The 461,373-nt window shown below is 44.4% G+C and carries 336 protein-coding genes, 3 tRNA genes and 5 pseudogenes (2 of these 344 running past the window's edge); 122 read left to right on the top strand and 222 right to left on the bottom strand.

Features of this window, described 5'->3' with window-relative positions:
• The 3 genes from BDI_RS16890 to BDI_RS16880 form a co-directional block, all read right to left on the bottom strand.
• Nucleotides 1–295: the beginning of a glycosyl hydrolase 2 galactose-binding domain-containing protein gene (locus tag BDI_RS16890; protein ID WP_011967295.1), read on the bottom strand. It extends 2,339 nt beyond the left edge of the window; only the first 295 of its 2,634 coding nucleotides appear in the window; its start codon is at nt 293–295; the stop codon falls past the left edge of the window.
• A gap of 113 nt (nt 296–408) precedes the next feature.
• Complete coding sequence (locus BDI_RS16885; RefSeq protein ID WP_005859739.1) at nt 409–2,064, bottom strand: SusD/RagB family nutrient-binding outer membrane lipoprotein; 1,656 nt, start codon at nt 2,062–2,064, stop codon at nt 409–411.
• 16 nt (nt 2,065–2,080) lie between these two features.
• A complete protein-coding gene (locus BDI_RS16880; RefSeq protein ID WP_005859741.1) occupies nt 2,081–5,113 on the bottom strand; it encodes a SusC/RagA family TonB-linked outer membrane protein in 3,033 nt (1,010 codons plus the stop codon).
• A gap of 623 nt (nt 5,114–5,736) precedes the next feature.
• On the opposite strand from BDI_RS16880, the gene dgt reads away from it, so the two are divergent.
• Nucleotides 5,737–7,062: a dGTP triphosphohydrolase gene (gene dgt, locus BDI_RS16875; protein ID WP_041525613.1), complete on the top strand. Its 1,326-nt coding sequence runs from the start codon at nt 5,737–5,739 to the stop codon at nt 7,060–7,062.
• 15 nt (nt 7,063–7,077) lie between these two features.
• Here the strand turns inward: dgt and rsgA are convergent, their stop codons facing one another.
• From rsgA to folP, 11 genes are all read right to left on the bottom strand, one after another.
• The gene (gene rsgA / locus BDI_RS16870; protein ID WP_011967293.1) at nt 7,078–8,010 is read right to left on the bottom strand and encodes a ribosome small subunit-dependent GTPase A; all 933 of its coding nucleotides are present in this window, start codon (nt 8,008–8,010) and stop codon (nt 7,078–7,080) included.
• Between the two features lie 95 nt (nt 8,011–8,105).
• A complete protein-coding gene (gene frr / locus BDI_RS16865; RefSeq protein ID WP_005859749.1) occupies nt 8,106–8,669 on the bottom strand; it encodes a ribosome recycling factor in 564 nt (187 codons plus the stop codon).
• A 127-nt stretch (nt 8,670–8,796) separates the two neighbouring features.
• Nucleotides 8,797–9,963 carry an MFS transporter gene (locus tag BDI_RS16860; RefSeq protein ID WP_011967292.1) on the bottom strand — a complete coding sequence of 389 codons (1,167 nt, stop codon included), beginning with the start codon at nt 9,961–9,963 and terminating at the stop codon, nt 8,797–8,799.
• A 3-nt stretch (nt 9,964–9,966) separates the two neighbouring features.
• Entirely contained in the window at nt 9,967–10,839 is an 873-nt protein-coding gene (locus tag BDI_RS16855; protein ID WP_005859753.1) for a carbohydrate kinase family protein, read from the bottom strand.
• Between the two features lie 18 nt (nt 10,840–10,857).
• Nucleotides 10,858–12,666, bottom strand: a complete 1,809-nt coding sequence (locus BDI_RS16850; protein WP_005859755.1) for a DUF4980 domain-containing protein — start codon at nt 12,664–12,666, stop codon at nt 10,858–10,860.
• Nucleotides 12,667–12,794: 128 nt separating this feature from the next.
• Entirely contained in the window at nt 12,795–15,458 is a 2,664-nt protein-coding gene (locus BDI_RS16845) for a substrate-binding domain-containing protein (protein ID WP_011967291.1), read from the bottom strand.
• Nucleotides 15,459–15,568: 110 nt separating this feature from the next.
• Complete coding sequence (gene pyrH, locus BDI_RS16840) at nt 15,569–16,279, bottom strand: UMP kinase (protein ID WP_005859761.1); 711 nt, start codon at nt 16,277–16,279, stop codon at nt 15,569–15,571.
• Nucleotides 16,280–16,436: 157 nt separating this feature from the next.
• Nucleotides 16,437–17,639, bottom strand: a complete 1,203-nt coding sequence (locus BDI_RS16835) for an acetate/propionate family kinase (protein WP_005859763.1) — start codon at nt 17,637–17,639, stop codon at nt 16,437–16,439.
• A 26-nt stretch (nt 17,640–17,665) separates the two neighbouring features.
• Nucleotides 17,666–18,679, bottom strand: coding sequence for a phosphate acetyltransferase (gene pta / locus BDI_RS16830; RefSeq protein WP_009016811.1), 1,014 nt, complete (start codon nt 18,677–18,679; stop codon nt 17,666–17,668).
• 127 nt (nt 18,680–18,806) lie between these two features.
• Entirely contained in the window at nt 18,807–19,592 is a 786-nt protein-coding gene (cdaA, locus tag BDI_RS16825) for a diadenylate cyclase CdaA (protein WP_008772898.1), read from the bottom strand.
• 34 nt (nt 19,593–19,626) lie between these two features.
• Nucleotides 19,627–20,466 carry a dihydropteroate synthase gene (gene folP / locus BDI_RS16820; protein WP_009016810.1) on the bottom strand — a complete coding sequence of 280 codons (840 nt, stop codon included), beginning with the start codon at nt 20,464–20,466 and terminating at the stop codon, nt 19,627–19,629.
• 129 nt (nt 20,467–20,595) lie between these two features.
• Here folP and BDI_RS16815 point away from each other — a divergent pair, with 129 nt between their 5' ends.
• Nucleotides 20,596–21,879: a UDP-N-acetylmuramoyl-tripeptide--D-alanyl-D-alanine ligase gene (locus BDI_RS16815; protein ID WP_011967290.1), complete on the top strand. Its 1,284-nt coding sequence runs from the start codon at nt 20,596–20,598 to the stop codon at nt 21,877–21,879.
• Here the strand turns inward: BDI_RS16815 and BDI_RS16810 are convergent.
• Both BDI_RS16810 and BDI_RS16805 read right to left on the bottom strand, forming a co-directional pair.
• Entirely contained in the window at nt 21,874–24,060 is a 2,187-nt protein-coding gene (locus tag BDI_RS16810; RefSeq protein WP_011967289.1) for a DUF2339 domain-containing protein, read from the bottom strand. The genes BDI_RS16815 and BDI_RS16810 overlap by 6 nt on opposite strands.
• A 278-nt stretch (nt 24,061–24,338) precedes the next feature.
• The gene (locus BDI_RS16805) at nt 24,339–27,149 is read right to left on the bottom strand and encodes a DUF6383 domain-containing protein (RefSeq protein ID WP_011967288.1); all 2,811 of its coding nucleotides are present in this window, start codon (nt 27,147–27,149) and stop codon (nt 24,339–24,341) included.
• A gap of 631 nt (nt 27,150–27,780) precedes the next feature.
• Here BDI_RS16805 and BDI_RS16800 point away from each other — a divergent pair.
• Nucleotides 27,781–28,677, top strand: coding sequence for a PfkB family carbohydrate kinase (locus BDI_RS16800; protein WP_005859778.1), 897 nt, complete (start codon nt 27,781–27,783; stop codon nt 28,675–28,677).
• 63 nt (nt 28,678–28,740) lie between these two features.
• Here BDI_RS16800 and BDI_RS16795 read toward each other — a convergent pair whose 3' ends face one another.
• The 4 genes from BDI_RS16795 to BDI_RS16780 form a co-directional block, all read right to left on the bottom strand.
• Nucleotides 28,741–29,979, bottom strand: coding sequence for an MFS transporter (locus BDI_RS16795; RefSeq protein WP_005859780.1), 1,239 nt, complete (start codon nt 29,977–29,979; stop codon nt 28,741–28,743).
• 168 nt (nt 29,980–30,147) lie between these two features.
• On the bottom strand, nt 30,148–32,415 hold the full coding sequence (locus BDI_RS16790; protein WP_005859782.1) for a cation:proton antiporter: 2,268 nt from the start codon (nt 32,413–32,415) through the stop codon (nt 30,148–30,150).
• Nucleotides 32,416–32,644: 229 nt separating this feature from the next.
• Nucleotides 32,645–32,720 (bottom strand) — tRNA-Lys (locus BDI_RS16785).
• Between the two features lie 69 nt (nt 32,721–32,789).
• Nucleotides 32,790–33,947, bottom strand: coding sequence for an AI-2E family transporter (locus BDI_RS16780; RefSeq protein ID WP_009275298.1), 1,158 nt, complete (start codon nt 33,945–33,947; stop codon nt 32,790–32,792).
• A gap of 58 nt (nt 33,948–34,005) precedes the next feature.
• Between BDI_RS16780 and dacB the strand changes: the two genes are divergently transcribed.
• Entirely contained in the window at nt 34,006–35,463 is a 1,458-nt protein-coding gene (gene dacB / locus BDI_RS16775) for a D-alanyl-D-alanine carboxypeptidase/D-alanyl-D-alanine endopeptidase (protein WP_011967287.1), read from the top strand.
• Between the two features lie 7 nt (nt 35,464–35,470).
• Here the strand turns inward: dacB and BDI_RS16770 are convergent, their stop codons facing one another.
• The 12 genes from BDI_RS16770 to BDI_RS16715 form a co-directional block, all read right to left on the bottom strand.
• Nucleotides 35,471–36,226: a LytR/AlgR family response regulator transcription factor gene (locus BDI_RS16770; RefSeq protein WP_008772909.1), complete on the bottom strand. Its 756-nt coding sequence runs from the start codon at nt 36,224–36,226 to the stop codon at nt 35,471–35,473.
• Nucleotides 36,223–37,290 carry a sensor histidine kinase gene (locus BDI_RS16765; protein WP_011967286.1) on the bottom strand — a complete coding sequence of 356 codons (1,068 nt, stop codon included), beginning with the start codon at nt 37,288–37,290 and terminating at the stop codon, nt 36,223–36,225. Before BDI_RS16765 ends, BDI_RS16770 begins: the two co-directional genes overlap by 4 nt.
• Before the next feature lie 182 nt (nt 37,291–37,472).
• On the bottom strand, nt 37,473–38,693 hold the full coding sequence (locus tag BDI_RS16760) for an ABC transporter permease (protein WP_009275295.1): 1,221 nt from the start codon (nt 38,691–38,693) through the stop codon (nt 37,473–37,475).
• A gap of 19 nt (nt 38,694–38,712) precedes the next feature.
• A complete protein-coding gene (locus BDI_RS16755) occupies nt 38,713–39,453 on the bottom strand; it encodes an ABC transporter ATP-binding protein (RefSeq protein WP_011967285.1) in 741 nt (246 codons plus the stop codon).
• Between the two features lie 8 nt (nt 39,454–39,461).
• Nucleotides 39,462–40,688 (bottom strand): efflux RND transporter periplasmic adaptor subunit, encoded by a 1,227-nt coding sequence (locus BDI_RS16750; RefSeq protein ID WP_011967284.1) that lies wholly within the window; start codon nt 40,686–40,688, stop codon nt 39,462–39,464.
• Nucleotides 40,689–40,810: 122 nt separating this feature from the next.
• Nucleotides 40,811–42,127: a TolC family protein gene (locus BDI_RS16745; protein WP_011967283.1), complete on the bottom strand. Its 1,317-nt coding sequence runs from the start codon at nt 42,125–42,127 to the stop codon at nt 40,811–40,813.
• Nucleotides 42,128–42,249: 122 nt separating this feature from the next.
• Nucleotides 42,250–42,801 carry a chromate transporter gene (locus tag BDI_RS16740; RefSeq protein ID WP_005859799.1) on the bottom strand — a complete coding sequence of 184 codons (552 nt, stop codon included), beginning with the start codon at nt 42,799–42,801 and terminating at the stop codon, nt 42,250–42,252.
• Nucleotide 42,802: 1 nt separating this feature from the next.
• On the bottom strand, nt 42,803–43,330 hold the full coding sequence (locus BDI_RS16735; protein WP_005859800.1) for a chromate transporter: 528 nt from the start codon (nt 43,328–43,330) through the stop codon (nt 42,803–42,805).
• Nucleotides 43,331–43,351: 21 nt separating this feature from the next.
• On the bottom strand, nt 43,352–44,941 hold the full coding sequence (locus BDI_RS16730) for a S41 family peptidase (protein ID WP_041525612.1): 1,590 nt from the start codon (nt 44,939–44,941) through the stop codon (nt 43,352–43,354).
• 23 nt (nt 44,942–44,964) lie between these two features.
• On the bottom strand, nt 44,965–45,438 hold the full coding sequence (gene coaD, locus BDI_RS16725; RefSeq protein WP_005859804.1) for a pantetheine-phosphate adenylyltransferase: 474 nt from the start codon (nt 45,436–45,438) through the stop codon (nt 44,965–44,967).
• Nucleotides 45,425–47,290, bottom strand: coding sequence for a DNA topoisomerase IV subunit B (locus BDI_RS16720; protein WP_005859805.1), 1,866 nt, complete (start codon nt 47,288–47,290; stop codon nt 45,425–45,427). Before BDI_RS16720 ends, coaD begins: the two co-directional genes overlap by 14 nt.
• Nucleotides 47,291–47,295: 5 nt before the next feature.
• A complete protein-coding gene (locus tag BDI_RS16715; protein ID WP_005859806.1) occupies nt 47,296–48,423 on the bottom strand; it encodes a hypothetical protein in 1,128 nt (375 codons plus the stop codon).
• A gap of 138 nt (nt 48,424–48,561) precedes the next feature.
• Between BDI_RS16715 and BDI_RS16710 the strand changes: the two genes are divergently transcribed.
• Nucleotides 48,562–49,470: an SMP-30/gluconolactonase/LRE family protein gene (locus BDI_RS16710; protein ID WP_005859808.1), complete on the top strand. Its 909-nt coding sequence runs from the start codon at nt 48,562–48,564 to the stop codon at nt 49,468–49,470.
• Nucleotides 49,471–49,608: 138 nt separating this feature from the next.
• Nucleotides 49,609–51,795 (top strand): ribonuclease R, encoded by a 2,187-nt coding sequence (gene rnr / locus BDI_RS16705; RefSeq protein WP_011967281.1) that lies wholly within the window; start codon nt 49,609–49,611, stop codon nt 51,793–51,795.
• A 103-nt stretch (nt 51,796–51,898) separates the two neighbouring features.
• Here rnr and BDI_RS16700 read toward each other — a convergent pair whose 3' ends face one another.
• The 4 genes and pseudogenes from BDI_RS16700 to BDI_RS16680 form a co-directional block, all read right to left on the bottom strand.
• Entirely contained in the window at nt 51,899–52,111 is a 213-nt protein-coding gene (locus BDI_RS16700) for an immunity 17 family protein (RefSeq protein ID WP_005859813.1), read from the bottom strand.
• Between the two features lie 4 nt (nt 52,112–52,115).
• Nucleotides 52,116–52,535, bottom strand: coding sequence for a tRNA (adenosine(37)-N6)-threonylcarbamoyltransferase complex ATPase subunit type 1 TsaE (gene tsaE, locus BDI_RS16695; protein ID WP_005859815.1), 420 nt, complete (start codon nt 52,533–52,535; stop codon nt 52,116–52,118).
• Nucleotides 52,536–52,610: 75 nt separating this feature from the next.
• A complete protein-coding gene (locus BDI_RS16690; RefSeq protein ID WP_005867323.1) occupies nt 52,611–54,161 on the bottom strand; it encodes a PglZ domain-containing protein in 1,551 nt (516 codons plus the stop codon).
• A gap of 371 nt (nt 54,162–54,532) precedes the next feature.
• Nucleotides 54,533–54,925, bottom strand: a pseudogene (locus BDI_RS16680) (PD-(D/E)XK nuclease domain-containing protein); the annotation flags it as partial.
• Between the two features lie 207 nt (nt 54,926–55,132).
• Here BDI_RS16680 and BDI_RS16675 point away from each other — a divergent pair.
• From BDI_RS16675 to BDI_RS16645, 7 genes are all read left to right on the top strand, one after another.
• Nucleotides 55,133–55,678: an RNA polymerase sigma-70 factor gene (locus BDI_RS16675; RefSeq protein ID WP_011967280.1), complete on the top strand. Its 546-nt coding sequence runs from the start codon at nt 55,133–55,135 to the stop codon at nt 55,676–55,678.
• 75 nt (nt 55,679–55,753) lie between these two features.
• On the top strand, nt 55,754–56,683 hold the full coding sequence (locus tag BDI_RS16670) for a FecR domain-containing protein (protein WP_005859824.1): 930 nt from the start codon (nt 55,754–55,756) through the stop codon (nt 56,681–56,683).
• A gap of 161 nt (nt 56,684–56,844) precedes the next feature.
• Nucleotides 56,845–60,078, top strand: coding sequence for a TonB-dependent receptor (locus BDI_RS16665; RefSeq protein WP_011967279.1), 3,234 nt, complete (start codon nt 56,845–56,847; stop codon nt 60,076–60,078).
• Between the two features lie 13 nt (nt 60,079–60,091).
• On the top strand, nt 60,092–61,705 hold the full coding sequence (locus BDI_RS16660) for a RagB/SusD family nutrient uptake outer membrane protein (protein ID WP_011967278.1): 1,614 nt from the start codon (nt 60,092–60,094) through the stop codon (nt 61,703–61,705).
• Between the two features lie 63 nt (nt 61,706–61,768).
• A complete protein-coding gene (locus BDI_RS16655) occupies nt 61,769–63,316 on the top strand; it encodes an MGH1-like glycoside hydrolase domain-containing protein (protein WP_005859830.1) in 1,548 nt (515 codons plus the stop codon).
• A gap of 87 nt (nt 63,317–63,403) precedes the next feature.
• Nucleotides 63,404–65,257 (top strand): glycoside hydrolase family 127 protein, encoded by a 1,854-nt coding sequence (locus tag BDI_RS16650; RefSeq protein ID WP_005859832.1) that lies wholly within the window; start codon nt 63,404–63,406, stop codon nt 65,255–65,257.
• 24 nt (nt 65,258–65,281) lie between these two features.
• The gene (locus BDI_RS16645) at nt 65,282–67,333 is read left to right on the top strand and encodes a beta-L-arabinofuranosidase domain-containing protein (RefSeq protein ID WP_005859834.1); all 2,052 of its coding nucleotides are present in this window, start codon (nt 65,282–65,284) and stop codon (nt 67,331–67,333) included.
• A gap of 86 nt (nt 67,334–67,419) precedes the next feature.
• Here the strand turns inward: BDI_RS16645 and BDI_RS16640 are convergent, their stop codons facing one another.
• The gene (locus BDI_RS16640; RefSeq protein ID WP_009275279.1) at nt 67,420–68,919 is read right to left on the bottom strand and encodes a potassium/proton antiporter; all 1,500 of its coding nucleotides are present in this window, start codon (nt 68,917–68,919) and stop codon (nt 67,420–67,422) included.
• A 220-nt stretch (nt 68,920–69,139) separates the two neighbouring features.
• Here BDI_RS16640 and BDI_RS16635 point away from each other — a divergent pair, with 220 nt between their 5' ends.
• The 12 genes from BDI_RS16635 (at nt 69,140) to gldN (ending at nt 85,838) form a co-directional block, all read left to right on the top strand.
• Nucleotides 69,140–71,800 (top strand): transglutaminase domain-containing protein, encoded by a 2,661-nt coding sequence (locus tag BDI_RS16635; protein ID WP_226769863.1) that lies wholly within the window; start codon nt 69,140–69,142, stop codon nt 71,798–71,800.
• 322 nt (nt 71,801–72,122) lie between these two features.
• Complete coding sequence (locus tag BDI_RS16630) at nt 72,123–73,223, top strand: efflux RND transporter periplasmic adaptor subunit (RefSeq protein WP_034526630.1); 1,101 nt, start codon at nt 72,123–72,125, stop codon at nt 73,221–73,223.
• A gap of 11 nt (nt 73,224–73,234) precedes the next feature.
• A complete protein-coding gene (locus tag BDI_RS16625) occupies nt 73,235–76,270 on the top strand; it encodes an efflux RND transporter permease subunit (RefSeq protein WP_011967276.1) in 3,036 nt (1,011 codons plus the stop codon).
• Between the two features lie 11 nt (nt 76,271–76,281).
• Nucleotides 76,282–77,625 carry a TolC family protein gene (locus tag BDI_RS16620; protein ID WP_005859846.1) on the top strand — a complete coding sequence of 448 codons (1,344 nt, stop codon included), beginning with the start codon at nt 76,282–76,284 and terminating at the stop codon, nt 77,623–77,625.
• 199 nt (nt 77,626–77,824) lie between these two features.
• Entirely contained in the window at nt 77,825–78,616 is a 792-nt protein-coding gene (locus BDI_RS16615; protein WP_005863261.1) for an O-methyltransferase, read from the top strand.
• 19 nt (nt 78,617–78,635) lie between these two features.
• Nucleotides 78,636–79,199 (top strand): cob(I)yrinic acid a,c-diamide adenosyltransferase, encoded by a 564-nt coding sequence (locus BDI_RS16610; RefSeq protein ID WP_005859850.1) that lies wholly within the window; start codon nt 78,636–78,638, stop codon nt 79,197–79,199.
• Nucleotides 79,200–79,270: 71 nt separating this feature from the next.
• Nucleotides 79,271–79,492 (top strand): DUF2795 domain-containing protein, encoded by a 222-nt coding sequence (locus BDI_RS16605; RefSeq protein ID WP_005633363.1) that lies wholly within the window; start codon nt 79,271–79,273, stop codon nt 79,490–79,492.
• Between the two features lie 147 nt (nt 79,493–79,639).
• The gene (locus BDI_RS16600; RefSeq protein ID WP_008772936.1) at nt 79,640–80,587 is read left to right on the top strand and encodes a PorP/SprF family type IX secretion system membrane protein; all 948 of its coding nucleotides are present in this window, start codon (nt 79,640–79,642) and stop codon (nt 80,585–80,587) included.
• A 3-nt stretch (nt 80,588–80,590) separates the two neighbouring features.
• Nucleotides 80,591–82,018, top strand: coding sequence for an SUMF1/EgtB/PvdO family nonheme iron enzyme (locus BDI_RS16595; protein ID WP_005863265.1), 1,428 nt, complete (start codon nt 80,591–80,593; stop codon nt 82,016–82,018).
• A gap of 51 nt (nt 82,019–82,069) precedes the next feature.
• A complete protein-coding gene (gldL, locus tag BDI_RS16590; protein ID WP_011967275.1) occupies nt 82,070–83,161 on the top strand; it encodes a gliding motility protein GldL in 1,092 nt (363 codons plus the stop codon).
• A gap of 6 nt (nt 83,162–83,167) precedes the next feature.
• Nucleotides 83,168–84,736: a gliding motility protein GldM gene (gldM, locus tag BDI_RS16585; protein ID WP_005859860.1), complete on the top strand. Its 1,569-nt coding sequence runs from the start codon at nt 83,168–83,170 to the stop codon at nt 84,734–84,736.
• A 10-nt stretch (nt 84,737–84,746) separates the two neighbouring features.
• Nucleotides 84,747–85,838 carry a gliding motility protein GldN gene (gene gldN, locus BDI_RS16580; RefSeq protein WP_011967274.1) on the top strand — a complete coding sequence of 364 codons (1,092 nt, stop codon included), beginning with the start codon at nt 84,747–84,749 and terminating at the stop codon, nt 85,836–85,838.
• A 120-nt stretch (nt 85,839–85,958) separates the two neighbouring features.
• Here the strand turns inward: gldN and BDI_RS16575 are convergent, their stop codons facing one another.
• Together BDI_RS16575 and BDI_RS16570 are read right to left on the bottom strand one after the other, a co-directional pair.
• Nucleotides 85,959–87,146, bottom strand: coding sequence for a DUF418 domain-containing protein (locus BDI_RS16575; protein ID WP_011967273.1), 1,188 nt, complete (start codon nt 87,144–87,146; stop codon nt 85,959–85,961).
• 5 nt (nt 87,147–87,151) lie between these two features.
• Complete coding sequence (locus BDI_RS16570) at nt 87,152–88,111, bottom strand: nitrilase family protein (RefSeq protein WP_011967272.1); 960 nt, start codon at nt 88,109–88,111, stop codon at nt 87,152–87,154.
• Nucleotides 88,112–88,206: 95 nt separating this feature from the next.
• On the opposite strand from BDI_RS16570, the gene BDI_RS16565 reads away from it, so the two are divergent.
• Together BDI_RS16565 and BDI_RS16560 are read left to right on the top strand one after the other, a co-directional pair.
• Complete coding sequence (locus tag BDI_RS16565; RefSeq protein ID WP_005859865.1) at nt 88,207–88,716, top strand: GNAT family N-acetyltransferase; 510 nt, start codon at nt 88,207–88,209, stop codon at nt 88,714–88,716.
• On the top strand, nt 88,713–89,336 hold the full coding sequence (locus BDI_RS16560) for a chloramphenicol acetyltransferase (RefSeq protein ID WP_011967271.1): 624 nt from the start codon (nt 88,713–88,715) through the stop codon (nt 89,334–89,336). The genes BDI_RS16565 and BDI_RS16560 overlap by 4 nt, the downstream gene beginning before the upstream one ends.
• A gap of 4 nt (nt 89,337–89,340) precedes the next feature.
• Here the strand turns inward: BDI_RS16560 and BDI_RS16555 are convergent, their stop codons facing one another.
• Nucleotides 89,341–92,430 (bottom strand): ATP-binding protein, encoded by a 3,090-nt coding sequence (locus BDI_RS16555; RefSeq protein ID WP_227742513.1) that lies wholly within the window; start codon nt 92,428–92,430, stop codon nt 89,341–89,343.
• Between the two features lie 377 nt (nt 92,431–92,807).
• Between BDI_RS16555 and BDI_RS16550 the strand changes: the two genes are divergently transcribed.
• Nucleotides 92,808–93,068, top strand: coding sequence for a DUF6582 domain-containing protein (locus BDI_RS16550; RefSeq protein WP_011967269.1), 261 nt, complete (start codon nt 92,808–92,810; stop codon nt 93,066–93,068).
• Nucleotides 93,069–93,136: 68 nt separating this feature from the next.
• Here BDI_RS16550 and BDI_RS16545 read toward each other — a convergent pair whose 3' ends face one another.
• From BDI_RS16545 to BDI_RS21475, 3 genes are all read right to left on the bottom strand, one after another.
• Nucleotides 93,137–94,285, bottom strand: coding sequence for an acyltransferase family protein (locus BDI_RS16545; protein ID WP_011967268.1), 1,149 nt, complete (start codon nt 94,283–94,285; stop codon nt 93,137–93,139).
• Nucleotides 94,286–94,625: 340 nt separating this feature from the next.
• Complete coding sequence (locus BDI_RS21375) at nt 94,626–97,679, bottom strand: DUF6383 domain-containing protein (protein ID WP_011967267.1); 3,054 nt, start codon at nt 97,677–97,679, stop codon at nt 94,626–94,628.
• Nucleotides 97,680–98,968: 1,289 nt separating this feature from the next.
• Nucleotides 98,969–99,094, bottom strand: a complete 126-nt coding sequence (locus BDI_RS21475) for a LytTR family transcriptional regulator DNA-binding domain-containing protein (protein ID WP_121959920.1) — start codon at nt 99,092–99,094, stop codon at nt 98,969–98,971.
• A 379-nt stretch (nt 99,095–99,473) separates the two neighbouring features.
• On the opposite strand from BDI_RS21475, the pseudogene BDI_RS16535 reads away from it, so the two are divergent.
• Nucleotides 99,474–100,058 (top strand): annotated as a pseudogene (locus tag BDI_RS16535) (tyrosine-type recombinase/integrase); the annotation flags it as partial.
• A gap of 73 nt (nt 100,059–100,131) precedes the next feature.
• On the top strand, nt 100,132–101,109 hold the full coding sequence (locus BDI_RS16530) for a PDDEXK nuclease domain-containing protein (RefSeq protein ID WP_041525611.1): 978 nt from the start codon (nt 100,132–100,134) through the stop codon (nt 101,107–101,109).
• Between the two features lie 61 nt (nt 101,110–101,170).
• Here the strand turns inward: BDI_RS16530 and BDI_RS16525 are convergent, their stop codons facing one another.
• The 4 genes from BDI_RS16525 to BDI_RS16510 form a co-directional block, all read right to left on the bottom strand.
• A complete protein-coding gene (locus BDI_RS16525; protein WP_011967264.1) occupies nt 101,171–101,971 on the bottom strand; it encodes a GNAT family N-acetyltransferase in 801 nt (266 codons plus the stop codon).
• On the bottom strand, nt 101,968–102,765 hold the full coding sequence (locus BDI_RS16520) for a class I SAM-dependent methyltransferase (RefSeq protein WP_008772948.1): 798 nt from the start codon (nt 102,763–102,765) through the stop codon (nt 101,968–101,970). Before BDI_RS16520 ends, BDI_RS16525 begins: the two co-directional genes overlap by 4 nt.
• A gap of 30 nt (nt 102,766–102,795) precedes the next feature.
• Nucleotides 102,796–103,731 carry a GNAT family N-acetyltransferase gene (locus BDI_RS16515; RefSeq protein ID WP_011967263.1) on the bottom strand — a complete coding sequence of 312 codons (936 nt, stop codon included), beginning with the start codon at nt 103,729–103,731 and terminating at the stop codon, nt 102,796–102,798.
• Nucleotides 103,732–103,856: 125 nt separating this feature from the next.
• Nucleotides 103,857–103,940 (bottom strand) — tRNA-Leu (locus tag BDI_RS16510).
• Between the two features lie 196 nt (nt 103,941–104,136).
• Here BDI_RS16510 and BDI_RS16505 point away from each other — a divergent pair.
• Nucleotides 104,137–105,219 (top strand): mannose-1-phosphate guanylyltransferase, encoded by a 1,083-nt coding sequence (locus tag BDI_RS16505; RefSeq protein ID WP_009016577.1) that lies wholly within the window; start codon nt 104,137–104,139, stop codon nt 105,217–105,219.
• A gap of 44 nt (nt 105,220–105,263) precedes the next feature.
• On the opposite strand, the gene BDI_RS16500 is transcribed toward BDI_RS16505, so the two are convergent.
• From BDI_RS16500 to aroQ, 5 genes are read right to left on the bottom strand one after another with little or no spacing between them, the layout of a single operon-like run.
• On the bottom strand, nt 105,264–106,493 hold the full coding sequence (locus BDI_RS16500) for an FtsX-like permease family protein (protein WP_008778805.1): 1,230 nt from the start codon (nt 106,491–106,493) through the stop codon (nt 105,264–105,266).
• Nucleotides 106,494–106,504: 11 nt separating this feature from the next.
• Nucleotides 106,505–106,840 carry a 30S ribosome-binding factor RbfA gene (gene rbfA, locus BDI_RS16495; protein WP_005859883.1) on the bottom strand — a complete coding sequence of 112 codons (336 nt, stop codon included), beginning with the start codon at nt 106,838–106,840 and terminating at the stop codon, nt 106,505–106,507.
• A gap of 12 nt (nt 106,841–106,852) precedes the next feature.
• A complete protein-coding gene (locus BDI_RS16490; protein ID WP_005859885.1) occupies nt 106,853–107,488 on the bottom strand; it encodes an O-methyltransferase in 636 nt (211 codons plus the stop codon).
• Between the two features lie 5 nt (nt 107,489–107,493).
• Nucleotides 107,494–108,951, bottom strand: a complete 1,458-nt coding sequence (gene pyk / locus BDI_RS16485) for a pyruvate kinase (RefSeq protein ID WP_005859887.1) — start codon at nt 108,949–108,951, stop codon at nt 107,494–107,496.
• Between the two features lie 60 nt (nt 108,952–109,011).
• A complete protein-coding gene (gene aroQ / locus BDI_RS16480; protein ID WP_005859889.1) occupies nt 109,012–109,428 on the bottom strand; it encodes a type II 3-dehydroquinate dehydratase in 417 nt (138 codons plus the stop codon).
• Nucleotides 109,429–109,529: 101 nt separating this feature from the next.
• Here aroQ and xerD point away from each other — a divergent pair, with 101 nt between their 5' ends.
• Nucleotides 109,530–110,435 carry a site-specific tyrosine recombinase XerD gene (gene xerD, locus BDI_RS16475; RefSeq protein ID WP_005859891.1) on the top strand — a complete coding sequence of 302 codons (906 nt, stop codon included), beginning with the start codon at nt 109,530–109,532 and terminating at the stop codon, nt 110,433–110,435.
• Between the two features lie 39 nt (nt 110,436–110,474).
• Here xerD and BDI_RS16470 read toward each other — a convergent pair whose 3' ends face one another.
• The 12 genes from BDI_RS16470 to hflX all read right to left on the bottom strand — a co-directional run bounded on the left by BDI_RS16470 (nt 110,475) and on the right by hflX (nt 128,177).
• Nucleotides 110,475–111,371: an Rpn family recombination-promoting nuclease/putative transposase gene (locus BDI_RS16470; RefSeq protein WP_011967262.1), complete on the bottom strand. Its 897-nt coding sequence runs from the start codon at nt 111,369–111,371 to the stop codon at nt 110,475–110,477.
• A 332-nt stretch (nt 111,372–111,703) separates the two neighbouring features.
• A complete protein-coding gene (locus BDI_RS16465) occupies nt 111,704–113,209 on the bottom strand; it encodes a RagB/SusD family nutrient uptake outer membrane protein (protein ID WP_008779096.1) in 1,506 nt (501 codons plus the stop codon).
• Between the two features lie 17 nt (nt 113,210–113,226).
• The gene (locus BDI_RS16460) at nt 113,227–116,424 is read right to left on the bottom strand and encodes a SusC/RagA family TonB-linked outer membrane protein (RefSeq protein ID WP_008779095.1); all 3,198 of its coding nucleotides are present in this window, start codon (nt 116,422–116,424) and stop codon (nt 113,227–113,229) included.
• A gap of 152 nt (nt 116,425–116,576) precedes the next feature.
• Nucleotides 116,577–118,817: a glycoside hydrolase family 2 protein gene (locus BDI_RS16455; protein ID WP_008779094.1), complete on the bottom strand. Its 2,241-nt coding sequence runs from the start codon at nt 118,815–118,817 to the stop codon at nt 116,577–116,579.
• 134 nt (nt 118,818–118,951) lie between these two features.
• Nucleotides 118,952–120,211: a cellulase-like family protein gene (locus BDI_RS16450; protein WP_011967261.1), complete on the bottom strand. Its 1,260-nt coding sequence runs from the start codon at nt 120,209–120,211 to the stop codon at nt 118,952–118,954.
• Nucleotide 120,212: 1 nt separating this feature from the next.
• Nucleotides 120,213–121,649, bottom strand: a complete 1,437-nt coding sequence (locus BDI_RS16445) for a sugar porter family MFS transporter (RefSeq protein WP_011967260.1) — start codon at nt 121,647–121,649, stop codon at nt 120,213–120,215.
• Between the two features lie 32 nt (nt 121,650–121,681).
• On the bottom strand, nt 121,682–122,470 hold the full coding sequence (locus tag BDI_RS16440) for a glucose-6-phosphate isomerase family protein (protein WP_011967259.1): 789 nt from the start codon (nt 122,468–122,470) through the stop codon (nt 121,682–121,684).
• A complete protein-coding gene (locus BDI_RS16435) occupies nt 122,451–123,410 on the bottom strand; it encodes an ROK family protein (protein WP_008779090.1) in 960 nt (319 codons plus the stop codon). The genes BDI_RS16440 and BDI_RS16435 overlap by 20 nt, the downstream gene beginning before the upstream one ends.
• A gap of 3 nt (nt 123,411–123,413) precedes the next feature.
• Nucleotides 123,414–123,971 (bottom strand): glucose-6-phosphate isomerase, encoded by a 558-nt coding sequence (locus BDI_RS16430; RefSeq protein ID WP_011967258.1) that lies wholly within the window; start codon nt 123,969–123,971, stop codon nt 123,414–123,416.
• Nucleotides 123,972–124,068: 97 nt separating this feature from the next.
• The gene (locus BDI_RS16425) at nt 124,069–124,950 is read right to left on the bottom strand and encodes an AraC family transcriptional regulator (RefSeq protein ID WP_005863332.1); all 882 of its coding nucleotides are present in this window, start codon (nt 124,948–124,950) and stop codon (nt 124,069–124,071) included.
• A 5-nt stretch (nt 124,951–124,955) separates the two neighbouring features.
• Nucleotides 124,956–126,944 (bottom strand): DUF4954 family protein, encoded by a 1,989-nt coding sequence (locus BDI_RS16420; RefSeq protein ID WP_011967257.1) that lies wholly within the window; start codon nt 126,942–126,944, stop codon nt 124,956–124,958.
• Between the two features lie 21 nt (nt 126,945–126,965).
• Nucleotides 126,966–128,177, bottom strand: coding sequence for a GTPase HflX (gene hflX / locus BDI_RS16415; protein ID WP_005859898.1), 1,212 nt, complete (start codon nt 128,175–128,177; stop codon nt 126,966–126,968).
• Between the two features lie 73 nt (nt 128,178–128,250).
• On the opposite strand from hflX, the gene BDI_RS16410 reads away from it, so the two are divergent.
• The 4 genes from BDI_RS16410 to BDI_RS16395 all read left to right on the top strand — a co-directional run bounded on the left by BDI_RS16410 (nt 128,251) and on the right by BDI_RS16395 (nt 135,603).
• Nucleotides 128,251–130,053: a T9SS type A sorting domain-containing protein gene (locus BDI_RS16410; protein ID WP_005859900.1), complete on the top strand. Its 1,803-nt coding sequence runs from the start codon at nt 128,251–128,253 to the stop codon at nt 130,051–130,053.
• A 49-nt stretch (nt 130,054–130,102) separates the two neighbouring features.
• Nucleotides 130,103–130,321 (top strand): hypothetical protein, encoded by a 219-nt coding sequence (locus tag BDI_RS16405; protein ID WP_005859902.1) that lies wholly within the window; start codon nt 130,103–130,105, stop codon nt 130,319–130,321.
• Nucleotides 130,322–130,757: 436 nt separating this feature from the next.
• Entirely contained in the window at nt 130,758–133,946 is a 3,189-nt protein-coding gene (locus tag BDI_RS16400; RefSeq protein ID WP_005863341.1) for a SusC/RagA family TonB-linked outer membrane protein, read from the top strand.
• Between the two features lie 25 nt (nt 133,947–133,971).
• Nucleotides 133,972–135,603, top strand: a complete 1,632-nt coding sequence (locus BDI_RS16395; RefSeq protein ID WP_011967255.1) for a RagB/SusD family nutrient uptake outer membrane protein — start codon at nt 133,972–133,974, stop codon at nt 135,601–135,603.
• Between the two features lie 90 nt (nt 135,604–135,693).
• Here BDI_RS16395 and uvrA read toward each other — a convergent pair whose 3' ends face one another.
• Entirely contained in the window at nt 135,694–138,477 is a 2,784-nt protein-coding gene (gene uvrA / locus BDI_RS16390; RefSeq protein ID WP_011967254.1) for an excinuclease ABC subunit UvrA, read from the bottom strand.
• Between the two features lie 206 nt (nt 138,478–138,683).
• Between uvrA and BDI_RS16385 the strand changes: the two genes are divergently transcribed.
• The 6 genes from BDI_RS16385 to BDI_RS16360 all read left to right on the top strand — a co-directional run bounded on the left by BDI_RS16385 (nt 138,684) and on the right by BDI_RS16360 (nt 145,253).
• The gene (locus BDI_RS16385; protein ID WP_011967253.1) at nt 138,684–140,213 is read left to right on the top strand and encodes a glycoside hydrolase family 10 protein; all 1,530 of its coding nucleotides are present in this window, start codon (nt 138,684–138,686) and stop codon (nt 140,211–140,213) included.
• 12 nt (nt 140,214–140,225) lie between these two features.
• On the top strand, nt 140,226–141,080 hold the full coding sequence (locus tag BDI_RS16380; RefSeq protein ID WP_005859912.1) for a helix-turn-helix transcriptional regulator: 855 nt from the start codon (nt 140,226–140,228) through the stop codon (nt 141,078–141,080).
• 132 nt (nt 141,081–141,212) lie between these two features.
• Nucleotides 141,213–141,788 carry a DUF5119 domain-containing protein gene (locus BDI_RS16375; protein WP_011967252.1) on the top strand — a complete coding sequence of 192 codons (576 nt, stop codon included), beginning with the start codon at nt 141,213–141,215 and terminating at the stop codon, nt 141,786–141,788.
• Nucleotides 141,785–142,816 carry a DUF5119 domain-containing protein gene (locus BDI_RS16370; RefSeq protein ID WP_011967251.1) on the top strand — a complete coding sequence of 344 codons (1,032 nt, stop codon included), beginning with the start codon at nt 141,785–141,787 and terminating at the stop codon, nt 142,814–142,816. The genes BDI_RS16375 and BDI_RS16370 overlap by 4 nt, the downstream gene beginning before the upstream one ends.
• A gap of 53 nt (nt 142,817–142,869) precedes the next feature.
• Nucleotides 142,870–143,856 carry a fimbrillin family protein gene (locus tag BDI_RS16365; RefSeq protein ID WP_011967250.1) on the top strand — a complete coding sequence of 329 codons (987 nt, stop codon included), beginning with the start codon at nt 142,870–142,872 and terminating at the stop codon, nt 143,854–143,856.
• A gap of 986 nt (nt 143,857–144,842) precedes the next feature.
• On the top strand, nt 144,843–145,253 hold the full coding sequence (locus tag BDI_RS16360; RefSeq protein WP_005863355.1) for a hypothetical protein: 411 nt from the start codon (nt 144,843–144,845) through the stop codon (nt 145,251–145,253).
• A 94-nt stretch (nt 145,254–145,347) separates the two neighbouring features.
• Here the strand turns inward: BDI_RS16360 and BDI_RS16355 are convergent, their stop codons facing one another.
• Nucleotides 145,348–146,076, bottom strand: a complete 729-nt coding sequence (locus BDI_RS16355; protein WP_011967249.1) for a nitroreductase family protein — start codon at nt 146,074–146,076, stop codon at nt 145,348–145,350.
• 55 nt (nt 146,077–146,131) lie between these two features.
• The gene (locus BDI_RS16350) at nt 146,132–146,821 is read right to left on the bottom strand and encodes a type 1 glutamine amidotransferase domain-containing protein (protein WP_005859928.1); all 690 of its coding nucleotides are present in this window, start codon (nt 146,819–146,821) and stop codon (nt 146,132–146,134) included.
• Nucleotides 146,822–147,037: 216 nt separating this feature from the next.
• On the opposite strand from BDI_RS16350, the gene BDI_RS16345 reads away from it, so the two are divergent.
• Entirely contained in the window at nt 147,038–147,511 is a 474-nt protein-coding gene (locus BDI_RS16345; protein ID WP_226769947.1) for an AAA family ATPase, read from the top strand.
• A gap of 103 nt (nt 147,512–147,614) precedes the next feature.
• On the opposite strand, the gene BDI_RS16340 is transcribed toward BDI_RS16345, so the two are convergent.
• Together BDI_RS16340 and BDI_RS16335 are read right to left on the bottom strand one after the other, a co-directional pair.
• A complete protein-coding gene (locus BDI_RS16340) occupies nt 147,615–148,133 on the bottom strand; it encodes a DUF3868 domain-containing protein (protein ID WP_011967248.1) in 519 nt (172 codons plus the stop codon).
• A gap of 12 nt (nt 148,134–148,145) precedes the next feature.
• Nucleotides 148,146–148,706, bottom strand: a complete 561-nt coding sequence (locus BDI_RS16335; protein ID WP_011967247.1) for a DUF3575 domain-containing protein — start codon at nt 148,704–148,706, stop codon at nt 148,146–148,148.
• A gap of 152 nt (nt 148,707–148,858) precedes the next feature.
• Here BDI_RS16335 and BDI_RS16330 point away from each other — a divergent pair, with 152 nt between their 5' ends.
• Entirely contained in the window at nt 148,859–149,992 is a 1,134-nt protein-coding gene (locus tag BDI_RS16330; RefSeq protein ID WP_011967246.1) for a clostripain-related cysteine peptidase, read from the top strand.
• Between the two features lie 195 nt (nt 149,993–150,187).
• Here BDI_RS16330 and BDI_RS16325 read toward each other — a convergent pair whose 3' ends face one another.
• Both BDI_RS16325 and BDI_RS16320 read right to left on the bottom strand, forming a co-directional pair.
• Entirely contained in the window at nt 150,188–150,370 is a 183-nt protein-coding gene (locus BDI_RS16325) for a hypothetical protein (protein WP_041525610.1), read from the bottom strand.
• Nucleotides 150,371–150,403: 33 nt separating this feature from the next.
• A complete protein-coding gene (locus BDI_RS16320; protein WP_011967245.1) occupies nt 150,404–152,776 on the bottom strand; it encodes a lamin tail domain-containing protein in 2,373 nt (790 codons plus the stop codon).
• Between the two features lie 154 nt (nt 152,777–152,930).
• Here BDI_RS16320 and BDI_RS16315 point away from each other — a divergent pair, with 154 nt between their 5' ends.
• Nucleotides 152,931–153,941 carry an aspartate-semialdehyde dehydrogenase gene (locus BDI_RS16315; RefSeq protein ID WP_005859941.1) on the top strand — a complete coding sequence of 337 codons (1,011 nt, stop codon included), beginning with the start codon at nt 152,931–152,933 and terminating at the stop codon, nt 153,939–153,941.
• Between the two features lie 94 nt (nt 153,942–154,035).
• Here BDI_RS16315 and BDI_RS16310 read toward each other — a convergent pair whose 3' ends face one another.
• Nucleotides 154,036–155,256 (bottom strand): DcaP family trimeric outer membrane transporter, encoded by a 1,221-nt coding sequence (locus tag BDI_RS16310; RefSeq protein ID WP_034530824.1) that lies wholly within the window; start codon nt 155,254–155,256, stop codon nt 154,036–154,038.
• A 22-nt stretch (nt 155,257–155,278) separates the two neighbouring features.
• Complete coding sequence (locus BDI_RS16305; protein WP_005859945.1) at nt 155,279–156,508, bottom strand: DcaP family trimeric outer membrane transporter; 1,230 nt, start codon at nt 156,506–156,508, stop codon at nt 155,279–155,281.
• A 159-nt stretch (nt 156,509–156,667) separates the two neighbouring features.
• Between BDI_RS16305 and BDI_RS16300 the strand changes: the two genes are divergently transcribed.
• From BDI_RS16300 to BDI_RS16290, 4 genes are all read left to right on the top strand, one after another.
• A complete protein-coding gene (locus BDI_RS16300; protein ID WP_005859947.1) occupies nt 156,668–158,029 on the top strand; it encodes a TrpB-like pyridoxal phosphate-dependent enzyme in 1,362 nt (453 codons plus the stop codon).
• Nucleotides 158,030–158,359: 330 nt separating this feature from the next.
• Nucleotides 158,360–159,607: a site-specific integrase gene (locus BDI_RS16295; protein ID WP_011967244.1), complete on the top strand. Its 1,248-nt coding sequence runs from the start codon at nt 158,360–158,362 to the stop codon at nt 159,605–159,607.
• 199 nt (nt 159,608–159,806) lie between these two features.
• Nucleotides 159,807–160,007 (top strand): hypothetical protein, encoded by a 201-nt coding sequence (locus BDI_RS21470; protein ID WP_171030604.1) that lies wholly within the window; start codon nt 159,807–159,809, stop codon nt 160,005–160,007.
• 93 nt (nt 160,008–160,100) lie between these two features.
• Nucleotides 160,101–160,904: a KilA-N domain-containing protein gene (locus BDI_RS16290; RefSeq protein WP_011966787.1), complete on the top strand. Its 804-nt coding sequence runs from the start codon at nt 160,101–160,103 to the stop codon at nt 160,902–160,904.
• 185 nt (nt 160,905–161,089) lie between these two features.
• Here BDI_RS16290 and BDI_RS20945 read toward each other — a convergent pair whose 3' ends face one another.
• Nucleotides 161,090–161,290, bottom strand: coding sequence for a hypothetical protein (locus BDI_RS20945; RefSeq protein WP_227742512.1), 201 nt, complete (start codon nt 161,288–161,290; stop codon nt 161,090–161,092).
• Nucleotides 161,291–161,610: 320 nt separating this feature from the next.
• Between BDI_RS20945 and BDI_RS16280 the strand changes: the two genes are divergently transcribed.
• Genes BDI_RS16280 through BDI_RS20935 form a run of 3 tightly spaced genes read left to right on the top strand, consistent with a single transcriptional unit; the run spans nt 161,611 to nt 162,786 of the window.
• Nucleotides 161,611–162,171: a sigma-70 family RNA polymerase sigma factor gene (locus BDI_RS16280; protein WP_009275869.1), complete on the top strand. Its 561-nt coding sequence runs from the start codon at nt 161,611–161,613 to the stop codon at nt 162,169–162,171.
• Between the two features lie 38 nt (nt 162,172–162,209).
• Nucleotides 162,210–162,602: a hypothetical protein gene (locus BDI_RS20940; protein ID WP_004320820.1), complete on the top strand. Its 393-nt coding sequence runs from the start codon at nt 162,210–162,212 to the stop codon at nt 162,600–162,602.
• Nucleotides 162,603–162,606: 4 nt separating this feature from the next.
• A complete protein-coding gene (locus tag BDI_RS20935) occupies nt 162,607–162,786 on the top strand; it encodes a hypothetical protein (protein WP_005641974.1) in 180 nt (59 codons plus the stop codon).
• Nucleotides 162,787–163,124: 338 nt separating this feature from the next.
• On the opposite strand, the gene BDI_RS16265 is transcribed toward BDI_RS20935, so the two are convergent.
• Nucleotides 163,125–163,448, bottom strand: a complete 324-nt coding sequence (locus BDI_RS16265; RefSeq protein ID WP_007853013.1) for a helix-turn-helix domain-containing protein — start codon at nt 163,446–163,448, stop codon at nt 163,125–163,127.
• Nucleotides 163,449–163,526: 78 nt separating this feature from the next.
• Between BDI_RS16265 and BDI_RS21070 the strand changes: the two genes are divergently transcribed.
• Nucleotides 163,527–163,739 carry a hypothetical protein gene (locus BDI_RS21070; RefSeq protein WP_172580092.1) on the top strand — a complete coding sequence of 71 codons (213 nt, stop codon included), beginning with the start codon at nt 163,527–163,529 and terminating at the stop codon, nt 163,737–163,739.
• Here the strand turns inward: BDI_RS21070 and BDI_RS16255 are convergent.
• The 8 genes from BDI_RS16255 to BDI_RS16225 form a co-directional block, all read right to left on the bottom strand.
• Entirely contained in the window at nt 163,731–164,042 is a 312-nt protein-coding gene (locus BDI_RS16255; RefSeq protein ID WP_005641682.1) for a helix-turn-helix domain-containing protein, read from the bottom strand. The two genes, BDI_RS21070 and BDI_RS16255, sit on opposite strands and share 9 nt — an antisense overlap.
• Before the next feature lie 760 nt (nt 164,043–164,802).
• Nucleotides 164,803–165,708, bottom strand: a complete 906-nt coding sequence (locus BDI_RS16250; protein ID WP_011967240.1) for an IS982 family transposase — start codon at nt 165,706–165,708, stop codon at nt 164,803–164,805.
• 447 nt (nt 165,709–166,155) lie between these two features.
• A complete protein-coding gene (locus BDI_RS19940; RefSeq protein ID WP_011967239.1) occupies nt 166,156–167,169 on the bottom strand; it encodes an ATP-binding protein in 1,014 nt (337 codons plus the stop codon).
• 21 nt (nt 167,170–167,190) lie between these two features.
• Nucleotides 167,191–168,156 carry an adenine-specific methyltransferase EcoRI family protein gene (locus BDI_RS16240; RefSeq protein WP_011967238.1) on the bottom strand — a complete coding sequence of 322 codons (966 nt, stop codon included), beginning with the start codon at nt 168,154–168,156 and terminating at the stop codon, nt 167,191–167,193.
• Between the two features lie 20 nt (nt 168,157–168,176).
• The gene (locus BDI_RS16235; protein ID WP_011967237.1) at nt 168,177–169,010 is read right to left on the bottom strand and encodes an EcoRI family type II restriction endonuclease; all 834 of its coding nucleotides are present in this window, start codon (nt 169,008–169,010) and stop codon (nt 168,177–168,179) included.
• Between the two features lie 22 nt (nt 169,011–169,032).
• Nucleotides 169,033–169,980, bottom strand: coding sequence for a DNA-methyltransferase (locus tag BDI_RS16230; protein ID WP_011967236.1), 948 nt, complete (start codon nt 169,978–169,980; stop codon nt 169,033–169,035).
• Between the two features lie 11 nt (nt 169,981–169,991).
• Complete coding sequence (locus BDI_RS20470) at nt 169,992–170,204, bottom strand: helix-turn-helix domain-containing protein (RefSeq protein ID WP_080504982.1); 213 nt, start codon at nt 170,202–170,204, stop codon at nt 169,992–169,994.
• A 242-nt stretch (nt 170,205–170,446) separates the two neighbouring features.
• A complete protein-coding gene (locus BDI_RS16225; RefSeq protein ID WP_127908261.1) occupies nt 170,447–170,749 on the bottom strand; it encodes a hypothetical protein in 303 nt (100 codons plus the stop codon).
• Between the two features lie 603 nt (nt 170,750–171,352).
• On the opposite strand from BDI_RS16225, the gene BDI_RS16220 reads away from it, so the two are divergent.
• The 25 genes from BDI_RS16220 (at nt 171,353) to BDI_RS16100 (ending at nt 199,596) form a co-directional block, all read left to right on the top strand.
• The gene (locus BDI_RS16220) at nt 171,353–171,856 is read left to right on the top strand and encodes a DUF3408 domain-containing protein (RefSeq protein ID WP_011967233.1); all 504 of its coding nucleotides are present in this window, start codon (nt 171,353–171,355) and stop codon (nt 171,854–171,856) included.
• Nucleotides 171,857–172,085: 229 nt separating this feature from the next.
• Nucleotides 172,086–172,457: a plasmid mobilization protein gene (locus tag BDI_RS16215; RefSeq protein ID WP_148205009.1), complete on the top strand. Its 372-nt coding sequence runs from the start codon at nt 172,086–172,088 to the stop codon at nt 172,455–172,457.
• A 4-nt stretch (nt 172,458–172,461) separates the two neighbouring features.
• Nucleotides 172,462–173,382, top strand: a complete 921-nt coding sequence (locus tag BDI_RS16210; RefSeq protein ID WP_011967231.1) for a relaxase/mobilization nuclease domain-containing protein — start codon at nt 172,462–172,464, stop codon at nt 173,380–173,382.
• A gap of 30 nt (nt 173,383–173,412) precedes the next feature.
• A complete protein-coding gene (locus BDI_RS16205) occupies nt 173,413–174,174 on the top strand; it encodes a hypothetical protein (protein WP_011967230.1) in 762 nt (253 codons plus the stop codon).
• A 7-nt stretch (nt 174,175–174,181) separates the two neighbouring features.
• The gene (locus BDI_RS16200) at nt 174,182–175,396 is read left to right on the top strand and encodes a tyrosine-type recombinase/integrase (RefSeq protein ID WP_011967229.1); all 1,215 of its coding nucleotides are present in this window, start codon (nt 174,182–174,184) and stop codon (nt 175,394–175,396) included.
• A gap of 779 nt (nt 175,397–176,175) precedes the next feature.
• Entirely contained in the window at nt 176,176–176,736 is a 561-nt protein-coding gene (locus BDI_RS16195; RefSeq protein ID WP_011967227.1) for a UpxY family transcription antiterminator, read from the top strand.
• Nucleotides 176,737–176,798: 62 nt separating this feature from the next.
• A complete protein-coding gene (locus BDI_RS16190) occupies nt 176,799–177,920 on the top strand; it encodes an MraY family glycosyltransferase (RefSeq protein WP_011967226.1) in 1,122 nt (373 codons plus the stop codon).
• 13 nt (nt 177,921–177,933) lie between these two features.
• The gene (locus BDI_RS16185) at nt 177,934–178,725 is read left to right on the top strand and encodes a polysaccharide biosynthesis/export family protein (RefSeq protein WP_011967225.1); all 792 of its coding nucleotides are present in this window, start codon (nt 177,934–177,936) and stop codon (nt 178,723–178,725) included.
• 14 nt (nt 178,726–178,739) lie between these two features.
• Complete coding sequence (locus BDI_RS16180; protein WP_011967224.1) at nt 178,740–181,163, top strand: GumC family protein; 2,424 nt, start codon at nt 178,740–178,742, stop codon at nt 181,161–181,163.
• A gap of 61 nt (nt 181,164–181,224) precedes the next feature.
• Complete coding sequence (locus tag BDI_RS16175; RefSeq protein ID WP_011967223.1) at nt 181,225–181,956, top strand: tyrosine-protein phosphatase; 732 nt, start codon at nt 181,225–181,227, stop codon at nt 181,954–181,956.
• A 303-nt stretch (nt 181,957–182,259) separates the two neighbouring features.
• Nucleotides 182,260–183,510, top strand: a complete 1,251-nt coding sequence (locus BDI_RS16170; protein WP_011967222.1) for a nucleotide sugar dehydrogenase — start codon at nt 182,260–182,262, stop codon at nt 183,508–183,510.
• An 18-nt stretch (nt 183,511–183,528) separates the two neighbouring features.
• On the top strand, nt 183,529–184,656 hold the full coding sequence (locus BDI_RS16165; protein ID WP_011967221.1) for a glycosyltransferase: 1,128 nt from the start codon (nt 183,529–183,531) through the stop codon (nt 184,654–184,656).
• Between the two features lie 6 nt (nt 184,657–184,662).
• Entirely contained in the window at nt 184,663–186,189 is a 1,527-nt protein-coding gene (locus tag BDI_RS16160) for an oligosaccharide flippase family protein (RefSeq protein ID WP_041525608.1), read from the top strand.
• Between the two features lie 85 nt (nt 186,190–186,274).
• Nucleotides 186,275–187,273, top strand: a complete 999-nt coding sequence (locus BDI_RS16155) for an acyltransferase family protein (RefSeq protein WP_011967219.1) — start codon at nt 186,275–186,277, stop codon at nt 187,271–187,273.
• Nucleotides 187,242–188,219, top strand: a complete 978-nt coding sequence (locus tag BDI_RS16150; RefSeq protein WP_011967218.1) for a glycosyltransferase family 8 protein — start codon at nt 187,242–187,244, stop codon at nt 188,217–188,219. The genes BDI_RS16155 and BDI_RS16150 overlap by 32 nt, the downstream gene beginning before the upstream one ends.
• Before the next feature lie 30 nt (nt 188,220–188,249).
• Nucleotides 188,250–189,314, top strand: a complete 1,065-nt coding sequence (locus BDI_RS16145; protein WP_011967217.1) for a glycosyltransferase family 4 protein — start codon at nt 188,250–188,252, stop codon at nt 189,312–189,314.
• A 7-nt stretch (nt 189,315–189,321) separates the two neighbouring features.
• Nucleotides 189,322–190,227, top strand: a complete 906-nt coding sequence (locus tag BDI_RS16140) for a glycosyltransferase family 2 protein (RefSeq protein WP_011967216.1) — start codon at nt 189,322–189,324, stop codon at nt 190,225–190,227.
• Complete coding sequence (locus BDI_RS16135; protein ID WP_011967215.1) at nt 190,224–191,351, top strand: glycosyltransferase family 4 protein; 1,128 nt, start codon at nt 190,224–190,226, stop codon at nt 191,349–191,351. Before BDI_RS16140 ends, BDI_RS16135 begins: the two co-directional genes overlap by 4 nt.
• 19 nt (nt 191,352–191,370) lie before the next feature.
• Nucleotides 191,371–192,588, top strand: coding sequence for an O-antigen ligase family protein (locus BDI_RS16130; protein ID WP_011967214.1), 1,218 nt, complete (start codon nt 191,371–191,373; stop codon nt 192,586–192,588).
• Nucleotides 192,551–193,345: a glycosyltransferase family 2 protein gene (locus BDI_RS19935; RefSeq protein WP_011967213.1), complete on the top strand. Its 795-nt coding sequence runs from the start codon at nt 192,551–192,553 to the stop codon at nt 193,343–193,345. Before BDI_RS16130 ends, BDI_RS19935 begins: the two co-directional genes overlap by 38 nt.
• Nucleotides 193,346–193,382: 37 nt before the next feature.
• Nucleotides 193,383–194,333 (top strand): glycosyltransferase, encoded by a 951-nt coding sequence (locus BDI_RS16120; protein WP_011967212.1) that lies wholly within the window; start codon nt 193,383–193,385, stop codon nt 194,331–194,333.
• A gap of 11 nt (nt 194,334–194,344) precedes the next feature.
• Complete coding sequence (locus BDI_RS16115; protein ID WP_011967211.1) at nt 194,345–195,124, top strand: glycosyltransferase family 2 protein; 780 nt, start codon at nt 194,345–194,347, stop codon at nt 195,122–195,124.
• Nucleotides 195,125–195,279: 155 nt separating this feature from the next.
• Nucleotides 195,280–196,629, top strand: coding sequence for a sugar phosphate nucleotidyltransferase (locus tag BDI_RS16110; RefSeq protein WP_011967210.1), 1,350 nt, complete (start codon nt 195,280–195,282; stop codon nt 196,627–196,629).
• The gene (locus BDI_RS20455; RefSeq protein ID WP_011967209.1) at nt 196,614–197,585 is read left to right on the top strand and encodes an SIR2 family protein; all 972 of its coding nucleotides are present in this window, start codon (nt 196,614–196,616) and stop codon (nt 197,583–197,585) included. The genes BDI_RS16110 and BDI_RS20455 overlap by 16 nt, the downstream gene beginning before the upstream one ends.
• Before the next feature lie 46 nt (nt 197,586–197,631).
• Nucleotides 197,632–199,596, top strand: a complete 1,965-nt coding sequence (locus tag BDI_RS16100) for a hypothetical protein (RefSeq protein ID WP_174928625.1) — start codon at nt 197,632–197,634, stop codon at nt 199,594–199,596.
• Nucleotides 199,597–200,590: 994 nt separating this feature from the next.
• On the opposite strand, the gene BDI_RS16095 is transcribed toward BDI_RS16100, so the two are convergent.
• Nucleotides 200,591–201,001, bottom strand: coding sequence for a DUF3836 domain-containing protein (locus BDI_RS16095; RefSeq protein WP_005859949.1), 411 nt, complete (start codon nt 200,999–201,001; stop codon nt 200,591–200,593).
• A 344-nt stretch (nt 201,002–201,345) separates the two neighbouring features.
• Between BDI_RS16095 and BDI_RS16090 the strand changes: the two genes are divergently transcribed.
• Both BDI_RS16090 and BDI_RS16085 read left to right on the top strand, forming a co-directional pair.
• Entirely contained in the window at nt 201,346–202,533 is a 1,188-nt protein-coding gene (locus BDI_RS16090; protein WP_228002576.1) for an LruC domain-containing protein, read from the top strand.
• A 21-nt stretch (nt 202,534–202,554) separates the two neighbouring features.
• Nucleotides 202,555–203,703, top strand: coding sequence for a BPL-N domain-containing protein (locus BDI_RS16085; RefSeq protein WP_011967205.1), 1,149 nt, complete (start codon nt 202,555–202,557; stop codon nt 203,701–203,703).
• A gap of 11 nt (nt 203,704–203,714) precedes the next feature.
• On the opposite strand, the gene BDI_RS16080 is transcribed toward BDI_RS16085, so the two are convergent.
• The 9 genes from BDI_RS16080 to BDI_RS16035 all read right to left on the bottom strand — a co-directional run bounded on the left by BDI_RS16080 (nt 203,715) and on the right by BDI_RS16035 (nt 216,081).
• Entirely contained in the window at nt 203,715–204,386 is a 672-nt protein-coding gene (locus BDI_RS16080) for a DUF2461 domain-containing protein (protein ID WP_005859957.1), read from the bottom strand.
• 37 nt (nt 204,387–204,423) lie between these two features.
• On the bottom strand, nt 204,424–206,628 hold the full coding sequence (locus BDI_RS16075) for a patatin-like phospholipase family protein (RefSeq protein WP_011967204.1): 2,205 nt from the start codon (nt 206,626–206,628) through the stop codon (nt 204,424–204,426).
• A gap of 558 nt (nt 206,629–207,186) precedes the next feature.
• Entirely contained in the window at nt 207,187–208,344 is a 1,158-nt protein-coding gene (locus tag BDI_RS16065; RefSeq protein WP_008779065.1) for a 6-bladed beta-propeller, read from the bottom strand.
• A 31-nt stretch (nt 208,345–208,375) separates the two neighbouring features.
• Complete coding sequence (locus BDI_RS16060; protein ID WP_011967202.1) at nt 208,376–210,238, bottom strand: tetratricopeptide repeat protein; 1,863 nt, start codon at nt 210,236–210,238, stop codon at nt 208,376–208,378.
• Nucleotides 210,239–210,294: 56 nt separating this feature from the next.
• Nucleotides 210,295–212,118, bottom strand: coding sequence for a M56 family metallopeptidase (locus BDI_RS16055; RefSeq protein WP_011967201.1), 1,824 nt, complete (start codon nt 212,116–212,118; stop codon nt 210,295–210,297).
• Nucleotides 212,119–212,135: 17 nt separating this feature from the next.
• Nucleotides 212,136–212,498, bottom strand: a complete 363-nt coding sequence (locus tag BDI_RS16050; RefSeq protein ID WP_005859967.1) for a BlaI/MecI/CopY family transcriptional regulator — start codon at nt 212,496–212,498, stop codon at nt 212,136–212,138.
• A gap of 114 nt (nt 212,499–212,612) precedes the next feature.
• A complete protein-coding gene (locus BDI_RS16045; protein ID WP_005859969.1) occupies nt 212,613–213,104 on the bottom strand; it encodes an energy transducer TonB in 492 nt (163 codons plus the stop codon).
• 228 nt (nt 213,105–213,332) lie between these two features.
• The gene (locus BDI_RS16040; protein ID WP_005859971.1) at nt 213,333–214,556 is read right to left on the bottom strand and encodes a 6-bladed beta-propeller; all 1,224 of its coding nucleotides are present in this window, start codon (nt 214,554–214,556) and stop codon (nt 213,333–213,335) included.
• A 109-nt stretch (nt 214,557–214,665) separates the two neighbouring features.
• The gene (locus tag BDI_RS16035; RefSeq protein WP_008779061.1) at nt 214,666–216,081 is read right to left on the bottom strand and encodes a tetratricopeptide repeat protein; all 1,416 of its coding nucleotides are present in this window, start codon (nt 216,079–216,081) and stop codon (nt 214,666–214,668) included.
• A 185-nt stretch (nt 216,082–216,266) separates the two neighbouring features.
• Between BDI_RS16035 and BDI_RS16030 the strand changes: the two genes are divergently transcribed.
• The 5 genes from BDI_RS16030 to BDI_RS16010 all read left to right on the top strand — a co-directional run bounded on the left by BDI_RS16030 (nt 216,267) and on the right by BDI_RS16010 (nt 222,637).
• Entirely contained in the window at nt 216,267–216,959 is a 693-nt protein-coding gene (locus BDI_RS16030) for a succinate dehydrogenase cytochrome b subunit (protein WP_005859976.1), read from the top strand.
• 48 nt (nt 216,960–217,007) lie between these two features.
• On the top strand, nt 217,008–218,951 hold the full coding sequence (locus BDI_RS16025) for a fumarate reductase/succinate dehydrogenase flavoprotein subunit (RefSeq protein ID WP_005859978.1): 1,944 nt from the start codon (nt 217,008–217,010) through the stop codon (nt 218,949–218,951).
• A gap of 30 nt (nt 218,952–218,981) precedes the next feature.
• Entirely contained in the window at nt 218,982–219,737 is a 756-nt protein-coding gene (locus tag BDI_RS16020) for a succinate dehydrogenase/fumarate reductase iron-sulfur subunit (RefSeq protein WP_005859980.1), read from the top strand.
• Between the two features lie 422 nt (nt 219,738–220,159).
• Nucleotides 220,160–221,371 carry a radical SAM protein gene (locus BDI_RS16015; RefSeq protein WP_011967200.1) on the top strand — a complete coding sequence of 404 codons (1,212 nt, stop codon included), beginning with the start codon at nt 220,160–220,162 and terminating at the stop codon, nt 221,369–221,371.
• A gap of 33 nt (nt 221,372–221,404) precedes the next feature.
• The gene (locus BDI_RS16010) at nt 221,405–222,637 is read left to right on the top strand and encodes a glycosyltransferase (protein WP_009016612.1); all 1,233 of its coding nucleotides are present in this window, start codon (nt 221,405–221,407) and stop codon (nt 222,635–222,637) included.
• A 205-nt stretch (nt 222,638–222,842) separates the two neighbouring features.
• Here BDI_RS16010 and BDI_RS16005 read toward each other — a convergent pair whose 3' ends face one another.
• The gene (locus tag BDI_RS16005) at nt 222,843–225,980 is read right to left on the bottom strand and encodes an ATP-binding protein (RefSeq protein ID WP_011967199.1); all 3,138 of its coding nucleotides are present in this window, start codon (nt 225,978–225,980) and stop codon (nt 222,843–222,845) included.
• A 239-nt stretch (nt 225,981–226,219) separates the two neighbouring features.
• Between BDI_RS16005 and BDI_RS16000 the strand changes: the two genes are divergently transcribed.
• Nucleotides 226,220–226,987, top strand: a complete 768-nt coding sequence (locus tag BDI_RS16000) for a LiaF transmembrane domain-containing protein (RefSeq protein WP_011967198.1) — start codon at nt 226,220–226,222, stop codon at nt 226,985–226,987.
• A gap of 7 nt (nt 226,988–226,994) precedes the next feature.
• Nucleotides 226,995–227,789, top strand: coding sequence for a LytR/AlgR family response regulator transcription factor (locus BDI_RS15995; protein ID WP_009016614.1), 795 nt, complete (start codon nt 226,995–226,997; stop codon nt 227,787–227,789).
• 337 nt (nt 227,790–228,126) lie between these two features.
• Here the strand turns inward: BDI_RS15995 and BDI_RS15990 are convergent, their stop codons facing one another.
• Entirely contained in the window at nt 228,127–228,645 is a 519-nt protein-coding gene (locus tag BDI_RS15990) for an FKBP-type peptidyl-prolyl cis-trans isomerase (RefSeq protein WP_005859990.1), read from the bottom strand.
• A gap of 4 nt (nt 228,646–228,649) precedes the next feature.
• Complete coding sequence (locus BDI_RS15985) at nt 228,650–230,194, bottom strand: glycine--tRNA ligase (RefSeq protein WP_011967197.1); 1,545 nt, start codon at nt 230,192–230,194, stop codon at nt 228,650–228,652.
• A gap of 207 nt (nt 230,195–230,401) precedes the next feature.
• On the opposite strand from BDI_RS15985, the gene BDI_RS15980 reads away from it, so the two are divergent.
• Nucleotides 230,402–231,838, top strand: a complete 1,437-nt coding sequence (locus tag BDI_RS15980) for a Gfo/Idh/MocA family oxidoreductase (RefSeq protein ID WP_005863413.1) — start codon at nt 230,402–230,404, stop codon at nt 231,836–231,838.
• A gap of 696 nt (nt 231,839–232,534) precedes the next feature.
• Here BDI_RS15980 and BDI_RS15975 read toward each other — a convergent pair.
• A complete protein-coding gene (locus BDI_RS15975; protein ID WP_005859997.1) occupies nt 232,535–232,975 on the bottom strand; it encodes a hypothetical protein in 441 nt (146 codons plus the stop codon).
• Between the two features lie 98 nt (nt 232,976–233,073).
• Complete coding sequence (locus BDI_RS15970; RefSeq protein WP_005859999.1) at nt 233,074–233,841, bottom strand: porin family protein; 768 nt, start codon at nt 233,839–233,841, stop codon at nt 233,074–233,076.
• Nucleotides 233,842–234,059: 218 nt separating this feature from the next.
• On the opposite strand from BDI_RS15970, the gene BDI_RS15965 reads away from it, so the two are divergent.
• The 4 genes from BDI_RS15965 to BDI_RS15950 all read left to right on the top strand — a co-directional run bounded on the left by BDI_RS15965 (nt 234,060) and on the right by BDI_RS15950 (nt 238,850).
• Entirely contained in the window at nt 234,060–236,795 is a 2,736-nt protein-coding gene (locus BDI_RS15965) for a DNA gyrase/topoisomerase IV subunit A (RefSeq protein ID WP_011967196.1), read from the top strand.
• A 3-nt stretch (nt 236,796–236,798) separates the two neighbouring features.
• Complete coding sequence (locus BDI_RS15960; RefSeq protein ID WP_011967195.1) at nt 236,799–237,668, top strand: DUF3316 domain-containing protein; 870 nt, start codon at nt 236,799–236,801, stop codon at nt 237,666–237,668.
• 11 nt (nt 237,669–237,679) lie between these two features.
• The gene (locus BDI_RS15955; RefSeq protein WP_005860005.1) at nt 237,680–238,696 is read left to right on the top strand and encodes a S41 family peptidase; all 1,017 of its coding nucleotides are present in this window, start codon (nt 237,680–237,682) and stop codon (nt 238,694–238,696) included.
• A 72-nt stretch (nt 238,697–238,768) separates the two neighbouring features.
• A tRNA-Leu gene (locus BDI_RS15950) sits at nt 238,769–238,850 on the top strand.
• 328 nt (nt 238,851–239,178) lie between these two features.
• On the opposite strand, the gene dprA is transcribed toward BDI_RS15950, so the two are convergent.
• The 3 genes from dprA to BDI_RS15935 are packed head-to-tail and all read right to left on the bottom strand — an operon-like array spanning nt 239,179 to nt 241,970.
• Complete coding sequence (dprA, locus tag BDI_RS15945; RefSeq protein ID WP_011967194.1) at nt 239,179–240,297, bottom strand: DNA-processing protein DprA; 1,119 nt, start codon at nt 240,295–240,297, stop codon at nt 239,179–239,181.
• Complete coding sequence (locus BDI_RS15940; protein WP_005860009.1) at nt 240,298–240,711, bottom strand: acyl-CoA thioesterase; 414 nt, start codon at nt 240,709–240,711, stop codon at nt 240,298–240,300.
• The gene (locus BDI_RS15935; protein WP_011967193.1) at nt 240,711–241,970 is read right to left on the bottom strand and encodes a peptidase U32 family protein; all 1,260 of its coding nucleotides are present in this window, start codon (nt 241,968–241,970) and stop codon (nt 240,711–240,713) included. The genes BDI_RS15940 and BDI_RS15935 overlap by 1 nt, the downstream gene beginning before the upstream one ends.
• Before the next feature lie 881 nt (nt 241,971–242,851).
• Here BDI_RS15935 and BDI_RS15925 point away from each other — a divergent pair.
• The 12 genes and pseudogenes from BDI_RS15925 to BDI_RS15870 all read left to right on the top strand — a co-directional run bounded on the left by BDI_RS15925 (nt 242,852) and on the right by BDI_RS15870 (nt 261,007).
• Entirely contained in the window at nt 242,852–243,757 is a 906-nt protein-coding gene (locus BDI_RS15925) for a DNA-directed RNA polymerase subunit alpha C-terminal domain-containing protein (RefSeq protein ID WP_011967191.1), read from the top strand.
• Between the two features lie 99 nt (nt 243,758–243,856).
• Nucleotides 243,857–244,846 (top strand): tRNA dihydrouridine synthase DusB, encoded by a 990-nt coding sequence (dusB, locus tag BDI_RS15920; RefSeq protein ID WP_011967190.1) that lies wholly within the window; start codon nt 243,857–243,859, stop codon nt 244,844–244,846.
• A gap of 369 nt (nt 244,847–245,215) precedes the next feature.
• Nucleotides 245,216–245,686 (top strand): annotated as a pseudogene (locus BDI_RS15915) (AAA family ATPase); the annotation flags it as partial.
• Nucleotides 245,687–245,774: 88 nt separating this feature from the next.
• Complete coding sequence (locus tag BDI_RS15910; protein ID WP_011967188.1) at nt 245,775–246,818, top strand: sugar kinase; 1,044 nt, start codon at nt 245,775–245,777, stop codon at nt 246,816–246,818.
• Between the two features lie 36 nt (nt 246,819–246,854).
• Nucleotides 246,855–247,529, top strand: coding sequence for a bifunctional 4-hydroxy-2-oxoglutarate aldolase/2-dehydro-3-deoxy-phosphogluconate aldolase (locus tag BDI_RS15905; protein ID WP_009016689.1), 675 nt, complete (start codon nt 246,855–246,857; stop codon nt 247,527–247,529).
• Nucleotides 247,526–248,929, top strand: coding sequence for a glucuronate isomerase (uxaC, locus tag BDI_RS15900; RefSeq protein WP_041525607.1), 1,404 nt, complete (start codon nt 247,526–247,528; stop codon nt 248,927–248,929). Before BDI_RS15905 ends, uxaC begins: the two co-directional genes overlap by 4 nt.
• Nucleotides 248,930–249,114: 185 nt before the next feature.
• Entirely contained in the window at nt 249,115–252,363 is a 3,249-nt protein-coding gene (locus tag BDI_RS15895) for a SusC/RagA family TonB-linked outer membrane protein (RefSeq protein ID WP_009016691.1), read from the top strand.
• Nucleotides 252,364–252,404: 41 nt separating this feature from the next.
• Nucleotides 252,405–254,036: a RagB/SusD family nutrient uptake outer membrane protein gene (locus BDI_RS15890; RefSeq protein ID WP_011967186.1), complete on the top strand. Its 1,632-nt coding sequence runs from the start codon at nt 252,405–252,407 to the stop codon at nt 254,034–254,036.
• A gap of 159 nt (nt 254,037–254,195) precedes the next feature.
• The gene (locus tag BDI_RS15885) at nt 254,196–257,069 is read left to right on the top strand and encodes a GH92 family glycosyl hydrolase (RefSeq protein ID WP_011967185.1); all 2,874 of its coding nucleotides are present in this window, start codon (nt 254,196–254,198) and stop codon (nt 257,067–257,069) included.
• Between the two features lie 21 nt (nt 257,070–257,090).
• Nucleotides 257,091–258,239, top strand: a complete 1,149-nt coding sequence (locus BDI_RS15880; RefSeq protein WP_005860025.1) for an alkaline phosphatase — start codon at nt 257,091–257,093, stop codon at nt 258,237–258,239.
• 203 nt (nt 258,240–258,442) lie between these two features.
• Nucleotides 258,443–260,071 carry an MGH1-like glycoside hydrolase domain-containing protein gene (locus BDI_RS15875; protein ID WP_011967184.1) on the top strand — a complete coding sequence of 543 codons (1,629 nt, stop codon included), beginning with the start codon at nt 258,443–258,445 and terminating at the stop codon, nt 260,069–260,071.
• An 81-nt stretch (nt 260,072–260,152) separates the two neighbouring features.
• Nucleotides 260,153–261,007 carry a phosphatidylinositol-specific phospholipase C/glycerophosphodiester phosphodiesterase family protein gene (locus BDI_RS15870; protein WP_005860028.1) on the top strand — a complete coding sequence of 285 codons (855 nt, stop codon included), beginning with the start codon at nt 260,153–260,155 and terminating at the stop codon, nt 261,005–261,007.
• 118 nt (nt 261,008–261,125) lie between these two features.
• Here the strand turns inward: BDI_RS15870 and BDI_RS15865 are convergent, their stop codons facing one another.
• The 24 genes from BDI_RS15865 to BDI_RS15755 all read right to left on the bottom strand — a co-directional run bounded on the left by BDI_RS15865 (nt 261,126) and on the right by BDI_RS15755 (nt 289,479).
• Nucleotides 261,126–262,445, bottom strand: a complete 1,320-nt coding sequence (locus BDI_RS15865) for a murein hydrolase activator EnvC family protein (protein WP_011967183.1) — start codon at nt 262,443–262,445, stop codon at nt 261,126–261,128.
• Nucleotides 262,446–262,451: 6 nt separating this feature from the next.
• Complete coding sequence (locus tag BDI_RS15860) at nt 262,452–263,297, bottom strand: DUF4292 domain-containing protein (RefSeq protein ID WP_005860032.1); 846 nt, start codon at nt 263,295–263,297, stop codon at nt 262,452–262,454.
• Nucleotides 263,294–265,012, bottom strand: a complete 1,719-nt coding sequence (locus BDI_RS15855; protein ID WP_005860034.1) for a tetratricopeptide repeat protein — start codon at nt 265,010–265,012, stop codon at nt 263,294–263,296. The genes BDI_RS15860 and BDI_RS15855 overlap by 4 nt, the downstream gene beginning before the upstream one ends.
• 28 nt (nt 265,013–265,040) lie before the next feature.
• Nucleotides 265,041–265,475 (bottom strand): dUTP diphosphatase, encoded by a 435-nt coding sequence (gene dut / locus BDI_RS15850; protein WP_005860037.1) that lies wholly within the window; start codon nt 265,473–265,475, stop codon nt 265,041–265,043.
• Nucleotides 265,476–265,508: 33 nt separating this feature from the next.
• A complete protein-coding gene (locus BDI_RS15845) occupies nt 265,509–267,344 on the bottom strand; it encodes a 4-hydroxy-3-methylbut-2-en-1-yl diphosphate synthase (RefSeq protein WP_005860039.1) in 1,836 nt (611 codons plus the stop codon).
• Between the two features lie 106 nt (nt 267,345–267,450).
• A complete protein-coding gene (gene purE, locus BDI_RS15840) occupies nt 267,451–267,957 on the bottom strand; it encodes a 5-(carboxyamino)imidazole ribonucleotide mutase (RefSeq protein ID WP_005860041.1) in 507 nt (168 codons plus the stop codon).
• Between the two features lie 2 nt (nt 267,958–267,959).
• A complete protein-coding gene (gcvH, locus tag BDI_RS15835; protein ID WP_008773046.1) occupies nt 267,960–268,340 on the bottom strand; it encodes a glycine cleavage system protein GcvH in 381 nt (126 codons plus the stop codon).
• Nucleotides 268,341–268,356: 16 nt separating this feature from the next.
• Nucleotides 268,357–268,977, bottom strand: coding sequence for a hypothetical protein (locus tag BDI_RS15830; RefSeq protein WP_011967182.1), 621 nt, complete (start codon nt 268,975–268,977; stop codon nt 268,357–268,359).
• A 6-nt stretch (nt 268,978–268,983) separates the two neighbouring features.
• Nucleotides 268,984–270,441 (bottom strand): RNA polymerase factor sigma-54, encoded by a 1,458-nt coding sequence (rpoN, locus tag BDI_RS15825; RefSeq protein ID WP_005860047.1) that lies wholly within the window; start codon nt 270,439–270,441, stop codon nt 268,984–268,986.
• A gap of 142 nt (nt 270,442–270,583) precedes the next feature.
• Nucleotides 270,584–271,879, bottom strand: coding sequence for an HlyD family secretion protein (locus tag BDI_RS15820; protein ID WP_011967181.1), 1,296 nt, complete (start codon nt 271,877–271,879; stop codon nt 270,584–270,586).
• Between the two features lie 21 nt (nt 271,880–271,900).
• Nucleotides 271,901–274,030, bottom strand: coding sequence for a peptidase domain-containing ABC transporter (locus BDI_RS15815; protein WP_374212329.1), 2,130 nt, complete (start codon nt 274,028–274,030; stop codon nt 271,901–271,903).
• 62 nt (nt 274,031–274,092) lie between these two features.
• On the bottom strand, nt 274,093–275,346 hold the full coding sequence (locus BDI_RS15810) for a TIGR04157 family glycosyltransferase (RefSeq protein ID WP_009275220.1): 1,254 nt from the start codon (nt 275,344–275,346) through the stop codon (nt 274,093–274,095).
• Nucleotides 275,347–275,360: 14 nt separating this feature from the next.
• The gene (locus BDI_RS15805; RefSeq protein ID WP_009275219.1) at nt 275,361–276,575 is read right to left on the bottom strand and encodes a 6-bladed beta-propeller; all 1,215 of its coding nucleotides are present in this window, start codon (nt 276,573–276,575) and stop codon (nt 275,361–275,363) included.
• A gap of 4 nt (nt 276,576–276,579) precedes the next feature.
• Nucleotides 276,580–277,821, bottom strand: a complete 1,242-nt coding sequence (locus BDI_RS15800) for a TIGR04150 pseudo-rSAM protein (RefSeq protein ID WP_009275218.1) — start codon at nt 277,819–277,821, stop codon at nt 276,580–276,582.
• Between the two features lie 2 nt (nt 277,822–277,823).
• Nucleotides 277,824–279,260, bottom strand: coding sequence for a radical SAM peptide maturase (locus tag BDI_RS15795; protein WP_009016696.1), 1,437 nt, complete (start codon nt 279,258–279,260; stop codon nt 277,824–277,826).
• 207 nt (nt 279,261–279,467) lie between these two features.
• Nucleotides 279,468–279,653 (bottom strand): TIGR04149 family rSAM-modified RiPP, encoded by a 186-nt coding sequence (locus BDI_RS20450; RefSeq protein ID WP_005860066.1) that lies wholly within the window; start codon nt 279,651–279,653, stop codon nt 279,468–279,470.
• Nucleotides 279,654–279,686: 33 nt separating this feature from the next.
• Nucleotides 279,687–280,331, bottom strand: a complete 645-nt coding sequence (locus BDI_RS15790) for a lanthionine synthetase LanC family protein (RefSeq protein ID WP_009275217.1) — start codon at nt 280,329–280,331, stop codon at nt 279,687–279,689.
• Between the two features lies 1 nt (nt 280,332).
• Nucleotides 280,333–282,156, bottom strand: a complete 1,824-nt coding sequence (locus tag BDI_RS15785) for a hypothetical protein (protein ID WP_009275216.1) — start codon at nt 282,154–282,156, stop codon at nt 280,333–280,335.
• A gap of 10 nt (nt 282,157–282,166) precedes the next feature.
• Entirely contained in the window at nt 282,167–282,685 is a 519-nt protein-coding gene (locus BDI_RS15780; RefSeq protein ID WP_011967179.1) for a hypothetical protein, read from the bottom strand.
• A gap of 8 nt (nt 282,686–282,693) precedes the next feature.
• Nucleotides 282,694–283,401, bottom strand: a complete 708-nt coding sequence (locus BDI_RS15775; RefSeq protein ID WP_005860074.1) for a glycosyltransferase family 32 protein — start codon at nt 283,399–283,401, stop codon at nt 282,694–282,696.
• 5 nt (nt 283,402–283,406) lie between these two features.
• On the bottom strand, nt 283,407–283,769 hold the full coding sequence (locus BDI_RS15770) for a DUF3244 domain-containing protein (protein ID WP_011967178.1): 363 nt from the start codon (nt 283,767–283,769) through the stop codon (nt 283,407–283,409).
• Nucleotides 283,770–283,937: 168 nt separating this feature from the next.
• The gene (locus BDI_RS15765) at nt 283,938–285,749 is read right to left on the bottom strand and encodes a tetratricopeptide repeat protein (protein ID WP_022191858.1); all 1,812 of its coding nucleotides are present in this window, start codon (nt 285,747–285,749) and stop codon (nt 283,938–283,940) included.
• A gap of 360 nt (nt 285,750–286,109) precedes the next feature.
• Nucleotides 286,110–287,678 (bottom strand): ATP-binding protein, encoded by a 1,569-nt coding sequence (locus tag BDI_RS15760; RefSeq protein WP_009016698.1) that lies wholly within the window; start codon nt 287,676–287,678, stop codon nt 286,110–286,112.
• 133 nt (nt 287,679–287,811) lie between these two features.
• On the bottom strand, nt 287,812–289,479 hold the full coding sequence (locus BDI_RS15755; RefSeq protein WP_005860083.1) for a nucleoside kinase: 1,668 nt from the start codon (nt 289,477–289,479) through the stop codon (nt 287,812–287,814).
• An 83-nt stretch (nt 289,480–289,562) separates the two neighbouring features.
• On the opposite strand from BDI_RS15755, the gene BDI_RS15750 reads away from it, so the two are divergent.
• The 5 genes from BDI_RS15750 (at nt 289,563) to map (ending at nt 295,893) form a co-directional block, all read left to right on the top strand.
• Complete coding sequence (locus BDI_RS15750; protein ID WP_005860085.1) at nt 289,563–291,248, top strand: Na/Pi cotransporter family protein; 1,686 nt, start codon at nt 289,563–289,565, stop codon at nt 291,246–291,248.
• A 76-nt stretch (nt 291,249–291,324) separates the two neighbouring features.
• The gene (locus BDI_RS15745) at nt 291,325–292,707 is read left to right on the top strand and encodes a S41 family peptidase (RefSeq protein ID WP_005860087.1); all 1,383 of its coding nucleotides are present in this window, start codon (nt 291,325–291,327) and stop codon (nt 292,705–292,707) included.
• An 11-nt stretch (nt 292,708–292,718) separates the two neighbouring features.
• Complete coding sequence (gene nagA / locus BDI_RS15740; protein ID WP_005860089.1) at nt 292,719–293,894, top strand: N-acetylglucosamine-6-phosphate deacetylase; 1,176 nt, start codon at nt 292,719–292,721, stop codon at nt 293,892–293,894.
• Between the two features lie 56 nt (nt 293,895–293,950).
• Entirely contained in the window at nt 293,951–294,964 is a 1,014-nt protein-coding gene (locus tag BDI_RS15735; protein ID WP_005860091.1) for an AI-2E family transporter, read from the top strand.
• A gap of 71 nt (nt 294,965–295,035) precedes the next feature.
• Nucleotides 295,036–295,893, top strand: coding sequence for a type I methionyl aminopeptidase (map, locus tag BDI_RS15730; RefSeq protein WP_005860093.1), 858 nt, complete (start codon nt 295,036–295,038; stop codon nt 295,891–295,893).
• Nucleotides 295,894–295,905: 12 nt separating this feature from the next.
• On the opposite strand, the gene BDI_RS15725 is transcribed toward map, so the two are convergent.
• The 22 genes and pseudogenes from BDI_RS15725 to BDI_RS21280 all read right to left on the bottom strand — a co-directional run.
• Nucleotides 295,906–299,466: a tetratricopeptide repeat protein gene (locus tag BDI_RS15725; protein WP_009275211.1), complete on the bottom strand. Its 3,561-nt coding sequence runs from the start codon at nt 299,464–299,466 to the stop codon at nt 295,906–295,908.
• 7 nt (nt 299,467–299,473) lie between these two features.
• A complete protein-coding gene (locus tag BDI_RS15720) occupies nt 299,474–300,277 on the bottom strand; it encodes a metal ABC transporter permease (RefSeq protein ID WP_005863493.1) in 804 nt (267 codons plus the stop codon).
• 17 nt (nt 300,278–300,294) lie between these two features.
• Nucleotides 300,295–300,714, bottom strand: a complete 420-nt coding sequence (locus tag BDI_RS15715) for a hypothetical protein (RefSeq protein WP_005860099.1) — start codon at nt 300,712–300,714, stop codon at nt 300,295–300,297.
• Between the two features lie 35 nt (nt 300,715–300,749).
• On the bottom strand, nt 300,750–301,985 hold the full coding sequence (locus BDI_RS15710; RefSeq protein WP_009275210.1) for a 3-phosphoshikimate 1-carboxyvinyltransferase: 1,236 nt from the start codon (nt 301,983–301,985) through the stop codon (nt 300,750–300,752).
• 630 nt (nt 301,986–302,615) lie between these two features.
• Entirely contained in the window at nt 302,616–303,437 is an 822-nt protein-coding gene (locus BDI_RS15705; protein ID WP_009275209.1) for an alpha/beta hydrolase, read from the bottom strand.
• Between the two features lie 85 nt (nt 303,438–303,522).
• Nucleotides 303,523–305,796, bottom strand: a complete 2,274-nt coding sequence (locus BDI_RS15700) for a GH92 family glycosyl hydrolase (protein ID WP_008773066.1) — start codon at nt 305,794–305,796, stop codon at nt 303,523–303,525.
• Nucleotides 305,797–305,813: 17 nt separating this feature from the next.
• On the bottom strand, nt 305,814–308,153 hold the full coding sequence (locus BDI_RS15695; protein WP_011967176.1) for a GH92 family glycosyl hydrolase: 2,340 nt from the start codon (nt 308,151–308,153) through the stop codon (nt 305,814–305,816).
• Entirely contained in the window at nt 308,150–309,544 is a 1,395-nt protein-coding gene (locus tag BDI_RS15690) for an SGNH/GDSL hydrolase family protein (protein WP_011967175.1), read from the bottom strand. The genes BDI_RS15695 and BDI_RS15690 overlap by 4 nt, the downstream gene beginning before the upstream one ends.
• A 19-nt stretch (nt 309,545–309,563) precedes the next feature.
• Nucleotides 309,564–310,724 carry a glycoside hydrolase family 130 protein gene (locus tag BDI_RS15685; protein WP_011967174.1) on the bottom strand — a complete coding sequence of 387 codons (1,161 nt, stop codon included), beginning with the start codon at nt 310,722–310,724 and terminating at the stop codon, nt 309,564–309,566.
• Between the two features lie 24 nt (nt 310,725–310,748).
• Complete coding sequence (locus BDI_RS15680; RefSeq protein ID WP_011967173.1) at nt 310,749–312,914, bottom strand: GH92 family glycosyl hydrolase; 2,166 nt, start codon at nt 312,912–312,914, stop codon at nt 310,749–310,751.
• Nucleotides 312,915–313,041: 127 nt separating this feature from the next.
• On the bottom strand, nt 313,042–315,726 hold the full coding sequence (locus tag BDI_RS15675; protein ID WP_041525606.1) for an alpha-L-rhamnosidase: 2,685 nt from the start codon (nt 315,724–315,726) through the stop codon (nt 313,042–313,044).
• A gap of 117 nt (nt 315,727–315,843) precedes the next feature.
• A complete protein-coding gene (locus BDI_RS15670; RefSeq protein WP_011967171.1) occupies nt 315,844–319,344 on the bottom strand; it encodes a leucine-rich repeat protein in 3,501 nt (1,166 codons plus the stop codon).
• A 173-nt stretch (nt 319,345–319,517) separates the two neighbouring features.
• Nucleotides 319,518–320,282, bottom strand: a complete 765-nt coding sequence (locus tag BDI_RS15665; RefSeq protein WP_011967170.1) for a DNA-binding domain-containing protein — start codon at nt 320,280–320,282, stop codon at nt 319,518–319,520.
• Between the two features lie 359 nt (nt 320,283–320,641).
• Complete coding sequence (locus tag BDI_RS15660; RefSeq protein WP_005860121.1) at nt 320,642–321,589, bottom strand: tyrosine-type recombinase/integrase; 948 nt, start codon at nt 321,587–321,589, stop codon at nt 320,642–320,644.
• A 261-nt stretch (nt 321,590–321,850) separates the two neighbouring features.
• Nucleotides 321,851–322,618, bottom strand: a complete 768-nt coding sequence (locus BDI_RS15655) for a DUF3823 domain-containing protein (protein WP_011967169.1) — start codon at nt 322,616–322,618, stop codon at nt 321,851–321,853.
• Nucleotides 322,619–322,639: 21 nt separating this feature from the next.
• Entirely contained in the window at nt 322,640–324,457 is a 1,818-nt protein-coding gene (locus BDI_RS15650; protein ID WP_011967168.1) for a RagB/SusD family nutrient uptake outer membrane protein, read from the bottom strand.
• Nucleotides 324,458–324,480: 23 nt separating this feature from the next.
• Nucleotides 324,481–327,834 carry a TonB-dependent receptor gene (locus BDI_RS15645; RefSeq protein WP_011967167.1) on the bottom strand — a complete coding sequence of 1,118 codons (3,354 nt, stop codon included), beginning with the start codon at nt 327,832–327,834 and terminating at the stop codon, nt 324,481–324,483.
• Nucleotides 327,835–327,988: 154 nt separating this feature from the next.
• Nucleotides 327,989–328,990: a FecR family protein gene (locus BDI_RS15640; RefSeq protein WP_011967166.1), complete on the bottom strand. Its 1,002-nt coding sequence runs from the start codon at nt 328,988–328,990 to the stop codon at nt 327,989–327,991.
• Between the two features lie 68 nt (nt 328,991–329,058).
• On the bottom strand, nt 329,059–329,640 hold the full coding sequence (locus BDI_RS15635; protein WP_011967165.1) for an RNA polymerase sigma factor: 582 nt from the start codon (nt 329,638–329,640) through the stop codon (nt 329,059–329,061).
• Nucleotides 329,641–329,984: 344 nt separating this feature from the next.
• On the bottom strand, nt 329,985–330,758 hold the full coding sequence (locus BDI_RS15630) for an SGNH/GDSL hydrolase family protein (RefSeq protein WP_041525605.1): 774 nt from the start codon (nt 330,756–330,758) through the stop codon (nt 329,985–329,987).
• A 137-nt stretch (nt 330,759–330,895) separates the two neighbouring features.
• Entirely contained in the window at nt 330,896–332,887 is a 1,992-nt protein-coding gene (locus BDI_RS15625) for a glycoside hydrolase family 97 protein (protein ID WP_011967163.1), read from the bottom strand.
• A 15-nt stretch (nt 332,888–332,902) separates the two neighbouring features.
• Nucleotides 332,903–333,007, bottom strand: a pseudogene (locus BDI_RS21280) (RagB/SusD family nutrient uptake outer membrane protein); the annotation flags it as partial.
• 145 nt (nt 333,008–333,152) lie between these two features.
• Here BDI_RS21280 and BDI_RS21465 point away from each other — a divergent pair.
• Nucleotides 333,153–333,293: pseudogene (locus BDI_RS21465) on the top strand (IS982 family transposase); the annotation flags it as partial.
• A 305-nt stretch (nt 333,294–333,598) separates the two neighbouring features.
• Here BDI_RS21465 and BDI_RS15620 read toward each other — a convergent pair.
• The 7 genes from BDI_RS15620 to BDI_RS15590 all read right to left on the bottom strand — a co-directional run bounded on the left by BDI_RS15620 (nt 333,599) and on the right by BDI_RS15590 (nt 346,228).
• Nucleotides 333,599–336,304 carry a GH116 family glycosyl-hydrolase gene (locus BDI_RS15620; RefSeq protein ID WP_011967162.1) on the bottom strand — a complete coding sequence of 902 codons (2,706 nt, stop codon included), beginning with the start codon at nt 336,302–336,304 and terminating at the stop codon, nt 333,599–333,601.
• A gap of 64 nt (nt 336,305–336,368) precedes the next feature.
• A complete protein-coding gene (locus BDI_RS15615) occupies nt 336,369–338,195 on the bottom strand; it encodes a RagB/SusD family nutrient uptake outer membrane protein (RefSeq protein ID WP_011967161.1) in 1,827 nt (608 codons plus the stop codon).
• Nucleotides 338,196–338,208: 13 nt separating this feature from the next.
• Nucleotides 338,209–341,592: a TonB-dependent receptor gene (locus BDI_RS15610; protein WP_158303808.1), complete on the bottom strand. Its 3,384-nt coding sequence runs from the start codon at nt 341,590–341,592 to the stop codon at nt 338,209–338,211.
• Nucleotides 341,593–341,818: 226 nt separating this feature from the next.
• Entirely contained in the window at nt 341,819–342,742 is a 924-nt protein-coding gene (locus BDI_RS15605; protein ID WP_011967159.1) for a FecR family protein, read from the bottom strand.
• 80 nt (nt 342,743–342,822) lie between these two features.
• Nucleotides 342,823–343,413: an RNA polymerase sigma-70 factor gene (locus BDI_RS15600; protein WP_041525604.1), complete on the bottom strand. Its 591-nt coding sequence runs from the start codon at nt 343,411–343,413 to the stop codon at nt 342,823–342,825.
• A gap of 326 nt (nt 343,414–343,739) precedes the next feature.
• Nucleotides 343,740–344,951 (bottom strand): DUF418 domain-containing protein, encoded by a 1,212-nt coding sequence (locus BDI_RS15595; protein ID WP_011967157.1) that lies wholly within the window; start codon nt 344,949–344,951, stop codon nt 343,740–343,742.
• A 131-nt stretch (nt 344,952–345,082) separates the two neighbouring features.
• Nucleotides 345,083–346,228: a glycerate kinase gene (locus tag BDI_RS15590; protein ID WP_011967156.1), complete on the bottom strand. Its 1,146-nt coding sequence runs from the start codon at nt 346,226–346,228 to the stop codon at nt 345,083–345,085.
• A 277-nt stretch (nt 346,229–346,505) separates the two neighbouring features.
• Between BDI_RS15590 and BDI_RS15585 the strand changes: the two genes are divergently transcribed.
• Entirely contained in the window at nt 346,506–348,362 is a 1,857-nt protein-coding gene (locus BDI_RS15585; protein ID WP_009275192.1) for a glycoside hydrolase family 2 TIM barrel-domain containing protein, read from the top strand.
• A 414-nt stretch (nt 348,363–348,776) separates the two neighbouring features.
• On the opposite strand, the gene BDI_RS15580 is transcribed toward BDI_RS15585, so the two are convergent.
• The 19 genes from BDI_RS15580 to BDI_RS15485 all read right to left on the bottom strand — a co-directional run bounded on the left by BDI_RS15580 (nt 348,777) and on the right by BDI_RS15485 (nt 386,149).
• Complete coding sequence (locus BDI_RS15580) at nt 348,777–350,609, bottom strand: glycoside hydrolase family 2 protein (protein ID WP_011967155.1); 1,833 nt, start codon at nt 350,607–350,609, stop codon at nt 348,777–348,779.
• A gap of 7 nt (nt 350,610–350,616) precedes the next feature.
• Nucleotides 350,617–352,050 carry a DUF3863 domain-containing protein gene (locus tag BDI_RS15575; RefSeq protein ID WP_011967154.1) on the bottom strand — a complete coding sequence of 478 codons (1,434 nt, stop codon included), beginning with the start codon at nt 352,048–352,050 and terminating at the stop codon, nt 350,617–350,619.
• Nucleotides 352,040–353,740: a hypothetical protein gene (locus BDI_RS15570; protein ID WP_172580093.1), complete on the bottom strand. Its 1,701-nt coding sequence runs from the start codon at nt 353,738–353,740 to the stop codon at nt 352,040–352,042. Before BDI_RS15570 ends, BDI_RS15575 begins: the two co-directional genes overlap by 11 nt.
• A 263-nt stretch (nt 353,741–354,003) precedes the next feature.
• Entirely contained in the window at nt 354,004–355,668 is a 1,665-nt protein-coding gene (locus tag BDI_RS15565) for a RagB/SusD family nutrient uptake outer membrane protein (protein ID WP_008779011.1), read from the bottom strand.
• An 18-nt stretch (nt 355,669–355,686) separates the two neighbouring features.
• Nucleotides 355,687–359,127: a TonB-dependent receptor gene (locus BDI_RS15560; protein ID WP_008779010.1), complete on the bottom strand. Its 3,441-nt coding sequence runs from the start codon at nt 359,125–359,127 to the stop codon at nt 355,687–355,689.
• A 142-nt stretch (nt 359,128–359,269) separates the two neighbouring features.
• Nucleotides 359,270–360,253: a FecR family protein gene (locus tag BDI_RS15555; RefSeq protein ID WP_011967151.1), complete on the bottom strand. Its 984-nt coding sequence runs from the start codon at nt 360,251–360,253 to the stop codon at nt 359,270–359,272.
• 75 nt (nt 360,254–360,328) lie between these two features.
• A complete protein-coding gene (locus BDI_RS15550) occupies nt 360,329–360,871 on the bottom strand; it encodes an RNA polymerase sigma factor (RefSeq protein WP_009275414.1) in 543 nt (180 codons plus the stop codon).
• 449 nt (nt 360,872–361,320) lie between these two features.
• The gene (locus BDI_RS15545; protein ID WP_005860191.1) at nt 361,321–362,235 is read right to left on the bottom strand and encodes an endonuclease/exonuclease/phosphatase family protein; all 915 of its coding nucleotides are present in this window, start codon (nt 362,233–362,235) and stop codon (nt 361,321–361,323) included.
• Nucleotides 362,236–362,270: 35 nt separating this feature from the next.
• Nucleotides 362,271–363,113, bottom strand: coding sequence for an endonuclease/exonuclease/phosphatase family protein (locus tag BDI_RS15540; protein WP_005860194.1), 843 nt, complete (start codon nt 363,111–363,113; stop codon nt 362,271–362,273).
• Nucleotides 363,114–363,126: 13 nt separating this feature from the next.
• Nucleotides 363,127–364,956, bottom strand: a complete 1,830-nt coding sequence (locus tag BDI_RS15535) for a RagB/SusD family nutrient uptake outer membrane protein (RefSeq protein ID WP_005860196.1) — start codon at nt 364,954–364,956, stop codon at nt 363,127–363,129.
• 20 nt (nt 364,957–364,976) lie between these two features.
• A complete protein-coding gene (locus BDI_RS15530) occupies nt 364,977–368,540 on the bottom strand; it encodes a SusC/RagA family TonB-linked outer membrane protein (RefSeq protein ID WP_005860198.1) in 3,564 nt (1,187 codons plus the stop codon).
• A 224-nt stretch (nt 368,541–368,764) separates the two neighbouring features.
• Entirely contained in the window at nt 368,765–369,769 is a 1,005-nt protein-coding gene (locus BDI_RS15525; RefSeq protein ID WP_011967150.1) for a FecR family protein, read from the bottom strand.
• A 399-nt stretch (nt 369,770–370,168) separates the two neighbouring features.
• Nucleotides 370,169–370,735: an RNA polymerase sigma factor gene (locus tag BDI_RS15520; RefSeq protein WP_005860201.1), complete on the bottom strand. Its 567-nt coding sequence runs from the start codon at nt 370,733–370,735 to the stop codon at nt 370,169–370,171.
• Between the two features lie 387 nt (nt 370,736–371,122).
• A complete protein-coding gene (locus tag BDI_RS15515; RefSeq protein WP_011967149.1) occupies nt 371,123–372,028 on the bottom strand; it encodes a transcriptional regulator in 906 nt (301 codons plus the stop codon).
• Nucleotides 372,029–373,104: 1,076 nt separating this feature from the next.
• Entirely contained in the window at nt 373,105–374,055 is a 951-nt protein-coding gene (locus BDI_RS15505) for a Dyp-type peroxidase (protein WP_005860205.1), read from the bottom strand.
• Between the two features lie 148 nt (nt 374,056–374,203).
• Nucleotides 374,204–376,402 (bottom strand): glycoside hydrolase family 3 C-terminal domain-containing protein, encoded by a 2,199-nt coding sequence (locus BDI_RS15500; protein ID WP_011967147.1) that lies wholly within the window; start codon nt 376,400–376,402, stop codon nt 374,204–374,206.
• A 22-nt stretch (nt 376,403–376,424) separates the two neighbouring features.
• On the bottom strand, nt 376,425–378,953 hold the full coding sequence (locus BDI_RS15495) for a sugar-binding domain-containing protein (RefSeq protein WP_009275419.1): 2,529 nt from the start codon (nt 378,951–378,953) through the stop codon (nt 376,425–376,427).
• Between the two features lie 27 nt (nt 378,954–378,980).
• Entirely contained in the window at nt 378,981–381,839 is a 2,859-nt protein-coding gene (locus BDI_RS15490; RefSeq protein ID WP_011967146.1) for a TIM-barrel domain-containing protein, read from the bottom strand.
• A 230-nt stretch (nt 381,840–382,069) separates the two neighbouring features.
• Entirely contained in the window at nt 382,070–386,149 is a 4,080-nt protein-coding gene (locus BDI_RS15485; RefSeq protein ID WP_041525603.1) for a hybrid sensor histidine kinase/response regulator transcription factor, read from the bottom strand.
• A 203-nt stretch (nt 386,150–386,352) separates the two neighbouring features.
• Here BDI_RS15485 and ribF point away from each other — a divergent pair, with 203 nt between their 5' ends.
• From ribF to BDI_RS15470, 3 genes are read left to right on the top strand one after another with little or no spacing between them, the layout of a single operon-like run.
• On the top strand, nt 386,353–387,273 hold the full coding sequence (ribF, locus tag BDI_RS15480; RefSeq protein ID WP_005860214.1) for a riboflavin biosynthesis protein RibF: 921 nt from the start codon (nt 386,353–386,355) through the stop codon (nt 387,271–387,273).
• Nucleotide 387,274: 1 nt separating this feature from the next.
• Entirely contained in the window at nt 387,275–388,330 is a 1,056-nt protein-coding gene (locus BDI_RS15475; protein ID WP_011967144.1) for a M20 family metallo-hydrolase, read from the top strand.
• A gap of 3 nt (nt 388,331–388,333) precedes the next feature.
• On the top strand, nt 388,334–389,608 hold the full coding sequence (locus tag BDI_RS15470) for a lipopolysaccharide biosynthesis protein (RefSeq protein WP_005860218.1): 1,275 nt from the start codon (nt 388,334–388,336) through the stop codon (nt 389,606–389,608).
• Between the two features lie 96 nt (nt 389,609–389,704).
• On the opposite strand, the gene BDI_RS15465 is transcribed toward BDI_RS15470, so the two are convergent.
• The 10 genes from BDI_RS15465 to BDI_RS15420 form a co-directional block, all read right to left on the bottom strand.
• A complete protein-coding gene (locus BDI_RS15465) occupies nt 389,705–390,154 on the bottom strand; it encodes a YqaA family protein (RefSeq protein WP_011967143.1) in 450 nt (149 codons plus the stop codon).
• Nucleotides 390,139–391,155 (bottom strand): hypothetical protein, encoded by a 1,017-nt coding sequence (locus tag BDI_RS15460; protein ID WP_011967142.1) that lies wholly within the window; start codon nt 391,153–391,155, stop codon nt 390,139–390,141. The genes BDI_RS15465 and BDI_RS15460 overlap by 16 nt, the downstream gene beginning before the upstream one ends.
• A gap of 142 nt (nt 391,156–391,297) precedes the next feature.
• Complete coding sequence (purD, locus tag BDI_RS15455) at nt 391,298–392,569, bottom strand: phosphoribosylamine--glycine ligase (RefSeq protein WP_011967141.1); 1,272 nt, start codon at nt 392,567–392,569, stop codon at nt 391,298–391,300.
• Nucleotides 392,570–392,590: 21 nt separating this feature from the next.
• Complete coding sequence (locus BDI_RS15450; protein ID WP_011967140.1) at nt 392,591–394,792, bottom strand: S9 family peptidase; 2,202 nt, start codon at nt 394,790–394,792, stop codon at nt 392,591–392,593.
• Nucleotides 394,773–396,323: a THUMP domain-containing class I SAM-dependent RNA methyltransferase gene (locus tag BDI_RS15445; RefSeq protein ID WP_011967139.1), complete on the bottom strand. Its 1,551-nt coding sequence runs from the start codon at nt 396,321–396,323 to the stop codon at nt 394,773–394,775. Before BDI_RS15445 ends, BDI_RS15450 begins: the two co-directional genes overlap by 20 nt.
• A 130-nt stretch (nt 396,324–396,453) precedes the next feature.
• Nucleotides 396,454–397,353, bottom strand: coding sequence for a serine O-acetyltransferase (locus tag BDI_RS15440; protein ID WP_041525602.1), 900 nt, complete (start codon nt 397,351–397,353; stop codon nt 396,454–396,456).
• Nucleotides 397,354–397,529: 176 nt separating this feature from the next.
• Nucleotides 397,530–398,525: a hypothetical protein gene (locus BDI_RS15435; RefSeq protein WP_011967137.1), complete on the bottom strand. Its 996-nt coding sequence runs from the start codon at nt 398,523–398,525 to the stop codon at nt 397,530–397,532.
• Nucleotides 398,522–399,658 (bottom strand): 6-bladed beta-propeller, encoded by a 1,137-nt coding sequence (locus BDI_RS15430; RefSeq protein ID WP_005860235.1) that lies wholly within the window; start codon nt 399,656–399,658, stop codon nt 398,522–398,524. The genes BDI_RS15435 and BDI_RS15430 overlap by 4 nt, the downstream gene beginning before the upstream one ends.
• A 376-nt stretch (nt 399,659–400,034) precedes the next feature.
• Nucleotides 400,035–401,243 carry a hypothetical protein gene (locus BDI_RS15425; protein ID WP_011967136.1) on the bottom strand — a complete coding sequence of 403 codons (1,209 nt, stop codon included), beginning with the start codon at nt 401,241–401,243 and terminating at the stop codon, nt 400,035–400,037.
• Between the two features lie 13 nt (nt 401,244–401,256).
• Nucleotides 401,257–401,736, bottom strand: a complete 480-nt coding sequence (locus BDI_RS15420; RefSeq protein ID WP_005860241.1) for a pyridoxamine 5'-phosphate oxidase family protein — start codon at nt 401,734–401,736, stop codon at nt 401,257–401,259.
• Nucleotides 401,737–401,848: 112 nt separating this feature from the next.
• Here BDI_RS15420 and BDI_RS15415 point away from each other — a divergent pair, with 112 nt between their 5' ends.
• From BDI_RS15415 to BDI_RS15400, 4 genes are all read left to right on the top strand, one after another.
• Entirely contained in the window at nt 401,849–402,658 is an 810-nt protein-coding gene (locus BDI_RS15415) for a head GIN domain-containing protein (RefSeq protein WP_009016751.1), read from the top strand.
• A gap of 20 nt (nt 402,659–402,678) precedes the next feature.
• Nucleotides 402,679–403,503, top strand: coding sequence for a head GIN domain-containing protein (locus tag BDI_RS15410; RefSeq protein WP_005863610.1), 825 nt, complete (start codon nt 402,679–402,681; stop codon nt 403,501–403,503).
• Nucleotides 403,504–403,654: 151 nt separating this feature from the next.
• Entirely contained in the window at nt 403,655–404,443 is a 789-nt protein-coding gene (locus BDI_RS15405) for a head GIN domain-containing protein (protein WP_005860248.1), read from the top strand.
• Complete coding sequence (locus tag BDI_RS15400) at nt 404,440–405,240, top strand: head GIN domain-containing protein (RefSeq protein WP_011967135.1); 801 nt, start codon at nt 404,440–404,442, stop codon at nt 405,238–405,240. The genes BDI_RS15405 and BDI_RS15400 overlap by 4 nt, the downstream gene beginning before the upstream one ends.
• Before the next feature lie 3 nt (nt 405,241–405,243).
• Here the strand turns inward: BDI_RS15400 and BDI_RS15395 are convergent, their stop codons facing one another.
• From BDI_RS15395 to BDI_RS15360, 8 genes are all read right to left on the bottom strand, one after another.
• Entirely contained in the window at nt 405,244–406,251 is a 1,008-nt protein-coding gene (locus BDI_RS15395) for an NAD-dependent epimerase/dehydratase family protein (protein WP_005860252.1), read from the bottom strand.
• Between the two features lie 5 nt (nt 406,252–406,256).
• Nucleotides 406,257–406,463 carry a hypothetical protein gene (locus BDI_RS15390; protein WP_005860253.1) on the bottom strand — a complete coding sequence of 69 codons (207 nt, stop codon included), beginning with the start codon at nt 406,461–406,463 and terminating at the stop codon, nt 406,257–406,259.
• A gap of 27 nt (nt 406,464–406,490) precedes the next feature.
• Nucleotides 406,491–407,252, bottom strand: a complete 762-nt coding sequence (locus BDI_RS15385; protein ID WP_005860255.1) for a metal ABC transporter ATP-binding protein — start codon at nt 407,250–407,252, stop codon at nt 406,491–406,493.
• Nucleotides 407,236–408,120, bottom strand: a complete 885-nt coding sequence (locus BDI_RS15380; protein ID WP_005860257.1) for a metal ABC transporter solute-binding protein, Zn/Mn family — start codon at nt 408,118–408,120, stop codon at nt 407,236–407,238. The genes BDI_RS15385 and BDI_RS15380 overlap by 17 nt, the downstream gene beginning before the upstream one ends.
• 158 nt (nt 408,121–408,278) lie before the next feature.
• Nucleotides 408,279–409,568, bottom strand: coding sequence for a S28 family serine protease (locus BDI_RS15375; protein WP_011967134.1), 1,290 nt, complete (start codon nt 409,566–409,568; stop codon nt 408,279–408,281).
• A 6-nt stretch (nt 409,569–409,574) separates the two neighbouring features.
• Entirely contained in the window at nt 409,575–410,492 is a 918-nt protein-coding gene (gene queG, locus BDI_RS15370; protein ID WP_005860261.1) for a tRNA epoxyqueuosine(34) reductase QueG, read from the bottom strand.
• On the bottom strand, nt 410,492–411,103 hold the full coding sequence (locus BDI_RS15365; RefSeq protein WP_005860262.1) for a polysaccharide deacetylase family protein: 612 nt from the start codon (nt 411,101–411,103) through the stop codon (nt 410,492–410,494). Before BDI_RS15365 ends, queG begins: the two co-directional genes overlap by 1 nt.
• A gap of 6 nt (nt 411,104–411,109) precedes the next feature.
• The gene (locus tag BDI_RS15360; protein ID WP_008778978.1) at nt 411,110–414,367 is read right to left on the bottom strand and encodes a DUF2723 domain-containing protein; all 3,258 of its coding nucleotides are present in this window, start codon (nt 414,365–414,367) and stop codon (nt 411,110–411,112) included.
• Between the two features lie 195 nt (nt 414,368–414,562).
• Here BDI_RS15360 and BDI_RS15355 point away from each other — a divergent pair, with 195 nt between their 5' ends.
• The 3 genes from BDI_RS15355 to BDI_RS15345 all read left to right on the top strand — a co-directional run bounded on the left by BDI_RS15355 (nt 414,563) and on the right by BDI_RS15345 (nt 418,059).
• Nucleotides 414,563–414,862 carry a GNAT family N-acetyltransferase gene (locus BDI_RS15355; protein WP_005860267.1) on the top strand — a complete coding sequence of 100 codons (300 nt, stop codon included), beginning with the start codon at nt 414,563–414,565 and terminating at the stop codon, nt 414,860–414,862.
• 18 nt (nt 414,863–414,880) lie between these two features.
• Nucleotides 414,881–415,105 (top strand): (4Fe-4S)-binding protein, encoded by a 225-nt coding sequence (locus BDI_RS15350; RefSeq protein WP_005860269.1) that lies wholly within the window; start codon nt 414,881–414,883, stop codon nt 415,103–415,105.
• A gap of 131 nt (nt 415,106–415,236) precedes the next feature.
• The gene (locus BDI_RS15345; protein ID WP_008778977.1) at nt 415,237–418,059 is read left to right on the top strand and encodes a M16 family metallopeptidase; all 2,823 of its coding nucleotides are present in this window, start codon (nt 415,237–415,239) and stop codon (nt 418,057–418,059) included.
• Nucleotides 418,060–418,098: 39 nt separating this feature from the next.
• Here BDI_RS15345 and BDI_RS15340 read toward each other — a convergent pair whose 3' ends face one another.
• The 3 genes from BDI_RS15340 to BDI_RS15330 form a co-directional block, all read right to left on the bottom strand.
• On the bottom strand, nt 418,099–419,001 hold the full coding sequence (locus tag BDI_RS15340) for a YitT family protein (protein WP_005860273.1): 903 nt from the start codon (nt 418,999–419,001) through the stop codon (nt 418,099–418,101).
• Between the two features lie 697 nt (nt 419,002–419,698).
• Nucleotides 419,699–420,154, bottom strand: coding sequence for a hypothetical protein (locus tag BDI_RS15335; protein WP_011967132.1), 456 nt, complete (start codon nt 420,152–420,154; stop codon nt 419,699–419,701).
• A gap of 293 nt (nt 420,155–420,447) precedes the next feature.
• Nucleotides 420,448–421,245, bottom strand: coding sequence for a prolyl oligopeptidase family serine peptidase (locus BDI_RS15330; RefSeq protein WP_009016761.1), 798 nt, complete (start codon nt 421,243–421,245; stop codon nt 420,448–420,450).
• A 180-nt stretch (nt 421,246–421,425) separates the two neighbouring features.
• Between BDI_RS15330 and BDI_RS15325 the strand changes: the two genes are divergently transcribed.
• Nucleotides 421,426–421,701, top strand: coding sequence for a DUF2442 domain-containing protein (locus tag BDI_RS15325; protein WP_005860279.1), 276 nt, complete (start codon nt 421,426–421,428; stop codon nt 421,699–421,701).
• A 75-nt stretch (nt 421,702–421,776) separates the two neighbouring features.
• Here the strand turns inward: BDI_RS15325 and BDI_RS15320 are convergent, their stop codons facing one another.
• From BDI_RS15320 to BDI_RS15180, 28 genes are all read right to left on the bottom strand, one after another.
• Nucleotides 421,777–423,570 (bottom strand): family 43 glycosylhydrolase, encoded by a 1,794-nt coding sequence (locus BDI_RS15320; RefSeq protein WP_005860281.1) that lies wholly within the window; start codon nt 423,568–423,570, stop codon nt 421,777–421,779.
• 18 nt (nt 423,571–423,588) lie between these two features.
• Complete coding sequence (gene bglX, locus BDI_RS15315) at nt 423,589–425,865, bottom strand: beta-glucosidase BglX (protein ID WP_011967131.1); 2,277 nt, start codon at nt 425,863–425,865, stop codon at nt 423,589–423,591.
• Between the two features lie 14 nt (nt 425,866–425,879).
• The gene (gene bglX / locus BDI_RS15310) at nt 425,880–428,135 is read right to left on the bottom strand and encodes a beta-glucosidase BglX (RefSeq protein ID WP_005863643.1); all 2,256 of its coding nucleotides are present in this window, start codon (nt 428,133–428,135) and stop codon (nt 425,880–425,882) included.
• 12 nt (nt 428,136–428,147) lie between these two features.
• Entirely contained in the window at nt 428,148–429,542 is a 1,395-nt protein-coding gene (locus BDI_RS15305) for a glucoamylase family protein (protein ID WP_011967130.1), read from the bottom strand.
• Between the two features lie 9 nt (nt 429,543–429,551).
• The gene (locus tag BDI_RS15300; RefSeq protein ID WP_005860287.1) at nt 429,552–431,708 is read right to left on the bottom strand and encodes a family 43 glycosylhydrolase; all 2,157 of its coding nucleotides are present in this window, start codon (nt 431,706–431,708) and stop codon (nt 429,552–429,554) included.
• Between the two features lie 140 nt (nt 431,709–431,848).
• The gene (locus BDI_RS15295) at nt 431,849–434,014 is read right to left on the bottom strand and encodes a glucoamylase family protein (RefSeq protein WP_011967128.1); all 2,166 of its coding nucleotides are present in this window, start codon (nt 434,012–434,014) and stop codon (nt 431,849–431,851) included.
• Nucleotides 434,015–434,132: 118 nt separating this feature from the next.
• On the bottom strand, nt 434,133–435,632 hold the full coding sequence (locus BDI_RS15290; RefSeq protein WP_011967127.1) for a RagB/SusD family nutrient uptake outer membrane protein: 1,500 nt from the start codon (nt 435,630–435,632) through the stop codon (nt 434,133–434,135).
• Between the two features lie 21 nt (nt 435,633–435,653).
• Nucleotides 435,654–438,707, bottom strand: coding sequence for a SusC/RagA family TonB-linked outer membrane protein (locus BDI_RS15285; protein ID WP_011967126.1), 3,054 nt, complete (start codon nt 438,705–438,707; stop codon nt 435,654–435,656).
• Nucleotides 438,708–439,041: 334 nt separating this feature from the next.
• Nucleotides 439,042–441,900, bottom strand: coding sequence for a triple tyrosine motif-containing protein (locus BDI_RS15280; RefSeq protein WP_008773160.1), 2,859 nt, complete (start codon nt 441,898–441,900; stop codon nt 439,042–439,044).
• Between the two features lie 91 nt (nt 441,901–441,991).
• Nucleotides 441,992–442,822: a glycoside hydrolase family 16 protein gene (locus BDI_RS15275; RefSeq protein ID WP_011967124.1), complete on the bottom strand. Its 831-nt coding sequence runs from the start codon at nt 442,820–442,822 to the stop codon at nt 441,992–441,994.
• Between the two features lie 413 nt (nt 442,823–443,235).
• On the bottom strand, nt 443,236–444,528 hold the full coding sequence (gene tyrS / locus BDI_RS15260) for a tyrosine--tRNA ligase (RefSeq protein WP_008778966.1): 1,293 nt from the start codon (nt 444,526–444,528) through the stop codon (nt 443,236–443,238).
• A 103-nt stretch (nt 444,529–444,631) separates the two neighbouring features.
• Nucleotides 444,632–445,303 (bottom strand): TatD family hydrolase, encoded by a 672-nt coding sequence (locus BDI_RS15255; RefSeq protein ID WP_049762359.1) that lies wholly within the window; start codon nt 445,301–445,303, stop codon nt 444,632–444,634.
• On the bottom strand, nt 445,287–445,508 hold the full coding sequence (yidD, locus tag BDI_RS15250; RefSeq protein ID WP_011967122.1) for a membrane protein insertion efficiency factor YidD: 222 nt from the start codon (nt 445,506–445,508) through the stop codon (nt 445,287–445,289). Before yidD ends, BDI_RS15255 begins: the two co-directional genes overlap by 17 nt.
• Entirely contained in the window at nt 445,508–445,894 is a 387-nt protein-coding gene (gene rnpA, locus BDI_RS15245; RefSeq protein ID WP_005860298.1) for a ribonuclease P protein component, read from the bottom strand. Before rnpA ends, yidD begins: the two co-directional genes overlap by 1 nt.
• The gene (locus tag BDI_RS15240; protein ID WP_029257164.1) at nt 445,894–446,649 is read right to left on the bottom strand and encodes a uroporphyrinogen-III synthase; all 756 of its coding nucleotides are present in this window, start codon (nt 446,647–446,649) and stop codon (nt 445,894–445,896) included. Before BDI_RS15240 ends, rnpA begins: the two co-directional genes overlap by 1 nt.
• Nucleotides 446,646–447,371, bottom strand: a complete 726-nt coding sequence (locus BDI_RS15235) for a DUF4271 domain-containing protein (RefSeq protein WP_011967121.1) — start codon at nt 447,369–447,371, stop codon at nt 446,646–446,648. Before BDI_RS15235 ends, BDI_RS15240 begins: the two co-directional genes overlap by 4 nt.
• 36 nt (nt 447,372–447,407) lie before the next feature.
• Entirely contained in the window at nt 447,408–448,754 is a 1,347-nt protein-coding gene (lpdA, locus tag BDI_RS15230) for a dihydrolipoyl dehydrogenase (protein ID WP_005860301.1), read from the bottom strand.
• A gap of 10 nt (nt 448,755–448,764) precedes the next feature.
• Nucleotides 448,765–449,169 (bottom strand): PH domain-containing protein, encoded by a 405-nt coding sequence (locus tag BDI_RS15225; protein WP_009016772.1) that lies wholly within the window; start codon nt 449,167–449,169, stop codon nt 448,765–448,767.
• A gap of 151 nt (nt 449,170–449,320) precedes the next feature.
• Complete coding sequence (locus BDI_RS15220) at nt 449,321–450,025, bottom strand: TapB family protein (RefSeq protein WP_005860303.1); 705 nt, start codon at nt 450,023–450,025, stop codon at nt 449,321–449,323.
• Nucleotides 450,026–450,166: 141 nt separating this feature from the next.
• Complete coding sequence (locus tag BDI_RS15215) at nt 450,167–450,730, bottom strand: DUF5025 domain-containing protein (RefSeq protein ID WP_011967120.1); 564 nt, start codon at nt 450,728–450,730, stop codon at nt 450,167–450,169.
• A gap of 123 nt (nt 450,731–450,853) precedes the next feature.
• Nucleotides 450,854–451,807 carry an outer membrane beta-barrel protein gene (locus BDI_RS15210; protein WP_011967119.1) on the bottom strand — a complete coding sequence of 318 codons (954 nt, stop codon included), beginning with the start codon at nt 451,805–451,807 and terminating at the stop codon, nt 450,854–450,856.
• A 380-nt stretch (nt 451,808–452,187) separates the two neighbouring features.
• Entirely contained in the window at nt 452,188–452,733 is a 546-nt protein-coding gene (locus BDI_RS15205) for a hypothetical protein (RefSeq protein ID WP_005860310.1), read from the bottom strand.
• Between the two features lie 359 nt (nt 452,734–453,092).
• Complete coding sequence (locus tag BDI_RS20885) at nt 453,093–453,245, bottom strand: hypothetical protein (protein ID WP_154396539.1); 153 nt, start codon at nt 453,243–453,245, stop codon at nt 453,093–453,095.
• A gap of 9 nt (nt 453,246–453,254) precedes the next feature.
• Nucleotides 453,255–453,611, bottom strand: coding sequence for a hypothetical protein (locus BDI_RS15200; protein ID WP_005860312.1), 357 nt, complete (start codon nt 453,609–453,611; stop codon nt 453,255–453,257).
• A 68-nt stretch (nt 453,612–453,679) separates the two neighbouring features.
• Nucleotides 453,680–454,057, bottom strand: a complete 378-nt coding sequence (locus BDI_RS15195) for a barstar family protein (protein WP_005860314.1) — start codon at nt 454,055–454,057, stop codon at nt 453,680–453,682.
• A 69-nt stretch (nt 454,058–454,126) separates the two neighbouring features.
• Nucleotides 454,127–460,297 carry an RHS repeat-associated core domain-containing protein gene (locus BDI_RS15190; RefSeq protein ID WP_011967118.1) on the bottom strand — a complete coding sequence of 2,057 codons (6,171 nt, stop codon included), beginning with the start codon at nt 460,295–460,297 and terminating at the stop codon, nt 454,127–454,129.
• A 28-nt stretch (nt 460,298–460,325) separates the two neighbouring features.
• The gene (locus BDI_RS15185) at nt 460,326–460,712 is read right to left on the bottom strand and encodes a hypothetical protein (protein ID WP_008778959.1); all 387 of its coding nucleotides are present in this window, start codon (nt 460,710–460,712) and stop codon (nt 460,326–460,328) included.
• Between the two features lie 47 nt (nt 460,713–460,759).
• On the bottom strand, nt 460,760–461,373 hold the 3' portion of the coding sequence (locus BDI_RS15180; RefSeq protein ID WP_224201869.1) for a tail fiber domain-containing protein. It continues 424 nt past the right edge of the window; 614 of the gene's 1,038 nt are visible here — the last part of the coding sequence; its start codon lies beyond the right edge, outside the window — the gene reads right to left on this strand; its stop codon occupies nt 460,760–460,762.

Here is a 461,373-nt window from a genome sequence, read left to right as displayed (position 1 = left end):
AATTGTTATTCAACCCAAACTCAGGGGCCGGATACAAACCATTCTCCAAAAGCGTTGTCAACACCGTACCCGGTACACGAGCCGGTAACCATCCTGTTTTATCCAAAGGCACCGCGCTCAACCGGTTCCCATCCATTTTCACCTCATTCGCTTTCCGGGCATACCAATCTGAGTGAATCAAGGTTTTCTCTCCCGGTTCCGGGATCACCAACAAGGCTTGCCCCTCCGCGGATACGGGCTTTGACCAGCAAGCCAGGCAAAGCCAACAAAATAAATAAATACATCTGTTCATCATATAATCTTAGATTTATCCTTCTAAAGTAGTACAAAATTCAGAAGGGCCTCTTCGCAAACTCGAAGAAGCCCTTTCATTACATATTATTTAACAATAAGACCTATTAATGCCGATTAGAAATTACCTACACCAGCTTTGTCCCACCATACATGAGTACCACCTTTATCACCAGAGATCGAACCCGTATTCTCTTGATTCAGCAGCTCGATGCCTTTCTGTAATTCCGCATTATTGGTGTTAATTTCCGTATCTGAGTAGATCAAGCGACGAACTTGTTCGTTAGTATTGATATCACCGTTACTCAAGTTTACACGATTCGGGAATAATTTAGGATAGCCTGTACGACGGTATTCAGCCCAAGCCTCACAAGACAATGGGAAGTTAGCGATCCATTTCTGAGTAATGATACGTTGCAACTTCTCCTCCTTACTAGCACCTTCGTCCCATTTAACACCTAGTGTATTCATCGCCTTTATACTATTTTCCGCCTTAACCGGGTCAACAAAGTCAATCTGTCCACTGGTTCCATTGAGATAAGCGTCTATTTCCGCATCTGAGATAGAAGTTACACCTGCAATACTGCCCTTATAAGCCAATTCGTTCTTGATAGAAATACGAATGCCCTCCTCATATAGATCTTTAGCGCTACCTCCCATGCTCCAGCCACGTAAAGCACCTTCAGCACGTAAAAAATAACCCTCAGCAACTTTCATGACAGGGAAAGCGGTCGTATAAGTGCAAATCACTTTAGAGAAATTACCCCATTGATTTGGCTTAGAAGGTAAGTTACATCCGCCGCGAACACCAAGATACTTTGTCCCCTCCTCAATTGTCGAGCCATCTTCACAAGTAACAGCCGCTTGATTCTTGGTCACATACAAAGGTAAACGAGGATCTTTGAAACCTTCCAACATCGTGATTAAGCTAGCATTCATTCCACAATCACCCCACTCAAACATACGAGTCAACTCATTGCTCAAACCTTGGTTGATCAAGATATCACGATCAGCGGAAGTCAATACGCCTCCTTGAACGGCTTCCTCCGCTTTTTGCTTCGCCAATGTAGGGTTCACCTTTACGATACGCATAGCCAAACGTAGTTTCAATTGATTAGCGACCTTCTTCCACAAAGCGATATCACCATTACACCAATAGTCAAATGCTTGCATATCCGCAACAGATGCAGTTCCCTTAAATCCAGCGATCGCTTCATCCACCAAAGTAAACAAAGCATTGTAGACACTTTCCTGAGTATCATAAGAGAAAGAAGCTCCACCCGTAGGATCTTCGATAACAGAACTATAGGCCACTGGGCCATAGGCATCCGTCAACATCTGGATCGCATAAGCTTGTACGACACGCATCATCGCTCCATAATCACTTAAGCCTTGCTCATCACAAGAAGCAATCAGACGACGGGTATTGTTGAAAATATGAAGATATACATTCTCATACATACCACCACAGAAACCACGGTTCAACGCATAATCAACATTACCGGAACCATTAAAGTTATGTGGAGTCATGAAGTAGCCGCTAAACAAATCAATATTTAGGTTGAAGCAATATTGGAACAAGTTCTGCTGCGGAGCATAGACATAAGAGAATGGCTCCTTAAATTGGGCAGAGAACGGAAGTTCATCTGGATCAACCTCATAGGGATCAGTATTTAAATTTTCAAAATTATCTGTACAGCCCATGGTCATAACACCGGTAGATACTACCAAAGCCGATACAGCGGCATATTTTAAAATTCTATTTAGTTTCATAAGATATACTCAAGATTTAGAAATTAAGTTTTAAATTCAAACCAAAGCTACGAGATGTTGGCAACGCAAACATATCCACACCTTGCCAGCCATTGCCTGTACCAGCCGCTACATCCGGATCCATAGGAGCATCTTTATAGAAGAAGAACAAATTACGTCCAATGATAGAAGCCGTCAAATTCTTATTCGCTCCAAATAAGTTACGGAACGTATAACCAAATGACAACTCACGCAAACGAACATTAGTCGCATTGTAAACATACTGAGAAGTCAAGATATTAGAGTTATAACTTGTACCTCCAGTCGTCGTGTAATATGCTTTAGGATCAAATGAAACACCATCAATCACAACTTCACCTGCATCACGAGCGGCACCCGAACGCTCTGATACGCCCCAACCATCCAAGGTAGCTTCCGTCATTGACAAGACCTTACCACCGACCTTAGCATCAATCAAGAATGACAATGTAAAATCTTTGTAATGGAACGTGTTAGTCCAACCCATGTTTACTTTTGCGTTCATATCACCGACATATACCAAATCCTTATTATCCGTACCTCCCAACTCAGGAGCGCCAGATTCAGTTTTCACCGGCTTACCATTATCGTCTCTCTTGAAATCACGAACATATAAGTCACCAAAATGACCACCTTCAGTCAAAATCACTTTCGCACCTGTACAATAGCTAGCTAATGTCCAATCTTTCAACTCATTCGATAATTCAATGATTTTATTATTATTGTAAGAGAAATTGAAATTCGTACTCCAGCTGAAATTGTCCGTAAACTGATTATACCAACCTAAGCTAACCTCAAAACCTTGGTTTTCTACGTTACCGGCATTGATATAACGGTTCTTCAAACCAGTTTCCCAAGGAGCGGTAATATTAAAATATTGATTCTTCGTATTGGTCTTATAATACGTCAAGTTTACATTGAAACGATTCTGGAAGAAAGTTCCATCAAAACCAACCTCTAAAGAGTTCGTCTTCTCTGGCTTCAACGTTCTAAAAGCAGCTTCTTCTGGCGGGTCGATAGATCCTTGGTCACCAATCGTATAACGTTTATTGGAAGCATAGATAGGCACATCGTTACCCACGATAGAATAAGAAGCACGCAATTTAAATAGGTCTACATTCTTTCCAAAGTCCAAGAATTTATCCAATAGAGCACTTACACCAACAGACGGGTAGAAAAAGGATACACCATCCGTAAACGCCAATGAAGAAGACCAGTCGTTACGAGCGCTGACATCCAAGAACAAACCTTCCTTATATCCAAACTGAGCAGTAGCGAACACAGAGTTCAAGCGTTTTTCTTTCAGAGTCTCTGTGGTTTGCATCGTATAATAGTTCTTCGGGGAGAAGATGTTCGGATAATAAGCACCCGGGGTTATCACACCGTTATTTACTTTAAACTCCTTATCACCCCAACCGATCAATTCGATGCTAGATGCGCTTGTCTTCGTAAAGCTACCACCAGCAGTAACGGACAATGAATAAGTCTCATCCCAAGTTTTATTATAACTTGCTAACGCATCGGCATATGTTTGCTCACTGAAAGTCCGGGTATCTTTCATGGTACCCAATAAATTTCGTCCCGCGGTACTAGACGCATATTCGTTCAAGATCCATTTTTCATCACCACGTTCATAACGCAAACGCCCCGTAACAGAAAGACCTTCCATGATATCATATTTAACACTACCACCAAATTCATAACGGTTACGGTCCGTGATAGGAGTCTGACGATTCAACATCCAGTAAGGATTGGAGAATTGCTCTTGTTTCGTATTCGTCCAGTTATGAACATTCACGTTACGAACCCCGTCATATACTTCATAGTTACTCTTGTAGTAATCCCAATCCTCACCTCTCGGGAACAGGTAGGCACCTGTAATCGGGTTATTCAAATAACCGGCAGAAGGCTGATTCTCGATATGCTGCTTGTTGTAGCGGGCACTTACATCCACATGTACTTTCTTCCACAAGTTAAAGCCAACCTTAGCCATTAAATTATGACTTAAATAATCATTCTCCGGCATAATACCATTCGATGAGACATTCGCGTAAGAGAAATAAGAAGAAATATTCTCCGTTCCACCAGATAAAGAGATAGAGTTATTCGTTGTATAACCCGGTTGATAGAATTTACGTGCGTAATTCGGAGATGTAGCTCCTAATTTACTTCCCCAGCTAAATGTGCCCTCGTCACTCATACCATAATTATTTTGGAATTTCGGCAAAGACATGGCTGATTCGACCGTCGTATTACTAGATACATTAATAGCGACCTTACCGGCTTGTGCGGATTTTGTCGTAATCATGATAGCACCATTGGCCGCTACCGCACCATACAAAGCAGCGGCGGAAGCACCTTTCAACAATGTAATCTGCGCGATATCATCCGGATTGATAGTAGACATAGCGTCACCACCATCACGTTCGCCGCCATAGGCCATCTTCACCTGCGAATCAGATACGCTCATCATCATAGGGACACCATCCACAACAATCAACGGTTGGTTACTACCGCTAATAGACTTATTACCACGGAATAAGATCTTAGAAGAACCACCCGCACCCGTAGAGTTCGGGGTAATCTGCAAACCAGCGCTCTTTCCTTGTAAAGAGTTGATCATATTCACATTCTTAATCTCGTTCAAGTCCTTACCGCCTACCGTTTGTGCGGAATAAGTCAAAGTCTTTGATTCACGTTTGATACCCATCGCTGTTACGACAACCTCATCCAAAGCCTCTGCGTCTGAAACCATCGTAACATCGATTTTCGTACGGCCATTCACTGGCTCCTCAATCGTTTTCATACTCAAATAAGAGAATACCAAAATAGAGTTTGCGTCAGCCTCTAAGGTATATTTTCCATCAAAATCAGTAATGGTACCGGTTGTAGTACCTTTTACTAACACGTTCACTCCTGTTAGTGGTTCATTTAGATCCTTGTCAATGACGACACCACTAATCGTTAGTTTCTGTGCATATCCTGTAACACACAGAAAAAACGCCAATAATAAGATAAATGACTTTCTCATGAAAAATCGTTTTTGATTTAAGTGATTCTACATTTGTGCTTTTTTAATTTTCATACTCTTTTTAGAGAGATCGGGCTCTCTTTTCTTTCTTTTTTAGTGCATAGGCATTTACTCTTTTTTGTTTAAAGTTATTATTATATTCATACAAAAATCTCTTTCTATTTAAAATCAAACGGTTATATTTTAAATAATAATAACAACGTAGTATCATTAGAACTAAGTCGTTTTCATGTTTTGACAGACAAATATATATATAATAACTATACATACAAGTTAAAACGTAACAAAAATCAGTATGTTCCTCACTTTTTCAGGTGTTTGCGATAACACATAGTCAAATTTTCATCATGCCTCAATAAATTAAATATGTTAATTTGATTTAGTTCTAATGAAACTAACAACAAATTTCAATTAACATAATTTTCCTTCATTATCTTCTTCCTCCTATAACATCCAATCACTATCTGACTATCATCTTGGAATAAAATTACAGCTCTATTTACAAGCTTCGAAAACAACTCAATCAGGAAATTAACCATTAACTCTAATTTCTTCCACAAATATTCAATGATTTGCACAGATTATCTCTACATTTGCGATATATATATATTAATGTATTGACTATGAACTGGACCCAGCTATTATCCGGCAAGCGTTTTGGGATGGAAGAGTATCACGAGCGGAAACATGAGAGAACTGATTTCCAACGAGATTATGACCGTTTAATTTTCTCATCCCCTTTCCGAAGACTACAAAACAAGACACAGGTATTCCCCCTGCCGGGAAGTATCTTTGTGCATAACCGACTTACACATAGTCTGGAAGTATCCTGCGTAGGACGTTCATTGGGTAATAACGTAGCGAAAGGGCTTATCCAAAAATATCCGGACGGCAGTATCAACTTCCCAGAGATAGGTTCCATCGTATCAGCCGCTTGCCTTGCCCATGATATGGGAAACCCTCCATTCGGGCATTCCGGAGAGAGAGCGATCTCCGCTTACTTCTCCGAAGGGAATGGGCGAAAACTAGAAGAGAAAGTACGGAAGGAACGGGGACGCTGGGAAGACTTCGTCCATTTTGAAGGTAACGCAAACGCCATGCGGTTGTTGACCCATCAGTTCATTGGACGCAGAAAAGGGGGATTTGCCTTAACATATAGCACATTAGCCTCTATCATCAAATATCCTTACGCATCCATCTATTCAGGAAAGAAAGGGAAATTCGGCTTTTTCCAATCGGAGGAGGGAAGTTATCTGCAAATCGCCCAAGAGCTAGGGATCGGACATAGCCCGGAAGCCCCAGACAAATTTCTTCGTTACCCGTTAGTTTATTTAGTAGAGGCGGCAGACGATATCTGCTATCAAATAATGGATATAGAAGATGCTTGCAAACTGCATATCCTGACCACCGAAGAGGCCATACAGCTATTATTGGGATTTTTCGAAGGAGAGCGGTTGGAGCATATCCGCAAGGTCATGCATATGGTAGACGATACCAATGAGCAAATCGCCTATCTGCGTTCTTGTATTATCGGGCTATTAGTGGATGAATGTTCCCGTGTCTTTTTAGAGAACGAGGAAAGCATCCTCAATGGTACCTACAGCACTCCGTTAATCAGTAACATATGCGATCAAGCCAAACAGGCTTACGCTAATTGCTCGGCTACAGCATACAAGAAAATATATAAGGCAAAAGAAGTGCTCGACATTGAATTAGCCGGTTATCATATTTTCAGCCATCTGATCGACAGCTTGACCGAGGCCGTGATGAACCAAGAGCATGCTTACAGCAAACTGCTCTTACAACGGATACCGGAGCAATACGACACAAACGCTCCTACTACATATGGCAAGATACAATGCGTACTCGATTATATCTCCGGCATGACCGATGTATATGCGCTCGATCTATACCGTAAAATCACCGGTATGAGCCTGCCGGCCGTTTGATGTTATAATAATGTGTTAGAATTCTTCCCGGTACTTGCTTTCCATGCGATCATCCAAGATACTTAGATAGCTTTTATAGCGGGACTCGCTGATTAGCCCATCGTTAACGGCCTGAATGACGGCGCAGCCCGGTTCATGACGGTGCGTGCAGTTATTGAAACGGCATTCTTCCGAGTATTTAAACAACTCCCGGAAATAATGGGAGATCTCAGCGTCCGCCATCTCGATCGTTCCAAATCCTTTGATACCCGGAGTATCGATCAAATAGCCTCCCCCGGGAAGAGGAATCATCTCGGAAAAGGTGGTCGTATGCATACCTTTGTTATGATATTCGGAGATATCACCGGTACGGAGATTCACCCCCGGCACCAGTTTATTGATAATCGTGGATTTTCCGACACCCGAATGGCCGGACAAAAGCGTAATCTTATCTTTTAGATCCGCTTTCAAGGCATCCAAACCTTCCTCGGTCCGGGCACATAGCGTCGAACAGGGATAGCCAATCGAGGTATACAACTCGATTAAACACTCCAACGCCCTTTGATCCTCATTATTATAACGATCAATCTTATTGAAAACTAATTTAACGGGGACACGATAAGCCTCGGCTGTCGCCAAGAAGCGATCGATAAATATCGTTGTTGTTATAGGATAATTCACTGTAACGATCAGCATCGCCTGATCCAAATTCGCGGCGATAATATGCGATTGCTTCGATAAGTTAGAGGCACGACGGATGATATAATTCTTACGCTCCTCGATCTCTGTAATAAAAGCGGTTCCTTCTTTATTAATATCGATTACGACACGGTCTCCTACCGCGACCGGATTGGTACTCTTTATGTCTTTCAGACGAAAGTTACCCTTGATCTTACTCTCTATATCTCGCCCGTCTTCCGTACGGACCGTATACCAACTACCTGTGTTTTTTATTACCAGTCCCCTCATGAGAATTGAAAATTGAGAATTGAAAATTGAGAATTGGAATAAGGACTCAATGGGGTTCCTTAATTCTCAATTCTCAAGTTTCAACTTTCAATTATTTAAACGGTCATTACTTCTTTTTCTTTAGCGGCGTAAAGCTCATCGATCTTTTTGATAAACTTATCATGGATTTTCTGAACCTCTGCCTCGGCGTCTTTCTCTACGTCCTCGGGAACCCCATCAGACTTGATGCTTTTCTTCAAAGCCTCAATAGCGTCACGACGAGCGTTACGAACGCTGATCTTCGCATTCTCCGCCTCCTGCTTACATTGTTTCACCAATTGACGGCGACGCTCCTCAGTCAACGGAGGAATACCTAAGCGGATCACCTCACCGTTATTCTCCGGCGTGATACCTAACTCAGAATCCAGAATACCTTTCTCAATATCGCGGATGATCTTCTTCTCCCACGGAGTGATCATGATAGTCCGTGCGTCTGGAACCGTCACCGTAGCCACGTTAGTAAGAGGAACAGGCGCCCCATAATACATTACCTTCACACAATCGAGGATTTTCGGATTAGCCTTACCAGCCCGAATGTGAGACAATTGCTCGTCCAGATACTCAATGGCGAACGTCATCTTCTCTTCCCCTGCTTTGATCAATTGTTTCGTATCTATCATAAATATACGTTTTTTGTTTGCGAATCTTTTAATTAACAAAAGTAATAAAGATTTCCAACTTCGCAAACATATAATTAAAATACTCCCTAACAAAAGATTTATAGTACCGTATAAAAGCTTATCACCTTCACTGTTTACTTAACTTAGACGTAAAGAATAGTAAGTAGGCTACACCCACGCACAACACCAGCACCGCTCCTACTTGAGAAGCCAACATATCGGATGCCACGCCCATAAAGATCGGGAAGATCGTGCCGCCAAACAGTCCCATAATCATCAAACCGGACACCTCATTCTGCTTATTCGGCATAGAAAGCAGGGCTTGGGCAAAAATAATGGAGAAGACGTTCGAGTTTCCAAAGCCGATCAAGGCGATACAAGCATAGATGATCTCTTTCGAATGAAATAGCAGCAAACCGATCATCGCCAATAACATCAAGAAAACACTAAAGGCAAAGAATCCTTTCGGAGAGACTTTTCGCAAGATAAAAGCCCCGGAGAAGCATCCCGCCGTACGGAAGATGAAATACAGGCTCGTGGCGAAGCCTGCGTCGGCCAATGTCATGCCTAGACGTTCCATCAAGATCTTCGGGGCGGTCGTATTCGTCCCTACATCGATCCCCACATGGCACATGATACCGATAAAGCAAAGCAGGATAAAAGGCTTGCCCAGCAAAGCCAGACATTCGCCAAAGGTGGAGGGCCGCCCCTCCTCTTTGGTCTCATGGATAGTGGTAGCTCCCAATAGCAGGATAGCGATCACGGCGATCACCATATAGACCGGAAACAAGACACGCCAACCGAGTCCCATCGACGGTATCGCTTGGGTAGCTCCCCACATAGCGATATAAGGCGCCAAGAAGGAGGCGATCGCCTTCACGAACTGACCGAATGTCAAAGAACTAGCTAGTTTATCCCCGCTTACGATATTCGATAATAACGGGTTCAAGGAAGTCTGCATCAAAGCGTTGCCGATACCCAACAGGGAGAAGGATATCAACATGACCATATATGCGTCGTCGAAGATCGGGATCATTAGCGAAAGAAACGTTACGATCAAGCTCAATAACACGGTCTTCTTCCGCCCGATACGGTTCATCAACATCCCCGTCGGGACGGAGAAGATCAAGAACCAGAAGAACACGAGCGACGGGAAGATATTCGCCTCCGAATCACTCAAGCCTAAATCCGCTTTCAGGTAATTAGAGGCGATTCCCACTAAGTCCACGAATCCCATGGCGAAGAACGCCAACATCACGGGAATCAATTTCAAGGATGAAGTCTTCTCGCTCATGGCTTATAAATCTTTAGGGTAAGCAGGCCATGCGCCACTCTGCGTACAAACATAAGCGGCTACTTTTACCGCTTTCTCATGTGCCTCACGTAAAGGTTTTCCGGTTAAGATCGATGAAATAAACGCCCCGGAGAAAGAATCGCCGGCGCCTACCGTATCTACCACCTGTACCTTCGGGGTAGGAATCGTAGAGACCTCCTCCTCGGAAAAGATCGTACTATACTCCGCCCCGGCCGTAAGTACCAAATAGCGCAAACCATATTTCTTCATGAACCAGCGACACATATCCTCTATCGTGCCTTCCAGACCAAACATCGGGCGAAGCATTTCCAATTCCTCATCATTGATCTTGAATACGTTCGCCAATTCGAGCAACGATTCGATCAATTCCTTCGAGTAGAAATGCTGGCGGATATTGATATCGAAGAAGCGCAAGGCATGACTAGGCATATAAGAAAGTAAGGTACGAAGCGTCTCACGAGATTCCGCAGCACGTTGCGCCAATGTTCCGAAGCATACGGCGTCCGCACGTTTCATCAGGTCGATAGACGCTTGGGTAAGCGGGATATGATCCCATGCCACACCTTCGATGATCGTATAGGAAGGGATGCCGTTCTTTAGCTCTACCATCACGCTTCCGGTCGGATATTCCACCGTACTGATATAATTACTATCGATACCGTTCTTATCCAATTCCTGAATAATCTCGGTTCCGAACACGTCGTTGCCCACGGCACTGATCGCATAACCTTCCGCTCCTAATTGGGTAGCGTGATACACAAAATTGATCGGCGCTCCACCGGCTTTCTTCACGTCCGGGAAGACATCCCACAATAATTCACCAATGCCTACTACTACAGGTTTACTCTTTTCCATGATATATTTTGTTTTTAATTATTTGAAGGGATAAATGGTTAATGACGTAACCGTGAACGCTCCTCCCTTGGCATGAAAGCTAATGCGATTATACGGTTCTTCCGGGAAGACTAGGTTGGTCATGACAAACTCCCCATTCCCGTCGAAAGCCTCTATGCTGGATTTATCTACCAGCAAACGCAAGGTATATTCCTTAGCGGCGGAGATCGGGGCCGAGGTAGCCGTGGCGAATGTCTTGCTGAAATCCGTGATCCCGCTGTTACGGCGATCCATCGTGAACGTATTATCCAGAAGATTATAACGCATCTCCACCTCCTCGCCTTTCGAGTTAAACAGCTGGAAGCTCATGATATCGGCCCCGTTGTTCTTAAACTTGATCTCGATCTCATAGGTTCCCGTCGGATCGGGAAGTACCGGATTGACCTCATGGGAGCGGTCCACCTTGAAGGAACCTTTCTTCTGGGCTTTCCCTCTCAACTTCAACACCTCGGGAGACGGGGTGCTGCTCAAGTACGTCTGCCCGTTTTTCGTATAAAGAACCAAGTCGCGAGGAACCGAATTCGCACTCCGGTATTGCAAGGTCGGCACGTTATTCGCGTATTCCCAATTGCTCATCCAAGCCAAGGCGATCTTCCGGTCCTCCGGGGCGTTACTCCAAGTTACCGTAGCGTAATGATCCTTGCCGTAATCCATCCATTTGGTCAAGGCCGGGGATTCATTCACGAACTGTTTCCCATCGAACGCACCTACGAAATATTGGGTAGCGGAGCCGCCAAACGGACCACCGGGGTTGATATTACAGATCAAGACCCACTTCTTCAATTCCGTGCCCTTCACCGGAAGCTCGATCAAGTCCGGGCATTCCCAAACGCCCGCATGCGCTCCTTGTCCTTCCCCGAAACTGCTCTCATACGTCCAGTCCTTCAAATTGGGAGAAGAATAGAGTTGCATCTCCTGCCCTACGGCGAGTACCATGATCCATTTATTGGATTCCTTATGCCAGAAGACTTTCGGGTCACGGAAATCACGTTGCGTAGAAGTAAGGATCGGATTCCGGTCATATTTCTTGAACGTTCGGCCGTTGTCCAAGCTATAGGCCATACTCTGCACTTGCCGGTCGCTGGCCGAGGTATAGAAAGCCACGATAGCGCCAGCGCCAAACCCCGCGGTATTATCCTTATCCACCACACAGCTACCGCTGAAGATCGTACCCAAGGCATCCGGGGCGATCGCCACCGGTTGATGCTCCCAATGAATCAAGTCCTTGCTGATCGCATGCCCCCAGTGCATATTCCCCCACATCGAGCCATACGGATTGTATTGATAGAACAAATGATACTCACCATCCTTGTACACCATGCCGTTCGGATCATTCATCCATCCCCAAGCCGGCGAGAAATGATAGGCCGGACGGAATTTCTCCCGGTTAGACGAATCAAACTGATCGGATAGCTTCATCTCTTTCCAGCAAAGAGCCGATTCCGGGGCAAGCTGGAAGTTGAAGGAGATATGCTTATCCGCATACCCCGAGAGATCTACCGGAACGAAATAATCCACCTTATTCACCGCCAAACGAACATTGAAAGTCCGTACCACGTCATTATCGACAATCATATACAACTTGGATTCCGGCGAGGACTCCTCGACCGGAAGCAACAAATATTTGGCTCGCGCATCCACACGGACAATGCTTTGCCCTTCGCCCAGATGCTTTATATCTATAGTACGTTCTGCCGCATATCCGGCCAACGGATCGACCGCGCTCAATAAAATGATACCGACAGCCATACATAAACTCTTCAGAAGTCTCTTTGTTTGTTGTTTCATAAACGAACGGATTAAAGGATAATATTGTTTGATTCTCCGCCAAAATTAATAGGATTCTTCCGGATAGAAAAACACTTATCCCTTAAAGGTGAGGAGATATGACATTTGTGATAAAGATCGTACAAATGTTATTGATACTCGGTAGGCGTAACCCCGTAGACCGCCTTGAAGCATTTGGAGAAGTAAGCGGGTGAGGAGAAACCGGTTCGGTAAGCGACCTCGCTCACCGTGTACGCGTTCTGCCTCAACAACTGGGTCGCCTTATTCAAGCGATAGGTACGCAAGAACTCGACGGGTGCGGTTCCGGTAAGCTCCTTGATCTTCCGGTGAAGGTGCCCCCGGGATAATCCCAAGGTCTCGCTTAGTTTCTCCACATTATATTCGGGGTCCGCGTAAACGGCCTCGATCTGTTCCGCGAACTTACGCAGAAAGGCGTCATCGATGCTCTCCACCTTCTCCGGCTCGGACAGAAGGAGCTTATTATCCCGCAACTTCTCCAACAAACGTTCCCGTAACTTCTGGCGCTCTTGCAATAGGTGGATAATCTTGATCTTCACGTAATCCGTATGGAAAGGCTTCTGTATATAATCGTCCGCTCCGCCGGTAATCCCGAAAATCCGTTGGCGCTCATCGGTCAAGGCGGTCAATAAGATCACCGGGATATGGCTAAAGGGAAGTTGCGACTTGATCATCCGGCAAAGTTCGAAACCATTCATCTCCGGCATCATCACATCGCTTACTACCAATGATATCTCCTCCTCTTCCAATACCCGCAAGGCATCTTTCCCGTTCGCGGCCGTCCGGGTCTTGAAATGAGGGCTAAGCTCACGTTCCAAAAAGCAGCGAACCTCATCGTCATCCTCGGTGATAAGTATCGTATAAGGATAGGTTTTGGAAAGCATCTTATGGGTTTCCGAATCGTCCAACCGGGAGGCTTCGTAGGCTTGATGGGATACGGACGTTTCCATCAGGTCGCTATCCTCGAAATGCGCCTTTCCTTTCCGCAGACAAACCGTAAAGGTAGTCCTTTGTCCCGGCTCGCTCTCCACACGGATCTCCCCTCCGTGCATATGTATATATTCCTTTACCAAATGTAATCCGATCCCAGTTCCCATCGACCGATCCTCCGTATAGAAACGGTCAAACAAATGCGGAAGGTTACCGGGTTGGATACCACTTCCCGTATCGATAACCTGTATAAAAACCCGATCCTCCTCTTCTGTCAGCTCTATCCGCACGCTACCTCCCTCCGGCGTAAACTTAAAGGCGTTCGAGAGAAGATTGACAAATACCTTCTCCAACAGGTCCGGATCGATCCATAGCGTACATTGTTTTATCGAAGAAGTGAACGTATAGGCGATCGCACGTACCGAGGCCATACTGTCAAAATAAGATTTGATCTCGCCAACGAAAGGGACCAAATCGATTTCCCGTACCGCTAGTTTCTCTTGCTTGCCTTCCACCTTCCGGAAGTCCAAGATCTGATTGATCACACGCAACAAACGGTTGGCGTTCTTCTGGATCAACCCGAGATCCGAGGCGTAAGGAGATTCCCGCAAGGAGATTATCAGGCGATCCAAAGGAGCGAGAATCAAGGTCAAGGGCGTACGTACTTCGTGAGAGACATTCGTAAAGAATTGGAGTTTCTGCGCCGTCACCTCTTTCATCTCCGCGTTCAAGGAGATTAGCTTACGATTCGCCTGCCTCATCTTCCGGTTTATGTAAAAGGCGTAAATGGAAAGGGCGATAAAACCGATCATCAATAAGGAGATCACCCCTAAAGAGTTTCGCAGGAAATAAAACCGGTCGGACAAACCGTCGATGCGGGAACGCTGCGCCTCGATACGTTGCCTATATTTCTGGAGTTGGTCCGCTTGCAACAATAAGGTGCGGGCAGACTGATGATCTACCGGAGCCGTACGAAGAGGGATAAACTTATCCACCGGCTCCCCTTGAATGATACGCATAGCCGTGCGAATCACTTGCTCCCCTCCTGTCGGATAGAGGAAAGAGGCATTGATCCGTCCATCTTCCACGGCTTCCAGACCGGCACCCGCCACGGCATCAACGCCGATAATCCGCAACTCCCGTCCTCGGATGGAATCCCATGCCATAAAGTATTCCCGGGCGGCTATGGCCATCATGTCGTTATGGGCGTAAACGAAATCTATCTGCTCGGGATGCTCTAACTTCCGAAGCTCCATCCGGGCGGTATCGACCAGCCATTGTCCTTCTATCTTACGGAAAGAAAGATCCTCCCTTTCTCGCAAGGCATCGACAAAACCTTTATGTCGCTCTTGCGCCGGGGAGGTTTGCGTGAGTCCCCATATCTCTAAGATAATAGCGTTCGGGGGAAGATAATTGGCGGCGTAATTGCCTGCCGCTAGTCCGATCTCATAATTGTTCGCCCCGACAAAAGAGGTGTATTGATCGGTATTTACCTTGCGATCTGTAATGATCGTCGGGATTCCGGCACGGTACGCTTCCTCGGCAACTGCCGTGATCGGCTCGGATTGGTAAGGGGAGATGATCAAGACATCCACCTTTTGGCGGATCAAGTCTCGTATTTGTTGTATTTGTGTCTCGTTATTGTTTTGCGCGTCCTTTATAATAATTTCCACGTCATCATAGTTGGAGGCTTCGATACGCATATCGTTAATCATGGCTTGCCGCCAAGCATCGTCCAGCATACATTGGGAGAGGCCGATAACGTGCTTCTTCTGTTTCCCCGAGCTTGTGCAGCCACACAAGACGATCAAGGTTAACCATACTAGTAAAAAGGGATGCTTCATATACAAGAATAAAGGTCTAACGTATTTGCCACAGGGCTGGCACAACCTTGCCATGCCTGTGGCACGACAGTACCACCAGCATGGCACTGCCGTGTCATCGGTTAATGGCACTAATTATGCACCAGTGTCCCGATATTCTCTCCGCTCATCACTTTCTTCAAGTTGCCGTTGGTATCCATATCGAATACGATGATCGGGAGGTTGTTCTCTTTACACATCGTGGTAGCGGTCAAGTCCATTACCTTCAGGCCCCGGGTATAGATCTCATCATACGTAATATCGGAGAACTTGGTAGCCGTAGGATCTTTCTCCGGATCAGCGGTGTAAATACCGTCCACACGGGTACCTTTCAGCATGACATCCGCCTCGATCTCGATACCTCTCAAGGAAGATCCGGTATCCGTAGTAAAGAACGGATTACCCGTACCGCCGGACATGATGACCACGTTACCTTGTTCCAGCAACTCGATCGCACGCCATTTATTATAGAACTCGCCGATCGGTTCCATACGGATAGCGGTCAAAACCTTCGCATTCACGCCTTGAGCGACCAATGCGGAGCTAAGCGCCAAGCTATTGATTACCGTCGCCAGCATACCCATTTGGTCTCCTTTTACCCGATCGAAACCTTTGGAAGCGCCACTCAATCCACGGAAAATATTACCGCCACCAATCACGATACCGATCTGTACGCCCATCTCGGCGATCTCCTTGATCTGTGCCGCATATTCATTCAAGCGGACCTCATCGATCCCATATTGTTTACCACCCATCAGCGACTCCCCGCTTAATTTTAATAAGATACGTTTGTATTGAGCCATGTTTTGTATATATTTAATATGTAATTCCGCAAAAGTAACGAATAATCCGATATTCGCATAAAAAAGATCGCCCCAACCGGTGTCGGGGCGATCTAAACACTAACCCCGTGTTTTGTAAGCTGCGAGGATTAGCTAAAATTATATGAAACGTTACTGGTTATTTTTTATCTAAGATCTCCAAGGTATCGGCAGCGATCATGAATTCCTCATCCGTAGGAACGACGATGATAGTCACCTTACTGTCCGGAGTGCTGATTACCATCTCCTCGCCACGCATGCCCTCGTTCTTCTCTACATCGATCTTCATGCCCATGTATTCCATGTTCTCACAAACCGCACGACGGGTCGCCCATTGGTTCTCGCCGACACCACCGGTCCAAACCAAGATATCACAACCACCCATAGCGGCGGCATAAGCGCCTATATATTTCTTGATGCGGTAGTTATATACGTTCAAGGTCATGATCGCACGCGGATTTCCGGCAGCTACGGCAGCCTCGATCTCACGCATATCGGAAGAGATTCCGGAAAGACCGGCAACACCACTTCTCTTATTGATCAAGTCGGAAAGGCCGGCACCATCCATGCCTTCCTTATCCATGATGAAAGACAAAGCACCCGCATCCACGTCGCCGCAACGAGTACCCATCAACAGACCCTCAACCGGAGTCAAGCCCATGGAAGTATCCACGCTCTTACCATTCTTGATAGCGGTGATAGAACCACCGTTACCTACGTGAGCCGTGATAATCTTCTGATCCTCATAAGGAACACCTAAGATCTCGCAAGCACGACGGGATACATATCGATGACTGGTTCCGTGGAAGCCATAACGACGTACGCCATATTTCTTGTACATCTCGTAAGGCAAACCATACATATACGCATAATCCGGCATGGTCTGATGGAAAGCCGTATCAAACACCGCTACTTGAGGAATACCCGGGATCAAAGCCTCCATCGCCCGAACACCCTTCAAGTTAGCCGGGTTATGAAGCGGAGCCAAATCAGAGCACTCGATTACCTTATTGATTACATCCTGATTGATCAATACACTGGAAGCGAACTCCTCGCCACCATGTACCACGCGATGGCCCACGGCATCAATCTCCTTATAGTCCTTGATGCAGCCATAAGTAGCGTCGGTCAACACGCTCAGGATAAACTCGATGCCTTCTTGATGGCCGGGGATCTCTCTCTCGATAACCACCTTCTTGCCATCCTTGTCCGTCAATTTCAAGAACGCGCCCGGCAAACCGATTTTCTCGATACCGCCTTGAGCCATAACCTCACCGGAGGTCATATCGAATAACTTATATTTGATAGAACTACTACCGCAGTTCAATACTAGAATCTTCATATTATTAAGTCGTTAGGATTATTATATTATTTTGCGGATTTCAAACCGATGGATTGATTACAAGCGATCGCTACCATCTTATAAATATCGTCTACGGAGCAACCGCGAGACAAGTCGTTCACCGGAGCAGCCATACCTTGAAGGATCGGACCGACAGCCTCAGCGCCACCCAAACGTTGAACCAGCTTATAAGCGATATTACCCACCTCCAAAGTCGGGAATACCAAAACATTCGCTTTACCGGCGATCTCGCTACCCGGAGCTTTCTTGCTACCTACAGCCTCAACCAAAGCCGCATCGGCCTGCAACTCTCCGTCGATCTTCAAATCCGGAGCCATCTCCTTAGCCAAACGAGTAGCCTCCACTACCTTATCTACCATCTCGTGAGAAGCGCTACCCTTCGTAGAGAAGCTCAACATAGCCACACGAGGCTCAACGCCTACGATATTACGAGCCGTAGCGGCGGTAGCGACAGCGATGCTAGCCAACTCTTCCGCGTTCGGGTTTGGCATAACCGCACAATCGGCAAATACCAAAATACCATCATCCCCATATTGAGGAGTCTTCGTGAACATAAGGAACGCACCGGAAACACACTTCATGCCCGGAGCCGTCTTGATAATTTGCAAAGCAGGACGCAATACATTACCCGTCGTATTCTCAGCACCGGCGATCTCACCGTCAGCGTCACCCGCCTTGATCATCAAACAAGCCAAGAACAAAGGATCTTCAACTAGAACCGCAGCCTTCTCGGGAGTCATACCCTTCTTTTGGCGAAGTTGGAAAAGCAAGTCTGCATACGCGGCTTTCTTCTCGTGATTTTTCGGATCGACAAGAGTTGCCTCACCGATGTGGTTCAGTCCGAAACCAGCCGCCAACTCCTTGATCTCAGCGGGGTTTCCAATTAAGATAATGTCTGCTACACCGTCGGCCAGTAATTGGTCGGCAGCTTTAAGAGTTCTTTCCTCGGTACCTTCGGGAAGAACAATACGCTGCTTGTCAGCTTTAGCGCGCGCAATAATGTCTTGCATTAAATCCATAGCGGAAGATATTTTATATTATTTAATAATTGTACTCGTAATCCGGCTACAAAATTAGGCATAATGCAATATAGAGTTTACAAAATAGGCAAAAGAATTACAGGTAGAGATACCAGTTTCAGATCTTTTAACAGTAATTCGTCACTTCCCGCTCCCCGGAGAGTATTTGTTGCAGTTCTTCCGCTGTCACATTCACACTTAACTTACCTTTATGGGCCACGGAGATCTTTCCTCTCTCCTCCGAGACAATAATAACCAGCGCATCTGTCTCCAATGACATCCCCAACCCGGAACGATGGCGCAATCCCATATCCTTGGGAAGGGTAGCGTTCTGGGCGACCGGCAAGATACAACCGGCCGCCTTGATCCGGTTATCGGCTATGATCATGGCACCATCATGCAACGGGCTGTTCTTAAAGAATATATTCTCGATCAAGCGGGCATTTACATCGGCGTTGAACATCTCGCCCGTATGCTCATAGATAGTCAAGTCCATATCTTGCTGGATCACGATCAAGGCACCCGTCTTTTTCCGGGCCATATTCATACAGGCCAAGACAACAGGGGCGACAAACTTCCCTTCTTTCTCCGGATCGCCTCCTCGCTTGGAAAAAAGTTTCCCTAGGAATTTCCAGCCCCGGTGCGAACCTAACGCCAACAGGAAACGGCGGATCTCGTCTTGGAAGAGGATTACCAAAACCACGAAACCTACGCTAATAAACTTATCCAAGATGGCCCCCATCAACCGCATCTCCAATACCTGCGAGATCAAGATCCATACGACGATGAATGATACGACTCCACTGAATATAGCCAATGTGCCCGAGCTTTTCATCAACTTATAGGTCTGGTACAGGAAGAAAGCCACCAGCAATACGTCAATCAAGTCTTTTATACCGAAATGCATCCACATAGTTAATTGAGAATTGAAAGTTGAAAATTGAAAATTATTTGTTGGTCATTTGACCTATGACGCGAATGGCTTCCACTGCTTCCCGCACATCATGTACACGAAGGATATTAGCGCCGTTCAAGAGAGCGTACGTATTCAATACAGTCGTTCCGTTCAAGCTATCCGCAGGGGTTCCACCCAGTAATTTATAAATCATGCTTTTACGGGAGACTCCAACTAATAAAGGCAACTCAAAAATAGAGAACTCCTTTAAATGGCTCATCAATTGGTAATTCTGCTCCAACGTCTTACTAAAGCCAAAGCCGGGATCGAGGATGATATCATTCACCCCTAAAAGCCGAAGCTGGCGTACCTTCCGGGAAAAGTACAGCATGATCTCCTCCATCATATCCGGGTAATCAGTATGCCTCTGCATAGTTTGAGGGGTTCCACGCATATGCATCATGATATAAGGCACCTTCAAATCCGCTACCGTTTGGAACATATCCGCATCCAACTCACCGCCGGAGATATCGTTAATGACAGCCACTCCATATTCCTCTACGCAACGACGGGCAATCCCCGCACGAAACGTATCTACGGACACCGGGATATCCGGGTAATGCTTATTTAATATATGTAAGGCAAACTCCAAACGGCGCATCTCTTCCTCCGGGGTAACCTCAGCGGCATCCGGACGGGATGAATAACCACCGATATCGATCCAATCCCCTCCCTCCGATAAGATTTCCCGGATACGGTCCTCGATAGCGGTCTCGGTCTGTTTGCGGCTGCCCGCATAAAAAGAATCAGGGGTAATATTCAAGATTCCCATCACCAACGGTGTCGCTAAAGAAGTAAGTGTCCCTCTAATATTGAGCATTTTATCTAACATGATCTTTCCTTATTTCCAGCAAAGATACAGGTTTCTCTCTTAAAATCTCCTTCTAGATTCTTCATTCTTTATTTAATTGCTACATTTGCGCCGAATTAGACAGGAATAAATATTTAACGCGATACAGTCATGAGTATTATCGACCTCTATGATTTATTTATACATAACCCTCAAATAACGACAGATAGCCGGAACTGTCCGAAGGGTTCTATCTTCTTCGCCTTAAAAGGTGATAAATTCGACGGAAATCAATATGCCGGGAAAGCCTTGGCATCCGGCTGTGTCTATGCCGTCATAGACAATCCCGATTATTATATAGGCGAACGCACGATCCTTGTTGATAACGTGCTGAAGACCTTGCAACAATTAGCGCACCATCACCGCAAGGTACTGGGATTGCCGATCATCGGGATTACCGGAACAAATGGCAAGACCACGACCAAAGAGTTATTGGCCGCCGTGCTCTCAACGAAATTCAATTTACTATATACCGAAGGGAATTTCAATAACCATATTGGCGTTCCCTTGACCTTGCTCCGATTGACTCATGACCATGAGATGGCGGTTATCGAGATGGGCGCCAGCCATCCGGGAGACATCAAGGAATTAGTGGATATCGTCCATCCTAACTATGGCATCATCACGAACGTAGGCCGTGCCCATCTGGAAGGCTTCGGTTCTTTCGAGGGTGTGATCCGGACAAAAGGGGAGTTATATGATTATATCCGTCGCTCCAAAGGCAAGATATTTATCAAGAAAGAGAACGAGTACCTTCAGTCTATCGCCAAAGGCATCGAACAAATCACATATGGAAACGGGGATGATGCTTTCGCGTCCGGACAGGTAGTCAGTTGCGATCCTTTCTTAGTGTTCAATTGGAAGCAACAAGGAAAGTTGCATACCGTCGAAACACATATAATCGGTAGTTATAACCTAGATAATGTATTGGCCGCCGTCGCCGTAGGCCGCTTCTTCAAGATCCCGGCAGAGCGTATCAGCCGTGCTATCGCCGCTTACGAGCCTACCAATAACCGTTCTCAGTTCAAGAAAACCGATAATAACGAATTGATTATCGATGCTTACAACGCAAATCCGAGTAGCATGAAAGTAGCTCTGGACAATTTCATCACCATGCCCGTACAGCCTAAAGCTATCATCCTTGGAGATATGCGCGAGCTTGGACCAACTAGCGACGAATTACACGCGGAGGTTGTCGCACAGATCAAGAAAGGCCAGTTCGACAAGGTGTTCCTCTGCGGCGAGCATTTCTCCAAGGTAGGCAAAGAGTTCTCCCCCTTCGCTACCACGGAGGCAATGGTGGAAGAGCTTCGGAAACAGCCGTTAAAGGGCTATCATATCTTGATCAAAGGCTCTCATAGCATGGGGCTGGAGAAACTAGCGGATATCCTATAAGCTATCATCGAACAAGACGGTTTTCAACTTCTGGTACAAGAAGGAGAGAATCAATAAGATAACTCCCAAGATTATAAAGACGACCACCTTCCCGATCGTAGGCAAGAGCCACAGATCCACCATCACCAACTTTAGCAATACGATCGAGAAGGTGGCCAAACTAATCATCCGGACAACTTTCAGATGCAATCGCATTCCCACCGCCATTTGCATAAAACCGGCAAGACTCAACGAGATAGAGAAACCTGCGCTTAATTCATCCGGCAAGCCCAACTGATTCAACAAATTATTCGTTCCCACGGCCAGTAATATCGTAGACAGCAAACAAATATATAAGGTCATCCCATGCGTACGCTTTTCTCTTGCGTCGAATGCCTTATAATAGTACCGTCCCAAGACAAAAATATGCCCCCCGATTAAAAGCAAGGAAACCCATAGCAGGAACCGGGGAATAAAGAGATCATCATACCCGATCCACAAAGACATTCCTCCGAACAGGGATAAAGATAGCCCCAAGAGTAGTCCATATCCCCCCGCATTTCTTGACACAGGCAAATAGCTTTTCCCTAATAAAACATTCGCAGCAAATAAAACCGCCACCGTAAATGTCTCGATATAGCTAAAGGACACGATCGAAGGATCTACATATGAATAGAAATCGAAAACAAAGGCTATATATAATACGACACATCCCGTCAAGAGAGGCCCTTTCGTCGAGATCCTTGTCGGACGTACCAACCAAGCGTCTACCCAATACGATAACCCCGTAAAAATACCGGTAGCGAACAAGCCATTTATAAATAGGGAAGAATCTCCGTACCGAGCCTTCATACATCCGTGGAAGACATCCATTCCGTAAGAGCCCAGCGTCAAGACCGGAAGTACCCAAACGAATATCTCGTAAACCCGCAGACGGAAACGACTATAGAACCAGAGAATAATCATTACCTCTGAAGCCCAAAACAAGGTAATAAAGGTCCCTTCCAGTTGGATCGGGATCGTCACCGATACGAACGTAAGAGCGATACCCAATAACGTATGCATCAAGAAAGTGAAAGGTTCCCCTTTCCGTTTGATCCAAAAGAAAAGAGCGAAGTTAATAGCCGCAACAAAAAGGGTTACCAGACCTTTGTAATTCTGCTCAAGCTCCATATTCTGCAGGAGACAAAGGGCAAAGAACAGGAATACGAAATTGTTCAATCCGATCACTCCTAATAAATATTGATTGATCCCCCGGATATTGATTCGCACGATGGAAGCGACCGATAATAAGAAGATCAAATAGAAGGCGATAGAGAAAATAAGTAAATGCGTTAATTGGACACTTCCCATCAAATCCAGATCCGCAGCATACGTATAACCCGCAAAGACGATCCAAGTCAAGGCAAAACAAATTACAGGCAATTCCCCCCACTTCTTATAGATAGATAGCCCGAACATCCCTAGGTCCAAGATCATGACATAAGTAAACAGCACCCAATAACTTCCATCCCCGCTGCCCACTAAGAATGGAGCGATAAATCCACCCACCAAAGCGATAATCGCCAGTTCCCTACGATTATAGAGTATAGATAAAGACGACATAAACCCGGTAAACAATACAAGCAAGATAAAAGCGACCGTTTGGCTGAACAGCCCGTAATAATGATAGGCGATCGCCACCGTTACATAAAAGATCGCAAAAGCGCCTCCCGCCAGCAAAGAGCTAAAGGTACGATAGGAATCCTTCAAACGCCAAGCCACGAATAGAAGTAATCCGCCCATCCCAAAGCCAAGGATCGTACGCAAGGTCTCGTTTATCCATTCCTTATCTATCGCATACTTCACGAAAAGACCCATACCCAAGACGAGTATCAGGATACCGATTTTACCGAATAAATTCTCACCGATATATTTCTCATAATTGACAGGCTTCCGCACCTTCTGGGGTTGAAGATTTCTCGCAGGTTCGACAATCGCCTTTACAGGTTCAGGTTGTACGAAAACTTCCGGCTCTTTCAAGGTCTCAGGCTCCGGTTCCTTTATCTCGTCCGCAACTTCCGAACTATTCTCCAAACGTCTACGCAAGGCAGCGATCTCTTTCGATAATTCCTCCGTCTTCTCCTGTGATTTGGATATCTTATTACGCAAGTTTATCCAAATCATGATCAGTAATAGAAGTATCAGTAAGGTATATTCCATAAACTCTAAAATTATAAGCTTGCCGCAATATACGCATTTATTTATATAAAAGCTTTCCGAACCATAAAAAAGTCCCGACGATACGAATATCGCCGGGAGCAATTTTTTATCCGGTTTCCTTCCTCACGGAAATACTATCGGAAGAACTTTTTTACTTTAGTATTAACCACACGTTCCCCCATCACGGGATACTTTGCTGTGTGGAAATTATTTAATTAAATATATTTAGATAGAGACGGGACGTGCCCGCCTCTACTGTATCATTTCGAATAAAATAATTATTTAACAACCACCTTAACAGCAGCCTCACCCTCTACAGCTACAGCTACGATACCGGCAGGTACAGCGATTGTAGCGTTATCAGATGAAAGAACTGTCTCAGCAACCACCTTACCTAAGATGTTAGAGATAACAACAGACTTGCCAGCGGCACCTTGGATTGTTACAGTACCATCGTTAGCGATAACAGAGATAGCAGACTCAGCAGCGATCTTGTCATTAGATGTAGGAGTGCTAGTTGTCATTACCTTGAATACTTCTGCTTGCTCAGGATCAGTTGTCCAATAAACAACATTGTTCAAATGAGCCAAATAAGCATTACGAGGTAAATATTTCTCTACATCATACTCTTCACCTTGCTCTTCAGCTGCTTCCTCATCATAAGCCGGATTCAAATATTCTTGAACAGAAAGGATCTTGTAAGCCTCATCGCTATACTCAGCTGCGACCTCAAATGCGACAGCAGCCGGATTCAAGTTCATCGCATTGATTGTATCACCCTTGATTGCGATAGAATCTATACCGCATACAGAACCAGCGATAAATGCAGCACGAACAGCCTCAGCGCCAGCAGCCTCATAAGCATAACCCTTAACCTCTGCAGAATCCAATGTATTCATCAAATAGTTTCTAGTTTTCACACCTTCTTCCGCAAATGCATTAGTAGAAAGATAATACAAAGGCATAGTCTCTTCGAAAGTCAAGCAAGCAGTATCCAACCACAAAGTCAAAGAATCATGCGTATATACATCGCTCTTCAAGATAGACTGTCCTTCTGCCTTCAATACAGCGAAACCATCTTTCTGGCTAGCGATCATCTTGTTATCATCCTCTGTATAAGAAGTGATCTGTACGTGACCGATATTCAAAGTAGCATATGTAGGAGCATCCTTCTTTGCGAACTCGAATGTAGTATTCTCAGTGTTGCACCAGCTAGCTGTATATAGCATTCCAGATCCAGCTAAAGCAGAGATTGCAAAACCATAATAACCATATTCTTCAGTATATTCAGAATAAGAAACCAACTTATATTCATTCTCTACACCAGTAGATAAGAAAGATAATGTAACAGGATAAACACTATTCTCTACATCAGGCTCACCCATTAAATAATAATCAGTTCCATTTTCATTTTTAGAGCATAAAGTAGCCTTACCTAAACGATCTGTTACATTATACTTGTAAACTTTCACTCCATTTGACTCAGCTACAGTTGAATTTGCCTCATCTAATTCAACCTCTTCTACCTTAAATCTATAAGCAGAAGCCAACTCACCGGCAGCTACATACAATTTGCCATCTTTAACAGTTACATACAAGTTCTCCAATAAATCAGATTTCAAACGGAATGACAATGCACCATTAACCAAATCTTCTTTAGAAACTTTCTTATAAGCTAACTCTTGAGCATCCTCCACTTTCGGGCCTTTTACCAATTGAACTGTATCTGTTCCAAAAGAATAAATAGCCTTCGCATCATCTATTACGCGGATAATAGCACCACCTCTAGTACTATTAGTATTCCACATATTAGCCAAATTATTAGTCTCAGTCAAATACCATAAAGCAGTAGGAACTTCTGTTACAGCACCAGCATGAACTGTACCGTTCTCACAGAAAGAGAATACATAGTATTTTCCTTTGTTCTTATTTGCGGAATGATCCTCATCAGACTTCGCATTGTTCATATCCTTAACAAAGTAAGTATACTCTGGATCCAATGTAGTCGGAAGCTTAACCTCAGCGAAAGTACATTTAGCAGCATCCTTAGTCCAGATTGTCAATTTCTCTGTACCTGCGAAGTTACCAAAAGCGATCATCTCACCATTAGCGGCAACCTCCATGTCATAACACATTTTTGACTTCTTCTCCGTATCATTTGCGCCTTTATATACAGGAGTAGCATACGGATAAAGGATCATCTTGCTATTATCGGAAGGATCTAAAACTACCTTGAAAGCATACAACTCTTTCGCACGACCATTCTCTAGGATCGTACCATCTGTTACACCGGTAGCCTTATCAGCAGCAGCAGCCTCATCTTTAGGTTGTGCGTCTACAGTAAGTTTCCAGAATTTCTCAGAAGACAAATTAGAAGACCAAGAAGTAGAGTCCACAACTAAATACTTACCGGTAGTTCTATCCTGCAAAGTAACATAACCATCTAAACCGTCAATGTCTGTAGCGAACAACTCTTTGCCTGCCAAAGGATTTCCATCCAGATTTTTGTCGAAAGTCAAAGCGAAAGGAGAACCATACTTGTTATTTAACAAGTCAGCAGTCATGTTTATCTTTGCTGGAGCTGCTACTGTAAAGTTAATCGCAGATGCAGATACAGCCGTTCCCTTTTCCAAAGTAACAATATCTGTTCTTTCAGCTTCCACATCATCTTTAGCGATGATAGAAACAACTGTCTTATTATCCAACTGAGCAGATAAAGTAACGGCAGTCACATTCTCCGGAGCGATAAACGCACTCCCATTTTTGAAGTTCCACTCAGCTTGCTTATCCAATGTCAACACTCTACCTGTAGCGCTATTCGTCAATGTGTACGCCCAAGTATTCGCCAAAGAGACAAAACGATAAGTTACTTTCCATAAGGATTTTTGATAATCAGTGTTCTTGATATCCGCAGTAGGAGCATCAGCCAAGATCAAACTATCAGTCTTTGTATAAGACTCTGTGACAGACAAATATTTACCATCCTCATTGGTCAATTGGTAAACTTTGCCATTTTCAACCTTCGCATTAGCGGTAAAGGCAGTACATAAAGCCAAACCCGCTACAAGAGTAGAAAACTTTTTGTTCATAATTCTAAAATTAATATTAATACTAGTGTTAATTAAAAGCTCTTTATATATGCATCCCACCTAAATGGGTACAAAACGACTAGTCTAAACGATCGTCTAAATCTTGCGTTTTTCAAGGGATAAAGGAGAAGGTTTGTTTATGGAATCGGTTGTTTCGTGATGGATAGCCTATTTGATTGATAAGAAAGCGGATAAGGGGTGATTTTTTTAACCTTGAAGGGTTGCAAGTGTCGAAGAAACGCGTACCTTTGCAAATGACTAGAAAAATCGATCGTTTAAACTAGTCGTTTTATAAACCTATCTTCATACGATCAATAGCATATACTATATTTTCAATAGAATTTACCCTTTTATCATATATTATATATGTACGAGCGTACATATATAATATAATTATCAAGCAATCAACAAATATTCCTTATTCCTTCAAGTCTTATAATAATGAAACTTTTGTTCACCTATGAAGTAACTTTAGTTCCATAAGCTTAAAACTATAGCTTGATGCCGATGCAACTAAAGTCACAAGGGCAAAACGCCTCTTTCATGCTTTTATTGGTCAAAAAAGAGAGTAATCTATGTATTTGAAAGCTTTTTTCATAAATTTGTCGCTTTATAATAAACTGAGTAAAAAATGAATACACACGAACTTTGCTGCGTAGGACACATCACCTTGGATAAGGTAGTAACACCTAAGAACACCGTCCATATGCCGGGAGGAACCTCCTTTTATTTCTCGCATGCGATAAAACATTTCGATGATATCGACTATACTCTAGTGACAGCCTTGGCTGAATCTGAGATGAAAACGGTGGAGGAACTACGAGCTGAAGGTATCGACGTTGCCGTGATGCCAAGTAAGCACACCGTTTATTTCGAGAATATTTATGGAGAGAACCAAGATAACCGTACGCAACGTGTATTGGCGAAAGCAGATCCTTTCACCGTGGAATATCTGGAGAACATCAACTCTAAAATCTTCCACCTTGGTAGTTTGCTTGCCGATGATTTCTCTTTGGAAGTGGTAAAGTATTTAGCGGGGAAAGGCTTAGTATCGATTGACTCGCAAGGGTATCTACGGGAAGTAAGAGACAAGGATGTATTTGCCGTGGATTGGCCAGAGAAAAAAGAAGTACTTAAATACGTGCACTTCCTCAAGGCTAACGAACATGAGATGGAGGTGTTAACCGGATATACCGATGCCGTGAACGCAGGAAAAGTTATCTACGATTGGGGCGTGAAAGAGGTATTGCTGACTTTCGGAAGCATGGGATCTATCATTTACGACGGTTCCACTTTCCATAAAATCCCCGCTTACATACCGAAAGAAGTAGTAAACGCTACCGGAGCGGGTGATACTTATATGACAGGATATCTCTATAAACGTGCCAAAGGCGCAAGCATAGAAGAAGCCGGACGTTTCGCGGCAGCTATGACAACATTGAAAATCGAAGGAATAGGCCCATTCAACGGCACTAAGGAAGATGTGTTGCGATGCTTAGAGACAGCGGAACAACGAATGCCTGAGTAGTTGAAAATTGAGAATTGAAAATTATTCGCTCTCTCCTAATTTTCAATTCTCAATTCTCTATCTTTAATTATTCTTGAATGCTTTGCAGAATGTAGTCATTAGCAAGATACAAAGCCCTAACAAGCCGACCACGATATAAGCGTATTTCATATTGAAAGCCTGCGAGATCGCTCCGATCAACAAAGGTGCGATCAACGAGCCGATAAAGCTGATACTGGAAAGGATCGTCAAGGCAATTCCCACCGGAGTTCTCGATTTAGCGCCCACTAAGCTATAAATAGTAGGCACCATACACGAGATGCCCAAGCCTACCAACATAAAGCCTAAGGAATTCACGATCACCTTTACCGTCATCGATTCGAACATTCCACCCAACATGGCTGAGATAAAAAAACCTGCTAAAATAAAGAAACCCGCTAATTGCAACACCTTCTGCTTTCCTAAAACACTATAGGCGGAGTTCGTAAGAAAACGGCCTACCGTCATCATCACCATGAACACCAAGAAACCAATCTGTAAGGACTTAGGAACCTGCAATACCGATTCGAAGTAAAGTCCACTCCAATCAAACATCGCGCTTTCCACCACCAAGGCAAACAGCCCGACGATACCTAACTGGATCAACAGCATTTCCGGCTTACGGATAAAGCTCAACAATGCCGGAGCTTCTTTCTTCTCCGCTTCCTTCTCTTCCTCCGGTGACTCAACCGCCACGTCTTCCTGCAAATACTTCCGGCTTACCAAAACAGTCACTCCAATCAATAATGCAATCAACGTAAAATGCCAGAACGGAGTAACACCGGATACGATCATGATAAACCCGATCAAAGCCCCTAAACAAGCCGCCAGACTCCAACCTCCATGAAATGAGGCCATAATCGTACGCCCATAGAGTCGCTCGATACCAATTCCTTGCGTATTCAAGGATATATCGCAAAGATTCCAGAACACCCCAAAACAGAACAAATAAACACCCAGCAGATAAATATTATGTGCCGTACCTATCGCGAATAAGGCCAAGGCATACCCCAACACACTGACCTGCGCCATAATACGACTCCCCAACTTCGACACCAAATAACCCGCTAACGGTATCGCCACAAACTTACCTACCGGGATCAGGAACAAGACCAAGCCCCAATAGAAAGCGTAATTCACCTCAAAAATATCCTTCACGTCCGGAATACGGCTAGCCCAACTAGAGAAACAAAGACCTTGCGCTAAAAAGAAAGAAAGCATCGCATAACGAATCCGTTCCTTGGGAAAAGCGTTGCCCAATGTAGCATTCATTTTTTCATTCATTATCATTTACTTTTATTGTTATCATTTATTCGAGAAAGGGGCACGCCCCCCATTTCTTCGCAAAGCTATCAAATATATCCTAATATCCTAATCCCCTAAGTCTTAAATGTAGAATTTAAGAGATGGCTTCCCTAATGAAAAATATATTTTACACTTTGGCTGAAACACTTAATTATAACTTAAACCTTCGCTCAATTGAACAATTTGACGATATTCTCCAGCAACCCATACGTTGTCGTTTTCCTTGAATACGGTTTGGGATGGAGGATTCATCATTGACTTTCCGTCTCGTTCAATACCCAAGATCAGACAAGCGTTCTTATCCCGAATGTCAGACTGTTGAATAGATCGCCCGATCAACGGAGAGTCTGGTTCAATATTAAATTGCTCTATTTTGATATTATTATTAAAGCTTTGCGCCAACTGATCTCTATATTCTTTGTCCTGTTTTTGTATTATCTCCTGGAAAAGATCCAATTCCTCATCCGTACCAACAATTATAATCTTATCAAAAGGATAAAGGCGTTCCTCTCCTCTAGGTATATTGATTTGTCGTTCACCTCGAATGATGGAAACGATATTTATTCCATATTTTTGACGGAAGTTGATCTCTTTCAAACTCCGGCCGACAATGGAGGATTCTTGGCCAACAACGAAATCCATCAAGTGCAAATCATTGAAAGGCAAAGATTTCAAGATATTATCAGTCAAAGGACTTCCAATGTTTGAGTCCGTTGTTTTCCCGTTGAAGTTGTCAATAAATCTTTTCTCGATCGAGAGAGAACGCTTTTTCAGTTTTTTGGATAAAATAATCATTAGCAATATCAACAGGGTGATAATAAATCCAACACCAGATGCTACATTAAATATATGGACTATGACTGGCATTAGAATACTTGCGCAAAGGAGCAGCTTTATCGCTATCAAAGAAACCAATGGTCCCCGGTTGAATTTACTATCATTCCATAATTTCAGGAATTCAGGAGAATGATTCTTCTTCATAATGATAGCCCAAAGAAAAGGTAATATAATGGCCAAAATAATAGATAAGCTCAATAGAGCCCCTTTGAAGCCTAATATGTTCTCGCGAATAATTGGATTTACATAAGTGAAAAATATGATAATACTGAATATTGTCAATACTGTATATAGTATTACATCTAGTAACATAGATTTCAACAGCTTATTCCATGTACTTTTATGTTTGACCGTGTTGGATCCGGAAGAATAACGGTTCAACATTAGTTTTATAGATGAAGGCAAATAATTGTCAATCAATTGATAGACCGGGGTCGCCATGCGAATCATATAAGGAGTAAGAAATGTTGTAACGACTGATACAGCGACAATAACAGGATACAGATAATCGTCTGTTACCTTTAAGCTAACTCCCAATGAAGCGATAATAAACGCAAATTCACCTATTTGGGTCAGAGAGAATCCTGATTGTAGAGCTATCTTTAATGGCTGTCCGGACAAGAGGACACCAAGACTCCCAAAAAAGATTTGCCCAATGATAACCAATATGGTTAAGATGCAGATTGGGACAAGGTATTCAATCAATAAATCCGGTTGTATCATCATGCCTACAGAAACAAAAAATATGGCCGCAAACAGGTCTTTTACCGGTTTTACCAATTTTTCTATCTTCTCGGCCTCAATGGTTTCAGCCAATAACGATCCCATAACAAAAGCTCCTAACGCAGAGGAGAATCCCGCTTTAGCCGCAATCATAACCATACCTAAACAGAAGCCTAATGCTATGATTAATAAGGTTTCGTCGTTAAGAAATGGCTTAATCTTTTTAAGAAAACTTGGAATCAGATAGATTCCGAGTAATGACCAAAATATAAGAAACGCTCCTAACTTTAGAATACTTTCCAGCATTTCCATTCCTTCGACTTGCTTGCTGACTGCTAAGGTTGAAAGCAAGACCATCAAAACTACGGCCACTAAATCTTCGACCACCAAGACGCCTAATACTACTCCTGTAAATTTTTGCCCTCTGAGTCCCATGTCATCGAACGCCTTGAATACGATAGCGGTGGATGACATAGAAAGCATACCGCCTAAAAATATACTGCTTAGATGCGAGAAGCCAAGCGCGTTTCCTGCAGTATAGCCTAGAAACATCATTCCGGAGACTATGGTTATAGAGGCGATAACAGCTGTACCTCCTACGGTCATCAACTTCTTGAAAGAGAATTCTAATCCCATAGCAAACAAAAGAAAGATGACGCCTATATCTGCCCATATTTTTATATTGGTAGGATCGGATACCGTTGGTATATAAGGTACGGCGGGCCCGGCAAGAATGCCAGCGACAATATACCCCAAAACGACAGGTTGTTTCAAGCATTTAAAAATCAATGTAATTATTCCCGCCGCAATCAATATAACCGCCAAGTCGGAAATAAGAGGTGCAATTTCAGACATGTTATTCATTATTTTGTGCTCGCAAATTTACATATTAACTTAGAACCATGTTGGGATAAAACAAAAGTACTCTTGTCCTAAAAACATATATGGGAAATATTCCAGGACAACCGCAGCAAATTCCTCCTCCCCCCAAGAGCTTTATCTTAACAGCATGAATACACCAATATCTATAAGCGGCAGTTTACGAGATATAAAAAAAGGGTCTTCATTGCTGAATACCCTTTCTTGGTGATCCGCCTGGGGCTCGAACCCAGGACCCCAACATTAAAAGTGTTGTGCTCTACCAGCTGAGCTAGCGAATCATCCTATGCGTTACTTCTGTAATGCGGGTGCAAAGGTAGGGATATTTTTTTAATACGCAATAGATATGGCTATTTTTTTGCGATTAAATCTGAATTTATTTCCTCTTGTTTAGGTTGATGAGCAAGGCTTCTGGAATCTAACTCATTATATTCATGCAAGATAAATCGTTTATAATAAGATAAGCATAAGGTTGTTAATGGGAGGGCTATTATTAAGCCGATAAAGCCTAAGATCGTTCCCCAGATGGATAATGAGAGTAAAATGATGGCGGGATTCAATCCCATAGCCTTACCCATTATGCGGGGGGTAAGATATAAATCCTGTATACATTGTACGATACCCAAGACTAAAATAGCCAAACCAAAGATCAACCAGAAGTTCTCGCCTGTCTCGGCCGAACGCAATAAGCTCAATAGAATCATCGGGATGATACCGATCGCCTGCATATAGGGAATTAAGTTCAGCACGCCGATAAACAAGCCCAGCGTGACCGCCAACGGGAAATTAATGATCTTAAAACCGATCGCGAGGAGAATCCCGACGGAGAGAGCGATCAGCGATTGTCCTCGGAAATAACGGTTCATGCTGTATTCCACATCCTCAGCCAAACCTTGCAGGAACGGACGGTAACGCTCCGGTATCAAATCGATCCAACCATTCGCGATCTTCTCATAGTCCAAAAGGATGAAGATAAAATAAAGCAAGATCACGAACACGATCGTGATACTGAAAAGGATCGAGAAGGTGTTCGATAAGATAGACCATAACTGGGGTGCTATCTGCTTCACCGCTTTCAACAAATTCTCCTTACTCAATAACTCCATAATCTGAGCGAAGTTCACATTACTTTCCAGATATTCCATCCATGAATGCGGAATCAAAGGGACATGACCTTCACCGGGATCATGTGTGCGGATCAGTTCTAGCGTTTTATCCGCCTCAGCCGCGATGGAAGGAACGACCATGACTATCAGCAACGTTATCAACAGCCCTAAAGTCACCAATACCGCCATAATCGATAAGATACGGCTCTTAAAGCATAATTTATATTGGAAGAACTTTACGAACGGTTGCATCATGTAAGCCAGCAACCAAGCGATCAGGAAAGGTAACAATGCGTTCCGTAATAAGGCTATCAAATAGATAATCCCTGAGATGACCAGTATACCGAACACTATGCGTATTACACGGTCAAACGTAAAAGGCTTGTCAAACAGTGGATTCATATTATTTTCATATCTTTGCTTGCGACAAAGATAGAATAAAGTAGAATATATAAACATCATGATACGTAAAATATCCTTTTTCTTCCTCATTTCTTGCTTATACCTTTCAGTAGGGGCACAGGTTCCACAACCTATCAAGCAATTCCTGCGTAAGCCTTATATGGAAGGAGCCTCATTTTCCTTGATCGTGAAAGACGTTCACAATGGCGAGACGGTATTCGCTTACGATACCCTCCGGCAGCTGACCCCAGCCTCGGTCATGAAGACGGTTACGACCGCTACCGCCTTGGAGATACTGGGCGAGGATTATCGCTTTCCCACGACATTGGCATACGATGGCTCCATCGAGAAGGGCTTGCTAAAAGGGAATCTATACATCAAGGGAAGCGGAGATCCCAGCCTTGGCTCAGCGCATTTCGCCCCGTATCATAAGCGGTTCCTACAGGAATGGATCTCCGCCTTGAAAAAGGTGGGTATCCATAAAATACAAGGTGCCGTAATCGCTGATGAAAGTATATTCGACACGGAAGGCACTTCCTTTAAATGGGTTGGCGAAGATATGGGCAGCTATTATGGCGCCGGAAGCTATGGACTTTGCGTATTCGACAATCTCTATAAATTAGGACTGCAAACCGGGGCTCCCGGAAGCCGCCCGAAGTTGAAAGGAACCGAACCGGAATTATCCGGCATCCATTTCCATAATTACTTAACGGCTCAGCAAGTATCTTCGGATAGTTCTTTTATCGTAGGGGCGCCATTCGCCACGGACCGTTATTTATACGGAATTGTCCCCGCTAACCGGGAATGGTATCCGCTCAAAGGGGATATCCCGGACCCGGCTCTTTTCCTAGCGGATTATCTCACTAGGCAATTGGAACATGAAGGGATCACGGTCGGCGAATCACCGTCTTGTTTCCGTATCTTGCGGGAGGCCGGTAGGTGGCAACCCGGGAAACGGACCGAGATTGTTACCACTTACTCCCCTACGCTTCGGGAAATCGTGGAAGTGACCAACCATGTCAGCCATAATTTATTCGCCGATGCCTTGATCAAGACAATCGGCCTACGCTATACGCCCCGTAAGGGAGAGGTCATATCTTCTTTTAACCGGGGCATCCAGGTGCTTCGGGACTATTGGCAAGGGAAAGGACTCGACCTCTCGTGCGTCTGGATGTACGACGGTAGTGGCCTTGCGGTTACCAACAAGTTATCAACAGCTTTTGTGGCTGATTTATTGATTTATATGAGAACCCGTTCACAACAACACACAGCCTTCTACGAATCATTGCCCGTAGCGGGGGTAGAAGGCTCGGTGAGGAACTTCTTAAAAGGCTCATCCCTCCAAGGAAAAGCTCATCTTAAAAGCGGAAGCATGAGCCGGGTAAAAGGATATGCGGGATATATAAACAAAGGCGATAAGCAATACGCCATCGCCCTATTCGTAAACAACTATTCCTGCGACGGACGTCCTATGACCGTAGCGATAGAGAAATTATTGCTCCAGTTGTTCAACTAACCAGCGGTTATTTCGGCAGGATCGATCTACGCTCTATCATCTCTAGGAAATGCTGTTTATAATTGTCGGAGATCGGGATATACTCCTTTCCAAAGACAATCCGATTACGCTCGATCACCTTGATCTTCTCCGGCTGGACGATAAAAGAGCGATGAACACGCACAAAGCGATCCGAAGGTAACATATCCTCCAAACTCTTCATGCTCATCAACGAAAGGACCGGACGGGGCTCATCCTCCACGAATATCTTCACGTAATCCTTTAATCCTTCAATATATAATATCTTGCGCAGCTCTATTTGCAACAGCTTATACTCACTCTTGACGAAAATACTCTCCATCCCGCCCTTCTCCGCAATTGGCGCGGATCCTTCCTTCTCTTCCGAAGACACCGGCTTACGGAGCAGCTCATACCATCGCAACGCCTTATTCGCCGAGGCAAGGAAGTCCGGATAACTAATTGGCTTCAACAAATAATCCAGCGCGTTTACTCGGTAACTATCCACGGCATATTGATCGAAAGCCGTCGTAAAAATGACACGGGTATCGGCGTTCAAGATACGGGAGAACTCCAATCCGCTCAACTCCGGCATCTGGATATCCAGAAAAAGCAGATCCACCGGCCGATCCCGTAAGTCGGAAAGAGCGTCCAAGGCACTATTATAAGTCCCTTGTAAATCCAGAAACGGAGTTTTCAAGACGTAGCTTTCCAGCAAGCTAACCGCTAAAGGTTCATCGTCAATAATAGCGCAAGTCAATCTCATATCTCAGTCTCGTTTATAGTAATTGATAGATAAGAAGAATAGTTATCCCCCTCCCGACCGCATTGGAACGAGAAATGCCCCGGATAGAGCAGCCCCAAGCGTTTCTCCAGATTCACCAGCCCGATACCGGAACCACTTTTATCTTGATCCGGGCTTTTCGGGAAATAGCTATTCACGATAGTACAAACTACCTCCGCCCCCTCCTGATGGATATCCAAATGGATGAAAGACGGCTTATTATTGCTCACCCCATGCTTAAATGCGTTCTCAACCAAGGAGATAAACAACAGGGGGGCGATCAAGGTTCCCGGAGAGGAAGCGACGATATTCGTTTTCAGCTCCACATGTTTGGGCAGGCGTATACGCATCAACTCCACATAATTACGAAGGAAGTCGAAATCCTTCTCCAAAGGGACAAAAGGCTGGCTACTCTCATACAAGACATAGCGAAGCAAGCGGCTCAAATCGTGCACCGCCTCCTGCGCCTTCTCCGGGCTGAACGCTATCAAGCTATAGATATTATTCAACGTATTAAACAGGAAATGCGGGTTAAGCTGGCTTTTCAAGTTCTGCAATTCCGCCTCGGCACGCTCCTTCTCCAGTTCCCGCTGGATAGCCGCCACCCGGTACCATCCGTCCGTCATCTTGATCGCCACGCTAAGGCCGGCTACCAAGGAGTAGATAACGGCGTTGACGAGAAAGAACCCCACCGTCTCGTTCAACGGGCGGGGCGGACGAGCCGGATGATGCATCTCCGGAGGGTAGAAATAGCGCATGCAGAAATGCACGAACAGCATCGTACTCCCGATAAGCAATAGGTTGATCAGCAGGAAACGCCCTGTCCGGCGGTTGAACAAATACCGCCTCACCAGCCACCCGTAATTCAAGTAGAAGACGAGCATGAAGGAGAGCGGCACGATGATGCTCCGCAGATACCCCTCGAACGTGACTTGCGACTCCCTCCCCGTGAAGAAGAAGGGGGAACAGAATAGGATACCCCATCCCGCAATGTGTATCAACTTTCCCAAACCTTTGATAGGGGGGGATTGTGGTGTGTCATTCATCTTATTATCCTCTTTAGTGCTACGCAAATATAGTCATTCCTACCGTTATATGAGCCATGTAGCCTTATCTAGTGAGCCTTCGCCTCATAGCTATGAGGTGTCATACATCATAGGTTTAATGCATCGTTCCTCATACGTATGATGCATACCCTTTACAGGTAAGGAGACCATGCCTCATCCGTCTACTCATAGCGTATGGCCTCTATCGGGTCGAGCTGGGCCGCCTTCTTAGCGGGATACCATCCGAAGAACACCCCGGTGACGGTACATACCACGAAAGAGAGCAGTACGCTCCATGGCTGGATATAGATCGGGAAATGCGCCACGACATTCACGATCAAGGCGGCTCCCACGCCGAAAAGCACGCCGATCAATCCCCCGGTCACGCTGATAAGGATAGACTCGATCAAGAACTGAGCCAAGATATCCATGCCTTTCGCACCGATACTCATACGGAGGCCGATCTCCCGCGTACGCTCCGTCACGCTCACGTACATGATATTCATGATACCGATACCACCAACGAGAAGAGAGATACCAGCCACCGCGGCCAGCAACGTCGTCATTATATCCGTCGTACTTGTCAACATCGTACTCAACTCCTGCATACTCCGGATCGTGAAATCATCATCATCGGTTTCCCGCAGCCTATGGTTACGCCTCAGTATCTCCGATATCTCGTCTATGGCTTGATCGGTGTACTCCTCCTTGAGCGCCGAGCAGGTTATGCCTTGCAAATGGGTAATGGCCAAGATCTTCTTTTGAATAGTTGTGTATGGAGCTAAGATCAGGTCGTCTTGGTCCATTCCCATGCTGTTATATCCTTTGCTTTTCAGTACGCCCACGACCCGGAACGGTAGCTTCTGGAAACGGATCACCCGTCCGACGGGATTCTCTCCGCCGGGGAAAAGGTTATCCACCACCGTCTTCCCGATCACGCATACCTTGGCGGCGGTCTGTACGTCTTGATCGCTGAACATATCGCCATCCTCCACCTCGTATCGGCGTATCTCCATATAATCCGGGCTGATACCGTAGACGGTGGTCGGGGCATTGTTGGCGCCATAGATGGCCTGCCCGCTACTGTTCACGGAGGGAGAGGTGGCGGAGACGTAGCGAGTCTCGTTCACGATATCCTCGTAGTCCTGTAGCTTCAGCGTCTCCATGGCAGAGGCGTCTTGGCGGACACCACCACGCATGTCGGCTCCCGGCTGGATCATGATCATGTTCGAGCCCATCTCGCTGATCTGCGCCTGTATACTCCGCTTCGAACCTTGACCGATGGCCAGCATCGTGATCACGGAAGCCACGCCGATGATGATACCCAGCATCGTGAGGAATCCCCGCAGCTTGTTGTTGGCCAAGGCCCGGAGGGCTATCTTTAGTAAATTCGTCGTATTCATTGTTACTTCTGTTTATCGCTTAATCATCATTCTTGGGCAGGCGGGCCAAAGCCTCGGCGGCGCTCAAGATATTCGTATTCACCGTATCGGCGGTTACATGACCGTCGCGCAACGTGATATTCCGGCTGCTGTATTGGGCGATCTCCGGGTTGTGGGTGACAAAAATAATCGTACGTCCCTCGGCGTGCAGACGCTGGAAGAGCACCAAGATCTCAAAAGAGGTACGGGTATCCAAGTTGCCGGTAGCCTCGTCCGCCAGGATCACCGCCGGGTCGTTCACCAAGGCACGGGCGATCGCCACACGCTGCATCTGGCCACCGGACATCTGGTTGCTTTTATGCATCAGTCGGTCTCCCAAGCCCACGGCGATCAAGGCGTTGACCGCCTTTTCCCTACGCTGAGCCGCTTTATAGGCGGGGTTGTACATGAGAGGGAGCTCTACATTCTCTACCGCCGTTGTCTTCGCCAGCAGGTTATAGCTCTGGAAGACGAAGCCGATCTTACGATTCCGGAGAGTCGCCCGTTGCCGCTTGTTCATGGTGCGCACGGATACCCCGTCTAAGTAATACTCCCCGCTCGTAGGAGTATCAAGGCAACCCAGCGTGTTCAGCAACGTACTCTTTCCGGAGCCGGAGGTTCCCATGATCGTCACGAACTCCCCCTCGCGGATCGTGAACGACACGCCTCGCAGGGCATGGACGATCTCGTCGCCCACGTGGAAGTCTCGTTTTATATTGTCTAATCTGATAATTTCTTTCATGACGCAAACTATCTCTTATTTTTGTTGCTTCCCGGAGGGCCCGGCATGAAAGGGCTACGCTCCGCTCCTGCACCTACTTCCGGCATGTTAGCGGCGCTCGCTAAATCTACGGCTACCTCATCGCCCTCGCTCAAGCCCTCGGTTACTTCGGTCACGCTGTTGTTGCTGGTTCCGACCGTAATCTGCCTCGGGCTCAAGGTATTTCCTTGGCGGGACCAAACCAAGCGTTTTCCGGGTTGTACCTCCGCATTCGGATCTGTCACGGTCATACCCAACGATTCCATGATGGCGGGCTCGGGGATAAAACGAAGTGCCTTGTTCGGCAAGGTCAGGACATTCGCACGTTCCAACGTATAAATCGTGATATTCGCCGTCAAGCGAGGTTTCAGTTTCAAGTCCGGATTATCTGCCGTAATCACTACCTCGTAGGTAACGACCGTAGAAGAAGAAGTACTGGAAGAAGCGCTGGAGGTGCTTTCGCTATCCCCAAGGCGAATCTGGCGAACCACGCCCTCGAATTGATCGTTCGGGTAGGCATCCACCGTAAAGCTAACCCGTTGGCCTTCCTCCACGTTCCCTATATCCGCCTCATCCACGTCTGCTATCACCTGCATCTTCGTCAAGTCGGCGGCAATGGTAAACAGAGTCGGGGTCTCGAAGCCGGCGGCAACGGTCTGCCCTTCCTCAACGGCCCGGTTGATAACCACTCCGTCTATAGGGCTCGTGATCGTGGCATATTCCAGATTACGGTTTACTTTCACCATGGAGGCCTGACTCTGGTCGTAAGCGGCCTTCGCCTTCTCATAATTATAGGTAGCCGTCTCATAATCCGTATCGCTAATCAATTGTTTCTCGTGAAGCACCTTGCTACGTGCGTAGTTCTTCTGTTGATACTCGAACTCCGTCTTGCTGCTCGCCAATTGCGCCTCGGCGGAACGAAGTTCGGCTTGGAGGTTGATCTTATCCATCTCGGCGATCAGTTGGCCGGCCTTCACCACGTCGTTATAATCAGCGTACAACTTATCGATGATACCGGATACCTGCGTACCTACCTCAACCTCGGTAACGGGCTCTACCGTACCGGTGGCCGTAACCGTATTCGTGATCGTGCTGCGCCCTACCTTAGCGGTCTCCAGCTTGATCCCGCCTTTCGAGGATTTGCCCGTGAAAAGGAACACGCCCCCCGCGATGAGGATAACGGCAACACCGCCCATGATTAGTTTCTTCTTGTCCATATTCTGATTCGTTTTATTTCTGTTTTACGTTCTGTTCTTGTTCAAAAGGCCCCCGCGACTTCCGTCGCAGGGTAACCTTGAAAAAAGAGAGTGGAGTAAATATATATATATCCATTAGTGGGTTAATAATTCTCCGCAACCGGCTTCTTCTGATAAACATTCAGCAACTGGACGCTCATCAAGGCCATGTATTTCGCTTGTAGCTGCTCTTGCTGGGCGGTCAGATAATTGTTCTTCTCCGTCAATAGCTCAAGCGTATTTTTCATACCGAGGCTGAATTGCTCATCGATCAAGTTATAGCTTTCCTTCACGTAACTCAAGCGTTCGGTAGCCGAGGTATATTGGGTCTGCGACGAGGTAGCGTCCAGATAGATCCCCTCCACGGTTTGCAGCAATTGTTTTTGGGTATTCAGCAACTCCAACTGGCTGGTGGTAATCGCGTATTTCGCCTTGTTATAGGCCGTCTTATACTGACGGTTACTGAAGATAGGGATGCTGATCGTCAATCCGACACTCTCGTTGAAGCTATTCCAGATCTGGCTACCGAAAGCGTAATCCGTTCCGGAGAGATGGCCGGTACCCAGCCCGGCGTTCATGGAGAGCGAAGGGAGGAAAGCGCCTTTCGCCTTTTTCTTCTCCAGCTCAGCGATGTCCACGGCCAGCTCACTGCTCTTTATTTGCGGCATCACGGCCAGAGAGGTATTGTAAATCGTTTGCTTGCTCGGAAGCGGGGTTAAGATATCTTTCTCCGTAAGCTCCGGCATCACCAATTCGATCTCTTCGGTTATATCCAGTTCTAGTAATTGCTTCAATTGCAACTTATAATTGTCTAGATTCGTCTGGGCTACGACCAATTGATATTTATCGGTGCTTAACTGGCTTTCCAACTGGGCCAAATCCACTTTCGAAATCGAACCGGCACGTAGCAACTCCACCGCACGATCCCGCTGCGCCGTAGATACCTCGACCGTATTTTGGTTGATACGAACGGACTCCATCGCATATAGTACCTGCATATAGGTCTGTATCAAGGAGATTTGGATATCATCCTCGTTTTGCTCGATACCTAGCTCATCGACGGTATTTTGTATTTCCTGTTGCTTGATCGTCTGTACACGTTGCCCTCCATCAAAAAGCGTCCATTTAGCGTTCAGCGCATAATTACCGCTATAGCTATTATTCGTAGCGGCGTCGCTCGAAGGATAATTCACGAATCCTTGGGTAACCGAAGCCGAAAGGGAAGGGAAAAGCTGTGCTTTCGCCTGCTTCGTATCCTCTATACCGGAAAGATGCGACACCTTGCTTTTCTTTACTTGGATATTATGCTCCAAAGCGTAATCCAAGCAAGTGCGCAACGTCCATCGGGTAGGTTGCTCTTGTGCCTTACTCCCTACACAGAGGAAGAACAGACATGCGAATAATAAAGCGTATTGTTTCATATTGCCTTCGTTTTCTATCTTTTTACGAAAGCAAAACTATATTACCTTAAAAACATGGGCAACCAGACTAGAAAAAGGGGCTGTTTTCACCGATTAAACGGGCAATTCCATCGACATCGGGATTACCAATATAAAATAATACCCGCGATACCCGCCAAGATGATCATCAAGATAGGATGTACCTTGAATTTCCATGTTAGGATGAAAGCGGCACCAAAGATCAAGAAGCTCTTGTAGTCGATGAAGTTCTCTTTATTCATTAATAGCAAGGCAGCGGCAGCGATCAGTCCCACCGTAGCCGGGCGTAATCCAAGGAAAGCCGCCTCTACATATTTATTATTCCGAAACTTAGCGAAGAAATAAGAGATCAGAAGGACCAATAAGAAAGAAGGCAGACATACCGCAAATGTCGTCAGGCAAGATCCTAGGATACTCATCGTCTCCGAATACCCCGCATTATGCACCGCCGTATACCCTATATAGGTGGCGCTATTGATACCGATCGGTCCGGGTGTCATTTGAGAGATAGCGACAATATCGGTAAACTCCTGCAAGGAAATCCAACCATAGCGGTCCACCACGTCGGCTTGTATCAAGGATAACATCGCATACCCACCACCAAAGCCCAATATACCGATCTTCAGATATACATATAATAATTGTAACCAAATCATATCAGCCCTTCTTATTTAAACCATACACCAAACCTCCGGCTATAGCCGCCAAGATAATCCAAGCGGGAGACACCCCACCCATCCAGATCAGCAATGCCGCCCCGACAGGTATGATCATTTGCACGTAACTCAACTTGATAGAACGTGCGGTTGTCAGACAAGGCACGGCGATCAAGGCGACCACCGCCGGACGCAATCCCATAAACGCCTTCTCCACCCATACATTATCCTTTACCTGCGTAAAGAATAACGCGATCAAGAGCATGATTACAAAAGAAGGGAGAATCGTGCCCAAGGCACAAACAAAACCGCCCCATGTCTTCTTCAGTTTATAACCCACGAAGATCGCTATATTCACGGCGAAAATACCCGGCAACGATTGGGCCACGGAGAAAACGTCGATAAAGTCCTCTTTCGTCATCCACCCCCGGTCTACCACATCCCGCTGGATAAGCGGCAACATGGCGTAACCACCTCCGATGGTAAACATACCGATTTTCACGAATGTCAGAAAAAGCGTCCAATACATACCCTTATCAGTTTACGTTGGCTAACGTCCTAAAAGCCTATTGTAAGTTTCTTTATTATTAATAATCTGAAGCGCTTTCTGGTAACTCGGATTATCATCATTGATAATCTGGAAGTACTGCGCCATATCATAGAGATCCCGTGCGATAAGCGCCTTGATCTGAAGCATGATCAACGGCTTCGAACGATTATATTCTTCTTCCTCAAACTCAATCTTCTCATCGCCGGCCATCTTCAGAAGCTCCTCCATGATATCCTCTCCGACCACGAAATCTTGCTTATATTGCTGGAACTTCGGATATTTAGCCATCATCTGGTTCCGATTACGATCCAGATAATTCATGGACACCCGATTGACTAAACCGGAAGCTACCAGTTTCCGGTGATAATCCGTATAGCGAGTCGTATCTACCGGGATGAACACGTCCGGCATAATACCTCCACCTCCATATACGGTACGCTCGGTAACCAAGGTGTTATACTTCATTGAATCGGGGAAATGAATGCTATCGGCACTCATCAACTCCCCCCGGTTATAACGGTCGATCAGATCATGGTGGTACTCCTCGATCTTCCCGTTCTCGTAAGGCTTTTGTATACAACGTCCGGTGGGTGTATAGTAACGGGAAACCGTCAAACGAATCATGGAACCATCCGGCAGGGGAATCGGTTTCTGTACCAAACCTTTACCAAAGGTACGGCGACCTACGATCACGCCCCGGTCCCAATCTTGAATAGCGCCGGAGACGATCTCGCTGGCCGAAGCCGAGGACTCGTCCACCAGCACGACCAAACGTCCCTCTTGGAATTGTCCGCGAGCGGTAGAGTTCGCCTCCTCACGAGGTTGCTTACTCCCTTTCGTATAAACGATCAACCGGTTTTTATCCAAGAACTCATCCGCCAGCTCTATGGCGATATTCAAATATCCCCCGCCATTTCCCTGCAAATCCAGAATCAAGTTCTTCATGCCCTGTTTCCGGAGCTTTTCCAACGCCTCCCTGAATTCATCGGCGGAAGAAGCGGCGAAACGGTTCAACTTAATATAACCGGTATTCTTATCCGCCATATAAGCGGCATCCAGACTATACACGGGAATCTTACCGCGAACGATCTTGAAATCCATCAATTCCGGCGACTTGCCTCGCTTTACTTTCACACGCACCTCGGTACCTTTCGGTCCGCGTAGTTTCTTCATGATATCGGTAGTCTTCATCTTCACGCCGGCGATCAAGGTATCGTCTACTTGGATAATACGGTCGCCCGCCATCAACCCCACCTTCTCAGAGGGACCTCCGGGGATTACCTGAATCACGTAAAGCGTATCCGTCAACATATTGAACTGTATGCCGATACCATCGAAATTGCCTTGTAAAGGCTCGGTCATCTCTTTCGTCTCCTCCGGATCCATATAATTGGAATGAGGGTCTAGCTTATCCAACATACCGACTATAGCGTCTTCCACCAACTTCGTCTCGCTAGTAGAGTCGACATATAGATTAGAGATGGCGAATAAAGCCAATTGGAGCTTCCGGGCATCCATATTCGCTTTTTGCGCTGTCGCTCCGGTAAACACACCTAGAACGATCAGCAGGGATAAGACGATTCTTTTCATCAGATATATTCGTTTCATAATTTTCAATACAATCTCGTCTCTTTAGGGACGAATTGGGAAATGTCTTTGCCGTAGCGTAACAACTCACGGACAATACTTGAGCTAATATGCGTATGCTCCGGTTCCGTAAACAAGATAAAAGTCTCGATACCCGTCAACTTACGATTCACGTCCGCGATCGTCTTCTCATATTCGAAATCATTGACCGTACGGATTCCTCTTAAGATAAAGCCGGCTCCAACCTCTTTAGCGAAATCCACCGTCAATTGATTATATGACATGACTTTCACCCTTGGATTATCCTTGTATAGATTCCAGATCGCTTCCATCCGCTTCTCCAAGGAGAAATAGGTAAGCTTCTTATCGTTGATACCGATCGAGATCACGATCTCGTCCACCAGTTCCAACCCACGCCTTACCAAGGATTGATGCCCGATCGTAAAAGGATCGAAGGTACCGGGAAAAAGCGCAATACGTTTATTTTCAATTGATGACATCTTCTTCAACCACTAAGTTATCGATAATAAAGTTCTGTCGCTCCATGGTATTCTTCCCCATATAGAACTCGAGCATATCTTTCACGAGGTCCTCTTTCTTCATTGTCACCGGATCAAGGCGTATATCCTTGCCGATAAAATGCTTGAACTCATCGGGAGAGATCTCTCCCAGACCTTTGAATCGGGTGATCTCCGGATTCTTCCCGGCAGCGGCTATGGCAGCCAAGCGTTCCTCCTCTGAATAACAATACCACGTCTTCTGCCGGTTACGTACCCGGAATAACGGGGTTTGCAAGATATAAACATGATTACGCTTAATCAAATCGGGGAAGAATTGCAAGAAGAAGGTAATCAACAATAAACGGATATGCATCCCGTCCACATCGGCATCTGTCGCGATAATCACCTTATTATACCGCAAACCTTCCAAGCCATCCTCAATATTCAAGGCCGCTTGAAGCAAGTTAAACTCCTCGTTCTCGTAAACGATCTTCTTTGTCAAGCCATAACTATTCAAAGGCTTACCCCTCAAACTAAATACAGCTTGGTAATTCGGGTTACGGCTCTTCGTGATAGAACCGCTAGCCGAGTCACCCTCCGTGATAAAGATACTGCTTTCCTCTAGCAAATCCCCTTTCGAGTCGGTCAGGTGAATCCGGCAATCCCTTAGTTTCTTATTATGTAAATTCGCTTTCTTCGCACGCTCGCGGGCCAGCTTCGTAACACCGGCGATCGCCTTGCGCTCTTTCTCGGACTCCAAGATCTTCTTCAGCAAAAGCTCCGAAGTCTCCATATTCTTATGCAAATAGTTATCCAGGTCATTCTTGATGAAATCACCGATAAACTTCGCTACCGTAGGGCCGTCCGGTCCTATATCTTTCGAACCGAGCTTGGTCTTTGTCTGGCTCTCGAATACAGGCTCCTCCACTTTTATGCTGATAGCGGCCACGATACCCGCACGAATATCCGAATACTCGAAATTCTTATTGTAATATTCCTTGATGACACGGCCTATAGACTCCTTGAAAGCAGAAAGGTGCGTACCGCCTTGGGTGGTATGCTGGCCGTTCACGAACGAATAATATTCCTCTCCATATTGGTTGCTATGCGTGATAACCACCTCTATATCCTCCCCTTTCAGGTGGATGATCGGGTAAAGAGGCTCGGTGGTCATATTCTCGTTCAACAAATCCACCAGACCGTTGCGGGAATAGAAACGCTTGCCGTTGTAAATAATGGAAAGTCCCGAGTTCAAGAAGACATAGTTCTTTAATAGCCCCTCGATAAACTCGTCCTTATAATGATAATCCTTAAAGATCTCCCGATCCGGGACAAAAAACACCTGCGTACCGTTCGCCTCCCCGGTCGGTTGGATATCCGATTCCTCCGTGACGATCGCCTTACTATATTCCACCCGCTTACACTCTCCGTCACGGTAGCTGGTTATCAAGAAATAACTACTCAAGGCATTCACCGCCTTGATACCCACACCATTCAAACCCACGGATTTCTTAAACGCCTTGCTATCGTATTTAGCGCCGGTATTCATCTTGCTAGACACATCCACGACCTTACCCAGAGGGACACCACGGCCATAATCCCGCACGGCTACCGTACCTTCCTCGATAGTCACCTCGATACTTTTGCCATACCCCATCATGTACTCGTCGATAGAGTTATCCAGCACCTCCTTCAACAACACATAGATACCATCATCGGCATAGCTACCGTCCCCCAGTTTTCCGATATACATACCGGGACGCCGGCGGATATGCTCCATCCAGTCCAGTGTCTTGATGTCATCATCGTTATATTCCGTAGGTTGTTGTATCGTTGAATTCAGCTCATCCATATCTCTTATAACTTTTTAATATACGCTCTTCTTGATTTATGATGCTCTCGCTTGAAATAATCCCATTGCGCTTGTACGGCGCTATTCGTCTCCAGCTCCGGGTTACTCTCGGCGTAAACGGCACCGATACGCTTATAGACCGGAATCAAGTCATTAAATAATAAAGCGTTCACGCCTTTACTTTGATATTCCGGCAAAACTCCTGTCAAATACAGGTCGATTACTTTCGGTTTGCTCTTCAACGCTTTCAGCAAATGAATCCACCCGAAGGGTAACATATGCCCACGAGCCTTTTGTAAGGCTCTCGATAGGTTGGGCAGGGAGATGCCAAAGCCAACCACCGCATTATCCTCTTCCCTTACGATCAGCGTTACCAAATCATAACGCAGCATAGGGATATACATATTGATATAATAATCGATCTGCTTCTCGGTCAATTGCGCGAAACCATACAAGGGAGCGAAAGCCGCATTCAATGTATGGAATACCGGACGGGCGTAAGGCATAATCTCCTTAGCGTTCTTGAACTTCAGCACCTTCAATCCGTATTTCTTCTTCACGATCTCACCGATACGCAAGTGCTTCTCAGGAACGCCATCCGGTATATAGATCTTAAATTCATGCCAATCTTGATCCTTTCCGTATCCGATACGCTCCACTTGCTTGGGGTAATAGGGATAATTATAAATTGTAGCCATCGTACCGATCTGATCGAAACCCTCGATCAACATACCCTCGTGATCCATATCGGTAAAGCCCATCGGACCGTGGATCTCCTCCATGCCTTGTTCGCGGGCCCATTTCTCGACAGCGCCAAAAAGGGCATCAACCACCTCGTCATCATCAATAAAATCAACGAAACCAAAGCGGGCACGTTTCTGTCCCCAAGCCTCGTTACTCGGGCGATTCACCATACCGGCGATACGGCCTACCACCTTCCCGTCCTTATAGGCAAGGAAGTAAATAGCGTCGCACACCTCGAACGCCGGATTTTTCTTCTTATCCAGCGTCATCATCTCTTCCTCTATTAAACCCGGTACGTGATAGGGATTACCCTTGTATAATTCGATATTGAACTTGACAAACTTCTTAAGCTCCTTCTTACTGGTAACTTCTCTTATCTCTACGCTCATCGGTAATTTTATTTAAGCGGCAAAGTTACATAAATAATCTTTTATCATGGCATTATAAAACAAATTTATACCTTTGTAAACTCAGATTCATAGCATACCATGAAAAAAATAGTTATTAAATTAATATTGGCATTTATCATGTTTGAAGGAACCTCTTGTATAAACGATCCTATTATAATCAGCCCCGATCTGGCGTTTCGGGCGGAAGCTACTACAGGGGAGGGATCGATTTGGCATCCCGATCGCAATACACTTTTCTGGGTAGATATTGAAGGAAAGACGTTATATGAGTATATACCGGACTTGCAAAATTGCCGTTCATGGCAGTTCGACCGCATGGTCTCTACCGTAGTACCGGAAACGGACAGTACGGTAGTCGTCGCTTTACAAAACGAGATCATACGTGTAAACCTAACGGATGGGAACACGACATCTATCGCCCCAATCCCGGACAATAACGGGAAGATTCGTTGCAACGATGGGAAATGCGACCCGTCCGGACGCTTATGGATCGGCACCATGGGATTTGGAGCGCCTAAAGGGGCTGCCAGCCTTTATTGTGTATGGGCAGACGGAACCGTCGAAACAAAGTTGACAAAAGTCACGATCTCCAATGGGATCGTATGGTCCGCCAACAAGAAATACATGTATTACAACGACACACCTACCCGTAAGATCATACGTTTCCGGTATGACGATAGCTCCGGTGACATATTGTACGATGGCGTAGCCGTAAATATACCCGAGGGCACCGGCTCCCCGGATGGAATGACGATAGATTGCAACGACAACCTTTGGGTGGCTCAATGGGGAGGTGGCGGTGTTTATTGTTACAATCCCTATACCGGCGACCTGTTGACAAAAATTGTCGTACCGGCCCCCCACGTAGCGTCATGCGCTTTTGGAGGGGATAAGCTCGACACGCTTTATATAACGACCGCCCGTGCTGGATTGAGTGAGGAACAGCTTGAGGAATATCCACTAAGCGGTAGCGTATTCTGTTGCAAGCCCGGAGCGAAAGGGGTGCCGGCGAATTGTTTCCATTAAGAATCCGCGAGCTTAATAAATCTAATTAACACAATTGTCAACCAAATATCAATTTAAATTGTTTCCTTTGTAGACATGGCGTGCAAAAGACGAGGCGTGCCCCGTCTCCACAAAAACAAATGCAAATAATTATACAGAATGGCAAAGAATAGACCAGCAAAAAAAGATAACAACAAGGAGAAAAAAGGAAAAAAGGAAAAGGGTGTTGGTAAACGTATGAAAAAAGAAGCGATGATCCAAGCCATCATTTCCGTTTTCCAATCCTCTCCCAAGGAACCTTTCAACTATAAACAAATCAGCAAGATCATCGGAGTCGAGAACCAAGTGCAGAAATTGCAGGTGGTAGACATCCTGTATGATTTGTCCGCCGAAGATATCATCACCGAGATCGACCGTGGCCGTTACCGTCTCAACGGATTGGGAACCCTAGCCGTAGGAACTTTCGCACGCCGCAGCAATGGAAAGAATTCTTTCATCCCTGAAGACGGAGGTACGCCGGTATTTATCGCTGAACGTAATTCCGGGCATGCCATGGATGGAGACAAAGTGAAAGTACAGCTTTTCGCCAAACGTAAAGGTGCCGAGCCGGAAGGTGAGGTCGTGGAAATCCTTGAGAGCAAGGAGCGTACTTTCGTAGGTAAACTTCAAGTAGCTAAAGGCTTTGCCTTCTTGATTACGGAAAACAAGACGTTGGCTAACGATATTTTCATCCCTAAGGATAAACTGAAAGGGGGCAAGAACGGCGACAAAGCGATCGTACGTATCGTGGAATGGCCGGATGAAGCCAAGAATCCACTGGGTGAGGTCATCGATATATTAGGTATCGCCGGACAGAATACCGCCGAGATGCACGCGATCCTTGCCGAATTCGGATTGCCTTACAAATATCCTTCCTCGGTAGAAAAAGCGGCGGATAAGATCCCGGAAGCGATCTCTCCGGAGGAAATTGAGAACCGGGAGGATTTCCGGGGGATAACAACCTTCACGATCGACCCGAAGGACGCGAAAGACTTCGACGACGCCCTTTCCGCACGCCGTTTGGATAACGGGAACTGGGAGGTTGGCGTACATATCGCCGACGTAACACATTATGTGAAAACGGACGGTGTCATCGATAAAGAGGCGCAAAGCCGTGCGACTTCCGTTTATCTGGTAGACCGTACGATACCGATGCTTCCTGAGCGACTTTGTAACCAAATATGCTCTTTACGTCCTGACGAGGAAAAATTATGCTTCTCCGCTGTCTTCGAACTAAATAGCGATGCCGTGGTACAAAACTCCCGGATCTGCCGCACGATCATCAAGAGCGACCGCCGCTTTACCTATGAGGAAGCACAAGAGGTGATCGAAACCGGCGAGGGAGATTATAAAGAGGAGATTCTAGCCTTGAACGACCTTGCCAAGAAATTGCGGGAACGCCGTTTCAAGAGTGGCGCTATCAACTTCGACCGTTATGAGGTTAAATTCGAGATCGACGAACAAGGGAAACCAGTCCGTGTTTATTTCAAGGTCTCAAAAGACGCTAATAAGTTAATCGAGGAGTTCATGCTATTGGCAAACCGTACCGTAGCCGAGTTCGTGGGCCGTCCTCCTAAAGGAAAGACTAAGAAGACATTTGTTTATCGTATCCATGAGCTTCCGGACCCAGATAAAATGGAGAATTTCGCCTCTTTTATCCGTCGCTTCGGCTATAAGTTGAAAACAGACGGCACGAAGACGGATGTCTCCAAAGGAATCAACTCCTTATTGGACAATGTACAAGGAAAGCCGGAAGAGAACTTGATCGAGACAGTGGCGATCCGTGCCATGCAAAAGGCCCGTTACTCCACGGAGAATATCGGCCACTATGGCTTGGCTTTCGAATACTATACACATTTCACCTCTCCTATCCGCCGTTATCCGGATATGATGGTACACCGATTGCTGGAACGTTATCTAGCTGGTGGCCGTAGCGTTATACAAAAGAAGTATGAGGATTTATGCGATCATTGTTCCAGCATGGAGCAAGTCGCCGCCAACGCAGAGCGTGCATCCATCAAATATAAGCAAGTAGAATTCATGCAGGATAAGCTCGGCATGGCATTCGACGGCGTTATCTCCGGTGTCACCGAATGGGGACTTTACGTAGAACTGAACGAGAATAAATGCGAGGGGCTTGTACCAATCCGTGATCTGGATGATGATTACTATGAGTTTGATGAGAAGAATTATTGTTTATTGGGCCGTCGCAAGAAACGTCAATATCGTTTGGGAGACCCTATCACTATCAAAGTAGCGCAAGCGAATTTGGAACGTAAACAACTTGATTTCCAATTAGCGGAATAGGGCCTTTCTCAAAGTAAGTATAACTTCATCAGACAACGAAGTTATACTTACTTAGGCATTTTGATTATACTTACTAGGACAAGTAAGTGTAATTTACTTTTTATCACCAATACATAAGTCCCAGCGCCCCACAAGCGATCAGCCCGATTCCCAACAACGCATAGAAGATACGTGCGCCGCCACGACCGAACCAGTTCACGAAAGTCATCGCCCCGCTGGTTTTAAAGTACCAATCAAAATTACAGATCGCCGCTACGATTGAGAACAATCCCAAAGCGATAAACAAGGATAAGATAAAGTATTCGGAAGGATCCATAGACTTACTTAACCTCTACAGTACGTGAACCGTCCGGATTCTCCGAGATCGTTACATCTACCACATCTCCGGGCAACAACTCATCTATTTTCTCCGGCCATTCGATAAAACATAAAGCTCCGCTATAGAAATAATCCTCTGTTCCGATATCCTCCGCCTCACTCAATTTATTGATCCGGTAAAAATCAAAATGATAAATCAATTCTCCCGTCGTATCGCTACGGTACTCATTGATAATAGCGAATGTGGGACTGTTGATCACATCCTCCACACCCAATTCCTCACAGATCGCCTTGATAAAGGTAGTCTTACCGGCCCCCATCGGACCATAGAAGGCAAAGACCGTACGATCATCCATCCCGGCGATAAACTCCTTAGCCGCCTCATGGATCTTATCCAAACTTTCTATTTTCAGTATGCTCATAGCATTCGTGTTTACAGTTTATATGGACTGCAAAGTTCGTGATATTTATGATATACGCAACTTTTCGGCATATTATCATTTCGGTTCCATCGTAATAAACGGCACCAACATCTCCTCCATCGAGATTCCTCCGTGCTGGAATGTATTTTTATAATAGGATACGTAATAGTTATAATTATTCGGATAAGCGAAGAAATTCTCTCCGTAGGCGAAAATATACTTACTGCTTAGATTCGGGGAGGGAAGTCCTACTTTTTCCGGATCCCGGATCTCGAATACCTCTTTCGGGTTATAATTCAAGTTCTTGCCTACTTTATAGCGTAGATTGGTATTCGTATTCTTATCACCTATCACCTTGATCGGATTCGTTACCCGGATCGTTCCATGATCGGTCGTAACGATTACTTTTCCTCCCCGCTCGGCGATTCGTTTGAATAACTCGAGCGTAGAAGAGTGCTGGAACCATGATTTAGTCAAGCTGCGATAGGCTGCCTCGCTTTGCGCCAACTCACGGATCATCTTACTCTCCGTACGAGCATGCGAAAGCATATCCACGAAGTTCAGCACAATCACATTCAGTTGATTACGAGTAAGAGAAGGGATCGTAGCCAACAATTTCTCTCCATATTGGGAATCGTGTACTTTATTATATGAGAAGGTATATTTCTTACGGAACCGATCGATCTGGGTTTGAATCAATGGAGCCTCATTCAAATTCTTACCTTCCTCGCTCTCCTCATCCACCCACAAATCCGGAAACATCTGCTCTATTTGCGAAGGCATCAAGCCCGAGAATATGGAGTTGCGGGCATATTGCGTGGCGGTTGGCAGTATGCTATAATACAAGCTCTCGTCAAACGTAAAATACTCAGTAAGCAATTCTTTTACCACCCGCCATTGATCCAGCCGGAAATTATCGATCAATATAAAGAAAACCTTCTCGTCATTATCCAACATTGGGAAGACTTTCTTCTTAAACAGGTCGGGGCTCATCAACGGGCGATCGGCCGGATTCTGTATCCAGTCCACATAATTCTTCTTCACGAATTTGGCAAAAGCGTTATTGGCCTCTTCCTTCTGCATACGGAGCATATCTGTCATTGCCACTTGGCTGCTTTCCAGTTCCAGTTCCCAGTACACCAGTTTCTTATAGACCTCCATCCAGTCGTCTGTGGTCAAGGAATCATTGATTTGCATACCAATACGACCGAATTCCTGCTGATAACCCACCGTGGTCGTCTCGGAGATAATCACGTTCTTATGGACATTCTTCTTGATAGAGAGAAGCAATTGGTTGGGATTTACCGGTTTGATCAAATAATCCGCGATCTTATTTCCGATCGCCTGATTCATGATACTTTCCTCCTCACTTTTAGTCACCATCACGACCGGCACATTCGGAGCGATCTCCTTGATATGCGACAGCGTCTCCAACCCAGTCAAGCCAGGCATATTCTCATCGAGAAAAATAATATCAAACGATTGTTCCTTACAGCAGTCAATAGCGTCTTGCCCGCTCACCACCGGAACGACCTCATACCCTTTGTCCTGCAAGAACAAGATATGCGGTTTCAACAAATCAATCTCGTCATCCGCCCAAAGTACTCTGTCTTTCTTCGCTGCCATATGCTTACCTAGTTTATTTACAAAAATATCGATAATCCTTCATATAACAACGGATTATAGAGATGTTTCGTATATAGGATGATTTTTAACATATTAAGAAGCCAATATCTCACCATTCTGGGAATGGCAGAGAGACTGGTTCAAAAAACTTTTACTTTTCATCAAAACACGTACGTGTTTGGAGTAAAACATGCACATGTTTATAAAAAGCTATTTATCAACGAATTAAACAAGCAGTTTCAAATAAGACTTATTGTTAATTATCGAAGTGTTAAGTGAATAACTTACGGCTTGTCAAGCCACAAGCTTACGAGTTAGGAAGTGATAAGTTATTCACTTGGGAAACTTTATTCTAGTGGTTTAGCGCAGGTCTAAACAATCTCCCAACAACCCAGATTCCGATCCTCTTTACTAAAGGAAACACCTATTTTCACCAGTTCACGCCCATCAGCCTCATAAGGCAGCAGATAACCTTTCTCGTCAATCTGCCTCAAGGCATCTTTCACGGAACCGTCCAGCTTGAACTCAAAAACATAAATATAATCTTTCGTCTTTACTACCGCATCCGCACGTCCCTTCGCACCGCGCACCTTCGCATCACAGAATTGTCCCATCAATTTAAACACCAGATAAAACACTACTTGATAATGACACTCCGTTTTAGCCTTTAACTCATAAGGGAAATCAGCGAAAAAGGCTTTTAAACGAGTGAGGAAGGCATCCACATCTCCAGATCTCAATTCCCGAACAAACTTCCCGATATAAGAAAGACGAGGCTTCCGCCTCCACATCATCAATTAAAGTCCGAAGATCGTAGTTCCGCATTCCTATATCCATAAGACCTAATGATTTAATGCTTTTCACAAAGATATCCATTTTTCACCGCTCAATCTGTTCTTAACATCTTTTTTAGCCCAATACTGTTTTTCTATCCAAAAATTTCTACATTTGTCATCCAATCTACATTGAAAATGAAAGGAGATGATTTCAATAGTATCTATGAACGAAATTACCGACGGTCATTTCTGTTTACAAAATCATATGTACACGACGATATGGCGGCAGAAGATATCGTGGCAGAATCTCTCGTGAAATATTGGAGATTATCCCTATCACAAGAGGCAGAGACCTCAGAAACTCTTCTGCTAACCATATTAAAAAACAAAGCCTTAGATTATTTACGACATAAAGTAATCCACGAATCCGCCATTGAAAACATCATGGAACTTAATGATCGTGAACTCAATATTCGTATATCGACACTTGAAGCATGTGATCCAGAAGAAATATTCTCTCACGAAATACAAACCATCATACACAATACACTACAATCATTGCCCGAGCAAACCCGCCGGATATTCGAGATGAGTCGTTTCGAGAATAAAACCGTGAAAGAAATAGCGGAAGAGACCAACATTACTGCAAAAGGAGTAGAATATCATATAACTAAGGCATTAAAGGTATTACGTATCAACCTAAAAGATTACCTGCCCTTATTTTATTTTCTTTTTTCTTAATTTTTTTCGCTTTTCCACTAGGGATCTACCTCATTGTATCGTTTTTATAATACAAAGCGAAATTAATAGATATTCATGGAGCAATTACTACAACGATATATAAGAGGTGAGGTTTCCGAAGAAGAGAGACTGAAAGTAGCGTCATGGTTGGACGAAAGCCCGGAGAATATGCGTGAATTTCTAGCTTTGCGCAAATTATATGATCTCTCACTTTGGCAAAGTGATACAAACGAGAAATATTCCGTTAGAAAGAGACATTTCTCAATACAAAAAATAACTATCGAGCTCTTAAAGATCGCAGCCATCTTTTTGGTTGGTTTTTGGGGTAGTAAACAACTATTGACACAACAACCAGACAAGGCACAAATGCAAACTATTCATGTACCAGCCGGACAACGGGCAGAGGTCATCTTGGCCGATGGTACACATGTATGGCTAAACTCTCGCTCAACCCTAAAATTTTCTGAACAATTCAGCGCAAACACTCGCAACGTGGAATTAGACGGCGAAGGCTACTTCTCCGTCCAGCACAATGAAAAAAGTCCATTTACCGTGCAAACTCCAAAGTATACAATCCAAGTATTGGGGACTGAATTTAATGTAAAAGCCTATCACAACAGCCCATTGTTTGAAACTGCCCTTATAAAAGGAAGTGTAGAAATAACTTCACCGGAGTTATCTCAAAGTCTTCGTCTAAAACCTGATGAGATCGCCGTAGCCAACAATGGAAGACTAGAAACATCTCACATCTCGGATTACAACTATTTCAAGTGGAAAGAGGGCCTATTTTGTTTTGAAAATGAATCGATCCAAGATCTAATAGACAAGTTACAACTTTATTACGATATCCAGATAGACGTACAACGCCCATCCCTACTCCAGTATCGTTACTCCGGTAAGTTTAGGATTAAGGATGGAGTCGAACATGTGCTAAAAGTACTTCAATTAAAACATAAGTTTACTTATACGAAGAATGAGGAAGAGAATTTGATTATAATAAAATAAACACATTTATTCACTACTTAAATCAATATGCCTATGAAACAGAAAAGTCGATAAATTCAATCGGTATGAAAAACCGGGAAATGTTGCAGCATCTCCCGGCAGAAGTCAGCACCGAATTATCCTTAAATTATTTAGTACTAACATTAAAACATCACAAATGTATGGAAAATAAAATATTTCGAGTCATGAAGTTAGCCTTAACAACACTATTTATTTTTACTACCGGATTATTAGCTTCTGTTCGCTCACAAAATATGCGTATAGACTTTATACTAAATAACGCTAAAACGTACAATATTCTGGAGGAGATTGAAAAACAGACAGACTATCTTTTCATTTACAACGTTGAAGAAGTGGATCTTGAACGAAGAATCTCAATTACAGCCTCCAACCAAACTGTAACGGAGATTTTGTCCAATATCTTCAAGAATACAGACACGATCTATAAGATAGAAGGGAAGAACATCTTTCTGATGAGAAAAGAGGTAAATAGAGATTCATCTCCCCAACAAAGTAAAAAAGGAATTACAGGAACTGTAATTGATAAAAATGGAGAACCTATCATAGGAGCCAACGTTCTCATAAAAGGGACCTCTATCGGAACCATTACAGACTTTAATGGAAAATATACACTGGAAGTTCCAGAAAACGCTATTATCCAAATTTCATACATCGGGTATTTGAGTCAAGATATCAATGTAAACGGCAAGAAAGAAATAACTGTTCGTTTAGCGGAAGATACACAAAGTTTAGATGAAGTAGTCGTTGTTGGCTATGGTACTCAAAAAAAAGGAGAAGTCGCAAGTGCAATCTCTTCTATCAAATCCGAAAATTTCATCAAAACACCGTCTACCGACCCAGCCCAACTTATTAAAGGACAAGTACCGGGTTTAAGCATCATCACACCAGACGCAAATCCAACATCTACATCCGAAATTTCTCTTAGGGGAATCACAACCCTAAAAGCCAGCGCAAGCCCACTCGTTTTGATTGATGGTATTCCAGGAGACTTAAATTCAGTTTCACCTGATGACATTCAACAAATAGACGTATTAAAAGACGGCTCTGCCGCAGCGATCTACGGAACACGTGGAACAAATGGCGTAATTCTGATCACGACTAAAAACACCTTAGGAGAAATGCCAACAGAGGTGGACGTGAACGCATATATATCCACACAACAAATAATAAAAAGACTGCCTTTTATGAATGCGGACGAATACCGTCAACGAGTTAAAGAAGGAGTAGCCGGGGCTCAAGACGATGGTGCTACAACCGACTGGCTAGACCAAGTAACCCGTACCCCATTTACTCAAATTTACAACATCAGCTTACGAGGTGGTAGTCGTACAACAAATTATGTAGCTAGTTTTGAATATAGGGGGTTAAATGGATTAATCAAGCGAACCAACAACCAGATGTATTATCCCCGTATTGAAATTACACATCGTATGTTCAACAATAAATTAAAATTAAACGCTAGTTTAAGCGGATATAAGCAAAGTTATTTCTCTGGCTCGGATGGAGGAAGTTATAACAGCGAGGTTTACAGGAATGCTCTGATATACAATCCAACAACACCTGTCTATAATGCAGAGGGAAAATATTCGGAAAGTACCAAAAACGAATATTACAATCCTGTCGCTATGCTAAATGAGGTTGAAGGAGAAAATCAAGCTACAAATTTGAGGATGTTTGGAAATATCACTTACACTCCAATAGAAGGCTTGGACATTAAATATCTCGTTTCTTCCAACACTTATAATCAAACACGAGGTTATTACGAGACGCAAAACCATAAATCTACATGGAGAGATGGGAAAAATGGTTACGCATCTCGCGGAACAACACGAAAAGCGCAAGATCTATCAGAGCTAACAGTTCAATGGAGGAAAACACTACTAGAAGACCATTCATTCACGCTATTGGCCGGTTATAGTTGGCAAAAGGATACATATCAAAATTATTATATGCAAAACTATGATTTTCCATCTGACGATTACACATACAATAATATGGAAACCGGACAAGCCTTAAAAGATGGCAAAGCCACGGAATTCTCAGAAGCAAACGAAAGTAGGCTGATTGGTTATTTCGGCCGTTTAAACTACAGTTACAAGGGTAAATACATGCTAGCTGCCAGTATTCGTCACGAAGGATCCACCAAATTTGGCGCAGATCATAAATGGGGAAATTTCCCCTCCGTATCCGGTGCATGGAATATTAAAGGCGAGAATTTCCTAAAAGATATAGAAGAACTATCCACCTTAAAATTACGTGCAGGTTTCGGTATAACCGGTACAGTTCCCGATGATCCCTATATGTCCTTAAACACATTGGATTTCGGCACATATGTATATTACAATGGGTTATATATAAAAACCATCCGCCCAGATTCTAACGCTAATCCAGATTTAAGATGGGAGAAAAAGAAAGAGGTTAACATTGGTATAGATTTCGGATTTCTGGATGATCGTATCAGCGGTAATATTGACTATTATAATCGTAAAACAGAGGATCTGCTATGGGATTATACCGTACCATCTCCACCTTATCTCTATTCTAGTATGGTGGCGAACGCAGGTTCTATGAGAAATTCAGGTATCGAGGTTGGTATAACCGCAATACCCATACAAACCAAAGATTTTCAATGGACAACCTCGACCAACTACTCAACAAATAAAAACAAGCTATTATCACTATCTAATGATCAGTTTATATCTAGTGGTTACTCAGATAAAGGTTCCACCGGAGAACCATTACAAACCACTACACATCGCATTCAAGAAGGTGAACCAATAGGTAATTTTTGGGGATACAAAACAATTGATATTGACGATAATGGACATTGGATCATAGAGGGAGCAGATGGTAACCCTAAACCAATCTCCGAGCAACAACCAACAGATAAACAGGTCATCGGAAACGGCTTACCTAAGCACTACCTTAATTGGAACAATTCTATCAGTTGGAAAGGTTTCGATTTTTCAGTAACTATGCGTGGAGCTTTCGGATTTGATATCTTGAATATGCCACGCTTACAATATGGGGCTCCTGTCATGCTAGCAAGAGGTAATGTACTAAACGAGGCATTCGACACAAAATTTGGCAACTCTCCTTTGGCGATAGATCAGGAACTTCAATATGTAAGCTACTACATCGAAAAAGGCAACTACTGGAAAATAGATAATATAACCCTCGGTTATACATTCAATTTCAATACATGGATTAAACGGTTAAGGATATATGGGACAGTCTCTAACTTAGCCACCATCACTGGATATTCAGGAATCGATCCTGAGGTCAGTTTAAGTGGTTTGACTCCTGGCGTAGATAACAAAAACCGTTACCCGTCTACCCGAACTTACACATTTGGTGTTTCTATTAAATTTTAAATCGCAATAAATCATGAATACTTATATAAAAATTCTATTAGGCACTTGCTGCTCTTTTAGCATACTTTCTTGCAGCAACAATCTGGATGAGACCGTATATTCGAAAGTAACAGAACAAACATACAATTATACAGTAGATGATTTCACTCCTTCTATAGCGAGTGTATATAGTTATTTACGTAGCCAATCAGATCATTGGGGATACTTTTGCGCACAAGAAGTAAGCGCAGACGCAATCGTTATGCCACCTAATGCCTCTGGTTGGGATGATGGTGGCGCATACCGCCGTATGCATTATCAAACCTGGAATTCAGAGCAAGACCATGTGAAAAATATATGGTCATGGTTCTATCAAGGGGCTTTACTATGTAACAAAATTATCGAACAAATTAAAACAGGGGTAATACCCACACCCTCCGACACAGAAAAAACACAAGGATTAGCAGAGCTTCGGGCTATGCGAGCTTACTACTATTGGCAAATATGTGACAATTTCGGGGACGCTCCTCTTGTAACAACAACTGCGATGGATTTACCTGCCAAAAATACACGCAGAGAAATTTTCGACTTTGTAGAAAACGAACTTATAGAGGTAATACCTAATTTAAGCGAAGAAGTAGGAGGCAATTATTACGGGCGAATGACGAAATGGGCAGCCAAAGCTCTATTAGCCAACTTATATCTAAACGCACAAGTTTACATAAACGAAGCACGCTGGAATGACTGTATAACCCAATGTGATGATATTATAAACAGCGGGAAATTCACTTTAGCTGAAAATTACAAAGATCTTTTTAGGGCCCTGGGTGTCGAAAGCTGTAAAGAAATCATTTTTACAATCCCTTACGACGAGAATTTCGCTACGGGAAACAGTATATTTATGTTTTCTTGGCACGGTGAACTAAAAAAGAAATACAATACGATTGATACACCTTGGGGATGTGGATCTGCCATGGGAGTTACTCAATTCATAGACACTTACAATGAAAAAGATTCACGTTTAGCCGATACTTGGCTTATGGGGCAACAATTGGCCGCTGATGGTACTCCTTTATACGGAACTTATGATAAAATGGGAGAACCCCTGATCTACACGAAGGATATTCCTAGCGGAAATTATACCAGTGAGTTGGAAGGCTACAGAATGAATAAATTTGAGGTCGCTGAAAATTCATATTCCAGTTCAAACACAGACATTCCTGTATTCAGATATGCGGAAATTATGATGATGAAAGCCGAATGCTTGTTACGTACAGGAAAATCCGGGGCTGGTACTTTGGTTACTCAAGTGCGCCAAAGGGCGTTTAAAGATAATCCTGAATTAGCGACAGTAACAGACTCCCAATTAGCGGGAAATACTTGCTATCAATATGGTTATGTGGAAGATTATAAAATCGTAGATAGAGGAAACACTGATCCAATCCAATTCGGAAGGATGTATGATGAGCTGGGTTGGGAATTTGCTTGGGAAATGCATCGCCGCAGAGATGCCATTCGTTTTGGTATATATACGACAAAGAGCTGGTTATCTCACAAGCCTGAGGGGGATTATCGTTCAGTATTCCCTATTCCGGAAACAGTATTGACCTCAAATCCAAACCTAGAGCAGAATCCTAATTATTTATAAACAAACATAATGTCCAACCTAGGTGCCCTTCTTTTAGAAGGACACCTACAATAAAACCATTATATGAGCAGGAGTCATACACACATTTTCTATTTACTTATTGGACTTTGTTTTTCTGTAAATATTCAAGGGCAGATTTTAGATCGTCATTTATCTGATTTATATGCGGATAAATTCAACCAGCAAGATAAGGAAATATACATACAGTCCATATCGAACAAACAAGCTAAAGATTTTCTCGCCGAAAACATTCCTTTTTTCGAATGTCCCGATAAAGATATCGAAGAGATTTATTATTTCCGATGGTGGACTTATAGAAAACATATAAAAGAAACACCAGAGGGATTTATAATAACAGAATTTCTGCCTGATGTCTCTTGGGCTGGGAAATATAACGGAATTTGTTGTCCAGCTTGGTTTCATTTCAGGGAAGGGAGATGGCTACATGAACAGCGTTACTTGAATGATTACGCCTATTACTGGTTAAGGGGTGGAGGTGATGTTCGATCCTATAGTTTTCCTATAGCGAATGCAATCTACCAATATTTTTTAGTCACAGGGAACGACTCTATATTAAAAGAGTCATATCCTGAGCTGGTCTCTAACTTCAACGGATGGGAAAAAGAGAAATTTAATTCCGAAACCGGCCTTTTCTGGCAAACAGACAACCGTGACGGCATGGAAATTTCTATCGGAGGAAATGGCTATAGGGCTACCATTAACTCATATATGGCAGCAGAAGCAAATACTCTTTCTTGGGTCGCTCAGAAAAAGAATGATCCTCAAGGTTCCTATTTTCACGAGAAAGCAGAGGCTATCCGTAACAAAATGTTTGATTTACTATGGGACGAACAGGCTTCTTTTATAAAAGTACTGCCTATGGATAGCAAAGCAATATTACGCGATGTCAGGGAATTGCATGGTTACACGCCTTGGAGTTTTGATCTAGCAAATCATTCTTATGCTATCGCATGGAAATTTCTAATGGACAAAAACCATTTTTTTGCTCCATATGGTCCTACAACCGCAGAACAATGTCATCCCAAATTCAAAGTTGTCTATGAAGGGCACGAATGCCAATGGAATGGTCCGTCTTGGCCTTTCGCCACAGCCATGACATTGACAGGGTTAGCGAATTTACTGAACGATCAAGAACAAAACTATATATCCAAAGACGATTTTTGGACATTACTGAAAATATATACAAAAAGCCAACATCTCACACTCGATAATGGTAATGTCATTCCTTGGATCGACGAGAACCTAAATCCTTTTACGGGAGATTGGATATCCAGAACCATGTTGAAAAATCACCAACCTAAAGAGAGAGGCAGAAACTACAACCACTCCTCTTTTTGTGATTTAGTCATAAGTGGGCTGGTAGGAATTCGTCCGCAAAGCGAAGACGTTCTTATCGTCAATCCTTTGATACCAGAAGATAAATGGGACTATTTTTGCCTAGATCATATAATGTATCATCATAAAAAAATATGTATTCTATATGATAAAACAGGAAAAAAATATAGTAACGGGAAAGGATTCTTTATCTTCGTCGACGGAAAAAGAGTAGCATCAGCAGATGCTTTGACAAAAATGGTTTGTAAACTTTAAACTTTTTATTATAAATCAGACCTACTAACATCAATAGGTCTGATTTATAAAAGCATTGATTAGATTATAACTTTAAATCTCAAAAAAATGAAACAGTTCGTATTATTATCTTTGACATGTCTAACATTATGGGGATGTAAACAAGCTCCCCATAAAGAAGCTCCTTTCAAAATGATTGACCAAGTGGACTTCTCACAAGTTCATATACAAGATAATTTCTGGTCTCCCAGGTTAAAGAAACATATATCGACCACTTTGCCTGTTTGTATTGATCAGATCGAGAACCAGACAGGGCGCATCCGCAATTTTGAGAATGCGGCAAAAAGGGAAGGGGAACATTCCGGTATTTTCTTTGATGATTCTGATGTATACAAAGCGTTGGAAGGCATGGCATACAGTTTGATCAACAATCCAAATCCAGAGTTGGAGAAAAAAGCGGATGAATGGATCGATAAATTCGCCGCCGCCCAACTACCGGATGGATATATTAATACGTATTACACATTGACCGCCCCGGAAAAACGATGGACTAATATGGACAAGCATGAAATGTATTGTGCCGGACACATGATAGAGGCAGGAGTGGCCTATTATAAAGCTACCGGAAAACGAAAACTACTAGATGTTTGTATACGAATGACCGATCACATGATGAGTATCTTTGGACCGGGAAAACGAGATTGGGTTCCCGGACATGAGGAAATTGAGTTAGCCCTTGTCAAACTATATCAAACCACAGGAGAGCAAAAATACCTAGATTTCGCTGATTGGTTGATCGAGGAACGAGGACACGGGCATGGCTCGAAAGGTGGGGAAGGTGAATGGGATCCATTCTACTACCAAGATGACAAACCTGTACGTGAGATGAGTGATATCGCTGGTCATGCCGTTCGTTGCATGTACTTGTATTGTGGTATGGCGGATGTGGCAGCGTTAAAGCAAGATTCTGGATATATCGAATCTTTGAATCGGTTATGGGATGATGTCGTACTCCGAAATATGTACATTACCGGGGGGATCGGCTCCTCACGCCATAACGAAGGTTTCACAGAAGACTATGACCTGCCAAACCTAGATGCTTATTGTGAGACCTGCGCTTCGGTTGGAATGGTATTGTGGAATCAACGAATGAATCAATTTACTGGTGACTCCAAGTATATTGATGTCCTCGAACGATCCATGTACAATGGAGCTTTAGCCGGTATATCGCTGGAAGGGGATCGTTTTTTCTATGTTAATCCTTTGGAATCTAAAGGAGACCATCACCGTCAAGCATGGTATGGTTGCGCTTGTTGCCCAAGCCAAATATCTCGCTTCCTTCCATCTATCGGTAATTATATTTACGGAACCTCCAATGAGGCGATCTGGGTAAATCTGTACATAGGTAATTCTACTGAGATAAACACAGACAACACAAATGTCACGTTGAGACAAGAGACCAATTATCCTTGGGATGGAACTGTAAAACTAACTGTAACTCCTTCTAATCCGTTGAAAAAAGAGATACGTTTACGTATCCCTAGTTGGTGTGAACAATATACCTTATCGGTAAACGGGCAACTAGTAAAAGCTCCAACAGAGAAAGGATACGCCGTATTAAATAAAGAGTGGAAACAAGGAGACGTAATCTCCTTATCAATGGAGATGCCAGTCAAATTGATGACCGCAGACCCTAGAGTTAAGCAAAACATCGGTAAGCGTGCCATACAAAGAGGGCCTCTCGTATATTGCATGGAAGAGGTAGATAACCCTCAAGATTTTGATAACCTAAAAATCGCGGCGAACACCTCTTTTAATGCCCAGTTTAATCCGAAATTATTAAATGGGATTACAACCATAAAGGCCACTACGAATGAGTTGGCAATCACTTTGATCCCTTATTATACATGGGATAACCGGAAAGCGGGGAAAATGAAAGTATGGATTGATTATAACGAATGATATAAACTACTAATTTACTAACTTATGAAACTTCTTCCTAAAATATTAGCATTATCGCTCGCTATGGTCGTTACCACTTCCGTAGCGGCCAATCAGCTTGCTAATGAAAAAACAGCTATCTCTGTTAATTACAAAAACAACCGTTATCCGTTGCTACAGAAACCTTACATAGAATTACCGATCGGTTCTATCCGGCCTACCGGCTGGATGCAGGAGCAATTAGTACGGATGAAGAACGGCATGACTGGAAACTTGGATCAAGTATACGAGAAAGTCATGGGCCCTCGTAATGGTTGGCTAGGTGGTGATGGTGACGTATGGGAACGTGGCCCTTATTGGATAGACGGTCTTCTTCCACTAGCCTATATACTCAATGATCAAGCGCTTATCGATAAGGTAAAGCCATGGGTCGAATGGACCTTGGCTTCCCAAAAGCCCAACGGCTATTTCGGACCGGATACAGACCGGAGTTACGAACCGGGATTACAACGGGACAATTCCCGGGATTGGTGGCCTAAGATGGTGATGATGAAAGTAATGCAACAATATTACTCAGCCACAGGCGATACACGGGTCATTGATTTCTTTACTCGATATTTTAAATACCAATTAGCCGAGTTGCCTCAAAACCCACTAGGTAAATGGACCTTTTGGGGAGAGCAAAGAGGGGGTGATAATTTAATGGTCGTCTATTGGCTATATAATATCACAGGCGACAAGTTCTTATTGGATTTAGGAGAGTTGATTCACAAACAGACGTTTAACTGGACGGATATCTTCTTAAATCAAGATCATCTATCCCGCCAACTCAGTTTGCACTGTGTCAATCTGGCGCAAGGCTTCAAGGAACCGGTTGTTTATTATCAACAGAATCAAGATCCGAAACAGATATGCGCCGTTAAGAAAGCGGTAAAGGATATACATAATACGATCGGTCTCCCGACCGGGCTTTGGGGTGGCGACGAACTACTTCGTTTCGGTGAGCCGACTACCGGTTCCGAATTATGTACCGCCGTGGAGATGATGTTCTCATTGGAAGAGATGCTGGAAATTACAGGGGATGTTCAATGGGCCGATTATCTGGAGCGAGTGGCCTACAACGCATTGCCGACTCAAGTGACAGATGATTACTCTGCCCGTCAATATTATCAGCAAACCAACCAAGTAGCCGTTACTCGTGAGTGGCGTAATTTCTCCACGCCACACGATGATACGGATATCTTATTCGGAGAACTTACGGGTTATCCTTGTTGTACCTCAAACTTACATCAAGGCTGGCCTAAATTAGTTCAAAACCTTTGGTACGCTACGGCCGATAATGGTATAGCCGCTCTTGTATACGCACCTTCGAGTGTCAAAGCTAAGGTAGCCAACGGAGTGACCGTGCAAATCGAGGAAGAGACCGCTTATCCGTTTGACGAGACTCTGCATTTTAAATTCGCTTTCGAGGATAAAAAAATAAAGAGAGCCTTCTTCCCTTTCCATATTCGCATCCCAGCATGGTGTAATCAGCCGGTGATCAAACTGAACGGAGAGAATGTCGTCGTGGATGCATATCCCGGGGAGATCGCCCGTATCAACCGGGAATGGAAACAAGGTGATGTCCTAACCGTTGAACTCCCAATGCAAGTAGCGGCCAGCCGTTGGTACGGAGGCAGTGCGGTAATCGAACGGGGGCCATTGGTTTATGCCTTGAAGATGAACGAGAAATGGGAGAAGAAGACATTTGAAGGAGAGAAGGCGGCTCAATACGGTAACTGGTATTATCAAGTGACTTCAGATTCTCCTTGGAACTATGCGCTTACACATAAATCCTTGGAACCAGACCAAATCAACGACAACTTTGTCGTAGAGAAAACGAAAGTGACTACCGACTATCCTTGGAACATAGAGAATGCCCCGATTACAATCAAGGCGAAAGGCAAACGTCTTAATGGGTGGTCTTTATATAGAGGTTCCTCTGGTTCTATCTCGTATTTTACCCAGCAAGGCAATGATATGGGCGACGAAGAAAGCATCGAGTTAATCCCTTATGGCTGTACCACTTTACGTATAACTGAATTTCCGGTACGGTAAAAATAATGTACCAATATGCCAATGCTTATTCTACACAAATAGATCTGCATTGGCATATTGGCACATTCCCCCATTGGCACATTATTTCAATTCTTCTTCATCGTATAATCCTTCACCCCCAAGGAATCATACGCCTGCAAAAGCGCCTCGTCATTATCGGAGATCATTAACAACTTGTCGTTCTCCTTTAATTCCGTATTTCCTTTCGGGATGAAATAGCGGCCTTCCCGTTTCACCATTACCGCCAAGGTATGATCGGGTAAAGTCAGCTGCATCAATTTATTTCCATGGGATAATACCGCCGGGGTAATATCGATCTCGCTCATAGCGCTCTTGATCTCCTCGGGAAGCTCGATGCCAAACTCATCCTTTCGTTCCGGCTCATCCACCATATCCAGCCATTTAGCGGCTTGGGTAACCGTGGTTCCTTGAATCAGCAAAGAAAGAATCGTGATAAAAAATACGATATTAAAGAACATACCGGCATGCTCGATCCCGGCGATCATCGGGTAAGTAGCGAAAATAATAGGAACCGCCCCGCGTAATCCCACCCATGAGATATACAGTTTACCTTTGAAGGAGAAATTCTTATAAGGTATCAAGCAAAGGAACACGCTAATCGGACGGGCGATCAAGATCATAAAGACTCCCACCATAACACCTACACCCGTCACCGGTAATAACTCATGCGGGTTCACTAGCAAGCCTAACGTAAGGAACATCACGATCTGCCACAACCAAGCGAAACCGTCAAAGAACGTCCCCATACTTTTCTTGTGAACAATCTTAGCGTTACCAACCACCAAACCAGCGATATAAACCGCTAAATAGCCATTACCCTTACATAAGGTCGTAGCGGCGAAGGTGAAGAAAGCCGTAGCCAATAAAAGGATCGGATACAAAGACTCGTTATCTATATCGATCTTATTGATAATCAACACAGCCAGTCTCCCCAATAAGAAACCGGCGATAGCTCCCACCGATAATTGAATGACCAAGGATAGCCCGGCCTCCCAAATATTCATACCTCCGCTTTGTATGTAAGCGATCAGAAGCAAGGTAAGCATATAAGCCATCGGGTCATTACTACCACTCTCCAGCTCCAAGGTAGGACGCAGACGCTCTTTCAAATAAACCCCTTTACTGCGCAAGATGGAGAAAACCGAGGCTGAGTCCGTAGAGGACATGACCGCCGCCAGCAATAAAGATTCCGGGAAAGTCAACGTAACATATTTGCCAAATAAACCAAATAACCAATAGATAAACCCGCCCGTGATAAAGGTCGTAGCCAACACCCCGAGCGTAGCCAATACCACACCTTGCGAGGCGATAGGTTTGACCTCCGCAACTTTCGTGTCCATACCACCCGAGAACAAGATGATACTCAACGCCAACATGCCGATAAACTGGGCTACATTCGGATCGCTGAACTGGATGCCCAGACCATCGCTGCCAAACAACATTCCCACACCAAGGAACAACAACAAAGCGGGTAAGCCGAAACGATAACCGGCCTTACCTGCGAATATACTAAAAAACAGGATCACCGAGGCTATTAATAGCACTTGCTCAGGATTTTGAAACATACGCAAAACGGGTTTTATGATTAGTGATTTGATACTTTGTCACAAAGTTCGTAAACTTTTTGCAATTATAATCACACAAAAAGAAGAAATCCGGTCCCAAATTTACAGGAAGACCAGATTTATTCTTTCTATAGAAAAACAAATCTTTCTTACAAATTGTTCGAGAATTTTTCTATCTCGCATAGAATCATTACTTTTGGCAAACATACATATCCGCTTTATGAACAAAAAACATCTATTTGCGCTGTTGTTCACATTACTCGTATGGACGAGCTGTAACAACCAACAACATTTTATTACCGACGCCGCTTACCGAGCTGAGGTTGAGAACGATTTCCAAGCGAAACAGGCCGCTCTGCCTAACGGAAACCTTTTCGCAGTATTTAACGATCAAATGACTCCCGAAGAGAGGGAGGCGTTAACCTTCATGTACGCCTATATGCCGATTGGAGACATCACGGACTATAGTGGCGATTTCTATTTGAAAAACATCCGTTCCTCTTTCCAAGCACGGAATGAGATGCCTTGGGGCGATAGCATCCCAGAGGATATCTTCCGCCATTTCGTATTGCCGGTACGAATCAACAATGAGAATCTGGATGAAAGCCGCATGGTTTTCTTTGATGAGTTGAAAGACCGGGTGAAGGGTCTCTCGTTGTACGACGCCGTACTGGAAGTGAATCACTGGTGTCATGAGAAGGTTATCTATACTCCTTCCGATGGGCGCACAAGTTCCCCTTTGGCATCCGTGAAGACCGCCTACGGTCGTTGCGGCGAGGAGTCTACCTTCACGGTAGCCGCTTTACGTTCCGTGGGTATCCCCGCACGTCAGGTATATACACCTCGCTGGGCGCATACGGATGATAACCACGCATGGGTAGAAGCTTGGGTGAATGGTAAATGGTATTTCTTCGGCGCTTGCGAGCCCGAACCGGTATTGAATCTGGGTTGGTTCAACGGCCCTGCTTACCGGGGTATGTTGATGCATACGAAAGTATTCGGTAAATACAATGGCCCGGAGGATGTCATGGAACGTACCGATGGGTATACCGAGATCAACGTGATCGATAATTACGCACCTTCGGCTAAAGCTGTTATCACGGTTATGGATGCCAATGGCAAGCCGGTAAAGGACGCTTTGGTAGAATTCAAGATTTATAACTATGCCGAGTTTAACAGTGTAGCCCGCAAGAAGACGGACGCAGATGGCAAATGCTCATTATCCGCCGGAAAAGGGGATATGCTGGTATGGGCCAGCAAAGATGGCAAGTTCGGCTACAGCAAGGTCTCTTTCGGCAAGGACGGAGAGGTTACGATCGCCTTGAATAAGAAACCGGGAGATGTGGAGACGATCGCCCTAGATATCGTACCACCGGTAGACGGCTCTATCCCCGCAGAAGTTACACCGGAGCAAAAGGAGGCGAACGCCAAACGTTTATTGGAAGAAGACGCTATCCGTAATAAATATGTAGCTACTTTCTATACGGAAGAGAAAGCAGAGGCTTTAGCGAAAGAATTGGGTATCGACCCGATGAAGACAGAGGATTTCATGATCGGTAGCCGTGGTAACTGGATGGAGATCGAGAAGTTCTTACGGGAGACTCCCGCCGAGAAGCGTGTGCAAGCAATGGCTTTATTGGATGTCGTATCCGCTAAGGATCTACGTGATACACCTGCGTCTGTCTTTGCGGACCATTTAAACAATACGCCGGCCGTTCAAAGCGAATGGTTCAATGAATATATCATGAATCCTCGTGTGGCCAATGAGTTCCTGACTCCATATAAGAGTTTCTTCGCTGCAAACATTGAGCCTTCCCTTGCGAAACAAGCCGTAGAGAATCCACAGGCATTGGTGGATTGGGTGAAGAATAACGTCTCCATTAACGACGCGCTAAACGCACAACGTATTCCGATCATGCCGATGGGTGTATGGAAATCCCGTATCGCTGATAAGGGCTCCCGTAATATCTTCTTCGTGGCCGTGGCTCGTAGCTTAGGTATTCCGGCACGTATCGAGCCGGTAGCCCGCAAGATCCAGTACTTCAAGGACAACGCTTGGGTAGACGTCGATTTCGAGGCTGCCGTACAGACGACCGCTAAACAAGGCAAGGTAATCGCTTCTTACCAACCAATCAAGGCGCTGCAAGACCCGAAATATTACAGTCACTTCACGATCGCCAAGGTTTTGCCGAACGGTACTTTACAGACCTTGAATTTCGAGAGAGGCGGTAATGTGGATATGGGCTTGGGAGATACTTGGAGCGGATTACTGAAGAAACCGTTATCCATGGATGAAGGTAATTATATGTTAGTGACCGGTACTCGTATGGCAAACGGTAGCGTATTGGCCGAGATCGAGTTTTTCAATGTGGAGGCGGACAAGACCACCCCGATCCAATTGGAAATGCGTGAAAGCAAGGACGAGATACAGGTGATCGGTAATTTCAACTCCGAGAATAAGTTCAAACGTGCGGACAACGGTGAGGAGACCAGCCTGCTAGCTACTACCGGACGTGGCTACTATATCGTAGCGCTTCTAGGCTCCCGCCAAGAACCGACAAACCATGCGATGCGTGATATCGCCGCCGTGAAGAAGGAACTAGAAGATTGGGGACGAGGCATCGTGCTTCTCTTCCCTGACGAGAAGGGCTATAAGAACTTCGATCCGAAAGAGTTCGGCGATTTACCGGGCACGATCACATACGGTCTGGATATCGACGGGGCGATCCAAAAGGAGATGGCTACAGCGATGAAATTGCAAAACGCCAATACCTTGCCGATCTTCTTGATCGCCGATACGTTCAACCGTGTCGTATTTGTCTCTCAAGGCTATACGATTGGCTTGGGCGAGCAGTTAATGAAAGTTATACATAAGCTATAACAGATCGTTTCACAAGTGTGATCTGATCTTTTCACCCATGTGAAACGATCGGATCACGGCTGTGAAACGTTCTTTTCACCTATGTGAAAAGATCTATACGACAGGAGACACTCATTTCTTCTACCACAAACCGATCAGACTTCCTCCCTAGATTCGTTTTAATTCCCTTATTTTTCCCGTTCTTCCCAATCGGGGATTCATCTCTCAAAAAAATAATATCTTTGATTAAACCTTTTTACGAAAGGAGAGTCTAAACTTGCGTTTAGTTATATATTTTGGAGTAACGAGTGTAAATTATCAGTAAATACCATACGAGAACATGATGACAAAGAGAGCGAAATGGGGAGTTACGGCGGCTATCTTATTAATGATAGCGGGAATGATCGCTTACCCTCAATTGAAAAACAAGTTCAAGGCATCCCAAGATGCCGCTTCCGTCGTACCCACATCGGGCACGAGCCTGCGAAACCAGACACTTAACATCAACGCCGAGGTATTGAAATACCAATCATTAACCGATAAGATCATGAGTACCGGAAGTACCCTTCCGGACGAAGAGGTGGATTTGGCTTTCGAGTCTTCCGGTAAGGTGGTAGCCATCTATTTCACGGAAGGTAGCCACGTAAAGGCGGGCGATCTGTTGGCTAAAATCAATGACAAGCCGCTGCAAGCCCAGCTAAAGAAGCTGGAAGCCCAAGTTCCTTTAGCCAAGGATCGTGTCTATCGCCAACGCACCTTGCTGGAGAAAGACGCCGTCAGCCAAGAAGCCTACGAGCAAGTAGCCACCGAATATGAGAAGCTAATGGCGGATATCGAGCTAGTCAAAGCGAATATCGCCCAGACAGAGCTTCGGGCTCCTTTCGACGGGATCATCGGACTTCGCTCCGTGAGTGAGGGCGCATACGTTACTTCCTCCTCTTCCGTAATCGCGAAGTTGACCAAGATATCCCCGTTGAAAATCGAGTTCTCCATTCCCGAGAGCTACGCGGCCGAGGTACAAGACGGAACCCCGATCCTGTTCCGCATGGAGAAAAACGGTATGATGCAGAACTATAAGGCGACCGTTTACGCTGTGGAAAGCAAGGTCGACATGGCGACCCGTACCTTGAAAGTACGTGCCACTTACCCGAATCCGGGCGAGAATATCTTACCCGGCCGTTATACCTCCGTCGAGATCAGCAAGCGGGAGATCAAGGACGCTTTAGCCATCCCCAGCGAGGCCGTTATCCCCGAGATGGGAAAAGACATCGTTTACTTATATAAGAACGGCGTGGCCGAGCCTCAAGAGATCACGATCGGTATACGAACCGAGAGCCGTGTACAGGTATTGCAAGGGTTGAATGTGGGCGATACGCTGATCACGTCCGGCGTGATGCAGTTACGTACCGGCATGAAAGTTTCTATTGATAACTTGACTGAATAAGGAGAAGAACGATGGCAAATATTTCAGAAACCAGTATAAACCGGCCCGTACTCTCGACAGTGATGATGCTGGTCATCCTCCTGTTCGGCTTTATCGGTTACCGGTTCCTTGGCGTCCGGGAGTTCCCGAGCGTAGACCAGCCGATTATCTCGGTCAACGTATCTTATCCCGGAGCGAACGCCGACGTGATCATGAATCAGATCACCGAGCCGTTGGAGCAGAATATCAACGGTATCCCGGGTATCCGTTCATTGAGTAGCGTGAGTAGCCAAGGCAGCAGCCGCATCACGGTAGAGTTCGAGTTGTCCGTGGATATGGAGACGGCGGCGAACGATGTACGTGATAAGGTATCTCGTGCCCAACGCTACCTTCCCCGTGACTGCGACCCGCCTACGGTATCGAAAGCGGATGCCGATGCCTCCCCGATCATGCAGATCGCCATCCGAAGCAACAAACGCTCGTTGATGGAGTTGAGCGAGATCGCCGAGCTAACGGTAAAAGAGCGTTTGCAGACCATCGAGAACGTGAGTGGCGTGGATATCTGGGGACAAAAACGGTATTCCATGCGTCTATGGCTGGACCCAATCAAGATGGCGGGTTACGGAGTGACCCCGATGGACGTGAAAAACGCCGTCGATAACGAGAACGTGGAGCTTCCCTCCGGTAGCATCGAGGGAAATACGATCTCCTTATCCATCCGTACCTTAGGATTGATGCATACCGCCAAGGAGTTCAACGATTTAATCATCAAGGAAGACAACAACAACATCGTGCGCTTCAGCGATATCGGACGTGCGGAGGTAGCTCCCGAGGACTTGCGGAGCTTACTGAAGAAGAACGGCGAGCCAATGGTTATGACCGTTATCATCCCCCAACCGGGAGCCAACCATATCGAGATCGCCGACGAAGCCTACAAGCGTATCGAGCAATTACAAAAAGACCTGCCGGAAGATGTCACGATCGAGATGATGTATGACAACACTCGCTTTATCCGGGCCTCTATCAGTGAAGTACAACAGACGATTTACGAGGCTTTCCTCTTGGTCGTATTGATTATCTTCTTGTTCCTCCGTGACTGGCGGGTCACGCTGGTTCCTGTCGTCGTTATCCCCGTATCGTTGGTAGGAGCTTTCTTCGTGATGTATATCTCCGGATTCTCCATCAACGTATTGACGATGTTGGCGGTCGTGCTCTCGGTCGGTCTGGTGGTAGACGACGCAATCGTGGTGGCGGAGAATATATATGTACGTATCGAGCAAGGCATGTCCCCGAAAGAGGCGGGTATCGAAGGATCGAAAGAGATCTTCTTCGCCGTGGTATCTACCACGATCACCCTGATCTCCGTATTCTTGCCGATCGTGTTTATGGAAGGTATGACGGGGCGCTTATTCAAGGAGTTCAGTATCGTGATCGCCGGTTCGGTCGCTATCTCCTCGTTCGTGGCCCTTACGTTTACACCGATGTTGGCTACCAAGCTATTGAAGAGGAGAGAGAAGAAAAACTGGTTCTATCGGAAGACCGAGCCGTTCTTCGAGGGATTGAACACGATCTACGCCAAGTCGTTGAACGCGTTCTTGAACCATAAGATATGGTCGATCCCTATCGTTATCCTTCTTTTCGGATCGATCGGGTACTTCTGGAAGAACATTCGTTCCGAGTTATCGCCTTTGGAGGACCGTTCCATGATCTCCGTGAATATGCGCGGGCCGGAAGGGGCTACCTTCGAGTTTATCCGCGACTACGCGGACCGTATCGAGCAAATAGCCGACTCCATCGCTCCCGAGAAGCAATCCATCATGACCCGCTCGTGGGAAGGAGGAGGTTCGCTAAACCTCATATTAAGTGATATCAAGGAACGGGAACGCTCGCAAATGGAGATCGCCGAGACCTTGTCGAAAGAGGTTCGCAAAGAGACCTTGGCCCGCGCCTTCGTACAACAGCAATCCACCTTCGGCGGACGCCGGGGCGGTATGCCTATCCAATACGTATTGCAGGCCCCGACCTTGGATAAACTGCAAGAGTTCCTGCCCTCGTTTATGCAAAAGGTGAACGAGAGCCCGGTCTTCCAGATGGCGGACGTGAACTTGCGCTTCACCAAGCCGGAGGCTCGTATCGAGATCGACCGGGATAAGGCTTCCTTATTGGGCGTCAGCACCCGCAACATCGCCCAGACCTTGCAATATGCGTTGAGCGGACAGCGTATGGGCTACTTCTATATGAATGGTAAGCAATACCAGATATTGGGCGAGATCAACCGCCAGCAACGAAATACCCCTGTCGATTTAAAATCGATCTATGTACGTAGTAACAATGGGGAAATGATCCAGCTGGATAACTTGGTTAAGGTTACGGAAAATGTGGCGCCGCCCCAATTGTATCGCTATAACCGTTTCGTATCAGCGACGGTTTCCAGTGGATTGAATAAAGGATACACGATCGGCGATGGTCTGGACGAGATGGATCGTATCGCCTCGGAGGTGCTGGATGGTAGCTTCCGCACCGCTCTTTCCGGCGAGTCGAAAGAGTTCCGCGAGAGTTCTTCCAGTTTGATGTTCGCCATGATCTTGGCCTTGTTGATGATTTATTTGGTGTTGGCCGCCCAGTTCGAGAGTTTCAAGGACCCGTTGGTAGTGATGTTCACCGTACCTTTGGCTATCGCCGGCGCGCTAATGTTCATGAGTTATTCGGGTATCACGATGAATATATTCAGCCAGATCGGTATCATTATGTTGATTGGTTTGGTGGCGAAGAACGGTATCTTGATCGTAGAGTTCGCCAATCAACGGCAAGAGTCGGGACTTAGTTTGCCGGAAGCGATCCGATCGTCCGCGACCCAGCGTCTGCGCCCGATCTTGATGACTAGCGTATCCACCATCCTCGGTTTGGTGCCATTGGTATACGCTACGGGCGAGGGTGCCCAAGGGCGTATCGCCATGGGTGTAGCGGTAGTAGGCGGAATGTTGGTATCGACCTTCTTGACCCTGTTTATCGTACCGGCCATGTATTCGTTTATATCCACCAACCGAAAAAAGAACATTACTGAATAATAAATAAACACATGAATAAGTACCTATATACATTACTATTGGCCTTCTCTTCCCTCTTTATGGCGGAGGCGCAGCAACTATTCGATCTGAAACGGTGTATCGAAACCGGATTAGAGCAGAACTACTCCATCCGTATCATTCGTAACGAGCAACAGATCAGCGACAATAACGCCACCCCGGGAAACGCCGGTTATCTGCCTACCGTAGATATGAGCGGCGGATTCAGCGGAAATATCAATAACAACCGTAACAGCCTGCAAGACGGATCGATCGAGAAGGCGAATGGTATAAACAGCGAGACGGGTAACGTCGGACTAAACGTTAACTGGACGGTTTTCGACGGTTTCGGTATCCAAGCCGAATACTCTCGCTTGAAAGAATTACAGCGAATGGGAGAATTGAACACCCGCATGACCATCGAGGATTTCGTAGCCAACCTTTCCAGCGAGTACTACAACCTGATCCGGCAGAAAATCCGTTTGCGTAACCTCCGTTCCACCTTGGATCTTTCCAAAGAGCGTTTACGGATCGTGGAAGAACGGTATTATATCGGTTCCATGTCCCGTCTGGACTTGCAACAGGCTCAAGTGGACTTCAACTCGGATAGCTCCAAGGTATTAAACCAATTGGAGGTCGTGCATACCTCCCGTATCCGCCTGAACGAGTTAATGGCATTAAATAATGTGGAGGAGGAAATCCAGATCAAGGACTCCTTGATCTACCCGAACCCGTTCCTCGACGAGGTAGATCTATGGAAGAATACCCTCGAAGCCAACGCCTCGCTCCTGATCGCCCAAAAGAACCAGACGTTGTCTCAGCTTGATTATAAAAAGGTAAAAAGCCGCTATTATCCCTATGTCAAGCTAAACGCAGGCTACGGCTACACGGCAAACTGGACGGAAGTGGGCAATTACGACCTCCAACAACGGCTGGGGCTTAATTACGGCGTGACCATCGGTATGAGCCTCTTCGATGGTTTCAACCGGAAACGTGAGCAACGCAACGCCCGCATCCAAATCGAGAACCAGCAATTGCGCATCCAAGAACTGGAACTTGCCCTGCGTGCGGACATGAGCAACTTCTGGATGGCCTATAAAAACAACCTCGACCTATGGAGCCTAGAGAAAGAGAACCTCGTAGCCGCCCAAGAGAACTACCGGATCGCCATCGACCGCTATAAACTCGGCGAGTTGTCTGGTATCGAATTGCGTGAGGCACAAAACAGTCTGCTAGAAGCTGAGGAGCGTCTTTCCGTGGCGGAATACTCCACCAAGATCTGTGAGATCTCGCTGCTTCAATTAAGCGGGCAGATATTAACCTATATCCGCCCAGAACCGGAGAAAGCCAGTTTCTAAGATAAAGCCAGTGCCACGCTGATGGCATGACTGTGCCACTGCGATGGCACGCTGGTGCCACCGTTATGGCACGGCTGTGCCATCCGCATGGCACAAGTCATTATAACCCCGTTTAATGACTAGAGGCTTATGCTAATTGCGTTTTTTTATGTAAGTTCGCGGTAAATGGCAAGGTCTCATTGCCCAATGACAAAAAGAAATGCAAATACTACCAAAGGTTAATACATTACGAAAAGGATCGCTCTTGTACCGCAGCATCCGTTACCGTAAAGGATTCGGAGTACATTCGCCTTTCGTTTTTAACCTCATCACGAAGGTCATCGAGGAAAAATGCTCTTATTATAGTTTCTATGATATAGAGCTTTTACGTAAGCAGTTATTATTCAGGGAAGGAGAGATCACCTATCCAGACCGGCAGAACAAAGGGAAACGAAAGACCCGTTCCATCAGCGAGATCGTAAAACGGGAATCCATCCGGCCCAAGCATGGCGCCTTATTATTCCGTTTAACAAACTATTTCAAGTCCAAGAATATCCTCCAGATAGGAACCACGATGGGGCTGTCTACCTTATATCTAACCTCCTATGCCACGGGATTGAAATGTATCGCCTTGGAAAATGTACCGGAATTCGCCACGATTGCCCGTCAAGCATTCGCTAAAGAGGGACGTAATCCCGTCGATTTGCGTATCGGTAATTATAAGGACTTGCTTCCCCAAGCCTTAAATGACATAAATAGCTTAGATTTTGTTTTTTTCAACACTTTATATGAACAACATAACAACCTCTGGCTGTTTAATGAATGTATGAAATACGCGCACAACGATACGGTATTCGTTTTTGAGGGAATCAAGGCGAGCCGTAAGATGCGTGAACTTTGGGAAGAGATCTGCGCATGTCCGGAAGTGACGGTCACCTTAGATCTTTACTCGCTAGGGATTGTCTTATTCAACAAGAAATTGCACAAACGAGATTATATTGTTTATTTTTAGGATTCAAAACAAGTCAGATATGAAGAAGAGTATTATCTATACCAGAACAGGCGATAAAGGAACCACTTCACTGGTAGGTGGACAACGCGTGTCGAAAGCGCACGATCGGATCGAGAGCTATGGCACCGTAGATGAGCTGAACTCCTTTATCGGATTATTAATCACGGCCTTGAATGATGAGAAAGATACTGATTTCTTATCATTCATCCAGCATAAGCTATTCACGATCGGTTCTTACCTAGCCACGGATCAAGCGACCACGGAATTGAAAATCGAGAGCAAGGTAACGCCCGAGAGCATCGAGCGTATCGAGCGGGAGATAGACCGTCTGGATAACGAGCTGCCGAAAATGCATGCGTTCATCCTACCGGGAGGATGCCGCTCGGCCGCCCTCGCACATGTTTGCCGCACCGTTTGCCGTCGTGCCGAGCGACAAATCTATCGCTTGGCCGAGAATTGCCCCGTTGAGGAGCCTGTATTGATATTTATGAACCGTTTATCGGATTATTTCTTCGTTCTGGCACGAAAAGAATGCATAAATAATAACGGTAAAGAAATTATTTGGGATTATACTTGCGTATAATAAATAAAGTCATATTTTCGCGGAAAAATAGAGAACCAAATCGCTTCGGCGGTTATTAATACTTGACAGCTATGTATTGGACATTAGAGTTAGCTTCAAAATTGGAAGACGCACCCTGGCCTGCGACTAAGGATGAACTTATTGACTATGCACAACGTTCTGGTGCGCCATTAGAAGTGATTGAGAATTTGCAGGAAATGGAAGATGAAGGCGAGATTTACGAATGCATGGAAGACATCTGGCCGGATTATCCAAGTAAAGAAGACTTCTTCTTCAACGAGGAAGAATACTAGTTCAATTGAGAATTGGAAATTGAAAATTAAGAAATAGAAGAACGAGGTGGCGGACGATCGAGCTCCCCTGCCTCGTTGTTTTTTTGTGAAAATACAATTTATCCGGATTTGCTGCGTTTGTAGTTACAACGTGAAGTGAATGTTTAAATGAGAAGACGTCTTCTTTCGATCCTGATCCTTTTGTGTACTTGTGCGGGAATCGTACGGGCGCAATATGACGCACGCTTAAGTCAATACTTCATGGCGAAACCGTATTATAACCCGGCCGTGGCCGGAGCTACGGAGGACTTGAATATATTGGCTCTCGCCCGCTTGGAAATGATCGGCGTACATGGGGCACCCAAGTCGTTCTTCATTACCGCGGATATGCCACTCACTTTAGGCAAGACGAATCATGGTGTCGGATTGGTTGTATTTACCGAGGCGATCGGACTTTTCCAGAATACACATGTAGGGGCGCAATACGCCTATAAGTATAAATTATTCGGGGGAGTCTTGAGCGGCGGTCTGCAAATCGGCTTAGTCAACCAATCGTTCGACGGAACCAAGGTGATAAAGGTTGAGTCCGAATACCATCAAGAGACCGACGCAGCCATCCCCGTAGAGCAGGTCAGCGGCATGGGGTTGGATATGAACTTCGGTATTTACTATACCCATAAACGGTTTTACGCCGGGTTTGGCATGACGCATATCACCCAACCGGAGCTTCAACTGGACGAGAACGCCTATACCTATATAGGTCGTTCACTTAATTTAATGGGTGGATACAATATTCAATTAAAGAATCCGTTGATAGAATTACAGCCCTCGGTGTTCTTGCTGACAGACATGCAAAGTTTTCATGCGGATATTACCGCTAGGCTGGAATATAATAAGATGTTTAATGGTGGTTTTTCCTATCGGGTGAATGAATCGGTGGGCATCATGTTCGGCGTAAAGCTAGGTCGTTTCCATGCGGGTTACGCCTTTGATTTTCCGACCACGGCCTTAGGCCGGGCAAGTAGCGGTAGCCACGAGCTATGTGTCAAGTATGCCTTAAAGCTGAACAAGACGAAGACAGGGAAAAATAGACATAAAAGTGTACGTATATTATAGTATATGAAAAAAGTATTATTAGTACTTGTAACGGTAGCCTTGCTTACCTCCTGCGGTAAATCTCTCCGGAGTGCCGGCGGTGAGGTGACAGGTGTCAGATCGGTAGCGTTCAATGAACCAGCGCCGTATGGAATGGTCTTGGTTAAAAGAGGTTCGTTCGAGATGGGTCCCGCCGACAAGGATTCCTTGTGGGGAATCATGCCGGAGACGAAAGGGGTCTCTTTCGACGCGTTCTGGATGGATCAGACAGAGGTAACGAACGCCAAATATCGCCAGTTCGTTTATTATGTGAGAGACTCTATTATCCGTGAACGCTTGGCGGACCCGGCTTATGGAGGCAACGATCTGTTCAAGATCACGGAAGACCGTTACGGGGAACCTGTCACTCCGCATTTGGACTGGAACCGTCCGATTCCTTGGAGACGGGCGAACGAGGATGAGCAACGTGCGATAGAAAGTGTCTATTACACGAATCCCGTTACCGGAGAGAAAGGTTTGGACCCTAAACAAATGATCTATAAATACGAGTGGTACGACTATACCGCCGCCGCTCTCCGCAAGAATCAATTGAACCCGGCGGACCGGGTTCGTAATACGGATATTCAGGTAGATCCGAACGAGGTAGTCATGATCTCCAAGGACACCGCTTACATCGATGATGAAGGACGTGTAATCAACGAGACGATCACCCGCCCGTTAAGCAGTGAATGGGATTTCTTGAATACCCGTATCGTCAATATCTACCCAGACGAGAATTGCTGGGTGAACGATTTCAAGAATGCGTACAACGAGCCATATACCCGTATGTATTTCTCTCATCCGGGTTACGATGATTATCCCGTAGTCGGTGTTTCTTGGGAACAAGCGACTGCCTTCTGCGTATGGCGTACGAATTTATACAAAGAATCCTTGAGCTTGCCACCGGGACAATTGGTAGAGCCGTTCCGCCTTCCATCCGAGGGAGAATGGGAATATGCCGCCCGCACGGGTAAGAACGAGAATAAGTTCCCTTGGTCTACCGACGAGCTTCAAGACAGCAAAGGCTGTTTCTTGGGTAACTTCAAGCCGGGTAAAGGTAATTATACGGAAGATGGCCATTTGATTACGTCTCGTGTAGGCTCTTTCGCCCCGAATGAGTTCGGGCTATACGATATGGCAGGAAACGTGGCGGAATGGACCTCAACGTCTTACTCCGAGTCTGGCCCGAGCCAAATGAGCGACATGAACCCGGATCTGCGTTACAACGCCGCCAAGAACGATCCCTACGCCATGAAAAAGAAAGTAGTGCGAGGGGGTTCATGGAAAGATGTCTCACAATTTATCCGTTCGGACATGCGTACTTTCGAGTTCCAGAACGAGAGCCGTTCTTACATCGGTTTCCGTTGCGCACGTACCCAAATAGGATTCTCTCGCTCCAAGGGAAAGAAATAAGCGGAAATTATAAATTTAAAGTTTTGAATCATTTAAGACAATAATACAACGATGGGAAAATATAGAAGATATAAAAACAGACTGGAGATGTTCCTATCCAGCGAAAGAGGAAAACGAGTATTGAACTTCCTGTATAGTTGGGGTGCGTCCATCGTAATCCTCGGTGCGTTGTTTAAGTTATTACATATACCATACGCTAACCAGATCCTGTTCGTGGCGATGATCACCGAATCTATCGTATTCTTTATCTCGGCGTTCGAGCATCCGAACAAGGAATATCATTGGGAAGATGTTTTCCCCGTATTGAAATCAAAGAACCCGATGGATCGTCCGGATTTTACCGGTACGCCGATCTCAACCATGATCAATTCTACGGATAATGTAGAAGACGATGAGATAGCCGGGGGAATAAATATCGGTTCGGCAGCGTCTAAGGCGAACGCGCAAAGAGGTGGTTCCTTGAATATCGCAGGTAATCTGGACGTGACGGAAGAAGATACCAAGAACTTATCCGAGAGCATCAAGAAATTAAGCGGAGCGGCCGAGCAAATCTCCAAAATGGCGGAATTGACGGAAGCTACCCAAAAATATCTGGAGCAATTATCTGGCATGTCTGAGAACATGGAGCGTTTCAGCCAAGTGACTCATTCGCTTACGAACGTATCCGATACGCTGTTGAACTCTTATAAGAGTATCACGGATAATTCCGATGGCATCAGCCAGAACTCCCGTGGTTACGTACACCAGATGGAACAATTGAATCGTAATGTGTCCGGATTGAATACGATCTATGAGATCCAGTTGAAGAGCATCAGCTCGCAGATCGAATCTATCGAACACATCAATAGTGGCTTGAATCGTATCCGTGAGATGTATGACGGATCAGTGGTAGATAGTTCCGTATTCCGTAACGAGACGGAAAAGATGACTCGCCAACTGGCCGAATTGAACCAAGTATACAGTCGTTTATTGCAAGCGATGACCGTGAATATGGGCTACCAACAACCGGCGCAGCCGCAACAACAACCTCAACAACCGATGTATCAGCAGCCACAACAGCCCGGTTACCAACAGCAATATCAGCAACCCTATGGTTACCAACAGCCACAACAGGCTCCGTATACAAACAACCCAATGAAGTAAAGAAATATGGCAGGAATATCAAATAATCCCAATTCTCCCCGTCAGCGGATGATCAACCTGATGTATCTGGTGTTCATCGCCATGATGGCACTGAATGTGTCGTCGGAGGTGCTGGATGGTTTTGAGTTGGTGGAAGGTAGCTTGCGAACCTCTATCGATAACTCCTCCCGCCGAAACAAGATCGTAGCGGACGAGATGGAAGCTTATTACCAAGAGAATCCCCAGAAAGTGGGTGAGTGGGCATTGAAGGCCCGTGAGGTGAAAAGAGCCTCAGATAGCCTCTATACGTATATACAAGATTTAAAGATCCGTATCGCTAAGGTAGCTGATGGCGAGAATGCCAACGTAAACAGCATCGAGCATAAGGATGATTTGGAAGCCGCCTCCCGTGTAATGCTCTCTCCTGTAAGCGGAGAAGGTAAAAAGCTGAGAGCGGAAATTGATAAGTATCGTATCTGGATGGGCGGCTTTATCGAAGATTCGGCGAAGACTGCCGTATTGGAGGCGAACCTAAGCACGACTCCCCCTCATAAAGCGGGGATCAATACCCGTACTTGGGAAGAGGCTTTGTTCGAGAATATGCCGGTAGCGGCGGCTGTTACCCTGTTAACAAAAATGCAAAGTGACGTTCGCTACGCCGAAGGTGAGGTCTTATCGAACTTATTGAATAGCGTAGACGTTGGCGATTACCGCGTGAACCAGATCACGGCGCAAGTAATACCGGAAAGCCAGATCGTAATGCGAGGAAGCCAGTACAAGGCGAATATCGTATTATCGGCGGTAGACTCCACGAAACGTCCTACGATCTATGTAAATGGAAAAGAATTACCTTACGAGAATAAAGGAGTCTTCACGGTGAATACCGGAGCTGCCGGGACATTCCCGATCAAAGGTTATATCGAGATGCCGAATAGCGACGGCAGCATCATGCGCCGGGATTTCGAGAGTGAGTATTTCGTGACCGAGCCGACAGCTACCGTGGCCCCGACATTGATGAACGTATTATATGCCGGTATCGCCAACCCGATGCGTATCGCCGTCCCGGGTGTACCGAGCGGTAATGTGACAGCTACCATGACGAACGGCACATTAACCCGCAGCAAGGATGGTTGGGAAGCCCGCCCGTCTAAAGTAGGAACGGAAGCCGTGATCACGGTAAACGCTCGTATGGCGGATGGCCGGAACATAGAGATGGCAAAGACTACCTTCCGCGTGCGTGCCCTCCCCGATCCCCTACCTTATATCGAGTATAAGGATCAAAACGGTAACGTCCGTAAGTTCAAGGGAGGTATGATCGCCAAACGTAGCTTGGTAGAGGCTGACGGTATTCTGGCCGCTATCGACGATGATTTGCTAAATGTAAAATATACGGTATTACGTTTTGAGCTGACTTTCTTCGACTCCATGGGTAACGCTATCCCGGAAGTGGCCGAAGGAACCAACTTCTCGCAACGTCAGAAAAACTATATCCGCAATTTAAGTAAGGGTAAACGTTTTTATATCACCCGTGTAGTCGCAAAAGGTCCGGACGGTATCGAACGTACCATACCGACTATCGAAGTAATCGTAAATTAAGATTCGCAGTATGAAACATCTGTATTACATAGCCGCTTTGGCCGCCACTTTTTTAACAGCGATGCCTCTTCACGCGCAAGAAGAAGTTGAGAACGAAGCTACGCAGCAACAACAAACGCGTCGCCGTTCGCCTCAAGCCAGCCGTGGGGAAAGAAACGATAAGAAAGATACCGGTTTACCCGAACTGACCGTACGGGCCCAAGATATGAACGAGCGTTTAACGCAAGAGATCGGGAACGCTCGCTGGATGCGTATTATCTACCGGCAGGTGGACTTGATGAAAGAACAGAACGCTCCGCTTTATTACCCGACCCGCCCGATGAACGGACAGATGAATCTTTTCTCCGTAATCTTCCAGCTTTTAGGAGAGAACAAGATCAAGGCCTATGAATATCTGGACGGATACGAGGAGTTTGACGAAGCCCATTTGATCAACTTCAAGGATTTGCTGGATCGCTTCTACATCCTTTATGAGGAGATACCGGGGAGAGCGGGTGAGGAACCGACTTTCGTAATCAATGAAAGCGATATACCTGCAGCCGACGTACGGTCTTACTATGTAAAAGAAGCATGGTATTTCGACCAGAATAATTCCGCTTTTGATGTCAAGATATTGGCGATTTGCCCGATCCTTACCTCTACAGGTGATATGGGAGAGACAACCATGCCTATGTTCTGGCTTCCTTACGAGAATATACGTCCGTATATCAGCAATTCATACATCATGACGTCTAATATGAATAACGCCATGACTTTTACGATGGACGACTATTTCCGTCGCCGGATGTTCGAGGGGGATATCATCAAGACCCAAAACTTGATGAATCTGCCATTGCAGGCGTATTGCCCGACACCGGATTCCTTAAAGAACGAGCAAGCTCGTATCGAAGATCAACTGACGGGCTTTGAGAAATCACTCTGGTATCAACCGGATACGACTCAAGTAGCGGTAGACAGCAAAGCCGCAAAGAAAGCAGCCAAGAGAAGTGCCCGGAAAGACAAAGGCTCCACCAAGGAGGCCGCTCCAGAGAAAGCTGCTAAAGTAAAAGCGCCGAAAGCAGAGAAATCCGCCCCTGTGCGCAGTGTACGACGCAGAAGATAAAAAGAAGCACATATGCCTATCATAGAGTAGAATCTATGATAGCTAAGAGAGCCTAATCTATGATAGGAAAGAGAACCTCGTCTCTCTGCCTTGCCATAGATTAGGTTCTCTTACATATTTCTACTTATAACCTACCCATGTCCATTTATGCCAAATACCTTCCAACGGCCCATGTTTATGTCTTTCTGCCCACCATTTACAGAAGCGTACTTGCAAGAAGAAAAAGACGATACCGATGAACATACTGACCGTATAACCGCAGTAAGGAGCCAAATTCAAGCCGATCGGGAAATAGATCAACGCACCGAAAAAGGATTGCGACACGTAATTCGTCAAACTCATCTTCCCATACGAGCGCAAGACGGAAGTGAAACGCCTAAAGCCCTCCCATTGGTACAGTAACACGAAAGAGGAGACCAATACAAACGTGAAAGCGAATTTCTGCCACATATCAAGGACGACCCCGGCTGTCTGACGCACGATAGCGCTATCCGCCGTATCCATCAACAATACTTTCAGTTGGTATAAAGGACCGAAAGCAATTGCGGTAATTATCAAAGTCTTTATCCAAAAACGGGAATTCTCCTCCGAGGAGATAAATAGCTTCCTGCGCCCGATCAACATTCCCAGCATAAACAACCCGCAGGTCTGTACATACCGGCCGGCACCAACGGCCCAGAGTAAACTAGCCTTTTGTCCCAACGTCACGTTCTGCCAGATGAAATTCCATAAATCGCCCCGCTTCGTATGCTCCGCCATTTCAGCGTACATCGCTCCTACCCCTAAATTAGGTAATTGATAATCCGGATTAAACAGGCTAGCGATGTAATGATACCACTCCACCGGCTGTAATAAAAAGATAACAGCCGTTATCAAGACAGCCTTATCGCTCCATTTACGCACGATAAACAAAACAACGCCCACGATCGCATACAGCAACAGCACATCGCCTGCCGGATAGAAAGCGGCGTTCAACGTAGCAAAGAGCGTCAGCAACAACATCCGCCAAAGAAAACGGTAACCGAAGTCCTTCCCCTTCGCCTGCTGGTTCGAATACTGTATATAAAAGGTAAAGCCGAATAACAAGGCAAAGATGGAATATGATTTCCCGGCGAACAAGCCGAACACCACCGTGAATACACCTTCATTCAATACGTTCAACCATCCCGGAAGCGTAACCGGGTCCGGATAGACCGGATAGATAAAATGTTCCACATGATGCACCAATAAGATGGCCAAGACAGCGAATCCACGTAGCGCATCCACCACCTCTACACGAGGCGGCTTAGAGATTGTCGTTTGTTGCATATTATTTATTTGTTATTTGTTGTTTCTGTTAACCATGCTACCTTTTGATTGGACTCATGCGGTTGACCGATGATATCCGCATAAAGTTCCGGACGACGGGCATTTCGGTAACGATATCCTCCAGCCTGTCTCAATTTCTCGGGGATAGCCGTAGCGATCACGAAATCATCCCCCAGCTTACGGCATTCCGCCACGATATCGCCGAAAGGATCCAGAATCATCGAGCAACCGTTCTTGATCTCATTATAATCACGCCCGATCGGATTGGAGAATACCACATATACCGCATTGTCGTACGCCCTAGCGGGAAGCCATTTCATAAGCCAAGCACGTCCCTTCAGGCCATCGAACTCCTGTCGCAAGGAAGTCGGATCGTTTGCCCGGTTCTCCCACAACACAGGATCTATCAAACCAGCCCCGGGGCGAGGGGAAGGGGTACACATTGTCACGTGAGGCATGAAAATGATATCCGCCCCTAATAAGGCCGTGGCACGGACATTCTCTATGATATTATTATCGTAGCAAATCAATATGCCACATTTCCATCCCTTGATCTCAAAAACCACATATTGATCGCCCGGCAAGATATTCGGATTAATAAACGGATGTAGCTTGCGGTACTTTGCCTTCAAGCCATTGCCATCCACGCAAACTTGCGCTTTATAGATACGATCCCCATCCCGCTCAAAGAATCCGGCCAGTAGCGTGACGCCAAACTCTTTGGCGATGGCGATCAAGGCTTGCGTACTCTCCCCCGTGGGGATCGGTTCGGCAATAGCCAACAATTCCTCGCGAGACAAGTCCTTGGCAAACGTATATCCACAAACCGAGCATTCGTGAAAAGCCACTACATCCGCTCCCTCTACCGACGCTTTCCGGCACATCTCCCGGATGACTGAAAGATTATACACCTTATCGTTATCCCGTGTCTCGAACTGCACGGTAGCAATTTTTAATGGTTCCATGATATTTTGATTTAATTGGTTTATATATTTTTCGACTAGATTCGCAAAGATAACAATAATATACTACTTTTGCGGGATAACTTTTTCTACCGATCATGAATATCAGACAAACACGACAAGAAGATCTGGCCGAGGTAATGGCTATGTACGATTATGCACGCAGATTCATGCAAGAACATGGCAACGGCAATCAATGGATCAATGGATATCCTTCCGAGGAATTGATCTCCAACGAGATCAAGGCCAGCCATAGTTTCGTATGCGAAAATGAGCAGGGCGAGTTAGTGGGGACCTTTTGTTACATCGAGGGAATCGACCCTACTTACCTAAAGATCTATGAAGGCGAATGGCTGAACGATGAGCCTTATGCCGTGATCCATCGCATGGCCTCCAACGGTAAACAGAAGGGGATCTCCACCGAATGCTTGAAATGGGCGTTCGCTCATTGCGATAATATCCGTATCGACACGCACCGGGATAATATCGTCATGCAGAATTTATTGAAAAAGCATGGGTTCAAGCAATGCGGTATCATTTACATCTCTAATGGCACGGAACGCATCGCTTTCCACAAAATAGTAAATGCAACAAATAAAGAATCATGAAACATCCTATTGACCTAGAACATTGGAACCGGAAAGAGCATTTCCTGTTTTTCGGTTCCATGGACGACCCTTTCTTTGGGCTGACCACCCAGATAGACGTGACCTCCATCTATAAAGAGGCGAAAGCGGATCATGCCTCTTTTTTCCTCTATTCCTTACATAAGATTATGACAGCCGTTAATGAGGTGGAAGAGTTCCGGTACCGGATCATCGACAACATCCCTGTCTGCTTTGACCGAATCCACGTGGGAACAACGATCGGGCGGGAAGACGGAACATTCGGCTTCGGCTTCATCGAATATACACCGGACAGGCAACTGTTCCTTCAAAACGCACAGAAAGAGATCGAACGTGTGCAAGCTCTCACCGGCCTTTGCAAAGATAGGGAATCAGACCGGCAAGACTTAGTCCGTTTCTCCCCGGTTCCATGGATCGCCTTCACGGAGATGAAACACGCTTCCTCTTTCCGTACAGGTGATTCTGCCACCCGCATCTCCACCGGAAAGCTGATCGAGCAGAACGGACATTGGATGCTCCCTATCTCCGTAACGGCTCATCATGGCTTGATGGACGGCAGACATGTATCGATCCTCTTAGATCGTATAGCGGATAAAGGTTAAAGACTTAGATAACAAACACCCTCGCCCTTAGAAGATCGACCATTTGCTTTTTAAGGGCAGAGGCATTCAATGGCTTAGAGGCATAAGCATCGAATCCGCTATTCATGACCTGTTCCTCGTCCGACGCGAAAGCATAGGCGGTAACGGCGATGATGGGAATGACTTCTGAGAGCTTACGGATTTCCTTGGTCGCCTCATATCCGTTCATTTCCGGCATATTGATATCCATTAATACGATATGAGGCTCATATTCCTTAAACAGCTCCACCGCCTCCTTTCCGTTCCAAGCGTGTACGATTGTGTAATCATTCTTCAGTATAGTCTCGAAAAGCTTGAAATTGCCGGCGTTATCTTCAGCGATAAGTACCGTCAACTTATCTTTCTCAACCTTTATCTTCTCAAAAATGACATCCTCCCTCACAGGTTTCTCCGGCGCTTTGTAGGGGAAGGTAAACCAAAACGTACTACCCTTCCCGATCTCAGACTCAACGCCCATCTCTCCCCCTAGATGATCGACAATCATCCGGCAGATAGAAAGTCCCAAACCAGTTCCTTGGGCGAAAGAATCCAACTTCACGAATCGGTCAAATATCGCTTCTTGTTGTTCAACGGAGATCCCCCGGCCGGTATCAGAGACATAGAAGCGCAGCATCTTTTTATTTAGGCAAGAATAACCGTAGCTTATAGAGCCTTGGTCCGTAAATTTAATGGCGTTAGTCAAAAGGTTGATGATAACTTGCATCAACCGATTCTTAGCGATAGATACATAACAATCTTTCTCCTTACGCTCAAACACCAGACGGACATTTTCATTTACGACCCTTTTACTCATGGAACGTTCCAGATCAGACAATAAGGTATTAACATCCACGTCCGAATACACGAACTCCAAGGTCCCAGCCTCTATCTTAGACAAATCCAAGATATCGTTTATCAATTGGAGTAGCAACGCGTTATTATTCTCAATGATCTCGGCATATTCCTGTTTTTCCTCCAACACGTCCGTCTCGGCAAGGATATTGGAGAAACCTACGATAGCATTCAGCGGCGTACGTATCTCATGGCTCATATTAGCCAAGAAGGCCGATTTAAGGCGATTGGACTCCTCCGCCTTATTTTTTGCCTCCAGTAATTCTCGCTCAACCTCTTTCCGGTCGGAAATGATCAAGGAAGAACCAACCAACGTGAGAGGTTTCCCGTTCTCATCCTTTTTCTCCACGGCGGCGCAAGCTTCCACCCACTCCAGCCCGTGCAATCCTTTATTCGGATTATAGATCCGGTATTCCTCCTTTATCTTATTCACCTTACCGAGGATAAGTGACTCATAAGCCTTCCTTACCTTTTCGCGGTCTTCCTTATAGATCTTGGAGAAATACTCGGTATCGGGAACCGTCAGCTGGTTCTCGTCAAATAGTCCGGAGAAATTCACGTTCACTGCCTTATTCACGTCACAAAGAATCGTATGCTGAACCAAGTCCCACTTCCAAGGAGTGACATTCGCCACGTCCAACGACATGGACAGTTTCTGGTTCACGGTGCGGAGCACTTGCTGCGTCTTCGCTAATTCCGAAACATCAACCATAAAAATATCCACACAACCCGGGGTATTCGCTGATATGATCAAAACATTGAAGTAACAGTCTGTCGGCTTGTAGTAATATTGTGTATTTATTTTTTTATTTTCCGAGAAAATAAGATGACAAACTTTTAAATACCGCGACATTTGCAACGGATGAATTTCCGAGCCTTTTTTCCCTATATAAGATTTGTCACACTTCAATAAAGCCTCCAATGCCGGATTTAGCTCTAAAATAACATAATCAGTGGGATACTCTTTTTCATCGAATAGGATACGTTGTTTCATATAGCAAATAGGCATACTATTGACCAATCTGCTATAATTTCGCATAAACATTATCTCTTTCTCCTGATACAATCGAATCCTATTCAATGACCGGATCCTCATGAACACAACAAAAGCAATAAATAAAAGAACACCGATCCCTGCGTTAACATAATCGCCATATTGTTCCCAAAACGAAGGAGGTCTCATATAGAATATCGTATCCGCAGGATAACCTGACGAAAACATCCCCCTATTTACCAAGACCGGATAGTTTAATACTGGATGGGGCTGATCCGGAGTTATAATGGTATTGAATACTTCATTTCTCAAAAGTCCGTTAATCGTGTTAATAAGGGTATTGGAAATATTCGACGCAGGGAAGAAAAATCCTCCCGCCATACCATTCTCCACAATATCCATATCATTCAAGGTAAAGACAGGCAGATCCGTATACGAACTGATCATGCGGTAGGTATCCGAACTTAACACCTCTTTATTACCTTGTGTATGTAACAATATCCATGAGTAATATAATATGCCTGTCTGTTTGTCCGCATTTTGCAGAATATCTATCAATTCATCAGTCTGTATATCACCGGCAGTGACCAGTTCCAATTTGACATCCGGGAAATTATTGGTTATGGCTTTATGTATGGAATTCTGGTTTTGCGCACTAATATACCGCTTATCAGAAAGGAATAAAAGTCGACGCATATCCGGATTCGCTTGCTTCATAAGGGAAACTGTCTCCATGATATATTCCGGCACATAAATAATTGTCAATTCTCTCTCGGTCTCGACAATATCCGATAAGTTCTGTCGTTCTGGTTCAGGACAAGCTTTTTTGGAAAGATAATATTCCCGGGGAGCTAGATAGTCCTTCTCTACGCAAACCAAATAAGATAACTCCCTACCCCATTTCTCGTTGAGCCTGTCTTTTAACAAAGCGTATGAGCTATTACCTAGCAAAATGATTAATTTAGGGGCCTTCTTATATTTGTCCAATAAATATAAGGTAAAATCTTCCACGTCCTTCTCATTTTTCATCAGCATCACATCCATATGCTCCGTATAGGCATCAATATCCTCATTACCCGCTACCATACGTTCATAGATCGGAGTCGTAAAAATACGGCTCCAAGGCGTGGATTCCGTATAAGAATTAATAATAAGGATATAGTCCGCCTGTCCGTTATTTGATAGAGCCAAGCACTGGGATGAGATAAGTATCAACAAAATTGTTAGCAAAAAGATAGATTTATGGTAACCACCCTTTAATATCATGACCTCTTATTTATTTATACTACAAATCAAGAAAATGAGTCAAGCTTTATGCATATTACCCGGCTCGAATAAAGATCGTTCAAAGATACATAATAAATATTAACTACTACAGGATTAGGCACATAAATTACGCTACTATCCGTGAAATAGCTTTTCTATCGATCGATGAATTAAGCTTTCACTTACATCGAACCGGAATAACCATTCGATGTTTTCCTTATGAATCAGATCCATTAAATAAACATTAATTCTTTCCCAACACTTTTTAGCGAGAAGTTTTTGTTCCGATCGAAACGTTCTATGAACAGGACGAACGAACGGATCATTAAAAAATTATCACGATGGAAAGAGAACGAGAACAAGGTTCTGACCGGCTTGACACGGAGGAACGCAAAGAGTTGAACGACTCTGATTTCGGATTACCCGAAGAACGGAAATATCCTATGCCGGACGCCACACACGTACGGGCGGCTGAATCCTATTTTCGATACGCTACCGATCAGCAAAAGCCAGAATTGGCTCGTAACATCTTGAGAAAAGCCAAAGAATTCGGAGTTGATGTCGGAAGTCCGGCAATCTTAGAGTGGGCAAACCGACACTGACACCCACTTTGATCTCTTATTCACCAATATAACCGTATGTGTTTGGTAGCACATACGGTCATAGCAGGTTATTTACGCACCTGCAAAAAGCGTTTTGTCAAAGATCTGCGAACCGGCTCGTCATAGAGTTTCAAACTAATGTAAGCCAACACGATACTTCCGACAACTAATGCCACCGCCTCCGGCCATGCTTCCGCGAATGTAAGATTCTCCTTCTTCACCCACCCAAAATACAAGTATATAAGTGGATAATGTACCATATACAAAGGATAAGAGATATCCCCCAAGAATTTACAGATACGGGCGGAATGCTTATCGGTTGTTTTCCCGGAAGCCCCCAGATAAACAAGCATAGGGAATATTAGGATCGCACATACGGAATCATAGATACCGTTCATCCATAAAGCCTCGCCATTACCGACATATGGCATGGAGAGTAAAACGACGATCGCCAAGCTGCATATCCAAAAAGCTCCTTTGACAGGAATGGGCTTAAAAACGCGCGACATTAATAATCCGATAGAGAAAGAAAATAACACACGCAAGAAACCACCGATCAAATTGTACTCTTCCATCGTCCACCCCACACCTAGGTGCCCCGCACCGGAAAAATTGAATATAGCGAACGAAGCCAATCCGATTCCCGCCAAGACAATAAGTGCCGTAAGCGCCTTCGTTGACATCCGACGAATAAACAAAGCATACATAATATTTCCGATATACTCGAAGAACAAAGACCAACTAGGACCATTCAAAGGAAACATCTCACCATTTCCACGGATCTCAGGCCCGGAGCCGGGTACAGCCGGTATCAAAAAAAGGTTGATAAGCAAAGCTAGCATCACCATGGATATGGAGACCTGCGTGCCATCCCACTTCTCACACCCTTGTATACAAAACGCGATAACTCCCAAAACAGCTCCAAGGACAACCATCGGATGCAAACGGATCAATCGACGTTTGATAAAATCCTTTGTCGTCATGGTTTTCCACCGGTCGTCATAGGCATAACCAATCACGAATCCCGATAGGATAAAAAAGAAATCAACGGCTAAATACCCGTGATTAAATCGTTGGTCGATAGGACTCGTCGCAAAGGCTTCGAATACATGATAAAATATAACCATTAGCGCGGCGACACCTCTCAATCCATCAAGAAGGTCATAATGAGGTTTTGTGTCCGCAAATGCGGCCGCTGAGATTTTTGAGTTTGACATTAATTGTTTGAGCTTATTTTTGATATTACTATTACTTCTAATTTCCGCAAAAATACAAAAAGACCCCATCTTTCACGTTATTAGACAGTTCTTTTTTCATTAGTTACACATAAATAAGGTCGCAAAATACGAAGTCCCCAGCAAAGCTTACGCCTGCCGGAGACTTGTTTCTTTATCCGTACTCCATCCTCACGGAGGTACTTACGGACCTCTTAATTTATTACTTTAGTATTAATATTAATCCAACTCCCGCCTGTTCATCCGTCACGGATTACTTGGGATCGAAACCCTCACGGGAATTGTTGATTATCTTATTTCATTATTCCTTTATTGAATATCCTTATTTTACAGCTACTTTCACTGTCTCGTTACCTACCGTTACGAATACTACACCAGCAGGAGCGGCGATAGTAGCGTTGTCGGAAGTAAGAACCGTCTCAGCAACTGTCTGGCCTAATACAGTACGAACGTAAGCAGTCTCGCCTGCGGCACCTTGGATAGTTACGACACCGTTACCGGCTACAACTACGATAGAAGATTCTTTTGCGTCGATAGATTCGTTGGCTGTCGGAACCTCTGTGCCAAGCGTGAAGACCATTGCCTTTTCTGGATTTGTTGTTAAACCTAACATACCATTCAAAGCATATACATAAGCTGTCTTATAAACATCACCCTCTTTGACCTTTCTTTGAGAAGAAACGAAATATTCATCATCTCCCTCCGCAAGTGTGATATTAAATTTGAACGCATCCAATCGATCTGTTGATTTCACGCTCTTGTCATCGTTAAGCTCCTTAACAACCTTAACGGTCTCACCTTTCACGGTAGTAGTGATTGTATCAACCCCCGTAAGGATAGCCGGGCGGAAGATAACCTTCGTCTCAGACTTGCCTGAACCTTCCAAATAATATTTCTCGTCCGTATATTGTTGCGCAGAACCTTCAACGAAATAATGCAAAGAATCTGTCGGATTGAACATGAACATTCTCTCAGCCGGTTTTTCCTCACCTTCAGCCACCTCAATACCCTTAGAGATATAGAATGACGGAGTCTTAGCCTTGCTATCCGCTGTATCTAACCAGAAGATCATGCTTTCAGCGGACAAGATGCCCTCGTTGAAGCCATTCTTATTCAACTGATAGTTGATAGAGCCTAACATATTGTCGAAAGAAGCGTGACGAGGTTTAGCGGCCAATGACGGGTTGAACGGATTAGCGTCCAAAACCTCAACGTTAGCGTAAGCCTCATTCAAGGCTTTAGCTGCCATATAACGACCACCATCGAAAGAAACCTTCAAATCTGTTGTTCCAATTTTTGCTGTTTTCGCATTTGAACCAGTGGAACCCTCATAACTAAGCTTACCGTCTGTTACATCCTTCACCGCAACTAAAGAATAAGCGCCAGCGGCATTCTTAACAACAGCGAACTCTGTAGCGGCATCAGCAGCCTTATCTCTAGATGCGGCAGCGCCAAGATATTTAGCATCATCACCTTTGGCTTCCGTATAGCGTAAAACATAAGTCGGAACAACCAATGTATCGCCATCAGCCTTCATGACAACCTCTCCCTTATCATTCAAATAAGCGAAAGCATTTGTGCTTATCACATAATCCTCAACACCTTGCAGAGATTTAGTAGAATGATCTTTCGCTCCCTTTATTCTTTCCGGATAAAGAACGATTAAATTCTCCTCTTTGGTTGAAGCCTTCATTGTTTTAGTAGCATTGTCATCAATAGCGTAAAGAGCTTTCTCTCCGAATAACGCGTCCTTACCATTGAATGTCATCTTAAAGCCTTCAGCGATCTGAGTATCCGTGAATACCTTATATCCGTCCGTACGAGTCGTAGCGATCGTGTTGAACTTAACGGAAGTATTGTTTGCTAAAGCTAACGCTGTTGTTACACCCTTATTTGCGGCGATTGTTACATCAGTGCCGTTGTACTTAGCGTTAACTACCTTATAGCCACCTTCAGCACCATTAGGTTGTAAACGTAATACTAAATCATCACCAGTCTCACGGTTTGTCAATGTAAATTCATATTTGCCGTTGAAGCCAGAAACGATCCATTGTGATACCGGCATAGTGAAATCTACGCTATTATAAGCGGCGACACTTAAGCTTGAACCATCAGCAGGATCTATTGTCAAATACTTATGGTACTCAGTTTGTGAATCAGCCTCATCATTCTCACTCTTGGTTGAGCTAGTGAAGTAGATATTAACCACATTCTCAATGTTCTTCTTCAACAATACTGAAGCGTCAAGGTAAGAGTTTTCACCTAGTTGAGGATGGATAGCGGAATATTTCGTTCCTGACATTAGAACAGAAGTAACATAAGTTTTCGTATCAGAAACAGATGGCTTAACAGCAGCTACGTAAACCTTCGTCGCAGCTGTTGTTTGATCTTTTTTCTTATAATCAACAGTCAACGTCAATTTACCATCCTCATTCAATACGTCTTTCGCCGTAATCGTAAAGTTTGCGTTAGAGCAAGAGTCAGCGTTGGCTGTAGCAACCGATCCCTTCATCCAATACAAAGCATATCCCTCATTGTCTTGCTTACCATTGATGTCATAACGATTAGAGGGATCTAAAGCTAAGAATGTAATTTCTTGAGCCGCTGTCAAGATTGCGTCATTATCTGGAGTCTCTGCATTTACCGCACTAACAAATGCCTTAACTTTCTTCGAATCACCTTTCACGAAATAAGTACCGGCAGCCAACTTATTCTCATCAGAAGGTTGAGTTGCCGCAACCTCATCCGTAAATGATACGGGAACAACCTTATCAAACAAATTTCCAACCAGTTCATTCGTTGTATAATCGAATGACAATGTTGTGCCATTTGAATTATAGTCATTCAAATAAGCGGCATCAATACCCTCTGAGCAAGAGAATGCTTTCAAGCCATTCTTTACTTCTTTTGTAGGTACAGTTACTGTATACAAACCTGAGAATTTCAACTTGCCCTCTGATACAGCGAACTTAGCATTCAACTCAGAAAGATTGTTGCCGGTAGCGGCAGTCAACGCATTACCGTCTTTATCGGTAACTACCTGATAAGCCACACCACCAACATTAGCCCACAACTCAAAAGAGTTAGATGAATAATTACGGATAGTAAATACGACTCCTGTAGTCACATCACCGTCAGCAGCACCAAAAGAAATAACCTTCTTTTTGTCCTTCGTCGTAAGAACATCTGTAACCTTCAACAACGTATTCTCAGACGCACCTAGATAAAAGCTCATTCCATTAGCAAGAGCCGTCTTATTCTCGCTATAGGAAATTACGGTCTTAGTCGTAAGATCAGTAGCGGCATACGCAGCATTAAAAGCAGGTCCACCTAGCAGTAAACCAGCTGTTAACAAGGTAAAAATCCTTTTGTTCATAAATTCAAAATTTAATATTAATAATAGTGTTAATTAAAGTCCATCCCGTCGTTTAGCACCCTTGTTTTACCCGAAAACGACTAGTCTAAACGATCGTCTAGATCTTGCGTTTTTTAAGGGGGTAAAAAGAATGGTTCGTGAAAGGAATCGGCTGTTTCGTAACGGATAGCCTATTTGATTGATAAGAAAGAGGATAAGGGGTGAAAAAAATAGCTCAGAAGGGTTGCAAGTATCGAAGAAACGCGTACCTTTGCAAATGACTAAAAGAATCGATCGTTTAAACTAGTCGTTTCTATCCCATAAAAGATTGTCAAACATCAACGTATTTAACTATATATAATGTACAGGCGTACATTAAAATAATGTAAACCTATCAAAGCATAAGATCTGAATCAAGCTTCCTCTTTGACACAAAAGTATTGATAGTACCGCTAGCTTCGAGTTATAGGTATTTTATAGGCTCACCCGATAATCATTGGGGATATCTTCAGGCTCATCTATATTTCAGCCGGCAGCCTAAGATAAGTCGGCCAACAGATGAGATCATGAGATAACTATTGCCATATAAATCGCTGTCTTATAAACTATTAATCAACAGACCAACTCACTTGAGAAAGGCCTCCCAAGTGAATAACTAACCACTTCCAGACTCGTAAGCTTACGGCTACCCCCAGCCGTAAGTTATTCACCTGACAAGGCATAAATTATACATTAACCGTCTCTCCCCCGATGGTTATCGGGAAATGGCAGAGGAACTATAGATACAAGTGGCCCATTTGTCTTTTTGACAACTTGTAATCTGAAGTCCCGGAGAATCGATTATTCCGTACCCAAGTGCGTCTCGCTTCCAAATTCGAGAGAAAAAAACAGCAATTCTCTGTTTGATAGCCGTTTGCTGAAAAACAGCCTTCCGTTCCAGCCGAAATAATTCACCCTAGTTCATGTTTTACGGTCGTTAGGCGGTAATAATGCCCAACGCTACCGCATGTGAGGGCCGATACCTATATATGTGTAGGCTTACGCCACTATATGTGTAGCTTGACGCGACTATATGTGTGGGTTAACACTGCTATATGTGTGAGTTGATACAGCCATATGTGTAGGTTGATACGTATATATTCGTTAAAAAGCGACGCTTATCGTGTTAAAAAGCGGTTGTGGTAGCTTGTTCGCGCTCCCCGCTTACGCTCGTTGGCTTTTATAGCCAGAGAGCCGTGTCGTGAAAAAGAAGGTATTTCAATCAAAAAGATACCATTCATCGCATTAAGCTGACATCCGCAATTCTTGTCTTATCCCTTTGAATTAAGTCTGTCCCCAATAAATATCGGGTGAGCGTTTACTTGATTAATATTGGCAATATATGAACGATGAATCTGCAGAAAAATATCTTGAGGCAACGATTCGTCAGCAACCACGTCTCTGGCTCATAGACAAAAAACGAAACGGCAGACATCTCCGCCGTCCCGCCCAAAAGAGATAGCCTTATCTCTGTTTGTACACATGTCAAGGTTGGTTATTTACTGATATCAGGGCCTATATAAACCCTGTTTTTCATATCGTGCGTAAACATAAGACTTTTTTTCGACAAAAGAGCAGATTCCTTCTTCTTTTTGGGAATACATGTTCTAAACATGCCACACTACCTCTTGGCTACTAGCGTGAGCTTCTATTATAGAGGAACTATGAAAAAGCATTTTACATCAAAACATAAAGCTAAATCCTTTCTTCTGCGAAGCATTGAACCGTTCAATCTCCAAAGAAAGGAATTTCTTTAACTGATTAGCCATAAATATTAAGAAAGACCTGCGCATGATGCAGATTGCATTCAGCCGCTTTAAGGACTTTCTGAAAGAACAGTACCCATTATATGAATGCAACATCAAACCCGAATTTATCACTAAGGATATGATGGTTCTGTTTGTAGACTATTTGCAATCCCGTAGCGTTGGCGAGGGAGCAAAAAGTATCTATCAGCGTTTCAAGAAAGTGATACGCTATACCATCGAACACGATGTGATACTGAAAGACCTTACATATAAGAATGTAGACTACTCAAACAAGCTATTGAAGTTTGAACAGAATAAGACCAAAGGGCATTCTTCTGCTAGTGGAGTAGTCATTCCTTTGAATGACGGTTTGGTCTCTATTATTGGTGAACCTCTTGCGGATGGCAACAAAGATGTGCTTATATTTAATCTACCATCCTATGAAAGCTGCTGTAAATCAGTGAAGCGTTGGGTGAAAAGAACCGGAATAGACAAGCACATAAGCTGGCATTGCGGCCGTCACTCATTTGCAGTGAATATCCTTAACAATGGTGCTAATATTAAAACAGTAGCCAGTTTGCTCGGACATAGCGGGCTGAAACATACGGAGAAGTGCCATTCAAGACACGCTGTAAGCACAAGCAGCACACTCTGTAAACCTTGCACTAACTTCCCGTAACTGGCTTATGGGCTGTTATATCGTGGAATTTGAACAAAACGGAGAAGACCGTGCAGCCTATGGTGAGCAGCTTTTGAAGAAGTTGGAAAAACAACTAAATACCAAAGGGCTTAACGAACGTAGATTCCGGTATTTCAGACGTTTATATCTTGTGTATCCACAGTTGAAAGATGAGGTTCTTCACTACGTTATGTCAGGTTCGAAAATTCGGCACACACCGTCCGCCAAATTGCAACTAACTGATAGACAAAACAATGCATTGACGCTATCACCTAAAAAGGTCTTTAACAAGTTACCCTATTCTCATTTAAAAAGTATATCTCAATTAGACAATCCGACTAAACGTGCTTTTTATGAATTCGAAGCAATTAGGGGATGCTGGTCTTTTAGAGAACTGGAACGTCAAATCAACTCATTATATTATGAGCGTAGCGGACTATCCAAAAACAAAGAAGCACTTTCAGCATTAGTACAACAACAAACCACACAACTACAGCCTGCGGATGTAATAAATACTCCCTTGACCTTAGAGTTCTTAGGGTTAAATGAACGGGCATTAGTTACAGAGAATGATTTAGAGCAAGCCATCCTTGATAATTTACAAAAGTTCCTTCTGGAAATGGGACACGGCTTCTGCTTTGAAGCTCGCCAAAAACGCATACTGATAGATGAAGATTACTTCTTTGCTGACCTCGTTTTCTATCACCGCATATTGAAATGCCATGTCATAGTGGATTTAAAAATTGACAAATTCCACCATGAATATGCATCCCAACTGAATATGTATCTAAACTACTTCAAAGCAGAAGTAATGCAGCCCGATGATAATCCACCAATCGGTATTTTGCTTTGTACTGAAAAAGGAGATACTTTAGTTCGTTATGCCACAGCAGGATTAGACCCAAATATTTTTGTACAAAAGTATAAAATCCAGTTGCCCAGTGAGGAAGAATTCAAGAGATTTCTTTCAAAGGAGATAGGCTAACAACTTTCAATAAAAACAAAGGTTTAGTTCATTTTAGATATACAAGAGAAATGGACTAAACTTAATCTGTAACCTTTTCATTATAAAACCTCAAAAATTCCATTTCACCCACCTGCTTTAAAAATTTCTGATTTTCAATAAAGTCTTGCCCATACTTTAACCAACGTTTTGTAAAACCTTTGAACTTAGTACAAGGAAATAGATGACATTGGTAGCAGTGTGTTATTCCTTTCTCAACGCAACACAGGTAAAATGTTCTACATTTTTCACAGCGGGTTTTGTTTTCCTCTGCTCCCTGACAAATTTTTTCATCTCGTGTGTAGCTTGGACAACCGCCACAGAACACACCACAAGCAGGAATACGACCATGATATGGTTTTATTACAGATAAGGTTTTTGCCATCCAAAAATTAGTCAAATTCAATTTATTTGCCTGTCGTTTTTGTTCCTTCTTCACCACGTATTTTTGCTTCTCAAAGAATGGACGAGCAGTTAGACTCACTTCTGATGTGATTTGTATAATACCTTTTGTAATAGCATATCGTTCTATTTCTTCCAAAAGCATAGTTGCAATGCCTTTGCCTTGAAAGTCTGCGTGAATGAACATAGAGTGCAGATAGCCTTGCGGCGTAATGGATGAAAAACCTACAATCTGAGACAGTTGATTAACAGCCACAATAAAATAGTGAGTCTTTATCATTTCCTCTATATTGGAAAGATCATCTCCGCATGATGCCCAATCTTCAACTTCATCCTGTGAATAATCACGCCTGTTTACTACAAGCACGGTATTCTTATATAAATCTCTCAGTTCAGCACTATCAGATTGTTGCGCTATTCTGATTTTAAAGTCCATTTTCATCTTTGGTTTTGTATCTTTTCGTATAATACCTTATTATCATTAAGGGTTAAAACATATATCTGTTTTTCCGAATTATCGTTAAATGCTTCTTCTTCAAAACTTCCAAACTTGTGAATAATATCAAATCCAGCCCGTTCCAGATATGAATCCAATTCTTGAGGGAAAAACATCCTCATGTCCAAATTCTGGATTGAATGAAACTCGCCATTGATAAAATAGTGCCATTCTATGCGATTGATTTGGGTTGTACTCTCATAACGCATTGTTTGTTTTATCAACACATCCCGTCCATCATCCGTTGTATATTCGGCAATTACTGCCTGCACTTTTTCGCTCTCGACAATATACTGGATGTTGGGATTAAAGCAATCTAACAGAAATAAGCCTCCTGCTTTGAGATGATTTCTAACGCACCCTAACGCATTGAATAAATCTTCGTTTCTGTATAAATGGTGGATTGAATTAAATGGAATAAAGATTAGGTCGAATTTTTCTTGCAAGTCGAGCATTCTAATATCTGCTTCTATGAAATCAATCACTAATTCTGCTTCGATAGCCTTCATCTTTGCTTGTTCGAGCATTGAGGGTGTGTAATCTACTCCGCAAATGCTGTATCCATCTTTGGCAATGGGGATCGTAAGTCTGCCTGTACCACAGCACAGTTCAAGTATTTCAGCCTCCTTATTTTTCGGTAGCCACTTTTTGTAGAATTGCAAATCAGATAGAAAGGTATTTAATCCATCATATATATTTGCATCATAAATCAACTCACCAACCTTGTAACCTATATTCATTTATATTCTCCAATACTCATTGTTTCATGTTTATATACCAAACTTATTTCTATTCTCTTTCGTGTCCGGATGGATATGCCATAGATTAACCTTATTTTCCTTTATTTCTGCAACCCAAATAGCATGAACATTATTTAGAACCTGATCTGAACAAATGGAATATCCCTGCATAATAACCATAGAACCATTTACTGTTACGCTCTCGAAAATGTTTCGATATCCCGGATAAAGTCTAAAAAACGGCTTCCATGCCTTAACTATATTATCAGATTTTCCTACAATTCGATTGTTTGCCATATCGATAAAAACATGATTTTCAGTCATTAAACTGGATAGTGCGTTAATGTCAGCCCTACTGATACATTCATTAAATTGCAAGGTAATAATTTGGGGGTCTATCATTATCTCTTCTTTGCTATATTTATCATTATTACCCCATTCGGTCTTAAGCTGCGCATAAATTATATCATCTACCCAATCCCCACGCAAATAATAGCTCTCCTTAAAGTGAGCTTCCTTTCTGAACCCCAATCGCTCTATTAACTGGATAGAAGCTGTATTTCTCGGATCGACTGAGGCTATAATCCGATGTTTATCGAGCGTTCCAAAAAGATAATCAACCATTGCTTTCAATGCTTCTGTAGCATAACCTTTTTTCTGATAATCTTTATGTAGCGTACATCCAAGTTCAGCCTGCATATTGTTGTGATTGGTAAAGCTGATTCCCATATCACCAATTAACCTGTTTTCATCTGCAAGAATAATGGTAAACTGAAAACATATATTGGCAATATCCATTGTCGCCGGCATATTGCTAATATAATCACGGACTTCTTCAACTGAATCAGGGAACCATCCCTGATACTTATTTTCCGCAAAGTCAGAACGGTAAGAAAAAATGCTTTCTGCATCTTCCGGTTCAGCAAGCCGTATGATTAATCTTTCTGTTTTAATGGGATATTTCACCTTGTTGTTTATAAATTCATGAGTTGAGCAAAGATACAAAAATTGTCTAGCCGTGGATAGTCCTGCCGAATAATTACATACAAAAAAAGCTTGACTGATTACTCAATCAAGCTTTTCAACTTCAGTACCCAGAGCCGGGATCGAACCGGCATGGAAGTGAATCCACTGGTGTTTGAGACCAGCGCGTCTACCAATTCCGCCATCTGGGCATTTTTAATTAACCTTTAGCAGTAGGTTTGTTTCTCAAATGCGTTGCAAAGGTACAGCTTTTTTTTAAACCCGCAAGCGTTTGGGTGAAAATTTTCAAATATTTTTTTCACAGTGGGAATATGTACGGGATTGTTTCGCATAGAAAGATTATTTCGTTACATTTGTAAACGTATAATCATAATAACAGCCAATATCATGAAAGATAATTATTGCGTCATCATGGGAGGCGGAATCGGTAGCCGTTTCTGGCCTTTCAGTAGAGAAAGTTACCCAAAGCAATTCCTTGATTTTTTTGGGAGCGGACGGTCTTTACTGCAAATGACATTTGATCGCTTCGCAAAAATCATCCCTACTGAAAATATATACATCGTTACCAACGAATCTTATGCGGACTTAATCAAGGAGCAGTTGCCGGAATTAGCGGAAGAACAAATCCTTTTGGAACCGGCTCGTCGCAATACAGCTCCTTGTATCGCTTATGCGGCTTATCATATTAAGGCATGCAATCCGGAAGCCAATATTGTCGTAGCCCCTTCCGACCATCTGATCTTAAAAGAGGATGTTTTCTTGAGGGACGTTCAAAAGGCGTTGGATTTCGTGAAGAGAAACCGTGCGTTGGTCACCTTGGGCATCAAGCCTAGCCGCCCGGAAACAGGATACGGATATATCCAAAGCAGTGATACGGTAGTAGATGATTTCACCAAGGTGAAGACCTTTACTGAAAAACCGAACCTCGAGTTGGCAAAGGTATTTATGGAAAGTGGAGAATTCTTCTGGAATTCTGGCTTGTTCGTCTGGAACGTGAATACGATCTTGGAAGCGTTCTCTAAATATCTCCCGGATATCAGCAGCCGTTTCGATCTAGGTAAGGATAAATTTAATACCCCGGAAGAAAAAGCGTTCATCCAAGAGAATTTCCCTTATTGCCTAAATATATCCATCGACTACGGTATCATGGAGAAAGCGCACAACGTATATATGCTATGTGTAGATTTCGGTTGGGCCGACCTCGGTAGCTGGGGATCTTTGTTCGACCTAGCGAATAAAGACGAAAATGAGAACGCAGTATTGAAAAATAACGAGGCAATGCTATACGAATGCTCCGGCAATGTGATCGCATTAAATAACCCGAAACGTCTAGCCGTTATCCAAGGGCTAAAAGATTGCATCGTGGCTGAGTCCGGAAACGTATTATTGATTTGTAAGAAGGATGACGAACAACGTATCAAACAATTCGTAGCCGACGCTAAAATCAAATACGGAAAAGAATACAACTAATTAAGAATTGAGAATTGAGAATTATCGGCAAGCGGTATTCATTCTCAATTCTCAATTTTCAACTTCTTAGCAAGATATCGTACAGGATACCACGCAGCCAAAAAGCCTATCGTTAATACCGTTACAAAGACTGTTATTATATCCACCGTGACTACACGTACTGGATAAGCCTCTATAATAAACGCTCCGGCAGCTTCCCCTAGTTTTATAAAGCCAAACTCTTGTTGTAGCAAGCAAAGTACAACCCCGATCAAGACTCCGATCAAAGCTCCAAAACCGGAGATCATCCAGCCTTCAAACAAGAAAATCCGACGGATCAGACTGTCATCAGCCCCCATATTACGCAGTGTACTCACATCCTCCTGTTTCTCGATCATCAACATGGATAAAGAACCCACCACGTTGAATAAGGCGATCGCCAATATAAAAGTAAGGATCAAGAAGGTCATCCATTTCTCGACTTGCATCATCTTGAAAGAAGCCTCTTGTTGCTCAAAACGGTCTTGCACGATATATTGATCACCTAGGATACGTTGAATCTCTTTCTTTACCGGAGCGATATCTCCGCTATCTTTCACCTTCAATTCCACCGCTGTCACTTCTTTATCATAATTAAATAAAGAACGGGCCAATGACAAAGGCACGATCATATATGAATCATCGTAAACCTGTTGGTCCGTACGAAAGACAGCACCGATATAAGCATATTCCAAATTGAAAGAAGAAGCCGGATTCGCCATGTTCACCTTCTCCTCCCGCTTCGGAGCGTAGATCTCCAGCGGAGAGACAAAGCCTGCGTTTATTCCTAGCGAGAAAGCCAATCCGATCCCCATATTCGCATAATTCGCTACCTCGTCATTCAGAAGGAACTTTCCATCGATCAAGATACTATCGATCTGCGCCAGTTTCTCATATTGCTCGTCTACACCTTTCAAGGTAGCTACACCCTGACGATCTCGATAACGGACCAAGGCATTGTCCTGCAATACCTCACTAAAACAAACAATGCCGGGCAATTCCCTCACCTTACGTATCTCTTCCGAGGTCGGGTCGAAAACCTTCCCTTTCCGGGGCATGATCTTCAACTCCGGATCAAAATTGCTGAAGAGAGAAGATACCAAATCGTTGAAACCATTATAGACCGACAAGGCGCATACTAAGGCGATCGTGGCGACAACAACCCCGCATACCGATACCATCGATATGATATTTATGGCATTGTGCGACTTCTTCGAAAAGAGATATCGCCGGGCTATATAGAACGGAAGATTCAAGGCTCCTCTGATTACTTATGCAAAAGATTGTCGATATTCTCGATATAATCCAATGAATCGTCTATAAAGAAGCTCAATTCAGGAATCTTACGAACCTGCAAACGAATACGTTGCCCCAAATCAAAACGGATCGCTTTCGTATTGCTCCGTATAGCCTCCAATAGCTCTTGCGATTTGTCCGACGGGAAAATGCTTAAATAAGCTCTCGCCACACTTAAATCCGGACTTACACGAACTACGCTGACAGAGACCAATACGCCATGCATTCCTTGCGTCTGCTTCTGAAATATATCACTCAACTCCTTCTGAAGAAGGCGTTCGATCTTTTGTAATCTAGTACTTTCCATACGCTTTATTATTTACTTTTTCCAGATCATCGTCAAGCCGTCACGTAAAGGGAGGATCACCTTCTCTACCCGATCGTCTTGCTTAACCTTTTCATTAAAAACCAGTATTCCCTTCGTTTGTTTATCGGAAGGATGCACTTCTTCTACCACTTTACCGTCCCAAAGCGTATTATCCGCGAGAATCAAGCCGCCCGGACGGACCATCGGGAATACCAAATCATAATACTCGGAATACAGGCGTTTGTCGGCATCGATAAAAACCATATCGAACGTCTCATCCAAACGGGGGATAATCTCCATCGCATCCCCAAAATGGACTTTTATCTTGTCCTTATGTAGCGAGCGGGAAAGATATTTCATGATAAAATCCTCCATCTCGTCATTGATCTCGATCGTATGGATCAATGCCCCCTCTTCCATGCCTTCCGCCATACACAAAGTGGCATAAGACGTATAAGTCCCGATCTCCAAGACTCTTCTCGGACGAATCATCCGGCAAAACATCTTCAATATCCTACCCTGCAAATGCCCGGATAGCATACGCGGACGGAGAAGGTTCACATTGGCGTCGCGATTCAACGCCGACAGCAAATCCCCTTCTTCATCTATATGAGAAAGAATATACGCATCAATCTCGCCCGTAAACATTCCTCTTACTCTTTAAAAGTAGGCAACTGATATTGCGTGCCGGCATCCAGCACCTTTCCTACGTTGTTAATCTCCAAAAAGCTGGTACCGCCACCTTCGCCGAAGCTACCGCTCAAATACGCTACCATATCGTTGCGAGTGATACGTCCGCTATGGATCAGCTGGTTCAACGCATCATAGAAATATCCCCTACGGCTGTCGTTGTACGGCTGATGAACCGCCCATACCCCATAAGAAAGACCCAACATACGCATCACACGAGGATTATAGCATATAGCGAACACAGTAGAGGTTCCGCGGAAAGCGGCCAGATAACGTGCCGTACGACCCGTGTAACTATCCGTGATAATCGCCTTCACATGTAATTTAGAAGAAGACTTAACAGCTTGTTTCGCCAAGAAAGAAGTTACGTCTAAATCATTCCCCTCGATCGGCACACGGATATCATTCGCGGAAAGCTTGGTCTTCTCGGCTTCACGAGCCACTTTCGTCATGGTCTGTACCGCCTCGATCGGATATTTTCCATAAGCCGTCTCACCGCTTAACATCAAAGCATCCGTACGATAATAAATAGCGTTGGCGATATCCGTAACCTCGGCACGAGTAGGACGAGGATTATTAATCATGGAATGAAGCATTTGCGTAGCCACGATAACCGGCTTCTTCACCTCCACGCATTTACGGATCAGCATACGCTGGATACCCGGGATCTTCTCGGCCGGAACCTCGATACCCAAGTCACCACGAGCGATCATAACGCCATAAGCCACTTCCAAAATCTCCTCGATATTGTCTACACCCTCTTGATTCTCGATCTTAGCGATAATCTTGATAGGGCTGTTACGCTCGTCCAAGATACGTTGGATATCCAATACGTCCTGTTTGTTGCGAACAAATGAGTGAGCGATAAAATCGAGATCATGATCGATCGCCCAAAGGATATTATTACGGTCTTTCTCAGTCAACGAAGGCAAATTGATACGTACGCCCGGCACATTCACGCTCTTGCGGCTACCTAGCGTAGCGTCATTCTGGATCTCGCAAAGCAAACAATCGCCGGATTTCCCGGTAACCTTCATTTCCAGATCACCATCATCGATAAGGATGTCGCTGCCAATCGCCAAGTCGTTCACGAAATTCTTATATGACACACAAATACAATCATGCGAAGTTTCCTGATCGGGATTACCGATTACCTTCACGATCTCTCCAGTCTTGAAAGGGATCGGTTCCTTGTTTACCGTCGTCGTGGTACGTACTTCCGGCCCCTTTGTATCCATCAAGATACCGATACGGTCGGATACTGTACGGACGTTATTTACCACACGGGTCAACCCCTCTTCCATCATGTGAGCCGTATTCAGGCGCACCACATTCATTCCCGCTTTATATAACGCCTCAACGAACGCAACGTCGCAGCGCTGGTCGGAAACTGTAGCAACAATCTTCGTATGCTTTAACATATACCTTAAATTATTATAACCTAATTATTAATTCTATTTGATAACCTTCTAAACCTTCTATCACATAAACGATTCGATCGCCAACCGATACGAATCCAGCCCAAACCCAAGAATCACTCCCCTGCATGCCGCCGATATCATCGACACATGACGAAACGATTCACGGGCATGCACATTCGAGATATGCACTTCCACGACTGGCGTAGTAACCGCCTTGATAGCATCGTGCAACGCAATGGAAGTATGCGTATAAGCGCCGGCGTTCAACACGATACCGTCATATTCAAAACCCACCTCATGGATCTTGTTAATTATCTCTCCTTCCACATTACTTTGATAATAAGATATCTCACACTGAGGAAAGCGGGCACGTAACTCGCTCAAATAGTCCTCGAACGAGGCATTTCCGTATACTGTCGGTTCTCGCTTGCCCAACAGATTCAAATTAGGGCCATTGATGATCTGAATCTTCTTCATTCTTAATTGTAAGTTTATTACCTTTGTACCGCCCGTTGAGGCCGGAATTATCCGGCAAAGGTAAGGATTTTATTTGACACATTCATAACGACATACCGACAATGCGACAAGGAAAAGATATAATAAACCGATATAACACCTATTTACGATTAGAAAAATCGCTCTCAGCCAACTCCATCGACGCCTATTTGACAGATCTTGACAAATTGCTACGTTTCGCAGAGGATGAGAAAAAGGACGTTAAGGAGATCAGCTACGACGACTTGCAACAGTTCATCGCCCAATTACGTGACATCGGCATCCATCCCCGATCGCAAGCACGCATCATCTCGGGTATCAAATCGTTCTATCGTTTCTTATTGCTTGACAATTATATAACAAATGATCCGACCGAATTGTTAGAGTCTCCCAAGATCGGATTGAAGCTGCCGGAAGTATTAACCGTCAACGAGATAAATAGCATTCTCGACACGATAGACCTCACGCTTCCCGAGGGACAGCGGAACCGTGCGATGCTGGAGGTTTTATATAGTTGCGGACTGCGCGTATCGGAGCTTACTGGCCTGCGTTATTCGGATATATATCCCAAGGAAGGTTTCATCCGGGTAGAGGGTAAAGGAAGCAAACAACGGCTTGTTCCTATCTCCGAAGTTGCTTTGCGGGAAATTAAAAACTATCTGTATGACCGGAATTCGGTCGTGGTTAAAAAAGGCTTCGAGGATATTTTATTTCTAAGCCGGCGAGGAACGGCCCTCTCCCGTATCATGGTATTTCATATCATCAAGCAACAGACGGAGGCCGCCGGTATCCATAAAAACGTAAGTCCCCATACCTTCCGTCATTCTTTCGCCACCCACTTGCTGGAAGGCGGCGCCAACTTACGCGCTATCCAAGAGATGCTGGGGCATGAGAAAATCACCACCACCGAGATATATACACATATCGACCGGGAATTCCTTCGCAAAGAGATACTGGAACATCATCCGAGGAGCAGGCCAAGAACTTAAAAGAACCGATCCTGCTCCGCTAGCAAAGCCCCAAGGATATCATAAATTATTTATTTCCTCCTCTGACAAACCAGTATAACGCACGACCATTTCCATCGAAAGCCCATCAGACCGCATACGCCGAGCTGTTTCTAGACGTTCTTCCGCACGGCCTTCTTCCCGTCCTTCAAACTTAGCAGTGCTCAACACGTCATTCTGGATCATAATCGCATTCAGATGTTCGTCATAAGCATAACGTTCCTCGGGAGACATTGAGTAATAGCGTAATTTCTCTCGTGCCTCTTCCAAGCCGGGGGCTGTCGTTCCGGAAGTTATGATCCCATCTTTCAAGTATCGCACCCATTCCTCCAAGGGGGTCACGGCCACCTTATCAAACTCATTCACCCGGACCAATATATACTCCGGAAAGATCTCCGAGGGAAGACGCTTGACGATCGCACCCCTCTCCTTGGTATTTACCTGTAAATGATCATGGGTATGCACGCCGACAAATTGGTTCTGCCCGTGATACAGATAATCGGTTCCTACGCCTATATCAAAATAAAGGATACTGATAGAATAGACCTTTTTCACCCCGGAATAGTCCTGTCCCAAATGAAGATGCTCGGTGACGGCTTTCGCCACGCCATAGAGCACACGTTCCAAATAATAAAGCTCGCGGGTATTCTGGATCTCGATAAGGATGATATCTCCCTTTGTGTTCTTAGCCTTGATATCCACCCGATTGAATTTATCATCGGCCATTTGCTGGTTTCCCTCACTCTCCAATATCTCCTCAATCTTGATCTGCTCGCCCAAGAACACGGTAAGAAAGCCTTCTAGCACTCCGAAATTCGCTTTTTGCCGGAGTAGGCGTTTGATGGCCCAGTCGAAACGGATATATCGATCTTGTAATTCCTTCATATACTTCTCCTCTTTTTCTGTTTTCTTTTCCATAGTCATATCATGTTTTAGTTACCCCACTATTGGGTGGCTTCAAATGTACATAAAAAGATCTGGAATACAAGCCTATCCCATCTAAAAAGAAATGTCCTTCTTTTTGGATCCGTAAGTGAATAGCCAACGAACGGGATCGTAAGCGGTCGCAAATGGGTATTCGTGTACCGTTATTACTCTATTTTAATCTCATATTTTATCGATTTAAACTATTTACTTAAAGACAAAAAACATGGATGTGGACAAATGATCACACATCCATATCTAATTATCAACAAATTAAAAGCTATCAGGTTCTCCTAAAATGAACAAATGTAAATACAGCTCAATTCTTAGAAATGAGGATTCTGTACCAAATGGCCATCCGACTTATCAATCTCCGACTGAGGAATCGGCAAGTATTTCTTTGTATCATCCCAGCCTTTGATAAAATCTTTCGCTTGGTTCGTACGTACTAAATCCCAATAACGAATACCTTCCATCGCAAACTCATAACGGCGTTCCTTATAGATATTATCCAATGAAACCGTCGGAACCTTATAATCATCACCCATCGCACGTTTAACGACTCTCGCATAATAATCCTGTGCCTCGCCAACGCTACCTCCACTTCTCAATAAAGCTTCCGATGCCATTAATAGTATGTCCGAGAAACGAATTACACGGTAATTGTTTTTATAATTCAACGCTTCCGTACCAACCGTAGAAGAATACCCTGCACGAGGATGATATTTGCGTACGCTATACCCCGTATATTGATTCACATCCGAGCTAATCGTTCCGCCTTCCGCTCTAAACTCCTCATGATCTATGATCGTTGTCCACTTTCTAGGATCATCCGGTAAAAACGCATCATTCAATGCTTTTGTTACAGGCGCAAACCCCCAACCTTCCACATACACATTATTGGGATCTTTCAAACCTCTGGCTCCTAGCATTATTATATCGGAGTTACCTTGATTGGCCTTGCCTGCCCAGTCATTCGAGTTCCCGATTTCCGTATAATTGACTTCAAAAACAGATTCTTTGCACCACTCATACTCATCATCAAAAAGGACTTTATAATCCGGGATCAAGTCATATTGATAGGCAGGATCGGTAATTAGCTCTTTCAATTGGCTGGCGATCTCCTTCATTTTAGTATCATCATTCTGATAGAGAACGATACGTGCTTTCATTGCGATAGCGGCACCATTCGTAGCTCGTCCTTTCTCATTAGCCGGGACTACCTTGGGTAACTTCCCAATAACGTTATTATCTAAATCCTCTATTAACTTCGCATAGACCTCATCCGGTTGCAATTGAGGGACAGTTGTTATATCATCCAATCCCAAATTCGTCTCGTAATACGGTATGTATCCAAAGAAACGCCACAACTGGAAATAATAAAATACACGTAAGAAATGAGCCTCAGCTACATAACGATCACGAAGCTCCGCCGACATCGTCCCCTCCGGAAGAAGAGGGCATTTCTCTATCACGATATTCGCACGGTTTACACCCTCATACGAACGCCCCCATAAACCCTCGGGTAAGTTTGTCGGTGTCACCCAATTGGTAAAATCATTCACTCGTTGCAACTGCGGTTGATCCGATACCGTCGATCCACCGGTCTCCGCATCATCCGACATGATATTACTAACCAGTTCATAAGAGCTATACGCATTATAAGCGTTCCATTTCAACGGGTCATAGGCAGCGACCAATGCCTCGGTCAAATCCTCCTGTGTCTTGTAATAATCCGTTTCGATAACCTTATTCGTCGGAGACAACTCCAAAAAATCATTGCAGCTACTTAGTCCGAATACAACGGCTAGCAGATAAATATATTTATTCATAACACTAATTTTAATGATTAAAATGTCAAATTCAATCCAAATGTATAAACCCGGGCTTGAGGATATACACCCTTATCTATACCCATTGTTGAACCAATTTCCGGGTCCATCCCTTTATATCCCGTAATAGTCAACAAATTATCGAACGACGCATAAAATCTCAAGCGTTGTATATAAGCTTTCCGGGTCAACTGAGCCGGTAGCGTATAACCTACCTGTAAATTACGTAAGCGCAAGAAAGAAGCATCGTGAACCAACAAAGTAGACGGACGGAAGTTCTTAGGCGTATCACCTAACACAATCCTTGGCATCGAATTGGAGGTACCCGGTCCAGTCCATCGCTCCAAAGCATCCGACGTATAATTGACTGCCGCCAACTCATAACGGCGTAACGCATCGAAAACATCCGCTCCAAAAGAACCTTGGAAAAAGGCACTTAAATCAAAGCCATTCCAATCAGCCGCAACGGTAAGTCCAACCATCCAATCCGGATTAGGCTTGCCTATCATCGTACGGTCCTCGTTATCATCGCTGATCACACCGTCTCCGTTCAAATCCTCAAATTTCGTATCACCGGGTGCCGCATTCGGTTGTATAGGCTTACCGGTAGCAGGACTGATATAGCTATCGATCTCCTCTTGTGTCTGGAAAACCCCAATTGCCTTGTATCCGAAGAAATAACCGATTGGATAACCATTTTCGTTCCTTGATACCGTACCTAAAGTTGGTAAACTCTCTTTATCAATATATCCCGTCTGATTTCCCAGATTCTTGATCTCATTCTTCACATAAGAAGCATTCGCCAAGAAAGATAGATTCACTTTATCTACACTTAATTTATAACCGACTTCAAGCTCGATACCTTGGTTTGTCAATGTCCCGACATTCGATAAAGGCGAGCCACTTCCCACATATAGGGGTATCGGACGCTCCATCAACATGTCTTTTGTATCTTTCTTGAACCAATCAAAACTAAAAGAAAGGGAGTTATTAAAGAAGCGAGAATCAAATCCAAAGTCCAATTGCTCCGATGTTTCCCAACGCAAATCAGGATTAGCCAAAGAAGTAGGCTTTGTTCCGCTATGAATGACACCGTTCGAGCTTACCCCGAAACTATAGTTATTTCCTCCGGTCATTGTCGTAGTATATCCAAACGATCCGATTTTCTCATTTCCGTTCTGTCCCCAGCTTCCGCGCACTTTCAAGAAGTCGAACCATCCCGGTTTATTTTCCATGAAAGGCTCGTTAGTCAACGTCCAGCCCGCAGAGACGGACGGGAAATAGGCATATTGATTATTCCGGCCGAAGTTAGAGGAACCGTCCCGACGAAGGGTTAACTCAAGCATATACCTTTCGTCATAATTATAGTTCAATCGTCCGAAAACGGAGGCCATCCGATGCTCCGTCGCCCCACCTTCCGAATGCTGATCGCCGGGAGAGGCACTATTGGTGAAATCGATCCACGCTTTATGATCATCTTCCGCTCGTAAGTTCAAGGCCGTTCCCTTTACCTTTTTACTATCATACCGTTCCATAGAGGTTCCCAGTAAAACCGCGAAATTATGTTTATCGATCGAACGTTTATAACTCAACGTATTCTCCCAAAGAAGTTTCATGCCACGATTCATCGTTTGCTCCACCCTCGATTTCTCATTCTTGACCATATAACACAAATAACTAACAGGGAACCAATTCCTTTCGCCCCAAAAAGCCATATCCGTAGAGAGAGAGGTCTTAAACGTAAGATTCTCGAATACTTCCAATTCACCCCAAACAGATCCTACAAATTTATCCCAGTCCTTGTTATTGTTTAAGGTCTGCATCATAGCGACCGGATTCACGATCTCTTGATTTTCGATCACGTTATAAATACGGCCTTCGTCATCCTTGACATAACCGGGATAATTTTTTTCGTAATAAGCGAGATCTTCCGCCGAAGGATTCTCCAGATAGACCGATTCGTTCGGTGGAGTCATCACCGCACTTGCCAACGGGCCGGAGAAGTTGTCATTCTCCGAAATACCTTTGGATATGATCCGTGTATATCCTAGGTTCGTACCGACCTTGAAACTACGGAAGAATTTATTCGTCTTATTCTCAAACACATTATAGGTATTGTTGAAACGTAAGCTATATCGTTTATAATCCGACTTATCTTTTCCTCCAACAATTCCTTCTTGATCTAAATAACCAAAAGAAAGGAAATAGCTTCCCTTATCACCACCACCACTGATGCTCGCTTGATGATTCATGATCGGGGCATTCTCGTTATAAATCTCATTCTGCCAGTTCGTCCCTACACCAGCTTTCGAAGGATCATCGTAAATAGGGTCCATCCCGGCATTCACGTAAGCCTCATTCATTATTGTCTCATATTCGGTGGCATTCAAGACCGACATTTTTCGCCAAGGATTTTGCCAACCGATTGAGAAATCATAATTGACAACCGCTTTTCCTTTTTTCCCGCTCTTTGTCGTAACCAAAATAACACCATTAGCCGCACGCGAACCGTAGATAGCGGCTGAAGCGGCATCTTTTAAGACCTCGATAGATTGTATATCCTGCGGATTCAGATAATCGACACCTCCTTCAAGTGGCATTCCATCCACAATATATAAAGGGTTACTATCATTAATAGTTCCTGTACCACGGATACGGACTCTCGACTCGGCTCCCGGTTGTCCGGAATTCTGCATAATGCTTACTCCCGAAACCTTTCCCCGTAACACATCCTCTACCCGGGTAGGTGTCAGCTTCTCCAAATCATCGGAGGTGACCCGGCTTATGGCCGCTGTCATCACGCTCTTCTTCTGGACGCCATAACCAACCACGACCACCTCATCCAAGGCTTGCGTGTCCTCTTTCAAGACAACCTGCAAATCAGTCTGCGTACCGACCTTAACCGTATGGGAGAGATAGCCGATAAACGAGATTTCCAAGATATCGCCATTTTTCACATCTAGCGTAAATACACCATTCATGTCAGAGATCGTACCGGTAGTAGTTCCTTTTACGGAAATACTCGCACCGATAACCGGAGTTCCATTCGTATCCAAGATCGTTCCTCGCAATTTTCTTACCGTTTGAGAAACTTCCATCGGATTTACATCAGGATGGGAAAGGCCGCTTGCCTCCAGATTGCCACTTAAGGAAGCGAGCAATAATGACCCGGCACATATCCAACGCCATCGCTGATCCTTACTTTTCTTTTTCATAAATTATTCGAATTTAAAGGTTTAAACAATATTCCTAACATTACTTTTTGGTTATTCGGACTCTGAGTATTTTCAAAAAAGGGGTAGCATTCCCCTCGACAGCACTCACGAGGAGTGCCGCCGTAGGAAATTGGATATAAAAGCTAACCTAACTAATTTAATGTATACTCAAAGTAATCCTTGAAAGAGGTTACCGCATCGCCTACTTTTAGATAACGGCGACTAAGTACTGGTTTCGCCCCCCCCTTCTCATGATACTCGGCTATCAAAAGATAACCTCCTGCTTTTGAGGGCAATTTCAGAAGGCAAGGTTGAAGCCGCTTGCCAAAAGGTTCAATCACAATAGACTCTTCTTGTGTCGAAATAATAGTTCCTTTCTCGTCTAGTAGTTTCAAGAGAACTTTTCCTGACGAGTCTTTATTCAAGTCGTTCACCCCAACCAAGTTGAAGACTAAATCACTACCCGGTTTCAAGGCAGGGAGATGTTTTGTATAACGATGGTCCGTCAAGTCGATAAAGACCGCCGTTGGAGCGAAGCAATGCTTGAACCACCGGAAAGCCGGCGAAGGTTGCAAGTCCTTAATATCATTGATAAACCAATCTCCCGTGAAACCATAATTATTGGTCAGATGGCAAAAGGCCAAGATTCCACCCACCGAGCGTTCTGAACGCAGCCACTCGGTCTCAAGCTGTAACCAATAGGCTTGCAATTCACGGCATTGAGCCGGAGTAGCGTTCTCGCCGAGATAATAATTATAATTATTGAGTGTCAATTTCGAGGGCCGTCCATCACGCCATAACCAAATCCATCCGTACTCATTGACCAACTGAGGAACGCCCGCATCTAGTATAGAAGAGAAACCTACCCAATTCTCATGCAATGCACCTAAGTTATAGGGATTGTTTTTGAAGTAGTCGTTCAGTTCACTGGAATGCATCAACGTTAGCGCGCGATATGGGTGTGGCTCATCCATCTCATCATTCGTTCCCATCTGATCAGATGTCATATAGCCGGCATCCCAGATCCGGGTCGGGTCTAATTCCTTTAGTTCGGGAATCAGCGTATTTCCTATATAACTGTCCCAATTCTCATTGATCGCATCCCAGATCACGATACTGGGATGATTGCCATCGCTCCATACCCAATTCGTATACTCCTTACGTACCTGTTCATCCCATCCATGATTTTGCCAATAAAGCCACTCATTTTGCAATACGATGCCATACTCATCGCAAAGATCATACCAGAAGTCCGGAACAATACCGACACATATTCGCATAGCGTTCCAATCAATCGACTTTGGCAAGTCTATCATCAGCTTCTTCACCCATTCCCGATCCCAAGCCAACGCTTGACAATCCGGGTCCTCAAAGAAACGTTGAAGCGTGATATTGGAGCCTCGTAAGTAGAATTTATCCCCATTAAGCGTAAAGAATTTGCCTTTTCTCGAAAAATCACGCATCCCGAAGTTCACCGAATAACGATCTACAAGCTCATCTTGGTCATACACCGAGACCTCGCCTTCGTACAAGAAAGGGGAATCCGGAGTCCAAGCCTTCGGATTATCCAAAGAGATACTCGTTTCGAAATAAGTCCTATTATCCCGTTTAACCTCACCTTCAATCACTTTCTTTCCAACCACCTGCCCTGTGGTCTTCTCCTTGACACAGAACTCAATCTTACAAGAGTCCTTCATTTTATCCCCATACAACATTTGGGGTGGATACAAACTTCTCACCAAAGTCTTAACTGTCACCAATCCTTTAGCCAGAGAAGGTAGGAACAAAATCTTGTCGACCCGCATCTTACCGGTAGCCGTGATGAACACGTCGTCCCAGATTCCGGGTAGGTAATGGACTTTCTCCTTATCCGTACCACCGGCAGCCTCGCTAGGCAACCACGCCCGGTCGCCCACCTGAATTAAGATCTCATTGTCCGAGCCATATTTTACGGCACTCGTAATATTAAAATCCATTGGAGTATAGCATTCCATGGAAGACCCTACTTGATGTCCATTCACGAAGACTCGTGTAACGTATTGGCTTTTCTTTATCGTAAGGAATAATTGCTCATCCTTGAATTTCTCGTCGATAAATACTTTTCGCTTATACCAATTATACATTGGCGTATAATCTCTCTCCAAGAAATTAAACTGTTCCACCAACTCCACGCCGTCAGGCTTCTTGAAGAATTTCTCGTATTGAGAAATTTTCGGCCTAGCTAGATGCACCAATCCCGGAACCGGTATCTTACGGGTATATTTCCGTGGGGGAAAAGCATGTTCCGTCTGATCAAAATCCCATTCCCCATTTAATGAGATCGTTGTCCTCCCGTCATCGGCCCAAGCGAATACGGATAGGAAGCAACACATAATTAAAATTATTCTTTTCATGACATCCGATTTATTTAACTCTTTCACGAAGGCAAGTTACAATTATTAGAAACATAAACTTTTTAGAAATTTACCTCCTGCTTTTAGAATCTTATCAAAATATAAGAATCATCGTAATACATACCATCCCAAGATTAAAGTCGTTTCAATAATTTGGCTGCTACTTCATTATTCTTCGTGAGAGACTCATCCAGCGGGGAAGAACGGATGATAGAAGTCAAGCGTTTATGCCATTCCACATCCCGCCACATTCCAGCAAACTGAGGCCCGCAAAAATTACTGGTCGCTACGCCGACCCACATACCCGTACGAGCTGCCGTAATAGTTCCCAACTCGCAGAGATCTTTTACCCAGTCCCATTTCAATAAAGGCCAATCCTTATAATCCACCAATCCCCAACACTCTGTCGTAACAAGAGGACGGCGATTCTTCCGGGCCACAGAAGCCATAAGCTCTATCTTATCAGTCAACAACTTCTGCCAATATCCAGGTCTTTCCCGATAAACCCGTTCTGCGTTTTTCACCACATTCTTATAATCATCCGGTAAAAAACGATTGTAGCCATATCCCACCAGCTTATAAAATTCTCCACCATTCTGTTGGGCCATCCAAATATGATGCTCATACAAATCAAGAAAAGAGCAATCCACCTCTTCATATTTCTTGACATCCCCATGATCAAAAGAATATAAGAATGGCATATCCGGATATACTTGTCGCATCTTCTCCAACGAGGTTTTCATCCATCGTAAGGATTCCTCCTTATACCAATTCCCCCAACCGACATTCGGATATGTCTTAGCGAAAAAAGGAGCCCACGAATCACCGGGCCACTCATTGCAAAGATCTACATAAAGGATCGTATCCAATAACCCATCCTCCTCGATCGAACGAAGGATTGTCAGCCAGCAATCCGCCAATTTCTCCGGTGTATCCAATTTCAGGCAAACCTCATCCACATCGAGACGATACCAAGAAGAAAGCCCGACCTTAATATCCCGCTCCTTACATTTCGACAAGAACAAGTTCAAATTCGGTTGAACTTGTACCTCATTCATATCCGGACTTCCCCAATCTTGCTGATTCCAAACTTCTTTAAGTAACCATTTCTTCATTGGATTCTCCGCTATTAAATGAGGATAAGCATCAATACGTATCGCATTATACCCCCGTTCCGAGAGCTCGTCCAATACTTGGTCCCAGTCCTCATAACCGGCTCCGGGCCAACGCCTCTCCAACCAAGAAAAATCCCACATGGTGATTGCCCGGGGCGAGATTTCTCCTTTCCCGGCAAAAGCCATTTCACTTTTAGCTAATGCATTTGATAAATCAAAAGCCACTAAGCCGCCTAATGCCGCAACTGCTGTTTGTCTAATAAATACTCTTCTATCCATATTATATTATTTTATCTTTCGGGTGTCCTCCTTTTCTCCAAAAAGCCTCGATATTCTCCAATGAAACTCCTTTCGTTTCCGGTACATAGAAATATCCCCAAATAATCGCCACAATTCCAATAAACGCATAAAATAAGAACGCTCCTGCCGGATTCCCTTGGCTTTCGCCATTGATCGTTAAATCGGTTCCCTGTATTGAGAATACCTTCAGTATCTTGAAAAAGGTAAACGATACGATCGCATTGAAAAACCAAACGGACAATGAACCGAGAGAAGCCCCCAGCCCTCTTAACTTTTGTGGAAACACTTCCGACACAATCAACCAACCTAGAGGCCCGATGCTGATAGCGAAAAATCCCACATATAAGAAAATAAGGACAATGGAAAGCCATTTCCCGGAATCCCCTAATTGAGCGGCGAATATAAAAGAGGTAGCGAGTAGCGACAAGGAAATCACGATACCGCTCAACCCCAGAAAATAAAGTTTACGCCTTCCCAGCCGATCTACGAAATAGACAGACAGTAACGTGAACAATAAATTGACAACTCCCACCCCTACAGAAGCCCCAATCGCAGAGACCGCACCATCGAAACCGGCCATCAAGAATATTTTAGGACTATAATAGATCACCGTATTGATACCTACGAACTGTTGGAAGAACATGATACCAATAGCGATAACCAACGCATTCCTCAACCAAGGCTGAGCCAAATCCTTAAAACGCCCTTGTTGCTCATCATTTTTCCGCATCTCATTCCGCATCTGCTCAAATGAGACATTTACTTGATCCGGGTGCTCGATCATCTTTAAGACCGATAAACTCTCCTCCTCCCTGCCAACGGACATCAACCACCTTGGAGATGGTGGAACCAGCAACATACCCACGAACAAAATAATAGCGGGAATCACCCCCACATAAAACATCGGCCTCCAACATGAAACAGACGTCTCATCCGCAAAATACAAATCCGAAAGATAAGATACCAGAAGCCCGATCGTAATCATCAATTGGAACATGGCGACAAACATCCCCCGTGATTTCGCCGGAGAAACTTCTGCGATATAAAGAGGCACCGCAAAAGAAGATATCCCGATAGCCACCCCCAGGAATAAACGGGCGGCGATCAAATGATAAATGCCCGGAGCCCATCCCGACCATAACGCACCGATAGCGAAAATAACAGCCGAAGTCAAAATGACTTTCCTACGCCCTATGCGATCCGTCAACTTACCACAACACAGCGCTCCCAGAATAGCTCCCAGCAAACCGGAGGAAGTAACGACCTCCACCATACTATCGTCTATGCCAAAATCTTTCTGGAAGAAAGGAATTGCCCCGGAAATCACGCCGGTATCAAAACCAAACAATAGTCCTCCCATGGCGGCGACAATCGCTATCACATAAATCATCCAATATCTATAACTCGTGTTTCTCATGTTTTTCTTGTGTATTTAATCCATCTATAAACTCAAGGCTCGAAATCACGCCAGACCTCCGCTTTCAACGCGGGATTAGGCACATATAAGAAAATCTCCGGATTTTCCTCGAATTGTCTGTAAATAGATACCCCTTTCCGAATATCTAAAGAAATATAATCCGAAGGAGATTTACAAATCAAATGAGAGGAATCGTACATCGGATTCGCAATCCATTCTAATTCATCGCTTCCATTAAATATAGGAAACCAAGCGATTCCCCCGTGTTTACGAACCCCCTCATACACAAAACCATAATCTCTATCGCACCACGCCCCGAAAGTCAAAGGCAATCTCGGATTCGCACTAATCGTCGCATGTACCCAATAGGGAGGAACGATCACTACATCCCCCGGAAAGGCATGTACCGCATAACATCGACCGGGTTGATCCTCCGCATACTCCTGCATATAAATAATCGCCTCTCCCGACCAAATCTCATAGATTTCCGGCGTAGACCAACCGCTATAAGGAGATATCTTATGAATATGCCCTTGACTTCTGACTGGCTCCTGCCCCAATTTACCAGCGCTATATGTCACTACCCCGAATAACAAATGTAACTTATTCAGCAACACACGATGTTCTTCTTTGCCGACATCCATAGCGATCGAGTAAACCTGCTCCGGTCCCTTGCATTGAGGATCACGCAAACTAGCCCGTATATCTTCCAGCCGGCGAATCTCGACCTCCGGACCAAATACACCCGCCCCATAGGTAAACCCCATAGGCGATTGAACCGGTGTTATATCAATTCCTTTATCAAATACAAATCCGTTCATTTTGCTGTTGTTTTACCATGAAATACTCCAAGCCGAATAAAGCGGCGTCATCGCCCAATATTGCCGGGACAACCGGGACTTTCCCGGAAGGACACCAAGCTAATTCATCCACTCGCTTACTGATATAAGGAATGATTACCTCTTGGCTTTTTAAAATCCCCCCTCCCAGAATCACCACTTCCGGATCATAAGCATGTATATAGGTTATTATCGCCGATGCCCAGATATCCATGCATTCGTTTCTAATCAATAAAGCGTCTGTATTCCCCTCCTGCGCCAACCTGAAAATGCGCTTGAAATCATAGATATCCGCATCTCGCTTAAATGATTCCGATAAAAGGGCATGCTCCCGGATAATGGTCGGCAAGAAAAAAGAGGAAGACAGAGCTTCTACACAGCCTTTATTCCCGCATGAACATCGACGGCCCTTATAATCCAACACAAAATGTCCTCCCAAAGAACCCGCTTGAAAATGCTGTCCATACAGAAGCCGTCCATCGATCACGACTCCCGTACCGATACCGGTTCCGATTGTCATCATGACTACATTGTTCTTTCCCCGGGCCGCACCCTGCCACCATTCTCCGGCTACGGCCAAACGAGCGTCATTATCCATGCAGAAAGGAACTTCCCAATTCTCCCATGCCCATTTATCCAGACTGATCGAACAGGCATCATCATACTTCTCATTCGTAGAGATTACCCGGTTATGAATTGGATCTACCAACCCGGGAAAAGCCAGGCCGATACAACGAAGCGCCGCCACATCAATACGCCAAGCGGCCAACAACCGATCGATCGCCTCCTTTATCTTAGGTAAGTTCAGAGCTAATCCCAGAGCCAGACGGGAAGGTAATCTCACACAGTCTACGATCTCACCATCAGACAATAGTCCGATCTTTACGACCGTCCCCCCTAAATCTATCGCTATCGTATACATAAGCTATCGCAATTTAGGGGTACCGTTCACTTCTACCAATCGGGCCGAGAAGCCCTTATTCGCTATCTCTTCATAATTATGCCCGGCATCCGAAGGCCAGCATGCGGCAAATGACAAGACGCTATTTCCAGTATTAGCTACCCGGTGCGCTACACCGCCCGGTATATAATGCAGGCTACCCGGCATCATCCTTTCCGCCCACGTATTCCGTTCCCGGTCCATCAAGATCAACATACCTTCGCCTTCCAATCCCCAATAATACTCCGAACGATCCTCTTGTTGATGAAAATGGCCTTTCGTCATGAAATACTCATCTCCCACCTTTCCCGGATATAATTGAGTAATACCAAAATAAAGCCCTCCCGGAGTGCCTTCCCGCTCCGGTAAATAACTATATACCTCGTATGCTAATTGATCTAATGGTAATTGGGAATAAGCATCTTGATTCTCAAAAATTCCGGCAAGCTCACCTAAAGTTCTCCGGCTCTTTACCACACCTTCCCCCTTTAACTCATTTTGAAAAAATGACAAGGATGGGATTACAATCTTTTTATGTTCCATGATATTCTATTTTACGATACAACTTATATCGCAAAAATAGATCGAATACCTTGGGCTTTATTTTAGTATTTTTCCAAACAACTATGAAATCCTGTCCTTATTCTCCATCCAGGCGCTCCTTATATTTTTTCTGGTACTCGGATGGAAGCATATTCGTGGTTTTCTTAAATTGGCCGATGAAGTTGGATAGATTATTGAATCCGGCCTCGGAACTAATCGTGGATATCTTCAGGTTTCCCTCTATCAATAGTTTTTTCGCATGTCCTATGCGCATGTCATTCAGGTACTCCACGAAAGTCTTCTTGGTCCGTTTCTTGAAATAACGACAAAAAGCGGTCGGAGTCAAGCCTACCAAAGCGGCGACTTCCTCCAGCTTCACTGGAGACGTGAAGTTCTTCACCAGATATTTATAGACCTTATTGAAACGCTCGAAATCGTCCGAGTTGACCGTTTCCGTAAACCCCGTACTGGCTAATATCTCATATTCTTCGGAAGTCGCCATTAATTCCAGTAAAGCAATCAATTTGATCACCCTACTCGCTCCCGTCTCATTGGCGGATTGGCTGATCAGCTCGGCAATCTTCTTCCGGGACTTACCCACAAACTTAATTCCTCTACGGGAACGCTCTATCAATTCCCGGATATTATTCATCTCCGGAAGACGGATTAAATTAGGTTCAAAAATCTGACGCTTGAAGAACAAGCAAATACAAGTAGCCCGCAAGCCGGAGCTCTTATCGAAATAAACGGGGTCGTTTCTCCACTCATGTGGCAGTTGAGGGCCGATCATACAAACATCGCCCTCGAAATATCCTTCCACATGATCCCCGACAAAGCGAGTACCCGTACCACTTGTGATATACATTATCTCAATAGCCGGATGGTAGTGCCAAGGCACTATAAAATGCGGTAGATCCTCCACATAGAAATGAATGTGACTATCTATCGGGAATGGCAGTTCTTGAAATAATGGTTTCATAGGCTTTATACTAAAGGTTTCAACCTCTCGATCAGTTCATCCCCAAGCGCCCGTTTATTCACGATATGTTCCTGTACGGCGGTAACAAACGGATTATTCACGAAATCTCCTCGAACACCCTCGAAATCCTGTTGTTTTTCCTTGTTGGAACCATCCACACCGAAACCAATCATAGAAGTCAAGGAGAATTCCTTACGGGCATCCTCATAAAGCATCTCATCCAAGCGGATCACACATTCTTGCCAACGACGAACCAGATCAATAATCTCTGCGGCGGAAATCGAACGGAGATCCACCCCATAATAACGTTCGATCATCTCGTACGCCCATGTCCATTCCAAGGAATAATAACGTCCGTGAACCAAACGGAAAAAGCATTCCACATCCTCTAAGGAAGCGATTTCCCCCTGTTCGATATCTTGCAACAAGGCTTCTAGCGGTTCCCTCGGGAGGATCAAGCCCGCCAAGTCCAACCATTCTCCGGAGCCTTTGGATTCCGTAGGACGCAATTGCTCCCAGACCTCTTCCATAGAACAATAGGTCGTACCTTCCAAACGCTTGATTAACGAGTTACCAAAGAACTTATTAATTGCCATCCCATAAAAGTTCAACGCATTCCGGAGGGAGGAACCTTTTATACGAGTATTCTGATAATAATAAATCTCGGAAGTCTCTCCAACCAATGCCTGCAGGTTTTTCAAGATATCCACCGCTTTCAGCATCTTCTGGATCGTATAGGGACTCAATAGATTATAGTTAATCATATCCAAGCGATCCGGGTCCGTACGTTTATCACGTTTCGGCCATTTCTGGGCATCACGGATCGTACCCACGCTGCGAAGATTAATTCCCGGGACTAAGTAAGTCTCATCATCCTTCTCTATTAAATAGGAGAAGGGAATATCGGAAGTATCGCTATGGTGATGATGGCGACCCATTACCAAAGAGAAAGCGCCGATACGGGCCGGCCAAAGAATATACGAGTCGCTGGTAGTCTTGGAGCCACGTTCCACGATCCCTTGATGGATCGGTCCCAGCTTATACATATGATTACTCTGGTTAGAGCCACTTCCCGCGTTCAAGAACGAATACATTCCCGCTATCAACAAACTACTCTTATGCATAGACACCGTAAACGGACCGGCGAATATAGCGCAAGCCTCCCCATTCTCGAAAGCGCAGTTGCTGAACAACAAGGAATCATGGGCCGAGAAGTTATGCGTCACTTGGCAAGCCTGTCCGATAAAGCAACGGATAATCTTAGCGGCATCCGCGATCTTGGCTCCCGAAGAGACAATGAAATCTTGCGCGATCACACTATCCCCGATAAATACCGGGGCCTCTCTCTTACTATTTACGGAACCATTTTCCAGACGTGCGCTATTCTCTATGGTCGCGTAATCACCAATCTTCACGTTACGGATCGTACCGGTATTGACAATCTTGACCTTATCGCCAACCGTTCCCTCCGTAGAGGCGATACCCTCCGTATAAGCGGTAATCATATCCCGCAAGCGTTCGATCAAGGCCGGACGATGACGGTACAATGCGATAATATAAGCCAATGAAGCCGACAGGCCATCGTAAATCGGAACCTCACGCCCGCCGGTCTCATTCAAGACCGACACCTCGACATTATTCCCGAACGTAGCCTTGCCTTCCACCAACATAACATTTATATTCTGGATAAAGCAGTCATCACCGATCTGGTAATTAGCGATATAATTCTGTACGTTCTCGATCAGCACATTATCCCCCAACGTGCAATTATGTAGGGTAACATGACGAAGCCCGCTATGCTTTACCAATCCTCCCGGCAGGGTAAAAATCTTACGAAAGGCTCCTAACTTAACCACTCCTGAAAAACGTACGTGGTTCACATATTCAATATCAAACACTTCTGGAACCCAAACTTGATTCCAATCATCGGCCCGGCAAGCCTGAGATCGCAAGGTGGCGATCTCATCCGGCCGCAAATTTCTCAAATGATTCATTGGTACTAATTTTGTAAGACTCTACTCTTCATCATATTGCTGAAAGAGGAAGTCATTGTAGGGGAAACGGGTGATATGGATTTGTTTAACCCGTTCATACAACATCTCTTTCAACGCCTCTATATTCGTACGTTCCTTGGCGGAGATAAAGATGCAATTATCTTGCAATTTTCCCATCCACGTACGTTTCAGTTCATCCAGATCGATATTCTCACGACCACGAGGGGTCAAATCATCTTCCTCTTTCGGGACAAAGGTAAATGCATCCACCTTATTGAAAACCATGATCATCGGTTTCTCGGTCTTATCGATCTCCGCCAACGTACGGTTCACGACCTCTATTTGCTCTTCAAAAGTCGGGTGTGAGATATCCACGATATGTACCAGCAAATCCGCCTCCCGTACCTCATCCAAGGTAGATTTAAAAGATTCCACCAGCTCGGTCGGTAACTTGCGGATAAATCCGACCGTATCAGACAGCAAGAACGGCAAGTTCTCGATAATGACCTTGCGTACGGTCGTATCTAACGTAGCGAACAACTTATTCTCGGCAAAGACCTCACTCTTGCTCAATAAGTTCATCAAGGTAGATTTACCTACGTTCGTATATCCGACTAACGCTACACGTACCATCTTACCCCGGTTTTTCCGTTGTACGCTTTTTTGCTTGTCAATATCCACCAGCTCTTTCTTCAATCGTGCGATCTTATCCAAGATAATACGTTTATCAGTCTCCAACTGTGTCTCACCCGGACCACGCATACCTACGCCGCCTCGCTGACGCTCCAAGTGTGTCCACAGACGAGTCAAGCGGGGTAACATATATTTATATTGTGCAAGCTCCACCTGTGTCTTCGCATGGGCGGTCTGTGCACGGCTAGCGAAGATATCCAAGATCAAGCTCGTACGATCCAAGATTTTCACCTGCAATTCTTTCTCAATATTACGGAGTTGCTTCGGACTCAGCTCATCATCAAAGATCACCAAGCCGATCTCATTCTCTACCACATACTCCTTAATTTCCTGCAATTTACCGGTCCCGACAAAAGTGACGGAATTCGGGTAATCCATTTTCTGGGTAAAACGCTTTACCGCATCCACCCCTGCCGTATCGGCCAAGAAAGCCAATTCGTCCAGATATTCCTTAACCTTTTGCTCATTTTGCTCGGGGGTAACCAAACCCACCAAAACGGCCTTTTCGGTCTGTGCCTCAGATATGATAAATTCTTTCATGCCACAAAGATATATTATTTCAATTATTTACGTATATTTGCGAACATATTTACAAATATAAATCAACTTAGCTATGAAAAAGAGAATTTGGCATCTATCCAGATGCGTTGTCGTTTGTACGGCATTCCTATTCGTACAACAATTTATCCAGTCACAAGTTTCAAATCCATCTACATGGGAAAGTTTTGTGCAAAGTAACGCAAATATATCTATCCGGGATACGTTTCGGATGCAGACATTTGAGGGACTTGCTTCTGATAATTGGGATTATGCCATTACAGGTGAAGCCCTTATTGAAGATATCTCCGGCGTGAAAGATATTCCTAACAGCCACGGAAACTACGGGTTACGAATGCCAATGAATACGCAAGTGGCTTTCGAGCATTTCACGTTAACAAATCATCAAGATATAAAAATCAGTATACGGAAAGGGGGCATCCTTCTAGTAGAAGGAGAAGGCATGAGAGCCAGAACCTATCGAAAAGGGGAAACAAGTTATCCCTCCTTAGTTCCAACCATAGGAGAGAGTGGCATCAATCCTTTCAAAACCACAGATATAAAAAACAATCCTCCGGGCTTAGATCTTATCGTCCCCACACCGGCCGCCAATACCAAAAACGGCTATTATTATGTAGACAGCGTTTACGCACACGGCATGATTCCTACCTATTCCCTATTTACCGGAAACAGCGATTGGAACCATGAGGATCGCTGGAGCCACCTACCCGCCTACCGTCACCGCAACGCCTTGATTAACGGCAATATCTCCATAAATACAAATATCAGCTGTAAAGATATCTTTATTGGCAATGGAAATATCCATATTTTACCAACCGGAAATCTATCCGCAAATAACCTTACCATCTATCCTAATGATGGTATCTTGGCGTCTTCCTCCACCTTGCGATCGTCTGGAACTATTAACATCTCCGGCAAAATAACAATCGAGAAGACCTTCGCTCAAAAAGGCAAATGGTATTTTATCTCCTTCCCCTTCGATGTATTCGCTTCCGGCATAGACCCGGATTTCCAACTGGGTGATGACAAAAGCGATACAAACGGTAACTACTTTTACGTACAAACCTATAACGGAGAAAAGCGAGCCAACTCACAAAGCCCTTCCAACAACTGGGAAGTCATACCACAAACAATAATCAATACATCCCAGCCCATCTTCAAGAAGAACAAGGGGTACCTGATCGCTATTGACGCTTCCGCCGATCGTCAGAACCTTCGTTTCTCCTCGAAAGCAAAAGATATCCCTATAGATTTCGGAAAAAACGGTCAAGCCTCTATTCCGGTAAGCATTAACAACCAAAGCCAGAACCAGAATCACAACGGCTGGTATCTATGCGGTAATCCTCTGCCGGCTCCTTTATCTCTTAGTCAAATAGAATCAAACTCGGCCTTAGACGGATACATTTATATATATGACGGCTCCACCTACCAACCCTACGTGATCGGTAGCGATTTCGCCATCCCTCCATTCTCCGCTTTCTTTGTCAAAGCGAATAATAGTACCAGCCTATCTGTATATAATACATCCGAACCAGCCAATTATAAATTATTATCAACGAATGCACCCATATCTTTCCCAACATCGGAACCTCAAGCCCGACAAGATCCTCCTGTTTCCAATCAAGCCTTTTCATTTCCGGAATTAAGCTATCAGCTAGAGAACAAAACTTTATTCATTAATAATCTTCCATCCCCCGGTAAAGTCAAACTACTTACTCCGGCAGGCATATTGGTATTTACGCAAGCGGTACAGGCAGGGAACCCTATCCTCCCGATTCCCCTCCCACAAGGTTTATATATCTTAATTATTCAAACAGAACATTATCGGGCACAGTACAAATGCGTTTTAACCTCCTAAAGCCCGAAACAATCTTATATCTTTGCCCTGTTTTAAGAATAAAACGAATATGAAGAAGATCAACATCACAACAATTGCCTTACTTGTCTACTTAATCGTAATGAGTATCATCGGCTGGCCGGGAAACAATTCGGGGAATAATTATACCGAATATTTCTTGATGATCGGCGCTACGCTCGTCATCATCATCCTTCTACGCTATCTGCAAGTCAAACGTCTGAGAATGCGAGATAAGTGGAATAAAGACGAAGATCCTGCCAAGCAATAAAAACACAGCCTGTTTTTCTTCACAGAAGAACAGGCTGAATGAACTTTATTTTATTACACTAGTATTAATATTACTGCTTTTTCGCCCTCACAGGCTACTTGAATGTCTCGTAAAGACTACGCACAGTATAAATTATTCGATTATAAATAAGTACAATCTTAACAGGACACACACACCACTTGTTTCGCTTACTTTCTTAAAATGAGTTACTTTCATAATTCTTACATTTTATTCACTAGTACTAAAACGTCATTAACCAATACGCAAAAGACAACCGACATCATTTTTGTAATCGTAGCCTAATCGTCATATCACTGAAAGGCAATACAATCGTGAACACATTTTTAATAACATAGACATATCATCGTAATACAATCACACGTCCTTTGCGTTCTGAAAAAATAGATTAATTCTAATATATTTTAAGGACAAAAGGATGGACAACAGAAATTACTTTACGATGGCGATTCCCGCTCTTTTGCTAGGCGTAGCATACTTACAGCCAATCAATGCGGCACCAGCGGAGGATCTGCCAAACGTTACTGGACGAATGACGATCACCCAACAGACATTCACGGTAAGTGGCGTAGTCACCGATACGAACGGAGAACCAATTATCGGGGCTAACGTGATTGAGAAAGGGACTACAAATGGAGCCGTAACCGATTTTGACGGCAAATTTTCTCTCTCGCTGCAAAACAAGCAAAGCATATTGGTCGTTACTTATATCGGTTATAACACCAAGGAGATTCCAGCCGGGAATGGTTCTCCCCTCACGATCCAATTGCAGGATGACACCCAGAACCTAGACGAGGTTATCGTGGTAGGTTATAGTGTACAGAAGAAAAAAGACCTTACCGGTGCTGTTTCCGTACTGGAGGTAGGCGACCTGAAAGATACCCCGGTATCCAGTGTAGATCAAATGATGCAAGGTAAATTGTCCGGCGTAAACGTAATCCCGGATAATATGCCCGGCGGAGGCGTAGCGGTACGTGTACGCGGTTTCAGCACGATCCGTAACAATGATCCGCTTTATATCATCGATGGCGTACCAGTAGAGGGCGGCATCAATTTTCTCAACCCGAATGATATCGAAAGTATGCAGGTATTGAAAGATGCTTCTTCCGCTTCCATCTATGGTGCACGTGCGGCAAACGGCGTGGTTATCATCAGTACAAAAAAAGGGAAGGAAGGTACTTTCCGGGTAAACCTAGACGCTTACGTGGGAGTACAAACCTCGGCAAAACAGATGCGTATGCTAAACGCCCAAGAATATGGCGACTTATTATGGCAGGCACAGCGTAACGACGGGAAATCACCAGTAAGCGACGTGTATGGCTCCGGCGAGACCGCCGTAATTCCGGAATTCCTTGACGCAGATCACCGTCTTCCCTCGGGAGACGTGGATTGGGTTGACGAGATCATGCAAAAAGCCATGGTCCAGTCCTATAACCTCTCTCTGGCGAAAGCAGATAAAGTTAGCAGCCACTTGTTCTCCCTAGGTTATTTCAACCAAGACGGTCTTATGAAATATACTGGTTTCGAACGTATATCCGGACGTTTCAACAATGAGTTCAAGCTCTTCAACGATCGTTTGAAAATCGGTGAGAACGCCACATTATCACATGCGTGGGGAACCTCGGTCACCAATAACGCCGCACTGGGAGGTATGTTATACAACGCCTATAAGACCGTATCCATTACCCCTGTTTACGATCTGGACGGGAATTTCGGCAGCAACCCGATCGCCGACATCTCCAACCCGTTAGGCGAATTATACCGTAATAAGGATAATAAAGATCGTACCACCCGTCTATTCGGTAATCTATTCGCCGAACTGAATATCCTAGAGGGACTTTATTTCAAGACCAACTTCGGAGCGGATTATAAAAACCTGTATAAACGAAGCTTCAAGGCCAAATACAACGAATTGAACACCCAGCAACCCTTGAGTACGTTGAGCACGCAAAACCGTTGGAACTTCAATTGGGTATTCACGAACACGTTAAACTATTTACGGACATTCGATAAACATACGATCGGAGCCTTATTAGGTATCGAGACAAACCGTTATCAAGAGGAATACTTCTCCGCCTCCCGTGAAGGCTTTGCCTCGGATGACGATAACTTCCATTTCCTCGATGCGGGCGATAGTGGCTCCCAGAAGAACGCAGGTTCTGCCTTTACTTCCAAGATGATGTCTTATTTCGGTAAAATTGATTATAATTTCGACAACCGCTACTTATTCGCAGCCACGTTCCGACGTGACGGATCTTCTAAACTTGGTAACAATAAATGGGGTAATTTCCCGGCTGTCTCCGCAGGCTGGCGTATCAGTAGCGAACCGTTTTATGATATTCCGGCTATCAGCAACATGAAAGTCCGCATAGGTTGGGGACAAAACGGCAACTCTGATATCCCGGCTTATTCCACGATCGATTCTTACATGAGTAATCCGAACCACTCCAACTATCCGATCGACGGTAGCCAAAGTTCCGTGACAACCGGATACACCCAAACCCGTTACGGTAACGCAAACTTGAAATGGGAGACCACCACGCAAACTAATGTCGGGCTGGATCTAGGCTTCCTAGATAACAGCCTAACCGTTGTGCTGGATTGGTTTAACAAAGATACCAAGGACTTATTATGGGAGCGTCCCTTGATCGGTACCGTGGGGGGTACAAACCAAACGGTATGGGACAATGTCGGGAAAATGCGTAACCGGGGTTTCGAAGCTGAGGTCAGCTACAATAAGAGCATCAATAAAGATTTCGGGTTCAATGTCGCCTTCAATATGTCCGCTATCAAGAACAAGATGACGGAATTAGACGGTGATGTCTCCTATATCGGACTGCCTACCAGTGTGATTCACTCCCTCAACTTCGATCAAGAGGTTTCTCGTTCCGCCATCGGTCAACCAATCGGCTCTTTCTACGCTTATAAAGAAGACGGTTTATTCCAGAGCGAGGCGGAGATCAAATCATATACCAATAATAAAGGCGAACTACTCCAACCTAACGCAAAACCGGGTGATATCAAGTTCGTAGACGTAAACGGAGATGGCGTAATAGACGGTAACGACCGTGACTATATCGGTAACCCGCTCCCCGATGTCACAGCAGGCCTTACATTAGGAGTCAACTTCCATAATTTTGACCTCAGTCTATTCTTTCAGGGAATGTTCGGAAACGATGTATACGACTTGACCCGTTATGTGGGTGATTTCTACAATCAATCGCAATACAACAAAAACAGCCGTGTCGTTAATGCATGGACACCAACCAACACGAATACGGACATACCCCGTGTCACCATGGACGATCCGAACAATAACATCCGGCCCTCGTCTTACTATGTGCAAGACGCTTCTTTCGTTCGCTTAAAGAACATGAAAATCGGTTATTCCGTACCTCAGTCCATCCTATCCAAGATTAAGTTCAATAGCTTGTATATCTATGCGCAAGCAACCAACTTATTCACGATCACAGGATACGACGGTATCGATCCGGAAGTGGGATTGCAAAGTTACTCCAGTGACTACCGTAACCTAGATATGGGTGTGGACCGCGGCATCTATCCGTTATCCCGCACCTTCACCTTTGGAGTAAACGTAAGTTTTTAATCATCAAACAACAACAAACTAGAATATGAAGAAAATGATTATAGCGGCCTGTGCCGTATTCGCATTGACATCATGCAGCGATTTTCTGGAAGAGACACCTGTAGGCGAACTGACTCCCGAACAAGCACAAGATCCCAATAACATCGAGGGATTGATTATCTCCGCCTATTCCATCCTAGACGGCCAGATGGACGATGCCAGCTCCGGCTTGAATTCAGGATGCTCCAACTGGCAATTTGGCGATGTGATCTCAGACGATACCTACAAAGGCGGAGGTGGTACGGGAGACCAGAACCCGGTTCACTTGATGGAAATCTTCCATATCGACCCGACTATCCAAGATTACAATCGGAAATGGCTAGCCTTATACGAGGGCGTGAACCGCTGTAACCAAGCGATCCGTATCCTCAAAGGCAGCGATTATGATAAAAAGGAGACCCGTATCGCCGAGATGCGTTTCCTGCGTGCCCATTTCTATTTCAACTTAAAGATCATCTATAACCAGATCCCATATTTCGACGAGAGTGTCAGCGATCCTTCCGCATTCGCCTCTATCTCGAATAAGGAGTATACATCCGATCAATTATGGGAGAAGATACTGAATGATTTTAAGGCCGCCTACGAAGGTCTCCCGGATTCCCAGCCGGATGTGGCACGTCCATGTAAGATGACGGCCCGGGCTTATATGGCTAAAGTTTACTTGTTCCAAGGCAAATGGCAGGAATGCGCTACAGCGACGGATGAGGTGATCAATTCCGGCAAATACCAGCTACTCCCCGACTTCCGGAATATCTTCTTGCCGGAAAATGACAACTGCCCTGAAATTTTATTTTCAGTCCAAGCCTCTATCAACGATGGCTCCCCGAACAACTACAACGGAAATCCGGGCGACCGTTTGTTACCTCCGGGAGGCCCTTATCCCAACTATGGTTTCCTTCGTCCTTCCCAAAACCTAGTAAACGCTTATAAGACCGACTCCAACGGCTTGCCTTTGGAAGACGGCATAGACGTTTCGGAAAATGATTATGTAGACACCCGCCTAGACCACACGGTAGCCCGCCCCGGAATCATGTTCCTAGATGTCCAACTCTATGACTGGACTCCTCGTGAGGCTACGGTTTACGGTCCGTATAGCCCTAAAAAACGTATTGTCTCCAAGAACTCAAGTTACTATTTGGCTATCTGGCCATACGTAAACGCATTGAATGTTTATATTATTCGATATGCGGACGTGTTATTGTGGCGTGCCGAAGCTGCTATCGAACTAGGCGATTTGACTACCGGATTGAAATACATCAACCAAGTTCGCGAGCGTGCCATGAACAGCCAGACCGTAAAAACCGCTGACGGGACAGCGGATGCCGCCAAATACCGGATCGGATTATATCCGTCATTTTCCGACAAAGAGGAGGCGATCCGAGCCTTACGTACCGAACGACGTCTGGAATTCGCCTTAGAAGGTGAACGTTTCTTTGATCTAGTCCGTTGGGGAATCGCCTCAGACGTGATGAACACTTATTTCGAGCATGAGAAGACATTCCGCTCTCATCTCCAAAATGCCCGTTTCATCAAAGGGACCCACGAATACGGCCCGATACCGCAAGCGGTTATAGACCTTGCGAAAAATGGAATCATCGAGCAAAACCCAGGATATTAATGGAAATGCTCCCATTCCTCTTAAAAGAAATAGCTCCTATCCGAATATTCGGGCAGGAGCTATTTACATTTGTCTTTTTATATCGTCTCCTTATAACTTATCCCTTAAAAACCTTCCGGTATAGGATGCCTCGCAAGCCGCTATCTCCTCCGGTGTGCCGGCACAAACCAACTGCCCGCCGGCCTTTCCGCCTTCCGGTCCTAAATCGATCACATAATCCGCACATTTGATCACATCCATATTATGCTCGATAATTACCACGGAGTGACCTTTCTCGATCAAGGCATTGAAAGCTTTCAACAAAGTCTTGATATCATGAAAATGTAAACCGGTCGTAGGCTCGTCGAAAACGAACAAGGTAGGTTGCTGCTTCTCTTGGCCTAAGTAATAAGCCAGTTTCACACGTTGGTTCTCACCACCGGATAAAGTGGAGGAAGTCTGTCCCAGCTTGATATAGCCCAAACCTACGTCTTGCAGCGGTTTCAAGCGTTTCACGATCTTCTTCTCTTGGGAGCCGGAACCTTTCTCGAAGAACTCGATCGCTTGATTCACGGTCATTTCCAACACATCGTATATGTTAGCGCCTTGATACTCTACATCCAATACATCCTGCTTGAAGCGTTTGCCGTGGCAAGCCTCGCATTCCAAGGTGATATCCGCCATAAACTGCATCTCTACCGTGATTTTGCCCTCGCCCTTACATTCCTCGCAGCGACCTCCTTCTTTATTAAAGGAAAAATAAGCGGCGTTATATCCCATCTGCTTCGCAAGAGGCTGCTCACCGAATAGTTTACGGATCTCATCGTAAGCGCCGATATACGTCACAGGGTTCGAGCGAGAACTCTTTCCGATCGAGTTCTGGTCTACAAACTCAATCGCCTGAATCATATTCAAATCTCCACTGATACCGGAGCAATCTACGGTCAGGCGAGCGGCATCATCCAAATGGCGTTTCACGCCCTCGTAGAAAATATCACGAACCAAGGAACTTTTACCCGAACCGCTCACGCCGGTAACCACCGTCATCACGTTCAAAGGAAACTTCACGTCCACACCCTTTAAGTTATTCTTCCGAGCCCCTGTCACTTCTATATAATTATTCCACGGACGCCGATAAGGCGGGATCTCGATCTGATCCTCTCCCGTCAAATAACGTACCGTATGGCTATCGCTACATTTCCGGAGGTTATTCACATCGCCTTGATAAACGACCTCACCCCCCAAACGCCCCGCTTTCGGACCGATATCGATGATATAATCCGCCGCACGGATAATCTCCTCATCATGTTCCACCACGACCACGGTATTCCCCAAGGCTTGCAACTGTCGCAATACCTTGATCAACAAATCCGTATCCCGGGAATGCAGACCGATACTCGGCTCATCCAAAATATACAACGAACCCACCAAGCTACTACCCAACGAGGTAGCCAGATTGATACGTTGGCTCTCTCCTCCGGATAAAGAGGCCGAGAGGCGATCTAAAGCCAGATAACCCAACCCCACATCCAACAGGAATTGCAAGCGATTATTGATTTCCGTGAGCAAACGTTTAGCGATCGCCGCATCCGTCTCGTCCAGTTCCAGTTGATCAAAGAAAGCCTTTGCCTCCGAAACCGGCATCGTCACCAGCTCGGCGATATTCTTACCGCCCACTTGCACATACAGCGCTTCCGGCCTCAAGCGGCTCCCCTTACAAACCGGGCAAGTCGTCTTTCCCCGATAGCGGGCTTGCATCACCCGGTATTGTATCTTATAAAGATTCTCTTCCACGAACTTAAAGAAATCGTCGATGCCGTGTAAACCTCTCGCCCCATGCCACAACAAATCCTTCTCTTTCTGTGTCAGGTCGTAATACGGGCGGTGGATCGGGAAGTTATATTTCTCGCTCTTCACAATAAAGTCTTTCAGCCATTCCCCCATCACCTCACCTTTCCAGCAAACCACGGCTCCTTGGTAGACAGACAAACTTTTATCGGGCACCACCAGATTCTCATCGATGCCCAGCACCTTACCGAACCCCTCACAAGTCGGACAAGCGCCCAACGGATTATTAAAGCTAAACATCATATCGGTAGGCTCCTCGAATATCATGCCATCCGCCTCAAACTTCTTCGAGAATTCCTTCACGACTACCCCTTCCTCCGTATAAATACGAATCAAACAGGTACCATGGCCCTCAAAGAAAGCGGTCTCGGCCGAATCCGCCAAACGGCTTTTCAAGGTCTTATCGTCCGATACCGTCAGGCGGTCCACCAACAACTCGATCGGGTAAGACAGCAACTCCTCGCTGGCCAGTACCTCCGAGATACGATATACCGTATCATTCACCGACAGACGGGCATATCCTTCTTTCCGCAAGATCTCCAGCTGTTCCTTCATATCCCGGCCTTCCGGCAAGACAACCGGGGCGAATACGGCAAAACGAGTCCCCTCGGGGTATCGCATGACCTCCTTGACAATATCGCTCACCTGATGTTTTTTCACCTCGGTGCCGGAAACCGGCGATATCGTCTTCCCGACGCGAGCATATAACAAGCGTAAATACTCATAAATCTCGGTAGATGTACCGACCGTGGAACGCGGATTACGGGTATTCACCTTCTGCTCGATAGCGATAGCCGGCGGTATTCCCTTAATATAGTCGCATTCCGGCTTACTCATCCTCCCCAAGAACTGGCGGGCGTAAGCGGATAAACTCTCTACATACCGACGCTGTCCCTCCGCATAAAGGGTATCGAACGCCAACGATGATTTTCCACTCCCCGACAGCCCGGTTATCACCACCAGCTTGTCCCTCGGAATCTCTACATCTATATTTTTCAAGTTGTTGACACGTGCCCCCTTGATGAAAATCGAATTGCTCTCAGACATATTACCTTTATCTTTTTCTTTAACGCAAAGATAGCCAAAACTAACCGATTCTGCCCTATCTTCATCGAACTAATTCACACAGTTAGACAGGGTGTGCCTCGTCTCTACTGCCAAGTAAATAAAATAACAAGGGTGAAATATTTCATATTTACAGGGAATCTTCTACATTTGTTGAAAATTTCATAGACAAACACAGCAAGGCACCCATGTACATTAAATATTTTCGCTTCTTAGTAGCGATTCTCTTTTGTGCGATAACCTCATGTTCTACGGTTCGCGAGAAGCCTCGTCCGGCTACGAGTACGGGCAAGGAGGCCAAGCGAGAGTTTAGGGGAGCATGGATACAGACCGCTTTTCAAGGCGAATACAAGGATATGACTCCCGCCCGGATGAAAAAAGACTTCATCCGCAAGCTTAATTACCTGCAAGCATGCGGCATCAACGCCATCATCTTTCAGGTGCGCCCCGAGGCGGACGCTTTCTATAAATCCGATATCGAGCCGTGGAGCCGCTTCTTCACCGGAGAGCAAGGCGTAGCCCCGGCAGGTGAGTTCGACCCGATGGCCTTCCTGATCCAAGAATGCCATAAACGGAACATGGAGTTTCACGCTTGGTTGAATCCTTACCGGGCGAGCACGGCGGGAAACACCCGTTTCGCCGATTCCCACATCTATCATAAGCATCCCGAATGGTTTGTCACCTATAATAAACAAATCCTTTTCGACCCGGGATTGCCGGAAAGCCGTCAGTTTATCTGCCGGGTAGTGCGTGATATCGTCGGCCGTTACGACGTGGACGCTATCCATATGGACGATTATTTCTATCCCTATCCCGCGGCGGGTATGCCTTTCCCGGATGATAACAGCTTCCGGAAATACGGCTTGCGAAAAGGATACAGCGAGGCGCAAAGGAACGATTGGCGCCGGGAGAACGTGAATACCCTGATCCGGGAATTGAAACGTACCATCCTGCTCACCAAGCCTTGGGTACGCTTCGGTATCAGTCCCTTCGGCATCTACCGCAACAAGAAAAGCACCGCAGACGGATCGGGTAGCAATACCAACGGTCTGCAAAACTACGACGACCTCTACGCCGATATCACCTATTGGGTACAGCAAGGTTGGATCGATTATAACATCCCCCAGATCTATTGGGAGATCGGACACCCGGCGGCCGATTACATCACGCTTATCAAATGGTGGGACAAAAACGCCAACGGAGGTCATTTATATATCGGGCAAGACGTGGCCCGCACCATGAAAGCGGACCAATTAACCCGCAAGATGCGTTACGAGCGTGCCTTGCCTCACGTGAGCGGCAATTGTTTCTGGCCCGCCAATGAGATTCTATGGAACAACAAGGGCGTAGCCGACAGCCTGAAACGGAACTACCACCGTTACCCGGCCCTTATCCCGGCCTATACCCATATGCATAACCGTCCGCCAAAAGACGTAAGCAAGCTAAAGACCGAATGGACACCTAAAGGCTTCTTGTTACATTGGCAAGCGGAGCAAAGCCCCACGAATCCGGAGCTAGCCTCCTATTTCGTGATCTATCGCTTTAACGACAAGGAGCCGATAGACACGAGCGATCCCTCGAAGATCGTGGCTATCACCCGGGAAACCGGCTACTTGATGCCTTACGAGAAAGGAAAGGTAAAATATCGCTATGTAGTGACCGCCGTAGATCGCTTTCACAACGAGAGCGAGGGCAAGACAAAGAAAGTAAAATTATAAAGACAACAATATATGTTAACCGACCATCGCTGCACCAAATATACCGACTGTTCCTCTTGTAGTTTCTACCAGAGGGACATATTCAAGTATCGTCTTTATCCGAAAGGGTACGTGATCCCTCAGACAAGATGCATGCAGAACATGGTCTTTTTCCTAGTCAAGGGAGAGATCTGGCTGAACAGCGAGGAGCACCCGGACACCACGTTCAGGGGCGGACAGTTCGTGTTGCAACCGATCGGCTCGAAAGTGGAGTGCAAGGTACTCGACTACACCGAATGTATCATCTATCTCTTCGAGCGTCCGCAAAACATATGCGACAATCGTTTCAACAAAGGCATCTCCATCGTGGAGAACGAACGCCAGCAGCCCATCGTAATGACGATGGTCCCGCCGATACAACTCTTCATCGAGGGCATGAAGCTTTACCTCAACGATGATTTAAGATGCTCCGGACTGATGCAAGCCAAACGCTCGGAGATGGTCTACTTGCTGAACTGCTACTACCCCATCAAGGAGCTAGCCGCCTTTTACGCCCCGATTTACCGGTATAGCCACAGTTTCCAGTATTTCGTGATGCAGAACTACCAGAAGGCGAAAGACGTGGAGACCTTCGCCCAATTGGGAGGCTACAGCGTACCCACCTTCCGCCGTATCTTCAAGGATACGTTTGGAGAGCCCGCTTATCAATGGATGCTGAAACGCAAATGCCAAGACATTCATAACGACCTTATCATGACAGAGCTTTCCATATCCGAGATTTGCTACAAGTATGGCTTTGAGTCGCTTTCCAACTTCTCGCACTTCTGCAGGGCTAATTTCGGCCAATCTCCCCGCTCTGTCCGTTCTCTAAAGGATGAAAATACATAATATTCAATGATTTTTTTAAAATCTCTCAACTTTTGCAACTCTTTGGACAAAAATAACAATTCTCCCCTTTAGCATTCCCTATACATTTGCGTCCAGAAGATCAATCATAATTGATTTTCAAAGATAAATAAAATGTATAGGTACAATAAGACAAGTATTATCTTAAAGATCTCTATCGCGGTTTTATTCATTATCGGCATGGTGCTGGAATGTAGTTGCGAGAGATCTGAGGAACCGGAGAAAAGAGGCACGGGCTACATCACTTGCACCCTTCGTTGGGATAGCGTGGTAGCAGGTTCCCCGGTACCGGAGAAACTTCGCTATTGTATCTACCCGTCGGAGGGCGGGCCGATGATACAGACGGATGGGAACGCCAATGGCATCACCCTGTTCTTACCACCGGATAAATATAATGTATTGGTTTTCAATTACGACGCGAAAAACATAGGTTTTCGTAATATGTCGAAGTTCGAGGAAGCGGAAGCATATATCTCCTCTCTAGAGGATCTGGAGGCATGTCAAGACGAGGTGATCCCGTTATATGTCGCCACGATCCGTTCGGTAGAGGTTGAGGGGGATACGGAGAAGCATAAGGAATTGACCTTGTCGCCGTTTTTCCTATCGAAGGATAGTTCCTTGAATCTAAGCAATGAAAGGAAAGGGAGCGCGAACAATATCAACGGGCTAAAGAAAACGAGTATCCGATGAGAGAGAGCCGGTTATTTATCATCTTGATCTCGCTTGTCATGGGATTGGTGGGATGCTCGAAAGAGACTATGATCGGCGAGTATGTAGACCGTTGCGCGGTGCGCCTCGACATAGATTGGGGTCCTTGCGGTATCGACCCGGATGGTATGACCGTGCTCTTTTACCCGGTCGATGGAGGGGAGCCAAGCCGTTTCCTTACCAACATGGTCACGGGTGACGAGGTGCGATTGAGGAAAGGGATCTATAACGTAGTGGTATTTAACCAAGCGGCCGAAGAATACAGTTATCTCACGATCGAGGGTCAAGATCAATACAGCACCCTGCGGATCGTGATGAAGACGACGGAAAGCGATTGGTACACGCCCACCGAGGGAGAGCGGCTGATCTACGATCCGGAACCTTTAGCGGTAGCTACATTGGAGGGTTTTGAGGTGACGCAAGAGATGGTACGGGCGAACCTTAAGGAGGGAAAGGAGTTTTCCTTGGCTTGCCGGCCCGAGAAGGTAATCTTCACGACCCATCTGTCCTTAGAGATAAAAGGATTGCACAACGTGCGGACTGCGAGGGGATCGATTAAAGGGATGGCGGATACATATTGGATAGCCAACAGTAAGACTGGGAGTAGCATAGCGACGCAACTCGTTGACTTCTCGGAAAAGACTTTTCACAAGAACTCAACGACCGATGGTATCTTATCCGGCTCTTACTTGACACTCGGCAGACCAAACGTCACATCGAAGGCCACGGACGAGATCGGTAATTTGCTTACGCTCTCCATCTTATTGGTCGATAACAAGACGGTCATTACGAAGCAATATGATATAGCTCCACGTGCTGCGATCAATAATGAGACGAAAGAGGTGAAAGTGGTGCTGGGTACCGGAGCCGATCCGGACGAGGAGGAAACTCCCGAGGATATTCCGCTGGAATTGCCAAACGTAAAGCCGGCAACTAATGGCGGCGAAGGAGGATTCGACGCAAGTATAGACAATTGGGGAGATGAAGTAGATATCGTGCTCCCCGCATAGATATAGAATAATAAATAGTAACAACATAAAACAACATTAAAAGACTAAGCGTTATGAAGACAAATTTATTCATTGCAGCATTAAGCCTAGTAGTATTGGCTGGCTGCTCAAGCGAAGATGAAATTGATACATTAGTGTCTAAGAGTGATAATGCGATTACTTTCGGGACTTATGTGGGGAAACAGACGAAGGCTTTAGATAAATCAGCCTTTGCTAAGGATGATAAATTCGGAGTGTCAGCATATTATGGCGATGGAACTTTCGAAGCAAACTTCATGAGTAATGAGACTATTAGTACAACAGATGGCTCCACTTGGACCTATACCAACACGAAATATTGGCCAGAAGGTAACCCTGTTTCATTTGTAGCTTATTATCCGAATTTGACAACTGCCCCTACAATAACTGATGGTGCAACAGCAATTCCTTTTACTGTGAAGAACGATGCTACAGAACAGGTTGATTTCATGTGGTCAACAGTTAAGGCTGCCACTAAAGATGATAAAAATGGAACAGCAATCAATGGAATTACAAACACCACAACAGATGCCACAAGCGTTCCTTTTGTATTCCAGCACGGACTTTCCAAAATTTCGTTTAAAGCAAAATTGGGTGAAGCATCCTATTCTGGCGTAACTATTAAAGTCAAAAGTATAAAAATCAATGGAGTCAAGAATAAAGGTACATTTACAATTCCTGCAGATTTGACTGCCGGTACATGGGCAACCGAAGATGCAGCAACAAATGATTATACAGTTTCAGAGACTAATGGCAAAGAGATAGCAAGTACTACCGCAGACAGCATAGGAGAATCATTACTTATGATCCCACAAGACATGAAAGGCAAGACTATAGAAATAGCCTATGATCTCGTTTACACTAATCCAGCCCAAACGATTTCTAACACAAAAGCAATTGTTTTAGATGACAAAAGCAATTGGGTGATGAACCAACAATACACATATACCCTAACAATCTCATTAGAGACTGTTCAATTAACAGCTAGCGTTGGTCAATTTGGAGCGAATATAGATTTATAAAATCATCAACCGTATGCCGGTATCAAAACTGGTTTAAATAAAAATCTTATCCTTGAATGAATCACATTGGTTCATTTGAGGATAAGATTTTATTTAACATAAAAAGCTAAACCTCCACTGTCAAATATATCACAAACTCTATTTGTTAACTAAACACACACTACCCTATCTTTTTGACTCATATAGGCTATATTCCGTGACATTCTCTATCAACAAGAATCACGAAACAACACCAAAGGCATCCCCATAAACCGCCTTTTACCCCTCGAAAGCCCCCCTTTTCACACACAATAGGTCGCGAAAGCCAACGCGAAAGGCCGCGTTAGGCGACACATATGGTCACGTTGGGCATCGTAAGCAGCTAAGAATAGGGTTATAACCTAATGAGAAAGGCGTTATAACCTTATTATAACCCTATCGTAACCTTATGGAATAGCCCAAACACCCGGCAAACCATGAGTTACGATGAATTAATTTCGCTAGAATAAAAGGCCATTTTCCAACATCTGTCTGTCTACTAAACAATTGCTGTTTTTTTCTTGCGTATTTGGAAGCGAGACGTACATCCGCCCGAAATAATCGACTCTCACGGACTTCCGTTTACATTTTGTCAAAATGTCAATCCGCGAGGAAACTTCTCCCCACATAGCATACGGATATCAATTATTCTTCCTATATTTGCGATAATCCCTCATATCTAAGCGTAGGTCACTGAAGGAGGACATAAGTTAACGAAGAGCGTTTAAAGATATTATCCCGCATTGAAATCTCGACAATTTCATATCCATGGATAATAGACAATGAACGCTCACGTCGGTGCTATATTTACCAGTAATCGCTCTGGACGATATAACAGCATGGCGTGGGCTATTGTTTATTACATGGATAGGGCAGTCGAGAGCCTCAATGCGGTAATATCAATAGTTTCCACGCTTCTGTATTTTTAGCCCGGCAACCGATGGAGACAGGTTGCCCTTATCCATTAAATGAAGACGATCCTCCTGTTACCCGTCTTGTCGCTATGGCTCCTGCTTGCCACGCAAGCCCATGCCCAAGTCTATCACCTACATTTATCCGACAACACTTGCCGGATAACAGAATGCGTTGATACTCCACAAGGCGTCAAGCCCTTGGGTCAGACATGGAAAGGAAACACCTTCCATGATCGTTTCACGCTAGATTTCGATCGCGCTATCTTCACGTGGGAAAAGGAAGGAAAAGAGACGTATGCCAACAAGATCATCAACCACACTGCCAAATACGCTCACCACTCATTCTCCACGGAGCAGATTACCGCCAACCTCACCATCAACAGCCATCGGGCCGTCCTTCAACTTATCCACTTTCAGAATGGCCAATGGATACAAGTCACTTATTTTTGCGAGATAGGGAATTAACGGCTCATGCGAACATCTACAACATCTACCACTTATACTTGATATTTGTACTTTTTATTTGTGAGTGAAAATTCCAGCCTTAAAAAAGGAGGCCTTAAAGTTTACGATAAACATCTTCAAAAGGTACTCTGCAACGTTCTCCCCAAATGCCTTTATTTCCATCCCGTATCCCACAAGGAATAGCCATGTTTATTTCAGCACCATGAGGTAGTTTCAATGTCCTTTTTAGCCGACGGCTGTCCAGCCCTTCTAAAGGGCACGTGTCATAGCCTTCGTTTGCCATCGCAATCATAAACGTTTGTGCGGCAAGCGCACAGGATTTATGGGCTGTCACACGTATGTCATTCTCGGAAACTTCAAGCATCATAGGACGGAAAATACTGATTATATTAGCCAACAATTTCCTGAGCAATCCGAGAATACCGAAGAACCGGGCATAAACAAAAGGCATCAATATACCGTAATATATTTCCCGATCCTTAATACGTTTGGCCTGACGTTCTTTAGGACTGTAACGACGAATGTTCTCCCGTTCAAAATTGAGTACGAATCGCGCATGTTTCTTGTACCAGTCACGCCGAACCACAAAAATGACAATTTGTGAAGCGGTAGAAGCCGCTTTCTGACCAAGGCAGTCCCTTGAAATTTTTGCCAATAATTCAGGTTCTGTAATATGGTAAAATTCCCATAATTGCATATCAGAACTGTTAGGAGCCAATGTAGCCAGTTCCAAACAATGTTTTACCTTTTCCGTATCTATTGGTTTTTCTTTATCATACACCCGTACAGAACGACGATGATGAAGGACTTCATCTAAATTCATAATGATACTGATTTGAATTAAACATTTATTCCCAGCTGATTACTTCAGCCATTTATTATTGTGCTTTATTTAATTGCCGCATAACGACCTTCGCCATTTCTTTAGAACTGAACGGGTCCTGCCCAGTAATCAGATTATTATCTACAACTACTTTTGAAGTCATAGGTATCAATGCTTTTTCATAATCCGCTCCTCTCTCTTTCAACAACGCTTCAAGATCAAAAGGCACGTCTTCTTTTCTTCTGGCAAGACTTTCCTCAAACCAACTGAATCCCGTCAGCTTTTTGCCTTTAATCATATATTCGCCATTGGATAGTTTGACATTCAACAACCCACTGACCCCGTGGCAGATGGCCGACACTATCCTCCCACTTTCATCCTGTTTCCTTACGATAGTCTTTAAAGCTTCATTGTCAGGAAAGTCATACATCGCACCGTGTCCGCCGGCTAAATAGACACAATCAAACTGTTGTTCCAACAGGTTATCCAAACTGTTTGCATGATCCAACAGCTTTTTGAATTCTGGCTTTTCCCAATACTTTTCGGACATTTCATCTAAAAAAATTGGTTTTAAACTTTCGGGATCAATGGGAGTATAACCTCCTTTCGGATTGGCTACCGTTATGTCATAGCCGCTTTCTTTTGCACTATGATAGATATGAGTAAACTCACTAAGCCATAATCCGGTCGCGAGTTTCCCATTGGCAAAAGTCCCTGTGCTAGTAACTATTATTAAAATCTTCATGATAATCAAATTATTGATTCATATTCTTTAAAAGAAAACATACACATGGATAGATTGTTTTTCAGAATATGGAATCTTTAACATAATCCGAAAATATGAAAACCTGCAAATCCTTTCAAATGCTATCTCTATCCACCAGCATTCGATAAGGAGAAATTACCGATCCCTTTCCTATTACCTCCGGGAGGAAGCAATTTGATGAATATTGTTTCCATGATGCCCAAGTTGAAAGAAGAATTAAGAACTATTTTCAACGACTATGGCTTGAAATATGTCTTCGATACCAATAGCCAGGAGATTAAAGTAATGAAAGAAAAGAAACCGGGAGAGATATTTTTAATTCCATTTCATTCCATAGCCGATACCCTGCAGCGTATGATTTTCTACAAAGCGGCTATTGAAAGTAACAGTGAGTCCGCATTAGTTTTTGAAGAACCGGAAGCCCACTCATACCCTCCTTTCATATCAAAGGTAACGCAGGATATTATCCAATCGGACAGAAACCAGTTTTTTATAACGACACACAGTCCTTATGTGGTTAACGACTTTCTGGAATTACCGAGTGACGAACTTGCCATTTACCTAGTTGACTTCAGGAATGGGGAAACTTTCGTGAAAAGAGCCAGTGACACAGAAGTACAAGAAATGTACGAATATGGCATCGAGCTATTTTTCAACACCGAAACATAGCGAAAGATACAGAACACATTGCAGGCACAAGCCCATACCCAAGTCTACCGCCTACGCTTATTCGACAGTACTTACAGGATAACGGAATGCGTTAAAAACCATTTTACGGAATGTCCAAATGTTCTGTCAATACGTTTACGAATGTTCGTAATGGCGCACCTTCATAATTATCCAACTCCCCAACCAATATCAACGCGGCGTTCTTCATCCATGGCTGGTATGGGATAGATAGTTCATAGGGGATTTCACGGATCAGTTCCGGGGTGTTCTTGATTACCGTATAAGCGTCGCCATCGGCGGCTTTCTTGCCTTCGAAAACTAAGGTACGGTCGAACATTTTTTGCTTGTTTACCCCGTTTAGTACTACCGGGGCCATGACTACGGAATCTCTGTCGCTACGCAACATCGGCATCAAGGACAGGGTTTGATATCGTCCCACGGAGAGTCCGCAGACACTGATCGTTAGGTCTAGACGCAAGGAGTTGCCCTCCCGCTCGATGCGGTTTTGCTTCACGGAGACTTGCCCCCGGTAAGATTGTATAGGTACCTGCGCTCCTGCCGGAAGAACAAGGCCGATCACAAGCAAGCATATATACAAGCATATATAAATGAATGTCTTCATAGATTTATCTCTTTATTTGATGATGTAAACGATACTGATACCCGCCTTTGTTAATCCCCAATACTCGTTGCGGAACTTGCCGATAGGCGCATCTCCTCTAGGAAAAGCGTACTTATCATATTCGAAATGCAAGTATCCGAAACCCGCCGTGAACTCCACGTTCCAACGGGGCGACACGTATAACTGATAACCATAAGAGATACCGCCGCCATAAGCGTTACCGTTATAACTATTCTTTTTCTCCATCCCATACAGGAGCTTCAAACCGGCGAAATCGTAATCTATATACTGGGCATGAACCCCGAAGAAATGTCCGTTGAAACGCTCGTGTATCCAGTAACGCGCCTCGGGCTGTATCATCCAATGCTTAAATGACTTATCGCTCGAGAATGTCCAACCGTTATAATACCCCGATGCCTCAACGGACCAATGCTTGTTGAAAGCGACCTCCGCCCCTATGTTCGGCGTAGTGATCGCGTCATAAAGCACATTGGTCTTCACGGCCACGACCTGTCCTTGAATATCTATAAAAGTTGGCAAAAGAAATACTAACAGTAAATATAGTTTATTCATATCTCCCGGTTCATTAGGTTTGTTTATTTAAGAGACAAAACCGTACAAATATAGATAATATTTATCAGTTCATTCGTACGTTAACTTATATAATATCCACGATTTACAAACGGAAAACGTTATCTTTGCAAGATAAATCCAGAATATGACTCATGAAGGCTAAATATATCGTGATTTTTCTCCTGTCACTCCTTTCGTTTGTCGCTTGCGATAAAGAGGAGGTCGTTATCCCTACTACCGCCCCTCGTACGGTTCTTATCTATTTCGCAGGAGATAATAGCTTGAGTGGATACGTGAGCCAAAACCTGAGGGCGATAAAGGAAGGGATTGAGCGAGATGGATTGAACAACGGTAATTTGTTGATCTATACGGATAAGCAGAACGAGGCTCCCCAGCTTTTCCAATTAAAACTGGAAGCGGATACCATCCGGCAGATCGTGCTCGAGACCTACGCCTCGAACCAGAACTCGGCCTCTACCGAGACGCTGACGCAAATAATCGACAAGGTACAAAAGGAATATCCGGCGGATAGTTACGGGTTGGTGCTGTGGAGTCACGGAACGGGATGGCTACCTTCGGATATCTATAGCTATCTGCGTTCTTTCGGGCAAGACGGGAAGAATAATTTCATGGAGATCAATGATTTGGCCTCCGCTTTATCGAAGTATCATTTTGATTTTATTTTGTTCGACGCTTGTTATATGTCGTGCGCCGAGGTAGCTTACGCTTTCCGGGGATGCGCGGATTATATTATCGGCTCGCCCACGGAGATACTGGCCAATGGTTTCCCCTATCAAACGATCATGGGGGATATGTTCAAAAAAGAAGCTGATGTGGTGGGGATAGCGACAAAGTTTTATACGTATTATCAAAGTGAGGCAGGAACGATCTCGGTCATGAAAAGCGATGAGTTGGATGAATTGGCCGCTACTTGCCGTACCCTATTCCATGATAAGACGGAAAGTGATCTTTTCGCCGTACCCGTTAGCGAATTGCAGATCATGGAGTATTTGACGCCGAATTATCATGCCTTATATGATTTTGATGATTACGTGAGCCGTCTGGCCACGGAAGAGCAATATAACGCATTCAAGCGGAGCATGGAAAAGGCGGTTATTTACAAGGCTACTACACCCAAGGCAGTTTACGCTTATCCGTATCCGTATGGAAGCTATCTGCCGGTCAATAAATATAGCGGCCTATCTATCTACGTCCCCCAAGAAGCCTTGCCCAAACTAAATGAGTGGTACAAGGATCTTGAGTGGTATAAAGATGTATATCAATGATTAAAACTCATCTCTTAGCCAGCGTTTACCACGAGGGGTATACAGGAATATCAAGAAACCTGCCGCCATTATAGAAATAACCGTAAAGAATACTGCTAATAACATATTTCTCTATTTTAATAATTTATACCCAATCAAAGCAAATACTGTAGCGATAAACGTTCCAGTAAATAAAGAATACCAGAATATAGGAGGTCACAGCATGATATCTCTCGTATCCTTCCAGCGGTTTAATAATGCGCTTCCTACTCCCAATACAAGAGCGGCAAAAGTTAATTTTGACAAATCGAAGAAATACTTTAAAGTATTTTCTCTTCTGTTCTTCATTAAATCCTGAGCCGCTTTTCTTTTTTCAATGTTACCGTTATAGTTACTCATAGCAAAAATACTAATATTATTTCACAAATGAACTTATTTCACTAAAAACACTTCCTTATATCGTTTTACCTGTCCTTGAGGATGAACAAGTTCCGCATAGAAAATATAAACGCCGGTTCTCACCTTGGAACCATTCACCGCAAGGCCGTTCCAAGCCAATTCACCTTCTATCCCTAATAAGTCATGATTTACCACCTCACTGATATGCCTTCCGGAGATATCAAATATCCAGGCTCGACAGGTATAGCCGGATTCATCAAGATGGTAGGAGATCGTATATTCCTTCGTTGCCTCAGAATAAACGGGAGACTCTATGCCCGTGACCTCGCCTTCATCTTGCTTTCCATATTGGGAATTCCGATAGCCGGGCGTACCGTATCCCGCCGTGGCCGAAGCCGAGGTCCAATTCATCTCATCCTGCGTATCGCTATCAGGATTAATCCGCTCCAAGGCAATCCCCTTCTCGTTTTTCACGGATGGGGCATGCCATTTAGAGGAATAACGAATCTCATCGATCATAACCTCATCTTCTGTACGAAACAGGACTAACGTAGCGGAGGTATTTGCCAAGACCGGAAGTTTTAATTCATGCAAAGCATCCGGCGAAGATATCAGATAAAAATCGCTCACTCCTCCCATACTTTTAGTCAGCAACACATAATCTTGTGGTTCTACCGGAGAGACTATAGAAGATAAAGGATAATGCGAACTCAATGTACCATCGGATTTACGAGTAGCAACAGACAGTCCGGCCAAAGGCAATGTCCGGTCCGAACGATTATAAAGCTCGATATACTCACTCCCTTCCGGGTAAGGATTCGGCAACAACTCATTAAAAACGATCTCATTGGGTAAGACTATAATGTCCGTGGGGATACCCGGTTTATGGGGAGTGTCCGGACGATCTGGATCTTCTGGTTCATCGTCAGGAGAAGAGTTCGCGGAACCCGGCGTGCCTCCTCGCTCATCCGTTGATAAATGAAAGCCGGTTTCAGAACGTTCCCAAGCGATACCGACTTTCGCTTTCTCATAGGCAATCCGGTCGATCTCCTTACCGGAAGGATCGAATAAAGCAAGCTCCTTCCCCGTGTTTACCAACGACGCCGGGAATTTATCCAAGGGCAGATCCAGCCCCGCATCATCAATATGTATATCCCTACCGGACCGATAAAGCACGACATACCCATCCGCATCCAAGAGCAAAGCTGTCAATACCGTTGGCTTACTACCATATAAGAATGACCAACCATTTAACTCTATAGCCTTATCCGTCGTATTATAAAGTTCCACATACTCCGTTTCCGGAAAAGCCTTTTGTCCTTTCGGATCAGCCATCACCTCATTAATACGGATACTACCGGCGGGGAAAGAAGGAGTATCCGGCACTTCTGGTTCCTCCGGAGCGTCGGGCTCTTCTTCATATTCTAACCGAATCTCGGTAGAACTCTCCGGAATCTTATTTCCCTCAAGATCCATTAACCCCGAGCACAACAAATCATAACCCATACCAACCTCCAACTCCTTATCAAAGCTGATATTCACATGGATCCGCATATCATCCGCATAGGTCATACGAGAGGCATTACCGATACCCGATATAGAGAATATCGCCTCACGGATATCCACCGGAAGATTATATTGTAATTGGAAAACAGACTCGGATATCGGTTGGATAGCAAGAAGCCGCGGAAGAACCAACGGCTCATCGGGCTCATTGGGTTCTTCTGGCTTTTCGGGAGTATCCGGCTTCTCTGGTTCGATCGAGATATTATCGGATATAATGATGTAGTTACACGCAAAATCATTTACTCGAGTTTTAGAATAGCGGCATTCAAAACGTAGTTGTCCCCCTTTACATGAAGAAGAAACTTCAGACTCACAACTACCTATCAAGACAAACCTACCCTTCTCTAGCACATATAAGTTCCATATCTTATGATTTTCTAAAGTAAGTTTCACTTTCAAATCCACGGCTCCCAACAAGACATCGAGCGCTTTCTCTATTAAGATCTTTGGATTCTTCTCCGTTGCGGTATGTTTCCGAAAAGTTATCGTTTTCTTATTACTGCCGATTTGGACATAATAATCGTTTTTTAATCCAAGCATCCTCTGATCATCTAAATAAACATGTAGCCGGATATGGTTTTGATCGCTTGGTTTGAAATCCATCCGAATCTCAAATTCCCATTCCATTGTAGCGGAATAAACGAGAGGAGTTTCTATGGAAACACTTTTCCGGGTAGGATCCGCACGTGAGACCAGCCATCCGTTCTCAATCACAAAGCAATCTAAATCACCCGTCCAAGGGTTATCCGATGTAATCTCCGGTCCATTAAACGGTTCTTTTAACTGGGGATAAGCGCAAAGCGGAAGTAAAAACGCAAGAATTAATAATAATTGTTTCATAGCTATATCGTTTTAGTTATAAATTTCTCTATCTTTGCACCCTAATAAGTTACAACTGTAAATAATAGGGCGCAAAAGGCAAAAATATGAAAGCCCTTTACAGACAGCAAAGTTATAACTATTTTACATTATTCAAATTAAATCAGTGCTCAAAATGAAAGTAGCAATTGTTGGTGTAAGTGGAGCCGTAGGACAGGAGTTCCTGCGTGTACTCGACCAGAGAAACTTCCCGATGGATGAGCTGGTACTTTTTGGCTCATCTCGTAGTGCCGGACGTGTTTATACCTTTCGAGGTAAACAGTATACCGTTAAGGAACTGAAGCATAACGACGACTTTAAGGGAATCGATGTTGCTTTTGTTTCAGCCGGAGGTGGTACTTCCAAGGAATTTGAGAAGACGATCACGAAACATGGTACGGTGATGATCGATAACTCCAGCGCGTTCCGTATGGACGAGGATGTTCCATTGGTCGTACCGGAAGTAAACCCGGAGGATGCCTTGAATCGTCCTCGTGGAGTGATCGCTAACCCGAATTGTACCACGATCCAGATGGTTGTAGCGTTGAAGGCGATCGAGAACTTATCTCATATCAAGCGTGTTCACGTATCTACTTATCAAGCTGCCAGTGGAGCAGGCGCTACCGCTATGGCTGAGTTGGTAAAACAATATGAGCAATTATTAAAGGGCGAGGAGCCTACAGTGGAGAAATTCGCTTATCAATTGGCATATAACGTAATCCCTCACGTAGACGTATTCACGGAAAATGGCTATACGAAAGAGGAGATGAAGATGTATAACGAGACCCGTAAGATCATGCACTCGGATATCGAGGTGAGCGCTACTTGTGTTCGCGTACCGGTTATGCGCGCGCATAGCGAATCTACTTGGGTAGAGACAGAGCGTCCGATCAGCGTGGAAGAGGCTCGCAAGGCTTTCGCCGAGGCTGAGGGTGTGGTATTGCAGGATGAACCGGCAAACAAGGATTATCCGATGCCGTTGTTCGTAGCGGATCACGATCCGGTTTACGTAGGCCGTATCCGTAAGGATATCAGCAACCCGAATGGTTTGACATTCTGGACCGTGAGCGACCAGATCAAGAAAGGCGCCGCTTTGAACGCCGTACAAATCGCCGAGTACTTGCTAAAGGTGGGTAATATCAAGTAACAGACAACTTTGTAAATTCTATATACGTGGAAGCGGGATCAAGAGAATACTCTTATCCCGCTTTTTATTCTTAGCGTAATTCCTCCATGCCTTCTCAAAACGTATAAATCAATACGCCCAATACCCGATGGTTGGTTATCGAATGTGTGTCATGAATCCGTCCGCCATCTTGCAAATCCACATTGCCATACCATGCGATGGAAGGGCTATATTCAACACCTAATTTCCAGTGCGGAAGATTATACGAAAGTTGCAGGTTGGTCGTAAATACCTGATCTACGTCCAGACCTACGCCATAGGTTTTGCCTACCAGTGCCTCATTCGCTCCCAAGTTCTTCAAATAGCCTAAGAACAAACCCGGTTTCCATTTCTTACCATACACGATATTCAACCAAGAAGTGGAGAAGAGATACGGCGAATATTCCTGTTCGCCGGTACGTGGGTCGATAGAGGTGACGCCGTAACCACCCAACATACAAGTTTGCGTCAAGTTAGAAGCCAGCAATGTTTTCGCCATCACCAACCAATTCGCGTCCTGATATTTCACGTGCGCCTCGCCGGATACGGAAGTAACCCGCTCGCTGACTTTATAAATCTTGCCATCCACCTCGTTCTGCGTTCTCGGCACTAACGACAAGATTTCCATACCGGCTCCTACCTGCCAACCGGGTTTCTTATAATCCACCCCGAGATAGACTTCCGGTACGCAACTATTCTTGATATATTCCTCACTCTTTCCATTCGGTCCGGCCGATAGATATTGCAACTGCCATAGAACCGAGCCGGTCAATTGCCATCCATTGTCCGTATAACGATAACGAATTTGCGGGCTGCGGTTAAAGGGCTGGAACGGGGCGCCGGTAGAAAGATTCAACATCTGTGGAAAGACCTCGCCAAATAGAGGATGCCACGTCTGTCCGATCAAGACAGCGGACTTGCCCCAATCCAGATTCACATAGGCGTGACGGATACGGAGTACCGCCCAATTGCTACCCGAACCCCGGAAATCGGCCTCCAGTTTCAAGGAAGTCTTGGCCGAACCAACCTTCGGTCCTTGTACATCGATTCCCAAACGGGAGTAAAGCAGGTAAAAACTACCGTTCGGACTAGCGTTCAAGTCCTTGCCATCCGCATCCAACGCCACGTCCTTCGGATATAGGTGGAACAAACCATCCACGATCTCGGCGTTCGCACGGGAATTATAGAACAAGTCTCCACGTACCTGTCCGTAAAATTTGTAAGAGAAGTTTTTCTTTTGCGCCTGTACGCATACCGCCATACATAGGCCGATCAAAAGAAGCAAGTTGCGTTTCATTTCCATTCCGGTCAATCTATCTTTAAAAATAATACATCATCAAACCTAATATACGATGATTCGTTATCGCATGTGTTTGCTCGATACGTCCGCTCTCTAAGTCGGTCGTGCCATAATAAGCTGTCGCCGGACAATACTCGAAACCGAACTTCCAATGCGGTAAATTATACGATACGTTTAAGCTGACGGTTATTAATTGATCGATATCCAATCCCATACCATACACCTTATCCGCTGAGACCAAGGACTTCCCGGTTCCCAAATTCTTCGTATATCCGACGAAAACTCCCGGTCTCCATTTCGTTCCGTAGGCGAAATTCACCCATGTCGTAGAATGGCGAAAAGGCGTATATCCCTGTTCGCCCGTACGGGAGTCCACCGAGCTCACCCCGTAACCGCCCAATAAAGCGGTATGATCCAAGGCAGAGGCCATCAAGGTTTTCGCCGCAAAGGTATAGTTTCTTCCGCTATACTTCAAATGTGCCTCGTAAGAGAAGGCCGTCATTCGCTCGTTCACCTTAAAAGTTTGCTCCTTCCATTCCGTGGAAGTACGGGGCTTCAAGGAGATCATATGAGCGCCGAGACCCATCAACCAGCCATCCGCGGGGGTAAAGTCCGCCCCCACGAACATCTCCGGAATGCAACTATTCTTGATATAATCCTCGCTCATTCCTTTCGGTCCGCTGGAAAGGTATTGTAATTGCCACAACACGGAAGCCGTCAGTTGTACCCGGCTATTCGCCTTATACTGGTAACGGATCTGCGGGCTACGGTTGAAAGGCTGGAACGGCGCTCCGGTGGAAAGATTCAAGACATCCGGCATCACGGCGCCAAACAAGGGATGCCACGTGATCCCTACTAATACCGCCGATTTTCCCCAATCCAAGTTTACGTATGCCTGCCGGATACGTAACATCGTATTACTACCGGAAAAACCGCCAAAGTCCGTCTCTATCTTAGCGGAGGAACGAGCCTTGCCGATATCGGGACCCGTCACGTCCAAGCCCAAGCGGGAAGTGAACGTATAGAAACTGCCATTCGGCGTGGCGTTCAAATCCTTGCCATCCGCATCAAAACTCTTATCCAAAGGATAGAGATAAAAGTTCCCATCGATCGGAGCCATATTAGCCCGGGAATTGTAGAAAAGATCTCCACGGACGAAGCCGTAGAATTTGTAAGTGAAGTTTTTTCTTTGCGCTGTCGTAGAAAATAAGGCTAGCATCCCCACGAGCAACAGGGTAATCCGTCTCATTATAATTCAGTTTGTTATTTTTCTTACCTTATAAGCCGCGAATGTATATATTTTTATGGATTCAATTTGAAGAAACGAAATATTATTTGTTCCTTTGCTTCCAAGTTGTAAGCCTTAAAGGTCAAATTAGATTAATATTGTAAACACCAGATAAAGAAAATGAGTACTAAAAAGTTTTTGCTAGAAGAAAAAGATATACCTACGGCATGGTATAATATCGTAGCGGATATGAAGAACAAACCGCTGCCGATCTTAAATCCACAAACTAAACAGCCCTTAAAGGAGGAAGATTTATATCCTCTATTCTCGAAAGGCGTCTCGCATCAAGAAATGAACACGACAGACACATGGATCGAGATCCCCGATGAAGTACGCGAGCTTTATAAGGTATGGCGACCGACTCCGTTGGTTCGTGCCACCGGATTGGAAAAAGCACTGGATACGCCCGCCCATATCTATTTCAAGAACGAGAGTGTAAGCCCGATCGGTTCACATAAGTTGAATTCGGCCTTGGCTCAGGCTTATTATTGTAAACAAGAGGGTACGACAAATATCACGACCGAGACAGGCGCCGGACAATGGGGTGCCGCTCTTTCTTATGCGGCAAAAGCTTTCGGCTTGGAACTTGCCGTTTATATGGTAAAGGTTAGTTACCACCAGAAGCCCTACCGTCGTTCGATCATGCAGACTTTCGGAGCACAAGTTGTTGCCTCCCCGAGTATGAGTACGAAAGCCGGACGTAAGATCTTGACAGACCATCCTAATTATCAAGGTAGTCTAGGTACCGCCATCTCCGAGGCGGTAGAGCTGGCCATGCAGACACCGAACTGTAAATATACATTAGGTAGCGTATTAAACCACGTTATGCTGCATCAGACCGTTATCGGACTGGAAGCTGAGAAACAAATGGAAATGGCTGGCGAGTACCCCGATGTCGTTATCGGTTGTTTCGGTGGTGGTTCCAACTTCTCCGGTATCACATTCCCATTCCTGCGCCATAAACTAACGGAAGGTAAGGATATCCGGGTTATAGCGGCGGAACCGGCATCTTGCCCAAAACTTACAAGAGGGCAATTCCAATATGACTTCGGAGATGAGGCTGGCTATACCCCGCTAATCCCGATGTTTACGTTGGGACATAATTTCTCTCCAGCGAATATCCATGCGGGAGGTTTGCGTTATCATGGCGCCGGCTCCATCGTCAGCCAGTTGATGAAAGACGAATTGATGAGCGCCGTGGATATCAAGCAATTGGATACCTTTAAGGCCGCTACTCTATTCGCGCAAGCGGAAGGAATCATACCGGCCCCGGAATCATCCCACGCTATCGCCGCAGCTATCCATGAGGCAGAGCAAGCCAAAATCGAAGGTAAACCTCGTACGATCTTGTTCAACTTATCGGGGCACGGCTTGATCGATATGGCCGCCTACGACCAATATCTATCCGGTGATCTAACAAACTATGAGGTAACGGATGAGGAAGTAGCTAACAATTTGAAAGATTTGGAGAAAATCATCTGATAAAAACAAGAAAAGGGGCGATACCAAATCGCCCCTTTCCCCTATTTGTCTATGAAAGTCTTAATTTAAAGTAAACGCAGCAAGAAAAAGCAAGGTTGATGATAATACAGCAAAAATGCAGTCTATTAAGTGGTTAGGTGTTTAACTCATAATACTGCATAAGCTGAAAAAGGAGGTCCGCTAAAAGCTGCGAAAGACTTCAGTTCCCATATCGTTACTGATATAACAGGAACAAGAAACGGCACAACAGATTCTATTTCAGTAATTTGCACAGTTTTTCATACCTGAGGACAACTCGCTTGATATTAACTTTGTAACGATCAAAAAAGTATGAAAACGAGTATGAGCAGATCGACCTTCAAAATCCTCTTCTACGTGAAGAAGGGCAGCGAGAGAGCCAACGGCTATCTCCCCCTGATGTGCCGTCTTACGGTGGACGGCGAAATCAAGCAGTTCAGCTGCAAGCTGGACGTGCCCCCGAAACTTTGGGACGTGAAAACGGCACGTGCCACGGGCAAGAGCGCCGAGGCGCAGAAAATCAATGCGGCGGTTGACCGGATACGTGTGGACGTGAACCGCCGTTACCAGGAACTGATGCAGTCCGACGGCTATGTCACCGCCGCCAGGCTGAGGGACGCCTGCCTCGGACTGGGCGTGAAACGCGAGACGCTGCTGAAGCTCTTCGAGCAGCACAATGAGGAGTTCATCAAGAAAGTGGGACACAGCCGCGTGCAGGGAACATACAACCGCTACCGTACCATATACAGGCATCTGTGCGAGTTCGTCCCGAAAGTGTACCGCCGTGACGACATCCCCCTGAAGGAACTCAACCTGACGTTCATCAACAACTTCGAGTATTTCCTGCGTACGGAGAAGAAATGCCGCACCAATACCGTATGGGGTTACATGATCGGGCTCAAGCACGTCATCTCCATCGCCCGCAACAGCGGCGCGCTTCCCTTCAACCCCTTCGCCGGGTACATCAACTCCCCCGAGAGCGTTGACCGGGGCTACCTGACGGAGCGTGAGATACAGACGCTGATGGAGGCCCCGGTGAAAAGCGGGACCTGCGAACTGGTACGCGACCTCTTCATCTTCTCTGTGTTCACCGGACTGGCATACGCGGACGTGAAGGCACTGACGACCGACCGGCTCCAGACCTTCTTCGACGGTAACCTCTGGATCATCACCCGCCGTCGCAAGACAAACACCGAGTCCAACATCCGCCTGCTGGACGTGCCCAAGCGCATCATAGAGAAGTATAAGGGGCTGTCCAAGGACGACCATGTATTTCCGGTACCGAGCAACGGCAGATGCAACACCATATTGAAGGAACTTGGCAGGCAGTGCGGTTTCAAGATACGGCTGACCTATCATGTGGCCCGGCATACGAACGCCACCACCGTGCTGCTCTCGCACGGTGTGCCCATCGAGACCGTAAGCCGTCTTTTGGGGCATACGGATTTGAAAACCACCCAGATATATGCCCGGATAACCAACCAGAAGATCAGCAGCGACATGGAAATCCTGTCCCATAAGCTGGAAAAGATGGAGAAGGAAATATGCGATGCCATCTGAGGAAATGGTATTTACGAAAGGAACGATTTTTCCCCTTCCTCATCAAAGTTCGTCCGTCCCTGCGGGACTCCGCGTTTTCCCTCCGGTTTCCGGCAGAAAATTTCCGCATGGTGAAATTTTCTACCGGAAAAACGCTCCGAAAGCGCAGGGACGGACGTAAAAGGGATTCAGAAGGCGAAAACTGCGACCGACGTAGTGCATGTGCGACAAGGAAAAGAACTGTCCGGGAGCCCCTTTTCATGCCGTACCCCGGCATGAGACCGCTTTCCTCTCCGGCTGTGGTGAAGGCTCTCCTGCTCCCTCTGCATTGCATATGCGGGTTGTTCCGCCTGTATCCACGTCAGCCGGTATTGCCTGCCCTTTCCTTGGTAGAAACGGCTTGTCGCAACAGGCGGCGTGACACAAACTTTTCCGGATATGGAGGAACATTCCGAAAAATACACCGTACATTTGTACATCGAACCAATAATAACCGAATAACCGTTAAAAGAACATGGCTAAAATTAAAGTCCAGAATACAGAAGTGACAGTCATCACGTACAATGACAAGGATTATATCTCCCTGACCGACATGGTCCGCAATATGGAAAACGGTCCCGCCCTTATTGAAAAGTGGTTGCGTAACAAGAATACCGTCGAGTTTCTGGGCATATGGGAGGAGATGTACAATCCGGATTTTAATTCCCCCGAATTCGAGGGAATTAAAAACGAGGCCGGATTGAACCGTTTCATCCTTTCCGTCAAACAATGGGTGGAAAAGACCAACTCCAAGGGTATCATCGCCAAGGCCGGACGCTATGGAGGGACTTACGCACACAAGGATATCGCATTCGAGTTCGCCACGTGGGTATCCCCTCAATTCAAGCTGTACCTGCTGAAAGAGTTCCAGCGGTTGAAAGAGGAGGAGCAGGCCCAGCTCGGCTGGAGTGCGAAACGGGAACTGTCAAAGATCAACTACCGCATACATACCGATGCCATCAGGCAGAACCTGATACCGGTGGAAGTCACCCCCGCACAGGCCGGCATCATCTATGCGGAAGAGGCGGACGTGCTCAACGTAGCCATGTTCGGGATGACCGCCAGGATGTGGCGTGAGCAAAATCCCGGTCTGAAGGGCAATATCCGTGACTATGCCTCCATCAATGAACTGATCTGCCTCTCCAATATGGAAAACCTGAACGCCGTATTCATAGACCAGGGCATACCGCAGGGCGAACGGCTCGTGAGACTGAACCGGATAGCTATCCAGCAAATGCGTGTGCTGGAAGATGATGGCGGACGAAAACTGCTTGAATGAGAATTCCGGCAGGCAACGCATCGGCATGTCCGTAAACGGGGCAAGGAGGTGAAATGCCGCCTGATCCACATTCATGCATGGGATATGGGATACTGAAGCTACGGAACGGCTTACGGCCTGATATCAAGTGTCATAACCGTTCCGTGGCGGGGTATTGTCCGGAACACATTCCCGAATGAGGTCTTCTATGATTTTAAAGGACTCCGTATTTCGAAAGGAACAACGTACACATACAATTTCTCCGGAACGGCCAACCTTCCTGTCACTTCCCTGTAATCCTCCCCAAAATCAACACTGCCGTATAAACTGCATGAAAGCTCGGACACGCTTCCTGTTTCCAATCCCATTTCCGCTCCTTCTGCAATATCACGTATTGCCGTTCTCATTCCATATCCTTGAATATTTCTCCAAGCATGCCGAAGACAGAAAAGCTGCATGGTATTTTAGATTCTCACCGGACAGGCAATAGACAGAAGGAATCCGTCATCCTCATTTCTTGCGGCAAAAATAGTTGTTTTTCAGGCCGGTCCCGCAAGGCGGCCCTGCGGGCTGGTTGCTCGTGAAAAAATCTTCCTCACGCTTCGCGTGAGCGTATTTTTTCACGGCAAGCCTTGCCGGAGACCGCCGAAAAACAAACTGGAGGAAGCACAAGAAATAAGAATGCCTACCCGTGTAGGCCATGTATAACTCCAAAAAATATAAGGCTATGGCAGACAAGAGCGCAGAAAAGGAAAGACTGTTCAACGAGTGGTTCACAAAATCCTATGACAGGTTGAGAGGAACGTTACGCCGGTACGGAATGCTGGACGAGGACAATTTCCATGACACCTACCTTTTCGTAAGAAGGCAGGTGCTGGTTCCCGGAAAGGACATAACGGACTATGACGCGTATTTCATCGGATGCTACAAAAAGGCGGCCCTGGTAAAGATTAAAAGGGAGAACCGGTATGCACACCCTGAAGATGATTTCTTCCTCCGATGTGGCGAGGAGGCAAAATTCCTTTCCGAGGACGACCTGAACGGGTGCGAGCGGCTGGTGAGAGACATACTGCGTTTCGTAAGGCAGAAGTTCTCCTACGAGGAATACCGGATGTTCATGCTCAGGTTCTATGAAGCGCAGTTCTCGTTCAAGGCGCTGGCGGAATGCATGGGTATCTCGGCATCGGCCATATCGCAGAAAGTATGCAGAATAGTGGACGCAGTACGTACCCACAGCGGTTTCGCATGGAGAAGTCAGATGCTGGCGGTGGAAAGCTTCATGTATTGAAAAACGAAAATAGTTTAACCGATAAAAGAAGGATAATTATGGCACTGATAGTATACAACAGGGAAAATTCCCGTCCGCAGGAAGTCACATACAAGGGTAAGCGGACCATCAACCTTGACAGCAGGGGGACTGTCTATCTGTCAAAGACGATGTCAATCGAATTGGGAATCCTCGGCGGCGGACGGGTGAACTTCGCCCACGACGACGAGACGGGTGATTGGTATATCTGCCGGGCCGACGACAGCGAGGGGTTCATCGTCTGGAAGGACAAAAGATGCGCAAGGTTCTCGGCGGGGTTTATCGTGCAGAGGCTCATGCGGCAGGCGAAGGTGGAGAGGAAGAGCGTGCAGTTCATGATGGCGAGGATGCCGGTAGAGATTGGCGGAGTGGCCTATTACAAGATACTGCTCTCGAATCCGATACTCAGATAGAGACATGGGCCGGAGGAGTCCGGCTGTATATGACATGACGGAGACAGGCGCATCCGACGGGACAAAAGCCCGGAGGATGTGCCTGTTTTTATGTGCCGTCATGTTTACACACGGACATGCGGTTGTCACCGGCCGGCATAAGGTCACTCCGAAAAGACCGGGAAACGGCATTGCCGGAGGATAATGATACCGGTACGGAATGTGCCGCCATTACGGGAATGGATCGTCCCACCGGTACACGAACGACCCGCCCCAATTTCAGAATAACATAATGACATAATAAAATAAGGGTCTTTTTTTATAATGGAATCCCCGTATCTTATTGCCATACCGGAAAAATGTTTCCATGTCCCGCCATGTTATGCCAATGTTGTCATCGGATCATAATTCATAAAGAGAAATACTCTGTGTATAAATACTTTATGAGCAAATTAAAGTCGTTCATCCGATGGAAAGAAAACGAAGGGGCGATCGGTATGACAACCGACCGCCCCTTCATTCACGATCCCGTACGGAACATTTCTAAAGTTCCTCCGGCCTGGTTCTCGCCTCCCTGTAGCAACTGTCAAGCAGCTTCTCGATATCGGAAGAACGGTACAGTATCTTGCCGCCCAGCCGGGTGAAGGCAAGCAGGCCGCTGTCACGGTACTGTTGCAGGCTGCGGCGGCTCACTTTCAGCTTTTCAGCCAGTTCGCGGTCCGTATAGAAGTTCTCGCCCGCCATCGCCGGTGACCTGCCGGCAAAGAGACGCTCCATGGAAACGGAGAGACGTTCGACGGTGGAGAAGAATTCTCTTATATGCTCGCTGCTCTCACGGGTGAGCAGACGGTTATCGGTATTCATCACAAATCTCATCTGTTTGTTGGTTTGACATTTACTTTTTCAGTTTCTCATATATCGGCCCCACCCCATGATATGGAGGGTATGGGGGCATCCCTCCCCGTCCCCGTCTATCCTGTAGAGCGAGAAGCTTCCCCGCCCGTACTCCGCGTCAAGGCTGTAGGCCAGCAGGCGGTAGTCCCCGCTGGAATCCCTGAAGATGTAGAAATCGGGACTGCCGTCCAGACTTTCCCAGCCGCCTGCCAGACTGCCGGGAGAAAGTATCATCCTTTCGTTTCCCATGGCTTTTCAAATTGATTTTCCCATGCTTTCAGCCCGCTTGCGGCGCTCCTCCACTATCCGGATGATGCTTTCCACGTCCTCGGGCTTGTAATAAGTCTTGTGGCAGATCTGTGTATATGCCAGCGTGCCGTTGTCACGCAGGGTCTGCAGGGTTCTCGGGCTGACCTTCAGCAGCAGGCACACCTCCTGGTTGTCCAGCCATTTCTTCTCTTCCATGTCACCGTACAGCCGGCAGAGGGTGTCCAGCCGGTCCGCGAACGTCCGGAAGGCCGAGAGCATCGCCTCGAAGGTCCTTGCTTCAATGTTTACTATTTCCATAATCAATGTAATTTCAGGTTTGACATCTGTTTCATTCTCTTTTCGGATCCGGATTCCGTGCCGCAATTTAGTGAATCCCGGCGGAACATCCTGAATTTCAAGACAGGATGACTACCTTTGACACTATATGCGTACTTGTTTCATCCGCAAAGTAAATGATTGTTCCCGGATATGCTTCCAGTCCGTCATCAGATGTCATTATATGTCACCAGATGTCATAGATATTTGAGTAAGCGTCTCCGCGATAACGTAAAACAATGTTGAAAATCTCTGTAGAAACGCACAAAAGCACTTGATAACATTGATATTATCAGATACAATCAGGTTGGGCAAGAATGAATGTTGGAAGTATGATTATGATTTATGTCACTTGTCAGGTAAAAGTTTCCGATGAGATTCTACTGATGCAGTAGGAGGTAATATGGCTGCACGATTCATAATATCAGAGATATACTCGAAAAAGTTTATTCCCCTTTGGCTACATGAACATGCCAGTGAATAATAAATAACAGCCCTGCTTGCCCCGGCATGGCTTCCGAAGAACAGCGAATTGTGCCGCATGAGTGATATGCAACGGTTGATCCGCTCCATGGCATTATCCAAAAGTTTTGATAATGCCATAGAAAATGCCATCCGACCAATCATATTGGAAAGAACTACCTGTTCTATGGAGACCATCAAGCGGTCGTCAGCATGGGTGTCGTCTGTTCATTACCATCTACGTGCAAAGCGCATAAAGTAACGTGAGTTCGAAATAAAATCAAAAAATAGCAAGTTGTCCGTCATTGACAAACTTTACGTCAATGGCGGGCTTCTTTTCAAAAAAGCAGTATGCTGCGATAGCCGACAAGGAGTTGGCTATAAAGTTACTGAATGAACGATGTCTTGAGTGTTCAATCTGTGCGATGTTCTTCAGTTCGTCATTGACCGTTTCAATCAAGGCTCTTTTTCTTAGCAAAATCTTGTCGGCAATACTCATCAGTGAGTTCCTCATATTATTTTTAACTTTAGTAACAAGCTGTATGCCATTAAGGAAAAGGTTTTCAAACAGAGCCTGACCTATATATCCCTTGTCTGCACATAGTTTTCCTTTGATGTTTTCCAGAAACTTACCCTGTTTCAACGGTTCCCGGTCATCCACGTTTCCAGGCGTGAACATGAAATTGAGGAGCTCTCCTTTGTCATTGATTATCAGATGCAGCTTGAATCCGAAGAACCATCCCATAGAACATCTTCCACGCTCGGCAAGCCCTTCAAATGTCTTATGAATCAAGATTCTTTGATTACGACATACACATAAGGGAGTGGAAGCAACGAAACTGATGCCGGTACAAGTTCCCAGCAGTACTCTTTTGATGAATATGGTCATGGGAAGCAATACCTCCTTCTCCAGTTCCACAAAACGGTTATAAGAAACCTGACGAGGAAAAAGGTGTTTCAGATGTTTACAGACATACTCCTTGTAGTAATGCTTGAAACAACGGAAACCACCGGAGTGAAACAGGATTAGAATAACCATAATCTCTGCATCACTCATACGGTTGGGGTTGTTACGATGCATGGTCTTCATATCCTTAATCATATATTTTTCCTGTTGCAATGTAAATTCCTTGCAAAAATCATCAGCCATACAATAAATCTCTGTAACTTTAGACTCTGGAAACATAGTGGTAATCGTTTAAATGTTATAATTCAGCACTATAAATTTAATACTTTTATCGCTATGTTTCTAATTATAAGTGAAATATATTTATTCTTATTTCGAACTCACGTTAAAGTAAATACACGCACTTAACTGAATGACGTTATAGCAATAATGCCATATATGCAGAAAGCAAATTATGAGGAACTACTACAAATGTTGCCACACAAATGGAAGAAAGGAATAGATATACAACGAACTATAGATGACTGCATACTTGAAAAGAGATACAGTCATTTTTTATAGTGTACTTTATCGGATGCTTACAGCAGACAGTCTTTTGATAGAATAAGACATCGCCACACAGTCTATGAGGTGGGCGATATCGCAAAGGAAAAATATGATTGGAAGATTGGGCAAAAACAGCAAAATATCAGCCGTTAAGTTAAATACAGTTCACTCTTTCTAGTTCTAGTATAGTGATGGCGGTGCCATTGGGTCATGAACTTCTTTATCATACTTATTTATAACCCTAATCTCTTTCCACTTAATAGCCCCCTTTCGTATAGGGGCATTATCTGCATGTGTTTCATATCTTATTGATGGTAATTTTTCAAAGTCCATATCTTCTTCAATGCTTAAACTGACAGTTCTAGAACATCCACATATTCCTGGTAATATAGGGTCATAACGAGCTGGACCATATTGTTTCCTAAACCCATCAATTCCAACAACATCCCGTACTGTATTATCATCAAAAATTTCACTGTAATCACTCTCACTATCGCTTTCTTCTTCATCCGATAATATAAATGATGGCAGATACACAAAATAGTTGACATATTTAGCTAATATTTGACCGTTGTTTACTGGCCTAATTTTTAGACTATAGTCAATTCTTGTACTTATATTTTCTAATTTTCCTAACTTTAACAGAGAAGAATAATCCTTTGTAATAACTTTTACTGTTGTCTTTATTATCTCAAAGTCCAAGTCTATAATAGGAGTTTTACTTCTGTTCATTACATCCCTAATTTCATAGTCCTCCATTGCATCAACGGTAGCATTTCTCCGTTTATGATACATATGAGATAATTTGTTTTGGTGAGCTGTGTTACTTTGAGGAACAGATACAATGTAAAAACCATTTTCTTCGTTGTATGGAATATAGGAAATCTCTATGCCATCAATAATTGGCTGAATATTTGAAGATAAAAGTTGCGACAATTGGTCTTTTGTCATCTCTGATGTTGGTATTGGTGAAATATCTTCAGGAACGGAATGTCCTTTTGATATTTCTTTTTCTTTTAACCCATACACAATTATTCCGCCATTTGAATTTGCCATCGCACTAACATCCTTCGCCAGTTCTTTTTTCCAATCTTTATTTGACTTTGCGAATGAGCGTTTATATTCTAATTCAGTAGATTCTTCTACAGAATTATCAATAAGAAAATTTATATCCTCTATATCTTTAATCTTCATAAATCTAATAATGTCTTAACCTTATGCATCAATCTTTTTGTTTTTAACGAGTATTCTGAAATAAGGACATTTGCCATTTATCCGCAAATCTTTGCCATCATCCCCTTTTCGAAATCTTACAATTTTGAACTGTTCAGGATTATATTTGTGTAGAAAAGTTATAGGCACCCCCATTAAGCCATGATAATCCTTAGGTATATCTTGCGTTCTATTAACATTTATACCATCGCAATTATCAAAATGTGGATACTTGTCCTCATTTCCTTTATATTCTTTTGTCAATACAATATCTTTATGGCGTTGTGACAATTCTAAATTTGTCAACCACAGACAACCGTTAGTTGCAATTATTGTTTGTCCATCACTATTAACACTTACTTCTGTGCCATAACGCTCATAATGGTCAGGAACAATAAAACCGGAAATCCCTCTGCCTAGATTTACACCTAACCAAGCTTTATTCCTTTGGATTAACTCAAATATATCTTTATATGTAATGGCATTAACATTTCCAATTACTAAAAACTTTTTATTGTATTTAATTATTTGAGAGACAAATTCTCTGAATAATGAAAATGGTGGATTAGTGACAACAATATCAGATTGTTTTAGTAATTCAATACTTTCAGCACTTCTAAAGTCACCATTACCTTTAAAATTTATAATCTCAATATTTTGATTACTCTTGCCAAAATACTCACAATAGAATCCTGTTTTAAAATTCTGTTCATTAAATATACTATTGTCGGATTCTATGTAACAGGATGCAATTAGTTTCTTTAATCCTAGGTTATGGAAATTTGCTGCAAAATATTTAAAAAAATTACTAACCCTAGGGTCGTCGCAATTACAATATACAATTTTATCTTCAAATTGACCTTGGTAATACTGGAGTTCCCGTTCTATATCACAAAGTTGCGTATAGAACTCATCACTTTTAGATTTCTTAGCCTTTTGTAATAAACCATTTGTCGCATTTCTCGCCATAACAAACTCCTCTGAAATGTCTATTTCTTTGTTAATTGCTTGAATAAATCACTACCCAATATTTGTAAGGATGTTTTTGATATTTCAAGCATTATATCAAACATCTTACTTTTATTCCAACTACCTCCATCTCCTTGAGTATAAATAGATGTCGCTTGGAGCATTATTGTTTTATCCTTATGCTTGACAAACATATTCTTACAAAGATTGGTATTGATAGGCATTCCATAATTTGCAGCCGTTAATCTGTCTAATCTGTTAAGCATCCCTGAATTATATTCAAGAGTAACTACTCGTCCGTCAGGTCTTGTTACTTTTATAGTCTCAGTCAAAAAATTAGAACCTTCAAGAAACAAAACATATGGGAAATGAGATTCCGCTAACATAAAGTTGGCAATTTCGGAAATATTCTTGTGAGAACGTTCTATCGCATTTCCAGCTGCCATTAAATCTTGGTCTTTATTCTTTCCGACCAGCTCACCTTTTCTAATATTTTCTATATCCTTTCCCTGATGTTTAGCTTCTGACACTAATACAACTCTCCAATTTTCGTTATCGTCTTTTACCTCTATTATTCCACCATCAGGAATGATGCTTGCATTTTCTACAAATAAGGTTTGTCCAAGATTTGGGTCAACCTTTTGTAATGCCTCATTGATTTCTTTTTTTTCTATACTTTGTCTATATCGAAATGTCAACTGAGGATAATCTTCTGTTAGTTTAGCAATGACATGATGAGAAATTTCCCCAACTGTCAAATCATGCAATTTGGCTTCTTCGCCGAAGATACCTTCAACGCCATGACTTTCTTTGTGCTGAAGAGTTAATCTTGTTGATTGATTTTTCTTTGCCATATTATTATTGTTAAATATTATTCTATTTAGTGTAGGTTTCCTCTTTGTTTACTTTTTCAAGAAATTTCTCTATTTCTATATTTTCGCAAATTTCGTATGGTTTAAAAGAGGTTCCAGACATTTTCTTTCGGTGCATTTCAAAATATCTTTTCAATGAATTATCAGAATCCACCATAATTGAATGGCGATTTTCTTCAATACATACCCTCCCTGTGGTCCCTGAGCCAGCAAAAAAATCCAAAACAAGAGAACCCTCATAAGATAAAGCCTTAACCAGTCGTCTAATTATTTCTGTAGGTTTCTGAGTAGGATGCCCCACTCGTTCCGTAGAATTGCCATTTAATCGTCCTATTTCCCAAACATTTGTTGGATTTTTACCCTTTTCAATATTTTCAGGTCTAAGTCTTTTATCCTTTAATGCGGCTTTTTTGGCTTCCTCACTATACGGAACTCGAACTGAATCTAAGTCAAAATAATATTTTTTAGTCTTAGATAGCCAAATCGCTTCTTCATGCCTGTTGGCAAAATATCTATGTGCACTCATCCCATTTTTATAATACCATATTATGAGATTTATTAGTCTCAAATTGGTATTATGTCTGATATAATATAGAATTTCTAACAGGTCGCCTTGTTTTAAATCTTGAAATTGAAAGCCACCAAAAATTACGCAATTACCGTTATCTGACATTATGCGGTATATTTCATCAATCCACTGTTTTGCCCAATCAAGATAGTTAGGGAAGGAATCCCAATAATCTAGCTCCAAATTGTACGGAGGATCTATCAGAACCAACTGAACCGAGGAATCAGGTACGGTCTTTAAAAATTTAACAGCGTCTTGAATGTACACTGCATGAAATGTTTTATCGAAATTACGGACATGAACAGCAGAGCTATGCTCTATGCCATCTCTGGCCTGTTGAACTAATGTCCTTAATCCATTATTAAAATGAGATTTATTCGGCATAATGGTATTTATTACCTATTCTCCTGATTTGTGGGCGTTATCAGTTCTCGTATGTCCACACCTAAAAGCTTTGATATTTTTTCTAAGGTCTGCAAATCTGGTTGTATAGAATTACTGCACCATTTGCTTACTGTGCAATTAGATTTACCTAATTGCTCAGCTAACCATTTCCCTGTTTTTTGTTGTTCTACGAGTACAACTTTTAATCTGTTTAGATTTGCCATATCAACTAAAACATTTTAGATTTCGTGCAAATATATATAAGTATTGTGACATGGAAAAACTAAATGCTGAAAATTTTTCTATTAGAATAGAAAAAAAAGATAATAATTCATCATAGAAATTTGTATAAGATAAACTGAAAGTTTTACGGTTGTTCTGATAAGGAGAATATAAACTCATAGTGGATAAATTTTAGTCCGTTTGTACCTTGTTTGGATCCTGTCTATATTTAATTTATTGATTGTCAATAATTACAAATAATTCCCGACAACTCTTTTGTGGTTTTGACCTCATTCCGAGCGACCATCGCCAAAGTATAAAAGCTCCTGTTTTTTGTTAATTTTTCATTAAACATCCATCTTAAACCAACCTTTTTCTTTCCCTCTTTGCTTGTCCCAAAAACGGCTTTTTCACCCTGTTTATTACAGTGATTGTTTTGTATCCATATTTTACTATACCGAAGATAATTAACTACAAATACTCTCCCATATCTATTCCACATGGTGTCTTTTGCAAAAGTCTGAAAAACGTAAATGGACATTCTCATTCAGTCCGGCTTTCAAAAGTAAAAGTTTGTTTAAATACAAGATGTTTCGACAATTTGGAGTATAGGGGGCACGCTTCACTGCGTAACTTGTAGAAACTCTCCTCGATGGTTCTGAGCCATAGGTAGAAAAAATCATAATTATTGCACGCCTCTTACAGAATGCGTCAATGTTGTTGTTCCTGGATTTTTGGCTAGTTCCTTTTTGAGTGCTTCCAAAAACAATAAATAAATATTCAATCGGAATCAAAGTGAGTCTTTCTCTTTTCATAAGATGTACTTTTTATTGATTTATACAAAAATAAGAACCATTGGGAAGATGTGCTATATGTCATTACGGAAACTCTTACAAATCTGATTTTAACATTCATTTGCTTTTAGCGGACAGACGTTCAGATCCGTTCCCGAAGAGTGGGAAATTTCCGGCACGTATATTTGTGAAGTCATCACCGTCAGACCGATCCAACAATATGAATAACACGGCAAATCCCGCCAATCGGACCCGTCCGTTTCACAGCACTTGTTATTATCGTTTTATTTGCTTCCGACAACCGGGCAAACGGGTAGACCGTGCCCACAGTATCAACCATCTAAAATCCATGTACAATGAAAAGTGAACCGACTGAAAAACCGAAAGGGAAGAAAACGGCGGCATCCGAAACCGCAGACAGAAAGAACGGCCGTAGTCCTGGACTTGGCCACGACGAGTGGTGGGAAAGACTCATGATGGAACCCGGTCCGGGGGAATCCGCCGGTACGGACGCTTCCGCGACGGAACCGATGATTCCATCTGGGACTGTTGTGGAGGGGGTGTCCGGGGAGGCGGGAAGAAAGGACACCCCGCCGGAACCGGAAGGCCCCGTGAGAAGAAGTACGAGCGGCAGGCAGCGCAGGGCCTCGCTGGAGGAGTATCGGGAAACGTACCTCACCGTCCCGAGGATCAGGAACCGTAAGACGGTATTCGTCAGTGAGGATGTGAGGGACGAACTGGACGCCATCGTCCGCAGGCTCGGCGGGCGTGGCATGAGCGTTTCCGGACTGCTGGAGAACCTTGCCAGGGAACATCTTGCCGCCTACCGTGGGGACATCGAGCAGTGGAGAAAAATCTGACAACCTGTTACCGGGTGTGGAGTATACCCGATATACGCACCGTCCCCTGTGTACCCGCTTCAATGTGGAAAATGCGGGGGGATTTTTTCTGTGGGGGGAGCAAGGGTATGTTTCCGGATTCCCGAAAACCCTTGCTCCCCCGCGCCCGGCGGTTGCAGGGAGGGCAAATCCGCTCCCGCCGGTCGCAGATTCTGGAATGAAAGAAGTACGGACGAAAAAGAAAAAACATATGACAAAGGATATGAATGGGATGAAGAAAAAACGCGGCCGTCCGGCACTGGGCAGGACACGGAAGCTGACCAGGGGAGTGACAGTGAAGTTCTCCCCCGTCAGCTACGAGGCTCTCAGGTTCAGGGCAGGGAAGTCCGGCCGGAGTCTGGCGGTCTATATCAGGGAGGCGGCACTGGCGGCCACCGTGACGGCAAGGCATACGCCTGAAGAGAATGCGCTGCTGCGCAGCCTGGCGGGAATGGCGAACAACCTGAACCAGCTGACAAAGCTCTCGCACCAGGCAGGCTTTTACAGGACAAGGCTGCTGATAGACGGGCTGCTGGGAAAGCTGAAGCGGATCATGGACGATTACAGGCCTAAAGGAGGATAGCCTCATGATAGGAAAGATCAGGAAAGGCCGCTCGTTCGGCGGCTGTATACGTTACGTGACGCAGAAGGACGATGCGAAAATCATCGCCTCGGAAGGCGTGCTGCTGGGAACGGCAGAAGAGATGGCGCGAAGTTTCCGGTGGCAATGCCTGCTGAATCCGGACGTGACGAAACCGGTGGGGCACATCGCGCTCAGCTTCAAGCCGGAGGACACGCCGAGGCTGACCGACGCGTTCATGGCAAGTCTGGCGGAGGAATACCTGGAGCTGATGGGGATACGGAACACGCAGTTCATCGTGGTGAGGCATCACGGGACGGACAACCCGCACTGCCACATCGTCTTCAACCGGGTGGACTTCGATGGGAAGGTGATTTCCGACAGCAACGATTTCAGGCGTAACGAGAGGGTGACAAAAATGCTCAAGGACAAGTATTCACTCACCTATTCCGAAGGCAAACAGTCCGTTAAAACGGAAAAGCTGCACGCTTCCGAGAGGGTGAAATACGAGATATATCGTGCGGTTAAGGAAGCTTTGAGGAGTGCAGATACATGGAAAGAATTTCAAAATAGGCTCTTAAAAATGGGCGTGGAAATGGAATTCAAGTACAAGGGAAACACTAATGAAGTGCAGGGCATCCGCTTTATAAAGGACGGTCTGTCATTCAAGGGAAGTGGGATTGACCGCAGTTTCAGCTGGTCAAGGCTGGATGCGGCATTGGAGCATAACCATGTCACGTCCCAGGAAAATGACGTTTCCCAAAAGCAACCGTACCATGAACAAAGTCATGGTTCTATTATTGATAACCTGGTCGAAATCACCGGTACGGGTGGCGTGTTCATGCCGTCGGTGGCACCGACGGAGGACGAGAAAGAGGCGGAACGCCTGCGGAGAAAGAAGAAGCGCAGGAAAGGAAGGAGTTTGTGAACCATATGTATAACGAAAAAACTTTGAAAGATGAAACAGGAAAACTATCTGGAAGGCATCTACGGATGCCTTGAAAGGATCGAGAAGAAAGTGGAGACGCTGCCCGTGGAAGGCACAAGCCCCGCAGTTGAAAACCGGACCAATTCCCCTGAAGGGATTGCGGAACTGAAAATCCGTCTGGAACGCCTGCAATCCGCAGTGGAGAAAAACAGTTCGGAAATAGCAGCGGTACGTAGCCATACCGCCCGGTTGTCGGAAGGCAGGCCGTTGTTTGCCGAAACGTTTGCCGGAGAAATGGAAAAGACAAGGGACAGCCTGCGGCAGGACAGCCAGGCGGTAAAGGAAACGGTAAGACGGCTGGATGAGAGAATGGTCCTGTTGAAAAAGGAACCGGTACACAAACTGGTGACCTACCGTCTGGAAAGCGCATCCAAGGCGGTGGTAACGACAGCTTCAGCACTGATCCTGGCACTGGTCGTTTCCGTCTGGACCAACTGTAACCAGTACCGCACGAACCGGCTTTTGAAGGATGCCGATTTGAAATACCGTGCCATCAGGATCTGCCTGCCGGGGGATGATCCCGACATCGCCTTCCTGGAGAAGCATTTCACCATCGAGCGGGACGAGGAAAAGATCCGGCGTGTGGAAAGGCTGGTGACCGCTTTTGAGGACTCGGTCAGGAACCGCATCCGTAATCATGAAATGGCGGCCTACAAGGACAGTCTGGCGCATCGGCTGTTCAGGGAGGCACAGGAAATCAGGAAGCAAGTGGACAATCCTAATTCAAAATGACTGCACTATGGCAACAATCAAAACCAAATTCAGGTCCTCGTCCGTGGAAGGCAGGGAGGGGACGCTCTATTTCCAGATCATCCACGGAAGGGTGGCGCGCCAGATAAACACCGGCTACAGGCTGTTCCCTTCGGAATGGGACGGACGCATGTCGGAAATCATACTGCCGGTATCCGGTGATGCCAGAAGAAGCCTCCTGCTTGCGTTAAAGGAGCGGATGGAAAAAGACATCCGCCGTCTGGAAAGTATCATTGCCGGACTGGAACGTTCCGGCGGTACCTATCCCGCCGGCAGGGTTGTCGAACTTTTTCACAACCCGCCCCCTGAGGACAGCCATAATTTCATGGCCTTCGGAAAGAGGCTCGTGGAGGAACTGGAGCGTGTCGGCAAGAAGCGCACCGCCGAGAGGTACACCACCGTACTGAACAGCTTCACGCACTTCCGGGGCAGGGACGGCGACATCCCGCTGGAGGATATCGGCTCCACCCTCATGCTGGAATACGAGGCATGGCTGAAGGACAAGGGGATATGTCCGAACAGCACCTCCTATTACATGCGGAACCTGCGTGCCGTCTACAACCGTGCGGTGGACAGGGAACTGACGGTACAGCGCAGCCCTTTCAAGCATGTCTACACCGGAATAGACAAGACCGTAAAACGTGCTGTTCCATTGAAAGCGGTCCGCATGATACGTGACCTGGACCTGCGTCTTTCCCCGGGCATGGAATACGCCAGGGACATGTTCATGCTGAGCTTTTATACCCGGGGCATGTCGTTCGTCGACATCGCCTACCTGAAAAAGGCTGATCTGAAGAGCGGCGTGCTGACCTACCGCAGGCGGAAGACCGGCCGGCGTCTGTCCATTAAATGGGAGAAGCCCATGCAGGAGATCCTGGACAGGTATGGCCACAATGACAGCCCCTACCTTTTTCCGGTCATCAGGGATACGGCCAAGGATGCCGTGCGGCAGTACAGGAGCGCAGCGCATTTCATCAACGGAAAACTCAAGGAACTCGGGAAACGGCTCGGGCTCGGTATGCCGCTCACCATGTATGTAGCCCGACATGCATGGGCGAGTATTGCCAGAAGCAAGAATGTGCCGCTGGCAACCATCAGCGAGGCGATGGGACATGATTCGGAAAACACGACCAGAATCTACCTCGCCTCGCTGGACACCTCACAAGTGGACAAGGCAAACGACATCATACTCAAATCCTTATAACGGGGACGGATGCGGCACGCAGAATAACGGACAAAGGCTGTGCCGTTCCTGCTTCTCTTTTTAAGAGAAATATTACACATTGCAAAGATAATCAAAATATGGGAAAGCACCCGTCCGTATGATAAAAAATTGTTTTCTCCAAAGGAAAATGTTTCAAATACCGGTATGATTGTTGAACAGATCACTTTCAGGATTCATATATGATTCTGATTGTCAGATGCTATCCCTTCCCGATATTTCTCTTAAAAAGAAAAGTACCGGAAAAGATCCATGAACTATCAATATAGCGGCAGGATACCGTTGAAGATATTCTTATTGACAATTTAAAATCGGATGTTTTTAAAAATGGATTTTTGAAGGCGTTTTGTAATACAATAAAAATTGTTGAGCATACGGCTCGTTTTCTTGGAAAGAGAAATATTACAATGTGCAAAGTTACGTAAAATATTGAAAAAACAATAGAAAACGGGTGATAAAATTAACCAAAACATTCATACAGAGTGTATTTGCTTAACATATGTCGGATAAGTACCATAATGCTGTTCCGTATTTCTATCTGTCCGTCAACCAGTTACGTAAAATATGATCCCCGGATATTTCTCTTTCCAAGAGAAGTAGCGGCAGAAGCCTCGGAAATGAGGTCTGTACACTTTGTCAAAAGTATGGGACTGATAGTGGATATTATGAATAAAGGAAATGTAATCCGTTGTAATACATACCAATATACGAATTGGCATGAACTAGGGGTATATCCTCACCTATAAAATAATCCCGGCAATATGGGTATGAGTTTTTCTACGGTGGAAGAAAAAAAGCAGGTCCGCTGGTTCGTCATGCGCGCCTACAAGAATGAGAAAATGGCGGAGGACAGGCTGAAGGACAAGGAATACGGTCTGGAATATTTCATTCCGAAACATTACGCCGTAAAGACCTATCACGGGGTGAAGTCGACAAGGCTGGTGCCGGTCATACCGAGTCTGGTTTTCGTCCACGCCAGCCATTCGCAGATCACCGAATTCAAGAAACGGTACAACTTCCTGCAATTCGCCATGTGGAAAAAAAGCACGGGTATGGAATATATCACCGTGCCAGACGACCAGATGGACAGTTTCATCCAAATAGCTTCCCTGTATGAGAAGGATACGGCCTATTATAAGCCGGATGAAATCGACGTACGGAAAGGTACCCGTGTATGTATCCACGGCGGCAAGCTTGATGGAGTTAAGGGTGTGTTTATGCGGGTAAAAGGGAAACGCAACCGCCGGGTGGTCGTGATGCTTGAGGGGATTATGGGGATATCGGCTGAGGTTCATCCCGATTTGATTGAAGTCATTTCCTGATATGGAAAAGTCTGGAATCCTCATTCACGGTTTTACGCAAATAAAAAACAATATCTGAATATATGTATTTTTGGATTGTAAATTGTTCACTGGCATTTTTGCTTTGTGTTCTCTGTGCGGGTATCGTCATTCCCCAGATTCTGCTAATCGCTTTTCGCAAACAGCTGTTCGACCTTCCCGATGAACGGAAGATACATCATTGTGCGGTGCCCCGATTGGGTGGTATCGCGTTCAAACCGGTCGTGTTTTTCACCATAGCTTTGTTACTGGGAATCAATATGGCACTGGGGCATTCGGAAATGTTGTCTGAAATCGGAAACAATGTACGGCCTTTGGCTTTTGCTTTCTGCTCCATCATGGTACTGTATCTGGTCGGCATGGCCGATGACCTAATTGGTATCCGTTATCGTGCCAAGTTTGTCATCCAGATCCTGTGTGGCGTGATGCTTATCGCCGGTGGAATATATATCAATAACCTGCACGGCATCCTAGGTATTCATGCGGTTCCGTTATGGCTGGGGTATCCTTTGACCATTTTAATCGTGGTCTTCATCATCAATGCCATCAACCTGATCGACGGCATTGACGGGTTGGCTTCCGGGCTATGCAGTGTCGCCTGCCTGTTTTACGGTCTGACTTTTTTCATGCTCCACCAGCATGTCTATGCCATACTGGCGTTCGCCACATTGGGAGTGTTGGTACCGTTCTTCTATTACAATGTTTTCGGGAACGCCGAGCACGGAAGGAAGATCTTCATGGGTGACACAGGTAGTTTGACCGTTGGCATGATGCTCTGTTTCCTCAGTCTCAAACTGACCATGTGCGGTCTAGACGATAATACAGGAAATGTACATCCGATGGTGCTGGCCTTCTCACCCTTGCTGGTTCCATGCTGCGATGTGGTCCGGGTCTACCTGCATCGGGTACGCAACGGGAAGAACCCGTTCCTGCCGGACAAGAACCACATCCACCATAAGCTGCTTGCTCTCGGAATAAAGCAGCGCAATGCCATGATTATCATTGTTTCCGTATCAACAATATTCATACTGCTCAATATTCTTCTGTCCCTTTATCTCAATGTGAACTGGATCGTGCTGGGCGATATCCTGATATGGACTCTTGCCAACATCAGGCTGACGAAATCTATCGGACAACTTCAATCGGAACAGAAAACCAACAAATAAAAATCAATGAAATATGAAAATCAGATACATTTTATTCTTATTGACCGTGGCTTTCCTGCTGGGATCATGTGCCACGCCGAAAGTCGCTTATTTCACGGACCTGAAACGGGGTACCGCAGAACAAGTCTTGAACCCGCTGGAAATCCGGGTGCGTCCCGAAGACAAGATCTCAATACTGGTCAACAGCAAGGACCCCTTGTTGATGAACCTTTTCAACCTTCCGATCATATCCAGACAGATCGGTACGACATCGGGAACATCCAATAGCCAGGGGATATCAGGATATACGATCAACAAGGATGGAGATATCGATTTTCCAGTGTTGGGGCATATCCATGTGGCGGGAATGACACGCGAGGAAATCGCCTCGTATATAAAAGAGGAACTGGTTTCGAAGAATCTCGTGAAAGACCCTGTCGTTACAGTTGAGTTCATGAACCTGACCGTTTCCGTGTTGGGTGAGGTTGCCACCCCCGGACGCTTCAATATCGATAAGGACAAGCTGACGCTTTTGGATGCTTTAAGCATGGCCGGAGACCTTACCGTCTACGGGAAACGGGAGAATGTGCTGGTACAACGGGAGGAAAACGGTAAACAGACCTTGTATCAGGTTAACCTGAATTCAGGATACGACCTTTATGCCTCTCCCGTGTATTATTTACAGCAGAACGATATAGTTTATGTGGAACCTAACTCAATGAAAGCACGGCAGGCGACTGTCAACGGCAATAACGTCCGTTCTGCTTCTTTCTGGATGTCGTTGGCCTCGCTGCTGACTACCATTACCGTGTTAATTGTGAAATAAATATAAAATCAGATATGGCCATAAATCAAAAGAATATAAAACCGGGACAGCAGGATGATTTCCTGCGGATACAGGATCTGTTGTATCTGTGTCTCGCAAGGTGGAAGTGGTTCGTCTTGTCTTTAGTGGTAACGATCGGTGTCGCTACCGTCTATCTGTTGCGTACTCCTGCTGTATATACACGCACCGCTTCGGTATTGATCAAGGAGGATTCCAAAGGCAAGTCGGTTTCCTCGGATTTGGAATCCTTCTCGGAGTTCGGGTTGTTCCAGTCCAGTACCAACGTGAATAATGAGCTCATCACCTTTCAGTCACCGGCTTTAATGACCGAGGTGGTTAAACGGTTGCGTTTGGATATGAATTACTTCGTTCCGGGAAAATTCCACCGTCAGGTGGCCTATGGGCTGACATTACCAGTGGATGTAACGATAAATGACTTGCCTGAAAATGAATCAGCCGGTTTTACGTTGGAAGTGCAGCCGGATGGCACATTATTCCTGTCTGACTTTATACGTAACGGGACGGATCTTGACGAAAAGGATATAAAGGGAAGCTTGTTCGACTCCATTCCTACACCATTGGGAAAAATCATTATCCATACAACACCCAATTACGTGAAAGGCAAGGCATATACATTATATGTAGGCAAATCCAATTTGTATAACGCTGTAAACTCCTGCTCATCCAATCTGTCCGTTTCATTGAATAACGAGAAAGCGTCGGTTATAGACTTGTCATTCAAGGATAACTCCACACAGCGGGCTGAAGATGTATTGAGCATGTTGATTTCCGTTTATAACGAGAACTGGGTGAAGGACAAGAACCAGATCGCTGTCAGTACCTCAATGTTCATCAATGAGCGTCTGGGAGTAATCGAACAGGAGTTGGGGAACGTGGACGAGGATATTTCCTCCTACAAGTCAGAACACCTGTTACCCGACGTGCAGGCGGCATCGAGCATGTACATGGCCCAAAGCAGTGCGACCAACGCACAGATCCTGGCCTTGAACAACCAGCTTTACATGACCCGTTACATCCGGAACTATTTAGCCAACGATGCCAACCGTACCCAACTGCTTCCGGCCAATTCCGGTATAGAGAGTGCCAACATCGAATCGCAGATTGCCGAATACAACAAACAACTGTTGCAGCGTAACAGCCTGGTTGCGAACAGCAGCGCAGAAAATCCGCTGGTCATGGATATGGATCAGGCTCTGGCATCCATGCGTGGGGCGATAATCAGGTCTATCGACAATCAGATAGTAACCTTGAATTCGCAGATAAAAAGTTTGCGGCAGACGGAGCAACAGACAACATCACGTATAGCGGCCAACCCTACACAGGCCAAATACCTGCTTTCGGTGGAACGCCAGCAGAAGGTAAAGGAGGCTCTTTACCTGTTCCTGCTGCAAAAACGCGAGGAGAACGAACTCTCGCAAGCATTTACGGCCTATAATACACGCATTGTCACTCCACCGCACGGCAGTATGTTGCCGACATCTCCTGTACGCAAAAACATCTTTATGGTCGCGTTTGCTCTGGGGCTGCTCATTCCGGTAGTCATCATCTTCATGCGCGAGAACATGAATACCCGTGTACGGGGAAGGAAAGACCTGGAGAGTGTGACCGTACCGTTCATCGGTGAGATTCCGCTGTTTACAAGAAAGAAGAAAGGGATATTCGGGAAAAAGCCGCAGGAAGTCAAGGCCGTTGTCGTCAAGGAGGGTAGCCGTGACATCATCAACGAGGCGTTCCGCGTATTGCGTACCAATCTGGAGTTTATGACCGGCAAGGACAAGACATCGAATGTCATCATCGTGACCTCGTTCAATCCAGGCAGCGGCAAATCGTTCCTGACCATGAACATCGCCGTGAGCTTTGCCATCAAAGGTAAGAAAGTGCTGGTAATCGACGGTGACCTGCGTCACGGATCTGCGTCATCCTATATCGACTCTCCTGCCAAGGGATTGAGCGACTATTTGGGAGGTCGTATCGATAACCTGAACGAAATCATCGTATCCGATCCGAAGCAAAAATCTATGGATATACTACCCGTGGGGACGATTCCTCCCAACCCAACGGAACTATTGTTCGACGAACGCCTGAAGCAGGTGATAGATACCGTAAGGGGGCAATACGACTATGTGCTGATCGACTGTCCGCCCATCGAACTGGTGGCCGACACGCAGATTATCGAGAAGCTGGCAGACCGTACCATTTTCGTAGTTCGTGCAGGATTACTTGAACGGAGTATGCTTGCTGAACTGGAGAAAATCTACGAGGAGAAGAAATACAAGAACATGTCCCTGATCCTGAATGGAACCGAGGGAAGCGGTGGCCGCTACGGATACCGTTACGGCTATCGGTATGGTTACCACTACGGCTACGGCTCGGGATACCACTACGGCTCCGATGAGAAACGTATTGGTATTGGGTGATAAATAGCTGGTTATCAAATAATTAGCAAACAAGTATTTCAAATAAAATCTTCATATCATTGTGTGGCCTTTCAGAAAACGCATCCCGCTGAAAGATAGCGGCATATTCGAGGGTTTTACCGACTGGCACTCGCACATCCTGCCGGGGGTGGACGACGGGGTGCAGACGATGGAAGAAGCGTTGGAAATATTGCGTTTGTATGAGTCATTGGGTGTGAAATCCATATGGCTTACGCCGCATATCATGGAAGATATGCCCAACACCACAACGCATCTCCGGGAGCGTTACGCTGAACTTCAAGCTGCTTACACCGGTCTAATAAATCTGCATCTTGCGGCTGAAAATATGCTCGACAATCTCTTTGAGGAGCGTTTGGAAAAGAATGACTTGTTGCCTTTGGGCGAGAATGGAGACCACCTGTTGGTGGAAACCTCTTATTTTAGTCCTCCGATGGGATTGAGCAATATCTTGCTTCGCATCAAGGCCAAAGGCTACTATCCGATTCTCGCTCACCCCGAACGGTATGTTTATATGGGTGAATCAGATTATCAACGGCTAAAAGACATGGGGGTAAAGTTCCAGCTCAACCTTCCGTCAATAGTAGGTATGTACGGTGATCGGATTAAGAAAAAGGCCAAATGGTTGATGAAGAACAATTTATACGACTTGACAGGCAGTGACACACACGGTTTGGCAGTCCTGGAAAGAATCATATATAACAGAAATTATCACAAACCGATCAGTTCAAAGCCGATCAATGATAAAATCTGTATTTGCGAGAATGAGATCTAGGATTCACTAATAGAACTAAAATTTGATCGTTTTGCAACTAAAGGATTTTTCGGCAACAGCATAAAATGTTTCAAAAAAAATCTCATGAAGTTTTCAAATGAAGAAATATGTAAGTATTTCGAGGTTCTTATAACTAAGCGAAAAGAACTTTATAAGGAATCTATTGAGATGTATGATAATGAATCGTTTACAAACTCACACATATAGAATATATTGTCAGTGCCAATAGAAATATGCAGTCTTGGCAAAGTAAGTGCAGATTCTTATCCCATATTCCATCTGACATAAATAAATCCATTCATCATGAATACAGATATAAAAATTGCCGTAGCCGGAACAGGCTATGTTGGAATGAGTATTGCCACACTGTTGGCACAACACCATCAGGTGATAGCCGTGGATGTCATTCCCGAAAAAGTGGAAAAGATAAACCATCAGGTGTCCCCCATACAGGATGAATATATTGAGAAGTATTTGGCGGAAAAACCATTGAATTTGACGGCCACCCTTAACGGCGCAACAGCTTATCGGGATGCGGACTTTGTGGTTATTGCCGCTCCTACCAACTACGATCCGGTAAAGAACTATTTCGACACCTCACATGTGGAAGAAGTCATTGAGTTGGTAAAAAGCGTTAATCCTAATGCCATCATGGTCATTAAGAGCACCATCCCGGTTGGTTATACCGAAAGTGTACGAAAGAAACTTGATACGGAAAATGTTATCTTTTCACCAGAGTTCCTGCGAGAAAGCAAGGCTTTGTATGATAACCTCTATCCCAGTCGTATCATTGTGGGCAGACCAGAAGGAGATAAACGTTTGGGCGAAGCGGCACGGACCTTTGCTGCCCTTTTACAAGAAGGGGCGATGAAAAAAAATATTGATACACTTTTTATGGGTTTGACCGAGGCCGAGGCTGTGAAACTTTTTGCTAACACTTATTTAGCCTTGCGTGTAAGTTATTTCAATGAACTGGATACTTACGCTGAGATGAAAGGTTTAGATACACAGGCCATCATCAACGGTGTGAGCCTAGACCCTCGTATCGGCACACATTACAACAATCCTTCATTCGGCTACGGAGGTTACTGTTTGCCCAAAGACACGAAACAGTTGCTTGCCAATTATGCGAATGTACCTGAAAACCTGATACAAGCTATTGTAGAGAGTAACCGTACCCGTAAGGATTTCATTGCCGACAGGGTATTGAATAAAGCCGGGTATTACGATTATTACAATCGTGGAGACTTCAATCCCAATGAAGAAAGAAAATGTGTAATCGGTGTCTATCGTCTGACAATGAAGTCAAACTCGGACAACTTCCGCCAGTCATCTATTCAAGGAGTAATGAAGCGTATTAAAGCCAAGGGAGCAGAAGTAATTATTTATGAACCGACATTGGAAGATGGAAGTACATTTTTTGGTAGTAAGGTGGTGAATGATCTGAATACCTTTAAAAGGCAATGTCAAGCCATTATCGCTAACCGTTATGATGCCTGCTTGGATGATGTAAATGGCAAGGTCTATTCACGTGATGTATTTAGGAGAGACTGATACTTTAACTGTTTCTATATGAAAAGGCGTATATTATTCATACATAATAATTTAGGCGGAGGAGGAGCTGAAGGGGCATTGATAGAAGTGCTGAACCATTTGGATTATAACCGATATGATGTCACGCTTTTTTTGCTTTACCGCACTGGTGATTTTATTGACAGGGTACCTCCTCAAGTACATTTCAAACATGAGCAATTTGGTCGATTCTTCCCCGGCTATAAAGGCAAGATAGCTATCCGCTGCGGATTAAGAAATATGCTGTTGCGTTGTTGTGCCAAACGAGTATTTGCCAACGAAAAATACGATACTATCGTATCTTTTATGGAAAGTGCTCCGGCCAAATTTCATAGCTATATTCTTGATAAAGGAAAGAGAAACATAACATGGGTACATTGCGACTTGTTGAATAATCACTATACAACGGGATTTTTCCTAACCCTCAAGCAGGAACAGAAGTTCTATTCACGAATGGACGATGTCATATTTGTATCAGAAGATGCAAAGAAAAATTTTAGTAAATTATTCGGAATAGATAAAGGAAGGGTAATCTATAACATCATAGATCAACGGGCTATTTGTAAACGAAGTAAGGCAGTTTCCAGTATGCCTCGGCATCGAACTTTTACCTTCGTCAATGTAGGGAGCTTGAAAGAAATTAAGCGACAGGACAGAATAATAGAAACAGCTGCACTCTTAAAAGCGAGAGGTTATGACGCAGACTTTTGGCTAATAGGGAAAGGCATTTGGGAAGAACGACTAAAAGCACAGGCAACAGCGCTCAACGTATCAGATAGCGTACATTTTTTAGGTTTCCAATCCAATCCATATCCTTATGTTGCGGCAGCAGACGTGTTTCTTATGACATCCGACAGCGAAGGTTTCCCCCTTGTTGTGGCCGAAGCAATGTGTCTTGGCAAAGCTGTAATTAGTACTCGCATAACAGGACCAATGGAAATGCTTGGTAATGGCCGTTATGGTATTCTGACCGGTTTCTCTCCGGAAGAAATAGCCAATTCTGCCATATCACTTATAGAAGACCCTAAACTATTATCAAGCTATCAGCACCTCGCATACGAAAGATCCATATCATACTTCGATGTAAATGGTGTGATGACACAAATACATGACGTAATAGGTAATTGATTTTCAATGGCACGAGGGGAGAATAAGCAAATAGCCATAAACATGTTTGCACAAATAGCAGTTTTTGGCATTCAATTCTGTATTAGCTTTTTCTTGACACCATTTATCGTAAGGACGTTAGGAGTTGAAGCTTATGGATTTGTCGGTTTGTCAAATAACATTATTGGATATATGCAAGTAGTAACGGTGGCATTAAATTCCATGGCCGCTCGTTTTATCTCAATAGAATACCATAATGGAAATTTTCAAAAAGCAAATCAATATTTTTCATCTGTATTCTATGCCAACAGTATTCTAAACGTTGTTATTTCCGTCATTTGTCTATGTTTCGCATTCTTTTTGGAATATATAATAAACATACCCAATACACTGATTCCCGATGTAAAATGTCTCTTTCTGCTTTTGACGGTGAACACGGTACTCAATTTGACATTCAATGTATATACCGTTTCTCCATTTATAAAAAATAGATTAGATCTAAACTCAATCCGCAACCTCATTTCTACAATATGGCGAACGATAATTCTTTTATTCCTTTTCCTACTGTTTGCTCCACGTGTCAGCTATCTCGGCATAGCATCTGTACTCGCTTCGGTGTATTTGGTCATAGCTAATATTGTCATTAAACGAAAACTGACGCCAGAATTCCATCTGTCACGAAAAAACTATGACTGGAAAAGCACGCGCGAAATCCTATCTTCCGGAGTGTGGAATTTACTAATTAGTGTAAGTACAATGCTTGAAAAAGGTTTTGATTTACTGTTCGCTAATTGGTTTATCGGTAATGCCATAATGGGGATGCTTTCGGTGGTTTCCACTATTACAGTGCTTATACCACGTGTCCTTAAAATGGCAAATTCTTCTTTTGCTCCTAAAATAACAGAATATGGAGCAAAAGGTGACATTGAAGGCATAAAAAGGAATGTATTTAAGTCCGTCAAAATCATGTCTATAATGGTCATATTACCGCTGTCAGTTCTATATGTTTATGGCGAGAGTTTTTTCACACTATGGTTACCTAATCAAAATAGTTCTCTTTTATATGTCATCACTATACTGACAACTTTAGATATGATATTTGGAATGCCGTTGGAGGTCTGCTGGAACATATTTGGAGCCACAAATAAAGTCAAGATGCCTGCAATAGCAATGTTTGTTACAGGCGGATTGACATTTTTATCCTTGTTGGTTTTACTCTATATTTATAAGGATCCTACGGCACAACTGATTTGTCTGGCATCTGCTAGAACATTCTGGAACATTATAAAGAACTTGACATTTCTGCCCTTTTACGGGGCAAGATGCTTAAACCTAAAATGGAATTTTTTCTATCATTCCATGGCAAAGCCTGTTTTGGGAATTTTTATTGCATTGTCAATATGCCAAACCTATCGTTTTATGATTGTTCCGAATACTTGGGTAGAATTTATACTTTCTTCCATTCTTGTATGCTTATCTGCTTTGATTATAGGAAGTCTGTTCATTCTGCCAAAAAAGGATATAAAATATATTTTCCAAAAAATACGTAAATGAAAGGAACTCAAATCTGTATATTATCATGTCTTGCAGAAAACGGGGTTCCTCACTGTCACACCAAACATAAAATCTATAAAATAGCATGAACAATAAAGCCTGTGTCAGATATGGTGCATTAGATGCCATGAGGATATTAGCTGCATTCTCAGTGGTATGCATCCACTATCAAATTGTACCCGGCTCGATGATAAGCAGATACACCGAAGTCGCCGCACGATTCGCTGTTCCCCTTTTCTTTATGATAACCGGTTTTTTCTTGCAGACAGTAATAGATAAGGGGCGGTTTAAAGGATACATGCAAAAGATTGCTATACTCACAGTTGGTACAAATGTATTGTATCTTATCCTTGGCTTTTTATATGGGACACTTGATGCCTTATCGATTAAGGATGTCTGTCTTCAGCTGCTGGGCGTACCTGTCTGGGGAGGTATAGTATGGTATCTGTTTACATTGATTTACAGCTGTATAACTATTTATTTCATCTATAATAAACTACCTCGCCTGATAAAATTCCTGCCGTTGTTGATTATAGGATATTTTTGTCTAGTTCCTTATTCTATATCTCTGATTCATGAAAATGGATGGAAAAGTTCCATCGTTATTAACAATTTCGTGGTTGAAGGTATTCCGCTTATAGCATTGGGCTGGAACATACGTCCGCTCACAAAATGGAATATAAACTGGAAAGTATGGGCATTTTTTGCAATGGTATTTACCATTACGGCAATATTTGAGGCACGTGCAGCCAGTCAAATTCTGCACTCATGGATTCAGGTTTATTTTTCCACCATCCCACAAACTATCTGCATAATGATGGCAGCTCTGACATTTCCGCAATACAAATGGCGTTTAGGTTGGCTGTCCACTGCCGGGCAGAAATATGCGACATATATATATATATATCATTTCATCTGGGCAAACACAAAATCATTACCCAGTACAATAAACGATACCCCATATATGGTTTGGTTCGCGTTTTTTTCCGCATTGATACTTTCCGTCATTCATGTAGATGTCATGAAGCCCTTGTTTTTTAATATTAAAAAGTATGTCAGACATTGTTGTTGCTTCCGATTGTAATTACCTGCATTTAGTTTCTATATGTGCAGTTTCACTTTTTGAGACAAACTCCAGTGAAAGTTTGCACTTTCACTTACTTAGTAATGGAATTGATTCTGCGGATATCAAAAACTTGCAAACCATTGTAGAGGGGTATAGAGGAAAACTATCAGTCTATCCCATAGAAAATTTAAGGGAACGGCTTATGACAGATGTACCTGAAACAATTTCTCTTACGTCATATGCCCGTCTGTTTGCAGGTTCCATACTGCCTGCAAATTTGGATAAGGTTCTGTACATTGATTGCGACATCATATTCAACGGTTCCATAAGAGATTTATTTAATACCGATTTAGGAAACTGTTTGGTCGGAGGTATATTAGACCCATTGATCAGCCGTACCTATAAAAAGGAAATCAAAATACCCATGAGCGAACCATATATTAATGCCGGTGTCCTGATAATTCCTCTGAACCGATGGCGCAGTGAAGGAATGGAGCAGAAGTTTGTTGATTTTTTAGTTGCAAATAGAGGTAAGGTACATCATCATGACCAAGGCATTATCAATGCAGTGTGTGCAGGAAGAAAAAAAATTCTACCTCCACAATTCAATGTCATGTCCAATAGCCTTTGCTATCCGTGGAAAGATTTGTATAAAATAAACACCCCCTTTTATGACCAGGAGGAATATAAGAAAGGAATATCCAGTCCGGCAATCATTCATTTTACCGGAGCTATTCATGGAAGACCGTGGATAGTGGGTTGCACACATCCATACGCTAATAAATTCTTGCAATTCAAAGCGAAAACAGCCTACAAGGACATACCATTGAAACCTAATAACCAATCGGCGGCATTGCACCGCTTGGAAGGTATTCTTTATCGGCTATTGCCATTTAGCCTTTTTAAACGGTATATGCAATCCGTTTACTATCTAAGTTACTTTAAACATTCGATTAAAAAATGAAAATCAACCTATCGATCAAAAAAATGAAAAATGGGAAAGAATAATAGAATAGTAATTATATGTCCGTACTTATTTCGTCTTGCGCGAGGTATAGAACGTTTTTGCATAAGTCTTTCCAAGGCTTTTGTAGACAAGGGATATGATGTTGTGATTTATGCGTGGGGAACAGCTAAGGAAACCTTGTGCGGTGAGATAGATGAGAGAATTAAAATCAGGAAGGTGCCTTATTGCAGATGGTATCAGGAAAAAATCGCCGTTTTCTTTTACCGGTGGTGGCTTCGTCAGGATAATCCCAAAGCTACTATACTGAACTTCTTGTATCATGGAGAAACTTCTCTTCCTCACAGAAGGAAATATCTTTATGTCCTTCACAGCCCTGCGTCACAGATTCCCAGCAGATATGACTTTGTAAAGAATCACATCGATATTTTTGAGGACATTCATGTCGTGGCCATCTCTAAAATGGTGGAAGAGGAAGCACGTCCCTACGTGGGTAATACTCCGATGACTCTGATTTATAATGGAACAGATACCCAGCTGTTCAGACCATCAGCTCATAAAATACAGAATGGCAAGCTCAATATTATTACTGCTGCTGCTTTTGAGGAACGAAAAGGAATGCATTACATCATAAAGGCTCTGGCAGATTATAAAAACCGTAACCAAATCAGATATGATATCTATGGATCCGGTGATAAGAAATATGCCACTTATCTATCAGAATTAATTAAAAGTAATGGCTTGGACAATATTGTAACGCTAAAAGGTAACGTAAACAACATAGCCGAACTATTGCCGAAATACAACTTGTTTACCCTACCTAGTAAGGGCGAAGCTTTCGCACTGTCCCCCATAGAAGCACTAGCTTGCGGCATACCAATATTGGTGTCCGACTATCCACCTTATCCAGAATTTGTAAAATCCGACTTTGGATATATCGTAAATCGAGAAGATAAAAAAGCTATTCATAATTGTCTTAATGAACTTTTACAAGACAAGGAACTTCTTCGGTCAAAATCATATGCTGCCCGCAAAGCCAGTGAAAAATTTTCTTGGAACTGTATTGTCAATCAATATATAGAATTAGTTAAATAATTATTGTATGACTGTATCCGTATTTATCTGTACATATAATAGAGGGAATCTAATAGACGGTACACTATGCGCTATAATTGAAAGACAGACGAGAAAACCTGACGAGATTGTAGTAGTAAATGGAGGTGGTATTAATGACTGTCACGCCACCATAGTGAAGTGGCAGAAGTTGTTTCCTACACTTAGAGAAATCAAGACAAAGAATGTGAACCTTGCTACCAGTCGTAACATCGGTCTGCCCCAATGTAAGGGTGACATCATCCTTCAGACAGACGATGATGCGGAACCATTCCCCAACTGGATTGAACGCCTTGTTGATGAACATCAAAAACATCCCGAAGCCGGCGTAATTGGCGGAAATGTGGTGGATGCTTCTGGCGAAGGATTAATCTTCAAAATTGCAGATGCTACTACATTTACACATTTCAATGAAGAAGGCTATTGTGAGACAAGGACTGTACCAGGAGTGAACTCATCATACAAACGAGATACGATAGAAAAAGTTGGGGCGTATGATACCAATATGTTCAGAGGAGAGGATGTGGATTATAATTGGCGTTGTATCAAAGCAGGCTACAAGGTTCTTTCATTTCCTGACATTAAGGTTTATCATCACCATCGTGCCACATGGAAAGGACTTTACAACCAGCAGTATATGTATGGACGTGCCTACTTGTTGGTACGAAGAAAATGGAAAGATATGTATTGCTGCTACCCACATGGCATATACAATTTGCGTGACCTTGCTAAGTTCTGTTATTTCTGTATTGTGCCATTCGTTGACCAAGCACACAAATTGAAGCATGTGAAAGGTTTCTTCAATAAACTGATAGCCTACCCCATTATGGTGACTATCGGATATAATTGGCACAGGGGAGTGTTCGTGCAGTATTTCAAAGAATTGAAAAAATGAAATCGAAAACTATCTATATTTTTGCCAACTCCTATAAACCTGTTCTTGGAGGCGTACAGACTGTGGCTTCGCAATTTGCCGAAGGGTGTAGAAGGCGGGGATACCGTACTATAGTCATAACGAATTTGTATCCTAGGTATCTTAGAATTTATGAGAGAATATCGCAAGTTCCAGTAATAAGATTGCCATTTGCCAATGCGGACAAGCATATAAAAAATATGCTCATGTTTGGAGTTTCTTTCATTATGCTTTTCCTCTTCTTTCTGTTCAGAAGACCTGATTATGTATATGTCCATTTTCCCTTATCGCAATCTTCTTGCATAACCGCGTTACACCGCATATTCAAGTTCAAGATAATTACTTGCTTCCACGGGCACGATGTGCTGCGCTACGACGAAGGCTATTCGAAAGAATCAGTGCAATACAAGGCTCAGAAAAAATTATTGACACAGTCGGCTCAAGTAACTGCTTGTTCGGGCTATTTGGCTCATTGTGTTCAAAGGGTATTCGGATGCAAGAATGTGCATACGGTTTATAATGGAGTGGACTTGACGAGATTCAAAGACCGCAAACCATGTCCAACCATGCCGGGATGCAGCCCTTACCTATTCGCATGGGGCAGATTGGAGGAAATCAAAGGATTTAATTTGCTTTTGCAAGCATTTGCCAACTGCAAGAAGTCTCATGGACTGAAACTCCTGATAGCGGGAGAAGGAACACAACGGGAGTATCTACAGCGAATGATTGAGGAACTTGGATTGAAGGATAGTGCAGTACTCATAGGCCGGTTGGTGCCCGATGACATTGTTCAATATGCACAAAATAGTGAGATTAATATAATACCTTCAAGGAGAGAGACTTTTGGTATTGTGGCATTGGAGGCGATAGCAGCCAAACAACCAATAATTGCCACAAATAGTGGTGGTTTGCCCGAAATCATGTCAGACAAATACGGATTGACTGTTCCCGTTGATGCCGGTGAAATTAGGAAAGCCATTGACAAAATTCTGACAAAGGAAATCTCTTTCGATTATTCCGATACCGAGGAATATCTCAAACATTTCACGATAAAAAGAATGGTTGAGAATTATTTGCTTTTGCAAAGCAACTTCAATGGGTGCTGAATACAGATAGATTTGCAGAATGATTAAACTACTCTTCATCATTTCGCTACTTGCAATTTATTTGTGGTGTGGCCAGACGGATAAAGGACGGAAAGTCTATTTCTTGACAGCAATCGTGTTGTCATTTATTCGAGTACTTAAAGTTCCTGTTTTAGGAGACATAATGCCTGCGATGCCCATGTTCGGAATCATGCTTGTAACAGAAACATACAAGTCTCTGTCGGCATTAAAAGGGTGGTATCTGTATTTGTTGGCAGTTATAGTTTCGTTTCTTATTGGTCTTTTGTCAACTGATATATTGCGAGCTTTTCCATGGATTGGCCCAGTGTGGGACGTAATGGCCATAGCAACCTTGACTCCTCTTTATATAAAAACATACGAGGATCTTCAAAGATTTACACGATGCATACTCACAGTATCATTCATTTATTCATTCACTACAATACTGGCTTTTTGGGGTTTTTATGACGGTGTTGTTTTATTGTCAACAACGGATTCTGATATCATTAATCAATCCCGTATTTATGGAATATCATATTCTAATTTGACACAGACATTGTCTGTCATTACTATTTGCCTATTACCGCGTGCAAACATTAATAAGAAAGTAGTTTATTTACTGATTGTGATTTTCTCATACGCAGCTTTCGTGACGCTGAAGAGAATGTCGTTTATCGCCATTATATTATCTTTATTGTACTTTGTATATGTAGAATACAAAGAACGACAATATAAAAGTGTCTTGATAATTGCGGTATTGACGATATTAGCATCTGGTAGTGATTTATTGATGTTTATACTCGACAGGTTTGATATATTCTCCAACACTACCGCTATGACGATTACAGACCATTCATCTCAAACCAGAGTAGACCGAATCAACTTTGCCATGGATAGCTTTATCCGTTCTCCGTTATGGGGAAATGGAGCAGGATATGCCATATATATACACAACGGTCTTATGGAAATCTTGGCAAATTGCGGATTGTTGGGAATTGTATTTATTGTCGCACAGTATTTAAAGCCGTTGAGGGGTATTTTTTCAAGGAATCCTTGGAGCATGTGTACCTTGATATTTCTTATTACTGGCTTCTCGCTTGAGGCTGCAATTTCCCGACCGGAGTTAATGTGTTTTCTCGGTTTCTTTATTGGGGGATATACTGTATCTGAAAATTTACATATAGATTATACTAAACAGGATGAACAACAAATTAAGTGTGATTATTCCGACATTTAATGTTGAAATTTATTTAGAGGAACTGCTTTGTTGCATTGAGAACTGGGCAGATGAGATTATCATCTGTGATTCATTCAGCACGGACAAGACTTTGGAAATAGCTCGTCGGCATGATGTAAAAATCGTGCAGCATGAATACATCAATTCAGCGAAACAAAAAAACTGGATCATACCGCAAGCTACAAACAATTGGGTGATGATCATCGATGCGGATGAAAAACCGGAAGAAGCATTGAAAGAAGAGGTTACAAAATTCCTTGCGACAGTGGAAAATGAAGTAGATTTAGCGTATATACCTCGCAAGAATTTGTTTTGGGGTGAGTTTATGGGTAAAGCTTCTGCATATCCGGATTATCAATCAAGGTTGTTCCGCCGAGATAAAGGGCGCTATCAAGATAAGGAAGTACACGCTCAGGTGGAGGTATCAGGTCAAAAGGTATATTTGAAGCACGCATTGGTGCATGATGATTTTACGGATATCTCATCTTGGTGGTTAAGAAATAACAGATATTATCGTTACGAACTGGATGAGTGCATAAAAAAACGGCAAAAATGGGGAATGAAGTTACAAATAGTAAAACCTATCTATGTGTTTTGCTTAATTTATTTCCGTAGAGGTGGGTGTTTACATGGCTTCAGAGGTCTGTTTGTAGCTATGCAATGGTTCATCTATTATTTCATGGTTGGAGCGAAATTATATGAATACGAATTGTCTCAACATCAAGATTTGAGACATAAATCTGCAAACTCCAAATAAGATATTGCACAGTATCGAACAAATTACCAACTAATTTATGCGAAAAAAAATTGTAAAGATAGACCTTAACAACAAGGTTTATGGAGGACGTGTATATGAAAATCAGGTAATTGATCTATTGAAAGATACATTTGAGTTCAAACGTGTCTTTCTGATAAAATATCGAACAAAGGTATTAAATATTCCAAGAATACTATTCTTGTATATAAAATATAGATTTTTCTATAGAGGCTCTTTATTTTTAACGAATCAAACTACATGGTTTGCAGGACGATATTCTCGTAATATCGTAGTGGTACACCATTTAGATAGTTCTTTTTCCTATGGCACAAGTTCTTTTTACCAAATTTTTTGCGAAAAGGCATTATATCGTAACAAGAATAGGTTTACAAGAGTTGTCACTGTTGCAGATTGTTGGAGAAAGATGTTAGAAAAAGATGGTTTCAAAAATATAACTGTTATATATAACTCATTCAATACTAATTTATATCATTTTTCAGAAAACGAAAAAGAACGATTCAAAAGGCAATACGGATTCAAAAATAAACCACTGATATATTTGGGGAATTGCTTAAAGAAAAAAGGCGTCATAGAAACCTATAATTCTTTGAAGGATATTGATGCCTATTTTGTTACATCCGGGAATAAAGATGTGGAACTTCCTATACCTAATCTTATGTTACCATTTGAGGAATATCGTCTTTTGCTGGCTGCTTCTGATATTGTCATAACAATGTCTCTGTTCAAAGAAGGCTGGAATCGTGTAGTTCATGAGGCCGTGCTATGTGGAACTCCTGTTATCGGAAGTGGAAAAGGTGGAATGGAAGAATTGTTAGTGATGTCAGGGCAAACAATCTGCACTTCTTTTGAAGATTTGCCCCATCACGTGAATAGATTATTGAAAAACAGGTCTATACCGGACTCTCACTCTCTTATGAAATTCGATTTGCGCTACTTCAAGAAATGCTGGGAAACGGTATTGTTATAAACATTACTTATATGGAAACAGATTTTGGATTAGTATCAATAATAATGCCATCGTACAATTCGTCTAAGTACATAGCGAAAACAATTGATTCGATTGTGAGTCAGTTCTATACAAACTGGGAATTGCTGATTACTGATGATTGTTCTACAGATAATACGTGTGAGATTATAAAGGAATATGCCGCATATGACCAGCGAATAAAGCTTTTCGTTATGGAGGAAAACAAAGGTGCAGGAGTGGCTCGAAATAAATCCATTGAAGAAGCAAAAGGACGATACATTGCATTTTGCGATAGTGATGACCGTTGGAAACCGGAAAAATTGGAAGTGCAATTACGGTTCATGGTAGAAAATCGGGTGGAAATCTGCTATTCTTCTTACTTGAAATGCAATGAGAATGACAAAGTTTTTGGAATCGTCATCGCTCCCTCCAAAATTTCGTATAAAAAAATGACACGAAATGACTATATTGGGTTTCTGACCTGTATCTATGATACACATCAGATAGGAAAAATTTATATGCCAACATTGAGAAAGAGACAAGATTGGGCATGGAAAATTCTTCTAATGAAAAAATGTCCTATAGCATATGGCATAAAAGACACACTGGCATATTATAGAGTTAGGGAAGGTTCTCTGTCTAATAATAAGATGAAACTCATTCGTTACAATGTAACAGTATACAAGCAAATTCTTAAATACAATACTGTTAGGGCATGGGCAACATTTTTATGTGTTTTTTTACCAAATTATTTGCTGAAAAAATGCATGACAAAATTAGTCAATAGGTAATTATTGATTAATTATTTGCAAAGAAAAAATCGAATATAATGGAATTTTTATTCGCATCTCCTTCTGTTAGTTGTATTTATTACCTACCCGTTTACACAAAACGAAATTAGGCAAAATCAAACTTCGTGATGTAAACTCACAAAAGAACATAATCTATGCAAATCATACTGTTATCCGGCGGCTCGGGCAAACGCCTGTGGCCGCTTTCCAATAATACACGGTCAAAGCAATTCATTAAACTGCTGACTGCGCCCGATGGCTCGAAAGAGTCGATGGTGCAACGGGTGGTACGGCAATTACGGGAAACCGGCATCTGTGATTCGATTACCGTGGCAACAAGCCAGTTGCAGCGGGATGTCATCATCAACCAGCTTGGAGAAGAGATTCCTGTAGTTACGGAACCGGAGCGTCGCGATACATTCCCAGCTATCGCTCTCGCAAGCTCGTATTTGGCCTACGAACGAAAATGTTCCACCGATGAGATTGTAATCATCATGCCTTGCGACCCTTATACTGAAGCTGGTTATTTTGATACGATTCGCAGGATAGCGGATGCAGTGAAAAACAATGTAGCCGAACTGGTATTGATGGGAGTTAAACCCACATATCCGTCAGCAAAATACGGATATGTAGTGCCAGCCAATGATGTACAAAACAAAGGAACATTTCAAGTATCACGCTTTACGGAAAAACCAGATATGATGACTGCTGAGAAACTTATTTCGGAGGGTGCTTTCTGGAACGGGGGCGTATTCGCTTTCAGGTTGGGATATATGACGGATATCGTAGCCCGGTACATTGAAGCCGACACATTTGCGGAGATCCGTTCCCGTTACGGGGAGTTTCCCAAGATCAGCTTCGACTACGAGGTCGCCGAAAAGGCACAGTCGGTAGCCGTCGTACCTTTTGCCGGAGAGTGGAAAGACCTTGGTACATGGAATACGTTGACTGATGAACTATCGGAACACACCATGGGCAATGTTATCATGGATGAAGAATCCGAGAATACCCACGTCATCAACGAACTTGGACTGCCAATCATGTGTATTGGCACACGGAATCTGGTCATTGCGGCATCGAACGACGGAATCCTGATCTCGGACAAGAGCAAGAGCGAAAACATCAAGACCTACGCCGATTGTCTGCAACGCCGACCGATGTTCGAGGAGCACCGCTGGGGCGAATACAAAGTTGTCGATACCGCCGAGTTCCCCGATGGCTGCAAATCCCTTACCAAGCAGCTGAAAATCAAATCCGGTAAGGGTATCAGCTATCAGCTACACCGCCATCGCAATGAAGTCTGGACGTTTATCGACGGCGAGGGAGAACTGGTACTCGATGATATCAGGTCGGTTGTTAGCAGAGGCGATACGGTTACGATCAAGAAAGGTGTTAAACATACAGTTAGGGCTATCTCCGACTTGACATTCATCGAGGTACAGTCAGGAGAGCTACTTGTGGAATCAGATGTAGAACGTTTTGAATGGATATGGAACGACAGATAGACAAATCCAAACACCTGATATTCGAACACGATACTTATCAGGCGAATATCGAAGCCTTAAGACAGGAACTGAAGGACAAAAAAAAGATTGTCCTGTTTGTAGGTGCCGGAATCAATTTAGGGAGCGACAGCAGCATTGATATCAGTTGGAACGGGCTGCTAAACATGATGCTCAAAGACGCTTTGTCCATATTGTCTGCCGAGAAAAGATATACGACTAAAGAGAAGGAACGTTTGGAAAACCTGTTATGTTCCTCACAAAGAATCGGTCTAAGAACTGAAGAAGAGCAATCCCTTTGGGAAACATTACACACTACCGTTGAAGGAGAGTTCACGTCCTTGGTGCGGGCTTCCATCATCAAATCCATTTTGGGTAAAAATTACATCCATACGATCCGCCATCAATTGTACCGGTATTGCGACAAGGACAAGATGACTGAAATCTTTTTAGAGCATTATGGCCCAGGAAAAGAATCAAAAGAAGGTGCTCCTTCCTTGAACTCATTATACCAGCTTGCCCGGTTCATATTACTGTACGACCCTCTCGTGGCTGTTGTAACCTACAATTATGATAAATTCCTTACCATGGCTGTCGAAGTCCTGTATGAGAATAAAGACATTTTTTTTTCTGAGAAGGAGCAAGAGATGTTAATGGGGAACAAACGATGGAAAAACGGAGTCAGGATTGAGGAAGTATATGGGAATTTTAACAATTCTCAACAAGCGGACAATATCCTACCGATATATCATATACATGGTTACCTTCCTCCTTTCAACGAGCCGTTTCTGAGCGATGGGAACGAAATCGTCCTTTCGATGGAAGAGTATTATGATAATGTACGCAATGTCTACTCTTGGCAAACCGCCACCCAATTGCATTTTCTATGCCATTTCACCCTTGTTTGCGATGCAAATGATGCATGGTATCGCCAAATCATTGAACAATTTGGAATTTAAGCCGCAAGTTCCCGCATTCTATTCATTGGACAAGAACACAGACCAGATGAACGATATGCTTTTGGACTTCATTATCTCCAAGTGTATTGACAGGATGGTCAGGACAAGCAGCTTAAACAACGACTGGACTGGCAGCCGGTTTGCCGATGCGATATTTGACACGGGCAAAATTCGTGCGGGAGCATCGCACTCCAATACTCCGCCACCATTTCCTGAAAATTTGCAAAGCAAGATAGATTCATATATATCTGGAGGTATCGTATTTTACAACATCCGAACCAATTCATTGCATTTCAGAACAGCCCAATCCATAGATTCGCAGGCAAATATACTATTTACTCGCCGATATGATAAGATATCCGATTATCAGAAAATCTCAAATGTATTCTCGTCTGATGGAAACTTCGATTTTAGAAATGACTTTTTTGAGGTTCGATTCAATGGACATATTCCTATAGAAAATGAAAATAAAGATTCCAGAAATGAAATGGAATATAAATATGTGACAACTCCATCTCACACATTCAGCAAAATCCTTTCACATATACAAAGGGGGGCGGAAGAGAACACCAAGAACAAATCGATGCCATCTTCCTGCATTGTCATAGACGGATTGACCAAAATCAACGACAGCGACCTAAAAAGTTTTGAGCTGACGCCTTTTGAACATATACTGAGAAAAAGCGCGCTTGTCACTATTATCGTAATTGATGACTTGGATGAAAAATTAAAGATCAGTGCAGACATCCTGATTGAGCTTGGCCGCATAGAGAACAATAAGGAAAATTATACATCCCATGCTCTCCGCATAAGCAAGAGCGTGTTCCAATTGTGCGCATACGGGTGGCATGAATACAAGAAGAGAGATTACGGAATAGAGGTGTATCCTAGTTCCCATCTTCTGCTGCAACAAAAACGGTATTTGCCGCAAGCCAAGATTCTGACCCAACAGGGCATTTTAGAAAACCATTATTTGCGCCATGTAAATGCAAACGTTTCCGATGATGTCAAGAACAAAGGGAAGCTGAAAGAATATGAGGAGTATAAAAAGTCTGAAAATTCGGCCATGGATGTACTCCGAAACCTATATTTTGGCTATACTAAAAAGAAAACAACCACGGTAAAAGAAGCCTTGCAAGAACTTTTTGGTTATAAAAATGGGACTACATCCGGAAAAATAATTGCAATAATCGGTTCTCCGAACTCCTTTAAATTCTATTTGGCGGCAGGAAGCTGTTTCTGCGCGGCAAAACAAGGTATCCATACATTGTTTTTGACTTTTGACAGATTGATTGACAATCTTAGGCAGCATTTGGTATGTCCGGCATGGAATTCTATGGAAAATACACCTGTCCCTTGTTTGGATAACACAAATAATGGAAAAGAAAAAGGCACGGACACAGCTTATACTAATGATATGAACGAATATTTATGCACAGCAAATTGTTCGCGGCATTGCAAATTGTCAGAATGTGAAAAATGCTATTCCAAGATGCATTCCTTCAATATCAATATGGGCTGCATATCAACAGATGAGTTGCTGTACTATTTGAATGAGCAGCTGAATATTTGCTTTGACAAGAATGCCGATAAAAAGATAGGTCGGATTATCATTGACGACCTGCAAAAAATAGATTACAGCTTTCCCCTGTTGAAAGACAATGATTTGTTCTTAAGCGCAATCAAGAACTATTGCCAAAAGAAAAGTCTAGATTTGGTTATATTGTGTGACAAGCACGCAGGATTGGCAAAATGTTTAAGGTCTCTGTCAGACAATGTCATATGTATGGAGCGGAATGAGATGGATGATACTGGTCAGTCATTGTCCATTTATGTGGAGAAATATTCCGGCATAATATTTCCCAGCCATATCCTGAAAGAGGGAATCAAAATAGAAAATACGGAAGGGAAAAGCATTTATGATATTTTTAAGTGCCAAAGCAAGTCATGTGATATTGAGTTTGAACCTAATGCCGTGCCGATAAGTTTTAAGAGTTTTTGGAATGAATGATATTCTATCAACCTATTTTATCAGTTTTAAAAAAAACATAATGGCCGTTCATTCTAAACTTCTATTTCCGGATAGCGTTTCTTGTTCTCCCCAAAATAATCTCTATCGGGACAGAACGATAAACAAAAGCATAAATATCAGACTAACTTGTCCCGATAAAAGAACATGACTATTGAAGATGAAATCCTACAATACCTGCACTATCATCCTCTATCAAACCAGGTTGAGATAACACATGGGATAACCAATCCTTCCAATGATAGGGTAGCAAAAGTTGTTAATAAGCTAATAATCAGCACTATGAATAATTTTTAATTCCACCAATGAGTTTTCTGAATAATCAGGATTTGGATATGTACATAACTGGTAGTAATTCCAGACACCTTTAAAAGGTGTTGTAACCGAGTTTCGCAATTTGGAATGAAATCGTCACTGCATATAAATAACGGTTCTCAAAAGATAATTATTATCAGTGCCCTGACTTTTGTCTGTCAAAATAATGGAGGAATAATAATAAACATCTTCGACTTTCTTTTGAATGAAGCCAGCTTGAATATATGAGGTATGGTTACAATTCAAATAACCTTTATACCCCAACCGAGAAACGTAAAATTCTTCTTGATTGGGGTAATTTTTTAATATAATTACTGGTCGTGCAATCGCTGGTAGAAGCAATATGTAGGCATTCCGAATATACCTTTTTTCGGTAACCACAAATTGATTATGCAATTTCCCTCACTTAATCCCTCAACCTCCCTTTCTTGAATTTTTTCCAATCCTCTTCCCAAACATTTTTTATTTTTCCTTCGAGATTTTTTCTTTAATCAAAAAATGTTCTTACCTTTGTTTAAAGAATAGTTGTTTCACGAGTATGAGACTGTAAAATACTGAAATTAGCACAATCTCCAAATCGTTACCCGAAACTTTTTAAAACTTCTATAAGCGTTTGTCTTTCAAATCAATCTGTCAACAAGATAAGAATTTAAAGTATGTATTATGAGAAAATTTCTTCGTAATTAGTACTCGGGATAATCATGTTCTGGACATTTAAGCTAAAGTTTTTCTTTTTCTTATCCCACATACCGTAATTTGTCTTTATCTCTCCACTTTGATCATCATATTGATAAGTGATCTGATAGAATGGAACCCATTCATCGTTTGTCCGATCCCAACGAAACGCTTTCTTCTCGGAAACCTTGCCGTTCTCGTTGTACTGGAACTCATATCTTACCTGTTTGTTCAACAGTCCGTTTTCCTGTAAGAATACCACTTTAGAGATAATCTTACCATTCTCCTCTTTTGTATCATATAGATAATCTTTAGGAGACGCTGCGCTTATCGCTAAACTACACATGAAAGTAAAAACAAGCGCAAGAATACTTTTACCCCAAACTGATGTCTTCATACTATTTTAATTTATAAGGTTACTATCATTTTGTACCGCGAAGTAAGGAAGTTTCCCGACAATCACCAAAAGCAAAGTGACAAATCGTTAGTAATATCACAATATTTAACACATTCAAGACCTTCATTCCCTTCGATTCTCCCATGTTTACTGATATATTGTAAACCAAATCGTAAGTTCCCCCGATTTTTAAATATCTATTATTTACCACCAGCCGGATGTAACTTTCAAAAGAAAACTTTAGACACCGCTTTTTTAATAAATTAAAAATCTATTGATTAATAAATATATTCTTACTTTTGCAAAGGCAGAATGCAAATTGATTTCTTGACATGCGACAAATAATGAAACTATTTATCACATCCTTTCTTTTTATCCTATTCTCAGGATGTACAAAGGATGTATATGATCCTTCCGATAAAATTCCGGGAGAAGGTACTAATCCATTCTCAAAGGTAACAATTTCCTCTAATTTCGATTGGTCGATGATACAAATATCCCACCTTACCGTACAATCTTTCGACCCCTATGATGGCACCTATAATTATCTGGTAGAAGTATTTGATAAAAGTCCGGAAGATCAAGATGCGAATCTTCTCGCTACCGGGGTTTGCTCAAAGAAAACGCTTTTCGATAAGAAAATTATCTATCCAAAGGGAGAGTCGGATCAAGTTTACATAAAATTGACGACCCCTACCGGATATCAAGTTACCGCTCCTGTCACCTTAACACCGGGTAATGATAATGTCTGTGCTTTCGATTCGTTAGCCGTATCGCAGGAAACAACCGCTACTCCGGTTAGCCGTACCCCGACCCGAAGCGTGTCTTCCACCTATACATTTATAATAGAAGACTCTTTCCCTAATTACGGAGATTATGATTTTAATGATGCCGTGATAAAAGTCCAGATGGAAACTTCCATGAAAGACGATTATGTACAATTCGCCAATATAAAACTGACTTTCCGTGCATTAGGCGGAACTAAGCGGGCCGGAGCTTTCATCCATCTCCCCGGCATAAAGTCCAAAGACATCCAAAAAGCCGAGTTAAATGGCTGGACCACGACTCCAGAATCGGAAACCGAGACTCCGGTTTATGCCCTATCGGATGATATACATGGATTATTCTCTTTTCATGAAATGATTAATACAGATAATGACCTTCCATATAGGGGAAAGCAAGAACGTTTGATCACCTTTTCGTTCGCAGCCGGTGCCTTAAAAGATTTGACCATTGATGACATCGATCTTTTCACGACCGTATTAAAGCGGGAAGGAGAGGTCTTACGCACGGAAATCCACCAACGTAATTATAGCTATACCCCCAAAGGGGTCAGATACCGTTATTACTCAAATGATAATTGCATATGGGCCTTAATGATACCGGATGATTTCAAATACCCTGTGGAACATGCTTTTATTGGTGATGCCTATCCGGATCTATTGAAATGGGTAAGTGGAGATAGCAAACATGTACAATGGTATAAAAGTAAGAATACAGTTGATAAGTGGATTTATACCCGAGAACAATAACAACCTAAAATCCTCCGTAAAATGAAAACGACCGCCATCTTATTTCTTGCCTATCTGGCTTTATGCGTTCAGTGCTCAGTGCCGGAAAACAAGAGCACGAAAAAAGAGATTAGTACTCAACCGATAAAGGTGGGTGTATTCGATGGGCATGGAGGAGCACAGACCTGTATTTGGGAAACTGTCGCCGCTATCCGGCTGGACCCGGAAATGGAGGTACGTACCATTACTACAGCAGATATAGCCAATAATGCGCTCGATTCGATCGACGCTATTATTATCCCGGGAGGAAGTGGCAAAAGTCAGTACTTAAACCTAGGGACCTTAAATCAACAACGTATCAAGGACTTCATCGCTAAAGGTAAAGGGGCTGTCGGGATCTGTGCCGGAGCCTATCTATTCTCGAATACTCCCGATTACACCTGTATACAGCTAAATGGACAGCAAGCGATCGACATCGAGCATGACAACCGAGGGCATGGATTAGCGAAATTCACCTTATGCGAGGAGGGTAAGAAGATATTCCCCGAATTAGCCGACCGCGATACGAGTTTCGTCATTTACTATGAGGGACCGGTATTTATAAACAATCCGGTTGATACGATCCAAAGCAACACGCTTGCCATCATGGAAAGCGATGTGCATGAGGAAGGAAACGCCCCGGCTAATATGACAAACGGTAAGCCATTCTTCGTAGCCAATAACTACGGGAAAGGGCGTGTTTTTAGTTCCATCGCCCACCCCGAAGGTACTCCCGGCATGATGTGGATGATCCCCCGGATGGTACGTTGGACCTTGAATAAGCCTTTTATCCCTTATCAATCCTCCGCCGTACGTCCAGACCTGTTCAATCATGAATCATTAATGGCTACCGATGATTTAAAGCAGGAAGAAAAAGCCTTTCAAATCCTTTTAAGCGGAGAAAGCGAGCAAAAGGTTGCCGCCTTGGATTGGCTGGAAGCACATCATTCATGGGACGCCAAACGATGGGTACAAGGATTGCTTTATGACGCTTCACCCGCCGTCCGTATCCGGGCAGCCCGGTATATAGCGGATACCCATTACTTACCATTCTTACCCAACTTACAGGCGGCCTACCGGACAGAAACCGATAAGGCAACCCAAGAAGAGTTAAAGACGCAGCTGGAGAAACTAACAGCCTTACTTCCTTAGGCTAGGGAGATTTAAACTCTCCCTAGATATTCATCTACCGTATAGTTTAAGAAACGATTGAATGGTAATAACAATTTAAAGTCATCCACCGCCTTATCCATCCAATTCTTAGCGTAAAAGAAATTATCCGGCTTATAAGACACCACGCTGAAATCCTTATGCTTCATGATATAACCATAAGGGGAATCCATTGGATAGCCGGCAGGCATGCGTTTCAGCATCTCCCCCTCTAACACCGGGAATGTTTTCTTAAATGTAGGTTCCTCGATAATAGCCGTAAATTCCTCGATATGATCGTATATATCCTGACGAAGTTTCTTTAATAGCGCAGGTGGCGGGCACCATACACCACCGGAAAGCAAGCAACCTCCCGGCTCCAGATGGATATAATAACCACCCCGTTCGCTGGCACGACCACCTTGGGAGATGTAAGCGGCGAAATGACATTTATAAGGAGTCTTATCCGGAGAGAAACGGATATCCCTGTATATCCGGAACAAACAATCTTTCGCCTCCAACCCGGCTACCTCGGGATCGAATAAAGAGATACGACCGATTAAATCCTGTACCTCATCGATAAAAACCTTACGTAGCGCATCGTAACGATTTTTATTGTCTTGGAACCATTCCCGATTGTTATGGCTCCTCAACTCTGTCAAGAACTCTATGATCTGTTCATTCATAACTTTCTATTTTTAATCCTTACAAATGTAAGAAATATTAGAAACTGTAACCCAGATTCAGATAAAATTGCAGGTTATTATTCCGGTTCGACAATCCGAAGTTCGTATTCATCGGACCGACTATACTGTTATAAGCATAACCGATACTACCTCCCCAAACGCTTTCTCCCTTGAAGAGATCGAAGAAATTATTCTCATGGATCGCATAATTAGCGATCAAAGAGATATAATGCCGTTGCCCGATACGCTGACGCAAGTTTAAGCGGACAATCGCCACGGAATTATCGAATATCTCCATATGGTTGATCCCAGCGAAAGGGAGTTGCTGGGGAAGATACCGTGCCGGCATATCGCCTCCCACCACATTCAAAAAGGGATAAGCCGGATCTTTCCCGATCAACACACGCCCATCGATGGAAGGTAACAGGCTCAAATGGGAAGTCAGCGGCAATACCGACAGGAAGCTGAGCTTCAAGGCGGAGAAGAATGTATGTCCTTTATAGGTCACGAAGTTATCCGTATAAATGGAATAATCCGCTTGCAGAGAAACGCCTTTACTCGGGAAGTAACGGCGGTCCAAGGTTTCCAGATGGGCTTGAGCGAAGTAGCTGATAAAACCTTCCGGTTTTACTTGATACTTTTGGTTTTCCGCCGTATAAAGGAATGAGTTATAATCGAAATACTCATAACGGGCTCCTAGCTTCAACTTGAAATTCAGCCAGTTCATATCCGAATACCCGAGTTCCACGAAATGATGGCGATACGTCGTATTTACGATCTTATCTCCCCTGTTATACACGTCGAGGTCATGGTACGTGAACATGTAAGACAGGTTAATATTACGCAATGGATTACGCTCTATCGCATAGTCCACCCGCCCATACATACGTTTCCCGATCCTCCCGGTTACGGAGAACTTCGAATGGTAACGGGCCCGATTGTCAAAAGTCACATTCAGCAATAGGGCGACGATATCCTCGCTATTGAAATTCAGGCCCACATTAATCGCGCTATTTGATTTTTCCTGTACCGTAAGCACCAAATCCTCCTGCCTCTCGCCGACTAATTTATAGCTTACATTCGAGTAAAGGTTTGTACCGATCACGATAGACATGGCTTCCTGCAATTTCTTCACGGTAAGCAAGCTATTCTCTTTCAAGCCGCTGATTTGCGTCAACCATTTCTCATCACGAGGATCTATACCTTCAAACAAGACACGCCGGATATGAAACGTATCGGTAGGGGCTACCGGATAGGAATGTACTAATCTCTTTCGGTGCATATCCGAACTATCGGATAAACCAATCTTCTTCTTTAAGGCAAGAATCTCATCCCATTGCTTGCGGGCGACTTGCTCACCCCGGTCAATCAAGGTATCCAAGGCCGTCTCCCCAAAACTAGCGGAATTATAAGGGTCTGTATTCGGGCGGAACAACAGATCGGTTTGTTCCTTATTCGGTCCGTATTTCTCATAACCATGCAAGGCGACGATCTGCCCTACGATATCCCAAGGGGTATTTATCCGCTCCAACTGTTTCAAGTCGCTAGTACCCAGATCTACGCCAATAATAATATCCGCCCCCATATCCCGTGCGACATCCGCCGGATAGTTATTCTTGATCCCACCATCTACCAACACCATGCTATCCAAACGTACCGGTGCGAACACGGCAGGAATCGCCATACTGGCACGCATAGCCAACGGAAGACTTCCATGATGGAAAACATATTCTTGGCCGTCCACTACATTCAACGCCACACAAGCGAAAGGTATATTCAATTGATTGAAGTCCACGGAATCATGATAGCCGATCGTTAGATTCGAGAACAGGTTCTGGAGATTTTGCCCTTTTATCATCCCTTGGATCGCTATCTCTTTTTTACTCCGCCCAAAAGGGAGTGAGAATACATAACGCTCGGAATTCTCTTTCTCCGGAAAAGTAAGGCTACTACGTTTCACCCGGTCGCTCAATAACATACTCCAGTCCTGCAATCTCACCATGCTATCGATTTCCGCAGCATTATATCCAACGGAATATAAGCCCCCCACGATAGCTCCCATACTAGTGCCGGCAATATAATCAATCGGGATGCCGGCCTCCTCCAATACCTTCAACACCCCGATATGAGCGACACCTTTCGCCCCACCGCCTCCCAGCACCAAGCCAACCTTTTTCCGCTCAGCCATCACAGAAGGCACCAACATCAACCCAACCAACCACAATAAAAGGAACTTCCTCATCTAGATATTCTTTCCGGCAAATGTAGCTGGTTTACTCGAAAACGCAAACGGATTCATCTAGAATAAAACGTATGTTTACCTATATATAAAGTTTATCGCTATCTCATCTATTCTATAAACCATGCCGTGAACTGTATAAACCAAGGCGTGGTCTGCACATTCCACGGCGTGGTTTATACAGTTCACGGCGCTGATTTAAGAATAAATACTTATTCGCTATGGAATGCATAGGTTATCGGAGAGCTATTTCAATAGGAGAGGAACATTTTATTTCCGGAACATAAGTGGGCAATCGATAGTATTTGATACGGCCTCCCTAAAATTAATAGGCATTTCTCGCTCAAATCGATTTAAGAACACACGACCAGAATAAAGCTTCTTATAAATCAGGGTCATAATTTCATCAACGATTTCCATTTTTTCAACTGGTGCAGCGGTATAATGTCTCACAGAAAACATGTACATACATGATCGGAATCAAGTATGTACGTGTTTATCAAAAAATAATATAGCCATCAACTTACTTTTTTCCAGCAAGGTAGCAGCCGGAGCAATATATTACTTTTTCTTTTTCAGCAGCATGACCACAGGATTCGACTCTTCATCCAAGTTTGCGGCGATCTCCTTCAACTTTCCTTTTAGCTGGCCTTTCTCGTAAGCCTCAACTAAGTCCGGGGCATCTAGAGTTTGGCAGATAGCTATTTCGGGGTTTCTTGGCTCTGATGTTAGAGAGACTTCTTCCTTATTGATGAAATCATCATTGTATAGAATATAGCTGAATAAGGCATTTTCTTGTTTATCATACACCAGATCTTCACCAAGGAAACCTTTAAACGTCGTAAAGTCAACCTCTTTTCTCATGGTTCTCATAAAACAGTAGCGATCGGTGATAACGGTTGGAAAAAGAAAGACTTTCGTATCCATGGAGGATATGGAAGGGCTTCTTACGATAAAAGGACTCAGATTACCATCCGGCAAGTAATGGAATATGGTATCAGACGATGTATTGACAAGTATCCATTTATCCCGATCCGGGAACGTAAGATAAAATTCCGGCGTAATGACAAACTCCCCTTCTGTCACAACCGGAGTCTCAATACCCTTAGAAGGAATCTGGATCTCATGGGTGATACGGCCATCTTGTTTGGAAATAATCAAATGGCACTCCCGCTTGCCTTTTTCCGATGGATAACTCTTATAGCAAATCAAATGATCACGATCATAATTAAATATATAATTATAATAACTGGTATCCGTGAACTTAAAACTCCTTTTATAGTTTCCCAATAAGTCATAGACACCTATTTTTCTCGCCGGATTATCCTTGACGAATATCTCATCGTTATCCTCATCCAAGACAAGCCCTGTAAGCTGCGTGTATTCCTCACCGCTTTGCCCTAAACGGTTTATCTTCCTAAGTCCCTTTCCGTTTTTATCGAAAACAAGAATATCCCCATCACTGCCCCGATTCGTCACCAGCATGATATCCTTTCCGATCGCTTTCACGGCACCTTTAGTTATAAAATCATCCGTGGTTTCCAATGCGATGTATTCCACGTCCATGAGGTCTTGAAGTATCAGTTCCTTTTCCGGATAATCGGCCATGACATCAACCCTTATAAGGTTATCGACAGAGGAAGCGGACCGATTGCCACATCCCATACATCCGACTAAAGCGAGCAGCATAGCCACTGCGTTCGTAGTTAATTTTCTCATTTTCATAATGTTTAAAGTCTTTCGTTCGATGTCATTTCTTGCTCTTTAGCGCTTTCTCTTTGTTCATCATCCGTATCATCTCTTTTACCTCATCGGATGTCTCCGGCAGTTGTTGGATCAGAGATTGGAGTTCATCTATAGAAAGCTGGCTTTTCCGGTTATCTGGAGCCAGCATGGTTTGCTCCGTGATACCCCGTTTGGACATATCCGAATTTAATGACTCCAAGAAAGGCCGGGTAAAAGTCAAGTTACTCAGATCCGACTCGTTTTTCAACAGTTCCTTTGCGTAAGTCACTTGAGCGAATACACCTCTCTGTAGCTCCTCCGCATTCTTGAATCCGGAGATATCCGGATGGCTATATAGGTTCGCGATCTCACGAAGCAATTCTACACGAGTACCCTTCACCTTCCACGCCCGATAAAGCAGACGGGCCGCCTCCTCTATCTTACCCGAGCTTCTGGCGCTCATGGCACGAATCTCCATGACCATCTCCGATTCCTCCGGCAATTGATTGATCAGGTTACGCAAATCCACGATAGAGATCTTGCTCTTTTTCCCATCCGGGTCCATCATAGTCTCCTCCGCCACATTACGGAAGAACATATCCTCATAGAAGGATTGCAGAAGCGCCCGGCTAAACACCATCGTCCTCTCGTCCGCTTTTTTCTTTAAGCTCTCATTCATATAAAGTACCAAGATAAAAAGCCCTCGCTGACGATCCTCTTCGCTCTGGAATTTAGACACGTCAATCTCACTATACATATGCGAGATCGCCGCTAGGAAATCCAGTCGTTCCGGATTCTTCTTCCATGCCTCATAGTAGAGACGGGACGCTTCCTTGTATCTCCCGTCTTTTTGGTAAGTCTCCGCACGGAAGGCCAATAATTGATTTACCAAGAAACGATTGGGTTCCAATCCCTTTTCCGCCCGGTCAAATAAGTCGTAAGCCCGCTTCCGGTCATACGTCTTACCCAAGGCGGAACCCAATAAGAGGCATACCTCGACCGAGGTCGTATCCTGCTCATATGCCATATCCAAGATATCTACCGAGGGCATATACAGACCGGCATAATACTTCGAGGCTCCCCCATATTTCAAGGTAAGGTAGGTGGAATCACCATCAGCCAACAAACTGGAATAGACAGAATCCGCCTGAACAAATTGTTTCACGATATATAGCCCCAATCCTTTACTACGCAATAATTGACGATTCCCGGGATTATAAAACAAGGCGGTATCGCAAATCGCTATTCCTTCCGATATATAATCCGGGCTACTAGCCCCCATCCGATACAATGAATTCACTAACGCAACCGCCAACCCCGCATTCTCACGATTCAAGTTATACGCCTGAAAATAAGCGGTCGTAGCGGAAGGATATTGTTCCATTCGAGTATAGCAATCGCCAATCGCACGGTATAAGACAGTATTATCCTCATTCTGAGCTTGCAATTTCTCATAGGCATCAACTGCTTTCTCATACTCCCCCAATTGGAAATACAGACGTGCCAACTGATAATTAGCGTAGAAGTTCGAGCTATCGGCGGATAAGACCTGATGAAAATATCGCTCGGCATCCTCCGCACGGCCTAAGTTCGTCGCCGTCCGAGCCAAGATGTTTAAGATATCCAAGTTCGTCGTATCCATAGAAAAGCAAAGACGGTAATAGTCATAAGCCTTCTGATACCGAAGCATACCCTCATAAGCCTGCCCGATAGCGTTCATAATCTCATAATTCGAAGAATCGGCTAATGTAAGGCTATCAGCATGAGCGATCACAGCCGCATATTGCTTACGGTTCACCAAGTCTTGCCAATTAAACTCTTGAGCATTCCCGGGAAAAATAAGGCAACAAAGTAACAGAACTGTAACTAAATTACATTTCTCATTCATATCTGTATGTTTTTAAGATTACTGATTAAGCGACCAACATAGCCTCTATTCTTATTTCACTGTAACCGGAAAGTAATAGGCACCGTATATAAGACGCGGACCGCCTTTCCGTCCTGACGACCGGGAGTCCACCGGGGCATCATTCCGATGACTCGCAAAGCTTCCGCATCCAAAGAGGGATCTATCCCCCGTATGATTTTAGGTTCCACGATATTTCCTTTCTTATCTACTACAAACGAACAGATCACACGACCTTGCACTCCCGCTTCCTGCGCATCTGTCGGATACTTTATGCTTTGAGCGATAAACTTCAATAATTCACGATCCCCTCCGGGATATTGCGGCATCACGTCCACTACCGTCAAAGTCTCTTCCTTCGCTTCTTCTACCGGACTTTTCAAACGGAACGTAATCGGGACCGTATATTTCACGGCGACCGCCTTTCCACGTTGCATTCCCGGATTCCAACGAGGCATAGTGTTTATTACCCTTACGGCCTCCTCATTCAATAAAGGAGTCACTCCCCGAAGCACCTCCGGATTATTGACGGAACCATCACGCCCAACGATAAACGAGCAGATTACACGCCCTTGCTCCCCGTTATCCTGACTCTCTTTCGGATACTTTATATTCGTGGCTATGTATTTCAACAACTCCGCATCCCCACCCGGAAAACTAGGCATCTTCTCTACCACGGTAAATACTTGCTCGTTCATCTCACGGGATTTGGAAGATAAGGACAAATGGGTATTATTTGTCATATCAGCAGCCAAGACCTCTTGAGACTCCCTTCCTTGATAGCTGCATCGCAAAATCGCATTCGCAGGGACCTCCAAAGAGAAAGCCCCTTTCCTATCCGTGATAGTCCTCTCTTTACCGCCCTTCACCACAACTGATGCCCCGATCAAAGGCTGCCCGGTCTCATCAACCAGAATGCCCGTAGCCGTCACCATAGCGTTCGAGACCGTAGCCTCATTCGCCAGACGGACAGTCAAACGGGCTACCGCCTCGATATTACTTAACAGCATCAAGATCCCTACCAATGGAATAAATATCAGATATTTCGTACGTACGATACCCGGGCTCCGCTTCTTGTTCATCATCATAATCCGGTTCTTCAGATGCAGCACATTGAAACTATTATACAAAGTAGTAACGGACTGATGATGAGCCAATCCCAATAAATGGTATTGATAGCTCTTACTATCGTAACCAGACTGGATCACCGTGTTATCCGCCAGATACTCCAGATTATGCCTAACCTCACGCTTCAATAACCATACAAAAGGATTAAACCAGCAAGCCATACACATCATCTCGCTCAAGATCACGTCAATCGAGTGCCATTGGGATACGTGCGTACATTCATGTGTCAATATCTCATCCGTTTCCTTATCCGAATGACTCTCCGGATGCAAGAAGACCATACGGAAAAAGGAGAATGGCCCGGCGGCCTTCCGCAACGCATAAACCGGAGTTTCATGAATAACAACACGCTCACTGGTATGAGCCAACCATAAGATACTGCTTAATTGCACGAGAAAACGTCCGCATAAGAACGCTACGATCCCCCAATAAATAAACCCCAAAGATCCCAGCAACCATCCATACCAATCCACGGACGCCGCGGCATCCGCTTTCGCCGTCGCCTCAGGCAACATAGCGGAATACATATAAATCACATCTGCTATAGGCTCTTGTTGCCTTACCCAATCTTGGATGTTCAGCAAAGGATAAAACAGAGCCAAGCCAAAGAACGCCAGCAATATCGCACGACGTAGCTTGAAGAACGTGTCCTTATAGAAGAACAACCGGTAGAAGGCGTAAAAGAGTACAAAGGCTACATTTACCTTCAATAAGTAGGCAAATTCCGGTGTCATGGTATGTGGGATTTAGGTTATTCTTTTCCTTTCTCAATCAAATCGATGATATCCTTTAGATCATCCGTAGAGATTTTCTGATCTTTCGCAAAGAAAGAAACCATTTCTTTATACGAGTTAGCGAAATAATTCGTTACCACGCCGCCAAGGAACGTACGTTTATATTCCGTTTCCTCTATCAAAGGACGGTATTCATACGTATTTCCATAACGTTTCGCCTTCACGTACTTCTTTCGCTCCAGATTCTTGATCACGGAAGCGAGCGTCGTATAAGGAGGTTTCGGGTCCTCGTATTTGGCCAGCACATCTTTCACAAAACAAGGACCGATCCGCCAAATCCAGCGCATCGCCTCTTCTTCCTGCATCGTTAGCTTCTCCATAAATCTTATCCTTTTATTAATGTATATCCACAAAGCTACGAAATAGTCGTAAACGGCATGCGGAAGGCACGTTAATTAACATTAAATAAGAATCACAAGACCTGCAATCGTGAATTATTGCAACTTAAATGTGATCGGCACCGTATATTTCACGGCTACCGGCTCGCCTCTTTGCGTGCCCGGTGTCCAACGAGGCATCATTTGCAAAACTCGAACCGCCTCTTGGTCTAATGCCGGGGAGATTCCTCTAATGACCTTGTAATTCGTAAGTGTTCCATCCTTCGTTACCACAAACGAACAAATCACACGGCCTTGCTCTCCTTTGTTTTGGCTTTCTTGTGGATACTTTACATTCTTGGCTATAAATTTCAAAAGCTCCGCATCACCGCCGGGAAACTTCGGCATCACCTCTACTACCCTAAATACCTGCTCTCCATTTTCCAGCGTATCTTCGTCCTCCGCTTCCACCTGTACTTGCTCTTGTTTTTCTGCCTTTGTTACATCTGTCGGAACACTTTCTTCTTTTTGTTCCGAAGACTGTCCGCATCCTACGCACATCGCCAAAGCGAACAGGATGATCATTGTGTTCATAATCGCCTTTTTCATTTTCAATCAGTTTTAATGTTATTTATACCGTTATTACACATACTTACCAACCTCTAAGCATACCCGGATATTACGTCGGTTTCGCAAACATACGAAATATTCGTAATATAAATATAAACAATATGTTAAATAACACTAATAGCCATCAAAGACATAGAAAAGATAAAAGAACATAGCTTCTATCGCTAGATTATTACAAGAAGTACAACCGAGCGATACATATCGAAGTCAAATAAGCGAATAGAACACAAAAACCGGATTGCCCTCCTCTCCTTTTAAGTCCAACTCCTGCGGAATCGTGATCGAGTGAAGCGACTTATATAAGTTTAGCTCATACGGGGTCACTACTTGTACCAACTCATCTTTTATGACCCTCCCCCAGACCGGGAAATTCCGATAACTTCTCGTACCCTGCATGCCATGTTGAAGGTTCGCGTCCGCCAGTTCATAGATAGACCCCGGCATCTCGCATTTTTCCACGAGTGTCTTTCCCGTCTTTTTATCCACAGAGGCGATATAATAGCCTTGGTTATACAATAAACGGAAATAATAATGTGCCGGAAACTCAATCATATCTTGCACAAAGATATCCTTGGGGTCCTTTTTTTCAATTCGCAAATTACTCATGTCCGTAACATCCAACGAACGAATCACTTCCGCATCCGAGTTTTTCAGATCAAGGACACAAGCCGCACTTATTCGATCCGCCGAGATACAGAAGACCGTATCATTACTACCGGTCTTAAACAACACGGAGTTTTGCGCATCAGAATAAGCGGAGGCGATACTTGTCGTGAACCCGCTCTTCTCATGGGGTAATAAAAAGGAATAAAAATCATTCTTGATCGCTATCGTATCCCCTTTCCTCGAAAATAGGCCCAATCCGAATCCCCCTCCGTTGAAAGGCTGAAAAGGGAATGATATGGCGGCGAAACGATCCTTTCCGATATGACGCATATAGATTACCGAATACTCATGGGTGGATTGTCCGATAAATTCACCTTCTAACGTATATTCCCAAACTCGATTATTACTAAATAAAAAAAGGCGATCATTACGTTCGTCCACTTGGATACATGGCAGAATACCGCTAAATTCACCCGGCCCCTGCCCTTCTTTTACCAACGTCCGGATAAAACGCCCTTGCCGATCGAACAGGACGATACGGGGCTCTTTTACGGGAAACACATAGATATATCGATCTGTCACGGCATAATCATAAACTCCGTCTATCAACGAGGCATCATCCGTGGTCACCTCTAAAGGGACAAAAGTAACCCCCTTGATCTCATCGCCTAATTCCAATAGCCCCGGTTTATCCATCCCCCCTCTTATATCCGCAGTTAAAAGAGAGGACGCTTCCGTTGGCGAAGAACCGCATGACACGAAACAAGAAACGACAAAAACACTATTTAAATAAAACAAGATAGAGGCTAACTTTACACTTTTCATAACCATGCTTTTTTGCCTCCAAAAATATCCCGTATATCTCACAAATCACATAATAAATGAGAACAAAAATGAGAACAAACCTGCCAAGACCGCTATAAATATATAATAATCAAAAGTTTGATATAAACTCCACAAATGCCTCCGTAGAACCTTCTTTCTTAAAAATCTTCCGGAATAGACGAGGACGAAGTACCGAACTATTATATTTCAATACCCGTGTGATCTGGTTGGCGGGAACACCGATTTTCGTGAGCATACAGGCCTTCAACTCCGTATCGGAAATAACAGGATATAGCTTTTTCAGCCGTAAGGTAAAGTCATCATAAGCCTTATTCAACAAAACCTCCAAAAGCTCCCAATCCTCAGAGATAATCTTGCCGGCATCCCGATCGTGAAACTTCTCATAGACCTCCGATTTCCGCAAGATCGCGACAGATAATAAATGCTTACTCTCCTTATTAAGAATCGACTCGTTACAAATTTCCAGCCGTTGTTTTTCCAATTGTAAGGAAACCAACATCAACTCTTGATCCTTTTCTTCCTTTATTTTCGTAATTCTTTTTTCCAAAAGGGTGATTTGCCGTTCATTCTCTTCTTTTTCTTCTCGCATACGTTGTTGCTGGCTAGCAATCGAACGTCGCAAGGCTTCTTCCCTTCGAAGAGCGTTTTCCTGCGTATTTCTCCATCGCCGATAAAGGAGGAAGCAAATAAATAGGATTATGCCGATAATAAATGCGTACAGATAACGCTCCTGTCCCCTTTGTAATAGCATCAACTCTTTCTTAGACAAGTCCTCACGGATCGGCCTTACATCATAGCGGGAAGTGATCTGATAAATCGATTCTCTCGCTGATAGTGATCCGATAGAATCCCGTAACATCTCGTATTTCTTGACCTCGGTCAGTATCCGGTCTTGTCCGGCCGCATCGTTCAATAACTGATATTGAGCACTCGCTTTTCTCAAAAAAGACATAGCCTTGCCATATAATTCCTGCTCGGCGTACAGCATCCCCATTTGGTTATATAACCTTCCCCAGAATTCATAATCCCAATTCTCTCCCTCATATTCCAACGCACGTAAATAGCATTCCAAAGCTAGGGACGGTTGATCCATATCCTCATAGACTTTCCCCCGGTAAAACCAAGCTTTGGGAGGCCAGTAACAGCCTCGTGTCGTCCTATAATAATCCGTAGCGATAGAGATTATGGAATCCGATGTATGCCTCAATCCCGCCTCATCCCGTGATTCGGTCCATAACAGACAATAACGGGCTTTCTCTCGAAGCGATAATCCATTGATATCCCTCACTTTCTCTAATAACACCAAAGCACTGTCCGGATGATGCGGAATCAATTTCTCTACCTGCCAGAACAGGTTGCCATGCTTGTCGCTCCTATATGAAAAAAGCACAAGAACCAAGATCACGATCGTAAATAATAAGATCGTAAACTTGATCCCTATGGAAAAATGCCGTGACCCATTCAAATCCTTACGCATATAGGCAAATGTATATAAATTATTCATAAGGAAAGCCTTTTCCTTCCGCATTATTCCATGTGTCGGGACACATGCCCTGACCTCTCCCATTAATGCAGAAATATTTCTTTAATCGTTTGCGCAATATATGGATTTAGCATACCTTTGCGTGATAATTACATAGTTTAAGTAGAAATTTCTAAATACAATTAAATAACTTAAATTATTATCTTATGTGGTTACTTAATTCTTCTATCGGGAAGAAGCTGATAATGAGTATATCAGGCCTCTTTCTTGTTCTGTTCTTATTGTTCCACCTGTCGATGAACGTGGCGGCCGTTTTCTCCGGAGAGGCTTATAACATGGTTTGTTCGCTGTTGGGCTCTAATTGGTACGCTGTGGCAGCTACTCTCGTATTGGCCGCAGGCGTTGTGATCCACTTCGTGTACGCTATCATTCTTACCTTGCAAAACCGTAAGGCACGTGGTAACGACCGTTACGCTATCAACGCTCGTCCGAAAGGCGTGGAATGGGCATCTCAGAACATGTTCGTTTTGGGTTTGATTGTTATCCTGTTCATGCTGTTGCACTTCAGCCAGTTCTGGTATAAGATGATGTTCGCCGAATTGATCGGTCATCACGAAGTTGCATTGGGGTCAGCTATGGTATCTCCACAAGACGGAGCCGCTTTTATCAACTATTACTTCCAAGGTAATGCCGTGATCACTGTTCTTTATTTGATCTGGTACGTGGCTTTGTGGTTCCACTTGACTCACGGGTTCTGGAGCGCTATCCAAACAATTGGTTGGAATAATACGATCTGGATGAACCGTTGGGAATGTATCTCTAAGATCGTAGCTACGGTTATTTGCGGACTTTTCGCGATCATTACTATCATCTTCTTCCTAAACGGAGTAGGTGCTTAATTGCAAGCTACAGGTTTTATAATTAAGAACTTTTGAAATTAAATCATTATGTCTGAAATAAATTCTAAAATACCTCAAGGCCCGTTGGCTGAGAAGTGGACTAATTATAAAAATCACCAGAAATTGGTGAACCCCGCTAACAAGCGTCGTTTGGATGTTATCGTAGTCGGTACAGGTTTGGCCGGAGCTTCCGCTGCCGCATCTTTGGCAGAGATGGGATTCAACGTATTGAACTTCTGTATCCAAGATTCTCCCCGCCGTGCGCACTCTATCGCCGCTCAAGGTGGTATCAACGCCGCTAAGAACTACCAGAATGATGGTGACTCTGTTTACCGTTTGTTCTACGATACGATCAAAGGTGGTGACTACCGTGCTCGTGAGGCTAACGTTTATCGTTTGGCTGAGGTTTCTAACTCAATCATCGACCAGTGCGTGGCTCAAGGCGTTCCTTTCGCTCGCGAATATGGTGGTTTGTTGGATAACCGTTCATTCGGTGGCGCTCAGGTATCGCGTACGTTCTACGCCCGTGGCCAGACGGGTCAGCAGCTTTTGTTAGGCGCTTATTCAGCGTTGAGCCGTCAGATCGGTTTGGGTAAGGTTAAGATGTACACTCGTCATGAGATGTTGGATGTAGTTAAGGTAGACGGTCGTGCTCGTGGTATCATCGCCCGCAACTTGATTACAGGTAAGATCGAGCGTTACGCCGCTCACGCTGTAGTTGTAGCTACGGGTGGTTACGTTAATACGTTCTTCTTGTCAACCAACGCTATGGCATCTAACGGTTCCGCCGCATGGCAATGCTACAAGAAAGGCGCTTACTTCGCTAATCCTTGTATGGTTCAGATCCACCCGACTTGCGTACCGGTGAAAGGTGACTTCCAATCTAAATTGACTTTGATGTCCGAATCCTTGCGTAACGACGGCCGTATCTGGGTTCCGAAGAAACTGGAAGACGCTAAAGCTCTACAGGCCGGAACGAAGAAAGGTAAAGATATTCCCGAGGCAGACCGTGATTATTATTTGGAGCGTCGTTATCCGGCATTCGGAAACTTGGTTCCTCGCGACGTGGCTTCTCGTGCCGCTAAAGAGCGTTGCGACGCAGGTTTCGGCGTGAACAGCACGGGCTTGGCCGTATTCTTGGATTTCTCCGACGCGATCAATCGCTTGGGTAAAGAGGTCGTTAAGCAGAAATACGGTAACTTGTTCGATATGTACGAAGAGATCACGAACGATAATCCATACGAGACTCCGATGATGATCTACCCGGCATTGCACTACTCAATGGGTGGATTGTGGGTTGACTATGAGTTGATGACCTCCATTCCGGGTCTGTTCGCTATCGGTGAGGCAAACTTCTCCGATCACGGAGCGAACCGTTTAGGTGCTTCCGCTTTGATGCAGGGATTGGCCGATGGTTATTTCGTATTACCATACACGATCCAGAACTATTTGTCCGACCAAATCCAAGTTCCTCGCTTCAGCACGGATCTGCCGGAGTTCGTCGAGGCAGAAAAGGCCATCAAGGATCGTATCCAAAAATTGATGAACGTCAAGGGTAAAGAAACCGTAGACACTATCCACCGCAAACTAGGTCATATCATGTGGGAACATATCGGTATGGCACGCGACGCAAAAGGTTTGCAAGAAGCTATCCAGATGCTGAAAGACTTGAAGAAAGAGTTCTGGAGCAACGTATTCATCCCAGGCAACGCAGACAACTTGAATACCGAGTTAGAGAAAGCATTACGTGTAGCCGACTTTATCGAGATCGGTACATTGATGGCACACGATGCTTTGGACCGCGCTGAGTCTTGTGGTGGTCACTTCCGTACGGAGCACCAGACAGAAGAAGGTGAGGCCTTGCGTCATGACGATAAGTTCATGTACGTATCTTGCTGGGAGTACCAAGGCGAGGACAAAGATCCTGTCATGTTGAAAGAGGATTTGAACTATGAGTTCGTTGTTCCTCAAACACGTAACTACAAGAAGTAATAATCATCAATCTCAGAAAAAATTAGAATCATGGATAAAGATATAAGTGTAACACTTAAGGTTTGGCGTCAGAGAGGTCCGAAGGAGAAAGGACAGTTCGAGACATACAAAATTGAGAAGATCAATCAGAGTGTCTCTTTCTTGGAAATGTTGGATATCTTGAACGAGCAGTTGGTCAACGAGGGTAAGGAACCGATCGTATTCGATCACGACTGCCGCGAGGGTATCTGTGGCATGTGTTCATTGTATGTAAACGGACACCCGCACGGACCGGCAACTGGAGCTACGACTTGCCAGTTATATATGCGTCGTTTCCACGATGGAGAGACGATCACGATCGAACCGTGGCGTTCCGCAGGTTTCCCTGTTATCCGCGACTTGATGGTAGACCGCTACGCTTACGACAAAATCATCCAAGCGGGTGGTTTCACATCTGTCAACACAGGTGGTGTACCCGACGCTAATGCGATACCTATCCCAAAGAAGGACGCAGACTTAGCCATGGACGCTGCCGCTTGTATCGGTTGTGGCGCTTGTGCTGCCGCTTGTAAGAATGGTTCCGCTATGTTATTCGTATCCGCTAAGGTTAGCCAGCTGGCTTTGTTGCCTCAAGGTAAAGTCGAGGCTGCTCGCCGTGCCAAAGCTATGGTCGCTAAAATGGATGAGCTTGGCTTCGGTAACTGTACGAACACACGTGCTTGCGAGATGGAATGTCCGAAGAATATCTCCGTTAGCAACATCGCTCGTTTGAACCGCGAGTTCATTTGCGCTAAATTACAAGACTAATATTTGATTAGTATATCATGGAAAAGGCGTCTTTCTCTAAAAGAAAGGCGCCTTTTTGTTTTTGTTATATGTCGTAAAACATAATTTAGCATTATAACCCTTGACAGGAATTGAAAAGTCCGTATATTTGCATCGTGGTTTTTTCATAATAGTATTAGATTTAAGGTTAACAAAGTTTGGTTAGGGCTTGTCGTGAGACAGGCTTTAATTGTTTATAGACCTACCTTTTAAACATGGACCATAAAATACTGCAAATAGAGATTGTTTAGCGTCATTTTATCGTCGATCTTTGCCTTTAAAGATCATATAGTATATGCTAATAAGTATTTTATTTGGCTTCTTATGTTATTTTCTCCGGGTGTTGATCAAACACAAGGAAAAAATCATGCGCCAGATAAGACAAATGGTAAAACAAAAATAAAATGGACAAAAAACGAACCACCAGTTCTTTCAGGGCAATGAGCACGGAAAGAAAACTCGAGTCGATCTTCCTTTTCGTAACAGGCCGATGCAACGCCAAATGCGCAATGTGTTTCTATGCCCAAGAAATGGATAAGAAGCAACCCGACCTCACTTTCGATGAAATCAAGAAGATATCAGAAACCGCCGGGCAATTCAATCGATTATGGATATCCGGGGGTGAGCCTACCTTGCGTGAGGATCTACCGGAAATATTGGAGTTATTCTACAAAAACAACCATATCAAAGATGTGAACATCCCTACGAACGGCTTAAAACCAGACCGGATCGTCGAATGGGTAAAACGGTTCCGCCAGAACTGCCCGGATTGTAATATTAACGTAAGCCTTTCCTTGGATGGTTTCGGTGCGACCCACGATACACAGAGAGGCGTACCGGGCAACTTCTATAAGGCCTTGGAAACCCTGCGTAAGATACAGGAGAATTTCGGAGATGACGGCAAAGTCTTAAAAAATATAGCAACCGTTATCACGAAATACAATATAGACCAGATAGAAGACTTCATGACTTGGGTATACGGACGTTTCCGCACCTCCACGCATACAATTGAGGCTGCCAGAGGCATGACCCGTGACGATGGCGTGAAAATCCTAACCGAGTCAACGCTACGCAAAATACAAGATGACATATCCCCTATCTATTCAGCTTATGCGGATCGGATGGTAGCGGATACCACCGGCTTAAGGAAACCGATCACACGCTTCTTCTATCTCGGCCTTATACGTACCTTATATAATGTGCGTGCCAGCAACATAGATCACCCGACCCCTTGGGGGATGGATTGTACGGCCGGAGAGACTACCTTGGTAATCGACTACGACGGACGTTTTCGTGCCTGCGAGCTACGGGAACCGCTCGGAAATATAAAAGAGTATGGTTGCGATATAAGTAAAGTGATGAATAGCGAAGCGATGAAACAGGAAATAGCCGCTATCGGACATGGGTATAAAGCCAACTGTTGGTGTACGCACGGCTGCTGGATCACCTCATCCGTCATTTTCAATCCACGTAAGATGATTCGCTCCGTATATAAAGGATACCGGGAAACGAAACGATTGAATCATCCCTTAGCCATCAATGAGCAGAAACTACAAACGATGGAAGCCAAATACCATCTGGACATTGAGCGTTTGCGTCAACTGAATATCCGGTAAACAAGACCCTCATAGCCCATAAATAAACGTAGCATGAAAATACTATTAGTAACCAGAGGCTCACAAGGCGACGTCCTTCCTTATTTGGCCATAGCGGCCGAATTGGAAAGACGTGGCCATGAGGTGACCATCAATCTCCCTCAAATATTCGAGGAGACCGTTAAACCCTACGGATTTAAATACGTATTGCAGCAGTTTGACGATATCGGCGGCATGATCGATAGCGCAGCGCAAAACTCACATAAATTCCGGCCATTCCTTAAATGGATGAGGAACGTGATCGATAAACAGTTCGATCAATTGATTCCCCTACTAAAAGAGCATGATATTTTAGTATCGACCAACTCGGAATTTGCTGTCGCAAGTATCGCCGAGTATTGCAAGAAGCCCTTGATACGTACCGCCTACGCCCCGTTCTTGCCGGGTAAGAAGATTCCCCCGGCCGTATTGCCATTTCCCAAACCCAACCCGATCATCACCCCCGCCATCCTATGGAAGTTGATGAACCGGATGACCAATTTCATGGTCAAAGACACGATCAACAAGAACCGGGCTAAATACGGACTCGCTCCGATTCGTAATTTTGGTTATCATGCGGGAGAGCGTTCATATAATTACTTGCTTTTCAGCCAGCACCTAGGAAACATAGATCCGGACTGGACGTTCAAATGGTCGATCGGAGGCTATTGCTTCAATGACACTTTTCAATATGATGAGAAGGCTTACGAGGAAATGATATCATTCGTCGACAGCGCTCAAAGCCCTATTATCTTTTTTACCCTCGGGAGTTGTAGTTCCAAGGATGGTAACCGTTTTAGCAAAGCCTTGGTCGATATTTGCAAGAAACATGATTATCGGCTCATCATCGGTTCCGGTTGGGCAAAGACAGGAATCACCTTACAAGCGGATAAACATTTATTCTTAATGAAGCAGCCGGTTCCGCATAATTTGATATTTCGGCACTGCGACGGCGTTATCCATCATGGAGGTTGCGGCACGACCCATAGCGTAGGAAGGGCGGGAAAGCCCCAATTAATCACTCCGTTGATTATCGATCAACCCTATTGGTCCTATCGAATCCACCAATTAGGGTTAGGGCCGGAAGGGCTTAAGATAGCGAAAGCGAGCGAGCAGGAGATCGAACGCAAGGTTTGTGATCTGGTCACCAATCCGCTTTATAAGAAAAATGCCGCTCATATAGGCGAGATGATCCAAAAAGAGGGAGGTATAAAGAATATATGCGACTCTATCGAAAGATTTCAATGAGGCATAAGTTCCTATTAGATTTTATTACATGTTACAAAACACAATTTAGCACTTAAACTATTGACAAATAATAGTAACTCCGTATATTTGCATCGTGGTTTTTTCATAATAGTATTAGATTTAAGGTTAACAAAGTTTGGTTAGGGCTTGTCGTGAGACAGGCTTTAATTGTTTTATAAGGTCTGCTTCCCGCAAAGCCCTTCGATTACATCAGAATAATCCGATGCGTCAATAAAGTTGATATCTTGTCTTTTAAGATCTTCCCATTAATCGGTTTCGCCGTATAGGCATCAAATCCACTATTAATGATCCGTTGCTCATCTTGGGCGAAAGCATAAGCCGTCACCGCGATAATAGGCACGCTAGCAGAAACCTTACGAATCTCTGCGGTAGCCTCGTATCCATCCATGACCGGCATCTTTATATCCATCAAGATCAACTGAGGTTTGTGCTGATGAAATAGCTCCACAGCCTCCTTTCCATTCCATGCATGAATCAATTTATATTCAGGCTTTAATATAGACTCAAACAGGCGATAATTACTGGAATTGTCCTCAGCGATCAAGATCGTAACCTCACTTCGGGCGATCTTCTCCAAAGTAACAGGCTTCTGCTCTTCACTAGGAAATAATTCTTTCTTCGGCTGAAAAGGCAATGTAAACCAGAACCTAGAGCCTTTCCCTTCCACGGAATCAACCCCTATCGTTCCTTTCATCTGGGTAACAATCATCTCACAGATACTTAAACCCAATCCTGTTCCTTGAGCGAAAGTGTTCAGTTTCACAAAACGTCCGAAAATATCTTTCCGTTTATTCTCCGGGATTCCGCAGCCCGTATCCTCTACATAGAACCACAACGTATTATCATCCCGCAGTTTATAGCCAAATGAGATCAATCCTGCCTGCGTAAATTTCATGGCATTGTTCAACAGATTGATCATCAGTTGGGACAGACGATTTCGATCCGTATAAATCACGCAAGGCTCCAGATAATCCTTAAATGAGATCTGTACATCCGGATTCTTATTCTTCAAATGAGCCGATTGCTCCAAATCCCTCAATACAGCGTTAATATCCACATAGTCATAAGTAAACTCCAAGGTACCCGCCTCAATCTTTGACAAATCCAAGATATCGTTTATCAACTGCAACAATAGGGAATTATTATTCTCGATAATATCAGCGAATTCCTTCTTATCCTCAAGGTCATCGGTCGAGGCGAGGATATTAGAGAAACCTACGATCGCATTCAACGGTGTACGTATCTCATGGCTCATATTAGCTAAAAACGCAGATTTCAATTTATTCGACTCCTCCGCCTTATCCCTAGCCATTCGAAGGTCATGTTCCAATTGCTTACGCTCGGTAATAGATATCGTAGACCCGATCAACGCTTTCGGTTTACCGGAAGCATCATATTCGACCATTACCTGTATCTCCTCCCACTCATGGCGATCTTCTCCCGGAATCAACCGCTCCAGACAATATTCTTTTCGTACTTTCTTTATTTTCCCATTACACAAATCATCGAAAGCCTTTTCCACGCAAGCCCTGAAAGACGGGTGTATCTTGCTGAAATATTCCTTCAACGAAACCTCATGGGTATGCACCTCTGCAGTCTCTATATTATCTCCCGGATGTACTTTCGACTCATAGATAATCTTCCCTTCAGCCAGATTATATCGCCACGGTAAAAGATCTGCCGCCTCTAACGCCATAGCCAGCTTATGATTCATGGCTTTCAAATGCGTCTGGAATTTATGGATATCCGTAATATCAATAAAAAACGCATCAACCACATTCTCTTCCGAGGTAGGCATGATGATAATCGTATAGTAAAGCCCTGTCGGCTCAAAATAATACTCATAAGTGAAGGATTTTCCACTCTCTAAAACCGTAGGCACTGCCGATAGAAGCAAAGGATAACTCCCGCCAATCAAATTTGCGATCTCTTTTCCACGCTTATTTACCACAAAATCTTTAGGAGCGATTTTCTCCTCGAAAGCATGGTTCACATCTAAAACCTGCACATCGATTTGCGTACCTTCTCGAATCAGTCGCTGCCGTATATAAGGTAACGGCATATTATTAAATAAATCACGGTAACGGGACAATAACCTCAACTCTACTTCCTTCATCTTTTGCTTAGAACGATACACGTAATGCCACGCTAAAAACACGACTACCAGAAAGAATATCAGAAAGCCTAACAGTTGCATCCAATATTTTTCCAAGAAAGAGGGAGGCGCATTCAAGTAGATCGCATCACGCGGGAAATTATCTTCATTAGATATCGCACTTATCAACGAAGCATAATTCAAATATTTATGAGGATCATTTACCGTCGAAACCGGGATCTTGCCCATATCTTCACCGTTATAAACTTGTTGTAGCAAGGGGATTAGAGCAGTCTCAATCGTTTTAGCGCTATTATAATATCCACCAATCGTATATCCTTCTTCCACACCCATATCATATAAAGAAAAAACAGGATGCCTAGAAATACCGTTTATACCTTGATATAAAGTACTATATAATAACGAGTGATTCAAGAAAGGTTTCTCGGTAATCCACGAGTAATACATCACGGCTGTCGCTCGATGCGGATCTTTCTCCGACAGAACCGCCAATAAACTATCCATGGAGCAAGAACCCTCCGTATAAAAATCCACTTTCCCCTCAGGGAAAGAAGTTTCCATATGTTTCTCCATCTCATCCCGGAGCCATGTGGAAACATAACGTCTGTCGGATATGAAAATCAGACGTTTCAAACCCGGGATTAATTCCTTCACCAAGTCGATCGAACCTTTAACATAATAAGGGATAACCAATCCCGTAGCGTTATACCCCTTAACCGCCTCTTGTAAAGGAATCACCCTATCAGAGGAATGCCGCTGATTAAAATAACATTCATTTTCTGCCATTTCCCCCGTCTCCGAACAGACCAGAGTGGGAATATCCCCCCATTTCTCCCGGATCTTATCCCGCATAAAAGCCCATCCATTTACGCCTAAGTAGATAATTCCATCCGGCTTCTTCTTGTTAGCTTCAAAGAAGACCTCTTGTTTCTCTTTTAATTTCTCTGGCGTATCAACCAACATCACGCTTATATGATCTATCCGGAGAGTGTACTCCTCCGGGGTAGCGAACTTCGAGATCATGTTTAATAAATTACCAGACCAACGTTCGCCATCCACATATGAATTTATCACCAATACATACGATTCCTCCTTGACCGGATATGAAGAACTCCCATAAGCCGGAGTCGGCATACCGGCTATCAAGCATAAAATCAATCGAAAATAAAGTATTATTGCCTTTAAATTTATAATATTTCGTATCATTCCCTACATTCCTCTATTGCAGTTGTAAAGACAAAGATATTCCTTAATTATCAACTAATCTTATCAAACTAGTTTTTTTATCAAGTTTTGGTGTCAAATTCACGTTTCTTACAAACTAAAGGCTTTTTTAATCGGGATTATTCGGTTATTTACCGATACTCGTATAGAAATCAGCGGTATTTACTTGTGTATAGAATGACGAACCCGTACATTTGATAAAAAACAAAAAAATGGAACTTATGGATATGAAAGATTATGACATCGATTTTAAAGAGAAGAGGACAAACGGGTATCTGATCGCTACCTTATTTATCATTGTCGGTATATTATTTTTACTGCGGAATCTAGGAATGATAGATCCATCCTTATTTGACTTGCTTGTATCTTGGCCGATGCTGCTTGTCGTGTCGGGCATCTTTACGATTTTCCACCGTAATCCGGTAGGAGGTATGCTCCTCGTAGGCGTGGGAGTCTATTTCCTTTTCCCGCAGTTAAATTGGATCACGAACGATTTTTTACGTGTATATTGGCCGTTAGGATTAATCCTGTTAGGATTGGTCATCATGCTGAAGCGGAAAGATTCTATCCGCACGAAAAAGCATAAACGTCCCTTTAACCATCCCCCTTTCGGGCACAGAAAGCCTAACGATGAGATCAACTACGAGACAGATAACGGTTTCGTATCGGTTGACACCACTTTCAACTCGGTAAGGCACATCGTACTGGACCCCGTATTCAAGGGGGCGGACATAGACGTATCTTTCGGCAACGTGATTCTTGATCTTAAAAAAACAACATTAGAGGCTGATGAAACCATCATAAACATAGATAGCTCCTTCAGCGGCGTAGTAATATACGTTCCTAAAGGATGGCTGGTTCGTCTAAAGGTTGGTTCTTTCTTGGCTGGATGCCAAGATATGAGGGAACTGACAGAAGCAACCGACATGACGCATACACTATACATATGTGGAGACTTGTCGTTCAGCGGCCTTGAACTAAGAGACTAAACTCATCATGCAAGAACATCCTATTACAACATCCATATTACATAAAGGGCTGGGAAGCCTATTACTACTTTTAGCCATAGCGATCCAATGCGCATTATTAACTCTTTATGGCGATCTTCCGTTGAGCATCACTTTGGTCGATAGCCTACTTTCCATCGCATTGTTCGCCGTAGCGGGATATTATCTTTGGTATGTACAATGTACGTTACATATCATGCAAGCACGAGTGGCTTTCGCCGTACTCGTACAAATCGCTTGCATAGCCGGATGCTCGATCTTGCTACAAATATTCGGATTGGAAGATTGGGAGGAATTCTCGATCACGATTCCTTTTCGATTCCTGTTCGGCCTAATGGCATGGATCATTCTATCCCAATGGTATGCCAGTCGGGAAAGAAAGAGTGAGGCGGAACCTATCGTGAGACAAATGGAGGAAAAGACGGCACCTCCCCCGACTACCGTTCCGGAGGAGATTCTAGATCGTATATCCGTAAAAGACGGGGCACGTATTCATATCATCCCGATAAAAGAGATATTCTATTTGCAAGCATGTGGCGACTATGTGACCTTATTCACCACTTCCGGTCAGCACGTAAAGGAGCAAACCATGAAGTATTTCGAGCGAAGCCTTCCTTCTCCGGAGTTCGTTCGTATACACCGCTCTTATATCGTTAATACGGAACAGATATTGCGAGTAGAACTATTCGGAAAAGAAACCTATCAAGTACGATTAAAGGATGGAACCTATCTTCGTGCCAGTAGCGCTGGCTATAAGCTACTCAAAGAACGTCTTTCCCTTTAGCAGTCCTATGAAAGGGATCTAATCATCGTTAAAATTAGAAGATTTTGATTGTAATATATAGAGCTTTATGTTGTGTAACACTTTTTAGCAAGCATCGACATGTTACTTAACATATATTAGTTGCAAAAGACTTGACAAATGGTCTTGACGAACGTATCTTTGCATCGTGGTTTTTTCATAATAGTATTAGATTTAAGGTTAACAAAGTTTGGTTAGGGCTTGTCGTGAGACAGGCTTTAATTGTTTATAGAGGTTTGCTTCCCTAGATTTACATATAACTATAAAAAAACGGCCACCCCTAAAAAGAGGCGGCCGTAATTATTCTTAATGAAAGAACCTACTCTTTGACAATCCTTGTAACTTCCAAATCAAAGATCAAAGTCGTATAAGGCTTTATTATGACACTTCCCGAAGCACTCCTTCCAGCCGAACCGTATCCCATCTGTTGAGGAATCCAAATCTCCCAACGATCTCCTGGGTGCATATTCTGTAACGCTGTAGCAAAACCATCTACCATCTCAGAAACAGTAAGCTCGGCAGGGGCACCTGCCTCAAACGATTTATCATCAAAAACCGTTCCATCAATAAACGTCCCTTTATAATAACATTCCACCTTGCTCGTATAATAAATCGGCTCCTTACTCTCTCCTGTCTTCAAGACCTTGTAAAGGATAAATCCGGCATTACTTTGAGAACTCAATTGCTCGAAACCCGGAACCAGCATCTGGGCTTGAAAAGCCTCCTCATTCTGGACCTTCCAAACCTCATCCACCTCTAGTGCCTCATCATCATCCCCACAAGAGGTGATCATGAGCACGCAAAACAACATCAACGCAATATGCCAGTACTTCTTCATTCGTTTACTCTATTACCTTTTTCAATAAATTCTTCATGCTCACCTTCTCCGTGATAATATCGTGAAGCTTATCGATGCTTACGCGCTCTTGCTCCATCGTGTCACGGAAACGGATCGTTACGCAGTTATCCTTCAAGGTGTCATGGTCTACCGTAATACAATACGGGGTACCGATCGCATCCTGACGGCGATAACGCTTACCAATAGAATCCTTCTCGTCGTATTGGCAACGGAAGTCGAAACGCAACATATTTATAATCTCCTCAGCTTTCTCGGGCAGGCCATCTTTCTTCACCAATGGCAATACGGCCAATTTGATCGGAGCCAAGGCTGCGGGCAACTTCAATACCACACGGCTCTCGCCATTCGCCAACGTCTCCTCGCAGTAAGAACCCGCCATGATGCTCAAGAACACACGGTCTACACCGATCGAGGTCTCGATTACATACGGAGTGTAACTCTGGTTCAACTCCGGATCGAAATATTGGATCTTTTTACCGGAAAACTTCTCATGCTGACTCAAGTCGAAGTTCGTACGGCTATGTATACCCTCCACTTCCTTAAATCCGAATGGCATCTCGAACTCGATATCCGTAGCCGCGTTAGCGTAGTGAGCCAATTTCTCATGATCGTGATAGCGATACTTCTCATCGCCCAAACCTAGGGCTTGATGCCATTTCAAACGAGTAGACTTCCATTTCTTAAACCACTCGATCTCCTCACCCGGACGAACGAAGAATTGCATCTCCATTTGCTCGAACTCACGCATACGGAAGATAAACTGGCGAGCCACGATCTCATTACGGAACGCCTTACCGATCTGGGCGATACCGAACGGGATCTTCATACGGCCTGTCTTCTGCACATTCAAGAAGTTCACGAAAATACCTTGGGCCGTCTCCGGACGAAGATAAACCTTCATCGCTCCATCAGCGGTAGAACCCATATCCGTAGAGAACATCAAGTTAAACTGGCGAACCTCCGTCCAGTTACGAGTTCCGGAAATCGGGCAAACGATCTCGCAATCCAAGATCAATTGGCGAAGATCCTCGAAGTTAGACTCGTTCATCGCCTTGCTATAACGCTCATGAATCTCATTCCATTTCGCTTGATGCTCCAATACACGAGGATTCGTCTCACGGAATTTAGCCTCATCGAAAGCGTCACCGAATTTCTTTGCGGCTTTCGCCACTTCCTTATTTATTTTCTCCTCGATCTTGCCCAAATGGTCCTCGATCAAAACGTCCGCACGGTAACGTTTCTTCGAGTCCTTGTTATCGATCAACGGATCATTAAAAGCGTCAACATGGCCGGAAGCTTTCCAGATAGTAGGGTGCATAAAAATAGCGGAATCAATACCCACTACATTCTCATGCAGCAAAGTCATGCTATCCCACCAATATTTCTTTATATTATTCTTTAACTCAACACCATACTGGCCATAATCGTATACCGCTCCCAAACCGTCATAAATCTCTGAGGAGGGAAATACGAAACCATACTCCTTACAGTGTGAAACTAATTTCTTAAATACATCTTCTTGTGCCATAATCTAATAATTTGCCAATTTTGTTAATATGCCAATGTGCCAATGATAAGTCCATCGGAGACCCGCCTGAGTGACACATTAGCACATGGTCTCCTTTATGCGGCTACAAAGTAAATGATTTTTTCCGTAACTATAGAAAGTTTTGTATATTTACGACGTAAATCGTTAGTGTTTGCGCAAACAGTATAATTTAAACAAGATAATACCATGAAATCAGAAGAAATCTCACGCCGCTCGTTCCTTAAGCGAGCGCTAGCCTTATCGGCAGTATCGGCCATCCCGTCGTTCTGGACACCCGCCCACGGACGTGTTCTACCTACTTCCCCGCTAATCAGCGCTAATGACCGGGTAAATATAGCGTTCATCGGCATCGGACAACGAGGGGGCGAGATCGCCAAGGAATTGTATAACACAGGTCTGTGTAACGTGGTAGCTCTCTGCGACGTGGACATGGGAGCCCCTCACACGCAAGAGATTATCAACATGTTCCCGAAAGCGGCCCGTTTTCAGGACTTCCGCACGATGTTCGACCGGATGGCGGACAAGATCGATGCCGTCAGCGTAGGCGTGCCGGATCATTCCCACTTCCCGATCACGATCGAGGCGATGGCGCACGGCAAACATGTATATGTAGAGAAACCGATGGCCCGCACGTTCCAAGAAATAGAGATCATGATGCGTGGAGCGAAGAAATACGGCGTTGTCACCCAAATGGGTAACCAAGGACATTCCGAGGCGAACTATTTCCAATTCAAGGCATGGAAAGAGGCCGGTATTATCAAGGATGTTACCGCCATTACCGCCCATATGAATAATCCGCGTCGCTGGCACGGATGGAACCCGAATATTAGGCATATGCCTATGGGAGAACCGGTTCCCGAGACGATGGATTGGGACACATGGATCGGCGTAGCTCAATATCATGATTACAACCATGACTACCATTTGGGACAATGGCGTTGTTGGTACGACTTTGGAATGGGTGTCTTAGGAGACTGGGGAGCGCACATTTTGGATACGGCACATGAATTCCTAGATTTAGGATTGCCTACAGAAATAAATCCGCTTTATTTGAAAGACCATAACCCGTTCTTCTTCCCGATGTCATCCACCCTTTTGTTTAAATTCCCGGAAAGAGGGAATATGCCGGCCGTGGATATCACTTGGTACGATGGACTGGACAATATCCCCTCTGTCCCGGAAGGTTACGGTGTTTCCGAACTTGACCCGAATATCCCGACCGTAGCCGGCGGCAAGATACAACCGGCGAAGTTGAACCCGGGCAAGGAAATCTACTCGAAAGAATTAACCTTCAAGGGTGGTTCTCATGGAAGTACCTTATCTATCATCCCGGATGAGAAAGCGAAAGAGATGGAATCCCGCTTACCGGAAGTGCCGAAAAGCCCGTCTAACCATTTCGCAAACTTCCTGCTCAGTTGTATGGGTAAGGAGAAAACCCGCTCACCGTTCTCTATCGCCGGCCCATTAAGTCAGGTATTCTGTCTCGGCGTATTAAGCCAGCGCTTGAACCGCAAGCTCGTCTTCGACCGTGACACGAAACAGATCACGAACGATCCGGAGGCGAATAAGATGCTATGTGGAGTACCGCCTCGCAAAGGATGGGAACAATATTATACCATTTAATTGAAACATGGAGAATTGAAAGTTATTCGCTCATCGCTTTAACTTTCAATTCTCTCATATAGTTTATAAGCCTATTTGCTACAACATCTACAACTATCCCTGCATTCATCTGGTCTTAGGATGATTAACTAATGGTGGTAGATAAAAAACATCTACAATTATCTAGCTCTATCTACCACTATTTACCGCTATTTACCACTTTTCCATCACCTAACACAACGCTTCTCCACACTCACCATATAGCATTATCCGATCTCCTTTCAACACGGATAAAATATTAACATCTAGCCATTTGTAGTTTTTTAACCTAAAAAACAAAAGTTTTATTATAGGAAAACAAAAGTTTAATAAGCGGAAAACTTTTGTTTCTCTATAGGGAAACTAAAGTTTCCTCAGTATGAAACTTTTGTTACCTCTAAGAGAAATGTCTTTTGCTTTTAATCCCGACGCTACGCTCTGCATTTTTTGTTATATTTATGGCAAATATAGAAAACCATAAGAACTAAAAGAATTTTCAAATTACCGAAGGAAAAGTACAAGGAGTGAGAACAACTACGGAAGGGGTCTTATTGTATAAGGGTATTTCATGAAGACCGGAAATCCGAACGAACAAGGATTGGACGAATAGGCACCCTATACGAAGGAAAAAACATTCGTGATGACATTCCATATCGAATAAAGTCATCACGAACGCCTTCAAATATACTCATAGGACTCCGAGAAACTCGACTGGGAGCTAGAAGAAGCCAATTCTTCAGAGACTAATTGATGCAGATTGCCATTCTGATCATAGGACTTCGTGATCCGACGAAGCTCTATGGGTTTCTTCTCTGTCGGGAGAGAAGTATAAACCATGATCTCCATGTTCAATCCGTTCTCATTGCGGTACTCGCTATATCGGAGAACCTCGGACGTTTCGGGATCACGAATCGTTTCTTTTGTCAACAACCCTGTCTCATCGTACTCATAGTCCGTATAAGTAAGCTTCCGGCCGAGTTCGTCGTACTCAACTTTCCGTTCCAGAAGATTATTCTTATAAGAAAAGACTGTCACCTTGCTCTTGCCAATAACCGGATATTCAGTAATCCCCTTTATTTTCCGGCCTTGTTCATCATACTTATAATGAAGCGTAGACAAATTATGATACGTCTGATCTAGGTTTCTGTTGAAGTAAACTTCTTACGCCAAAAGACACCGAATATTCGTCAGATTCGTATCCTATGAGTGATTTGCCGTTAAAGCTTGAACTTATACCCAACCGTCAGACTCATCGTATTGTAATTGGCACCGACACTTCTTACCTCATACAGAGAGAAATTATCGCCATCGATCTTATAGTTACCGCCCTCATCACCTAGAGAGAGATCATACCCCAGATTCATCACCCAGTTATTCACCTCTATACCAAAAGAAGTTGTCAATCCCCAATCAAAAGAATTCACGTCTCGAAATGGATGATCGGCGTTTTCAGCCTCATCATATCCCGAATGGCCATAACCATAACTATACCCTAGGCCAGTAGATTTGACATATTTACCAAGCGCCTGCGGCTCCTTCGAATACCCCATCGTAAACGAAGATCCCCAATTCGTATCATTCTTGACAGATACACCGGCATACATACCGACCGCTAAATGCATACGTACCTCTTTCGACACTTTCCATGAGAAATCAGCCATCACGGGCAATTGCAAAAAATGTTGCGTGATACCACCGGTCATCATCTCTTTCAAGACATACGTAGCAGACTCCGTCGTTCTCGGATAATCTCCCAACGAATACCCTCTATTCGCATAATATAGACCGGATTTCAATCCAATCCATCCCGGTTCAAACTGGTAAGATACACCAACGCCTACCTTAACCCCCGCACGCCAGCTAGAGCCCATTCCAACACGATTAACCGCAGCAAATCCACCCTCCGGAGTAATCCCCCAGCGTGATTGAGCGCTCACCATCAAGCCACTCAAAGCGCATAACACAAATAAAATCAGCTTCTTCATATCATATTCTTTTATATGTAAATATCAATTGTTATTGATAAGACAAAAGATTCTGAAAAACCCCTACCACCTAAATATTTATTAGTAGAAATCTCTTTATTTAACGCAAACTCACTCTCGTAAAAGCCTCATTCTTATAAAAACTGCCGAATATTTGCTATATTTACACCCTGTTAGCAATTTGGCGTAATAGCGTTGTGTAGAAAGAACTGGATTTTATGAGACCGGAAGATAAAGAAGACGATTATATCGAGGATAAGGAAAACGAGGAAATTGAGGATATAAATAGTGATACCCAAGATAACGAGGCTACGGAGGAAGAGGCGAATACCCATTCCGACTATAAAGTCCCGGGGAAAGGGGATACACGTGTCACGACCTATCATTTGTCTGGGATGTACCAAAACTGGTTCCTAGACTACGCTTCTTATGTGATCTTGGAACGGGCCGTTCCGCATATCAACGATGGACTGAAACCCGTACAACGACGTATCCTGCACTCCATGAGAAGGTTGGATGACGGGCGGTATAACAAGGTTGCGAATATCGTAGGTCATACGATGCAGTTCCACCCTCACGGAGACGCCTCTATCGGAGATGCCTTGGTGCAATTGGGACAAAAGGATCTATTGATCGATTGCCAAGGAAACTGGGGTAATATCCTGACGGGAGACGGAGCCGCCGCTCCTCGTTATATAGAGGCTCGCCTTTCCAAGTTTGCCTTGGAGACCGTATTCAATCCCAAGACAACCCTTTGGCAGCTTTCTTACGACGGGCGTAATAAGGAACCGGTTACCTTACCGGTAAAATTCCCTTTATTGCTGGCACAGGGCGTGGAAGGTATCGCCGTAGGCCTGTCTTCCAAGATACTCCCTCATAATTTCAATGAGTTATTAGATGCTTCCATCGCCTATCTACGGGGAGAGGAATTCGCGTTATATCCGGATTTCCAGACAGGAGGCTCTATCGACATAGCCAAATATAATGATGGAGAACGGGGTGGATCGGTGAAAGTCCGTGCAAAAATCGGCAAGCTCGATAATAAGACATTGGTGATCTCGGAGATCCCGTATGGAAAAACAACCTCTACCGTGATCGAGTCCATCCTAAAAGCGAACGATAAAGGAAAGATCAAGATCAAGAAGGTAGACGATAATACCGCCAAGGATGTAGAGATCTTGGTGCATCTCGCTCCGGGGGTCTCTTCAGACAAGACCATCGATGCTTTATACGCCTTTACGGATTGTGAGATCAGTATCTCCCCAAACTGTTGCGTGATCAAGGAGGACAAGCCGCATTTCCTTACGGTCAGCGATGTGCTCCACCACTCTACGGATCGTACGCTGGAGCTGTTACGGGAAGAACTCAAGATTCAGAAACAAGAACAAGAGGAGGCCCTGTTCTTCGCCTCCCTTGAAAAGATATTTATCGAGGAGCGCATCTATAAAGATCCGGAGTTCGAGAACGCCAAGAACATGGACGAGGCGATATCCCATATCGACCTTCGTTTAGAGCCGTTCAAGCCCCGATTTATCCGTGAGGTTACCCGGGACGATATCCTGAAGCTCATGGAGATCAAAATGGGACGTATCCTAAAGTTCAACTCCGACAAGAGTAACGAGTTCATTGCCCAGACCTTGGAACAAATCGCCAAGATCAACGATAAACTGGAACATATCATCGACTATACTATCGATTGGTTTACCATGCTGAAAGAGAAATACGGCAAGGCTTACCCTCGCCATACCGTGATACGCAATTTCGACACGATCGAGGCGACCAAGGTCGTAGAGGCAAACGAGAAATTGTATATCAACCGTCAAGAAGGTTTCATCGGCATGGGACTGAAAAAGGACGAGTTCATATGTAACTGCTCGGATATAGACGATGTCATTATCTTCTATCGCAACGGTACTTATAAGATCGTCAAGGTAGCGGATAAGATCTTTATCGGTAAGGATATTCTATATGTCAACGTATTTAAGCGTAACGACAACCGGACGATTTACAACGTCATATACCGGGACGGTAAGTTCGGATATAATTACATCAAACGCTTCGCCGTCACAGGCGCTACACGCGATCGGGAATACGACCTGACCAAAGGTACGGAAAACTCCCGTGTCCTTTACTTCAGCGCAAACCCGAACGGAGAGGCGGAGACCGTCAAGGTAATCCTGAAACCCAAACCCCGGCAGAAACTACTCGTCTTCGAAAAGAACTTCAGCGAGATAGCCATTAAGGGACGGGGTTCTCAAGGTAATATCCTGACGAAAGCGGAAGTGCACAAGATCAGCCTCAAGCAGAAAGGCTCTTCCACCTTGGGAGGCCGGGAAGTATGGTTCGACTGGGACGTACTCCGGTTAAATTACGATGGACGGGGAGAAGAGCTAGGCGAGTTCCATAGCAACGATCAGATATTGGTGATCCTGCCGAACGGCGATTTCTACGTCACGAATTTTGACCTTAGCAATCACTACGAGTCCAATATCATGGTCATCGAGAAATACCAGCCGAGCAAGATATGGACTGCCGTATTATACGACGCGGATCAGAAATATTATTATATCAAACGATTCCTGCTGGAGGTAAACACCCGGAAGCAGAATTTCCTAGGAGAGAATCCGAAGAACCGCTTGATGTTGCTTACGGATGAGGTCTATCCTCGTATCGAGGTGATCTTCGGAGGCCATGACGCCTTCCGGGAGGCTCTCGTCCTCGATGCCGACGAATTTATCGCGGTGAAAGGCTTCAAAGCCAAAGGTAAACGAATCTCTACATTTGAGGTCGAGACAATCAATGAGCTGGAACCGAATCGCTTCGTCCCTTCCGAAAACGCATCGGAATCAGACGATACCGAAGGCAATGAGGAGGAAAACGACACTGACGACGGGCAGAGTACCACGGATATTATCGATGAAATTACGGGACAGATGAAATTGTTTGACGAATAACCTATGAAAGCTATCACCTGTTTGATTGGTTTGTTCCTGCTGTTTCTCGCGTCACCGGCCAAGGCCCAGTCCGATGGAGACGAGATCCCTTGGTCTATCAACAGCGGGACCATGGTCGGTATAGGAAGCTACAATCTAATGGACACCTATTTATCTCCCAGCATGGAAGATAAGAAATATACAGGCCCCGGATTACGGGTAATGAATGAACGGATGAAGAGGGTCCGACTGGCAAACTATCGGGTATCCAGACAGCAAATCATAAGCGTCGATCTGGCTAGCACGGATAATGCTGCCTCTACCGCTACGGATTTCGCGGGCTTTATCGATTATACGTTGGGTTACTATTATCATTTGCCCACGGTATTGCCGGATTTAAAGCTTCTGGCGGGTGGTGCCGTGCATGGCATGGGTGGTTTTATATACAATACCCGCAACGGAAATAACCCGGCCTCGGCGAAAGCGGATATCGATTTGAACATCTCCGCCATGGCGATCTATAAGTTACGCATCAAGGAATATCCCATGACGCTACGCTACCAGTTCACGATCCCCTTCGCCGGTGTTTTATTCTCCCCCCATTACGGGCAATCGTATTACGAGATCTTCAACCTAGGGAATGCCTCGGGAGTGGTGCAATTCAATTCCTTCCATAATAAATTCGCCATGAAGAACTTTTTCACGGTAGATTTCCCGGTTTGTAATTTTACGATACGGGCAGGTTACCTAAACAGCTCTTACCGTACAGATGTCAATGGGATACAGTCTCATATAATCTCTCACTCTTTTATGATCGGCCTCGTGAAAGAATTTATCTCTTTCGGAGGAAAACGCCTAAAGAATACCCAGCGGTTCAGAAGCGCTTATTATTAAAAGGAAATCAAATGAAACGATACCTTATATATATATGTATATCTCTCGGATTCCTGTTTACCGGATGTGAGAAATCGGACGAATACGTGGCCTCCCCACAGGAGAACTTTGAGGCGCTTTGGAAAATATTGGATGAGAATTACTGCTTCTTCGAATACAAGGACATTGATTGGAACGAGGTTCACGACCGTTATAAGACGCAGATAAGCGATACGATGAACCAATACGTCCTATTTGACGTATTAGGCGATATGCTAAACGAGCTGAAAGACGGGCATACCAATTTGATATCCACCTTCAATATGTCCCGCTATTGGGATTGGTATCTCGATTATCCGGATAATTTCGACTCGGACATACAAGAGAATTATCTCGGAAGGAACTACTCGATCGCCGGAGGACTTAAATACACGACATTGAGTGACGGGCAGATCGGGTATATTTACTACGGTAGCTTTTCCAGTTCGGCCGGCGAAAGCGGTTTGGATCACATATTCTATCAATTCAAGGATTGCAAAGGTTTGATCTTCGATATCCGGGATAATGGCGGTGGCATGTTATCAAACGCCGATCGCATCGCTTCCCGTTTCTTGGAGGAAAAGATACTGACCGGCTATATCCAACATAAGACGGGTAAAGGGCACGATGACTTTTCCGAACCTTATCCCCTTTATCTCTCACCTTCCGAGCGTATCCGCTGGTTACGCCCTGTTGTGGTCTTAACGAATCGTCATTGCTACAGCGCCGCCAACGATTTCGTGCAGAAAGTACGCATGATGCCTTATGTAACGACGATGGGAGATCGCACCGGAGGCGGTAGTGGCTTCCCCTTTAACTCCGAGTTGCCCAACGGCTGGGGTGTCCGTTTCTCCGCGTCTCCCATGCTAGATGTAAACAAACAGCATACGGAATTCGGTATCGATCCTACATATAAGGTTTCTATGACCCAAGAAGATATCGAGAAAGGTAAAGATACGATTATCGAGGCGGCGATCACCCACCTCTTGTCCGAGACCGAGAAGAAATAAGGTTTCGCTAAAAAAACAACGCAAATATTTGCAAGTTTATAAAAAAGCATTACCTTTGCACACGATTCCAATGCGGCTGTGGTGTAATTGGTAGCCACGTCAGACTTAGGATCTGATGCTTCACGGCGTGGGGGTTCGAGTCCCTTCAGCCGCACAAATCCAGAAATCCTTGTAAGTTCGCTTACAAGGATTTTTTAGTATGGATAAACCTCCTCCATATATACAAGCACTGTGAAGATCAAGGATTACAAACAACATCCAAACTGTTAATTTTAGAAGATTTTATGCCTATTCTGTATAGTTTCAAATTCAAAAACATTTTTTATACCGGGCAGACATGTTGTTTAACACAAGTTATACTCAAAACCCTTGACAAAGGGGCTTTACAAGCTTATCTTTGCATTGTGGTTTTTTCATAATAGTATTAGATTTAAGGTTAACAAAGTTTGGTTAGGGCTTGTCGTGAGACAGGCTTTAATTATTTATAGGGGTTTCATTCGTTTATAGATGCTTCCCGGCATCGATTTTATCTTTCCATCCAATTCCAACTCAAAGAGCAGAGAAGATAATTGATGTACCGGAAGATTCAAGGCTACGGACAATTCATTGATATGAGATTCCTTTCGCATTTCCAAGAACGACAAGATCCGTTCACTCTCCTCGTTCTCAGGAAATAATAATTGGGTTTGGACCGGTAACGCATCTGTCTTTTGAGCGACATCCCAACGCATCGCCATGATTAAATCGTCAGCGCAAGTGATCAAGCCTCCTTTATTCTGCCGGATTAAGCCATTACATCCTTTAGAGTTGATATCCGTTACCCGGCCCGGAAAGGCATAGACATCCCGGCCATACGAGAAAGCGATATCCGCCGTGATCAAAGAGCCTCCTTTCTCCGCCGATTCAATAACGATCGTGGCATCCGCCAGACCGGCTACGATCCGGTTTCGCCGGATAAAGTTCTGCCGATCCGGATTCGTCCCGCTAGGAAAGTCGGTCAATAAACCTCCCCGCTCCAACATCTCGACCGCCGTAGAGCGATGCACGGGAGGATAGATACGATCCAAACCATGCGCCAATACGCCCACCGTGGGCAATTGGTTCTTCAACGCATTCCGATGAGCGCAAATATCGATGCCATATGCGAGTCCGCTAACGACCAATAGATCCGGGAAAATCACGGACAAATCCCGCAATAAACGCTCGGTCACTTCCTGTCCATAAGTGGAGGCCCTACGAGTACCCACAACGCTGATGATATGGGCGGCGTTTAAATCCGCGTTCCCCTTGAAATAAAATAAAACCGGAGCGTCCGGGCATTCCCGCAGACGTTCCGGATAATTCATATCTTTCAAGAAATAGATAGAGATACCGTTCTTTTGGGCAAAAGCCAATTCTTTCTCTGCCCGTAAAAGCACATCCGCCCGCTTAATCTCGGTGATAATCGAATCGCCGATACCCGGTATCTTCTCTAGCGACTGGCGCTTTTCCGTAAACACGGCCTCCGCATCCCCCAACGCTTCCAGAAGATGGCGGGCTAGGATATCTCCCACCCCATTAATCATAGTAAGGCCAATTTGGTAAATCTGTTTGTCTGTCATTTATGCTTGTTTTGATTCTATTCGCTTTAGCATCTCATCGAAATATTCTCCTCTGGTTAATTTGCCATTCTCTACGACAACGGATTCCACGACTCCTTTAGTAGCCAGCGCCCCATCGGATTCCCGGTAAATATCTTGCTCGAACACCAGTTTCACCCCTTTCTTATATACATTCAGGCAAGAAGTATACCGATCGCCGCTCCGCAAGGAGTTCTTGAACTGGATATCCACACGGGCCACAAAAGCATCGATGCCCTTCTCATGCATGGCGCCGAAGTTCTCACCCAACGACTCTAGAAACTCATGCCGGGTATGCTCCATATAATGCTGGTAATTGGAGTTATTCACCACGCCTTGCAAATCGCACTCGTAATCGCGAACCTTGTCTGTCAGTTTAAAAATATATTCCTTCATTATCGTAGTTCTTTTTCGATTTGTACTTTCTCCATTTTATAAAGACGATCGGACGGGCGGATCTTCTCGGACATCTTTATCGAGAAGCGTTCCCCTTTCACGGTCTCCTCCACCGGTTTCAGGTCTACCCGGATCTCATCGACGGTCTGCATAACGGCTCCGGTCGTGGGACCCGTTACCAAGATCTCATCGCCTACTCTCAAGGAACCGGACTCCATCTCAAACTCGGCGACACCGATTCCGCTGAAGTATTTGATACCCCGTGCCACGTACACTTTCTTACGGGTAGCACCGGAGCCATATTTACTGCTCCATTCACCCAATCGTTGTCCCAGATAGTAGCCATCCCAGAAACCGCGATTAAAGACCCTGCGCAGACGCTCGTCCCAAACCGCTATCTTTTCCTCATCGAAGGTACCTTCGCAATAAGCCTTGACCGCCTCTTTATAACATTCGGTCACGAGACGCACATACTCCGGCCCGCGGGCACGCCCCTCCAGCTTGAACACACGTACGCCGGCATCCATCATCTTATTCATGAAATGAATCGTCTTCAAGTCCTTCGGCGACATGATATACTGATTCTCCACATCCAGCTCGATCTGGCTATCCTTATCATGCACCGTATAGGCACGACGACAAATTTGCATGCAAGCCCCCCGGTTGGCGGAAGCGTTCATCTCATGCAAACTCAAATAGCATTTACCGGACACGGCCATGCACAAAGCCCCGTGAGCGAACATCTCTATGCGGATCAATTCCCCTTTCGGGCCCTTGATCTGCTGCTTCACGATCTCCTGATAAATCTCATGCACCTGCTTTAAGTTCAATTCGCGAGCCAATACGACCACATCGGCGAAGCGGGCGTAAAACTTCAACGCCTCCACGTTCGAGATATTCAATTGCGTGGATAAGTGCACCTCTTGCCCGATGCTATTTGCGTAACTCATAGCGGCTACATCGGCGGCGATAATGGCGGAGACACCCGCATCCTTAGCGGCATCTATAATCTCCCTCATCAACGGAAGATCCTCACCATAAATAACCGTATTAACCGTGAGATAACTCTTGATACCATGTTCGCCGCAAATAGCGACGATCTTACGCAAATCCTCCGTCGTGAAATTATTCGACGAGCGAGAACGCATATTCAATCCTTCGATACCGAAATAAATGGAGTCGGCCCCTCCTTGTATAGCCGCCATCAACGATTCATAGGAACCGACAGGCGCCATTATTTCAAAATCCTTCTTTTTCAAGGTTATATATTTTAATATTACGGTAGCAAAGGTACGAATAATATTTGAGAAGATTTCTTATAAACGACCCACAGGCCACAGAAAGAGGAAAGACAGGCAAAAGATGTGAAATAATTTAAGACACATGAATTCAGCGATTTATTTTTTGCGCAGACAAATATTCCATCTATCAAGAGATACTTCAAGACCATTCCCTGCAAGAGATTCTTGAACAAGGTATATGGGAGTTAATGAAAGATGATGGGAAGATAATATAAAGTACTGTCTATAAACCTATTGCAGCTTCCTTCTATTTCTCGCTTAGGAAACTGTAGTTTCAACCGGATGAAACTGGCGTTACTTATAGTGGAAACTGACGTTACTTTAGGAACTATGAGTGTATACAAATAAAGGGAGCGTGCGGCTGACTTTTATTCTTCGTCGGGTCTTTGCCGAACCTTCGATCAATTAAAAGTTCAGCCAATCGCCCTTTCCTTTAATAAGGAAAGGACCACAACTCTACATAAAGCCATATAACGCCCGCCCTCACGAAGGACATCCTTTATAAATTGTCTTGACCTTTTAATCTATTATTAACTATAAAACAATTGGCGTATGGACGTTTGTAGCCTTGAAGAGATTCAGAATCTTTTTATTTTTTACGATACTTGTTTTAGCAAGTATTTCCCTGAATTAGAATTTTATTGTAATGAGAAGGAATTCCACGTTCATAGTATTATACGTAAATACAGTGATATAAAGGGAGTATGCTATAATACCACTCATTTCATAATTGAGATGAAACAGGAATACGTGATCTATTTGCCTTTATCGATCGATGCTAAATTCCGTATTTTAACTAAACAGAAAACCTATTACTCGTAATATAACCTTATTTCAATATGCCTGAACTTATTACCATAGAAGAGGCCGCCCGTATCACGGGTTTCCCCAGCGAAGATATCCAATATTGGGCCAAAAGCCATAAAATAACCTCTTACTCCGTGACGAGAGACAGTCGCCTCGTGGATCTGGCCAACCTGCGTGAATTCATCTCCCATATCGAGCATCTGGGAATACAGAAACTATACCTGCAACTGATCATCGAAGACAAGAAAGAAGAGGCCGACGAGATCATCGCCCAACACGATGATTTCCTGTTCTGCCTTCGATCCCTTAAAAACATCTCTCCCCTCCTTAAACAAATTACCGCCGAACTAGCTACATTCATACACGACAAACAAGATCGATACATATTCACGGAAATAACCTCGGGCACCAAAATGCAGGATGTAGCCAAACGTTGCGATATATCCTACGACAGATTGTGCTACCGGTATAAAAACATAGTACTCCGATTACAAGAGAGCACCGGATTTCTGGCTGAATATAAGAAAACAATCAAGTATCAGGATCTGGAGATAGAGCGTTTACGGCTCGAGAACAGGAATATGGAATACGAGTTGAAAAGCCTGTACAAAAAGGCACTTGAAAGCGGTTTGTATATCGAATCTCCCCGATCACTCGTCTCCATACCCCAAAGTGCCGCCAAACGGATATGCCAACCCATCACTAACCTCACCTTGTCTCCCTATATCCGCAAGTGCCTCGCGAAGCTGGAAATAGAAACCATAGAAGATCTGTTACGCTACGCGAAGAAAAAAGGCCTCGACTCATTATTGGATATGCCGGGCTTCGGTACCCTTGGTTTGGATCAGTTGAAGTTCCAGTTGGAGAAGCACAAGATCCTAAATAAAGCGGGGCAATCCGAGCTCTATCAATATATCATAAATGATCCGGATTATTAAAAACACCTGTTCCATCTACCGATCATCTTACGAGATGTAAAAATTATTCCCCAAAAAGAAGTACTTTTGTAATCTCTATTTAGTTAGCAAACAGAAGGTATGAAGATTGGTTCAATAGATTTAGGGGAGCGTCCGGTATTCTTGGCGCCTATGGAGGACGTGACGGATATCTCGTTTCGTTTGATGTGCAAACGCTTCGGAGCGGACATGGTATATACGGAGTTCGTATCGAGCGACGCGTTGATCCGCAGTGTGAACAAAACACAGCAAAAACTAAATGTCTCCGATGATGAGCGTCCGGTCGCTATCCAGATTTACGGCAAGGACGTAGCCTCGATGGTAGAGGCCGCACGTATTTGCGAGGAAGCTCGTCCGGATATTTTAGATATAAACTTTGGTTGCCCCGTAAAGAAAGTAGCGGGCAAGGGAGCCGGAGCCGGCATGCTACGCAATATCCCGTTGATGCTGGAGATCACGAGAGAGGTGGTGAAAGCCGTGAACATCCCCGTCACCGTGAAAACCCGTTTGGGATGGGATGCCGACAACCGCGTTATCGTGGATCTGGCCGAGCAACTACAGGATTGCGGTATCGCCGCCCTCTCCATCCACGGACGTACACGGGCGCAAATGTACACGGGCGAGGCGGATTGGACCTTGATCCGTGCCGTAAAAAATAACCCTCGCATGCAAATCCCTATCATCGGGAATGGCGACGTGACTTCCGCCGAGATATGCAAGCAGCGTTTCGAGGACTATGGCGTAGACGCCGTAATGATCGGTAGGGCTAGCATAGGCCGCCCTTGGATCTTCCGGGAGGTAAAACACTATCTTACGACCGGGGAATTATTGCCACAAGAGCCTTTCTCTTGGTATCTGGATATCCTAAAAAAACAAGTGGAGCAAAGCGTGGAACGATTGGACGAGCGTAGGGGAATCTTACATATTCGCCGTCATCTGGCAGCTACTCCACTCTTCAAAGGTATTACCGATTTCAAGCAAACACGGATCGCCATGCTACGTGCGGAGACTGTTAACGAATTATTCGAAATTATGAATAACATTCCTAAAAAGTACGGAATTTCAGAATAACAAGCTTGATATATATCAAATTGAAACCTATTTGCGATATCTTTACAATAAAATGTTACAAATACTATTGACGCATATTATAAAACCCCTTATATTTGCATCGAGTTTTTTTCATAGTATTTTAGATCTAAGGTTAACAAGTCTTTGCAAGGGGGGAATCGTGAGATTGTTTCATTGAGGAGCAAAAAAAGCCGCATCCATATTGGGACTAGCGGCTTTTTTGTTTTTCCGGACTCTATATCCTAAATCAAGAAACTTATCGTATCTTTGTCAATAGGTCACATTAAATATTTGGCACTATGAACCAGACTATTTATCCCAGTCGGTATACAGAATTTCGAGAAGATTCGCAAGGACGGAGATACCCATAAACTGGCCTCCTCCCTCGAACTGACCTATGATGAAACACACTCCTTGCTGAGAAAGCGTTACGACGGCTATCATTTCGTAGCCAACGTACCGGGTATCTATAACCCTTTCAGCCTGCTGAATACCTTTAAATATATGCGGCCTGAAGATTATTGGTTCGAGACCGGGACACCTTCTTATTTAGTAGAGTTACTCAAGCACACCCATTACGACCTCTATGAGCTGGCAAATACCGAGACCGATGCCGATGTGCTGAACAGTATCGACTCAACCTCTAGCAATCCTGTCCCTGTTATTTACCAAAGCGGCTACCTTACGATCAAGGATTATGATTCTCGCTTTGGTATCTATAAACTAGGATTTCCCAATTTAGAGGTAGAAGAAGGCTTTGTCAAATACCTGCTTCCTTTCTACACCAGTGTTAGCGCCCCAAAGACTCCTTTCGAAATCGGGCGTTTTGTCCGGGAGGTGGAATAAAAAAGCCTATGTTTTCGCACACACGCTATATATTATTCGAAATAAACCCTTACATTTGCGAAAAACATAATACTATACCACCATGAGTAAGAAAGTCATAACTTTCGGAGAGATCATGCTTAGGCTGGCTACTCCGGACTATTTACGCTTTTGCCAAGCCAATCAGTTCAACGCTACTTTTGGCGGAGGGGAAGCGAATGTCGCCGCCTCACTCGCCAACTATGGCATAGAGACTGAGTTTGTAACCCGTTTACCCCAAAATGACATCGCCCGTGCCTGCGTTATGGAATTACGCAAACAGGGTATCGGAACTTCCAAGATCATTTACGGAGGGGAACGGTTAGGCATTTATTTTCTGGAGACCGGAGCGGTCGCTCGTGCCAGCAAGGTGGTATATGACCGGGCTCATTCTTCCATCGCCGAGATCCGACCGGGGATGATCGATTGGAACGAGGTATTCAAGGATGCCTCTTGGTTTCACTGGACAGGTATCACGCCAGCCATATCCGAAGGTGCCGCCAACGTATGCTTGGAAGCGATACAGGCGGCAAACCGATTGGGCATCACGGTATCCTGCGACCTCAACTACCGGAAAAATCTCTGGAAATACGGTAAGACAGCCCATGAGGTCATGCCGGAACTAGTAGCCGGATGCGATATCATCCTAGGAAACGAGGAAGATGCCGAGAAAGTCTTCGGTATCAAGCCCGAAGGTTTTGACGCCGCCGCCACGGAAGGCGAGGTACACGCCGCCTCTTTCCAGTCGGTATGTACCCAATTAATGGCTCACTTCCCACGTGCCCGGAAAGTTATCATCACGCTAAGAGGCTCCATCAATGCCAATCATAACACATGGGGCGGAGTGCTATACGCCGACAACCGGTTGTACAAATCCCGCCGGTATGACATCACCCATATCGTAGATCGTGTAGGTGGAGGCGATTCTTTTATGGGAGGCCTTATTTACGGTTTGCTCTCCTACCCCGGTGACGACCAGAAAGCCTTGGACTTCGCGGTAGCGGCTTCTTGCCTAAAGCACACAATTTACGGAGACTTCAACCAAGTAACCGTAGAGGAAGTAGAAAAACTCATGTCCGGCGACACCTCCGGCCGTGTCTCCCGCTAATTTTCAATTCTCAACTTTCAATTTTTAATTCCCAATATGGCTCAATTCAATAAAATACAAACATTACAGGCTATCATCCAAACCGGAATGGTGCCCGTTTATTATAATAAAGAGGTAGAGATCGCAAAACAAGTTGTAAAAGCCTGTTACGAGGGAGGCGTCAGAGCCTTCGAGTTTACTAACCGGGGAGATTTCGCCCACGAGGTATTTGGCGAGCTGGTAAAATACGCCGCCAAGGAATGCCCGGAATTAGTATTGGGCGTAGGTTCTATCGTAGACCCGGCCACAGCCGCCTTATTCATACAGCTAGGCGCAAACTTCGTAGTCGGCCCGTTGTTCAACCCGGAGATAGCGAAGATATGTAACCGTCGCCTCATCCCTTATACGCCCGGCTGCGGTTCCGTATCCGAGATCGGCTTTGCCCAAGAAGTTGGTTGCGACCTTTGCAAGATATTCCCCGCCGGAAATGTAGGAGGTCCCTCATTTGTCAAGAACATAAAGGCACCCATGCCATGGACCCTAATCATGGCTACCGGTGCCGTGGAGCCGACAGAGGAGAATCTATCCGCTTGGTTCAAGGCCGGCGTGACCTGCGTAGGAATGGGATCCAAACTCTTCCCCAAAGAAGCGATAGCGGGAAACGATTGGCAATCCATTACCGATTTATGCCGCAACGCCTTATCTATCATTCAAAAGTATCGCCAAGTATGAAAAACTTTTTAGATCAAGATTTCTTGCTCCAAACCGACACGGCCCGTGAGTTATATCACGAGCATGCGGCGAAGATGCCCATCATTGATTACCATTGCCACCTAGATCCCCGGCAAATAGCGGAGAATCATCAATTCGAGGATCTTACGGAGATATGGCTTGGCGGAGACCATTACAAATGGCGGGCGATGAGAGCAAATGGTATCCCCGAGGAATACATCACCGGAGATAAGCCCTCTTACGAGAAATTCCTTAAATGGGCAGAGACGATGCCTTACACGATGCGAAACCCGCTTTATCATTGGACACATCTGGAACTTAGCCGTATATTTGGAATCCATAAAGTCTTGAATCCGGCTTCCGCCGAGGAAATCTACGCAACTTGTACGGATAAACTGCGTACCCCCGAATATCGTGCGCAAGCCATCATGAAACGGATGAACGTAGAGGTTGTTTGTACGACCGACGATCCTATAGACTCATTGGAATTCCATCAAAAAATACGTTCAAGCGGATGCCACATCCGTGTATATCCGGCATGGCGACCGGACAAGGTACTCGCTATCGATAATTTCAAGGCGCTAAATGACTATTTGTCCAAGCTGGAGGCCGCCGCCGATAAGACCATCCTCACCTACAAGCATTTATTGGAGGCATTACAAAAGCGGCATGATTTCTTCGCCGCTCAAGGGTGCCGGTTATCGGACCACGGGTTGGATACTTTCTATGCCGAACCTTATACCGAGCAGGAGATTGAGGTGATTTTCCTCAAGGCTCGTATGGGTAAATCGCTCACGGAGCAGGAAGTTCGCAAATACCGTTCGGCATTGCTATACGAATTGGCGGCAATGGATGCCCGGAGTGGATGGGTACAGCAATTCCATATCGGCGCAAATCGGAATAATAACAAACGGATGTTCAAGTTATTAGGGCCAGACACGGGTTTCGACGCTATCGATGATCAGCCGGTAGCTGTTTCCATGAACCGCTTTTTCAGCCATTTAGATCAAGAAGGGCTGTTAGCGAAAACGATCGTTTACAACCTGAATCCCCGCGACACCGAGTTGATGGTAGCCAATGCCTACAATTTCAACGACGGCAGTGTACCCGGGAAGATGCAATATGGAGCGGCTTGGTGGTTCCTCGATCAGATCAAAGGCATGGAAGATCAGTTAAACGCACTTTCCAGCCTCGGTCTTTTAAGCCGTTTCGTCGGTATGCTGACAGATTCCCGCAGCTTCCTGTCATATCCCCGCCATGAGTATTTCCGCCGGATCCTTTGTAATATGCTAGGCAATGAGATAGAGAAAGGCTTATTGCCCGCCTCCGAGCTTTCCTTCATTGGACAGATGGTGGAGGACATCAGTTACAACAACGCTAAACGATACTTTGATTTCTGATTATTGCAACCCGCATTGCAATGTTACTGCACGCCTGTCGCAGTAACACTGCACGTGCGTTGCAGTAAGGCTGCAACAGCTTTGCAACATTTTATTCACAAACACTTCATAAGACCTTCCACTATACTCGCACATATTACGCCTACTTTTGCGGCAGATTTAGATAAACACTAAAATACGCAAACATGAAACAACGGCTTTATGATTTCATCCCTGTCAAGCATCTATGCGTAGGGATGTCTTTATGTGGCATAGTGGCAGGTACCCAAACCGCTCAAGCTTCTCCCGTCTTCGGGCAATCATCGGGCTTAGAACTTCCGAGTCCCAGCATCTACCAACAAAGTACGAAACAGATTTCCGGTATCGTCAAAGACCAGGCGGGGATTCCTGTAATTGGCGCGAACGTGATCGTAAAAGGGACGACAAACGGAGTAATCACCGGGCTCGATGGAGATTTCCTACTGGAAGTTCCGGAAAACGCTACCTTAGAGATCAGTTATATCGGTTATATGACGCAAAGTATCCCGATAAACGGGAAAACGACCTTCAACATCATCCTAGAAGAAGATACGCAGAAATTGGATGAGGTAGTCGTACTCGGTTATGGAGCGGGGCAACGCAAACAAGATCTCTCCGCTTCCGTGGGCGTGCTGAACAACACGGAAGACCTGGTGGCCCGTCCGGTTACCTCTACCGAAAGTATGTTGCAAGGGCAGTTAGCGGGTGTTACCGTACAAGCGAACGGTGGAGACCCGACGGCTACACCCTCGATAGTGATCCGTGGACAGGGCTCACAGAATGGCGATAACGTATTATGGGTTGTTGACGGTGTCCCCGGCGCACCCATCGCTTCTATGAATGATATCGAGACGATTGTCGTCTTAAAAGATGCTGCCTCTGCCGCTATCTATGGAGCGCAATCCGGAGCCGGCGGTGTTATCTTGGTAACCACCAAGAAGGCGAAAGAGGGCAAAACCTCGTTGAGCTATGACGCAACTTTCGGTGTTCGTAAAGCTAGCAACGTAATCGAGCCGTTAAATGCGGAAGAGCAACTCGAGATGCGAAAACTGTCTTACGCAAACGCAGGGCTTACATTGCCGACCGGTTGGGATTTGACCAAGAACCCATGGGTAGGTACCACACGTACCAACTGGATGGACGAGATCTTCCGCACCGCTTTCTACCAACGCCATAACGTAGCCTTGAATGTTGGTTCAGAGAATGCCTCCAACCGTGTTTCATTTGCTTACGATAATGATGAAGGTGTATTGATCAATACTTTCAACAAGAACCTTTCACTTCGTTACAACGGTAAATTCAAATTGAATAAATGGGTGACTATCACCGAAGACGTGGTTTGGAAAAACAACGAAAGCCGTTCAAAAGATACCGACAGTGGTTATACGGGAGTTGTCGCGGCGGCTATGTATATGCCTGCCAGCGCTACGGTTTACAATCCGCTGGATGGTACTTACGGTGGAACAACGACCGAAGACCCGGATTACATCGCCAAATATGGCTCCAACTTCGCAGATATCCATGGAGACGCTGTCAATCCGGTTCGCTTGCTGGAAGCGGAAAACCGCTATGACCGAACCAGCGACATCTGGAGTACGACCAGTCTGGAACTAGCTAATATCGTTACCGGCTTGAAGTTCACGAGCCGTTTCACTTACAACCTGAAGAATAATCTATATAAGAACTTCAGCCCGATCCGTGACGAGGTGGGAAAACCCTCCTTGACAAATAATCTGGATGAAACGACTTACCGTGCAGACGCATGGAAAACGGAAAACACATTGACCTACGACAATACGTTTAATGACATGCACACCGTGGGTGTCTTACTATCCACTACGGCCGATCATTACAGCAAGCGAGGATTAGAGGTTAATGGAAAAGATTTATCTGACGAATCCGCTTATTTACAATATCTATCCTATGCGAATTCCGTTTCCGCAACCGATTATTTGACCGGTCCTGACGCAAACGTATCCTTGATCGCCCGTCTGGCTTATTCCTTCAACGATCGTTACTTCGTTACAGCCTCTTGGCGTCGTGATTACGCAGGCCGTCTACCTAAAGATAATAACTATGGCGACTTTCCTGCCGTAACAGCCGGATGGAAAATCTCTAATGAATCTTTCTTCCCGAAGAGCGAGACACTGAATTTATTGAAGATCCGTGCTTCTTGGGGACGTGTCGGTAATCTAGGATCTATCGGTTATAATTACAAATCAGCTTTATTAGGTAAGAATTATTGGTCGGAGCAGGCACAGTACGGCGTAGAATCGAACAAGATTTGGGGAAACTTCGTCTATAACTCTACCGCATTAAATCCCAACTTAACATGGGAAACTTCCGAGCAATGGGACTTAGGTCTAGATGTGAACATGTTCGACAATCGCTTGAGCATGGCATTCGACTATTTCGACAAACGCACGTTCAACTTGATCCAGTCGCAAACGATGAACTGGCCGGGAACGATCGGTATCGATGCCATGTTAGTCAATCAAGGTGAAGTCCGCAACCGAGGTTTTGAGGCGCAAATCAATTGGAACCAACAGGTAAATAAAGATTGGTCGTACTTCGTTTCCGGAAACTTCTCTTATCTAAAGAACTGGGTTTCTGATATTGGGGTAAAGAACGCAGACGGAACCCCGGGCGTTTGGACAGGTATCACCAAAAATGATGCATATTTCGATGGTAGTTATCGTAACCTTCCATATATGTATCAAACAGCCGAAGGAGAACCGCTGGCCTCTTTCTATCTGATCAAGACTGACGGCATTTTTCAAAGCGACGCAGAGGCAGCCGCTTATGTAAACAAAGACGGAAAACGAATCCAACCGGACGCTGTAGCCGGCGATTTGAAATTCGTCGATGCCAATGGTGATGGAGTCATCAATGATGAAGACCGTCAATACTGCGGTAGCGCTACACCTAAAACTACATTCTCATTCTCCGGAGGATTCACTTGGAAGAAGCTTTCCGTAAGCGCTATGTTCCAAGGCGTAGGTGGAGCACAAGCTTTATATGTAGGTAAATATATGGCCTTAAGCGATGTAGAAGGAAACTTCAACCGCTCAAAAGAGATCATGAACGCTTGGAGTCCGTCGAATACAGGGTCGAATATTCCACGCTTATCGAAAAACGACCCGAATAGCAACTTTAGCACACCGTCTGATTGGTATCTGGAGAATGCTTCTTACTTACGTTTGAAGAACTTCACCGTATCCTATGACTTGAGTGATGTTATCAGGAAATGCGCTCACCTGCAAGAACGCAACAGCATGATGTCGGTTTACCTTAGCGGTGAGAACCTCTTCACGATCACGAACTACTCAGGAATGGACCCGGAAACCGGCGGTTGGGATGCCTTGAAGTATCCGGTTTCACGCGTATTCTCTGTCGGAGTCAAATTGACATACTAATCGGGTGTTTTAAAAGATATTCATATTAACAAAGGATCAAAATGAAAAGATATATTACAGTATTAGCATTATCCGCATTGGTTTGTAGTTCTTGTAGCGACTTCCTCGACGTTCAGCCGGAAGGAAACGCAACTACAACCTCCTATTTCTTGAATGATCAACAGGCCATTGATGCCATTGACGGATTATATGAAAGATTCCATCAAGAGGGTTGTTACGGCCGTGAGTTATTCTGGGAACAGGGAGCCGCATGCGACATTGTTTGGGGACGTACGCGCGGTTATAACTCTTTGGCGACCTTAGCCTATACCGGTGATGAATCTCCTCTAAGAGATGTATTCAGCCGTATGTATTCTACTATGTCCCGTGCGAATTGGATCATCCAAGAATTAGTGAAGAAAGAAAAGGGAACGACGCTGACCGCCGTCGAGAAACGCAGCTTGGGCGAAGCTTACTTCAGTCGCGGCTGGGCACATTATCTGATCGCTTATCGGTACGGTACGGATAAACAAGGAGTACCTTTCGTACGTTACGAGGACTTCCCCGACGATTACGACAACTCCATACCGCCTCAGCAAGCTACCGTTATGGACAATTATAAACTGATCATCGAAGATATGGACAAGGCAATCGCCTACCTTCCAATCTTCGAATCCTATGACGCTGACAACCGGGGCCGGGCACATCAGGCTGCTGCCGTGGCGTTCAAAGCGAAAACTTATGCTTACTGGGCTACTTGGGATGCTACCCAATGGAACAACGTCATCGAGATGGTCAATCAATTAGAGAACAACTACAATCGAGATCTAGCTCCCACATTCGCAGAACTATTCTCGTCTGACTTGAAAGATTATTGGAACGCCGAATATCTCTGGACTATTCCGAGTATCGGTGGCGCACTACCGGGCGGTACCGAATTCCCGGGTATTATCCTTGAGAACAAAGGCTGGGGCAAATATAATGGTTGGGGGCAGATGAAGCCCTCTTACGACATCTACGAAGAAATGGCGAAAGATGGTAAAGGTAATGACCGTTTAGTACGCTCAATCTTGGAATACAACCAAGAGTTCCCGTTCTTCGGCGAGACACGCAAGTTCTGGTCTACCTCCGATCTTGAAGCTGGTTTCATGATCAATAAATACATGGACGCGTTCAAATACTCAGACCCTGTAGGTGAAGGAGCCGTGAGTGCTAACGGAGACTGGCCTACGGTCCGTGTCAATTTCCCGATCATCCGTTTCGCAGAAATGTTATTGTTCCGTGCCGAGGCATATTTAATGACAGGCCAAGCCGATAAAGCAACCGCAGATATCAACCGTATCCGCCTACGCTCCAACTTGACACCGCTTACCGGCACCGCCACGATGAAGGATCTATATCACGAACGCCGTTGTGAATTGGCTTTTGAGTTTACAGACCATCTATTCGACTTAAAGCGTTGGAACCGTTCTTCCAATGCCGACATAAAGACATTGGCCGATAAAGAGTTGAACGCACATCCACGTATCCGCAGATATGAAGACCGGGCGAATCCGGAATCCGCGTTCACGATTATTGGTTACGAAGATTACACCAACAAAAACGCCTATCAAGCACATATGATGGTATTCCCGTATCCAAGTGAAGAGATTACTAAATCGAATGGTCAACTGAAGCAGAACGAGGGATATTAACCGATTCCTTTAAACCGATCAAGGTACGAATAAGATTCAATTACGGGCTGTCTCAGAAAATGAAACAGCCCGTGTTATTTTCTACCGGGTAAAAACGCATATCTCAAATAGGTAGTTTACCTTTGCCAATTGTATAATATAGTAAACAAAAGATACACCATGAGATTAATTCAAACTCTTTCTTCTTGCTTGTGTACAGGGATAATAGCCTTATTCACGGCCTGTAGCCAAGCACCACAATCCCCCATCGATTCCGTGAATCCGTTTATCGGCACGGGATTTCACGGACACACGTATCCCGGGGCCACGGCTCCTTACGGAGCGGTCCAACTCAGTCCGGACACCCGGAAAGGGAATTGGGACGCTTGTTCCGGTTATCATTACAGCGATTCTACCTTAATGGGTTTTTCCCATACCCATTTAAGCGGTACGGGATGTATCGACCTTGGCGATATCCTATTCCGTCCGTCACTCCAGACACCTCTAGCGTTCTCGCACTCGGACGAGAAGGCTTCCCCGGGTTACTACTCGGTGAATCTCAGGGAGGCAGGTGTATTAGCGGAACTTACCACGACCCCGCATGTCGGGATACACCGATATACCTATAAAAAAGGGATAGAGGCTACGTTGGTGGTCGATATGGACCATTTATTGGATAACGAATATATATACGAAGGCTGGGTTAAGCAAACTGGGGAGAATGAGCTTACCGGTATGCGGCGTACCCGGGGCTGGGTAGACAATCAGTATGTCTTCTTTGTAGCGCAATTCTCGCAACCCTTCTCTTCCATGGAACAGCCTTCCGAACGGCAAGCCGTACTTACCTTCGATACGACTACCGGAAAGCCCATCATCTGCAAAGTCGGGGTATCGATCGTAAATGAGGAGAACGCCCGTCTGAACCTTGAGCAAGAGACGGATTCCTATGGCTTTGATTTCGATGCCATCCATCAAGCGACACGCTCCGATTGGGAAAAAGAACTGGACGTTATCACGGTAGAAGGAGGCACCGAAGCCGAGCGCACGAATTTCTATACGGCGCTATACCATAGCAAGATCATCCCGAACATAGCGAGCGACGTGAACGGACAATACCGCCGTCACGACATGAGCGTAGCGACGATCCCGGCAGGTCGCCGCCAATTCTCCACCTTCTCCACTTGGGACACCTTCCGGGCCTGGCATCCGATGATGACTCTGTTGGATACTACCTTGGTGAATGATATGGTACAGTCTCTCTTGGATATGTACGACGCCAGCGGCGAGCTTCCGTTATGGCCCTTATCGGCAGGCGAGACCGGAACGATGATCGGTTATCACTCCACATCGATTATAGCGGACGCTTATTTAAAAGGTATTCGCGGATATGACGCGGAACATGCTCTCGAAGCGATGAAGATCTCAGCGGAGAAGAATAAGAAAGGAGCGGATTATTATATAAAGGAAGGCTTCATCCCGACGAATATCAAGAAAGAATCGGTTTCCTGTTTATTGGAATTCGCCTACGATGACTGGTGTATCGCACAAATGGCGAAAGCTTTAGGACATATGGATGATTATGAGACCTTCATCAAGCGTTCCCAGAATTTTATCAACGTATTCGACGGTAGTACCCGGTTCTTCCGGGGCAAACGGCAGGATGGGAATTGGGAGACTCCTTTCGATCCATTCGCTATCGGACGTTCCTATACGGAGGCTACGGCCTGGCAATATCGTTTCTTTACCCCGCATGACGTATATGGATTGACCCAGTTGTTCGGAGGCCGGGAGGCATTCATCGCTGATCTGGATAGCTTATTTATGGTTACCTCCGAGGTAGTCGGCGATCTGGTAGACGTTACAGGATTGGTCGGTCAATACGCGCATGGCAACGAGCCTAGCCACCACATGGCTTACCTGTACAGCTACGTAGGCGAGCCGTGGAAAACCCAAGAATGGACCCGCCGCCTGTTGGACGAGATGTACCAACCGACTCCCGAGGGGATTATCGGCAACGAGGATTGCGGGCAGATGTCCGCTTGGTACCTGTTGAGCAGCCTTGGTTTCTACTCCGTTTGTCCGGGTAGCAACCAGTTTATCCTGACTGCGCCGCTCTTTGACAAAGCGACCGTGAAACTCGGAAACGGAAAGATACTTACGATCACGGCAAACCAACCGGAAAAGAATAAATACATCACGAGCGTATCGCTGAATGGAAAAGAGATTAAGCATTGCTATATCACATACTACCAGTTGATGCAAGGAGGCACACTGGACTTTACGCTCTCGGCGACACCGGACAAGAGTTGGGGAACCGCTCCCGAGTACGCTCCCTATTCCTATACGGAGCAACCTACCGTCTCTATCCCTTACATAGCGAATGATCTGGATTTATTTGAAGGTGAGATTACGGCGGAACTAAAATCCACGACACCCGAGGCGGTTATCCATTACACGCTTGACGGATCGGAACCGGATGAGAACGCTCCGGTATACAGCGAGCCATTCGTCTTAAAAGAGACCACGATTATCAAGGCCAAAGGATATAAAAAGGGATTCGTACCCAGCCGTACGTACTCGATCCAAGCGACAAAAGCCGTATTACGCCCCGCGTTATCCATACAGCCTACGAAGCATGGGGTAGCTTATACCTATTACGAAGGAGAGTTCCAATGGGTAGCCGATCTGCAAAAAGCGAAGGTAGTCGAGACCGGAACAATACCTGAGCCTTCTATCCTGAACGCTAAATTGCCGGATCATTTCGGTTATATCTTCACTGGATATATATACGCACCGGAAGACGGTGTCTATGAGTTCAGTACCCGCTCGGATGACGGTAGCGTCCTCTATATCGGCAAAGAAAAGGTAGTGGACAATGATGCCTCCCACGCCGCCATCGACGCGACGGGACGCATCCCCTTACAAAAAGGCTACCACCCCTTCGCCTTGCATTATTTCGAGGATTACGAGGGTGAGTACCTAGGCTGGAGCTGGCGTACGCCAAGCATGTCCAAACTAGACGCGATCCCAACAGAGAACCTTTATATAAATTGATAATATTAAATACTGAATCATATGAGAAGAACAACTCTATCCGTGCTATCCGCCTTAGCCATCCTGCTATCCGGCATGATCGTTCCGGAGGCCGCGGCACAAAGTCGCCGAGACAAAGAACAAACGTATGTACTAGAGAAACCTTACGAGGTCAAGAAACTAGTCCCCCCTACCGGAAAGAAAATAAAGAACGTGATCCTAATGATCGGCGACGGTATGAGCCTTATGCACATGTATTCCGCTTGGACCGCCAACCGGGGCAAGCTCTGGCTGGACAACTCCCAATACACCGGCCTCTCGAAAACCTATTGCGCCAACCGCCTCATCACCGACTCCGGAGCCGGAGGTACCGCACTGGCCACCGGCCATAAAACGAACTACCATATGGTAGGCGTAGACCCGGAAGGCAAGCCCTTGGAATCTTTGGCTACCTTGGCGAATAAGAAAGGCCTGTCAAGCGGCATCGCCGTTACCTGTCGCCTATGGGATGCTACGCCCGCCGACTTCTGCTGCCACAATACGGATCGTGACGCCGAGGCCGAGATCGTAGCGGATTACGTGAACTGTGGCGTCGATTACGTATTCGGCGGCGGCTCCAAGCTATTCGAGAACCGTGCGGACGGTCGCGATTTGTTCAAGGAATTAAGGGAGAAAGGTTACCAGACTCCCCGTAGCTGGGAGGAACTGGCGAAGATCCAAAAAGGCAAGGTATTCTGCGTTACCGATACCGTAGACACCCCGCTTCCCGCCGAGCGAGGCGATCTCTTGGCTCGTGCCTCGATGAAAGCGATCGATCTGCTGGGACAAAACCCGGAAGGTTTCTTCCTGATGGTAGAGGGCTCCCAATTGGATGATTACGGACATTTCAACGATATCGACCTGTTGATGCAAGAGACACATGATTTCGACCGTACGATCGGACGTATCTTCGAATGGGCCGCCCAAGACGGTGAGACATTGGTCGTCGTAACCGCCGATCACGAGACCGGTGGCCTTACCTTGGTGGACGGGGATCTGAACGAGGGCCGTATCGTTTGTAAATTCTCCACCGGAGGGCATAGCGGCGTAATGGTCCCCGTTTATGCTTTCGGCCCGGGCGCCGAGAACTTCACGGGTATCTTCGAGAATACGGATATCTTCTGGAAGATCAAAAAGCTCCTGAATCTATAATCAAACAGTATTCATCCGATGGAGAGTATAACAGGGCTATCCCGCTAGTCAAGTACCGCAGTACTTTGGCTGAGAGGACAGCGGTACTTGACTAGCAGGACAGCAGTACTTGACTAGCAGTACTACGGTACCCGACCGGGAGGACTGTGTTCACCGACTGAGGCGCGCCTTCTCCCTCTCTCCCCCAATAAATATCATAAAGAATGACAACAAGACGAAACTTCTTAAAGCAATCCCTTCTTGCGGCAGGCGCGGCCTCCGTTCCCGCCGGGAACCTTTTAGCACAAGAGAAAATGGAAGAGAAACGCCCCAAATACAATCTTCCTTACAAGAACACCTACCTGAAGGAACCCTTCGTGACCGAGAACGAGTTCCGGACGGCGAGACCGGAGACCATCACGCCCGGAACCTTCGAGGAGGCCAAGCAAATCCTCCCGGGCCCGACTTGGAGCGGACATGAGAAAGAGATCGAGATGTACTGGAAGGCTTGGCAAATCGGCATCGGCAACATCAAGGCCCCGGAACCGGATTCCGGTTTCGTATGCAGTTACCTTGATGTCGCCTACAACGGCAATATCTTCATGTGGGACTCCGCCTTCATGATGATGTTCGCCCGTTTCGGTACCCGCTTCTTCCCCTTCCAACGTACGTTAGATAATTTCTACGCCAAACAACATCCGGACGGTTTCATCTGCCGGGAGATCAAGGCGGACGGAGCGGACTGTTTCGAGCGTTACGATCCGACCAGCACCGGACCGAATATCCTCCCTTGGAGCGAGATCGTCTATTATAAGCAGTTCGGCGATATAGACCGCCTACACAAGATATTCCCCGCCCTTTGCGCTTATTATAAATGGTTGAAGCTAAACCATACGTGGCGCAACGGTACGTATTGGACCAGCGGTTGGGGTACCGGCATGGACAACATGCCCCGGGTGGAACCGAAATACAATCCGATATACAGCCACGGCCATATGATCTGGCTGGACGTTTGCTTGCAACAATACTTCACCGCCGGGCATCTGCTTGAGATGGGTTTCTATCTGGAGCGTTGGCAGGAGATCGAGGAGTTCGAGGACGAGCAGAAGATGCTAAAGAAGTATATCAACGAGAACCTATGGGACGAGAAGGAGCATTTCCTTTTCGATCAATACGCCGACGGAAGCCTTTCCTCCACCAAGGGAATCTACGCGTACTGGGCCTTATTGACCGATGTCCTGTCCAAGGAACGCATGGATGCTTTCGTGGCCGAGCTGGATAACAAGGAGACATTCAACCGCCTGCACCGCGTCCCTTCCCTTGCCGCCAACCATCCTAAATACAAGGATAACGGCCGCTACTGGCAGGGTGGCGTATGGCCGGGAGCGAACTATATGGTGATTACCGGCCTATTGCAACAAGGCTATCGTAAATTGGCTTACGAGATCGCACGCAACCATTACGATAACGTCCTAAAGGTGTATAAGAATACCGGTACGTTCTGGGAATACTACGCTCCGGAACATGAGGAGCCGGGCTTCATGGCTCGCCCGAATTTCGTGGGCTGGGGCGGACTGGCACCGATCTCCGGCTTGATCGAGCAAATCTTCGGCATCCGCTCCAATGTGTACGAGAAGAAATTGACCGTAGACGTGAACTTGACGGAGGCTTATGGTATCGACCGTTATCCTTTCGGCCTCGACGGTCTGGTAGCGATCAAAGTCAAGGCCCGTTCTTCCGCTACCCAAGAGCCGCAGGTAGAAATTACCAGCGACGTCCCCTTGGAACTAACCGTCCTTTGGGGCGACAAACAGAAGACGGCTAACGTAAAACCCGGCACGCAAACCGTATAAAACAGTAAATCCATCAAACATCCAGTTGTAGAGACGGGGCACGCCCCGTCTCTACAACTAGACTCAAAAAACAATTAGTATATGAAACAGATTCTATCCTTATTTATCACCTCCCTCGCCCTCTGTACGGCTTGCTCCTCCCCGAAGGGATCGGACACAGTTCAAGTGGCGGAGACAACCACGGAGCAGACGATTCAGAAAGCCTCCTCCGCAATTCATTACAACGCCTTCTCGCACAATGATTACTGGCGGGAGAGACCTCTGCTGGACGCCTTGTCCTTCCGCTTCAACTGCGTGGAGGCCGATCTGTGGCTGATCGATGACGAGCTATACGTTTCCCATGACCGCCCGGAACCCAATCCGGCAATTACCTTCGAGAACCTATACCTCAAGCCGCTCGTGGCCCGCATACAAGCGAATGGAGGTAAGGTCTATCCCGGTAGCGATCGTCCTTTCTACCTGATGGTGGATTGCAAGGCACAAGGCGAAGAGATGTACAAGCTATTAAAGAAACAGATGGAACCTTACAAGGAATATTTCTGTTCCGTCGATAACGGCGAATATAAAGAAGGTGCCGTCCTCTTCTTCCTTTCCGGCGACCGTCCGAAGAACAGCCTGCCGAAAGAGAACAGCCGCTTCACCTTCCTCGACGGACAAATAAAGGATCTGGGACAGGGCATCCCTGCTTCCCTCGCTCCGGTCATAAGCGATAATTACTCCGATTTCTTCACATGGAAAGGCGAAGGTGAGATGCCCGCCGACCAACTACAGAAGATGCGTGAGATCATCCGGAAAGTCCACGATGAGGGAAAACTATTCCGTTGGTGGGGCGCCCCGGATACCGAGCAGTTCAAACGCTTCTTCATCAAAGAAGGCGTAGACTTGGTAGGTGCCGATGACCTGAATGGGTTATACAACGTATTGAACGAGCGTTAAACGAGAAAATTACAATAGGCATTATAAGGTTGTTACAATGGGCATTCTAGCATCTTTACAACAGGCATCGTAACAGCCTTATAATGCCCATCATAGTTTTAACATATCACAACCGCTTTTATTCCAACCAAGGCTGCGGATTCAGCTTCGTCTTTTCCTTCCACAATTGGAAATGGAGGATCGTGGAATTACCGTCCTCCGGATCCGAATAGATCCTTCCGATCGCTTGACGGGTAGAGACCCGGTCGCCCGCTTTTACATATACCTGACTCAAATTGCTATAAACCGTCAAGTAGTTACCATGACGAACGATTACGGAATTATTATACCCCGGCACCACGAACACACGCGTTACCTCCCCATTGAATACCGCACGGGCATCCGCCCCGGGTGAGGTCTGGATATCGATACCACTATTACTGGTACGAACATATTTCAACTCCTGATGCTGTTGCTCGCCGAATGTAGCGACGATCGTATGTCTTCCGGCCACCGGATACGGCAAACGCCCCCGGTTATTGGCGAAGTTATCGGACAATTGCTTCTCCGCCTTTGTCATCGCATAGCCCCCTTTCGTATCCGCCACACGTTCCTCACGGATCGGCTCGTTTTTACTCTCCGGTACGGGTTTACCCTTAGCGGCAGCTTGTTCACGGGCACGGCGCTCACGTTCCGCACGTTCACGGGCGGCTTTCGCCTCGGCCTCGGCACGGGCGATCTCCTCGGCGATCTGCTTCTCTATCTGTCGGTTTAAAGCCTCGGCTTGACGACGCTTCTTTTGGAGATCCGCCTTCAAATCCTTTTGTCTCTTATTCAATAGCTGGACTTCCTCTTTCTGAGAAGCTTCCTCGCTTTCTAGCTTCTTACTCTCTTCTTGACGAGTTCCTAAAAGGGTACGCTTCTCGGCACGGGTCTTCTCCATCTCAGCTTGCTTGCGGCTGATCTCGGCCTGCTTTTCAACGATGTCATTCGCTTGCCGCTTCTGCCAATCCGCATATTCCCGCAAATACCGCATACGCCGCATGGATTGAGAGAAACTCTCGGCGGATAGGATAAACAACAATTTATCTTGCGAGCTATGGCGTTTATAAAGCCCTCGCATCGATTTACCGTAATTCGTCTGCTTATCGCCCAGTTCCCGTTTTAAGGTGCGCAACTGGCCTTGGATATTCAAGATATCTTTCTCGATCTCATCCAGCTCTTGATTCAATAAACTGATGACTTTCCTACGGGAAAGAATTTGTTTGGAGAGTAGATTCAAACGGTTCAGGGAAGTTTTAGCAGTCTGGGCCGTCTCCTGTAATAATTTATTCGTCTCCTCGATATCGGCCAACGCCTCCTTGCGCTGCTGCTCCAACTGACGGACAGCGGCGGATTTCTGACCGTAAACCACGGTAGATAAAGACAATGCCAATAGAACGATCCAGACGTGCCTCATGATAGATTATTGATTCAGATTCGTAATCGTTTTCAATACTTGCGCAAAGGTAATACGCTTATATTTAGAAGGAACCGAAAAATCCAACTTGAGCGGCTCGTCCAGTTGGATACGGGAGTAATGGATCTTCACCCCACCCTCGGGATTCCCGTTCTTCAACACCTGCACATCCATCAACATCGGGAACGGCTGCCGATCCACCAAGCGAAAATCCTCGTACAGCCATTGCAAGGCATAACGATCGGAAGGATCCGCTACATAGGTAGAGAGAAGTTTCTCCTCGCCATCCGCCTTAAAGGTATAGAAAAGCCCCATGGCATCCTTGGTCTTGATCTCGGCTACCGGGCCTTCTTGATTCAGCTTAAAACGATTATAATGCTTACGGGAAACGCCCTGCTCCCCCGGGATAAACAGATGATTCGTGAAAAGAGCCTGCAAATTGTAGAAGTTGAACTCGATCGGAGTCTGCCCTTGCAAATTGGAATAATTCTCGATCATATAGCGTTTATTCATGCGGTCTACCACCTTGATCGTATCCCGGCTCAACTCGATACGGAAGATCTCGATCCCGAGAAAAGGTTGTACCGACAGTTGGAAAGCACTATCCTTGACCATCTTCATATCCACCCGAGAGCTCATTTGCTTACCAGGGATATCCAGATCCACGTTCAACCGGGCCGTCAAGGTACGGAACTGGAAGGATTGATCCTCCACCGACTGGAAGAACTCATTATGAGCCTTCACGCTAGCGGATTCCACCGTCCCGACTTTCTTGGACGATTTACAGCCTGTCAACATCGAAAGTAAAAGACCTCCACATAACAGGAAGGTCAAGAAATAGTCTCTTTTCATTTCGCGTTCTCGTCTTCTATATATTGTTGCTCGGCGATCTTACGGTTCAAGATCTCGGAATCCTTCCCCATCTCTTTCGCCTTTTTCCATTGCTCCACCGCTTTTTCCTTATCACCGTTCATGAAAAGGATGTCCCCATAATGATCCACGAGTTCGGCGCTCTTTGTCTTATCTTTCTCCAAAGCGCTCTCGATATAGATTTTCGCCAAGGTATAGTTTCCTTGTACGAAGAAGATCCAAGCGTAGGTATCCAGATACGTGGCGTTGTCCGGTTCCAGCTTGATACATTGGGCGCTCATACGTTCCGCCTTTTTCAAGTCTTTCTTCTCCAAAGAAAGGAAGTAACTGTAGTTGTTCAGTACGACCACGTTCTTGTCATTATACTTCAACGCCTCATCGTACGCTTTATACGCTTGATCCAATTGCCCCATCTGGTAATAAATATCACCGATCTGACCGTAGAAATCCGATTTCAGCGGCAGGTTCTCCTTCGGAATGATATTCAAGCCCGCATAATAGGTATTCAAGGCTTCTTGATATTTCTGTTGTTGGTAGTAAGCGATACCCAGATAGAAGTAATATTCCGGCGACTCGGGGAAAAGCTCCATACAAGCCGTACAGATACGGATGACCTCCGGGATATCCTCCCCTTTCAAAGCCAGATTCAGCAATTGCTGCCAAGCCCCGGCGTTACCCGGTTCCATCTCTGTTACCAACTGGAACTGGAATTTCGCCTCCTCTGTCTTTCCTTGGGCCATCAAGAGACCGCCATACATCAGTTTTAAGTCGATATCCTCCGGATGTTGCTCCAAAAGAGTTTGGAATAAATGGTTCGCGTTCTCAGTTCCTTGCTTCGTTTGTTGCAGTTTCAAGATATACCGGGAAAGGATGTTCACTTTCGTCTCCACGTCCAGCTTCTCGTTTACCAAAGCGCTGCGGATTTGTTGCTCGGCGGCCTCCTTATCCCCTTTCGCCTCGTAGTAATTGGCCATAGAGACGATATAATAAGGGTCGGTCGGATCAATCTCATTCGCTTTTTGATAGCAAGCCAAAGCCTTGTCCATCTCCCCGTTTTCCAAATGAAGATCGCCCAATACGATCTGGTAACGGGCCTCCATAGGATATTTAGCCGCTAGCTTCTCGATCTCCTTGAAAGCCTCTTCCGGTTTCTCCAACTGGACGTACAGTTTGTATTTCTGCATGGAGATCGCCTCGTTCATACCCATAACCGACTCCAACGCATCATAAGCCTCGATCGCCTTCCCGATCTCGCCGGCTTGCGTCAAGGCATCGGCCAGATAATAATTCAGCTCCTCCTTCTCCGGATAATCACGAACCAATTCCTCGTACTCCTCGGCGGCTTCGCCATACATGCCCAGATTCCGGGTGATAGACGCCAATGCCATTTTATACGTGAAATTATCCTTGCTGTTGGCCACGGCTCTTTTCAACATCTCGACCGCTTTCTCCGGACGGTTCAACTGTACATAAAAAGAAGAAAGCTCATACAAGACCGGAGCCGCCGTAGAGTCAATCTCCAAGCAATGGTTGAAGGCATCATAAGCGGCGTCGAATTTCCCGGCGTTCTTCAAATTCAAGCCCTCATAAAAGAAGTAATCGAACTTACGTTGATCCTTCTCCGTTTCTGTAGCACCAGCCGGGAGCACAGCGACCAACGAGAGGAAAGAGATGAGATATATCAGTTGCTTAAACATCCTATTATTCTTGTTAACCTTATTATTCTTATTCTTTTCCGGTATGACCGAATCCCCCGGCTCCCCGCTCGGTATCATCCAACGTCTCCACGGGCTCCCAATCCACATGGCTATGAGCGGCTATAACCATTTGGCAGATACGCTCACCATCATTCACCGTAAAAGGCTCCGAAGATAGATTCACGAGAATAATGCCGATCTCCCCCCGATAATCGGCGTCGATCGTACCCGGCGTATTCAGCAGGGTTATCCCATGCTTTAAAGCCAGCCCGCTACGCGGACGCATCTGGGCCTCATAGCCTTCCGGCAGCGAGATATAAAGTCCGGTCGGGATTAATTTACGTTCCAACGGTTTCAACACAACCGATTCCGACAAATTCGCCCGGATATCCATCCCGGCAGATAAAGGAGTCGCATAACCCGGCAGCGGGTGATGCGATTTATTGATAATTCTTACTTTCATACTTGCAAAGATAAACAAATTGTCAATAGTCAATCAATTAACCCAATCCCCGTTCTCTTTTATTAACTGAACTAAACGTTCTACAGCGTCTTCCTCGGGGATATTCTTGAGGACACATTCCTTACCTTTATACAGGCTGATTTGTCCACGTCCGGCACCCACATAACCATAGTCGGCATCGGCCATCTCGCCGGGACCATTCACGATACAGCCCATGATACCGATCTTCAAGCCTTTTAAATGGGAAGTAGCCTCCTTGATACGGGCGATCGTTGTTTGCAGGTCGTACAAGGTACGTCCGCAACTCGGACAAGAGATATATTCCGTCTTACTGATACGGGTTCTTGTAGCCTGCAAGATCCCGAACATACAGCGATCCGAGACAACCGCCTCGCATCCCTCATTGTGCAGCATCAAGCCATCCCCGAAACCATCCAGCAAAAGCGTTCCGAAATCGGCGGCGGATTTCAGTTGCAACAACTCCACATCCGTCTCCCGGAAATCACGATGCAAGACAACCGGCACGTCACAACCCGCCATCAGCAATTTATGCATAGCCGCACGTTGCGAGCCAACCCCATTCCGATGATGTGTACTTAATAAGACCACCACGGTCTTATCCGCTTTCAAGATCTCCAACATACGATCCGTAAGATCCATATACGTCAGACGGATAAACTTAAGCGGACAATCGTAATCCTTTAACTCCTCCGCCTCCGAGGCGATGAAGCAAGGAAAAGCATTCGGACGCTCTTTCCAAAAATGAGCGTCTACCAATAAACGGAAATTATCCGGCAAATTATCCGGATCTTCCTTTCCTATATATATATAGTCCGGCAAGGACAAATAATCAAACTCAAAATCCCCGCTACTACGATCGGAGATCACGACTGGCGAGAAAGTACCTCCGATACCTTCCACCACACGGCTTATACGACGGCTTGTCGCCACCGTATCGAAACCGGGAGCCATCGAAGCCTCGATAGGACGATGATTTTCCCGTTCCCTAATATAATCCACCAATTTACGCGCTACCGGCATTTCCGCCTCGGGGTCCTCACTCAAGGAAACCCGGATCGTATCACCGATACCGTCACATAGAAGCGTACCGATTCCAACAGCGCTCTTGATACGCCCGTCCTCACCGTCACCCGCCTCCGTTACCCCAAGGTGCAAGGGGTAATGCATATTCTCGGCCTCCATCGTACGAACCAACAACCGCACGGTCCTTACCATGACAACGGTATTGGAAGCCTTAATCGAAATAACCACATCCGGGAAATTCTCCTCCCGGCAAATGCGAAGAAACTCCATACAACTCGCTACCATCCCCTCGGGCGTATCACCATAACGGCTCATGATACGATCGGAGAGCGAGCCATGATTCACACCGATACGAATAGCGGTGCCATGTGCCTTACAAATATTCAAGAAAGGGACGAACCGCTCGCGGATCTTCTCGATCTCGGCGGCATATTCCTCATCCGTATATTCAAGATGGCTGAATGTCTTTACCTTATCTACATAGTTTCCCGGATTGATACGTACCTTTTCCACCTCACCGGCGGCGGCATCAGCCGCTCTAGGATTAAAATGGATATCAGCGACCAAAGGAGTCGTATACCCTTGCTCATTCAATTGTTTACGAATCTCGCCCAAGTTTCGGGCTTCCCGTTCCCCCTGTGCCGTAAAACGCACATACTCAGCTCCCGCCTCGATCATACGGATCGCTTGAGCTACCGCCGCCTCCGTATCCATCGTTGATACATTAGCCATGGATTGAATACGGATAGGATTCTCACCTCCCATGGGTGTGTCACCGATTTGGGCAACGGATGATTTACGGCGGTTGTAATTAAAGTAAGCCATTGTTCATTGAAAATTGAGAATTGAAAATTGAGAATGAGTGTTGAGAACTGAAAACCTAAAGAGAGACTTTCTCCTTAATTTTCAATTCTCAACTTTCAACTTTCAATTAATTAGTTTTGTATTTAAAAGAAACCTTAGCCAACTCCTCGTTAGCCTTCACGATTTTCTTCTTCAAATCCTCCTTATAAGCGGATAGCTTCTCCTGAAGTTGCTCGTCGCCGACGGCAAGCATCTGCACCGCAAGGATACCAGCGTTCAAAGCGCCATTGATGCCGACAGTAGCCACAGGGATTCCCGGAGGCATCTGTACGATAGCCAACAAGGCATCCATACCGTCCAGCGTAGAGTTAATAGGCACGCCGATCACGGGAACCGTCGTCATGGAAGCGATCACACCGCAAAGATGAGCGGCCATTCCGGCAGCGGCGATGATAACCTTGATTCCACGTCCTTTAGCTCCTTTGGCGAAAGCCTCCACCTCAGCGGGAGTACGGTGTGCGGATAGAGCATGCATCTCGAACGGGATCTCCATCTCATCCAAGAACTTAGCCGCCTTCTCCATAACGGGTAGATCCGAGGTACTACCCATGATAATACTTACAACAGGTGTCATTCTTATTTAGCGATTAATTTTTGATAGTCTTCAGCGGATAATAGTTCCTCCAACTCAGAAGCGTCCGTAAGAGAAATCTTGATTAACCAACCTTTACCATAAGCGTCTTCATTAACCAATTCAGGAGCGTCTTCCAATTCAGCGTTTACTTCCAAAACCTCTCCGCTAACCGGCATGAAAAGATCGGAAACAGTCTTAACAGCTTCAATCGTACCGAACACCTCTTCTTTAGCGACGGTCTCCCCCTCTGTCGTAATGTCTACATAAACGATCTCACCTAGCTCGCCTTGAGCGTAATCAGTAATACCAACATAAGCTACGTCACCTTCTACACGAATCCACTCATGGTCTTTTGTGTACTTTAAATCTGCAGGAAAATTCATAATTTTAGTGTTTTTATTAGATGAATAAATAGATATAACTCATTAATGAGGCTACAAAGGTACATATAAATCCCAGACAAAACCCCGCATATACCTGCATTGGTGTATGTCTTTTTAAAAAGATGCGCGAGGTACCTAATAAACCGACCACGATCAACACGACTATAAAAGCCCAGTAGGGATTTATCATATGGATACGCGCCACTCCCATAATAGCGCCCAGTAACCCGCCGATACCAATGGCATGCGCGCTAATCTTCCAAGCGAAATTGACGCATAAGGCGATTACCAAGGCTACGCAAGCCCCGATCAGCATCGCCAACAACCAAAACGGCATCAGCATCTTATACAGGAAAAAGATACAGACCAAGATGGAAGTGATAAAAATCAGATAAGGAACCACTCGTTCCTTCCGGTCGGAAAGCTCTATATCGCCGGCCGCGCCATTTTTCACCAATAAGAAAATGAAAAGTCCGGGAACTATCGCTGTCGAAATAAAGGTGCCTCCGGCAATCAGCAGCTTCACAGGTAACGGGTAAATGGCGAGGAATGTAAACATCAACGCCAACACGATCCCATAGGTCACCATAAGCAACGGATGGAACACGAAGGATATTATATTCGAGAATAGCTTCATACGCTTTTATATTTCTTTTCTCAGACGAGCTACCGGAATCCCCAGTTGCTCCCTGTATTTCGCTACCGTACGCCGGGCGATGACATATCCTTTTTCTTTCAGGATCGTAGCCAACTCCTCATCGGTCAACGGTTTTCGTTTGTCTTCGGCATCTACATGCTCTTTCATAATCTTTTTCACCTCACGGGTCGAGATCTCCTCGCCGGTATCGGTCTGCATAGACTCGGAGAAAAAGTATTTCAACGGATAAATACCGAAATTCGTTTGCACATATTTACTGTTACTTACCCGGGAAATAGTGGAGATATCATATCCCGCACGCTCCGCTACGTCTTTCAAGATCATGGGATGGAGGGTAGCCTCATCGCCTGTCAGGAAAAAGTCCCGTTGTAAATAGATAATCGCCTCCATGGTACGCTGCAAGGTCTCATTACGTTGCTTGATAGCGTCGATGAACCACTGGGCGGAATCCAACTTTTGTTTCACGAACTGTACGGCATCCCGCCTCTCAGCGGTTTGGTTCGCCTTATTCGCCGTATAATCCTGAAACATCTCGGCATACTCCCGGTTGATACGCATATCCGGTACCCCCCGGTTATTCATGCTCAAGATAAGCTCTCCATTATGCGCTTCCACCACGAAATCCGGGATGATCTGGCTCATCGCCACTTCCATAGAACCACCCCAACTACTTCCGGGTTTCGGATTTAACATAGTAATCTCGTGAATGACCTTCTTTAACGTTTCCTCATCGATATCGAGACCTCGTAAGATCTTATCGTAATGTTTGCGGGTGAACTCCTCGAAATATTCGGTCAAAACACGAATCGCCAAATTTGTAACCGGAGTATTCTCCTTCTTATCCAGCTGGATCAACAGACATTCTTTCAAGTCACGGGCACCTACCCCGGCAGGCTCAAAATCTTGGATGATATTCAAGATAGACTCGATCTCCTTCTCATCTACCTCTTGTCCGGCTTGGAAGATCAAATCGTCCGCTATCGCCGAAAGGTCCCGTCTCAAATAACCGTCATCATCGATATTTCCAATGATATACTCCGCTATTTTCATTTGCTTATCCGGTAAATCCCTTAACCCGAGCTGCTGTAACAGAAACTCATTCAAGGATTGGCTTACGGAGAAGGGGACATCCTCTTTCCGTTCCGCACGCTCGGTCATTTCCCGTAGCTTATAATCAGGTATATCGTCTTCCGTTAAATAATCTCCCAAAGAAAGGTCGGTCTCAGTATCAACAGAAGGGATCTCTTCTCCCCCCTCCTCGCTTTCAGTTCGTTCAAAATCATCAACAGGCTCTTTTCCTTCCTCCAAGGCTGGGTTATCTTCCAGCTCATGCTTCACACGTTCTTCCAACTCGATCGCAGGAAGCTCCAGAAGCCGTATCAACTGTATCTGCTGAGGGGATAGCTTTTGCTGTAACTTTTGTTGTAACTGTTGCTTTAACATAATCTAAATCATTGCACTGTAAGGGTAGGACAATCACCCGCCCTCTTATTTATCAACATGCAAATATAAGTTTTTAGTTTTAACAGTACAGCTATTAAACTATAATAGTTCTAAACAAGGTGCATGACGGACCCTAGCGACTTTAAAATCCTTCCTTCACGATCCGTTTGATCGGGAGGAAGAATCGTTCGATCAGGCGTAATTCTTCCGTTACGATCTCCGCGGAGGCTTGCGTCTCGGGCGAGACGGGCAGGTCGATACCGTAATTGGTTCTCAGCCCCTCTGGAAAATCGATATCCGCCGTATAGTACTCGTCGGTGGGGACCAATGAGATATTCGATACCACGCCGTTTACCACTCCAAACTCCTGATCCGGGAAATTGGAGAAACGGACGATCGCCCGCTGGCCTCTCTGGACTTTTCCCGAGCGTGCTATCGGTATGCGCACCTTCCCCACCAGCCGGCCCTCGCCTTGCGGCACGACGGTGAAAGCCACCTCTCCGGATGGGATATATTGGTTCTCATTCCAGTACTTGGTGAAAGTCACGACACCCCCTACCGGGGCGATGAGGCAATAACGCAACCTCCACTCGTTCATGCTGTTCAGCAATTGTTCCCGGGCGGTCTGTAATTCCTGCCGTAGCGTAAATTCTTTCTCGCTCCGCTCCAGCGTCAGATCCAGCAAGGATTGCTCTTGCTCCCCGATCTGTATCCGGAGATTCTCGGCCGAGGCTGACGCCCCTTCCAGCGAATAACGGCTTTGCAGCAGGGAAGCCCGTGCGGTCTCATGCTCGTAGGAAGAAATCACGGACCGGCTATACAATAATGAATCCCGGGCGTATTGCCGCCTTGTCAAGGCGAATTGCTCCGAGAGGGTCTTCCGCTGCCGTTCGGTCTCGTTATAGTAAGCCTTATACAACGCTATCTGTTTGCGGATGGAGGCCATTTTTTGCGGATAATAATCGATCTCCCTGTAATTGACGCAGGCATGGAGCGCCGACAGTAGTCCCGAGTAAGCCGCTTGCATATCACCCAGCGATAGCTCCTTGTACTTTGATAATGCCTTGTCCAGGCTATCCACGTCGCTTCCGGATCGTTCCAACGCCTTATCCAGATAGATGGCATCGTCCGTGTCGGCGTGATTCTCTATGACCGCCAGCCAATCCCCCTGCCTTACCGGACGATTATCCCTGACGAGCAGCTCCTGTATCTTCCCCGCCGCCCGTGTCACCACCGCCGTTGCGGGATGTTGCCCCGTCAATGTCATGTCAGCCGTGATCACGTCAGGATACTTGAAGAAACAGCTCCCCACCAGCAACGCTACGACCACGAGGAATAACAGCGTTATCCCCCACCGTACGATCCAGGCCGGCACTTGCCCCATCACCTCCTGCACCTCCTCGCTCCTCAGCTCTATGTCCTTATTTCCCTTCTCCAACTAATTTTCAATTCTCAATTTTCAATTCCCAAGCTCCAACTGGTTCTTCACCAACTTATAATAAGTCCCCCGCAAGGCCGTGAGTTCCTGATGCGTCCCTTCCTCCACGATGCGTCCCTTGTCCAGCACCACGATCTTGTCCGCGTCACGTACCGTGCTTAGCCGATGCGCCACGACCACCACCGTCCGTCCTTTGTAGAAGGCGTGCAACTGCTCCATGATCTCCCGCTCGTTGTTGGCGTCCAAGGCGTTCGTGGCCTCGTCCAGGAAGATGAAGTCGGGATTCTTGTACACCGCCCGGGCGATCAGGATACGCTGTCTCTGCCCTTGGCTCACTCCGTTTCCCTCCATGCCGATCTTCGTATTATAGCCCAGCGGGAGCGAGTCGATGAAATCCCGGATATTCGCCACCGTCACGGCATGCAGCAGGCGTTCCTTGTCCACCACCTCTTCGCCGGGGGCGATGTTGTTGGCGATCGTATCCGAGAAGATAAAACCATCCTGCATGACCGAACCGGTCTTGCTACGCCATACGTGAGGATTCAAGTTCTTGAGGGAGGTATCGCCGATCCTCACGTCCCCCTTGTTGGGGTTATAAAAACCGAGCAGGAGTTTCACGATCGTCGTCTTCCCGCTCCCGCTGGCCCCCACGATGGCGGTCACCCTGTTATGGGGTATCGTCAGGTTGATATCCTCCAGCACGTAATCCCGGTCTGCGCCGTCATAGCTGAAGCTGAGGTTTTCCAGCCGTAGCGTCCTGTCATCGGGGAGAACATTCAGCCTTATCCCGCCTGCCTGTTCCTCGTCCTCCTTCCCGTGTATCTCGCCGAGTCGCTCCAGACTGATCTTCGCGTCCTGTAGGGACCGTGAGAAATCGATCAATTGCTCGATAGGCGAAGAGAGCTGCCCCACGATGTAGGTCACCGACATCATCATACCCAGCGTCATATCCCCTTGCACGACGGCCCGTGCCGCGATGAAGGAGATGAGTATGTTCGTGGTCTGGTTGAAAAAGACCGCCCCGAGTTGCTGGTATTGTTGTAACGCCAACCCCTTGATCCCTATCTTGAAAAGTTTTACCTGTATCCGTTCCCATTTCCAGCGCATCTTGGTCTCGCAATTATTCAGCTTGATCTCCTGCATGCCGGTGATGAGCTGGAATAGGTTGCTTTGTTCCCCGGCCGCCTGCGAGAAACGCTTTACGTCCAGCTCCCTCCTCCATCTCATGAAAGCGAGTACCCACGCCACGTATAACCCGTTACCTACCAAGAAGAGTCCCAGTATCGTCCAGTCGTAATAGGCCAGCACGAACCCGAACACGATGAAGTTGACGAAAGAGAAGAGCGTATTGATGGATGTCCCCGTCATGAAAGCCTCGACGCGGTCATGGTCACCGATGCGCTGCATGATATCGCCCACCATCTTGGTATCGAAGAAATGCAGGGGCAGACGCATCAGCTTGGCGAGGAAATCGGAGATCAAGGCGATATTGATCCTCGTGTTTACGTGCAGCAATATCCAGCTCCGTATGAAGTCCACGGATAGCTTGGCGATAAAGATCACTAATTGCGATATAAGGATCAAGGTTATGAAACCCAGGTTGTTGTCCCGTATACCGGTATCCACCAGGCTCTGCGTGAGGAAAGGCAGGATGAGTTGCAGTACACTGGCGGTCAGCATGCCCAGCACGAGCTGTGCCATCTCACGCCTGTAGGGCGATATATATCGGAAAAAGAATCCGAGGTTACGTTTCCTGTCTCTCCCCTCGTCCTCCATCCCGTAGAACTCCGGCCCCGGTTCCAGCAAGAGCGCCGTCCCGGTATCCTGCCCGTCCACCTTGGTACTGACCCAGCACCGCTTGAACTCCTCCCTCGTATAGGTGATAAGTCCCGCCGCCGGGTCCGCTATGTAGAACTTCCCTTTCCTTATCTTGTAGCAAACCACGAAATGCCATTGGTTCCAGTGCAGTATGCAGGGTAGGGGACATTCCTTTTCCAATTCCTCCACCGTGATCCGCACGCCCTGTGTCCGGAACCCGATCGCCTCCGCCGCCTCGCTGATACCGAGCATAGAGACCCCTTCCCGTGTGATGAAGGCTTTCTCCCGTAAGTTCTGGATCGAGTACACACGACCATAGAACTTGGCGATCATACGGAGGCAGCTAGGACCACAGTCCTTTGCGTCTAGTTGACGATATATAGGGAACTCTAAAATCACAAAACAAATCTATTATAAAATTCTTGCATACAAGAACTAAATATTTCAGACGTATAATATCTCTCATAGCGTAGACGAGAATTTTTAGCCATTTCTTTTCGCATAGAAGAATCTTTTAATAATATTAAAAGTTTAGATTGTAATTCATAGGTATTTAAATCTGTGTGATTCTCATATTCAATGATTGGTATATGATATCCTGAGACTCCATCCTCTATCATTTCTGATAAACCTGTAGATGTACTTGCAACAAGAGGTATCCCATACATCATCATTTCAATTGCCACATAACTACATTGTTCATGGAATGATGGTAATACACCAATATCTGCGATTTGGTATAATTTGTATAAGTCTTCTTTATTTAGTTTTCCAGTAAATGTAATCTTATTCCATGTTGGATTGCAAGAATTTAAATAGTAAGAATAAAACCCATCTCCTACAATAACTAAATGGCAATAAGGGTCAATTTGCAGTAGTTTTTTGAAAGTAAAAATTAATTCTCCCAGCCCTTTTATTTCATCTAAACGACCAACAAAAAGAATAATTTTTTCTTCTTTACTAAAAAGGAAATTCTTTTTAAGATTCAATCGTTTATCGCTATTCAATAATATAGATTCATCTTTAAGACCATTATATAAAATACAAAATTTGTTTATAGGTAAATCATATATTTTACTCAATAGATTTTGTGTACTATTTGACAAGCAAATAATCTTATCAACTTGTTCAAATACATTTTTTTCTTTTTCGCATATTTCTTTGATATTTTTTTCCAAAGGATTTTTGATACTGTCTAATTCTTTGTAAAGAATACTTTTTAAATAAGAATAATTTCCTTTTATTTTAAAGCACCAATCCATATAATGAATAGTAAAGCAACATCGTCCTTTAGAAAAAAAAGCACGAAATGTATTTAACAGATGAATGTGCTGATAATAATTGATATGTAATATGATATTCTCTTTACTATGCGAGCTAAAGTAAGGAAATATTAGATACCATATATTCTTATAATAAGTTTTTATTCTAATTTCTGGATCATTATTTTGTATCGTATCAGGTATATGATAATAATCTATATCTCCTTTGCGTTCTATATAAAAATCATTTTTTGTTGAACGACAACATATCACGCTAAGATGAATCCCTTGCTTCTGTGAAAGAATTAAACAAAGTTGCTTTATATATGTGCCAATTCCATATTGGGATGCTCTGGATTCTTCATTAACAAGAATAATCTGTATCATATGCTTGTCCTATTTTATTTTGTTTTCAACTTCCCTATAAAAACGATACAATTGTCATCATCAGTAATTTGATTATTCAACTTCTTCACTTTACTCAATACTTCTGGGAATAATTTTTGAGTGGAAGTCAGAACCTTTTCCAATTGCTCTTTTAATGCGTAAGGTTCCATGATCGCAGTGAAATAACCTCGATTGAAGGACGGATTGGTAGGCCCATCTATATTCCCTAGCATATTCCATTTCAAATTCACGAAACAACCTTTAAGGCTTTGTTTGTCTACTAGGATTTTCGGGAAACGGGGTAACTCATTATTCCATGAGGTCTGTGTATACCAAGTGACTAGAAAGTGATTGGGCAGCTCCGTGAAATAATGGCAGATCGGCTCATGACCCGTATGCATCGTAAAAACAGGGTGTAGCGTATTCGAGTCTATGTCATAATGATAAAGTGTGTCTTGCGAGGCTATACAATTATGAAGATAGAAGTCGGAAGCGGTGGTATTCAAGGATTCCCGTACCTCATAATCGTAAGTGCTTGGGATCAACATGAATTGGTCGGAGACCGGATATTCTTGGATGATATTGCCTTCGAAATCCTGCGTCCAGATCAATGCGGTGGGAGTTCCCTGAAAAGGTATGCACATGACGGTTACTGTTTTTTTCTCGGCATTGATGACGAACCGGCCTTTATGGGTTATATAGGCCAGAGGAATGTGTTTTTGTGGCTGCCCGTCGAAGTCAAACACTAATATCTTAGAGGCACGAATCTCCATTAGATAGATTTTATTATTACTTTCATCTAAATACTGATCATAAATAAATAGGTTATATTCATCCGGCCCTTGTCCTTGGGAGGAGATCTTTCTGATGAAATCCCCATTACGGTTATAGAGCTTACATGAAGAGCCTGCCCTAAAAGATTTCACAAAAATATAATGGTCACTCACGGCTATATGGGTATCTTGCCCTGCGGCGGTCAATGCGTCTTCCGAGTTTTCTAGGCGAATAACTTGAAAGGAAGAAAGCAAGGAGCTTAGCGATAAATTGAATGTATCCTTTACGGAAGAAAAGTCTAAATTAGTCACCGGATCTCCTTGCAGATTAATAACCTGTGCTATGACTGGGCAATTATCCAAGGTCAACTTTCTGGATACATTTGTCTCTTTATTTCCGCATGAGGAAACAATCGTTAGTAACGTGATCGATACGTAATATATGATTCTATTCATGACCTTATTGATTTAAATAACACATATTATATTCATTGGCTACTATTTCATAATTAGATATAGAAGGACATAGATACTTGTTTACGCAGTTTTTGCATGAAACATAATCTCTTGTAAAGAACCAAGGTTTAAAATAGTTTTCTATTTCAGAATAAACAATTTCAGACAATTTTTGATCTTGAATATTTCCAATCGTAGGAAAGTTTACGTTAGAATACACTTCTCCTGTAGGGAAAATGGTTAATTTGCCAAAAAGATTATCATTCAGTATTTGTTTTCTGAAAATATGCTGTTTTGTGTTTTTTTGTTCTATAATATCTTTAAAATCATTATAAATATATTCTTTGAAGAAATCCATATTATCTCCTGTATACCAAGGTATATAATCAACATTTGTGAATTTCCCGAGGTTGTTTTTAGATAAAAAAATAACGTCATTCTTATTAGAAGCGATTAGACTCCAAGTGATATTATATTCATTAAATAAGTTTATATAACTATTTAACTCTTCATAATCTACAGGTAAATGAACCATTATCATTATTGAAAATTGCGGATTTGTTAACAATTGTTTCAAATCTTCTTTGTTGTATTTTTTATATGGTAATATTATCTGTGTTTTAATACTGTACTGGCGGGAGAGTGATAACAGATAGGAAAAAAGCTCTTTTTTTTCTATTGTAGCCGGTATGATATTTATTTTATCTATTTGACAAATAGATAATTGTTCTATTATCTCTAGATATTTTGCATGTGATAATTTTTGTTTTTCTGTATATGTGGGATATAAGAATTGCTTATAGCAATCTTTATACATTGGATTTAAATCAAAACCTTGATTTTCTAAATAAAAGGTCACTTCATGGAGATGAAATAGTGCATTTTCTCCCAGTAAATTGTATTCTTTTGTCTTTGGATTATTAGGATGATGAAGAATCCGTAAAATAGGCTTAGAGATAAAAGGTGGAATACCTCTAATGTTTTTGATTATATCACCTGAAAATGTATTCCTTATCTTTTTTATGAATTCTGTAAATTGCGAATCTCTTAATTGATACTCATAAATACCTACACAATAGGTTTTATTTGTATTATGAAGAATTGATAAGACTGTATTTATTGTCTTTCCATATAGGGAACAATCAATATAAGTTGAATTTAATGTATTGTATATTACATATTGATTTTTACTGTAAAAAAGAAATGTGTAAGATTCTAAATAGAACCAATGAGTATAATTTTCCATGTTCAATCTATTAATATTTCGTTTTCTATTCTATCTAATAAATCAGGATGCTTTTCTAAAGCGTATATGTAGGTGGAAAAATATCGATTGACATCTTCATTTCCAAGATAATAAGGACATACGGTTTGACCTTCCTCATCTTTGGGTAAATAAAACACGCAGATCTCACAATTTTTCCACAACAAGCATTTTTTGCATTTATCAACTATAGGAGTATAAAGTTTCAAATACAGTTGTTTAACTTCCTTGCTATCCAAATTTATTTTACCATCTCTCACATAGCCTAGCGGATACTGTTGTCCAACCTTCTCGCAAGGTAATATTTTCCCTTGTACTGTCAAAAATATCTTTTTAGAAAAAGGTACACAGGTGCTTGTTGGAAAATATTTGATATCTTTATCTTGGAAAAATAGGTCTGGGATGGTTTTGTAAGTATTGCCAAAATACGATTGCATGAAAATATCTAATTGCACAATATGGGAATCATCTGCAATCTCCTTCAAATAGCTACTTCCACAGTTTACCGCTTGCTTTATGCTGTCTTCTTTAGAATGAAACATTCTATTAAATTCTTCTTTCTTGTCTTCAGCAATTCCATTTCTATTCAATTCAGATATATAAGGTGTTTTGTCAAAGTTAGTCTTTATGTAGCTATAAATTTGATCAACAGAGTTTTTATCGTGCAATACAGAGTTGAAATTTACATTGGAATCAAAATAATTAGGATGATTATCTTTTAATTTTTTGATATTAGCAAATACAATATCGAAAGACTCTTTCCCTTCCTTTTTTACCCGATATATATTATTCTGTTTGGATCCATCAATGCTTATCAATAAATGCACATCATTCTCGACAAGATAATTCATATATTTAGGCAATAATATCGCATTTGTCGTTAAATTATATACAAATGTTATCCCCTTTATCTTCACTGCATTTAAGTAGTTAATTATTTTCTCAATTAATATCATATTGACTAAAGGTTCTCCTCCAAAAAATCCTATGTTTATGGTATTATTGAATGATATATTACGATATGATTTCCATAGTGATATTAAATAGTCAATTAGAATTTTAACATTATTAAATTCTTGTTTGCCTCTATTGCGTTCATCTTGATTTGAATATAAGTCTCCATAACTACAGTATTTGCAAGATAAATTACATTCATCCGTTACCTCAATAAGTAATTGATTTAGGTTTGCTAACTCTGATTCTATACAAGAGGTATCATATTCAATCTCCATATTGGGGATTTTTTTCTCGAAAAAATTATTCTCTCTCAAGAAGAAATCTTTTTGTTTATAATATTCATATGCATTCTTGTCCATATCTATATCAACATATTCATTTTCAGAGGGAGACAATAATATGCTATTTATATATGAACTATAAATATATGTATATCCGGATTTTGATATAACTGGTTGTATCATAATTTATTATTTAATTAGCTTTTGATATCACTAGCATTTCGCACATATTGAAATTGGTATAATAGTTAATTGACATTCAATATCTATCTTAGTGGAAGTAAGAACTTCTTATTTCTTTAATAAGAAATAAGAAGTTCTTTAAAGTGACAGATATCCGCTATAAGATACATCTTATAACAGAAAAATCTTATCTTACTTCAGAAAAGGTTAGTAACCCCATCCATATCCACCACCCGGAGAATAAAGATCTCCTGAATGATTTGCGCTAGCATTAGCTGAGCCGCCTCCACCTCCGCAAATGCAGCATCCACCGCCTTTGAGTTTTTTTAGCTCTTTTTTTTCTAACTCATTTTTGCTGAGTTGAGAAAGTTTCAATTTACGTACTTGTTTCATAACGATAAATTTAAATTGTTTATAAATATGAAATTAGCCAGAATAGACTGGTGTTTCTTCTAATATCCATCTAAGTCCATATCCTGAACTTCCTTGATGTAGACCAAGTTCCCATGAATGGATATCCTCATTTTTGGGAAATGATCCTATAATTTGCAATATAGCTTGTTTTTTATCCAATATTATCTTATTATTACAAATAAGATTCCATTCTAATAAAAATAGATCATCGAAATTTGTATGAATTGCTGTTATATCTGCGTTGTTAATTCGTATATTTATATAACTAGATATTCCCATTAGTCCTGTCTCCAAACTAAGATCTTTTATTCTTCGTAAATCCCGCTCCATGACTTTTTTATCGATTTCTGTAAGGATTTCATTGGAATCCCCTTCCATGAACCCATTTTGAATTAGATATTCGATTCCCCAGCCGATTCCACATAATCCAGTCTCCAGATTTATAGGCAATGTCTCTGGAATATTCTCGCAGATTTCTTCGAGCAGTTCCCCTGCAAAGTCATCATATATAGCTGAGTCTGTATATCTTGCGTAGTGCGCAAAGAATAGCACAACTCCCATCTTTCCATGGAATAAACCAATATCCTCTATGTCGATTGAATGCAAAATCAGATGATTCGCTATTCTTCGTAATAATATGTCTTTTTCTGTATTCATCTTACCAACACTCAATTTTAGTATTTAAATCTTTTGCAAAGCCTAGCAATAATTCTTTTTGATAAGTTTTGCTTGATGTCAAACAAACAACCTTACTTGGGTTTAAGATTCGTAAAATCGTCTCAAACGTATTTGCGTATAAGAACAGTCTAGGAAAATTTTGTTCAATGCTATCATTCTCAAATACCTTTTGTTCGGAAAATTCAACTTGTACAGCTGTAACTGTTTCCGGTAGTTCTGTATCATCTGGAATCTCATATTCAGATAATAATAGAATTGGAATCTCTTCTTTTTGTAAAAAAGTCGATATATGAGCCAATTCTTCCTTGTCCACTAGGTAAACCAAGCAACATCTTTTATATGGAGATAAAAGCTTTGTCCAAAGATGATTATCTATATTAAAGTTATTTGTGGTATTCCTTTTCTTTTCTATCCATTCAAAATGATTCAAGAAATTAGAGATGTTGTGAATAGACTCCTCGATAGATTTTCCGGCGATACGGGAACGTATATAATCCATTTGTTCTTTCGAAATGAAAGACAGTATATATACGAACAATGCGTTTTTTATGGAATGGTTGCCAAGCATGAGTCTTAGGGTATCCCGGACCTCATATTCTTGAATAGCAGTTCTTATATATTCTTGTATGATTGTATCAAACTCGATTTTGTATTTTCCCAAATCCAGCGAACTCATCTTTTCTTGAGACTCCTCTTGTCTCCAATTTTCCAATGTGCGCCAAGGAATTGAATGACGTTGCGCAGAATAGAAATAAGAAAACATGGATTCAAAGCGTGAACGTATGAATAAATTTTTCCTTCTTTTCAGCTTTGAATAATTACATTTCTTGAATTTTTCTAGAGAAATGAAGCGATCCTTTGCTTTTTCATACCAATATTGATAAGTTTCAGTGTGCTTTTGAAGACATGGACGTAAATGAAACCATATCAGACCACCATCAAATAGCTTTTTATTGTGAAACATTACTTCCAGAACTTGATTGTAGCCGGGAGCTTTTGGCAAATAACAAGCTTGGTAGGTCATTTCTTCAGAGACCTCGAAAAAGAAAAGATCTCGCACTCCGTTGAATGGGCATAGAATGTCCCGGTAGGTTGTGTCTATCTTTTCGTCTCCTAAAAAAGTAAGCCATTCTCCGTTTTTTTGTAACACATTGATACCAGAGAGGGATACCAATATTTTATCTTGCTTGATTCTTTTTTTCAAATAGGAAAAATAGAAAGGAACCATCTTTATCGCTAACCAGTCTTGCCATTTTCTTTTTGGACTTTTGTCCTTTTTAAAATTATGCAGGTAAGATGTATATAGCTTATAAGCAATTTGTTCCAAAGGGTTGATCCGGACTTTTTGCTCGGTGCGGTAGGCATCACAATATTTTTTGAATGATTCGGAAAAAAATAGCTGATCTGAATCTATCTTGATCGCATAGCGATAGGTTACTTTTGAAATCGCATAATTCGTGTATCCGGAAAGGAGATGAATTGAATCCTTCGGCAAATTCATGGTCTCTTGGAATTGTTCATCCGTTAAATCTATAGGATAGATATAGGGTTGGTATTCAAAGATTTTGATCTTGTAGGGGTATTTGCTCTGTTTTCTTTTAAGTATATTAGCTGTCTCATCTGTACAATTGTGATATACCGCAATCAGCTCATCTAATCCTTCAATACAGGACTCTATGCAAGCGTCTAGGAAATCCGCACTGTTTTGGCAGCGCAATATACCCGTTACCCCTAAAGGGCGTTCTTTTGTCAATTGTGATAAATCGACAGTGTATTCGGTATAGTCCTGTTGCTTAGAGCTCATGGTAATTAAATTATTGATTCATTTCTAATTGATTTTGAGAAAAACAAGTTTCCCAAATTTTTTTCTGTATATAGCTCTCTCTATAAGGACTATATGGCAAATCTCTTTGTGCATCTTCTCCTATGTACTCTTTTCTAAACATTAAATATGTATGATAATCTTTTAGTGTATCGTCATTCAAAATTTCTGTTTCTTGTATCTTTATATCTATATCCGATAATACATCTTTGATCTCACCGGTAATAAAACGTTCTCTTAATAGATAGGTGATTCCCCATCCAATGCCACATAATCCATCTGACAAATCAAGAGATAAATCATCCGGAAGCTCCATTATAGATTCTAATATCTCGTCCGCGAATTGTTCATATAAAGCATCTCCACTATAACGACTGTATTCATAAAATAGGATAGTCATGCCTAGCTTACCGTTATACAATCCGGTATGCTCTAGAGCCTCTGTTTTCAGTACCCCGTAACGGAGTAGGTCTTTTAGTATGCCTTTGTATTGAATGAATAACTCTTTCATATCGTTCATTAATTGTAAAATGAAAAATTCGTACCCCAGCTACCAAAAAAATAATGAGAACAATATGCTTCCTTTATTTTTTCATGGAATGAGGCGGTCTCTCCCTGATAGATATATGAACCCATGTCATCTTTCGTCACAGGCGTTACTTTTGAATAAGGGAAAAGAGTAACCTTGTATCTTTTCTTCAAGGTATTAAATATCCGTGATATCATCAATGGGCCTGTTGTATGCATCACCTTTTGTGCTGGATAGTCCCGTAACATTGCATCAGTAATTTCTTTTAAAATGTCTATCCATCCTCCGCATCTTGGCTCAGAAACCATAAATGCATTTCCTATTAGGGTGGACATACTTGAGTTGAAATTATGCTCCGGGGGCTCTTCGCCAAATCCTATCATCACGTCTTCTAATAATGGCTCGATAGGCTTAAAACATTCCGTATCCAAATCTGTATAGACTCCCCCATATACATATAATATCATATAGCGAATCGTGTCCCAACGTTGTACATTGTATGGAAAACTTCTATACATGGAAAGATACTCCGGAAAATGTTTTTCTACCAACTCATCCATTTCCTCTCCGTTCCAAAGGTGATATTCCCAATCTGGATTCTGCTCTCGCCAAGTTCTTGCCAAGATTTGTAAGCGGGTGGGCATACATGGTTCTGTACGCCCCTCCCAGACTTGATGTATGATTTTAGGGATTGCCATACGGTTTATTGATTTTCAAATTCACCCACTAGCCATCCTAACTTATGGGTCAGGATAACTTGATATGTCCCTGTTCGCATCCCGTTCACTGCAATGTCGATTATATCGCCCATCGCACCGGAAAATGTATTCTCATATATTATATTACTATTCTCATCCGTAATATGAATTGTCAGGTTATCCAGAGCATCCTTGAACTCTATGCTCAGTATATTGTTATCTATGGACAATGTGGGTGGCAACGCCGTGATGGAACGATAATCCTCATCATCCCATCTTCCTTGTGTAGGAATGTCATCCCCATACGCCAATGAAATGGAGAAAAAAGAACTTAAAAAGATACAGAAGGTCAACAAATTTGTTTTCATACGCTAATATTGTTTAATTACTGGTTGTGTTTTAATCGTTTGTGAATATCAGTAAAAAAACAATAAGCGAATGAACAAATATGAACAATGCGCAAAAATGTTTTTTCGTCCTGTTCTCACTTTTGTTCGTTTTTGTTCGTTTTTTGATTTTAAATCCTGTATAAATAATTATATATCAGATATATATTTATCAAAATCCTTCGCTGTTCCTGCCTTCTTGTTGAGCTTCTCATACAATCTTTTTCGATAAACGGATACGTTTCCCTTACCCAGCAAGATTTCGATCGCCCCGGGTTTTACTCCTATTTTACTTAGATAACAGATTTTCCTCTCCGATTCGTTTAAGGAGGTGGATTTTTGCAAGGTGGTCACCATCTTTGGGTAAAGTTTGTCCACCGAGATGAAAAGTTTATGCCAATCCGTATCCGTGGGTTCCCAGCCAGCGGGGGAACGGAATTTATCATATAGGCGTTCGTTTTGCAGTCGCTCTGATTCCTCTATTTTTTTCCGCTCTTCTTCTCTTGCTTGTTCCCGTTTCTTTAAGTTTGAGTTCTCACTCCGAAGGGTGAGCAAATTTTTCTCTAATTCATCTTTGGTATGAGACAATTTCTCTAATTGCATGATTTTTTGCCTAATCTCCTCGTTTGTCCGCTTTAGTTGCTCATCTTTTTCCTTGGAAAGTTGTCGCTCTGTCGTTTTGTAAATTTGGATTTCGTTCTGTAGGCTATCCTTTACGTCAGATATATTTTTCAGGGTCTGCTCATTTCTTTGAATTTGTTCCTCATTGGCTTTTAACCGTTGTAACAGGCTTTTTCGTTCTCGCCTGTAATGGATGAAACGCAGTAGGGCTACTGTTAATAAAAACAGGCAAGCCGTTATGAGTAAAGAATAAAAGGACTTCTGTTTAGAGGCGTAAAGCCGTGCCTCCCATAAATCCTGTTCGATTTCGTTATATGAATAGAACGCTTGTACGTTCCGGATGGATTCAGCATTCTTTCCTTGCTCTATAGAATCTTTTAATAATTCGTATTGCTTAGATAATAACGCCGCTTGTTCCCATTGCCCTTTCTCCAAGGCTATTTCTTTCAAATGGAAAAGTCCTCCGGCACGTGTCTCGGGTAAAGGTGCAGAATTTATACAGGCTTGTAAGTAAAAGCGAGCCGAGTCGATTTGACCGCTTTTCTTATAAAGTTCCCCAAGCACTAGATATACGGGATATTTGGCTTGTGGTTTTGCTACGTTTTGTAAAGATGTCCGCAATAATCCATGTGCTTCCTCCATGCGTTGTCTGTCTATATAGAGACCTGCTAATTCCGTATAAACCGAAGGAATAATTCTCTTCCTCATTAAAGCGATCGCTTTTTGGTTGCAAATAATGGAGCTGTCTTGAAGGCCCAGCATCAAGAAGGTACGCCCTAAGTCCCGCAATGCGAACACCTGTCCTGTACTGTCATTTATTAGATGAAAATTCTCCACCGCTTTTTTCTGGAAAGGCAATGCCTTCTCATAAACCTTCTGGTAGGCATAGAGCATACCTATATGATTATGGATCCTACCAAGCAAGGCATGATCCTCTATCTTTTCCTCATCCCGAAGAGCTTTGAGGTAATATTCCTGCGCTTTTAGCGGGTGCCCCAAGTCTTGATTGATTCTTCCTTTATAATACCAAGCTTTCGCTTTTCTTCCCAAGTCGTCTGTTTTCTCGTAATAATCTGCGGCGATCGAGATCAGGGAGTCGGTGGTATGCGTAACGTACGTCTTGTCTTCCGCTTCCGTCAGCAGCAAAGAATAATGTGCCTTATCTTTTCGGGATAGGTTTTCTTTGTTCTCTATTTGTTCAAGGAGCATTAACGCGCTATCCGGATGTTGAGGCATAAGGTTCTCTACTTTCCGGAAGTCTATGGTTTGATGCCCCATCCCATCGCAAGAGATCCATATAATAGGTATTAGAATTAACAGGAAAACAATGTTTTTCTTCATTTGCGTGTTATTTGTTGAGGGTAAAAATAATACAAAAAGACGAGAATATCTTGGCTGGAAATCCCGACTTTTTGGATCTATTTTTATTACCATTAAAACATATTGAATAACAGACGGTTAAACTAGAAGCAAGTCATCCGTTTATGGCTTGACAAGTGAATAACTAACGGCTTGTCAAGTGAATAACTAACGAGTAGGGGTAGCCGTCAGTTAACGGCTTGGGAAGTGATCAGTTATTCACTTGAGAAGCCTTTTCCCAGAGAAGATATACTTACTTTGCCGATGAAGTATATCTTCTCCGGGCATAGAATATATACTGCGTTGGCCAAGTAAGTATATATGGATAAAAATAGGACTTTTTCACCCTACCAGCCACCTCTCGATATTCCGGGTCTCGGAGGAGAAATTCGCGCCGATCTTTAAGACCTCCCGGTCGTCTCCGGCGAAGGGTAGGGCATAACCTTTCTCCTCGATCTGCCGCAGAGCCTCCTCTGCGGTTCCGTTCAGCTTGAACTCCATAATATAGACGTAGCGGTCGGTTTGTAGGACGAGGTCGATGCGTCCATTCGAGGTGTGGTATTCCACTTGCGTGTACAGTCCGACCAGCTTGAAGACGATGAAGAGCACGTTGCGGTAATGCAGCTCCGTGTCCCGTTCCGGGTTCCGGCCAATAATCGCCTCGTAAGAGGTATCGGCGAAGAAGCTTTGTAGGCGGTGGAAGAAGGCGTCGTAGTCTCCTGCCCGTACCTCTCTCACAAAGCGGCCTATCTCGAAAGGAGACTTCGAGGCTTGAATGTTCGTATAGAACGGCAGTAAGTATTTCATGAAACCCTCCTCTACCTCTTGGTTGGGGAAACCTAAGCGATAGATCTTGAATTCCGGCTCGTAATCCTTGATCGTGAGGTATCCGCTTTGGTAGATGACGGGGATGGGATTGTTCGAAGCGGAGTCGATGCTGTTCAACACGTCGGCGTCGGTCTCGGTGTTGGCCATGTCGTACAGGTCGTAATTCGTTCGTTTCAGCAACTCCACCAAGTAAGTGGGCGTGCCCGTCTCGAACCAATAATCGCTGAGCCGCATATACTTGAAGGTATTCAGCAGGCTGAAAGGGTTATAAATGCCCGGTCCCCCGGCCACGAAATGATAGCCGTCGTACCGTTTCCGTAGCAAGGATCGGGCCTCCTCGTATGTCCGCTCAAGGGCAGAGGCCAACGTATGGATGTCCTCATCGAAATGCGTACGCAGCTCCGTTTCCGTGATGCCGCAAATGGCGGCGTAAGGCTCCCGCATGGATATATCGTCCAGATTGTTGAGGTCGCTGAAGACGCTTACCTTCCCGAACTTGGTCACGCCGGTCAGTAGGGCGAAGCGTATAGCCCTGTCCATAGTCTTCAACACACCGTAGAAGGGTTTGAGCATGTTCCGGAACCGGTTTTGCATCTCTTCGTCGTGCAAGTTCTGTAGCAAGGGCTTGTCGTACTCGTCGATCAGGATCACGGCCCGCTGTCCGGTTTTGCGGTAGGCCCGGTCGATGATTCCGGCGAAGCGGAGGGGCAGGGTCTCCTCGGTAGGCCGTGTCCCATACTCCTCCTCATATCTGGACAAGGTATCATTTAATATCTTATACAAGCTGTCAGGGGCGTCGTAGTGGGAGATATTCAAGTCGAAATGCAAGATCGGATGCTTGGTCCACTCTTTCTCCAGCTTCTCCATGGCCAGTCCCTCGAACAGCTCCTTTTTCCCTTGGAAATAGGCCTCCAGCGTGGATAGCAGCAGACTCTTCCCGAATCGACGCGGGCGGCTGAGGAAATAGTAGCTTCCTGTTTTCACCAATTGATAGATCAAGGCGGTCTTATCAATGTAGAGATAGCCGTCCTTGCGGATCTTCTCAAAGTTCTGTATGCCGATGGGGTAAATAGTCTGGTTCATATCGTCTTGTGTTTAATGTGACTCATAGACAAAGATATGAAAAAAACACGTACATGTTTTCAAAAAAAGACGTACATGTTTTCGGAAAAACACGTACGTCTTTTTTTAAAGGCTTTATAGAGTATGATTCTACCTAGTACTTGAAGCTTCCTCCCCCCAAGAATTCACGGAGCAAGGAAGTTCCGGGAAGTTCCTCCGTCGGGATGTAATTAAAGTAGCGGAGGAAACGGAGCAAACGATACGCCTCCGCATTCGCCTTACTACTCTCCGGCACTTGCGCGAGGATCGGTTCCGCAAATTTGCGCAAGGCGGCCAGCTCATACAACATGGCGCTGTTAAACATAGCGTCCGCATTCTCCTGATACGGAAAGATCCATTTATCCTCACCCCGGCGAACGCTCGGCCAACGGTTGATCGTATCTTCCGCCGAATATCCCCTAAAGCGATAATCCCGGATGATACGGCGCAGCAGACGATTATCCGTCGTCGGTATCCAATTATGGTTATCCAAAGAGATAGAGGTCAAGACCGAGACATATACCCGATATTTATATTTATCATCGATAAACTCCGTCAGCTCCGGATTCAAGGCATGGATACCTTCTATCACCAAGATCGAGTTCTCACGAAGCTTAAGCTTCTTCCCTTTGAAAACCCGTTGGCCGGTCTCGAAATTAAAAGTCGGCAAATCGATCTCTTCCCCGGATAACAACTTCTTCAAATCCTTATTAAAATAGGGTAAATCCAGCGCATACAAGGATTCAAAATCATACTCGCCATGCTCATCCTTCGGTGTATCTTCCCGGTTCAAGAAATAATCATCCAAGGAAATTCCTACCGGATGAAGCAGGTTAGTTGTTAATTGCACTTGCAAACGCTTGCAAAACGTAGTCTTTCCCGAAGAAGAAGGGCCAGAGATCAAGACGATACGGATGCCCTCTTTATATCCATCGGCGATCTTTTCGGCGATCTTAGCAACCTGTTTTTCCTGCATCGCCTCAGAGACAAGGATTATATCCTGAGAGCGGCCTTTCTCTATCGCTAAATTCAAATCCCCCACATTATCTAAGCCGACAGTCCGCTGCAATGTAAGGTGTTCCTTATAAGCCTCGAACATCTTATCCTGCTTGATGACAGGCTGCAATTCCATCGGATCGGTCTGCTTCGGAATACGGAGCAAAACGCCATCCATATACGGTTCCAAGTCAAACAATTGGATATAGCCGGTCGAAGGGGTTAAACAGCCATAAAAGAAGTTGATATAACCTTCCAACTCATAATAAGAGGTATAAGGCAATCCCGCCGTCTCTATTAAGCGAGCCTTATCATTCATACCCCGCTCCCTGAACAATACGGCGGCATCCACCGTACGGACACTCTTATGGAGGAAAGGAAGATCCGCGTCAATCAACTCCCACATACGTTTCTTGATCCTCTCGATCGTCTCCAGATCGATGTTCTTGCCGTTATGGATCACGCAATAGTAACCTTTCGACACCGGATGTTCCAGATTTAAGGTCGCCGTCGGCCAAATATCATACACCGCCTTGGAAAATATATGGCAAAGCGAGCGGACATAGGTTCTCAATCCGGATAATTGAGTATAGTCGATAAATTCGATATCCTTCGGTTGCCAGCAACGGAAGTTCAAGCTTTCCGTCTTATTATTCACTTGCGCGTTCATCGGCCTGTACCGAAGCGGAGCGCCAAGCGCCGTATAAATGTCCAACAACGAAGAACCAATGGGTACATCCTTGTAGGTATTATTATTTTTGCAGTAAATTGTTATTGTCTCAGACATACTATCTCAGTTATTATTTGTAAATTCGCCCCCTAAAGTTAGGAATATTAATCGGATATACAATCCACTTAAACGTAATTTAAATGGACTATTCTTTTTTTGATTTTCTCCGGCTGATCGGCTCCTTGGCGCTGTTCTTGTACGGAATGAAGATCATGAGTGAAGGGTTACAAAAATTTGCGGGTGACAGTTTACGTCGAATACTAACCGCGATGACCACAAACAGAGTGACCGGTGTGCTCACCGGCGTGTTAATAACGGCTCTCATCCAATCCTCATCGGCTACGACGGTTATGGTCGTGAGTTTCGTGAATGCCGGACTCTTGACATTGACCCAATCCATCGGAGTCATTATGGGTGCCAACATCGGAACCACGGTAACGGCATGGCTTATCTCCGCCCTCGGTTTCAAGGTCGATATCGCCGCATTCGCCCTTCCCCTTTTAGCTTTCGCTCTCCCACTCTTCTTCTCAGGAAAAAGCTCTCGTAAATCAATTGGTGAATTTGTCTTTGGTTTCGCGTTCCTGTTCATGGGGCTTCAAAGCTTAAAGGCAAACGCCCCGGACCTCGGAGCGAATCCGGAGATGCTGGCTTTCGTGCAGAATTATACGGATATGGGATTTTTCTCCATCATCTTGTTCTTATTTATCGGAGCGATCTTAACCATGATCGTACAAGCCTCCGCTGCCACGATGGCTATTACATTGATTATGTGCGCCAACGGCTGGATCGATTATCATTTGGGAGTCGCTTTGGTATTAGGCGAGAATATCGGAACCACGATTACGGCCAACTTAGCCGCATTAACCGGAAACACACAAGCACGACGAGCCGCGTTAGCGCACCTTGTTTTCAACGTTTTCGGTGTCATGTGGGTTTTGGTGCTCTTCTACCCTTTCACGAATGCCGTCTCATGGTTTGTTACCCATGTAATGAAGGTCAGTGATCCGGCTGTGGCGGTATCCTTTAAACTGGCAGCGTTCCACACAGCATTCAATATCAGTAATACTTTCATTATGATCTGGTTCGTAAGCTTGATCGAAAAGACCGTATGTACGCTTATCAAGCCCAAGGTGGAAGACGAGGAATACCGCCTTCGCTATATCACGGGAGGTATGTTATCCACCGCCGAGCTTTCTATCCTGCAAGCGCATAAAGAAATCTCATTATTCGCCGAGCGTACGGCTAGGATGTTTAATATGGTGAAAGAATTATTCTACGAGAAGAATGAGGAGACCTTCCTCAAGACTTATAGCCGCATCGAGAAATACGAGAATATCAGCGACCGCATGGAGATCGAGATCGCAAATTACTTGACTGAAGTATCGGAAGGCCGTTTGAGTTCTGAAAGTAAGGAAGAAATCCGTATCATGCTACGTGCCGTCTCGGAAATCGAGAGTATAGCGGATTCTTGTAATAACCTTGCCCGAAGTATCAAACGCAGAAACGAGTTCAAATCCGAATTCACGGAGGAGCAAAACAAGCACTTGGATCATATGTTCGAGCTGGTATCCGGGGCGTTAAATCGCATGAACCTAATTTTGCATAAACCGGAACTCGTACATGATGATATCAATCCTTCTTATAACATAGAGAACGAGATCAACAACTACCGTAACCAGTTGAAGAGCCGGAATATCGAAGATATCAACAATAAGCTGTACCAATATCAAGATGGCGTTTATTACATGGACATGGTTAGTGAAAGTGAAAAGCTGGGCGATTATGTATTAAATGTTGTTCAAGCGGTTATCGAGAAGAAAATATAGCGTATATTTGTCCTTAACAATATCAACAGCCCTTTTCCGTTATTGAGAGAAGGGCTGTTTTTAATATATATCCACTATGAATTATAAGTATTATACGATCGTTATCCTTGGCCTTTTAGCATTCTCCGCTTGCGAGAAAGATGATATCGATATTCCGGCAACCGACAATGAAGTAAATCAATGGATCGAGCAAACGATGCGAGAGAATTATCTTTGGTATTCCGAGTTACCGGATAAAAGTTCCTTGGACTTTAGTCTTGATCCGGAGAGCTTCTTCAAGGGCCTGTTATCCGATAAAGACGGGAAAGAGCTTTCTGATGGCCATCATTACTTCTCCCAATTAGAGAAAGCGACCGTAACAAAGAGCATTTACGACGCGAACAACTCATACGGATTCGATTTCGCGACTTCCAACCTTAAAGACGGAGGCAGTACCTATAAAATAGCCATTGTCCTTTATGTATTAAAGGATTCACCCGCCGAAGAAGCCGGATTGAAACGGGGAGACTGGATACTTGGCGTAAACGGCTCCTTGGGTTCTATCCAAGACTATGATGTGTTGAGAAGCGGAGGCAGCGTATCCCTCCAACTAGGAAAAGAAACAGGAAACACCAAGGGATTCGTCTCCACCCGAAGAGTTACCTTGAACGCATCCCGAACGGTAGAAGACAGCCCATTCCTAAAAGATTCCGTATACACATATGGCAATAAGCGAATCGGCTATTTGATGTACAACCATTTCGCCTCCGGACCGGATGAATACGATTATAGCGACACTAGTTATAATCTTTATTTGCAACAACTCTTCGAAAAATTCAAAAGTCGCAACGTCAATGAGTTCGTACTTGATTTACGCTATAATGGGGGTGGGCTTGTCAATTGCGCCCAATTACTGGCTTCGCTATTAGTCCGTGAAAACGTTTTAGGAGAACCTTTATGTATCATGGAGTATAACGATAAAAACTCCAATAAAAATGAGACCTTACCTTTGCTCAAAACGACCGAGGTCATGGCGGGAAACTTAAACCTACAACGGCTATTTGTTTTGACAGGTTCAACTACGGCTTCTGCCTCCGAACTTATCATTAACTCGCTACGATCTTATCTAGACGTTCGGGTTATCGGTAAGCAGACTTTTGGCAAGACCGTCGGTATGACGATCTACAATGAATCTAAAAAATATGGCTGGATACTTTCTCCCGTCACTTTCCATATTTATAATAAGGATCGGGAAGCTGATTATGAAGACGGATTTCATCCCGATGTAGCTATCGATGAATTCAAGAGTGATCTAGCTGAATTCGGAGATTTGAAGGATCCTTTATTAGGACAAGCTATTTACGAGATAACCGGCCAGTCACCGCTCTTACGATCCGCTACCCCGAGGGGCAACCGGGAAATCCAATATAATCCCCCGTTGTCCTATAAGGATAACTTATTACTGATTCCAAAAGACTAAAAACAAGATATATGGAAAGCGCATTTCTTAAAATCATAAACGCAAAAGTATTAACTCCTTCGGGTCTCCTACCAAACGGGCAAATCATCATCTCGGATGGGAAAATAGTGGAGATCACCGGGCAAAACCGGGAGATTCCTCATGCGGAGATCATCGACGCAAAAGGATATTATGTGGCTCCCGGCTGTATCGACACGCATGTACACGGCGGCAACGGACATGATTTCACGGAAGCTACCCCGAAAGCGTTCTATGCGATCACAAGAGCACATGCTTTACAGGGAACAACGGCTTTATATCCTACATTGGCAGCTGCCCCTATCGATACCTTCCGGGAAGCGATCAAGACCTGCGAGCACATCATGAACCACCCGGAACAGGGAGCCCGCATCATGGGATTACATCTCGAAGGCAACTATTTGAATATGGCTATGAAAGGCGGACAAGACCCTAATTATATTTACCCGCCCGATCCCCAAGAATATAAGGAATTACTAAACAGTACCCAATGTGTTAAACGCTGGAGCGCCGCCCCCGAGCTTGACGGGGCTTTGGAATTCGGTAAATATGCGTCAGCTCATGGTGTGTTGGTTTCACTAGCCCACACCACAGCCGATTATCTCCAAGTGAAAAAAGCATACGAAGCCGGATTCACCCATGCTACCCACTTCTACAATGCCATGACTTCCGTCCATAAAGACCGTGAGTATAAACATGAAGGAACGGTAGAAGGTATTTATCTCATGAAAGATATGACCGTTGAAGTTGTAGCCGATGGTATCCACGTACCGCCGGCAATCTTAAAGTTGGTATATCAAATCAAAGGGGTAGAACGTACGTCCTTAATCACGGACGCAATGGCCGCCGCCGCTTGCGATAACGGTACGGAACATTTTCCGGACTCCCGGGTAATTATCGAGGAAGGCGTATGTAAATTAGCCGATCGCTCAGCTATCGCGGGAAGTATAGCTACCGGAATCCGTTTGATCCGTACCCTAGTCGAGAAAGCGGAAATTCCATTGCACGACGCTGTTCGTATGGCTTCCGAAAGCCCAGCCCGCCTAATGGGTCTTTTAGACCGTAAAGGAACATTGGAGAAAGGAAAGGATGCCGATATCATCATTTTCAACAACGATATAGAGATTCAAGAGACCTTCATCGAAGGTAAACGGCTCTCCAAAGAATAAGAAATCCAATAAACAATGACTTCTCCTATCTTGTTTTTAGATAAATAAGGGCATGAATGTATATGGAAAACGTAAAAGAACATTACTGGAGATACTCATTGATCACCATTATATTAGGACTAGGGGTAATTCTATTTTTTAAGATTACCCCGTTTCTTGGAGGTATACTTGGAGCATTCACCATCTATATATTGCTGCGTGGACAGATGTTCCATCTGACAGAAAAGCTAAATATGAGACCGGCTTTTGCAGCTTTACTGTTACTGGGGGAAACAATCTTATGTTTCTTAATCCCAATCACATTGGCGATCTGGTTGGTAATCAACAAAACTCAAAATATTAATTTAGACCCGACTGTACTGCTAAATACAGGCCAACATATAGCGGATCTAGTTCAGGAAAAGACCGGGTTTGATGTACTGGATAGAGGAAACTTATTAAAAGTGGCCTCTATACTCCCACAAATCGGACAGTTTTTAGTGGGTAGCATAAGCAGTTTCGCCGTAAATGTCGTCGTCTTGATTTTCATTCTGTACTTCATGTTGATAGGCGGAAGAAAAATGGAAAACTATCTATACACCTTATTCCCCTTCAGTGATCAAAACAAGGATGAGGTACTCAACGAGATCAATATGATCGTAAAATCAAACGCCATAGGTATCCCTCTTTTGGCGGTTATACAAGGTATCGTAGCGGTGATCGGTTACTTTATCTTTCAGACTCCCGATCCGCTGTTATTTGGGTTTCTCACTTGTATCGCTACGATCATTCCCATTGTAGGGACCGCATTGGTCTGGGTTCCGTTGGCGGCTTATATGGCTTTAAACGGAGATTGGGTACATGCCTTGGGATTGGCTATTTATGCCTTGCTTGTCATTACGAACGTCGATAATCTGATTCGTTTTATCCTACAAAAGAAGTTGGCGGATATACATCCGTTAATCACCGTCTTCGGAGTCGTAATCGGGTTGTCCTTATTCGGATTTATGGGGATCATCTTCGGGCCGTTGTTATTATCCTTATTCCTTCTTTGTATAGATATCTTCAAGAAGAGCTATTTGGATAAATAAAGAGTATCTACAGGACAGGGTATCTTAAAAAGTCATACCTTTACACTACATTTTGAGTAAAATGAATTAATATGTCACGTAGAACAGTAAACAATTGGAAGCCTATCAAGGGGCAACCTCTCACCGAATTAGACAAGAAAATCCTATATATCCAAAATAAAGGACATTTAGTACCCACCCGCAAGCTTATCAAGACTCCAGAGCAGATTGAAGGCATCCGCAGAAGTAGCGTGATCAATACAGGGGTGCTGGACTTAATCCAGAAGGAGATTAAAGAAGGTATGTCTACAGCTGTTATCGATAAATTGGTGTATGATTATACGGTAGGGCATGGAGCGATTCCAGCCCCCTTAAACTATGAGGGGTTCCCTAAAAGTGTATGTACCTCTATCAACGAGGTCGTTTGTCACGGTATTCCCAGTGAGAAGGAGATCCTAAGAGACGGTGATATTATTAATGTGGATGTCTCAACGATTTTAGATGGTTATTATTCGGATGCGTCCCGCATGTTCATGATCGGGAACGTATCTCCGGAAAAGCAGAAATTGGTACAGGTCGCCAAGGAATGTCTGGAGATCGGTATGAAAGCGGCGAAGCCGTTCGGATTCGTCGGTGATATAGGCAACGCTATTCAAAAGCATGCGGAGAAAAACGGATTCTCTGTCGTACGGGATTTATGCGGACATGGCGTCGGTCTGGAATTCCATGAGGAACCGGAAGTTTGTCATTTCGGACGAAAAGGAACTGGGATGCTTTTAGTTCCGGGTATGGTCTTTACGATCGAGCCTATGATTAACATGGGTACTTGGAAAGTATTTATCGACGAGGAAGACGGTTGGACGGTCATCACCGAGGATGAACTACCCTCCGCCCAATGGGAACATACCTTCTTGATGACAGAGACAGGATTGGAAATTCTTACCTATTAATATCTAATGCAATTAACGCTTCCGGGCCTTTTCCCGGGCTACCTTTTCCTTTTCCCGCAAGGCTTCCTTGCGGGCTTTTTCCTTCTCTTTCAATTTTTGCTTGTATAAGCGTTCCTTCTCCTTGCGCTCTTTTTCCTTCTGTTTCAAGCGTTGCTTATAAGCACGTTCTTTTTCCTTACGAAGGTCCTCACGAGCTTTCAGTTTCGCCTTACGATCCGCTTCCGCTTGTTTCAGCTTAGCCTTGCGATCAGCTTCCAACTGTTTCTCTCGATCAGCCTTCGCTTTCAACAGGGCACGTTCTTCCTCCGCTTGCTTCTTGAGAAGTTCTTCCTGTTCTTTCGCTTTCTGCTCACGTAATTCCTTATCCGCCTTTTGCTGAGCCTCGAAAGCCTTACGAGCCTCTTCCTTGCGGGCTTCTTCTTCGGCAGCTTCCCGTTTACGGATCTCTTGGATTTCTTTCAAGGTCATGCCTTGATCCTCAACCGCCGGCTGAACAACAGGAACCGTATCCTTACGAAGGGTATCGACAGGCTGGATTTCCGGTTTGTCAAACGCAGGGACCTCAATCGTATCCGGGACGACTGGCATAGCAAGCTGTCGGACAGGTTCTTGAACAGACCGTTGTTCCTCCTCCGGCTCTGTAACAGGTTGTTTTTCTGGTTCAACTTCTGGTTTCAATTCATCTGCCTTTTCCGGCACTTCGGCTTCTTCCTCCGTGATCATTTCATCTTCAGTCGCCTCCTCCTCCTTAGCGGCTTCCATACGGGCTTTCCAACGACCTGCCAGATCCGGTAATTCCTCACCGAAGCTCTCATCGAAGAAGGTGATATATTCATCCAAGGTCTTGCCACGCATCAAGGTCTCATAATTATCATCAGAGATCGGTAACACGGCAACCGCTTTATTCAAGGCCGTAGCATAACCATCCTTACCGTATATCATCTTATAATATTGGATAATCTCATCAAAACTAATAAATCCTTTAATCGCCAGCATACTGATCGGGCCGGCCTGCTCCAAAGCCAAATCAAACTCTTTCACCATGAAGTTCGCAAAGTTATAAGCGGCGACAGCGAATAGCAACTGATTCTGATCTACGCTACCCGTAGGATATACCAAAAGCATCTGATAAGGCGTATTCCGTTCCGGATTAAATACACGGGCCGAATCCTCGGCAGATAACATACCATCCTCGCCCAAACCGAATCGTAAGTTCCAACTCATACCTTTCACACCGCCCTGCACCAAGGCACGTCCCCGAAGAACACCTTTCAACATCTCCCCGGCCAGTTCCGTGACATCTGCGTTCGGATACTTCTCGACCAGCGCTTTCAAGGCATTCTTAAAGCCTTCCGCATCCCCGGCCTGCACATATGATAACGCATCCAAGAACATGAATTTAGGCATCAATGTAGCCAATGGATATTTCTCGCTTACGTACCGGAAACTCTTACGTACATACGCTGTATCGCTCTCCAGATAACGGTCGTAAGTAGCTTGATAGATCGAGTCTTGTACCACATCCATCATGCGGATATTATACTCGTAATTCGGATCAGCCACAGCTACCGCATAATCGCTTTCCGGGAAGGCGTTCATTAGTTTATTCTTATACTCGGTAGCCAACACTGTATTTCCAGTTTTCAGGGCCATCAAATATACTTGATAATAGCTCTCCAAACGGTGCTCATTATCCGGGAAACGGCGTTCCAAATTCTCGAATGCCTCGACAGATAAGGGGATATCCTCCAACTTATCCTTATAGATCATCGCCATATTGTAAAGACCGTCTATAATAATAATGTTAGAAGCGTCTATATCCTCTTGCGTGAAAGGTAGCTGCTGTAGGTAATACTCACGGGTATGCGGATCATCGGCGGCAACAGCCGACAGGTCACCGCCTATCGAATCGGTCGGCAACGGCTCACCGTCCGGCCCTACCATTTGGGTGGAATCTCCCTCGGCCAGCATCTCCTCATCCAGATTCTCATTAAAGGTAGAGAGTTCCTTCTTACGGCGGCGCCAGTGATCTTCCAACGGACGACGTCCCCATTTACGCTGGAACTGTGTCTTTCCTTGCGCTACGGTCTGAGGATTATAGAAATAGAAAGACGCTCCACCGGACGCATTCGGCAAGACAACAGCATTGGTTTCCGTACCGGGACGGTCGATTCCGGTGCCTTTCGCTTCCTGCTCGGCCAGATAAGCCTCCTTCTCAGCCAAGGCTTTCGCCTCTTCCTCCTCTTTCTTTACCTCCTCAATCTTCTTATCGATAATCGCTAACCGCTCCGCTTCCGGCAATTTAGCCAAGGCTTGCAAACTGTCTTGAAGATGGACCGCTTCTACATGCACGACCAATTCATCCAGAATCGCCGACAATTTAGAAACCCGTTCATAATCCCTGTATTCCTTTTGAATTCCGGCTAAGGCTCCGCTAAAGCAAGGTTGCGCTTTCACGTAATCCCGCATCGTAAAATAGATATCTCCCAGCTTTATCTGGCAGATCGCCTTATCCATTCCATTCAATGTACTCTTATCGATACCGAGTTGATAGTTCTTTATGGCATTCACCGTATCTTCCCGGCTGAGGTATACATTTCCTAAAGCATAGTATACTTGATCCAGATAATCCTTATTCTTCTGGCTTTTCGCCATTTTCTCGAGCATCTTCACCACTTTCAAGTAATTCGTACCCGAGAATACTTCTGTCTGACGGATACGTGAGGCAAATTCCAACTCATACGGAGGATTCGAACGGGCTACCTCACCAAAGGTCTTATAAGCCAAGCCATCTAATTCTTGATCCGCATAGATTTGTCCCAAAAGATACTTCATCCGGGTACGTTGCTTCCGGTTTTTCTCCGCCTTGATAGCGGTCTTCAGATAAGGGATGGCATCCTCGAACTGCCCGTTCTTGATCAAATAATCGGCATACACCGCCGCATATTGCTTCAAGACGGAAGCAGGAATACCGTTCTTGTTCATCTTATCCAAGATATCCTCGGATTCATAGAACCAACCCATCTCGGAATAACAACGGGCTTGCCACAAACGGGCCTCGGCCACGACCTCCTCGTCCTTCGCGTAATGACGGGCTATATAGGAAAAGGTAGCGGAGGCTTGCAGGAAATCGGCATTGTAGAATTGCGCCTGTCCCATGATCAGCCAACTATTCTTTAAGAAAGGGTTATACTCCTCTTGTTCTTGGATAGCACGTAGTTTGGGATTATTCCGCCAGCCCGGTTTCTTGGCCGGTTTCGCTTTTATGGAGTGTAGCTTAATAGCTTTATTACTTTTCTCGATCGTCCGGTCGAAAGGGCCGCCCGGCTCGGCTTTGTCTTTAGGCTGGGCGCTAATCGGATACATATAGATCCTGTCGGAATAGTTCTCTTTATATCCGTCCTGTTGGCTTTTCAGTGCCTCGTCAAACGCTTGTTTTCCATTGAAATAAATATTATAACGGGTCGTAAAGGCATGATAAAAACGGCTCGCTTTCGTGTTCTTCTTCGTGCTGCACGACCAAAGCAAGAGTACCGTTAATAACGCCACTATGTAGTAAAACCCTTTTTTCATTCTTTAATTAACGCCGTAACAACGGTTTTATTGCTTTCAAGGCCAAAAAGAGGACCACCAAAAACAAGATGATAAACGCACCGGAAGGCACGTTCAGGAAATAAGAAAGAACCAGTCCGGACACGCAACCCAGAAAGCCGATCGCGATACTTCCCCATATGATCTTCTTGAAGTCGGAAGTAAACAGGTTTACCGTTATTTGAGGCAAGGTCAGCAAACTCATCAATAGCATAATCCCTACCAAACGGATCGAAAGAACAATTGTCATGGCGATAAAGCACATCATCGTATACTCGATCCATTTTACCGGTAGGCCTTGCGTGACAGCGAAGTCACGATCGAACGCCACGTAAACAATCTCACGGAGGAAAAGGGAGAATATGAGTATCAACAATACCACCAACCCTAAAATCCATAAGATATCGGCCGTAGAGATCGTTAATATATTACCAAATAGATAGGCGGATAGATTCGGGGCGTACCCCGGGGTAAGGAAGATGAAGATCACTCCCAAAGCCATACCCAGCGACCATACGCCCGCTATAGCGGAATCCTCCCTTACGTTTTGCGTCTTGCTCGCCCACTCCACGCCAAAAGCGGAGAGGATGGAGAACAGCATCGCCATCAAGATCGGATTTGTTCCCAGATAAAAACCCAAGCCCAAACCACCGAACGAAGCATGCGTGATCCCTCCGCTGATAAATACCAACCGGCGGGATACGATGTAAGTCCCGACAATCCCACAAGCGATAGCGGTTAGCAAGCTCCCGATCAAGGCATTCTGAAAAAAGGCATATTGCAATAAATCCATATGATTCGTTTCCTAAATTAATGAGTACGGCGTTCGCCAATGATCAAGAATGCCTCATCCTTCAAGGCATCCGGCAAATTGATCCCCCGCAATTGCAGGCTACGGAGCCAACCGGCCACCTCCACTTCCCGGAGGGTATAAAGCACTTCACTAAACTCCTCAACGGCTTCCTCATCGTAAGCGTCCGCTTCCACTCCTTGGAACCGATCCAGTTCCTCATCGTTATAATATTCGATTTTCTTGCTGACGGCGGCTAATAAACTATCCCGCTCGCAAGTCTCATGTTGTCCGCAGCAAACCTCCGGAATCTCCTGTGCCTCGGGGATCTCCGAGATCTCCCCCCGTTCCAGCATCTTCTGAAGTTTCTTATTCCGGAAATACCCGGCGATAGCGGCTACGACACCCAGACCTATAAGACTTATGACAATGTACCACATAATTCAATTGAAAGTTGAGAATTGAAAACTGAAAATTAAAGGGCTGATTCCCTAATAGAGAAACCAGCGGCCTTAAGATCTTCCCAATAATGGGGATAACTCTTGCTGACCACTTGCGGGTGGGCGATCTCTATCCCCTCGGGACGTACCAAAGCGGCGGGAGCGAATGACAAAGCCATCCGATGATCCTCGTAAGTGGCGATTACCGGATGCGACTCCGGTTCCCTGCGTTCACCGTTCCACTCCAAGATGCTATCATTGCGATCCGTCAACACATAACCTAATTTACGAAGCTCTGTCTTCAATGCCTCGATCCGATCCGTCTCCTTGATCTTCAATGATTGAAGTCCCGTAAAGCGGAAAGGGATATTTAATAACACGCAAGTCACCACAAAGGTTTGAGCCAAATCCGGTTCATTCACGAAGTTATAAACCAACTTCTCACAGATATTTCCAGTATGCTTTAACACTACTCCACGTTTCGTATAAGTAGTGCCCACTCCCAATTGAGCGAACAACTTCGCTCCGGCGGCATCTCCCTGCAAGCTATTCTTGAATAAACCTAACAATTCGATCTCAGCATTTTTCGATAACGCCATGATCTCATACCAATAAGAAGCGGCACTCCAATCGGATTCCACCGTAAAACGAATCGGCTTATACTCTTGGGGAAGTACTTTGATCGTATTCTCCGTCCAAGAGGCTCTCACTCCATATTGCTCCATCAATTGCAAGGTGATATGGATATAGGGCCTAGAGATAATAGCGCCCTCCAAATGCAACGTAACCCCATTTTCTGTTAACGGGGCGATCATCAAGATAGCGGATATATATTGAGAGCTAACATTTCCCGGTAGCGAGATCTCTCCGCCTTGCAAGGCGCTTCCGAAAATACGCAAAGGGGGATAACCCTCCTTCTCCATGTACTCGATCCGGGCGCCTAAAGCGTTCAGCGCATCCACCAACACCTTGATCGGACGGTTCTTCATGCGTTCGGTTCCCGTAATCGTCCATTCGCCCACCACCTTCGAGAGGAAAGCAGTAAGGAAACGCATCGTCGTACCCGCCGCACCCACATTAAAATCCCGATCGTTCGAGTTTAATGCCTTTACCATCAAATTTGTATCATCGCAATCGGATAAGTTCTCCACATCGTATGCGCTATAACTTAGCGCATTCAAGATCAATGCCCTGTTACTGATACTTTTAGAAGCGGGAAGCTTTACGGTAGTCCGGATAGCGGAACCCGGAGCATCTATCTGATAATTCATCGCTTTCGTATATTCAAGATTCAAGAAGCAAAAGTACGAAAATTAGCGTACATATGGAGTATAACTGCGGGAAACTTTCTTCTTTCCTCTCACTACATGACTCCTTACATTAACAACGGACCCCTTTGCCGACATGATACAGAAACCGGCCTTCGGCTTTCTTTATGCTTCTTCTCGAACACCAATCGTGACAAGGCGTTCGTTTAAACCGATCCAACCAGTAGACGGGAGGGGCAATAAAACGCCCTTTTAAGTGAGAATATTCCCGTTTTCAGGCACGAAAGGCGATGAAAGCCTACACGTATAGTCGCGTTGGGCGACGCCAATACTGCCGTTAGGCATTATAAACAGTCACGAATAGGGTTGTCAGTAGTCGTGAATAGGCATCGTAACCCGGTTAGAACCCAGTCGTAACCCTATCGGATAGCCCGAAGAAGTCAATGGATATGAATTAGGATGAATTATTTTCGCTAGAATGAAAGGCGGTTTTTCGGTATTGTATTATCAATGAACGAATTATTGTTTTTTTCTTGCGTATTTGGCAACGAGTCGTACATAGTCCCGGAAAAATCGGTTCTCCGGGACTTCAGTTTACAAAATGTCAGAATGTCAAATCGCCAAACGGTCTTATCACAAGGCCTTCATCTTCAAGAAATGCTTCCAGAAAAAGAGGATCTGGTAATCAATAGAATTATTCCAGTATTGTGAATCATGATTACCCGGGCGAGTGATAAAGTCGTGGTCGATGCCTTGTTTTAATAACGCCTCGTGGTAGTTCTTATTCACCTCCAAAAAGAAATCGCTGTCACCGCAATCGAAGATCAAAGCGATCTGGTCTTTCCTCAAGGTTGGAACCAAATTGATAACCGTGTACTTCTCCCAGTTTTCCGGATATTTTGCCTTCTCACCTATTTGTACGCTCATCTCCCAGTTTTTCGGGAAAGGGCGGATATCCACGCCACCGCTAGTACTTCCCGCAGCGGAGAAAACATCGCTATGACGAAGGCCATTCCACATAGCGCCATGTCCACCCATGCTCAAGCCGGTAATAGCACGTCCCTTACGATCGGCCACGGTCTTATAATGGGAATCCACGTATTTCACCAACTCATCCGAGATGAAAGTCTCATACCGTACATCAGCGTTCAAAGGGCTATCCCAATACCACGTATTCTTACCATCCGGGCATACGAAAAAGATACCCTTCTCATCAGCGATCTTAGATAGATCCGGCTTGATACCGACCCATGTACGAGCGTTACCGCCATAGCCATGTAACAAATAAATCACCGGACACGCTTTCGTCGCAGCCACATCCGGACTTACCACGACTACCTCTATACTTTTATTCATCGAAGGACTTTTCACTTGCAAAGTATCTACCTTCGCCGCCTGTAAACCGAGCGGAAGCAAACAAACCAACGCTACCGCTACCTTTTTCATCCAATTCATATCAGTGAACATTAATGATTAATTCCCCGTAGCCTTGTTTTCAAGGAACTACGGGGACAAATATACAGATTTTACAGCCAAAAACTTATTTACTTAACGAGAAAGGACGATCCTCTTTCGCGGTTCCTCTCGTCTTCTCCGGTTGATTGCCCATTTGAAGCTCCAGCACGCCCCCATTCACGATATCGCTGTAATGGATATAATTACGTGTATGTCTCTTCCCGTTCAAGGTAGCGTTTTGGATATATACGTTATCCTTACTATTCCCTTTCGCCTCGATCACGAACTTCTTGCCATCCTCCATCGTAATCGTAGCTTTCCGGAATTTCGGGCTACCCAATACATACTCATCCGTCCCCGGGCAAACACTGTAGATTCCCAACGCGCTCAATACGTACCAAGAAGACATACCGCCTTGATCCTCATCACCCGGATAACCATTTTCCGAGCTATTATATAACCGATCCATCACCTGACGAATCCAATATTGCGTCTTCCAAGGCTGGCCTGCGTAACTATACAAGTAAATCATATGCTGGATCGGTTGATTACCTTGGGCGTACTGTCCCATCTTCGCCAATTCCATCTCCAGCATCTCATGAATTTTCGTTCCGTATGTTCCATATTTCACGATACCGGGTAAAGCGAAAACAGAGTCGATCTTCGCCACGAAACGCTCATCACCTCCTGTCAAATCGATCAACCCTTGGACATCATGGAAAACCGACCAATTGTAATGCCAAGCATTCCCCTCGCAATAAGGACCGCCCCATTCGAAAGCATCGAAATCCGCCCAACTACCATCCAATTTACGACCTCTCATAAAACCGACAGATGGATCGTACACATTCTTGTAATTATAAATCTGGCGGGCAAAGACCTCCTCATAAAACTTATTCCCAGTCATTTTCGCCAACTGATACGCACAAAAGTCATCATAGCAATATTCCAACGTCTGTGCCGTAGATCCCATGGATTCCGGATAAGGTATATATCCCAACTGATAATAATCCTTCCAACGAACCCGTCCGTTGGCACCGCCCCAAGGTCCCTTATTCATCGCCTCATGCGCATACGCTTTCAAGGCTTTCTCCGGATCGAAAGTGCGGATACCCTTCACCCAAGCATCCGTCAATAAAGAGATCGAGTGATTCCCTACCATCCCGCCGGTCTCACTCGGGAACGACCAAGAAGGTAACCATCCACATTGCTCCTGAGCGTCTAGCAAGGCTTGCATATATTGCCCCTGCATCGTAGGGTGCAAGATATTGGTCAGCGGGAACTGGGAACGGAAAGTGTCCCAAAAACCATTATCGGTAAACATATATCCATCATGAATCTTCTCATCGTACGGACTATAGTAGTAAGGAGAACCATCCTCTTTCTCCTCATAAAACTTATGGGAAAACAAATTGGCACGGAACATGCAGGAGTAGAAGGTTTTCATATCCTCCTCGGTTCCACCTTCCACCAACACACGATTCAATAGCTGGTTCCATACATCAGCAGCCGCTTGCTTCGTCACTTCTACCGATGAGTGCTTACCTAGCTCACGAGTCATCGTAACCTCCGCTTGTTCCGGACTGATATAAGAGGTAGAGACCTTGGCCTGTACCTTAGAGCCTTTCGCAAATTGTACATAGGCACCGATTCCTTCTCCTTCCCGACTCAAATTATTCTTCTGGATCGTATTCTTACGATTCTCCCATGTACCATAGCTAACGAAAGGCTTATCAAATTGAATGATAAAATAATTCTTATGTGTCTTCGGAGAGAAAGCCCCATTGTGTACATAGCCGGTGATCCGGTGGTTCGCTACATCGATTTGTACCTGACTGGTTTTCGTATAGCCATCCAGTACGAGAAAAGCGTCTCCCTTCGCGGGAAAGGAAAAACGGAAATGAGCGGAACGGGTAGTTGGCGAGAACTCCGTGGTAATACCATTCTCCAACGTAACCTTATAATAATGAGGCTTGGCAATTTCCTTATCATGAGAGAACGGAGTCGCCCGTTTGGACTCATCAACAACCAATTCCGGTACAGGCATCAAAGAGAATACCCCGTAATCTCCCACCCAAGGGCTACATTGATGCGTCGGTTGGAAACCCCGGATCGTAGTGGCCGAGTATTGGTATTTCCAACCATCACCATTCTTCCCGGTCTGTGGAGACCAGCTATTCATGGGATAGGGAACCGCCGTAGTCGGGTAGGTATTTCCCCAACTCAATTCGTAAGTCGAGTTTGTTCCTTGCAAAGTATTTACGTATTGTACCAAGTCTTTCTCCGCAAAAACAGGAAAAGAGAGGGTTAAACAGAGGGCTAAAGCCGCCCCCTGTTTATAAAAAGTATTGAGTTTCATGTTATTTTATTTACTGATTAATTATTCACGCCCCAATTTGTATTCGGCTCGGGCCCCATCTCCAATTCTAGTACGCCACCTTTCATAATATCCTTATAATCAAGATAGCATCTCGTATAATCCATCCCGTTTAATTTAGCGGATTGGATATAGGTGTTTTCCGGGGTATTTCGGTTGGCTCGTATGATAAATGTATTCCCTTCACCAACCTGGATCTCGGTCTTCTCAAAAACCGGGCTGGATATCTCATAGCGAGTATCTCCCGGACAAACCGGATACAAACCACATGCCGCCAATACATACCAAGCGGACATCTGACCGACATCCTCGTTTCCAACCAAGCCTTCTACCTTATTCTTATACGCCTTATCGCAAATGAAACGAGACCATTTCTGGGTTTTCCACGGCTGTCCCAAATGATTGTACAAGAAAGGCACATGATGAACCGGCTCGTTCGCATGATTGTAATAAGCGTTCCACAGGAAATCCGTAGGTGTCTTGTCGAACATCGTATCCAGATCGGCAATCACCCGTTCCGTTCCTCCCATCAGTTCCACCATACCCGGAATATCGTGAGGCACGAACCACCCCTGTTGCAGCTCATTGCATTCCATACAGCCGTACCATTCCTTCAGCTTACCCTCTTCCGGCCAAGCCTCAAACCGGCCATTCGCTTCTCTCGGGCGGAAGCTATGTTTCTCCGCATCATATAAATTCCGGTAAGACTGAGCCAACTTCGCATAATAAACCGCATCCTCCTGTTTTCCTAATGATTTCGCCAACTGAGACATACACCATTCCGTATACGCATACTCCAAGGTTTTGGAGATACTCTGCGGATTCGGGGTATAGCCCAACTCCGCATTCCCGAACATTCTCGAGGTTTTATCCGCATACCGATAAGCCTTTTCCATATCCAAGCTACAAATACCTTTCGCATAGGCATCCGCCAAGACCGATATAGCCGGATTTCCTAACATACAACCGCTATAGGCGTTCAACAACTCCCAGCGCTCATAGTACTCACGGCCACTCTCCTCTGCCATCGTTGTCAATGACTTCAACAAATCGTTCACCAATACCGGATTAATAATCGTTTGCAAAGGCATCTGACTACGGAACACGTCCCAACCGCTAAAGATCGTACGTTTCGTGAACGTATCCGACTTATGCGCTTTTCCATCCGCGCCCATATATTGACCATCCACATCCGTGTAAATCCTCGGATCGATCATTGTATGATACAAGGAGGTATAGAAGATCACCTTCTGCTCATCCGTTCCACCGCTGACATCCATCTTAGCCAAAGCCGTATCCCACAACGAGCGGGCACGAGAACGTACCGCGTCAAAATCCCAATCCTTGATCTCCGCTTTCAAGTTCTTTTCCGCACCCTCCAAGCTTACAAAGGAAATACCGGCCTTGAAAAGAACCTCCTCATTCGCCTCGGTCTCAAACTCCGTAAAGAACCCGAGGTGCTCGCCCTCATATGCCTTTGGTCTCTCCGAAATCTTTGCGTTCGCTGTCAATGTCTGGAAAGCCGGGCTCTCCACGAATTCCCGATGACGATCCTGTCCTTCCGGAATATCCACGCTCCATACACCATAATCTTTCAACGGTTTGGAGAACTGCGCATAAAAATACACGGTATACCGGGAAGAACCTTCACCATTCCCCCAGCCTCCGCCTTCCGGCGTACATTCCATTCGTCCGGCGATCGTATGGTCATCTATCACTTGAACCGCCTGATACGTAGAAGTACCTCCTACACGACGGGCTAAGTCCAACTGGATGCGGGACTGCTTATTCTCGGGGAAAACGAATCGCAGCATACCGCTATGAGGAGCCGCTGTCGCTTCCGCTTGTATCTGGTAATCGCTAAGCAATACCTTATAATATCCAGCCTTAGCCTCCTCGGAAGATTTATCATACCGGGAACGATACCCGGCTACGCCCCCCTCTTTTCCCGAGTTCGTGCGCAGATCGCCCACGGTAGGCATTACCAATAAATTACCCAGATCACCGTACCAGCCGATACCACTCATCTGCGTAAAGGCGAATCCCTCGATCGTCTCATGCTCGTAGCTATATCCGGAACCATTGTCGCCCCCCGTAATCGTATTCGGACTTACCTGTACCATACCGAAAGGGGTAGTCGCACCGGGGAAGGTCTTCCCCAAGCCATGGTAAGCACCGGCCGCCTCCGTATTCGTACTCGCCCCGATAAAGGGATTTACATAATCAGAGAAATGAACCTCCTCGATAGTCCGGGTCGGACCGGAACAGGCAGTTCCCACCAACGCGAGCGATAACGCCGTAGTCGTTATCCATCTTAAATTTCTTACTAGTCGTATCATTTTTTTATAAGTTCTATTCTACGTACCTTCGGTTGGGCGATCTGATACATACGATCCACCAACATATCGATTTGTTGGTTCCAAGCCTCCCGGATCTCCGGATACATCATCTTGGAGTAGTTATCCAGATGGCCGGCTAAGAAGATATTCGTATGAAGGTTCGCCCTTAACGTATCCATAGCGGCGATATTATCCTGAAATAACATGCCCTTCCGCTTCAAGATATAAAATTCCGTCCACGCATATTCCCGGAAACGTTTCTCGATATTCCAACGTTCCTCATTCAAATGCATGACCCGAACGGCCTGCTGATATTGCGGTGTGTTCGTTAACGCCGCTAAGTTAATACCTTTTGCCAAATCCTCGGCCGAAAACGTAGAAATTGAATCCCCGTCTATCTCCAACCTATACGCACCTTTCAATCCATCCACCCGCAATACCTCTTGATTAAGATCCTCCATAATCGGAGCGTATAAGGTCGCCTCATATTGCGTATGTTTTTTCTCCCAGCCCCGAGAGATCGTATCCATCGGATAAGGTAAAGACTTCGCTAAATAGGTAAAAGAGATCGTACCCTTGTCTGATACTTTCAATTCATTCACGAAACAATTCTCGTTCGCCAGCACCACACGTCGGGAAGCATCGATATCAACTTTAGCGACCGGTTTACCCGCCAATCCCTGAGACTTCAAGAAGAAATAGGCCATCAACATATTACCGTGGTTATCCGGATGAATCCGATCTCCTTGCATTAAGGTAAACCGCGGATCTTTCGCTTGCTGTACCCTGTTCACCTCCAATACCGGGTTGTGGAAATCCACGAACGCCCAGTCATTCTTCACGGCCGCCTCTCTTTGCAGACGGATGATTTTCTGGATCGTAGCGTTCTTTCCAAGAAAAGGCTTATTTTTCTTATTTTGCCAAGTCTCATCGTACGGCGTGCCACCGATCATGATCACCCTTGTATCTTTGTGAGATTTCATGATCTTCTGCATCGCCTGAAAGGTCGTATCTACCCGATACATTTGCTGCTCCACGAAAGCCGTAGGATTATCGCCGTTATATTCGAAATAACCACTATCGTTCATACCGAAAGTAGCCGTAACCACCGTCGGATTTTTACCATATACATCCTCCTCGATCCGTTCCAACATATCCCAAGAACTGTCACCACCGGTACCGGCGCTATACATCCGCATCCGCATATCCGGGAAATGAGTGATATAGTACAACCATATATAAGAATGATAATGTCCGCCCTCTGTTATGCTATTGCCTAAAAAAACAACCCGATCACCCCTTTGAAAAGGGGAAGGAGTTTTCTGCGCATTGCCACACACAAACACAGAAAGCATACACGCCAAACTAAAAAGCCATCGATTAGTTCTCATCTTATTTACTTTTGGACACTTAGAAGTTCAATTGTTTATCCGATACGGCCACAGCCACGAATGAATCGGCACAGCCATAATACAGATACCATTTATTCCGGTAATAGACCAGACCTTCCACGAATACGGTACCCGCAGGGTATTGACCGCTTTTTTCAAAATCATCCGTCGGTTGCAAGAAAGGCTTATCCAAACGACCGATCAATTTTGTCGGGTTATTTACATCGAACAATGCTTGTCCGGCACAATAAGAGTTCGCAGGATAAGCGGTATCCCCTTTTTCTCCCGGTTCGTTTTTACCATTATACAACAGAACGATGCCATCCTTTGTCAAGATAGCGGGAGGTCCACATTCGGTCAACTGACTATCGAAATAGCCGGAACGAGGAGAGAACAATTTAAGCAACTCACCATTCTCGTCCAACAGTGGGTCCCAATCTATTAAATTATCGGAGGTAGCCGCATATACATTCTTCTCCCCCCAGTACATGAAATACTTGCCATTCACTTTCGCAATGACCTGCTTATCTCCCTTTAAAGTCGTGACTAGCGATGCGGATTTAGTCGCCTCATCCTTGAATTTGCCATTATAGGCTTTCTCAAAAGCCGGACCGAACTTCGTCCAGTGTTTCAAATCCTTTGAGGTCGCCACCGCCAGACGAGGCACCTTACGATTCCATTGCGTATATAGCAAGACATACGTACCATCCTCGGTCATAGCGATACGAGGATCTTCCGTACCTCCGGGACATTCGTTCTCCGCTTGATTATCTTTAGCCGGATAAAAAGCAGGCTTCGTATCCCTCTCGAAATGGATACCGTCAGTAGAGGTCGCATATCCCAAACGGGAAGTCCGGGAACCGATTCCCTGAGCGGAGTTATCTTCCGCACGGTACATCACCACGATCTTCCCATCATAAATCGTAGCCGCCGGATTAAATGTGTCACTCTCCTCCCATGCTACAGAATCTTCCCGCATCGGGCAATAAAACTTAGTTGGTAACGGCTTAATTACCGGATTCACTCCTGTCGGACGCTCAAACCCGTCCAAGCACCAAGCTGTTTCCGATATAGTTTCCGATACAGCTTCCGCCGTCTGGTCTTTCTTTTGAGAGCCGCAAGCTACGGTAACCAATCCCAATAAGCCGAAAGTAGAGACTAATAATGTTTCTTTAATCATGTTATTCGTAGTATTAAGTTATATTTATTTTCCATATGAAGGGGGAGCTATCCGAGTTCCCCACGTCTTATCCGGCTTCCCGGATAATTTATATTCCAAGGTCGCCCCCCGATATAAATCCGACCAATCAATCCAAGTGCCCTCCATCTTCTTTCCATCAAGACTTAAGGAATGGATATACTCTTTTTTCTCATCACCCCCTTTGATAATCACGTCTCCCTCGGGCAAATGTAAAACAATCTTACGGAATACCGGACTATTCACAGAGAAACCTCCCACTCCGGGAATCTCTGGAAACAAACCGATACTGGCAAAGACATACCATGCTCCCATCGATCCTAAATCGTCGTTGCCCGGCAAACCGTTCACACGACTACTATATTGTTCGTTCAGTATACGCCGGATCACTTGTTGCGCCTTATAAGGAGCCCCCGCCCAATTATAAATCCAAGGGATTTGGAAACTAGGCTCGTTACCGGAGGCGAACCATTCATCTCCATAACTAGCGTCCAAACGTCGGAACATCTCATCCAAACGCTTCTCCGCCGCTTCCTTTCCTCCTATACTATCGATCAACCCTTGCAAATCATAAGGTACCATCCAGAAATAATTCTTATATGTCGATTCCCGCCAATCCGCATCATAACGTTTCCACGAACCATCCTCGTTTCGGGACTGCAACCAACCGGTCTCCTTATTAAAAAGATTCTTCCAGTTCATCGCCCGTTGCGTATACCAATTACAAACCGGCTCATCATTGCAGGCTTGCAAGGCGAAACGGCCAATCGCAAAATCAGAAGATGTATATTCCAGTAAGATCGAAGCGTCGTAATACCCTTTCTCCAAATACTGTTCCAAGCCCGGTCGAGTCAAAACACCTTGGGAATTAGCCCCCGGCACTTCTGCTCCATAACGCATAGTCCGCAGTAAAGTTCGAGGATCATAGTTGCGAGCTCCAAACGCATACGCATTGGCTACAAGAATCGGAGTCGGGTCCCCCTGCATAACACCTGTCTCTATATTCGCCAGTACCCAACGAGGGAAGCCACCACCGGATTGCTCGGCAAATAAGTAATGAGACATAACGATATCCGAGGTCTCCTCGGGAGCTAGCATAGCGATCAAAGCAGTCTGCGTACGATACGTATCCCAATTACTGAAAGAGGTATAGAATTTTCGGGCTGTCTTATGCACTTGGCTATCCGCCCCCATATATTCCCCATTCACGTCGCTACAAACATTCGGATGGATTAATGAACGATATAGATGCGTATAGAATTGCATTTGGCGATCCTCGTTATCTCCCTCTACCTCTATCTTCCCGAGGTATTCATTCCATTTATCTTGCGTCGCCTGACGGACCGCAGAGAAGTCCCAAGCGGGATTCTCAACCCTCAAATTCTCTCGGGCATTCTCCACCGAGACATAAGAAACACCGATCTTATACTGCACCGCCTGATTCCCCTCTTTCAACGGAAAAGTAAAATACACCCCCGAGTGACTGCCTTCCGCAAACGTATGATTCGCATGTAGTCGCTCCTCCTTCCATGTACCAAAACTCTCCGCATCCGCATCGAACTCAGCCACAAAGTAAACCTTATAGGGAGTTGGGATTCCACAGAAAGCACCACCCTCCGCATATCCCTCGCAACTATGAGGACCCGTAATCTTAATAGCGGCTACTTGGATAGGGGTAGCGGCTACTCCTCCTCCGATAATCACGGTACCCTGCTTTTCCTTGGAAGAAAACGTATAACGAGCCATACCCGTACGTTCCGTAACGGTTAATTCCGCACGTATAGAATGATCTACGGTGGCTGCGTAATAACCGGCCGTTCCGATCTCCTTGCCGACCGGAGTCTGCATATTCAAGATACTATCCGGAGAAACCCGTAAAGCTCCGGCAATCGGAAGCGTAGGGAAATTTCCCATATGATCGCATCCCGCACCACTCAATTGATTGATGACAAAGCCTAGTTGTTTCGTGAAATAAGTCGGGGTAAACTGTACCATACCGAAGGGATAGGTAGCCCCCGGATACAAATATCCGGAAGCCCACCCATTACCTTGAGTCCCTATCAGGGTATTGGTCTTAGAAACGAGATTTGACGCATTTACCAAACCTCCACACAACAAGAAAACATAGCTAACCACACATATTCGCCTTAAAAGCTGTTTACATTTAAACATGGTAATAGATCCTTTTTATTATTTAGCCTTTTATACTATATACCCTTCAATAGAATAAAACACTTACGGCGTAATAATTAAAAAACAGCTATTAACATAAGTCAACAAAAAGGGAATCATATGATTCCTATTCCGCAGGCAGCGATAGCGTGTGTTTTCCACTTTCCAACAGGATCGAACCCGCCGATATTTCTACATTATTCCCATCTAACACACAATTCGATACGTTAAATGGAGCGATAAAGGTCGCCATACTATTCGCCGGTATCTCCAGATCGAGGGAAAGCGATCGGTTCTCCATAGTCCAAGACACACGTGCCGTACCGTAAGGGGTCTCTCTCGCCGCCCTCGCCCACGTCACGCCATTCGGTATCTGAGGTTTGATAAAGAAATGTTTATAGCCCGGCTCATCCTCATCCGGCAAGATCCCTCCGACCGCCTGACAGAACCAAGCGCCAATGCCATTGAAACAATTATGAACCTTACTACGTTCTCCCGACCAGTATTCCCAAGTCGTAGAAGCCCCTTGATCGATCATATATAGATATCCCGGCAGCTCTCTCTTTTTCAGCATGGAATAGAGAAAATCGGCCTCTCCGTCCTTTATCGCCCAATCGGTCAAGATTGTAACACCCACCAAGCCGGAACCGATATGCCCTTTGCAATTCTCCAATGTCTCTCGATATAAACCTTCCTTTACCTCGGGCATATGCTGTTCATCTGTCACGCCGACCAACATCGGATAAATCCGATCGATCTGGGAGCCTGTAGCGTACTGTTTCTTCTCCGGATCATAGAAAGTCTTCTGGATAAGCTCGTTCAATCGTTGGCGACGCTCTTTATACTTAGCGGCATCCTCCGCTTTCCCCAATACCTTCGCGATCTTCTCCATCGTAGTGAGGCAATCGCTTATAAAGCAGTTACTAACCAGATCTACCGATGACTGCGCCGTATAATCGACACCCGCCGGAGCCAACCAATCCCCTAAATACCATGCCCGATAATCCGTATCCGGCCAACGTTTCAGCAATCCATCGACCGTATACGCATCCACATAACGCAACCAATGTCGCATAACCGGATAATATCGCTCGATCAGACGGCTATCCCCATAATTCAAATAAGTCTGCCACGATCCCGTGATAATAAAGCCACACCAATACGGACCACCTCCCGCCGGGTATGGACTCGGTACGCAATGCGGCATACCCCCATCCTCACGGATGCAATCCTGCCACATCTGCATCCAGTTCATATACACGGAAGAGCCCTCATACAATGTCTGGAAACTCTTACAAGAGGCATTTCCATCCCCACCGTATCCCATACGCTCATAATGCGGGCAGTCTACGATATAACCACTGAAAGCTAGGTTCTTGAAAGTATATTTGATCATCGCATAGATAGCATTCAAGTCCGGATCCGAGCACTCGAAAGACGAGGCATCCTTATAATCCGTATGAATCAGATAGCCGGTTACCTCCTCGGGGGCTTTCGCCAAACCGGATATCCTTATATATTGAAACGCATGGTGGTTAAATTTATTTCGGAATACCTCTTTGCCTTGTCCGGAACCGATATACCAATCCTCATACTGTCCGTTCTCCTCTTGTGGCTTGAAATCTTCGTTTTCATTTAACCAATCCGTATATTCCATACGGACCCGGTGGCCTTCCGGTAATTTTGGGAAACTCAGCTCAACCCAACCATTTAACGCCTTTCCCATATCTACGAGCCAAATACTATCCCCTATTTGTTTGATTCCTTTGGGACGGATAATCTCTTGTATTCGATTAGGCTCACACATTTGGGGACTTACCTCTATCCCGGGTACCTCCACCTCCAATACCGGCGTCCAATCCAGTTTGTCAAGCGTAGCCGTTGTCAAATCCGGCAACGCCTTCCGCCCATCCACACATTCACCCCCGAATTGATGGGGATACCAAGTACCGGTACCGGTCTCACCATACATACTTCCCCGGCCTTCCCAAGAGCTATCTGTAACGAGTAACGTACTTGTAGCGCCATTTCTTTGAATCTCGTCCAATTGCAGTTTAACCAACGGCCCATCATGAACGGCATTAAAAGTAGCTTTTCTGTACCAGCCACGGCCCAACCAGAGCAATAAGTCGTTTATTCCCTGCTTTGCGTACGGCGTAAGATCGTACGTCACCGATAATGATCTTTTGTTTAATTGAGATACCGCAGGCGAGAGAACATCTTCCGATACCTTCCTCCCATTTAAATAGATCTCATGATACCCTAAGGAGTTTACATGAAGGAGTAATGTGGCATCACGGTCTTGAAGCTCGAACTTATTCCTTAACATCGGATTCTTCTCATCCGGCATCCCTATATATTTCCCTTGCCATTCCGCTTTATCCAAAAGCCCGATCCCAAAGCGATTGATTGGACTCCAATCCGAGGATTCCCCCTTATCGTCCCATACCCGGACTTTCCAATAGGCCAGCACACTAGATCGCAACTCTTTCCCTCGATAAGGGACCATCACGGAAGCGGACGATTCCACCTTACCTGAATTCCATAGATCGGCTTTGCCTTGAGCCAGCAAGGAACTATCCGTGGCTACTTGTATCTCAAAATACGCTTGCCGCATAGTTTGCCCGTCTGTCTCGATTTTCCAGCTAAAATGGGGATGGGTATTGTCGATCGCAACCGGATTCTCCAAGTTCTCACAACGAAGATCTTTTAAGATGAACCTCCGCCCGGATTCACAGCCCGACATCAGTAACAATAGGGTCACAAAGTAGATAGATATACATTTCATGATAAATAGATTGACATTACGCATGAATATACTTTCTAATGGCTTACGATACTTATATCCCCGGTAAATATTAAGATTTATTAAACAAGAAAGGCGAGCCACTCGCAAATGACTCGCCTTCCTATGATTCCTCAAGAATGGCTAGAAGCGGATCTTGTAGGATTGGTTTTCGATACGGATGATATAGGAACCTTGCGGGATGGTTATCATCGTCTCACCAATTGGTAAGGTTATCGCCTTATACAATTGACCGCCGAATGTCATTATATAAGCCGTACTCACATGAGCGGACTGGATATGCAATACCCCGTTTGATCCCCAAATTTTCAAGGCATTGGATTCTACCTCCGCATTGCCTACGGTGGTGTTTTTTACGATCCCGGTAATAGATATTGTTATATCAGAGTTGATATTCTTGATCTCATACTTGCCATCAGAGGTCGGCTCGATCAGCTTATCTCCTACCTTTACCATAGGGGTAGATTGATCGTAGTCCGTATCGAGCGTAAGGGAGAACGAGAAGCTACCGCCCGCTTCCACGGAATAAGTTCCAGCGAGAGGACTCAAGGCGGCGCCTTCAACGGATGGAAGGGTCACACTAAAGGTCACTGTTGGATCCGGTGTGGAAGAGGCAATGCTTACCTCTGAATAAGCGGTCAGAGTAGAATTTACAGCATTTACCGTATTCGAGACAAGACAACGATACTTCCCGGCCTCGGAGACCTCCAGTTGCGCATCTTCATTCGTACTTAAGACATCCGAACGAAGAGAGGAGAGAGCCTTCGTCCGCTGTACTTCCGGCTTCACTTGCTTCCAGTTATTATTCTCGCTGTCAAATTTCTCCCATATATAGGAAAGATTCGCCTCTTCCTCAGCCGACGCTTCGACTTTTAGAAGCGTGGAGGAACCCATCTCTATCCTAGGCGCTTTCTCCGGTCGTTGGGCAATAGTAAGGCCAGCAGGCCCCGTTACGGCATCTAACAGACCGGTTTCATCAATGAAGATACCCTCATTTTCCACCAACGCATCCAACAGGGTATTTTCGCCGGGTAGTAACCGTGTGCTTCCTTGGTTCAATACTTTCCCTAAGTTATTATTGCCATCCAACGTGATCTCGATATTGGATGTCTCGGCAACGGTAACACTCTGTGACGTAGAACTTCCGGAACCAACAATCAAGCTTTTAAACGTGATGCCGGTAACCTTTCCATCCTCAGTATCTATTTTCAAGGATTTAACTCTTGTTAATTCCTCGTCGTTTCCGATGACTCCATTGAACTTACTGCCTGTCGTACTGCCGTCCGTATAGGTAGAATCTTTTCCGATTGTAATATCAGTGTCCTTATCTGGCAATAAGGCTCCTATCGCTTTGGCTTTGATAGTCAAGTTCCCTTTTACCGTAGCGATAGTAACCTTGCCCGTTTTTGCGTCATACTCGCAAGGCTCCAGACCTGTAGGATACCATACCTCGATCGAGTCCGGCAAAAAACTACCGCTATCCGGAACTAAAATGAAAGACACGGACCTCCCGGATATAGCTATTTCCGGTTGGAAGGGCTTTACGGTAAGTCCTGTCAACTCAAAGTCCACATCGAAATATTTATCACCTTCTTCCAAGATATAAGGAAAACCTAGCCAATCCCAAGTAGCGGTATGATAAGCGGCAAGGGCCCCTTTGGGCACGTAGATTCTACATTTGTTTTTATCCAAGATATTGAATGAGCCATTAACGGTTGAAAGTGGCGTAGAACGTTGAATGTGAATATCGTCAGCTTGTGCGTCAAGGAAACTCTCTGTTCCTACTTCCTCCACACTACTCGGGATCGTTATGGATTCCATGATACGACCGCTGAACGCCTTAGGCCCTATACCGGTAACAGCATAATTATTCCCTTCATATTCCAAAGAAGAGGGGATTACGTACGATCTACCTTTCGTATAGGCATCCTCTTTTACACCCGCAACCTCGACAGCCGCATCCCTAGTAATCCGATAGGTAAGGTCACCAAGGACAAAAGGATCCCCACTAATTTTCCTAGCCTTCGCAGTGATCGTCACGTCGCCGGTAACGGTTTCTATAGTCAAGGTATCCTTACCGAATGTACCATAGAAGAATTCCTTCGACATAGGATCCAGTTTCTTGCCTCCCATGGTGACGGTGATGTCTCCTATGCCTAATACATAGCCACTCTCGGGCGTGAGTCTCGCTTCCAGTCGGGAGCCATCAACCACCAAGTCGGGGCCATAATAAGCGACTCCCTCAAATCCGGTACGGGTGATGGAGTATGTGCCCTCCTCCCTTATGTTCTTAAAGTCCTTCCAGCCATCGGTGGCTTTGTAGGCACCGGAAGCCCCGGCAGGTACAAAGATGACACATGCGTCCTTATCCACTCCTTCAAAAGCGTCCTCATAATAAATATTTATGGGTTCAGGACTTATACAATGAATCTCTTTTAAGGCGGTACACCCAGAGAATGCTCTCCGAGCAATACCAGTGTTTCCTTCTAGAGTAAGCTTTTCGAGTGAGGTTTGATTTTTAAACGCATCAGCCACGATATATTCTACCTTATAAGAATTAGAGCCGACAGTCACCACTTCCGGTATGGTCACTTCTTTCTGGGGAGCATCTAGGAAGCCATGACAAAATGCGTTTTCTTGAGTAGTACTCATGCTATAAGAAATTCCAGACAACACATTTTCCGTATAAGTAGAGACTTGTATAACGACATCTTTATTCACTTCCTCACCCGGGATAGTTATTACGCTAGGTTCAAAAGATTTAAATCCGGGTTCCAGCGTAATATTCACGGTCAAGGATTGCCCGCGAGCTATTGAATCCGGCGCATCAGTAGACGCTACTCCATAACCCACAACATAAACCGGATATTTCTTGGGAAGCGGCTCCTCCAAAATTTCCTTAAACTGATTCCAAGGGGCACTGGCGGCATAATCAGCCTTACTGCCAGCCGGTACGTAAAGCGTGATTCCACTCAAATCTTTCTCTCCGAAAGCGCCCTCTATTATATGGTAATTTTTGGGGTCTATAGCTTTCGCATGAATCTCAGTCAAACCAGCCTGTATGGAAAACGCATCAGGAAAAATATAAAACTTGTCATTCGGCAATGTTATTGATGTTATATTAGCATATGTATTGTAGGCACCCTCATAACCATTCAAACTATAGTGCTTTCCTTTTGCGGTTACCACGCTCTTTAATACTATGCTTGATGAAGTCGGTTGAGTTTGTGAAGGAGGAAGCATAGCGCTGCATTTCTCAAGCATATACCTCTCCTCTCCAATCATTATTTCCGTATGCTCAACAACATTAATTAAGATCGTTCCAGTAATATTCTTCGCCACATTAGCATTTTGGGAATCATCCCATGAGAAATCCCTAAAATTCTTCCCTGCTTGTGATATACCAAGACGATAAGCACCTGTTGATGTTGCTATTTTAAAAGCAAAACTACCTCCATCCTCAACCTCTGACGGACAATCAATCGTGACATTACCATAAGTATTAGTATATATCTTGTGCATCACTTTCGTATTTTCCTGCCCCCAAGCAAGATGCACACCACACAAAAGGGCTATCACCACCAGTGACAGCCGTAAACCGATTCGTAGTAAATTTGTTTTCATAAGCGATATAATTTAAAGTGAATAATAGTCTTAACATTCGTTCACGGGTATGCTCATAGCTTCCCGTCTATGACCGGTGAGAGAGCCTAGACCATGAACCATGAGAGAGCCTCGTCTATGAGGGGTGAGAGCCTAGGCTTTATCAGCCCTCATAGATGAGGCTCTCTGCCTTATCAGATCTCGTCCGGGCTTTCGCTATCGCCTCCGCCTCCGGCACCTACCGTCAGGAGGATGGGGAACTTATAGGTACGGGGATCCTTCACCAAGCCGTAATTCGCCCCCGCCTGCGTAGTGACGCTCAGCCAGTACTGCCCCTCGGCGAGTTGCGGGATCTGGATAATTATCTCGCTCTTGGTGTTACGTACGATAAGGGAGACTTTTGTTGGCGTGGCGCCCTCCTCATCCTTGGTGAAGTAGACGCCTACAGATGGATCATCCCCCTTGATAAGCAGCGTGCTGCCGAAGATGATAGCCGGGGCGTTCGGAGTGATATGGAGGTTCTTCTCCTTCGTGGTAGAATCCGTGAGGTTCTCGATCATCGGGCCCACAGTGGCTACGTCGGCGTTCACGTAGATGTTTTCTAGCGCCTTCAGGAGGGTGGCGCTGGGGGTGAACATTACGGTGATCTTATTCTCCGTAGAGCGGAAGTCTGATTTCTTTCCGTCGAACGAGCCGTTGATAGTGAGCAGCCATTGCCCGAACTTGTTCACCACGCAACGGCCTTGGGCGAGGGCCTCGATCATCTCGTCGTAGGAGAGGTCGAGGATGTTGGTGATCGTCTCCGGGCGGTACTCGGTGCGTTTCTTCACGATGCGGTTCGAGATGTCTGAGGTTCGCGTGGTTCCGGTAATGCGGATCTTTCCGGTGAAATCGCCGGTTTTCTCGGTTAATACGTTGTCGTACAGATCTACGGTCAAGATGGTCTTTTCTTCTGCCATGATGCTTTTTGTCTTTAATGCCCCGTGGTAGTGGAGCGTTACCTTTTAATAATGTTTATCACCCTTATTCGCGAAATAAGGGGAAGAGATATCGCACGTCCAACATAAACTAAAAAAAACACGCATAACCACTATTTTTAACCGCATATCCACGATATATGCGCAATAAGCATAAATTTGGATTAATTAGAGGATACGATATCTGTATCCCCTTCAATTCCTATTTCTTAATAAATAGATAAAAGTGATTGTTTATCAATAATATTTTTTACATTTGCCAAGCCTTCCGTTGAAAATAGCCTATTATAGGTAATTTTTATGCTGAATAGGCTCTTCCCCTTATTTCGCGAATAAGGGCATCACCCAGCCGCCAAAAGCAAATCCACCTCTTCCGTCACCCTAGCGTTCGCACGATTCAATTCCGACTGTTCCAAAGAGGCCAGATAAAAACGTGTTGTTTTTTCCGAGGTATGCCCCAACGCTTGGCTAATGATCGATAAAGGGACTTGTTTCCGCAAGGCGTTCGTTGCCCATGTATGGCGGAAAACATACGAGGTCAGATGAATGGGACGAGATAGCGCACGACCGATCTTCTTCAACGAGTTATTATACGAACGCAGTATCGCCTTGTATTCCTCATGCCCTACCTCTCTACCCGGAGATAAAATAGGGAAAAGGTACGGGGAAGAAGCGTCCGCATACTTATTAATCAACCGCCGCATCCCCGCTGTTATCCCGACACGGATTAAGGTCCCCGTCTTCTTACGCCGATATACGATCTCCTCGCCATACAGGTTCGCCGTAGTCAAGCGAGCCATATCCGCGAAAGGCATGCCGCAAGATAAATAGGCGAACGTACAATAGTCGATCACGCACGCCAAATCCGGCTCCTCAGACTTCAAGGTCACGATCTCCCGGAGCGACTCGTTTCCCAACGCCCTAGATCCGGCTCTTTCCCGCTTCAAGTTCAAGTATGCGAAAGGCGATACGACGCAAGCCGGCAACAGACCATCCCGGCAAGCTTGGTTATAAATCGAGCGAAAGTTGCTGAGGTATGTATTCACGGTATTCACTCGCAAGCCGGCGGATTGCAGATAAGCGACAAAACGGCTTATTAAGCCCGGGGTTATCTCCGGGAAAAGAAGGTTTCTCCTACCCAGAAAGGCGCAGATCCAATTACGGGTCGTCCTATATAAATCGGCGGTGTTATGTTTCCCCGCTAAACGTTTCTCCCGGATGCGTTCGGTGGCATAGGTATAAAATGTTATGCCCGCCTTGCCCAAGCGGTTATTCTTTCTCTTGCTCATATCTCCTTTTTTGATGATTAAACGTATTATTATCTACCATCAAAAATAGCATAAAAACAAAATCAAGCCAAGTCCATCTCGGGCTCGTGAATCAAGTCGGTCATCACGTAGAAGTCGGCGTAGCCCTTGTTGGCTTTATACTCCGGATAAATAATAGTAGCTACGGGGAATCTTTATAGATTAATGTTATCCAACTTAAAAGAGGAAGGGATTATCCCACATAAGTCGGAGATAATCCCTTTCTACCGGAATAAAGTACTTTTAGAAAGATACGTCTACAGGTACGACCTCACTATAATTAACCTTACCGTTTGTCGTTACACCAACACGGATATACATCCTATTTCCGTTTCCTTTCATGATGGCCTGCTTATCCTTATTGTTGAAACTCGCACTTTCACTTAAGCCGATCTCTTGGGTTAATATCGTATTCAGGATATCCTTATCGGACACGTTCGTATAATCAACAGTCACCAATTCCTCCGAGTTACCGGACATCTTATCGATATAAGGGCTGATATGCCAAGCCAAAAAAGCATTCTCTATCTTATAGTCATCCTTGCTACGAGTGATCGTATAAGATACCTTCAACTTCTTGTTCTCGAATACAGCGTTGTTTACCTTGATTCGGGCGTAGGGAATCACCTTGATATCTTGATCCGTCAGTCCACCAGCGTTCAGATCAACCACCATCGTATCCACCGGATAGAAATTAGTCTGCTCCAGCGTCAAGATATATTGCTTACTGAACATCCACGAGTTCTCGTAAGTCCCATCGATCTTGGGATACGTGATAACCGGAAGCTGCGAGTAATCATCACCCGTAGAATAATAACGGTCACGCTCATACATACGTATCTGGATACTGCTGGTACCCTGTACCGGCATCGGGACAACCTCGGAGGTTTCCGCATCGATAAAGCGGCCTTTGATACCGGAATTAGGCTCATCATAATTATCATCCTCACAGGAGGCAAAGAGGCAAGAAGCCGCCAAGACAATCGCTATATTATATATGATCTTTTTCATGATTCTTTTTCCTTTCATTAATTAGAAACCGGGATTATTAGGAGCCAACATCGGGTTACTACCCATATCGCTATCCTTGATCTTTATGTAATAGTTACGTTCCAAGAATACCTTATTAGGTTTCGGAGCCTTACCAGTCGTAAAGATATATTTACCTTCCCCCCAGATATACCATGGATAAAGCGCCATGGTCGGGAAATCAGCCATTTTGATATGCGCGATATGCCAACGCTTTAAATCCCAATGACGATGATTCTCATACGCCAACTCTACACGGCGCTCATTACGGATACGATCCAATGAAACCTCCCCGGCAGAAAGCGTACGGATGCCCGCTCTCTCACGAACCATATTCAATGCGGTAGCGGCATCGCCCGTCTTGCCTAATTCCATAGCGGCTTCCGCCTTGTTCAAATACATCTCGGCCAGACGGAACACCGGCCATGGAGCATCTGATTTATTCCCGGAGATATCCATCACTCCCTCGTCTGAGAACTTCTTCGTATAGAAGCCGGTCTTTCCAACATCCCCGGTATCCCATACGCCATCCTTACCTAAGATCTTCATCTGATTACCTTCCTCACCATAATACTCGTTCACGTTATTGCTGGTGATAAAACGGGCATCCCCAGATTTAGAGGCATCGTAAATACCCCGACGAATCTCGACGATCCCTCCCCTACATTCATCCATCGGTAAATAGAAAGTCGCCCGAAGACGTGGGTCCTTGTCCTTAAATAGATCCAATGGAGAGTCATATTTGATATAATTGCCAGAAGCATCCTTCAATTTCAAGGTACCGTCTGAACCATCTTTATATTCAAAAGCCTCTATTAAATCGAGTGTGGGATTCTGCCCGCAACCATAGCCATTCTGCACGAAGCTAAACGGCACATTCAATAAATCCCAAGAATGGCCTAGATCGGTAGCCAGAAACTCTTTCCAGAAGATAAACTCCGAACATCCTCTTTTCTCCAGAAACATATTCCGGAAGTTCTCCACCCGGTCCGCATACTGGTTGTAAAGCGTATATTTACCCGAGTTAATCACTTTATCCGCCGCCTCGATCGATTTCGCCCAATATGCGTTAGCGTCATCGCTATTCACGCCAACGATACCGTTCAATTGCACTTTGCCGTATTTAGCGATCGATGCCGCATACAATGCCGCACGAGATTGCAACGCATAAGCCGCATATCGAGTGGCACGGGTTCTTTCCACAGATTCACGGGTCTCCGGTAATTCCAAAGCGGACTCGTCTAATTCAGTTAGAATAAAATCCCAGACTTCTTGCTCCTTATCACGGGAAACTTGTAAGCCATACAAGTCTTCCGGACCGGTATATTGCTGTACTTCTGTCACGATAGGAACGCCTCCGTAGCGTTTTACCAGATTAAAATAATGGAACGCACGAATAAAACGAGCCTCGGCGATCAATTGCTGCCGTTTGCTTTCCGGCATCTCGGCCGCATTCAGCTCTTGTAATACCAGATTCGTCGCTCGAACAGCCTTAAAACCGTCCTCCCACAGACCAAACCACTCATCATTGAAATTCGCACGGGCAACGTCACCCGTACCAAGATCCCCAGCTTGGTAAGCTCCTGTACCCTCATCTGAAGCGGTCACTAAGCTGACATTCCAAACATCCCATCCCTCAAAATAAGTGGAGTTATGTTCCATCTGCATCTGGTTATACAATCTAGAGAACACTCCTGTTATCAGATTATCATCCTTCCAAACTTCCTCATCCGGCAAACGGTCGGTCACAGGAACATCCAAATCACAGGAAGAAAGTAATAAGGAAGCGCAACACAAGGAATAAATTATAGTTCTTCTCATCTTCATTTTTCTTTTAAATCCTATTAGAAACTAACGTTAACACCGAATGAATATACTTTCAATTGTGGATAATAGAAACTTTGCCAACCTTCTATTGCCTCTGGATCTGTATATTTGACATTCGTAATCGTCAAGGGGTTATACGCATTAGCGTATACACGCAAATGCTCAATACCCACCTTGCTTAAAAGATTCTTGGGTATGGTATACCCAATCTCAATAGATTTCAAGCGAACATAGTACGCATCAGTCGTCCAATAGGTGGATTTTTTCGAGTTATTATCATTACCCTCAATACGTAAAGAGGGGAATTTGCCCGGTACCCACTCACTATCCGGATCATTATAATCCGCCTTATGCCAACTATCCATCCATACACGGAAACCATTTCCCTCGCCCGGTCCACGGAAAGGACTGGTCAAGGCATTCAATACCTGCGTATAGTTCGAGGCTCCTTGAAATAAGATATTCACATCAAAGCCTTTCCAATCCGCAGCTAATGTCAACCCGAAATTTAAGTCAGGGAAAGTTCCTTTACCTATCACTTTCTCATCATTCGCATCAATCAAGCCATCTCCATTCAGATCCTTATATTTAATATCACCTGGACGTAACGATGAATTACCTTTACCATCTTGGATCGGTGAATTATAGATCTCATCATAAGACTGGAACTGACCGATATGTTCATACCCCCAAGTAACATTTTTCCAACGATATGCGCCATTGTCTCTCCAATTCTTATATTGATTCAGTGGTAATGCCTGCTCCTTATACAAATCCTTTTCACGAGCATAAGCCACATTTCCTTTGATCTGTAAATTCACGTTCCCGATCCGTTGGACAGTACCTAAAGACAATTCAAAACCACGGTTATCACTACTATTCAAATTCTCTTGCGGCAAAGGGATACCAGAGGTAGTTGGTAAAGAAGTGTTACGTGTCGCCGGATATCCTGTCGTCTTGCGATAAAAGTAATCGAACTCAAAACTAAGCTTACCGCCCCAGAAAGAGCCATCCAAACCAACATTCGTAGTCATTACCTTATACCAAGTAATATTCGGATTCGCCAAATTCGCTTCTTTCATACCATTCGTAATCGAAGCCGAAGAGTTTCCTGCACCTCCCAATATAAATCGATCCTCAAATTGCCATCCACTGACGAACTGACTAGCGTTTAGTTGGCTATCATTACCAATGCTTCCCCATGAGGCACGTAGTTTCAAATTATCCATCTGAGGTACCAAGTCTTTCATAAATTGCTCTTCAGAAATACGCCAGCCAGCAGATACGGCAGGGAAAAATCCCCAACGTTTATCCGGAGCCGTCTTATAAGAGCCATCATAACGGAAACTGAACTCAGCCATATATTTACCCGCATAGACATAATTCAAGCGGCCTACTAAACCGCCATATTTATAGACCGCAGAGTTTCCTTCATTATACATATTATCCACGTCACCTCTATCTAGCTCAGGTATAGCCGATGTTGTCGAATAATAACGTCTAGCCATGAACCAGTTCGTATTTGTCTCTTTCCACTCCCATAAAGCCAAAGCTTCCACATCGTGCAAATCATTGAATGTATTCTTGTAGTTCAATGAGTATTGCTGGGTAGTCTTATAATAAGGTTGAGTTTTCTCCATCAACTCTCCCTTCGCGACCTTCGTTATCGGGTTATACGTATCTTGAACCGAATCGTAGGTATAGAACGTACAGGCCGTCTTCATCTCTTTCTGAGCCAAGTTGGTATAATCATAGGCGAAGAAAGCACGGGCTTTTAGTCCTTTAAAGATCTCATAATTCAAAGCTAATTGACCGTTAAACTCGACATTGCGCTTATCCTTGAAGCCTGTAGCGTCACGATCGAGCATGGCTACCGGGTTCAATTCATTATTGTCCGAATTATAGTAGTAGTTTTTATTATTATTGGCATAGACAGGGACATTCGGAGCGTTCGACTTAATCGCTGTAAATAACTCGATACCTTCATCGCCCGTCCAATACGGATATTTATAATCATCGATATGACCGCCTAGGCCCACTTCAGCGTTCAATTTGCTGGTGATCTCAGCCGTAATATTTGAGCGGAAATTATAGCGCTTAAACTCTTGGGTAGATTTTAAGATACTCTCTTGATCCAAATATCCTAACGAGAAGAAATAGCGGATCTTCTCAGAACCTCCATTGATATTCAAATTATGCTGTTGTTTCGGGGCAACCTTGCGGACCGTTTCCGCATACCAGTCGGTGGACGGATAATTGATTGGGTCCGAACCTGTACGGTATTTCTCGACCTCTTCATCCGTAAAACGCTTGGATTGTCCGGCGTTCATCAACGCTTGATTACGGTAATAGGCATATTCATACGCATTCATCATCTCAAGGTTCTTTACCGGAGATTGCAAACCGATAGAATAGCTATAGTTAATTTTAGGGCGGCTCATCTCACCTTTTTTCGTCTCAATAATGATGACACCATTCACTCCTTTGAAACCGTACACAGCGGCGGAGGCATCTTTCAAGACGTTCATAGAAGCGATCTCATTCGGATCGATCTGGGTAAACGGACGTTCCACTCCATCCACAATAACTAACGGCTCTCCAAAACCACGAATATTAAATCGATCCGAGCTATCGACACCTGGCTCACCCGTAGACTCCTGATAGCGTACACCCGGGATCTTACCGATCAAGTTTGCCTTCATATTCGGTTGGCTAACCTTTGCCAGTTCCTCGCCCTTCAAGGAGGCGACAGCTCCGGTTAAGGTCGCTTTCTTTTGCGTACCATAACCGACCACTACGACCTCATCCAATTTTTGAGTATCTTCCGCTAATTTAATATCGACCCGAGTCTGCCCTTTTATAGCGATCTCTTGAGGGCGATAGCCAATATAAGTAATTTCCAGAATGGCATTGTTAGGTACTTCCAACAAGAAATTACCATCCATATCCGTAATTGTACCGTTGGTGGTACCCTTTACGGATACATTCGCTCCGATAACTGGCATCCCTAGATCATCTACCACCGTCCCCTGCACTTTCCTTGTTTGCTGGGCTACATTCGCTCGCTTTTCAGCGGATAGAGCGATTTGGTTGTTTTTAATAACATACGATATACCCATCTGATCGGCGATCAAATTAAGTACATTCTCGATATCGCTATCTTTTACGTTTACCGTAACCCGTTTCTCCATCGGAATCGAGTTTTCATTATAAAAGAAACGATAATCACTGATCCTTTCGATCTCTTTAATAACTTCACGAACAGGTTGTTGTTTCACAGATAAAGTTATCTGCGCCAAAGTGGCGTCCGTATAAGCAAATAGGAAGCCACACAATAAGATTGTTCGTACCGTTTGTTTAATTTTACGCATTTTCCACGTGTTTTTAATAGTATAATTTACACAATATGATACGCTTCCACTCTTTTTCGCAGAGTGGACTATTCACAAAAACATATCAAAAGTTAACGATTGATTTAGCTATATAAGCCCGACATTTGTTATCTCACGTCCTTCGTCATAGGCATTACTTTTTTTCATCAATAATAATAGTATCTCCTTTTGATGTATATATAATAGGCGATGTCAAACTGATTAGTTCGATAATATTATCCAAGCTATTATTGGTTATCACTCCCGTGAATCGTAATGCTTTAACCTTCTCACTCTTAAATACTACTTGGATATTATACATCCGGTTTAACAATACGGCGATCTCGCTTAAAGCCTCATCATTAAAAGCCAACTCATTATTCCGCCATAGACAGGCCCTATATGCGTCATTCAATGTGGATTTTTTCAGTTGCCCCGTGTTTTTCAAGTAAGTAACCGCTTGATCCGGCAATAAGAACGCCTCGTCTCGTCCGACACTCGTTTTTACTTTTCCTTGAAACAAGGTGACCACGGCTTGATTATCTTCTTCGTAAGCCTTTACATTAAAAGAAGTGCCCAACGCCTCTACCGCTAAATCGCCCGCTTGTACGACAAAACGATTGAGACTATCTTTCGCTACCTCAAAATAAGCCTCTCCATCCAAGGATATGATGCGCTCTCCATCTCCATATAGGTTTGTGTACTTGATTTCTGAGTCTGAGTTCAGCCAAACCTTGGAACCATCCGGTAAGACAACGCTCGCTTTCTGTCCTTTAGCAGCAAAGACCAGATAGTCTTTTTCCACACCAACCGACCGTGAATACCTTGTCAGCAGATGTCCTCCCAAACCGGCACAGATCACCAACAAACCAATAGCCGCATAACGCATGATATTCCGAAGAGAGAATCGCCCAACTTCCTTCTTCTCGGCCGCTACGCTCTCAATACGACTTTGTATTTTCCGGAACATTCGCTCCTTCAAATCCGTAGGAATAGAACTGTTAGACGCAATTTCCCATTTCCGCTGGATATAGTTCCTTAATTCATTCCGGGAAACATCGCTCTTGAACCAATCCACCAGAATCCGTTCCTCGTCATGAGTAGTCTCTCCTTTCAAGAAACGTTCTAACAATATGATATATTCACTCTTTTCCATACGCTTTACATGATTATATACTCTTTGCCCGAAGCGACTACTTACAAGCAAAGCGTTTTTTTTCGCATTTAATATTCATTAACAACAAAAGATAAGAGCCAAAGCAAGATCCCTTCTTCCGCCAAATACTTCCTTAAAAACTGAAGAGAGCGGTAAATCTGGGCTTCAACGGTTCTTTCGGAGATGGACAGACGTTGTGCGATTTCCTTCGTCGATAAGTGCTCTTTACGACTAAGCAAAAAGATTTCCCGACGGGATACCGGTAATTTATCAATAAGAGAATCAATATATTGTCCTATCGAATTTACCGTAATATCTTCTTCGACTTTTGGAGTGTCCCGTTCATCCCAATCTGCTTCTAAGGATTTCATATATAGCTCCGCATGGAAAAGGGAATCCCACTCGTCATACACTAAATTACGGGCAATCGTGAAAATATAGGAATCAAAATTCTTATCTATATCCAGTGAACCTCTCTTTTCCCAGATTCTAACGAAGACTTCCTGCGTCAAGTCCTCCGCCTCTAACCTGTTATACAATAAGGAATAGATAAAATTATAGATATGAGCGCTATACGATTCATATACAGACTGAAACGCCAGCATATTTCCTTCCTGCAGCCGAGAGATTATTTCCTTTGTTACTTTCATTTCTCAGAATTTGAAACTCTATCCTTATCATAACATTTACAGATAGTTACAGAGAATATTTCTTACAAAAACGACTAGTTTAAACGATCGTCTAGATTCGTCACAAAAATATATATTTTTCTCTGACCTACAATATTCAAAGCTTTCATTTATCTTCTTTCTTTTCATGTAGTTAGCTCTTCATAATGAAGCATATTCAATATTAAAAAAAACGGTTGATTTAGACGATCGTTTTAATCATTCATTTTCATTGTATGATAACAAAATAAGAGGCTTCCCTCACCACTATGAGACAGCCTCTTAACTCAAGGAGAAATAAATATATTATCTCCGATCTCCCTTCCTTACTTTTTTAATCCTGTTGCTTCCAACCAGACATTTGCCATTAACTGGCGGCCCGGTAAATCGGGGTGTACACCATCCGCTCCCCAATAACGAGCTGGAGCTAATTTTAACGCAGCGTCGAATGCCACTTGGTAGGGAACAAATATCGCATTAAACTCATCGGCTAGTTTTTTCAACGATACCCTGTAACCATCAAACTCCGGGAACCATTTGGCATCATCAATGGCGGATCCGCCACGTAAAGCGAAAGGTTCTCCTAGTACTAGTTGGACATTGGGAAGTTTTTCCTTCGTATAATGTAGCAGATCTCGTAAATCCCTTTCATAAATCCCTAATGATCCTTTATAATTTCCCATCAATATATGCCAGAAGTCATTTACTCCAATCAAGATACTTAGCACATCCGGCTGAATAGCCAAGGTATCCAGTTCCCAACGATCTCGTAACTGATATACCTTATTGCCCCCTACACCACGGTTATATATCTTCAATTGCTTATCAGGATAATCACTCAATAAGGTTGAGGCGGTAAATAAGGCATATCCCATACCCATTTGCTCGGGTGTATTACATTGGTTACAATCATATTTCCGAAACATATCCGTTATCGAATCACCTTGAAAAAGAATCACACTATCCTTTTCCAATTTAATCTTCGGAGATACATTTCCATTTTGTTTACTCACTACCGCCTTCGCTAATTCCGACATGGTTAACATTCCTAAGCCCGCAAAAGCCCCCTTTCTCAAAAAATCCCTTCTTGTGTTCATCATTCTAAATATTAAGATTCATTCTTCTTAATATATACGACTCATTCATTTAAATCACTTACAGAGACAGTCTTTTTTTATTCAAAAGAGGCTATCTCACTTTTTCGGAGATAGCCTCTTTCTACTGGAATAAAGTTCTTTTAGAAAGAGATGTCTACAGATTGGATATGCATAGCGGCACCACCATCGGAAGCGAGCGGTACTGTTATTTTATCCTTTGCGGTAACAGTAAAGGTCTCTTTGATAAGATGGTTAGGATTGGTATCCGTGTCTCTCGCATCTTTATAAAGAGTTACTTTATAATCTCCTTTACCGAGGAAATCCAAGGCTATTTCCACATCACGGGCTTGACTATTGTTGATCGCCCCAACGTACCAATCGTCTCCATGCCTACGTGCGATCGCTACATACTCATTGACAGAGGCATCCGGTACGACCGTTTTGTCCCAAGTAGTCGGTACGGTTTGTAAGAACTCGAATCCCGGCTGGCCTTCGTAAGCTTCCGGAGTATCGCAGATCATTCCCAAATAACTCTCCAATACGACATACATCGCTAGCATATGGCAGCGAGTACTAGTGACATAAGGGTTACTTTGTTGTATCTTAAACTTGTCTTTCGGAAGAGCCCGAAACCCGCCTAAATGATAATCGGCAGCTCCAGCCAATAAACGGGTAAAAGGCATAGATATATCATGATCCGCGGTCGTGACCATACATCCTTTGAAATTCTCATAATTGAGCGTCCCTTCCCGGGTAAATTCATTCGGATAAGTCCGATGTAATCCAGATGGCTTACTGGAACCATGGAACTGCACGAACAAATGATGTTTAGCCGCCTTTGCCAAGAACTCTTCCTGAATACGTATCATCTCTTGATCGTCACGATCCATGAAATCAATCATCATACCTACGACCCCCCATTTTTCAAACAAGGCAAAAGCCTCGTCAATCTTCGCATATAAAGGTTTCCAATTCGTCCATAAATGGATTTGAACACCTTGGCTTTTCGCATAATCGCAAATCTCTTGCATATTCAAGCTAGACACAGGTTTCGTAATGTCCGAATTTTCCCCGGGAAACCCGAACCATGTCCCATCATCTGTATACCAAGGCTGTTCCGCATATCCATATATTGAATGGAAATCCAAACCATTGCGGGCAGCGAAATCTATATAATATTTATTGGTCGGGAAATTATTACCCCCCAAAAAGGTCGTATCTGGTGTTACGTTCCCATTCCACCAAGTAAAAGTTGTCTTGCCGGGTTTGATCCATGAGGTATCCTCTATTTTACACGGCTCATTGAGGTTTGTCAATAAATCAGACTCTATCAAGGCTCCTACCCGGTCACTGATCATGAAAACACGCCATGGAGACTGATGCGGAAGACTCGCCTCCACTTTTATCTGTTCTTGATTAAGCTTAGGTGATAACTTACCTTGTAAACACCCATTTTCTTTCCACAGATACATTCCGGCATAATCCCTGACAGCCGCTTCCGTAATAGCCATAAAAATATGGTTCGGATATTCGAACAACGCAGGCATATCCATTAAATTCCGCTCTTTTATTTCCTCATATTTCACATGTGAATATGTGGCCTCGTGCGAGGTTTGATAAGAAGGTAAATACATACCCAAGAATTTAGGATTATCCACTACGTTAAATGCCGTATTCTCATCGTACATAACATATGTTTTCCAATTCGGTTGCTCTGGAAATTCATAACGGAAAGCGATACCGTCATTAAATGCCCGAACCACAAGATTGATCTTCCGAAAAGGAGCGGCCGTTTCCTCTAGGGGAATAACCACCTCCTTCGACAAGCTATGGACTGTTTTCGACTTACCGACAATTAACTCGTATGTTTCCTCTTTTGTACTGAAAACCGGTTTGTTCATCTTAAGCCCTTCTCCAAAAGCCCCGTTATCGAAAACGAGGCTTAAGGGAGAATTTTGCACCAATGCCTGCTTTTGATATTGAATATCATAAACCGGATGTTCTCGCTCAAGTGTCAATGAGAACTTCAACTTGCCGTTTGGAGAGGTAAGTTGCACATTTTTACGTGCAAACAACGATAGATTCCCAATAACAAGGAAAAAGATCATTGAAAAAATTGTTACTTTCTTCATATATTCAAATTAAGATTATTCATACGCCGGATTTTGCTTTAAATTCGGATTTGCGTCAACCGCTTCTTGTGGGATCGGGAACAGACTCCGGAAATCCCCGTTTGGTTTGTGAGAAAGCCATTAATTAGGTAGCCCCTCCACCTTACCTGTACGTAATAAACATTTCGGTTTCATCATACAGGCTCACACTAAACGGAAGGCCATAAAATCATTATTTATGTAAGTCTTATTACTCATTAGCAAATTAACAGTCCCTAATTTAAGAATTTCAAATCGTTACATACACAATTTATATGCAATATTCGCCAAAACCCTTGAGATATGCAAGGCATTCTCAAAAGAACATGTTAACGAGAAAAGAAATATACCTCGTCAAGATATTGTTCCAAAATTCTCTGACATAGAAAAAACAAAAACAGATAAGTATAGATTTATTTCCGTACCATGAGGTTACATACATCCAACAAGATTCACCCTTTGCTCATTCTCTTTATGGAGAACAAGTAAAAATAGTAAAATAGGCTCTAGAAATTGTTCTGCATAAAGAAGGGATTATCTCACATGAATCGGAGATAATCCCTTTCAGCTGGAATAAAGTTCTTTTAGAAGAAACGCCTACAGATTATGCATACGCAATATTGCCATATTTTCTCCAACATAACTTATGCTCATTAAAATTAATGAGCCAGACAAAGTAAAAGTCAAGTCTCTCTATTCTTTATAATCTAACATTAAAAAATCCACTTCATCAGCACGAGGCAAAATTGATTTTTCTGTATTTCTCTGTACTATTTGATCCCAATAGGGAGATAAATCTAGCATTTTACCTTTTTCAACAGTAAATGCAGGAATCGCAATTTCTCGCTTATGCTCCGCAGCCACACCATTTGGAACTGACACAATTTTCGATAGTACCACCTCATCATCTCCAAATGTTTTAGTAATCTCTAATAATGCTTTTTTCCGAATTGGATCTAATGAAAGTGTTGCCCAAAACGTCGGATAATACAACGGAAGTACAACTTTATCTTTCCCTTCCACAATAGGCGCTAAACGCAATTCTTGACGTGGTACGTTCAGGCCTGCTCCGGCTAACACATCTGTCGAAAACCAAACTACAGGTGCTGACATATATGAAAGCTCTGCCGGATTCCATAGATTCTGACACCAAGTCCATCCCTGTCTCAAATGAACGAGTTGAATGTGTTTCATTATATCTAAAGCATCCTGACAATATCCTGCTTGCCATGCAGTATATCCTGTATAACTTTCTAAATAAAATGGCCAACATTGCGAACCTCTATTATCTATCCCTCTATTTAGGGTAATATCCCAGACTTTATTAGCATAATAATCCGGAGTCTTAGACAATGAAATCTTAAATTGTGAGACCAATGAGGCTTTCGTCATCTCCATCGGAATAACATCTCCCCAACCACAATAACGACTCACAAATTGTCCTCCCAACTGTCCAGTGAATAAGAGATTATCTTTCCTGCCTGAGCCATCCAATTCACAACCATAAGAAAAGAACCGCCCATTCCATAATAGACGAATCATATCTTTCTGGGTTTTATCAAATTGTTCTTTATATTCATTTTCACGAACAGTATCTTTCATCGCTTGAGCAACAACCTGCGCTGCTCTTAACGTCGCTAAATAAATACTTGCTCCATAACTATACACAGGTGGATGTGTAAAATCATCATAAGTTGTTCCTCCTATAGGAATGTTGAGGCCTTCTGGCATTAATGACTTTAAAAAGTCCATACCATTATACACTCTCCCAGCATAACGACTTAAATAATGAAAATCTCCTGTCTGTTCATAATCTTTTACCAGTTGGATAATCCAACCACCCGTATTATCAATCATCCAGCCATCCTCTGTGGGTATACGTCCGCCAACAGTTCCCATACCAAAATAATAATGACCGATAAAATGGGTAATATTACCTTTTGATTGCTGAGCGTCAGCGAATATCATCATCTCAGAACGATCTAGTTGAGTGAAAAATTTCTGATAGAATGGATGAGATGAAATTCGTTGATCCATCGTTCCGGCCAATCCACCCATACCTCCTTCATTTACAGTTACATCTCCTTTCTTATTTAAAATCATATTTGTATAGATCACATAACCGCTATTAATCAGCTTAAACTTATACCAATCTGGCATGGTACTATTCAAGACAGGCAACTGCCATTCTGTTGTTTTTTCCCTAAATCTCTCACGATTTCCGTATCCATAATCAACCAATTGTTCTAAACGATTGAAATAATTATGGAAATACCGCCCATAGTCACTACCCCCAACCCAATAATATTCTAACGGGTCATTTTCCCGGTCAATCATCATCTCCGGATAAAACCAAACTAACATGAAACGAACGGTCTTCTTTTCTTTGGCCTTCAATTTTGTTTTTAACGCAACAGCACTACCTCCCATCTGTTTACCCGGAATACTTAATAAGGAAACATCCTTGGATATATCCTCAAAACGTCCTTCTTGCTTAAACAAGTCCCAAGCCTCATGAGTCTCTTTTATATTAAATGAGGGTAATACCGATACTTCCACATCTTCTCTAGATTCCGCTAATACGGCGACTTCATTAACATAGTTTTGAAAATTCGCACGTTTAGGTTTTAACGGACCCGAAGCGAATTGACGTATTCCCTGCATCTTCCCACAACTCCAAGATTCCGAATAGGTTTGTTCTAATGGACGCTCAGGCCAAGCCTCCCCATTACACAAACTATTACGCTCCTGTCCGAATAATTGCCCATCCATTCCTTTAATATCATCTGGTTCTTTTATCCCCCTTCCAATAAAATCTTCCCAGGAAAATGCAATAGAGACCTCTCCCCCTTCTTGCGAAACCAAATCTACATCAAAGAAAACAACAGGTAAACTAGAATTCTTCACATCATGCGGAATCAACGGGGAAAAAGCACGTATCGTCGCATTTATTCCAGGAATAGAATTCCCAAAATCCATCTCTACCCGTGGAAATAGTCCTGTATAATAAATATCTTCGACACCCAATAACCCATACTGAGGTAAAGAATCACGAACTAACCTCACAACTGCGGTTTCTTTTGCCCCTTTATACCATAAGGAGAAAAAAGATGCTGTACTTTTACGAATCGGCAAATGAATATTATTCAAACCAATACGTGCGAAACGACCATCCGGAGCAAATTCAACATTTCCAACTCCAATTCCCCCCAATGGGACACCACTATTACCCGGATGATTCTCCAGTTTCAAATAATCAAAATCGGTACGTCCACCCAACAAGCCTTTCGAGGGAATAAAACGAACATTGGCAGCACCTGCTCCATAATTATCTTTTTGCGCCTCTGACGAGAGATAAAAAGATAATAAACACAAAACTAATAATATACGATTTTTCATTTTTTACAGTCATTTAAAAGAAGAACCTGACTCATCAGTTTCAGCATCAGGTTCTTCTATCCAATTAATACCCCGGATTTTGAATTAATTTCGGATTCGCAGTGATTACGGAATAAGGAATAGGACACATATACATCTTTTGAGTGAACACATGCGGATGACTAGACAAAGGTAAACGTTCGTAAATCCACTCTCCTGAGTTATCTGCCGGACTTGAATTATAGATTTTCATCCCATGAAGCTCTTTATTCAACACCTCCGAAGCAATCCCCCAACGAACTAAATCATACCAACGTTTATTTTCAAAACACAATTCCACTCTTCTCTCACGTTTAATGATCTCTCTCATTTCAGCTTGATTTATCGCTTTCGCCCCGTAAGTCTCTTTTAAAGAAGGTAAATTACTACGTTCCCTGATCTGATCAATAGCACTGTATACGCTCGCATCCGGACCCGCAAATTCATTTTGAGCCTCAGCATAATTCAATAGAACTTCAGCGTAACGGAAATACACATAATTAATACCATATCCCCAGGAAGAAGGCTCCCAATCGGGATCCATTCTCTTTTTGAAATAATAGCCTGTACGTGTAACGTCCGATTGACCAAGCTCTATCTGATTCTTCGACACATTCACCTCGTCAATGCGGGTATAAATTGTATCCGATTCAGGCATCCAATTCATTTTATAAGGAGCACCATCATATACAATAAAATCATAAAAACGTTTCTCTCTATTTTTGTACGGATGTTTCGGGTCATAACCGGAAGCCGGATCCGTAATCGGTAATCCATTTTCCATCGCAAATTGATCTACCAGTTCTTGGGTCGGGCAGAAATTCCCCCAAGTATAATATTTTCCAAGAATATAGGTAGGCCCTCCTTTTTGAGCAAAATCGGATTTTAGGTCATCTATATTACGCATCAATTGACGATCCCAAATGACCTCTGAGTTATATTCTGTCGCTTCACTCCAAAAATTAGCCATATTAGGAAATAGCTGATAAGCTCCTGCAAATAGATCAATAAACTTTTTATTCGTAATAGCTGCTCTTTCCCATCTTTTAAGATCATAATCACCAAAGCCAACCATCTTGATCTGTTCAGGAGTCGCACCAGTCCCGTCTGCCGCAACAGGTATATTCGAATTAAAACCCGGGCTCGCAGCATATAATTCAACCCAACCTTTCAATGCGAGAGCTGCTCCCAAAGTCGCACGTCCCGCATCTGAATCTCCATTATTGTATTTAACAGCTAAATATCCATTGTTCACAATTTCCTCTAACTCCTTACAAATAAAATCATATGTTTCTTCAAAAGTATTCCTCGGACGATACAATTCCTCTTCCGCCATCGTATTTCGGTCTAATGGTTCTGTCAATAAAACCACTCCTCCAACATGCTGCCATAAACCGGCGTAAAAAAATGCTCGCAAAAAACGTACCTCATCTATTCTTTGATTTATCCATTCTTCCGAATAATTCATTTTATGAGCCTCGATCTCAAATAGAAACTCATTACACTTCCGGATACGTTCATACACATTGCTCCATTTCATAAAGCCATGTGCCACGTCGTCTTGCACCATTGGATAACCTCCACGCACCTCAGGAGTAGCAATACCTTGTTTCCATTGCCAAGAGGCCCAATAAGGCCCTCCATCGTTATCATCAGTATAACTATCTAAAGGATCCGGCGTATTCGGTTTATCCAGCGTACTATAGATACCATTCAAATAGATATCAGCATTTTTCTCATTCTCCCATTGATTGAGTTCTGTTAATGTATTCCGCGATTCTGTATCCAAGAAGTCACTACAACCACTCAGCATAAAAATAAACAATGCGAAAATGGTACAATATAATAAATTCATATATTTAGAGTCATTCATATATCTACGTTATTTAAAATGTTACATTCAAACCGATAGTATTCGCTTTCTGCAAAGGATAACCCTCGTCACGCTTTTCATAATCAATCTCAGGATCAATAAAACCTAAATTACTAAAAGTCAATAAATTTTGACCAGTCCAATAAATTCTGACAGAGTTCAAACCTGCTTTTTTAGTCCAAGCAGAAGGTAACGTATAGCCTATCACAATATTTTTCAATCGTAAGAAGTTCGAATTCCGCATCCAGAATGAACTAGAATAAGGTCCAAAGCCATTATCATACTCAGAATTCGTAGTATTATTCTTATATGGAGACTGAGTAATACGTGGATAACGTGCGTCTTGACGCTCCGGAGTCCAATAATTATTAAAGAACTCATAGGAGACATTCGTGTTATTCAATCTAAAAGGAACTGTCACATATCCTTGTGTATTAATACTAGCTTGCGCAGCTCCTTGGAAGAATAAACTTACATCAAAGCCTTTCCATTCAGCCGTTAGAGTAAAACCATACGTAATACGAGGATAAGGCGCATATCCCACAACTGTTTCATCCCAAGCATCAATAACGCCATCCGGGGTTCCCTCCGGCCCACTGATATCCGCATACTTCACATCTCCCGGATGTAGGACCGCTCCGAACTGATCGATCATATACCCATCATCCACATTAATAACACCATCACTATTCTTATCATCCGCCGTAGAAAACAAACCTAATGCCTTATAGCCAAACGGTGTTTTCCACGATCTTCCCGTACGGCGTCTGTTTGGACTATTATAAGTATCCAACGATTCATAGATCTTTTCCATCTCATTCTTGGCATAACTAAAATTACCATCAAAATGCAACATCAACCCGTTTGGTAACATTTTATTTACCCCAATTTGAAATTCAAACCCTCTATTATTCATGACACCAGCATTCTCTTCCGCCAAACCAAGTCCATATTCAACAGGAACATTAATATTAGGTGAAAGTAACATACCCTCTCTTCTTTGATAAAAGTAATCACCTGCAAAAGTCAACAGACCATTAAAGAAAGACGCATCAATTCCAATATTCATACTTTCAGCCTTCTCCCAAGTAATATTCGGATTAGCTTCCCGAGGCATTTTAGATCCTTGAACCAATGTGTTCCCAAACGCATAAGCATTATTGAACAACTCATAGGCTGACAAATACTGGAAAGGATCACCTGCCAAGTTTCCTGATTGTCCCCACGAAGCCCTAATTTTCAAATTATCTACCCATGAAATATTCTCTTTAAAGAACTTTTCTTCTGAGATTCTCCATCCCGCTGAAAAAGATGGGAAGAAAGCCCAACGCTTACCCGGGGCAAAATAAGAATGTCCATCATAACGTCCGGAAGCTTCTACCAAGTATTTTCCATCATAACCATAAGTAGCACGATAAACAATACCGGCCTGGGTCGTTTGTGAACTTGATCCTCCATTATTAAAGTCCATCTTATCAGAGTTACCCATATCCATCTCATCCATATCTACCTGAAAGTTCTTCCGATAGGCACTAAACCAATTAGACTTTGTATCTCTAGCCTCAAATACCAACAAACCTGTTACTTCATGCTTTCCAAATGTTTGAGCATAATTCGCATAAGCTTGATATGTCAAACGTTCATTTTTTATACTCTTTTGGTTTAAAGAAGTAATCTCTTCTCCATTCACGGCTTTCTTATAAGTATATGGAGATGTAGTTTCATCCATTATATAATAATAGTTAGGCTTAGTCCATGTTTTCTCATACCTAAAATCCGGGTCATAACTAAATACCCCTTTCACACTTAACCCTTTGATAAAAGGGAGTTGTTGTTCTATAGAGATAGTCGTTAATAGAGTATTATTATCCCGTCTATCATAAGACCCACTATTCAGCTCTCCCCCGGGACTACTACCGTTCGACTCACCCGGCAGCCCATTGCTAAAATATAAGTTTTTAATCGGCATATATCCCGGGGCAAATGGAGCCGGACCTAAATTATTCCGTTCAACCGTCCCATTCATAGCAAACGCCAATTTCGTTGTTTTAGTTGCATCCATGTCTACTTTAGCATTCATGCTATAACGCTTATAGTATACAGGATCAAACATTCCCTGCTGATCAAAGTAACCTAATCCTAAATAATAGCGTACCTTTTCGCTTCCACCAGATAATGATAAATTATAACTTTGAATCGGTGTGTTAAAATTGGCCATTTCATCATAGAAATTACTATTTGGATATTTATCCGGATCCAACGCATGTAATCTATCATAATCCGCAATCAAATCAGGGCTAAAAGGAAGGCTACCACCTTGAGGGATCTGCCCGTTATTATCATTTAGATAAGCCTCATTACGCAATGTCATATAGTCTTTAGCATTTACCATATCCGGATATACCGTAGGACTCTGCCAGCCATAATAAGCGTTTAACGACAAGGTCGGTTTCCCTGTTTCTCCCTTTTTAGTCGTAATCAATACGACACCATTAGCACCTCCTAAGCCATAAGGAGCGATAGCCGCCGCATCTTTCAATACACTGATGGACTCTATATCATTTGGATCGATCTGATTCATATTATCTCGAATCACACCATCGACAACAATCAATGGCTCTTGTTTCCCTGTACTACTAATTCCTCGAATATAGATTTTTGGATTATCTTCTCCCGGCTTACCATTACTTGGGCGCATACTTACACCTGAAAGCTTACCTGCTAACGAACCAGACACATTCGGCGCAATATTTTTCTTCAGATCCTCACCTTTTATATCCTCTATAGCCCCTGTCTTTGTCGCTTTCTTTTGGACACCGTAAGCAACAACCACGACCTCTTCCAGTTTTTGAGTGTCTTCTATAAGACTAACATTTATATTATTTTTACCTACTGTAGCTACCTCTTGTGTAAGATACCCAATATAGGACACTTGTAAGCTCGCACCAAGTGGTATATCAAGCGTATAATTTCCATCTATATCCGTGATCGTCCCCAAAGTAGTCCCCTTTACAACAACATTCGCTCCGATAATAGGCTCCCCATATTGATCTTTTACAATTCCTGTTATCTTCGTTTTTTTATCGACAGAGGTTAAGATATCCTTCTTCAAGATAATATTCTTTCCTTGGATCTCATACGTCAGCCCTTGACCACGCAAAATTTGTTCGATTACCGCATTGATCGATTGATTTTCCGAAGACACGGATATTTTCTTCCCTGTATCCACGTCCGCAGACGAGAATACAAACGAGTAGCCACTCCTACTCTTCAGCTCATCCATCGCTTGTTTTACTGTTATATTACTCATTTTCAATGTTATATTCTGAGAACTAACAGTTAAATTTAAGCAAAACGAAGCCATGGCCACATAAATGACCTTTTTTACAACTTTCATAAATAGCTTAATTTTTAGTAATTTAACTTGTGATTGATGATGACCTTTCAGAGGATTGATTACATTTGTATTCCTCATCCAGATCATTTGCATAATGTAATTTGAGGATTTATGAGTCGGAGGATCTAGCCCATTCTCCGATTCCTTTTATGATCCTGTTACTCCTTTTTTAATCTCCTTCCATATTCTCCATATTAAAACAATTTTAAGGTTAAACAATTATCTATCACTTCGCATAAAGCAGAATACTATCACCTTCCACTTTATATCTTACTTGATTTGTCGCAGTTATAATATCTAACACATTATAGATAGTCTGTTCTTTTCTATTGAATAACGCATAAAAGCGATTATGGGTTAACTGTTCATCCGCAATATGAATCTTCACATTATAGCTACGATTCAGTTCTTTCACAATGTCAGATAGAGGCATCTCATCGAAGAATAGTCCATCGTTTGTCCATTCCTTAGCGTTTTTCACTTCCGCTCGGCTTATAATCATTTCCCCGGTAAGTTTATTCAAGGTAATCTTCTCTGAAGGAGACAAGTAGTTTATTCCCATCTTCTTTACATAATTCTCTAGCTGAACTTTTCCTTCCAACAGATTCACGGTTACCTCTTCGTCCTCGTCATAATTCCGGAAGTTGAACTTAGTACCCAATACTTTTACATTCAACTCTTTCGTCATTACATCAAAAGGTAACTTCTCATTTTTCCTCACCTCAAAATAAGCCTCTCCATTCAGCCGAAGATGGCGGTCTTTCACCCCAAAACCTTGCGAATATACGATCTTTGAGCCAGCGTTTAACCAGACCAATGTGCTATCCGGTAAAATTAGCTTGGTCTTGGCCCCTAAAGGAGCTTCCACCAAGATATCCGCAAACTGGTTCTGTAATTGCCGCTCACCCCACCAATAGGAAATCGTAGAAGCGATCAATAATAGGATAACCGCTGCCGCACCATAAACGATTTTAGGAATATTGAAAACCGTACGGCGTTTTTGCTGGGTACGAGAAACAAAACGATCGAACGCCTTATCGACATTATAGGCACAGGAATCATCGGCAACCAAAGCAGAGAACCAAAGTTCTTGTTCTTCATGATCAGGTAATGATCGCTCGTTTTTCGTATGTGATTTCTTTTCTTCCATATAGATTAAATATCCAGCTTTTATATATAAGACAGTTATTTCTCCTCAAGGGGTAGTGAGAAACATCAATTTTTTCATCCTCACAAGGAGAAAAATGATATCAACAAGATCAGATACTTCCTCAGATCTTGATGTAGGCGGGTTAAAGCTATCTTTATGTGGTATTTAACCGTATTGACAGAAATTCCTAGCTCTGTAGCGATTTCCTCATTTTTCTTATGCTCAAAACGGCTTTTCCTAAAAACTCGTTTACATTCATCGCCTAAACTATCGATTGATTTTATGATCTCCTTCTCTAACTCCCGTTCAAGTAATATACCGAGCGGCTGTTCATCCGATTGTATCATAGCGTCCCACCCTAAGGTCTCAGACTCAATCTTCGAGAAACGAACTTCCTTCTTTTCCTTTTCTGATGAGATATGGTTATAACAGCGGTTCCGCACAGCCCGCATTAGATAAGCACGAAGAGAGCTATTTATATCCAATGTCTCACGGATTTCCCACAGATGAAATATCACATCACCAACTATAGTCTCCGCTAGAAATGGATCGCCAACCAACTCATTCGCAAATTGACATAGTACCACATAATGACGATCATATAAATATCGATAAGCATCTTGCTCGCCATTTCGTAATTTTTGCACTATTAACCGCTCCTTAACATCCATCTCATCGCAAAGATGAGATTTTAAAATGAAAATTAAAAATATTATTTCTAATTATACGATCTTCCATCCACAGCTTTTTCATTTACCGCTCCGTTTAAATGAAGCTTCTTGTAGATTTTTATATGCGCTCTGGTTTTCTGTGGAAGGATTCGGGACAAACACGTACGACTTTCATCCAAAACACGTACATGTTTTTTCAAAAAGTCGTACGTGTTTTGGATGAAAGATCATCGTGCTTTTTTGACTCTGATTTTTAGCATTTTATACACTAGACTCATCAATGGTCTTATTGTACGGAATTTGTATTGAGAACAAAGCTTTCCGGCTTAACCCAAACGGATGGGTTGCCATCTCATATACGTGCCGGTCCGCCATAACCACTCCATCGGGCCGTAGCGCAAGCCCGACAGCCAATATTGGCTAAAGGCTATCTGTATAGCCGTAAATCCAAGGCAGACCAATACACTCAAGAAAACACCCAAATGGCTCCAATCCAAGCCAAAACCGGAGAAAATAAAGACACCGGTCACGGATTGTACGATATAGTTTGTCAATCCCATACGCCCATAGCTAACCAATGGTTTCATGGCATTTTGAACTTTTACCGAGCGGTAAGCCTCTAAGACCAACACCACCCACAGATAAGCCGTCATCAGATTAATCAAGTTAGTTGTCGTAGCACCCATCCACGCATTGATAGAGACCTCACGCCAAGATGCGGCAGGTATATAAGGTTTTAGCAGATACAACAAGCCGATTAAAACCAACGCGACCAACGCCCCGTAATTCAAACGGCTACGGAACTCATCCATGCGTTGGAACAAGCGGATTCGGCCTACGATAAATCCGAGGATAAACAATCCCAAGGTCAGATAGATACGACCGCTGGCAAACTGGAAATTCATTTTTCCTACCAATCCGTCCCAAGCGTTGTTCTCAATGGTCTCGGCTAATGTCGGGACTCGCCGGGGAACCTCAGCACGAGCGATAGGTGCGGCAGCCGGTCTCTCCACCACTTGCTCGACGGCAGGAGCCGTTACAGCCTTATACGCTACGGGAATTAGCGAGGCACCGCCCAAGAAAAGGAAAAGGGTGATTCCCACCAATAATTTAGTAGGCCATTTATACATCAATACCAATACAAAACCAAGCAACGCATACACCAACAAAATATCTACACGGACTAATAAACCATGAACAAAACCAATCACCAGCAATAGTACCAATCGCCATAAAAAACGAGGACGGAAATCAACACCTTTTTGAGCTGCCCGATCCATCTGGATAAAGAAGCTCAAACCAAACAGGCAAGAAAATATAATGAAGAACTTGCCGAACACCAAGTAATTAATAAACCACCGAAAAATCTCATCCAGCGTCCCTTCCCAAGGGAACATGGCTTGGGGAGCCATCGTCCCCATAGCGCCAAAATGCTGCATCCCATGAATCAAGCAAATACCAATCAAGGAGAAGCCACGCAGAGCGTCGATTACCGTAATACGTCCACCGGACGAAGCAAGTGTCTTATTCATTTCCATATCCGTAATAATTTTTATTCTTATTCGTTTTTTCAAGTTTGATAACGCGAAAGTAAATGGTGGCACTAAACACCGCAATACCTCCAAACTCCAAAACGAAAACAATATACCTTATCACGAATATCCCTATGTTAATGATTCATATAGTATTGGATTACACGCAATTGTTGTTCCAAGGCACGCCCAATATTCCGGCAGGTGAAATCCTTATCCATCGCCTGCTCCAAGGAAACCGGATAAGGAAGAAGTGGTAAGACCGCCAGAAACCCGGATTTATTAAGTGCCTCTACCTCCTCTACGGAACCACCTATTACGATAACCGGGATATCCTGTCTCACACCTGCCTGCAACACTCCGAATGGGGTCTTTCCCATGCAAGTCTGTTTATCCAGTTTACCTTCTCCCGTAATAATTAGATCCGCCCCCCGTATACATTCATCAAAACGCAAGGCATCCAGAACCATCCGGATACCGGGTTTAAGTTCAGCCTTTAGGAAAGCGACAAATCCTCCACCTAAACCACCTGCGGCTCCCGCACCCGGAATGTCGTCTATCTTTATTCGTCCCGTTCTTTTTATGACTTCCGCAAAATTTCGCAAGCCCTCATCCAGCAAACGGACCATAGCGTCATCCGCTCCCTTTTGGCGGGCAAAGACATACGCCGCCCCTTTCTCACCATAAAAAGGGTTATTCACATCGCAGGCTATGGTAAATGAAGTTTCCCGCAATTGCGATAATGCCCTTGAACAATCGATCTCATAAATCCGATTAAGGATCTGCCCACCCAATTCCAGCTCATTCCCGTCTCTATCAAGAAAACGAAAACCCAAGGCCTGCAACATACCGGTTCCTCCGTCATTTGTCGCGCTTCCCCCTATTCCTATTAAGAAATTCCGGCAGCCACGCTCCATAGCGTCTTTTATCAACTCTCCGGTTCCATATGTCGTTGTTCTCAAGGGATTACGCTCCGACACAGGCACTAACGTAAGGCCACTCGCTGTCGCCATCTCGATAACCGCCGTACGATTATCCCCCAGTATCCCATAAGTAGCCTCGACCGGCCTCATCAACGGATCATGTACGACACAAGATACGACTTCTCCACCCATCGCCGTAATCAAAGTCTCCACGGTACCTTCTCCCCCATCCCCAACCGGGATTTTCACGACCTCGCAATCCGGAAAAACCTTATGGATCGCCAACTCGGCACATTCAGCCACTTCAATAGAAGATACTGAGCCTTTAAATGAATCGGAAGCAACAACAATTTTTCTCATTTAATCTCCTTTTTACACATAATAATAAAATAAATCAATTCCTTCAAGATGCCCCAATATATAGATTTTAAATCAAATGAAGTACTACTTACTTGGGTAGAGAAGATATACTTCATTGGCAAAGTAAGCTATCTCCTGTGACAAAATAAGTATATCTCCTGCGACAAAAAAACTAAAAGTGACATTTTAATGCGGTTACCCTTCATAGTCTTTCAAGAATTTGTCTAATAGTATTCAAATTTTTATTTTTGCATTTATTATAATACAATTATATATTATGAAACAAAAATTGAACATTACTACATTCTTACTGTTTTGGTGCATCACTGCTTTATGGTCTATCCCACGTCCCGAATATCCCCGTCCACAATTTGAACGCATGGATTGGGTAAATTTGAACGGAGAATGGACTTGCTCATTCGATTTCGGAGGTACCGGAATGGAACGGGAGTTCTATAAATCGAACGGTTTTGACCAAAAGATCACAGTGCCTTTCTGCCCGGAAAGTAAGTTATCCGGCGTAAAATACACGGATTTCATTCAACATTTCTGGTATCAGCGTCCTATCACGATCCCACAAGAATGGAATGGAAAGAATATAAGACTTAACTTTGGAGCTGTTTATTATAAATCGGAAATATACATTGATGGAGTCTTAGCCAATCGCCATTTTGGCGGAACCTCTTCTTTCGCAGTAGATATCACCTCCTTGGTAACACCAGGAAAGACACATAGCCTAGTCGTATATGTAGAAAGTGACCTACGAAGCGCAAAACAACCGGCAGGAAAACAAAACCTACAATTTGAATCCTACGCCTGTAATTATACCCGGACCACAGGTATTTGGCAAACGGTTTGGATGGAGGCTGTCCATCCGGAAGGATTGCAATCCGTGCAGTTGCTGACAGATATAGACCAACAACAATTGGTTGTGCGTCCTCGTTTCTATAAAGAACTAGGAGGTAAATTGCAAGTAACCGTAAAAGACAACGGTAAAATAGTAGCCAGCCAAACCATTACGGCAAGCTCCTTATCTTCTGCTATTCTACCCATCAAGAAAATGAAAACATGGAGTCCGGAAAACCCTTTTCTGTACGACTTGGAATACAAAGTAATAGATAAGAACGGGAAGGTAGTAGATGAGGTAAGAAGCTATACAGGTATGCGTAAGGTACATATCGAAGGCAATAAGATTTATCTGAACAACAAACCTTATTACCAACGCTTGGTACTTGATCAAGGATTTTATCCCGATGGAATTTGGACGGCTCCTAGCGACGAGGCGTTAAAGCATGACATCGAACTCTCCATGGCGGCCGGCTTTAATGGTGCCCGCCTCCATCAGAAAGTATTCGAGGAACGTTTCTATTATTGGGCGGATAAGATGGGCTATCTTACATGGGGGGAAGCTTCCAGTTGGGGAATGGATTGCAATGATACGGAAACCGCCCGGAATTTCATAACTGAATGGACCGAAATCGTAGAACGTGACCGTAACCATCCTTCCCTTCTTATCTGGACACCTACAAACGAGGAGTTCTGGCCTGATCGCATACAATATCCGCGCCTGATGCACGACCTGTATAACCTAACGAAAATGATAGACCCGACGCGTCCTTTCCACGGTACCAGCGGTGGTGTACACATCGCTACCGATATCTGGACAATCCACAATTACGAGCAAAATCCGGAAGAATTGAAAAAGCAACTGTATAATGACGGTAAACTATTTGTCACCCCAAAATGGGAAATACAATTGATGCCGAAAAATATCGGTTTCAACGGCCTGAAATATACAGACCAATACCAATTCCCGAAATATAAAAAAGATATGCCTTATTTAGTTGATGAGTTTGGCGGTATAAAATGGAACCCGTCACAACAGATGGAAAGTACCCAAAATACATCTTGGGGATATGGAGAGCCCCCCCATTCTTTAGAAGAGTTTTACAAACGTTTGGAGGGCCAAGTTAACGCTGTCCTATCTCTTTCGAAGGATATCTGGGGATATTGCTATACACAGTTGACTGATGTGGAACAAGAGCAAAACGGTATCTATTATTATGACCGTACGCCAAAATTCGACATGAAGCGTATTCATGATATCTTCAGCCAAACCCCGAAGGTAGAATAACATCATGATCTTAGTACGAGGGACAGTCAATATGTAACAACCAAATTTTATCAGGGACATATCCACATGGATACGTCCCTTAATTTTTACAGATTACATATTTATCTTTATCTCAAAAATTTAATAAATAAAATAAATAACCTTGATAAGTATCTACTTTCGTTTGGTTAATTTTGAATAGCACAACATTATTTATCAACAGATTCTCCTCGAACTCCACCACCTTCTCAGTAATGACCTACGGTTCCGTACAATCTATGCTCTAAGTTTTTTCATATTCATTTGCAATTATCACCAGCTCAAATATTTTAAGACAAAAGGGAAAAATATTAGCTCTTTACTTACAAAATAAAAAAACACGGAACTCATCAATGAATCCCGTATTCTTTAATTATCAACATTTTAGAGGATATGCTACTTTTTTCTTGTACATCTTATAACTTCCTGATTGATGTACTTAACTTTCTCCAGATCCATCTTCTCCACCTTTCGGTCATAAGTGACCAAGCCGTTTATCTCATGTTCCACATCTGTAGTCTGCGTATAGATGGCCGTGCTTAGTCCGAAATAGTTTATCATCTGCTCTAGCTCGGTAAGCATTAATACATAGGTATCGGTCAGGACCTCTCTATTCAACATCATCTCATAAGCGTCATTGCGTACAGGCCACATATGCCCACGCACAAATAGACCTTTTCCTCCGAATTCGCCAAGGGACGCAGCACGTTTATCATCGGGACGGGGGATCGCCTTAGGCTCGATCTTGCCATAATGATGCATATCCACGAAATCTCCATTTCTGGGATCTCCATAAGCCTTACGATAGCCCGGAGCGTAATTATATCCCGACATACCGTTTACCCAACGATTCGGATCGTACTTTTTCACCCAAGCTGTGATGTCTGTCGCTTCAAAAGCTCCCCAATTCTCATTAAACGGGACCCACATCACGATAGAAGGCGAGCTGACGTGTTGGTCGATCATCACTTTCAATTCGTCACGGAACTGTTTACGAACCGCCACGGAATCCTCACCATCCGGCTCCCAAAGATTCGGCATATCTTGCCAAACCATCAAGCCAAGCCTGTCACAATGATAATACCAACGTTGAGGCTCTACTTTGATATGCTTGCGTATTACATTAAAACCCGCACGTTTCGCCAGTTCTATATCATACAACAAAGCCTTGTCGGTAGGAGCAGTAAATGCGCCATCGGGCCAATAACCTTGATCTAAAAGACCGATATGGAAAACAAACTCCCCGTTCAATAAAGGCCGAAGCACACCATCTACCTTTCCCATACTAACAGAACGCATACCAAAATAAGAAGATACCTCATCTATTATCTCACCCTTTCGATCTTTCAACTGCAATTTCAAACCATACAAGAAAGGATCATCTGGACTCCATAGACGGGGTTCCCGGATAGGCAAGTAAAAACTCATATTGGAATTTCCTTCGGTTCTTGCCACCTCTGAAGTACCATTATCCGCGATAGCCGTTACCTTTAACTCCTTATCCTCCGTATAAGCAATTACTTCCAACCGATTATTTTTTAAATCGGGCACTAGCTTAATCTGAGAAATATATTGTTTCTCTACCGGTTCAAGCCAAACGGTTTGCCAGATACCGGAGGTAAAAATATAATCTCCACGTGAGCCGTTCTTGCCCGAAGCGGCCCGGCCGTCGTTAGGATCATAAGCACCTACCACAAGGACATTTTCACCGGATTTCAAATAATCAGTAATATTTAAACTAAAAGCATCGTACCCTCCCGTATGGGTACCCACCTTCTTACCGTTGACAAACACAGACGAGATCCGATCTACAGCCCCAAAATTCAACAATACATTCCTGCCCTTCCATGCTTGAGGAACAGAGAAGCTACGCTTATACCACAGGCAAGTATCACCCCCACGAGCTATACCGGATAATTCCGATTCCGGAGGATACGGCACACGTATCTTTTCTACTTTTGCGGGAAAGACTGGAGGGGTGGTTGCCGTAACAGGATCAAGCAGGTCTTTTCCTCCCATATAATCCCATATACCATTCAGATTCAACCATTCCGAACGCACCATCTGCGGACGTGGATATTCCGGTAAAGGAATCTCAGCCTTCAATGCCTCCTCTGTCCATGGGGTAGGCAATGTGAACTTCTCTAGGATTTGCGCCTTTACGGAGAAGAGATCTCCCCCAAAAAGAAAGGAGCAAAGAGCTAAACAAACAACGGTAATCTTTTTCATAAACCAACTATTTAAGTAATTCCGGATAATATTTCCGGATCAAATCTTGATCTTCTTTCTCCAACTTATCGATCAAGACCGGCTTATCTTGCGGACGGAGGGCTTTTTGATTGATTTTGTTGATCAAGCTCCAATCCTTAGCCGGTTTCTCCGGGCTGGGATCGGCAGGTTCATGGGCTTGCAAATCATAACGGGTAAAGTCGATGACGTAAGCCGGGGAATTTTTCGTATGCCAATCACGTAATAAGGCCAAGCGGAATTCCTTATTCATAAACCATTTTATCTCCAAATTATTATAAGAGTCTCCCAAACCAGAGCCTCGTTCTACGAAGCGATAGTTCCAGTCGTCGTTCGATTTATATTGTTTTCTCCAAAGTTCGCCAAATTCTCCGAACGTAACGAAATGAGTATCCGGCCAGCGTTCCTTGGTACCCGTTACCCACATCTTCATGGCATCACAGATGAGATCCTTCCCGAACTCATGTACCATCTGCGCCTCCCAGATATTGGCGACCCAGCCAAAGCCATTCAACTCAAGACCTTTATCAAAGTGAATCGCTTCCGTGTGCATCACCTCACGATGTCCCAAGTCGAGCCCCCAACCTTTGTACGTCTCGATCGGGCCGACACCTCTACGGCTGTTGTATCCATCGATACCATGTCCGGTCTGTCCGCTACGGCGGGCACAGATAAAGTCCATCGTCCAGCCATCCAGATTCACGCAATCGATGAAATCGCTTTTTCCCTGCGCCGGCTTGCAGAAGTGTTCCGTCGAGGGATAGAAAGGATAAGAAGGAGAGCCGTCAGCACCACCACCGTCTATATTATGCTGGCTCCAGATCACGGCGTGCGCCACATGGATGTTCTCTTTCTCCGCCAAATATCTCAAATTATCGGCCGATAAGAAACCTCCCATAATCGATTGGGGACGATAACCGTTTCCCACCATTTTAGAAATGATCTCTATCGCCTCCGACATCTCACGGTTTACCCGCTCACGGGGTAGATACATCGCCGGAAAATAACCGGGAAAATAAGTAACCTCATCCCCATATTTCTTTTGGCACTCCACTACATAATCACGGATCTCCCGGTAATTCTTCCGTCCGTCCTCCAAGGCATTCATCGTGAATCCCCATGTAAGACGACCGTTCGGGTTATTCGTGGCGAAAGCCTCCCGCAAGGCACGTACTCCTTCAAGCGTATGCCAATCCACCTCATCGCGGGGATGTAACTTGACATCCCGGGAGACTTCCCAAGGCGTCGTACGTATCATGATACATAAGGTGACAAAACGATTTCCTTCTATCGTCAGCGGTTCCATATTCGCCGGGACGACCACAGGATCTGCCGCCCTTAATTGAAAACCACTGAGCACAGCGACCATCCATACGACCGCCCATTTTCTCCAAACTGATATATTCATATTACTATTTCTCATGTGTACAATTTAATCTCGTATTTGTACAATTTATTACTATTTCCTTATCCGACGGAAGTATCCTAAAGACATAATCCGAACCAGATTCAGGTTTCCTTATATGGCCTTTCTTGCAAGTGATCACGTAGTTGAAACCATCGAAGCTAGCGTTGACCGCCTTATCCTCTATAACGGTGAAAGGTAGCTCCTTCCCTGCTGCGACCTTTAGCTCTAAAGCCCATGAGAGGTCCGCCTCCTTTGACAGAGCGGCTACCTCGAAGCGGGTCTCATAGAAAGTGATCTTGAATGGATGGCCTTTTGAGTCTTCGGCGGAAACTACCAAGGTATCCTTGCCTATCTCCGTCACTACCGGATGATCCAAGGTAAGTTCCTCCTTATCTCCATCCTTGTCTAATCGGACGATCCGAAGCCCGGCACGATCGAGTCCCTCGCTCCACATGAATCCGTCCACGACGGGCAAGGTATAGAACAAGAACTGGTTCCCGTCTCCGGGCTTTTCCATATAAGCGGACTTATAGCCTTCGTCGAAAAGATGGATATCCCTAAAGCGGAAGGTTCCCCTTTCCCACAATAAGTTCGCCCGATAATAACGGCTGTTAAACCAGACCGTCTTATTTCCTTCTCCACGGACATCCGTCAACGTGGTGACAGCCGTCGGCGGCGTAACCTTGAAGCATTCCTTGAACCACGCACCGGATTCGCCCAGCGTCTCCACCCGGATCTTATTTTCCTTCCTCAAGGAGTCCAAGATAGGGATCTGCATCTCCAGTCCCTTGCTCATATTACTCCACGTGAAAGAGTTCTCCTGTCCCGCTTGCGCATAATTGAAGGCCAGACAAGGCTGGTTCACGATCGATTCCAAGAAATAATCCACCCAGCGACGATCCATGCCCGCCTTCTCATACACGGGTTCCAAGGAGATCACCCCTTGACGCTCTTGTCCCAGACCATCATCATATTGATAAATAGGATCACTGCCCAGCATACGGAAAATAGGAACGGGGATTTGCCCCTCCTCGGTCTGCGCCGGCATATAGGCGTTTACCCGGCTCGGGTAATAGGCTTGGTTCCAGTAACCACCCCATAGGGTATAACCATCCGTCCCCACTTGGTCCTTGCAGTTGCACGACGCCACGATCTTATATTTATCGTACATATAGCCCAAGGTATGCGCGTCGATAAACCAAGAGCCGACCGATTTCGGGTACGTGCCGAATATCTCCTTGAACTTCGCCATATAGACATCCACCAGTCGCTCCCGTTCTTCTTTCGTATATCCGGTGCTGAAAGCGATATTCGCGTGCGAGACCCAAGAATGCTCGCCACGCCACTTGATCCCGGCGGCCTCGATCTGCGGTTGCGTAAGTTCCCACCAAGCACCGATCTCGGAGTGAGCATTGAGTTTACTTTTCAACAGATCTTGGTACAACGGGTTGATCAACGCATCGTACTGTAATAAAAAGGTAGCCGGCAAATCATATTTATTCACCAATTTCACTTGCTCACAAACCGTCTCGTACAATAAGCTATCGGCGTTCTCCACCCGGTAGTCTGTCTGGCGGATGAAATTGATGATGTTGATAATACGGGGAGCAGCCGCACTCTCAACCAGTTTCTCTCCCGCGCTACGGCATCCCGCACAGCAGAAGACGATAAAGCATACAAGACCTATCTTCTTTATGAATGACATTCGATTCAATTTTAAATTCATTTACTCTCATAAAATATTCTAGAAATGGCATTTCACAGGTGTAAAATCATTTTTAGAAATCTAAAAGGCATTTCGCAAGGGTGCAAAGCCATTTCTTAAATCTAAAAACGGCATTTCACAAGCGCAAAGTCGTTTTTAGAAATCTAAAAGGTACTTCGCGAGGGTGAAAAGCCATTTCTTAGATCTAAAAAGGCATTTTACACCAGTGCAAGGCCATTTTTACCGGAATATAAGGCATTACCCTACCACCCCGGGTTGTTCGGAGCCAAGTTCGGGTTCAGATACAACTCATCCAACGGAAGGGAATAATAGTAATGCTTCGGGGTCACAAAGTTACGATTCTCCGCCGGTTCCACAATCAAGAAACCATTTTCGTCTGTCAAACCGGGATTTCCCTCGTTCAAGACATCCAAGTTCTCGTATTCCGAACCTTTCAGCTTAATACCTTTTATGGCACCTATCAATTCCGTCTCAGCCGTCTTCCAACGTCTCAAATCATCCCTGCGGAAGCCTTCGAACGCTAACTCGATCGTACGTTCCCGACGGATCTCCGTCCGCATATCCAACCCATTGCTCTTCACGAAAGCGTTGGTCAGAGGAGGCATCTCCACGCCTTTCCGGGAACGGATCACATTGATCGTCTTGTTCAAGATGTCATCGCTGATCGCCCCGTCTTTCTCATAGGTGGCCTCGGCCAATATCAGCAATACCTCCGGATAACGGATGATGTGATAATCATATACATCCTTGTCAGAAGGAACGGAAGTCTCCGCCATATATTTCCACAACTTATAACCCGTACGTGTCTCGGGACGTATGGTAAATTGCGGCGGGCAGGTCAAGGCGCCGTCTTGCGGACTGATATAGTCGGTTCCGGGCATCAAGAAGGTCTGTTTCATACGAGGGTCACGATTCTCGTATTCGCTCTTGATCGTGGCATATCCCTCAAATCCGGAATTAGCGTTCTCAATCGGCAATCCCGTGCTCTTACACAAATACATATCGGCCAGCTTACGGGTAGGCGTCCCTCGCCATCCCCAATATACAGGGCACGCATCGCTATGGTGGCGGATATCCGTCTCGTACCGACTGTCGAAGATACCCTCTTTTGAATTATCGCCCGCATTGATAAACAAGTAGCGGTAGCTCTCCTCACCGGAGCCTTCATATAAAGCATACTCACCACTATCGATCACTTTTGTAGCGGCATCGATCGCTTGTTGCAACAACTGCTGATAGTCCGAACGGTGCTGGTGATACTTCGCCCAAGTCCCGGCAAACAAGGCAACCCTCGCTTTCAACGCCAAGGCAGCGCCTTGGGTTACACGTCCCGCCTCATCCGAGCTTAACTCACTTTGCAAGGGTAGTTTAGAATACACCTCGTTGAGTTCCGACAAGATGAAGTCTTCCACCTCCTGTTGCTTATTCCTAGAACCATACAACTCCGGGGAATCTACGGTAAGCACCTTCGTCAAGATAGGGATATCGTTGTATTTCGCCATCAACCGAAAATGCGAGTAAGCACGGAAGAAACGGGCCTCAGCCACATACCGCTCGATCTCCGAGGGATCGCCCTCGTACGTCTGGCTCTTCTCGATAATCATATTGCTCTGACGCAGGTCTATGAAAGTAGAGTCCCATAGGGCATCCGTATTCGGGGCGATCAACGTACCGTTGCTCGTCGTGTTCTCGTTCAGCTCATAGGCGATATCGCTATCCGTATCCTTGGTGCCGAACGTCTCGGTACGTGTGTAGAGCCAATTGACCTCCTTCTCGAAGTCATCCGGGGTTTTCCAGAATAGCTCGTCCGGCATATTATCTTTTGGCAACAGGTCTATATCTTGGCAACTTGACAAGAACAAAGCGGAAACAATAAAGCTTCCCAATATTATCCGATAGTTTTTCATGACTTTTCGCTTTAATTTTTAAAATACGACATTTATACCAAATGAATAATTACGGGTAAACGGATAGGAAGTAATGCTACCGCTGTTCTCCTCCGGGTCCCAACCATTTGGCGTGTTATGTACCTCAAATAAATCCTCGCCGGAGAAATACACCCGCACCTTCTGCAAACCGGCCTTCGAGGTCAAAGTCTGCGGGATCGTATAACCGAACTGCAAGTTTTTCAAACGGGCATACGCAACGTTAAACTTCGTGTTCGTAGATACATAATAGTTGTAGTTTCGTTTATCCTTCAACGTGATCGCCGGATATTGGGCATCCGTTCTTTCCGGGGTCCAAGTCTTTCCATACCAATACTCGGCGGATTGATACCATGCCTCTGGCATCGGGCATCGGCTCTCCCCTTCCAAGAACATCGTCCTACGGCCGACTCCTTGTATAAAGGCGCTCAGATCGAATCCCTTCCAAGCCATACTCAGGTTAAAGCCGAAATTATAACGAGGGTTCTTGTCACCCAAGTATTTCACGTCACCGGAGCCTTCTTTGCCATCACCTAATACGGATAGCTTCCCGTCTCCATCCAAGTCCTTGTACATAGCGTCACCTACGCTCAAGTCACCCGGGATACCTCCTTCCGAGAAACGAGATTTATACGCCTCCAATTCTTGCTCATTCTGGATGATTCCATCAAATTCATATCCGAAATAGGAATTCAACGGATATCCGGTCGGAGTCTCGTTATTACCTAATTGGATCAGGTTACTTCCAACCCGATCCACGACCTTGTTTTTCGCGTCACTGATATTAAAGCGAACCGAGTAGCTGAAATCCTTGATCTGATCCCTCCAGCCTAGAGAGATTTCCCATCCATGAATACTTAAATGGCCGCTGTTCGTGCTCGGAGCGTCCGCACCTAACATAGAAGGATAGGTCTTCGGGATAAGCATGTTCTTATTCTCTTTCCAGAAGTAGTCGAACGATCCATATAAACGGTTATTGAGCGTCGAGAAATCAAATCCCACATTGGTTGTCTGGATCGTCTCCCATGTACGAGAGGTAGAAATAATATTTCCAGACGTAGCCATTTGTCCTTTCACGCCAGTCCCGAAAGGATAATAATCGTTCGATAAAGAGATTAATTGAATATAATCATACAATCCGATACCGGACTGATTACCCATCTCTCCATAAGAAGCCCTTACCTTCAAGTCCTCGAACCAACCCAATCTTTTCATGAAGCCTTCTTCCCCGACACGCCAAGCCGCGTTTACACCCGGGAACCATCCCCAACGGTGATCCGGATCAAAACGGGAACTACCATCCGCACGGATCGTTCCTTCGATGACATATTTATTGGCAAACGTATAATTCACTCTGGAGAAGAAAGAATTAATCGTCCACTGATTTCCCTCGCTCCAAGCGTTTTGATCTTGAGCGCTACCCAATTGCAAAGACATATTTTCTTGTTGGTCGAAGTTAATACGCTTCGCCGTGAACCTATCATAGTTCTCAGACTCATGGGAAGTACCGACCATCACGCTTAAATCATGCCGGTCATTGAAGTTCTTTTTATAATCAGCATAGAGCGTGAAGTTCTTGGATAAAGTTTTCTGGTAACGACGCTCCGCGCTATTCGGCGTACGTTTCTCCCGGACCTCGTTATTATCCCAATCGTAATTGATGATTTTCTTGTTCGTCACGTTCTCATCCTGATCATACTTACGGATCACGGCTTGCCCCACCAATTGTAATCCGTCGATCACTTTCCAGCGTAATTGGTTGTTGACCGTTATATTACCTGTAGTCTTATTCACCATACCCCCGTCTTCCAATACTTGAGCCGGATTATCGAAACCCTCGAATGTATAGAAAGTTCCCGACGGATTGTACATCGGAGTCCAAGAGCGAGTCTTATAAATCAGTTCCCATATATTTTGTCCTTCCGTCAAACCCGAGGAATAGTCCCTGTTGCTTGCCTCATAAGCTAAATTAAGATCGTAAGTCAAGTTCTTGAAGATCTCGACGCTCGATTTAGCACGTACGAAGTAACGCTTGTTCACATCCTCACCAAATTTAGGGATACCTTCCTCCCGCTGATGGCCTAAAGACAACATATACGAGTATCTCTCTCCACCGCCGGAGATATTGACATTGTAATTCTGCATATTACCATTGCCAATAAGCATATCATTCCAGTCTTGATCCTTGAAGAATTGCGGATAACCGGTCCAACGCCCCCATTCCGCATCAGTCAACACCAGATCACTATTCTGCCGGATCAGGTCCAATTGATCTCTCGTGTATTCTGGAGTGAATGATCCATCGGTGATCTCCAAGGCCATCTCCGCATGTTGTAATAGATTCGCCGGTTTCCTTAACAACGCAGGAGTCTTAATAGAGTAATATGCATCAAAAGCAACAGATGTCTTCTGATTGCGCTTACCACTTTTCGTTGTCACCAGAATAACACCATCCGAGGCACGAGCACCGTAAATAGCGGCCGTACCATCTTTCAATACGGAAATATTCTCGATATCGGAAGGATTGATCATATTAATGTTTCCCTCCGCTCCATCAATCAAAACAAGGGGAGTACCACCGTTGATAGAAGAGACATCACGAACCTTCATGGTCATGTCCGAACCCGGAGCGCCTCCGGCACGTGTAATCGTCAAACCGGGTACCTCTCCCTGCAAAGCCTGAGCCGCATTCTGAACCGGACGAGACTCAAACGCTTTCGCGTCGGCCGTAGATACGGCACCACCCAAGTTCGCTCTTTTTACCGTACCATAACCGACAACTACAACCTCATCCATTTGCAAAGCATCTTCCCGTAACTTCACGTTCAAATTCGCTTCCTTGCCGGGACGCAATTCCGTCATGGCATATCCGATGTAAGAGATTTGAAGGACACCGTTTTCCGATACCTCCATCGTAAATTTTCCATCAAGGTCCGTAACCGTTCCGTTGGTAGTACCTTTCTCAACTACGTTCGCGCCAATAATAGGTTCACCATTCTCGTCGGTCACTACACCTTGCACTAAATTCTTCTTTTGCAAAACGGCTTGTGAGGAAGGGGCGGCTTTCTCGTTTTTTGTAGAGGGATTAATTAAGATGAAATTATTCTCCGTAATCTCATACTTTACGCCTTCCCCTGCGAAAAGACGCTTTAAAATGGTTTCCACCGTCTGCTCTTTCACATGTACAGATACTTTCTTATTCAGGTTAACCTTCTCGCTCTCGTAGATAAAACGGAAGCCAGACTGTTTCTCTATCTTGAAAAGAACCTCCTTTATTGTCTGGTTATTAACGTCCAAAGACAACTTTGTCTCTTGCGAATAGACAGAGGCCGAGATCTGAAGTGAACATGCGATAGAGAATAATGTCGTCAATCTCATAATAGACAAAGTTTTTTTAAGGACCGGAGACTCTTCCGGCCTTGCTATATTCCAAAAATTCATATATTTGTAATTCGATTGTTTGTTAACACTAGTGTTACGAGCACTAATTTTAATGATCAAAAAGATGACGGGGAATGTTCCAGCATTTCCCGTTTTTCATGTGTATTCATGCGATTCCTGTTCTTTACTTCATAGGCAGACTTTATTTAGAGGTTATACTTATATTTTTTCCTTTCACGTTATAACTTATATCACTCAATCGGGATAGTACGCCCAATATATCCGTTATGGTTTCCTCCTGTATGACTCCATCGTAATGTATACTATTCCCCAAATCCTTTTGAAGATGGATGGTTACATCGTACCTCCTCTCCAGATATTTGCAGACGGAAGCCAACGACATATGATCCATATAGAGTTTATCCTCCAGCCAGCTGTACGAATGAGATAACACATCCGATATCGGTCTCATCTTGTTGGTTTGCTTATCGAAAATCGCCATGTCACCGGCGTTCATTAACAACTTATCATTCCCATGATCCAACTCGATACAGCCTTCCACCAACGAGGCTTCAACTGTTTTTTCATCCGTATACGCTTGCAAATTAAAAGAAGTTCCATGTACCTTTAAGCGTAATCCATTGCTCATCTTGATCACGAACGGTATCTTGTTCTTCGAGACATCGAAGAAGCCCTCTCCTTGGAAATTCACTTCCCTGATATTCTCCTTTGCGTTATAGGAATACGTAATATCAGATCCAGAATTCAGCTTAACAACGGAACCATCCGGCAAGACCACCTCCGATCGGCTTCCGTAATCAGCGGTCATTCGAACCAGCATTTCCGGCTGTTTATCAAATACTCCCATTTTCGAAAACCCGAGGACAAGCAATAAAGTAGCCGCCACTCCTGAAATGATATATCCGATATTCACCAAGCGTTTCCGCTTATTATCTCTCTCCTTATTGATACGATCGATCTTATCCCATGCGTATTGAGCATTAAAAGTTTCTTGCTCCAGATAAGAGCCTGTTTCTTTCCAGATCTCTTTATACCGTTTAAAATCCTCTTGATTAGACTCATCCTCAGCCAACCATTCATCCAGAACCGGATCCACGATCTCTTCATTCATCCTCTCCGATAAATGGTCAACGATGTGTTCTCCTATTTGCTTTTTCTTCTCCATGAGTCTAGTCTTTATTTAAATGACACCACAAATAAAAAAAGGTCCTATACGAACCTTGAAAATTTTCTCATTATTTTATACCTCCTTCATCTCCAGACATTCCTTCAACTTCTGTAAAGACATCCATATTTGATTTTTAATTGTTTTCACGGATATAGATAGTTTCTCCGATATTTCTTTCTGCTTCAATCCTTTTACCCTGTGAAGAAGTAACACTTCTCTACTCCGATCCGGCAAATGGTCTATACAATCATAAAGAGCGATCCTAAACTCTTCTGTTTCCAGTTGATTATCCTCATAGGATAGAAGTAATAAGTCTTGATTCTCTGATAAACTTCCCGTCTGCACCTTTGATCGGATAAAGTTCAAGGCCAGATGTTTAGCCATCCGATATAAATATCCTGATACATTTTCCTTTATCTCTATTCTCCCCCTATTTTTCCATAAATTCAAGAAAAGCTCTTGAACAACATCCTCCGCATCATTTCTATCCATCAATAGACTATACACATACTGACAAAGACGCCCGTAATAACGATCAAACAGTTTATTATAACTGATATAATCATTATTTCCGATCGCTAGCATTAAGACCTTATCGGCATGAACTTCCTGCATATAATCTTCATTTATCATGAATATTCACAATCGTCTTTACAGGTAAAAGAGTTTCGGCAAGACTATGGCTAACAAAAAGAAGAACGAAGATATAAAGCGAACAAATTCAGTTTGTAACCGAAGTTTAAAAAGATGCTTAGTAAAGAGATCTGAGATTTCAGGAAAAGGAGAACTGGATTATAAATATATGTGGTAGAATAATTTACAGTTTATCAACAAAACCATAGTCTTGCCGAGACTCAGTTGAAATAGATCTCAGAAGGATATTTTACAAGAAATTAATCCTGCCTTTCCACAAATCTCCTGTGACGCAAAAGTAGGAAAATTATTATTTGATTGATTATTTTATCATTCTTTTCATATAAGATCATCTTCCCTTTTACTCCCCAGCAAATAAAAAGGGAAATATCTCACGACACTTCCCTTTTACCATGAATCTTATGTTTGAATTATTTTACTTCTACTACAATCATCACAGGGAAATGATCAGATGGAACACGAGCTACATGTTTTTGCATGGAGACCTCCTTCGGAAAATTCGCATTTTGCTCATTCTTCGCATCTTTCGCTTCCGAACGATATGTATCCGTCAAGACACCATATTTTTTCACATCAAACTCTTTCGTAAGGAATAAATGATCGATACGACTGTCTGTTTTGCGATCCGCATGGAAGGCATTAAACGTGCCGTTGGGTACATACCGGAAATCCGCTATCTGATAAGAATCCCGCATAATACCGGAATTGTCCAGTAATAAGTAGGATTCATTATGTTGATCCACATTAAAATCACCTGTTAGAATCGCCGGTAGCTTCTCCGGAAATTCTTTCAACTTCTTAAGGATAAGTTTCGCGCTTTCCGCACGGGCCTGTACACCAATATGATCCATATGTAAGTTAAAGAACAAGAAAGTAAAGCCGGTTTGTTTATCCCGAAATTTACCCCATGTGCAAATACGGGGAAGAACGGCATCCCATCCCTTATTAGGGCGATCGGTTATCGTAGACAACCAAAAGTCCCCATGATCGAGCACCTCGAACTTTCCCGTACGATAAAATATGGCAGAATATTCACCAGCTTGCTTACCATCATCACGTCCTACCCCGATATAATCATAACCGGGCATCGCATTCTTTAGATCTTGCAACTGATGATATTTACCTTCTTGAGTCCCAAAGATATCAAAACCATGGAACTGCACCAATTGGGCAATGTAGGGATAACGTTGTCCCCAGCCATTCCCATTCGTCGAGTCTCCCGCATTCGCATTACGCAAATTATAGGTGGCTACTACCATTGACTCCGCTTGTAACGCAAATACGGAACAAAGGACAAATAAAAAAGAATAAATTAGCTTCTTCATACCTTTTATCATAAAATTAAATCCACATCAATAAATTAGAACTCTGCCTCTATCATTATCGGGAAATGATCCGAAGAGAAATGCCCATACTGGCACTCGTTCAAAGTCCCATATTTATTTACCTGAATACCTTTAGTGACGAAAATATAGTCAATCCGGTTTTTCATCGGGGCATTCAAATTGAATTGGTTTGTCGTTCCTACCGTCCCATAGGGTGGTGTTTTTGAGATTTCCCGTGAGTCCAACAGTAAACCATCGGATTTCAGTATTTGTATAGGCTCAGAATCCGGCGTACCATTGAAATCACCTACACAGATAGCAGGGGAATCCCCCGCTATCTTTTTAATATTAGCCAACATTATCAAAGCAGACTCATGACGTGCCACCTTACCGATATGGTCAAAATGAACGCTGAAGAAATAAAATTCCTTTCCCGAAACCTTATCCTTCAACTTCGCCCAAGAACAAACCCTCCGGCATTGCGCATCCCAGCCAAAAGAAGGCTTATCCTGTGTCTCCGACAGCCAGTAATTTCCCGAGTCCAATAATTTAAACCGATCTTTCTTAAATAAAACCGCGGCATGTTCCCCAGCCTCTTTTCCGTCATCCCGGCCTACGCCGACATACGTGTACGTATCATCTTTCACTAATTCCTTCACTTGGTGAATCAACCCTTCTTGAATCCCAAAGACATCAAAATCATGGAAATGAACCAAAGATACCGCCATGTCTTTGCGGTGTACCCATGAATCATCCTTATCCCCCTCATTATCATACCGCAGGTTAAAACTACCCACGTTCAGTTTACACTTCTGTTGTCCGGATATCCCTATGCAGAAAGTAAATAAAGAGATAAACACTATAATTAAGTTTCTCATGATACCCCCTTGATTACCAGCCCGGATTCTGGCTTAGATTCGTATTGAACTGAATTACTACCTCCGGTATCGGATATAAGTACTGACGAGCCGGCCAGCTACGTCCGGCGTAATTATACTCCATCAAATAACCTCCTTGAACCGGCTTCACGTTAAGCACATTACTCTTATTTGTACCCACATAGACACCAATCGCAGCATACTTCTCATCAGCGATCTTATCCGTATCATAGAAATAGGCATCATAATTACCATCGCCATTCACATCCAACGGTTGGTTAAGTGATGGGATAAAGATACCTTCCCAAGGATCGTTCACCCAAAGATCGCAACAATTCCAACGTTTCAAATCATTTAGGCGCAAACCTTCCAGACAAAGTTCAATACCACGTTCGCGACGGATCTCCAACAAGGAAGGATCAGAGATCGTCGGGTAATAAGAAGCGATATAAGGCTCTGCGGATGACGGACGGGTTGTCAATGTACCTGTCTGTGGTGTGCCTCCCGTAATTCCCGCACGAGAACGAAGCGCACCTATCGTAGCCGCCCAATCCGCATCAGTCAGTTCGCCTAATTCAGCCTTAGCCTCAGCATAGTTCAACAAAACCTCAGCATAGCGCATGATAGGAATGTCATTATCATTCGTAGCCGCATCATCGTAAGCCACGTCATCCATGGCAAACTTCGTAAACTGATATCCCGTCAATGTATGTCCCGTAAAATTAGCCGCGGTCGGCTCATAAACACCAGAAGCATTCTTACGGGTATAATCCGCTCCCCGGATCGTCTGGTTCAAGCGGGTATCACGTCCTGTTGTCTCCTCCACGAAATTCTTATAGCTTCCATCCGCTTTTTTCTCGACATAAGGCGTACCATCCGCATTCAAGTATGACAGCATAAATTTACGGCTCATGCATAAGTGTGGTCCGTAAGTAGAGGAATTATACCACCAATTCTGCTCACCCAGTCCTAACACCTTGTCAGTCTCGATAGCCATCATTACCTCCGTGGTAACGGCCTTATCGGCAATGAAAAGTTCGCGATACGCTCCACGGCCATCGCTATAAGCACCCGAAGTATAAAGTTTGTACGGTCCGTTATCCATAACTTCCTTAGCCGCCTCAGCCGCTAGTTTATATAAATCTTTGGCCGAATATTCCGTACATCCCGTACGAGCGATATCCAATTGGTCAGCGGCATGGTATTTACGCCAAGCAGCCTCAAACAAGCAAACACGAGATTTGAAAGCGGCAGCTGTCCATTTATTTACGATCGTTGAATTATGCGTGACATCCTCTTCCAATATATTCGTATACGCATAATCCAAATCCTCCAAGATATGCCCGATAATCACATCACGTGTATCACGCGGGTTATAAAGATCCGGGTCTTCAGCCTCGTTAAATACCTTATCAATCCAAGGTACCTCGCCATATTGTACCAATTTATCAAAATAGAAGCGAGCACGGAACAAGCGTGCGATACCATTATAATTGTCACGGATAGTCGTGCTTAGTGACTCATTCACGTTATTCTCCAAAAAGAAATTTATATTACGAAGAGCGGACCATGACCAACTCGTCGCGCTATTCGTAGTATAAGCGCCAACCTCCATACCACCCAAGGAATTTTTCACCCCATAATCTGCCGTAGCATCACGCCGGAAAGCGCTTCCTCGGGAAGGCAAGACATTGTAAAATGAGTACGTATACGTCTTCAAACCATTCTCGGAGCTAAACACCATATCCACAGAAGCCTCCGACTTTGGTTCCTCATTCATCTCGCACCCCGAAAATACAGCCAAAAGTGCCACCAGACCGCTTAATAGTATATTCTTTTTCATTTCGTATAATCTCCTATTCTTTAAAATGTAACATTCAGGCCGATGCTGAACGACTTCATCATCGGGTAATTATATCCATCACCACTATTGCTGGAGGTCAAGTCCTTATCCGATTCACCGATATTCGATACATTGACATCCTTGGAATACTTGTAAAGCGGAGACCATGTAAAGAGATTTTCCCCGGAAAGGTAAATTCCCACATTTGTCAAATGCAATTTTTTAATCCATTCCGACGGTAAATTATAGCCAACCTGTATGTTCTTCAAGCGTAGATAGGCCGCATTCATCAAATAGCGCGTGTTAGCGTTCTTATGACCTCCATAGAAAGGCGCATAGTAACCAGCGTAACGAGGCAAGAATGCATCCGGGTTCTCAGGAGTCCAATAGTTTCCCACATGCCAAGAAGGCATCTGGTTATACGGGCGATTGTATTGCCCCCAGAACGTAGAGGCTTCATTAGACGGATACCAATCCTGCTTACCCACTCCTTGGAAGAAAGCACTCACCCAGATATTGTTCCAATCGGCAGAAAGCGTAAAGCTATAAATATAACGAGGCTCCTCGTTACCGATGATCTTACGGTCGCCCGGATCATCTACCGTATTCTGTCCACGATCAATATAACCGTTGCCATTTAAGTCTTCAAACTTAATATCACCCGGATACAACTTATAGGTTTTCGATGTTTGCATGAGCGGATTATAATAGGATTGTCCCGCAGCTTTCGCGGCAGCCTCAGCCGCATCGATACTGGCTTGGTCCTGCCACAAACCATTGGATACAAATCCCCAAATCTCACCGATACGCATCCCCTCATAATAATTCTTGTCGAGTGATTGATTCGCATACTCGCTCAATGACTTATTCGCATTATTAAACCTATCGATCACTGAATAGTAATCTGCCAATGTACCCTTGATACTATAATTAAATCGCTTACCAGCTAAATCAAATCCATCTCTCCATTCCAAAGACAACTCATAGCCATAAGTAGACATATCCGCATAATTACCTTTCGGAGAAGAAGCACCGAACACATCCGGCACGGTCGGACCATTCACGATCATATCAGTTGTTTTACGGATATAATAATCTCCACTTACGGTCAAACGATTATCAAAGAATCCTAAATCCGCTCCTATATCATACGTCGTAGCGGTTTCCCACGTCAAGTTGCCGGGAAGAGCCGCCGGAGATGACATATAATTCTGCCGCAAACCGTCAAGAATATAATCAGACTTGCTGATACCCAATGTCTGGATATACTGATAATTACTCAATCCGGCCGCATTGCCCAAAGAGCCCCAAGAAAACCGGACCTTAGCGTTAGAGATATGTTCGGACTTAACATTCCACCAAGGTTCTTGCGAGATTCGCCAACCCACGGAAGCCGAGGGGAAGAAAGCCCAACGCTCATCACTCGGGAAGCGGGAGGAACCATCGTAACGTCCGTTTACCTCCAACAGATAACGATCATCAAAGGCATAATTCAAACGGAAGAAAGCGCCGCCAAACTGATAAGCCTTCCATTGTGAGGTAATACTCCGGTTATCAGTACCCATCACCAAATTCATGTTGTCCACGTCGTCCGTCAACAAGTCATCATTATAAGCATAGATGCGTTTGAAAGTAGATTTTTCGTAATTCCATCCAGCCATGGCCTTGAAATAATGTTTCTCGGCAAAAGTTTCCTCAAACTCTGCGAAAAGGTTCGTTGCTAGATAGTTCGTATGATCAGTTGTCTCTGCCAAATTGGAATAGGTACCCGTAATATGTTCGATCTGGCTTTCCCCATCTGCATCAACCGACCGTGCATACGGTGAACGTACTTGTTTCTTGGTCTTCTCTTGCGTCTTCTGTTGATACGTGAAATCACCATTCACACGCAAACGGTCACCCAAGAACTTAGCATTGAATGTCGTAGTATTCTTTAAGTTGGAGTTCTTTGTCGTAATACCGCTACGTCCATAAAGCAAATCGCCTACGGTATAGACGGCAGAATAAGTCATCGTACCATCAGGGTTGAACAGTGGCGATGACGGGTGTCCCTCGTCTGCGATATTTCTCCATACCACACCAGATCCTTCCGAATAGGTAATCGGATTGTAGTATTTATTATGGGAAAACTCAAAGTTATTGTTGATCTTCAACCAAGGAGTTAACTGATAACCTCCCTTGAAACGCATGTTATAGGTCTTGAACTTATCCGTTTGCTCATCGCTATCGAAAAGTCCATCGTAACTATAGAAACGTCCTGACAAATAATAATCAAACTTCCCGTCGGAACCCGAGATGGAAAGATTTTGATTCTGCGCGAAGACACTCTTCTTATACATCAGATCATAATAGTCGGTTCCTTCCGGATAATACACATAACGGCCTTTTGTACCGATAGAGCCATCAGAGATCACCGTCCCGAAATCGCCCGTCTCATGACGGCGCTTATACTCATCCAGCCAAGCCACGGAAAATTGCTGTGTCTTGTTGATACCGGAAGGATTCGCTTGATTGTAATTAAAATAAGCGTCATAAAAATGCTTTGCCCAAATATAACCATCGGAAACTACATCCGGCACATTCTGTGGTGATTGTAATGAATAGCTAGAAGACCATGTCACCTTCGGCTTACCTTCCGTAGCGTTCTTCGTCGTGATCAAAACCACGCCAAATGGAGCACGTGCGCCATAAATAGCGGAAGCGGCAGCATCCTTCAATACGGAAATACTCTCAATATCATTCGGATTTAACATAGAAGGGTCTCCTTCCACACCATCAATCAACACCAAAGCACTACCCCCATTGATAGAACCGGCGCCACGTACGTTAAAATCCGCCGTACGCCCCGGTTTACCATCAGACAAGGAAATATTCAAGTTCGGGACAACCCCTTCTAGCATCTGAGTAGCGTTAGCCGTAGGACGCCCCTCGAATACATCACTAGTCACTTGCTCTACCGCACCGGTCAAATTCACTTTTTTCTGGGAACCATAACCCACCACGACTACCTCATCCAGCTTCTGCGTGTCCTCATGAATAGATATAACCAAATTATCTTTATTGCCTACCGGAACATCTTGAGCCACATAACCAATATAAGAAACCTGAAGTATCGCATTCGGAGTTACCTCAATAGAGAAATGGCCATCTATATCCGTGATGGTACCATTGGTAGATCCTTTCACGACCACATTCGCCCCGATGATTGGTTCCCCTTTCGGGTCTGTAATCGTACCGGTAACTTTCTTATTACCTTGTTGCTGAACAGTTTTTACCGATGATAAAACGATCTGATGACCCGATTTCAATACATAAGCCACATTCGCTTGCTTTGCTATCGCATCCATTACAGCATTAATATCCGCATCTTCCACGTCAACAGAGATCGGAGAATTCAGACCTTTGATCCCATCATTATAGAAAAAACGATATTCAGTCGTTTCCTCTAATTCTTTAATAACCTCCCGCATCGGTCTATCCTTTACCGACAACGATATCTGGGCGGCAATCGCAACTCCGGAAAAGCCCGACAATAACTGGGCATACAAAAGTGTCCGGAAAAAAGAGTGCTTGAAATTACTCATTTTTAAAAGTTTTTTAATAATACATAGATTTTAAACAGGTAACTTTACAAGCAAATCATTTACATATTCTATCTTATTTATAACCGGCTAGTTATTTCCTTGAAGATATTATATACAAGTGATTTTGCTTAAGAGGAAGAAGGGCCTTGCCTTTCTTCTTTTTTTACTACAATCATCTAGCTCATCTCATAGGCTTCTTCTTTATTAGGTTAACACTCAACTTTCTATTTCTCATTTAAATAAATAGTATCACCTACCGACACATACGTAATCGGAGCCGTAAGGCTTATTATTTCAAATACATTATCCAGACTATTATTCCGGATCACCCCCGAGAAACTGTAGCCTTTAATCTTATTGGACAAAAAACGAACTTCAACATTATACATTCGATTCAACAATACCGCGATCTCCTCCAACGACTCGCCAGAGAAGGCCAGTTCATTCGTACGCCAAAGACGGGCATAAGAAGCATTTGTCGGGTGATTAACAGATAATATATGACTAGACTTATTAAAAACCGCACTCTCATCCGGAGACAGAATCACAAACTCTTTTCCAACCACTGTTCGTACACTGCCTTCAAACAAGGTCGTAACCACCTCGTCATCTTCCTCATACGCCTTCACATTAAAAGCTGTGCCTAGCGCCTCGACTTCCATATCCCCCGCATTTACCAAGAAACGGCGCAATGTATCTTTCGAAACTTCAAAATAAGCCTCACCAGATAAAGAAACTGATCTTTCTTTCACGCCATAATCACTCTTATAATTAAGTTTAGTATGCGAATTTAACCATACTTTCGTCCCATCAGGCAGAACCACGCTAGCACGTTGCCCATTATCTGCTGACACCACATAATCCAATGGATCGGATAATGGAACCTGTCTCATATAATACCAATGTGAACCAATTCCAAGGCTTATACATACGAATGCCACCGCCGCATAAGAAAGCCACTTCCATAAGGTATGCGGTTTCTTCTTTATCTCCAAAGTTTTCTTCTCTTGTCTTATCCGCTTTTTAATCTCACAGAACATCTGTCCTTGTAGCTTAGGAGGAAGCTTTTTCCCGGAAGATTCTTCCCATCTAGACATATAAAAAGCCATGATCTCTTCCTTATGATCGGAATCGCTAAACCACGCCAAAAGAGTTCGCTCTTCTTCCGGTGAAGTCTTACCACTCATAAAGCGATCCAATAATTCGATATGTGTATACGTTTTTCTCATCGTGTAATAAGTATATCCCGAAGAAGAGCTTTACCCTTACACAAAAAAATCGAGAGATCCATGATTTAACACAAATTAATATCATACTTATTTTCCGCCTTCATAAGTAAACGGTCGATGTTCCTTTCCGCATGTACGGTTACGAAAAGGATTTTCAATAGAGTAAATGTTTTTCACTACCAAACCGACATAACCTTTGACTGATCAAAACAATACAGATGATAATCATCATCCCAGCCCAAGGCTATTAGTTCTTTATCATCGTTTGTCACGCAAATATTGAATAGTCTTATATCCGTAATCAATCGACAAATACATTTTCCACTCCAATCATATACATACGTATATCCGATAAAACTATCTACCCCTACAAACCACAAGATATTTAATGCTTATTAACTATAAAAAGAGTGTTATAAGGCAAAGAAAGCCATCAGAAGAAAGTCGATCTCGCAAAAAACGCAAAGCCCTACTCAACTGTGTCTCCACAGTCTTTTCAGAGATAGAGAGGCGTTCCGCTATTTCTTTATAGGATAAATGCTCATGACGGCTCAAACGAAATATCTCCCGACGGGACAACGGCAATTCTTCTATCAAGCTATTAATATATTCCCGTAAAGACTCCGCATCAATTCGCTCTTCCATAAGCGAATCAACATCTGATAGCTGTCGTTGTAGGCTTTCCGTCAGTTTCTCGGAGAGTAGCCGATTCTCTGTCTCTTTATAAACTAAGTTACGGGCGATGGTGAATAGATAGGCGTCAAAGTTTTGCTCCACATCTATCGTCTCATGCTTCTCCCAAATCTTAAGAAAAACGTTTTGGGTCAAGTCCTCTGCCATAGATTTTTCATATAGTAATGAGTAAATAAAATGATATACATGCTCATTATATTTCCAGAATAGAGTCTCAAAAGCCTTTTCATCTCCATTCTTCAGATCTATAAGCAAATGTCCATCCACTTTCATATTACATATATATTACATATCCACGCCATACAAATCTTATCTCCTTTCTGCATATTTGCAGTTTTCATATACATGAGTTCTGATGAAACTATGTCGGTTAGTGTAGATGATATGAATGATAAGATAAAGATAATCAGCGGATAACTAAATAGTAAAATTACCGATGGCAGTGGAGAACTAAAGAAAAAACGAACTAGATGGTTGTTATTTAGATATTTATATTATAAACAAGACATGGTCTCATCAGAACCAAGTACAAGGTTACTAATAAATATCCAAATATAAACAAGCATCATTACATATCGCAAATATACAAAAAAATGTAAATACAGTATGAGTATCCTTGAAATCTAGTTAAATTCTACTTGAGGACAAAGAATGTCCTCACTAATTATCCGCTTCGCAAATGATATATTGATAAAGGTCGGAATGTCCGGTTTTATCGATTATCTTATGCTTTTCGAGTTGGAATTTCAGTTGGGCCAAACCAAGAGCGCCAAAGCCGGGAAGGTCTAATAAAGAGTCGAGTCCGTTTTTGAGGGCGTAACGTAGAATATCTTCTATGGTTTCTATTTTCAAGGTTGTAAGGCATTTACGGATATAGGGCGCTAAGGTGAGACGGGTAATGGGTTGGCATATCCGTTTCGCGGCATTTAAGGGAACGGGGGTAAGTGATCGGGGAGATTCGATACATAGACCGTTTTGGAGCGCCTTTTTATATAATCTTCTCAATTCGTATTCCATGTTCCTGTTCTCTATCCACAGACGTTCTATCTCAAGGTCTTGGTTCGTGATTGTTTTCTTGTATTCGGTCAGGAAGCCCATGTTTTCTTGCAAGCGGAGCGATATGACCTTATATCGGCGACAGATTCCGTCGTAGGATATACCACAACGTTTGGCTACGTCTTCTATCTTGGCTCCGGAAGTTATTTCCATAAAGATAAGTCGGTCTTTCTTGTCGTGTATGAATGTTGATAGTTCGGCGATAATGAGTTTAAGTAGGGGAGAGATGTTTTTAAGGGATCGCAGGCAGAAAAGGTAATCATCGAATTGGGAGATGATCTCGTTTATCTCTTCTTCCTTGTCTTGGATGATAAGTTGCAGGTATAGCTTTTGTATTCCCATACGCTCGATATGGGAAATAAATTCACGTAAATTGGTCAGATCGACTAGGCGAACACCTTGCTTCACGACGTAAGATGTTATTTTTTTAGATATCGCCCATTGCTGGATTTCTTCAGATGGAAAGCCGGTGATACGAGCGGCTTCTTCAATAGTAATAAACTCAGGCATAACTATTTGATTAAAGTAAAACTTATACTATTTATCTTTAAAAAGGGCGTTATTTGGCGTTATATTGAAGAGCTGGCCTTTCATTATAAAATAAAGAAAGGGCGATTGGCTGAACATTACGTTGACAAAGGTTCCGCTAAAAACCCACATTAGAGTAAAGTCAGCCGCACGCCCCCCTTTATCTATATACAATAATCTTATCCATACTTTAACAGCATAGATAACACGTATATTCGGTAAAGGGTTGCGGGGCCTTCTTTGCGCTTCTCTAAAGTTGAAAAATTTAGCGGATTCTGTCAACTCGCACAAATATCGCACGCAACACAAGGCTTCTAACTTAAAAGCCTTTTATTGTCGCAAATATACGTATTTAAAAATATTTTAGTCTATAATAATCCATACGTTTTCTATTTTATCATTGTTTTACTACCAACAAAGAAAGAATAAGTAGATAAAAACCTATGCTTTTACCTTTTGCTTTTCTGCCTTAATTACTAGCTAGGCAAATATATGATATATTCTTTAATTATAATTGATTATTAAGGAAAAAATCAAGATGGCAATCCATCAAACAGTACGAAGACTACTACCCTAAAGTTTATGGAATGACCTTACAAAACACTTTTATAGTGCAAAAAAGATTAGGTACATTGCCAAATGGCTTTTTTAGGTAGAAAGTTACCAGTTAACTAACATTTCAAAGTAAGTTAGCTTCAACGACAAAGTAAGCTAACTTAAATGACCAAGTAAGTTAACTTCATAAATCCGGGGTGAAATCCGCAAACGACATACAACACGCATCTACACTCCCAACACTATATAACCGCTATGGATATTTGAAGTATTGATAATAGGCGGTTTACTTCTGTTATCCATAACTCCAACCTTATCAGTCAACAAGCCTTTCATTAAAAGATAAGCACATCATAATGGCACGACTGTGCCATCCTAGTGGCACACCATTGCCATAAGGAAGGCACAGCTATGCCACGCCAATGGCACTGCCGTGCCACGATATGGGAAATGATTGGCACTGCGGAAGTCTGTTAACTAGACAGTTAAGGATGGATAAATAATTATTCCCCTAACTTATCAAGCAACTCATACGACGGAACGAAGAAAAGAGTTCCCGTTATCGGCGTGCTGAAGTCCAGCAGACGATCCGTATTGCCTACGGGATCACCGACGAACATATTCTCCAGCATTCGTCGGGTGGTGCTGAACGTGCTGGCATAGGCGATAAAATAGGTACCGTATTCACCTTTGGAGGTATGGGCGAATGGCATGTTAGCACGGACTATTTTCAGATCGTCTCCGATGTTCGTCACGGCGTTATGGGCGTTCTTCGGTTTTTCCTCATCTGATAGCTCGACATCGTTGAATTTACGGCGACCGATGACTTTCTCTTGCTCTTCCACTGGAAGCGCATTCCATGCCACCATATCATGAATGTATTTTTGCACAAACACATAACTTCCGCCCATAAACTCGGGGTCCTCATCGCCTATTACCGCGAAACGATAGGGGTCTTCATCCACGGCAGGGTTCTCCGTACCGTCCACGAAACCGATAATCGCCTTACCGTCTCTATACCGAAAACCGTGGGTCTCATCGATCGATTCCACGACACCTCGCAGTTTCTGGTCTATAATGGAGGCGAACTCAAAGCACAGTCCCATCTGCTTACAGCGGATGTGGAACAGTAAATCCCCGGGGGTAGAAACAGCCGTAAGCTTAACTCCTTTGATCTCTTCAAACGGTTGCAATTCTTTGGGGTTCCCTTGCTCCGGGAAGAAGCGTTTCCAAGCATCCGCCCCGAATCCTATCGTACAACTGAATTGCATATCAGGATAGCGATTGCGCATACTACGTATCAAAGCGGAGAAATTAGCGCACACGTCCTTCACCTTATCAATCGTGTCGGGGAGATCTTTTAGAGCATAGACAATGAAAACCGCATTCTCACCCGGTTTTTGGGTAACATCTTGCGGATAGTTAGCGTTCAATGGATTTTGTAGAGAGTTCATAGCACATCTTTAATTATATTGTTATTATATGGATATAACTCTATAGATGCTCTCTTGTTCAAGGAAATGTAACGAAAAATGTCCTAGCGGTTATTTTTCAATATCTAGTTGTAGAGACGGGGCGTACCCCGTCTCTACAACTGGGTAGTTATTTCACCTCCACGCTGATCTTCTGCTTGATATCTGAGGCGGAGGCTCCTAGTTGGAGGATGAACTCGCCGGGTTCTACGACGAATTGGCTTTGTGCCTCACTATAGAAAGCTAAAGAGGATACGGGGATGTCCAACGTGATTCGCCGACTCTCGCCGGGTTTAAGGAATACCTTCTTGAAGCCCTTTAACTCCTTGACCGGACGCATCACGGAGCAAACCGGATCGCTTACATACAATTGGGCCACCTCAGCTCCTTCACGGTCTCCGGTATTGGTTAGGGTGAAAGTCGCTTGGATCGTATCCGCTTGATCGTACGTCTCTTTATCCGTATTCAGGTTGGAATAGTCGAATGTCGTATAGGATAAGCCGTAACCGAACGGATAAACGACCGGAAGCCCCTTCGTATCGAACCAGCGGTAACCTACCAAGATATCTTCCTCATAATTCACTTTCAAATCCCTGCCGGGGAAGTTGCCCAACGCATGCGCCGGAGATTGATCCAAGCTCACGGGAGTGGTGAACGGCATCTTCCCGCTCGGATTCACCTTACCGGATAATACGTCCACCAAGGCATTTCCTCCTTCCATGCCGTTGAACCAAGCCCAAACGATAGCCGGGGAACAAATATCCACGGCGGCCATATTCAGCGGCGATCCGGCGATCATGACCACGATCGTACGAGGATTCGCCTTTACCACCTCTTGAATCAACTCAACCTGCCCGTATGGGATATCCATATTCAGACGGTCGAACGACTCGGTATCATAATCATGGTTCAAACCACAAACCAAAAGGGCCACGTCACTCGTGCGGGCAACCTCTACCGCCTCTTTCAATAACGCGTCGCTTTCCTGTGTCTTGGAAGAGAAAGTACCAGAGCTTTGCCCATTATTGCTTCCCTCCACGAAAGTAGATAACTTCTCATAGCCTTGGGCAAAACGGATATCCACCTTATCGCCCCATTTCGCACGAAGCGCCCCTAATGGAGTTACCTCGTAAACCGCCTTGATCTCGGAACTCAAGCCACCATTGGAATGTTTGCGGGTAGCGTTATCGCCAATTACCGCCAGACTCTTGATCGAGGAGAAATCCAACGGGAGAAGATTATTCTGGTTCTTCAATAAGACAATGGCTTCGGCAGCCGCGTCGTAAGTGGCTTGCTGATGCTCTTTCGTATTCATGGAGCCCGGGCCGAAACGCTTTTTCGGGTCCAAGACATTCGTCTTGATCATCACACGTAAGACATCGCCCACCTTCTCGTCCACCAAGCTCATAGGAACCTTACCGGACTTAACAGCCTCGATCAAGGGGTTGGCATAATACCAATCCTCATATTTATCAATCAGCGTGCCCATCTCCAGATCCAAGCCGGCCTCCATAGAAGGAACCGTGCTATGAGCGGCTCCCCAATCAGTTACATATACGCCATCGAATCCCCATTCATTCCGAAGGATCTTGCGAACCAAGTAGTTATTCTCCGCGCAGAACTCCCCACGGAATTTATTATAAGCGGCCATTACCGTCAAGGCGCCTCCCTCCTGTACGGCCGCCTTGAAAGCGGGTAAATAAATCTCACGCAAGGCACGCTCGCTACATTCTACATCGACCGTCGTACGGTTTGTCTCTTGGTTATTCACGGCGAAATGCTTTACGCTACAAGCCACGTCACGGCTCTGCAAGCCTTTGATATAAGCGACCGCCAATACGGAGTTCATATAAGGGTCCTCGCTCATATACTCGAAGTTACGGCCACAAAGCGGGGAGCGAATGATATTCACGCCCGGGCCCAGCAACACATCCTTCTTACGCCAGCGAGCCTCCTCGCCCAGCACCTCGCCCCGGCGATAAGCCAACTCCGGGTTCCAAGCGGCGGCGAAAGCCGTGCCGGTCGGGAAATAAGAGGCGGAATCATTTGTCCAACCCGCATACGCCCAATCGTGGCGATTGATCTCCGCACGTACCCCGTGAGGCCCGTCGCTCAAGCTCCACTCGGGAATCCCCAGACGCTCTACTCCGGCAACATAGAATTTTGAGTTACCATGCAACAACCCGACCTTTTCCTCCAAGGTCATCTTCTTAATCAGTTTCTCGATACGTTTCTCCATTTGTACCTTCTCTTTATCCGTGACCTGCGAGCTCGCGGCAGCCGCGTTCAAGAATAGCCCGCAAGCGATCACGCCTATTATCTTTTTCATTTCCTCTTTATTTATAGGTTTATTATTGCGCTTGAATCGTTACCGTCGCCTCGGGTAAGCCCTCGGCTATGGCTTTTAAGTGGATGTCGCCTTGTCCGCCCTTGTTCCGGATCACGACCAAGGCTTTTCCGTAGTAGGCTTGCCGTTTCGGTTTACGGAGGCTGTTCGGATCGTTCGGATCTCCGTTATCCGTTCCGGCGATCTCACCCGGGCCCTCCACGGAGAAACGGATCAACGGGGTAGCGTCGGGAACCCGGTTACCATCGATATCGCATACATCTACGGTTACAAACGATAGGTCCGAGCCATCCGCTTGGATGACGCTACGATCCGGGGTCAAGACCAAACGGGCCGGCTCTCCTGCCGTATGGATCTCTTTCACCAAGACCTCCTTACCCCCTAAGCGGGAGACGGCTCTCAAGGTTCCGGGCGTAAAAGGCACACGCCAAGAGACATGATAGGTACTGTCCGTTTTTTGTCGTACGCCTAGGCTCTTTCCGTTTAGGTATAGTTCCACCTCATCGGCATTGTTATAATAGGCCCAGATATCCACCCGTTCGCCTTCCTTCCAGTTCCAATGCGGGAAAATGTGCAATACGGGTTCATCCGTCCACTCGCTTTTATACATATAATATACATCCTTCGGGAAACCCGCCAGATCCACGATACCGAAGAAGCTGCTCCGGCTGGGCCACCAATAGGGGGTAGGCTCTCCCAAGTAATCGAAACCCGTCCAGACGAACAGGCCGGATACATGCGGAAGCGTCTTCACCAGATGCCAAGTCTTCTCGTGCGTAGAGCCCCAAGGTACATGGCAATTATCATAAGAGGAGCAAACATGCTCGGGAGCCTCGAAAGGCTTGTCCCACGATTCCGGACGGATATAAATATGATCGGACGGCATCTCATAATAGCCACGGGTCATCAAGGCCGAGGTAGATTCGCTCACGATCAGTTTCCTTCCGGGGAAATTCCGGAGAAACGGTTCAAGATATTGCTCATGGTAGTTGAAGCCCAGCACGTCCAAGGCATCCGAGCGGAACAGATGATTCGCAGGGTTTACCTCGTTACAGCCGGCGGTAACGACCCGGGAAGTATCCAGCCGTTTCACGATAGCCGCCAGATGACGGGTGATCAAGGATTGACGACTAAGGGTCGTATCCTTCAGCAAAGCGGGATCAATGGCATGGCCCGCATTCAAGATCAGGTTCGCCGCTTGCAGATCCAGCTCGGTAGCGTCGGCATGACTCCATTGCTCAAGTACCTCATTGCCTATACTCCACATGAAAACAGAGGCGTGATTCCGGTCACGCAAGATCTCGTCCGTCAAATCCCGCTCATGCCACTCCGCGAAATACCGGGCGTAATCGTATGGGGACTTACGGCGTTCCCACATATCGAAAGACTCATCCTGTACCAGAAGGCCCATACGATCGCAAAGATCCAGCAACTCGGGTGCCGGGGCGTTATGGCTGGTACGGATCGCGTTCACACCCATCTCCTTCATGATCTGTAGCTGGCGCTCGATAGCCCGTGTATTCACGGCGGCACCCAGACAGCCTAAATCATGATGCAGGCAAACCCCTTTTATCTTCAAAGGCTTATCATTCAAATAAAAGCCGGTAGCGGAATCCCAACGGAACGTACGCAATCCGAATACCGTCTCGTAACGATCTACCACCTTACCAGCCACTTTCACTTCCGTGACGGCCGTGTAGAGCGAGGGAGAATCGGGGCTCCAAAGCTTGGGATTTGAGATCGAGAACTGATGATCGACAGATGCCTCCCGCATACGGGTGTCGTAACAGGGCGTATACGGTACCCGTAACAGAGTTGTTACGGGTGCCGTAACAACTCTGTTACGGTCATCGTAAATAGAGGTAGAGACTTCGGCCTCCCTATCCGCCTCCGAGCTATTCCTTATTCTCGCCTCCAAGGAGAAGGTAGCCTCCTCCGGTGAGATCTTCATATCATGCACGAAAGTGCCCCAGTTGTCCACATGTACCGGATTCACCTTCACCAGCCATACGTTACGGTAGATACCGGAGCCGGAATACCAGCGGGAGTTCGGCTGCTCGCTATTATCCGCCTTCACTACAATTACGTTCGGTTGGCTTCCATACCTCAAATAAGGCGTCAAGTCATAACGAAACGATACATAACCATTCGGGCGGAATCCCAGCGAATGACCATTGATCCAAACCTCGCTATTCCGGTAAACCCCGTCGAAATCAACATAAACAACCTTACCCCGATCCGTCTCCGGAAGGGTAAATGTCTTTCGATACCAGCCAATCCCGCCCGGTAGCGCGCCGCCGCCCGGGGTAGACGGGTTATCGAGGGAGAAATCCCCCTCGATACTCCAATCATGCGGTAAAGATAAGATACGCCAAGTGGAATCATCGCTGTCCGGGGATGAATAATCCTGAACGCTATCCGACAAGGCAAATTTCCAATCGTCATTCCATGAGCTACGTTCACGCACCTGCTCCCCGGTGGGGGAACAGGCGGTGAGCAATAGGCCCAGAAGCCACGCGAATGGCCGATTCATCAGTGATATCATTAGTGATTATATAGTTTAATTGATATTACCCAGTTGTAGAGACGGGGCGTGCCCTGTCTCTACAACTAGAGGTTTACCTTGGTAAGATATTGTCACGTCCTTGCCAGCGGGGTTCTCCGGCGTGATGAGACGTACCGTGATCTGACGCTCGCGGATCATGCCCGGATAATCGCCCTCCCGCGCGCCGATCGTGAGCGTTCGCCTCGCATCATCATAAACAAACGGGATGGTAGCGTAATTTCCTTTCTCGTAATCGTAGGTCACGCCATTATCCTCATATAAGGTGAAGGAGCCGTCGGCACCGGCGTAAACAGAGACGGTTAAGTCTTTCTGCTCCTCTTTCGTAGACTGGATTACCTTTCCGGTCGGTACGATAGAACCGGCTCTCACGAACAAAGGCATACGCTCGTAAGGAGCATCCACGTCCATTGTCGTTCCGCCTTGCACAGGCTTGCCGTTGTAAAAATCGTACCAAATGCCGGCCGGGAAGTACACCTCACGGTCGCGAGCCTTATACTCATACACCGGGCATGCCATGAAGGCCGGGCCAAACATAAACTGGTCGTCTATATCGTAAGTCTTCTCATCGTCCGAATAATCCATCACCAAGGCACGCATGATCGTATAATCCTCAAAATGCGTCTTGGAGGCCAAGCTATAGATATACGGCATCAATTGATAGCGCAACTCGGTATAATACTTCATCGATTGGTACGTAGGCGATCCTTCCGGAGCGATATTATAGATCTCGCGGCAAGGATATTGCCCGTGGCTACGGAACAACGGACAGAAAGCCCCGAACTGATACCAACGGTTGTTCAACTCCCTCCATTCCCTCAAATCCTCGCTACCTTCCTTTGCGGCCATATAACGGTTCTCCACGCTGAAGCCACCGATATCCATCGTCCAGTAAGGGATACCGGACATGGCGAAGTTCAAGCCGGCGCTGATCTGCGCTTTCATATCCTCCCAGCGAGTACCGATATCGCCACTCCATGTAGCGGTAGAGTAACGTTGCTGGCCGGCGAAACCGGAACGGGTCAACAAGAATACACGGTCATCCGGGTTTACGCTACGTTGTCCGTCGTAGATCGCCTCGGCGTTCTCCAAGGCATACGCGTTGAAGTATTTCGTGGACGGGCCCAGATAAGTCGGTCCGCAAAGCGCCTTGCGATACTCGATATCCGTATTATCCTGTACGTTCGGCTCGGAAGCGTCCATCCACCAAGCGTCAATGCCCAAGGAATACAGATGCTCGTTCATCTGTTCCCAGAAAAGCTTGCGGGCTTCCGGGTTGTACGCATCATAGAAAGAACCGATATAACCCGGATAAATCCAGTCGCGGATACTATCCTTAATCGCCTGCTGATACATGGCACCCAGCGCGTCCAACTCTTTATAATGCTCTGTCGTATAATAAAACTTCGGCCATACGGAGATCATGATACGGGCATCCTTATCGTGGATTTCCCGAATCATGCCTTTCGGGTCCGGGAAGCGTTCCTTATCAAACTCATGGCTGCCCCACGCATCTACCGGCCAATAGCTCCAGTCCTGTACGATCACATCCAAGGGAACCTGCCGCCGGCGGTATTCGTTCAAGGCGGTCAATAGCTCCTCTTGCGTCTTATAACGCTCACGGCTCAACCAGAATCCCATCGCCCATTTCGGCATGATCTGGCTCTTGCCCGTAACCGTGCGGTAACCGCTGATCACCTTATCCATGGAAGACTCTCCGTTGATGAAGTAGTAATCGATATCATCCCCCATTTCCGACCAGAAAGCCAACCGCTCCCGCTCCTCCTCCGGTAGCGGAGATAATACCTTCAAGCCGATATAAGAGACATCGCCATCCGGCAACCATTCGATACGGATCGGATAGCGTTTGCCCTTTTCCAGATCGGCCGTAGCCTTGTAATCATTCGGGTTCCATGCCGCACGCCAACGTTCCGGGATGATCTCCTCGTTATTCACAAATACCTTGGTATAACCGGCGTAATGTAGTTTGAAATGATAAGTACCCGTCTCTTTCGCCTCGATCTCGCCCTCCCAAGTAGCGGAAGCGCTCGGCTTCGGGAAGTCTGCCGGCAGGTTCTTGATGGTTTTCAGATTCTCATAATCTACCTTATCTTCATCCCGCTGGATTAAAACGGAATTCTTCGCCTTATCCGTATAGTAGGTAGCGGTCAACGCCCCTGCCCTCCCGTCTTTTCCGTATAGGCCAAAGACATCGCCCAAATCGGCGTATGGACGCTTGTCGCCGAAACGGCTCAAGGAATAGTTATGCCAAAGTACACCATACCCTTTTGAGGAAACGATAAACGGCACGCTCACCTTCGTGTTATATTGGAAAAGCTCCTCGTTCTTGCCTTTGTAGTTGAACTCATCGCTCTGATGCTGTCCTAGGCCGTAAAGCCCTTCCTCGTCCTCACTCTCAAATACCTGACGTAAGGTATAGCCTTTGGTTCCTTCCACCTCGATCGGCGTAAATTCCTTGCCTCCGTTTGTCTTCTCACGAAGGATCGTGTGTCCGTTGGCGTCGGTAAAGCGAACCTCTCCGGTCTCCCGTGAAAGACGGGCCTGTGTGGTTTGCGTACTTACGATGATCGTATCCCCCGAGGTCGTTATCTGAAACGATGGGGCGGGCAACGATTTCGTGTCCTTGATCAAGTTCACTTGGTTGGAAAACTTACCATCCGGAGAGGCGATTACCCGGATAATATCATCAGAGATTACTTCCAATTTAACAGCCTTCGCCTGTCCGGAACGGATATCGGCGACCAAGCCATTCTCGACCTTCCGGTAAGCGGAATCAGTCATGCAGGAAGTCAGCAGGGAAAGCCCTAACGTGAATACCGCGATGTGTTGTTTCATATTCTATAGATTCTTTAATTATTTCCGATCAGCAATGAGTCCGAACAGGTTTTTCCATACAAGAAAAATGGTTCTTCATTCGTTGGCAAAATTAAAGGGTTCGCGGCGGACAGGAAGCCATAAATGTTTTGGGTTACGGGGAGAACCGTAAAAAGGTAGGGGAAGAATGTTTATTTTAAGGGGATATTTTGTTATATCCCCTAATTACGTGGCATTTATTTAGAAAAAGTTTATTTATGATAGTCAGAGGGAAGCCTTCCGAACTCATCCTTAAAATACTTCCGGAATAGCTTCACATCATTGAAACCGCACTCCAGCGCGACCTCGTTGACCCGCATCTGGCTCTTCTCCAATAACTGCGCCGCACGCTTCAAGCGCACCGTACGGATCAACTCCACCGGAGTCTTACCCGTGATGGAAAGGCATTTCTTGTAGAAGTTCACACGACTCATGCCCATCTCCCGGCTCAACCGTTCTACGGACAACTCCGGATTGGCGATCTGCTCCTCGATATAGCCGATGGCCTTACGCATCAACTCCTCATCCATGGAGCTAGCTTGTACCTCCGTCAAGGCGATGCCCATGGTAGAGGACTGCATAAAGGCCTTTTGCATCTTCTTCTTCATCTCGATCAAATGCCGCACCTTCAAGAGAAGCATCTCCATATTGAATGGCTTGCTGATATAATCATCCGCACCGGCTTCCAGACCGACCAGTTGGCTATCTTTTGCGGACTTAGCCGTCAACAGGATCACCGGGACGTGGGAAGTCCGAATGTCTCCCTTGATCCGGCGGCATAAAGTAATACCGTCGGTGATAGGCATCATCACGTCGCTGATCACCATATCCGGCAGCTCCTCCGGAATGAGTTTCCACGCATCTTCTCCATCCGCCGCCGTGAGTACCGAATAAACGCCACTCAAGCTTAACTTCATAAATTCCCGGAAATCCGTGTTATCATCTACGACCAGCAACGTAGGTCTTTCCGCCGGAGACGCATCCTTATCAGCGATCTCCGGATGCTCCTCAACCGGAGGCAAGATATCCCCTTCGGCAATTCCTTCCGGAGCCGAGATAATATCTTGGTTGTCCAAGGGGATCACCGGCAGCGTAACCGTAAACGTACTACCCGCTCCCGGCTCGCTTTTCACGGTTATCGTCCCATGATGCATCCGCACGAATTCCCGGCATAGGTGCAGGCCGATACCCGTACCTACCACGGGATTTCCCTTATCCGGGGAAGCCACCTGATAAAAGCGATCGAAGATAGCTCCTTGTTTATCCGCAGGAATACCGATACCGCTATCCGACACCTCGATAACCAGTTTGTTCTCTCCCTCCTTCTCCAACCGCAATCTAAGCGTCACCGAGATAGTACCTCCCTCCGGCGTAAACTTAAAAGCGTTACTCAGTAGATTAGAGACGATCTTGAAGACCTTATCCGTGTCAAACTTCATCGGGAGAGACGTGAAGACCGAGGAAAAAGAGAAATGAATCCGCTTTTGCTCCGAAAGCTCCTTGAAGGAATAAGCCACGTCACGCACAAACGGGACAATATCGCCGGTAGACAAGACCAAGCTATCCCCTTGCATATCGATCTTGCGGAAATCCAATAACTGGTTCACCAATTTAAGCAACCGGTCGGCGTTCCGATAGATCAACTTCAATATTTGCTGGGATTCCATGTCTTTCTCCGTTTTCATCAACTTCTCCAAAGGAGTCATGATCAATGTTAGCGGCGTACGGAACTCATGGCTTACGTTCGTAAAGAAACGAAGCTTCATCTCGTCCACCTCATGCTGCTGACGCACAGTAGCCCGTTCTTGCTCCTCCTCCAACTTCTTTTGCTGGATACGGAAAATAAAACGTATCACGCCATACGCCAATAATATACCAGCTATGATATACAACGCTATTGCCCATCCGGTAGCCCAGAACGGAGGCAGGATCGTGATCTGCAAGCTCGTGATCTCCTTGCTCCAAATCCGGTCGTTATTCATCGCCTTTACCTTGAAAGTGTAAGTTCCCGGGTTCAAGTTCGTATAGGTAATACGACGTTCCAAGGCGCTTACGGTAGTCCATTCCGAGTCGAAGCCCTCCATCTTAAAAGCATATTTATTCTTCAAAGGAAGGAAATAACAACAAGAAGAGATGGTAAAGGAGAAATTACGTTCCGTATAATTCAGTTTCAATTGCTTGGTACAGGTGATATCTTTATCCAAAATCACATGCCCGTCATACGCCTCTCTCGCCGTTATCGGGACATTATTCACCATAAGTCCGGTTATCACCGCCGGTGGAGCATAGCTATTATAACGTATCCGGGCAGGATCAACGAAGGTAAGACCGTTTGTCCCACCAAACGCCAACTCACCCGTTTCCAGCCCACAAGCGCTATTCACATTAAACACACGTCCTTGAACGCCCTCATTCTCATCATAGCTATTCCAATCGAACGTATAATTATTATCCGTATCCCGATTCGGAACGATATTCAATAAGCCGTTCTTCGTCCCCACCCAAACCGTATGATATTTATCCTCCAAGATAGACATGATGCTGTTATCCGGTAATCCGGAAGAATGGTTCAACCGATACATCTTATCATTCAACCTATCATATATATGTAGCCCATGATTACTCCCGATCCATACCCATTGGCGGCTATCACAAAATACGACATTGATGATTTGATCCTCAAACACGGAACGTCCATCCTTCGTGCCGTTAAAAGAAGTAACAGCCCCCGTCTCCGGGTTGATCCAGTTCACTCCTAAAGAAGTTCCAACGACAATATTCCCCTTCTCATCCCCGGAAAGGCTATATACGATATCCGAGTTAATCGCATTCTCCTTATCCCCCATGCGATAATACGTCCATTTCCCGGTAGATTGATCCAAGCAATCCAGGCCGCCTTCCAACGTACCGATCCACAAACGATTCTTGGCATCGACATACAAACTATACACGCTATTATTGGATAAGCCGTCCTTACTGCCCGGGATATCCCGATAATGCTTGAAACGTTTCCCGTCAAAACCGGTCAACCCCTCCATATAAGTACCCAGCCATAACTTGCCATCCAAATCTTTCGCCATACTAATCACGACATCGCCGGAGATAGCGTTCTCGCTTTCCCGTCCCGCCCGGTAGCGGACATACTCCCCGGTTTCCCGATCGTAACGTAATAGGCCGTTTCCGCTAGTACCGATCCACAGATCCCCTTCTTTATCTTCTACGATACAATTAAAGTCATTATTAAAGATATCCCGCATCAACTCCAAAGGGTACCGGATAGTCTGGAATTTAAAAATGCTCTCATGATAATAGTTGATGCCGTTTTTATAAGTGCCGGCCCACATAATCCCCGTATCATCCCGATACAAGCAGATCACGCTATTCTGGCTCAAACTCGTTTGGTTAAACGGGTTATTTCGTATATAACGCATCCGGTTCAGACGTTTATCCAAGATATTGATACCGCCATGATCGGTAGCGATCCAGATATTACCGTTCATATCCTCCGCCACGTCACGCACCATTATAGAGGATAAAGCGACCGAGGTTTCGGTCGTATAATGTTTCCACTCCTTGCTTTTGGGATTTAGGCGAAAGAGACCTCTACTATATCCGGGATTTAAGAAAAACCACAGATCCCCGTCACTATCGGCGAACACATAGAATAACTGGGCATTCGCATATTGAGTCAGATACTCATCCCGATAGACAGATTCTCCGGATGCCTTATCGATCCCCTCTACCACTCCCGAGGTATGGACTACATATAGACGATCGCCCACGTCACTCATATCACAAACCCGACCATCCTCTTTATTTAGTGGATACGAATAAATCTTTCCCCTCGCTTGATCATAACGACAAAATTCATTCGTATAGGTAGCGAAATAGAGTTGTTTATCATTGTCGACGAATATCTTAGCGGGAGGATTCTCTAGACGTAAGCTATCTAATATTTCCTTCTCCGGAATAAAACGGTCATTACCGGGCTCATATACGCAAAGTTGGTTCGTATTATAGGTAATCCAAATACGCCCATCAGCGGTTTCTTGAAGTTCGGAGACATGCTCCTCCCTAAAAGGCAACCCGCTTTCCTTGTATTTATAATGCTTAAACTCATACCCATCAAAACGGTTTACCCCAGAAGTGGTACCCAACCACATAAACCCCTTCCGGTCTTTCAGGATACAAGTGATCTCATTGGAAGACAGACCGTCCTGTACTCCCAGACGGTTGAAAAGAATATCTTCCGCCGCAAGTCCGGATCCCAATATTCCCCAAGACAGGATCATTATGATACAGAGTAGAGTTTTCGTTTTCATACTTAGCAAATATAGATATTTCCCGAAAACGAACCAAACCAACCGGTATCTAATTCTGCTGCAATGCGGGTTGCAGTAAACATACACGTAAAGTATCCATATATAAGAACATGATTATTAAAAATTATCCCGTACATTTGTCTTTCGATTGGAATAGAAATGAATAAGGCGCAATGATTGTTGTAAGAGATTTTGACAGACTGAAAGGAAAGGAACTGGTGGCTACGATCGGATTTTTCGATGGTGTGCATCTAGGACACCGTTTCTTAATCGACGAGATGAAAGAGATTGCCAAAGCACGTAACCTGCCATCGGCCGTAATCACCTTCCCGGAACATCCCCGGGCCGTATTGCATGCGGATTACCAACCGAAGCTATTAAATTCTTTCGAGGAAAAGTTACAGCAATTAGAGACTACCGGAGTAGATTATTGCATCGTATTGGATTTTACGATCGAGCTATCCCGGCTCTCGGCCAAGGAATTCATTACCTCTATTTTAGCGAAGAGCCTGCATGTAAAGACCTTATTGATCGGATATGACCATCGTTTCGGGCACGATCGGACGGATGGCTTCGAGCAATATGTCGTTTATGGCACCGAATGTGGTATCGAGGTGCTGAAGGCATCTCCCTATGACGAAGGAAATACGGCCGTCAGCTCTTCCGAAATCCGGAAATTACTTCAAGCCGGAAATGTAGCTGAAGCCGCTTATTTACTGACCTATCCCTATCAATTGCTGGGCCATATCGTCAGCGGCTATAAAGTGGGACGCACGCTAGGATTTCCCACGGCGAATATACGGGTAGATGAACCTTTTAAAGTCATTCCGGGTATTGGCGTATATGCCGTATGGGTGGAGGTGGAAGGCGAACGATATAAGGGAATGCTTTATATCGGTGACCGTCCGACACTCAATAATGGGAAGGACATATCCATGGAGGTCAATATTCTGGATTTCTCCGGAGATATCTACAATGATAGCATTCGTGTCTCATTCGTTCAATACGTACGCGGAGACATCAAATTCGATTCCTTAGAAGAATTGAAAGCCCAACTGGAGAAAGACAGATGCACCGTAAATAATTTATTATAATATGGAAAGATATTACGAAGCGATTGATTTATTAAAAGGCATGATCTCCCGTCCGTCTTTCAGCCGGGACGAGACCGCCGTAGCGGATTTCCTGCAAGCAGAATGGCAAAAGGCCGGACAAAAGGTGTTCCGCAAAGGCAACAACCTGTGGATCATCGCCCCGGATTTCGATTTCGGTAAACCGACCCTTTTACTCAACTCCCATATAGACACCGTCAAGCCCGCTTCCGGTTGGACCAAAGACCCGTTCACTCCCGAAGAGACCGAGGATGATCAATTATATGGACTGGGCAGTAACGATGCCGGGGCGAGCGTAGTCTCCCTCTATGAAACCTTCTGTATCTTAAGCGAGAAAGAACAACCTTATAATCTAATCTTCCTTGCGTCTTGTGAGGAAGAGGTATCCGGGAAGAATGGCATTGAAAGCGCATTGGCCGAGCTTCCTCCTATCTCCTTCGCTGTCGTAGGTGAACCTACGGGTATGCAACCCGCCGTAGCCGAGAAAGGGCTAATGGTACTGGATTGCACCGCTATCGGAAAGGCCGGACATGCCGCACGTAATGAGGGCATCAATGCCATCACTTTAGCGATGAAGGATATAGAATGGTTCAGCACCTATCAATTCCCGGAGAAAAGCGACTTCCTCGGACCGGTGAAAATGACTGTCACCATCATCCATGCCGGTACACAACACAATGTCGTTCCCGATAAATGCGAATTCACGGTAGATATCCGCACCAACGAATTTTATACGAACGAACAGTTATTCGAGCTAATCAAGGAAAAGGTTCATTGCGAGATCAAGGCCCGCAGCTTCCGCCTTAGCTCCACCCGCACGGATCTGGATCATCCTTTTGTGCGACGGGCGATCTTAATGGGAAAAGAGCCTTTCGGCTCTCCTACGCTTAGCGACCAAGCCTTGATGCGTTTCCCCTCCGTAAAGATAGGGCCGGGAAACTCGGCACGTTCCCATTCCGCAGACGAATACATCAAGGGACCGGAGATCCGGGAAGCGATCGATACCTATGTAAGGTTACTGAATGGATTACAACTATAGCTTATGTTAAAAAAGATACTGGGGACAATAGGCTCGCGTTATCTGATAGCTTTCCTTAACCTAGCGCTGATCTTCATTAATGCGAAGGTGCTGGGAATCGAGGGCGTGGGGATGATCGGGTTGATCGTGGCCTCGGTAAATATAGCGGTAATCGTCAATGGGATTTTATGCGGGAATACGATTGTCTATTTCATGAATCGTTACTCCATGCGGACAATTTTCCTTCCCGCATATCTGTGGACACCTATCGGCTCTTCCCTAGCTTGCGGCTTCATGTATCTTACCGGGCTTTTACCCACCGGCTATCGGCTGGATATCTTCTTGTTGGCGATCTTGAGCTCTACGGTAAACGCCAATGCCCGCTTCTTGTTGGGTAAAGACAATATCAAAGGGTTTAATCTCACGTTTATATTGCAAGGAGGACTGCTATTTTTCGTCTTACTCTATTTCTATTATATATTGAAGCGCCCGGACGTACGGTCGTATGTCTGGGGATTATATGTCACGAACGGCATAGCCTTTATTGCCAGCCTATCGATGCTTGTTCCTGATTTCTTAAAGGAGACATCCCGGTCTTCCGGCAAATCGCTCTACGGTCTATTAAAAGAAATGTTTGCCTACGGCCTGTGGGCCGGCGCGGACGGATTGGCGGAAACCTGTACTACCCGACTCAATTATTTCCTAATACAACGTTTCGCCGGGTTGGGAAGTGTAGGCTTGCTAGACGCTGGGACCAAGATCTCCGAGAGTGTATGGAATATTAGTCGCAGCGTAAGTTTCATCGAATACAGTAGCGTGGCCAAGACCTCAGAGGCAACGGAACAAAAACGTATTACCTTACAGCTTTTCAAATTGACCTTTTGCGCTTTAGCCCTCGTGATGGGATGTATCCTATTGGTACCGGAATGGATATATACGGATTATCTTTTCAGCGCCGAGTTCAAAGGCATACGTAAAGTGATAGGCGGATTATCGATCGGAATCGTAGCGTTAGGCTGCAACAGCATCATCAGCCATTATTTCATCGGCAGCGGAAAGATCCGGTACAGTACGGCAAGCTCGTGCGTAGGGCTTATTGCCTTATTAATCTCCGGCTTTTTACTCATCCCGTCTTACGGGGTCGTAGGTTCCGCTATCACGACCAGTATCGCCTTTACCTCTATGCTGGTTTTCTCATTGACGGTCTTCTCCCGGCAAACACTTACACGCTGGAATGAGTTCCTTCCGGACAAAAAAGACTTCCAAGCTTGCAGAATTCATATACAAAAATCCTTGTAATTCTATCACGAATTTTATCGATAACGCTATCAAGTTCACGGAAAAGGGGACAATTACGCTTGAAATGATTTCGTGCAAGGTACAGCTCTCGGGTTATCAAAACATAGACTGTACCCTATAAACAAACTCCATCCAAACCCAATAACGGATCGCTTTTCCTAAGAACATGGAGATCGCCACGACCCATATATTAGCCCGCAAGAAACCTAGAGCGACAGCGATAAAATCACCGATACCGGGAAGAAAAACAAAGAAGCCCATCCAAGAGCCTTTTCCCTTGATCCAATCCTGCACCTTCTGTAGTTTTACCGGATCGAGTTTGAGGTATTTCTCGATCCACTCTACCTTTCCCTGCATCCCCAACCAATAGCAGCTCATTCCACCTAAGAAATTACCAAGCGTAGCGGCGATCATACAAGGCCAATAAGCCGAACCCGCCAATAATACACCCGTCAATACGGCCTCACTGCTAAACGGCAAGATCGTAGCCGCTAAGAAAGAAGCGATAAACACCCCGATATACCCGTAGGCTATAAGAAATTCCATATACGTATCATTAATAATGCGATAAACATAACTACCGAGAAATGGAACAGCCAAAAGATATATTTCCCCCGGTTCACCGTAAAAAAATGGGCGATCAGGATAGACGCCGGTACACAGGCCATTTCCAGAAATTCCTCGGACGACTGCTCATAGATAAAGAACAATCCAAACGACCAAATGGCCATGACAATCAGAAAAGAAAGAAACTGACGAGTACGCAAATTATCCTCATACTCATGTGTAACGATGTTTAATGAAGCAATGATCGTTAATCCCGCCACTAAAACAATCTGTATCCAATCTATAATTCCCGTCCCTAGTACCGCAAGGAAACGGATCTTGAATAAGGAGGTGAAAGGTATGGTAAATACCGTGAAATCCCATTCCCAGACACACCATCCGAAAACAAACCAATAAACCGTCAAGATTCCGAACAAGGAAGCGACAAATGTCCGGATATTCAATGTCCTGAAATTATACATTCCCAACCAAAACAGCGGCAAGAACCAAAGGATGTGTATCCACAACAGACTTCCGATACTGATAATCAAGGATGCGTTATAAGCCTTATCCGTAGCGTCCGGGTCATGATAAGAGGTAAATAACTGATAAAGGGCCAATATCAAACAAAACACCCCGACAGATGTTGATTTCAAGGGAAAGAAATCCGGGTTTGTACTTGTCAACAAGGCATAGAAGAGAAAGGGAAGCAATGTCTTCTCACGAATCAACATCAACGCATAGTTTACCCGATGCACCAGAAACGCACCACCGGCCATCAGCAAAAAACCGATCAAATAGGTAAACAACTTACCCGGAAGAATCAGACAGAGGGCATTCCATAAAGGAGGAGCCGTCACCTCTCCATACACGGGATAGCCTACCGAATCCACATACCCCACGATCCAACAAAAAATACAAGCGCAAAGCATGTACAAATGGGTCATAGGTGTCGCTATAGTATATCTACGTCCGTAATATGAAGTTGTTCCTCTTGCCATAATCTTATCTTAGTGTGAAAATACGGTACCTGCGTTAGTGCAAGCACCGGAGCGACGTTCGTAGTGAACGCCGACCGGTACTCACCGTAAACGCCGACTGACGTTCACTGCAAATGCCGACCGGCGTTCTCGATAAACGCAATTATAAATCAAACCCGATATCCCGACGGAAATACTTCTTATCGAAATCGATCTGCTTAGCTCCGGCGAAAGATTGGGCCAAAGCCTCTTCCTTAGTAGCCCCATACGAACTGACCGCGATCACACGGCCGCCATTCGTCAGGATCTGGCCGTCTACCAGCTTCGTTCCGGCATGGAACACTATATTGTTCGAGGATACGCCATCCAATCCCGTGATTACCTTATTTTTCTCGTAAGCCTCCGGATAACCGCCGCTTACCAACATAACCGTAACCGCCGCACGAGGATCTTGTACCAATGTACGCCCCGCTAAATTACCTTCCGCTACCCCTTCCAGCAAATCAACCAAATCGCTTTGGATACGAAGCATGACTACCTCCGTCTCCGGATCACCCATACGACAATTGTATTCTATAACCATCGGCTCATTCTTCACATTGATCAGACCCAAGAAGATGAAACCTTTATAATCGATATGCTCCGCTTTCAATCCCTCTACGGTAGGACGGATAATACGCTCGTCCACCTTCGCCATAAAGACCTCATCAGCGAAAGGAACCGGAGAAACAGCTCCCATGCCACCGGTATTCAAGCCCGTATTGCCCTCGCCGATACGCTTATAATCTTTCGCTACCGGAAGCACCTTGTAATCGTTGCCATCCGTCAAGACGAATACGGAGCATTCGATACCATCCAAGAACTCCTCGATCACGACCGTCTTGCTCGCGTCGCCAAACATTCCGCCCAGCATATCTCCCAGCTCTTTCTTGGCTTCCTCCAAGTTATCGATAATCAGTACCCCTTTACCGGCAGCCAATCCATCCGCTTTCAATACATAAGGAGCGGAAAGAGATTCCAAGAACGCATAACCTTCCTCTAAGTTTTCAACGGAAATACTCTTATAACGAGCAGTCGGGATATTATGACGCATCATGAACGCCTTGGCGAAATCCTTGCTACCTTCCAATTGGGCACCTTCCCCACTCGGGCCGATCACGGGGATGGAGCTTAATGCCTCATCCTTCTTGAAATAATCATAAACACCCTTCACCAATGGGTCCTCGGGACCTACCACGACCATATTCACTTGGTTCGCCAACACAAAATCCTTGATAGCGGCAAAATCATCCGCTTTGATATCCACGTTCGTTCCTACCAACGCAGTTCCCGCATTACCGGGAGCGATAAATAACTTATCAACTTTCGGGCTTTGAGCGATCTTCCAAGCGATCGCATGCTCACGCCCACCAGAGCCTAATAACAATATATTCATATCTCTTCTAATTTTCAATTCTCAATTTTTCAAGTAATCATCGAAATACCTCGTAATCTTCTCATGCAAATGCGGACGGTCCTTACCGGTCACGTTATGCTCATGACGAGGATAAACAAAGTAATCCGGATACGTATCAGCCTCTACGCAAGCCTTCAAGAAACCTAGGCTGTGTTGCCACACTACCACCGGATCGATATCCCCATGTATCATCAGCAGATGGCCTTTCAGATTGCCGGCCTTCAGTTTCAGGTTCGCGTTCTTATAACCTTCCGGATTATCCTGCGGGCGATCCATATAACGCTCGCCATACATGATCTCGTAATTGCTCCAGTCGATAACCGGCCCTCCGGCCACGCCCACCTTAAAGATCTCCGGATACGTCAGCATCAAGTTCGTTGTCATAAAACCGCCATAACTCCAGCCATGTACCCCGATACGGTCGGCATCCACATAAGGCAAGGATTTCAAGAACTCGACCCCCTTCACTTGATCCGCCATCTCGTTGATACCCAAATTACGATGAATCACGCTCTCAAAAGCATGCCCGCGGTTCGCCGAGCCACGGCTATCCACGGAAAACATCACATAACCTCTTTGTGCCATATAGAGATCCCAGCCACGAGCCCCGTTTTGCCAGTCGCCCGTAACCAATTGGGCATGCGGGCCTCCATAGACGTAGACAATCGTAGGATACTTCTTCGTCTCATCCAAATCCGGCGGTAAAGTCAACCGGTAATTCAAGCGAGTCTTACCATCGGCAGCAAGGATATATCCAACCTTGATCTGCGGCATCCGATACGATTTAAAAGGATCCGGAGCGGAAAGTAAGGTAGAAATCACCTTAGCGTCCTTTACACGGATTAAATCGATATCCCTCGGGGTAGAAGGAGAACTTACATAATCAATCGCATATTCGCCGGAGGGACTCAGCAACCAACGGTGCACGCCCACTTTCCAACTCAAGCAATTCATGATATCACCCGTTCTCAAATCCGTCTCCCAAATATAACGTTGCATCCCCGTTCCTTGCATATTCGGAGATACGGGATGAGGTGCCGTTCCCTCGAAAATCACCTTATTTCCGTCTTTGCTAAAGCCTAGCACCTTGGTAACCACCCATTCCCCACCGGTTAGCTTCCTTAATTCCTTTCCAGTCGTATCATACAGATATAGATGGTTATAGCCATCCGCCTCACTCTGCCAGATAAACTTATCCGGATCGTTCGGCAAGAAAAGCACGGGATGCTGCGGCTCCACATAACAACGATCCGTCTCGGTAAACAGATCAGCCTCTTTCTTTCCCGTCAAGGCAGAGTACCGCACCAAATGCATCTCGTTCTGCTCACGATTCAACTCAGCGATATAAATACTCTTCTCATCCGGACTCCAAGCGATATTTGTTAAATATTTCTCTTTCGGCAAGCCTGTCTCCAACCAAACCGTCTGCCCGGTAGCTACCTGATAGACACCCACCGTAACCTCATGGCTCTTCATTCCAGCCATCGGATATTTATGAGGAACCGGCGTAGCGCAACGAGTATCGATATTCACCAGCGGGTAAGCGGTCACCATACGCTCATCCATACGATAAAACGCTAGAGCCGAACCTTTAGGAGACCAAAACATACCTTTCGTAATCCCGAACTCCCGTTGATGGACAGCCTGTCCGCATACGATTCCATCCTGTGTTTCACGTGTAACAATCGTATTTCGTCCATCCGGGGATAAAATATGCACATTGTTTCCCTCCGTAAAAGCTAAGTTATTCGTAGCCGGACAAAAGTCATAATTCGCCCAGTTATTCTTCAAAGCATAATCAGCGACTACCTTATTCTTCTTATAGTCATAATGAATCCGGTGCTGTTTGCTAGTAAAAGCCAAGACCGAACCACTTTCATAGGGTACCGAAAAGCTAGGCAAGGAACCAACCGTCTGTAGGTTTGCCACCGTCAAGGCCCCATTCAGTCTTTCCAACGAAAAAAGGACCTCTTCTTTTTTCCCCGGCTTAGCTCCTAACACGCTATCTCCCTTAACATATAAGTACTCGTCCCCGCACCATCGTAACTGTTTCAAGTCACGAGGTACGAAGCGGCTATACGTTTTTCCTCCCGGAATCAAGTCGTGCAAGGAGAGTTGCTTATCTTGGGCGGTAATCGACATCGTTAATAAAATCAGACATAGGCTTATGAATAAAGATGATTTAATCCTCATAATCATCATACCCTCTCCGTTTTATAGGCTTTATAGGTTTGCTAAACGGGCGCTTTCCATCCCGCTTATGATCGCCAAACCCTTTCTTACGGTCATCCTCATCCCGATAACGCATTTTCACAGGACGTTCTCCTTTTGGCTTGATCGGCTTACGAACCGGGGCATCCACGAATTTCTTGCGGACCGGACGATCCTCTCCCCGATCCTCTCCAAAGATACGTTTCCCCGGAATGGAAGCGAAACGCTCCTCATCATCCTCGCTATGAGCAGCGGCGAAACGACGCTCCGGACGATCCACACGACCCGTACGGAAGTTTGGACGATCATTGCCTCTACGCTCGAAAGAGCCTTCCGATCTGCGCGGACGCTCCTCTCCATCCTCATTCAATGCCTTTTTGAAGTCCTTATTGGTTCCCTCAAATAACTCATAGCAACGGTATTCGCACTCCAAGGAACCGTTCATCAATTTGATCTTCTCGCTCGGGCGCAAGCCGATCTTATCGAAACATTCATCTTTATAGCTCAAAATCCAAGCCTTATATCCCATGAACACATGTTTCAAACGCTCGCCGATCATATTATACAATCCCAATAGATCACGAGATGATATACGCTCTCCATAAGGTGGGTTCGTCACCAATATACCTGGCTTCGGAGCCTCTGTATATTGTTGGAACGGTTTCACCTTCAGATCGATATATTTCATCAAGCCAGCGCTACGGATATTCTCCAAGGCGATATCGATAGCGGCTTGGGAAATATCGGAGCCATAGCAATGGAAAGCGAACTCACGCTCCCCGCTCTCATCATTATAAATACGATCGAACAATTCCTCATCATAGTCCACCCATTTCTGGAAAGCGAACTCTTTCCGATGGATACCCGGAGCGATATTCAAGGCGATCATGGCAGCCTCGATCAACAATGTACCGGAACCACACATCGGATCTACGAAATTAGATTCTCCTTTCCAACCGGTTTTTAGGATCATGCCGGCAGCCAACACCTCATTCAACGGAGCTTCCGTTTGATCCACCCGATAACCACGCTTGTGCAAAGACTCGCCGGAGCTATCGATAGATAAGGTACAATCGTTATGCGAAATATGGATATTGATATATAAGTCCGGGTTATTGACACGAACGGACGGACGCTTCTTGAACTTCTCGATGAAATAATCCACGATAGCGTCTTTCGTACGGTAAGCGACAAACTTCGAGTGATTGAAATCCTCGGAATAGATCACCGAGTCGATCGCGAACGTCTTGTCCAGCGACAAATACTTCTCCCACTCTACCTTTTTCACCTCTTTATAAACGGTATCAGCATCTTTGGCCTTGAAATGATAAATCGGTTTCAGAATGCGCAGGGCAGTACGGCAGTGGAAATTCGCTTTATAAAGCAATTCCTTATCACCCGTAAAGGAAACCATACGACGACCGATCTGCAAGTCGTTGGCACCTAAAGCTAATAACTCCTCGGCCAAGATCTCTTCCAACCCGTATAGGGTTTTGGCCACCATTTCAAATGTCTCGCTCATTTTAATTGAAAATTGAGAATTGAGAATTGAAAATTATTCCCAATTGCGTATTACGTTGTTTATTATTAATTATTCTCATTTCGCTCTCTGACATGCTTCGATCTCCTTCCGGCTACCCTCTTGATAATTTTCAATTCTCAATTTTCAATTGTGTAACCGTACTCCCTGCCGGTACATCCTCCGCTATCCAGACGTTACCACATATCGTAGCCCCTCCGCCAATCCGGATTTTACCGATTAAGGTGGAATTAGAATATACTGTCACATGATCTTCCAAGATAGGATGACGGGCTACGCCACGGATAGCGTTACCGTTCTCATCGGGGGGAAGTTTCTCTCCCGCCAAGCTGACGCCCTGAAAGATTCGGACGTAATTGCCGATCACGCTCGTCTCGCCGATCACCGTACCCGTCCCGTGGTCTATCGAGAAATGATGACCGATCTTCGCGCCCGGATGGATATCGATACCGGTCTCGGAATGTGCCATCTCCGTAATCATACGAGGAATATAAGGAACCCCGAGCTTATACAATTGATGGGCGATCCGGTAATTACCGATCGCCCGGAAACCGGGATAACAAAATATGACCTCACCTAGATTTTGAGCGGCGGGATCGCCATTGAAAGTCGCCTCCACATCCGTAGCCAGCAGACCGCGAATCTCCGGAAGCGTAGAGATGAAAGCCTCCGAAATAGCCTCTGCCTCAGCGGAGATCTTTTCTTCCGGGCAAGTCACGCAAGATGTATCCGCAAAACAAAGTCCCGCATAAACCTGCTTGGATAATAAAGAATGAAGAGTCTCAACATTTACGCCCGTATGAAAACGGATCGTCTGTTTACTGATACGGGCATTCCCATAATAACCGGGGAACAGGATCGCACGGCATAGATCGATGATCTCTTTCAGCACCTCGCCCGAGGGCAGCGCCTCCTCATCCCTGTACGCATGGAACAATTGTTTATACGATGCCTCATCCGACAGCTTCTCCACCGTATCGCCCAATACGCTACTATGCCTCTGTATATCCATTATTTGCGGAATATTCTTTATAATGCGCAAAAATAGTATTTTATTTGAGAACACCTTCACGAAGAGGCATCAAAAATACAGCCAACGACTAATATTACGTTCTATAGCGCTAAATTCCACGCCAACCTTTATCAACTTACGCCCATCCGCCTGATAGAGTTATAAATAAATAATCTTCATATCGAATACTTTACCACATCCAATGCTCCACTTTCATCAAGAGCCAAGGCGACCAGAAAACCATCGGAAAGGTCTACGGCAATCCTCTTTATTGAACGATCAAAATTCAATTGCTTCTTTAACTTGCCATCCCAAGAAAGAACCAGCAATGTGGATAAATTAGAAAAATCCACAGAACCATCGTACAAGCAATATACATACTGATCCGTACCGAATATATCGATAAAGCATTTTGTCGTCCCAAGAACATCCACTTGGGTATCATTCTTCTTCAGTAAAGGCACGATAGGCTCCTTCCCATACGTAAAGCTCCTTTGATAAGTTCCCTTCAAATCGTAAAAATCAATTTGGTTGAAGAAACGCAAGGCAGCAACCACACTGTTTTGCCGCTCATTCACACAAAGATTAGGCAAATAAGCGACGTGCTTACAAGAACGATACGTTCTTGCTACTTTTGGTGGCTCCACCCAATAAATTCCCTCTTCCCGATTCGCATAGCAGAAAGGACCATAAACATTTTTCTCTACGATCGGAACCGCATAAACTTCTTTCGTGGTGACATTATAATGCGTAGAGGGAACAAGTTCGGGTATTAGTATATATTTCCGATCAAAACGCAAAGAATCCGCCAGCACCTGCATCTTATTAAATGTAAGTTGGTTATCCACGATCCAGAACTCATCCTTTCCGGCGGGTTCTTTTGTATTTGACTTCATAAACTCCGGATTAGAGAAATAAGTGGCACCATATCCTTTCAACGCAAACGCATGCAGGTGCGACAAATCATCTTTGTCGAATACTTGAATGATCGTATCACACCCACGAGCCAACAACACCAAATAAGACTCGGTAAGACCAATCCCATCATAGCATACACCAGAATCCCCTTTCATTAACAAATTTCCCTCCAGCCGTTTTTCTTCTCTTTCCGCATCGGAACAAGCGAGAAGAAACAAAGCGAAGAATACAATAATCCCATACAATACTCTCATGACCTTTCTATTTTAAATAAACATAAGATCGGATTATCGTCCTGTGTACGATTCTCCGCTATCCGTCTCAAATCCTCATAATGTATCTGATTACGCAACAGCACCGTCGAACTGATCTTCCCGATAAAATAATCTTTATACACTCCGCAAATACCGTAAAAGCCTGTCAACCCCGTAGCCCTTATGAAGTTGGGGAACGCATACGAGAATGCCTCTTTCCTATCCTTGTCATAAAATCCGAAGTAAGTTACCTTATCGCACATATAGGTCGCATGCAGGATCTGTTCGGTCTCCAGCAGCCCAAAAGAATTTACATAGCCGGAGCGAAACAGATCGCCAGAGAAATCTCTCCCGCCTCTCCCTTTCTCCTTGACATACTCGATAGGAGGCATACTTTTATCTCCGAAGCGAACTTTATAAGCAGGCTCCAACATCCCGTCCTTCACTTTCCACACTTCGGGGGTAAAGGGGAAATGCGCATACCAATCCCCAGCAAAGGCATGCAACGTCTTGCTCCCATTGATCGTATGGCCGGACGTGAAATAAGCCGGTCCCAACAATGCGTCTTGCTCTCCTTTCCTGTCCGTGGCTTTCAGATAGAAGTTTTCCCTTTGCGGTGTCGCAAATCCCAAAGGATAATACCAAATCCAATTCTCCTTATCCAAAGGGGCGCAGTCCACAAAATAATCAGCTACATCTTGCGTGGATATATATTGATAGGTATCCAGATCATAACGCAATAAGGCCGTCCCACCAAAATCCACCAATGTCAAGATTCGCTCTTTCTCATCCACGAAAAAGTGAGTTAGATAAAGATACTCTTCCGGCCCTTGTCCCCGCAAGCCTACACGAGTAATAAAATTTCCTTGATCACTGAATACAAAAAGCGCATTTATCTCATCACTTCTATCGAATACAAAAATACGATCGTCCACCCAGCAAACCCGGTAGAGATCTTTTAACAGCACGCTATCCTTCGTCTCCAAAGGAATGAATCTGCATTCCAAATGTTCCTGCAAGCCAACCGTACAATCGTTTCCGAAATCCACCACGTCCCACTCTTCCGATCGATTCTCGCATGCGATCAAAATGGAAGCCAGACTTATCATCACTAAATAATATAGTTTTCTCATGTTTTTCATATTAGATTCAGACCACTAATATACGTAACTTTTTGAAATACGCCAACTGCACAAGTTTTCCTAAGCGCACAATCGGAATTCACGAGAAGTACTACTTCCTTGGCCTATGAAGTATATCTCTTAGGGATACAGTGCTTATTTTCCACATAGTTATTGTACATTTTTCCAAATGCATTTAAAACCTCATTATCTGTTTCCCAAAACACGTACGTGTTTTCACAAATTCTCGTACATGTTTCCGGAAAAACACGTACATGTTTTTCCGGAAACATCATCAACTTTTTATCAATCTGATTATAAATACATTATCAATACGTATATTTTAAATACTTACTGTATTTTTCACTATCAACAAAACACCTTATGGTTATGATTTTTGAAGCCCCAAGAAGGCTTTATTTACGAGCTTATCGACTTCCTTATACAGCCGTTGTATTTCCTTTGTATCCAATCCATTTTGTTCCCACTCCGTCTTATGAGCGTCGAATAAATCGAAAATCCGGTTCTCTACCGCACGAAGCTGTTGGATATAACCAGATTGGTCATCATTCCATAACAGTTGCCAATGCAAATACTTTTGGCCGTTGCCACGATGTATGGAGTAGACATTCTTCTGTAATTGAACGGAATACCAATCTAATAGGGCTGTTTTATAGGATGCGTCGTAAGTAACTAAAGCACTTTGCTCCTTTCCCATTTTCACCCAAAGAGGAATAGCGACAGAGGTAGGAGGATATCCCAAGGCAGTCCACATCGTTGTCAATTCCGGATTCATACCGGATTTTACGCCTTGGATTACGATAGAAGCCGTACTTTCTAGACGGGGGATGAAATCCTGCTCCACAAACCAGCCTGTACGATTGTTCGGACTTTGTCCCTTGTCCATCAAATCGATATCCAGCAAGCTATTATAAAAAGAGCGGGAAGCCTGCTGAAAGATACGCTGAGGAGTAAATCCTTCGTTCCGCATTTCCTTAAAGATCTTTTTCGCATTCTCATAACGTACATATCCTTTGCCTTCATCCGTACGCCCCTCGAAAGAGAAATTCGTATAAATCAAGTAACCTTCCGGCGCCAGATTCGGATCATTCGCGTCTTTCTTATAATATCGCTCATTATTCGTCTCATAATAAGCCGCACCACCATAAGCATCGATCACTCCGAAATTAGCCTCCACACGCATCGGGCGAGGCAAGGTATCCAAGAAATGCTCGAAATCCTGCACCGTCTTACAGACTCTCAAGGCTTTTCGCATCAAGTTTCCCTCTTGATCCATCTCCTTTATATCATCGTCTTTCAAGTTATAAGAAGCCGTATTCATGATAGAGAAGCCCGTCTCATTGCTTCCGGTCCACACGGCTCCCTCCGGATCATCGCTATTTACCAGCCCCAGAAAACGATAGCCACCTTCGTCAAAATAACTGATATGGTTATACGGAGCACCGGTATCCCGGTGTTTCCACATCAACGGACGGCCATCGGGAGTAGCCTTTCCAGTGATTATAATGGAGGTACAAGCCTTGTCAACCACCGGAAAACAAAGACATAGAACGAATAAAAGAAGTAGTTTTTTCATATCATTTATTGATTTAATAAGATTTCTTATGAGGAGCGCCAAATTCCTTACAGCTGACCTCGTCTATATCTACCGTCCAAATCTTCACGTTACGGACCGCCGGATCGCTATAACGGAAAGTCTTATCGGAATATTGCTTCATGATAATATCCAAGGCTTCCACCTTCTTGTCGAAATCCTCTTCGTAAGCGACCTTTCCCCAAGCGATCACGCTCTTCGAACGCATACGGTAGCTACAAGCTACCTCCGGATGCTGGAAAACCAAGGCATGGTCAATACTAAACGTAATACAGACTTTCGGATTACGTTCCAATATAGAGATGCTTCGTCCATCCTGCGCCGAGTGTAAATAAATCACGCCATCCTTATAACCGAAATTCATCGGCAATACATAAGGCGTTCCATCTGTATCCGCCATGCCAACGAAGCAAACATCGCTCTGGCGGATAATCGATTCGATCTGTTCCTTGTCCGTGTGTATAAGTGTCTTCATATTCCTTATGTTTAAATCTAACTTGATGCAAAATTAAAAAAATCATCTGTTTCTGCAACCCTTTATAACCCGCACTCGTCTATTAAGAAAAGAACCTAAAAAATTAAAGACGATGAAGACGAGAGTATCACTTTTTATATTCTGCATACAGATGATCGCGGTTTGCGGATTCGCAGCCGACAAACGTATCGATGGAAATGGGAACCCGGAAACCCGGGAGATAAAGATTAGCGATTACGACGAGATCACGTTCGTTGGCTCCGCTGATTTCGAGTATGAACAGTCGGATAAAGCGCCTTATCTATCCGTAACGATCGATGAGAACTTATTTGATTACCTCGTGACCGAAGTAGAAGGCGGTACGTTAAAGATCTATCCGAAATCTATCAAGAAAGGTTTTAATAATAACTCCTACGACTTGAGGCCGACCGTCTACAAGATAAAATCCAACTCCAAGGAACTAAAAGAGTTGAATACGGTAGGTTCCGGCAGTTTCATTATCAGCAAACCGACGAAAGTAAACCGGATGGAGATCAATATGGCCGGTAGTGGAAACGTTGAGTTGAGAGGCCCCGTAAAAGGTTACAAGCTTGAATGTAACATGGCCGGTAGCGGAAATATCATCGCCAAGGATATACAGCTGGACAACCTATCTTGCAGCCTCGCCAGCAGCGGGGAAATCGAGGTAATAGGAACCGTAGATCGTGCCTCATTCAATGTAGCGGGAAGTGGTGAGATTAAAGCCTTTGACTGCCAAGCACGTAAAGCAGAGTGTAATATCGCCAGCAGCGGCGAGATCAGCGTATATGCCACGCAAATCTTGGATGCCAATATCGTAGGTAGTGGTGAGATTCATTACAAAGGAGATCCGGAGATCAGTAAGTCTATCATGGGTTCCGGCTCGATCAACAAAGTCAAATAAACATTTAATACATACGAACGATGAAAACAAAATTAGTAGCGGTAATAGCCCTCATCTTTTGTGCCTTCATGGCAGAGGCTAGTAAAGTAGAAGGTAATGGGAATATTATTACGAAAGAGATATCGGTAGATAACTATAGCGAGATCGAACTGGGTGGAAATATCGAATATTCCGGCAATAATTTTTGGGGAAATAGAAGCAACAAGAAATTCCCGGTATTCAAATATACGCATGGACGAAGCGCTTCCTTGAAAATTACGATCGACGAGAATCTATTCCCACTCCTCTCGATCAAATCCAATAACGGACGGTTAGCTATCCGCATACAAGACGGGACCCGTATCAAACCGACCCAGTATGTAATCGAAGGAAGCTCGAAGACTCTGAAATACTTAAAGACTTCCGGCCCGATGGATTTTGAGGCGCAGAACGCTTTTTCCGAGGATCAACTGGAAATCAAGATTTCCGGCTCCAGCGACGTAAAGTTCCCACATAACGTGAAATTACGATTAGGTGAGTTCTCGGTATCCGGCTCCGGCGATCTGGTTTTTGAAGATTTGGACTGCAAGAATCTTACCAGCAAGGTTTCAGGCTCTGGAGACATCACCTTGAAAGGTAAGGCGGACGAAGCCCGCTATTCCGTATCGGGCAGTGGAGATATAAAAGCATACGACTTATCTGTCAATGATTTGAGTTGCTCGGTAAGCGGTAGCGGAGATGCCCGTGTTTATGCCAAAGATAACATGAACCTATCGGTTTCGGGCAGTGGAGACATCCGCTATAAAGGCCCGGCGAACGTGAATAAATCAAAGTCCGGCTCTGGATCCATTCAAGGCGCAAATTGATCGAACACACACATTTTTTTTAATACACACATTATCAAATTTAAAAAAGCTACTAGATGTGATATCCGGTAGCTTTTTCTTGCTATTTTTGTAACCAACTCTTTATTTATAGAGTCTAAATTAAAAAGTAGAATCATAAAAAACGATACTTATGAAAACAAAGGCTATCTTATTAATGGTATTTTTCCTAGGATGGGTCACTACCGGTTGGGCCGCAGATCATGTAAAAGGCGATGGTAAATTGACCTCGAAAAAGATTTCTGTCGCCGATTATAACGAGATTAAGGTGGATGGCGTAATTGATTTCAATTACGAGCAATCCGATGATCCTTCCACCGTGGAGGTTACCGTAGACCAGAATCTTCATCCCTATGTCAATATCGAGGTGAAGGATCGTGTCTTAACCATCGCTTTCAAAGGAGCGAAGGTAGATCATTTCACGAAGTTTATCGTAAAGACGAATTCTAAATGGCTTGCCGCCGCAAAAGTTTCCGGAAATGCCAACTTCATGGTAAACAGTCCGCTTACCGGAGACGAGACCGTTATTAAGGCGAACGCCAATAGCTTGGTGCAACTGAAAGAGACAGTTACGGTCGGTAAACTGGATTTGAATGTATCCGGTAGCGCAAATATGGTTGTCAATCATCTGGAAGCCGACAAGATCGAATGTGATATCGATGGCTCTGGCTCTATAACGATCAAGAAAGGTAATGCGAAAGAAGGAGACTACAGTATCGTCAGCAGTGGTGATATACACGCTTTTGGGTTAGCGGTTCCTCAGCTAAGTTGCAAAGTAACAGGCAATGGCTTAGCGGAAGTACATGCTACCGATAATTTAAAGGCCAACGTAGTCGGTAAAGGAAATATCCGTTATAAAGGCCCGACAGCAGTTCAACAGAGAATAATCGGTAAAGGTACCGTAGAAGAAGTAAAAGAATGAAAACAAGAATTATATACCTATGTCTGCTGGTGATCCTCTCTACGACAGGCTGTATCCCTACGCAAACCATAAAAGGAGACGGCAATATCACCACGGAAAACATCCCGGTTTCCGAGTATGACTGTCTTGAGTTAGAGGGAGGAGGCATGGTCGTGAATTACACGCAATCCGACGCTCCTGAAGGTTTGGAAATAAAGACAGACCGGAATATCTTCGAGAAATATGAGTTTAATGTAGAGAACCATAAGCTTAAGATCCGTCCGAAAAAAGAATTCAGGAAACATACGAATTTCCGTCCGACCGAGTTCATGGTTACGGCCAACTCCCGCAATCTAAAGAAACTAGCGGCGGCAGGCAGTACCCATGTAAATATAAATTCCCCTCTACAAGCCGAGGAGTTCGAGGCTGGATTAGCCGGTAGCGGGATTATCCAATTCCACGACACGGCCTCTTTTACAAACCTAAAGATAGAGATCGCCGGTAGCGGAGATTTCGTTGGCCATAAAGTGTATTGTGAGGAATTAAACGGGGATATGGCCGGGTCTAACACGATCGTTCTAGGGGGAACCGTAGGCATAGCTGAATTCTCGATCGCCGGTAGCGGTACAGTACGTGCTTTCGATTGTACCATGGATGAGCTTGAGTGCAAGATTGCCGGTAGTGGAGACATAGAAGCCTTTGTCGTAAACAAAATCAAGGCAGAGATAGCCGGTAGCGGTTCCGTAAAATACAAAGGAGATCCCCAAGATATCCAAAAAAAGGTAATGGGCTCCGGTAAGATCGAGAAGGTGGAGTGATTCTTACAACCACCCCTCCTTTTTATACCATTCGATACTTTCTTCCAAGCCTTTACGTAAAGGATAGGCCGGGATAAAACCTAAATCATCTTGAAGAGGCGTGACATCGCAAATCCAGTTACGCTGCTTCAAGATGATGTATTTATCACTATTTAGCGTCATACTTTTCTTCAACAACTTACCGATCCATTCTGAACAGTGGCAAGCGATACGCACCAATCCCAGCGGTATACGGGCATGCAATACCCGCTTCTTTCCTAAGATATCTTGTATCATACGGGCAAAAGACTCATCCGTGTAGACATCTCCGTCGGCTACAAAATAATGCCGGTTCTCTATCTCCTCTTTCTCAAGGGAAAGGAAGGCCACGGTCGCTAAATCTTTTACATAGATAAACGTGATTCGCTGGGGAATAGCGCCTACGGCGAAATCGAGTCCCGACTTTACGCTTTGTATTTCCATGAAATAATCCTTCTCACCCGGCCCGTATACTCCTGTAGGCCGCAAGATCACGTAAGGAAAATAGGTTTGTTTACGGATGTAGTTCTCCGCCTCTAGCTTACTTTGGCCATAAGCCGTGTCCGGCCGCTGCGGATCGTCCAAGTGTATCGGGCGGAAAGTCTTCTCGTCGCCTCGCCCATAGCTGCTTAGGCTGCTCATCAAGAGGAATTTCTTCGGTTTGCAGCCGGCGGCGGCTAAAGCCTCGATAAATCGATGCGTATTCTCGGCGTTCACACGGAAAAAGTTTCGCTTATCCAATGTCTTCGTCAACCCGGCGTTATGGATCACATAATCCCATGCCCCATGCTCACGGGCAAAGTCTGAGAGTTGAGCCGTAAGCGCTTCCTGATCGCCATATTTCAAGTCGATGAAATGAATCCGCTTATCTTGCAGATGCGCTTTACTGCTACCCGCACGGATACCCGCCCACGTCTCATAGCCACGGCGAAGCGCCTCCTCTACCAAGAAACCGCCGATAAAACCACTCGCTCCGGTTATCAATATCTTCATATCCTTCATTTTTCTTTCATATAAAATGTATAATAATACCACAACAACCCGATCCAATTCAAGAACAGGATCGTCAGCATCCAAAGAATCTTTTGTTTCTTACTGATGAAAGGGTTTTGCGATACGGCCTTACATCCGAACAGGATTACGGCAATACCTACGATATAACCGATCTCCGGCAAGCTTATCCAGCAAATGATTTGTGGTATCATAAAAATAGAGTTATTCGTGAAAAAGAATTATTCGTGTTGGTGTTTCTTCAAGACTCGGTGCGGCAAGTCACCATGCCCCACCAACTCGATCGGACAAGCGTATTTCTCGCCCAACCATTCCTCAGAGACATTCGCTCCCGGGTGATAATGCAAAGTCTCGTTTACGCAAGCGATATTTTTCACCATCGTCAAAACCGTACCGATATCATGGGAAACCAAGATGATAGCGCTCTCTTTATTGATATCTTCCAAGAGCTGATAAAAACGAGACTCGAATCGTTTATCCACATACGAATTAGGCTCATCCAAGATCAATACCTGCGGACGGGAGACAATAGAACGCCCCAATAAGACCCGCTGCAACTGGCCGCCGGAAAGCTCACCGATGGCCCTGCCCGCCAACTCCTCCAATCCCATCTGTACGATCACCTCGTCTACACGCTCTCTCTGGGATCTATTGAATGGACGGAACAAAGGTTTCTCCGCGGATAAACCGGAAGAGATCACTTCCCGTACCGAGATCGGAAACTTCTTATCGATCTGGCTCATTTGGGGTAGATAACCGATCTTCAAGGAAGGAACCTCTACATTTTCATCGTAAAAACGAATCGTTCCGGAAATAGGAGGCAATAGACCTAGTATCACCTTTAAAAGCGTCGTTTTCCCGCCGCCATTCGGTCCGATAATTCCCAAGAAATCATTTTTCCACACATCCAGCGTTACGTTACGTAAGGCGATCTTATTACCGTATCCGGCGGTAACCTCTCTCAACTCAATCAGCTTGTCCATCGGCTAACGATTTTGCGATATGAATCATTTCCTTACTCCAATCGTAATCCAGCGGATTGATCGGGATCAGACGGCAACCTGTTTCTTTAGCGATCAACTCGGCGTTCTTCTGGTCAAACTCCCGCTGGATAAACACGACTTTCGCATTATGTTCCCGTGCGGTCTCGACCAGTTCCTTTAATTGTGCGGGAGACGGTTCTTTTCCGTCCATCTCGATGCAAAGCTGGGTCAAGCCATATTCGTTAGCCAAATAGGTCAGGGCCGGATGGTAAATAATAAATGTCTTATTGTCAAGAGAATGTAACAAACCGGAAACGGTCTTTTCCGTCTCTCCGATTTCTTTCGTCAGTTGTTCATAATTCGCTTGGTAATATTCCTTATTCTCCGGGTCCAAAGACACAAAGGCATCCAAAGTGTTCTTGGCGATCACCTTCGCTCCAGAGATAGAGCTCCACGTATGCGGATCGACGCCTCCGGGATGATGATGGTGGTGGTGATCATGTTCCTCTTCTTCCTCGGGGCTTTTAAGTAAATCAATTCCTTCGGACAGGTCAAAAACCTTGAGTCCCGGATTATTATTCCGGATATTATCCATCCAAGCCTGTTCGAACCCGATCGATCCGATCCTTAAATAGCCTTGGCTTTTACCCACCTGCACCATTTGCTGCGGTGTAGGATCATACGTCTCCGGACTTTGCCCTGCCGGAACCACACAATTAATCTTAAATTTATCTCCGGCTATCTTCTCCGCAAAATACCGTTGCGGCTCAATCGTCACGGAAACGATTCTCTCATCTGCCCGCTTATCGCCGCAGGCCATAAGTATCAAGACGAAAAGAGCTGATATCAATACCTTAAATTCTTTCATACCACATATATATTTTCGCAAAGGTAACGAATATCGGGTAATAAGGCAGCAAGGAGACGATTCAAAGTTATCAGGAAGCAGTCTGACAAAATCCCCGTATTACAACCGATAAGTAATAATACGGGGATTTTATAGGGAAAAAATAGGCTACTCTATTTTTACTCGGCCAGCCATTTATTCATCTGTGTAAGGATCCGCTCCTTCATATCCTCCGGCATATTGCCGATACGGGCACGATGGCTGCCTCGGGGCTGGATATAGATTTGCTCGTTCTTCTTGCCTTTGAAAGCGGGAACCATGGCCGCGCTCCACGGGTCGATCTCGCCATAGATGAAGATCATTTTCGGATCGTTGTCTTTCAAGAAGTTATAGATCTTGTGGTACAGAGCCGGACGGAAGTCTACTTTACCGACCAGTTCCTCGGGAAGCATGATACGGTTTAGGTATCCATGGGCGCTATCGATCGTAAGGTATTTCTTGAAAGGTTTTACGTCATAGCCATAATAACCGAGCTCACGGGCAGCTTGTACGAAGAAAGAGATATTCGGCTGGTTCTCGGCGAAATAATCAGGACCGCTGATTTCCATCAAATGATCGAAGAGCGCCTGATCGTCGGCAGACTTGGAAGGGATCGTACTTACCGAAGTTCCCCACTGCCAAAGAGCGAATGAATATTCCAGTACGCAATAATCCAATACCTCGGGCATCGGGATACGGAATGTCAGGTTTTTATTCTTACAATAGCTCTCCAATAAAGGAAGCATATCGGACTTACGCTTCAAGACTTCCAATTGAAAATCCTGTATCTTCTCGCGTTCCGCTTTCGTACCTACCTTACGTAAGAAAGGTTCGTGGCGGCCATCCTCTACACCTTTACATAACGGACCGACATAAGGAACGGAGAAATCCACGTCGTCCGGGAAAAAGGCACGGTAAAGCATTGTAGTCTGCCCCCCCTTACTGATACCGGTACTGATCCATTTTCCCGGATAGATCTGCTTGAATGTATTGCGGACGTTATGTAAATCGTACGCAGAGTTCTCGGCGGTCAGATAATCCCAGTTTTTAGGTTCCGGCGTCGACTCCAAGAAATAACGGTACTCCACGAATACTAAGTTCGCATTCAATAGTTTAGATAGTTCTTCTTGATATTTCGGATTGAGCGCATAAGCCGCTCCATATCCTTCGGTCACGATAATGGTAGGACGATCATAACCTACATGGCCTACGATAACCCGTTGCGTAAATGTTCCGGCGGCGGGGTCTTTCGGATCGACCTGCTGAGTAATACGTACTACATATTTCTCCGGATAATAATCGGATTGAAGTTTTTCAATGCCACTAATTCCTTTTAGGGCGGCAAGCTTCTCTTGTAAATCTCCGGGAGCGGCCATTACCGTCATCACCGACAGGAAGAAAAGAAGCAAGAAGTTAAATGTTCTTCTCATGGTAATTTAGTCTTTTAGATATTGTATTGTTCGTAATAATCCCTCATATTTGGCGCGTTTCACCGCCGAATGCGCAAAGATACGATTATAATCCTCACGGCTCAATGCCTTGAGGTCGTCTTTTTTAAGGGAGAGCAAAGAAGGGGTGGGATGAAAGGCTGCTACTGCCGTAGGCATAGCGAAGCGGTTCCAAGGACAAACGGCTTGGCAGGTGTCGCATCCATAGATACGGTTACCTAAAAGGACGGCTTGCTCAACAGGGATTTCTCCACGATGCTCAATCGTAAGATAAGAGATACATTTACGGGCATTCAAACGTTTCGGCCCTTCCAAGGCTCCGGTAGGACAAGCGTCCAAACAGCGGATGCAGGAACCGCAGTGATTCTTTTTGGGGGAATCATAGGTATCGACTACCAAAGTTGTCACGATCTCCCCAAGGAAAAAGAAAGAGCCTTTGCCCGGGATGATTAGATTCGTATTCTTTCCGATCCATCCCAAACCGGCTTTCCAAGCCCAATAACGCTCTAACAGAGGGGCGGAGTCCGTGAATACACGGGCCTCATTGTTGGAGGGATGATGCTCGGTTATCGCTTTCCATAATTGGCGAAGTTTATCCTTTACGACCCCGTGATAATCTTCTCCGTACGCATAATACGAGATATAAGGTTCCGCCGGATTCCGGAGAACTTTCGGATAATAATTCAAGGCTACTGAGATAACTGATTTGGCACCTTCCACCAAGCCATCCGGATTGAGACGGATTTCCCGATGATTCTCCATGTATTTCATTCCAGCATGGTAGCCTTCCGCGATCCATTGGTCAAAATAAGCCTCCTCGCTCCCGGCCTTCGCTACTTCAGCGATACCGCAAGCGGAGAAGCCTAATTCCATAGCTTTATCTTTTATAAACTGGGAGATACCCATTATTCAAAAACTTTAAACTCGTAGCCTTCCTTTAAGAGCCATTCGACAGCCCGGGGCATTGCCTCACGCATATTGCGCTCGGCTTTCAAGGAATCGTGGAAGACGATAACGGAACCATTACGGGTATAGTTCTTTACCACGTTGAAGACACCGTTCGGAGTCATATGAGGGCTATAGTCACGGGTGACCACGTCCCACATCACGATATGATAATGGCGGCGAAGCCATACTACCTGCGGAAAACGCATATGCCCGTGAGGAGGCCGGAATAAATTACTGGGAATATATTCAGCCGCCTTCTCCACATTCGCCAAATAATTCTTCGTCCAGAACTTGATGCCTTGGATATGATTGAACGTATGGTTACCGACACGGTGCCCACGATCTATCACCATCTGGAAGACCTCGGGATGCTTACGTACATTATCCCCTACCATAAAAAAGGTAGCCTTGATCCCATACGTATCCAATATATCTAAAACCCAAGGGGTAACCTCGGGAATCGGGCCATCGTCGAAGGTGAGATACACACACTTCTTCTCTGCCGGTATTCGCCAAGTTACCCCCGGGAACAGTGCCCTGTAAAACCAAGGCGGTTGTTCTATAAACATACTTTGTTAGTCTTTTGCCACTGATCCGTACGCCATACGGTAATTATCAAATTCCTCTTGATAAGGCTTAGCGAACTCCGGATTGTATTGTTTGCTTACACGCAATACCTCTTGGAGAACCGCCAAGTTATGACCTAAATCACTCTCGACAGATGATAATTGCCCCGGACGCAAACGGAAATACCAGTTTATACTGCGCAACGCATTGTCCGCTATACCTTTATAAACCATCTCCGCCTTCTCCTTCTGGCCCAACTCGTAATACAGCTCACCTAAAGAAAGAGCGCTATAATCCAACGGAACATTCTCGGGAGGCAATACTTCCATCGCCTTATCCAATACGTTCAGTGCCTTCTCATTCTTACCTTCCGCAACCAAAGCGGCAGCCAGCTTGCTGAACAACGCGATACGATAGCTCTTGCACATCCGCATTACATTCTCATCCAAGTACACACCCGGCGTATTGACACCACCCCATTTGAACTTATTCATCACGTTGTCATACATCTTCTCCGTATTGATCGAACGAACAGTTCCCTGTGTCTCCATCGGAACGATCTGATAAGCCATACCGGTCTGCTGGAAGTACGGATCCAATTTCACGAACTGATCCGGGCTTACGGTAATCGCGTAATAGATCGGACGGTTCCAGTCATTCGTCTGCAACATATCCAAGATAATCAACTCTTGCTTACCCAAGACATCCTTGCCTTTCAAGTCAATCTTCATCTCTTTCTGCAAATACGGCAAGTTAGCGGTATCGATCACGCCGGCAGCCATAACCGCGGCGGAATCTACCCCCATCGTCAATGTCTGCGCAGGAATATAATCTAATTCTTGATTGATACCCGGGATCTTCTTAAACTTCGGATCGTTGCTACGAACGAAATCAAGAGCGGTCTTCAGATCGATCGACTTATCCGTCATCGGGAATACATAAGCGGCATCACGAGTACCTTGCACATAATCCTCCGGTTGCCAAGAGATTGGAAGCGGATCGGATTCGTATGCTTGCTTCTTCATTTGGTTGATATACCAGTCGGTTTGCAAATAGCTCGTATTACATACACGTACATCCGTACGGATACCTTCCACCTCCTGTGCGTACCACAACGGGAACGTGTCATTATCACCATTCGTAAATATGACAGCGTTCGGCTCGCAAGATTCCAAATAGTTCGCACCGAAATCACGGCAAACATAACGGTTCGAGCGATCATGGTCGTCCCAGTTTTGCGCACCCATCTGGATAGGAACCAACAAGCAGAGTACCGTAGCGACAGAACCCGCTATCACCGGAGATAACTTGCCATACTTCTGCAATCCTTTCGCCAAGGCCGCCACACCGAAACCGATCCATATACAGAACGCATAGAATGATCCGGCATACGCATAGTCTCGCTCACGAGGTTGATACGGCGTCTGGTTCAAATAAAGCACGATCGCGATACCCGTCATAAAGAACAAGAAGAATGTGATCCAGAATCCCTGAATGCCCTTCTTTCCGGCATAAGCTTGGAATAGAAGCCCCAAGATACCCAATAGAAGCGGTAACATATAATATACGTTATGCCCCTTATTGTTGATAATATCGAACGGCATATCCTCTTGCGGGCCCACTAAAGCCTCATCAATAAACGGAATACCGGTTATCCAGTTACCATTCGAAACCTCACCGTTACCTTGTATATCGTTCTGCCGTCCGGAGAAGTTCCACATGAAATAACGCCAATACATGAAATTCAGCTGATAAGCGAAGAAATAACGCAAATTCTCGGCAAACGTAGGTTTCATCACAGTCACCATCTCACCGCAACGGTTGAACTTCACCGGTGTACCTTTCACTTGTGCCCACTCCTTATAAGCAGCCACATGACGTCCGTCGCTACTATACATACGGGGGAAAAGCATACTCAACTCATCCACGTATTCGTATTCCGTATCGTAACGAGAGATATAATAATGATCCTTCTCGTTTTTATCTTTCTTAATGACACGGCTCCAAGTCGGCTCACCCTCTTTCGATACAGGTACGCAAGTGCCGCCTTGGTTCTCACGCTTCACCTCAGAGACATAGGTCTGACCGTAGATCAACGGAGTCTTGCCGTATTGCTCGCGAGCCAAATAGGTACGCAAGGTAAAGATATCTTGCGGAGCGTTTTGGTTCATAGGCGTATCGGCTGTCGCACGGATCAATGTCAAGGCATAGGATGAATAACCCACTACGATTACCATCAAGCAGACCAAGATCGTATTCAGCATCTTGATATTTACCTTCTTGCTCATGAACAAATAAGCCGTCAAGGCCGCCGTGAGGATCACGGCGATCACGTAACCACTACCGATAAACGGAATACCCAACAATACGATCGAGAGAATAAAGGATATCTTCATCCGCACCGGATGGATCTCGTCTTGCATCGTCTCCCAGATCGCCCAGATCAAGGAAGCCGCCAATATAATTACGAACGCATATACACCCGAGTTATACGGCATACCGAACGTATTGACAAACAACAGCTCGAAATAACCGCAAACCTCAACCAAGCCTTGTACGACACCATACATCATCAAGCCCACGATAGCGAACGACACCAATAAAGCGATCAGCGTACCCTTCATCGTAGGATTCGGGAATTTCTTATAATAATATACCAGCACGATAGCCGGGATACACAATAAATTCAGCAAATGGACACCGATACTCAGACCCATCAAATAAGCGATCAGCACGATCCAACGATCGGCATGCGGACGATCGGCGGCTTCTTCCCATTTCAGGATCAACCAGAATACCAAGGCGGTAAACAAGGAAGAATAAGCATATACCTCGCCCTCCACGGCGCTAAACCAGAAAGTATCGCTAAACGTATAAGCCAAAGAACCTACCAAACCGCAACCCATGATCGTAATCATCTGTCCCAGAGACATCGTCTTATCGTCTTCCACGATAATCTTACGAGCCAAATGAGTAATACTCCAGAAAAGGAATAAGATCGTCAGGCCGCTAAAGAGGGCGGACATCGTATTGACCATTACCGCCACCTTGGAAGGGTCCGAGGCGAACTGCGTAAATAAATTGGCTGTTAACATGAAGAAAGGAGCTCCGGGCGGATGCCCTACTTCCAATTTGTATGCCGAAGAGATAAACTCACCACAATCCCAGAAACTGGCGGTGGGTTCCATTGTCATCAGATAAACGGTAGAAGCGATCAAAAAAACGACCCACCCCAACACGTTGTTGATTAGTTTGTACTTTCCCATACTTTGTATAAGTGTGATAATTAATTGTTTCTACTTGCATACCCACACGGGCAGTCGGCCGCAAAGGTAATCATTTACGTTTAATACCTAACGTTCCATTCCCCTATAAATTATATAGAATAGATTAGAATTATATTAAACAAACCTTATCACTCAAGTGTTAATAGAATAGTTGAGTATTAAAATTATAGGGAGATGAAAGAAAATTATGAACTAATTGATAATGAAGAACGCCACCAATATGAATTTCATATAGAGCGATACGTTCCCAGAATAGAGTATATAAAAAATAAGGATGGGGTAATTTATCTCACCCACACTGAGGTTCCCATGGAGCTTGGAGGTAAAGGAATTGGTAGCCAATTGGTGGAGAAAGTGCTCTTGGATATCGAGAAGAAAGACTTACGTCTCGTTCCGTTATGTCCGTTCGTAGCTGGATATATCCAGAAGCATCCGGATTGGAAACGCATCGTAATGAGTGGTATACATGTTTAATATTTATAACAAAATTATATGGGCAAGAAGATCGAATATACGAATGGTGAACTCACCATTATCTGGCAACCGGAGTTATGTCAACATGCCGGTATCTGTGTAAAGACTCTTCCCGGTGTCTATAAGCCGAAGGAGAGACCCTGGATACAGATAGAGAACGCGACAACCGCGGAATTAATTGCCCAAATCAATCAATGTCCGTCTGGCGCATTGACATACCGAATGAATAAAGAGGTGAAATGAGGCCCCCCCGTCTGTTTCATCTTGATAGAAAGGAGTATTCCGTATCGGATACTCCTTTTTTCACCATAAGGGGCTCTTTCTATGATTTTTTGCTAGTTTTGTGATCTAGATTCACTATCAATGAAACAAATATGATAAAAAGACATTCTATCTTAACGGCAATCCTGCTTTGTTTCGTCGCTTTCACACAAGTGATGGCACAAGAGATGCAGGAACCCGAACCGCTTCCGATCGATCCTAAGGTTCGATACGGGAAATTGAGTAACGGATTGACCTACTACATCCGTCACAACGATCAGCCCAAAGACCGGGCAGACTTTTACATCGCCCAAAACGTAGGCTCCATCTTAGAGGAAGACAATCAACGAGGTTTGGCTCACTTCTTGGAACATATGGCTTTCGACGGCAGTAGGAACTTCCCGAATAACGGGATGGACGAATATATCGAGAGTGTAGGTATGCGCAGCGGGGAAAACTTCAACGCCTATACCTCCTTTGATGAGACCGTCTACATGATTACCAACGCCCCTGTCAACAAAAGCGGCGTGGTTGATTCTTGCTTATTGATCCTTCACGATTGGTCCGGGTTCCTAGCCTTGACCGACTCGGCTATCCAGAAAGAACGTGGGGTCATCCGTGAGGAATGGCGTACCCGACAGGATGCCCAGACTCGTCTATGGGAGCAGCAACTACCCAAGATGTACCCGGGAAGCCGTTACGCGAACCGGATGCCGATCGGTTCGATCGACGTGATCGAGAACTTCAAGCCGGACGAGTTGCGGGCTTACTACAAAAAATGGTATCGTCCGGACTTGCAAGCGATTATCGTCGTGGGAGACGTAAATGTAGATCAAGTGGAGGCAACGATCAAAAAGATGTTCGCCGATGTCCCTGCCCCGGTCAACCCGGCAAAACGGGAACAAGTATCGGTTCCCGACAATGATCTACCTCTGATCTCGATCGCCAAAGACAAGGAGGCATCCAATACGATCCTTTATATCTTCTATAAACACGATAAATTACCCAACGACTTGAATCGTACGATTGCCGGATTGGTAAAGGACTATATCCAGCAAATATGCGCGTCGATCATGGACGAGCGTTTCGATGATATCTTACATCAAGCGAATCCTCCGTTTATCTATGCCCAAGCCTACGACGATGATAATTTCATGATCGCGAAGAGCAAGGGAGCATGGACCGTAGCCGCTCTTGCCAAGGAAGGCGAGATCGATTCCACACTGACCACGCTTGTCAAAGAGACCCAACGGGTAAAACAATATGGCTTTACGCCATCCGAGTATGAACGGGCACGCATCAACGTGTTGAAACAATACGAGTCCGCTTACAACGAGCGGAATAACCAAAAAAACGACGCTTATGTTCGTGAATATGTGAATCATTTCACCAACGGCGGTTATATCCCGGGCATTGAGATGGAATACACGCTATTGAACCAGATCGCCCAGAATATCCCGGTAGAGCAAGTCAACCAATATATCCAAGATATGATCGGAGAGGATAATATCGTGATCGGGTTAACCGGACCGGATAAAGAAGGTATAAAATATCCGACCGAGGAGAACCTGCTCCGTACATTCCTCAAAGCACGACAGATGCCGGTAGAGCCTTATAAGGAAACTGTCTCCAACGAGCCTTTAGTCCCGACCTTGCCGACCCCGGGCCAGATCACGGAGACAAAGACCGGCCAGCCCTTCGGAGCGACGGTATTTACCTTAAGCAATGGTATCAAGGTGGTATTAAAGCCTACCGAATTCAAGAAGGACGAGATCATCATGACCGCTACCAGCCCGGGAGGAAGCACTTTATTCGGCACGAAGGATATTGATAACTTAAAAGTTTTCAATGACGTGATCGAGATAGGTGGATTGGGCAATTTCTCCGCCACGGATCTAAGTAAGCGTCTGGCCGGAAAGAAGGTATCTTGCGCCCTATCGCTCAGTCAAGATAGTGAGAACGTGAACGGAATGGCCGCTCCTTCCGATTTGCGAACCTTATTCGAGTTAATTTACCTTAGCTTCACGGCTCCCCGCATGGACGAGGAGGCCTACGCATCTTTCGAGACACGGACAAAAGCGCAATTGCAGAATATGGAGTTAAATCCGATGGTCGCTTTCAGCGACTCTTTGTCTAAAGCGGTTTACGGAGATAATCCTCGTGCGTCACGTCTTCGTCCACAAGATTTCGAACATATCAGTTATCCTCGTATCATGGAGATGCGCAAGGAACGCTTCTCGGATGCTTCCGGTTTCGTATTCACGTTTGTAGGTAATATCCAGATTGATAGTATCCGTCCGTATATAGAGCAGTATTTAGCGACATTGCCATCCCAAGGAAAAATTGAGAAGGGAAATCCGGCGGAGGTTCCATCGATGCGTAAGGGAGACTATATGAATCGATTCAACCGCTCCATGGAAATCCCGAAAGTAACGGTAGCCAACCTCTATACCGGACAGATGGAGTACAATCTGGAGAATATCATCACCGCTACCGCATTGAAACAAGTTATGGACTTGGTATATTACGAGAAGGTACGCGAGAAAGAAGGAGGAACGTATGGCGTCGGTGTATCCGCTAGAATCTCACCTTTCCCGGAAGGAAGAACGACATTACAGATATTCTTCGATACGGACCCGGCCAAGTGGGAGCAGATGAACACGATTGTCCGCAATGAGTTGAAACGGCTTTCTGAGGTAGGCCCTCGTCAAGAAGATTTCAAGAAAACACAGGATAACCTGCTGAAACGTCATGCGGAAGTCTTGCAGGAGAACAGCTATTGGTTGAACGTATTGGATGATTATTATTATAAAGGATTTGATACCGATACGGATTATGAGTCGATTGTTAAGGCGCTGACTCCCGAGAAGATAAAGGCATTCGCCCAAAAGCTTTTGGGACAGGGTAACCGGGTAGAAGTTATCATGCAACCCTAGTTACTATTTTGAGAGGATGAGACGGGGCGTGCCCCGTCTCTACTTTGATTTCTTTAGTTTAAAATGATCGAATCCTTCCCCATAAACCCCGATTACGGCGCTTTGGGATACAAAGGCGGTCGGATCAATATCATTAATGATACGGAAAATCGTAGTGGATTGCCGTTTTTTAGCGAGCACGAACATCATCTTCTGTTCTTGCCCCGTATATAACCCGGTAGCATCGATCACCGTAACCCCTCGGTGCAACGCATTAATCTCCTTACCAATCTCTTGATACTTCTTCGAGATGATAAAGAATTGCACGGACTGGCGAGCACTGTTCACGATCTGATCCAGCACGAAACTACAAACATATAACGTTACAAAACCATATACCACTTTCTCCCAATCCTTTAGCACGAAATAACTGGAGGTGATAATAATCATATCGCAGATCATCATGACCCGCCCCAGCGTTATATCCCGGTATTTATTGATGATAGCGGCAATAATATCCGTTCCACCCGTACTACCGTTCGAGGAGAAAGCGATACCGATACCACTTCCGCAGAAGGAGGCTCCCAGCACACATGCCATAAACGGTTGATCTTGTAATAAATGCATCCCGGCTGTCAGCTCCTGGATAAGGGACAAGAAAAAAGTAAGCGTAAACACGGCGAAGATCGTCTTGATACTGAACTTAAAACCTAATATTTTCAAGGCAAGCATCAGCAAGACGGCATTAATGAGGAAGTAAGTGTACTGAACGGGAAATCCCGTAGCCCAGAAAACAATGGAAGCGATACCCGGCACTCCACCTGTCGTAATGTCATTCGGCAAAAGGAAAACGGTCCATCCGATACCGTAAAGGATCATCCCAAGAGCGATCATTAAATAGTCCCGTGTCTCCCGAAGCAGGACTTGTCTGGATAAGGAAGAAATTGATAAAGTAGATTTCATCTCATTTGTTTATTTTTAGCGGGCGCAAAGGTAATGAAAGTTATTGATAGGAAATGCTTCACCTTATATTTAGCCGGAAATATAATGGTTCACTTTCCCCTATTTACAGAGACGTAAGCAAAAGCCAAGGAATGTTAACTATTTATCAGTAATAACCCCTTTTATATAACATCACCTTTATTTAGAAAAGCTCTATAAACGAGAACATGAAGGAGAAAGCAGGCATTTATACGCCTTTTCCACACAAAAAGACCCGTTTTTCGATAAGAATACCCTCGTTAGATTACACATATAGTCCCGTTCACCCACGCCTGTACAGGCGTAAACCCACACATATAGTCACGATAGGCTACACATATGGTCATAATGGGCGATATGACTACCTTATAATGGGCATTGTTGCCCCCTAACGACTGGGCCATAAGGCATAAGATATGAGATAGGATGAATTAATTTCGCTAGAATAAAAGGCCGTTTTTCAACAAGTCACTAGCGGATAGACGATTGCTGTTTTTTTCTTTCGTTTTTAGGAGACGAGACGTACTTTGGCCCGAAATAATCGATTCTCAAGGACTTCAGTTTACAAATTGTCACATTGATATTCTAACCGGAACACGCATAAGCCTTTTCATCCAATTGTAGAGACGGGGCGTGCCCCGTCTCTACAACCAAGTATGTATGAGCTGCAAATATAGACTTACAATCTCACATTCTCCATTTCCTCACACTTCTCTTCCCGCAAGCGTTGAATATCCTTGATCTGGCGATCGAAAAACGTGAGCAAGTCATTGATGAGCCGTCCGTTCTGGGATAAAAGCAAAACCCCATCCATCAATTGCGTTGACAGGTAGCGAACTTTTATATTACTTACATGTTGATCGGGACGCTGCAGATAAACGGCCATACATCTGTACAAAATTGGTGCTATTTGTATCCACGGCAGTTTTAGACCTACCAATAGATTTTTCACGCTTTGCAACTGATGGTTCAGATAATCGAAATCATCCGCATCTCTCTCAAAACAGAAAGCTTCTTTCAAGCGTCGTGCCTCTTCCTTAAAAAATACATCACTCAACATTTCCATGTTCGAAACCGGAGCGTCTTGCTCTGAACCGACAGGTTCAGTTACGGGATAAATGTTTTCCGCTTCCATAATATATTAGCATTAAGCAGGCGGAAAAAAGAACGGTCCCGCCTGACCCGTTGCTAAACACTTTACCAGAAAGCTGGAGGCACATTAATGCACTCCACGGGGGTACGGAACCGTCATATCGGATCGGTTACAGGCAAAAAAATGCCTGCAACCGAATAGAAGCAGGTATTCTACTCTGCTTTCTGGTTTTAAAATGTTTAGCATTGCAAATATACTTCTTTTTCCGGATATCCAACCTATAAAGGATAAATAATGTCTAGTAAGTAAAAAATCTGGAGATGATACCTCTGTTTTTACAAGCTATGCTGGAACATCCAAGCCAGATAATCCGGTTCGGCGAAAGCGTTATCCCAACTGTTATGGTCTACACCGGGAAATTCCTTATAACGGACATCAGCTCCTGCTTTCTTCAATGCTTCATTAGCGTCACGGGAGAATTGTACATCGACTACGCTATCGGAGCCGCCATGATAAATACTGAAAGCCGTCTTGCCCTTAAAGTTTGCCAAACGTTGCAAATTTGCTCCACCACAGATCGGGGTGGCAGCGGCAAACAGGTTCGGGTAACGCATCACGATATCGAACGTGCCCATACCTCCCATTGATAGGCCGGTTACGTAAATGCGTTTCGTATCGACCTTACCTTCCGCTATATAACTATCCAATAATTCCTTGACGGCGGCCATCGATTGTGTGGCCGGAGCATTCAACGGATAGAAACGCTTTCCTTCTTTTCCGGCGTTCAATCCCTTATATTCAGACCAAGTCTTCTCGGCCGGGCATTGAGGCGCTATAATGATAGCCGGATATTTGGTTTGATTCTCGAAAGAAGCGAACATATCGCCACCATGTATTAATTGGGCCTCATTATCCGACCCTCGTTCGCCCGCTCCGTGCAGGAACAGGATTACCGGGTATTTCTGCGCCGGATTATAATCTCGGGGATACAGAACCCGATAATTCAATTGATAACCATCACGAGCCGTAAACTGCTTTTTCAAAAAACTAGCCTTATCACCAGCATATCCAGCAACGGAGAGAAGAAGGCAAAGAGACAGAAAAAAAATACTTCTAAGTGTTTTCATAATCATATATTCAAATGTAAATACTATCTACTTAGATCGATAACTTCCGCAAATATAATTAAATAGTCTGTTAAGGCGTTGTATAATATCAAGATTAAAATTACTTTTGCAATAATAAGGATATAGGATATGAGTCCAAAGGCTATACTAATAAATGGATTTGATTAATTCAAACAATAATTGAACATGAGCGAGTTATCAAAGACAAATGGAACAACCACTTCGGCAAATAATAGAGCTGAGGTAACACATATTTCCCGCAATGGCTTAATATTGTGGGTAAAGGATCGGGAATATTATTTACCTTACGACAAATTCCCATGGTTCAAACGTGCTGCCGTAGATGACGTGTTTAATGTCCAACTATTAGGACGTGAGCGGATTCGTTGGGATGCTTTAGATGTAGATTTGAGCTTGTCTATCATAGCAAATCCAGATAAATACCCGTTAGTAAGTAAATAATCGAATATTGTATGTATTTTGTAGAGACAGATTGTCCTATCTCTACAAAATACATTTGAAAATGATACCGGAAGATTATTGGGCTTCCTGTATTTTTGTCGCTTCTGATACACCGTTCTCGTTGAATGCCTCGATGGTGAAATAATAAGGCTGGTCGGTGGACAGACTCTTTAAAAGTAATTCATTCTTTCCGTATAGGAGCCATGAGTTGTATAGTTTATCGGGAGCGATGCCCCAACGGATGTTGTAGCCTTGGCTGTTTTTGACAGCGTCCCAAGTGATCATAGCGTCACGGCGATCCGCTTGGCGAACGACCTTGAAGTTCTTCACCGTCGCAGGTTTCTTGCCCTCACCGATACCGAACACACGCAAGTCCGAGATCGCCAGATGAGGCGTCGGGACCTCTATATTCTTATAACGGACATAACGGACACGAGCCGGATTATCCACTTGTACGTAGTCATTCGGGACATCCTTATAATTATTCCGGCGATCCACCAACGTTACCCAATCCTGCCCGTCCAAAGAGCCTTCCACCGCATAACGGTGGCGTAAACCGGGAATACGTCCATACATATTCGATTGATGATCATGATAATTCACTTGCACGGCATATACCATAGCGGGAGCCTCCAGATCGATCTCTACCCATTCGGTATCTCCATTCGTGCGAGCCATCCAGAATGTCTTACATTCCTCATCCGTCAAGTTGGCCGGAAGGAAATTGGCGGAAGTCTTGGGACGGTTCGATTCCGTGAATCCTTGCGCGGCGGGAGCGGAACCCTCCGCATACGAGGAAGCTTTCACCGGCTTTTTATAAGAAAGCAACATCCACCCCGTAAACTCTCCTTTCTTTCCCGGCTCGGCGGGAGCGTAATGCGGATAATCACCGAAGTTATTATCACAATACATAATGCCCTCCTTATCGAAGAAAGTAGGATACATGCAGAGGCGACGCTCCCAATTCACCGTAGCCGAGAGAGACATAGAGGCGAAATGCCAATAGTTGCCACCCGGCCCCACCAAGGTACTTCCGTGTCCGGCACCATTCATGAAACCACCGGGCTTATAGCTTACCGGGTTATGCGATTGGTATTTATACGGACCTAATGGGGAGTCCGCCACATAAACACCATCGGCATATACGTTGAATTCCGTACCGGGGGCGGCATACTGCATATAATATTTACCGTCGTGCTTGGTCAGCCAAGCACCTTCCATATAGCCCCCCAATACCGTATCGGTATGGTTCTCGCCAAAACGTTCCCAGCCGTGCTTCGGCATATCCAAGCCGAAAAGCTCGACCGTCTCGCCCTCGATCAAGAAACGGTCATCCTTATTCAGTTTCTTGCCCCGAAGCGGATAAACATTGGAAGAGCCCCAAAATAAATAAGCTTGTCCGTCATCATCGATGAATAAATCCGGGTCTTGTAGGTCGTGGAGTATAGCAGGAGTAGCGTTCCAATTACCGGATTTCGGATCATCGGTATAAAGAACGCTCATGGAGCCGGACGGATCACCCATCACATAAAGCACGGAATCCTTATAATTATGAGCGGCGGGAGCGTTGGAACCCTGAGGATACCAGTTTTTACCGGGAGTGATAAAATCCCAGTTCAACAAATCTTTCGAATGCCAGTAGCCATGCGAACGGGTTACGAACATATAATACTCGCCCCGGAATTCTACGACAGCGGGGTCCGCACCCGAACGGTAAGACAGATTGTTCGATGAGTTATAAATCATATACGTATAATCCACATTAAGCGGATTACAATACGTATTCGCCCGCATGGATTGAGCGGTGGCGGAACCTCCGGAAGCAGCCAAGAACAAAGCCGAAAAGATATATTTTGATAATAGTTTCATGTTGATATGTATTAATTTTTACCGCAGAGAGAAAGAAGACTGATTCGTCTCGTCGGCAGAATTCAAGCCTACCCAAACCGTGAAATCACCCGGCTCGGCTTTCTTCTGCATATCGATACCATAGAAAGCCAGCAAAGCTTCGTCAATCGTGAAAGAGACTTGCTTCTTCTCGCCCGCTTTCAAAGCCACCTTCTCGAAACCTTTTAGCTCTTTAACCGGACGGGTCACGCTACCCGCCAAGTCGCGGATATACATCTGGACGACCGTCTCGCCATCCACCTTACCCGTATTCTCTACCTCAGCCGTTACCGTGATCTTGCCCCCTTTCGTGAAAGAGTTCTGATCCAGCTTCATAGAGTTCACGGCGAAAGTCGTATAGCTCAAGCCATAACCGAACGGGTACAACGGTGTGTTAGGCACATCCATATATCTGGATTTATAATCCGTATCCGGAGCTTCCGGAGGAACCGGGCGGCCTGTCGGTTTCTGGTTGTAATACAGAGGCAATTGACCTACCGTACGAGGGAAAGACATCGTCAGGCGAGCGGACGGATTATAATCGCCACTGATCACATCGGCCATACCATGACCTGCCATCGTACCCAGATACCAAGCCTCCAAGATACCGTCGACATGCTGATCCTCCCAAGAAAGATCCAAAGGACGTCCGTTCACCAAGATCAAACCAAGAGGTTTACCCGTCTTTTTCAATTCTTTCAACAAGGCTTGTTGAGCGCCCGGCAATTTCAAGTCCGTACGGCAAGCCGCCTCGCCACTCCAGTTGAAATCCTCGCCCATAGCCGCCAATACGATATCCGCACGGCGAGCCGTAGCGATCGCCTCAGCGAATTTAGATGAATCATCAGTCAAGAGATCACATCCCTCGGCATAAATGAACTTCACGTTCGTACCGGCATATTTCTCGGTCAGACCCTCGAACAAAGAGATACTCTCCTCACGCTCACCCCGGCCGGCCCACTCGCCATTCTGGTTGATCTTATCTTTTACCATCGGGCCGATCAAGGCTACCGTAATATTCTTATCCTTCGAGATCGGGAAGAAGTTATTATCATTCTTCAAAAGGACGATCGAGCGAGCGGAAGTCTCACGAGCTTCTTGCAAGAACTCCGGCTTCATGATCGTATTCTTCTCACGCTCATTGTCCAAGTAACGATATGGATCATCGAACAAACCCAAGAGGAACTTCATTTCCAAGATGCTCGCCACGGCACGGTCGATATTCTCTTCCGAGACTTTACCCTCTTTCACGGATTGTACAAGATGTTGACTATAAATACCCCCTGTCATATCCATATCGATGCCAGCGTTCGCGGCCAGTTCTCCCGCCTCCTTATCATTTCGCACGATACTATGGGCTACCATCTCATTGATACCGGTATAATCGGTAACCACGAAACCATTGAAGCCCCAGTCCTTACGTAACAGGTCGGTCATCAACCATTTATTACCCGTGCTGGGCACTCCGTTGATCTCATTGAAGGAGGCCATGAACGTAGCGACTCCCGCTTCCTTAGCCGCTAAATAAGGCGGCATATAATAATTCATCAATGTATTTTGCGACAACTCAGACGTATTATAATCACGTCCGGCCTCAGCGGCCCCATAAGCGGCAAAGTGCTTGCAACAAGCCAAGACCGTATTTACGTCGGCCAACGAACGCCAATCGTTTCCTCCTTGGAAACCCTCGACACGGACCTTCGCAATCAAGCTTCCCAAATACGGGTCCTCACCGGCACCTTCCATTACACGTCCCCAACGGGCATCCCGGGAGATATCCACCATCGGGGCGAACGTCCAAGCGATACCGGAAGCGCTCGCCTCATCCGCCGCGATCGCCGCGCTTTTACGCATCCGCTCCAAATCCCAAGAGCAGGATTCCGCCAACGGCATCGGGAAAATCGTACGATAGCCGTGCACGACATCATAACCAAACAATACGGGTATCTTCAAACGGCTCTCGGACAGAGCCATCTCTTGCATTTTACGTACGCCATCTACCGTATATACATTAAACAAGCTTCCTACAAGACCTTGTTTCAGCAAAGTCTCATAATCCCCCGTCATAACCGGGCCGGTCACATCCCAGTTACAGGAGTATTGGGCCATCTGCCCCACCTTTTCCTCCAAGGTCATTAATTGGAGCACAGAATCTACACGGCGTTCAATATTTTTGTCGCCGCTGAAGCTTTTCCAACCGCTTACAGCGGGTTGCTGGCATCCACCTAAGGTAGCGGCAACGGCCGCACCAGCGATAAAAGTCGTTAACCTTTTCATTATTCGTATCTGTATTATTTGTTCCAAGTTACCTGCGCCGATTTCACGTCCCGGGAGTTCGTACCTACATAGATATTGAATAAGCCCGGTTCCCAGATGTATTCCAACGCGCTGTTATAAAATTTCAAGTCTTCCGGCGTAATCGTAAAAGAGACTTTTCGGCTCTCACCCGGTTTCAAGGATATCTTCTGGAAGTTCTTCAACTCTTTCATCGGACGGGAGATGCTGGCAGCCGGATCGCCGATATATAACTGTACGACTTCCTCGCCCTCTAGCTTGCCTGTATTCGTCACTTGTACGCTGGCGGTCAATACACCGTTCTCTCCTTGCACACTCGTCTTATCCAGCTGAAGATCACCGTAAGAGAAAGTCGTATAACTCAAGCCATAGCCAAACGGATACAAAGGATCGTTCGTGATATCCAGATATTTAGAAGTGAAATGATCATCCGGATTCATTGGGCGGCCTGTTTTCTTAGCATTGTAATACAAAGGAATCTGGCCTACGCTACGAGGAAATGTAGTCGTCAATTTACCGGAAGGATTCACGTCGCCGAACAATACGTCCACCAATCCGCGAGCTGCGGCGGAACCTCCATGCCAAGCCTCAACGATTGCGGAGAATTGGCTATCCTCCCACTCCAAGGTCAACGGACGGCCGTTCGCCAAGACCAACACCACCGGTTTACCGGTCTCCAACAAAGCTCTCAACAGCTCTTTCTGGCTCTCCGGCAAACTAATATCCGCACGGCTGCAAGCCTCTCCGGACCAGTTATTCGGCTCACCCATTACGGCGATGATACGATCCGCATCTTTCACTTGCTCAACCGCTTCCTTCACCAAACGGGTATTCTCCACCGGATCAACCTTCAAGCCACTGGCTTTCGCCAACATCGGCTCGTTCGTCAAATTACATCCCTTGGCGAAGATCACACGGGCCTTATTGCCAACCATTTCCTTCACAGCCTGCACTACGGAAGCCGACTTCGCCGTATCGATACCACACCATGTCCCGAACAACTCAACCTTCTTATCCGCCAACGGGCCTACCACGGCGATCGTCCCTGTCTTTCGCAAAGGCAACAAACCCTTGTCATTCTTCAACAAGACAATGGATTTACCGGCGATATGGCGAGCCGTATTCATATGCTCATCCGTGAACGTATTCTTTTTCGCACGATCCGCGTCCAAGTAGCGATAAGGGTCCTCGAACAAGCCTAATTTATATTTCGCCTCCAATACACGGCGGCAAGCCTGATCAATATCCGCTTGAGACACACGGCCCTCTTCCAACGACTTCTTCAAGGTCGTGATATAGCCGTTCGTCATCATATCCATATCCAAGCCGGCATGCAAAGCCAAGGCCGATACGGTCTGCGTATCACCCAGACCATGATTGGTCATCTCGCCGATCGAATTATAATCGGAAACGACAAACCCATTGAATCCCCATTGATCACGAAGCAAATCGGTCAACAACCAACGGTTACCCGTAGCCGGAATCGCCTCCACCAAATTAAAGGAAGACATAACCGTGGCACAACCAGCCTCTACAGCCGCTTTATAAGGCGGGAAATACTCATTAAACATCTTGATACGGCTCATATCCACCGTATTATAATCACGACCGGCCTCGGAAGCGCCATACAAGGCAAAGTGCTTCAAGCAAGACAAGATCGTGTTCTCTTTCGTCAAGTCATCTCCTTGATAACCTCTCACCATGGCGGCGGCGATCTTTCCACCCCACCAAGGGTCCTCTCCACTACCCTCGGCAATACGTCCCCAACGAGCGTCACGGGCGATATCCACCATCGGGGAATAAGTCCATGTCACGCCGTTTGAACTGGCCTCGATAGCGGCGATACGGGCACTTTGCTCGATCAACGTCGTATCCCAGCTACAAGACAAAGCCAATGGGATCGGGAAGATCGTATGATATCCATGAATCACATCCAGTCCGAACAAAAGCGGAATTCCTAAGCGAGATTCCTTAACCGCTATCTCCTGCAATTTACGGAACGTCTCCAGCTCCGAGCCTCCCGTAGCACCCAGCCAGCCCCGACGAATCGTCTCGTCCGCTCCTTCCGAACCACTCAAGATGCCGGGAACACCCCCACCGGACAAGTTCAGCTGTCCGATCTTCTCATCCAAAGTCATTTTACCCATCAACTGATCGATAAACGTATCCATCGCTCTCGTATCTTGAACGGGCTTTTGTCCGTATGCCGCAAGTGCCAAACAAGCGGCGAATGATAATATAATCTTTCTCATGTTATTTAAATATTAAGATTCTCTCGCATTATGGATCGTGAAACCCAATTTCTTCAAACCGTCCTGGATTTCCGGACAGCTCATAAACAAACGCCACAGAAGGCCCGTACGGTAATTCTCGATCATCGGGGCGATCGTACATTGGTCTATCGCCAGATAACGACGCGGATACCAATTCTCGCCTTCACTGAAAGCGTCGTAAAAACCATACTTACCCCAGATGCTATCTCCCAGATTGAAATAGAAATGCTTCAATGCCTTCGAGGATTCCTCCGGTGTATACGGATAACTGCTCAAGGCGGCTGTCGGCGTAATTACCCCATGATCGTTGGAGGGCATATGCGCGTTATAGCCTTTCACGGAATAACTGGCGGTCAATCCCCAGCAAGCGTCGCTATATCCCTTGAAGCCCTTCGGATTCTCCGCGCAATAACGGTAATCGATCAAGACGTGATTCCGGTTCAAGTCCCAGTAGTTAGCGTATCGATCCGACAAGCCTACCGGACATAGGCCGATATAAGAATAATGCGCCCAAAACAACGGGCCGCCGTACTCCTCGGCATAATTATGTTTCAAGATCAAAGGTAAATCGTAAGCGACCGCATCGCTCTTGATCCCCCCTTTACGAGCCCATCCGTTATGATAAGCGGAAGCCGGGATCGGATACGTAGGCGAAGACGCCGCCAAAATATAAGTAATCAGACATTCATTGTAACCTTCCAAAGGAAAATTCATCTCCCATGCGTAATTCGGGCTCCAATGCCAATACAATACATCCTGCCCGTTCAAATACCAGGTCCATTCCATCTCACGCCATAGCTGGTCAATCTTCGCAGCCAACGCTTTCTCGCTCGCATTACCGTCCTTGAAATATTGGCGTACGCATAAGAGACCTTGCATTAAGAAAGCGCTCTCTACCAAATCGCCTCCGTTATCCTTCTGGCCGAAAGGCTTTACCTTACCCGTAGGTCCATGCATCCAGTGAGGCCAGACCCCATGGAAACGATCGGCCTTCGCCAAGTAATCAGCGATTTGATGAAAACGGGCCACACCTTCCTCACGGGTGATAAAGCCACGCTCAATACCTACCAACAGCCCGGCGATGCCAAAACCACTACCTCCGGTGGTCACGATATCAGCGTCGTTCTCAGGATACACGCCATCCGTATGGATACGCTCACAGGCCAGTCCGGAGGTAGGCTCCGCACCTTCCCACATATAATTAAAGTGAGCCTTTTGTATATAGGTCAAGAATTCATCATCCGACTGAAAATCCAACTTACGCTCATTGGGCGTAGACTCTGCGGATGTGTCACTTTTCTTGGCCTCATGACAAGCGGTCAACGAAAAGCCAAGCAACAGGGTAACAACGCCTGTACGGAAATAGGTATTCATAGATATATACATTTAAAATAGTTATCGTCTCAATACTTTACTCATCGGTGAACGGCCGCTCTCTCCCAATGCCTCGATCGAGAAATAATAGTCCGTATCCTTATCCAAGCCTCTAAAATCGTACATCGTATCTCCCAGTACCGTGATACTGTTGTACAATTTATCCGGCGCTATACCATAATAGATATTGTAAGCGTACGCCTCTTTTACCGGCTCCCAAGTGATCATCGCATTCCGCTTATCCGCTTTTGAGCGTTCCACCTTTAAGTTCTTAACGGCGGCGGGAGCTTCTCCCAAACCATTTCCAAAAATACGAAATCCAGACATAGCGAAGTTGCCCGAAGGCACATGTTCGTTCACTATTTTCAAATAACGGGTTTTTAAAGGCTCACGCAACTCGATATAGTCGTGCGGAACGTCCTTGTCGTTATCGCTCTTATCGACTACCAATTCCCAATTTTGTCCATCTATAGAATGATAAATACGATATTGATGATACAAGTCCATCGCCTTATTATGCTGTACGGCTCTATGCTCGTAATAGTTCAACTGGATCGCACGTACCTCTTTCAATCCCTCTAAAGAGATCTGGAGCCATTCACCCGGCTCTCCCGAGCGGGCGGACCAGAAAGTACGCATGCTCTCATCCGTTACATTCTCTGGTACTAACGTACTATCCATGGAAGAGGCCATCACCGGTTTTCCATACGATAGCAACATCCAGCCGGAAAACGTATTCGCGATATCATCTACCTTCCCTTTCGGCGTAAGCAAAGGATAGTCCCCGAAAGCGGTGTTCGAATACATCACGCCATCCTTATCGAATGCCGTAGGGTACAAACCAATACGACGCTCAAACTTATATTTCAAAGAAAGCATGCAAGTAGCCACATGCCAGTAATTACCATACGCATCCTCGAAAGTACCACCATGGCCGGCACCTTGTACGAAACCTCCCGGCTTATAGCTCATCGGGTTATGTTTCTGGTAGGTGAACGGGCCCATCGGTTTGTCGGATACATAAACTCCATCCGCATAGACCTTGAACTCCGTTCCCGGCGCACCGTATTGGAAATAATATTTACCGTTATGCTTGGTCACGAAAGCTCCTTCCGTAAAAGGCGCTAAAGTCGTACTATCGTCATTGTTCATCCCGAAACGTTCCCATCCGTGTTCTTCCGGGCGCAGCATCATGATCTCTTGGATCTTGCTGATCGGGTGGAAATCACGGCGATCCAATTCCACTCCCTTCAAAGCGAACTCATTACTTGAACCATAGTACATATACAAACGTCCGTCATCATCCAGCAAAAATGCCGGGTCCCAACTAGGAAGAGCCGTTTTCTCCACATACCGCTTGAACTTTCCGCTTTTCGGGTTCGTACTATACCAAATAGGCAATCCCGCATAGGTAGAACCGGTATAGAACAAGGTATCTCCACTTACGAAAGCGGCCGGAGCGCACAAGTCGTCATCTTCCGGATAACGTTGGAAACCGGCGAATACAAACTCCCAATTACTCAAGTCCTTGGAATAATAGAATCCGGCTTGATTCGTGGCGAAAAGGAAATATTCCCCTTTATACATGACCATCATCGGATCAGCCGTAGAGCGGAAAGAGCCATTCTTCACCAAATCCGGCAGATTCGCCCGGAAGCAGTAGCTCAAATTCATCGGGTTGCAATAGGTAGAGGGATGATCGGCCGTAGCGTCGAACCAGCGGGTGGCTTGCTGAGGAGCTTTTACCCGTACATCACGAGGATCGGCCTCCATCCGGATATCTATTTTCGTATCGTTATCGCCAAACGTGCGATAAGCGTACTTCATCCCCGGATAATACACGAATAACTCATGATCGTAGCGGCTTGCTTGTATCTTATAATAGCCTGTCGCATCGGTGGTATAATGAACCGGGCTAGCCGTGAACATCACTGTAGCGCCTTCCAAGGGCTTGCCGTCCGGTCCGGTAATCGTACCTTCCAGAAAATGCTCTGGGGATACGGTAATATAGTAATCGCTTACCTGCCCTTTGATCACGATCACGGAATCTCCCCGCTCGTTTACTTGAGCGTTTACGGTAGAGACCGCGAAGAAAGAGGCAAGGAGTGATACGAGCATACACTTATTGTAGGCTTTTAAGGAAGCGCTAGAAACTCCTACGTCTTTCCGGAAAAACATGTACGTGTTTTCCGAAAAAGACGTACATGTTTCCGAGAAAACACGTACATGTTTTTTCCAAGAAGCGATAGCCCTATTTATTCTATTACATGCCAGCATATTATGTTCAAGATAAGTTATTGTTGTTTTTTGTCGCATTATTATTTTATGGATTGAATCTTTTGGATACCTTTCTGGACATCCGGATGGCTCATGAAAAGGTTCCACAACAGATTCGTACGGTAATTCTCGATCATAACCGTTACAGGCGCTTGATTCAATCCCATAAATAAGGGAGATACCCAATTTACAGTCAAGTTGAAAGCATCCCGGAAACCGTACTCACCCCATAAGAAGCTGCCGTGGTTACGATAATAATTCCGCAAGGCTTTCATGGAAGCGTCCGGCGTATAAGGGAAAGAAGCCAGAGCGCCCGTAGGTGCCATCGTTCCGTTATCCCTGTGCGGCATCGGCTCCTGAGCTTGATAGTTCCAAGCGAAATCGCTGGCGGTCAATCCCCAACAATCTTCTCCATAACCAACATACCCCCCTTGATTCTCGATACAATACCGTTGATTGATCTTTGCCATTTTCTGGTTGTTCTCGAAATAATTCGTGTACTTATCCGTGAACTTATGTGGGTCCAGCCCGAGATAGGAGTAATGGATAAAGAAAAGAGGACCTCCATTAGAGACACCTACTTTCAAGTTCTCCCCATAATAAGTATTGCCATTCGTATACATCTTACCATCTTCTACACGCCCCCAATCGGCACGGTATTCTTGCGCATACTCCTCTTGGCTGGCCCAGCCGCTATAATACATCTCCGGAGAGATTCCGTATTTCGGCCCCATGATAGCCAACATATAGGTAATCATGGTCTCATTCCAGCCGATCAATTTATGATTGATCACCCACGCCTGATCTGGAGACCAGTGCCAATATAGATATGGGCTGTCCTTAAATTGCTTATACCAGCTCCATTCCACGTTTTTCCATAGATTATCGATGCTCTTACGGATTTGTTTCTCCTTGTCATTCTCTTGGTTGAAATATTGACGAGCCGTTAACAGCCCTTGGAATAAGAAAGAGGTCTCCACCAAATCACCTCCATTATCTTTCGGGCCGAAGAAAGCGACTGTCTTCCCGGTTGTCCCATCGATAAAGTGAGAGACCGCCCCATGGAATTTATCCGCTTTCTCCAAGAAAGAAGTGATTTTCAAGAAACGCTGTACGCCCTCTTCCCGGGTGATAAATCCCCGTTCGATACCCGCCACGATCGCCATGATACCGAAGCCGGAAGCCCCGGTAGCGATCATATCATTCCGTCCGGGAATATTCTCACGGGCAAGACCGCTGTTCGGCTCCGCTCCCTCCCAATAATAACGGAAGTTCGCTTCCTGTACCATATCCAGCAATTGCTCGTCCGTCATTGGATAGGTAGTGGCCGAGACTGTCTGGGAATCATTGGATTCATTCAGCGCATAATCCACGGCCGTCACCTTATAATAAGCCTTTTTACCAACCTCTCCCAAGAAATCAGTATAACGATTCATCCAAGGGCGGCGGACAGCGACCGGCTGGTAAGTGATCCCGTCGAAAGAACGGTAAATGCGATAGTATTTTATATCCTCCTTCGATTGAGGAATCCATTTGATATCGATATGACGCTCATACGCCTTGGCTTCCTGCAAGACCGGAGCGTTTAAGGCACTTACCGACGGGAGGGAAGCCGGCAAAAGCTCTATATCGTCCAGATAAATCGTATATTCGTTTCCATCGGCCGTACCGGGACGAAGGGCTACGGCCGCTAATTTCTTGATGTTCGTATCGTTCACGGCGTTTAATCCGAAATCCTCCAATGGAATGGATACGGGATGCCATACGCCGGGACGTGTATCTTTCAGATAATTTCTCAGGTTTAGGTATTGGGTATACGTGCTGTCCGCATAACGAATAGCGATATTGGGAAGAGCGGCAGCATTCATGCTCTCTCTCAACCGCACTTGCATAGAGAGCGTAGAGGGCTCACGAAAGAAGTCATTGCCACGGACCGGGCAATATTGTATCTCGCTATACCAATCTCCACCGGGAGCGGATACATAGGTAAGCTCCAAGGAATTGCCGGGCGTAAAAGCGACAGAGCCGGCAACCGGAAGATGATGTCTCGCATTTTTAATCCAAGAGGGTGAGGTATATTTCGCTTGAGAATAAAAGTAATCCCCTTTCATCAAGCTATTCTCGAAGAAAACATAGTCGTAAGGTTTCTCCACCGCTTGCAAGCTGGCGGATAATAAGAGAGTAGTTAGTAATGCGATGTGTTTCATGATGCTGATATTTATATAAATAAAGATATGATTTGAGATAAAATAGGCGGTGCCAAACGGGTTGACACCGCCTTGCCAAACTACAAAGGTCTAGTAAATAATGAGAATCTTATATGAATCACTCAGAAGCAGTCTCTGATTCAAAAGGAACAGGATCAGCCTCTAAATTTGCATTTAAGTCAATCTGATCTTGTGGTATCGGATAATACTCATGTTCCCCTTTGACAAATCCATCCAACTCTTGAGTAGCACGATCTGTACGAACCAAATCAAAGAATCGCTCTCCCCATTCGACAGCCAACTCTACTTGACGCTCCTCTAAGATTTGATCTAAGGTAGCATTCGTCAGCGGAGCCATTCCCGCACGTTCACGAACCAAATTCAATGGAGCATCTCCACTTTGCCCTAAACGAACTCTTGCTTCCGCATTCATCAATAAAACATCGGCATAACGGAACACTCGGATATTATTGTTGTCACCATAATTCAAACGACCTTCTGTCATTTGATTTGCTGGCGTATAAGCCTTACCATTGTAAACAGTAGGCTCCTCACCTGTCGCTGGCTGGATATAATCACCATCACGAGTTGTTTCCCCTGTTTTTAAGAAAGTTGTTTCCGCACGTACGGTCTCACCACGTTTTGTAAATAAATCTTGTATTTTCTGAGTTGGCTCCATAAAAGCCCAGCCCGAGATAGGTGCCTCCCCGCGAGGACCTTGAAAGGAGAACCAGTTATCAGATTGTACAATATCACCACTACCTGTACCAAAATCCGTAAACTGATACTCTAATAATGATTCATTACACAACTTTCCCGGAATCTTAAACAACTCATAAAAATCATTATACAATTCGAACTTACCACTATCGATAATGTTATTCGTTAATGCCAAGACATCTTCCCATTCATTGTTATACATCTTTACTTTAGCTTTCAATGTCTCTGCCGTATATTTTGTAACCGCCCCCGGATGACTGGACTCATTCGGACGAATAGCAGGTAAATTAGCGATACAATAGTCCAATTCATCATACATATATTGCAAGACATCTTCTTTTGGACTCCTAAAAATACCTAATTCTTGATTATCAACTAAGATAGGCACATCCCCCCACAAGTTCACTAAATAGAAATAAGCCAATGCCCGGAAAAAACGAGCTTCCGCTTGATACTGAGCATTCAGTTGCTTATCATTCTCCGATGTCAGATGTTGAGCATAATTATCTAAAGAACTCAATGCCGAATTTACCAACGAAATTACATTATAATAATTCTGCCAAGTACCATTCAATGCCCAAAATGAAGACAATTGACCATATTGAAACTTACTAGCATACTCATATTCCATCTGGTCCGTAGGAGATCCTCCTTTATCCACATCATCACCACGAACAAGTAAACAACCATAAGTAGACCATGCCGCCAGTAAATTTCTTGATTTAGCATATATACCAGAAACTGGCATATACATATTTGCCGTATTAGAATAGTCCACAGACTCTACTTCTACAGAATTTTCTGGAATTTTATCCAAAAAATCACTACAGCTAGAAACTGTCAAAGAAAAAGCCAATGGCAACGCCCAAAGTAACTTTTTATTCAATATATTTTTCATATAATATTTAGTCTTTAAAGATTAATAAATAATACGAACTCCGAATGTATAAGAAGACGATAGTGGATAAACTTGCTCATCAAATCCATAAGATGTTGAAGACAAGGATTGTGTACCATCCGCATTAACACCACTCATCAATTCAGGGCTAAAACTATTCGCCTTGAAAATTGTCAATGGCCTATCAGCCGTCAAACTTAAACGAATGCTAGGCATCTTAAATTTACCTAAATCCTTTTTCGGAAAAGTATATGCTAACTGTATATTTTGGATACGGAAATAAGAACCATCCTCTACGAAGAAAGAGTTAAAGTTAGCTATATTCCAAGCCTTTACAGAGCCTTTCGCTGATGGATAGTCATTTGTAGAACCTTCACCTGTCCAACGATTCTCAACTTGATCCGCATCATAATTCAGTTCAGAATGCCAACGTCGGTCGCCACGTTTACGATTTACGATCTGGTTTCCTGTCTGCCCCTGCATTACCATTGAGAAATCAAAATTCTTATAAGAGAATCCTAAATTAATTCCATACGTGAAATTCGGGACATAAGAGCCTAAAATCACACGATCTTGCGCATCAATCTTACCATCTCCATTTTGATCAACATATTTGAAATCACCCGGTTCAAGGCCATTGGCCACCGCAATCGGATCTGCGGCAATCTCTGCCGTATTTTGATAAACACCGGCTAACTCATAACCATAGTAGGAATTCAACTCACTACCTACACGAGAAATTGTACGGAACTCCGCAGAACCTCCATAAATATAAGGAGCTCCATCTAAACTTTTCACTTCATTATGTAAAGTCGTAATATTACCACCTATATAATAAGTAAAATCCTTACCAATCTTATCAGACCAATTCAATGATAATTCAACTCCCGTATTCAAAATCTCTCCACGGTTACCTAACAAACTACCATCCCCTAAGCCCATTGGTAATGGAGCATCAATTACCGCATTCTGTGTTAAACGATAATACCAATCAGCCTCTAAGCTTAAACGGCTATTCAACGTACGGAAATCCAAACCAACATTAGTTTCATTTACTGTCTCCCAACCTAACCAACTAAAATAGACCAAATTTGTATATCCCGGTATAGCTGAACCTCCGAAAATACCAGTCGTAGTCATATCTTGGGTAACAGACGCGAAACCATCACTTGCTTGGATCTTATCATTACCTAATTTACCCCAGCTAGCACGAAGTTTTAAATAGTCAATCCATTTTTGATCCTTCATAAAACTTTCCTCTGAGATATTCCAAGCTGCACCAACAGAAGGAAAATATCCCCATTTATCCTGATATTTAGAAGAACCATCAGCACGCATTGTAGCAGACAACAAATATTTTCCTTGATAATCATAAGAAATACGGCCAAACCAAGAAACACCGCGATAAGTCGTACCATCATCTCCGGTCGTACGTCCATCCGCATTACCTTGATTTAAATAATAGTACTCTTCAAAACCTTCGGGAACTCCTGTCGCATTTCCCCAAAGATTACGCCAATTCTCCTCACGAACTGAGTTTCCCAACATAGCCGTCAAACCATGATCACCAAATTGATCTTTATAAGTCAAAGTATTATCAACAATATAGCTCCAATATGTATCATTCTGTTTCTTTAACGTTGAAGTAGAAGCTGCTTGCGTACCACCTACTCTATATTCCGGAGTGAATGTACGAACCTGCTGGATATTGACATCTTGGCTATACTGTGTCTTCCATACTAATTTATTATCAGGAAGCAAGTCCAATTGAGCATAGAAAGAAGGCATAATACGCAAAGACTTATTCTTAGAATCATAATAATTAGCAGCGGCGACCGGATTAGAATAGAATTCACTTAACCCGATCTGGGCAGGAGACGCATATTTTACCGGATAAGGATTCAGTGTACTATTTTCATCAAAAGCTGGCATAATTCCTGGCATACGAAACGCATGTTGCCAAACAGTATGATTTGGTATTATTTGATTTGAATTACTAAACATGATATTCGTACCCACCTTCAACCAATTAAATACCCGGTAGTCTGCCTGTGTACGCAAGTTCAAACGGTTATAGCTATTCTCCGCATCTAAAATACCATCCTGATACAAATAAGAAGCTCCGACAGAATAAGTAACTTTTTCCGTACCTCCGGAAATATCCAATGAGTGGTTATGTATCATAGCTGTACGAAGTAGTTCGTCGTACCAATTTGTATTCAAATTTCCCCATAACTTATTAGCTTGGTTTACCTTATCAATCAAAGTAGCATCGCCGATCTCATTCGCCATCATACGATACTGATCACCGCTAGCCATTTCTAACACATTCGTGGCTTTCTGGAAACCTACATAACCATCATATGTAATAGTAGCCGGGCGATTTAACGCTCCTTTTTTTGTCGTGATCAAAACAACACCATTAGCGGCACGCACACCATAAATAGAAGCAGCCGAGGCATCTTTCAAAATAGAAAGGTCTTGAATATCACTATTATTCAAGAAATCAATATTATCAAAAAACATACCATCCACCACATACAAAGGCTGACTATCAGCATTCATAGATCCAATACCACGAATACGAACAGATGGACCAGATCCTGGCTGACCACTGTTAGTAATCTGTACACCGGGAACCTTTCCTTGCAAAGCTCCCATTGGAGAAGTTGTCGCATGTTTTGTGATCTCATCGGCCTTTATCATAGTAATAGGCGCTGTCAAATCCTTAGCCTTACTCGTACCATAACCGATAACGACAACCTCTTCCAAGTTTTGCGTATCCTCACTCATAAGAACATTTACTACAGTCTGTCCGTTAACCGGAACTTCTTGTGTAGTCATACCTACATAACTAAATACTAAAGTCGCATTCTTAGGAACATTACTCAAAGTATAGTCTCCATCCATAGAGGTTATGGTACCGTTAGTCGTACCCTTAACCAAAACACTCACCCCGATAGCTGGGTATCCTGTGGCCTTTTCAGTTACCACACCGGTAACTGTCAGATTCTGCGCAAACATTGTTGTCGCGGCAAGTAACAGGCATAAACAAAGCATTAATTTAGCTTTCATTCATTCTAGTTTTAAAGTTGAACATTTGTTTTTACACTCATTATTAAATTTGAAGCAAATGAACACCCAAACCTAAAAAAGGGCAAATTTTTGTATACTTCAACACTACTGCAAGCCTTGCGCAAGCAGAAAATTACTACTTTTATACTACTGCAATACATATTAATTATCTTATTTTCAGTTATAATACATTTGTTAATTCAAAAGGAGAACATTATATGTTATTAAACACATCTCACTAAATATGGGAACACAAAAATGACAAGGAAAACTCATAGTTATGATTTTCTTATTTCATAGTTATGATATTTTTCATTCATAACTATGAAATTTCTTAGTGGAACTGGATCATGAAATCTACCAAGCTTTGCCCCTCCGGTAGATTTAGTTTTTTACGCAATCGATAGCGCGCCGCCTCGATACCACGTACGGAAAGATTTTGCATACGAGCCATATCCTTAGTTGGCATATTCAAACGTAATAAAGCGCATAATCGTAAATCGCCCGGAGTCAAATCGGGATACCGCTCTTTTAGATTCGTAAAGAACTTTTCGTGGATACGATCGAAATTAGTCTGGAAAATGGCCCATTCATCCTCGCCTGATATATTCTCTTCGATCATGCGGATGAGCTTATCGAAGAATCGTTTCGTATAACTTCCCGATAATTGTTGAGCTTGTATTTCCTTTTTTAGACCTTCAAGGAAATCATTATGAGAGATAACAGACAAAGTAGCACTGGCTAATTCCTTACTCTTATAAGTAAGGTCATTTTCTAATTTTTCATTCTCTAGCTTGACAATTAATTGCTCTTGCGCCCTCAATTGCTCTTCTTGCAATCTCTTTTGCTCCTCGTTAACTTTTTTCTCACGCATGACAATCCACATCGTATACATTCTCACTAATACGACCAGTATACATAAAAACAAAGCAAAATAGATGATCAGCGCCCACCAAGAGCTATAAAATGGACGTTCGATCTTGAATGGATAAGACAGAGAAGATAGCTCTTTTCCTCGATCGTCTTTCACAACCGCATGTAACACAAAATTACCATACGGTAAATTAGAATAAGTCCGTTGAAAATTACTGGTGCCTTCTATCCATTCATTATCAAACCCGTCCAGTTTATAATAGATCAGGAAACGGCGCCCCGTAAAATCCGGATACGAAAACTTAAAAAGAATCGTATTATAGCTATAACTCAATACGGACGCACCGGCTTCCGGTGCGTCCGCTCCCTTGCAAGGGAGCGGAGCGAACTCATTTTCATGCCGATTATAGGCCCTTACCTGCGACAAACTTAATGGAACTCGAGTCGTATCCACATAATTCCGGTATCTGTCATAACGAGCGATCCCCCCGTTTAGACAAAAATAAGACGTCCCGTCGGAAGCCACATAAATATTTCCCCTATCCTCTATGGTCGGATTATCAAACAAAGTAAAAGGAATACGCTGTTTTAACTGGAATCGCCCAGACTCATATCCTAACAATACATATTCCGAATTCCGGATAAACCAATATAAATCATTATTCAAGGAAACAACCCGATAGGTATCGCTTAACTCGGGAAAATCCTCATTCAACAAATCATAAGGAACGATCTTTCCAGTCAAATCCTCATAAGTATAAAACTTACTCCCATCCGAGAAAACAATACGTCCGCGTAATTTCATTACATTAATCGTACCACTCTCATTACCTTCCTCCAGTTTTCCGATATACTCCATCTCTTTCACGCTCCTCAAATCCTCATTCAAGCGAAGACGATAGATACCTTTATACATATGGCTAGCCCATATATTGCCGGTAGGGTCAACCTCAAACGATTTGATCAAATTAGAGAATCCTTCTACATTATGGCTAAATTTCCAACGATTAGTAACCATATCCCGGGTGAAAACACTGAGTGGACGGTAAGACATCTGGAGTAAAACTTCCTTTCCATGGATAATTGTCTTACGTAATGCGGTACCCCCTCCATTGGGCCCCGGTATCTGAGTAGCTTTTCGGCCCTCTAGCTGTAAGGTACCTGTATTATGTCCGGCAATCAGTTGATTTCCGACATCGGAGATATACCATGTCTGTTCTTGAGTACCGGGAATCAAGGTTGGATAACTATCATTCTCAGATAACGCATAAAGACCTTGGTTCGTAGCTAAATAAACAATACCCTTCTCTATCACCATATCATGCACCATACCAATCTGGGCCTCAAGCGGTTCATAAAAATAGATCGGAGAATTCACATGTATCTGCGCGATACCATTATCCAATGTAACCCATAAATTATCCGAATTATCAGCAAATACTCTCAATACCGTATTATTAATCAAGCCATTCTCCCGGTTGATATGCCACAAAGTTTCCCCCTGCTTATTAATCGCTACAACCCCATTAGAAATCGTACCCACAATAAAAGTAGAATCTTTCATCATGACTCCCCTGTTTGCGATCCCTTCCTTTAATATCTCATTGGCTGGTGTATTCCACACAGACAATTTTTTACGCACCTCATCATAGATAAAACATCCACTACGAGCCGAGACCAATAATAGCTGATGATCAAATGGCAAGACCGAAACCACATCATCCTCCAAAACCTTTTTCGATAGTAACTCTGTAAACTGGCCGTCATCCATTCGACAAAAGCTTCCTCCCTCCATGAACTGAACGTATAGATGATCGTCTAATGTGAAAATATACAATGGAGACAGGTCGGATACACCTTTTCTTACTTTTTCCCCGTCATAAATAAAAAAGCTCCGGAATGATTGAAAATAAATCTCACCCTTATATTCATTAATCGTCCAGAACTCATCATTATTAAGATAGACGTTCATCTCAGACGAACTGAGTGAATGATAAATCAGATCATTCTCGTCATCCATCTCAAAATACCCGAACTCCTCGAAAGAGCCGACATAAATACGTCCGTCCTTCGATATATACAAAGCACGGACACCTAGATTATTCGGTAATTTCACAAGATCCCAGTGAATACCGTCAAAAACCAAAAGCCCCCGGTTATTCCCAATATACATCTTTCCTCCCGGACCTTGGGAGACGGCCCAATTCTGGTTTCCCGCTTTGTAATCGCTTACGGAATAATTGATGATTTTAGGAATATAGGGTACCTTCGCATTCCCCGTTATACAAAACAACAAGGCAATAACGCAACAAATCAACATACGAACCAACGTCCTCTTAAGTATCTCCTTCACTATATAGTACAGAATGTTATGTACCACAAAAGTAAATAAAAAAACATCACGTTACACCCTACTTCTTATAAACTCTCACATAATCAATCTCAAACACATGTGGAAAAAGAGAATCATCAATACCCTTTTGGCCTCCCCAATTCCCACCGATCGCCAGATTCAGCAAGATATGAAAGCGTTTATCGTAAGGCCAAACCTCATAGCCTGTCCCCTCGTTCTTAAATGTAAAGTATAATTGATCATCTACATAAAGCCGGTACTCATCTTCCTCCCATTCCAAGGCATACACGTGAAACGCTTTATAACAATCCGGACACGCAATTTTAGCATTTTTTTGAGTTCCGATCGCATGATTATATTTTTCCGTATGCGAAGAACCTACGATCGTATCGGGATCATAGCCCACATTTTCCATAATATCTATTTCCCCGCTTTTTGGCCAATCCCCGTATTCCCAATCCGTTGGAAGCATCCAGATGGCCGGCCATGTCCCTCGTCCGGTCGGGAGTTTCGCCCGAATCTCAAAACGTCCGTACAACCAATCCCCTTTTCCTTTCGTAATCAGACGAGCCGATGTATATGAACGACCTTCCATCGGTTCTTTCAAGGCCGTAATCCTCAATACCCCATCCGAGACCCAAGCGTTCTCCTTTCTGCCGGATGTATAATATTGAGCCTCGTTATTTCCCCATTGATATACATTACCTTCCGTATCATAAGACCATTTCGTAGAATCAGGAAATCCCGTATAGTCAAACTCCTCACTCCATATCAATCTCCACCCGCCTTTATCCATGGGTGCAGACAAATCGATATCACTAGCATTCGCCAGACTGCTCAAGAAAACACTATATAGGATAAAACCAAACAAAAGAAATGACCGTGACATAACAATATTGATTTAAATCAGAATTTCCACAAATATATGAAAAATAAATAAAAGTGTAGATGAAAAACACATCGCAAGGTTATCCCCGCAATTATACTGCGAATACCACAGGAGATATACTTCAAGTGGCAGAGAAGATATACTTCATGGCCAAAGTAAGTACTACCCCATTTTCCCTAGGGATTTATCGGATAAGCTATCTATACGAGAAAATGTCACAAAATAAAAAAGGGATGCCACAATTGACATCCCTCTCTCTGGATTGTTGAGTTGTCTCACGAGGATTCGAACCTCGACAGACAGAACCAAAAACTGTAGTGCTACCATTACACCATGAGACAATCCGATTGCTTTACTAAAGCGATGCAAAGGTAAGAATAAAATCTTACCTTGCAAATTTTTTGATTATTTTTTTACTTTGCGATCAACAAATAATAATTTTTCTTACCTCTTTGAACCAATAAATACTTATCGTCAAGCAGTGAAGAACAATCAATTACAGTGTCAACCTCCGCTAGTTTCTCTTTGTTAAAACTTACGCCACCACTTTGTACCAATTTACGCATCTCACCTTTTGAAGGGAAGATAGCGGCTTTTTCAGTACATAAATCAACAGCCTTGATTCCTGCGGCCAATTCATCACGGGAGATATCGAAATGAGGAACACCCTCGAATACGGCTAGTAATGTGTCCTCATCCAATTTCAACAAAGCCTCGTGAGTGGAGTTACCAAACAAGATATTGGAAGCCTCGACAGCGGCCTCATAATCTTCCAAAGAGTGAACCATAACAGTCACTTCTTTCGCCAAACGTTTCTGCAACGGACGCAAATGAGGAGCGGCCTCTTGCTCCGCCTCCAAAGCGGCGATCTCTTCTTGGCTCAAGTCCGTGAAGATCTTGATATACTTGGCGGCGTCAGCGTCGCTTACGTTCAACCAGAATTGATAGAATTTATACGGAGAAGTATAGCGACGATCCAACCAGATATTACCGGATTCCGTCTTTCCGAACTTACCACCGTCGGCCTTCGTGATCAACGGGCAAGTCAAGGCATAAGCCTCCCCTCCCAACGTACGACGGATCAATTCCGTACCAGTCGTGATATTACCCCATTGATCGGTACCACCCATCTGTAGACGGCAACCCTCATGCTCATACAAATACAAATAATCGTAGCCTTGTAGCAATTGATAAGAAAACTCGGTGAAAGACATACCTACACTAGATTCGCGGCTCAAACGTTTCTTCACTGAATCCTTAGCCATCATGTAGTTCACGGTAATATGCTTACCGATATCACGGATAAAATTCAAGAAAGAATAACCCTTCATCCAGTCATAGTTGTTCACCAACTTAGCGGCATTAGGAGCGTCGGAGTCAAAATCAAGGAACTTAGCCAATTGTTTCTTGATGCAATCCTGATTGTGACGAAGAGTAGCCTCGTCCAGCAAATTACGCTCGGCAGACTTCATAGACGGGTCACCGATCATACCGGTAGCGCCACCCACTAAAGCGATAGGACGATGACCGGCACGTTGGAAATGCTTCAGCATCATCACACTTACTAAGTGTCCGATATGCAAAGAGTCTGCCGTTGGGTCAATCCCCACATAGGCCGATGTCAACTCTTTCTGCAATTGCTCTTCCGTCCCGGGCATCATATCAGCGATCATGCCCCTCCATCTTAATTCTTCTACAAAATTCATCGTATTAATTTATATCGTATTACATTAATATATTTGTCACTTTATCTCATACGAGGCAAAGGTACGACTTTTTAATTGAGAATCGAAAATTGATAATTGATAATTATCCGTTTAGGTGGAAGATAGAAACGTTTTTAGCGATTTGAATCCGCAGCTTTTCTTCCGGAATATCCAACGCTTCCGCTACATTTTGGTAGACCCCGCGGATATCAATCGATTTATCATCGGTCTCCAAGAAAAGGAAATCAGGCCATGCGGCACGCAAAGCCGACGGATTAAAACGATCTCCAAAAGAGAGATAAAACCCCAAGCGAACCAATTGGGAGGCAAGTTCACCATTACCTCGAAAGCCATGGATAATCCAAGGCATCTCCGGTTTCACGGCCTTTTTACAGGCAATGAGATCCGCCCACGCTTTTACGCAATGGATGATTAATGGCTTATGTGTTTCCTCCGCTAAATTGGCTTGTGCCAGAAACACCTCTTTTTGCAAATCCATTGGAGATTCGGCCAGTGTATCAAGTCCAGCCTCTCCGATCGCCACGACTCCCGAACCAGACACCAATACCCTAAGTAGATCCATCTGCTCCTTTACATTATATATATACCACGGATGAATACCATATGAGCGAATAACCGTATCAGGAAGTGAACCCGGCTGCATATCACCCATTGGACTCACGATCCTATTTATAATCGCGATATCCTCCTTATGGAAAGGCATCTGATGCGTATGTATATCATAATAACCCATGGCGTTACGGAACCGGATCATAACCGCTCCCACCCCAAGGATGGCAACGAAGTATTCGTTTAACCGCAAGATACAATCCTTTCACAGGGCCATATTTCTTCAAGGCTTGCACCGCATATTCGGAACAAGTGGGCGTATACCTGCACGAAGCCGGTGTCATAAGAGAGATACAATATTTGTAGAAATAAACCGGCAATAAGAGTAATGTGGTAAAAAAGCGTCTCATTATTCTTTATCCCGAAGGATATGGATCGCTTTCTTCATTGCCTTTTCCATCGCAGCGTACGGATGGATCTCTTTATCGAGGTACAGGAAAGCGATTAACATGCCCTTATTCTTCGCTTCCAACGGTTCCAGTAAATCATATTTACGAACCCGGTAAGCCTCACGTACCTGTCGTTTGATCAAGTTACGTTTTACGGCTCTCTTAAATCTTTTCTTCGGTACACTCACTAAGAAGGAAGCACGGGCAGGCATCTCTTCCTCCATCGGTAAATAAACGACCCGCAGTGGAAACGCCACGAACGATTGTCCTTTTTCGAATAATAGGTCAATGTAACGTTTCCACGACAGGCGTTCTTCTTTTGAAAGGGTATACCTTTTTGTCGTCATTATTTTTTACCGTCTTGCTGTTTTTTCAGATATAAATCCAAAGCAGCAGTCATAGAAGGGGCTTCCACCGTGGGAGCCTCAACGTCCAAACGCAGACCCGCATCTTTAACAGCCTTTGCCGTAGTAGGGCCAAAACAGCCGATCTTTATATCGTCTTGTTTGAAATCCGGGAAGTTCTTCAATAAGGAAGAGATACCCGACGGACTAAAGAAAACCAACATATCATAATCGAATTTCTCGTCCTTCGCGAAATCATTGCTCACCGTACGGAACATCACCGCTTTCGTATAGTTGATTTTCTTCGCGTCTAACAAAGCGAATAGATCATCTTTATGTACATCGGAAACAGGTACTAGGTATTTCTCCTTCGCATGTTTGGCGATAACAGTCACCAAATCATCTGCCTTACCGGTCTGACCATAAAAAATCTTACGTTTTCTATAAACGATATACTTCTGGAGATAAACAGCGATCGCCTCTGTCATACAGAAATACTTCATCGTTTCCGGGATAGCCACACGCAATTCCTCGCATAAATGAAAGAAATGATCGATAGCCGTACGAGCCGTAAAAATAACGGCGGTATGATCCAAAACCGAGATTCGTTGCTGCCTGAACTCCTTGGAAGATAAAGGTTCAACCTTGATGAACGGGCGGAAATCTATTTCCACACCGTATTTTTCTGCAATATCGAAATATGGTGATTTCTCCGATGCAGGCTTCGGTTGTGATACCAATAATTTTTTAATATTCAATGCCATAGAGTACTTGACTCGATAAAGTTATACAAATAAATAATGCCTTCATACAGAAAAACTAAAGGCAATATTTCTTGGCCGCAAAGGTACAAACTAATATATAAAAAACTGCTATTTTTCCTGTGAAATATCCGTATGGTCTTATAAATTATCACAAAACGACACAGAATATAGAAAAATACAAACAACAAAACAGGAATCTGTATACTGCTCCCCACGAATACCAACCAAAGTGCCGGAATGTATAAACAGATCCCCCACGCTCCTATAATAGCGTTATAATTAGTCTTCCAAAACTTGTATTTCGGAGCGTCCGTAAAAACAACCCCCAATAAATAATAGAAACAGCGCTTACACCAATAAAACAGCATCAATACCATCATTATCAACCCAATAGATATCAACACCGTATTTTCTAGCAAATGGTTGAAATACCCATATGCCTTAGCGATAGCAAAAAGACAAACGCTACAAAGAAACAAGGCTTGAAACGTCATGAAATTCCGGAAGAGCCATTCGCTCCCCCTCGTTACCTCAAATAAATTTTGACGTTCTTTCACATATACCACATCACGCATCATCTTCAGGAATAAACGATAATTGGTACGGAACACCAACGCAAAACACATAAATAAGACGAACAAAAGGCTAAAGACCACATCGTCCACCAATTGTCCGTCCCACAAACGAATCCCTACATATCCTTCAAATATACCCATGTGCCGCTATTATCGGCACAAAGGTACATAATTATTTCAATAAAGCGCTTCCTTAATAATCTCTCCTACCGTAGGATGCGGGAACACAAACGACTTTAACTCATCCGATTTCATCCCCTTCTCAATAGCGATTCCGGCGATCACGATCAACTCCGAGGCCGGATTACCCAACATATGGGCACCGATCAACGTTTCATCCTCCGACAAGATCAACTTACAAACACCATTCCCCATCTCATTCTCCGCGACAAAACGCCCAGAGAATGCCATCGGTATTTTTTTCACGGTATACGAAATACCTTCTGCCTGCAACTCCTCCTCTGTCTTCCCGACACCGGCGATCTCCGGATTCGTATAAACGACACCCGGAATAGCCTTATAACTCATCGGGCGCGATTTGCCCAAGAGATGATCCACGGCCACCTCCGCCTCGCTAACTGCCGTATGCGCCAGTAAGGAAAAAGCGGTAATATCACCACAAGCATATACATTTGGCAGGGAAGTCTGCATGTACTCATTCACCTTCACCCCATTACGAAAAGTCTCCGGAGCCAGTGTCTCCAAGCCAAAACCTTTCGTAACCGGACGACGCCCTACACTCAAAAGGACCTTATCGCCATGTAACGTGAATGTCTCCCCGTCTTTCTCTACAGAAACCTCGGTTCCATGCACCCCGGTCACTTTATGACTTAGATAGAACTTAATCCCCCGTTTAGCGTATTCCGCTTGCAACATTTCGGACAGCTCGCGATCCATCGGGCCTAATATCTTATCCAACATCTCCACGACATGTACCTCTACCCCAAGGCTATTGAAGAAAGAAGCGAACTCCATACCGATCACGCCTCCACCGATTATCACCAAAGAGGCCGGAAGCTCCTTCGATTGCAACGCCTCCCGGCTCGTCCAATATTCCGTCTCCGCCAATCCGGGTATAGGAGGAATTACCGTTTCCGATCCCGTACAGATCAAAAGGTTCGCAGCCTCGTATAGCTCTTCTCCGGCGGCGATCGTAATCGTCCCGTCGGCCGCACGCCCTTGGATACAAGCTTCCGCCGTAACCATCACCACGCCATGCTCCGTCATTTTCATACGGATACCGGCTGTCAGCTTTTTCACGACCTTATTCTTACGGGCGATGATTTTCGGGAGATCAAAAGAAGGATTCTCCGCTTTCACCGCATACTTGGAAGCATGCTTGATATTATCATACGTCTTAGCGGAATAAAGAAGCGTCTTTGTCGGCACGCATCCCTCATTCAAACAAACCCCGCCCAATGCGTTTTTCTCAAAAAGAATCGTGGAAAGCCCACCCTGCGCCGCTCTCTCTGCGGCAGTATAACCGGCAGGACCTCCACCGATTATAGCGACATCGTATTTCATACTATTAGATCTATTTAAGTTGTATATTAGGATTTATCTTTCTCAACTGTTTGATAAAATCAGCCCGGTTGGTCGGAGATATGAGCATCCAAGGTTTCCCATTGCTCCATATGATCAGCCGATCCAACGAAAGGGCGTAGCTTGACACCGGCATCACGGTAGATTCCAACGCCTCTATATCAGCGATAGCGATCTTCTTCTCCGGGAAAATACTACAATGCGCTATCAACATATCATCTTCCGTTATCCGGTAATACGTATTAAAGAAAACATGAAGCACCCCCAACGCAGCGACCATCATACCCACTATAGCCGATATATTGGTACGCAAAAACGCGGCCACGCAACCAATTACCACCATGATAATCACCAGATGATACCACCATCCCACTTTTGATTTATATTCTCTTTCCATTTTCCGAAATTTGCCGCAAGTTAACGAAAAACGTCAAACAAAAAGAAAATTGCCCAATCTTTCCTATAAAAGAAAATACGCTGTCACTTCTCAGCAACAGCGTATCCACTTAAACCGGTTAATACAAATCATAAGATTGTAGTCGCCTTTTTTATTTTAATTCTTCCAATACCGTATAGGATTGTAATACGTTATTCTTATCATATTGTTCCGTACGCACTAAGCCTACATTCGGGCTGTACCACTCATAGCCATACCCAGTGATTGTCTCCTTTGATTTAGGGGAACGTGTAGCGATATTATATTTTACCTTAGCGCAATCGAACGTACCGGCAGGAGTTGTTATGCTTTCCGTTTTAATAAACTCACGGTCCTTAATGGCCATATCCTTACGATTCTTCCGGTTCTTCTTATCGTAGATCTTTACGGAAGCCTCGTCGAAATACACGTTATTCTTATCGAAATTAGCCGCATACGGATTTGGGTAATTTATAAAGTTCTCCGTGATATCCACATTCGTATTCATTTCCGATACCACTCCCGGATAAGAGAGCGTCTCTTTCGAGTCGAGGAAAAATTCTCCATTCTGGCAGTATGCCTTGATATCTCCTTTGTTCACGATCGTACCGGAGGGATTAGTATATACGTAGTCCGCTTCCACCTCTTGGCCGGAAGGCAATGTTTCCACCTCATCCACTTGATAACTCATAACAGATTGTAAGTTTCCCTTCGCGTCATATCCTTTACGGACCCATACCGTTCCCTCTGTTTGCGGAAAGAAGAACGTACAATCTTGCGCCATCGCTCCTCCCGCGATCAATGAGATTAAAGCCGTGTATAATATTTTCACCTTCATAATTTTGACGTTTAATTAATTCACTACTAAATACATGCCGGATATCCAATGCTTTGTTAGAACAGAGTGAACCCCTAAATGTTCAGAAGGTAAAAATTAAAAATAGCCAAAATATCGTAAGGCAGCGGTTATCATCCACTATCAATGGATACCGAATATAGCATCTTTTACGACGATAGAATCATTTACATCGTACCTATTATATAAAGTCCCTTCCATCTTTCCCTCAATATACGGCATCATGGACGATTCATGGTAACGAACACTATCCACATAGACCTTAAACGGTTTTTTTAAAGGACAATATTCCACCTTATTTAGTGAATCCGTTATCCGGATATAAGACGTTATCTCCTCTTGTGTCCGAATCCCCTTCTCTATATTATATTCTCCTTCTTGTAATGGGAGCAATACCACCTTCATCGCATAACGGCTTGAATGTTTGCGATCCAGTGGAATCGTCCAATGCGAACATCTCAAGACCTCCCATTCTCCCCTCCTTACTTCCGAATAAAATCCAGCATCTATATATCTCCATGAAGCCGACTTATTCCTAATAGAAATATCCTGTCCGTTTACCGCCCCCTCAAAATATCCCAGATAATAGGGTGTTTCTTTAGGTGTATCCTCTATTATCTCTTCTTTCTCGCAAGAGATAAACGCCAACTGCAAAAGAAATAGTGAAAAATAAATTAGGTATCTCATAACGCATATATTTTAGAAGTAAGACACTTATATTCAGAGCTATTTCCAAAGATACAAACTTTATCCGGATTTCAAACTAAAAAGACATAGAATTGAGACTCCATAAACCTATATTCTTGTAATTTAGAAATGGAATCGTACCCCCGCATCAAAAGTCAAACGAAATAAGCCAGAGTAATCTCCTTTATCGTAAGAGACATTCTCTTGCTTGGGTAAGGAACCTCCTACATAACCGATATTCAAGCCCACTCCCACATGCTTTGACAAAAGATATTCTGCGCCTAATGAGAAATTATATCCTACACCGGATAAGGACTCGCTTATCCCCCTCGCCGATTCCCGGTAACTAAAATATCCTATACCTATTTTCTCTTCCACGATCCATCGGTTTATGATTTGTTTCATCACAAATTGAGGAGCGACATAAGTAAGCCCCACGTTAATATCTATTCCCGAATAAATATAAGACGATTTATATCCCGAATACAATAAGCCAGCACCGAAACCGCTCCTTGATATCCAATCATACCCAACTTGCCAATCCAATCCGTTTTTAGGATGGCCAGACCCACCCGGTGGCAAATAAAATTTACTGGTCACAAAAGCGTAACCTATATTCGCATAAATCGTGTTATGCTCAAATGAAGACTTCTCCACGACAGCCTCTTCCTCCAAATCCAAAGCTTTCGATAGAGGAGCGGCCCGAAACGCCGCCGTGTCCGACACTAAAAGCATACTACCGGCTATCTGATGGCAACTACTACCCAATAATGAAGGTTTCCGATGGTCTGTCAACGCCAATGCGTTACCTCCCGCTTTTGCCGTTTCTTGTTTCGCCAACCAAACAACCTGATCATAATTACATTTAGTAGACACTCCGTTATCCACTACAGAAACATTGCCGATCCTCTCTGCCGAGGCAGGAACAGCCTCCCCCAGCTCATACAAACGAACCTTATCCGCAGTTACGCTTGCCGGGTAACTTTTAGAGATATTTGTAATGACTTTGGGCGCACATCCTGTCATTAGAAACAGAAAAGAGACAAATAAGACAGACAAACATTTAATCATTTTCATTTTTCATTTATAAGTTCAACATCCACTTTCTAAACTCCTCATTCTTTCTAAGTACCTAGATTTAATAATAAAACGTGCTTAGCCACAAAAAATTATTTATCACAAACCATTCTATCCAAACCATTGAACAAGCCCTTACCTTTTGCTGTATGAAACCAACATATCAATATACAAAAGTTCAAACAAAAAATAGGCTGTCTCATTTTCACTATGAGACAACCTATTCCTTTTAATTATCTTTCAAAACCGCTACCATATCATTCCCGATACCACCCGAAGAGCAACACCGAAAATACCTTGAACACAATCCTCCAAGCTCATCAACTGATCTCCTAAATACAGGGATATCTAACCTTCTATTTTAACAGAGGTTTTATTATTCAAGCAATTTGCTCAATACGACTTTCTTGGCACAAGGGATATGTTGCGACAAAAGGCTCTATTTTCTGTTTCATTTCGGAATAAGAATTTCCATAAAAATACAAGGCCGTGTATGCATCGCTCTCCCAATAGCTATATAAACCGCCGATTCCCTTCATTGCCAACTCCATTTGTTCAACCACATGATTAATGTCACAGGTTTCGTAGACTACATCGGGTAAATCTGTATTATTAAGATAATAAGCCAATCCCTCCAAAGTCCCAACTTCCACTCTAAATTTACGATCTATCCCTAGCAAGGCAGAACCATTGGGGATACCCAAGCGATTTAGTAAATTTACCAAAAAACTTACATGATCCCACTTATCACCAGCTAGATGGATATCTATATCACAACTTACAATCTCGCCGTCTGGATTTTGAACCGTACCACCCCCTGTTACTTCTCCCATTTGCTCCTTCTCAAGTACACCTTGAATCGCATCCTCTAATTCATGTCTATGCATCGGTTGCAAACGTGCGTTTAGTTTTAATACAACTTCCATATTCTTTCACTTTTATGAGATAGATGTGAGTTTTAGATACGTCTACAAATGTATACAAAATCTATGATTCCTATACTTAAAACGATAAAGTAGATTATCTCTCCCTCTATTTAGCCTGTTTTCATACTAGAAGTATGCTTTATACCTTTAAGGATATGATCATCCATAATCAAAAGCCACACCTAAAGTACCAACCCTAGACAGGACTACCCAGAATACCCAAGCCATAATTCTTCATACTCATGAGATGAACTCGATATCAGTACATATACAAAAACTCAAACAAAAAATAGGCTGTCTCATTTTCCATCACGAAACAGCCTATTTTTAAATAAACCCCTTCTTATTACCGCTTAAAATCAAGAGAATAACTCTGCATACATTTTGAGGTAGCGCTCCCGAAATTGCAACGCTATGCCTTTTCCCATCGCTCCGGCGCAATTACAACCATGAGCGTAACTGCGAACTCCATTCAGATTGAATATATCACCTTGCTTTATAAAATTAACCATAAATCACATCTATCTAATTTTCTCCAACACTCCATCATCAAATCCTACAGTTATATACTTAGTATGTAATAACCAAGCACTAACCTTCTCCAATGAAATAATGTCCAATAAGATCGTAATTACCTCATTTAAGAACTTATCCGGATCCACATCAACACCTTCAATATTTAGATACTTATCGACCGGCTCATAATCAACATCACAAGCCCAATCATCATCGTCCACATCATAACTTTCAGAGCCTATCAAATAAACACAATATCCATTTTCAGACTCAAAAATACCAAAATTCAGTGCTACTATATTTTCTGGTATCACTTCATTATGGCTTAATTCCAAAAGCCAGTCTTCTATCTGTTTCTTCATAGCATTTATTCTTTTAAAAATACTTCAAACATATAAAGCACATTCGATAAATTAAGTTAACACAAAATTTATTTCATTAAATCAACGACATCCATTATTCGTTTTTTATCTTTCTCTGAAAAAATAAAACATACAGAATGATCATTAAAACCAGCCCAAAATGAAAGAGTTATTTTAATTATTTTCAAATACATTCTTAAGTCATACTCATCTAACAATGATAAATCTTCATGTATTATTACAATATCATTATTAGATATCCAGTCAAAATCCCTATAAACTTCACAAAGAGCATCCCAATTTTCTCCAAAATAATTAGGAAACACTAGAGCTTTTGATAAGTTAAGGAATAAATCCATTTTGTCTCGTACTTTATATACATATCCAATAAATGTATCCTCCACTAGATACATTCTAGGATACTTTACAAAAAATATATTCTCCATCTAATAGTAGTTTTAGAATACAAATGAAAGAATAATATTATATATTCACATACTTATAACGAACTTTTTTCAAAATTTGATTTGAATCATTGTTCCATAATGATCTGGAGTAAACCACATCTTACTTCCTCCTGTGATAACTCTCATAGGCCCTGCTCCTCTTGTCAAACCAGGCGTAGGATGAACATACTCTTTATAAACACCATTTGATAAATTTGGCAACTTTCCTTCATTATTATAATAGATCGCCCCATCATGACGAAACGTAAACAACTTTCCAGACCGTATTCTATCAATAGTCGGTTGTAAATCATGAGTTACCCCATCTGGAGTTGTCACAAAACGAGTCGTACCCGAAGATTGACTAGAAGAAGCGACCTGAGATGATGTCTCTACCGGATTTAATTTAGGGGTATTACTAATATCCGGTTGCGTCACATTTAGCCCACTTCCTGGAGCCTCCATCAACCTCATCTCCGGTGCCGGTCTTGTTGCCGTGTTCTTGAACGAGAAGATTGTCCGTCCGAATTTAACGTCCTTACCTGTCCAGAAGTTATTACCTTTCAAGGCAGCAACCGTACCGTTTCCGATTCCACCTGTCAAGGCTCCACCCAGAATACCCAAACCATAATCCTTCAAGCTCATAAACTGATCCCCGAAATACAACGAGTTACCCGCACTTTGGACCGGCATCATCACCGCTGTACTCGCCGAACCTGCGGCGGCTCCAGCCAGAAAGCCTCCGATTCCCCCGGCGGCACCTCCGGCGGCGGCAAAGGCCAATCCCCCCGTAGCAGCACCTAAACCTCCGGCGGCGGCTCCAATACCAAATGCGGCAAATCCATCTTTGAAACTATGAAGTTGACCCGATACAGCCTTATAGATCAAATTTGCTGTTCCTCCGATAACCGCACCTATTATAATATGGATAAACTCTCCATCCTCGTCCACATACCTCAACGGGTTGTTCATGGCATAGCTGTAACGATTGAAGTTCTGGGACAAGTCCGGCATCTGGACAAACGGATCAGGAGCGAGGAAACGACCCAGAGCCGGGTCATACAGGCGAGCGTTCATATTTACCAAGCCAAACTCCTTAAGATGCTCATGGCCACTGTAGCCACGACCAAGGAACAATTCTACCTCCTGCCCCGAAGGGATGTAAACGTGACTGGATGAGTTACGTTGGCGACCCCATGCGTCAAAATTATAACTCGCGTATTTCGTCCCTGCCTCCGTGATGATATCCGTGATACTTCCCAGATAATCACGACCTATATAATAAAGTTTCCAGCTATTCGTATGATCCTTCACCAATACCGCCGAAGCGTCGTAGTAATTCTCTCCCGCCAAATACAACTTCTCCTTATTACCCGAGGGAGTCTCATCGATCTCATAGCAATCCCCCAAATAATAGCGGGTCAACAAACGGCTACCCCCTTTAGCCACCTGCATCTTCACACGCTGCTGATTGCCGTTATAGGTAAACGAGGCCACGTTACCATCTTGCGTAATAGCGTTCGGACGCTTGAAAGAGGTATAGCTAATAACCTGTGTGGCGGAAGACATAATACCATTTGCCACGCTAGAGGAAGATATGGCGTAAGGCTTGCCACTTGTATTATATGCGAATGTACCACTGACATCCCCTTTGGTTAAGATATTTCCTTTCGCATCATAAGTTGCCATAAGCCCTTTGTAGGAAGTCAGACGATTAAGATTATCATAAGAGAATTTCTCTTCTTGGGATACATTAATGTCTTTCCGGTAAGTCAAGTTCCGTTTAACAGGATCAAAAACATACTCCATATTCTGGAGGAATGTGGTCACCCCTGTTTTCTGTATCTTCCTGGAAGTAGGGAATCCATAACTGTCATATCCATAGGTACGAGATAAGGCACCGGAGCGTACCTCGGTAGGTAACCCCATGTCATTCTCTTTCGTGAGCTTAAATATGGATGTTTGGTTATTCAGCTTGGTCTCAACTAAATGACCATTCGCATAATTATAATTCTCGGTTGTCAAAACTCCGGATTGAGACGTATACTTAATAGAGCTTACATTTCCTCCGTTATAGGTATAATCCTTTCGTAAATATTTATTGTCTACCGCCGTCTCTGTCTGGCTCGACAGACGACCCAACGCATCATATACATAATCAATGGAAGTTCCGACAGAAGAAGAGACCTTCGTCAACTCATCGTAGCCATTATAAGTATATGTAGTCGTAAACTCTGGTAAAGTCGCCGTTTTAAGGCGATTATACGTATCATACGTGTAATTGATAACCTTATTATTTGCGTTCGTCTCTTTCAATAGGTTGCCGGATGCGTCATAAGCATAAGTTGTCGTACCAGAGCTAGGATCGCCCAAGCTAGTCCGACGGCCGAAACCATCATAACCAAATGAAGTAGTCACGTTACCCGGTGCGACGATAGAAGAAGGTTGTCCATCCGGACGCAGATTATAGGTAATCGTTCCTGCTGGGTCTACCACAGATATAAGATTGCCCAACGCATCATACGTCCGCTTGACAGAGATTCCATCCTCCACCGTTGTTATACTATTGCCGCTATAACCATGAGTCGTTTTTCTTCCGGAAGGTTCCGATATAGCGGTTAAGCGATCATACGTATCATAACTATAGATATTCCAAGCCGTAGCCGAACTACCGGCAAACGGACGAGAGACTTTTTGCACCCTTCCATAACTATCATAAATTTTATCCGTTTTTAGAAAACTGCCATTAAAACGAGTCTCGGCCGTTCTTACCTCTCTATTCAACGCATCATATACACTTTTAGTAGTAGGTTTACCCGTCACAGAACGGGTTATGGCATACAAAGCGTTTGTCCCTTCCTCCGACCATCCGTAAGATACAGTAGCGGTAGTATTATCAGGGAACGTGACACTTGTCTCCCGACCAAATGGATCATACGTATGCGCCGTAGACTTTCCCCGGTGGTCCTTCTCAGAAGACATACGCCCCTCCGTATTATAAGAAAACTCATTTGCAAGTCCTAATGGGTTTGTCACCTTTTTCAATCGACCGTTCGTATCATAAGCATATTCGGTCTTCAGCCCTTTATCCGAACCATACAAGAATAGCGTCTCTTTTGTGATATTACCCGGAGTATCATAAACATACTCGTAAGTTTTCGCTTTATTTCCATTCTTATAGAACACCTTGCTATTCGCATAGCCGTTCGTATGCGAAGGAATATTCATTCGCTCGGTATAAGTACTGCTATTACGAGTAGTAGTCACGCTCTGATCGGTCAAGAAACCAATAAGATATCCACTCTCTGCCGTATTGTTATAAAATGTGTTCGCCTTTTTTACCGTAATACCCCCAGTGTAAGTGATAGTCTCTTGCGTCGCATTTCCATAAGTATCATATACAAAAGCGGTAGTAGCCGTAATACCCTTAAGCAAGTCCTGCTCTGTCTTATTGCTTAAACGTATCTTGACCGTTTTATTGGCTTGAACATTAACGGCAAAATTATAGGTCAATTTCGCCTCAGGTGAAACCTCACTCTTCAATACGCCATATTTATAAGGATCAAAATATTGCTCCGTAAGCTGCCCTTTCAAATTCGTACGGAATATACTCTCAAATCCCCTAAACCCCAATCCTTGGCGGTGAATAACACCACCTCGGTACGTGAAAGTGAAATTATCAACCCGGTTACCTTTCATATAAGTACTGGAAAAGGCTATGACAGGAATAGACTCTTGAATGTCCACATACGGGAAAACAGCGTTCACACCCTTAGCATAAGTACCGGAAGATATGGCCTCCTCATTCATCAACAGGTATGTGTTCTTTTCGACCACTCCCAAACTATTCGCCATACCCGTGGCCAAAACGCCTTTATTGTCATTCCTCTTGAATGAATATTTTGTAACCACTCCATTCTTCAAGCTGACCAATTGACTAAAATAATTATGACTGTTTATATTAGTCGGGATCAAGATTGATTTCGATGTATAATTTTGGGCACATTCAACCGAACCCACGTTATTTTTCTTAGCGAGGTAAGTGAAGAAACCGGAGCTATGATACCGGATCAAGTCTGTCATACCATCCCCGTTTACATCTTGTAGCAAAAAGCCATCCGTAGAAATCCCCGAGTTTTGAGTACCGGCAAACGTGGATTTATAAAATTGTCCATCTCCCATCGAGTTATAAGCGGCCCACGTATAGACTGGATCCTTTTTTTTCGGAGATACCAGCAAATCCATAAGCCCATCTCCGTTGATCTCCCCCAGCAACAACGAGCGATCTTTTAGATCCACCTTTTTTAATCCGGTATAAGTAGAGACTTTTCGGCCCGTCCAAGTACTACCGGAAACATCAAAAGTATATATATTTACCCCGGAGTCATTAATAAGAGCGATGTCACTTTTCCCGTCTCCATCATAATCTAATACCAGAAGTCTATCTGTTTTCTGAAATGCGTCCTCAGGATCAGGCTGCTCCGTGCCTACAAAATTAACGTTATAGGGAAACAAGTAACTCTGATATAAGACCTTACCACTTTCCAAATCAAATATATAGCATTTAGAGGTCTTACTGGTCTCTCCAAAAGGATGATGGCAAGAGACCGCTAGTACTTCCTGTTTTCCATCCCCATTGAAATCCCCTGTATAATAAAACTTAGGATGTATGCTCTTTGCCCCATCCGCATCGGTCAATACGGTCGGGAAATTAAAAGTCCGTGTATATTTAGATACCAATCCCACAGTCAAACTGGCCCTATATACACGGAAAGTCACTTGATCATTATCACCGGAAACGCCATTGTTTACTTTTATGATATGCTCTTCTTGCTTTCCCTCCAAATCCGCACAAAAGATATCGATAAAATTAGCTCCGGTCGTAAGATTGGGCATGGGGGAAGCGTACTCGCTATTCAATCCGGCATAAAGATAGATTTTCTCTTCTCCGGTGAATTTATTGTCATATCTATTCTGGGAATGCTGAAAAGCCGTCGAATGTCTGTAATGCTCCCAATAGGGATTCTCATTAGGCAAAGAGATCAAACCATCTGCCCCCGACGCATAATCATACCTTCCTTTCACTACCTTGATACGAGCAGGATCCGTTGATTCATACCAATTATATAGCTGTGTGACAGAACCATTATCATAAGACCCATCTGTTATGCCTTCTCCATAGTAAAGCTTTATAGGGTTCAGAGATTGCCCGGAGGCGGAATAATCTATCTGGCTTAAAACTGAGCTATTGTTCTGGTTTTTATAGCTCAAGCTATACGTACAAAGCGCAGTAGAGCCTAATTTACTGATGATTTTAGCCAGCAAGTAGCTTTCCCCTGTCTTAAGCCCCCCTATAAAAGAGACCAAGGGGTCCGGTCGTGAGGCTTGATACTGAAATTCCACAGAGGCACCATTATAAGCAACTTTTGTCAATCTGTAATGGTTTTCTTGCTCGACATAAGTATATAGGATCTGATTATTTCGCAAGTCAGACAAAGAAACTATCGGATAAAAGATCTTATTGCTTGTATTTGAGGCATATCCAAATATGCCCTTGGTTCCATTAGGATAAAATACCTCAAAATATTTCACGACATCGCCGGACAAAAAAGCTTTTACTTTTATATTGCCTTGCTCGGACTCATAATTAATAGTTGTCGCATTCTCTGAGATCTTTATAAGACGCATCCCGTCTAACACGAACGCATCCGCTTTCGTACGTAAAGCTCCTTGGGGCTTACCATCATAATAAATATTCCTACTCGTACGCATGATCGATTGCACACCGCCAATACCCCATCCAATACCAACGATGCCATTTCCTTGCTGGCTATTATAAGCCAATGATAATTGGGGTTCAAATCCATTTATACCCGGATAAACCTGTATGGGAACTGTATAGGTTTTAGCTCCAGTCGGGGAAACACCTGTTTGTATCGGTATCTCTCCTACAGCTTTCGATTTATCTATTGTAACTGTAGTCGGAACGTAAGTATTATCAGATATGGCTTTAGGAACAAAAGCCTGAGGTTGCTGTGAAAACCTTTCCGGATTTTCTGCAGTTTTCGCTATAACCGGAGGATATAAAGCCTTCAATAAAGAATCCTCATAAGCCTTGTAATCACTTTCCTTCCAATCGAAAAATTGATTATTCTCAGCAACTCCTTGGGCACATAAATAAGAAGATGGGGACATAAACATGATAAATATCCCTATCGTATATAAATATATTAATTTCATCTATAAGTATACTTAAATTATATTTTGATCAATCCTCCTCTTGGTCTACGGGAACGGCCTCCAAAGATGAAGCCATCGCACTAAATTGCCGTGTTGTTCTATTTCCTGACGCATCATAAGTATAAGTAAATATCATTTGTTGGGATTGCCTAATATTCAAAATTCCGCCAGACTTTACCTCAAAAGGCCCATTAATCGTAATTTGCGCCGGAGCGGAAAGAGATAAATTACCATTACTTGCCACGGTTACATTTTGGACAGCCAACGTATTACAGCCCAAAACTGATACACTTGATGATACTGTCTGATTTGTATAAGTACTCACACAGCTTCTCGTGTCAACCTCTTGTGATGATAACGGGGAAAATAAGCAAGTCAATACGATACATGTAAAAAAGACGATTCTCTCTTTCATATCAAAGAATTTATGATTCTGTTATTTCTATTTTTAATTCCTTGAGATTACAGACTTACATACTTCTTCAAAGTATCCGCTTTCTTCCCATCCACAAACAACGTATAAATAAACGTTCCATAACCAAGTTCCGAACGGCTTACTTCTACCACATTACTACTTCCATTATCCAACTTAATAACTTTCACGGGTTTACCTGTGACATCAAATATCTGTAGACTAGCAGACACAAACGTCGCCGGTAAGGTATAAGAGACAGAAGCACCTTCCCTATTATATAATTTTGCGCCATCCACAGCACTTATATTACTTGTGGAAGTCGTGTTCGAACGTAATTGAGATTGTACCTCCGGCGATAGTAGAGCTTGCAAATTATCAATCACCTCATTCTGTTGTTGGATCGTTTGTTGCATCTCCTTGATACTTTCTACGATAAGCGGAATAAAACCTATATAATCTATAGACATCATCCCGTTTTCATCCGTTTGTACAAGTTCGGGTAATACCTTTTGTATGTCTTGAGCCAGAAAACCAATTCGTTTACGACTAGCCTCCGCTGCCTCTCTTCGATCTATCTCTGCTTGGATTTGTTTGTCTCTATTTATCTTTGCGATAGTAGCGGCATCCATAATCTCCTCTGAATCGGAGGAACTTCCCGATA

The organism is Parabacteroides distasonis ATCC 8503, assembly GCF_000012845.1.
GTDB lineage: Bacteria > Bacteroidota > Bacteroidia > Bacteroidales > Tannerellaceae > Parabacteroides > Parabacteroides distasonis.
The sequence above is the reverse complement of the archived record's forward strand: the minus strand, read 5'-3'. Positions and strand labels throughout refer to the sequence as shown.

Excerpts from the sequence above, each read along its gene's own strand:
- lpdA (WP_005860301.1), bottom strand. The coding sequence starts at position 448,754 with ATGAAATACGATGTCGCTATAATCGGTGGAGGTCCTGCCGGTTATACT.
- BDI_RS21070 (WP_172580092.1), top strand. The coding sequence starts at position 163,527 with ATGGGGGCATCCCTCCCCGTCCCCGTCTATCCTGTAGAGCGAGAAGCT.
- BDI_RS16700 (WP_005859813.1), bottom strand. The coding sequence starts at position 52,111 with ATGGATCCTTCCGAATACTTTATCTTATCCTTGTTTATCGCTTTGGGA.
- BDI_RS16140 (WP_011967216.1), top strand. The coding sequence starts at position 189,322 with ATGACTGTATCCGTATTTATCTGTACATATAATAGAGGGAATCTAATA.
- BDI_RS16010 (WP_009016612.1), top strand. The coding sequence starts at position 221,405 with ATGAAAATACTATTAGTAACCAGAGGCTCACAAGGCGACGTCCTTCCT.
- tsaE (WP_005859815.1), bottom strand. The coding sequence starts at position 52,535 with ATGAGCATACTGAAAATAGAAAGTTTGGATAAGATCCATGAGGCGGCT.
- BDI_RS16065 (WP_008779065.1), bottom strand. The coding sequence starts at position 208,344 with ATGAGAAAATTAACTACGAACGCAGTGGCTATGCTGCTCGCTTTAGTC.
- BDI_RS16635 (WP_226769863.1), top strand. The coding sequence starts at position 69,140 with ATGAACAAAAAACATCTATTTGCGCTGTTGTTCACATTACTCGTATGG.
- BDI_RS15215 (WP_011967120.1), bottom strand. The coding sequence starts at position 450,730 with ATGAGATACCTAATTTATTTTTCACTATTTCTTTTGCAGTTGGCGTTT.
- BDI_RS16190 (WP_011967226.1), top strand. The coding sequence starts at position 176,799 with ATGTATTTTTGGATTGTAAATTGTTCACTGGCATTTTTGCTTTGTGTT.
- BDI_RS16490 (WP_005859885.1), bottom strand. The coding sequence starts at position 107,488 with ATGTTTACGGGCGAGATTGATGCGTATATTCTTTCTCATATAGATGAA.
- BDI_RS15755 (WP_005860083.1), bottom strand. The coding sequence starts at position 289,479 with ATGTCTGAGACAATAACAATTTACTGCAAAAATAATAATACCTACAAG.
- dut (WP_005860037.1), bottom strand. The coding sequence starts at position 265,475 with ATGAAAGTAAGAATTATCAATAAATCGCATCACCCGCTGCCGGGTTAT.
- BDI_RS15365 (WP_005860262.1), bottom strand. The coding sequence starts at position 411,103 with ATGTTTATAGAACAACCGCCTTGGTTTTACAGGGCACTGTTCCCGGGG.
- BDI_RS16320 (WP_011967245.1), bottom strand. The coding sequence starts at position 152,776 with ATGAAACAATTATTATTAATTCTTGCGTTTTTACTTCCGCTTTGCGCT.
- BDI_RS16735 (WP_005859800.1), bottom strand. The coding sequence starts at position 43,330 with ATGTATTGGACGCTTTTTCTGACATTCGTGAAAATCGGTATGTTTACC.
- BDI_RS16465 (WP_008779096.1), bottom strand. The coding sequence starts at position 113,209 with ATGAATAAATATATTTATCTGCTAGCCGTTGTATTCGGACTAAGTAGC.
- BDI_RS16880 (WP_005859741.1), bottom strand. The coding sequence starts at position 5,113 with ATGAGAAAGTCATTTATCTTATTATTGGCGTTTTTTCTGTGTGTTACA.
- BDI_RS16430 (WP_011967258.1), bottom strand. The coding sequence starts at position 123,971 with ATGGAACATAAAAAGATTGTAATCCCATCCTTGTCATTTTTTCAAAAT.
- BDI_RS15965 (WP_011967196.1), top strand. The coding sequence starts at position 234,060 with ATGAGACCGGAAGATAAAGAAGACGATTATATCGAGGATAAGGAAAAC.
- BDI_RS16395 (WP_011967255.1), top strand. The coding sequence starts at position 133,972 with ATGAAGAAAATGATTATAGCGGCCTGTGCCGTATTCGCATTGACATCA.
- BDI_RS16160 (WP_041525608.1), top strand. The coding sequence starts at position 184,663 with ATGGCACGAGGGGAGAATAAGCAAATAGCCATAAACATGTTTGCACAA.
- BDI_RS15870 (WP_005860028.1), top strand. The coding sequence starts at position 260,153 with ATGAAACAGATTCTATCCTTATTTATCACCTCCCTCGCCCTCTGTACG.
- BDI_RS15445 (WP_011967139.1), bottom strand. The coding sequence starts at position 396,323 with ATGAGCGAGACATTTGAAATGGTGGCCAAAACCCTATACGGGTTGGAA.
- BDI_RS15475 (WP_011967144.1), top strand. The coding sequence starts at position 387,275 with ATGGAAAGATATTACGAAGCGATTGATTTATTAAAAGGCATGATCTCC.
- BDI_RS16060 (WP_011967202.1), bottom strand. The coding sequence starts at position 210,238 with ATGAATGAGAAATGTAATTTAGTTACAGTTCTGTTACTTTGTTGCCTT.
- BDI_RS16200 (WP_011967229.1), top strand. The coding sequence starts at position 174,182 with ATGGCAACAATCAAAACCAAATTCAGGTCCTCGTCCGTGGAAGGCAGG.
- BDI_RS15205 (WP_005860310.1), bottom strand. The coding sequence starts at position 452,733 with ATGGAAGTTGTATTAAAACTAAACGCACGTTTGCAACCGATGCATAGA.
- BDI_RS16250 (WP_011967240.1), bottom strand. The coding sequence starts at position 165,708 with ATGTTTCCAGAGTCTAAAGTTACAGAGATTTATTGTATGGCTGATGAT.
- BDI_RS15955 (WP_005860005.1), top strand. The coding sequence starts at position 237,680 with ATGAAACGATACCTTATATATATATGTATATCTCTCGGATTCCTGTTT.
- BDI_RS15690 (WP_011967175.1), bottom strand. The coding sequence starts at position 309,544 with ATGAGAACTAATCGATGGCTTTTTAGTTTGGCGTGTATGCTTTCTGTG.
- BDI_RS15800 (WP_009275218.1), bottom strand. The coding sequence starts at position 277,821 with ATGGAAAATTATACTCATTGGTTCTATTTAGAATCTTACACATTTCTT.
- BDI_RS15290 (WP_011967127.1), bottom strand. The coding sequence starts at position 435,632 with ATGAAAAATATATTGAATAAAAAGTTACTTTGGGCGTTGCCATTGGCT.
- BDI_RS15335 (WP_011967132.1), bottom strand. The coding sequence starts at position 420,154 with ATGGAAGCGGAAAACATTTATCCCGTAACTGAACCTGTCGGTTCAGAG.
- BDI_RS16630 (WP_034526630.1), top strand. The coding sequence starts at position 72,123 with ATGACAAAGAGAGCGAAATGGGGAGTTACGGCGGCTATCTTATTAATG.
- BDI_RS16780 (WP_009275298.1), bottom strand. The coding sequence starts at position 33,947 with ATGAATCCACTGTTTGACAAGCCTTTTACGTTTGACCGTGTAATACGC.
- purD (WP_011967141.1), bottom strand. The coding sequence starts at position 392,569 with ATGAATATATTGTTATTAGGCTCTGGTGGGCGTGAGCATGCGATCGCT.
- BDI_RS15705 (WP_009275209.1), bottom strand. The coding sequence starts at position 303,437 with ATGAATTGGATGAAAAAGGTAGCGGTAGCGTTGGTTTGTTTGCTTCCG.
- gldM (WP_005859860.1), top strand. The coding sequence starts at position 83,168 with ATGGCAGGAATATCAAATAATCCCAATTCTCCCCGTCAGCGGATGATC.
- BDI_RS15440 (WP_041525602.1), bottom strand. The coding sequence starts at position 397,353 with ATGGATATACAGAGGCATAGTAGCGTATTGGGCGATACGGTGGAGAAG.
- BDI_RS16330 (WP_011967246.1), top strand. The coding sequence starts at position 148,859 with ATGAAGGCTAAATATATCGTGATTTTTCTCCTGTCACTCCTTTCGTTT.
- hflX (WP_005859898.1), bottom strand. The coding sequence starts at position 128,177 with ATGAAAGAATTTATCATATCTGAGGCACAGACCGAAAAGGCCGTTTTG.
- BDI_RS16030 (WP_005859976.1), top strand. The coding sequence starts at position 216,267 with ATGTGGTTACTTAATTCTTCTATCGGGAAGAAGCTGATAATGAGTATA.
- BDI_RS16045 (WP_005859969.1), bottom strand. The coding sequence starts at position 213,104 with ATGAAAAAGGCGATTATGAACACAATGATCATCCTGTTCGCTTTGGCG.
- BDI_RS16650 (WP_005859832.1), top strand. The coding sequence starts at position 63,404 with ATGAAACAGTTCGTATTATTATCTTTGACATGTCTAACATTATGGGGA.
- nagA (WP_005860089.1), top strand. The coding sequence starts at position 292,719 with ATGGAAAGCGCATTTCTTAAAATCATAAACGCAAAAGTATTAACTCCT.
- BDI_RS15865 (WP_011967183.1), bottom strand. The coding sequence starts at position 262,445 with ATGAGGCACGTCTGGATCGTTCTATTGGCATTGTCTTTATCTACCGTG.
- BDI_RS15885 (WP_011967185.1), top strand. The coding sequence starts at position 254,196 with ATGAGATTAATTCAAACTCTTTCTTCTTGCTTGTGTACAGGGATAATA.
- map (WP_005860093.1), top strand. The coding sequence starts at position 295,036 with ATGTCACGTAGAACAGTAAACAATTGGAAGCCTATCAAGGGGCAACCT.
- BDI_RS15545 (WP_005860191.1), bottom strand. The coding sequence starts at position 362,235 with ATGAAGAAGCTAATTTATTCTTTTTTATTTGTCCTTTGTTCCGTATTT.
- aroQ (WP_005859889.1), bottom strand. The coding sequence starts at position 109,428 with ATGAAGAAGATTCAGATCATCAATGGCCCTAATTTGAATCTGTTGGGC.
- BDI_RS15580 (WP_011967155.1), bottom strand. The coding sequence starts at position 350,609 with ATGAAAAAGATTACCGTTGTTTGTTTAGCTCTTTGCTCCTTTCTTTTT.
- BDI_RS21375 (WP_011967267.1), bottom strand. The coding sequence starts at position 97,679 with ATGAACAAAAGGATTTTTACCTTGTTAACAGCTGGTTTACTGCTAGGT.
- BDI_RS15895 (WP_009016691.1), top strand. The coding sequence starts at position 249,115 with ATGAAACAACGGCTTTATGATTTCATCCCTGTCAAGCATCTATGCGTA.
- BDI_RS19935 (WP_011967213.1), top strand. The coding sequence starts at position 192,551 with ATGAACAACAAATTAAGTGTGATTATTCCGACATTTAATGTTGAAATT.
- BDI_RS16220 (WP_011967233.1), top strand. The coding sequence starts at position 171,353 with ATGAAAAGTGAACCGACTGAAAAACCGAAAGGGAAGAAAACGGCGGCA.
- BDI_RS15485 (WP_041525603.1), bottom strand. The coding sequence starts at position 386,149 with ATGATCCTGTCTTGGGGAATATTGGGATCCGGACTTGCGGCGGAAGAT.
- BDI_RS15490 (WP_011967146.1), bottom strand. The coding sequence starts at position 381,839 with ATGAAACAACACATCGCGGTATTCACGTTAGGGCTTTCCCTGCTGACT.
- uxaC (WP_041525607.1), top strand. The coding sequence starts at position 247,526 with ATGAAAAACTTTTTAGATCAAGATTTCTTGCTCCAAACCGACACGGCC.
- pyk (WP_005859887.1), bottom strand. The coding sequence starts at position 108,951 with ATGTTAAAGCATACGAAGATTGTTGCTACAGTTTCCGACCAGCGCTGC.
- BDI_RS15625 (WP_011967163.1), bottom strand. The coding sequence starts at position 332,887 with ATGAAGAAAGTAACAATTTTTTCAATGATCTTTTTCCTTGTTATTGGG.
- BDI_RS15525 (WP_011967150.1), bottom strand. The coding sequence starts at position 369,769 with ATGAGAAAAACGTATACACATATCGAATTATTGGATCGCTTTATGAGT.
- BDI_RS15765 (WP_022191858.1), bottom strand. The coding sequence starts at position 285,749 with ATGAAGAAAAACATTGTTTTCCTGTTAATTCTAATACCTATTATATGG.
- BDI_RS15655 (WP_011967169.1), bottom strand. The coding sequence starts at position 322,618 with ATGAAAAAGATCATATATAATATAGCGATTGTCTTGGCGGCTTCTTGC.
- BDI_RS16340 (WP_011967248.1), bottom strand. The coding sequence starts at position 148,133 with ATGAAGACATTCATTTATATATGCTTGTATATATGCTTGCTTGTGATC.
- BDI_RS15570 (WP_172580093.1), bottom strand. The coding sequence starts at position 353,740 with ATGTCATTCATAAAGAAGATAGGTCTTGTATGCTTTATCGTCTTCTGC.
- BDI_RS15815 (WP_374212329.1), bottom strand. The coding sequence starts at position 274,030 with ATGATCGCCAAGTTCTATGGTCGTGTGTACTCGATCCAGAACTTACGG.
- BDI_RS16805 (WP_011967288.1), bottom strand. The coding sequence starts at position 27,149 with ATGAACAAAAAGTTTTCTACTCTTGTAGCGGGTTTGGCTTTATGTACT.
- BDI_RS16300 (WP_005859947.1), top strand. The coding sequence starts at position 156,668 with ATGAGTACTAAAAAGTTTTTGCTAGAAGAAAAAGATATACCTACGGCA.
- BDI_RS16435 (WP_008779090.1), bottom strand. The coding sequence starts at position 123,410 with ATGTATACGATAGCGATAGATTTAGGGGGGACGGTCGTAAAGATCGGA.
- BDI_RS16645 (WP_005859834.1), top strand. The coding sequence starts at position 65,282 with ATGAAACTTCTTCCTAAAATATTAGCATTATCGCTCGCTATGGTCGTT.
- BDI_RS15415 (WP_009016751.1), top strand. The coding sequence starts at position 401,849 with ATGAAGACGAGAGTATCACTTTTTATATTCTGCATACAGATGATCGCG.
- BDI_RS16360 (WP_005863355.1), top strand. The coding sequence starts at position 144,843 with ATGAAGACGATCCTCCTGTTACCCGTCTTGTCGCTATGGCTCCTGCTT.
- BDI_RS16625 (WP_011967276.1), top strand. The coding sequence starts at position 73,235 with ATGGCAAATATTTCAGAAACCAGTATAAACCGGCCCGTACTCTCGACA.
- BDI_RS15810 (WP_009275220.1), bottom strand. The coding sequence starts at position 275,346 with ATGATACAGATTATTCTTGTTAATGAAGAATCCAGAGCATCCCAATAT.
- pyrH (WP_005859761.1), bottom strand. The coding sequence starts at position 16,279 with ATGGCTCAATACAAACGTATCTTATTAAAATTAAGCGGGGAGTCGCTG.
- BDI_RS16720 (WP_005859805.1), bottom strand. The coding sequence starts at position 47,290 with ATGGATGAGCTGAATTCAACGATACAACAACCTACGGAATATAACGAT.
- BDI_RS16770 (WP_008772909.1), bottom strand. The coding sequence starts at position 36,226 with ATGAGATTGACTTGCGCTATTATTGACGATGAACCTTTAGCGGTTAGC.
- BDI_RS16640 (WP_009275279.1), bottom strand. The coding sequence starts at position 68,919 with ATGTTTCAAAATCCTGAGCAAGTGCTATTAATAGCCTCGGTGATCCTG.
- BDI_RS16090 (WP_228002576.1), top strand. The coding sequence starts at position 201,346 with ATGAAACTATTTATCACATCCTTTCTTTTTATCCTATTCTCAGGATGT.
- BDI_RS16295 (WP_011967244.1), top strand. The coding sequence starts at position 158,360 with ATGAAAACGAGTATGAGCAGATCGACCTTCAAAATCCTCTTCTACGTG.
- dprA (WP_011967194.1), bottom strand. The coding sequence starts at position 240,297 with ATGACAGACAAACAGATTTACCAAATTGGCCTTACTATGATTAATGGG.
- BDI_RS16410 (WP_005859900.1), top strand. The coding sequence starts at position 128,251 with ATGAAAAAGAGAATTTGGCATCTATCCAGATGCGTTGTCGTTTGTACG.
- BDI_RS16165 (WP_011967221.1), top strand. The coding sequence starts at position 183,529 with ATGAAAAGGCGTATATTATTCATACATAATAATTTAGGCGGAGGAGGA.
- BDI_RS16670 (WP_005859824.1), top strand. The coding sequence starts at position 55,754 with ATGGAGCAATTACTACAACGATATATAAGAGGTGAGGTTTCCGAAGAA.
- BDI_RS15300 (WP_005860287.1), bottom strand. The coding sequence starts at position 431,708 with ATGTTTTTCCGGAAAGACGTAGGAGTTTCTAGCGCTTCCTTAAAAGCC.
- BDI_RS15435 (WP_011967137.1), bottom strand. The coding sequence starts at position 398,525 with ATGAGAGTATTGTATGGGATTATTGTATTCTTCGCTTTGTTTCTTCTC.
- BDI_RS16600 (WP_008772936.1), top strand. The coding sequence starts at position 79,640 with ATGAGAAGACGTCTTCTTTCGATCCTGATCCTTTTGTGTACTTGTGCG.
- BDI_RS15560 (WP_008779010.1), bottom strand. The coding sequence starts at position 359,127 with ATGAATTTTTGGAATATAGCAAGGCCGGAAGAGTCTCCGGTCCTTAAA.
- BDI_RS16385 (WP_011967253.1), top strand. The coding sequence starts at position 138,684 with ATGTACATTAAATATTTTCGCTTCTTAGTAGCGATTCTCTTTTGTGCG.
- BDI_RS15425 (WP_011967136.1), bottom strand. The coding sequence starts at position 401,243 with ATGAAAAAACTACTTCTTTTATTCGTTCTATGTCTTTGTTTTCCGGTG.
- BDI_RS16835 (WP_005859763.1), bottom strand. The coding sequence starts at position 17,639 with ATGAAGATTCTAGTATTGAACTGCGGTAGTAGTTCTATCAAATATAAG.
- BDI_RS16325 (WP_041525610.1), bottom strand. The coding sequence starts at position 150,370 with ATGAGTAACTATAACGGTAACATTGAAAAAAGAAAAGCGGCTCAGGAT.
- BDI_RS15775 (WP_005860074.1), bottom strand. The coding sequence starts at position 283,401 with ATGGCAATCCCTAAAATCATACATCAAGTCTGGGAGGGGCGTACAGAA.
- BDI_RS15940 (WP_005860009.1), bottom strand. The coding sequence starts at position 240,711 with ATGAAGGAATATATTTTTAAACTGACAGACAAGGTTCGCGATTACGAG.
- BDI_RS21470 (WP_171030604.1), top strand. The coding sequence starts at position 159,807 with ATGTGCGACAAGGAAAAGAACTGTCCGGGAGCCCCTTTTCATGCCGTA.
- BDI_RS16755 (WP_011967285.1), bottom strand. The coding sequence starts at position 39,453 with ATGAAAGAAATTATCAGATTAGACAATATAAAACGAGACTTCCACGTG.
- BDI_RS16355 (WP_011967249.1), bottom strand. The coding sequence starts at position 146,076 with ATGAATTTAGATGAAGTCCTTCATCATCGTCGTTCTGTACGGGTGTAT.
- BDI_RS16560 (WP_011967271.1), top strand. The coding sequence starts at position 88,713 with ATGAAACATCCTATTGACCTAGAACATTGGAACCGGAAAGAGCATTTC.
- BDI_RS15235 (WP_011967121.1), bottom strand. The coding sequence starts at position 447,371 with ATGGGTATATTTGAAGGATATGTAGGGATTCGTTTGTGGGACGGACAA.
- BDI_RS15600 (WP_041525604.1), bottom strand. The coding sequence starts at position 343,413 with ATGGATGTTAAGGAGCGGTTAATAGTGCAAAAATTACGAAATGGCGAG.
- BDI_RS16215 (WP_148205009.1), top strand. The coding sequence starts at position 172,086 with ATGACAAAGGATATGAATGGGATGAAGAAAAAACGCGGCCGTCCGGCA.
- BDI_RS16185 (WP_011967225.1), top strand. The coding sequence starts at position 177,934 with ATGAAAATCAGATACATTTTATTCTTATTGACCGTGGCTTTCCTGCTG.
- BDI_RS15880 (WP_005860025.1), top strand. The coding sequence starts at position 257,091 with ATGAGAAGAACAACTCTATCCGTGCTATCCGCCTTAGCCATCCTGCTA.
- BDI_RS15400 (WP_011967135.1), top strand. The coding sequence starts at position 404,440 with ATGAAAACAAGAATTATATACCTATGTCTGCTGGTGATCCTCTCTACG.
- BDI_RS15325 (WP_005860279.1), top strand. The coding sequence starts at position 421,426 with ATGAGCGAGTTATCAAAGACAAATGGAACAACCACTTCGGCAAATAAT.
- BDI_RS16040 (WP_005859971.1), bottom strand. The coding sequence starts at position 214,556 with ATGAAAAGTGTAAAGTTAGCCTCTATCTTGTTTTATTTAAATAGTGTT.
- BDI_RS15710 (WP_009275210.1), bottom strand. The coding sequence starts at position 301,985 with ATGAATTATCAGATAGATGCTCCGGGTTCCGCTATCCGGACTACCGTA.
- BDI_RS16885 (WP_005859739.1), bottom strand. The coding sequence starts at position 2,064 with ATGAAACTAAATAGAATTTTAAAATATGCCGCTGTATCGGCTTTGGTA.
- BDI_RS16230 (WP_011967236.1), bottom strand. The coding sequence starts at position 169,980 with ATGCCGAATAAATCTCATTTTAATAATGGATTAAGGACATTAGTTCAA.
- BDI_RS15550 (WP_009275414.1), bottom strand. The coding sequence starts at position 360,871 with ATGCAGGAAGTTCATGCCGATAAGGTCTTAATGCTAGCGATCGGAAAT.
- BDI_RS16565 (WP_005859865.1), top strand. The coding sequence starts at position 88,207 with ATGAATATCAGACAAACACGACAAGAAGATCTGGCCGAGGTAATGGCT.
- BDI_RS16375 (WP_011967252.1), top strand. The coding sequence starts at position 141,213 with ATGTATAGGTACAATAAGACAAGTATTATCTTAAAGATCTCTATCGCG.
- BDI_RS15640 (WP_011967166.1), bottom strand. The coding sequence starts at position 328,990 with ATGGAAAAGAGTGAATATATCATATTGTTAGAACGTTTCTTGAAAGGA.
- rnpA (WP_005860298.1), bottom strand. The coding sequence starts at position 445,894 with ATGACGACAAAAAGGTATACCCTTTCAAAAGAAGAACGCCTGTCGTGG.
- BDI_RS15795 (WP_009016696.1), bottom strand. The coding sequence starts at position 279,260 with ATGATACAACCAGTTATATCAAAATCCGGATATACATATATTTATAGT.
- BDI_RS15530 (WP_005860198.1), bottom strand. The coding sequence starts at position 368,540 with ATGAGTAATTTCAAGCACTCTTTTTTCCGGACACTTTTGTATGCCCAG.
- BDI_RS16605 (WP_005633363.1), top strand. The coding sequence starts at position 79,271 with ATGTATTGGACATTAGAGTTAGCTTCAAAATTGGAAGACGCACCCTGG.
- BDI_RS16440 (WP_011967259.1), bottom strand. The coding sequence starts at position 122,470 with ATGAACGGATTTGTATTTGATAAAGGAATTGATATAACACCGGTTCAA.
- BDI_RS15460 (WP_011967142.1), bottom strand. The coding sequence starts at position 391,155 with ATGGCAAGAGGAACAACTTCATATTACGGACGTAGATATACTATAGCG.
- BDI_RS16180 (WP_011967224.1), top strand. The coding sequence starts at position 178,740 with ATGGCCATAAATCAAAAGAATATAAAACCGGGACAGCAGGATGATTTC.
- BDI_RS16845 (WP_011967291.1), bottom strand. The coding sequence starts at position 15,458 with ATGAAGCATCCCTTTTTACTAGTATGGTTAACCTTGATCGTCTTGTGT.
- BDI_RS15410 (WP_005863610.1), top strand. The coding sequence starts at position 402,679 with ATGAAAACAAAATTAGTAGCGGTAATAGCCCTCATCTTTTGTGCCTTC.
- BDI_RS15590 (WP_011967156.1), bottom strand. The coding sequence starts at position 346,228 with ATGAGAAAAATTGTTGTTGCTTCCGATTCATTTAAAGGCTCAGTATCT.
- BDI_RS16290 (WP_011966787.1), top strand. The coding sequence starts at position 160,101 with ATGGCTAAAATTAAAGTCCAGAATACAGAAGTGACAGTCATCACGTAC.
- frr (WP_005859749.1), bottom strand. The coding sequence starts at position 8,669 with ATGATAGATACGAAACAATTGATCAAAGCAGGGGAAGAGAAGATGACG.
- BDI_RS16305 (WP_005859945.1), bottom strand. The coding sequence starts at position 156,508 with ATGAGACGGATTACCCTGTTGCTCGTGGGGATGCTAGCCTTATTTTCT.
- BDI_RS15345 (WP_008778977.1), top strand. The coding sequence starts at position 415,237 with ATGATAAAAAGACATTCTATCTTAACGGCAATCCTGCTTTGTTTCGTC.
- BDI_RS16740 (WP_005859799.1), bottom strand. The coding sequence starts at position 42,801 with ATGATTTGGTTACAATTATTATATGTATATCTGAAGATCGGTATATTG.
- BDI_RS15665 (WP_011967170.1), bottom strand. The coding sequence starts at position 320,282 with ATGGCAGAAGAAAAGACCATCTTGACCGTAGATCTGTACGACAACGTA.
- BDI_RS15605 (WP_011967159.1), bottom strand. The coding sequence starts at position 342,742 with ATGGAAGAAAAGAAATCACATACGAAAAACGAGCGATCATTACCTGAT.
- cdaA (WP_008772898.1), bottom strand. The coding sequence starts at position 19,592 with ATGTGGATGCATTTCGGTATAAAAGACTTGATTGACGTATTGCTGGTG.
- BDI_RS15805 (WP_009275219.1), bottom strand. The coding sequence starts at position 276,575 with ATGAATAGAATCATATATTACGTATCGATCACGTTACTAACGATTGTT.
- BDI_RS15380 (WP_005860257.1), bottom strand. The coding sequence starts at position 408,120 with ATGAAAGAATTTAAGGTATTGATATCAGCTCTTTTCGTCTTGATACTT.
- BDI_RS16310 (WP_034530824.1), bottom strand. The coding sequence starts at position 155,256 with ATGAAACGCAACTTGCTTCTTTTGATCGGCCTATGTATGGCGGTATGC.
- BDI_RS16205 (WP_011967230.1), top strand. The coding sequence starts at position 173,413 with ATGAAACAGGAAAACTATCTGGAAGGCATCTACGGATGCCTTGAAAGG.
- BDI_RS16050 (WP_005859967.1), bottom strand. The coding sequence starts at position 212,498 with ATGGAGAAGCTAACGATGCAGGAAGAAGAGGCGATGCGCTGGATTTGG.
- BDI_RS16795 (WP_005859780.1), bottom strand. The coding sequence starts at position 29,979 with ATGAATGAAAAAATGAATGCTACATTGGGCAACGCTTTTCCCAAGGAA.
- BDI_RS15470 (WP_005860218.1), top strand. The coding sequence starts at position 388,334 with ATGTTAAAAAAGATACTGGGGACAATAGGCTCGCGTTATCTGATAGCT.
- BDI_RS16420 (WP_011967257.1), bottom strand. The coding sequence starts at position 126,944 with ATGAATCATTTGAGAAATTTGCGGCCGGATGAGATCGCCACCTTGCGA.
- BDI_RS15420 (WP_005860241.1), bottom strand. The coding sequence starts at position 401,736 with ATGAAGACACTTATACACACGGACAAGGAACAGATCGAATCGATTATC.
- BDI_RS16085 (WP_011967205.1), top strand. The coding sequence starts at position 202,555 with ATGAAAACGACCGCCATCTTATTTCTTGCCTATCTGGCTTTATGCGTT.
- BDI_RS16545 (WP_011967268.1), bottom strand. The coding sequence starts at position 94,285 with ATGTCAAACTCAAAAATCTCAGCGGCCGCATTTGCGGACACAAAACCT.
- BDI_RS15330 (WP_009016761.1), bottom strand. The coding sequence starts at position 421,245 with ATGATTATGAAAACACTTAGAAGTATTTTTTTTCTGTCTCTTTGCCTT.
- BDI_RS15905 (WP_009016689.1), top strand. The coding sequence starts at position 246,855 with ATGGCTCAATTCAATAAAATACAAACATTACAGGCTATCATCCAAACC.
- rnr (WP_011967281.1), top strand. The coding sequence starts at position 49,609 with ATGGCAAAGAATAGACCAGCAAAAAAAGATAACAACAAGGAGAAAAAA.
- BDI_RS15855 (WP_005860034.1), bottom strand. The coding sequence starts at position 265,012 with ATGTTTAAGCAACTGATATATCTCATCTCTTTCCTCTCGTTGGTCGCT.
- BDI_RS15925 (WP_011967191.1), top strand. The coding sequence starts at position 242,852 with ATGCCTGAACTTATTACCATAGAAGAGGCCGCCCGTATCACGGGTTTC.
- BDI_RS16405 (WP_005859902.1), top strand. The coding sequence starts at position 130,103 with ATGAAGAAGATCAACATCACAACAATTGCCTTACTTGTCTACTTAATC.
- BDI_RS15700 (WP_008773066.1), bottom strand. The coding sequence starts at position 305,796 with ATGAAACTCAATACTTTTTATAAACAGGGGGCGGCTTTAGCCCTCTGT.
- BDI_RS16380 (WP_005859912.1), top strand. The coding sequence starts at position 140,226 with ATGTTAACCGACCATCGCTGCACCAAATATACCGACTGTTCCTCTTGT.
- BDI_RS16855 (WP_005859753.1), bottom strand. The coding sequence starts at position 10,839 with ATGGAAAAGAGTAAACCTGTAGTAGTAGGCATTGGTGAATTATTGTGG.
- BDI_RS15350 (WP_005860269.1), top strand. The coding sequence starts at position 414,881 with ATGGGCAAGAAGATCGAATATACGAATGGTGAACTCACCATTATCTGG.
- BDI_RS16100 (WP_174928625.1), top strand. The coding sequence starts at position 197,632 with ATGAACGATATGCTTTTGGACTTCATTATCTCCAAGTGTATTGACAGG.
- BDI_RS20945 (WP_227742512.1), bottom strand. The coding sequence starts at position 161,290 with ATGAGAACGGCAATACGTGATATTGCAGAAGGAGCGGAAATGGGATTG.
- BDI_RS16800 (WP_005859778.1), top strand. The coding sequence starts at position 27,781 with ATGAATACACACGAACTTTGCTGCGTAGGACACATCACCTTGGATAAG.
- BDI_RS15210 (WP_011967119.1), bottom strand. The coding sequence starts at position 451,807 with ATGAAAATGATTAAATGTTTGTCTGTCTTATTTGTCTCTTTTCTGTTT.
- BDI_RS16610 (WP_005859850.1), top strand. The coding sequence starts at position 78,636 with ATGAAGAAGAGTATTATCTATACCAGAACAGGCGATAAAGGAACCACT.
- BDI_RS15255 (WP_049762359.1), bottom strand. The coding sequence starts at position 445,303 with ATGATCCGGTTCCGTAACGCCATGGGTTATTATGATATACATACGCAT.
- ribF (WP_005860214.1), top strand. The coding sequence starts at position 386,353 with ATGATTGTTGTAAGAGATTTTGACAGACTGAAAGGAAAGGAACTGGTG.
- BDI_RS15890 (WP_011967186.1), top strand. The coding sequence starts at position 252,405 with ATGAAAAGATATATTACAGTATTAGCATTATCCGCATTGGTTTGTAGT.
- BDI_RS16655 (WP_005859830.1), top strand. The coding sequence starts at position 61,769 with ATGAGCAGGAGTCATACACACATTTTCTATTTACTTATTGGACTTTGT.
- BDI_RS15970 (WP_005859999.1), bottom strand. The coding sequence starts at position 233,841 with ATGAAGAAGCTGATTTTATTTGTGTTATGCGCTTTGAGTGGCTTGATG.
- BDI_RS16730 (WP_041525612.1), bottom strand. The coding sequence starts at position 44,941 with ATGAAAAGAATCGTCTTATCCCTGCTGATCGTTCTAGGTGTGTTTACC.
- BDI_RS15910 (WP_011967188.1), top strand. The coding sequence starts at position 245,775 with ATGAGTAAGAAAGTCATAACTTTCGGAGAGATCATGCTTAGGCTGGCT.
- rsgA (WP_011967293.1), bottom strand. The coding sequence starts at position 8,010 with ATGAGGGGACTGGTAATAAAAAACACAGGTAGTTGGTATACGGTCCGT.
- BDI_RS16790 (WP_005859782.1), bottom strand. The coding sequence starts at position 32,415 with ATGTCTGAAATTGCACCTCTTATTTCCGACTTGGCGGTTATATTGATT.
- BDI_RS15790 (WP_009275217.1), bottom strand. The coding sequence starts at position 280,331 with ATGAATACAGAAAAAGACATATTATTACGAAGAATAGCGAATCATCTG.
- BDI_RS16080 (WP_005859957.1), bottom strand. The coding sequence starts at position 204,386 with ATGAATGAACAGATCATAGAGTTCTTGACAGAGTTGAGGAGCCATAAC.
- BDI_RS15680 (WP_011967173.1), bottom strand. The coding sequence starts at position 312,914 with ATGTTTAAATGTAAACAGCTTTTAAGGCGAATATGTGTGGTTAGCTAT.
- dacB (WP_011967287.1), top strand. The coding sequence starts at position 34,006 with ATGATACGTAAAATATCCTTTTTCTTCCTCATTTCTTGCTTATACCTT.
- BDI_RS16370 (WP_011967251.1), top strand. The coding sequence starts at position 141,785 with ATGAGAGAGAGCCGGTTATTTATCATCTTGATCTCGCTTGTCATGGGA.
- BDI_RS15275 (WP_011967124.1), bottom strand. The coding sequence starts at position 442,822 with ATGTCACGGTCATTTCTTTTGTTTGGTTTTATCCTATATAGTGTTTTC.
- BDI_RS15190 (WP_011967118.1), bottom strand. The coding sequence starts at position 460,297 with ATGAAATTAATATATTTATATACGATAGGGATATTTATCATGTTTATG.
- BDI_RS16710 (WP_005859808.1), top strand. The coding sequence starts at position 48,562 with ATGTTTGAAGGAACCTCTTGTATAAACGATCCTATTATAATCAGCCCC.
- BDI_RS15675 (WP_041525606.1), bottom strand. The coding sequence starts at position 315,726 with ATGCGTAATGTCAATCTATTTATCATGAAATGTATATCTATCTACTTT.
- BDI_RS15685 (WP_011967174.1), bottom strand. The coding sequence starts at position 310,724 with ATGATTAAAGAAACATTATTAGTCTCTACTTTCGGCTTATTGGGATTG.
- BDI_RS15535 (WP_005860196.1), bottom strand. The coding sequence starts at position 364,956 with ATGAAAAAGAATATACTATTAAGCGGTCTGGTGGCACTTTTGGCTGTA.
- BDI_RS15760 (WP_009016698.1), bottom strand. The coding sequence starts at position 287,678 with ATGAACCAGACTATTTACCCCATCGGCATACAGAACTTTGAGAAGATC.
- BDI_RS20450 (WP_005860066.1), bottom strand. The coding sequence starts at position 279,653 with ATGAAACAAGTACGTAAATTGAAACTTTCTCAACTCAGCAAAAATGAG.
- BDI_RS16520 (WP_008772948.1), bottom strand. The coding sequence starts at position 102,765 with ATGAATATAGGTTACAAGGTTGGTGAGTTGATTTATGATGCAAATATA.
- BDI_RS16765 (WP_011967286.1), bottom strand. The coding sequence starts at position 37,290 with ATGAATGACACACCACAATCCCCCCCTATCAAAGGTTTGGGAAAGTTG.
- BDI_RS15495 (WP_009275419.1), bottom strand. The coding sequence starts at position 378,953 with ATGAATCGGCCATTCGCGTGGCTTCTGGGCCTATTGCTCACCGCCTGT.
- gldN (WP_011967274.1), top strand. The coding sequence starts at position 84,747 with ATGAAACATCTGTATTACATAGCCGCTTTGGCCGCCACTTTTTTAACA.
- BDI_RS15660 (WP_005860121.1), bottom strand. The coding sequence starts at position 321,589 with ATGAGCAAGAGAAAGAATAACCGCTTGGGCAAGGCGGGCATAACATTT.
- BDI_RS15185 (WP_008778959.1), bottom strand. The coding sequence starts at position 460,712 with ATGAAAGAGAGAATCGTCTTTTTTACATGTATCGTATTGACTTGCTTA.
- BDI_RS15750 (WP_005860085.1), top strand. The coding sequence starts at position 289,563 with ATGGACTATTCTTTTTTTGATTTTCTCCGGCTGATCGGCTCCTTGGCG.
- BDI_RS15355 (WP_005860267.1), top strand. The coding sequence starts at position 414,563 with ATGAAAGAAAATTATGAACTAATTGATAATGAAGAACGCCACCAATAT.
- uvrA (WP_011967254.1), bottom strand. The coding sequence starts at position 138,477 with ATGTCTGAGAGCAATTCGATTTTCATCAAGGGGGCACGTGTCAACAAC.
- BDI_RS16225 (WP_127908261.1), bottom strand. The coding sequence starts at position 170,749 with ATGAGAATGTCCATTTACGTTTTTCAGACTTTTGCAAAAGACACCATG.
- BDI_RS16055 (WP_011967201.1), bottom strand. The coding sequence starts at position 212,118 with ATGACACCGGAATTTGCCTACTTATTGAAGGTAAATGTAGCCTTTGTA.
- BDI_RS16400 (WP_005863341.1), top strand. The coding sequence starts at position 130,758 with ATGGACAACAGAAATTACTTTACGATGGCGATTCCCGCTCTTTTGCTA.
- BDI_RS16470 (WP_011967262.1), bottom strand. The coding sequence starts at position 111,371 with ATGGAAAAGAAAACAGAAAAAGAGGAGAAGTATATGAAGGAATTACAA.
- BDI_RS16075 (WP_011967204.1), bottom strand. The coding sequence starts at position 206,628 with ATGAGGAAGTTCCTTTTATTGTGGTTGGTTGGGTTGATGTTGGTGCCT.
- BDI_RS15500 (WP_011967147.1), bottom strand. The coding sequence starts at position 376,402 with ATGAAAAAGATAATAGGCGTGATCGCTTGCGGGCTATTCTTGAACGCG.
- BDI_RS16620 (WP_005859846.1), top strand. The coding sequence starts at position 76,282 with ATGAATAAGTACCTATATACATTACTATTGGCCTTCTCTTCCCTCTTT.
- bglX (WP_005863643.1), bottom strand. The coding sequence starts at position 428,135 with ATGAGAAAGATTATATTATCATTCGCCGCTTGTTTGGCACTTGCGGCA.
- dusB (WP_011967190.1), top strand. The coding sequence starts at position 243,857 with ATGAAGATTGGTTCAATAGATTTAGGGGAGCGTCCGGTATTCTTGGCG.
- BDI_RS15515 (WP_011967149.1), bottom strand. The coding sequence starts at position 372,028 with ATGCCTGAGTTTATTACTATTGAAGAAGCCGCTCGTATCACCGGCTTT.
- BDI_RS15735 (WP_005860091.1), top strand. The coding sequence starts at position 293,951 with ATGTATATGGAAAACGTAAAAGAACATTACTGGAGATACTCATTGATC.
- BDI_RS20935 (WP_005641974.1), top strand. The coding sequence starts at position 162,607 with ATGGGCCGGAGGAGTCCGGCTGTATATGACATGACGGAGACAGGCGCA.
- BDI_RS15645 (WP_011967167.1), bottom strand. The coding sequence starts at position 327,834 with ATGCGTAAAATTAAACAAACGGTACGAACAATCTTATTGTGTGGCTTC.
- BDI_RS15390 (WP_005860253.1), bottom strand. The coding sequence starts at position 406,463 with ATGATACCACAAATCATTTGCTGGATAAGCTTGCCGGAGATCGGTTAT.
- BDI_RS16095 (WP_005859949.1), bottom strand. The coding sequence starts at position 201,001 with ATGAAGACATCAGTTTGGGGTAAAAGTATTCTTGCGCTTGTTTTTACT.
- rpoN (WP_005860047.1), bottom strand. The coding sequence starts at position 270,441 with ATGTTAAAGCAACAGTTACAACAAAAGTTACAGCAAAAGCTATCCCCT.
- BDI_RS15830 (WP_011967182.1), bottom strand. The coding sequence starts at position 268,977 with ATGAAGCTATTCTCGAATATAATATCCTTCGTGTTCCATCCGTTGCTT.
- BDI_RS16115 (WP_011967211.1), top strand. The coding sequence starts at position 194,345 with ATGGAAACAGATTTTGGATTAGTATCAATAATAATGCCATCGTACAAT.
- BDI_RS15630 (WP_041525605.1), bottom strand. The coding sequence starts at position 330,758 with ATGATGAACACAAGAAGGGATTTTTTGAGAAAGGGGGCTTTTGCGGGC.
- BDI_RS16815 (WP_011967290.1), top strand. The coding sequence starts at position 20,596 with ATGAGTATTATCGACCTCTATGATTTATTTATACATAACCCTCAAATA.
- BDI_RS16690 (WP_005867323.1), bottom strand. The coding sequence starts at position 54,161 with ATGGCAGCGAAGAAAGACAGAGTACTTTGGGCGGATGACGAGATTGAT.
- bglX (WP_011967131.1), bottom strand. The coding sequence starts at position 425,865 with ATGAAAAGGTTAACGACTTTTATCGCTGGTGCGGCCGTTGCCGCTACC.
- BDI_RS16255 (WP_005641682.1), bottom strand. The coding sequence starts at position 164,042 with ATGGAAATAGTAAACATTGAAGCAAGGACCTTCGAGGCGATGCTCTCG.
- coaD (WP_005859804.1), bottom strand. The coding sequence starts at position 45,438 with ATGTCATCAATTGAAAATAAACGTATTGCGCTTTTTCCCGGTACCTTC.
- BDI_RS15385 (WP_005860255.1), bottom strand. The coding sequence starts at position 407,252 with ATGGACAAGCTGATTGAGTTGAGAGAGGTTACCGCCGGATACGGTAAT.
- BDI_RS16145 (WP_011967217.1), top strand. The coding sequence starts at position 188,250 with ATGGGAAAGAATAATAGAATAGTAATTATATGTCCGTACTTATTTCGT.
- BDI_RS15635 (WP_011967165.1), bottom strand. The coding sequence starts at position 329,640 with ATGAAAGTAACAAAGGAAATAATCTCTCGGCTGCAGGAAGGAAATATG.
- BDI_RS16035 (WP_008779061.1), bottom strand. The coding sequence starts at position 216,081 with ATGAATAATTTATATACATTTGCCTATATGCGTAAGGATTTGAATGGG.
- BDI_RS15745 (WP_005860087.1), top strand. The coding sequence starts at position 291,325 with ATGAATTATAAGTATTATACGATCGTTATCCTTGGCCTTTTAGCATTC.
- BDI_RS16015 (WP_011967200.1), top strand. The coding sequence starts at position 220,160 with ATGGACAAAAAACGAACCACCAGTTCTTTCAGGGCAATGAGCACGGAA.
- BDI_RS15575 (WP_011967154.1), bottom strand. The coding sequence starts at position 352,050 with ATGAGAAATAGTAATATGAATATATCAGTTTGGAGAAAATGGGCGGTC.
- rbfA (WP_005859883.1), bottom strand. The coding sequence starts at position 106,840 with ATGGAAAGTACTAGATTACAAAAGATCGAACGCCTTCTTCAGAAGGAG.
- BDI_RS15720 (WP_005863493.1), bottom strand. The coding sequence starts at position 300,277 with ATGGATTTATTGCAATATGCCTTTTTTCAGAATGCCTTGATCGGGAGC.
- BDI_RS16350 (WP_005859928.1), bottom strand. The coding sequence starts at position 146,821 with ATGAAGATTTTAATAATAGTTACTAGCACAGGGACTTTTGCCAATGGG.
- BDI_RS15565 (WP_008779011.1), bottom strand. The coding sequence starts at position 355,668 with ATGAAAAACTATCGGATAATATTGGGAAGCTTTATTGTTTCCGCTTTG.
- BDI_RS15295 (WP_011967128.1), bottom strand. The coding sequence starts at position 434,014 with ATGAAACACATCGCATTACTAACTACTCTCTTATTATCCGCCAGCTTG.
- xerD (WP_005859891.1), top strand. The coding sequence starts at position 109,530 with ATGCGACAAGGAAAAGATATAATAAACCGATATAACACCTATTTACGA.
- folP (WP_009016810.1), bottom strand. The coding sequence starts at position 20,466 with ATGTTAGATAAAATGCTCAATATTAGAGGGACACTTACTTCTTTAGCG.
- BDI_RS15285 (WP_011967126.1), bottom strand. The coding sequence starts at position 438,707 with ATGAAAGCTAAATTAATGCTTTGTTTATGCCTGTTACTTGCCGCGACA.
- BDI_RS20885 (WP_154396539.1), bottom strand. The coding sequence starts at position 453,245 with ATGGTTAATTTTATAAAGCAAGGTGATATATTCAATCTGAATGGAGTT.
- BDI_RS16155 (WP_011967219.1), top strand. The coding sequence starts at position 186,275 with ATGAACAATAAAGCCTGTGTCAGATATGGTGCATTAGATGCCATGAGG.
- gcvH (WP_008773046.1), bottom strand. The coding sequence starts at position 268,340 with ATGAATTTTCCTGCAGATTTAAAGTACACAAAAGACCATGAGTGGATT.
- BDI_RS15200 (WP_005860312.1), bottom strand. The coding sequence starts at position 453,611 with ATGAAGAAACAGATAGAAGACTGGCTTTTGGAATTAAGCCATAATGAA.
- BDI_RS16750 (WP_011967284.1), bottom strand. The coding sequence starts at position 40,688 with ATGGACAAGAAGAAACTAATCATGGGCGGTGTTGCCGTTATCCTCATC.
- tyrS (WP_008778966.1), bottom strand. The coding sequence starts at position 444,528 with ATGAATTTTGTAGAAGAATTAAGATGGAGGGGCATGATCGCTGATATG.
- BDI_RS15785 (WP_009275216.1), bottom strand. The coding sequence starts at position 282,156 with ATGAGCTCTAAGCAACAGGACTATACCGAATACACTGTCGATTTATCA.
- BDI_RS15650 (WP_011967168.1), bottom strand. The coding sequence starts at position 324,457 with ATGAGAAGAACTATAATTTATTCCTTGTGTTGCGCTTCCTTATTACTT.
- BDI_RS15695 (WP_011967176.1), bottom strand. The coding sequence starts at position 308,153 with ATGATACGACTAGTAAGAAATTTAAGATGGATAACGACTACGGCGTTA.
- BDI_RS15540 (WP_005860194.1), bottom strand. The coding sequence starts at position 363,113 with ATGAGAAACTTAATTATAGTGTTTATCTCTTTATTTACTTTCTGCATA.
- BDI_RS16675 (WP_011967280.1), top strand. The coding sequence starts at position 55,133 with ATGAAAGGAGATGATTTCAATAGTATCTATGAACGAAATTACCGACGG.
- BDI_RS16170 (WP_011967222.1), top strand. The coding sequence starts at position 182,260 with ATGAATACAGATATAAAAATTGCCGTAGCCGGAACAGGCTATGTTGGA.
- BDI_RS16615 (WP_005863261.1), top strand. The coding sequence starts at position 77,825 with ATGCAAATACTACCAAAGGTTAATACATTACGAAAAGGATCGCTCTTG.
- BDI_RS15610 (WP_158303808.1), bottom strand. The coding sequence starts at position 341,592 with ATGAAAGTTGTAAAAAAGGTCATTTATGTGGCCATGGCTTCGTTTTGC.
- pta (WP_009016811.1), bottom strand. The coding sequence starts at position 18,679 with ATGGATTTAATGCAAGACATTATTGCGCGCGCTAAAGCTGACAAGCAG.
- BDI_RS15505 (WP_005860205.1), bottom strand. The coding sequence starts at position 374,055 with ATGAACTCTCTACAAAATCCATTGAACGCTAACTATCCGCAAGATGTT.
- BDI_RS15395 (WP_005860252.1), bottom strand. The coding sequence starts at position 406,251 with ATGAAGATATTGATAACCGGAGCGAGTGGTTTTATCGGCGGTTTCTTG.
- BDI_RS16235 (WP_011967237.1), bottom strand. The coding sequence starts at position 169,010 with ATGGCAAAGAAAAATCAATCAACAAGATTAACTCTTCAGCACAAAGAA.
- BDI_RS16525 (WP_011967264.1), bottom strand. The coding sequence starts at position 101,971 with ATGAAAATGGACTTTAAAATCAGAATAGCGCAACAATCTGATAGTGCT.
- yidD (WP_011967122.1), bottom strand. The coding sequence starts at position 445,508 with ATGAGACGCTTTTTTACCACATTACTCTTATTGCCGGTTTATTTCTAC.
- purE (WP_005860041.1), bottom strand. The coding sequence starts at position 267,957 with ATGACACCTGTTGTAAGTATTATCATGGGTAGTACCTCGGATCTACCC.
- BDI_RS15220 (WP_005860303.1), bottom strand. The coding sequence starts at position 450,025 with ATGAAGGTGAAAATATTATACACGGCTTTAATCTCATTGATCGCGGGA.
- BDI_RS16025 (WP_005859978.1), top strand. The coding sequence starts at position 217,008 with ATGTCTGAAATAAATTCTAAAATACCTCAAGGCCCGTTGGCTGAGAAG.
- BDI_RS16315 (WP_005859941.1), top strand. The coding sequence starts at position 152,931 with ATGAAAGTAGCAATTGTTGGTGTAAGTGGAGCCGTAGGACAGGAGTTC.
- BDI_RS16150 (WP_011967218.1), top strand. The coding sequence starts at position 187,242 with ATGTCAGACATTGTTGTTGCTTCCGATTGTAATTACCTGCATTTAGTT.
- BDI_RS15875 (WP_011967184.1), top strand. The coding sequence starts at position 258,443 with ATGACAACAAGACGAAACTTCTTAAAGCAATCCCTTCTTGCGGCAGGC.
- BDI_RS16365 (WP_011967250.1), top strand. The coding sequence starts at position 142,870 with ATGAAGACAAATTTATTCATTGCAGCATTAAGCCTAGTAGTATTGGCT.
- BDI_RS15555 (WP_011967151.1), bottom strand. The coding sequence starts at position 360,253 with ATGGAGAAGAAAAAGCAAATAGGAGAACACATCGTTGACCATTTATCG.
- BDI_RS16665 (WP_011967279.1), top strand. The coding sequence starts at position 56,845 with ATGGAAAATAAAATATTTCGAGTCATGAAGTTAGCCTTAACAACACTA.
- BDI_RS20455 (WP_011967209.1), top strand. The coding sequence starts at position 196,614 with ATGGAACGACAGATAGACAAATCCAAACACCTGATATTCGAACACGAT.
- BDI_RS15430 (WP_005860235.1), bottom strand. The coding sequence starts at position 399,658 with ATGAGAAAACTATATTATTTAGTGATGATAAGTCTGGCTTCCATTTTG.
- BDI_RS16460 (WP_008779095.1), bottom strand. The coding sequence starts at position 116,424 with ATGAAAAAGAAAAGTAAGGATCAGCGATGGCGTTGGATATGTGCCGGG.
- queG (WP_005860261.1), bottom strand. The coding sequence starts at position 410,492 with ATGGGTATCTCCCAGTTTATAAAAGATAAAGCTATGGAATTAGGCTTC.
- BDI_RS16760 (WP_009275295.1), bottom strand. The coding sequence starts at position 38,693 with ATGAATACGACGAATTTACTAAAGATAGCCCTCCGGGCCTTGGCCAAC.
- BDI_RS16810 (WP_011967289.1), bottom strand. The coding sequence starts at position 24,060 with ATGGAATATACCTTACTGATACTTCTATTACTGATCATGATTTGGATA.
- BDI_RS15195 (WP_005860314.1), bottom strand. The coding sequence starts at position 454,057 with ATGGAGAATATATTTTTTGTAAAGTATCCTAGAATGTATCTAGTGGAG.
- BDI_RS15595 (WP_011967157.1), bottom strand. The coding sequence starts at position 344,951 with ATGGAAATGAATAAGACACTTGCTTCGTCCGGTGGACGTATTACGGTA.
- BDI_RS15780 (WP_011967179.1), bottom strand. The coding sequence starts at position 282,685 with ATGAAAGAGTTATTCATTCAATACAAAGGCATACTAAAAGACCTACTC.
- BDI_RS16450 (WP_011967261.1), bottom strand. The coding sequence starts at position 120,211 with ATGGATAGAAGAGTATTTATTAGACAAACAGCAGTTGCGGCATTAGGC.
- BDI_RS16660 (WP_011967278.1), top strand. The coding sequence starts at position 60,092 with ATGAATACTTATATAAAAATTCTATTAGGCACTTGCTGCTCTTTTAGC.
- BDI_RS15960 (WP_011967195.1), top strand. The coding sequence starts at position 236,799 with ATGAAAGCTATCACCTGTTTGATTGGTTTGTTCCTGCTGTTTCTCGCG.
- BDI_RS15465 (WP_011967143.1), bottom strand. The coding sequence starts at position 390,154 with ATGGAATTTCTTATAGCCTACGGGTATATCGGGGTGTTTATCGCTTCT.
- BDI_RS20940 (WP_004320820.1), top strand. The coding sequence starts at position 162,210 with ATGGCACTGATAGTATACAACAGGGAAAATTCCCGTCCGCAGGAAGTC.
- BDI_RS15280 (WP_008773160.1), bottom strand. The coding sequence starts at position 441,900 with ATGTTGATTTGTTGCGTTATTGCCTTGTTGTTTTGTATAACGGGGAAT.
- BDI_RS15520 (WP_005860201.1), bottom strand. The coding sequence starts at position 370,735 with ATGAAAGTGGATGGACATTTGCTTATAGATCTGAAGAATGGAGATGAA.
- BDI_RS15585 (WP_009275192.1), top strand. The coding sequence starts at position 346,506 with ATGAAACAAAAATTGAACATTACTACATTCTTACTGTTTTGGTGCATC.
- BDI_RS15990 (WP_005859990.1), bottom strand. The coding sequence starts at position 228,645 with ATGAAGAAGTACTGGCATATTGCGTTGATGTTGTTTTGCGTGCTCATG.
- BDI_RS16575 (WP_011967273.1), bottom strand. The coding sequence starts at position 87,146 with ATGCAACAAACGACAATCTCTAAGCCGCCTCGTGTAGAGGTGGTGGAT.
- BDI_RS16110 (WP_011967210.1), top strand. The coding sequence starts at position 195,280 with ATGCAAATCATACTGTTATCCGGCGGCTCGGGCAAACGCCTGTGGCCG.
- BDI_RS15995 (WP_009016614.1), top strand. The coding sequence starts at position 226,995 with ATGCAAGAACATCCTATTACAACATCCATATTACATAAAGGGCTGGGA.
- BDI_RS15320 (WP_005860281.1), bottom strand. The coding sequence starts at position 423,570 with ATGAAACTATTATCAAAATATATCTTTTCGGCTTTGTTCTTGGCTGCT.
- gldL (WP_011967275.1), top strand. The coding sequence starts at position 82,070 with ATGGGAAAATATAGAAGATATAAAAACAGACTGGAGATGTTCCTATCC.
- BDI_RS15670 (WP_011967171.1), bottom strand. The coding sequence starts at position 319,344 with ATGAAAACAAATTTACTACGAATCGGTTTACGGCTGTCACTGGTGGTG.
- BDI_RS15770 (WP_011967178.1), bottom strand. The coding sequence starts at position 283,769 with ATGAAAACAAATTTGTTGACCTTCTGTATCTTTTTAAGTTCTTTTTTC.
- BDI_RS16530 (WP_041525611.1), top strand. The coding sequence starts at position 100,132 with ATGGGCTGTTATATCGTGGAATTTGAACAAAACGGAGAAGACCGTGCA.
- BDI_RS15305 (WP_011967130.1), bottom strand. The coding sequence starts at position 429,542 with ATGTATATATCTATGAATACCTATTTCCGTACAGGCGTTGTTACCCTG.
- BDI_RS16595 (WP_005863265.1), top strand. The coding sequence starts at position 80,591 with ATGAAAAAAGTATTATTAGTACTTGTAACGGTAGCCTTGCTTACCTCC.
- BDI_RS16020 (WP_005859980.1), top strand. The coding sequence starts at position 218,982 with ATGGATAAAGATATAAGTGTAACACTTAAGGTTTGGCGTCAGAGAGGT.
- BDI_RS15845 (WP_005860039.1), bottom strand. The coding sequence starts at position 267,344 with ATGGCTTACTTTAATTACAACCGCCGTAAATCATCCGTTGCCCAAATC.
- BDI_RS16280 (WP_009275869.1), top strand. The coding sequence starts at position 161,611 with ATGGCAGACAAGAGCGCAGAAAAGGAAAGACTGTTCAACGAGTGGTTC.
- dgt (WP_041525613.1), top strand. The coding sequence starts at position 5,737 with ATGAACTGGACCCAGCTATTATCCGGCAAGCGTTTTGGGATGGAAGAG.
- BDI_RS16130 (WP_011967214.1), top strand. The coding sequence starts at position 191,371 with ATGATTAAACTACTCTTCATCATTTCGCTACTTGCAATTTATTTGTGG.
- BDI_RS16445 (WP_011967260.1), bottom strand. The coding sequence starts at position 121,649 with ATGAGAAACACGAGTTATAGATATTGGATGATTTATGTGATAGCGATT.
- BDI_RS16745 (WP_011967283.1), bottom strand. The coding sequence starts at position 42,127 with ATGAAACAATACGCTTTATTATTCGCATGTCTGTTCTTCCTCTGTGTA.
- BDI_RS16425 (WP_005863332.1), bottom strand. The coding sequence starts at position 124,950 with ATGAAACCATTATTTCAAGAACTGCCATTCCCGATAGATAGTCACATT.
- BDI_RS15715 (WP_005860099.1), bottom strand. The coding sequence starts at position 300,714 with ATGTGGTACATTGTCATAAGTCTTATAGGTCTGGGTGTCGTAGCCGCT.
- BDI_RS16210 (WP_011967231.1), top strand. The coding sequence starts at position 172,462 with ATGATAGGAAAGATCAGGAAAGGCCGCTCGTTCGGCGGCTGTATACGT.
- BDI_RS15405 (WP_005860248.1), top strand. The coding sequence starts at position 403,655 with ATGAAAACAAAGGCTATCTTATTAATGGTATTTTTCCTAGGATGGGTC.
- BDI_RS16335 (WP_011967247.1), bottom strand. The coding sequence starts at position 148,706 with ATGAATAAACTATATTTACTGTTAGTATTTCTTTTGCCAACTTTTATA.
- BDI_RS15860 (WP_005860032.1), bottom strand. The coding sequence starts at position 263,297 with ATGAAAAGAGACTATTTCTTGACCTTCCTGTTATGTGGAGGTCTTTTA.
- BDI_RS16000 (WP_011967198.1), top strand. The coding sequence starts at position 226,220 with ATGGATATGAAAGATTATGACATCGATTTTAAAGAGAAGAGGACAAAC.
- BDI_RS19940 (WP_011967239.1), bottom strand. The coding sequence starts at position 167,169 with ATGAAGATTAAAGATATAGAGGATATAAATTTTCTTATTGATAATTCT.
- BDI_RS16345 (WP_226769947.1), top strand. The coding sequence starts at position 147,038 with ATGCCCAAGTTGAAAGAAGAATTAAGAACTATTTTCAACGACTATGGC.
- BDI_RS15340 (WP_005860273.1), bottom strand. The coding sequence starts at position 419,001 with ATGAAATCTACTTTATCAATTTCTTCCTTATCCAGACAAGTCCTGCTT.
- BDI_RS16005 (WP_011967199.1), bottom strand. The coding sequence starts at position 225,980 with ATGATACGAAATATTATAAATTTAAAGGCAATAATACTTTATTTTCGA.
- BDI_RS15450 (WP_011967140.1), bottom strand. The coding sequence starts at position 394,792 with ATGATGATTATGAGGATTAAATCATCTTTATTCATAAGCCTATGTCTG.
- BDI_RS15225 (WP_009016772.1), bottom strand. The coding sequence starts at position 449,169 with ATGGAAAGAGAATATAAATCAAAAGTGGGATGGTGGTATCATCTGGTG.
- BDI_RS16860 (WP_011967292.1), bottom strand. The coding sequence starts at position 9,963 with ATGAGCGAGAAGACTTCATCCTTGAAATTGATTCCCGTGATGTTGGCG.
- BDI_RS15980 (WP_005863413.1), top strand. The coding sequence starts at position 230,402 with ATGAAATCAGAAGAAATCTCACGCCGCTCGTTCCTTAAGCGAGCGCTA.
- BDI_RS16195 (WP_011967227.1), top strand. The coding sequence starts at position 176,176 with ATGGGTATGAGTTTTTCTACGGTGGAAGAAAAAAAGCAGGTCCGCTGG.
- BDI_RS15360 (WP_008778978.1), bottom strand. The coding sequence starts at position 414,367 with ATGGGAAAGTACAAACTAATCAACAACGTGTTGGGGTGGGTCGTTTTT.
- BDI_RS16550 (WP_011967269.1), top strand. The coding sequence starts at position 92,808 with ATGGAAAGAGAACGAGAACAAGGTTCTGACCGGCTTGACACGGAGGAA.
- BDI_RS16455 (WP_008779094.1), bottom strand. The coding sequence starts at position 118,817 with ATGAAAAGAATAATTTTAATTATGTGTTGCTTCCTATCCGTATTCGCT.
- BDI_RS16570 (WP_011967272.1), bottom strand. The coding sequence starts at position 88,111 with ATGGAACCATTAAAAATTGCTACCGTGCAGTTCGAGACACGGGATAAC.
- BDI_RS16505 (WP_009016577.1), top strand. The coding sequence starts at position 104,137 with ATGAAAGATAATTATTGCGTCATCATGGGAGGCGGAATCGGTAGCCGT.
- BDI_RS16135 (WP_011967215.1), top strand. The coding sequence starts at position 190,224 with ATGAAATCGAAAACTATCTATATTTTTGCCAACTCCTATAAACCTGTT.
- BDI_RS16850 (WP_005859755.1), bottom strand. The coding sequence starts at position 12,666 with ATGAAACAACAAACAAAGAGACTTCTGAAGAGTTTATGTATGGCTGTC.
- BDI_RS16120 (WP_011967212.1), top strand. The coding sequence starts at position 193,383 with ATGCGAAAAAAAATTGTAAAGATAGACCTTAACAACAAGGTTTATGGA.
- BDI_RS16240 (WP_011967238.1), bottom strand. The coding sequence starts at position 168,156 with ATGGCGAGAAATGCGACAAATGGTTTATTACAAAAGGCTAAGAAATCT.
- BDI_RS15725 (WP_009275211.1), bottom strand. The coding sequence starts at position 299,466 with ATGAAAAAAGGGTTTTACTACATAGTGGCGTTATTAACGGTACTCTTG.
- BDI_RS15375 (WP_011967134.1), bottom strand. The coding sequence starts at position 409,568 with ATGAGAAGAACATTTAACTTCTTGCTTCTTTTCTTCCTGTCGGTGATG.
- BDI_RS15620 (WP_011967162.1), bottom strand. The coding sequence starts at position 336,304 with ATGAAAAATCGTATATTATTAGTTTTGTGTTTATTATCTTTTTATCTC.
- BDI_RS15985 (WP_011967197.1), bottom strand. The coding sequence starts at position 230,194 with ATGGCACAAGAAGATGTATTTAAGAAATTAGTTTCACACTGTAAGGAG.
- BDI_RS20470 (WP_080504982.1), bottom strand. The coding sequence starts at position 170,204 with ATGGCAAATCTAAACAGATTAAAAGTTGTACTCGTAGAACAACAAAAA.
- BDI_RS15615 (WP_011967161.1), bottom strand. The coding sequence starts at position 338,195 with ATGAATGACTCTAAATATATGAATTTATTATATTGTACCATTTTCGCA.
- BDI_RS16715 (WP_005859806.1), bottom strand. The coding sequence starts at position 48,423 with ATGAGCGTAGAGATAAGAGAAGTTACCAGTAAGAAGGAGCTTAAGAAG.